The 443,524-nt window shown below is 34.7% G+C and carries 356 protein-coding genes, 6 tRNA genes, 1 other RNA gene and 1 pseudogene (1 of these 364 running past the window's edge); 196 read left to right on the top strand and 168 right to left on the bottom strand.

The genetic code is table 11. The annotated features are described in order from the left end of the window. From ACSVH5_RS04985 to ACSVH5_RS04965, 5 genes are all read left to right on the top strand, one after another. A partial coding sequence (locus ACSVH5_RS04985) for a DUF7507 domain-containing protein (protein WP_438060356.1) occupies positions 1 to 4,030 on the top strand: 4,030 nt, incomplete at its 5' end. Between the two features lie 79 nt (positions 4,031 to 4,109). Further along, positions 4,110 to 5,021, top strand: a complete 912-nt coding sequence (locus ACSVH5_RS04980) for a PorP/SprF family type IX secretion system membrane protein (RefSeq protein ID WP_438060355.1) — start codon at positions 4,110 to 4,112, stop codon at positions 5,019 to 5,021. Between the two features lie 2 nt (positions 5,022 to 5,023). After that, a complete protein-coding gene (locus tag ACSVH5_RS04975; protein ID WP_438060354.1) occupies positions 5,024 to 5,677 on the top strand; it encodes a tetratricopeptide repeat protein in 654 nt (217 codons plus the stop codon). Positions 5,678 to 5,699: 22 nt separating this feature from the next. After that, positions 5,700 to 6,065, top strand: a complete 366-nt coding sequence (locus ACSVH5_RS04970) for a tetratricopeptide repeat protein (protein ID WP_438060353.1) — start codon at positions 5,700 to 5,702, stop codon at positions 6,063 to 6,065. Between the two features lie 32 nt (positions 6,066 to 6,097). After that, a complete protein-coding gene (locus tag ACSVH5_RS04965; RefSeq protein WP_438060352.1) occupies positions 6,098 to 8,041 on the top strand; it encodes an OmpA family protein in 1,944 nt (647 codons plus the stop codon). Positions 8,042 to 8,639: 598 nt separating this feature from the next. Here ACSVH5_RS04965 and ACSVH5_RS04960 read toward each other — a convergent pair. The 12 genes from ACSVH5_RS04960 to ACSVH5_RS04905 all read right to left on the bottom strand — a co-directional run bounded on the left by ACSVH5_RS04960 (position 8,640) and on the right by ACSVH5_RS04905 (position 25,004). Beyond that, positions 8,640 to 9,149: a CAP domain-containing protein gene (locus tag ACSVH5_RS04960; protein ID WP_438060351.1), complete on the bottom strand. Its 510-nt coding sequence runs from the start codon at positions 9,147 to 9,149 to the stop codon at positions 8,640 to 8,642. A 165-nt stretch (positions 9,150 to 9,314) separates the two neighbouring features. Further along, positions 9,315 to 9,959: a pyridoxamine 5'-phosphate oxidase gene (pdxH, locus tag ACSVH5_RS04955; protein WP_438060350.1), complete on the bottom strand. Its 645-nt coding sequence runs from the start codon at positions 9,957 to 9,959 to the stop codon at positions 9,315 to 9,317. 72 nt (positions 9,960 to 10,031) lie between these two features. Further along, complete coding sequence (locus tag ACSVH5_RS04950; RefSeq protein WP_438060349.1) at positions 10,032 to 10,937, bottom strand: ribonuclease Z; 906 nt, start codon at positions 10,935 to 10,937, stop codon at positions 10,032 to 10,034. Positions 10,938 to 10,975: 38 nt separating this feature from the next. Beyond that, complete coding sequence (locus tag ACSVH5_RS04945; protein WP_438060348.1) at positions 10,976 to 11,305, bottom strand: ribonuclease Z; 330 nt, start codon at positions 11,303 to 11,305, stop codon at positions 10,976 to 10,978. Between the two features lies 1 nt (position 11,306). After that, a complete protein-coding gene (locus ACSVH5_RS04940; RefSeq protein ID WP_438060347.1) occupies positions 11,307 to 12,233 on the bottom strand; it encodes an aspartate carbamoyltransferase catalytic subunit in 927 nt (308 codons plus the stop codon). 8 nt (positions 12,234 to 12,241) lie between these two features. Further along, on the bottom strand, positions 12,242 to 12,787 hold the full coding sequence (gene pyrR / locus ACSVH5_RS04935; protein WP_438060346.1) for a bifunctional pyr operon transcriptional regulator/uracil phosphoribosyltransferase PyrR: 546 nt from the start codon (positions 12,785 to 12,787) through the stop codon (positions 12,242 to 12,244). A gap of 154 nt (positions 12,788 to 12,941) precedes the next feature. Further along, entirely contained in the window at positions 12,942 to 14,561 is a 1,620-nt protein-coding gene (locus tag ACSVH5_RS04930; RefSeq protein WP_438060345.1) for an ABC-F family ATP-binding cassette domain-containing protein, read from the bottom strand. 96 nt (positions 14,562 to 14,657) lie between these two features. Beyond that, positions 14,658 to 15,746 carry a glycoside hydrolase family 18 protein gene (locus tag ACSVH5_RS04925; protein ID WP_438060344.1) on the bottom strand — a complete coding sequence of 363 codons (1,089 nt, stop codon included), beginning with the start codon at positions 15,744 to 15,746 and terminating at the stop codon, positions 14,658 to 14,660. A gap of 193 nt (positions 15,747 to 15,939) precedes the next feature. After that, positions 15,940 to 18,012, bottom strand: coding sequence for a beta-N-acetylhexosaminidase (locus tag ACSVH5_RS04920; RefSeq protein ID WP_438060343.1), 2,073 nt, complete (start codon positions 18,010 to 18,012; stop codon positions 15,940 to 15,942). A gap of 97 nt (positions 18,013 to 18,109) precedes the next feature. Next, complete coding sequence (gene nagB, locus ACSVH5_RS04915; protein ID WP_438060342.1) at positions 18,110 to 20,047, bottom strand: glucosamine-6-phosphate deaminase; 1,938 nt, start codon at positions 20,045 to 20,047, stop codon at positions 18,110 to 18,112. Positions 20,048 to 20,386: 339 nt separating this feature from the next. Beyond that, a complete protein-coding gene (locus ACSVH5_RS04910; protein WP_438060341.1) occupies positions 20,387 to 21,967 on the bottom strand; it encodes a RagB/SusD family nutrient uptake outer membrane protein in 1,581 nt (526 codons plus the stop codon). Between the two features lie 10 nt (positions 21,968 to 21,977). Next, a complete protein-coding gene (locus ACSVH5_RS04905) occupies positions 21,978 to 25,004 on the bottom strand; it encodes a SusC/RagA family TonB-linked outer membrane protein (protein WP_438060340.1) in 3,027 nt (1,008 codons plus the stop codon). Positions 25,005 to 25,304: 300 nt separating this feature from the next. Between ACSVH5_RS04905 and ACSVH5_RS04900 the strand changes: the two genes are divergently transcribed. The 3 genes from ACSVH5_RS04900 to ACSVH5_RS04890 all read left to right on the top strand — a co-directional run bounded on the left by ACSVH5_RS04900 (position 25,305) and on the right by ACSVH5_RS04890 (position 28,637). Then, on the top strand, positions 25,305 to 26,339 hold the full coding sequence (locus ACSVH5_RS04900) for a sensor histidine kinase (RefSeq protein WP_438060339.1): 1,035 nt from the start codon (positions 25,305 to 25,307) through the stop codon (positions 26,337 to 26,339). Beyond that, the gene (locus ACSVH5_RS04895; protein ID WP_438060338.1) at positions 26,329 to 27,036 is read left to right on the top strand and encodes a LytR/AlgR family response regulator transcription factor; all 708 of its coding nucleotides are present in this window, start codon (positions 26,329 to 26,331) and stop codon (positions 27,034 to 27,036) included. The genes ACSVH5_RS04900 and ACSVH5_RS04895 overlap by 11 nt, the downstream gene beginning before the upstream one ends. A 161-nt stretch (positions 27,037 to 27,197) precedes the next feature. Continuing rightward, positions 27,198 to 28,637 (top strand): MFS transporter, encoded by a 1,440-nt coding sequence (locus tag ACSVH5_RS04890; RefSeq protein WP_438060337.1) that lies wholly within the window; start codon positions 27,198 to 27,200, stop codon positions 28,635 to 28,637. Positions 28,638 to 28,864: 227 nt separating this feature from the next. Here the strand turns inward: ACSVH5_RS04890 and fsa are convergent, their stop codons facing one another. The 3 genes from fsa to ffs all read right to left on the bottom strand — a co-directional run bounded on the left by fsa (position 28,865) and on the right by ffs (position 30,539). Beyond that, the gene (gene fsa / locus ACSVH5_RS04885) at positions 28,865 to 29,521 is read right to left on the bottom strand and encodes a fructose-6-phosphate aldolase (RefSeq protein WP_438060336.1); all 657 of its coding nucleotides are present in this window, start codon (positions 29,519 to 29,521) and stop codon (positions 28,865 to 28,867) included. A 42-nt stretch (positions 29,522 to 29,563) separates the two neighbouring features. Further along, complete coding sequence (locus ACSVH5_RS04880) at positions 29,564 to 30,367, bottom strand: SDR family oxidoreductase (protein ID WP_438060335.1); 804 nt, start codon at positions 30,365 to 30,367, stop codon at positions 29,564 to 29,566. A gap of 74 nt (positions 30,368 to 30,441) precedes the next feature. Continuing rightward, positions 30,442 to 30,539, bottom strand: an RNA gene (gene ffs / locus ACSVH5_RS04875) — signal recognition particle sRNA small type. 88 nt (positions 30,540 to 30,627) lie between these two features. Between ffs and ACSVH5_RS04870 the strand changes: the two genes are divergently transcribed. Together ACSVH5_RS04870 and hutI are read left to right on the top strand one after the other, a co-directional pair. Further along, positions 30,628 to 31,677 carry a glutaminyl-peptide cyclotransferase gene (locus ACSVH5_RS04870; protein WP_438060334.1) on the top strand — a complete coding sequence of 350 codons (1,050 nt, stop codon included), beginning with the start codon at positions 30,628 to 30,630 and terminating at the stop codon, positions 31,675 to 31,677. Positions 31,678 to 31,760: 83 nt separating this feature from the next. Beyond that, a complete protein-coding gene (gene hutI / locus ACSVH5_RS04865) occupies positions 31,761 to 32,999 on the top strand; it encodes an imidazolonepropionase (protein WP_438060333.1) in 1,239 nt (412 codons plus the stop codon). Between the two features lie 50 nt (positions 33,000 to 33,049). Here the strand turns inward: hutI and ACSVH5_RS04860 are convergent, their stop codons facing one another. After that, on the bottom strand, positions 33,050 to 33,925 hold the full coding sequence (locus tag ACSVH5_RS04860; protein WP_438060332.1) for a hypothetical protein: 876 nt from the start codon (positions 33,923 to 33,925) through the stop codon (positions 33,050 to 33,052). 87 nt (positions 33,926 to 34,012) lie between these two features. On the opposite strand from ACSVH5_RS04860, the gene ACSVH5_RS04855 reads away from it, so the two are divergent. Further along, the gene (locus tag ACSVH5_RS04855; protein WP_438060331.1) at positions 34,013 to 35,053 is read left to right on the top strand and encodes a formimidoylglutamase; all 1,041 of its coding nucleotides are present in this window, start codon (positions 34,013 to 34,015) and stop codon (positions 35,051 to 35,053) included. Between the two features lie 412 nt (positions 35,054 to 35,465). Beyond that, positions 35,466 to 36,716 (top strand): DEAD/DEAH box helicase, encoded by a 1,251-nt coding sequence (locus tag ACSVH5_RS04850; protein WP_438060330.1) that lies wholly within the window; start codon positions 35,466 to 35,468, stop codon positions 36,714 to 36,716. Here the strand turns inward: ACSVH5_RS04850 and ACSVH5_RS04845 are convergent. The 3 genes from ACSVH5_RS04845 to aroC all read right to left on the bottom strand — a co-directional run bounded on the left by ACSVH5_RS04845 (position 36,713) and on the right by aroC (position 41,465). After that, positions 36,713 to 38,917 (bottom strand): response regulator, encoded by a 2,205-nt coding sequence (locus ACSVH5_RS04845; protein ID WP_438060329.1) that lies wholly within the window; start codon positions 38,915 to 38,917, stop codon positions 36,713 to 36,715. The genes ACSVH5_RS04850 and ACSVH5_RS04845 overlap by 4 nt on opposite strands. A 193-nt stretch (positions 38,918 to 39,110) precedes the next feature. Continuing rightward, on the bottom strand, positions 39,111 to 40,367 hold the full coding sequence (locus ACSVH5_RS04840; protein ID WP_438060328.1) for a dicarboxylate/amino acid:cation symporter: 1,257 nt from the start codon (positions 40,365 to 40,367) through the stop codon (positions 39,111 to 39,113). A 36-nt stretch (positions 40,368 to 40,403) separates the two neighbouring features. Next, positions 40,404 to 41,465: a chorismate synthase gene (aroC, locus tag ACSVH5_RS04835; RefSeq protein WP_438060327.1), complete on the bottom strand. Its 1,062-nt coding sequence runs from the start codon at positions 41,463 to 41,465 to the stop codon at positions 40,404 to 40,406. Positions 41,466 to 41,825: 360 nt separating this feature from the next. On the opposite strand from aroC, the gene ACSVH5_RS04830 reads away from it, so the two are divergent. Further along, complete coding sequence (locus tag ACSVH5_RS04830; RefSeq protein WP_438060326.1) at positions 41,826 to 42,254, top strand: hypothetical protein; 429 nt, start codon at positions 41,826 to 41,828, stop codon at positions 42,252 to 42,254. Positions 42,255 to 42,305: 51 nt separating this feature from the next. Here ACSVH5_RS04830 and bshA read toward each other — a convergent pair whose 3' ends face one another. From bshA to ACSVH5_RS04795, 7 genes are all read right to left on the bottom strand, one after another. Further along, positions 42,306 to 43,439 carry an N-acetyl-alpha-D-glucosaminyl L-malate synthase BshA gene (gene bshA / locus ACSVH5_RS04825; RefSeq protein ID WP_438060325.1) on the bottom strand — a complete coding sequence of 378 codons (1,134 nt, stop codon included), beginning with the start codon at positions 43,437 to 43,439 and terminating at the stop codon, positions 42,306 to 42,308. 71 nt (positions 43,440 to 43,510) lie between these two features. Continuing rightward, a complete protein-coding gene (locus ACSVH5_RS04820) occupies positions 43,511 to 44,107 on the bottom strand; it encodes a phosphatase PAP2 family protein (RefSeq protein ID WP_438060324.1) in 597 nt (198 codons plus the stop codon). 82 nt (positions 44,108 to 44,189) lie between these two features. After that, positions 44,190 to 44,672, bottom strand: a complete 483-nt coding sequence (locus ACSVH5_RS04815; RefSeq protein ID WP_438060323.1) for an ABC transporter ATPase — start codon at positions 44,670 to 44,672, stop codon at positions 44,190 to 44,192. 19 nt (positions 44,673 to 44,691) lie between these two features. Continuing rightward, entirely contained in the window at positions 44,692 to 45,483 is a 792-nt protein-coding gene (locus ACSVH5_RS04810) for a (Fe-S)-binding protein (protein WP_438060322.1), read from the bottom strand. A gap of 60 nt (positions 45,484 to 45,543) precedes the next feature. Continuing rightward, positions 45,544 to 46,875: a 4Fe-4S dicluster domain-containing protein gene (locus tag ACSVH5_RS04805; protein ID WP_438060321.1), complete on the bottom strand. Its 1,332-nt coding sequence runs from the start codon at positions 46,873 to 46,875 to the stop codon at positions 45,544 to 45,546. 4 nt (positions 46,876 to 46,879) lie between these two features. Next, positions 46,880 to 47,845, bottom strand: coding sequence for an MlaD family protein (locus ACSVH5_RS04800; protein WP_438060320.1), 966 nt, complete (start codon positions 47,843 to 47,845; stop codon positions 46,880 to 46,882). 48 nt (positions 47,846 to 47,893) lie between these two features. Then, positions 47,894 to 49,039, bottom strand: a complete 1,146-nt coding sequence (locus tag ACSVH5_RS04795) for an N-acetylmuramoyl-L-alanine amidase family protein (protein WP_438060319.1) — start codon at positions 49,037 to 49,039, stop codon at positions 47,894 to 47,896. Positions 49,040 to 49,099: 60 nt separating this feature from the next. Here ACSVH5_RS04795 and ACSVH5_RS04790 point away from each other — a divergent pair, with 60 nt between their 5' ends. Further along, positions 49,100 to 51,862 carry a putative LPS assembly protein LptD gene (locus ACSVH5_RS04790; RefSeq protein WP_438060318.1) on the top strand — a complete coding sequence of 921 codons (2,763 nt, stop codon included), beginning with the start codon at positions 49,100 to 49,102 and terminating at the stop codon, positions 51,860 to 51,862. A gap of 10 nt (positions 51,863 to 51,872) precedes the next feature. Next, positions 51,873 to 52,253, top strand: coding sequence for a RidA family protein (locus ACSVH5_RS04785; protein WP_438060317.1), 381 nt, complete (start codon positions 51,873 to 51,875; stop codon positions 52,251 to 52,253). Here the strand turns inward: ACSVH5_RS04785 and ACSVH5_RS04780 are convergent. The 4 genes from ACSVH5_RS04780 to pfkA all read right to left on the bottom strand — a co-directional run bounded on the left by ACSVH5_RS04780 (position 52,234) and on the right by pfkA (position 55,632). Further along, positions 52,234 to 52,608, bottom strand: a complete 375-nt coding sequence (locus tag ACSVH5_RS04780; RefSeq protein ID WP_438060316.1) for a methylglyoxal synthase — start codon at positions 52,606 to 52,608, stop codon at positions 52,234 to 52,236. The two genes, ACSVH5_RS04785 and ACSVH5_RS04780, sit on opposite strands and share 20 nt — an antisense overlap. A 4-nt stretch (positions 52,609 to 52,612) precedes the next feature. Further along, positions 52,613 to 53,464: an N-acetylglucosamine kinase gene (locus ACSVH5_RS04775; RefSeq protein WP_438060315.1), complete on the bottom strand. Its 852-nt coding sequence runs from the start codon at positions 53,462 to 53,464 to the stop codon at positions 52,613 to 52,615. Positions 53,465 to 53,587: 123 nt separating this feature from the next. Further along, positions 53,588 to 54,592: a type I glyceraldehyde-3-phosphate dehydrogenase gene (gene gap / locus ACSVH5_RS04770; RefSeq protein ID WP_438060314.1), complete on the bottom strand. Its 1,005-nt coding sequence runs from the start codon at positions 54,590 to 54,592 to the stop codon at positions 53,588 to 53,590. Between the two features lie 53 nt (positions 54,593 to 54,645). Continuing rightward, positions 54,646 to 55,632 carry a 6-phosphofructokinase gene (gene pfkA, locus ACSVH5_RS04765; protein ID WP_438060313.1) on the bottom strand — a complete coding sequence of 329 codons (987 nt, stop codon included), beginning with the start codon at positions 55,630 to 55,632 and terminating at the stop codon, positions 54,646 to 54,648. Between the two features lie 683 nt (positions 55,633 to 56,315). On the opposite strand from pfkA, the gene ACSVH5_RS04760 reads away from it, so the two are divergent. Next, positions 56,316 to 56,456 (top strand): SsrA-binding protein, encoded by a 141-nt coding sequence (locus ACSVH5_RS04760; RefSeq protein WP_438060312.1) that lies wholly within the window; start codon positions 56,316 to 56,318, stop codon positions 56,454 to 56,456. A 67-nt stretch (positions 56,457 to 56,523) separates the two neighbouring features. On the opposite strand, the gene ACSVH5_RS04755 is transcribed toward ACSVH5_RS04760, so the two are convergent. Then, complete coding sequence (locus ACSVH5_RS04755; protein WP_438060311.1) at positions 56,524 to 57,036, bottom strand: adenine phosphoribosyltransferase; 513 nt, start codon at positions 57,034 to 57,036, stop codon at positions 56,524 to 56,526. A gap of 112 nt (positions 57,037 to 57,148) precedes the next feature. On the opposite strand from ACSVH5_RS04755, the gene ACSVH5_RS04750 reads away from it, so the two are divergent. Then, a tRNA-Arg gene (locus ACSVH5_RS04750) sits at positions 57,149 to 57,225 on the top strand. A gap of 33 nt (positions 57,226 to 57,258) precedes the next feature. Here the strand turns inward: ACSVH5_RS04750 and ACSVH5_RS04745 are convergent. Further along, entirely contained in the window at positions 57,259 to 58,305 is a 1,047-nt protein-coding gene (locus ACSVH5_RS04745) for an NAD(P)-dependent alcohol dehydrogenase (RefSeq protein ID WP_438060310.1), read from the bottom strand. A 210-nt stretch (positions 58,306 to 58,515) separates the two neighbouring features. Here ACSVH5_RS04745 and ACSVH5_RS04740 point away from each other — a divergent pair, with 210 nt between their 5' ends. Beyond that, a complete protein-coding gene (locus ACSVH5_RS04740) occupies positions 58,516 to 59,085 on the top strand; it encodes a pentapeptide repeat-containing protein (RefSeq protein ID WP_438060309.1) in 570 nt (189 codons plus the stop codon). Between the two features lie 4 nt (positions 59,086 to 59,089). On the opposite strand, the gene ACSVH5_RS04735 is transcribed toward ACSVH5_RS04740, so the two are convergent. The 6 genes from ACSVH5_RS04735 to glyA all read right to left on the bottom strand — a co-directional run bounded on the left by ACSVH5_RS04735 (position 59,090) and on the right by glyA (position 65,077). Continuing rightward, entirely contained in the window at positions 59,090 to 59,764 is a 675-nt protein-coding gene (locus tag ACSVH5_RS04735) for an ABC transporter ATP-binding protein (protein ID WP_438060308.1), read from the bottom strand. Between the two features lies 1 nt (position 59,765). After that, positions 59,766 to 61,022 (bottom strand): ABC transporter permease, encoded by a 1,257-nt coding sequence (locus tag ACSVH5_RS04730; protein WP_438060307.1) that lies wholly within the window; start codon positions 61,020 to 61,022, stop codon positions 59,766 to 59,768. Further along, positions 61,019 to 62,116 carry an efflux RND transporter periplasmic adaptor subunit gene (locus tag ACSVH5_RS04725; RefSeq protein WP_438060306.1) on the bottom strand — a complete coding sequence of 366 codons (1,098 nt, stop codon included), beginning with the start codon at positions 62,114 to 62,116 and terminating at the stop codon, positions 61,019 to 61,021. Before ACSVH5_RS04725 ends, ACSVH5_RS04730 begins: the two co-directional genes overlap by 4 nt. A 91-nt stretch (positions 62,117 to 62,207) precedes the next feature. Further along, positions 62,208 to 62,705 carry an N-acetyltransferase family protein gene (locus ACSVH5_RS04720; RefSeq protein WP_438060305.1) on the bottom strand — a complete coding sequence of 166 codons (498 nt, stop codon included), beginning with the start codon at positions 62,703 to 62,705 and terminating at the stop codon, positions 62,208 to 62,210. A 45-nt stretch (positions 62,706 to 62,750) separates the two neighbouring features. Next, on the bottom strand, positions 62,751 to 63,344 hold the full coding sequence (locus ACSVH5_RS04715) for a tRNA-(ms[2]io[6]A)-hydroxylase (protein WP_438060304.1): 594 nt from the start codon (positions 63,342 to 63,344) through the stop codon (positions 62,751 to 62,753). Between the two features lie 458 nt (positions 63,345 to 63,802). Beyond that, a complete protein-coding gene (gene glyA / locus ACSVH5_RS04710) occupies positions 63,803 to 65,077 on the bottom strand; it encodes a serine hydroxymethyltransferase (RefSeq protein WP_438060303.1) in 1,275 nt (424 codons plus the stop codon). A gap of 107 nt (positions 65,078 to 65,184) precedes the next feature. Between glyA and fahA the strand changes: the two genes are divergently transcribed. Beyond that, positions 65,185 to 66,468, top strand: coding sequence for a fumarylacetoacetase (fahA, locus tag ACSVH5_RS04705; RefSeq protein WP_438060302.1), 1,284 nt, complete (start codon positions 65,185 to 65,187; stop codon positions 66,466 to 66,468). A gap of 86 nt (positions 66,469 to 66,554) precedes the next feature. On the opposite strand, the gene ACSVH5_RS04700 is transcribed toward fahA, so the two are convergent. Both ACSVH5_RS04700 and gyrA read right to left on the bottom strand, forming a co-directional pair. Beyond that, positions 66,555 to 67,823 carry a tetratricopeptide repeat protein gene (locus ACSVH5_RS04700; protein WP_438060301.1) on the bottom strand — a complete coding sequence of 423 codons (1,269 nt, stop codon included), beginning with the start codon at positions 67,821 to 67,823 and terminating at the stop codon, positions 66,555 to 66,557. A gap of 31 nt (positions 67,824 to 67,854) precedes the next feature. Further along, the gene (gene gyrA / locus ACSVH5_RS04695) at positions 67,855 to 70,470 is read right to left on the bottom strand and encodes a DNA gyrase subunit A (protein WP_438060300.1); all 2,616 of its coding nucleotides are present in this window, start codon (positions 70,468 to 70,470) and stop codon (positions 67,855 to 67,857) included. A 263-nt stretch (positions 70,471 to 70,733) separates the two neighbouring features. Here gyrA and ACSVH5_RS04690 point away from each other — a divergent pair, with 263 nt between their 5' ends. The 5 genes from ACSVH5_RS04690 (at position 70,734) to ACSVH5_RS04670 (ending at position 79,428) form a co-directional block, all read left to right on the top strand. Next, positions 70,734 to 73,283, top strand: a complete 2,550-nt coding sequence (locus ACSVH5_RS04690; RefSeq protein ID WP_438060299.1) for an ATP-dependent Clp protease ATP-binding subunit — start codon at positions 70,734 to 70,736, stop codon at positions 73,281 to 73,283. Positions 73,284 to 73,410: 127 nt separating this feature from the next. After that, positions 73,411 to 74,790: a 30S ribosomal protein S6--L-glutamate ligase gene (gene rimK, locus ACSVH5_RS04685; protein WP_438060298.1), complete on the top strand. Its 1,380-nt coding sequence runs from the start codon at positions 73,411 to 73,413 to the stop codon at positions 74,788 to 74,790. A gap of 350 nt (positions 74,791 to 75,140) precedes the next feature. Continuing rightward, a complete protein-coding gene (gene pflB, locus ACSVH5_RS04680; RefSeq protein WP_438060297.1) occupies positions 75,141 to 77,375 on the top strand; it encodes a formate C-acetyltransferase in 2,235 nt (744 codons plus the stop codon). A 90-nt stretch (positions 77,376 to 77,465) separates the two neighbouring features. After that, entirely contained in the window at positions 77,466 to 78,248 is a 783-nt protein-coding gene (pflA, locus tag ACSVH5_RS04675) for a pyruvate formate-lyase-activating protein (RefSeq protein ID WP_438060296.1), read from the top strand. Between the two features lie 25 nt (positions 78,249 to 78,273). Beyond that, positions 78,274 to 79,428, top strand: coding sequence for an L-lactate MFS transporter (locus ACSVH5_RS04670; protein ID WP_438060295.1), 1,155 nt, complete (start codon positions 78,274 to 78,276; stop codon positions 79,426 to 79,428). Positions 79,429 to 79,520: 92 nt separating this feature from the next. On the opposite strand, the gene ACSVH5_RS04665 is transcribed toward ACSVH5_RS04670, so the two are convergent. The 9 genes from ACSVH5_RS04665 to ACSVH5_RS04625 form a co-directional block, all read right to left on the bottom strand. After that, entirely contained in the window at positions 79,521 to 79,997 is a 477-nt protein-coding gene (locus ACSVH5_RS04665; RefSeq protein WP_438060294.1) for a CYTH domain-containing protein, read from the bottom strand. 10 nt (positions 79,998 to 80,007) lie between these two features. Beyond that, positions 80,008 to 81,057, bottom strand: coding sequence for an o-succinylbenzoate synthase (locus tag ACSVH5_RS04660; RefSeq protein WP_438060293.1), 1,050 nt, complete (start codon positions 81,055 to 81,057; stop codon positions 80,008 to 80,010). Between the two features lie 187 nt (positions 81,058 to 81,244). Further along, complete coding sequence (locus ACSVH5_RS04655) at positions 81,245 to 81,658, bottom strand: type II toxin-antitoxin system VapC family toxin (RefSeq protein ID WP_024982675.1); 414 nt, start codon at positions 81,656 to 81,658, stop codon at positions 81,245 to 81,247. Further along, on the bottom strand, positions 81,655 to 81,903 hold the full coding sequence (locus ACSVH5_RS04650; protein WP_298300417.1) for a DUF6364 family protein: 249 nt from the start codon (positions 81,901 to 81,903) through the stop codon (positions 81,655 to 81,657). Before ACSVH5_RS04650 ends, ACSVH5_RS04655 begins: the two co-directional genes overlap by 4 nt. 166 nt (positions 81,904 to 82,069) lie before the next feature. Next, positions 82,070 to 83,269, bottom strand: a complete 1,200-nt coding sequence (locus ACSVH5_RS04645) for a tetratricopeptide repeat protein (protein ID WP_438060292.1) — start codon at positions 83,267 to 83,269, stop codon at positions 82,070 to 82,072. 540 nt (positions 83,270 to 83,809) lie between these two features. Then, a complete protein-coding gene (locus ACSVH5_RS04640; RefSeq protein WP_438060291.1) occupies positions 83,810 to 84,487 on the bottom strand; it encodes a metal-dependent hydrolase in 678 nt (225 codons plus the stop codon). A 39-nt stretch (positions 84,488 to 84,526) separates the two neighbouring features. Beyond that, positions 84,527 to 85,489: a 1,4-dihydroxy-2-naphthoate polyprenyltransferase gene (locus tag ACSVH5_RS04635; RefSeq protein ID WP_438060290.1), complete on the bottom strand. Its 963-nt coding sequence runs from the start codon at positions 85,487 to 85,489 to the stop codon at positions 84,527 to 84,529. A gap of 112 nt (positions 85,490 to 85,601) precedes the next feature. After that, entirely contained in the window at positions 85,602 to 86,432 is an 831-nt protein-coding gene (locus ACSVH5_RS04630) for a 1,4-dihydroxy-2-naphthoyl-CoA synthase (RefSeq protein ID WP_024982521.1), read from the bottom strand. Between the two features lie 728 nt (positions 86,433 to 87,160). Beyond that, a complete protein-coding gene (locus tag ACSVH5_RS04625; protein WP_438060289.1) occupies positions 87,161 to 88,015 on the bottom strand; it encodes a CvfB family protein in 855 nt (284 codons plus the stop codon). Between the two features lie 175 nt (positions 88,016 to 88,190). Between ACSVH5_RS04625 and ACSVH5_RS04620 the strand changes: the two genes are divergently transcribed. Then, a complete protein-coding gene (locus ACSVH5_RS04620; RefSeq protein WP_438060288.1) occupies positions 88,191 to 89,543 on the top strand; it encodes a M28 family metallopeptidase in 1,353 nt (450 codons plus the stop codon). A gap of 221 nt (positions 89,544 to 89,764) precedes the next feature. Here the strand turns inward: ACSVH5_RS04620 and ACSVH5_RS04615 are convergent, their stop codons facing one another. The 6 genes from ACSVH5_RS04615 to ACSVH5_RS04590 form a co-directional block, all read right to left on the bottom strand. After that, the gene (locus ACSVH5_RS04615; RefSeq protein WP_438060287.1) at positions 89,765 to 90,175 is read right to left on the bottom strand and encodes an ankyrin repeat domain-containing protein; all 411 of its coding nucleotides are present in this window, start codon (positions 90,173 to 90,175) and stop codon (positions 89,765 to 89,767) included. A gap of 270 nt (positions 90,176 to 90,445) precedes the next feature. Beyond that, positions 90,446 to 91,153, bottom strand: coding sequence for a hypothetical protein (locus ACSVH5_RS04610; protein ID WP_438060286.1), 708 nt, complete (start codon positions 91,151 to 91,153; stop codon positions 90,446 to 90,448). 228 nt (positions 91,154 to 91,381) lie between these two features. Then, the gene (locus ACSVH5_RS04605) at positions 91,382 to 92,332 is read right to left on the bottom strand and encodes a phosphoribosylaminoimidazolesuccinocarboxamide synthase (protein WP_438060285.1); all 951 of its coding nucleotides are present in this window, start codon (positions 92,330 to 92,332) and stop codon (positions 91,382 to 91,384) included. 82 nt (positions 92,333 to 92,414) lie between these two features. Beyond that, positions 92,415 to 94,772, bottom strand: coding sequence for a S9 family peptidase (locus ACSVH5_RS04600; RefSeq protein ID WP_438060284.1), 2,358 nt, complete (start codon positions 94,770 to 94,772; stop codon positions 92,415 to 92,417). Between the two features lie 67 nt (positions 94,773 to 94,839). Further along, positions 94,840 to 95,655 (bottom strand): Cof-type HAD-IIB family hydrolase, encoded by an 816-nt coding sequence (locus ACSVH5_RS04595; protein ID WP_438060283.1) that lies wholly within the window; start codon positions 95,653 to 95,655, stop codon positions 94,840 to 94,842. Positions 95,656 to 95,754: 99 nt separating this feature from the next. After that, entirely contained in the window at positions 95,755 to 96,708 is a 954-nt protein-coding gene (locus ACSVH5_RS04590; protein ID WP_438060282.1) for a PhoH family protein, read from the bottom strand. A gap of 108 nt (positions 96,709 to 96,816) precedes the next feature. Between ACSVH5_RS04590 and ACSVH5_RS04585 the strand changes: the two genes are divergently transcribed. From ACSVH5_RS04585 to dnaN, 5 genes are all read left to right on the top strand, one after another. Continuing rightward, positions 96,817 to 97,644 carry an SAM hydrolase/SAM-dependent halogenase family protein gene (locus ACSVH5_RS04585; RefSeq protein WP_438060281.1) on the top strand — a complete coding sequence of 276 codons (828 nt, stop codon included), beginning with the start codon at positions 96,817 to 96,819 and terminating at the stop codon, positions 97,642 to 97,644. Between the two features lie 47 nt (positions 97,645 to 97,691). Continuing rightward, positions 97,692 to 97,988, top strand: coding sequence for a putative quinol monooxygenase (locus ACSVH5_RS04580; protein ID WP_438060280.1), 297 nt, complete (start codon positions 97,692 to 97,694; stop codon positions 97,986 to 97,988). A gap of 67 nt (positions 97,989 to 98,055) precedes the next feature. Next, positions 98,056 to 98,781 carry a gliding motility-associated ABC transporter permease subunit GldF gene (gene gldF, locus ACSVH5_RS04575; RefSeq protein WP_438060279.1) on the top strand — a complete coding sequence of 242 codons (726 nt, stop codon included), beginning with the start codon at positions 98,056 to 98,058 and terminating at the stop codon, positions 98,779 to 98,781. Next, the gene (gene gldG, locus ACSVH5_RS04570) at positions 98,781 to 100,466 is read left to right on the top strand and encodes a gliding motility-associated ABC transporter substrate-binding protein GldG (protein ID WP_438060278.1); all 1,686 of its coding nucleotides are present in this window, start codon (positions 98,781 to 98,783) and stop codon (positions 100,464 to 100,466) included. Before gldF ends, gldG begins: the two co-directional genes overlap by 1 nt. A 102-nt stretch (positions 100,467 to 100,568) precedes the next feature. Continuing rightward, on the top strand, positions 100,569 to 101,687 hold the full coding sequence (gene dnaN, locus ACSVH5_RS04565) for a DNA polymerase III subunit beta (RefSeq protein ID WP_438060277.1): 1,119 nt from the start codon (positions 100,569 to 100,571) through the stop codon (positions 101,685 to 101,687). 176 nt (positions 101,688 to 101,863) lie between these two features. Here the strand turns inward: dnaN and ACSVH5_RS04560 are convergent, their stop codons facing one another. Continuing rightward, a complete protein-coding gene (locus ACSVH5_RS04560) occupies positions 101,864 to 103,636 on the bottom strand; it encodes a MutS-related protein (protein WP_438060276.1) in 1,773 nt (590 codons plus the stop codon). Positions 103,637 to 104,037: 401 nt separating this feature from the next. After that, positions 104,038 to 104,883 carry a universal stress protein gene (locus ACSVH5_RS04555; protein ID WP_438060275.1) on the bottom strand — a complete coding sequence of 282 codons (846 nt, stop codon included), beginning with the start codon at positions 104,881 to 104,883 and terminating at the stop codon, positions 104,038 to 104,040. Between the two features lie 276 nt (positions 104,884 to 105,159). On the opposite strand from ACSVH5_RS04555, the gene mnmE reads away from it, so the two are divergent. From mnmE to ACSVH5_RS04540, 3 genes are all read left to right on the top strand, one after another. Next, positions 105,160 to 106,548, top strand: coding sequence for a tRNA uridine-5-carboxymethylaminomethyl(34) synthesis GTPase MnmE (mnmE, locus tag ACSVH5_RS04550; protein ID WP_438060274.1), 1,389 nt, complete (start codon positions 105,160 to 105,162; stop codon positions 106,546 to 106,548). Then, entirely contained in the window at positions 106,549 to 106,908 is a 360-nt protein-coding gene (locus ACSVH5_RS04545; RefSeq protein ID WP_438060273.1) for a hypothetical protein, read from the top strand. Positions 106,909 to 106,988: 80 nt separating this feature from the next. Then, positions 106,989 to 107,747 carry a S1/P1 nuclease gene (locus ACSVH5_RS04540; protein ID WP_438060272.1) on the top strand — a complete coding sequence of 253 codons (759 nt, stop codon included), beginning with the start codon at positions 106,989 to 106,991 and terminating at the stop codon, positions 107,745 to 107,747. 463 nt (positions 107,748 to 108,210) lie between these two features. Here ACSVH5_RS04540 and ACSVH5_RS04535 read toward each other — a convergent pair whose 3' ends face one another. Then, a complete protein-coding gene (locus ACSVH5_RS04535; RefSeq protein ID WP_438060271.1) occupies positions 108,211 to 109,071 on the bottom strand; it encodes an EamA family transporter in 861 nt (286 codons plus the stop codon). 457 nt (positions 109,072 to 109,528) lie between these two features. Here ACSVH5_RS04535 and ACSVH5_RS04530 point away from each other — a divergent pair, with 457 nt between their 5' ends. Further along, positions 109,529 to 111,982 (top strand): hypothetical protein, encoded by a 2,454-nt coding sequence (locus ACSVH5_RS04530; protein ID WP_438060270.1) that lies wholly within the window; start codon positions 109,529 to 109,531, stop codon positions 111,980 to 111,982. A gap of 37 nt (positions 111,983 to 112,019) precedes the next feature. Here the strand turns inward: ACSVH5_RS04530 and ACSVH5_RS04525 are convergent, their stop codons facing one another. The 7 genes from ACSVH5_RS04525 to ACSVH5_RS04495 form a co-directional block, all read right to left on the bottom strand. Further along, entirely contained in the window at positions 112,020 to 113,483 is a 1,464-nt protein-coding gene (locus ACSVH5_RS04525; protein WP_438060269.1) for a magnesium chelatase, read from the bottom strand. A 314-nt stretch (positions 113,484 to 113,797) separates the two neighbouring features. Next, entirely contained in the window at positions 113,798 to 114,916 is a 1,119-nt protein-coding gene (locus ACSVH5_RS04520; RefSeq protein ID WP_438060268.1) for a vWA domain-containing protein, read from the bottom strand. A gap of 301 nt (positions 114,917 to 115,217) precedes the next feature. Further along, positions 115,218 to 116,012, bottom strand: a complete 795-nt coding sequence (locus tag ACSVH5_RS04515; RefSeq protein ID WP_438060267.1) for an META domain-containing protein — start codon at positions 116,010 to 116,012, stop codon at positions 115,218 to 115,220. Between the two features lie 47 nt (positions 116,013 to 116,059). After that, a complete protein-coding gene (locus tag ACSVH5_RS04510) occupies positions 116,060 to 116,446 on the bottom strand; it encodes a YchJ family protein (RefSeq protein ID WP_438060266.1) in 387 nt (128 codons plus the stop codon). Then, positions 116,436 to 116,663, bottom strand: a complete 228-nt coding sequence (locus ACSVH5_RS04505; RefSeq protein ID WP_438060265.1) for a hypothetical protein — start codon at positions 116,661 to 116,663, stop codon at positions 116,436 to 116,438. Before ACSVH5_RS04505 ends, ACSVH5_RS04510 begins: the two co-directional genes overlap by 11 nt. Before the next feature lies 1 nt (position 116,664). Continuing rightward, positions 116,665 to 116,817, bottom strand: coding sequence for a hypothetical protein (locus ACSVH5_RS04500; protein ID WP_342693289.1), 153 nt, complete (start codon positions 116,815 to 116,817; stop codon positions 116,665 to 116,667). Then, a complete protein-coding gene (locus ACSVH5_RS04495; RefSeq protein ID WP_438060264.1) occupies positions 116,790 to 117,359 on the bottom strand; it encodes a hypothetical protein in 570 nt (189 codons plus the stop codon). The genes ACSVH5_RS04500 and ACSVH5_RS04495 overlap by 28 nt, the downstream gene beginning before the upstream one ends. A 91-nt stretch (positions 117,360 to 117,450) precedes the next feature. On the opposite strand from ACSVH5_RS04495, the gene ACSVH5_RS04490 reads away from it, so the two are divergent. From ACSVH5_RS04490 to ACSVH5_RS04470, 5 genes and pseudogenes are all read left to right on the top strand, one after another. Then, positions 117,451 to 117,696 carry a hypothetical protein gene (locus ACSVH5_RS04490; protein ID WP_438060263.1) on the top strand — a complete coding sequence of 82 codons (246 nt, stop codon included), beginning with the start codon at positions 117,451 to 117,453 and terminating at the stop codon, positions 117,694 to 117,696. Between the two features lie 162 nt (positions 117,697 to 117,858). Beyond that, positions 117,859 to 118,299: a KTSC domain-containing protein gene (locus tag ACSVH5_RS04485; RefSeq protein ID WP_064714805.1), complete on the top strand. Its 441-nt coding sequence runs from the start codon at positions 117,859 to 117,861 to the stop codon at positions 118,297 to 118,299. 168 nt (positions 118,300 to 118,467) lie between these two features. Beyond that, on the top strand, positions 118,468 to 119,220 hold the full coding sequence (locus ACSVH5_RS04480; protein WP_438060262.1) for a DUF4369 domain-containing protein: 753 nt from the start codon (positions 118,468 to 118,470) through the stop codon (positions 119,218 to 119,220). An 18-nt stretch (positions 119,221 to 119,238) separates the two neighbouring features. Then, positions 119,239 to 119,628 (top strand): annotated as a pseudogene (locus ACSVH5_RS04475) (TlpA family protein disulfide reductase); the annotation flags it as partial. A 172-nt stretch (positions 119,629 to 119,800) separates the two neighbouring features. Then, positions 119,801 to 119,881, top strand: a tRNA-Tyr gene (locus ACSVH5_RS04470). 52 nt (positions 119,882 to 119,933) lie between these two features. On the opposite strand, the gene ACSVH5_RS04465 is transcribed toward ACSVH5_RS04470, so the two are convergent. The 3 genes from ACSVH5_RS04465 to ACSVH5_RS04455 all read right to left on the bottom strand — a co-directional run bounded on the left by ACSVH5_RS04465 (position 119,934) and on the right by ACSVH5_RS04455 (position 122,104). After that, a complete protein-coding gene (locus tag ACSVH5_RS04465) occupies positions 119,934 to 120,647 on the bottom strand; it encodes an SIMPL domain-containing protein (protein ID WP_438060261.1) in 714 nt (237 codons plus the stop codon). Positions 120,648 to 120,677: 30 nt separating this feature from the next. Further along, positions 120,678 to 121,388: a DUF5020 family protein gene (locus ACSVH5_RS04460; protein ID WP_438060260.1), complete on the bottom strand. Its 711-nt coding sequence runs from the start codon at positions 121,386 to 121,388 to the stop codon at positions 120,678 to 120,680. A gap of 80 nt (positions 121,389 to 121,468) precedes the next feature. Further along, positions 121,469 to 122,104: a rhomboid family intramembrane serine protease gene (locus tag ACSVH5_RS04455; protein WP_438060259.1), complete on the bottom strand. Its 636-nt coding sequence runs from the start codon at positions 122,102 to 122,104 to the stop codon at positions 121,469 to 121,471. Positions 122,105 to 122,218: 114 nt separating this feature from the next. On the opposite strand from ACSVH5_RS04455, the gene ACSVH5_RS04450 reads away from it, so the two are divergent. After that, a complete protein-coding gene (locus ACSVH5_RS04450; protein ID WP_438060258.1) occupies positions 122,219 to 123,088 on the top strand; it encodes a lysophospholipid acyltransferase family protein in 870 nt (289 codons plus the stop codon). A gap of 64 nt (positions 123,089 to 123,152) precedes the next feature. On the opposite strand, the gene ACSVH5_RS04445 is transcribed toward ACSVH5_RS04450, so the two are convergent. The 4 genes from ACSVH5_RS04445 to ACSVH5_RS04430 form a co-directional block, all read right to left on the bottom strand. Then, positions 123,153 to 124,640, bottom strand: coding sequence for an aminotransferase class V-fold PLP-dependent enzyme (locus ACSVH5_RS04445; RefSeq protein WP_438060257.1), 1,488 nt, complete (start codon positions 124,638 to 124,640; stop codon positions 123,153 to 123,155). 459 nt (positions 124,641 to 125,099) lie between these two features. Continuing rightward, positions 125,100 to 126,488, bottom strand: coding sequence for a phosphoglucosamine mutase (gene glmM / locus ACSVH5_RS04440; protein ID WP_438060256.1), 1,389 nt, complete (start codon positions 126,486 to 126,488; stop codon positions 125,100 to 125,102). A 313-nt stretch (positions 126,489 to 126,801) separates the two neighbouring features. Then, positions 126,802 to 127,710, bottom strand: coding sequence for an IS3 family transposase (locus ACSVH5_RS04435; RefSeq protein WP_438060255.1), 909 nt, complete (start codon positions 127,708 to 127,710; stop codon positions 126,802 to 126,804). A gap of 8 nt (positions 127,711 to 127,718) precedes the next feature. Beyond that, positions 127,719 to 128,084 carry a hypothetical protein gene (locus tag ACSVH5_RS04430; protein WP_438060254.1) on the bottom strand — a complete coding sequence of 122 codons (366 nt, stop codon included), beginning with the start codon at positions 128,082 to 128,084 and terminating at the stop codon, positions 127,719 to 127,721. A gap of 172 nt (positions 128,085 to 128,256) precedes the next feature. Here ACSVH5_RS04430 and ACSVH5_RS04425 point away from each other — a divergent pair, with 172 nt between their 5' ends. The 13 genes from ACSVH5_RS04425 (at position 128,257) to ACSVH5_RS04365 (ending at position 148,562) form a co-directional block, all read left to right on the top strand. Then, positions 128,257 to 128,841: an ACP phosphodiesterase gene (locus tag ACSVH5_RS04425; protein ID WP_438060253.1), complete on the top strand. Its 585-nt coding sequence runs from the start codon at positions 128,257 to 128,259 to the stop codon at positions 128,839 to 128,841. After that, positions 128,838 to 130,520: a gamma-glutamyltransferase gene (ggt, locus tag ACSVH5_RS04420; RefSeq protein WP_438060252.1), complete on the top strand. Its 1,683-nt coding sequence runs from the start codon at positions 128,838 to 128,840 to the stop codon at positions 130,518 to 130,520. Before ACSVH5_RS04425 ends, ggt begins: the two co-directional genes overlap by 4 nt. 2 nt (positions 130,521 to 130,522) lie before the next feature. After that, complete coding sequence (locus ACSVH5_RS04415) at positions 130,523 to 131,203, top strand: DNA alkylation repair protein (protein ID WP_438060251.1); 681 nt, start codon at positions 130,523 to 130,525, stop codon at positions 131,201 to 131,203. Beyond that, on the top strand, positions 131,200 to 132,999 hold the full coding sequence (locus tag ACSVH5_RS04410; protein ID WP_438060250.1) for a chloride channel protein: 1,800 nt from the start codon (positions 131,200 to 131,202) through the stop codon (positions 132,997 to 132,999). The genes ACSVH5_RS04415 and ACSVH5_RS04410 overlap by 4 nt, the downstream gene beginning before the upstream one ends. An 87-nt stretch (positions 133,000 to 133,086) precedes the next feature. Next, positions 133,087 to 133,824: an outer membrane lipoprotein-sorting protein gene (locus ACSVH5_RS04405; protein ID WP_438060249.1), complete on the top strand. Its 738-nt coding sequence runs from the start codon at positions 133,087 to 133,089 to the stop codon at positions 133,822 to 133,824. A 65-nt stretch (positions 133,825 to 133,889) separates the two neighbouring features. After that, positions 133,890 to 136,970 (top strand): WD40/YVTN/BNR-like repeat-containing protein, encoded by a 3,081-nt coding sequence (locus ACSVH5_RS04400; RefSeq protein WP_438060248.1) that lies wholly within the window; start codon positions 133,890 to 133,892, stop codon positions 136,968 to 136,970. A gap of 114 nt (positions 136,971 to 137,084) precedes the next feature. Further along, positions 137,085 to 138,038: a Fic family protein gene (locus tag ACSVH5_RS04395; protein WP_438060247.1), complete on the top strand. Its 954-nt coding sequence runs from the start codon at positions 137,085 to 137,087 to the stop codon at positions 138,036 to 138,038. Positions 138,039 to 138,157: 119 nt separating this feature from the next. Further along, positions 138,158 to 140,989: an excinuclease ABC subunit UvrA gene (uvrA, locus tag ACSVH5_RS04390; RefSeq protein ID WP_438060246.1), complete on the top strand. Its 2,832-nt coding sequence runs from the start codon at positions 138,158 to 138,160 to the stop codon at positions 140,987 to 140,989. A gap of 48 nt (positions 140,990 to 141,037) precedes the next feature. Further along, positions 141,038 to 141,766 (top strand): TIGR00730 family Rossman fold protein, encoded by a 729-nt coding sequence (locus tag ACSVH5_RS04385; RefSeq protein WP_438060245.1) that lies wholly within the window; start codon positions 141,038 to 141,040, stop codon positions 141,764 to 141,766. 108 nt (positions 141,767 to 141,874) lie between these two features. After that, positions 141,875 to 144,703 (top strand): aminopeptidase, encoded by a 2,829-nt coding sequence (locus ACSVH5_RS04380; protein ID WP_438060244.1) that lies wholly within the window; start codon positions 141,875 to 141,877, stop codon positions 144,701 to 144,703. Positions 144,704 to 144,890: 187 nt separating this feature from the next. After that, positions 144,891 to 147,299: an alpha-ketoacid dehydrogenase subunit alpha/beta gene (locus ACSVH5_RS04375; protein ID WP_438060243.1), complete on the top strand. Its 2,409-nt coding sequence runs from the start codon at positions 144,891 to 144,893 to the stop codon at positions 147,297 to 147,299. 112 nt (positions 147,300 to 147,411) lie between these two features. Beyond that, positions 147,412 to 148,092 carry a peptidoglycan DD-metalloendopeptidase family protein gene (locus tag ACSVH5_RS04370; protein WP_438060242.1) on the top strand — a complete coding sequence of 227 codons (681 nt, stop codon included), beginning with the start codon at positions 147,412 to 147,414 and terminating at the stop codon, positions 148,090 to 148,092. Positions 148,093 to 148,094: 2 nt separating this feature from the next. Continuing rightward, a complete protein-coding gene (locus tag ACSVH5_RS04365) occupies positions 148,095 to 148,562 on the top strand; it encodes a nuclear transport factor 2 family protein (protein WP_438060241.1) in 468 nt (155 codons plus the stop codon). A gap of 63 nt (positions 148,563 to 148,625) precedes the next feature. On the opposite strand, the gene ACSVH5_RS04360 is transcribed toward ACSVH5_RS04365, so the two are convergent. Genes ACSVH5_RS04360 through hutH form a run of 3 tightly spaced genes read right to left on the bottom strand, consistent with a single transcriptional unit; the run spans position 148,626 to position 152,157 of the window. After that, positions 148,626 to 149,918 (bottom strand): anion permease, encoded by a 1,293-nt coding sequence (locus ACSVH5_RS04360; RefSeq protein ID WP_438060240.1) that lies wholly within the window; start codon positions 149,916 to 149,918, stop codon positions 148,626 to 148,628. Positions 149,919 to 149,948: 30 nt separating this feature from the next. Then, on the bottom strand, positions 149,949 to 150,593 hold the full coding sequence (locus ACSVH5_RS04355) for a DUF47 domain-containing protein (protein ID WP_438060239.1): 645 nt from the start codon (positions 150,591 to 150,593) through the stop codon (positions 149,949 to 149,951). Between the two features lie 49 nt (positions 150,594 to 150,642). Continuing rightward, positions 150,643 to 152,157 (bottom strand): histidine ammonia-lyase, encoded by a 1,515-nt coding sequence (gene hutH / locus ACSVH5_RS04350; protein WP_438060238.1) that lies wholly within the window; start codon positions 152,155 to 152,157, stop codon positions 150,643 to 150,645. A gap of 614 nt (positions 152,158 to 152,771) precedes the next feature. Between hutH and thrA the strand changes: the two genes are divergently transcribed. The 8 genes from thrA (at position 152,772) to ACSVH5_RS04310 (ending at position 161,059) form a co-directional block, all read left to right on the top strand. After that, positions 152,772 to 155,219 (top strand): bifunctional aspartate kinase/homoserine dehydrogenase I, encoded by a 2,448-nt coding sequence (gene thrA, locus ACSVH5_RS04345; RefSeq protein ID WP_438060237.1) that lies wholly within the window; start codon positions 152,772 to 152,774, stop codon positions 155,217 to 155,219. 98 nt (positions 155,220 to 155,317) lie between these two features. After that, positions 155,318 to 156,244, top strand: coding sequence for a homoserine kinase (locus ACSVH5_RS04340; RefSeq protein ID WP_438060236.1), 927 nt, complete (start codon positions 155,318 to 155,320; stop codon positions 156,242 to 156,244). 139 nt (positions 156,245 to 156,383) lie between these two features. Then, complete coding sequence (gene thrC / locus ACSVH5_RS04335) at positions 156,384 to 157,679, top strand: threonine synthase (protein WP_438060235.1); 1,296 nt, start codon at positions 156,384 to 156,386, stop codon at positions 157,677 to 157,679. Positions 157,680 to 157,867: 188 nt separating this feature from the next. Then, complete coding sequence (locus ACSVH5_RS04330) at positions 157,868 to 158,152, top strand: hypothetical protein (protein WP_438060234.1); 285 nt, start codon at positions 157,868 to 157,870, stop codon at positions 158,150 to 158,152. Between the two features lie 585 nt (positions 158,153 to 158,737). After that, positions 158,738 to 159,526 (top strand): PhzF family phenazine biosynthesis protein, encoded by a 789-nt coding sequence (locus ACSVH5_RS04325; protein ID WP_438060233.1) that lies wholly within the window; start codon positions 158,738 to 158,740, stop codon positions 159,524 to 159,526. Positions 159,527 to 159,749: 223 nt separating this feature from the next. Next, complete coding sequence (locus ACSVH5_RS04320) at positions 159,750 to 160,013, top strand: hypothetical protein (RefSeq protein ID WP_438060232.1); 264 nt, start codon at positions 159,750 to 159,752, stop codon at positions 160,011 to 160,013. Positions 160,014 to 160,365: 352 nt separating this feature from the next. Beyond that, a complete protein-coding gene (locus tag ACSVH5_RS04315; RefSeq protein ID WP_438060231.1) occupies positions 160,366 to 160,893 on the top strand; it encodes a hypothetical protein in 528 nt (175 codons plus the stop codon). A 4-nt stretch (positions 160,894 to 160,897) separates the two neighbouring features. Further along, complete coding sequence (locus ACSVH5_RS04310; protein WP_438060230.1) at positions 160,898 to 161,059, top strand: hypothetical protein; 162 nt, start codon at positions 160,898 to 160,900, stop codon at positions 161,057 to 161,059. 117 nt (positions 161,060 to 161,176) lie between these two features. Here ACSVH5_RS04310 and ACSVH5_RS04305 read toward each other — a convergent pair whose 3' ends face one another. Genes ACSVH5_RS04305 through ACSVH5_RS04295 form a run of 3 tightly spaced genes read right to left on the bottom strand, consistent with a single transcriptional unit; the run spans position 161,177 to position 165,282 of the window. Beyond that, positions 161,177 to 161,416, bottom strand: coding sequence for a hypothetical protein (locus ACSVH5_RS04305; RefSeq protein WP_438060229.1), 240 nt, complete (start codon positions 161,414 to 161,416; stop codon positions 161,177 to 161,179). A 22-nt stretch (positions 161,417 to 161,438) separates the two neighbouring features. Then, a complete protein-coding gene (locus tag ACSVH5_RS04300) occupies positions 161,439 to 164,894 on the bottom strand; it encodes a DUF3427 domain-containing protein (RefSeq protein ID WP_438060228.1) in 3,456 nt (1,151 codons plus the stop codon). After that, positions 164,887 to 165,282 (bottom strand): (deoxy)nucleoside triphosphate pyrophosphohydrolase, encoded by a 396-nt coding sequence (locus ACSVH5_RS04295; RefSeq protein WP_438060227.1) that lies wholly within the window; start codon positions 165,280 to 165,282, stop codon positions 164,887 to 164,889. Before ACSVH5_RS04295 ends, ACSVH5_RS04300 begins: the two co-directional genes overlap by 8 nt. Before the next feature lie 247 nt (positions 165,283 to 165,529). On the opposite strand from ACSVH5_RS04295, the gene ACSVH5_RS04290 reads away from it, so the two are divergent. Together ACSVH5_RS04290 and ACSVH5_RS04285 are read left to right on the top strand one after the other, a co-directional pair. Beyond that, positions 165,530 to 170,476: a translocation/assembly module TamB domain-containing protein gene (locus ACSVH5_RS04290; RefSeq protein ID WP_438060226.1), complete on the top strand. Its 4,947-nt coding sequence runs from the start codon at positions 165,530 to 165,532 to the stop codon at positions 170,474 to 170,476. A gap of 362 nt (positions 170,477 to 170,838) precedes the next feature. After that, positions 170,839 to 173,127 (top strand): BamA/TamA family outer membrane protein, encoded by a 2,289-nt coding sequence (locus ACSVH5_RS04285; protein ID WP_438060225.1) that lies wholly within the window; start codon positions 170,839 to 170,841, stop codon positions 173,125 to 173,127. An 800-nt stretch (positions 173,128 to 173,927) separates the two neighbouring features. On the opposite strand, the gene ACSVH5_RS04280 is transcribed toward ACSVH5_RS04285, so the two are convergent. Continuing rightward, positions 173,928 to 176,429: a M14 family zinc carboxypeptidase gene (locus tag ACSVH5_RS04280; protein WP_438060224.1), complete on the bottom strand. Its 2,502-nt coding sequence runs from the start codon at positions 176,427 to 176,429 to the stop codon at positions 173,928 to 173,930. A 260-nt stretch (positions 176,430 to 176,689) separates the two neighbouring features. Here ACSVH5_RS04280 and ACSVH5_RS04275 point away from each other — a divergent pair, with 260 nt between their 5' ends. Continuing rightward, positions 176,690 to 177,634: a polyphosphate kinase 2 family protein gene (locus tag ACSVH5_RS04275; RefSeq protein ID WP_438060223.1), complete on the top strand. Its 945-nt coding sequence runs from the start codon at positions 176,690 to 176,692 to the stop codon at positions 177,632 to 177,634. A 60-nt stretch (positions 177,635 to 177,694) separates the two neighbouring features. Here the strand turns inward: ACSVH5_RS04275 and ACSVH5_RS04270 are convergent, their stop codons facing one another. Further along, positions 177,695 to 178,762 carry an AI-2E family transporter gene (locus ACSVH5_RS04270; protein WP_438060222.1) on the bottom strand — a complete coding sequence of 356 codons (1,068 nt, stop codon included), beginning with the start codon at positions 178,760 to 178,762 and terminating at the stop codon, positions 177,695 to 177,697. Between the two features lie 281 nt (positions 178,763 to 179,043). On the opposite strand from ACSVH5_RS04270, the gene ACSVH5_RS04265 reads away from it, so the two are divergent. Continuing rightward, a complete protein-coding gene (locus ACSVH5_RS04265; protein ID WP_438060221.1) occupies positions 179,044 to 180,471 on the top strand; it encodes an L-serine ammonia-lyase in 1,428 nt (475 codons plus the stop codon). 5 nt (positions 180,472 to 180,476) lie between these two features. Beyond that, entirely contained in the window at positions 180,477 to 180,848 is a 372-nt protein-coding gene (locus ACSVH5_RS04260) for a DUF2809 domain-containing protein (protein ID WP_438060220.1), read from the top strand. Positions 180,849 to 181,159: 311 nt separating this feature from the next. Here ACSVH5_RS04260 and ACSVH5_RS04255 read toward each other — a convergent pair whose 3' ends face one another. Next, a complete protein-coding gene (locus tag ACSVH5_RS04255; protein ID WP_438060219.1) occupies positions 181,160 to 182,236 on the bottom strand; it encodes a porin in 1,077 nt (358 codons plus the stop codon). A 146-nt stretch (positions 182,237 to 182,382) separates the two neighbouring features. Next, on the bottom strand, positions 182,383 to 182,814 hold the full coding sequence (locus ACSVH5_RS04250) for a nuclear transport factor 2 family protein (protein WP_438060218.1): 432 nt from the start codon (positions 182,812 to 182,814) through the stop codon (positions 182,383 to 182,385). 208 nt (positions 182,815 to 183,022) lie between these two features. Between ACSVH5_RS04250 and panB the strand changes: the two genes are divergently transcribed. From panB to ypfJ, 7 genes are all read left to right on the top strand, one after another. Further along, positions 183,023 to 183,841, top strand: a complete 819-nt coding sequence (gene panB, locus ACSVH5_RS04245; protein WP_438060217.1) for a 3-methyl-2-oxobutanoate hydroxymethyltransferase — start codon at positions 183,023 to 183,025, stop codon at positions 183,839 to 183,841. Positions 183,842 to 183,847: 6 nt separating this feature from the next. Beyond that, on the top strand, positions 183,848 to 184,537 hold the full coding sequence (locus ACSVH5_RS04240) for an RluA family pseudouridine synthase (protein ID WP_438060216.1): 690 nt from the start codon (positions 183,848 to 183,850) through the stop codon (positions 184,535 to 184,537). A 71-nt stretch (positions 184,538 to 184,608) separates the two neighbouring features. Continuing rightward, positions 184,609 to 185,937, top strand: a complete 1,329-nt coding sequence (locus ACSVH5_RS04235) for an aldehyde dehydrogenase (RefSeq protein ID WP_438060215.1) — start codon at positions 184,609 to 184,611, stop codon at positions 185,935 to 185,937. Next, complete coding sequence (locus ACSVH5_RS04230; protein ID WP_438060214.1) at positions 185,928 to 186,659, top strand: nitroreductase family protein; 732 nt, start codon at positions 185,928 to 185,930, stop codon at positions 186,657 to 186,659. Before ACSVH5_RS04235 ends, ACSVH5_RS04230 begins: the two co-directional genes overlap by 10 nt. Positions 186,660 to 186,681: 22 nt before the next feature. After that, the gene (locus tag ACSVH5_RS04225) at positions 186,682 to 187,434 is read left to right on the top strand and encodes a hypothetical protein (protein ID WP_438060213.1); all 753 of its coding nucleotides are present in this window, start codon (positions 186,682 to 186,684) and stop codon (positions 187,432 to 187,434) included. A gap of 120 nt (positions 187,435 to 187,554) precedes the next feature. After that, entirely contained in the window at positions 187,555 to 191,574 is a 4,020-nt protein-coding gene (locus ACSVH5_RS04220; protein WP_438060212.1) for a PAS domain S-box protein, read from the top strand. Positions 191,575 to 191,611: 37 nt separating this feature from the next. Next, complete coding sequence (gene ypfJ / locus ACSVH5_RS04215; RefSeq protein WP_438060211.1) at positions 191,612 to 192,475, top strand: KPN_02809 family neutral zinc metallopeptidase; 864 nt, start codon at positions 191,612 to 191,614, stop codon at positions 192,473 to 192,475. 186 nt (positions 192,476 to 192,661) lie between these two features. Here ypfJ and ACSVH5_RS04210 read toward each other — a convergent pair whose 3' ends face one another. Continuing rightward, positions 192,662 to 194,197, bottom strand: coding sequence for a YifB family Mg chelatase-like AAA ATPase (locus ACSVH5_RS04210; RefSeq protein ID WP_438060210.1), 1,536 nt, complete (start codon positions 194,195 to 194,197; stop codon positions 192,662 to 192,664). A gap of 218 nt (positions 194,198 to 194,415) precedes the next feature. On the opposite strand from ACSVH5_RS04210, the gene ACSVH5_RS04205 reads away from it, so the two are divergent. From ACSVH5_RS04205 to ACSVH5_RS04190, 4 genes are all read left to right on the top strand, one after another. Further along, on the top strand, positions 194,416 to 197,415 hold the full coding sequence (locus tag ACSVH5_RS04205) for an amidohydrolase family protein (protein WP_438060209.1): 3,000 nt from the start codon (positions 194,416 to 194,418) through the stop codon (positions 197,413 to 197,415). A 42-nt stretch (positions 197,416 to 197,457) separates the two neighbouring features. Further along, entirely contained in the window at positions 197,458 to 198,762 is a 1,305-nt protein-coding gene (locus ACSVH5_RS04200; RefSeq protein ID WP_438060208.1) for an amidohydrolase family protein, read from the top strand. A 5-nt stretch (positions 198,763 to 198,767) separates the two neighbouring features. After that, complete coding sequence (locus ACSVH5_RS04195) at positions 198,768 to 199,145, top strand: PH domain-containing protein (protein ID WP_438060207.1); 378 nt, start codon at positions 198,768 to 198,770, stop codon at positions 199,143 to 199,145. 291 nt (positions 199,146 to 199,436) lie between these two features. Continuing rightward, complete coding sequence (locus tag ACSVH5_RS04190) at positions 199,437 to 200,762, top strand: ammonium transporter (RefSeq protein WP_438060206.1); 1,326 nt, start codon at positions 199,437 to 199,439, stop codon at positions 200,760 to 200,762. A gap of 849 nt (positions 200,763 to 201,611) precedes the next feature. Here the strand turns inward: ACSVH5_RS04190 and ACSVH5_RS04185 are convergent. Further along, positions 201,612 to 202,310: a DUF1826 domain-containing protein gene (locus ACSVH5_RS04185; protein WP_438060205.1), complete on the bottom strand. Its 699-nt coding sequence runs from the start codon at positions 202,308 to 202,310 to the stop codon at positions 201,612 to 201,614. 163 nt (positions 202,311 to 202,473) lie between these two features. Then, on the bottom strand, positions 202,474 to 203,568 hold the full coding sequence (ychF, locus tag ACSVH5_RS04180; RefSeq protein ID WP_438060204.1) for a redox-regulated ATPase YchF: 1,095 nt from the start codon (positions 203,566 to 203,568) through the stop codon (positions 202,474 to 202,476). A 237-nt stretch (positions 203,569 to 203,805) separates the two neighbouring features. Between ychF and ACSVH5_RS04175 the strand changes: the two genes are divergently transcribed. Then, positions 203,806 to 206,457: a TonB-dependent receptor gene (locus ACSVH5_RS04175; protein WP_438060203.1), complete on the top strand. Its 2,652-nt coding sequence runs from the start codon at positions 203,806 to 203,808 to the stop codon at positions 206,455 to 206,457. Positions 206,458 to 206,546: 89 nt separating this feature from the next. After that, complete coding sequence (locus ACSVH5_RS04170) at positions 206,547 to 207,293, top strand: class I SAM-dependent DNA methyltransferase (RefSeq protein ID WP_438060202.1); 747 nt, start codon at positions 206,547 to 206,549, stop codon at positions 207,291 to 207,293. Between the two features lie 20 nt (positions 207,294 to 207,313). Here ACSVH5_RS04170 and ACSVH5_RS04165 read toward each other — a convergent pair whose 3' ends face one another. Together ACSVH5_RS04165 and ACSVH5_RS04160 are read right to left on the bottom strand one after the other, a co-directional pair. Continuing rightward, the gene (locus ACSVH5_RS04165; protein ID WP_438060201.1) at positions 207,314 to 208,477 is read right to left on the bottom strand and encodes a hypothetical protein; all 1,164 of its coding nucleotides are present in this window, start codon (positions 208,475 to 208,477) and stop codon (positions 207,314 to 207,316) included. Positions 208,478 to 208,692: 215 nt separating this feature from the next. Then, positions 208,693 to 209,043 carry a 4Fe-4S dicluster domain-containing protein gene (locus ACSVH5_RS04160; RefSeq protein ID WP_438060200.1) on the bottom strand — a complete coding sequence of 117 codons (351 nt, stop codon included), beginning with the start codon at positions 209,041 to 209,043 and terminating at the stop codon, positions 208,693 to 208,695. A 134-nt stretch (positions 209,044 to 209,177) separates the two neighbouring features. Here ACSVH5_RS04160 and ACSVH5_RS04155 point away from each other — a divergent pair, with 134 nt between their 5' ends. The 6 genes from ACSVH5_RS04155 to ACSVH5_RS04130 all read left to right on the top strand — a co-directional run bounded on the left by ACSVH5_RS04155 (position 209,178) and on the right by ACSVH5_RS04130 (position 214,080). Continuing rightward, positions 209,178 to 210,239, top strand: a complete 1,062-nt coding sequence (locus tag ACSVH5_RS04155; RefSeq protein WP_438060199.1) for an acyl-CoA reductase — start codon at positions 209,178 to 209,180, stop codon at positions 210,237 to 210,239. A gap of 88 nt (positions 210,240 to 210,327) precedes the next feature. Next, complete coding sequence (serC, locus tag ACSVH5_RS04150; RefSeq protein WP_438060198.1) at positions 210,328 to 211,398, top strand: 3-phosphoserine/phosphohydroxythreonine transaminase; 1,071 nt, start codon at positions 210,328 to 210,330, stop codon at positions 211,396 to 211,398. Between the two features lie 191 nt (positions 211,399 to 211,589). Then, positions 211,590 to 212,540, top strand: coding sequence for a D-2-hydroxyacid dehydrogenase (locus ACSVH5_RS04145; protein WP_438060197.1), 951 nt, complete (start codon positions 211,590 to 211,592; stop codon positions 212,538 to 212,540). A 99-nt stretch (positions 212,541 to 212,639) separates the two neighbouring features. Beyond that, positions 212,640 to 213,197, top strand: a complete 558-nt coding sequence (locus ACSVH5_RS04140) for a DUF937 domain-containing protein (RefSeq protein ID WP_438060196.1) — start codon at positions 212,640 to 212,642, stop codon at positions 213,195 to 213,197. Positions 213,198 to 213,313: 116 nt separating this feature from the next. Then, a complete protein-coding gene (locus tag ACSVH5_RS04135) occupies positions 213,314 to 213,745 on the top strand; it encodes a DUF6146 family protein (RefSeq protein ID WP_438060195.1) in 432 nt (143 codons plus the stop codon). 32 nt (positions 213,746 to 213,777) lie between these two features. Then, positions 213,778 to 214,080: a DUF6787 family protein gene (locus ACSVH5_RS04130; protein WP_438060194.1), complete on the top strand. Its 303-nt coding sequence runs from the start codon at positions 213,778 to 213,780 to the stop codon at positions 214,078 to 214,080. A 39-nt stretch (positions 214,081 to 214,119) separates the two neighbouring features. Here ACSVH5_RS04130 and ACSVH5_RS04125 read toward each other — a convergent pair whose 3' ends face one another. The 3 genes from ACSVH5_RS04125 to msrA are packed head-to-tail and all read right to left on the bottom strand — an operon-like array spanning position 214,120 to position 215,678. After that, the gene (locus ACSVH5_RS04125; RefSeq protein WP_438060193.1) at positions 214,120 to 214,422 is read right to left on the bottom strand and encodes a hypothetical protein; all 303 of its coding nucleotides are present in this window, start codon (positions 214,420 to 214,422) and stop codon (positions 214,120 to 214,122) included. A gap of 39 nt (positions 214,423 to 214,461) precedes the next feature. Continuing rightward, positions 214,462 to 215,130, bottom strand: a complete 669-nt coding sequence (gene folE / locus ACSVH5_RS04120) for a GTP cyclohydrolase I FolE (protein WP_438060192.1) — start codon at positions 215,128 to 215,130, stop codon at positions 214,462 to 214,464. Between the two features lie 14 nt (positions 215,131 to 215,144). Beyond that, complete coding sequence (msrA, locus tag ACSVH5_RS04115; protein ID WP_438060191.1) at positions 215,145 to 215,678, bottom strand: peptide-methionine (S)-S-oxide reductase MsrA; 534 nt, start codon at positions 215,676 to 215,678, stop codon at positions 215,145 to 215,147. Positions 215,679 to 215,831: 153 nt separating this feature from the next. Here msrA and ACSVH5_RS04110 point away from each other — a divergent pair, with 153 nt between their 5' ends. The 3 genes from ACSVH5_RS04110 to ACSVH5_RS04100 all read left to right on the top strand — a co-directional run bounded on the left by ACSVH5_RS04110 (position 215,832) and on the right by ACSVH5_RS04100 (position 219,023). Continuing rightward, complete coding sequence (locus tag ACSVH5_RS04110) at positions 215,832 to 216,497, top strand: ABC transporter ATP-binding protein (RefSeq protein ID WP_438060190.1); 666 nt, start codon at positions 215,832 to 215,834, stop codon at positions 216,495 to 216,497. Between the two features lie 30 nt (positions 216,498 to 216,527). Then, the gene (locus ACSVH5_RS04105) at positions 216,528 to 217,292 is read left to right on the top strand and encodes a TIGR02757 family protein (RefSeq protein WP_438060189.1); all 765 of its coding nucleotides are present in this window, start codon (positions 216,528 to 216,530) and stop codon (positions 217,290 to 217,292) included. 378 nt (positions 217,293 to 217,670) lie between these two features. After that, positions 217,671 to 219,023: a DEAD/DEAH box helicase gene (locus ACSVH5_RS04100; protein ID WP_438060188.1), complete on the top strand. Its 1,353-nt coding sequence runs from the start codon at positions 217,671 to 217,673 to the stop codon at positions 219,021 to 219,023. Positions 219,024 to 219,294: 271 nt separating this feature from the next. Here the strand turns inward: ACSVH5_RS04100 and ACSVH5_RS04095 are convergent, their stop codons facing one another. Continuing rightward, the gene (locus ACSVH5_RS04095) at positions 219,295 to 220,413 is read right to left on the bottom strand and encodes a lactonase family protein (protein WP_438060187.1); all 1,119 of its coding nucleotides are present in this window, start codon (positions 220,411 to 220,413) and stop codon (positions 219,295 to 219,297) included. A gap of 359 nt (positions 220,414 to 220,772) precedes the next feature. On the opposite strand from ACSVH5_RS04095, the gene ACSVH5_RS04090 reads away from it, so the two are divergent. From ACSVH5_RS04090 to ACSVH5_RS04075, 4 genes are read left to right on the top strand one after another with little or no spacing between them, the layout of a single operon-like run. Continuing rightward, entirely contained in the window at positions 220,773 to 222,698 is a 1,926-nt protein-coding gene (locus ACSVH5_RS04090; RefSeq protein ID WP_438060186.1) for a BatA domain-containing protein, read from the top strand. A gap of 34 nt (positions 222,699 to 222,732) precedes the next feature. Then, positions 222,733 to 223,986 carry a dihydroorotase gene (locus ACSVH5_RS04085; protein WP_438060185.1) on the top strand — a complete coding sequence of 418 codons (1,254 nt, stop codon included), beginning with the start codon at positions 222,733 to 222,735 and terminating at the stop codon, positions 223,984 to 223,986. Between the two features lie 21 nt (positions 223,987 to 224,007). Beyond that, the gene (locus ACSVH5_RS04080; RefSeq protein ID WP_438060184.1) at positions 224,008 to 224,331 is read left to right on the top strand and encodes a DUF4870 domain-containing protein; all 324 of its coding nucleotides are present in this window, start codon (positions 224,008 to 224,010) and stop codon (positions 224,329 to 224,331) included. A gap of 19 nt (positions 224,332 to 224,350) precedes the next feature. After that, positions 224,351 to 224,992 carry an alpha/beta hydrolase gene (locus ACSVH5_RS04075; protein WP_438060183.1) on the top strand — a complete coding sequence of 214 codons (642 nt, stop codon included), beginning with the start codon at positions 224,351 to 224,353 and terminating at the stop codon, positions 224,990 to 224,992. Positions 224,993 to 225,035: 43 nt separating this feature from the next. Here ACSVH5_RS04075 and ACSVH5_RS04070 read toward each other — a convergent pair whose 3' ends face one another. From ACSVH5_RS04070 to ACSVH5_RS04060, 3 genes are read right to left on the bottom strand one after another with little or no spacing between them, the layout of a single operon-like run. After that, positions 225,036 to 225,500: a GNAT family N-acetyltransferase gene (locus tag ACSVH5_RS04070; RefSeq protein WP_438060182.1), complete on the bottom strand. Its 465-nt coding sequence runs from the start codon at positions 225,498 to 225,500 to the stop codon at positions 225,036 to 225,038. A 5-nt stretch (positions 225,501 to 225,505) separates the two neighbouring features. Continuing rightward, on the bottom strand, positions 225,506 to 226,006 hold the full coding sequence (locus ACSVH5_RS04065) for a hypothetical protein (protein ID WP_438060181.1): 501 nt from the start codon (positions 226,004 to 226,006) through the stop codon (positions 225,506 to 225,508). A gap of 15 nt (positions 226,007 to 226,021) precedes the next feature. Beyond that, entirely contained in the window at positions 226,022 to 226,786 is a 765-nt protein-coding gene (locus ACSVH5_RS04060) for an MBL fold metallo-hydrolase (protein ID WP_438060180.1), read from the bottom strand. Positions 226,787 to 226,882: 96 nt separating this feature from the next. On the opposite strand from ACSVH5_RS04060, the gene ACSVH5_RS04055 reads away from it, so the two are divergent. After that, a complete protein-coding gene (locus tag ACSVH5_RS04055; protein WP_438060179.1) occupies positions 226,883 to 228,340 on the top strand; it encodes a TonB-dependent receptor in 1,458 nt (485 codons plus the stop codon). A gap of 61 nt (positions 228,341 to 228,401) precedes the next feature. Here ACSVH5_RS04055 and ACSVH5_RS04050 read toward each other — a convergent pair whose 3' ends face one another. The 3 genes from ACSVH5_RS04050 to ACSVH5_RS04040 all read right to left on the bottom strand — a co-directional run bounded on the left by ACSVH5_RS04050 (position 228,402) and on the right by ACSVH5_RS04040 (position 229,958). Beyond that, positions 228,402 to 228,875, bottom strand: a complete 474-nt coding sequence (locus ACSVH5_RS04050; RefSeq protein ID WP_438060178.1) for a copper resistance protein NlpE — start codon at positions 228,873 to 228,875, stop codon at positions 228,402 to 228,404. A gap of 94 nt (positions 228,876 to 228,969) precedes the next feature. Continuing rightward, positions 228,970 to 229,497, bottom strand: a complete 528-nt coding sequence (locus ACSVH5_RS04045) for a DUF4251 domain-containing protein (protein WP_438060177.1) — start codon at positions 229,495 to 229,497, stop codon at positions 228,970 to 228,972. A gap of 29 nt (positions 229,498 to 229,526) precedes the next feature. Further along, the gene (locus tag ACSVH5_RS04040) at positions 229,527 to 229,958 is read right to left on the bottom strand and encodes an META domain-containing protein (RefSeq protein WP_438060176.1); all 432 of its coding nucleotides are present in this window, start codon (positions 229,956 to 229,958) and stop codon (positions 229,527 to 229,529) included. Between the two features lie 211 nt (positions 229,959 to 230,169). Here ACSVH5_RS04040 and ACSVH5_RS04035 point away from each other — a divergent pair, with 211 nt between their 5' ends. The 5 genes from ACSVH5_RS04035 to ACSVH5_RS04015 all read left to right on the top strand — a co-directional run bounded on the left by ACSVH5_RS04035 (position 230,170) and on the right by ACSVH5_RS04015 (position 234,803). After that, the gene (locus tag ACSVH5_RS04035; protein ID WP_438060175.1) at positions 230,170 to 230,694 is read left to right on the top strand and encodes a hypothetical protein; all 525 of its coding nucleotides are present in this window, start codon (positions 230,170 to 230,172) and stop codon (positions 230,692 to 230,694) included. Between the two features lie 180 nt (positions 230,695 to 230,874). Continuing rightward, positions 230,875 to 231,507 carry a superoxide dismutase gene (locus ACSVH5_RS04030; protein ID WP_438060358.1) on the top strand — a complete coding sequence of 211 codons (633 nt, stop codon included), beginning with the start codon at positions 230,875 to 230,877 and terminating at the stop codon, positions 231,505 to 231,507. Positions 231,508 to 231,518: 11 nt separating this feature from the next. Beyond that, positions 231,519 to 232,094 carry a YdeI/OmpD-associated family protein gene (locus tag ACSVH5_RS04025; protein ID WP_438060174.1) on the top strand — a complete coding sequence of 192 codons (576 nt, stop codon included), beginning with the start codon at positions 231,519 to 231,521 and terminating at the stop codon, positions 232,092 to 232,094. A 77-nt stretch (positions 232,095 to 232,171) separates the two neighbouring features. Continuing rightward, the gene (locus ACSVH5_RS04020; RefSeq protein WP_438060173.1) at positions 232,172 to 233,371 is read left to right on the top strand and encodes an LETM1-related biofilm-associated protein; all 1,200 of its coding nucleotides are present in this window, start codon (positions 232,172 to 232,174) and stop codon (positions 233,369 to 233,371) included. 490 nt (positions 233,372 to 233,861) lie between these two features. Continuing rightward, positions 233,862 to 234,803: a LysR substrate-binding domain-containing protein gene (locus tag ACSVH5_RS04015; RefSeq protein ID WP_438060172.1), complete on the top strand. Its 942-nt coding sequence runs from the start codon at positions 233,862 to 233,864 to the stop codon at positions 234,801 to 234,803. 36 nt (positions 234,804 to 234,839) lie between these two features. Here ACSVH5_RS04015 and ACSVH5_RS04010 read toward each other — a convergent pair whose 3' ends face one another. Beyond that, positions 234,840 to 235,037 carry a hypothetical protein gene (locus tag ACSVH5_RS04010; protein WP_438060171.1) on the bottom strand — a complete coding sequence of 66 codons (198 nt, stop codon included), beginning with the start codon at positions 235,035 to 235,037 and terminating at the stop codon, positions 234,840 to 234,842. Between the two features lie 132 nt (positions 235,038 to 235,169). After that, positions 235,170 to 235,838 (bottom strand): tRNA (5-methylaminomethyl-2-thiouridine)(34)-methyltransferase MnmD, encoded by a 669-nt coding sequence (gene mnmD, locus ACSVH5_RS04005; RefSeq protein WP_438060170.1) that lies wholly within the window; start codon positions 235,836 to 235,838, stop codon positions 235,170 to 235,172. A gap of 464 nt (positions 235,839 to 236,302) precedes the next feature. Between mnmD and ACSVH5_RS04000 the strand changes: the two genes are divergently transcribed. Beyond that, entirely contained in the window at positions 236,303 to 237,370 is a 1,068-nt protein-coding gene (locus ACSVH5_RS04000) for a branched-chain amino acid aminotransferase (protein ID WP_438060169.1), read from the top strand. A 57-nt stretch (positions 237,371 to 237,427) separates the two neighbouring features. On the opposite strand, the gene ACSVH5_RS03995 is transcribed toward ACSVH5_RS04000, so the two are convergent. Beyond that, positions 237,428 to 237,829: a hypothetical protein gene (locus tag ACSVH5_RS03995; RefSeq protein WP_438060168.1), complete on the bottom strand. Its 402-nt coding sequence runs from the start codon at positions 237,827 to 237,829 to the stop codon at positions 237,428 to 237,430. Between the two features lie 388 nt (positions 237,830 to 238,217). Here ACSVH5_RS03995 and ACSVH5_RS03990 point away from each other — a divergent pair, with 388 nt between their 5' ends. From ACSVH5_RS03990 to ACSVH5_RS03975, 4 genes are all read left to right on the top strand, one after another. Next, entirely contained in the window at positions 238,218 to 239,321 is a 1,104-nt protein-coding gene (locus tag ACSVH5_RS03990; RefSeq protein ID WP_438060167.1) for an SRPBCC family protein, read from the top strand. Between the two features lie 64 nt (positions 239,322 to 239,385). Next, complete coding sequence (locus ACSVH5_RS03985) at positions 239,386 to 239,928, top strand: RNA polymerase sigma factor (protein WP_438060166.1); 543 nt, start codon at positions 239,386 to 239,388, stop codon at positions 239,926 to 239,928. A 32-nt stretch (positions 239,929 to 239,960) separates the two neighbouring features. Next, entirely contained in the window at positions 239,961 to 240,374 is a 414-nt protein-coding gene (locus ACSVH5_RS03980) for a hypothetical protein (RefSeq protein ID WP_438060165.1), read from the top strand. 29 nt (positions 240,375 to 240,403) lie between these two features. Further along, positions 240,404 to 240,856, top strand: a complete 453-nt coding sequence (locus ACSVH5_RS03975; RefSeq protein WP_438060164.1) for a sensor of ECF-type sigma factor — start codon at positions 240,404 to 240,406, stop codon at positions 240,854 to 240,856. A 50-nt stretch (positions 240,857 to 240,906) separates the two neighbouring features. Here ACSVH5_RS03975 and ACSVH5_RS03970 read toward each other — a convergent pair whose 3' ends face one another. After that, on the bottom strand, positions 240,907 to 241,968 hold the full coding sequence (locus ACSVH5_RS03970; RefSeq protein ID WP_438060163.1) for a WD40/YVTN/BNR-like repeat-containing protein: 1,062 nt from the start codon (positions 241,966 to 241,968) through the stop codon (positions 240,907 to 240,909). Positions 241,969 to 242,085: 117 nt separating this feature from the next. Between ACSVH5_RS03970 and ACSVH5_RS03965 the strand changes: the two genes are divergently transcribed. The 3 genes from ACSVH5_RS03965 (at position 242,086) to ACSVH5_RS03955 (ending at position 246,690) form a co-directional block, all read left to right on the top strand. Further along, positions 242,086 to 243,234: a hypothetical protein gene (locus tag ACSVH5_RS03965; RefSeq protein WP_438060162.1), complete on the top strand. Its 1,149-nt coding sequence runs from the start codon at positions 242,086 to 242,088 to the stop codon at positions 243,232 to 243,234. Positions 243,235 to 243,355: 121 nt separating this feature from the next. Next, the gene (locus ACSVH5_RS03960; RefSeq protein WP_438060161.1) at positions 243,356 to 245,317 is read left to right on the top strand and encodes a KUP/HAK/KT family potassium transporter; all 1,962 of its coding nucleotides are present in this window, start codon (positions 243,356 to 243,358) and stop codon (positions 245,315 to 245,317) included. A 137-nt stretch (positions 245,318 to 245,454) separates the two neighbouring features. Next, on the top strand, positions 245,455 to 246,690 hold the full coding sequence (locus tag ACSVH5_RS03955) for an RsmB/NOP family class I SAM-dependent RNA methyltransferase (RefSeq protein WP_438060160.1): 1,236 nt from the start codon (positions 245,455 to 245,457) through the stop codon (positions 246,688 to 246,690). A 68-nt stretch (positions 246,691 to 246,758) separates the two neighbouring features. On the opposite strand, the gene ACSVH5_RS03950 is transcribed toward ACSVH5_RS03955, so the two are convergent. The 8 genes from ACSVH5_RS03950 to ACSVH5_RS03915 all read right to left on the bottom strand — a co-directional run bounded on the left by ACSVH5_RS03950 (position 246,759) and on the right by ACSVH5_RS03915 (position 258,098). Further along, complete coding sequence (locus tag ACSVH5_RS03950; protein ID WP_438060159.1) at positions 246,759 to 247,103, bottom strand: DUF1801 domain-containing protein; 345 nt, start codon at positions 247,101 to 247,103, stop codon at positions 246,759 to 246,761. Between the two features lie 2 nt (positions 247,104 to 247,105). Further along, positions 247,106 to 248,476, bottom strand: a complete 1,371-nt coding sequence (locus ACSVH5_RS03945) for a M20/M25/M40 family metallo-hydrolase (protein ID WP_438060158.1) — start codon at positions 248,474 to 248,476, stop codon at positions 247,106 to 247,108. 633 nt (positions 248,477 to 249,109) lie between these two features. After that, positions 249,110 to 251,206 carry a glycoside hydrolase family 97 protein gene (locus ACSVH5_RS03940; RefSeq protein ID WP_438060157.1) on the bottom strand — a complete coding sequence of 699 codons (2,097 nt, stop codon included), beginning with the start codon at positions 251,204 to 251,206 and terminating at the stop codon, positions 249,110 to 249,112. 408 nt (positions 251,207 to 251,614) lie between these two features. Next, positions 251,615 to 253,210, bottom strand: a complete 1,596-nt coding sequence (locus ACSVH5_RS03935) for a glycoside hydrolase family 3 protein (RefSeq protein ID WP_438060156.1) — start codon at positions 253,208 to 253,210, stop codon at positions 251,615 to 251,617. A gap of 8 nt (positions 253,211 to 253,218) precedes the next feature. Beyond that, positions 253,219 to 254,496 carry an MFS transporter gene (locus ACSVH5_RS03930; protein ID WP_438060155.1) on the bottom strand — a complete coding sequence of 426 codons (1,278 nt, stop codon included), beginning with the start codon at positions 254,494 to 254,496 and terminating at the stop codon, positions 253,219 to 253,221. A 21-nt stretch (positions 254,497 to 254,517) separates the two neighbouring features. Further along, entirely contained in the window at positions 254,518 to 256,056 is a 1,539-nt protein-coding gene (locus ACSVH5_RS03925; protein WP_438060154.1) for a glycoside hydrolase family 10 protein, read from the bottom strand. A gap of 103 nt (positions 256,057 to 256,159) precedes the next feature. Then, entirely contained in the window at positions 256,160 to 256,741 is a 582-nt protein-coding gene (locus ACSVH5_RS03920) for a hypothetical protein (RefSeq protein ID WP_438060153.1), read from the bottom strand. Between the two features lie 148 nt (positions 256,742 to 256,889). After that, on the bottom strand, positions 256,890 to 258,098 hold the full coding sequence (locus ACSVH5_RS03915; protein ID WP_438060152.1) for an anhydro-N-acetylmuramic acid kinase: 1,209 nt from the start codon (positions 258,096 to 258,098) through the stop codon (positions 256,890 to 256,892). Between the two features lie 523 nt (positions 258,099 to 258,621). On the opposite strand from ACSVH5_RS03915, the gene ACSVH5_RS03910 reads away from it, so the two are divergent. The 5 genes from ACSVH5_RS03910 (at position 258,622) to ACSVH5_RS03890 (ending at position 264,976) form a co-directional block, all read left to right on the top strand. Next, positions 258,622 to 260,553: an amino acid permease gene (locus ACSVH5_RS03910; RefSeq protein ID WP_438060151.1), complete on the top strand. Its 1,932-nt coding sequence runs from the start codon at positions 258,622 to 258,624 to the stop codon at positions 260,551 to 260,553. 237 nt (positions 260,554 to 260,790) lie between these two features. Then, a complete protein-coding gene (katG, locus tag ACSVH5_RS03905; RefSeq protein WP_438060150.1) occupies positions 260,791 to 262,995 on the top strand; it encodes a catalase/peroxidase HPI in 2,205 nt (734 codons plus the stop codon). A gap of 639 nt (positions 262,996 to 263,634) precedes the next feature. After that, complete coding sequence (locus ACSVH5_RS03900; RefSeq protein ID WP_438060149.1) at positions 263,635 to 264,273, top strand: peroxiredoxin; 639 nt, start codon at positions 263,635 to 263,637, stop codon at positions 264,271 to 264,273. An 82-nt stretch (positions 264,274 to 264,355) separates the two neighbouring features. Next, positions 264,356 to 264,664 (top strand): thioredoxin family protein, encoded by a 309-nt coding sequence (locus tag ACSVH5_RS03895; RefSeq protein ID WP_438060148.1) that lies wholly within the window; start codon positions 264,356 to 264,358, stop codon positions 264,662 to 264,664. A 54-nt stretch (positions 264,665 to 264,718) separates the two neighbouring features. Continuing rightward, the gene (locus ACSVH5_RS03890) at positions 264,719 to 264,976 is read left to right on the top strand and encodes a DUF6952 family protein (RefSeq protein ID WP_159683555.1); all 258 of its coding nucleotides are present in this window, start codon (positions 264,719 to 264,721) and stop codon (positions 264,974 to 264,976) included. A gap of 80 nt (positions 264,977 to 265,056) precedes the next feature. Here the strand turns inward: ACSVH5_RS03890 and ACSVH5_RS03885 are convergent, their stop codons facing one another. Further along, positions 265,057 to 265,614: a DUF4494 domain-containing protein gene (locus tag ACSVH5_RS03885; protein WP_438060147.1), complete on the bottom strand. Its 558-nt coding sequence runs from the start codon at positions 265,612 to 265,614 to the stop codon at positions 265,057 to 265,059. A 247-nt stretch (positions 265,615 to 265,861) separates the two neighbouring features. On the opposite strand from ACSVH5_RS03885, the gene ACSVH5_RS03880 reads away from it, so the two are divergent. Both ACSVH5_RS03880 and ACSVH5_RS03875 read left to right on the top strand, forming a co-directional pair. Beyond that, positions 265,862 to 266,296 (top strand): acyl-CoA thioesterase, encoded by a 435-nt coding sequence (locus tag ACSVH5_RS03880; protein ID WP_438060146.1) that lies wholly within the window; start codon positions 265,862 to 265,864, stop codon positions 266,294 to 266,296. A 12-nt stretch (positions 266,297 to 266,308) separates the two neighbouring features. Next, a complete protein-coding gene (locus ACSVH5_RS03875) occupies positions 266,309 to 266,698 on the top strand; it encodes a DUF1398 domain-containing protein (protein ID WP_438060145.1) in 390 nt (129 codons plus the stop codon). Positions 266,699 to 266,916: 218 nt separating this feature from the next. Here the strand turns inward: ACSVH5_RS03875 and ACSVH5_RS03870 are convergent, their stop codons facing one another. Both ACSVH5_RS03870 and ACSVH5_RS03865 read right to left on the bottom strand, forming a co-directional pair. After that, positions 266,917 to 267,954 carry an RluA family pseudouridine synthase gene (locus ACSVH5_RS03870; RefSeq protein ID WP_438060144.1) on the bottom strand — a complete coding sequence of 346 codons (1,038 nt, stop codon included), beginning with the start codon at positions 267,952 to 267,954 and terminating at the stop codon, positions 266,917 to 266,919. After that, entirely contained in the window at positions 267,944 to 268,570 is a 627-nt protein-coding gene (locus ACSVH5_RS03865; RefSeq protein WP_438060143.1) for a PASTA domain-containing protein, read from the bottom strand. Before ACSVH5_RS03865 ends, ACSVH5_RS03870 begins: the two co-directional genes overlap by 11 nt. 120 nt (positions 268,571 to 268,690) lie before the next feature. Between ACSVH5_RS03865 and ACSVH5_RS03860 the strand changes: the two genes are divergently transcribed. The 3 genes from ACSVH5_RS03860 to ACSVH5_RS03850 all read left to right on the top strand — a co-directional run bounded on the left by ACSVH5_RS03860 (position 268,691) and on the right by ACSVH5_RS03850 (position 270,814). Next, positions 268,691 to 269,662: a D-alanine--D-alanine ligase gene (locus tag ACSVH5_RS03860; RefSeq protein WP_438060142.1), complete on the top strand. Its 972-nt coding sequence runs from the start codon at positions 268,691 to 268,693 to the stop codon at positions 269,660 to 269,662. A 52-nt stretch (positions 269,663 to 269,714) separates the two neighbouring features. Further along, positions 269,715 to 270,182, top strand: coding sequence for a pantetheine-phosphate adenylyltransferase (gene coaD, locus ACSVH5_RS03855; protein ID WP_438060141.1), 468 nt, complete (start codon positions 269,715 to 269,717; stop codon positions 270,180 to 270,182). A 65-nt stretch (positions 270,183 to 270,247) separates the two neighbouring features. After that, positions 270,248 to 270,814 (top strand): PhnA domain-containing protein, encoded by a 567-nt coding sequence (locus ACSVH5_RS03850; RefSeq protein WP_438060140.1) that lies wholly within the window; start codon positions 270,248 to 270,250, stop codon positions 270,812 to 270,814. Positions 270,815 to 270,933: 119 nt separating this feature from the next. On the opposite strand, the gene ACSVH5_RS03845 is transcribed toward ACSVH5_RS03850, so the two are convergent. Further along, on the bottom strand, positions 270,934 to 272,280 hold the full coding sequence (locus ACSVH5_RS03845; RefSeq protein WP_438060139.1) for a DEAD/DEAH box helicase: 1,347 nt from the start codon (positions 272,278 to 272,280) through the stop codon (positions 270,934 to 270,936). Positions 272,281 to 272,393: 113 nt separating this feature from the next. Here ACSVH5_RS03845 and ACSVH5_RS03840 point away from each other — a divergent pair, with 113 nt between their 5' ends. Next, positions 272,394 to 274,121, top strand: coding sequence for a M14 family metallopeptidase (locus ACSVH5_RS03840; protein WP_438060138.1), 1,728 nt, complete (start codon positions 272,394 to 272,396; stop codon positions 274,119 to 274,121). Positions 274,122 to 274,134: 13 nt separating this feature from the next. Here the strand turns inward: ACSVH5_RS03840 and ACSVH5_RS03835 are convergent, their stop codons facing one another. Beyond that, positions 274,135 to 274,737: an NUDIX hydrolase gene (locus tag ACSVH5_RS03835; protein WP_438060137.1), complete on the bottom strand. Its 603-nt coding sequence runs from the start codon at positions 274,735 to 274,737 to the stop codon at positions 274,135 to 274,137. 7 nt (positions 274,738 to 274,744) lie between these two features. On the opposite strand from ACSVH5_RS03835, the gene pyrE reads away from it, so the two are divergent. Both pyrE and ACSVH5_RS03825 read left to right on the top strand, forming a co-directional pair. Then, a complete protein-coding gene (gene pyrE / locus ACSVH5_RS03830) occupies positions 274,745 to 275,392 on the top strand; it encodes an orotate phosphoribosyltransferase (RefSeq protein ID WP_438060136.1) in 648 nt (215 codons plus the stop codon). A gap of 20 nt (positions 275,393 to 275,412) precedes the next feature. Further along, positions 275,413 to 275,805: an SRPBCC family protein gene (locus ACSVH5_RS03825; protein WP_438060135.1), complete on the top strand. Its 393-nt coding sequence runs from the start codon at positions 275,413 to 275,415 to the stop codon at positions 275,803 to 275,805. Between the two features lie 54 nt (positions 275,806 to 275,859). Here ACSVH5_RS03825 and ACSVH5_RS03820 read toward each other — a convergent pair whose 3' ends face one another. Beyond that, on the bottom strand, positions 275,860 to 276,588 hold the full coding sequence (locus ACSVH5_RS03820; RefSeq protein ID WP_438060134.1) for a biotin--[acetyl-CoA-carboxylase] ligase: 729 nt from the start codon (positions 276,586 to 276,588) through the stop codon (positions 275,860 to 275,862). A gap of 96 nt (positions 276,589 to 276,684) precedes the next feature. Here ACSVH5_RS03820 and rsfS point away from each other — a divergent pair, with 96 nt between their 5' ends. The 7 genes from rsfS to ACSVH5_RS03785 all read left to right on the top strand — a co-directional run bounded on the left by rsfS (position 276,685) and on the right by ACSVH5_RS03785 (position 282,297). Next, the gene (gene rsfS, locus ACSVH5_RS03815; RefSeq protein WP_438060133.1) at positions 276,685 to 277,056 is read left to right on the top strand and encodes a ribosome silencing factor; all 372 of its coding nucleotides are present in this window, start codon (positions 276,685 to 276,687) and stop codon (positions 277,054 to 277,056) included. 16 nt (positions 277,057 to 277,072) lie between these two features. Then, positions 277,073 to 278,998 carry an ATP-dependent zinc metalloprotease FtsH gene (ftsH, locus tag ACSVH5_RS03810; RefSeq protein WP_438060132.1) on the top strand — a complete coding sequence of 642 codons (1,926 nt, stop codon included), beginning with the start codon at positions 277,073 to 277,075 and terminating at the stop codon, positions 278,996 to 278,998. A gap of 115 nt (positions 278,999 to 279,113) precedes the next feature. After that, positions 279,114 to 279,710, top strand: coding sequence for a lactate utilization protein B/C (locus tag ACSVH5_RS03805; protein ID WP_438060131.1), 597 nt, complete (start codon positions 279,114 to 279,116; stop codon positions 279,708 to 279,710). A gap of 2 nt (positions 279,711 to 279,712) precedes the next feature. Then, a complete protein-coding gene (locus tag ACSVH5_RS03800; RefSeq protein ID WP_438060130.1) occupies positions 279,713 to 280,603 on the top strand; it encodes a phosphatidate cytidylyltransferase in 891 nt (296 codons plus the stop codon). Further along, the gene (locus tag ACSVH5_RS03795) at positions 280,593 to 281,243 is read left to right on the top strand and encodes a phosphatidylserine decarboxylase family protein (RefSeq protein WP_438060129.1); all 651 of its coding nucleotides are present in this window, start codon (positions 280,593 to 280,595) and stop codon (positions 281,241 to 281,243) included. The genes ACSVH5_RS03800 and ACSVH5_RS03795 overlap by 11 nt, the downstream gene beginning before the upstream one ends. After that, on the top strand, positions 281,243 to 281,518 hold the full coding sequence (locus tag ACSVH5_RS03790) for an acyl-CoA-binding protein (protein ID WP_438060128.1): 276 nt from the start codon (positions 281,243 to 281,245) through the stop codon (positions 281,516 to 281,518). The genes ACSVH5_RS03795 and ACSVH5_RS03790 overlap by 1 nt, the downstream gene beginning before the upstream one ends. Beyond that, the gene (locus tag ACSVH5_RS03785; protein WP_438060127.1) at positions 281,515 to 282,297 is read left to right on the top strand and encodes a superoxide dismutase; all 783 of its coding nucleotides are present in this window, start codon (positions 281,515 to 281,517) and stop codon (positions 282,295 to 282,297) included. The genes ACSVH5_RS03790 and ACSVH5_RS03785 overlap by 4 nt, the downstream gene beginning before the upstream one ends. A gap of 99 nt (positions 282,298 to 282,396) precedes the next feature. On the opposite strand, the gene ACSVH5_RS03780 is transcribed toward ACSVH5_RS03785, so the two are convergent. Continuing rightward, the gene (locus tag ACSVH5_RS03780) at positions 282,397 to 284,268 is read right to left on the bottom strand and encodes an alpha-amylase family glycosyl hydrolase (protein WP_438060126.1); all 1,872 of its coding nucleotides are present in this window, start codon (positions 284,266 to 284,268) and stop codon (positions 282,397 to 282,399) included. Between the two features lie 282 nt (positions 284,269 to 284,550). Between ACSVH5_RS03780 and ACSVH5_RS03775 the strand changes: the two genes are divergently transcribed. The 6 genes from ACSVH5_RS03775 to hemN all read left to right on the top strand — a co-directional run bounded on the left by ACSVH5_RS03775 (position 284,551) and on the right by hemN (position 294,260). Then, positions 284,551 to 286,194: an OstA-like protein gene (locus ACSVH5_RS03775; RefSeq protein ID WP_438060125.1), complete on the top strand. Its 1,644-nt coding sequence runs from the start codon at positions 284,551 to 284,553 to the stop codon at positions 286,192 to 286,194. Positions 286,195 to 286,273: 79 nt separating this feature from the next. Beyond that, complete coding sequence (locus ACSVH5_RS03770; RefSeq protein ID WP_438060124.1) at positions 286,274 to 287,473, top strand: aspartate aminotransferase family protein; 1,200 nt, start codon at positions 286,274 to 286,276, stop codon at positions 287,471 to 287,473. 148 nt (positions 287,474 to 287,621) lie between these two features. Beyond that, positions 287,622 to 289,022 carry a tetratricopeptide repeat protein gene (locus ACSVH5_RS03765; protein WP_438060123.1) on the top strand — a complete coding sequence of 467 codons (1,401 nt, stop codon included), beginning with the start codon at positions 287,622 to 287,624 and terminating at the stop codon, positions 289,020 to 289,022. Then, complete coding sequence (locus tag ACSVH5_RS03760) at positions 289,019 to 289,768, top strand: shikimate dehydrogenase family protein (protein WP_438060122.1); 750 nt, start codon at positions 289,019 to 289,021, stop codon at positions 289,766 to 289,768. Before ACSVH5_RS03765 ends, ACSVH5_RS03760 begins: the two co-directional genes overlap by 4 nt. A gap of 638 nt (positions 289,769 to 290,406) precedes the next feature. Next, entirely contained in the window at positions 290,407 to 292,362 is a 1,956-nt protein-coding gene (locus tag ACSVH5_RS03755; RefSeq protein WP_438060121.1) for a DUF349 domain-containing protein, read from the top strand. Between the two features lie 533 nt (positions 292,363 to 292,895). Then, positions 292,896 to 294,260, top strand: coding sequence for an oxygen-independent coproporphyrinogen III oxidase (gene hemN / locus ACSVH5_RS03750; protein ID WP_438060120.1), 1,365 nt, complete (start codon positions 292,896 to 292,898; stop codon positions 294,258 to 294,260). Positions 294,261 to 294,271: 11 nt separating this feature from the next. Here hemN and ACSVH5_RS03745 read toward each other — a convergent pair whose 3' ends face one another. From ACSVH5_RS03745 to ACSVH5_RS03710, 8 genes are all read right to left on the bottom strand, one after another. Next, on the bottom strand, positions 294,272 to 294,973 hold the full coding sequence (locus ACSVH5_RS03745; protein ID WP_438060119.1) for a sulfite exporter TauE/SafE family protein: 702 nt from the start codon (positions 294,971 to 294,973) through the stop codon (positions 294,272 to 294,274). A 27-nt stretch (positions 294,974 to 295,000) separates the two neighbouring features. Then, positions 295,001 to 295,456, bottom strand: a complete 456-nt coding sequence (locus ACSVH5_RS03740; RefSeq protein ID WP_438060118.1) for a FixH family protein — start codon at positions 295,454 to 295,456, stop codon at positions 295,001 to 295,003. Positions 295,457 to 295,485: 29 nt separating this feature from the next. Then, the gene (ccoG, locus tag ACSVH5_RS03735; protein ID WP_438060117.1) at positions 295,486 to 296,904 is read right to left on the bottom strand and encodes a cytochrome c oxidase accessory protein CcoG; all 1,419 of its coding nucleotides are present in this window, start codon (positions 296,902 to 296,904) and stop codon (positions 295,486 to 295,488) included. An 84-nt stretch (positions 296,905 to 296,988) separates the two neighbouring features. Then, on the bottom strand, positions 296,989 to 297,933 hold the full coding sequence (locus ACSVH5_RS03730; protein ID WP_438060116.1) for a cbb3-type cytochrome c oxidase N-terminal domain-containing protein: 945 nt from the start codon (positions 297,931 to 297,933) through the stop codon (positions 296,989 to 296,991). 16 nt (positions 297,934 to 297,949) lie between these two features. After that, complete coding sequence (locus ACSVH5_RS03725; protein WP_438060115.1) at positions 297,950 to 298,129, bottom strand: CcoQ/FixQ family Cbb3-type cytochrome c oxidase assembly chaperone; 180 nt, start codon at positions 298,127 to 298,129, stop codon at positions 297,950 to 297,952. Between the two features lie 8 nt (positions 298,130 to 298,137). Beyond that, complete coding sequence (ccoN, locus tag ACSVH5_RS03720) at positions 298,138 to 300,321, bottom strand: cytochrome-c oxidase, cbb3-type subunit I (protein WP_438060114.1); 2,184 nt, start codon at positions 300,319 to 300,321, stop codon at positions 298,138 to 298,140. Positions 300,322 to 300,328: 7 nt separating this feature from the next. Then, complete coding sequence (gene ccoS, locus ACSVH5_RS03715) at positions 300,329 to 300,511, bottom strand: cbb3-type cytochrome oxidase assembly protein CcoS (RefSeq protein ID WP_438060113.1); 183 nt, start codon at positions 300,509 to 300,511, stop codon at positions 300,329 to 300,331. A gap of 110 nt (positions 300,512 to 300,621) precedes the next feature. Next, positions 300,622 to 303,009, bottom strand: coding sequence for a heavy metal translocating P-type ATPase (locus ACSVH5_RS03710; RefSeq protein ID WP_438060112.1), 2,388 nt, complete (start codon positions 303,007 to 303,009; stop codon positions 300,622 to 300,624). Between the two features lie 109 nt (positions 303,010 to 303,118). Between ACSVH5_RS03710 and ACSVH5_RS03705 the strand changes: the two genes are divergently transcribed. Beyond that, entirely contained in the window at positions 303,119 to 303,799 is a 681-nt protein-coding gene (locus ACSVH5_RS03705) for a Crp/Fnr family transcriptional regulator (RefSeq protein ID WP_438060111.1), read from the top strand. 5 nt (positions 303,800 to 303,804) lie between these two features. On the opposite strand, the gene ACSVH5_RS03700 is transcribed toward ACSVH5_RS03705, so the two are convergent. The 4 genes from ACSVH5_RS03700 to def all read right to left on the bottom strand — a co-directional run bounded on the left by ACSVH5_RS03700 (position 303,805) and on the right by def (position 307,279). Then, the gene (locus ACSVH5_RS03700) at positions 303,805 to 305,247 is read right to left on the bottom strand and encodes an APC family permease (protein WP_438060110.1); all 1,443 of its coding nucleotides are present in this window, start codon (positions 305,245 to 305,247) and stop codon (positions 303,805 to 303,807) included. Between the two features lie 39 nt (positions 305,248 to 305,286). Then, positions 305,287 to 306,060: a nucleoside triphosphate pyrophosphohydrolase gene (mazG, locus tag ACSVH5_RS03695; protein WP_438060109.1), complete on the bottom strand. Its 774-nt coding sequence runs from the start codon at positions 306,058 to 306,060 to the stop codon at positions 305,287 to 305,289. Between the two features lie 79 nt (positions 306,061 to 306,139). Continuing rightward, positions 306,140 to 306,613: a DUF5606 family protein gene (locus tag ACSVH5_RS03690; RefSeq protein ID WP_159686289.1), complete on the bottom strand. Its 474-nt coding sequence runs from the start codon at positions 306,611 to 306,613 to the stop codon at positions 306,140 to 306,142. A 78-nt stretch (positions 306,614 to 306,691) separates the two neighbouring features. Continuing rightward, positions 306,692 to 307,279, bottom strand: coding sequence for a peptide deformylase (gene def / locus ACSVH5_RS03685; RefSeq protein ID WP_438060108.1), 588 nt, complete (start codon positions 307,277 to 307,279; stop codon positions 306,692 to 306,694). A gap of 193 nt (positions 307,280 to 307,472) precedes the next feature. Between def and ACSVH5_RS03680 the strand changes: the two genes are divergently transcribed. Next, positions 307,473 to 309,686, top strand: coding sequence for an FUSC family membrane protein (locus ACSVH5_RS03680; RefSeq protein WP_438060107.1), 2,214 nt, complete (start codon positions 307,473 to 307,475; stop codon positions 309,684 to 309,686). Between the two features lie 140 nt (positions 309,687 to 309,826). Here the strand turns inward: ACSVH5_RS03680 and ruvX are convergent, their stop codons facing one another. Both ruvX and ACSVH5_RS03670 read right to left on the bottom strand, forming a co-directional pair. Beyond that, positions 309,827 to 310,237 carry a Holliday junction resolvase RuvX gene (gene ruvX / locus ACSVH5_RS03675; RefSeq protein WP_438060106.1) on the bottom strand — a complete coding sequence of 137 codons (411 nt, stop codon included), beginning with the start codon at positions 310,235 to 310,237 and terminating at the stop codon, positions 309,827 to 309,829. Between the two features lie 106 nt (positions 310,238 to 310,343). Further along, positions 310,344 to 310,958, bottom strand: coding sequence for a PAS domain-containing protein (locus ACSVH5_RS03670; RefSeq protein WP_438060105.1), 615 nt, complete (start codon positions 310,956 to 310,958; stop codon positions 310,344 to 310,346). Positions 310,959 to 311,224: 266 nt separating this feature from the next. Here ACSVH5_RS03670 and ACSVH5_RS03665 point away from each other — a divergent pair, with 266 nt between their 5' ends. The 3 genes from ACSVH5_RS03665 (at position 311,225) to ACSVH5_RS03655 (ending at position 314,032) form a co-directional block, all read left to right on the top strand. Then, positions 311,225 to 312,040, top strand: coding sequence for a 2,3,4,5-tetrahydropyridine-2,6-dicarboxylate N-succinyltransferase (locus tag ACSVH5_RS03665; RefSeq protein ID WP_438060104.1), 816 nt, complete (start codon positions 311,225 to 311,227; stop codon positions 312,038 to 312,040). 137 nt (positions 312,041 to 312,177) lie between these two features. Continuing rightward, a complete protein-coding gene (locus ACSVH5_RS03660) occupies positions 312,178 to 313,254 on the top strand; it encodes a glycosyltransferase family 9 protein (RefSeq protein ID WP_438060103.1) in 1,077 nt (358 codons plus the stop codon). After that, positions 313,244 to 314,032: a glycosyltransferase family 2 protein gene (locus ACSVH5_RS03655; protein WP_438060102.1), complete on the top strand. Its 789-nt coding sequence runs from the start codon at positions 313,244 to 313,246 to the stop codon at positions 314,030 to 314,032. The genes ACSVH5_RS03660 and ACSVH5_RS03655 overlap by 11 nt, the downstream gene beginning before the upstream one ends. Here ACSVH5_RS03655 and ACSVH5_RS03650 read toward each other — a convergent pair. Beyond that, a complete protein-coding gene (locus tag ACSVH5_RS03650) occupies positions 314,029 to 314,793 on the bottom strand; it encodes a lipopolysaccharide kinase InaA family protein (protein ID WP_438060101.1) in 765 nt (254 codons plus the stop codon). The two genes, ACSVH5_RS03655 and ACSVH5_RS03650, sit on opposite strands and share 4 nt — an antisense overlap. 340 nt (positions 314,794 to 315,133) lie before the next feature. Between ACSVH5_RS03650 and ACSVH5_RS03645 the strand changes: the two genes are divergently transcribed. Next, entirely contained in the window at positions 315,134 to 316,240 is a 1,107-nt protein-coding gene (locus ACSVH5_RS03645; RefSeq protein WP_438060100.1) for a glycosyltransferase, read from the top strand. On the opposite strand, the gene ACSVH5_RS03640 is transcribed toward ACSVH5_RS03645, so the two are convergent. After that, positions 316,237 to 317,187 carry a hypothetical protein gene (locus ACSVH5_RS03640; RefSeq protein WP_438060099.1) on the bottom strand — a complete coding sequence of 317 codons (951 nt, stop codon included), beginning with the start codon at positions 317,185 to 317,187 and terminating at the stop codon, positions 316,237 to 316,239. The two genes, ACSVH5_RS03645 and ACSVH5_RS03640, sit on opposite strands and share 4 nt — an antisense overlap. 301 nt (positions 317,188 to 317,488) lie before the next feature. Between ACSVH5_RS03640 and ACSVH5_RS03635 the strand changes: the two genes are divergently transcribed. Beyond that, positions 317,489 to 318,382 carry a polysaccharide pyruvyl transferase family protein gene (locus ACSVH5_RS03635; RefSeq protein WP_438060098.1) on the top strand — a complete coding sequence of 298 codons (894 nt, stop codon included), beginning with the start codon at positions 317,489 to 317,491 and terminating at the stop codon, positions 318,380 to 318,382. 211 nt (positions 318,383 to 318,593) lie between these two features. Here the strand turns inward: ACSVH5_RS03635 and ACSVH5_RS03630 are convergent, their stop codons facing one another. Then, on the bottom strand, positions 318,594 to 319,550 hold the full coding sequence (locus ACSVH5_RS03630) for an arginase (RefSeq protein WP_438060097.1): 957 nt from the start codon (positions 319,548 to 319,550) through the stop codon (positions 318,594 to 318,596). Positions 319,551 to 319,558: 8 nt separating this feature from the next. Further along, complete coding sequence (gene rocD / locus ACSVH5_RS03625) at positions 319,559 to 320,842, bottom strand: ornithine--oxo-acid transaminase (RefSeq protein ID WP_438060096.1); 1,284 nt, start codon at positions 320,840 to 320,842, stop codon at positions 319,559 to 319,561. Positions 320,843 to 321,085: 243 nt separating this feature from the next. On the opposite strand from rocD, the gene ACSVH5_RS03620 reads away from it, so the two are divergent. The 6 genes from ACSVH5_RS03620 (at position 321,086) to ACSVH5_RS03595 (ending at position 328,299) form a co-directional block, all read left to right on the top strand. Continuing rightward, positions 321,086 to 321,538, top strand: a complete 453-nt coding sequence (locus ACSVH5_RS03620) for an Lrp/AsnC family transcriptional regulator (RefSeq protein ID WP_438060095.1) — start codon at positions 321,086 to 321,088, stop codon at positions 321,536 to 321,538. Positions 321,539 to 321,840: 302 nt separating this feature from the next. Beyond that, the gene (locus ACSVH5_RS03615; RefSeq protein WP_438060094.1) at positions 321,841 to 322,695 is read left to right on the top strand and encodes a cyanophycinase; all 855 of its coding nucleotides are present in this window, start codon (positions 321,841 to 321,843) and stop codon (positions 322,693 to 322,695) included. A gap of 1 nt (position 322,696) precedes the next feature. After that, the gene (locus tag ACSVH5_RS03610; protein ID WP_438060093.1) at positions 322,697 to 324,898 is read left to right on the top strand and encodes a penicillin acylase family protein; all 2,202 of its coding nucleotides are present in this window, start codon (positions 322,697 to 322,699) and stop codon (positions 324,896 to 324,898) included. Positions 324,899 to 324,988: 90 nt separating this feature from the next. Then, the gene (locus ACSVH5_RS03605; protein WP_438060092.1) at positions 324,989 to 325,762 is read left to right on the top strand and encodes a dienelactone hydrolase family protein; all 774 of its coding nucleotides are present in this window, start codon (positions 324,989 to 324,991) and stop codon (positions 325,760 to 325,762) included. A gap of 184 nt (positions 325,763 to 325,946) precedes the next feature. Then, the gene (locus tag ACSVH5_RS03600) at positions 325,947 to 326,960 is read left to right on the top strand and encodes a M28 family metallopeptidase (RefSeq protein WP_438060091.1); all 1,014 of its coding nucleotides are present in this window, start codon (positions 325,947 to 325,949) and stop codon (positions 326,958 to 326,960) included. Between the two features lie 259 nt (positions 326,961 to 327,219). Beyond that, complete coding sequence (locus tag ACSVH5_RS03595; RefSeq protein ID WP_438060090.1) at positions 327,220 to 328,299, top strand: hypothetical protein; 1,080 nt, start codon at positions 327,220 to 327,222, stop codon at positions 328,297 to 328,299. Between the two features lie 132 nt (positions 328,300 to 328,431). Here the strand turns inward: ACSVH5_RS03595 and ACSVH5_RS03590 are convergent. The 4 genes from ACSVH5_RS03590 to ACSVH5_RS03575 all read right to left on the bottom strand — a co-directional run bounded on the left by ACSVH5_RS03590 (position 328,432) and on the right by ACSVH5_RS03575 (position 330,895). Further along, positions 328,432 to 328,505, bottom strand: a tRNA-His gene (locus ACSVH5_RS03590). A 75-nt stretch (positions 328,506 to 328,580) separates the two neighbouring features. Further along, a complete protein-coding gene (bshB1, locus tag ACSVH5_RS03585) occupies positions 328,581 to 329,297 on the bottom strand; it encodes a bacillithiol biosynthesis deacetylase BshB1 (RefSeq protein WP_438060089.1) in 717 nt (238 codons plus the stop codon). 52 nt (positions 329,298 to 329,349) lie between these two features. Beyond that, entirely contained in the window at positions 329,350 to 330,438 is a 1,089-nt protein-coding gene (locus ACSVH5_RS03580) for an isochorismate synthase (RefSeq protein ID WP_438060088.1), read from the bottom strand. A 31-nt stretch (positions 330,439 to 330,469) separates the two neighbouring features. Continuing rightward, positions 330,470 to 330,895 (bottom strand): PaaI family thioesterase, encoded by a 426-nt coding sequence (locus ACSVH5_RS03575; protein WP_438060087.1) that lies wholly within the window; start codon positions 330,893 to 330,895, stop codon positions 330,470 to 330,472. A gap of 180 nt (positions 330,896 to 331,075) precedes the next feature. Here ACSVH5_RS03575 and ACSVH5_RS03570 point away from each other — a divergent pair, with 180 nt between their 5' ends. From ACSVH5_RS03570 to ACSVH5_RS03530, 9 genes are all read left to right on the top strand, one after another. After that, positions 331,076 to 332,602: a hypothetical protein gene (locus ACSVH5_RS03570; RefSeq protein ID WP_438060086.1), complete on the top strand. Its 1,527-nt coding sequence runs from the start codon at positions 331,076 to 331,078 to the stop codon at positions 332,600 to 332,602. 84 nt (positions 332,603 to 332,686) lie between these two features. Next, entirely contained in the window at positions 332,687 to 336,364 is a 3,678-nt protein-coding gene (gene purL, locus ACSVH5_RS03565; RefSeq protein ID WP_438060085.1) for a phosphoribosylformylglycinamidine synthase, read from the top strand. 337 nt (positions 336,365 to 336,701) lie between these two features. Continuing rightward, the gene (locus ACSVH5_RS03560) at positions 336,702 to 338,483 is read left to right on the top strand and encodes an AMP-dependent synthetase/ligase (protein ID WP_438060084.1); all 1,782 of its coding nucleotides are present in this window, start codon (positions 336,702 to 336,704) and stop codon (positions 338,481 to 338,483) included. Positions 338,484 to 338,777: 294 nt separating this feature from the next. Beyond that, positions 338,778 to 339,236, top strand: a complete 459-nt coding sequence (locus ACSVH5_RS03555; protein ID WP_438060083.1) for a MarR family winged helix-turn-helix transcriptional regulator — start codon at positions 338,778 to 338,780, stop codon at positions 339,234 to 339,236. 84 nt (positions 339,237 to 339,320) lie between these two features. Then, positions 339,321 to 341,711: a 3-hydroxyacyl-CoA dehydrogenase NAD-binding domain-containing protein gene (locus tag ACSVH5_RS03550; protein WP_438060082.1), complete on the top strand. Its 2,391-nt coding sequence runs from the start codon at positions 339,321 to 339,323 to the stop codon at positions 341,709 to 341,711. Between the two features lie 45 nt (positions 341,712 to 341,756). Further along, on the top strand, positions 341,757 to 342,119 hold the full coding sequence (locus ACSVH5_RS03545) for a four helix bundle protein (protein WP_342690838.1): 363 nt from the start codon (positions 341,757 to 341,759) through the stop codon (positions 342,117 to 342,119). A 50-nt stretch (positions 342,120 to 342,169) separates the two neighbouring features. Then, positions 342,170 to 343,351, top strand: coding sequence for a thiolase family protein (locus tag ACSVH5_RS03540; RefSeq protein ID WP_159686186.1), 1,182 nt, complete (start codon positions 342,170 to 342,172; stop codon positions 343,349 to 343,351). 66 nt (positions 343,352 to 343,417) lie between these two features. Then, positions 343,418 to 343,783: a four helix bundle protein gene (locus ACSVH5_RS03535; RefSeq protein WP_144254713.1), complete on the top strand. Its 366-nt coding sequence runs from the start codon at positions 343,418 to 343,420 to the stop codon at positions 343,781 to 343,783. A 30-nt stretch (positions 343,784 to 343,813) separates the two neighbouring features. Further along, on the top strand, positions 343,814 to 345,604 hold the full coding sequence (locus ACSVH5_RS03530) for an acyl-CoA dehydrogenase family protein (protein WP_438060081.1): 1,791 nt from the start codon (positions 343,814 to 343,816) through the stop codon (positions 345,602 to 345,604). Positions 345,605 to 345,665: 61 nt separating this feature from the next. Here the strand turns inward: ACSVH5_RS03530 and ACSVH5_RS03525 are convergent, their stop codons facing one another. The 3 genes from ACSVH5_RS03525 to ACSVH5_RS03515 all read right to left on the bottom strand — a co-directional run bounded on the left by ACSVH5_RS03525 (position 345,666) and on the right by ACSVH5_RS03515 (position 349,039). After that, on the bottom strand, positions 345,666 to 346,601 hold the full coding sequence (locus ACSVH5_RS03525; protein ID WP_438060080.1) for a hypothetical protein: 936 nt from the start codon (positions 346,599 to 346,601) through the stop codon (positions 345,666 to 345,668). Positions 346,602 to 346,733: 132 nt separating this feature from the next. Beyond that, positions 346,734 to 347,945, bottom strand: coding sequence for a TCR/Tet family MFS transporter (locus ACSVH5_RS03520; protein WP_438060079.1), 1,212 nt, complete (start codon positions 347,943 to 347,945; stop codon positions 346,734 to 346,736). A gap of 29 nt (positions 347,946 to 347,974) precedes the next feature. Next, entirely contained in the window at positions 347,975 to 349,039 is a 1,065-nt protein-coding gene (locus ACSVH5_RS03515) for a hypothetical protein (RefSeq protein ID WP_438060078.1), read from the bottom strand. Positions 349,040 to 349,134: 95 nt separating this feature from the next. On the opposite strand from ACSVH5_RS03515, the gene ACSVH5_RS03510 reads away from it, so the two are divergent. The 4 genes from ACSVH5_RS03510 to ACSVH5_RS03495 all read left to right on the top strand — a co-directional run bounded on the left by ACSVH5_RS03510 (position 349,135) and on the right by ACSVH5_RS03495 (position 358,650). After that, positions 349,135 to 350,028: an ABC transporter ATP-binding protein gene (locus tag ACSVH5_RS03510; protein ID WP_438060077.1), complete on the top strand. Its 894-nt coding sequence runs from the start codon at positions 349,135 to 349,137 to the stop codon at positions 350,026 to 350,028. A gap of 35 nt (positions 350,029 to 350,063) precedes the next feature. Next, positions 350,064 to 350,900 (top strand): ABC transporter permease, encoded by an 837-nt coding sequence (locus ACSVH5_RS03505; protein WP_438060076.1) that lies wholly within the window; start codon positions 350,064 to 350,066, stop codon positions 350,898 to 350,900. A gap of 15 nt (positions 350,901 to 350,915) precedes the next feature. Then, complete coding sequence (locus ACSVH5_RS03500; protein ID WP_438060075.1) at positions 350,916 to 353,252, top strand: choice-of-anchor L domain-containing protein; 2,337 nt, start codon at positions 350,916 to 350,918, stop codon at positions 353,250 to 353,252. A gap of 364 nt (positions 353,253 to 353,616) precedes the next feature. After that, positions 353,617 to 358,650, top strand: coding sequence for a T9SS type B sorting domain-containing protein (locus ACSVH5_RS03495; protein WP_438060074.1), 5,034 nt, complete (start codon positions 353,617 to 353,619; stop codon positions 358,648 to 358,650). Between the two features lies 1 nt (position 358,651). On the opposite strand, the gene ACSVH5_RS03490 is transcribed toward ACSVH5_RS03495, so the two are convergent. After that, positions 358,652 to 359,497, bottom strand: a complete 846-nt coding sequence (locus ACSVH5_RS03490) for an AraC family transcriptional regulator (RefSeq protein ID WP_438060073.1) — start codon at positions 359,495 to 359,497, stop codon at positions 358,652 to 358,654. A 173-nt stretch (positions 359,498 to 359,670) separates the two neighbouring features. Between ACSVH5_RS03490 and ACSVH5_RS03485 the strand changes: the two genes are divergently transcribed. From ACSVH5_RS03485 to ACSVH5_RS03470, 4 genes are read left to right on the top strand one after another with little or no spacing between them, the layout of a single operon-like run. Further along, positions 359,671 to 361,578 (top strand): beta-L-arabinofuranosidase domain-containing protein, encoded by a 1,908-nt coding sequence (locus ACSVH5_RS03485; protein ID WP_438060072.1) that lies wholly within the window; start codon positions 359,671 to 359,673, stop codon positions 361,576 to 361,578. A gap of 12 nt (positions 361,579 to 361,590) precedes the next feature. Continuing rightward, a complete protein-coding gene (locus ACSVH5_RS03480; RefSeq protein WP_438060071.1) occupies positions 361,591 to 363,426 on the top strand; it encodes a glycoside hydrolase family 13 protein in 1,836 nt (611 codons plus the stop codon). A gap of 7 nt (positions 363,427 to 363,433) precedes the next feature. Continuing rightward, positions 363,434 to 364,351, top strand: a complete 918-nt coding sequence (locus ACSVH5_RS03475; RefSeq protein ID WP_438060070.1) for an alpha/beta hydrolase — start codon at positions 363,434 to 363,436, stop codon at positions 364,349 to 364,351. Positions 364,352 to 364,358: 7 nt separating this feature from the next. Then, complete coding sequence (locus ACSVH5_RS03470; RefSeq protein WP_438060069.1) at positions 364,359 to 364,775, top strand: DUF2141 domain-containing protein; 417 nt, start codon at positions 364,359 to 364,361, stop codon at positions 364,773 to 364,775. 183 nt (positions 364,776 to 364,958) lie between these two features. On the opposite strand, the gene typA is transcribed toward ACSVH5_RS03470, so the two are convergent. After that, positions 364,959 to 366,755: a translational GTPase TypA gene (typA, locus tag ACSVH5_RS03465; protein ID WP_438060068.1), complete on the bottom strand. Its 1,797-nt coding sequence runs from the start codon at positions 366,753 to 366,755 to the stop codon at positions 364,959 to 364,961. A 171-nt stretch (positions 366,756 to 366,926) separates the two neighbouring features. Between typA and ACSVH5_RS03460 the strand changes: the two genes are divergently transcribed. Beyond that, positions 366,927 to 368,627, top strand: a complete 1,701-nt coding sequence (locus tag ACSVH5_RS03460) for a PAS domain-containing sensor histidine kinase (RefSeq protein ID WP_438060067.1) — start codon at positions 366,927 to 366,929, stop codon at positions 368,625 to 368,627. 9 nt (positions 368,628 to 368,636) lie between these two features. Then, the gene (locus ACSVH5_RS03455) at positions 368,637 to 369,041 is read left to right on the top strand and encodes a response regulator (RefSeq protein WP_438060066.1); all 405 of its coding nucleotides are present in this window, start codon (positions 368,637 to 368,639) and stop codon (positions 369,039 to 369,041) included. Between the two features lie 58 nt (positions 369,042 to 369,099). Here the strand turns inward: ACSVH5_RS03455 and rpsT are convergent, their stop codons facing one another. From rpsT to proS, 5 genes are all read right to left on the bottom strand, one after another. Continuing rightward, positions 369,100 to 369,351, bottom strand: a complete 252-nt coding sequence (gene rpsT / locus ACSVH5_RS03450; protein WP_438060065.1) for a 30S ribosomal protein S20 — start codon at positions 369,349 to 369,351, stop codon at positions 369,100 to 369,102. A gap of 32 nt (positions 369,352 to 369,383) precedes the next feature. After that, positions 369,384 to 369,455, bottom strand: a tRNA-Glu gene (locus ACSVH5_RS03445). Positions 369,456 to 369,496: 41 nt separating this feature from the next. After that, positions 369,497 to 369,568 (bottom strand) — tRNA-Glu (locus tag ACSVH5_RS03440). Positions 369,569 to 369,616: 48 nt separating this feature from the next. Then, positions 369,617 to 369,688, bottom strand: a tRNA-Glu gene (locus ACSVH5_RS03435). Between the two features lie 78 nt (positions 369,689 to 369,766). After that, positions 369,767 to 371,245, bottom strand: coding sequence for a proline--tRNA ligase (gene proS / locus ACSVH5_RS03430; RefSeq protein ID WP_438060064.1), 1,479 nt, complete (start codon positions 371,243 to 371,245; stop codon positions 369,767 to 369,769). 101 nt (positions 371,246 to 371,346) lie between these two features. Between proS and ACSVH5_RS03425 the strand changes: the two genes are divergently transcribed. The 5 genes from ACSVH5_RS03425 (at position 371,347) to ACSVH5_RS03405 (ending at position 377,138) form a co-directional block, all read left to right on the top strand. Beyond that, positions 371,347 to 372,381: a hypothetical protein gene (locus ACSVH5_RS03425; protein ID WP_438060063.1), complete on the top strand. Its 1,035-nt coding sequence runs from the start codon at positions 371,347 to 371,349 to the stop codon at positions 372,379 to 372,381. Positions 372,382 to 372,417: 36 nt separating this feature from the next. Then, on the top strand, positions 372,418 to 373,920 hold the full coding sequence (locus ACSVH5_RS03420) for an OmpP1/FadL family transporter (RefSeq protein WP_438060062.1): 1,503 nt from the start codon (positions 372,418 to 372,420) through the stop codon (positions 373,918 to 373,920). Positions 373,921 to 374,240: 320 nt separating this feature from the next. Then, entirely contained in the window at positions 374,241 to 375,554 is a 1,314-nt protein-coding gene (gene rimO / locus ACSVH5_RS03415; protein ID WP_438060061.1) for a 30S ribosomal protein S12 methylthiotransferase RimO, read from the top strand. 31 nt (positions 375,555 to 375,585) lie between these two features. After that, positions 375,586 to 376,023, top strand: coding sequence for a hypothetical protein (locus tag ACSVH5_RS03410; RefSeq protein ID WP_438060060.1), 438 nt, complete (start codon positions 375,586 to 375,588; stop codon positions 376,021 to 376,023). 215 nt (positions 376,024 to 376,238) lie between these two features. Beyond that, on the top strand, positions 376,239 to 377,138 hold the full coding sequence (locus tag ACSVH5_RS03405) for an N-acetylmuramoyl-L-alanine amidase (protein WP_438060059.1): 900 nt from the start codon (positions 376,239 to 376,241) through the stop codon (positions 377,136 to 377,138). Positions 377,139 to 377,168: 30 nt separating this feature from the next. On the opposite strand, the gene ACSVH5_RS03400 is transcribed toward ACSVH5_RS03405, so the two are convergent. Then, on the bottom strand, positions 377,169 to 378,308 hold the full coding sequence (locus ACSVH5_RS03400) for a formylglycine-generating enzyme family protein (RefSeq protein ID WP_438060058.1): 1,140 nt from the start codon (positions 378,306 to 378,308) through the stop codon (positions 377,169 to 377,171). 479 nt (positions 378,309 to 378,787) lie between these two features. Between ACSVH5_RS03400 and ACSVH5_RS03395 the strand changes: the two genes are divergently transcribed. From ACSVH5_RS03395 to ACSVH5_RS03370, 6 genes are all read left to right on the top strand, one after another. Beyond that, positions 378,788 to 379,600 carry a hypothetical protein gene (locus ACSVH5_RS03395; RefSeq protein ID WP_438060057.1) on the top strand — a complete coding sequence of 271 codons (813 nt, stop codon included), beginning with the start codon at positions 378,788 to 378,790 and terminating at the stop codon, positions 379,598 to 379,600. Between the two features lie 133 nt (positions 379,601 to 379,733). Beyond that, on the top strand, positions 379,734 to 381,218 hold the full coding sequence (locus ACSVH5_RS03390; protein ID WP_438060056.1) for a DUF1214 domain-containing protein: 1,485 nt from the start codon (positions 379,734 to 379,736) through the stop codon (positions 381,216 to 381,218). 29 nt (positions 381,219 to 381,247) lie between these two features. Then, positions 381,248 to 382,732, top strand: coding sequence for a DUF1214 domain-containing protein (locus ACSVH5_RS03385; protein ID WP_438060055.1), 1,485 nt, complete (start codon positions 381,248 to 381,250; stop codon positions 382,730 to 382,732). A 15-nt stretch (positions 382,733 to 382,747) separates the two neighbouring features. After that, positions 382,748 to 385,102 carry an arylsulfatase gene (locus ACSVH5_RS03380; RefSeq protein WP_438060054.1) on the top strand — a complete coding sequence of 785 codons (2,355 nt, stop codon included), beginning with the start codon at positions 382,748 to 382,750 and terminating at the stop codon, positions 385,100 to 385,102. 327 nt (positions 385,103 to 385,429) lie between these two features. Beyond that, positions 385,430 to 386,746 carry a DUF1254 domain-containing protein gene (locus ACSVH5_RS03375; RefSeq protein ID WP_438060053.1) on the top strand — a complete coding sequence of 439 codons (1,317 nt, stop codon included), beginning with the start codon at positions 385,430 to 385,432 and terminating at the stop codon, positions 386,744 to 386,746. 100 nt (positions 386,747 to 386,846) lie between these two features. Further along, on the top strand, positions 386,847 to 389,195 hold the full coding sequence (locus ACSVH5_RS03370; protein ID WP_438060052.1) for an arylsulfatase: 2,349 nt from the start codon (positions 386,847 to 386,849) through the stop codon (positions 389,193 to 389,195). A gap of 368 nt (positions 389,196 to 389,563) precedes the next feature. On the opposite strand, the gene ACSVH5_RS03365 is transcribed toward ACSVH5_RS03370, so the two are convergent. Further along, positions 389,564 to 392,056, bottom strand: a complete 2,493-nt coding sequence (locus tag ACSVH5_RS03365) for a mechanosensitive ion channel domain-containing protein (protein ID WP_438060051.1) — start codon at positions 392,054 to 392,056, stop codon at positions 389,564 to 389,566. Positions 392,057 to 392,205: 149 nt separating this feature from the next. Here ACSVH5_RS03365 and ACSVH5_RS03360 point away from each other — a divergent pair, with 149 nt between their 5' ends. The 5 genes from ACSVH5_RS03360 (at position 392,206) to ACSVH5_RS03340 (ending at position 397,496) form a co-directional block, all read left to right on the top strand. Further along, positions 392,206 to 393,771 carry a protein adenylyltransferase SelO gene (locus ACSVH5_RS03360; RefSeq protein ID WP_438060050.1) on the top strand — a complete coding sequence of 522 codons (1,566 nt, stop codon included), beginning with the start codon at positions 392,206 to 392,208 and terminating at the stop codon, positions 393,769 to 393,771. 154 nt (positions 393,772 to 393,925) lie between these two features. After that, positions 393,926 to 394,492, top strand: a complete 567-nt coding sequence (locus ACSVH5_RS03355) for an L-threonylcarbamoyladenylate synthase (protein ID WP_438060049.1) — start codon at positions 393,926 to 393,928, stop codon at positions 394,490 to 394,492. A 43-nt stretch (positions 394,493 to 394,535) separates the two neighbouring features. After that, positions 394,536 to 394,910: a GxxExxY protein gene (locus ACSVH5_RS03350; protein ID WP_438060048.1), complete on the top strand. Its 375-nt coding sequence runs from the start codon at positions 394,536 to 394,538 to the stop codon at positions 394,908 to 394,910. A gap of 77 nt (positions 394,911 to 394,987) precedes the next feature. After that, a complete protein-coding gene (locus ACSVH5_RS03345) occupies positions 394,988 to 396,409 on the top strand; it encodes a CCA tRNA nucleotidyltransferase (RefSeq protein ID WP_438060047.1) in 1,422 nt (473 codons plus the stop codon). Between the two features lie 64 nt (positions 396,410 to 396,473). Further along, positions 396,474 to 397,496, top strand: coding sequence for a COX15/CtaA family protein (locus ACSVH5_RS03340; RefSeq protein WP_438060046.1), 1,023 nt, complete (start codon positions 396,474 to 396,476; stop codon positions 397,494 to 397,496). A 14-nt stretch (positions 397,497 to 397,510) separates the two neighbouring features. On the opposite strand, the gene ACSVH5_RS03335 is transcribed toward ACSVH5_RS03340, so the two are convergent. Further along, positions 397,511 to 397,981, bottom strand: a complete 471-nt coding sequence (locus ACSVH5_RS03335) for a hypothetical protein (protein WP_438060045.1) — start codon at positions 397,979 to 397,981, stop codon at positions 397,511 to 397,513. A 162-nt stretch (positions 397,982 to 398,143) separates the two neighbouring features. Here ACSVH5_RS03335 and ACSVH5_RS03330 point away from each other — a divergent pair, with 162 nt between their 5' ends. After that, positions 398,144 to 398,917: a CDP-alcohol phosphatidyltransferase family protein gene (locus ACSVH5_RS03330; RefSeq protein WP_438060044.1), complete on the top strand. Its 774-nt coding sequence runs from the start codon at positions 398,144 to 398,146 to the stop codon at positions 398,915 to 398,917. 94 nt (positions 398,918 to 399,011) lie between these two features. Here ACSVH5_RS03330 and ACSVH5_RS03325 read toward each other — a convergent pair whose 3' ends face one another. The 7 genes from ACSVH5_RS03325 to ACSVH5_RS03295 all read right to left on the bottom strand — a co-directional run bounded on the left by ACSVH5_RS03325 (position 399,012) and on the right by ACSVH5_RS03295 (position 405,557). Next, positions 399,012 to 399,779 carry a LytR/AlgR family response regulator transcription factor gene (locus ACSVH5_RS03325; RefSeq protein WP_438060043.1) on the bottom strand — a complete coding sequence of 256 codons (768 nt, stop codon included), beginning with the start codon at positions 399,777 to 399,779 and terminating at the stop codon, positions 399,012 to 399,014. 162 nt (positions 399,780 to 399,941) lie between these two features. After that, a complete protein-coding gene (locus ACSVH5_RS03320; RefSeq protein WP_438060042.1) occupies positions 399,942 to 400,292 on the bottom strand; it encodes a 2TM domain-containing protein in 351 nt (116 codons plus the stop codon). Positions 400,293 to 400,318: 26 nt separating this feature from the next. Next, on the bottom strand, positions 400,319 to 400,624 hold the full coding sequence (locus ACSVH5_RS03315; RefSeq protein ID WP_438060041.1) for a 2TM domain-containing protein: 306 nt from the start codon (positions 400,622 to 400,624) through the stop codon (positions 400,319 to 400,321). Between the two features lie 2 nt (positions 400,625 to 400,626). Beyond that, entirely contained in the window at positions 400,627 to 400,965 is a 339-nt protein-coding gene (locus tag ACSVH5_RS03310) for a 2TM domain-containing protein (protein ID WP_438060040.1), read from the bottom strand. Then, the gene (locus tag ACSVH5_RS03305) at positions 400,956 to 402,296 is read right to left on the bottom strand and encodes a histidine kinase (RefSeq protein ID WP_438060039.1); all 1,341 of its coding nucleotides are present in this window, start codon (positions 402,294 to 402,296) and stop codon (positions 400,956 to 400,958) included. Before ACSVH5_RS03305 ends, ACSVH5_RS03310 begins: the two co-directional genes overlap by 10 nt. A 24-nt stretch (positions 402,297 to 402,320) precedes the next feature. After that, the gene (locus ACSVH5_RS03300) at positions 402,321 to 402,944 is read right to left on the bottom strand and encodes a hypothetical protein (RefSeq protein WP_438060038.1); all 624 of its coding nucleotides are present in this window, start codon (positions 402,942 to 402,944) and stop codon (positions 402,321 to 402,323) included. 486 nt (positions 402,945 to 403,430) lie between these two features. Then, on the bottom strand, positions 403,431 to 405,557 hold the full coding sequence (locus tag ACSVH5_RS03295) for a TonB-dependent receptor (RefSeq protein ID WP_438060357.1): 2,127 nt from the start codon (positions 405,555 to 405,557) through the stop codon (positions 403,431 to 403,433). A gap of 387 nt (positions 405,558 to 405,944) precedes the next feature. On the opposite strand from ACSVH5_RS03295, the gene ACSVH5_RS03290 reads away from it, so the two are divergent. From ACSVH5_RS03290 to ACSVH5_RS03245, 10 genes are all read left to right on the top strand, one after another. Beyond that, positions 405,945 to 406,334 carry a hypothetical protein gene (locus ACSVH5_RS03290; protein WP_438060037.1) on the top strand — a complete coding sequence of 130 codons (390 nt, stop codon included), beginning with the start codon at positions 405,945 to 405,947 and terminating at the stop codon, positions 406,332 to 406,334. Between the two features lie 152 nt (positions 406,335 to 406,486). Further along, positions 406,487 to 408,976, top strand: a complete 2,490-nt coding sequence (locus tag ACSVH5_RS03285) for a YbcC family protein (RefSeq protein WP_438060036.1) — start codon at positions 406,487 to 406,489, stop codon at positions 408,974 to 408,976. An 8-nt stretch (positions 408,977 to 408,984) separates the two neighbouring features. After that, positions 408,985 to 410,853: a proton-conducting transporter transmembrane domain-containing protein gene (locus ACSVH5_RS03280; protein WP_438060035.1), complete on the top strand. Its 1,869-nt coding sequence runs from the start codon at positions 408,985 to 408,987 to the stop codon at positions 410,851 to 410,853. 20 nt (positions 410,854 to 410,873) lie between these two features. Next, the gene (locus ACSVH5_RS03275; RefSeq protein WP_438060034.1) at positions 410,874 to 412,475 is read left to right on the top strand and encodes a SulP family inorganic anion transporter; all 1,602 of its coding nucleotides are present in this window, start codon (positions 410,874 to 410,876) and stop codon (positions 412,473 to 412,475) included. 112 nt (positions 412,476 to 412,587) lie between these two features. Beyond that, positions 412,588 to 413,352: a DUF2490 domain-containing protein gene (locus ACSVH5_RS03270; RefSeq protein ID WP_438060033.1), complete on the top strand. Its 765-nt coding sequence runs from the start codon at positions 412,588 to 412,590 to the stop codon at positions 413,350 to 413,352. A gap of 79 nt (positions 413,353 to 413,431) precedes the next feature. Next, the gene (locus tag ACSVH5_RS03265; protein ID WP_438060032.1) at positions 413,432 to 413,827 is read left to right on the top strand and encodes a hypothetical protein; all 396 of its coding nucleotides are present in this window, start codon (positions 413,432 to 413,434) and stop codon (positions 413,825 to 413,827) included. 154 nt (positions 413,828 to 413,981) lie between these two features. Next, positions 413,982 to 414,521 (top strand): IS1096 element passenger TnpR family protein, encoded by a 540-nt coding sequence (locus ACSVH5_RS03260; RefSeq protein ID WP_438060031.1) that lies wholly within the window; start codon positions 413,982 to 413,984, stop codon positions 414,519 to 414,521. 72 nt (positions 414,522 to 414,593) lie between these two features. Further along, complete coding sequence (locus ACSVH5_RS03255; protein WP_438060030.1) at positions 414,594 to 414,953, top strand: four helix bundle protein; 360 nt, start codon at positions 414,594 to 414,596, stop codon at positions 414,951 to 414,953. A 46-nt stretch (positions 414,954 to 414,999) separates the two neighbouring features. Further along, positions 415,000 to 416,058, top strand: coding sequence for a nucleoid-associated protein (locus tag ACSVH5_RS03250; protein WP_024981128.1), 1,059 nt, complete (start codon positions 415,000 to 415,002; stop codon positions 416,056 to 416,058). A gap of 590 nt (positions 416,059 to 416,648) precedes the next feature. Then, positions 416,649 to 417,128, top strand: coding sequence for a hypothetical protein (locus ACSVH5_RS03245; protein WP_438060029.1), 480 nt, complete (start codon positions 416,649 to 416,651; stop codon positions 417,126 to 417,128). Positions 417,129 to 417,203: 75 nt separating this feature from the next. On the opposite strand, the gene ACSVH5_RS03240 is transcribed toward ACSVH5_RS03245, so the two are convergent. After that, the gene (locus ACSVH5_RS03240; RefSeq protein ID WP_438060028.1) at positions 417,204 to 417,629 is read right to left on the bottom strand and encodes a DUF1573 domain-containing protein; all 426 of its coding nucleotides are present in this window, start codon (positions 417,627 to 417,629) and stop codon (positions 417,204 to 417,206) included. A gap of 162 nt (positions 417,630 to 417,791) precedes the next feature. Between ACSVH5_RS03240 and ACSVH5_RS03235 the strand changes: the two genes are divergently transcribed. From ACSVH5_RS03235 to ACSVH5_RS03225, 3 genes are all read left to right on the top strand, one after another. After that, on the top strand, positions 417,792 to 419,048 hold the full coding sequence (locus tag ACSVH5_RS03235) for a sensor histidine kinase (protein WP_438060027.1): 1,257 nt from the start codon (positions 417,792 to 417,794) through the stop codon (positions 419,046 to 419,048). Beyond that, on the top strand, positions 419,049 to 419,741 hold the full coding sequence (locus ACSVH5_RS03230; protein ID WP_438060026.1) for a response regulator transcription factor: 693 nt from the start codon (positions 419,049 to 419,051) through the stop codon (positions 419,739 to 419,741). A gap of 517 nt (positions 419,742 to 420,258) precedes the next feature. Continuing rightward, positions 420,259 to 420,792, top strand: coding sequence for a hypothetical protein (locus ACSVH5_RS03225; protein ID WP_438060025.1), 534 nt, complete (start codon positions 420,259 to 420,261; stop codon positions 420,790 to 420,792). A gap of 50 nt (positions 420,793 to 420,842) precedes the next feature. Here the strand turns inward: ACSVH5_RS03225 and ACSVH5_RS03220 are convergent, their stop codons facing one another. The 7 genes from ACSVH5_RS03220 to ACSVH5_RS03190 all read right to left on the bottom strand — a co-directional run bounded on the left by ACSVH5_RS03220 (position 420,843) and on the right by ACSVH5_RS03190 (position 433,335). Continuing rightward, positions 420,843 to 422,384: an acyl-CoA carboxylase subunit beta gene (locus ACSVH5_RS03220; protein ID WP_438060024.1), complete on the bottom strand. Its 1,542-nt coding sequence runs from the start codon at positions 422,382 to 422,384 to the stop codon at positions 420,843 to 420,845. A gap of 37 nt (positions 422,385 to 422,421) precedes the next feature. Next, a complete protein-coding gene (locus ACSVH5_RS03215; RefSeq protein WP_438060023.1) occupies positions 422,422 to 423,861 on the bottom strand; it encodes an acetyl-CoA carboxylase biotin carboxylase subunit in 1,440 nt (479 codons plus the stop codon). Positions 423,862 to 424,005: 144 nt separating this feature from the next. After that, the gene (locus tag ACSVH5_RS03210; RefSeq protein WP_159685894.1) at positions 424,006 to 424,491 is read right to left on the bottom strand and encodes an acetyl-CoA carboxylase biotin carboxyl carrier protein subunit; all 486 of its coding nucleotides are present in this window, start codon (positions 424,489 to 424,491) and stop codon (positions 424,006 to 424,008) included. Positions 424,492 to 424,675: 184 nt separating this feature from the next. After that, positions 424,676 to 426,844, bottom strand: a complete 2,169-nt coding sequence (locus ACSVH5_RS03205) for a beta-glucosidase (RefSeq protein ID WP_438060022.1) — start codon at positions 426,842 to 426,844, stop codon at positions 424,676 to 424,678. A 160-nt stretch (positions 426,845 to 427,004) separates the two neighbouring features. Next, positions 427,005 to 428,453 (bottom strand): glycoside hydrolase family 30 protein, encoded by a 1,449-nt coding sequence (locus ACSVH5_RS03200; protein WP_438060021.1) that lies wholly within the window; start codon positions 428,451 to 428,453, stop codon positions 427,005 to 427,007. A gap of 218 nt (positions 428,454 to 428,671) precedes the next feature. Then, entirely contained in the window at positions 428,672 to 430,219 is a 1,548-nt protein-coding gene (locus ACSVH5_RS03195) for a RagB/SusD family nutrient uptake outer membrane protein (RefSeq protein WP_438060020.1), read from the bottom strand. Positions 430,220 to 430,248: 29 nt separating this feature from the next. Continuing rightward, positions 430,249 to 433,335 (bottom strand): SusC/RagA family TonB-linked outer membrane protein, encoded by a 3,087-nt coding sequence (locus ACSVH5_RS03190; RefSeq protein WP_438060019.1) that lies wholly within the window; start codon positions 433,333 to 433,335, stop codon positions 430,249 to 430,251. A 310-nt stretch (positions 433,336 to 433,645) separates the two neighbouring features. Here ACSVH5_RS03190 and ACSVH5_RS03185 point away from each other — a divergent pair, with 310 nt between their 5' ends. After that, positions 433,646 to 436,516, top strand: a complete 2,871-nt coding sequence (locus ACSVH5_RS03185; RefSeq protein ID WP_438060018.1) for a triple tyrosine motif-containing protein — start codon at positions 433,646 to 433,648, stop codon at positions 436,514 to 436,516. Between the two features lie 34 nt (positions 436,517 to 436,550). On the opposite strand, the gene ACSVH5_RS03180 is transcribed toward ACSVH5_RS03185, so the two are convergent. Continuing rightward, positions 436,551 to 438,770 (bottom strand): B12-binding domain-containing radical SAM protein, encoded by a 2,220-nt coding sequence (locus ACSVH5_RS03180; protein WP_438060017.1) that lies wholly within the window; start codon positions 438,768 to 438,770, stop codon positions 436,551 to 436,553. Between the two features lie 157 nt (positions 438,771 to 438,927). On the opposite strand from ACSVH5_RS03180, the gene ACSVH5_RS03175 reads away from it, so the two are divergent. Then, positions 438,928 to 443,004, top strand: a complete 4,077-nt coding sequence (locus ACSVH5_RS03175; RefSeq protein WP_438060016.1) for a T9SS type B sorting domain-containing protein — start codon at positions 438,928 to 438,930, stop codon at positions 443,002 to 443,004. A gap of 42 nt (positions 443,005 to 443,046) precedes the next feature. Here the strand turns inward: ACSVH5_RS03175 and ACSVH5_RS03170 are convergent, their stop codons facing one another. Continuing rightward, positions 443,047 to 443,524, bottom strand: the end of a protein-coding gene (locus ACSVH5_RS03170; protein WP_438060015.1) for an MFS transporter. The gene runs 806 nt beyond the window's last position; the window shows 478 of its 1,284 coding nt (coding positions 807-1,284); the start codon falls outside the window, past its right edge; it ends in the stop codon at positions 443,047 to 443,049.

The following is a 443,524-nucleotide window of genomic DNA, read 5'->3' as shown; positions in this document are numbered from 1 at the left end:
TACAGGTAATGTAACCTTGACTAATGTAACGGTAACGGATAATAATGCGGTGGTAACTGGTGGTCCAATTGCAACATTGGCTGTGGGTGCAACTGATAGTACTACCTTCTCAGCTTCACATACCATTACCCAAGATGACATCAATAAAGGATTTGTTTACAACTTGGCTTTGGCTACCGCTAAAGATCCAAATGACAAACCCGTAACGGATACTTCTTCTGATCCTACGCCTTGTACTACTTGTCCAAAAGAACCTGAGTGCACTTATTGTACTATTACAGAATTGAATCAAAGTCCAGGATTAGTAGTGATTAAAACTTCAACCACTCCAAGTTTTAGTATTGTAGGTGATGTCATTAATTACACCATAATTGTAAAAAACACTGGAAATGTTACATTAAATACTATCACAGTAAAAGATCCATTAACTGGTTTAAATACATTAATAGAAATTTTACAACCGGGTCAAACAGCAGAGTATAATCAAAACTATACTGTAACTCAAGAAAATTTAAACACAGGTTTTGTTACAAATACAGCAATTGCTGATGGTTTTACACCAGATAACAAACCAATAAATGCAACTGATGAAGAAATTGTAAATGAGAAACCTTATGTAATTGATGCTGTTGATGATACTATAAATGCAGGTAATGGTGCAATTGGAAACAATAATGCTGGAAATGTATTAACAAGTAATCCAACAACTCCTGACACCTTAAATGGAGCACCTACTACTCCAGCAACTGTCATTATTTCAATAGTCACACCAGCAACACCATTAAATAGTAATTCTCCAGTTCCATCTTTAGATATTTCAACTGGAACTATTTCAGTACCAGAAAATACACCAGCGGGATCCTACACTATTGAATACACAATTTGTGACAAACAAAACATTACCAACTGTGATACCGCAATTGCAACTGTTATTGTATCTCCATCTGAAATTATCGCACAAAATGATGATTTTGTAGTAGACAACACTATTGAAAGAATTATTGCAGGTAGTATATCAAAGGATAATGGAAATGGTGAAGATACTTTAAATGGAGTTAAAATTGAATTTGACAAAGTTATTGTAACAGTAACTGAAATTATTTTACCATCAGGAGAAGATTATCCAGTACCTAATGTAGATATAAATTCAAAAGACATTATAATTCCTAAAGATGTTCCTGCAGGAGTGTATACAATTTTCTATACCATTTGCGAAAAATTGAATCCTTCAAATTGTGATTCCGCAATCATAACGATAACGGTGACTGCTCCAAAAGTAATAGCAGAAGATGATTACTTCGAAGTTGTTAATATTGAAGGAGGTAATCCAAATATTGGAAATGTTTTAAATGCAAATCCAAATACATTTGATAGTGTTAGAAGCAAACCGGCAGAAATTGACAGAGTTAACATAAAAGTAGTTACCCCAGCAACTCCAATTGAAACTGGAGCTCCTACACCAATTATTAATACAATAACAGGGATCGTTAGTGTACCTGATAATACCCCGGCTGGTACTTATACTATTGAATATTCACTTTGTGAAAAAATAAATCCTACAAATTGTGATTTAGCAATTGTAACTGTTGTAGTTATCAAACCTAGTATGACGGTTACTGGTGAAGCTGTTTGTATCAATGATGTTCCTTACTTTAAGTATACTACAACAGCTAATAATTTCACCCCTGTTAATGGTTTAACCATCACATGGAAAGACACCAATAACAATGTTGTTAGTACGATGAGTAATCTACCTTTAAATGGGCAAGTATTATGGCCAGGGGCTGTCGTAGATGCAAATGGTAATGGTACCGATTGGCCAGGTTGGTTACTAGTAAATGGAAAATGGATAGAAGGTGCTGATGGTTTTGAAAACCTTAGACCTACAGCAACTGTTTCTTTTACTTTAAATCCAACAGAAACCATAACGGTGAGTTATCCTCCATCCTCTCCATTTTGTACTTCAAGACCTGCATTTACAATCGATGCTGTTGATGATGTATCTAAAGCAGTAAACGGATTAAACAGCAACATAAATGTATTAAATGTATTTAATAACGATACTCTAAATACAGATCCTGTAAACCCGAAAGATGTAGATTTAACAATCATAACTCCAGATGCAACAGGCACTTTAACTCTAAATCCTGATGGAAGTATTGATGTAAAAGAAGGAACACCAGCAGGAACCTATACCTTAGTATATCAAATTTGTGAAAAAGCAGATTTCGGAAATTGTGATACAGCAACTGTCACTGTACCGGTAATTTGTGAGGATAATACAAAAGTTTTTGGTAAAATTACAAACGTAGATACTAATACACCTTTAGCAAACGTACCTGTTACTTTAAAACCATTAAACGGTACACCTGGGCCAATACTTTTTAGAGTTACTAAAGCTGACGGTTCATATTCCTTTGACAATATGGTACCCGGAGATTATGTTTTACAAGTTCAAGATGCCAACTTGAATAGTGCTTTTGGCTTATTCAATATCAATCCTAGTTTCTTAATTATTAAAGTTGAAAAATGTAACTACTTGAGAAGAGATTTTGATTATGGTAAAACAGATTTACCTGTACTTGGAGATTTTGTATGGTACGATTTGAATAACAATGGAAAACAAGACGAGTGGTACGATGCCAACAATGATGGTATAGTGACAAAAAATATCCCTGATAGTAATGGAGCTATAGATTTTAGCAAATGGGAATGGATTGACTTTAATGGTGATAACAGTTATGAAGGGGTACTAAATACAGGAGAACTCAATGCAGCAGGTTATGGTAATGGGTCTACAAATGTTCCAAACATATTCATAACAGGACCTAATAATTTTAACCGATCAGTTACTATGGGTATCTTAGGTTTTTGGAGATCTAGACCTCCATTGGGAGCCTACGGAGAATATCGAATTGAGTTCAAAAAAGACCCATTATTTGAAGCCGCTTCAGAAGCTATTGCAGCCACTGGTTTGGTTAAAGTATTGCCTTCTGCATCCAATAAAAACGGCACTTCAAAAACAAGTAAAACCAACAGTTATATTGACTGTGGAAGTACTACCAATAACATATTGTTTGCCACTCTTACTGAACAGGATAGAGTAAATCTAAATATTGATTTTGGTATAAGCTGCAAAACCTTTGCTGGATTGGACGCTGTTGATGACACTTATAGTTTTGTTCAATGCAGTCAAACAGGTGTTATTGGAAATGTAATTACAGCCAATGACTTATTAAACGGAACATTGACAACTACAAATGATGTTAATTTTAAAATAGTAACGGGTTCCAATCCATTCATAACATTTGACGCTATTGGAAATGTGACAATTTTGAGTGGTATTTCGGCAGGAAAATATGTATTTACTTATCAAATATGTAATAACTTATTCCCTACCGATTGTGATACAGCGACAATAACTATAGATGTAACGCCAATAGCTCCTATTGAAATCAATAGTGTGGCATGTAATGCAGATTCAACGCTCATTGACTTAAACACCTTGCTTCCTACAGATATCCCAACAGGAGGTAGATGGATTGATAGTAGTAGTACAAATAGACTCAATGGAAGTGAATTTAATCCATTTGAACTTTCTATTGGTGATTATCAATTTGAGTATAGAATTGAAACTGGAGATTGCCCTAGAAGTGTATTCGTAAATATGAATGTGAATTTTGACTGTAAAGTATTAGGTTGTGGTACCATATTAGTTCACAATGCATTTTCACCAAATGGAGATGGTCTTAATGATTTCTTCAAAATTGACAATATAGACGACACTATTTGTTATCCAGAAAACACTATAGAAATATATAATAGATGGGGAATTTTAGTTTTCGATACCAAAAACTACAATAATAGCGCAAACTATTTTGATGGAGTATCTAGAGGTAGAACCACTATTAGTCAATCATCTGGATTACCAACTGGAACCTATTTTTACATCTTGACTTACACTTCCTTTGACTTAAATGGAAATGAAGTTCATAATAAAAAAGATGGCTATTTATATATTTCAAGATAAATCTAAGTTTCATTTTAATAAGTACCAATTAACCTACTGAGTTCCTTAGGAATTCAAATGCTAATAAAAAAAAGCTATTATGAAAACAAAAGTAATCACTTTCATTACGATGTTACTGGCGATGGTGAGTTATAGTCAACAAGATGCTCAATTCACACAGTACATGTACAATACTATCAATATTAATCCTGCCTATGCAGGAAGTCGTGGTGCGATGAGTATTTTTGCTTTGCATCGCACACAATGGGTAGGACTAGATGGAGCGCCAACAACTAATACTGCATCGATTCATACTCCATTAAATAACAGCAGTATGGGTATTGGATTATCATTTGTTAATGATAGAATTGGACCAGTGGATGAAAACACAATTTCTGCTGATTTGTCCTATACACTTCAAGCTTCAGAAAATTTCAAGCTATCTTTTGGTATGAAAGCAACTGCTAATTTATTTAATCTGAATGTCAATAAACTCAATCCTGCTGATCAAGGTGATGCACAATTTCAAAATTTAAGAAATGTTTTTACTCCTAATATAGGTGCTGGAATTTATTTACATTCGGATAAAGCATATGTAGGGCTATCGGTTCCCAATTTTATTCAAACCAACAGATATGATGATAATGATGTAGCCATTTTCAAAGATAGAATAAACTACTATTTAATAGGTGGTTACGTTTTTGATTTATCCAATGACATCAAATTTAAACCTGCTTTTTTAACCAAATTAGTTGAAGGTTCCCCACTTCAAGTAGATGTTTCTGCCAACTTTATGTTTGTTGAAAAAGTAGTTCTAGGTGTGGCTTATCGTTGGAGTGCTGCAATGAGTGCAATGGTTGGATTTCAAGTTACAGATGGTATGTATATTGGTTATGGATACGATCTGGAAACAACCAACTTAGAAAACTACAATTCAGGATCACATGAAATTTTCCTGCGCTATGAACTATTCAAAAACAATGCAAAAATCAATACTCCAAGGTTTTTCTAAAAATGAAACTAATTACTATCATATTAGAGATACTTCTATTATTCAATTCTTTCATATTGAATAGTAGAGTGATTTTTCAAATTAATAAAGAAAAAAATGACTCTTTGATTAATGATGAAAATGAAAAAAGGTATTCCCATATATATGAAGTGACAGAAAAAATAAATATGAACTTTGGTGCATCAAAAATAACCTATACTGTTAGTAATAGTAATTTAATCAATAAATATGATTTGGGACCCAATAATAGTCGAACAATAAAAGTAAGAACATTAGTTTCTAAAATATCACAACTCAAAAAAATAGCGACTTTTTCATTTAATAACACCTCTTTTTTAAATACACAATCCTCAAATATTAAAACCTACCAACATGACGAATCAATTTACATTGATCCATTAGAAACATTTGAACGATTATCGAATAATGGTATTACATCAATTGAAATCTATAAAAAATTAGGTGATTCCTATTTCTATAAAAATGATTACGCAGAAGCGATCAAATACTATTCAGCATTGATTAAAGTTGCAACAAAACTAGAAGCAGAATATTATTTTAGGTACGGGCAATCATTGAAAAAAGTTGGACAATTGGAAAAATCCAATGAAATTCTTGAAAAATATAAAAAAATTATAGCTGGGCAAGAAAATTGACTATCAATAAAGCAAAGAAATCATGAAAAAAGCAGTATTTATTACCTTAGTTTCAATTGAATTTTTTTCATGGAATTCCTATGCTCAAAAAACTAAAAGAATTACTGAGGATAACAACAACAACCAAACTATTGATCCTTTAAAAACATATGAAAGACTTATAGATAATGGATTTACCTCAAAAGAAATGTGTAAAAAATTAGGAGACGCTTATTTTTTCAAAAATAATTTTGAAGAAGCAAGTAAGTATTATTCAGAACTATTTAAACTTTCGGATAAACAAGATGCTGAATACTATCTTAGATTTGGACAATCCTTAAAAAAAATTGGACAACTGGAAAAATCTAATGAAATGCTTTCAAAATATAAAATTCTAACAAACCAATAAAATAATAAGAGCACGTTTAAAAATAAATTATCATGAAAAAAAGAATTATAACAACAATAGTATTCATAGGTATTATTTCATGGAACTCTTATGCTCAAAAAGCTAAAATGGCTTCTGCGGATAAAAAATATGATAATTATGCCTATGTTGATGCCATAAAAACATACGAAAGACTTGCTTCAAGAGGGTATCAATCACCTGCTATGTTTCAAAAATTAGGCAACGCATATTATTTTAATTCTGATTTTGAGAAAGCAGCACAATGGTATGGTCAATTGTATCAACTTACTCCAGATCTAGAACCCGAGTACTATTATCGCTATGCGCAATCATTAAAAGCAATAGGAAATGAAAAAGAAGCCGATGCTTTATTGAGCAAATTCGAAGGAAAGTCAACACAAGATAGCCGAGGAAAACGTCTAAAAAACAAAAGAAATTATATCAATGATATCAAAGCAAATGTTGGGCGGTATACTTTAGAAAACATTGGAATAAATTCTAAATATTCTGACTATGGAAGTGCTATTGTAGATAATAAATTGGTATTTGCAAGTGCCAGAGATACCGGTGGTGTAACCCAACGCAAGCATACTTGGACAGGAGAGCATTTTACTAACTTATATGCTGCTACTATCAATAGCGAGCTTACTCCTGATAAACCAATATCTTATGACGCTACTATCAATTCAAAATTTCATGAATCAACTCCAGTTTTTAGTAAAGATGGAACCACAATGTACTTTACAAGAAATAATTATAAAGATGGAAAAAAAGGGGTGAATGCAAAAAAAGAAACTTTGTTGAAAATTTATAAAGCAACACTAGTTAAAGACAAATGGACTAATATCATCGAACTCCCTTTTAATAGTGACAATTTTAGTACGGCACACCCAGCTTTAAGTCCAGATGAACAAACATTATATTTTGCATCCGATAGACCTGGAACACTTGGTCAGTCTGATATCTATAAAGTTGCAATTCATTCAGATGGCAGTTATGGTACTCCAATAAATTTAGGAAATGAAATTAATACCGAAGGTAGAGAAAGCTTTCCTTTTGTATCCAAAGACAATCTTTTATATTTCTCCTCTGATGGTCATCCTGGACTTGGTGGTTTGGATGTTTTTGTAACCAAAATAAATGCAAACAACACTTTTGGACCCGTTGAAAATGATGGTGGTGAAATTAACTCTTCAAAGGATGATTTTGGCTATTTTCGCGATAGTGCCATCAACAAAGGGTTCATTACTTCTAATAAAGATGGCGGCATGGGTTCGGATGATATCTATAAATTCAATTTCAAACCTCGTTGTGTACAACTATTAAAAGGAACCATAAAAGACAGTATAACAAAAGCCGTTTTACCGGAAACAACTTTAACATTAATTGACAATAACTATACTACTTTGGATACCTTAGTGACAGATAATTCAGGTACCTATACCTTTAGTGTTGATTGTGGGAAAGATTATTTTGTACGTGCCATAAAAAAAGATTACACTTCAAAAGAAGTAAAAATTAAAATCCCGAATACCTCAGGAGAAACAAATCTTGATATCGAACTGAACTCAAGTCTTTGTAAAGTAACTGTTGGAGATAATTTGGGAGTTTGTTTCGGTATCAAGATGATCTATTTTGATTTGGATAAATCAACTATTAGAAAAGAAGCCGCAATTGATTTAGCAAAAATTCTAGATGTATTACAACAACATCCAACTATGAAATTGGACATTCGTTCTCATACCGATTGTCGAGCTACAGCAAAATACAATATGGCACTTTCTGAAAGAAGAGCTAAAGCTACCATTGATTGGTTAATTTCTAAAGGAGTAGACCAATCAAGACTTACCGGTAGAGGTTATGGCGAATCACAATTGGTTAACAATTGCGGTTGTGAACCTACCAATCAATCCGACTGTACCGAAGAGGAACATCAATTGAACCGTAGAAGCGAATTTATTATCACTGCTCTCTAATTATTGATTCAAAAAAAGGAAATTAGGCTACGTTTTGTAGCCTTTTTTTATGGTATATTAAATCCTGTTTCTGTTATATATAATCAGGGCAAACGCATTAGTTTAAAAAAATAAAAATTAGCCATAACCCTAGATAAAGCGTATAGGCGAAACAATTACACATACTAACACAAAATAGAATAGCATAAATAGCACAAATCTGCCAAAGAAAGACATGATTCGTGTCATTCAAATTTTAATACCACAAATAGTAGTGCAGTAGTATAATTCTATCTAACACTTATTTTATTCTTTGAAAATCAGCGAATCAGCGGTAAACAAAGTAAGCCAAGCTACAGTCAAAGTTTTTCCACTTTCTTTAAATTCGTGGCGAAAAAATAAATGATGTGTTTGCCCTTTTTATATATTCAAAAAAATAAAATTGTTTACAAAAAAAGTATATCCTACTCAATTGAAATCGATTAAAGAGTCAATAAGACACTTAAAAGGCGTATTCAATCTGCGCTTACTTTGTAGGCAAATTAATGAAGTAAAACAAGTGCTTGGTTTTGTAGGAGACTAGGGATGTTTAAAATTAAAAGACTAAAGGGTGTCTTTTTTAAATTTTAGCAAATATGTTAACATAATAATTTTTACCAGTCTTTGGATCTTGACGCACAGAAATTCCAAAATGTGTAAAATCACCTACAATATTCTCTTTATGTGTAGTGCTTTTCAACCATGCATCAAAAGCTCCAGCTGGGCTTATAAAATTATAGGCAATATTTTCTGAAACAGTCTTTGCTCTTAGTACTCTAATTATTTCATTGGAACGCGAAACAAAGTCATTGTGATTTACCACATTGTTTGCAATCATATAGTTAACATGTTCTTGAGATTTAACTGAAATAAAATTAATTCTCTCCAAAGTATTCAATCCAATTGATTTTCTGTAATTATTAATTAAGTCTAAGGTTTCCAACTCGATTGAATTGTAATTATAAACTACCGAGTTATATTCATAAGCTTTGGAGTCATCTGTAAGACTTTCTTCTGATTCCGTAGTACAAGCACTAAATACTATTGTTACAAAAAAAACAAAAGGGAGTAGTCGATAAATTGCTTTCATAACATCGGTAGTTTAAGTTTAAAGTAGATTTGGGGAAAACTTCTTTAAATATGTTTTACGTTTTTCTTACTTATTTGTATATAAATTAAATAAAAAAACCGATTAACTACCAAATTTTATCGATGAAATACATTAATTTTAACATTTAGATGCTTTTTTCTTACATTAAGGAGCTACTCTTTTTATTTCCCAAGAATAATCATCTTGTAATTTATACTGAATTCTATCATGTAAACGATTAGGTCTTCCTTGCCAAAATTCTACTTCAAAAGGAACCACCAAATAGCCTCCCCAAAAATCAGGTCTGGGAATTATCTTTCCTTGATATTTTTGTTCCAATTCTTTTAAACTATTTTCTAAAAAATCTCTTGAAGGAATTACTTGGCTTTGATTCGATACTAGTGCACCTAATTTACTTCCGTCAGGTCTTGAATCAAAATACCCATCCGATACGGAATCACTTGTTTTTTGTGCACGTCCTTTAATAATTACCTGACGTTCCATACTTGACCAAAAAAACGACAAGCAAATATTAGGGTTAGCTGCAATAGCTTTTCCTTTCTCTGAATTATAATTAGTAAAAAAAACAAAGCCTTCCTCATTGAATTTTTTCAATAAAACCACTCGTGATCTAGGAAAACCATCTAAACCAATCGTTGAAACGGTCATGGCATTAACTTCGTCTACACCGCCAAAATCTTCCACTTCATGAAACCAACGGTTGAATAAATTAATTGGATCTTCTGGAATAGTAGCTTCTAATAACTCACTTTTATCATAGGATTTTCTGTAATCACTTAAATCTTTCATAGTTTTAATTTTAAACAATAAGGTAAATTAAAAAACTTTCTAATGTAGCAATTTTTACAAAAAGTAATTCAATTAGATTTCGAAGGTTGTTCCATCATCTGCCAATTGCACATTTGAAAAAACAGTTAAGGCTTCCTCTTTAAACGAAGCAATACTTTCGTATCGTGTAGAATAATGACCTAAAAGTAACAATTTTACATTTGCTTTTGAAGCAATTGTAGCCGCTTGAATTGCAGTTGAATGCATCGTTTTTGTTGCTAACTGTGATTCACTTTCTAAAAAAGTAGTTTCATGATAAAGCAAATCGACTTCTTTAATGATTGGAATTATTGCTTCTGAATAAGCTGTATCTGAACAAAAAGCATAGGATTTTGTAGCTTCGCCAGGAAAAGTAAGCTGCTCATTATCTATAACTTGTCCGTTTTCTAGCGTAATATTTCCTCCCTTTTTAATCTTTTTATAGTAACAAACATCTATCTCCAATTCTTTAATAACATCGATGTTTAATTTTCTATCTCCTTCTTTCTCCTGAAACAAAAAGCCATTGGTATACACTCTATGTTTTAAAGGTATAGTAAACACACTAACCTTTTCATCTTCAAAAATCAATTCACTTTCTTTAGAATCTAATTCATGAAAATGAATTTCATAATTGGTCCAAGAATGTGAGAGCTTTAATTGTAGTTGAATGATTTCTTTCAGACCTTTTGGCCCATAAATATGTAAATCTGCTACTCTAGACAGTAGTGAAAAGGAAGAAATTAAACCAATAAGTCCATAGAAATGATCTCCATGTAAATGTGAAATAAAAATATGACTGATCTTGGTAAACTTGACTTTGTTTTTACGCAATTGCACTTGAGTTCCTTCGCCACAATCTATTAAAAAACACCTGTTTTTAATCTCCAACAATTGAGAGGTTGGATTAGTAAAAGTTCGAGGTGTCGCAGCATAGCAACCTAGTACGGTTAATTTCAAAGTAAAGTGTGTTGGTAGTAAATTATTTAGATACCTTATTAAAAACCTAAATCTCTTTCAATCTCTTCCATTTCAATAATGTCGTGAGCTTCTAATAATGAAGGAACAACTGTTATTGTGTTTGGTACAGCATTGAAATCAATTTCATTTGCTACAATAACAAAAGATTTTTTGTTTTTTTTATGGTGTTTTGATAAACTTAAAAAAAGTTTAATTGATTCTATATCGACAGTTGTATCGTGAGAGATATCCAAAATCAGATTAAAATCTTTAAAACTGGCATATTGGTTCGTTACTTTTTCAACAAAAGTAGTAACACCTTCTGTATCTTTAATTGTTATTGTATGTCCTTTGGTATCTACTTTCATCTTATTGAATTTTTGAAGCTAATAAATAAATTACAGCCATTCGAATTGCTACTCCATTTTCTACTTGATTCAAAATAACAGATTGTTGAGAATCTGCCACATCAGAAGTAATTTCTACCCCACGGTTTATAGGTCCTGGGTGCATTATTACAATCTCTTTACTCAACGAATCTAACAAATTTTTATCAACTCCGTATTGTTGCGCATATTCTCGCGTAGATGGAAAAAAATTAACATCCATACGTTCATTTTGCACTCTCAACATATTGGCTACATCACACCATTCCAACGCCTTACGTAAATCCGACTCAACCGTTACTCCAAGTGATTCGATATGTCTAGGAATCAATGTTTTTGGACCACAAACTTTAACTTCTGCTCCTTGCATTTGCAAAGCATATATATTAGATAAAGCTACGCGCGAGTGTAAAATATCTCCAACAATAACTACTTTTTTTCCTCCTACATCTCCCAATTTTTCTCTGATTGAATAACTATCTAACAGCGCTTGTGTAGGATGTTCATGAGCGCCATCTCCGGCATTTACGATACTTGCTTTTACGTTTTTTGACAAAAAATAAGCAGCTCCAGGATTTGCATGACGCATGACAACCATGTCCACCTTCATTGATAAAATGTTATTAACAGTATCAATTAACGTCTCCCCTTTTTTCACAGAAGATTGGGCTGCAGAAAAACTAATTACATCTGCTGATAAACGTTTTTGGGCCAGTTCAAACGAAAGTTTGGTTCTGGTACTGTTTTCAAAAAAAATATTGGCTATGGTAATGTCTCGTAAAGAAGGAACTTTTTTAATGGGTCTATTGATAACTTCTTTAAAATGATCAGCTGTTTCAAAAATAAGGTCAATATCGTTTTTGGTGATATATTTAATTCCTAATAAATGATTTACGCTTAACTCGCTCATTTTTATACTTATTGATTATTATTGATTAAAAAAACACCATCTTCTCCTCCTTGTTCTGCCCAAGTAACTTTTACTTTTTCGTCATTAATTGCATCGACTTGTCGTCCGCGATAATCTGGCTGAATGGGTAAATCACGACTGAATCTTCTATCGATTAAGGTCAAAAGTTCAATACCTGATGGTCTTCCAAAAGACTGAATTGCAGTTAAAGCAGCCCTAATACTTCTTCCTGTGTACAACACATCATCAACAAAAATTACTTTTTTATTTTCGACCAAAAAATCGATTTGTGTAATATTGGCTTCCAAGGGTTTATCGGTTCTTCTAAAATCATCTCTAAAAAAAGTGATGTCTAAAAACCCTATTTTTATGTTGGATACTTGGTAGTCGTTTTCTAAAATACTTTTTAAACGTTTGGCCAAAAAAGTACCTCTGGGTTGAATTCCAATTAAGATAGTATCAGAAAAATCAAGATGTTTTTCGATTAATTGACAAGCCAAACGATTTAGGATGATATTGACTTCTTTGGAAGTGAGCAATACTTTTTGATTCATGGTATAGTTTTGTTTGGTGTACAAATATACAAATTTCGATTTAGCAATAAACAGGGAATAGTTATAAAAGTAAATCTCCTATAAAAAAACCAAAGGCTATTTAGATTCAAATTAAAACAAAAAAAAACCTTTCTTTCGAAAGGTTTCAATTAAATTATCGTGTATACATTTTAACTCTCAATTCTTGTATTTTATCGTCATCTAAATATTCGTCAAATGTCATGTATCGGTCAATGGCTCCATTTGGTGTAAGCTCCACTACTCTATTACCAACAGTTTGTGCAAACTCGTGGTCATGAGTGGTAAAAATAACTGAACCTTTATAGTTTTTTAATGAATTATTAAAAGCTGTAATCGACTCCAAATCCAAGTGGTTTGTTGGTTCATCTAACATTAAGATATTAGCTCGTTCCATCATCATTCTAGACAACATACAACGTACTTTTTCTCCCCCTGATAAAACTCTACTCGTTTTCAAAGCTTCTTCTCCAGAAAAAATCATTTTACCGAGAAAACCTCTTATATATACTTCGTCTCTTTCTTCTTCAGTTTTTGCATATTGACGCAACCAATCTACTAAGGTTAAATCATTTTCAAAAAAAGCATGATTCTCACTAGGTAAATAGGCTTGATTAGTAGTTACTCCCCATTCAAATTTACCAGAATCTGCAACTTGATTGCCATTTAAAATTTCATAAAAAGCCGTTGTTGCACGAGAATCTTTTGAAAAAAGTACAATTTTATCTCCTTTGGCCATATTCAAATCTACGCCTTTGAACAAAAGTTCTCCATCTACAGAAGCACTCAAATCTTGTACATTCAAAATTTGATCGCCTGCTTCACGATCTTGATCAAAAATAATAGCAGGATAACGACGGCTAGAAGGTTTGATTTCTGCAATATTCAATTTCGAAATCATTTTTTTACGAGAAGTTGCTTGTTTCGATTTAGCCACGTTAGCACTAAAACGACGGATAAACTCCTCTAATTCTTGTTTCTTCTCCTCGGCTTTTTTGTTTTGTTGAGCACGTTGCTTGGCCGCTAATTGACTAGATTCGTACCAAAACGTATAGTTACCAGAATAGTGACTAATTTTATTAAAATCAATATCAGAAATATGCGTACAAACTGCATCTAAAAAGTGTCTGTCGTGAGAAACTACGATTACCGTATTTTCATAATTGGCTAAGAAATTTTCTAACCAAGCAATGGTTTCAAAATCCAAATCGTTGGTAGGCTCATCCATAATCAACAAGTCAGGATTTCCGAATAAAGCTTGCGCCAAAAGGACACGCACCTTCATTTTTCCTTCCAAATCGGCCATCAAAGTATAATGATTGTCTTCTGTAATACCAAGATTTGACAACATAGCTGCTGCATCAGAATCGGCATTCCATCCATTCATTTCCTCAAATTGCACTTGCAATTCTCCAATTCTGTCAGCGTTTTTGTCATTATAATCCAAATAAAGTTCGTCCATTTCTTTTTTGACAGCATACAAAACTTTATTACCCATCATCACCGTTTCCAATACCGTATGTTCATCAAACATGTTGTGATTTTGGTTCAACACTGACATTCTTTTCCCTGGTTCTAAATGGATATGTCCAGAAGTTGGTTCCATTTCGCCAGAAATTATTTTTAAAAAGGTTGATTTTCCAGCACCATTGGCTCCGATTACTCCGTAAACATTACCGTGAGTGAATGTAGTGTTTACTTCGTCGAATAAAATTCTTTTACCAAATTGAACTGATAAATTATTAACTGTTAACATGAATTGCTTTTTTAAAAATTTTTTGCAAAAATACAAAAAAATACTGATTTATCTTGGTTGCAATTCATCAGTATTTCAGAAACAAATTAAATACAATTAATTCTTTTTCAATACATTATCCATACTATCTAGCATTCCGTCTTGCTTTTTGTCCAAAAGCAATTCCCAAAACATGATGCCACCAAGCTTTTTCTTGATAGCATATCTTGTTTTAACTTCTACCGATTTAAGGTCATCGCCAGTTGCAAACAATTGCTCTTTTTCGTTGTACCAATAAGGAGCTTGTGCTTTCTCGTCCCAGAAATAATTCCAACCTTTATCCTTAGTTAATTTAGTTTCAAAATCTTTAAAATCAATTCCGTTGGTAGCTGCACCAGATTGATACAGACCGTTATTGATAGCAACAACATTTTTCCAAATACGAGTATAAAATGCCGCTCCAATGACAAGCTTTTTTGCAGGTACTCCCAATTTTAAAAGGTAGCCAACAGCTTTATCAGTGGATTCTTCCTCGTTTTTTGTACTAAACAATGGAGTATGATGACCAGTTACGGTAGCATAACCATTGACTAAGTCGTAACTCATAATATTTACTCGATCAACCAATGGCACAATCGCTTTCCAATCTACCGCTTCTTTCAAATATTTCATAAACCCTCCTGCGGCAAAACTCAGTTCATTTTTTGGTCCTAAAGCATTGCACAAAGCAACTAAAAGAGCTGTAAAATTAGATTTATCTTGAGGTCGAAACTTGTGTCCAGGAAAACCTTCAATTGTAGGATACTCCCAATCCAAATCCAGTCCATCACATTTAAAATAATCGTTAATTTCTTTTACTGATTTCGCAAAAACAGCAATTTTCTCAGCTGAATCAAAACCCTCTGAACAAGGTTCACAACCTCCCCAGCCTCCCAAAGAAAGCATCACTTTTAATTTAGGATTTATTGATTTTAGAGAAACCAAATGCTTAATTGCAGAGGAATCTTTAGCCGTATCTACATTTAATTTTCCCTCTTTTAAATGACAAAAGCTATAAATAATATGCGTCAATTTTTTAACATCATAAGTGTCGATTTGTTTATCGTCACCAGTATAGTAGGCAATCACAGATAAATCTTTATGCTTTTGTGCTTCAGCAAAAAGAGAAAACAAAAGGAAAACTATCAAAAATTTACAATCTTTCATCGATATACTTTTTTAGAGTAAAACTACTTATTATTTACAAAGAAACCTGGTAAAAATACCAGGTTTCTTTTACATTAATTTCTAAAAAAACAATAACCAAATTGAAAAGAAATTAACACCAATTCAAATAGTAATAAAAACTAAATAAACCAAACTTAATCAAACTAAACACTATTCATAATAGAACTAAAAATTATAATTCTACCATTTTTTTTAATCCTAAATAAACCGCCAATTCAACATCTGCGTGTGCTTTGGAGTTGCATTTTTCTAATAACTCTTTCGCTGTAACAGCGTTATAACTGGAATTCTTTTGGAACTTATAAAGCAATTGTTCTGACATATCTTGCAACGCTTTGGATAAAGGCAAAAGAGGTTGTACCAATGGCGCATTTTGACTTAACAACTCTAAATCCTTGTGATTTTGTATCCATTTATTCAAAAAGATAGTAATCTCTTTCTCAACTGAGACGTCTTTATTTTTTACGTATGCAACAACTAATTCATTAAAAACTAAAGCGTCTTCAGCATCAGGAGTACAAGCATCAGCAAACAAAGTAAACGGAGAATACATTTGATATTCTGTTCCTCCCGCATTACGAGAATAAATTTTCAAAGGTTCACAAACTGCTGAAAATGTTTGTAAAGCAGTTGTATTTTGATTGTTACTGATATTTCTCAACACCACTTCTTTATTGCGAATATGCGTAATTCCTAATTCTTCCAACCGAAATGAAATGGTTTTCAATCTTTTTCGCATACTTGCCAAATCAGTTACACTAGCATCAGACCAAAGCCTTTCAGCAATAGCTGCAGTTCTTGGCCAAAGTCTAGAATCAATTGTCTCGGGAGTAACCAATTCGCTCCACATTGTAGCTTCTCCCCCTAAAATTCTAGCTTTTTCTTCTGATGAAAGTGAGGCATTATTAGGCATTGGATCATTCAAATAATGACATTCAACTCCTTGAACCAAATCCACATAAAAACCATTGGACAAAACTGTTTTGTAGCCATTTTTAGCAGCTGCAATCAAAGAACTACCAGCAGCTACACCTTCGTTTGGTCCTTTCCAAGAATGAATTATGGCCTCTTTGGACATATTCTTAGTCATAATTTCTTCCCACCCCATCAATTCTTTTTGATGCTTTTTTAACATTGGAATTAATTGCATCGTAAAATAAGTCTGCAATTCATGATTGTTGGCCAACTTATGCTTCTTCATAAATTCCTGAATCTTAGGATTAGCATCCCAATCTTTACCTTCGTTTTCATCACCACCAATGTGGAAATATTTCCCAGGAAACAATGGGCAAACTTCATCAAAAATTTCACTTAACAATTGATACGTTCTTGGATTAGAAGGATCTAATGTTGGTGTAAAAATACCTGCATTTCTCTCTAACGAATACGTTACAAGACCTGATGCTTTCTGCGTAGTTTCAGAAGAGCCTTTATTTATCGTCACAACTTTACTTCCTATTTCTGGAAAAGCTGTTAAAATTGCTGAGGCATGACCAGGCACATCAATTTCAGGTACCACAAGAATACCTCTATCAGCAGCATATTTTACAATTCCTTTAATTTCTTCTCGACTGTAGAAAAGGCCATCAGAAGCTTTATCTGTAAGCACTTTATGCTTTTTCATTTCTATTCTCCAACCTTGATCATCTACCAAATGCCAATGAAAAACATTCATTTTCATAGCAGCCATAGCATCTAAGTTTCTTTTGATAACATCAACAGGTTGAAAATGTCTTGCAGCATCAATCATTAATCCACGCCAAGTAAAACGAGGCATATCTGTGATAGTTACGCTTGGAAAATAGAAAGAAGTAGCATTATTTTGAAGCAATTGCAAAAGCGTTTCCAATGCATGCATCGCGCCTAAATCTGAGGAAGCATTGATAGAAATTGTATTCGATTGTATCGTCAATTGATAACTTTCATCTTCGTACAAGCCAATTTTTCCAGCTTTTACACAATTGATTTGCAACTGTGCATCAGGAAATTCATTGGTTGCAGTCACAAAACCTTGCTTAAAAAACAACCCAGTTCTACCATCCAATCGTCTTAAAAAATTAGAAGTAGCTACAAAAATTCTCGAATTAGGTTGCCCAGTAACGTTTACTTTAAAAGATGAATTTAAAGCAAAATTTCCAGACTTTAGCTCCATTTTTTGTGGCCAAGGCATTACATTTAAAGACTCCTTGCTTACTTGAGCTGTCGTAGCTAATGTTACAAAAAACAGTATAAAAAGGTATTTCATAAGTGGTTTTGGTATATAAAATCTTCAATCAGGTGGTTACTCCTACTATTGAGAAGAACCATTCGGCTGAGTAAACAACCGAATGGATTTTTAAATTTTAATAGTCAAATCGTTTAAATGCCTCGATGGCTTCATATTCTGCTAAGCCTAAATCATCGTATAACTTGGCGGTATTTTTATTGCGATCTTCTGCACGCACCCAAAATTCTCTCGAATCATTCCCTTGAAACATCACGCGATCTTTTTGAGATTGGTGAAATAAAATCGCTTGTCGTTTCAACAATACTTCGTCTGGACTTAATGGAACAGCCATATCAATCTCGTGTAAATCCCATTCGTGCCAAGCTCCTCTGTACAACCACAACCAACACTCTTTCATGTAAGGTTTGCCTTTTAATTGTTTTAAAGCGGCAAAAATGGCATTCAAACATACTTCGTGAGTTCCGTGTGGATCGGCTAAATCCCCTGCTGCAAAAACTTGATGCGGTTTAATTTTAGCGATGATATCCGCTACAATTTCAATATCTTCTGTTCCTATTGGGTTTTTCTTTACCTGACCAGTTTCGTAAAAAGGCATGTCTAAGAAGTGAACATTTTCATCTTTGAGCCCTATGTAACGCACTGCAGCATACGATTCTCTTCTTCTAATTAGACCTTTTAATTTTCTAACTTCTAAAGAATCGATTTGATTGTCGTTCTTGTTTTTTAAGAAATCAATTACGGCTTGGAAGTTGATTTTACTATTATCTTCCCCAACAAAATCATTACATACTTCTGCAAATTTCAAAGCCTCATCATCGGTTACAGCAATATTTCCAGAAGTTTGATACACTACATGAACTTCATGTCCTTGCTTGATTAATTTAGCAAAAGTACCTCCCATCGAAATCACATCATCATCTGGGTGAGGGCTAAACAAAATCACTCTCTTTTTAGCCGGATTAGCTCTTTCAGGTCGGTGTGCATCATCCGCATTAGGTTTTCCTCCTGGCCAACCAGTAATGGTATGCTGCAACACATTGAACATGTTAATATTCAAATCATAAGCTGATCCTTCTTGCGCTAACAAGTCGGACATACCGTTGTTGTTGTAATCTCTATCCGTAAGTTTTAAAATAGACTGATTTGTTTTTTGGCACAACCAAACAATCGCTTTACTTTTTAGTTCTTGATTCCAAATACACTCCCCTACTAACCAAGGCGTTTCAAAACGAGTTAGTGCAGAAGCAGCCGATTGATCCAAAACAAAAGTTGCGTTAGGATGATTTTGTAAAAAGGTAGCAGGTACTTCTGAACTTATTTCACCCTGAATCGTTCTTTTAATCACATCCGCTTTATTTTGCCCCCAAGCCAATAAAACAATACGTTTAGAACGCATAATGGTTGAAACTCCCATAGTAATTGCACGTTTAGGAACGTTAGCAATTCCGTTAAAGTCAGAAGAAGCATCTACTCTAGTGATATGATCCAAAGTTATGATTCTTGTTCCTGAATTAATATGTGATCCAGGTTCATTGAAACCAACATGACCAGTACGACCAATTCCTAATAGCTGAAAATCAAGACCTCCTGCGTTTTTAATGTTCATTTCATAATCAATACAGTATTGATTCAATTCGTCAATAGCTATGGTTCCATCTGGAATATGAACATTATCTGGATGAATATCAATATGATTGAAAAGATGTTGATGCATAAAATAGTGATAGCTCTGCTTGCTTTCTTTGTTCATTGGATAATATTCATCCAAGTTAAAAGTGATCACATTTTTAAAGCTTAAGCCTTCTTCTTTATGCATACGAACCAACTCTTCGTATACTTTTATCGGTGAAGAACCTGTTGCAAGACCTAAAACACAGTTTTTGTTTTCTTCTTGTTTGGTTCTAATCAAAGTGGCAATTTCTTCGGCTACAATTTTTGAGGCTTCAACAGAATTTTTAAAAATTTCGTTATGAATTTTTTCAAATCTAGTTTCTTCAAATTTACCCGCACTTTTGTAACTAATATCCGGTTTTATCTCTAAAGCATTTTTCATTGTACTATTTTTAAATTCTAAAAGTTTTTTGGTTTTTTTCGCTAAATAATCAGTTGTATTTTAAAAATAAATTTGATGTTGGTTTTTAATTGTAAATTACTGATATGGTATATTTTACATTATAATAAATCAATCCAAATTTTTAATATACTTCAAATGTAGGCGTATTATTTATGGCAAAAAAATAAAAAAAACGAACGGTCAGAGTTTATATACCAACGACATTATTTAGTCAATAAAGCGTTATTTGGCCTATAATTTAGGTAGTAGTCCCTAGTCATTAGTTCGTAGCAAAAGGCCACGAACTAAGAACTAAGGACCCTAACTATAAACAAGAAATTAAAAATTAGGTCCAGTAGTATCCCACCACAATCTTGTTCCTCCAGTATCAGGCCCACCTAATTTAGCTAAACCTGTAGCAACACCACCAGCATTACCATCTTTTTCAGATTGAACGAAGTTTACTCTACGCACACCTAAAGCAGTAGAAATTTTCCCTCCACTAGTATTTTTAAGTACCGGTAACAATTTTGGATAACCCGTTCTTCTGTACTCAGACCAAGCTTCTTGTCCTTCTGGGAAACCAGCAATCCATTTTTGAGTGATGATTTTTTGCAATTTCACTTCATTAGATGCAGCTGCGTCCCAAGCAACTGTTACTTTATTTAATGCAGCCCCATTATTTACAGGGAAATTTGGATCTACATAATCTTTGGCTGTTTTAGTATTATCAGCAATGTAAGCAGCTACACCAGAAACTCCATGTTGTGCAAATGAGTTTGTTATTCCCAATTCGTATAAACTTTGAGCTGTTCCTCCCATGTTCCAACCTCTTAATGCACCTTCAGCTCTTAACAAATAAACTTCGGCAGTTGTCATTAGTACAATTTCTTTAGAATTAACAATAGGTCCAATTTCAGAAAAATCTACGTGATCTGCTTTTGCAGCAATTTCAATACCCGTTCTAACCCCTTTGAATTGTCCAGGGAACTGTGTAGATGTTTTGAAGTAAACTGAAAGTCTTGGGTCTTGATATCCTCCCATAATTGACTCCATATCAGCCGACATTCTAACGTCTCCCCAAGCACCACTGATAGTTGCTATTGGGTTGGTAAAGTTTGGTGAAACTACTTTGAAAATATCATCATTAGTTGTCATCACACCAAATTTATGTGCCAATGCTTTTTCAGCTTCAGCTTTTGCCAAAGTTGGATTTTTCTTCACAATTCGCATCGCTAAACGCAAACGCAAAGAGTTAGCAAATTTCACCCATTTTGTGTAATCCCCTTTGTAACCAGATAAATCAGTAGTTGCAAAGGTTGAAGCTTCTCCTGCGTCTACTCTTTTCGTCAAATCAGTCACAGCAAAATCCAATTCTTTGAACATCAAATTGTAAACTTCCTCTTGAGAATCGTACTCAATTGTTTTCTCAGTAGTACCAAATTTTGAATATACAATAGGACCATAAGTGTCCGTAACTCTGTGCATTCCCTCTACTTTCAAGATCAAAGCTAAAGCATAAAATTGATCGTATTTTCCTTTTGCTTTTTGCTCTACAGCATAAGCATTGTACATTACGTCACCGTAAGCAGCTCCCCAAGCAAAACCATTCCAACCATCTACCAAATCATAAGTAGTGTTGTTTGTTCCTCCTCTAAAAGCAGTTCCAGTTGCCATATACCCAGACCAAATATCACCTTGAAGCCCTTGTTGCACTTGGTATTTCCATTCTGGAGTCAAGACAATAATATTGTTAAACATTGGAGCAAAAGCACCTTTGATATTATTAAAATCTTGTTCGTATTGCGCTTCAGTAATACCCGTAGGATTGGTATTAATTTCCTCAAAATTGTTTGTACAACCTACTGCGGCGAGTAAGGAAATACAAATAGCTGTTTTTTTAATTGTATTTAGTTTCATGTTTTTTTAATTAGAAAGTTACGTTTAAGTTAAGACCTATACTTCTTGTAGATGGCATTCCATAAACATCTATCCCTTGTAAACCTTCGCCAGTACTTAATGAAATGTTTGGATCAAAAGGTGCGTCTTTGTAGATAAATCCTAAGTTTCTAGCAATTAAAGACAAGCTTGCTGATTGTAAAAATGGCAATTTCTTAGTATTGAAAGTATATCCAATAGAAACTTCTCTTAAACTTACATTTGTAGCATCATAAACATATTCTCCTGTTGCTCCAGCTCTACCACCAACTTGTTTGTAATATTTCTCAGCATCGTATTTCCCTGTAAAAGCTGTTCCATTTGGATACACTGCATTGATAGTTACACCACCTGCATTTCTAGCATCACCAGTTGCTTTTGAAACTCCAAACTCATCATTTGTTGCCTCTGTCAAGCTCATTACATCACCACCAAATCTAGCGTCAATCAATACATTAGCAAAGAAAGAACCGAATTTGAAAGCGTTTGAGAAGCCTAACATAAAATCAGGGTTAGCATTACCTACTTCTTCAAATTCTGTTTTTTGAATAGTTCCATCAGCGTTTAATAATATTCTACCTTGTTCGTCTCTTTTAATATTTACCCCTTCGATAACACCGAAAGGTCTTCCTTGTTGTAAAACATATCTGTAGTTATTTACTCCAGCTTCTGTCAAAATCACTTTTCCTCCTAATTCAGTTGGAATTTCTTCTACTTTATTTACGTTTTTAGAGTAGTTTACAGTTGCATCCCAAGAGAATTTTTCTCCATTAATAATTTTTCCAGTAACTACTGCTTCAAATCCTTGATTTGAGATACTTCCAGCATTAATTCCGTAATATTTAACTCCTAATGGATTGGTTGGTGGTGCTAAAACTTGTAAATATTGGTGCTTTGTATCTGAATTATAGTAAGACAATTCAAATCCTAAACGGCTGTCAAACATTCTCCACTCTGTACCGATCTCAATTTCTGATTTTAACTCAGGACGTAAAGAAGTACCTGGTTGAGGAGCAACTGTTGCTGGTTTGTTTCCCTCTGCTGTAAAACCGTAAGTGGGTGAAGTTACGAATGGGAAAATGTCATTTCCTACTTGAGCATAAGTAGCACGAACTTTACCATAGTTGATGAATTTTGGCATTGTTACCATTTCACTAAGAATAGCCGTTACCCCAACAGATGGATAGAAAAAGCCTGTATTATCAGTATTTGCCAAAGTTGATGACCAATCATTTCTTGCTGCAACGTCTAAAAATAACATGTCTTTATATCCAAAAGTTGTTGCTGCGAAAACAGATTGTACTTCTTTTCTTGAATCAACAGTTTGTAAGTTTAAGGCGTTATTTACAAAATTTCCTAGTGTAAACCAGTTCGCAATTTGTAAACCTCCACCGATTCCTGAATCTAATGTTGTTCTTTTATTTGCTAAAGTATTCGTGATACTTGTACCAACGTTTGCATTAAAAGTAAAATCCTCATTGAATTTGGTATTGATAGTTGCGATTAAATCACCATAACGTTGCGTACTTAAGTTGTTTATATCAATATATCTACCATTGATATGAGATAAGGTTCCTTGAGTTGTTGCGAAAATTTCTTTTGTAAATCCACTTTCAATTCTGTTATAACTATATCTAGCAGCAATAGACAACCAATCTGTAGCTTTATAATCTAAAGCTAAGTTACCGTTGAAGAAATTATTGGTGTCTTCTGATTGATTTCTGTTAATTCCCCAAAAAGGATTTTGCATGATATCTCTATCCGTCATCCAATTTTGAACGTACATGTTTCTAACGGGATCAAATACTTCAAAATTCTTTTGATAATCGTTAAAATCATTCCCTCTTGGCATTAAATAAACACCCGTAAGTGGGTTAAAGTACAAACCATTTACTGGTCTATTGTTTACTGTTCTTGTGGTATAGTTTGCATTGGCAGCAACAGTTAATTTGTCAAATAATTTACCCGACTGACGGAATCCAAAGTTGTTTTGTTTTAAACCATTTCCAGGAATAATGCCTGATGCGGTAGTATTAGAATATGACAATGAAGTAGAAGCAACATCAGAAGCCGTTGTAAAATTCAATGATGAAATTTGCGTACTACCTGTTTCAAAAAAGCCTTTTACATGGTTGCTTACTTTTTGTTTAGCCCCCCAAGTTTCTTCACCACCTGCAACAGCAACATAATCACTCTGAAATTTTGGTAAAAATGCTGCAGATTCAAAAGTCGTTACAGAAGAAGCTTTTAATTGAGATTTTCCTTGTTTTGCTTTTTTGGTTGACAATAACACAACACCTCTAGCTCCTTGAGAACCATACAATACAGAAGCTGCTGCTCCTTTCAATACTGTCATTCCTTCATAATCTTCAGGATTGATTAATGAAACAACATCTCCTCCATCACGGTTACCACCTGCTGTATCACCAAAAGCATTGTTTGGCTGTCCAGATGTACCGTTATACAATGGAATACCATCAATTACATACAAGGGTTGGTTGTTACTTACAGAAGAGTTACCACGAATTACTACTTTAGTTGATCCACCAGTACCTCCAGAGCTTCTTGTTACAGCAACACCCGCAATTTTACCTGCTACCGTATTAATAATATTAGCATCCTTTACTCTTGTAAACTCCTCACCTTTTAGTTCTTGAGCAGCATAAGTAATGGATTTTCTAGTTTTCTTAATACCTAATGATGTTACTACTACTTCAGTAAGTGCAGTAGTTGATTCACTTTTCAAAATCACTTTGATGGTATCCTCATCACCAACAACTTGTGATCTAGTTTCGTAACCCAAATAAGACACAATTAATGTTTTTCCTTTGTTCACTTTGATCGTAAATGTTCCATCAAAATCAGTTGATGTTCCATTTGACTCACCTTGTACTTGAACATTAGCAGCAGGTATGGGAGCACCGCTACCGTCAACTACCGTACCCTTGATTGTTTTTAGTTGCGCAAACGAGAGTTGCGTAGCAAAAACAAGCATAACGATTAATAAAATTTGTTTCATTTTTTAAATGTATTTGTTAGTTATGATGTAAACTTATTCTTAAGGCATTGTTAAAAAAAATAAATTATACCAACTGTATTATTTTTTAAACCAACGACATAATTTGTTCAATAATATGTTCTTCGAAAACGTTTTCTTATTTTCCTTTTTTCATCAATCGTAATTAAATTATACTTTTTATTTTGAAAAAGCTTGTTTTTATTAGCAAATTCATTATAGTTGCATAATCAAACTACAATGTTGATTGTATACAAAATTGTAATAAACTAGTGCACTATCCTAATGAATAAAATTAAAGACATGAAATTCGAGATCAAGATTCAAAATCATTTCTGGTTTTGGGGATTGTACTTTCTGTTGAATTTTCTGCGATGGGGAGCCTATTTTAATGATTACGAGTATTCCTTTAAATCCAACATCATTGAATTTGCATTACATATTCCATTAGTATATTTCAATCTTTTTGTATTAGTTCCAAGATTGGTTTTAAAATCAAAATACTTGCAATATACTCTTGCCTTATTAGCTACTTTAGCATGCATCTACATTTTAAAAACAGGTCTAACGTATTTTGTGATTTCAAAAGACATTTGGCCAGAAGCCAATCGAGATTATCAACCCTTTGAAATCAATCATATTCTTGCAGTATGTATTGGAGAATTATACGTTTTAGCTATGGCTTCTTCAATCTACTTGACTTTAACTTGGCTAAAAGAAAGGGAACGCAATAGAATTTTAACCGAGAATCAATACAAAATCAAACTTAAATATTTAAAAACTCAAATTCAACCCCATTTCTTTTTTAATACATTGAACAATCTTTATGCTTTATCACTAGAGCAATCCAACAAAGTTCCCGATGTAATTATAAAGCTATCAAAATTAATGGAATACGTACTTTATGATATTGAGGGAACTCAATTTGTACCATTGATAAAAGAATTAGACTACATTCAAAACTATATTGAAATTGAAAAATTGAGGTTCGAAAATGTATCAGTAGCGTTCAATCTTGAGTCTGATATCGATACTATTTGTGTTCCTCCTTTGTTACTTATCTCATTAATTGAAAACGCCTTCAAGCATGGTGGAATTAATAATGAGGCTCTAAAAATCAAAATAAATTGCAAAATCACTCCCGAAAACAAGCTCTTTTTTGAAATAATAAATAACTTTACGCCTTCTCAAAATGAAAATTCCAAAAATGGCATTGGACTAACTAATACAAAGAAAAGATTAAAATTAATATTTAAAAATGATTATCAATTAAGCCATAAAATCAAGTTTAATTTCTATATAATTCGATTGCAAATACCCGTAAAAAATGAAGATTAAGTGTGTATTAATTGATGATGAACCTTTAGGAATCAAAGTGCTCCAAAATTATTTTCAAAACTTTCCTGAATTTGAAATTATTGCCACATTTAATAATTCTATTGAAGCCTTAGATTTTTTAAATAACAATACAATTGACGCTTTATTTCTTGACATCAACATGCCTTTAATGTCAGGTTTTGAATTGATTCAATTGTACAATAACAAAGCCCATACAAAAATTATCATTACCACAGCGTTTCGGGAATTTGCTGCAGAAAGCTACGATTTAGATGTTTTAGACTATTTAGTAAAACCTATCCCTTTGCCTAGATTTATTAAATGTATTTCGAAAATAACAACTGAATTACAAAGTAAAATCGTTACTAAGAATGAAATTCATCGTGTTGATCCTCATATATTTATCAAAGTTGATAAGAAAATGGTAAAAATTAATATTGATGAAATCTTATTCATAGAAGGAATGAAAGAATATATCAAAGTAGTTACCCCTGAAAAAACATACATTACTCATAAATCCCTTTCTTCACTAACCGAAGAGCTTCCTGAAGAACGATTTATGCGCATTCATAAATCCTATACAATTGCACTAGATAAAGTAAAAACCATTGAGGGAAATAGAATTCAAATTACCTCATACACTATACCAATTGGAAGAAATTACAGCAAAGATGTAAAGAGCAAGATTTTAGATTAAATCCCAAAATCCTCGATTCATTCCAATGTCTTTTGTAGAAAAAAAAGAGTCGTTGGTTTAATACTAGCAGTATTTTATCGAAATAATTTTTTTATTAGTTGGTTAATAAATACATTTACAATTAGTCTTGAAATTTTAATTAATTAATCTCTATCTAAATTATGAATTCTGAAAATTTAAAAACCAATTGGGCTCAATTTATACCGCTAGTTATAGTCTTCTTTTTTTGGGGATTTGTTGCTGCAAGTAATGATATTTTAATCCCTGTTTTCAAAACTGCTTTTAATTTATCACAAGGGGAAAGCCAATTAGTTGCTTTTGCCTTTTATATTGCTTATACAGTTGGTTCATTAATCTATATGGGAGTTTCTGTAGCAATTCAAGAAGATTTAGTAAACAAAATTGGTTATAAAAATGGACTTTCATTAGGATTGCTTATTTCAGCTTTAGGAACCCTTTTATTTTATCCAGCAGCGAATACAGGTTCTTTTCCTTTAATGCTAGCTGGCCTTTTTATTGTTGGTTTAGGTTTTTCATTGCAACAAACAGTGGCCAATCCTCTTGCGATAGCTTTAGGCCCGATCAATACAGGCTCACAACGCCTTACATTGGCTGGAGGAATAAACAATCTAGGAACTACCATTGGACCACTTATTGTTAGTTTTGCCATTTTCGGTTCAAGTACAAATGCCAACACAAGTGCAAGTATCGAAAGTGTAAAAATTCCATATTTAGTATTAGGTGTAGCCTTCTTGTTAGTAGCAATACTTCTTAAATTTTCATCATTACCTGACAAACCAGCTTTGGTTGAAGAAACAGAAGCTCACGATGGCCTTCCTGCAAAAAAAACAGCTTTGCAATACCCTCAGTTAGTAATGGGTATGATTGCCATTTTCTTGTATGTAGGAGTTGAAGTTTCTACAGCAAGTAATTTACCAGCTTATATGGAAAGTAAATTAGGATTCTTAACTAAAGACGTTGCTCCATATATCTCTCTTTATTGGGCAAGTTTGATGATTGGGCGTTGGACAGGAGCTGTTGAAGCCTTTACTGATAATATGAGTTGGCAAAAAATATTGAGATTTATCGCTCCTTACCTAGCTTTTGGTGTATTTTTAGCTGTTAATGCCATTGCAAAACACGACCTAACTCCTTTCTACATTTACGGATTAGTAATTATTGTTCTAATTGCAGCTGATATAGCTAGTAAAGGAAATCCAGCCAGAATGTTATTAATTTTTTCTACGCTTGGAATCATTGCAACTGGAATAGGAATGACAACTAGTGGAATGGTAAGTGTTTATGCCTTAACAAGTGTTGGTTTGTTTTGTAGTACCTTATGGCCTTGTATCTTTACTTTAGCAGTAAGCGGACTTGGAAAAAACACTAGCCAAGGAAGTAGTTTCTTGATTATGATGATTATGGGCGGTGGATTTATCAGTGTATTACAGGGTAAAGTTGCTGAAGGAATCGGAATCCAAGAGAGTTACATTGTTGGAATTCTTTGTTTTGCTTACTTGGCTTTTTATGCATGGAGAGTAAGCGGAATCCTTAGAGCTCAAGGTATTGATTTTGACAAAAAAGTTTCTGGTGGACACTAAGAAGTGATTCAAATAATTTAAAAAACCCATTCTAATAAAATAGATTGGTTTTTTTTATTAAAACTCAAGTAACTTAAAATCGCTTATATGAAATTCATTTGAGCATAAAATATTGCATTTTCAGCCAGTTTAGATACTAACAAAAAAACTCCCATTTGCGAGGCATAATGGGAGTTTTCATTAGTATACAATCTAAAATGATAAATCGTTAGTCAACGATCTCAAATTTATTTGTTTCCTTTTTCAAAATCAGCTACAAATTGAGCCAATCCGATATCTGTTAAAGGGTGTTTCAATAAACCATAAATAGCTGAAAGTGGGCCAGTCATAACATCAGCACCAATTTTAGCACAATTTACAATATGCATTGTATGACGAACTGAAGCTGCCAAAATTTGAGTTTCGTAACCGTAGTTATCATATACCAATCTAATCTCTTCAATCAAATTCAATCCATCAGTTGAAACGTCATCCAAACGCCCTACAAATGGAGAAACATAAGTTGCTCCAGCTTTTGCTGCTAAAATAGCTTGGCCTACAGAAAAAACAAGGGTTACATTGGTTTTAATTCCTTTATCAGAAAAGTATTTGGCAGCCATTACCCCTTCTTTTGTCATTGGTAATTTCACCACGATTTGCTCGTGCAAATCGGCTAATTCTTCACCTTCTTTGATCATTCCATCATAATCCAAAGCATTTACCTCGGCACTAACATCACCTTCAACCAAATTACAGATATCCACATAATGTTTTAAAATATTATTTTTCCCAGTAATGCCCTCTTTAGCCATCAAAGAAGGATTTGTAGTAACTCCATCCAATACTCCTAATGCTTGAGCTTCTTTTATCTGAGCCAAATTAGCCGTGTCAATAAAAAATTTCATAATTGATTTATATTTAATTGTGTGTTTTAATTTGGTGCTAAATTACAATTTATAATGATTCATAAGCATTTTTTCATAGACTTTATCAGGAAGTATTCGCTTTAAAACTATGGAAAACTTCTGCATAAAAGCCCCCACTTTATAATGAATTTTTGGTGAAGGTGTCTGGATAATTTTGTAAACTGCTTCTGCCATTTCTAGAGGATTGTTTCCGCTATCCACATGTTCATTCATAGCTTGTAATGTTTTACCATAAACCCTCTCATAAGCAGAGCCTTCAATAACTGGGGCATGATATCTTCCTGAAGCAATATTAGTTGCAAAATCTCCTGGTGCCACATTAGTAATTGAAATCCCAAAATCTTTGACTTCCATACGCAAAGCTTCGGTTATAAGTTCTAAAGCACCCTTTGAAGCTGAATATACGCTTCTGTATGGCAAACCCATATAGCCCGCAATTGAAGTGATATTGATTATCAAACCTGATTTTTGTAGTCGCATTTGTGGCAAAACAGTTTTCATTACTTCAATCGGGCCAAAAAAATTAGTTTCGAAATTGTTTTTAATTTCCTCAATAGGAATCTCCTCTAAAGGACCTGTAATACCTACACCTGCATTGTTTATAACTACATCAATTTTTCCCGAAGAAGCAATAATGTAATTTACAGCCGCTTGAATTGAAGCACTGTTTCTAACATCTAAAGCAATTAATGGAAAAACAGAATCGCTATTTTTTTCTGGATGACGACTAGTTCCAAAAACAATGCATCCTTTTTGATGCAAAAACTCTCCAATAGATTTACCTATTCCGGATGATCCACCAGTAATTAAAACGACTTTATTCATTATTTTAAAATATGGATAAGGTAAAAATAAAAAAATCTTCCCTGAGGAAGACTACATTAATCAAAAGAAACAAAAAATGGCAAGCGACCTACATCGCACCGCTCAACCGCTTACCCTTGCTGCGTTCCCACCCTGGGGGAGTCTGCAGGAGCTGGTCGTGTAGGACTTGCCGGTGCAAATATACAATCTTTTTATATTTTTGCAAGAGCTTTGACTCTTAAAAATATCGTTGTATATTGGCTTATTCAAAAATTTTAGTCATGAAAAAACTCAACCTGCTTTATATCATTTTATTAGGAATCATTACCACCAACTGTGGCGATACAAAAAAAGGCGAAAATTCTATTTTTACGATCGATAATTCTGTTTTTAAACCTTTTTACACTTCAAATGATGTTTTAAAAGTTGGTGTTTTAAACCCAGCTTCAAAAACTATTGACAGTATAGTGTATTACATCAATGACAACAAAATTGCTACTAGTAAAGGAAATGCTACTCTTGATTTCCCTTTGAAGAATCAAAAATTAGGTTACCAAAACATTAAAGCATTGGTGTTTTTTGGAGGTGATAGTTCTGAAGCTACATCCAGAGTAGAATTAGTTTCAGATGTTGAACCAAAATTGCTAAAATATACAGTTATCAACACCTATCCACACGACATTAAGTCCTTTACAGAAGGATTAGAATTTTACAAAGACACCCTATATGAAAGTACGGGTCAAAAAGGTTCTTCCTATGTCAGAAAATACGACTATAAAACTGGAAAAATTTACAAACAAATCGATTTAGACCCAGCCTATTTTGGTGAAGGTATCACAATTTTGAATAATAAAATTTACCAACTAACTTGGCAAGAGAAAACAGGTTTTATTTATGATGTCAATACCTTCAAATTAGAAAAAAAATTCACCTACGACAAAGAAATTGAAGGATGGGGTATGACTAATGATGGAAAAAGTATATTCCACACAGATGGTACCGAAAAAATTTGGACACTCAACCCTTCGACTCAAAAATTAGAAAGTAACATTAATGTATATTCTGGTCAATCCAAAATAAAAAGTATTAATGAATTAGAATTTGTTGAAGGCAAAATTTACACCAACGTTTGGCTCAAAGACGCCATTGCAATTATCAATCCCACAAATGGTGGTGTTGAAGGGGTTTTGGATTTATCCAAATTAAGAAAAGAATTAAAAAGTCCTACAGCAGAAGCGTTAAATGGAATTGCATACAACCCAAAAACCAAAACCATCTTTGTTACAGGTAAAAATTGGGATAAAATGTTCGAAATAAAAGTATCCGAATAAAATTGTAAACAACACACAAGTTTCACAAATTTCATGAATCTATCATGATTATTTGTGAATTTTGTGTTTATAGACATCCTATCATGACTACATTAATTACTAACATCAAAGAGCTATTACAAGTTCGTGAAGAAAACATCACAAAGGTTTCTGGAGCAGAAATGGCTATTTTACCAACCATCAAAAATGCGTATTTAGTACTACATAATGATTTGATTGCTGATTTTGGTTCAATGGAAAACCTGCCTACTATAAAGGCCGACACAACAATTGATGCTAGTGGAAAAATAGTACTCCCTTCCTGGTGTGATAGTCATACTCATATTGTTTACGCTGGAAATCGCGAACAAGAATTTGTAGATAGAATCAACGGGTTGACTTACGAAGAAATTGCAAATCGTGGTGGTGGCATCTTAAATTCTGCTCAAAAACTAAACGAAACTACAGAAGATGAATTATATCGTCAATCAGAAGAAAGACTCAAAGAAGTTCTACAATTGGGAACTGGAGCTGTTGAAATAAAATCGGGATACGGTTTAACAGTCGAGGGTGAACTAAAAATGTTGCGTGTTATTAAAAAATTAGCCAGCAATTACCCTATTACAATTAAGGCTACTTTTTTAGGTGCACATGCCTTCCCTAGCCTATTCAAAGACAACAAAGAAGCCTATATTGATTTGCTTATTCATGAAATGCTTCCTAAAATTGCTGACGAAAATTTAGCTGATTTTATAGATGTTTTTTGTGAAAAGGGTTATTTTACAGTAGCACAAACCGAAAAAATTATAGCGGCTGGAATTCAATATGGATTACAACCTAAAATCCATGTCAACCAGTTCAATTCTATTGGTGGAATTCAAGTTGGAGTGCAACATAAAGCACTTTCGGTTGACCACCTCGAAGTAATGACACCAGAAGATATAGAAGTACTAAAAGGGACTTCAACAATGCCAGTTGCTTTACCATCTTGCTCCTATTTCTTGAGTATTCCTTACACACCTGCTCGTGAAATGATAAAAGCGGGACTGCCTTTAGCTTTAGCTACAGATTTCAATCCTGGATCGACACCATCAGGCAACATGAATTTTGTTGTAGCCACTGCTTGTATAAAAATGAAAATGACACCCGAAGAAGCCATAAACGCAGCAACCATTAATGGCGCTTTTGCTATGGGACTTTCACATTCTCATGGAAGCATAACCGTTGGAAAAAAAGCCAATCTCATAATTACAAAACCTCTTACTTCTTATTATCAAATGCCCTATGCTTTTGGAAGTAATCTAATAGAAAGTGTAGTTTTAGATGGCAAACTATATGTATAAAAAAAGGAGGATTTTACAATCCTCCTTTATCTATTATCTATATTCTTTTATTATCTCAAAGTAAAACTTGTTTTAGAAACCAATACATCTTTATCGAAAATATTGATAAAATAAGTTCCTTTTTCAAAATTATTACCTTTTAAATCCTCTGTAACATCAACAGTCTTATTTTGATAAGTCACGGTAGTTGCAAAACTATAGGTTAAAATATTATCTCCAAATGTCTCTGTTTGCTTATCACCTAAAACATTATTTTTGCTATCAATAACCTGTACATAATAGGTTTTGTCACCCGATTTTGCAATTTGATTTTCGGCAATAGTGAAACTAATTTTTAAAATATCAGCTCTACTTGCCTTGTCAGTTTCTATTTGTTTTCCTGAACTTCTTAATTTGTATGCGGCCGTTTTGGTATTCAAAATAGTTAATTTTGATCCTTTTTCAACTGTTTTAGAAAGTTCTTCATTTTGACCTACTAATACCTCGTTAAACTTTTTAGATTCACCTAAAACTACTACTGTACTGTCTCTTTGGGCAGTTACTTTTTCATTCGCTATTTTCAATCCTTCGTTCTCTTTCATCAAAGACTGCATTTTGTTTTGCAGCACAGACAATTGTTTTTTGAATTTTGAAACATCTCCTTTAGATTGGTTCAATTCATCCATTAAAGCTACAATTTTATCTCTTTCTTGGATTAATTCTTTTGACATCGTAGTGTTTTCGGCAATTGCGGCGTCATAAGTTGTTTTTAACGTTTGTAAATCCTTCATTACGGATTCTTTTTCGGTTAAGGTGTTAGTTAGTTCTGTCTTTACCACCTCGGCATCCGAAGACATTTTAAAAATATATACTAAACTAGCTACTAATAATACTGCTAAAACGGCAATAATAGCCTTTAGACTTGAATTGTTTTGTTGATTTTCCATGCTTTTTTAATTTTTGTTCAAATTTAGGGATATAATACAAAGTTATAACGTCTGTTAACATATTTATATTATTTTTGAAATAAAAAAATGGAAAAATTAATCCGATTCACCTCAAGTGACCTCGCTAAGATCACAAATCATAGAAGTGGTGAAATCAAGTTTGGTGAAAAAATGGTTACCATACCCACTGGTACAGATCTAGTTTCTTTCATCAAAGCTTCCGAAGCAAAATATATACTACTTGGAATCCCAGAAGACATTGGTATCCGTGCAAATTATGGCAGACCAGGAGCTGCTTCAGCATGGGAAAGTGCTATAAAAAGCATTGCTAATATTCAGCATAATAGATTTTGCAAAGGAAGCCAAATTTTGGTACTAGGCCAAATAGACGTAAGCTCCGAAATGAATGAAGTCCAAAATTTAGATTTCAACGATGTTGATGACCGATCCAAACTAAGTCAGTTAGTAAAAAAAATTGACAAAGAAGTATCCTATATAGTTTGCAAAATCATGCAAGCTGGTAAAATTCCTATCATAATTGGTGGTGGACACAACAATTCTTACGGAAATATCAAAGGAACTGCTTTGGCCAAAGGTAAAGCCATCAATGCAATCAACTTTGATGCCCATTCTGATTTTAGAATTTTGGAAGGAAGACATAGTGGCAACGGTTTTTCCTATGCCTTTGAAGAAGGTTTTCTAAAAAAATACTTCATATTTGGTTTGCATGAAAACTACACTTCCAAAAGTGTTTTGGATATTATTAAGAAACTTGAAGATCGTGTTCGCTATACTACGTATGACAGTATAAATATTAGGAAAGAAAAAGACTTTAAGCAAGAAATGGCAGTAGCTTTAGATTTTATTAAAAATGATCCTTTTGGAATCGAAATTGATCTAGATGCCATCCCAAATATTGCCAGTAGCGCCATGACTTTAAGTGGTTTTTCAATAGAAGAATTACGAACTTTCATTTCATTTTTTGCCAAACAAAAAAACGCCTCCTATATTCATATTTGTGAAGGAGCACCAGATTTAGATCAAGAAAAGAACAATCATTTAATTGGTAAATTAATTGGTTATTTGGTTACCGATTTTATAAAAGGATACAATCAAAACGTAATGTAGCACTACTTTTGGGTCAAACTAATTTAGGTTAATTCCAGGGCAAAAGCATGAGTTTGAAAAAATAAAAAATAGCCACAAATTTCAAGAAAGTGGAAAAACTTTGACCGCAGCTTGGCTAACTTTTTTTACCGCTGATTCGCTGATTTTCAAAAATTATAAAAAGTGTTAGATAGAATTACACAAACAAACACAAATTAGAATATCATAAGTAGCACAAACATGCTAAAGGAAGATAACATTCGTCTCATTCAAATTTTAGCACCACAAAAATTAGTGTGTATTAGTGGTATTAGTGGCGAAAATAAATAGTGTGTTTGCTGAGGTTAACCAAATAACTGAGTCATCAAAAATAATAACACTATCTTTGTCTACTAATTCTTTGTAATTTACAAAGTGTTCAAAATTCAAAAATATGTTATTCGAAGATTTATCCCTTTCAAAAAGTATACAAAAAGCAGTATTTGAAGAAGGTTATACAGAACCTACTCCAATACAAGAACAGGCTATTCCTCTAGTTTTATCAGGAAGAGACCTTGTAGGTTGCGCTCAAACAGGTACTGGAAAAACAGCTGCTTTTGCTATCCCAATCATTCATCAACTCCATCGAATTGTTGGGTCATCCAAAAAAGCGAAAATAACACGAGCACTTGTTGTTACCCCAACTAGAGAACTTGCCGTTCAAATTGGACAAAATTTTGACACCTATGCAAAATATACTAATTTGACACAATTAACGATTTTTGGAGGTGTTTCCCAAAACCCACAAGTAGATACTTTACGTCAAGGAGTAGATGTGTTAATTGCCACTCCAGGAAGATTATTAGACCTTCACAAACAAGGATTTATTACTCTAGATCATTTGCATACATTAGTTTTAGATGAAGCGGATCAAATGCTGGATATGGGATTTGTGAATGATGTCAAGAAGATTGTAAAGTTAACCCCAAAAAATAGACAAACGCTTCTTTTTTCAGCTACAATGCCAATGGCGATTCGAGAATTGGCTGAAATGTTTTTAAATGATCCAGCAACAGTTACGGTTTCTCCTGTTTCTTCTACGGCAGAAAAAGTAGAACAAAGATTGTATTTTGTTGAAAAATCTGAAAAAAGAAACTTGCTGTATCATTTGATAAAAAACGAAAATTTAAGCGATGTTTTAGTTTTTTCAAGAACAAAGCATGGTGCTGATAATGTTGTAAAAGCACTACGTAAAAAAGGAATTCCGGCTGAAGCAATTCATGGAGACAAATCTCAAAACGCTAGACAACGCGTTTTAGATGCTTTTAAAAATAAGGAAGTTGGAGTGCTAGTAGCTACAGATATTGCCGCCAGAGGTATAGATATTGATCAATTGCCATTTGTTATTAACTTTGATTTACCCAATATACCAGAAACCTATGTGCACCGAATTGGGAGAACAGGCCGTGCAGGAAATGGAGGTATTGCCATTTCGTTTTGTGGAAAAGACGAACATCCTTACTGGAAAGATATTCAAAAACTAATCAAAGTTGAGGTAAAAACGATTTCTGATCACCCCTACCCTTGGCAATCTGGAAATCCTGAATCAGCTACTGAAAAACCCAAAAATTCTAATCGAAGTGGTGGTGCACATAAATCAAGAAAATCAGCAAAAGCAAAACAAAACAAAAAGCGTTGGTACTAAACAACGCTTTTTACATTTTGTATCAAAGTTGTCATCACCTTGAATAATTTAGATTGATCAAACGGTTTAATAATTATATCGTTCATGCCTGATGAAAGTGCTTCTTCTGCAATTTCTTCCTTATCAAATGCTGTTAATGCAACAACGGGGGTATCTATATTTTTACTTCTAATTAGTCGAGTGGTTTCAAAACCATTAATTAATGGCATATTAATATCCATCAAAATAATATCGAAAGTTTCATTTTCAAGAATTTTTAATGCCTCAATACCATTATCCACTACTGTGCATTTGTAATTGTTTTTTTCCATTATTTTTTGGGTGACTAACTGATTGATTCGGTTATCTTCAACCACCAAAACCTTAAAAATCTCACTATTGGTCAAATCTACCCTAATACTGTTAATCAATTGTTTGGTTTTTTCCATATTACTTTCAAAAGGAATCGTAAAGCGGAAAGTCGTTCCTTTTCCTAGTTCGCTTTCTAATGAAATTTCACTTCCGAATAAATGCAATAATCTTTTTACAATAGACAACCCAAGACCAGTTCCTTGATAATCAGTGTCATTACGCCCCACTTGAACGAATTTATCAAATATTTTATCTTGGTCTACAGCTGCAATACCCACACCGGTATCAATAATTGCAAAACTAATATGATGTATCGCACCTTCATTTTTTTCCAAACTTACAGTAATGGTAATTCTGCCATTTTTAGTAAACTTCAAAGCATTACTTATTAAGTTCATAATGATTTGAGAGAAACGCAATTTGTCGCCAATTATATATTCAGGGATTTTGGAGTCAACTATCAACTCAACTTTATTATTATTGTTTTGAGATATAAAGGAAAGTGACTGAATGATCAATTCAATTTCATCAGCAATATTAAAAGTCATACTTTCTAAAATCACCCTATTTTCTTCGATCTTATTTATTTGAAGGATATCATTTACCAATGATAATAAATATCGGGCTGAAAACTTTAACGAACTTAAATGTTGACTTTGGGATAGATCTTTGTATTCATCAATTAACATATTGGTAATCCCGATGACACCATAGAGCGGTGTTCTTAATTCGTGACTTATTGTGGAAACGAATTGGGATTTCATCTGTGAAGCTTCCTCAGCTTTTTCTTTGGCTAATAACAAATCATTATTAGCAATAGTCAATTCTTTATTGACTTTTCTTTTAAATGCATTGTTTCGAATTAAAGTAAATATAAACATCAGCAATACAAAAAGTACGATGATAAACAAAACCACAATAATTTTTGACTTGTTAAGATTTTGTTTTTGTGCTTCTTTGATTAATTCTATTTTGGTTAATTCTCTTTTATATTCATCCAATTCAACATTTAATCCAGCAATTGAAGCTTTGAAAAGTTTATCTTCATTATAGATTTTTTCTTTGAGTGCATCAAACTTTCTTAAATGCAAATAAGCATCTTTATAATTTCCAGTTTTAAATAGCATCTTTGAGAATTCATTATGAGCATAGGAAACATCATTCAATTCATTGTACTCGTACCCCAATTCAATTGCCTTTTCATAGAATATTCTAGCTTTTTCATAATCGCCAATGTGATCACAATACATTCCATTAACCATTTGATGAACAACACTAAGCGTTTCATTTCCGTACTTTTCAAAATTAGCATTAGAATAAATTAAAAATTCCAAACCCTCATCATAATTGAAGTTATCAAAATAGGCCCATGCCAAATTTAAACTTGCCATTAATGCATAGGTAGTATTCGGAATTTTTTTACTGTGAAAAATAGCCTTTTTGTAGTACTCAGTCCCTCTTTTATATTGTCTTTTCTCAAAACAATATATATTCGCTAAATTATTATTCGCTTTAAATTTTAAAGAATCATTAAGCGTTTTATTAGCATAAAACAAGGCTTTTTTATAATACTCAATTGATTTATCAAATTCAGAAAACTCACTGTAATTTGACCCAATAATATTATACGAGGTTGAGATAAGAATACTGTCTTTGAGTAATAAAGCTTTTTTTAATACTTCTCTAGACAATAGTAAAGATTTTTCAAAATCTTGATTTCTATAAAAATTAGTAGCTTGTTCAGATTGCTTTACAAGTTCTTTTCTATCCAACTTAATGTTTTGAGCTGATAAAAAAGAAGTTTTAATTGACAATAAAACAAATACTAAAACAATTCGATTTGGGAGCATAATTGTTCAATATTTCTCCAAATATACAGTTATAAACTAATAAATCATTAAGAGAATTTGAAAAAACATACACATCGGATAAATAAATTTATTTTATAAACCTATTCCTAATAACATTAATAAGTAAGCCAGACATGGCAAAAAAAAACCTATTTAAATTAATAAATAGGCTTAGTATACTTGAGTTAGAAAACTAGCTCTCTTCCTCCCATTTTCCAACTACAGAAGTGGCCAATGCATTTCCTAAAACGTTGGTAGCACTTCTAAACATATCACAAAAATGATCTATGGGCAAAATCAATGCAATGCCCTCAATAGGTATATCAAACATCCCACAAGTAGCGGCCACCACAACCAAACTGGCTCTTGGAACCCCTGCAATACCTTTACTTGTTAGCATCAAAACAAATAACATAGTAAATTGAGTTGGAAGATCCAAATGAATACCATATGCTTGAGCAATAAATATACCTGCAAATGTCATGTACATCATACTACCATCAAGATTAAAAGAATAGCCCAAAGGAAGCATAAAAGAAACTATTTTATCTTTTACTCCGAAATTTTCTAATTCTTCGGTGAGCTTTGGAAAAACTGCCTCAGAACTAGTTGTTCCAAATGCAATAATTAAAGGGCTTACAATTCGATTTAGAAGTTCTTTCATTTGTTTGCCTAAGAAAAAGTATCCCACAACAATTAATATCACCCATAAAGAAGCGATTCCAATTAAAAAAGAACCAAAAAATTTAAAGTAAGTGATGGCTAATTCATTAAAATCTCTTACAGCAAAAACTCCAGCAATTGCGCCAAAAACACCAATAGGGGCAAAATTCATTACAAAATTTACCATTTTCAAAACGATGTGCGAAATCTTATCCATAGCATTGACTATGGGCTTTGCATTTTCTCCCATGGATGCAGCTGCTAAACCAAAGAAAATAGAAAACACTACAATTTGTAATATTTCATTAGTTGCCATCGCTTCAAAAATACTTTTAGGCACAATGTGTTCAATGAAATTATTAAACGATAAATTTTGTGTCTTGGCAGTAACATCAGAAGCCGAAGCTAAATCAACATTAGACAAATTAAGTCCAACTCCTGGTTCTAAAATGTTTACATAAAACATTCCAATCAAAAGAGAAATAAATGAAGCTGTAAAAAACCACCCCAATGCTTTCCCTCCTATTCTACCCACTGCTTTTATATCCCCTAATTTTGCGATACCTACAACCAAAGTTGTAAAAACTAAGGGCGAAATAATCATTTGAACTAAACGAATAAAAATAGTCGCTAAAATTTTTATTTTATTGCTAAACTCCTGTGCCGATTCAACAGCTATTGAATTATGAATGATAACTCCGAGAATAGCCCCCAGAATCATGGCAATTAATATTTGCCCAGTTAGGCTCTTAAAAAAAGGTTTCTTAGTCGTTTGAATTGTAGCCATTAGTTATTATAAAATTAGATTGTAATGATTGAGAATCTATTGATACATTTTATTAATTAAATAGAAATCTGCCAAGACAATAGCAGCCATTGCTTCAACAATAGGCACTGCCCTTGGTACCACACATGGATCATGTCTCCCCTTACCTGTCATATCAACAAAATTTCCATCTTTATCAATAGTCTCTTGTTTTTGCATTATGGTTGCTACTGGTTTGAATGCTACACGGAAGTAAATATCCATCCCATTACTTATTCCTCCTTGAATGCCTCCTGAAAGATTTGTTTTTGTGGTACCGTCAGCATTGTATAAATCATTATGCTCACTACCCTTCATTTTAGCACCACAAAAACCGCTTCCAAATTCAAATCCTTTTACAGCGTTAATCGAAAGCATTGCTTTACCTAACTCAGCGTGCAATTTATCAAAAACAGGTTCTCCTAAACCAACAGGAACATTTTGGATTACACATGTTATAGTACCGCCAACAGTATCTCCTTGCTTGCGAATATCTCTAATATACTCTTCCATTTTTGCTGCCATTTCTTCATCTGGACAACGAACAGGATTACTTTCAATTTTAGAAAAATCTAAATCCTGATAAGGTTTTTCTACAAAAAGAGGCCCAACAGAAGATACATAAGCATTAATTTTGATATTAGGTAAGAATTGCTTGGCAATAGCCCCTGCAACTACTCTACTTGCCGTTTCTCTAGCAGAACTTCTACCTCCTCCTCTATAATCACGCACACCATATTTCTGATCATAAACATAATCCGCATGACTTGGGCGATAATTATCTTTTATATGAGAATAATCATCTGATTTTTGATTGGTATTGGGAATAATAAATCCAATTGGAGTACCTGTAGTTTTACCTTCAAAAATACCGGATAAAAACTGTACCGCATCGGGCTCCTTTCTTTGGGTTACAATAGCAGATTGGCCGGGTTTTCTCCTTGACATTTCATGTTCTATAGCAAGTAAATCTATAGCTACTCCCGGAGGACAGCCATCAATTATACCCCCTAGCGCTGCACCATGTGATTCACCAAAAGTAGTTATTCTATATAGTGTTCCGTAACTGTTTCCTGCCATTGTTAAAAAATTTTAGCAAATGTAAGTTTTATGAGTTAAATTAAAAAATTTGGTCATGTTTATAATTTGAATTTTTAGTACAAAATCCACTTTTTTAGTTAAATTTTTCTTTTAGTAGTATTATTTAGTTAAAATTTATTAAATAAATTCAATAAAAAGTCATTATCAAACCAATATCTTATACTTTAAATGCGTTATTTGTAGTACATTACAATTATGAAAACAATTTACTGTACCCTATTTTAAAAAATAATATCTTTTTTTTTATTAAAATCATAAAAAAAAATTAACATATAATTTTATTTTTATTACTTTTAATGTTGTAAAACCATTTAATTACTAACTTATAAATTAAAAATTATGAAAAAATTACTATTAGGTTTATTATTTTTAGGTTCAACGAATTTAATTTCGGCTCAAGAAATTGGAGTTAGATGGGGTGATGTCACAGGAAATGACGTAGCTTTAGATGCCGTTTTCTCAGCTGGAAAATTTAGTCGTATTCACTCTAACGTTTCATTTGGTGATAATGTTGGAGCTGATGTATTGTTTGACTTTATATACAGACCTCTAGGAGGAGAATCTTTCAATTGGTATATGGGCGCAGGTCCTTCTGCTTATTTTGGAAATGATTTTTGGCTAGGAGTTTCTGGTGAGGTAGGTTTAGAATATAGATTTAAAGGCGTTCCATTAGCGGTAGGAGTTGATTACAGACCTACTTTATGGTTAATTGAAGATACTGATTTTCATTCAGGAGGTTTTGGTTTAAACGTACGATTTGTATTTTAACCTCAAAAAAAATAAATTAAAACGGGAAGTGATTAGCTTCCCGTTTTTTATTTATTGATACTTTTGAATCGCTTTTTGATACAATTCTTCATAAATAGGTAAAATATTTTTGATGTCAAATTTTTTTGCGATAGTCAAAGCATTTTGTTTAAAAGAGGCTAAAGTTTGGTCATCTTTTAAAATTTTAAGTGCATTTTGTGCCATTTCCTCTACATCACCAACATCACTCAAAAAGCCCGAAAAGCCATCAAAATTTACTTCAGGCAATCCACCTGAATTACTAGAAATCACAGGAACCGAACACGCCATAGCCTCAAGTGCAACTAATCCAAAACTTTCCGTTTGAGATGGCAATAAAAACAAATCGGTTAAACACAAAATCTTGTCAATCTCGTTACTGTTACCAAAAAAAATAACTTTATCTTGAATCCCCAATTCAAAACAGAGTTCTTCTGCCTTTTCTTTTTCGGGCCCATCTCCAACCATCATTAATTTAGCAGGTATTTCTTGTTGAATTTTATAGAAAATTTTTACAACATCTGGAATTCTTTTTACTGCTCTAAAATTACTAATATGAGTGATAATTCGTTCGTTCGGATTAGCCATAACCGATCGATGGCAAGGTGAATTGGGATCTTTTTGTTGTTTGTCCAATTCAATAAAATTTGGAATCACCTGAATATCGTTTTTTATAGCGAACAGTTTAAGTGTATCCGCTTTTAAACTTTCTGAAACTGAGGTTACAAAATCTGATTTATTAATACTAAAAGTAACTGCTGGTTTATAAAAAGGGTGATTTCCAACCAAAGTAATATCGGTACCATGAAGAGTAGTTACCATTGGAATATCAATTCCTTCATCTTTGAGCATTTGCTTCGCCATATAACCTGCATATGCATGCGGGATGGCGTAATGAACATGCAGCACTTCAATTTTATATAATTTAACCATATCCACCAATTTACTAGACAACGCTAACTCATAGGGTTGATAATGAAATAAAGGATATTCAGGAACATTAACTTGATGGTAATGCACATTTGGATTCAAAAGCGCTAATCGTACCGGCTGACTATAGGTTATGAAATGTATTTCATGTCCTCTACGAGCTAATTCAAGTCCGAGTTCTGTAGCTACAACACCACTTCCTCCAAATGTGGGATAACAAACAATGGCTATTTTCATGTATTTATTTTAGGATAACGAATTTACAGAAAAAGGAGCAGTGATTTAAAAAAAACAATGGAAATCTTCTGTTATTCTAGCTTCTTTTTCTTGTTTATCCATTTATTTATTTTATAAGTAAGATATGCGGAACCACTACCAATTAATGCGCCTGCAATAACATCGGATGGGTAATGTACTCCTAAATGCATTCTTGAATAACCAACCGCAATTGCCCAAGTAAAAGAGGGTGCAATAATATACCATTTGGGATAAGTCATACTCAAAGAAGTTGCAGTTGCAAACGCAATGGAAGTATGACCTGAAGGCATTGAATATCCACCAGCTGAAGTTAATTTTTCAATTTCTGGATAAGAAGTAAAGGGTCGATCTCTTTTAATTGATTCTTTTAAAGCAATAGTAATAAACAAGGAAACTGCTACAGATTCTCCAACAAATAAAGCTTTTTGTTTTATTTCTGTATCATTATTCACAAAACCAACGGTGTATAGCACCAGAGGAACTCCAACACTAACAACTGAATAACTATTGGTAACATGTTTAAAAGTGCCATCTAAATTTGTATTGCGATGTAAATTTATTGAACGCAAGGTATTGATATCAATGTTTTGCGAAAACAAACGTGACACGAATAGTACTAAAAAAAGAATGAAATATTTTTTTGTCATTTAGAAATGAGGAAAGATTACAAACAAAAAAACTAGATTACATTTAAAAATAACCTAGTTTATAATTTCTTTACTTTTTTTTTTAGAAGAATCTGCTATGCCAACTATCTGCAGCTGGAACCTCCCACGATTCATTAAACTCTTGAATATTGTTGACTAAATTATTAAAGACAATAGTGTTTTCGGTAACTGCTTTGTCTTTAACCATTTTTTTAAAATCAATTAAAGGTTTATGCGCAACGTGTTCACCTAATTTAAACGTAACATTCATCTTATCCAATAAATCAACGGCATATTTCTTTTCTAGACTTTGAATGAATTCAACTGAACTATCAATTGAACAACCTGTAGCAGCTTGCACTTCTTGATTAACAGCTATGATAATAAAGCGATTGTACTTCAAAAGATATGAAGATTCTAAACCTGTACCATGTGCAGCCCAATCTTTTAAAAAAGTTTGTATTGCTTCATCTATTTCGGTCATTTCAGCATCAGAAAACTTTCTATTAGATTGATAAATCCATATTCTAGATTCCTCAGGTAAACTTTCAAAGGGTACGTACATAGTTTTGAATTAAATTCTATTATAAATCTTGAGCATTAGCAATAAGTTCAGCTATGTCTAACACCTTTACATCAGCTTCTTTTTCTTTATTTTTTATACCATCAGTTAGCATGGTATTACAGAAAGGACAGCCAGCAGCAATAATATTTGGCTGTACTTGTAAAGCGTCCTCAGTTCTTTCGATGTTAACTTCTTTATTACCAGGTTCTGCATCTTTAAACATTTGAGCGCCACCAGCACCACAACATAATCCATTCGCTTTAGCACGCTTCATTTCTACTAATTCAGCGTCTAATTTTTGGATTAAATCTCTTGGCGCTTCATAAATTTGATTCGCTCTTCCTAAATAACAAGGATCATGGAAAGTGATTTTTTTACCTTTAAATTGCCCCCCTTCAATTGTCAAACGACCATCATCAAGTAACGATTTTAAAAATTCAGTATGATGTACAACTTCATAGTGACCACCCAATTCAGGATATTCATTTTTTAATGTATTAAAACAATGAGGACAAGCAGTTACGATTTTTTTAGCTTCGTATGCATTCAAAACCTCAATATTCATCATGGCTTGCATTTGAAACAAAAATTCGTTACCTGCTCTCTTAGCTGGGTCTCCTGTACAACTTTCCTCTGTTCCCAAAACTGCAAAAGAAACGTTAGATCGATTTAGAATTCTAACAAATGCTTTGGTGATTTTTTTGGCTCTGTCGTCAAAACTTCCAGCACAACCTACCCAAAACAATACTTCTGGTTGTTTGCCTTGAGCTAACATTTCGGCCATTGTAGGCACTACTAAATTTTCTGACATTGTATTTTGGTTATTAGTTAATTGGTTATGTACTTAACCAATTAAAAATTTAAACTTTTATTATATTTCGTTTTTCCAATTCAATCGGTCTTGTTGATTGTATTGCCAAGGAGCACCGTTATTTTCAATATTGGTCATCATTGCATTCAAAGGCATTGGTGCAGCACTTTGTTCCATTACCAAATAACGACGCATATCCAAAATGATTGATAATGGACTAATATTTACAGGGCATTCTTCAACACATGCATTACAAGAAGTACATGCCCAAAGTTCTTCAGCAGTAATGTAATTATTCAAAAGCGAAACTGAATCTGGTACAAAAACACCTTTGTTTTTGTCAATATTTCTTCCCACTTCTTCCAAACGGTCTCTTGTATCCATCATAATCTTACGTGGAGACAGCTTCTTACCTGTTTGATTTGCTGGACATGAAGAAGTACAACGTCCACATTCTGTACAAGTATATGCATTCATTAATTGCACCCAATTCAAATCCATTACATCGCTGGCGCCAAATTTACTTGGAGCTGCATTAGCATCAGTAGGAGCTGCAAAAGGATCTGCATTTGGATCCATCATTAACTTCACTTCATTTGTAACTGAAGCTAAATTATCAAATTGACCTTGAGGTTTTAAGTTGGCAAAATAAGTATTTGGGAAAGCCAAAAGAATATGCAAGTGTTTTGAAAAATACAAATAATTCATAAAAATCAAAATACCTACAATATGCAACCACCAAAAAGCTTCTGATAAAAGCATCACCAATTCGTTAGACATTCCATTGAAAATTGGCTCTATAAATTGACTAATTGGAAAGGAACCCGCTTTGATGAAATGAGAAAAGCCTCCCGGTACTTGTTGCAAATGCAAATCGGATGCATTCATTAACAAAAACAAAGACATCAAAACTACTTCAAAATATAAAATATAATTCGCGTCATTCTTAGGATATCCATTCAAGTCTGAACTTATAAAACGCTTTAAACGAATACTATTTCTTCTAATCCAAAAAGTAACAACAGCTAGTATCACTAAAACAGCTAAAATCTCAAAAGAACCAATTAGGAAATCATAAGTCGTTCCCAAAAAAGCAAAAACACGATGTGTGCCAAAAAGTCCATCAATAATGATTTCTAATAATTCAATATTAATGATTATGAATCCCAAATAAACAACAATATGTAAAATTCCAGCAACTGGTCTTTTGACCATTTTGGATTGACCTAAGGCAATCATTGCCATATTTTTCCATCGTTCTTTAGGATTATCACTTCGGTCAACTGCAGTACCTAACTTAATGTTTCGAATGATTTTCTTGACATTCCTAAAGAAATATCCAAAACCAATTGCCAAAACGATGGCGAACAATACATTGTCTAAAAAATTCATATAATTAGTTATTAGCTTTTACTATTGAATCAGTTGCAGGAGCTACATAAGGCTTATTTTTTTTACCAAAAACGGAAACATTAACATATCTCGTTGGATTTAAGCGAACATCTTGTAGTAACAATTCCAGCTCTTTTGATGTTTTAGATAAATTAGCATATAGCGCTTCATCATTAAGTAATTTCCCCATTGTTCCTTTTCCTGATTGAAGATTAGCCATGATTTTGTCTACTGTAGCTAGTGTTTTATTTAAATCTCTTACTGTTTTTCCTAAATCTGCCTTTTGTAAAGAATCTGAAATTTTAGAAAAATCACCTGAAATTTTATTAAAATTAGTTACCACCCCATTAATTTTAGCAGAATTATGGTCTAAAATACCATTAACGCTATTTGATGCTTTGTGAAACTGTTCCATTGTTTTACTCAACTCAGCCAAACTATGCTTTAAATCTGCTTGCCCTTTTTTATCCAATACCGAATTAATTCCAGTGATCAATTGATCTGCATTGGCTAATAGTTTTTCAATTTTTTGTTGAATAGGCACTAATTTGTTACCCATACTAGCTGCCAAACCTAATTCCACATTTCCTTTTAGTGAATCACCGTCTTCAATTAGAACTTTATCGTTAAGATTGGGGTGTATAGCAATTTGTTTTCCACCAATCAATCCGGGCTCATATATTACAGCCGTACTGGATTTTGAAATTGGAAAATCTGTTTTTAGTTGTAATTCTACTTGAAGTTTACCAGTAACATTATTAATGGTAATTGCGGTAACTTTACCAATAACCAAACCATTTAATGTAACATTAGAAGAGGGCGCAATCCCTTCTACATTATCATATTCTACATAGTAGGTTTTATAATTTGTAAAAAGTTCTCGCCCTTTTAAAAAACTATAACCCCAAATAAATAATAAAATAGCACTAATTACTATTATAGCTGCTTTAATTTCTCTTGTTAGTTTCAAAATATAAGATTTTGGGCAAAAATAATACAAAAATTTAACTTCATTGAATTATTTCAAAGCTTCTTGTATACTAATCTTTTTTCCATTTTTATAAGCAACTAAATAGGCCGTATCAAATCCTTTAGCCTTAGCTGTTTTTAAATTTTCTTTAGCGATATTATAATCAGAAGTTTCGCCATAAAAATACTTATACAAATTGGCTTCATGTTCCATTGAAATCAATTGTAACCCTTTAAAATTTTTAGGTTGCAATTCTAATTGAACATAACTTGCAGACAATTGCACTTTAAAAACAGTCCCTGTAGTTGGTAGTGTAGCAACCTTTGGGGTTTCATGCACTTCAGAAGATTCTTTAGGTTGTATCACTTCTTTTTTTTCAGTAGAATCCAATTTAGGCACTGGAAAGTTATCAAAACTTTCATTTTCAAAAAATTCGTTTTTGTATTTTAAGATCGCTTTTGCTATGGCTTGGGCTAAATCATTTTGACCTTCTTCTGATACCAAAATTGCTCCCTCGGCAGGATTAGATATAAACCCCATTTCAATTAAAACTCTTGGCATATATGCTTTGTGTAAAACCATATAGGGCGCTTGTTTAACTCCGCCTCCGCGAATTTTCTTGCCAAGGGTTTGAAACTCCTCCTCAATGTTAGATGCCAATGAAATACTATTATCTAGATATTCCTCTTGCATTAAGGTCATTCCAATCATTGTTTCTGGAGAATTGGGATCAAATCCTTCGTATTTCTGTTTATAGTCTTTTTCCAAAGTAATTACAGAGTTCTCTTTCTTAGCTGCTTCCAAATTCGAAGCAATTTTCGTCATCCCCATTACATAAGTCTCAGTACCATCTGCAGCAGTATTTTTATTGGCATTGCAATGTATCGAAACAAAAATAGAGGCCCTAGCTCTATTGGCAATATTAGCGCGTTCAATTAAATCAATAAACACATCCGTTTTACGGGTATAAACCACTTCTACCTTTTTGGAATCCTCAAGGATTTTACCCACTTTCAAAACTACAGCTAAAGCTACATCTTTTTCAACTCGACCACTATATTTCGCACCAGAATCATGGCCTCCATGTCCTGCATCTAAAGCCACACGGAAAATCTCGGTTTGACTATAGGCTAAAACAGAACAAAAAAGAAAGAAAAAAATAAACTTCAGTTTTAAACAAGTCGGAGTATTCATAAATTTAAAAAGTTAATTTTATTAGGTGACGTCAGCTATAATTTTGTTAATTGATTACTTTTGCAAAAAATATATGTAAGTTTGGTGTCTCAAAAACAATACATCATTTTTACAAAAATAGCATTAAAACCTTTGCATACAAACTTATTTAATATCGTTTTATTATCATTTTTTCTTACTTTAGGGAACACTTGTGTTTATTCACAAGATATTAAGAAAAAAACAACTGCAATTCCTCCAAAAAAAGAAAATAAAAAGGAAAATAAAAATCAAGACAATTCGAAAGTTACTGTTGAAACCAAAACAGATACCATTAAAAAAGACACTATAAAAGAAAAAAAAGCATTTCTTGAGGGCAAAGTAAAATATAAGTCAAGTGATTACGCTAAAATTGATCAAAAGAAAAAACTAATTACCCTTTATGATAATGCAGAATTATACTATAAAGACATTGAGTTAAAGTCAGGTATCATCGTTATGGATTATGAAAAAAACGAAGTATATGCTGGACGAATTAAAGACTCAACTGGTAAATTCACACAATTTCCAAATTTTAAACAAGGCACGAATATTGTTGAACCTGATTCGATTCGATTCAATTTTAAAACCAAAAAAGCACTGATTTGGAATTCAAGATCAGATCAAGGCGAATTTAAAATTAAAGCTGCCATAACCAAAAAAGAAAATGATTCAGTCTATTTCCTTAAAGGAGCACGATTTACCACTTCAAAAGATGTTGATAATCCTGAATATTATTTTCAAACCAATAAAGTGAAATTTATTCCTGGTAAAAAAGTCATTACTGGATTGACTAATATGGTTATTGCTGATGTTCCAACCCCAATTGCCCTACCCTTTGCCTATTTTCCAATGAGTAAAGAAACTAGTGTATCTGGAATTATTTTACCCAATTATAACGATTCTAACTCCCGTGGCTTTTCATTACAAAATTTTGGCTATTATTTCGCATTGAGCGACCATTACGACCTAACGGTGCTTGGAGATTACTACACTAACGGAAGTTATGGAATGAGAATTGAGTCGAGCTATGCCAAAAGATACAATTATAGAGGTAATGTAAATTTCAGATTCGAGAATTTAATCAATAGCGAAAGAGGGTATCCTGATTACTCAAAGCAAACAATTTACAACATTCAGTGGTCGCATTCTAAAGATTCAAAATCAAATCCTAATTCTAGCTTTTCAGCCTCTGTCAATCTAGGTAGTAGTAAATATTTTCAACAATCAATTAACATTGTCAATTTAGGATCCAATCTTAACAACACTTTAAGTTCATCGGTTTCATATGCCAAAACATTCAATTCAATTCCACAAGTTCGAATGTCTTTGTCTGCTACACATTCTCAAAATACTCAAACAAGTGAAATCAATATGACCCTTCCAACCCTTCAATTGAGTGTTGACAGGATTTTTCCATTTGCCAAAGGGGATGGTATAAAAAAAGGAATAATTAAAAATATCAATTTGCAGTATAATTTAAACGGACGAAATAGTTTTGTTACTACAGATTCTTTATTCTTCAAGCCTGAAATGTTTAGAAATGCCCAAGTTGGAATGCAACATAGTATCCCCATAAGCACCAATTTTAAATTATTTAAATATTTTAGCGCTTCTGCTTCTGCTAATTATAATGAAGTTTGGTATCTAAAAACCATACGGAAATTTTACGACTCCAATCAAAGCAAGGTCATTGACGAAACCATCAATGGGTTTGATGCATTTAGAACGTATTCCCTTTCTAGTAGCATTGGAACCACTGTATACGGAACTTTTAATTTTGGAAAAGATAAAAAAATTAAATCTATTAGACACGTCATGCGTCCTTCCATATCCTATGGTTACACTCCAAGTTTCGAAAAGTATTATGACACCTATGCCGCAGATGCAAGCGGGACAATGATAAAACCCTACACTCGATTTGAAGGAGGTATTTATGGTGTACCTGGCTTGTCGAACTCAAACAACATTGGTTTTGACTTAAGCAATACTTTTGAAGCCAAAGTAACCGATAGCGATACTACAAAAGTAGAACCGAAGAAAATAATGCTTTTGAACAATTTTAATCTATCAACAAATTATGATCTAAATGCTGATGGCAAAACCACTTTGGCTTGGGCACCGGTTCGTGTAAGTGGAGGAACTTTGCTATTTAAAGATAAAATGAATGTCAATTTTGGAGCTACACTTGACCCCTATGCAATTGACAATTCAGGTAACAGAATTAACATCTATAACATCAACAATGGCGGTAGTTTGTTTAGAATGACTAGTGCTAATTTTACTTTAAATTATGCTATATCTAGTAATGATTTTGACGGGACAAAAAAAGACGATCAAGTAACTCGAAATGGAGGGAGAGAAGATGATTTATTTGGAAAAAGTAGGGATATTTTAAATCAAAAAAGTCAATTTGATGAAAATGATACTTCCAAAGGAGAAGATGCAATTACGACTTTTTTCAAATCCAAGTTACCATGGAACATGACATTTGCCTATTCATTAACTTATGGAAATAATAATCGCGAAAAGAAAATAATCAATAATTCCATCATGATTTCTGCCAATGCTGATTTAACTCCGAAATGGAAAACAGGAATTTCAACCGGTTATGATTTTGTGCAAAAAGGCATCACATTTACACAAATACGTTTTGAAAGAGATTTGTTAAGCTGGAGAATGGATTTCAATTGGACTCCTTTTGGTGACTATGCGAATTGGAATTTCTTTATTGGAATCAAATCAGGTGTCTTAAGTGACATCAAATGGAACAAGCAACGCGTAAACGATAGAACCATACGATAACATTTATTTTATGAAACAAATTATTTTTACAGACAAAGCACCTTCACCTATTGGTCCTTATAATCAAGCAGTATTAAAAGGAGACACGCTATATACTTCAGGACAAATCGCCATTAATCCAGCGACTGGAGAACTAGTAACAAACTCTATTAAAGAAGAAACCGAGCAAGTCATGCAAAATATGAAAGCGGTTTTAGCAGCAGCAAATATGACCTTTGAGAATGTTGTTAAAACAAGTATTTTCATTATGGACATGAATGATTTTGGGGCAATTAATGAAGTTTATGGTTCGTATTTTAACGAAAAAACCGCTCCAGCTCGTGAAACGGTTCAAGTGGCTTGTTTGCCAAAAAATGTAAATGTAGAAATCTCTATGATTGCTGTGCTATAGCATTTAGTAGTAACTGAGCTGTGGCTAAATTTGTAGCCAATGGCACATTATGCACATCGCAAACTCTGATTAACATATTGATATCAGCTTCGTGTGGGTGACTGGATAACGGATCTTTAAAAAAAAGCACCATATTCGTTTTTCCTTCACCTACTCTACCTGCAATTTGAGCATCACCTCCAAGTGGTCCAGAAAGCATTTTTTTTACTTTAAAACCAGCTTCTTCCGCTTTCCCACCTGTAGTTCCGGTTGCAATTAGTTTGATGTTTGAAGAATTCAGAATTGATTTGTTTTTGATTAAAAACTGAACCAATTCTGATTTCTTCCCATCATGCGCGATAATAGCGATTTCCATTGTATTAACTGTTTGCTACGTGATACGCTATCAAACCATCAATAGGTCTACGCAAAACGTTGCCAAGTTTCATTTCGTATTTATCAAAAGTCACTTGTAATTCTTCTTTTAAATAAAAAGCTATAGAACCTACAAAATGAACGGGTACTTCTTGATAGTTATCGTATTGTTTGATGTAATTTTTCACAAAAGATTTCATCCCTTTATAAATGATTTTTTTACAGAATTCTTCTTCTTTGTGTTGGATTAAAAATTTTGCAAACGTTGCTAAATAGGCATTGGGATTGGGTTCTTTATACAATTTACTTTTGATAAAATCTGGATCAAGATCATAATCTTTTTCAAACTCCGATGCCAAGTGTTTAGGCATTTTATTGAAATAGTATTTTCTAATTAACTCTTTACCAAAAACATTTCCACTACAATCATCCATAACAATATATCCCAAAGATTGTACTTTTTGATGCAATGTTTTTCCATCAAAAAAACTGCAATTTGAACCAGTTCCTAAAATACTAACTATTGCAGATTCGCCTTTTGGAGTAGTGGCATAAACAGCTGCATAAGTATCTTCTTCAACCGAAACTATAGCATTTGGAAAATAGTCTTGAAAAATGTGCGTCAAAGACTCTTTCATTCTAATTGTTCCACAACCAGCCCCATAAAAAAATAAATGAGTAGCTGTTTTTTTATTTTGAGTAATATCAAAACGATCGTTTAATCGATCAATGATTTCATGTCCTTCAAGAATTTCAGGATTCAAACCAAGTGTTTGAGTGGTAAAAAGGACTTTTCCATTTTCATCAATGGCAATCCAATCCGCTTTTGTTGAACCACTGTCTACTATTAATTTCATATTCTTATATTTTGAAAATTGTTAGTATACAAAAACACACAAGAAATGGGTTAGATTTCTTGTGTTTTATTTTTGCAATACTTCAAGATTTATATAGCTAAAGCTATTGAAATCTATTTTTTTTTATTTTAAACCTGAAATATGAACAGACAAGTCGATCAATTTACTTGAGTAACCATATTCATTATCATACCAAGAGACTAATTTGAAAAAGGTTGAATTTAAACCAATTCCGGCTCCAGCATCGATAATAGAAGTTCTTTTATCTGAAATAAAATCTTGTGAAACCACAGCATCTTCAGTGAATCCCATTACACCTTTCATTGTTGTTTCTGAAGCTGTTTTCAAAGCTGCCATTATCTCTTCATATGAAGTTTCTTTAGCTACTTTTACAGTTAAATCTACTACCGATACGTCAGCAGTTGGTACGCGAAAAGCCATACCTGTTAATTTTCCGTTCAATGAAGGAATCACTTTTCCAACGGCTTTAGCCGCACCAGTTGAAGAAGGGATGATATTAATCGCAGCAGCACGTCCACCTCTCCAGTCTTTTCTTGAAGGACCATCAGCAGTCATTTGAGTTGATGTAGTTGCGTGAACAGTTGTCATTAATGCTTCTACAATTCCAAAATTATCATTAATTACTTTTGCTAATGGAGCTAGGCAGTTAGTAGTACATGAAGCATTAGAAACAATTAAATCTGTTGCTTTTGCTTCTTGATGATTCACTCCCATTACGAACATTGGTGCGTCAGCTGATGGTGCAGATATAATCACTTTTTTGGCTCCACCTTTAATATGTTCGTTTGCTGTTTCTAATGTGGTAAAAATACCGGTACATTCAGCAACTACATCTACATCTACTTCATTCCATTTCAAATCAGCAGGATTTCTTTCTGAAGTTATACGGATGTTTCTTCCGTTTACAAATAATTTTCCTTCTTTCACCTCAACCGTTCCATCAAAACGTCCGTGTACAGAATCATATTTCAATAAGTAAGCTAAATGATCTACATCTAATAAATCATTGATTGCAACTACTTCTACATTATCTCTATTGAAAGATTCTCTAAATACGATTCTTCCAATTCTACCAAAACCATTTATTCCTAATTTTACTTTTGACATTGTTTCTAAATTTAAATTATTTTCTTCTTTTTATTTGTTTGTTTTATTTTATACTAAATTGACATAATATCAGATACTCTTAGTAGTTCTCTGTCTATTTCTGTATGACCTTTGATTGCTTGTTCTAAGGGAGTTAATGAAATTTTATCATTCAATAAACCAACCATAAAATTCGATTTCCCTTCAAGTAATGATTCGACTGCTTTTACACCTAGTCTACTTGCTAAAACTCTATCAAAACATGAAGGAGCTCCACCTCTTTGCATGTGCCCTAACACTGAGACACGAACATCATATTCTGGAAAATTAGACTCAATGTAATCCTTTAATTCAAAGACGTTTTTACCAATCTTATCTCCTTCTGCAATCACTACTATACTCGAAGTTTTTCCTGTAGATTTACTTTTTTTGAGAGAATCTAACAATCTTTCTAATCCCAAATCTTCTTCAGGTATTAAAATTTCTTCGGCACCAGCTCCAATACCAGCGTTTAACGCGATATGTCCAGCATCCCTACCCATTACTTCAATTAAAAAGAGTCGATTATGAGAACTGGCTGTATCTCGTATTTTATCAATGACTTCCACAACAGTATTTAAAGCTGTATCATATCCTAAGGTATGACTAGTCCCGAAAATATCATTATCAATGGTTCCTGGAATTCCGATAACAGGAAAATTATATTCCGAATTAAACATCAATCCACCTGTAAACGAACCATCACCCCCGATAACAACTAATGCATCAACACCTTCTTTAACTAAATTATCATAGGCTTTTTTTCGTCCTTCAGGAGTTCTAAACTCCGCCGAACGCGCTGACTTCAAAAAAGTACCTCCTTTATTAATGATATTATTAACACTTCTTGGGCCTAATTCTTTGAAATCTCCTTCAATCATCCCTTGATAACCTCTATATATACCAACACATTCTATATTATGAAATGCACAGGTACGTACTACCGAACGAATAGCTGCATTCATACCTGGTGAGTCACCTCCTGAGGTAAGAACACCTATTTTTTTTATTGTTTTTGACATTTTTTTAGTATTAATATGTAAATTTAATAAACATCGATTACTTAATATAGTGATTTATTATATTTTTAATAAAATAGCTAAAATTCAAACGTTTTCGTTGATAAGTTTTCATTTTGGTAAAAAAAAATCAATATTTTTTAACAATAACCAAAATTGAGTTTGTATTTTGCAATATTCGCATTTTTTTAAACATTGTCTTCAAGTTATTCTTAAACAATAACTTACTTTAAATGTAAAAATAAAGAACAAAAATGTACTTTTACTTAATAAAAAATAAACAACAACTCAAACAACCTATTCGAAGTACTCACTTTAAAAATAAATTCAATATTATTAACTAAATTGACATTGTTACCTTGCAAACGTTCAAAGAACTACATTTGCTTTTCTATTATAATTTAATTGAGTGTTTGATTTACTCTTGTTTCGATAAATTTCTGCTAAGTATTCGGATCAAATAATATATTAGAACCCATCATTTATAAAAATTACTCAATTTTTTCATATATGTAAATTTTGCTTTTTATAGGTCATATATGATATGCTTCACCAATTCACTTCGCTCGGGTCGCCTTTTACTTATTGGTGTTTGTTTGCAACAAAGCTGTTACTAAAGGCGATTTCGTATATATATTGAAACTCAAATAAGACTTCTTTTTTATATCTTTGAAAAAAAAGATACTATGTTCAAATTTTTATCAAAAGTTAACAAGATGCTCCTACCCAGTTTTACCAAGCAAGGATTAGACATCTCAAAAGCCAAGAAATGGCAATTGGCAATTATTGGATATCGCTATGCTATTACCAAAAGAGCTTTAAAATAGAAACATCCAAGTTGAATTTATTAAAATCATGTATGGGCGAATTTCAGCAATATAGTACTGTTTTTTTTTAGTATGTTATTGCCGCAAAAATAGCATTTGTCCCTAATTTTTTTCTGCCATTTAAAAAAGTTAGTTCCATAATAAAGTTACATTGCACAATAGTTCCACCTAACTTTTCTACCAATTCACATACCGCCTTAGCCGTTCCTCCAGTTGCTAAAACATCGTCATGAATAAGCACTCGATCCCCTTTTTGAATGGCATCAGTATGAATCTCTAAGGTATCTTTACCATATTCTAAATCATAAGAAGCTGCAATGGTAGTAAAGGGCAATTTGTTAGGTTTTCGAACAGGTACAAAACCAACATTTAATTCTTGAGCAATTAAAGTTCCGAAAAAGAAACCTCTACTTTCTATCCCAATTACTTTGTCAATTCCTTTATCCCGAAGATTAGCTACCAAAATAGACAAGCATTCTTTTCTTGCAATAGGATTAATTAATAGTGGTGTGATATCTTTGAATACAACTCCATCGATAGGAAAGTCTTGAATATCACGAACATACTTATGAACTGTCATATTTTTTTATTTTTATACAAAATTACACTTGCAAATTACACATTTATTCCTATATTTGCACCCGCAAACAAGTTTACAATTAATCTCTATTAGTACACTATTTGTAACAAAAGGCCTCGTGGCGCAACTGAATAGCGCATCTGATTACGGCTCAGAAGGTTACTGGTTTGAATCCAGTCGAGGTCACCACAAAACCCTGAACATTCATTGTTTAGGGTTTTTTTATTTTAATGTTTTCATGTCAATTACAAAACGATATCGAACATCTCCTTTTACCATTCTATCATAAGCTTCATTGATATTTTTTATATCTATCAATTCAATATCAGAAGTGATATTGTTTACTGCACAAAAATCCAACATTTCTTGTGTTTCAGGTAATCCTCCAATTAAGGACCCTACGATACTTTTTCGACCAAAAATCAACCCGGCTGGATATAATTCATAGGCCGCTGGCGGAACTCCAATACATACATGGGTTCCCTTCACAGAAAGTAAATTAATATACTTATTAATATCGTGCTGTGCCGAAACAGTATCTACTATAAAATCAAAATATCCAGTAACACTTTGCAATTGTATTGGATCTGAAGTTACAACGAATTTATGTGCCCCCAGCTTCTTTGCGTCGGATTCTTTATTGGGCGATGTACTCAAAACAGTTACTTCGGCCCCAAAAGCAACTCCAAATTTAACTGCCATATGACCTAGTCCCCCAAGTCCTAAAACTGCTAATTTATGTCCCTTCCCAACTCCTAAAAATTTAAGAGGTGAGTAGGTTGTAATTCCGGCACAAAGCAAAGGTGCAGTTGCTGCCAAATCAAGTTTATCAGAGATATGTAAAACAAAATCTTCGTGCACCACAATGGTATTGGAGTACCCTCCATAAGTAGGGGTTTTATGATCTTGTTCCATTCCATTATAGGTTGCACTAAATCCATTGGAACAAAACTGTTCTAACCCTTCTTTGCAATTATCACATGTTCTGCAAGAATCAACTAAACAACCTGTACCTGCTAAGTCGCCAATTTTAAATTTTTTAACATGACTCCCCACAGCAACAACTCTACCTACAATTTCATGACCTGGAACCATTGGAAAAATGGCACCACCCCAATCATCCTTTATTTGATGTAAATCACTATGACACACTCCACAAAAAAGAATATCAAATTGTACATCATGTGGTCCAACGGCTCTTCTTTCAAAATTCCAAGGTGCCAAGTCTGATTGCGCATCTTGAACTGCATATCCTTTAGTAGCTATCATGATCTTACTTTTTTAAATTTCAATAAAATTAAACAATTCAACTGAATTACAGCAAGTTATATGTATTTTAAATTACACAATCGAACTTCAAAAAGATTACATGTCTATCGCTTTCCCTTACTGTTATAAAAGTTAATTCAAAAATAATTCTAAAGTAAAATCAAAATGTCTTTTCTTTGATAGTTTTCTTGAAATTAGCTTAACAAACAGATGCAACATTATAATTTTGATCAAAACTACCAGCTAATATCCTATAGTAGAGATGAACTAAATCATCAGGAATTTGAATGTTGTACTTTCAAAAGCTGTGATTTTAGGTCTTGCAATTTTATGGATGTAACATTTATTGATTGTACTTTTCTGGGGTGTAATTTTAATGGCGCCCATATCAATCATGTAGCCTTGAGAACTGTCACATTTAGAAATTGTCAAATTAAAGATGTTAATTTTGCCATGTGTGACAAATTACTATTTGATATAAATTTCTATAATTGCAAATTGGACTTTTCTAAATTTTACACCCAAAAAATAAAAGGAACCACCTTTGAAAACTGTAGTCTGATAGCAGTTGATTTTATGGCTTCCGATTTAACCGAGGTGCATTTTGATAACTGTAACTTATATCGTGCTGAATTTGACAAAGCAAATGCTAGTAAAGCAAATTTCAAAACCAGCTTTAATTACACCATAGACCCTACAAAAACCAAGATCAAAAAAGCAATTTTTGGTTTGAAGGAAGTAAATGGCTTACTCTTTAAACATGATTTACAAGTGTATTAATTATTTACACGATTTGACCGTCTAACATGGTTATCGTTCTATCTGAACGTTCTGAAAAATCATTGTCATGTGTTACAATTAGTAGTGTTTGTTTTTGTTCCTGAGTTAATTGTTTAAAAATATCAAAAACCATATCGCTATTTTTTTTGTCTAAATTTCCAGTAGGCTCATCTCCCATGATTATCAAAGGATCATTGATTAAAGCTCTAGCAATTGCTACCCGCTGTTTTTGCCCTCCACTTAATTGATTAGGCATCTTTAGAGCATGTTCGTGCATTTCTAATGTTTTTAAATGCTCCATAGCTTTAGACTCAATTTCCTCTTCGGATAACTTAGCTAGTTTCATTCCAGGTAACATAACATTCCTTAAAACATTATACTCGCTGAGTAAATAATGAAATTGAAATACAAAACCTATTTTCTCATTCCGAATTAATGCTAATTCTTTATCGGACTTTCCTGTTATGAGTTTACCATCTATAAACAATTGCCCTTCATAATCGGTATCCATAGTTGAAAGTAGATACAATAAAGTAGACTTTCCACAACCTGATTTTCCAACAATTGAAACAAATTCTCCTTTATTGACATTCATATCAATGTTTTTCAAAACTTGAAACTGAATAGGATCGTAAAAATATTTTGTCAATCCGATAGTTTGTAAAATATTTTTTTCCATCTTACTTTCCTCTAATAATTTCTACTGGATCAACTTTACTAGCTTTTAAGGCAGGAAACAAACCTGCAATTGTTGTTGTAAAAAGGGCAAAAACAATTCCGATACAATAATACACAATGGTAAATCGAATGGGATACGTCTTAATCGTAGGTAATGCTGGGGTTTCAAATGGAATTACATCAATTATTGAAGTAAATATAAATCCAAAAAGAAGTCCAAAAATTCCGCCAGCCAGGCCAATAATGAATGATAATGAAACGAAAATCCATTTTACATCGTTACCAGAAAAACCAGTTGCTTTTAAAATTGCAATACTGTCCATTTTTTCATAAATCATCATATTCAAGATATTGTAAATTCCAAAGCCAGCCACAATCAACAACACTATACCAACAGCATACGAAATAATGTTTCGAATTGCACTACCCGTTTCAAATTGTGAATTGGCTGTTTGATAATCAATAGCATCTAGCTGCAAGTTGTTTTGCAATTCTTTTGCCACCAATGGAGCCGAGGCCATATTATACAATTTAATTTGAATGTCTGTTATATAATTTTTAGGCTCTCCTAGCATTTTTTGAGCAGTATCTAATGAGGTATACGACATCGTATCATCAATTTCGGCAATTCCAATTTGGGAAATTCCAACAATTTTTAAAGTCGTCAAATTCCCTTTTGAAGTAGTCACTTTAATACGATCCCCAACTATCAAAAGCATTTTATCTGCCAATCCTTTCCCAATTATGATACTATTATTTTGTTCTAAATCTGCTATCTTACCTTCAATAATGTAATCGCTTGTTTGAAATAACTTTTCTTCAGCCAAAACCTCTATTCCATTAACAACTCCTGAAATTTCTATAGTTCCCGAATTAAAAAAAACAGGAGCTACCACTTTTGGAGCCACATCTATAATTCGTTTGTCTTCTTTTAAGGCTTTTATAATCGGAATACCATTATAAATGGATTTACCTCTATCTTTAGGTTTAACAGAATGAATAAAATTGGTGTTGTTTTTGAATTTTTCCGACAAATAGAGGGGCTGTTCCTTGGTAGGTTTTATTTCATTGTACAACCGAACATGAGGGGTTCTATTAAGCATTAAGCCATCTAATAAGTCATTTAAACCATTCATAAAACTTACCAATGAAATAAACATTGCAATACTAAATGTCAAACCAATCGCTGCCACAATGGTTTGTTTCAATCGGGCACGTAATAGGTGAAGTGCAATATTCAAAATGAGTTTATAATTCATTCTTTTGGTTTATATAGTGTTTCTGAAGCGTGTAAGCCTTCAAGAATTTCAACTTTTTTATAATCACTCAATCCTACCTTGACTTTCCTTTTTTCATCTTTATTTACTAGAACATAAGTACCTTCAATTAAATATTCTTTTGGAATTGTAATCGCATTTTTTTTGGTTTGAATAATAATATTTGCTTCAGCAGTAAGATTTGGGTATAATTTTGTTGGTGGTTTTACAAAACGAGCTTCAATCTTAAAAGTTCTAGATCGCTCATCCATAATTGGGAAAATTTTTGAAACGATTGCATCAAAAACAACACCTTTGTAGCTATCCATAGCAACGACGATATATTGCCCTAAACGAACACGTACCATATCGTTTTCGTCTACTTCTAGTTCTAATAAAAAATCATTGTTTTTACCAATAATGGCTATGGGTGTTTGAGTTGTAATAAAAGTTCCGTCTTTTACAGGAAGATCAAATAATTGCCCATCAAACTCGCTTTTTACTGTATAATCGCTCTGATTTTTTTGATTAATTTTTAAATTGACGGCATTTTTATTTTGCTCGTTTTGCAATTGGATTTTTAGTTGTTCCAATTGTTTCTTAGCAATTTCATAATTACTTTTAGAACTTTTATACGATTGTTCAATTCTATCATAATCAACTTGAGCAATTATTTGATAAGGCAAAACTCTTTGATTTCGTTGATAAACGGATTCATCTAAAAGCAACTTGTCTTTAGCCATTTGCACTTTGAGTTCAACTTCGGCTATTTTATCTTGTATATAAATATTTTCTTTGCTACTTAATTCATAGGCTAAAATAGCATTTTGGGTATTCAATTCAGCTTTTTCACTATCTAATTCGAACAACAATTGGCCTTTCACTATTTTTTGCCCCACAACCACCTTTGTTTTTTTCAAAATACCATTTACTGTTGCAAAAACAGTATACTGATCTTTTGCTTTTATAACACCTGAGGCATAAACACTTTCAGTTATTTCACTAACCGTTGGATGAATTTCTGAAGATTCTTTTTTGGAACAATTTATAAGAAGAATTGATAGAAAAGGCACTACTATTAAAAAACGTGTACGCATGGTATTTTGTTTATTACAAAGAAAATTACCTCATAAATATACACTTTTCTGATTAGTATTTGATTAAAAAATTGAACAAAATAGCCCTACACTATAGATGTAGCTCCATAATATAGTCTTCCATCAAATAGCCGTGTTCTAACTCAATGTTTACTTCGCTGCTGATCGAAAAACCCATTTTTTCATAAAAATTAATAGCTCTATTAAAACGATTAACATTCAAACAAATGCTTTGTGAACCTTGCTTTCTAGCTTTAGAGGCAATATAATCAATAAGTGCTTTACCTACTCCTTTGCCTTGAGCTGAGGGAAGTATATAAATTTTATGAATCTTGGTTTGTTTTTGATTATTGTAATTCGATTCAAATGAAGCAAAACCCAAGGTTTGATTCCCTTCAATGGCCAAAACAAATTGATGTCCTTTTTGCGTTACACATTTTTTTAATGCCGAGTCATTATAAAATTCCCCCAACATATACTCTAACTGAGCTTTTGAAAGAATTTCACCATATGCTACTGGCCATGTTTCGTGGGCAATGGCTCGAATTGTATCAAAATCCATACTTGTTGCAGGCAGAATTGTAATCATAGGAATTTAATTTAAACCAAGAATACTTTTTATTTTTATAAAAAACTAGCCATGAATGGTTTCATTTTTACCATAATTTGAGATGATAGATTCTTCAAAAGCTAGCCATTCTCTCCATCGTTTTTCTACATCAATGCCTACTCCGTATTTACGGGCATAGGTTATAAAAGTAGTATAATGTCCCGCCTCACTTTCCATCAAATCGCGGTAAAAAGAAGCTAATTCTTCGTCTTTAATATTTTCTGAAAGCACTTTAAAGCGCTCACAACTTCTTGCTTCAATCATGGCCGAAAACAATAAACGTTCTACCAAACCCGAAACACGGCTTCCATCACTACTTCTTTTCATATACAAATACAATTCATTTACGTAGTCGTCTTTTCGTTCTCTTCCTAACTTTAAACCTCTTTTAATGATAATGTTGTGAACTTGTTCAAAGTGATCCATTTCTTCTTTGGCTAAAGCTACTAAATCTTGCACCAAATCTTGATATTCTGAATTATTAGTAATGATAGTAATAGCATTTGTTGCTGCTTTTTGCTCACACCAAGCATGATCGGTTAAAATTTCTTCAATGTTTTTCTCTACAATATTCACCCATCTTGGATCTGTTGGTAATTGCAAACGTAATACGCCCATTTTTTTATTATTTAAAAGTTTGAAATTGTTTAAACCCAGATTCCACATTAGAAATCTACTACAACTAAATTACTTCACCATTTTTATATTTTTTAGCGGAGTTCAGTGAATGAATTTCTTCTTCAAAAACCAAGAACTTTTTTCACGAGTTTATATTTTTTGAGAGAAGTTCAAGATACGCTACGCTTGATTCTCCTATTTTTTAAATTCAAAATACAAAAGTAGTAGCTCATTGGTTTATATTTATATAGGTATTCGCTTAACGTTGTTTCTTTCTTCAAAAATAGTCCGTGAGCTCTTGCTTTTATTGAATAATTCAGTTTCGCTACGAAGTCTAATGCGGATTCTGGGTTAAAATTTAAAGATGTATTAAAAATGAAAAAAAGTTTAAAGTTTTGAAATGCATTTAAACATCAACAAAACCTTAAACCTTTAAACTTTATATTTCTAAACAAAAATTAGAAAACAAAGATAGCTCTTTCGCTCATCATTTCATTTACTTGAGCAGCAACTTCTTCAATAATATCTTCGTTTGTATGATTAGTTAACACTTTATCAATCATAGCAACAATAGTTTCCATATCTTCTTCAACCAAACCACGAGTGGTAATAGCCGCAGTACCTACACGAATACCTGAAGTTACAAATGGAGATTTGTCATCGAAAGGAACCATGTTTTTATTAACTGTAATTTCAGCTTTCACTAAAGCATTTTCAGCATCTTTACCAGAAATATTTTTATTTCTCAAGTCAATCAACATCATATGGTTATCTGTTCCACCAGAAATGATTTCGTATCCTCTTGCTACAAATGCTGCGGCCATAGCTTTTGCATTTTTTTGCAATTGCATCGCATATGTAAAGAATTCATCTTGCAAAGCCTCTCCAAAAGCAACTGCTTTGGCAGCAATAATGTGCATCAAAGGACCACCTTGATTTCCAGGAAAAACAGCTAAATCTAACAACGAAGACATCATACGAATTTCTCCTTTTGGTGTTTTGTGCCCCCAAGGGTTTTCAAAATCTTTACCCATCATGATTAATCCTCCACGTGGTCCACGTAAAGTCTTGTGAGTTGTAGTAGTTACAATATGACAATGAGGTATAGGATCATTCATTAATCCTTTAGCAATCAAGCCCGCTGGATGAGAAATATCAGCCATTAAAATAGCACCTACACTATCTGCTATTTGTCTGAAACGAGCAAAATCCATATCACGAGAATAAGCAGATGCTCCAGCAATGATCAATTTTGGTTGTTCTTTGGTTGCAATTTCTTGGATTTTATCATAATTCAAACGTCCTGTTTCTTTATCAACGCCATAAAAAACTGGATTATACAAACGTCCTGAAAAATTCACTGGAGAACCATGAGTCAAATGCCCCCCATGAGACAAATCAAACCCTAAAATAGTGTCGCCTGGTTTTAAACAAGCATGATAAACTGCTGTATTAGCCTGAGAACCGGAGTGTGGTTGAACATTTGCGTACTCAGCACCAAATAAAGCTTTGGCTCTATCGATAGCAATTTGCTCTACTACATCTACTACTTCACAACCTCCATAATATCTTTTTCCAGGATACCCTTCAGCATATTTATTAGTTAAAACAGAACCAGCGGCTTCTAATACTTCATCACTTACGAAGTTTTCGGAAGCAATTAGCTCTAATCCGTGTATTTGTCTGTCTTGTTCTTCAAGAATAAGGTCAAAAATTTGTTCGTCGCGTTGCATTTCTTTGTTTTTCGTTAATATGGTGCAAAAATACAAAAAAACGTTTGGTTACTACTTAGATTATAATATATTTGATGTGTAATTTTCAACAATATAATTAACACATTATGCCAATAACAGCAAATAATCCTAATATAAAATCATGGTTAGACGTACCAGCTGACAGTGATTTTCCAATTCAAAACATTCCATTTGGCGTTTTTTTAACCAAAGAAAATGTAGTAACTGTAGGAACTAGAATTGGTGATTACGCAATAGACCTAGGTGCATTACAACAACTTAATTATTTTGAAGGTATCGAATTAACAGACGACATGTTCATGCAAGATACTTTAAATGATTTCATCTCAGATGGTAAAAAAACTTGGCGCTTAGTTAGAAATAGAATTTCTGATATATTTAATCAAAACAACCCCGAGCTACGAGACAACACAGAACATAAAGAAATTGTGGTATTTAAAATCTCCGAGGTAGAAATGCAACTTCCAGTTTTGATTGGTGATTACACCGATTTTTATTCTAGCAAAGAGCATGCTACCAATGTAGGAAAAATGTTTCGTGATCCAGAAAATGCACTTTTACCTAACTGGCTTCATATTCCAGTAGGTTACCATGGAAGAAGTTCTTCCATTATTCCTTCAGGTATCCCTGTACACAGACCCATGGGACAAACATTGCCTAATGGAGAAACTACTCCTGTTTTTGGGCCTTCTAGATTAGTAGATTTTGAATTAGAAACTGCATTTATCACTACAGATGTGAATATTATGGGTGAAAACACTCCTGTATATGAGGCTGAAGATTACATATTCGGAATGGTTTTATTGAATGATTGGAGCGCTAGAGACATTCAAAAATGGGAATATGTTCCTCTAGGTCCATTTTTAGCAAAGAATTTTGCCTCCTCAATCTCCCCCTGGATTGTTACACTTGATGCTTTAGAGCCCTTTAGAACCAAAGGACCAAAACAAAGCCCTTCACCACTACCCTATCTACAACTAAAAGGTAAACATGCTTTTGACATCAATTTAGAAGTGGCAATTACACCCAAAAACGGTGTGCCAAATATAGTATCACGTTCTAATTTTAAATACATGTATTGGTCTATGAGTCAACAATTAGCACATCACACTTCTAATGGTTGTCGTGTTAATTCTGGAGATATGATGGGGTCAGGAACACTTTCAGGGCCTACTCCTGACAGCTATGGATCGATGTTAGAACTTACATGGGGTGGAAAAAACCCTATACAATTGAATGATGGTAGTGAACGAAAATTCATCAACGATTTTGACACTGTCACTATTAAAGGGTACAGCAAAAACAATGAAGTTCGCATTGGTTTTGGAGAAGTTTCAAGTCAATTATTACCTCCTTTCGTAAGGCAATAAACAAGAAAAAAAACAGGAATATTAAAAAAAAAACGCCATTTTCAAGTTAGAAAATGGCGTTTTTTTTAAACAATCGTGTATGGAAATTAAATTTTAGCTTTCAATTCTTTGTATTCGGCTGTCATTTCTAAGGCACTATATACATTTAAAAGGGTTTTAGCAACATCTGTATTTTTTGGATCTAGCTCTACTGCTTTCTTTAAATAAGGAATTGTACTTCTAAAGAGTTCTTCACGTTTCTTTTTCAAAACATCATAACGTTTCATATCATTAGCAGAAGTACCTAATTTATTCATCTCATCAATAATTGGTTTTTCATTTTCCAATTTTAATGCTGCAATATTAATATAAGCGTTAGTATAAGAAGGATTAATTTCAATTACTCTTGCATAATATTTTTCAGCATCAACAGTGTTTTTTGCATTTGCACTTAATACTCCTAAATTGAATACCAAGTCTGCATCATTTGGGTTTTTTACCAAAATCTCTGCTACTAATTTTTTATAAGTATCGAAATCTTTTGCCTCTAAATACAAATTAGCTTCTGTTAAAGCTAAAGAGGTATCATCAGGATTCGTTTTTCTAGCTTCTGCTACCGCTTGTTGTGCTTCTTTTGTTTTTCCTTGTTGCACAAGAATTAGGGCAACATTTTTGTAGATTTCACCTCTTTTGGACTGAATCACTTCTGTTCTTGGTTTTTCGTGCGTACCTAACTTTATCATACGATCTCTTTCTGCAGCAGTTGAGAACATATCCTCTTGTGAAGAAAGTTTGTTAACTGCAAAATAATTTGTACCCTTACCTGAATAATTCAATTTTTTTAATTCATCATAACCTTTAAGGGCTTCATCATAATTTTTTGCATTTACATAAGTAGAAGCTGCATAGTACAAATTAATGGTGTCTTTCTTGTCTAAAAGATAGGCGTCATACAATTTTTTGGCTGCAACCTCATATTTTTCTATTTTAGAATCAGAGATAGCTTCATTAATTAATTTGTATTTGATATCCATTACAGACTTTGTAGCTTGTGCAGTGTACTTAGATTTTCCAGATGTCTTCTCCACCGCAATCAACTCTTGGAATGCGCCTGCAGCTAATGATAAATTAGCATCTTTATCTACACTTTTGTTTGCTAAATCTAACATCACATTACCTTTTACAAAATAATATTGTGCTTTCTCAGCCTCTGGGGCATTAGTTACTAAAGATTCAGCCTCCAACAAAATAGTTTTTGCTTCATCTGATTTACCTGCTTTTAATGCTTTTTCAGCAGCTTTAATTTGATCTTTTTGTGCAAAAGTGGCTACTGAGATCAACATAGTTGATGCAAGTAATACATATTTACTTTTCATGGTATTCTATTTTTATTTATTTACTATTTATTTACTCTTCATCGTTAGAGTCATCATCTTCCTCTTCATCAATTACATCGTCTTCCTCTTCCTCGTCTTCCTCAACACCGTCGTCTTCAAGCACCTCTAAAACAGGTTTCACTCTTTCGACAGCAGACTCAGCATTATTTTCATCATCAGCATCGTCTTTCATGACTTTGGTAACAGCTGCTATTGAATCATTGCCTTTTAAGTTAATCAATTTTACTCCTTGAGTCGCTCGACCCATCACACGCAAATCCTCAATAGCCATTCTAATGGTTAAACCGGATTTATTGATAATCATCAAATCATCCGCATCAGTAACAGCATTAATCGAAATTAAGTTTCCTGTTTTTTCAGTGATGTTTAGTGTTTTCACTCCTTTACCACCACGATTTGTGATACGATACACATCTTCTCCGTCTTCATCAACAAGTTTGGTACGCTTTCCATATCCATTTTCGGTAACCACTAAAATCTGAGAATCGTTTATAGAATCTTTATCAATAGTAACCATTCCAATTACTTCGTCAGTTTCATCTTTTAAAGAAATCCCTCTAACTCCAGATGCGGTTCTCCCCATTGGACGTGTTTTAGTTTCTTCAAAACGAACTAATTTTCCTGATTTAACTGCCAAAATAATTTGACTTTCTCCGTTAGTTAATTGTGCCCCGAGTAATTCATCACCTTCTTTTATCGTAATAGCTGCTACACCATTCGCACGTGGTTTAGAATATTTCTCTAATGAAGTTTTCTTAACCTGACCTTGCTTGGTAACCATAATTAAATTATGACTGTTAATGTAGTCTTTATCCTTTAAATCTTGGGTGCAAATATACGCCTTTACTTTGTCATCACTTTCTATATTAACTAAATTTTGGATGGCTCTACCCTTGGCTGTCTTAGTTCCTTCAGGAATTTCATACACTCTCATCCAAAAACATTTTCCTTTTTGGGTAAAAAACATCATGTATTGGTGATTGGTAGCAACGAACATATGCTCTAAGAAATCTTGATCTCTTGTACCAGCACTTTTTTGTCCCACTCCTCCTCTATTTTGTGTTTTATACTCACTTAAATTAGTACGTTTAATATAGCCTGCATGAGAAATGGTAACAACAACACTTTCATCAGCAATTAAATCTTCGATACTTACATCTCCACCAGAATATTCAATTAAAGAACGACGTGCGTCTCCATATTTATCTCTAATCTCAATCAATTCTTCTTTTATCAAAGCAGTTCTTAAATTTATATCTGCTAACAAAGCGCGCAAATGATCAATCAATTTCATGATTTCTTCATACTCCGCTCTCAATTTATCTTGTTCTAGACCTGTTAATTGTCTTAAACGCATTTCAACGATGGCACGAGCTTGTATATCGGAAAGTTTAAATCTTTCGATCAATTTATCTCTGGCCTCTTCTGTGTTTTTAGATGCTTTAATTAGCGCAATAACTTCGTCTATATTATCAGAAGCAATAATTAGACCTTCTAAAATGTGTGCACGTTCTTCTGCTTTTCTTAATTCAAATTGTGTTCTTCGAATTACAACATCGTGACGATGTTCTACAAAATAATGAATCAAATCTTTAAGATTCAGCATTTGAGGGCGACCATTAACTAGTGCGATATTGTTTACGCTAAAAGAGGATTGCAGTTGTGTGTACTTATACAAAGTGTTTAAAACCACATTTGGAGTTGCATCGCGTTTTAATATATACACGATACGCATACCATTTCTGTCCGATTCGTCACGAATATTGGCAATACCATCAATTTTCTTTTCGTTAACTAAATCAGCAGTTCGCTTGATCATATCAGCTTTATTTACCTGATATGGGATTTCTGTAACGATAATAGATTCTCTTCCGTCAACTTCTTCAAACCCCACTTTGGCACGCATTACAATTCGGCCACGACCTGTTTTGAATGCTTCACGAACTCCTTCGTAACCATAGATTATACCACCTGTTGGAAAGTCGGGTGCTTTGATATGTGTGATTAGCTCATCAATTTCAATATCATTGTTATCAATATAAGCTAAGGTTCCGTTTATTACTTCAGTTAGATTATGAGGAGGCATATTAGTAGCCATACCTACTGCGATTCCTGTTGCTCCATTTATCAACAAGGTTGGAACTCTTGTTGGCATAACTTTTGGCTCGTATAAAGTATCGTCAAAATTCAATTGAAAATCAACGGTTTCTTTTTCGATATCAGCCATAATTTCTTCCGAAATTTTACGCATTCTTGCCTCTGTATAACGCATTGCTGCAGGGCTATCCCCATCTACAGACCCAAAATTACCTTGTCCATCTACTAATAAATAGCGCATACTCCATTCTTGAGCCATACGTACCATAGCATCATATACTGATGTATCTCCGTGGGGATGGTACTTTCCTAAAACTTCACCGACAATTCTTGCGGATTTTTTATGGGCTTTATTTGAAAAAACTCCTAAATCATACATTCCGTATAGCACTCTACGATGTACGGGTTTTAAACCATCTCTAACATCAGGAAGTGCTCTTGATACGATTACAGACATCGAATAATCGATGTAAGCTGATTTCATTTCATCTTCTATGTTAATAGGAATTAACTTTTCTCCTTCAGACATAAGTTGTTATATTAAATAATTATATTAATTTCAAAACGTGCCAATATACGGCTTTCTGAACTTTTTTTAACCATTTTAACCGCCTAATTTTTTTGATTTATTAACAATAAAATATCCTCTTTTAGTTAATAAATAACCTTAATTTTAACTTTGATTGTACTATTTTTTTTGTCAATTAGCTGACAGTTGCTATTACTAGGAATGATTTTTGTTTCTAAACTAGTAAATCAGTAAATTTACCTATAATATTAAAGTAATTATATATGGATGACAATTTTTCCCCTAGAGTAAAAGATGTTATTACGTACAGTAAAGAAGAAGCCTTACGATTGGGTCATGACTTTATTGGTACCGAACATTTAATGTTAGGCATTTTAAGGGATGGAAACGGAAAAGCTATCCATATCTTGAATAACCTAGATGTAGACTTAGACCATCTTCGAAGAAAAGTAGAAATACTTAGCCCTGCTAGCCCAATTAACTTAGAAGTAAATCTTGAAAAAAAGAATTTACACTTAACCCGTCAAGCTGAACGCGCTTTAAAAACAACCTTTCTTGAAGCAAAGGTGTTTCAAAGTACTTCAATTAGTACCGCACATTTACTATTGTGCATTTTGAGAAACGAAAACGATCCTACAACCAAGCTATTGAATAAACTAAAAATTGATTATGATTTAGCAAAAGAACAATATTTGAATATGACTCCAAATGATCAAGAATACATAGACAACTTGCCAAAAAACGAATCCTATAACGATGATTCAGGACAAGATGACAGTCTCAAAGAAGGAACTTTCAACAATCCTGTTAACAAATCCAACAAAAAATCTAAAACTCCTGTGTTGGATAATTTTGGTAGAGATTTAACTGAAATGGCCGAAGAAGGGAAACTAGACCCTGTAGTAGGTCGTGAAAAAGAAATTGAACGCGTTTCGCAAATTTTAAGCCGTCGCAAAAAAAACAATCCTCTTTTGATTGGTGAACCTGGAGTTGGAAAATCTGCCATTGCAGAAGGACTAGCTCTAAGAATCAATCAAAAAAAGGTATCGCGCATTTTATTCAATAAACGAGTAGTTACGCTTGATTTGGCCAGCCTGGTTGCAGGAACCAAATACAGAGGACAGTTTGAAGAACGAATGAAAGCCGTAATGAATGAGCTAGAAAAAAACGACGATATCATTTTATTTATAGATGAAATTCACACCATTGTTGGAGCTGGAGGAGCTACAGGTTCATTAGATGCTTCGAATATGTTTAAACCCGCTTTGGCAAGAGGTGAAATTCAATGTATAGGAGCCACTACATTAGATGAATACCGACAATACATAGAAAAAGACGGTGCTTTGGAAAGACGTTTTCAAAAAGTGATTGTTGAGCCCACTTCAGTTGAAGAAACCATTACTATTTTGAACAATATCAAAGACAAATACGAATCACATCATAATGTGACCTATTCTCCAGAAGCCATTGAAGCTTGCGTAAAATTAACAGATCGATACATGTCGGAACGTTTTTTACCAGACAAAGCAATAGACGCTTTAGACGAAGCTGGCTCAAGAGTTCATATTACCAATATTGATGTTCCAAAACAAATATTAGATTTAGAACGCCAGCTAGAAGAAGTTCGAGAATTAAAAAATTTAGTTGTTAAAAAACAAAAATATGAAGAGGCCGCTAAATTACGAGATGACGAAAAGAAAATAGAAAAAGATCTAGCCATTGCCCAAGAACAATGGGAAGAAGATTCTAAAAACAATAGAATTAATGTTACAGAGGATAATGTTGCTGATGTCGTTTCTATGATGACAGGTATTCCGGTTAATCGTATTGCTCAAACAGAAAGCAATAAGTTAGCTAAATTGCCTGAACTTATTCAAAATAAAGTAATTGGACAAAATGAAGCGGTTTTAAAAATAGCTCGCTCCATTCAAAGAAATAGAGCTGGTTTAAAAGATCCAAACAAACCCATTGGTTCCTTTATTTTCTTGGGTCAAACAGGAGTTGGGAAAACGCAATTAGCTAAAGTACTTGCCAAAGAATTGTTTGATTCAGAAGAAGCTTTGATTAGAATTGACATGAGTGAATACATGGAAAAATTCGCTATTTCAAGATTAGTAGGAGCACCTCCAGGATATGTAGGTTACGAAGAAGGTGGTCAATTGACCGAAAAAGTAAGAAGAAAACCCTATTGTGTGGTACTTCTTGACGAAATAGAGAAAGCACATCCAGATGTATTCAATATGATGCTTCAAGTGTTAGACGATGGATATTTAACTGATAGTTTAGGTCGTAAAATTGATTTTAAAAATACGATTATCATCATGACTTCCAATGTTGGCGCTAGACAATTAAAAGATTTTGGACAAGGAGTTGGTTTCGGAACTGCTGCCAAAGTTGCACAAGCAGAAGACAATTCAAAAAGTATCATTGAAAATGCTTTGAAAAAAACTTTTGCACCTGAATTCTTGAACAGAATTGACGATGTGATTGTTTTTAACTCTTTAGAGAAAGAAGACATCAATTTGATTATCGAAATTGAATTGAAAAAATTATATGCAAGAATAAAAGATTTAGGATATACCTTAAATCTTTCTGATAAAGCAAAAGCATTTATTGCTGACAAAGGTTTTGACAAACAATTTGGTGCCAGACCATTAAAAAGAGCCATTCAAAAATATGTAGAAGATGCTTTGGCCGAAGAGATTATCACTTCAAAAATAAATGTTGGTGACGAAATTTTCATGGACATCGAAGAGGGAGCTGCCGAACTAAAAGTAGACGTTCACAAAGCAGAAGAACCTACTAATCAATAGATTCAATCAAATTATTTATTTCAGCCCGTTATGTTTTTAACTACATAACGGGCTAATTCTTTATATTAATTTAACTTTTTTAAAAAACAAAAAGTTACTTTTGATCTATTATTAAACAAATTGCTGTATGCTACAAAACAAAGTCATCTTAGGAAGCGAAGAATGGTGTTCTTTCCCAGAGCTGAACATTCCTACTATCAAGGCTAGAGTAGATTCTGGAGCCAAAACTTCAGCTTTACACGCTATAAACATCGCTCCATTTATAAAAAACGAGAGTAATTGGGTAAAATTCGATATCAATCCTATTCAAAACAATAATAAAACAGTTATACATTGCGAAGCACCATTGGTAGACAAGCGAATCGTAAAAAGTTCAAGTGGCTATAGGGAGCAACGATATGTAATTCAAACCTTGTTGAAAATTGGTGAGGATACTTGGAATATTGAAATGACATTGACTAATAGAGATTCAATGGGGTTCCGTATGTTATTGGGTCGTGAAGCCATGAGTGGACGGGTATTGGTTGACCCAGAACAAAAGTACTTATTAGGTCAACCAACAGTAGAAAATCTAAAAGAATTGTATAAAAATGCTGAAAAAGCAAGATCAGGTTTGCGTATTGGCGTCTTAGCTAGTAATCCTGAATTGTACAGTAACAAACGCATTATGGAAGCTGGTGAAATGCGAGGTCATGAAATGCATTTTCTAAACATTAAGGAATGTTATATGAAATTGGATGCAAAAACACCTGAAATACATTATCGTGGGGGTATTATTTTAAACCAATTTGACGCAATAATTCCGCGAATCCGACCCAGTATAACTTTTTATGGTTGTGCCTTGACCCGACAATTTGAAGCTTTAAAAGTTTTTTGCTTAAACTCCTCTACTGCCATAACACAATCCCGTGACAAACTTTTTTCATTGCAATTATTACTCAATAATGGTGTCGATATCCCAACAACAGGATTTGCAAATTCTCCCTTAGACACCAATGATTTGATTAAAATGGTTGGAGGACCTCCTTTAATTGTAAAACTACTAGAAGGCACTCAAGGTAAAGGCGTAGTTTTAGCCGAAACCAAAAAAGCAGCTGAAAGCGTGATCAATGCATTCAAAAGTTTAAATGCTAATATATTAGTTCAAGAATTCATTAAAGAAGCAAATGGAAAAGATATTCGTTGTTTTGTAATTGATGGAAAAGTTGTAGCTGCCATTCAAAGAGAAGCGATGCCAGGGGAATTTAGAGCCAATATCCACCTTGGAGGGACAGCTTCAATTATTAAGGTAACTAGTGAAGAAAAAAAGATTGCTATCAAAGCAGCAAAAGCTATGGATTTAAAAGTTGCAGGGGTCGATATTATTCGTTCTGCCAAAGGACCATTGTTGTTAGAAGTAAACTCATCACCTGGACTTGAAGGAATAGAAGGCGCAACCAACAAAGATATTGCTGGTGAAATGATTAAAGCCATTGAAAAAAACTTTAGAGCTAAATCCATTTCTTAATATTACTTTAAAATTAAAACCCGCTAGTTCTTCTTATTAAAAGAAAATACTAGCGGGTTTTTTGTTTTTCCTCCACTGGCTACCGAAAAATGATTAAAAAGATACTCATTTTATTAAAATATTGAAAATAATGTATCGAAAAATCTGATGCATAAAGTTTGTATTTGTAAAATAAACAAAAAAAAGATTCCTTTTTTCTACTAATTCTGACGTGTTTTTATCGAAAATAAAAACATTTGACACTTTTTATTTGCCTTCATTTTTCAATGTAAATATTTCGTAAATTTGATTGTATTTTTTTATAAACACATGAATACTAATATATTATCAAAAATTTAACAATTAATAAAATGGAAATTTTAAAAGATTCAACAATGTTCAAAACAGGAAATTGGACTACAACGATTGATATTTATGATTTTGTAGTAAAAAACATAACTCCATATGAAGGAACAGCCGATTTTTTAGTTGGCCCTTCTGAAAAAACTACAAAATTATGGGAAGCATGTAAGCAACAATTATTAAAAGAACGACAAAATGGTGGTTGTTTGGCTATAGATACTGAAACAATTTCAAACATTACTGCATTTGGACCTGGTTATATCGATAAAGAAAACGAAGTTATAGTAGGTTTACAAACAGATGAATTGCTTAAAAGAGCAATGAAACCTTTTGGTGGTATAAAATTGGTTGAATCAGCAGTAGCAGAAAAAGGATTAAAAGTTTCAGAGCGTGTTTCGGATATTTTCAATTATGCTAAAGACCATAATCAAGCTGTATTTGACGCCTATGATGCCGAAATCAAAACCTTTCGTTCTAAACACGTATTAACAGGTTTGCCTGATAATTATGCTAGAGGAAGAATCATTGGTGACTTTAGACGTATGGCTTTATATGGTGCCGATTTTCTAATTGAAGCTAAAAAAGCAGATTTTAATGCGGTAACTGGAGAAATGACCGAACATAAAGTACGTTTGCGTGAGGAAATTACTAGTCAAATCAAAGCATTGCAAGACATGAAAATCATGGCACTATCCTATGGTGTTGATCTTTCTAAACCTGCAACAAACGCTTACGAGGCAGTACAATTTACTTACTTAGCTTACTTAAGTGCAGTTAAAGAACAAGATGGTGCCGCTATGTCTTTAGGAAATGTTTCGTCATTTCTTGATATTTATATTGAAAAAGACTTGCAAGATGGATTGATTACTGAAGAACAAGCACAAGAGTATATCGATCAATTTGTTATGAAATTGAGAATTGTTAGACACCTTCGTCCAGGTGCTTATGATGAAATTTTTGGTGGTGATCCAACATGGGTGACTGAAGCAATTGGTGGACAATTCCATGATGGTAGAACAAAAGTTACTAAAACTTCTTTCCGTTTCTTGCAAACCCTTTACAATTTAGGAGCTTCACCAGAACCTAATTTAACTATTCTTTGGTCAAAAAATCTTCCGAAAGGATTTAAAGATTTTTGTGCACAAGTTTCAATAGATACTTCATCATTACAATATGAAAATGATGACTTGATGAAAGCCAATAGAGGTTCTGATGATTATGGAATTGCTTGTTGTGTTTCTTATCAAAAAATTGGAAAAACGATACAACATTTTGGTGCTCGTGCCAATTTACCTAAAGCATTACTTTTGGCTTTAAACGGAGGTCGTGAAGAAGAAAAAGGAGCCTTAGTCATTAATAATATTCCTGAAATGAAGGATGAAGTGTTAGACTATGACAAAGTTCTAGCTGCTTTCAAAACTACTTTAGCTGAAGTAGCAAGAGTTTATGCAAAATCGATGTATATCATCCATTATATGCATGACAAATATTACTATGAAAGAGCTCAGATGTCATTAATTGATAGTGATCCAGAAATTGACATTGCCTATGGTGCAGCGGGTATTTCAATCATTGCCGATTCATTGTCAGCGATTAAATACGCTAAAGTAAAACCAATCCGAAATGAACAAGGTTTAACAGTTGATTTCAATATCGAAGGTGAATTTCCTCAATTTGGTAATGATGATAATCGTGTAGATGATATTGCCATTGAAATCACAAGTTTATTCATTGCTGAATTAAGAAAACACAAAACATACAAAAACGCAACTCCTACCCTTTCTTTACTTACAATTACTTCAAATGTAATGTATGGCAAAAATACTGGATCAACACCTGATGGACGAAAAGGCGGTGAATCATTTGCACCTGGAGCAAATCCAATGCATGGTAGAGATGTAAATGGCGCTATTGCTTCTTTAAACTCTGTCAGCAAATTGAATTATGAAGATGCTCAAGATGGAATATCGTATACTTTCTCTATGGTTCCAAAATCATTAGGAACATCTAAAGAAGACCAAATAAGTAACTTAACCACTACCCTAGATGCTTATTTTGGAAGAGATGCACATCATTTAAATGTAAACGTTTTAAATAGAGAAACGTTAATGGATGCTTATGAGCACCCAGAAAATTATCCACAATTAACTATTCGTGTTTCTGGATATGCTGTAAACTTTGTTCGTTTGTCAAAAGCACATCAGCTTGAAGTGATAAACAGAACTTTCCACGATAGAATGTAATTCTCAAATATTCATTTTGATTTACTAACTTTAAGCCTGTTTAGACAAATAAAATCTAGACAGGCTTTTTCAATTTTATATAGAATCATTATGTATTTTCCACAACAAACCAAAAAAAACGAGTTTCTAAATGAAAGTGAGGATCATTTACTTCGCATACATTCCTTAGAAACTTTTGGCACCCACGATGGACCAGGTATTAGAATGGTTGTTTTTACCCAAGGATGTCAATTCCGCTGTTTGTATTGTCAAAATCCTGACACACTCGATATCCATGGTGGTTCCTTAATTTCAATTGATGAGTTAGTAGAAAAAGCAATCAATCAGCAACCTTTTTTTTCAAAAAAGGGCGGTGTCACAGTTTCTGGAGGCGAACCTTTGCTTCATAGAAAACAATTAATTACTTTTTTTGAAAAACTGCATGAAAATGGTATTAACACTTGTTTGGACACTAATGGTCGCGTTTTAGACGATGCCACCAAGGAATTATTAGACAAAACAGACTTATTGCTTCTAGATGTTAAACATATTAATAATGATTGGCATAAAAAACTAACTAGTTTATCAAACAAAACCACCCTAAAAGTGGCAAATTATAGAGAAGAAACTGGAAAAAAAATGTGGTTAAGGTATGTATTAGTTCCTGGTTGGACCGATCAAGAAGAATACTTACATGAATGGGGGCGCTATTTTACCAATTATAAAACTATCGAAAAAGTAGAAATTATTCCGTTTCATCAAATGGGAAAACACAAATGGGATTTATTAAATTTTGAATACGCTTTTGCCGATGTAAAAGCCCCAACCCCCCAAGAAATAGAAAAAGCCACTTCTATTTTTAATCAATATTTTAAAAAAGTAGTTGTAAAATAAATTCACTATTAAAACTTTCAAAAAAATGGAAAGAAATAAATATATAATGGTCTTTGCTGGAATGATAATGCAATTATCCATAGGCTCTATCTATGCCTATAGCAAATGGATAGATCCTTTAAAAGAATTAAATTGGGAAGCACACGATACCAAAACAGCATTTAGCTTAGCGATTTGCTTTTTGGGATTAACAGCTGCTTTTATGGGTAAATTTGCTCAAAAGGTTGGACCAACTAAAGCGGGTAACATCGGTGCTTTTTTTCTCTGCATCGGACTTATAGGAAGTTCTTTGGCCGTTTCGCTTAAATCGATTGAACTATTTTATATGACTTTTGGAGTCCTACAAGGAATAGGTTTAGGCTTTGGTTATGTAGTACCCGTATATACCGTTGTAAAATGGTTTCCCGATAAACCAGGGTTAGCTTCAGGAATTATCATAATGTCGTTTGCATTAGGCTCTTTGTTGGCTTCTTTTATAATAAGTCCATTATATACTTCAGTAGGATTATCGAAAGCTTTTTTAATCTTAGGGATCGTTTATGGAATTTGTATGTTACTAAGTGCTTTATATTTAGCCAATCCGATGATACAAAACCCATCAAAAGAACAATCTTTAGCATTGACAGCCAAAGAAATTGTTTTTGATCCTCGATTTATTGCCTTATGGTTACTACTCTTTTTAAATGTTTGTGGTGGAATTGCGATTATATCAAAAGCAGCACTATTAGGAGAAGAAGTAGTAGGAATGAGTGCAAGTCAAGCTACTTTATTTGTAGCTATCATTGGTCTATTCAATGGTTTAGGTCGGTTATTTTGGTCCAGTATTTCAGATAAAATAGGTTGTTGGCTAACCTTCATGATCTTTTTGACAGTAAATATGATTTGTTTTGCAATCATACCTTTTGTTGCTTCAAATAGTACTTCTTTTCAAATAGTCACTTATATTATTATTGCAGGCTATGGAGCCGGTTTTTCAACCATGCCTTCTTTTGTAAAATCAATTTATGGTGCTGATAATTATGGACAAGTTTTGGGTTACATTTTAACTGCTTGGTCTGCTGCCGCTTTTGTTGGTCCGATACTTTTGGAATTGACTCATGAAATCACTATTTTCTACTTATTCTCCCTTCTAATCGGAATCGCTTTATTGGTTGGATTTTGGTTGAAAAAATTGATCTGATTTTAAGAAAATAATTATATCAAAAAGCGCTCAAAACACTATAATTTGAGCGCTTTTATTTTTTTTAGGTAGTCTATATCATCATTATTACCTTATTTAGTTGTCCAACTTGTAAACGGATGCTCACTCAAATAGCCGTTGTAATAGCGGTGATCATTGGTAACTTCTTCTCCTAGCCAATCAGGTTTTAGAAACGTTTCTGTTTCAGATGATAGTTCTATTTCGGCCATTACCAAGCCTTCATTTTCGCCATAAAAAACGTCCACTTCAATGACGTGATTTCCAGATTGTATTTCATAGCGCGTTTTATCAATTGTGCCTTTCTCACACAAATGCATCAATTGCTGCGCTTCTTCAACCGGAATTTCTTTCTCCCATTCAAAACGAGATAAACCACTTTCATTACCTTTTCCTTTGATGGTCAAAAAACCTTTACCTCCTTTAATTCTCACTCGAACTGTTCGTTCTGGGTTTTTACTAATATATCCCTGAGCTATTCGATTATGAGCAAAAGCTTGAGATATAAAATCAGTGGAGGTTACTAGAAATTTTCTTTCGATTTCTATCATTTTAAATATTTTATTTATGAAAAATAGCTTTATCAAAATGCCAATCTGCATTTTTTTTGTACCAAAGCTGCCCATTTTCGACTTCCAAAGGACAATCAAAATTATTGGTATACAAAGCTCCAGTTCCTAAACCCTGAGGCATTTTTGAATTTTGAAGGTAAGTCCATTGCGCAATCGCATTCAAACCAATATTGCTTTCTAAAGCTGAAGTAATCCACCAGCCAATTTTATATTTATCAGCTAGACTAATCCATTCTTGAGTTCCTCTAAAACCACCCACAAAACTAGGTTTCAAAATAATGTATTGCGGTTGAATTTTTTGTAACAATTGCTCCTTATCAGCAAGAGAAAACACACCGATTAGTTCTTCGTCTAAAGCAATAGGAAATGGAGTGGTTTTACATAGCTCTGCCATAGTGTCAGCGTTGTTTTTTGCAATCGGTTGCTCTATACTATGTAATTTAAAACCAGCTAGTTGTTCCAATTTATATAAAGCTTCATTTGAATCAAAAGCACCATTAGCATCTACCCTAATTTCTATTTGATCTTCGGAAAAATGAGTGCGGATATAGGCTAATAATTCCAACTCTTTTTCAAAATCAATGGCTCCGATTTTAAGTTTTATACAACTAAAACCTTGTGCAATTTTCTCTTCGATTTGGGCTTTCATAAACGAAGGTTCGCCCATCCAAACAAGTCCGTTTATCACAATAGATTGATATCCATTGGTAAAATCTGATGAAAAAAGTAAAAATGGATTTTCGCTTTTGAGCGACAAAAAAGCCATTTCGACCCCAAATTGAATCGAAGGAAATTCCATTAAAGCTTCCCACAAAGCGCGCTCTCCTAAATGAATATTTTCGCAAACCCACTGCAATTTGGTTTCATAATCCGGACGATCATCCGCACTTAAACCTCGAAGAATCCCGCACTCTCCTATTCCCCATTTTCCATCTTCTTCCAACAACAGAAACCACGTTTCCTTAGTGGTCATAACGCCGCGTGACGTTCCTGACGGACGTTTAAAATCAAGTAAGTATTTATGATAGGTTGCTTTCAAAATTGTGTCTTTCTAAACTGTTCTGTGTATTTTATTTATACTCTACTTTTTCTTGCTTCCCCTTTTGGTACTAACAAGACTGAATCATCCTTTGTATTTCAAATTATCACAATAAATCAAAGACTAAAAATCTTTCTAATAATGCTAATTCCGAACTATTGCTTACTAGCGGTTAGCAACAGTTGCATTATATAAGACTACTTAAATATTCTTCAGCTGTCATAATTGGAATTGTAGCATTCTTAAAATCTTTTCCGTTTCTAGTTATAATTATTGAGCAGTTAGATTGTAAAGCGGTAAAATATTGAACAGCATCCTCAAAATCTTTAAAATTCGAATTCAACGCTTTCTCAATTGTTTCTTCAGTAACTTCACAGACCTCACAGATTATTTTAAACTTTCGAAGTTTATTCAGAACAGATTCGGAACTTTCGTATTTATTCAAAACATAATCTATTGTCGTGAAAGAAAGAGGTGAGACAATTATAGCAAGTTTTTTTTGATCTGCCAAAGTAGCAACTTTAGCAATAGCATCAAAAAAAGGAACTCTTTCTCCCAACAAATCTAATATTACGTTAGTATCTAAAAAAATTCTGCTCATTTGTATTTTTGTTCTAAATAATCAGCACGATCTTTTTTATAATCATAATCAGCTGGAATTTCAATTCCCGAAGAAAGACTTTTTACAAAAGGTGAAATTTGTATGTCATTATTTTCTTTATCCGAAGTCAAAGAATTAAGGTAATTTTCAACAATTCGAGATAAGCTTATTTTTTTTTCAGAGGCATAATGTTTAGCTTTTTCAATTATTTCTTGGTCAAGCTTTAATGTGAGTTTAGTATCCATAGCAGAAAAAATTTATACGTACAAATATATAAATTTAAGACGGAAAAATAGGGGTTTCTATTTTTTTCGATTGCTGCTTAAATCTATAAATACGATATAGAATCGTCTAATTATTCTTTTATAATTTTATAAATTAAATTACAATTTTAACTCTGCTAAGTCTACTCTACTTAAAAAGACTTAAAACACGCTCAAAATCATCAGATTTAATTCCTAGTTTTTGAAAGGTTTCAAAATCCACTTTGGTTTTTTCTACCCAACTCAAACTCTCGGTGACATTTTGATTTTGGTATTTTTTGTAAATCGCTTTGGCAGACTTGTAGTTGTCATTTAATAAATACCCGTGGGCTAAATTCAATTTAATCAACAACTCAGTATCGTCTAAGCGCTCGCCGTCTTCCAAAAATTTAATGGCTTTGCCATATTGCTTGGTTAGCAAATAACTGGTACCAATGGCGTTATAATCTTGTACTTTGCCCTTGCCATCATTGATAATCATCATCAATTTGGCAATAGCTTCGCCGTGTTTCCCTTGTTTTGCTAATTGGCTTGCCTGCTTTCTTGCTTCTGCATAGGTAGTATTAGACACGCTAGATTCACCAAAACAACTGTTGCCAAAATCTTTAAAAGCTTTGTTTCGTTCTTCTTTTAATAGCTTTTGAAACTCGGTGTGGGTGTATTTGTTTTGGATTTTATCTAAAACACAAACACAAAAGTCATCTGAATTGGTCATTTTTTGAGCCATTGTAGAGGTTTTACATTGCTCAATAATGTCTTTTCGATTGCTAGCACTCCAGCCGCGACTCAATTTATAATCAACCCAAGGCACAACCTCTAACACTATTTTTTGCTTCATAATCCAATTCTTGCTTTCGAAGCCAAACCAAATAGCATTGGATTGCAAACAAGTGGATTTATCAGTCGATAAGCGTTTGGCATCTTTGCTCAATGGGGTTTCTTGTATGAAACAAGCCGCTGTGGTACTCCCCGTTTTTTGATAGGTTGTAGCAGCAGCATTTGAAGAAAAAATAGCGTATTGGCATTTATCATCACCAGAGATTTTGGACAAGATAAACACCGCACCCGCAGAACCTTGACTGATTCCTGTGGGATCTGGAAAGGATTTTAGTACTGAAACCAAACTTCCCGCCATTTGTTGGTTTTCGTCTAGTAACGTAATGCGATACACCACTTCGGTTGTTCCAGTAGGTAAGTCTTCTGTTTTGATGATAATTCGGTCTCTTGCCGAAACGATAATTTCTTTGGAAGTTGCTCTTTCTTTGTCCCAATAGCCCGTTTTTTGAGCTAGAAGTGATGGAGAATAACAAAGTACTGCAAAAAGTAAAAGGAATGTTTTTTTAATCATAATCCAATGGCATATTTTTTAACCACATAGAAACATAGAATTTATTATTCTTTTTAAAAGTAACCAATAGCCGTTTTACTCTTCACATAGCTATTCTATGCGAAAAATTATCCTATTTCTATTGATTCTATAGCTTATTAGCATTTTTCTATGATCCTATGTGGTTTATTTTTTATGACTATCCGTGACTAGTATCATTTCACAGAATAAATTAGTTGTTAACGTTTTTCACAAATATAATCCTTTCTGATCTTTGCGTCTTCGCGACTTTGCGAGCCCAATTTCACGCAAAGGCGCAGAGACGCAAAGTATATTGTCATTATTTAGACTGTTGGTTGGTATGAGTTACGGACAATCATATTATTTTTTTTTTTTAGAATTTCACTCAACGAGCAAATAGTATTAAAATATAAAAACAAAGCGTGATGAATGCACTAGACCCTAGCCCTGATGGGAACGGCATCCTTTACTGCCGGGGTTCGGCAGTAAAGATATAGTGGACAGCAGGAAATAGCTCCTAATTCTTACTATATCAAATGGCTATAATTCTATCGACTCGCCAATGGATAAAAGCATTAAATCTTTTCCTTTGTCGAAAAATTTCTTGATGGCTTGTTCGTGATTGATTTCGATGAAACCAAAAGTATCAAAATGACAGCCTAGCACTTTATCACATTCTACAAAATCCGAAGCAATAATGGCGTCATCTATGTCCATCGTGAAGCAATCTCCAATTGGAAAAATCGCCAAATCTAGTTTGGTGCGCATTGGGATTAATTTCATATCCATCGTAAGTGCTGTATCGCCTGAGATGTAGATGTTTTTGTGTTCGCCTTCGATTACAAATCCACCAGGATTGCCTCCATAAGTTCCGTCTGGAAAGGCGCTTGAGTGAACCGCTGCCACGTACTTTACTTTTCCGAAATCGAAAGTCCAGCTTCCGCCATGATTCATCGGGTGGAATTTTAGTTCTTTGGCACCATAATAATTGGCAATTTCCCAATTAGAAACAATCACAGCATCTGTGCGTTTAGCAATAGCCTCGACATCTTGTACATGATCAAAATGAGCGTGTGTAATCAAGATATAATCTGCTTTTAGTTCATTTATATTTATATGGCTTGCTTTGGGGTTTCCGGTAATAAAAGGATCGACCAAGATATGTTTACCTGCCACTTCAATTCCGATACAAGCGTGTCCGTAGAATGTAATTTTCATAATTTACTAATTAAAAATTGAAAGATTGAAAGAAGCCTTTTATCGGCCACCCATAAAAGTATTCACGATAACGTCAGAAAAGAAATAAATCATACACAATGAAAAAAGTACAGAAAGTAAAAACGTACTTAAGGCTACCTTTTTCAATTCAGGATCTAATTCTTTGGGGTTGGTATTTCTTTTCACTGTTTGAAGATGCTTTACTAAGGGTATATAAGCAAGTAAAAACAAAAATTGATCGAAAGTAAAATTGTTTAGTAAAGCAAAAATAAAAAAGACAACCATTGCCGTACTGATTAAGAAAAAATGATACTTTTTGGCTTTCTCGGTTCCCATTTTAACCACAAGTGTGTTTTTCCCAGCTTTTTTATCTGAGGCTTCATCTCTCATATTGTTTAAATTAAGGACTGCAACACTCAATAAACCAATACCAATGGCTGGCAAAAACAAATCGAAATCCAACTGCTTAGAATATAAAAAATTAACTCCAAGTGTACTGACCAAGCCAAAGAAAACAAATACGAAAATATCGCCATAACCACGGTATCCATAAGCAGATTTACCAACGGTATAACGAATCGCGGAAGCAATAGCCAAAACCCCAAGTACTAAATAGAACAAGGAATACATAAAATTGGTATCGCCAAAAGCAATGTAAATTAAGGTGATCGCTGATAAAAGCGTTAGTATTGAAGTGATGATTATAGCACGCTTCATCGCTGGGGCAGAAATCACTCCGCTTTGAATCGCGCGTTTGGGGCCAATTCTATCTTCGTTGTCGGTGCCTTTGACGCCATCTCCATAATCGTTAGCAAAATTAGACAACACTTGTAATCCCAAAGTGGTAAGTAAAGCAAAGCCTAAAATAGACCAATTGAACACTTCTGTAGGTGTTAAAACATAATCTGTTGGATGCGATAAAGCATACATGCTACCTACAATTATTCCCGAAACGGATAATGGCAAAGTTCTTAATCGTGCGGCTTGAATCCAGTGTTTCATTTTAAAGTTGGAAGTTAGAAATTAGAGATTTGAAGTTAGAAGTTAGAATTTAGAGGTTAGAAATAGTGTGAATTAATCTTCCGACTTCTACGTTCTAACCTCTACCTTTAAATTAAGGCAACCATTTCTTTTCGAAGTTAGGTTTGCGTTTTTCTAGGAATGCATTTCTACCTTCTTTAGCTTCTTCGGTCATATAGGCTAAACGAGTGGCTTCTCCCGCAAATACTTGTTGTCCCACCATACCATCATCGGTTAGATTCATAGCAAATTTTAGCATTTTGATTGCCATTGGTGATTTTGCCAATACCTCCTGTGCCCATTGATAAGCGGTTTCTTCTAATTCGTCGTGAGGAATTACAGCATTGACCATTCCCATTTCAAAAGCTTCTTGGGCAGAATAATTGCGTCCTAAAAAGAATATTTCACGGGCTTTTTTCTGTCCTACCATTTTGGCCAAGTACGCTGAACCATAACCACCATCAAAACTGGTTACATCGGCATCCGTTTGTTTAAAAATAGCATGCTCTTTACTAGCTAACGTCATATCGCAAACTACGTGCAAACTGTGTCCACCACCAACAGCCCATCCTGGTACTACCGCAATGACAACTTTTGGCATAAAACGAATTAGACGTTGCACTTCTAGAATGTTTAAACGATGTTGACCATCATCGCCCACATAGCCTTGATGGCCTCTTGCATTTTGGTCTCCTCCACTGCAAAACGAATACACTCCATCTTTGGTAGATGGCCCTTCGGCAGATAACAAAACTACTCCAATAGAAGTATCTTCTTGAGCATCATAAAAGGCTTGGTATAATTCGGAAGTTGTTTTGGGTCTGAAAGCGTTGCGAACATTGGGTCTGTTGAATGCTATTCTAGCCACACCATTGCATTTTTTATACGTGATATCTTCAAATTCTCTAGCGGTAATCCATTCCATTAGTTACAATTTTAAATTTTAGTGTAAAAATAAAGCATTTTTCTATTTTAAACTATTCTTATTGAATAAGCTTTGATAATCCTAATCTGACGAATCTTTTTGAAGTGTTAAAATTGGGCAGAAATTCAATTTTTTAACAAATAGGAACTAAAAAAATCAGTACTTTTAATCATTGCTAATCAGCGTTGTACTTCTTTTTTTGAGTTTAAGATTAGCATGGATTTTTTCACTGAATTATTAACCTTAAAAAATGAAAACTTTTGAAATTATTTAAAAAAAATGTCGCTCATTTTTTGATGGAAACGATAGTGAAATCTACTTCAAATAGAAATGAGCAAATGGATGTTCCTTTAGCTAAAAAAACAAGAATATAATAGTAGCACCTACGGTAAAAACGAGTCTTCTCAATGCAGTTCCTATAAGATGTAAGGAAATTAAAACTGAAATTGAAAACTTAAAATATATAAAAGCACCAATGGTTTTATTGCAAGGTTACTTCTGTTTTTGAATCAATCGAATATTCCATTTAAAGACAAAAACATTCAATAAAGGTATTTTACACTTAAGTTAATCTAATTTAGGCAGTTCAGTACAAATTACTCGACTGTTGTTTTGCAAGTGATACATACACCTTGAGAATGAAAAAGCTTTTGAAGGCTGTAAGTCATCAAAAGAGAAAAGGCTAACCGTATATCGATTAGCCTTTTTTTTATCTTTAGCTTTTTGGATTAGTCTTGCACTAAATATATTCCGTCTTCTTTGATTTCAATTACTTTATCTCTGTACAAAGCACCAATAGCTTTTTTGAATGTTTTTTTACTCATCTTCAAAACCGTTTTAATGTCTTCGGGATGTGAATTATCGTTCAATCGCAAAAAGCCGCGACTGGCTCTCAATTCATTTAAAATCTTTTCAGCATTAGGTTCAATGCTTTGATAGCCTTGAATTTGCAACGAAACATCAATCTTATGATCAGGACGAATATTTTTGATGTAGCCTCGCATTCTGTCCCCAGTTCGAATAGCGTCATCGTACACTTCATCTTTATAGAGTAATCCTTTATGCTTTTCGTTAATGATTACATTAATCCCAATTTCAGTAATATGCGAAACTATTAAATCTACTTCTTCTCCTTTTTCAACAGTAAGCACATCATTACTCAAAAACTGATTGGTTTTACTAGATGCAACCAAACGATTCGTTTTTTCATCCATGTATAAATACACCAAATAGCGTTTTCCTTTTTCCATAGGACGCGCTTGCTCTTTGAAAGGAACCAAAATATCTTTTTCCATTCCCCAATCCATAAAAGCCCCTACTTGATTGATGTAGTTGACTCTTAACAAAGCAAATTCATTCAATAAAATATAAGGTTCTAAAGTCGTAGCAACAGGTCTTTGTTCATGGTCTAAATACACAAAAACAATCAATTCCTCACCAATTTCAAATTCGTTTGGAACATATTTATTTGGTAAAAGAATATCGTGTATTCCTTCTGGATCTTGTTCTGGATTACCTAAAAACAAACCTACTTTGGTATCTCTTAAAATGGTTAGGGTATTGTATTTTCCTATTTGAATCATTTTCTTATAATTTCTGAAGCGCAAAGGTACGAAGACTTTACTTTATTCTAGAGCTAAGCGTTGAGTTTCTTCAATCTATAAGAAGAAGCTACTGTTTACACAAATGTTAATCTCAATTTCAAAAGAGCAAAAAAATTTTTATTTGTTTACATTTGAAGAAACCAAACACAACCATATGAAATCAACTACTTTATTTTACCTTATTTTTTTGCTAGTTCTAACTCCAAATTTACAGGCACAAAACACCACTTATGATCCAGAAATAACCAAAATGGTGACGGAGGTCAAAACAGAAAATCTTGAGGCCATTGTAAAAAAATTAGTTTCTTTTGGTACGCGTCATACTTTAAGCGATACTAAAAGTAATACCCGCGGAATAGGTGCTGCTCAACGTTGGGTAAAATCAGAATTTGACAAATATGCCTTGGCTTCCAATGGACGATTGACCTCCAAAATTGACTATTTCACCATCAAAGCCGATGGGAAACGAATCGCTGTGGATAGCGAACTAGGTAACGTTATGGCAACGTTAAAAGGAACTGATCCAACCGATGATCGTGTACTAATAATTAGTGGCCATTTGGATTCTCGTGCTTCTGACGTAATGGATGCCAAATCGGATGCGCCAGGTGCCAATGATGATGGTTCTGGAGTGGCTTGTGTGATGGAATTGGCCAGAATTATGAGTCAACGAGAATTTCCTTTTACCCTTATATTTGTTGCGGTAGTTGGAGAAGAACAAGGATTGTATGGAGCAAAACATTTGGCCGATATGGCCAAAGAGCAAAAATGGAACCTCATCGCAATGCTTAACAATGATATGATTGGCAATAGCTTATCAAGTGGCACCCAACTGCGCGACAACACCCAAGTGCGCGTATTTAGCGAAACGATTCCTTATACCGAAACTGAAGCTGAAGCCAAAATGAGAAAAGCTACCAACCGCGACAATGATAGTCCGTCCCGACAATTGGCTCGTTACATCAAAACGGTAACCAATCAATACGTACCCCAACTGGACATTCAATTGGTATATAGAAATGATCGCTTTTTAAGAGGTGGAGATCATACGCCCTTTAGCCAAAACGGCTTTACAGCGATTCGCTTTTGTGAAATGAATGAAAACTATGACCATCAGCATCAAAACGTTCGCAAAGAAAACAACATCCAATATGGTGATTTACCAGAGTTCATGGACTTTGAATACATGCGTAAAGTAACTTGCTCTAATTTGGCTACTTTCAGCAACTTAGCTTGGTCACCCAAAGCCCCAAAAAATGTTGGAATTGAAGTCAAAGAATTAACCAATTCCTCTGTATTAGTTTGGCAAGCCCCCCAAGAGAAACCTGTATATGGATATACTATACTGATTCGAGAAACAAGCGCTTCCCATTGGCAAAAAGCAATTTTTGTTAAAGATACCAAAGTCGAAATTCCGTATTCAAAAGATAATTACTTCTTCGCAGTACAAACTGTAGACGCTTTAGGGCATGCCAGTCTACCCGTTTTTCCAATTCCAATTCGTTAAAAATATAGTAGCATAGTTCAAAATCAAAAAGAATCTATATTTTTGGAATCTTAAAAAATACATCATGAGAAATTCAAAATACGTAAAAGTAGTAGCAATTGTTTTAATCGTACTTTTTCTGGTTGCAAGTGTCATCAGTTAAAATCATTGGTCGATTATAAGTAAAAGCAAAGAAGCGGCCTGTTTAGACCGCTTCTTTTTTTGATTGATGATTGATGCTATTAACGCTGAGCCAAAGCATTTTCTTTATTCAATTGAAGAAAAACATAAGCTTCTTTTGCATTCGATAAATGAGCATATTGTAATGCATCTGCACCAAAACTTGTTTTTTCTTCCACTTTTGCTCCTTTGGCAATTAGCAATTTCATGATTTCGACTTTATTGTAGCGCGCTGCAATCATTAATGGGGTTAAACCATATGATTTTTCATTAACATCAGCTCCAAAGGCGATTAATTTTTTGATAAATTCCAAATCTCCTTTATAGATAGCTACATGCAAAGGTGTTGCTTCTCCATAATCTGGAACTCTGTTTTCATGTGTTGTTACTGTTTTACTATTTGCCGCTTCTACAGTAGTAGCAAAACCTGATAAAACAACTACTAATCCTAAGTAAATGATTGATTTTTTCATGATGATTGTGTTTTTGATTATTGATTGATGATTAAAACTCTATTCAAAAGTAAGTGTTTTTTATATACTTGTATTACAAGGTACTATTTATTAACTATTAATTAACTTATGACTTAACTAACTGATTTTTAGTTACTCAAAATTAAACCAACTTACAAGTATAGACGTTATCCAATAGTTAATGTTACATCATTTTCATAAATTAACTTTTATTTTACTTTTACCTTATTGTTGCGATTACTACTTATAATTATTAAGTATAAGTTTAACTTATTTATTATCACTTAAAAAATGCTGTGGAATCATTATTGGTTCATCAAACATTTGTAAAGTTTCAATCCATTTAAAATCTAGGGGCTGTTCTTCCAAAGCACTATCCTCTCCAACTATACTAAAATTCAAGATACTGTCTGTAGTTGAGCGAGCAGGGACAGCGACAACTTCATCAAACATAGTCAAGGTATTGATCCAATTAAAATCTAATGCTTTTGTTTCATTCACATCGGCTTCTTCAATTATTGCGTTCTCTTGACGTGCAACAGCTTCAACAGAAACCTCTTTATTGGGAAAAACAGGTAGTTCAAATGCTTCTTCAGTGGCTAAAAAAGTATTGAATTCATTAGTATCCAAAGTTTGTGTTTCCTCATTTTCATTTTCTTCAATGATGGCACTATCAGAAGACCAACGTTTTTCATTGATTGTGGCCAAAGTATAAACAGCAGGTGTTTCTTCTAAAACAAGTACTGGTTTTGCTAGCGCTAAAGTCCCTTTGTTTTTGTCATCTGAATTGGTTTGTGCTAATTGAGCTTTTGAATACTCTATTGTTGCCTTTTGGTTTACATTGGTTTTGACAATTGAATTTTTTTTAAGGGCTTGTCCACTTCTAATTTTACCAAAATTATTGTTGTCCAAACGAATTTCTAAAGTTGAAATTACTACAACTGATACTGCTACTGTGTAAATGATTGATGCTTTCATGATTTTATTTTTTTTAGTTTTTGTGATTTGTTGTTTTAAATAATAATATCCTATGCAAATATATATCTTTTAAACAGTATCTTGTTTTACATAGTACTTATTTTTAACAAATAATTAACAAAATAAATTTATTAACCCTTTTAAAACCAACTTTTTACCCAACTCCAAAATAAAAAAAAGCCCCATACAACAAAGTAAGGGGCGTGATTTTTATAATTAAAACTGCAACTAGCGATTCAAATATCTCAAGACATTAGATTCAATACGCTCATTTATGTTACTGATATCCGCTTTAACAAACTTCTCACCAATGATATTTTCATACAATTCGATGTAGCGATCAGAAACTGATTCAATATATTCATCTGTCATTTCTGGAATTTGTTGTCCTTCTTTACCTTGGAATCCATTTTCAATCAACCATCGGCGTACAAACTCTTTTGACAACTGTTTTTGCTCTTCTCCTTTATCTTGACGCTCTTGATATCCTTCTGAATAAAAATAGCGAGACGAATCTGGGGTATGAATTTCATCGATTAAAACAATTTGTCCGTCTTTGGTTTTACCAAATTCATATTTAGTGTCTACTAAAATCAAACCACGGCTCGCAGCAATTTCAGTACCTCTTTGAAACAAAGCACGAGTATACTTTTCAAGTACTACATAATCTTCCTCAGTCACAATACCGTTCGACAAAATAGCTTCTCTAGAAATATCAGCATCATGTTCACCATTATCTGCTTTGGTGGTAGGAGTAATAATTGGCTCCGGAAATTTATCATTTTCTTTTAAGCCTTCAGGCATTGTAACTCCACAAAGCGTTCTTTTACCAGCTGCATATTCACGAGCTGCATGTCCTGAAAGGTACCCACGAATTACCATTTCTACTTTGAAAGGAGTACACAAATGCCCCACAGCCACACTTGGATCTGGTGTAGCCACTAACCAATTTGGAACAATATCCTTTGTCAATTCCATAAACTTGGTTGCAATTTGATTTAGAATTTGCCCTTTATAAGGAATTCCCTTTGGCAAAACTACATCAAAAGCGGATAGTCTATCAGTAGCCACCATCACCAAAAGTTCATCATTGATGTTGTAGACCTCACGAACTTTACCGCGATACACGGATTTTTGATTTGGAAAATTAAAATTGGTTGTAGTAATTGTTGTACTCATTGTATATGTTGTGTGTTTTTTTTTAAAGAACGCAAATTTAAAACTATTTCTAGGAGCAAGCAAAGAAAAGCGTTGGTATAATTTACTTACGCTCTTTTTTTCCGATAGTTGATTCGAACAATTGCAAAATTCTGCTGTATTCGTCTACCCATGAATAGGTTTCTCTAAAACCATGGGCTTCTACAGGGAACGAAGCCAAGCTCCAATTTTTCTTCCCTAGTTCGATAAATCGTTGCGAAATTCGAACAATATCTTTGTATTCAACATTATCATCTACCATTCCGTGTAGCATCAATAAATTACCTTCTAACTTATCTGCATAATAAATAGGGGAACTTTTTTGAAAAGCGACAGGATCCGTTTCAGGGAAATTTAAAATATTACCCGTATACCCATGATTGTAATGTGCCCAATCGGTTACCGAACGTAGGGCTGCTCCTGAAGCAAACTCTTTTGGAGTGGTTAGCATCGCCATCAAAGTAATAAATCCACCATAAGATCCGCCATAAATCCCTACTCTATTCGGATCAATACCGTATTTTTCTACCAATACTTTTTTTCCATCCACATGATCTGAAAGGTCTTTTCCTCCCATGAAACGATAAATGCCAGTTCTTACTTCTCTTCCATAGCCATCACTTCCTCTGTAATCAATATCCAAAACGGTATAGCCTAGATCGGTCAACAAATTATGGAACATGTATTCTCTATGATAATTACTCCAATAGTTGTGAGCGTTTTGTAAATAGCCCGCACCATGAACAAAAATTACCGCAGCCGTATTGGCTTTAGTGGCTTCAGGCTGGTACAATCTTGCATAAACAGTGGCGCCGTCTTGTGCTTTATAGGTAATCACTTCTGGTTTTCTCCATTTGTAGCTTTTGAAAGCTTCGGAGGTAGAACTTGTAATAGGACTAAGCTTTGCATTTTTTTCATTAGTAGCAACGTACAATTCCCATGGTTTGTCTTTATACGAATATCGAACTAATAGTGTTGTTTCATCTGGCGATATACTCACTTCATGTGCACCATCCGCAGTTAATATTGGCTGTAATACTCCACCACTAACATTCAACTTATAAAACTCACGATTGCCAGGGTGGGTAGTATTGGTTGACAAATAGAATGTTTTTTTATCTTTTGATAAAGTAACGTCACGAACTTCCCATTTCCCATTGGTTAACTGTGTTTTCTTTTTTGTTTTTAAATTATAGGTATATAAATGAGAAAAACCTGTAGCTTCTGATTGAAAATAAATAGTTTCATTATCATACAAGAAACCTAAATTACCGGAGCCAAAGGAATACGAGGGAATCCCTGGTCCACCAATCCAAGCCTCGTCGTGTTGATGTTCAATTTCTTCGAAAGTTCCTTTTTCTAAATTGAGATTCACCAACCAACGATCTTTATTATCTTGGCTTCTAATCTCTACCACTGCATAAGAACCTGTTTCATTATAGACGGGATCTTGAGCAACAATTAGTTTCTCTTCTTTCTCTTTCGATTTTAAATTATCATATAATGCATAATATTCTGGTTGTTCTTTAATGCTAGATAATTTAGAAAAATTAATCATGTAAACCGTGTCTTTGGCTACATTATAAATTCCCATTTTAGAATTTACTAAGTTTTTGACTGACACTTTCTCTTTGGTATCAGGCGATTGGTTGTATCCATCAGCAGTTATAAAAACTTCCATTTTTTCGCTTTTATTTTTTGCTTCTTGTGTGAGTCTAAACGTAGCAAACCTTCCATCAGGACTCATCTTGAAAGCTCCCAAATCATCTTCTCCGTATAAATATTCTTTAGGAAAATCTGACTTAATGGCTTTGGATCGATCTGCATTCCATTTCTTTTTGGCTTCTTGATCTCTAATGAATTGAAACAATTCTGTTTGTTGCGTTTTCAAAAATGATTTTTCATCCTCCTTTTTAGGTTTTGAAGTACCTTTTTTGAAATTAGTCACCTGAAGTAACGTTCCTGCTTTAGTATCGAACTGCATCAAATTATCATTTTGTTCAAAAAACAAAACACCATCCTTACTTCCTAATTCTAAATTAGCAATTGATGCATTACTAGCATATAGTTTTTTGATTACTTTGTCTTTTATAGTATAAGAAAAAATAGCCCCTTTATTACTATAATATCCTATAGTACCACTCTTGTTGATTTTGATAGTATATCTAGAGAAAGCGGCTTCTTCGGGTGTGGCTAATTTTGGTGATGTAGCGCCTTTTTGCCAGAAATACGTACTTGCTCCCCATTCTTTGTTGGGATTCCATTCAAAAAATACTTTTTGTCCGTCTGCAGACCAACGTGGATTTTCAGGTTGCCAACCTATGAAATCATTTCCTTTCATGATTTCTTCTAATTTAAGCTGTTGTGCTTGAACAAAAAAAGTGGCAAATAAACCAAAAGTGACTAGTGTTTTTTTTATCATTCTGAATTGTATTTAGCAAATTAATAGTATGAATTAAAATTTAGATAGTGAATTTATAATGATCAAATTATATTAAAATATGTTGTTTAATATAATTTGCAACCGCATTATCATTATTAGAAGCTATTACTTCCAGATGTTGTAGTTTGTTTTTTAATGCATCTGGAGCATTTTGCATAATCAAACCTTTAGCTACTGCATCTAACATTCTTTCATCATTAAATCCGTCTCCAAAGGCTATAGCGTTTTCAAAGGTAAAACCTTCTTTATTTAAGATGCTTTCAATGGCGATACTTTTATCAACTGACTTATCCATAAACTCCAAACAAAAAGGCAAACTAAAAGCATGACAAAGAAAATCAGAATGAGTTTCCAAAATTTGATCTTTCAAATCAAGTAACACTTGATGACTTTCATGCGTAAAAAAAAGCTTTATAGCACTATAATCGGAAAGCATACCAAAATCAACCACTTTTGGAGGATAGGACAAATCACGCTGAAAACTATTGATTGTAGTATTTGTTTTGGAGGTTAACCAGACATTTTCTTTGAAAAGAACAGCAGTAATGGAAGGATCAATATTTAATTGAAAAACTGAAGCTACAATTTCGTTTTTGATATCATAAGCAAATAAAAGTTCCTGATTTGGGGAATGAATTCTTGCCCCATTTGAAGTTACTAAATATAAAGGAATTTCAAATTCTTTGATAATAGCTTGAGCATCTATATGATGTCTGCCTGTTGCAATGATTATGATGTACCCCTTTTGATATAGCTGTTGGAAAATGGCTTTGGTTGCTGCAGTGATTTGGTGATTCGAATTGAGTAAGGTCCCATCTAAATCCGAAACAATTACTTTGATGTTTGAGTGTATATTCTTCATTATAAATCCCTCGACTTCCTTTCTTTGAATAAATAACAAAGCGAAAAGAAAAGCTTGAAACGGGCTAATTCTTTTCGCTTGCCTAACTAAATTTAAAAGTTAATAATCATTGTTTTCAATCTGTTTGTACGCATCGATTACTTTTTTAACCAAGCGATGACGCACAATATCTTTATCATCTAAATAAATAATTCCAATGCCTTCTATATCCTTGAGAACCAATAAAGCTTCTTTAAGTCCTGAGATGGTTCTTCTGGGTAAATCTACTTGTCCTGGATCGCCTGTAATCATGAATTTTGCACATTTTCCCATACGAGTCAGGAACATTTTCATTTGGGAGTGTGTGGTGTTTTGAGCTTCATCCAAAATAACAAAAGCGTGATCTAAGGTTCGTCCCCTCATGAATGCCAAAGGTGCAATCTGGATAATTCCTTTGGAAATATAGTCTTCTAATTTTTCATTGGGTAACATATCACGAAGCGCATCGTATAAAGGTTGCATGTATGGATCTAGCTTTTCTTTCATGTCACCAGGCAAAAAACCCAAATTTTCACCTGCTTCTACTGCTGGCCTTGTTAATATGATTTTTTTTACTTGTTTTTCTTTTAGCGCTTTTACAGCCATTGCCACTCCTGTATAGGTTTTTCCAGTTCCAGCAGGACCAACAGCAAAAACCATATCATTTTTGTTCAAGGTATCTACCAACAATTGCTGATTGGGCGTCATGGCTTTGATGATCTTACCTCCTACTCCGTGTACAAGAATTTTGTCGTAATCTAGTACTTTTCGATGGTCTTGAGCATCATTCATAATGACCCTTTCAATCACATTCAAATCGATATTGTTGTATCGGGTAAAATGTAACATCAGTCTTTGGAATTGTTTTTCAAATTCGTCTAAGACTTCTTTTTCTCCAAAAGCTTTTAAGGTAGACCCTCGAGCCACTATTTTTAGCTTGGGATAATATTTTTTAATCATTTCAAGATGAGTGTCTTGAGCACCCCAAAACTCTTTTGGAGCGATGTCGTTTAACTCAATGGTTCTTTCGTTCAAAATGGAGTAGTATTTAATTAAAAAATAATAGCTGAAATTAGTAGCTTTGCATATCTCAAATTTAATCAAAATAGGTTTGTATTGCCCTAAATAGTTATAAACAAAATTATGTCAATAATTACTCTTACTACCGATTACGGCTTAAAAGACTACTTTGTAGGCGCTCTTAAGGGTAAGATAGTATCGACAAATCCTGGTCTAACCATAGTTGATATCTCACATGATATTGACCCATTTAACATTGTTGAAGCCAGTTACATCCTAAGTGCTGCTTATGCTAATTTCCCAAAAGGAACCGTTCATTTGATTGGTGTAGATATCGAATTAAACAAAGAGAATCAACACATAGCTATTCAATGGAACGACCATTACTTTATTGCCGCCGATAATGGTATTTTGAGTATGTTATGTCAAAAAATGGTCCCACAAAAAATGGTCGCCATCAACATACATGACCGCTTGCATCATGGTGCTACCGATTTGGATGTTTTTGTTCAGGTGGCCTGTCATTTGGCTAACGGTGGACTTCTCAATGTAATTGGAAAAGAGATACCATCCATTAAAGAAGTAACTGAAATGCAAGTGTCCTTAAACGATCAAGGCACACAATTAACTGGTTCAGTAATTTACATCGATCATTTTGGTAATGTGGTGACCAATATTAGCAAAACTCAATTTATTGAGGCTGCAAAAGGACGTGCTTTTGAAATTGTTTTAAAAACCAAAAGCATCAAAACGATTGTCTCTAATTATTCCGCAATTGCTGTTTCAGACAAATACCCAATTAAATATTACGAAGGAGAAAAACTGGCACTCTTTAACGAAGCTGGGTATTTAGAAATTGCCATTTATCGCAGTAATCCCTCAAAAGTTGGATCAGCACATAGTTTATTGGGATTGAATTATAGAGACACCATAACGATCAAGTTTTCATAAAGCAAGTTCTATAAAGAAATCACTATACTTTAAAAATATAAAACTACATGTTTGTACGAATCGTAAAATTGAGTTTTCATCCAGAACATTGCGCTACCTTTTTGGCAAATTTCGAATTGATGAAACAACAAATCAGAAATGCTCCTGGTAACCGTTTATTAGAATTATATCAAGACAAAACCAATTCCAATGTCTTTTTTACCTATAGTTATTGGGAAACTGAGGACGATTTAGAAAACTATAGACAATCAGCATTATTTAATGAGGTTTGGACTTTTACCAAAAAATTATTCAACGCCAAACCCGAAGCTTGGAGTGTAGATAAAATAGTAAGTTTGGCTTAAATTTGCATGCTTGAAGCAACAGCAATACCTACTTACAATGTTAACCCTAGAAATAAAATTTTAAAAAATGAAATCAATCGTAATTAGAGAAATAAAATCCTTTTTTGGCTCCCCTGTGGGCTATTTAGTAATTGCCTTGTTTTTGCTCATCAATGGTTTATTCTTATGGGTATTTGAAGGCGATTATAACATTCTCAATTCCGGCTTTGCAGATATGACACCTTTTTTTACTGTATCTCCTTGGATTTTACTTTTCTTAATCCCAGCGGTAACCATGCGCAGTTTTTCTGACGAAAAAAAGCAAGGTACTTTAGAATTGTTAGTAACCAAGCCCTTGAGTATTTGGGAAATTGCAAGTGGTAAATTTTTTGGAGCGGTGTTTTTAATCGTTTTAGCAATTTTACCCACTTTTCTCTATGTTTATTTTATTTCGAGTTTGGGTTTTCCTGAAGGTAATATTGATATGGGAAGCACCATAGGCTCCTATTTTGGGCTTCTTTTCTTGATTGGCGGCTATACCTCCATTGGCATTTATACTTCTACGCTTTCTGAGAACCAAATTGTAGCATTTATAATAGCTGTATTTTTGTGTTTTGTGTTTTATTTTGGTTTTGATGGATTGGCCAATGTATTTCAAGGATGGAGTTCTTATATCACCATTTTTGGCATGCAAGATCACTTTAAAAGTATGAGTCGAGGCGTTTTGGATACTCGGGACATTCTTTATTTTATAAGTCTTACTATTTTATTTTTATCCTTTACTGTTTTTAACTTAAAATCTTTTAAAGCGTAATGAAGACCTCTAAAAAAAACAATCTTACCCAGCTACTATATATTTTTCTGGTACTAGTTGCATTACAAGTAATAGGCTCTTTTTTCTTTTATCGTTTTGATTTGACAAAAGACAAAAGATACACCCTTTCTGCTACTTCATTAAACATTCTGAAAGAAATTAAAAATCCTTTGGCAGTAAAAGTCTATATGCAAGGAGAGTTACCGGCAGAATTCAAGCGTTTACAACAAGAGACCAAACAAATTCTAGAAGAATTTCAAGCTTACAATAGCAATGTTGTTTTTGAATTTGTGGATCCCATGGAAAATCAAGAAGAAAGTATGGATTTGATTAAAGATTTGTACAAAAAAGGCTTAACTCCCATTAACATAACCGTTGACGACAAAGGAAAACAATCCCAAGCATTGGTTTTTCCATGGGCGATTGCCACTTATGACAACAAGGAAGTTTCGATTCCATTACTTAAAAACCAAATGGGAACCTCTACTACTCAAAAAGTGATTGGTTCGGTTCAGCATTTAGAATATTCCTTTTCTGACGCATTCAATAAAATCAGCAAAGCCAAACAGAAAAAAGTAGCCATTATTAAAGGAAACGGGGAATTAAAAGAAGCTTTTATTGCTAAATTTTTATTACAAGTTAGGGACAGTTATTTTATTGCTCCTTTTACCCTGGATTCAGTAGCAACGAATCCAAATGGAAGTTTGCAAGCCTTAAAAGAATATGATTTAGCCGTGATTGCAAAACCTACAGAAGCATTTAGCGAAAGCGAAAAACAAGTTTTAGATCAATATGTAATGCATGGTGGGAAAACCATTTGGTTAGTTGATCAAGTAGTGGCTGAGATGGATAGTTTGTACAATCCTTCAGGAGCTAATCTTGCTTATCCAAGAGATTTGAATGTGAATGATTTATTTTTTAAATATGGTATACGTATCAACCCTGACCTTATAAAAGACGAGCAAGGAAGTCCGATACAATTGGCTTCAGGAGAACCGGGAAGTGCCACTCGCTTTCAACAATTCAATTGGAAATATGCCCCTTTAGTGACCCCAACAAGCAAGCATCCTATTGTAAAAAACTTAGGCGGCATCAAATTTGATTTTGCCAACTCTATTGACACGCTCAAAAACAAAATCAAAAAAACGGTTTTATTGCAATCGTCTCCCTATTCTAAACGTATAGGAACCCCAACAGCCATTAACTTATCTATGGTCTCCGAAAGCACAAGCCCAGCAGACTATCCCAATACTGGAGCTATTCCGATGGGGGTTTTATTAGAAGGCTCCTTCCATTCTGTTTTCGAGAATCGAATAAAAGCTTTTGAACAAGCTAGTTTTCAATCCACTAGTAAGCCTACCAAAATGATTGTCATCTCTGATGGCGATATCCTTCGCAACCAACTGGATAAAAACCAACTACCTGTAGAGTTAGGTTACGATCAACGCTCAGGAAATCTCTACGATAATAAAGATTTTCTGATGAATAGTGTAAATTACTTATTAGACGATAGTGGACTTATTAACATTAGAAGTAAAGATTTAGACCTACCATTATTGGATAAAGAAAAAGTATATGCCAATTACAGCTTCATCCAAAGCCTAACTATCGGGCTTCCAATTCTAATTTTAGGAGTTTTTGGCCTCTTGTTTACTTATCTTCGTAAGCGCAAATATGCCCGCTAAGTGTTAATAAAAAAAATAAAAATGTAAACTAGTTTAAGATATATTTGTAATCAGGTATTCTAGCCTAGTTATTATAGAATCCAAAAAAATAAAACAATACAGATGAAATTTATAGTATCGAGTTCGTACTTATTAAAACAATTGCAAGTATTAGGTAGTGTGATTAACAGTAGCAATACTTTACCTATTTTAGACAACTTTCTATTTGAATTAGACCATAACCAATTGACGGTTTCGGCTTCTGATCTAGAAACTACCATGTCTGCTTCATTAGCAATTGATTCTACCAGCAAAGGAAGTGTTGCAGTACCAGCTAAATTACTTTTAGAAATATTAAAAACTTTCCCAGAACAACCTTTAACGTTTACTGTAGAAGAAAATAGCACTATTGAAATTAGTTCTAATTCTGGAAAATATGCCTTGGCTTATGCTCCTGGCGAAGAATTCCCAAAAGCAGTTAGTCTTGACGAACCTTCTGTAACCCTAGTTCCTGCAGATGTTCTAGCTACTGCCATCAGCAAAACAATTTTTGCTGCAGGAAATGATGACTTACGCCCTGTAATGTCGGGAGTATTTTTTCAGTTTTCACCACAAGGCTTAATTTTTGTAGCAACTGATGCTCATAAATTAGTAAAATATGCTCGTACAGACGTTACCGCTTCTGAAGTAGCAGACTTTATAATGCCCAAAAAACCATTAAATATCTTAAAAAGTATTCTTTCCACTTCAGATGCTGAAGTTAAAATTGAATACAATGATAGCAATGCCACTTTCTCTTTTGACAATTACATCTTAATGTGTCGTTTAATAGATGGAAAATACCCAAATTACGAAGCGGTTATTCCAAAAGAAAACCCGAACAAACTTATCATCGACCGTACCTTGTTCTTAAGTTCTGTTCGTCGTGTGGCTATTTTTTCTAACAAAACAACACATCAAATTCGTCTAAAAATAGCAGGTGCCGAATTGAACGTATCCGCAGAAGATATTGATTACTCCAATAAAGCCGAAGAGCGTTTGACTTGTGATTACCAAGGAGACGATATGCAAATTGGCTACAACTCCCGATTTTTAACCGAAATGTTGACCAATCTTCAATCGGATATGATTATGCTTGAAATGTCTTTACCTAACCGCGCTGGGATTTTAACACCTATAGACGGCTTAGAAGAAGGCGAATCTGTTACGATGTTAGTTATGCCAGTGATGCTAAACAACTAACAATTTCTTATTAAACTAACCAAAATCAATACTTTTTCTTGAATCCGTAATTCCTAACCAGTTTTACGGATTTTTTTTTGGAGCAGAAAAAATCGGGATTTTCTAGAAACATCATTCCTATGGCAACGGAATACAATCCGTTGCTACAATAGGAATCGTTCCTAGGGAACTAAAGACTAGATGATACCCATTTTTTTCATCAAGAAGGTTGCGCTTTTGTTTTGACAAATGCCTTCTCGCAATTGGTAATCAAAATGCAGTTCGTCATTTTTTATTTCGACTTCAAAACATTTATTGGTTAAAATATGAGGAAATTCATTGGTAGTCAAACACACTTCAATATCGTGGGTGGCAATGGCTCCAATTGCTTTTTGGGCAATCACTTTTTTGACCACCTCAATCGTTCCGCTGCGCTTGTCATCAGAATTGGTTCCGCGCAAAATTTCATCCAGTAAAACAAAGGCAGGACTTTCATTCAATCCATCCATAATTTGTTTGAGTCGTTTGATTTCTGCAAAAAAGTAGGATTCACTATCCGATAACGAATCCGATAATCGCATCGAAACTAGCACAGGCAAAGGATGTACATTCGCTTGAGTGGCACAAACAGGTGCTCCCAATCCAGACAAGACCATATTGACTCCCAAACTTCTCAAAAAAGTGCTTTTGCCCGACATGTTAGAGCCTGTCAAAATTATAAAAGATTGAGATTGAAAGTCAACGGTATTCCCTACTCTAGTTTTTGGATTCAGTAAGGGATGACTCAATTTTTCAAAAGTAATTTTATACTCGGTATTTATTTTTGGAAAAGCGAAATCAGGGTTATTGAAGGAAAAATTAGCCAAACTATTGAGCATTTCAAATTCACCAATTACGATTAAGCTTTGTTCCAAAAGGATTGCATGATTTTTTTTCCAACCCACAATGGCTTTCAAAAGGTGAAGGTTATAGAGAAAAAAACCGTTGAATAGTATAGAAACCAAAAAATTACTAGTAGTATCCATTTTTGAAAACAACTCAGATAATTGCTTCAATTGCGCACTTACAGGGTAATTGTCATCAAGCAGTTGTTGTTGCAAATCATTTGCTTTCTGACTACTGAATTTTTCATTTTCAATTTTTTCAATCAGTAAGCTGTAATTATAGACTATTGAATTGATTTCAGAGGAATGAGCTGTCTCAGACAAAATCCTTTTTAGAAAGAGACCTGCGACCCCTAAATTAACAATAAATAATAGTCCAAAAAACTTAGCTAAAACTAAATTGGAGGTCAGTCCATAACTACTACCTAAAATCATTAAAATTACTGGCGAAACATACGCAAAAATAATGGCTAATTTAGGCACTGATTCACTATTGAAAACACTCCATCGTAATAACTGTTGATACATAACTTCACTATCCTTACCCACTTTGGCTGTAGCCAAAAAATGTTGCCGCCAATCTAATTTTTCACGTAATTCTTGTGTCGCTTCTTGATTTTTTTCAATTGCGGTAGCTGAATTTGATTGTAACAAAGAGGAAGCTAGAATTTTTTTTCCCATGAAAGTTCCGGTGCGATTCAGACTTTGAAATAACGACTGTTGGCCGAAAATATCTAAATCATAGGCATACGGATGATGAAAATCATTGAACTCCATACCGTCGTCGAAAGGGATTCTTTTACGTTCTATAAAATCAATTTCATCAGTATTTATGGTGACTAATGCTTGAGCAATTTTCTTTTGATACGCCACTCGAGTATGCCAACGCATTAAAATAAAAAAAACAGCAGCAGCTAAAACACCTAAAATAACGAAACTACTACTATCGTTTTTTTGATACTCATAAATAGCAAAAATCAATAGCAAAACAGCCCCTAAGCGCCCAAGACTGATTCGATTGAACTTTTGTTGTAGTAGTTTTTCTTGAGCTTTGTAAATTGCTTTTTTTTGATTATAAATTTCCATTGGATGCTTTAGTAAGAAAAGCAAATATAAGTGTTTTCAAAACTTATGTAAGAAGAAAAAAAACAGACACAGATTACACAGATTTTCACAGATTACAACTAAGCGGTTTGGCCAGAAAAAAACACGAAGTACACGAAGGAACACGAATTAAATCTTCAAAAAAAATAGACACAGATTACACAGATTTTCACAGATTACGACTAAGCTGCTTGGCGAGAAAAAAAAACATTAATTACAAGAATCAAACGTGTAGTGTTTTGCGTGAGGGATTGAAGTGGAGCTCTCCCGATTTTTCATCGGGAAGCGGGAGCGTAATGCCCGACCCGACCAAATAAGCTTGTCGAAGTATCGGGAGGGGCACGCCCAAATTAAAATAATTGCACCTAACAATGCTTAGTTTTTTAGGCTAAAGTGGCGTCACTTTGAAGTGCCAAAATTGGAATCTCGGAATAATCTGAAAATTTTCGGGTAAGACTTGGATTAAATAATTCTACAAAAAAGTTGCGTTTGTAAGTCACCATGGCCAGCACATCTATGCTTTTTTGGGAAACAAAATCTAGAATGGTGCCTTGAACATCCTCTAGTGGAAGAATGGTAAATTGCACAGGTTCGTTAGCAAAATGAGCTTCCCATTCTTTGATGGTTTCTGGTTTTACATCGGTTTGATTGGCTTTTACATACAAACATTTTACTTGTGCATTTGTTTTTTTGGCAATGCTACAAACTAATTCCAAAGCTTTTTTATCTTTTTCTCTAAACTTGGTGGTGAAACCAATGTTTTTTATTTTATGATAGGCTGCCGAAATTGGCACACTTAACACGGGTACAGAAACAGCAGACAAAACAGAGCCAGTATTAGTGCCTACAAAGAAGGTTTCCCAACCTGTTGCCCCAGCGGTTCCCATGACCACAAAGTTGATGTTTTCTTCTTTAATTGCTTTTTGAATCGTAGTCACCAAATCTCCGTCCATCAAACGATGGGTGATCTTGACATTGGTCAGACCTTCTTTCTCGGCTATAGTTCTCAGTTTGGGAATTTCATCTTTAAAAGCATCAAATTCAGCCAATTGAAGTGATTCGTAAATGGTGTAATAGTTGTCAGGCGTAAACTGACTGTCTACTATTGGGAGCTGAAAAGTGTGCAACAACACCAATTCTCCTTCAACAACATCGGCCAAATGCAGCGCATGAATAAAAGCATTTGTAGCCACTTCTGAGAAATCTGTTGGGAATAATATCTTTTTCATAAATGTTAAATTTACTTGTTATTAGTCATTTATAGAATCGCCTTCATTTATTTGGTACTAAATTGAGAAAAGCGATTGTTTAGCGCTATAGTTTTAAAAATTACCTTTTTAATTGTTGCCTAAATTTAAGAAATGTTTAGTCGAAATAGACTGATATTTATCAGTTTACCATATTTTTAACTATAAGATATACTTATTAGTAACAAGCTTGCTGTCACGAAAATGAAATTGCAAAGCCAATACTTTTACTTACTTTTGCATACAAATAAACACTTCATGATTCCAAACGATTCAATTGTTGCATTAGCTACGCCTTCAGGTGCTGGAGCCATTGCCATCATTCGTATTTCTGGTCACGATGCCATTCAAATTGGCAATGCAGTTTTTCGTTCAATCAAGAACAAAGACTTGACTACCCAAAAAACACATACGTTGCATTTGGGACATATTGTAGATGGAGAGAAGACCTTGGACCAAGTATTGGTTTCGATTTTTAAAGGACCTAATTCTTATACGGGAGAAAATACGATTGAAATTTCGTGTCACGGTTCTACGTATATTCAGCAACAAATTATTCAACTGCTTTTGCGTAAAGGTTGCAGAATGGCTGATGCCGGTGAATTTACCCTTAGAGCCTTTTTGAATGGAAAATTGGATTTGTCACAAGCCGAAGCCGTTGCCGATTTGATTTCGTCAGACAATGAAGCGAGTCACCAAATTGCCATGCAGCAAATGCGTGGCGGTTTCTCTAACGAAATTGCCAAACTACGTGAAGAACTGTTGAATTTTGCTTCTCTAATCGAACTCGAATTGGATTTTGCAGAAGAAGATGTAGAATTTGCAGACAGAACTCAATTTCACGAATTGGTTAACCGAATCGAATTTGTTTTGAAACGTTTGATTGATTCTTTTGCAGTTGGAAATGTAATCAAAAACGGAATACCAGTAGCCATTGTAGGCGAACCGAATGTTGGAAAATCGACTTTATTGAATGCTTTACTCAACGAAGAACGTGCTATCGTTTCGGAGATTGCGGGTACCACTCGTGATACTATCGAAGACGAATTGGTTATTGGCGGCATTGGCTTCCGATTTATCGACACAGCTGGAATTCGCGAGACCAAAGATTATGTAGAAAGCATTGGTATCCAAAAGACTTTTGAAAAAATAGAACAAGCACAGGTTGTTATCTATATAAGCCCCCTAACCCCCAAAGGAGGAACTTTGGATAACGTAAAATTGGAACTTGAAAAAATAAAAAATCAGTATCCGTTAAAACCTTTGGTAGTAATCATGAATAAAAAGGATTTACTATCCGAAACTGAAATTCAAAACATTCAACATCAAATTCCAAATATCCTTTTACTATCCGCCAAAAACAAAGAAGGTATCGAAGAGTTGAAGAATCAATTGCTTTCGTTCGTTAATACCGGTGCGCTCCGTAACAACGAAACAATAGTCACCAATACAAGACATTACGACTCATTACTGAAAGCCTTAGAAGAAATTCAGAAAGTAAAATTCGGGCTAGAAACCAATCTGTCCAGTGACTTAATGGCCTTGGATATTCGGGAAGCTTTATACCAATTTGGACTCATCACAGGGCAAGTCACGAATGACGAATTGTTGGGGAATATCTTTGCTAATTTCTGTATCGGCAAATAAATGACCCCACAAGACTTAATCGGAACTTACTCCATTTCAGGAAGCAATCAGGAAGCGAACCATGCTATTACTTATCAAGGTGTTTTAACGCTAACACTTGACGAATATGACCGCGTAAAAGCCCATTGGTTAATTAACGATGAACAAGTGCAAACCGGTTCTGGATTTTTCAAAAACAATATTTTAGTCATCAATTTTAAGTACAAGGGAGCCGACAAAGTCACCTACAAAGGCGTTGCGGTCTATCAATGCATAACAAAAGATGTTTTGGACGGTTTTTGGTCTGAAAAACACGGTGACCCACGTTATTTGGGTACAGAATACGCTTTACGAATCAAAAGCTCCGAATTTCTTAACTAAATCTTAGCGTTTGTAATTATTGGAATCTTACCAAAACTAGCCTCAATTCCTTACTTTTGTCAATCCAATTATTGTATTCCATGAAAAAACAAATTACACTCCTAGTAGTAGCCTTTTTATTCATCACGCAATCGAGCTTTGCTTGGGGCAAAAAAGGGCACGCCTTGGTGGCCGAAATTGCCTTTACCTATTTAGACCCTTCCATACAAGCCATAGTGACAAAATACCTTAATGGACGCTCTATTCAGGATGCCGCCAATTGGATGGACGAACTTCGCGACGACCACTCCTACGACTATCTAAAACCGTATCATTATGTCAATTTTGACAAAGGTGTAAAAGTAGTCAATCACGAAGGAGACAATATCATTTTCCGATTGACCCAAACCATACAGGAATTAAAAAACTACAAAAACCTCTCCGACGAAGATGTAAAAATGAAAATCTGCATCATTTTTCACTTAGTGGGCGATTTGCACCAACCGCTGCATGTGGGTTTTGGTACTGACAAAGGCGGAAATACCCAACAAATAAACTACAACGGAAAAGGCACCAACCTGCATTCTTTTTTCGATAGCGGCATCATCAACGCCAGAAACATTTCGCTCAACGATTGTATGGCACTCAACACCTACTCTAAACACCAAATCAAACGCTTGGGCAAAATCAATACCGTAAAATGGGCCAAAGAATCTCGAAGCTACTTGCCTACCATTTACGATTACAAAAGCAACGTCATAAGTGAAACCTATGTAGACACCCAAGCTCCAATCATCAAAAAACAATTACTTAATGCAGGACTTAGACTAGCCGCAGTACTTACGGCTATTTTTGGTTAATTCACTTTCGTTTTCAAAAAGTAAGCTTACTTTTTTTTAGGAGCAGTTCGTTTTTTGCGCACCACACGAGTCATCCCGCTGTACGCTATATCTTGCTGTGCGAACCCCGCACAGCAAGGATGCCGCTCCCATCGGGGCTGGGCTAGAACGTTTGGTTTTCATATACCATCTTTTTCAACACAACTATTTAGTAAAAAACGATTAATATCCTATGATGAAGTTACCTCTGACAGATTTCTAAAACCGGTCAGATTTGAATCCGTAAAAATCTTGCTAAAAGGATACTTCTATTTTTTTTATGAAAACAAAACGTACTCGCTTAGCCTCTCCCGAAGCTTCGGGAGCAGTGAAAATCCTTTTTTAGACCTGACAGGTTTCTAAAACCTGTCAGGTCTAAAAAAAGATTGTAGCGGAAAGCGGGACGACTCGTGTGGTGCGCAAAGAAGTAGTGCTCCTAGAAATATTACGCATTTAATTGTGCATACGTGAGCAAGACAATGGCCAATAATGCCAAGATTATGCCCAAATAGTTCTTCTTGGAAAGTTTTTCCTTAAAAATCAATACGCCAATGAGGCTGCCCAATACGATTACGCCCATATTCATTCCTGCAAAAACAGTGGAAGGATTTTCGGAAAAAGCTTGGTGTGCCTTGAGGTAAAAATAGATGTTTCCAAAATTAAAAACGCCTACTGCAATTCCCCAAAGAGCATTGCTACCCATAATTTTTTGGCGTTGGATGAAAATTTCATAGCCCACTACCCCACTCATCATCACCAAAGCCAACGCAAAAATGACCAAAAGCGAGCTGGTAAATGGCAGTTGGGTTTGCAAGGCGATTTGTTTGAACAAAATATCGATGACTCCAAAACCCAGCAACACCATAGCTGGATAGCCCCAATTGGAATTGCTATTCGGGGTGGGTTTCGACAAAACAAGCAGCAAGGCAGGAAATCCAACCCCAAAAGCCAACACTTTGAGTGTGCTGAATTGCTCCCCAAAAAGCAACCAAGACGCTAGTAACGGAATAAACAACGACAAGCGCTGAGCCGCATCGGTTTTGACAATACCTATATGCTGAATGGATTTTGAAAGCAATAGAAAAACACTTGGCAACAAGAGTCCGAGAGCGAGATACAAAGGCCACGGCGCTTGCTCAACCAGTGTACTGAATTCAGGCGGAAAACAAAAATAACACAGCAACAAAGCAATGGCATAATTGGTTGCAATGATAGCCTTACTATTGAAGGCTTCATGATTTCTGAAACACTTGAAAAGTACGCCCACGGTAACACTACAAACGATACTTAAAATTAAAAAGAACATACGATTTGGTTTAAAACTCAAAAATACGAATTCTTGCATCGATTACAAGATACCGACCATGACTTTGCCAGGGCAAACGCATAAGTATAAAAAAATACAAATTAGCCACAACCCGAGCGAGCGAATAGGCGGAGCAATTATACAAACTAACACAAATCTGTCAAAGAAAAATAAGATTGGTGTCATTCAAATTTTAGCATCACAAATAGTAGTGACTAGTAGTGTCATTCTATCTAACACTTTTTTAATCTTTGAAAATCAGCGAATCAGCGGTAGCGGTAAACAAAGTTAGTCAAGCTTCCGTCAAAGTTTTTTTCACTTTCTTGAAATTCGTGACAAAAAAATAAAGGGTTCGTTTGCCCTGATGACTTTGCTTTAGGATTAGCTTTGAAAAACTACTTTAGTTGATTATATTTGATTCGCAATGAACCACTTCTAACTACTAAACCTCATATTTATGGCTAATAAATGGTTGTCCTTAGGAAAAAAAATAGGTAAAATTTTTCTTCTTATTGCAATACTATTACTGAGCATCTATGGCATAATAGGACTCTATGTAAACGCTCATCACGATGAACTACTAAAAGAAGTTAGAGAAATTGCTGATAAAAACTGCAATGGCGAAGTAAAAATTGGTGACCTTGAAGTGCTTTTTTTTCGTGGTTTTCCCAATGTTACCATTGCCATAAAAGATGTAAGTATCAAAGACAGTTTATGGGCACAACATAAAAAAACATTGCTAAAGGCACCTTCTATTTATGCCGAAATTCTACCCTGGGCCATTTTTGTAAAGAAAATAAAACTAGAAAACATTAGTATCAATGATGCAACAATTGATCTTTATGTTGGAAAGGATGGATATAGCAATAGCTCCGTTTTTTCAACCCCAAAAAAAAACAATAAAGAGAGCTCCTCTGGTATGTTAACTTTAGAATTGAATCATCTTTCTCTGAAAAATGTCCATTTTATCTCTGAAAATCAATCCAAATTCAAAAAATTTGACTTCAACATTTTCAGATTACAACTCGTTGGCGCTGCAACATTTTCAGGATGGGAAGGAAATGTACAATTAGAGACGCAAGTAAAAAGCATGGCATTTAATACCCGTTATGGAAGTTTTGCCAAAAACAAAATCATAAAAGGTAAACTAACAATACAACACCAAAAGAATGAGGATGTGTTATTGGTAGATTCTGAAGCATTGGCCATTGGTGAGGATGTCTTTCAAATTCATTCTAAATTTGGGCTTACGAAAACAAACACAAAATATTTAATTACCATAATCAATCCCGACATAGCTTGGGATTCAGCTTACAACTTACTTTCTAACAATATCAGTAGTAAACTCAAAACTTTTAAATTGTCTCCAAATTTTGATGTTCAATGCGATATTGATGGCGATTTTAATCTTGAAGGTGATCCATATATCCATGTGATTACACATATGAAAAACACAGCACTCTCTTATTTTAAACATAAAGTAACTGAAGCCTCATTTATGGGTGAATTTACCAATCGGTATAAAAAGAATATTGCTACCGGTGATCAAAATTCAGCAGTTATATTGCATGATTTTAGAGGTAAAACCAATGGAATACCCTTCAAAACCAAACAAATGATGATTTTGAATTTTGAAAAACCCATTGCTTCAGGATATTTGGAAACCCGTTTTGATATGGTACAATTGAATGCAACTCCATTGAAAGAATATTTTAAATTTAGCAAAGGAAAGGCCGCTATTCAAGTACTATTCAAAGCCGATGTGATTGATTTAGAGATGAAAAAACCTTATCTCATAGGAGTTGTCAATTTTGATCATGCTGATTATACTTACGTTCCAAGCAATACAAAATTTCATAATACTACTGTTGATTTGGAATTTACACCCAAACAATTAAAAGTAAATTCTATAATAATCAATACCAAAAACAGTGCTGTGACCATGAACGGTTATTCGGATAATTTCATGAATTTATATTATGATGATCCTCAAAAGATTTTTATTTATTGGAAAGCCAAAGCCAAAAAACTAACCGTAGATGATTTTTATTCAGGGGAAAGCCCTAATAAACCAACCAGTAACAACACCAATACTTCAAAAAAAAGTATGGCATCGACTCTAGATCAAGACTTTTTTAGCACCTTACATCAATCCAAAGGAAGTATTGATTTAATTGCTGAAGAGTTGATTTATAAAAAATTTAAAGCCAAAAATGCCATTACTAAAATCAGAGTAGCCAATGACAGTATTACTTTGCAACAAGCCTCCTTAGCATTTGGTCATGGCAAATTAAATCTCAATGGTAGTATTGTTCATGCAGCAAACCACAATTCTTTTTCGACTTCTATGCAACTGCAAAATGTTGACATTCAAGAAGTGCTCTATGCCTTTAATAATTTTGGTTCCAAAACCATAACCTATAAAAATATCGAAGGAAAGCTTACTATTACAAGTTCACTCACGGGAGCATTCACTCGAAAAGGTGATTTTATTTCACAAAAAGCTACTGGTAATTTACTATTACAACTGAATAATGGTGAATTAATTCAATTCGATCCCATTAAAAATGTAGGCAAATATGCGTTTCCATTTAGAGATTTTAATCGAGTTAAAATTGAGCCTTTACAATTGAATATCAAACTTAAAAATGGAATAGCCCAACTCCAACCTACTCCAATTAGCAGTTCGGTTTTAAATTTAGACATTGCTGGTTTGTATGGTTTCAATGGGCAAACCAATTTACAAGTCGATGTTCACTTGCGTGATCCTGAAAAAGACAAAGGCATCACCAATAAAAAAGTAATAAAAGAAAACCGAAAGAAAGGTATCACTCTTCATTTACAAGCTGTAGATGATGAAAAAGGAAACATCAAAATTAAACTGAGAGGAAAAAACGAAAAACTGCAATAAAAAAAAGGGTTTAGCATTGAACTAAACCCTTTTCAAATTATAATTTACTGATGTAACTCCCAAACGGATCCTTGAACTGATAGCCTTCGGAAAAACGATCTTTGCTCAACTTTTTATAGGAAGCCAAGCCCCACAACAAGAATTCTTTCATAAAATAATAATCCTCCTTGGGCAATTGCGGTTGGTATTTTTTGATAATGACTTCTAATGGTGTCACACTATCCAAAATAGTTTGATACTCTGAATTCGTGGCATCATCCAATAATTCGAAACCACTTTCGGCAAAAAACCATTCTAAAATATCGGTATAAGCTGTTTTTTCTCCTTGTTTTTCCAATTTTTCGATCTTAGGAAAATAGCCTGGAAAAAAGGTACGAATCGCATCATTGATCAAATGCTGGGCGACCACCGCAGCGCCTTCTTGTTCTCCCTCGTATACTAATTCTACTTTTCCGGTTATGGCAGGAATCACGCCCATAAAATCAGACAAACGCACTGCTGTAGTGCTCTCTCCTGCTTTTAAAGCACGTCGTTCAGCTGTACTAATCAAGTTTTCGTAGGCCGTGATGCTCATTCTAGCACTCACACCACTTTTTGGATCAATAAAATCGCTATCTCGCGCTTCAAAGCTAATTTGTTCCAACAAATCTTTGGCCAAAGCAGGTACATACACTACATCGGTCTGACTGCTTTCTAGTTTGGCTTCTTGCTGGGTGATGGTACGAGCAATGGCAATAGTTTCTGGGTAATGGGTTAAAATTTGAGAGCCAATACGGTCTTTCAAAGGCGTAACAATACTTCCACGATTGGTGTAATCTTCTGGATTGGCAGTAAAAACAAACTGCATATCCAAAGCCATTCGTAATTTATAGCCTCGAATTTGTATATCGCCTTCTTGCAAAATATTAAACAACGCTACCTGAATGCGAGCTTGTAAATCGGGCAACTCATTGATGACGAAAATACAGCGATTCGCTCTGGGAATCATACCAAAATGAATCACACGATCATCCGCATACGACAATTTTAGATTCGCTGCCTTAATAGGATCGACATCCCCAATCAAATCGGCTACTGTTACATCGGGCGTCGCTAATTTTTCATAAAAACGTTCGCTTCTTGGCAACCACTCTATGGGTGTAGCATCGCCTAACTCGGCAATCAAATCCTTAGCGTAACGAGAGATTGGGCGGAAAGGATCATCATTAATCTCAGAACCCGCCACAATTGGAATGTATTCGTCCAACAATTCGACCATTTTTCTAGCCAAACGCGTTTTTGCTTGCCCGCGAAGCCCTAGCAAATTGATATTGTGCTTCGACAAAATAGCGCGCTCCAACTCTGGAATCACCGAATGTTCAAATCCGTGTACCCCTTCAAAAGTCGGAATACCTGCTTGCAATTTCTTCCTCAAATTATCGCGCAATTCTTCTTTAATAGTTCTTGGCTGATAACCCGATTGTTTTAATGCGCCTAAAGTGGTACTATTTTCTATTTTCATATGTAGATAATTATTGCTTTTCTAAGTTCATTAAGAAAACTTCTCAATTAGTATTGAATGCCTTAAATTATATATTTTAACTTCTTTCTTAAAATTGCTTCCTAAAAAACACACCCCCAGCCCCTCTAACTCAAAGAGTATATTTTTTATGGTAGTCGTTGAATCTTCGATTTCAAGAGGGGAGTAGAAAAAACAATAAAATCGTTATGGTTTACTGTTTTGCTTCTCTTTTACTAATTTCTATTTTCTGACTTCTATTTTCTGACTTCTATTTTCTTCTTTCTGAACACTGCCTTCTGCCTTCTGAACACTCCCTACCTAATCCGCTTCTTTCGATTCGCTTCATAATCCTCAAAAATCATTTCACCGAGTCCTTTCAAACCCGTATAAAAGGCTTTTCCTTGATTGGCTTCGGTAAAATAAGTCACGAATTTTTGCAAATACGGATCATTCGCTATCATAAAAGTGGTGATAGGAATGTGTAATTTTCTGGCTTGTTGTGCCTGAGTGTAGCATTTGTCTACAATGTATTGGTCTAAGCCATTACTATTCATATAATACGAGCCATCTTTCTCCCGCACGCAACTTGGCTTCCCGTCGGTAATCATAAAAATTTGCTTGTTGGTGTTGCGTTTTCTTCGGAGTAAATCCATGGCCAATTGCAAACCAGCGACGGTATTAGTATGATAAGGACCCACTTTTAGATAAGGTAAATCCTTAATCGCAATCGTCCAAGCATCATTTCCAAAAACCAAAATATCCAAAGTATCTTTTGGGTATCTGGTTGTAATCAGTTCAGCCAAAGCCATCGCTACTTTTTTGGCAGGCGTGATACGGTCTTCGCCGTACAAAATCATACTATGGCTAATGTCAATCATCAAAACCGTACTCATTTGGGCTTTGTATTGGGTGTCCTCGACCACCAAATCGTTTTCTGTAAGTTTAAAATCGGCTACCCCATTATTGATTTGGGCATTGCGCAAACTTTCGGTCAGCGAAATACGTTCCAAACTGTCTCCAAAATGAAACTCACGAAACTCACCCGTATGTTCATCGCCATTTCCGCTATGTTTCGTTTTGTGATTGCCATTTCCCGAGCGTTTCATAGTACCAAAAATGGTATCCAACGCTTGCTGACGAATAGCGCGTTCGGTTTTGGCTGTAATGCCCGTTCCAGTGGTGCCGTCGTCTTTCAATTCCTCACGGATGTACCCTTTTTTCTTTAAATCTTCAATAAAATCATCGATAGTATAACTGGCATCGGTCAATTTATATTCCTTGTCCAATTCGCGCAACCAAGCAATCGCCTCGTCAAAATCGCCCGAAGTATGCGTAATTAATTCTTTAAAAATAGGAAACAAACGGTCAAACGGCGACTGAAATGGCGCTTCGTAGGTCTTAAAATAAAATCCAGCACGGTTTTGGTTTTTCATCGCAAACAACAAAATTGGATTATGAATTTATAGTTTTAACTAACACTACTTCCTAATTTAGGAGCAGGAAAAATAGGCTTTTTAGCCAGCAACGTCCCGTCATCCGCTATATCTTTTTCTTTTTAAAGAAAAAAGAAAAAGGATACCGCTACTGCCGGGGCTAAAGAGCAGCAAATCGCTTTCTGGTAAGCAATAAAGCCAATACCCTTTTAAAACGATGCTTTAGAATTTTAAAAGTACAGTATTTTGTTGCGGTGGCTGGTCTAACGTTTATTAATTTTTAGTTAAATGCAAAAAAAAATCAATCTACCTTTTTGAAAACCAATTCAATACCTGAAGAATTGCTGAGTATCAAATGCAAATTATCCATTTGATAAGCAGTACTACTTTCTAGCGAAGTCAACAGTTCGCTTTCTCTATTTTGAGGTTCACAAGCTATTCGAGTAGTGCTGATATTGGTGAAACGCAACAACCCTTTTTCAAAAAAGAGTTTCCCATTCATTCGATTACAACCCGCGTAGCCCATAAACGTTCCATTGGTACTATTAATTTCAATATAAGGTAATTGTTTGGCAAATTTATTTAATGACACATTTTCACCGTTCATTTTTTCCAACACCCAAATATCGTGCAATCTAGCATCAATCACATAATATCCACAACCCGAAAAAGTTTTGGAGGTATTAGAATTGTTCGTCATTTCAACCCGAACAGTATAAGGTAATTCTTGACCAGACATTGTATTGGCGCATTTTTGCTGCTCAATGGTGATGGCTGCCGTTCCAGCAGAAGTAGTCAATCGATAGGTTTTTACATTGGCATCCATGGCTCTTATTGGATCAATATGAGGCGCAGTAAATGACTTAAAATCGGGCAATAGAGAAGTAAACTCAATCTGTGTAGCACTAATTTTCAAACTCCACTCAGGTTCGTTCCCCATCGCTCGAAAATAAATTCCTTGCTCCATATTTTCTATTTGCTCCTGATAAGCCTTGGTTGGTTTCGTGTTCAAAGAACTATCGGCTGGAGCATTGATGGCAGTTTTACAACCCAAAAACAATACAATCACAAAAAGTAAACGGCTGTAATGTAACATAAGGCAATTGTTTTAGAAAGTAACCCCTAAATTTAGCGAAAAAACTACTATGTCTCAAAAAAAAGACCATCTATATAATACCAATGTCCTTCCACTTTTTTAAAAGTAGAGCGCTCATGATGAATGTAGGCTTTGGCATCTGGACCTCTAAAAAAAGCTTTAAATTCAACTATGGTTTCCTCATAAGAAACAATCTCTAATTTTTGCCATTGGTTTTCGCTAGCCCAACGTAAAATTTCATCTTTAGAAAAAAGACTTCTTGTACTTTCGTGTGTAGTCGCTACCAAATAGTCAGCATTTTTAACCACGTAAGCACTATATCTGGACCGCATCAAAGCCAAAGAGGTTGGTGCTGTTTCGTAGCCTAAAATGTATTTTTCACAACATTCTATAAAAGCCAGTCCGGAGCCGCAAGGACAAACATTATTGTTCATCTTCAGGATTTATTTTCTGAAACAACTGATTCAGCAACACTTGATATTTACTGATTTCGATTAAATCGGCATCATCTTCTGAATGGTCTAGAAGTTCGTCCAACGCCTCACTTACTTCGGTCAATTTATTATTGGCTTCACGGTTTTGCTTTTGTGCCATCAAATCGATGATTTCTTGCACTTGTATTTTCAATTGGTCAAAAGGATTCTGGCTCATCTTATTCATTTTTAGACGCTTGGTCTGCATTAAACTTTTTTACGATTTCTTTTAATTTCTCTTTGCGCTCCATAGCGGCTTTCTTGGCCTTATCTTGGGCTTTGTGCAACTTGTCGTTGTGTTTCTTTATGTTTCTTTCGTTGTTTCTTCCCATTGTATACTACGTTTTATTTCTTCAAGAGAGCGCTCGGTATATATAATTTGCTCGATTATTCTTTTCCTTAATTCATTTATATCTTCATAATCAAAATACTTCGCCCAATTGGTCAATTCGAATAAGTTCCGAATTTGCTTGATTTTTTTGGTAGTCTCAAAACTGGTACGAAGCACCGCCTTTTGATCGTAATTGGGATTTTGTTTGTGCTGATAATTTACGGTTCTTTTAATGTAATCTGCTGCGATGTAATACAACTTATCTTCAGCATTATCGGGATAAAAATCATCCCAACGCGCAAATCCTACTTTAAATTTAGAGCTTGTAGCAGGTTCCAATGGTTCCAAACGCCATTTACTATTGGCAAATCGTCCCCAATGATTGGATAAACGAAACATCCCTTCAGGAATGTAATAATACTTACTCCCCGAGGCACTGTGATATTGCAAAACCAATCCTTCAATTTGCTCCAAAGCGACTTCATAAAACACACAAAAAGTGTTTTTAAAAGATTGCGGTGCGGGTCGAAAAACGTTTTTCATAGCTGCAAAGGTAAGCAGAATAACCAAAACCAATATAATAGCCATAATTATTGTGTATCTTTGCCCTTTATAAATTTGAAGTTTCAGGATCATGGAAAAAGGAATACCAAGCAAAATGCTAAAAAAAGGAATACATACTGGAATAGTGGAACAAGATGAAGACAACAACTTTTTTTGTGGCCCATATTTGTTAGATTATAAAATGGCTTTGCAATATAAATTGGGTGATATTATCACGATCAAATCAGTAATCGAAAACCCAAGTGATAAAAGCTATGATAAATATCCTAAAAAATCAAGGAATTTTGATAAAGCTAATATGAAGTCCGAACAATAGACTATTTTTTAAAACACTGTAAATCAAAAACTTTAGCTAGTTTTTGATTTTTTTTTGGTCCGAAACTAAAAAGATAAAAAAAAGTGTACCTTTGCAAAAAATTTGTCAATTCTGAATTCTAATTCATTACTTCACATTAAAAGACAATAAGTTACCTTATTTATGAAAAAAATCGTTGAATACCGCAAGCTACTGAATGTAGACAAAAACGTAGACCTAAAAGAGTTAAAAACAATTTATCGCAATGCGATGAAAGACGCGCATCCTGATAAATTTCAAGGCGATGAAGAAGGATTAAAAGCTGCTGAGGAAAACAGTAAAAAAATCATTGAAGCTTACCATTTCCTAGTAAGTATCAACCCAGAGACAATTAAACAAAACTTACCTGAATATACAGAAACTATTGCAACATCAACCATTACTGACTACAAATTTGTAGAAGGACGTTTGATTATCAATTTTTCTAACGGAAGTGTTTACGAATATATTAGTGTACCAAAAGCAACCTATGTAAAAATGGTCAACGCAGATTCACCAGGGCGTTTTGCTAAAAGACATATTCTTAATGCTTTTACTTGGAGAAAAACTATCAATCAAGACTAATTACTCTTATAAATAGTATAAAAAAGCATTCATTTTGAGTGCTTTTTTATTTAGTTCTTAAATGTTACTTAAAAAACAAGACTATAACAAAAATTTAGGGTGCAATAGTATGCGTAATTTATAAATTTAAATACTTTTGCAAACAAAATCTAATAACATAACTCAAAAATGAAAAAAATCATTTTATTATTATCTGCTTCTGTTGTATTGTTTTCATGCAACAAAACTTCCTATACGATTTCTGGTACTGCTAAAGGAATTGAAAATGGAAAAACCATTATTTTAGAAAGTCAAGATGAAAGACTAGGCTTAATTGCAATTGATACTGTAAAAGTTGAGAATGGTAAATTTGAAATCGAAGGTAAAGCAACTGAACCAGCATTCCATTTAATTACTGTTGAGGGTATTCAAGGAAAATTACCATTCATCTTAGAAAACGGATCAATTGACATTGAAATCAACAAAGACTCACTTGATCAATCTAAAATTTCCGGAACGTACAACAACGACGAATACGCTGCATTCAACAAAGAAATCACAAAAGTTCAAAAGAAATTAATGGATTTCCAGAAAGCTAATATGCAAAAAATGAATGAGGCTCAAACTAAAAAAGATACTGCCGTTATTAACAGTTTGATGAAAGAATTCGTGACTATTCAAAAAGAAGTAAGTACTGCATCCAAAACAAAATATATTTCTTACGCTGAAACTCACCCAAAATCATTCATTACTGCATTGATCATTCAAGGAATGTTGAATGACCCATCTACTGATGTTAAAAAAGCGGAAAAATTATACGAAAGCTTAGAAGAATCTTTAAAAAATACTAAACCAGGAAAAGCGATCAAAGCACGATTTACAGAAATGAAAGCGCCTACAGTAGGAGCAACTGCACCTGCTGCACCAGGTTCAACAAAATGAAGAGCCGACTTTTCTGCGCCTAACCCTCAAGGAAAAGTAATCAGCTTAAAACAAAGTTTAGGTAAAGTTACCATAGTTGATTTTTGGGCCTCTTGGTGTGCCCCATGTCGTAAAGAAAACCCAAATATGGTTGCCCTTTACAAAGAATTTCACTCAAAAGGATTAAATATCATAGGTGTTTCTTTAGATAGATCCGCAAAAGCTTGGAAAGAAGCCATAGCAAAAGATGGACTAACCTGGACACAAGTTTCAAATTTGAAATTTTGGGATGAGCCAATTGCAAAACAATATAAAGTGGAAGCCATTCCAGCTACTTTTATACTAGATGCTTCAGGAAATGTAGTAGCACAAGGATTAAGCGGTGCTGCTTTAAAAGCCAAAGTTGAGGAACTTTTAAGCAAATACTAGTTGTAGTATTCAAACATAAAAAAAATCTCCCTAGTGGAGATTTTTTTTATTTAATTCATAGCCAATAGATTAAAAATTATTCGGAAATTAAGTGTATTTTTTATTTGGAGAACTCAAAAGTGTTCTTATATTTGCACCCGGTTAGCACAATAAGCAACAGCTTATGAGTCTTGGGGAGATACTCAAGCGGCCAACGAGGGCAGACTGTAAATCTGCTGTGAAAACTTCGCAGGTTCGAATCCTGCTCTCCCCACAAAAAAAGTCCCGATGCAAATCGGGACTTTTTTCTTTATACCTATTTCTCTCTATTCTAAAATAAAACTCACACTCACATTTACCACAATTGTAATTTCTCCAACAGCCAATGTTTCTCTTGGAGCAGCTTCAGTAGTATCATTCATAGCAGCCTTCATTGCATACACTGGAGCTGGTGATGGATAGTAATTTTGAGAATTATCTGAGATTAGTAACGCCTTACCTACTTTTTGTCCCAATACAGACACAAAATCATCTGCTTTAGCTTTGGCATCTTTCATGGCTAATTTTCGAGCCTCAGCTTGATATTGTGTTAATTTTGATGATTGAAACGTAACACCATCAATACGGTTAACTCCGGCATCAACCAAGCCTTCCATTAAACTATCATATTTGGTCAAATCTTTCAACAAAATCTCTATAGTTTGACTAGCATTATACGAACGCTTTTTAGATTCATATTCGTATTGTGGATTTAGGGCAACACGACGAGTTTTGAAATCATCTGCCGGAATATTCATTTTTTTAATACATTTTAAAACAGCTTCTGTTTTTATATCATTTTCTTTCTTTACCTCTTTGGCATTGGCTCCTTTGGTTTCAACAGTGATTACAATAGCTGCTTGATCTGGTGTAACTTTTACTCTTCCTTCTCCACTCACACTAATTTGAGGAATTGGCTTAGTATCTTGAGCATTTGAATGTCTTGCTGTTAAAATTAAAATAATAGCAATAACTACTTTCATTTTAGATAGTGTTTTCATACAATTACTTTTTTTTTAGTTTCATAGTAATTAAAAATTCCATTTAGCCGCAATAGTGGGTCTTGCAAAAAAACCAGCTCCTCCAGCAAAATCATTTGACAATTCTACTTCCCCTCCTAAAGATACGTTTTTATTTAAATTATACCACAACTGTGGTTCACATAAAAACACATAATCGGATGCTATGGGTGAACCATTTTTTGTAAAGACCAAATGATTCTCTTTCCAATAATCCAAAAAGCCATTAAAAGTGATTTTGTTTTTCATAAAATTTTTGGTCCAAACCATAGTAAATTGAAAATTATTAGGTTGATTATTTAAGGTGTTTCTTATGTTCTTATATAAAGCCATAATTGTGAGACTACTTGAAAAATCTTTAGACAAAAAGGTATAGGAAGGCCCAATTAAAATTGCTGTGCCAAATGTCCTTACATTTTTATTAGCACTTAAACCACCATTATACTCTAAATGTATTGCAATTGGAGCTTTCCACATTTTAATTTCTCGAGCAATTTCCAAATAAGCTAGCCCAATTCCTGTGGCGTTTTCACTATCCATTTTGGAGCCATTATAATCCATATCGATAAAGAAAAAAGTGTTGCCCCACTTATCTAATTTAAACATTTCAACTGTTGATGTAAGATACTGACGACCTTCCCCAAAATCATAATGTAATTGAATATTCTGAGCATTACTTCCAAAAATGTTAAAAAATAACAAAATAAAAATAGAATATTTCATAACAAACAATCATTTAAAAACAACAATAAAAAGGGCAATAAAATTCAAATCTTTAAGCAGATTATAGCGTTACCACTCAACTATTTATCTTTTTTTTCCAATATAAATAAAAAAACAATTGGAATTACCAATAGAATTACCATTAGCGTATGTTCAACCAATAATTGAGGTTCTTTAACTAAGGTAATTACAAAACCCCCTACAGCCCCTCCAAAATGAGCTGTATGACCAATATTGTCGTTTTGAGCCTTCATTCCATAAATAGAATACAACAAGTACAAAATCCCAAAAAGGTAGGCTGGAATCGGAATTACAAAAAACAAGCCCAACATCATATCAGGTTGTAATAAAATAGCAGAATATAAGACTCCAGTAACAGCACCTGAAGCACCAACGGCTCTATAACTATAGTCATTCTTGTGAAATGACATAGTTAGTAAACTACCAAAAACTAAACTACCAAAATACACCAAAACAAACGAAAAAGTACCTAAAAAGCCAATCACAACGGGGCCAAAAAAATAAAGCGTTAGCATGTTAAATAGTAAGTGTGGCATATCAACATGGAGAAAACCAGAAGTTAACATTCTAATTTGTTCCCCAGAACGAATACTTCCTACATGAAATTCATATTTTCTGAAGAAATAAAGGTCATTCCAACCTTTGTAACTCAACACAACATTAGCCAAAATAAGGGCTAGCAAAATCATATTCATATCCAACTATTTATAGTTATTGTGTAAAGATAGTAATCTTACATTTTTAAACCCTAGTTGCACTAACATTATATTGTTTGCATATTTGGGTTATATTTGCATAAAAAATCTAGCATGCAATTTCTAGTTTATATACTTGTTTTTCCTATACTTTGGATTATTTCTATCCTTCCTTTTCGCGTTTTTTATTGGTTCTCCGATCTTATTTACATCATTGTTTACCGAATTGTAGGCTACCGCAAAAAAACAGTACGTGCCAATATGGCCTTAGCCCTTCCGCATTTAAATTCACATGAACGACTTGTGGTGGAAAAGAAATTCTACCATCATTTATGCGACATGTTTTTAGAAATGGTAAAAACCTTAACCATTTCACACAAGGAAATGGACAAACGATTTAAAATTACTAATATCGAATTGGTAAAAGAATTTGAAAACAAAGGTAAAAGCGTGGTATTGCTTACCTCGCATTATGGTAGTTGGGAATGGTTAATGACCTTAAACAATCAAACGAAATTTCATGGTGTGGGAGTTTACAAAAAAATTGCTAATAAACACTTTGATCAATTAGTTAGAAACATCCGATCTAGATTTAATGCTGAATTGGTAGAAACTACTCAAACCATTCCATTAATGCGCGATAATGAAAAGTTAGATCAATTATTCATGTATGGTTTGGTTAGCGATCAATCCCCAAAACTCAACAGAGCTTTTCATTGGCATCCATTTATGGGGGTTGAAGTTCCTGTCCATACAGGAGCCGAAATGTTGGCCAAACGATATGATTTGAATGTGCTTTTTGTTGATGTTCAAAAAATTAAAAGAGGCTATTATGAAGCTACATTTGTGGCTATTACCGAAGATCCCAGAAGCATACCCGATTTTGAAATTACAGAACATTTTTTAAAATTAGTCGAAAAACAGATCCTTGATGCTCCAGAATATTATTTGTGGACACATAAAAGATGGAAACACAAACGTTAATCAAAAAAAAAAAAAAAACTCATCACGAACTGTAATGAGTTTTTTTTTATGGAAAATTTGATGTCTACTTTGTAAACCAGTCTTCCACTAATTTATTTTCGAATGAAGTTGCTTGCTGGTGAATGAATTCATTGGTTTCCGCATTATACTGATATTCCTTGGCCCATTCTTTATGATTCTCGGCTAAAGATCGAATAGCATTGCAAACATATTCTATTTCAGCTGAAGTTGTAGTGGGATGAATAGACATTCTAATCCACCCCGGTTTACGGATTAAATCGCCTAAGCTTATTTCGTTAACCAACTTGTGAGACGTTTCTTGATCTACGTGTAGTAAAAAATGCCCGTAAGTTCCAGCGCAACTACAGCCTCCTCTTGTTTGAATTCCGAAACGATCATTGAGCAGTTTTACGCCTAGGTTAAAATGCAAATCGTCTATAAAAAATGAAATTACTCCTAATCTTTCTTGATGTTGTCCAGCTAAGATTTTGATATTTGAAACATTCTGTAGTGAATCAAATACATACTCCACAATTTCGTGTTCGCGTTTCAAAATATTGTCAATTCCCATTTCGTCTTTCAACTGAATAGCCAAAGCGGTTTTAATCACTTGCAAGAAGCCAGGCGTTCCTCCATCTTCTCTATCTTCAATATTATCGATGTATTTGTGCTCCCCCCAAGGATTCGTCCAGGAAACGGTGCCTCCTCCTGGGCAATCCGGCACCATATTGTTGTACAATTTATTATTAAAAACCAATACTCCCGAAGTACCAGGCCCGCCTAAAAATTTATGCGGTGAAAAGAAAATAGCATCCAAATACGTCTCCTCATCCTCGGGATGCATATCAATGGATACGTAAGGTCCTGAACAAGCAAAATCCACAAAGCAAACGCCATTATGTTGATGCATTATTTTGGCCACTTCATGATAAGGCGTGCGAATACCTGTAACATTAGAACAAGAAGTAATGGAAGCAATCTTTAAAGTTCGCCCTTTGTATTTTTCAAGTAAAATTTTTAGATTTTCTAATGAAAAAAGACCTTCTTCGGTGGAAGGAATTACTTCAACATCGGCGATGGTTTCTAACCAAGAGGTTTGATTGGAATGGTGCTCCATATGAGAAATAAAAACTACTGGTTTTTTCTCGATTGGAATGGCAATAAAATCTTTTAAGTTTTCAGGAACTTTAATCCCTAAGATACGTTGAAACTTATTCACAACGCCTGTCATTCCTGTACCGTCTGTTATTAAAACATCATTATGATTGGCATTAACGTGTTGCTTAATGATATTTCTAGCGTGGTGATAGGCTTTGGTCATAGCCGTTCCAGAAACGGTAGTTTCCGTATGCGTATTAGCCACAAAAGGTCCGAAAGCATTCATCAATTTCTCTTCAATGGGGCGATACAATCTTCCGCTTGCGGTCCAATCGGTGTAGATGATTTTTTTTCGTCCAAATGGTGATTCAAATTCTTGATCAATCCCGATGATGTTTTTGCGGAATTGTTGAAAATACTGTTCTAAAGCCGTCTCTTTTGTGCTATTTGTCATTATATCTTTCATTTGATTGCAAATATATTGTATTTGATTGAAAACGTAAGATTGATTTTGGTTTTATTCAATGTAAACACTCTTAAATAATTAAAAAAAAAGTTAAACACGAATTACACAAATTTACACGAAATTTTGTTGCTTTATAAATTACACAAATCCAGAAGTAAATTAAGAAAATTTGCTGTTTTAAAAGACCTAGCAAATTTGTGCAAAGGGTTTTTAATGACGATTGTCTTATGGTTCTCATAAAAAAACCTTTCCAATGTACTGAAAAGGTTTTTTTTTGATTTATGAAGCTAAAAAATGAAACCAAAAAAGCCAGTTGTGACTCTTTTACCCCCGATAGGAGCGGCATCCTTTGTTTTTTATTTTCAAAAAACAAAGATATAGCGGATAGCGGGATTCCTGTTTCCTGATTAGCCTAATGTATTGGTCCTAAAAACTAAACTCTTGTTTTTAGATTCCAGCGACTGCTTTGATTTCTTCAATGATTCGCAACGCTAAATCGTCTGCCAATTGTTGTGTCGCGGCCTCGGTGTAAATACGGATAATCGGTTCTGTATTTGATTTTCTTAGGTGTACCCAATTCTCGGCAAAATCAATTTTCACTCCGTCAATGGTCGTGATGTTTTCTGATTGATACTTATCGGTCATTGCCACCAAAATCGCATCCACATCAATTTGAGGTGTCAATTCGATTTTGTTTTTACTCATATAATATTCAGGATACGAAGCACGCAAGGCAGATACTTTCATTTTTTTATTGGCCAAATGCGTCAAAAACAAAGCCACACCCACCAAGCTATCGCGCCCGTAATGCAATTCAGGATAGATGATTCCACCATTGCCCTCACCACCGATAATAGCGTTATTTTTTTTCATCAACTCCACTACATTCACCTCGCCTACTGCACTCGCTTCGTAGCTGCCCCCGTGCGCAACCGTTACATCGCGCAACGCTCTAGATGAAGACATATTCGAAACCGTATTACCCGGAGTTTTGCTCAAAACATAATCTGCACAAGCTACCAAAGTATACTCTTCGCCAAACATTTCGCCATCCTCAGAAATGAAAGCCAAACGATCAACATCTGGGTCTACGACGATTCCGAAATGCGCTTTTTCTTCGACTACTAAAGCTGAAATATCCGTTAGATGTTCTTTCAGAGGCTCAGGGTTGTGAGGAAAATGGCCATTGGGTTCGCAGTACAATTTTACTACTTCAACCCCCATTTGCTCTAACAATTTTGGGATGATGATTCCGCCAGATGAATTTACTCCATCAACCACCACTTTGAAGTTGGCTGCTTTTACTGCTTCAATATCGACTAATGGCAAATTCAATACTTCATCGATATGAATATCCATATAAGCGTCATTGATGGTAATTTCGCCCAAACTATCCACGTCTGAAAAATCAAAAGCTTCCGCTTCAGCAATGGCTAATATTTTCTCGCCATCGGCACCACTTAAAAACTCACCCTTTTCATTGAGAAGCTTCAAAGCATTCCATTGTTTTGGATTATGAGACGCGGTTAAAATGATTCCACCATCAGCTTTTTCCATTGGAACTGCGACTTCAACAGTAGGAGTTGTCGACAATCCTAAGTCGATTACATCAATACCTAAACCTAATAATGTATTCACCACTAAATTATGAATCATAGGTCCAGAAATACGAGCATCTCTACCAATTACAACGGTGTTTTTTTCTTTATTGCTATGTTTTTTTAACCAAGTTCCGTAGGCCGAAGCAAATTTTACTGCATCTACAGGAGTTAAATTGTCCCCAACTTTTCCTCCAATCGTTCCTCGAATACCTGATATTGATTTGATTAATGTCATTTTATTTCAATTTGGTTATAGCTACAAATATAAAAAAGTTGGATGGGCTAATAGTCTTTCCAACGAAAAGTTTTTAGTTAAGGAAAATGAGGCTTTTATTGTGAGGCTTTCGTATTTAAAAAAAGTTAGCCACGACCCGAGCGATAGCGAATAGGCGAAGCAATTACACCAATTGACACTAATTGTCATCGAAACTAAAATTGAATGTCACGAATTCTAGCAACATAAGTAATACGTGTGTATCGTCCTAAAAAAAGTTTACAGTTTTTAATTAATTCCTAGAATAGGTTTACTTTATTTTTTAATACTAGAATTAGTTTACAATGATAGTGTTTTTTTGATAATAGTTCTTCCATAGTTTTTCTGTTTTTATGTTGTTATAATGAACTTTTTCAGGCGTTAAATAACCTACACTTTGATGTGGCCGTTCCTGATTGTATAATCTTACTACAGTTTCCAATAATTCTTTAGCCTGTTTAATGCTATCAACCGAATAGTCATTTAGATATTCTTCCTTAATAATCCCATTTATTCGCTCTGCAATAGCATTTTCTAATGGATCACCATTTTCGGTCATGCTTATTTGTATGTCATTTCCTTTTAGAAGTTTAATATATAAATCGCTGCAATACTGCACTCCTCTATCTGAATGATGCGTGAGTTGAAAATGGCAATCTGGCCCCTTGTTCAGGCCAGAGATTGCCATTTTCAACGCTTCTATGGTTTCAACAGCTTCCATAGTCTGAGAGACATGATAACCAACAATCTTTCTTGAATAAGCATCGGTTATAAAGCTTATATAGAGGAATCCGTTTTCTGTTTTCCAATATGTTATGTCGCTAACCCATAATTGATTCGGTGAACTTGGAATAAAATTTCGGATCAAATTTGGATATTTTTTGAATCTGTGATAAGAATTTGTTGTTGAAATTTTTCTTTTTTTTCTTCTTACTAACAAAAAATTGGCGCTCAATAAATCAAATAAAGCATCCCTTCCCATTTTTATTTGATGTTCTATAAAAAAGGGCTGAAGTAACTCATAGAGTTTTCGTGTACCGATGTGACGATGGTTTTTTCTAATTTCCAAAACCCGTTGCACAACCAACTCTTCTTCAAAACAAACTAGCTCTTGTTGCCAAAAATGCTGATAATAAGATTGCCTAGTGACACCAAGTAATTGACAAAATTTCCCTAGGCTAACTCCGGAATTTCTGTCTTTCATTTCTTGAATTACTTGGAATCGGACTTTTTTATAATAGAAATTTTAAACTCTTTCTCAGCTATCTCAATCATACGCTTGTACATTTGAAGCTGGAGTTTTAAATCTTCATTCTCTTTTTCAACATCTTTTGAAGTCGATTGTTGTCGTTTTGCCATAAATTGAAATTCTGAAATCGAGGAAGTTTTGGATTCAATATACCCAAATTTACGAAGCCAATATAATATAATACTTGTACTTGATTTTATTCCAAATTGAGATTTTATCTCTTCCTTCGTTTTAGTTCCATTCATGTATTCTTCGCAAACCTTATGCTTGAATTCCTCTGAATAATTTGAATAGCGATTTGTAGTTTTTATTCTTGTACGATTGATCATAAATTTACATTTTTATGTAAACCTATTTCAGGACAAGACAGTGTCATTAAAACACATTTTAATTCGTGATTCATTAGTGAATTCGTGGTGGATATTTTTCCCTGAAGAAATGATTGCTTTTATTGTGAAGCTTTTTAAAGTTTGTATCTTTGAAAATAGTCAAAGCAAAACAATGAACTTTCTCGCGCACATTTTTCTATCGGGTGATGATGAATTACTCAAAATAGGCAATTTTATGGCCGATGGCATTCGTGGAAAACAGTACGAGCACTTCCCTTTGTCCATACAAAAAGGCATTCGTTTGCATCGCTTCATTGATACTTACACCGACGCACATCCTGTTTTTAGAAAAAGTACGCAAAGACTGCACACCCAATACCATCACTATGCTGGAGTCATTGTTGATTTGTTTTACGACCATTTTTTAGCTAAAAATTGGAGTACTTATTCTGATAAAAATCTAGAGGATTTTACCGAAACTTTTTATCAATCGTTAAGGGACAATTACGATATTTTATCCGAAAGAACTAAAGGAATAATGCCTTACTTGATCAAGCACAATTGGTTATTGAGTTATCAAACAGTAGAAGGGATTGGTCGGATTTTGACACAAATGGATAATAGAACCAAAAACGCATCCAAAATGAGGTTTTCCTCGAATGAATTGGTTGAATTTTATCCAGAATTTGAAGAAGAGTTTACTATCTTTTTCCAAGACATACAAGAACAAGTGATAATAAAAATGCAACAACTATGAAAATTTTCCAACTTCTATTTCTTTCTATTTTCTGTAGTTTTTTGAGTGAAAATGTACTGGCGCAAACCGGTCTAATCGCTAACAAAGCTATGGTGGTGTCTGCACGAGAAGAAGCTTCCAAGATAGGCGTCGAAATTATGCAAAAAGGAGGCAATGCTTTTGATGCTATGGTGGCTACCGAATTGGCTTTGGCAGTTGCTTATCCCTATGCGGGAAATTTAGGCGGCGGTGGATTTATGGTGTATCGCAAAGCGAATGGCGAAATTGGTTCTTTGGATTATAGAGAAAAAGCGCCATTGGCAGCTCATAAAACGATGTTTTTGGATAAAGAAGGTAACGTCATCAAAGGAAAAAGTACCGAATCACCTTTAGCCATTGGTGTACCCGGAACAATCGCTGGTGTTTTTGCCGTTCATAAAAAGCTAGGAAGTTTGCCTATGTCGGAAATACTAAAACCTGTAATTGCTTTGGCAGAAAAAGGCGTTATAGTTACGCGCAAGCAAGAACTCCGATTAAACGATTATCGTGAAGAAATTATAAAAGCAAATGGAAAAAACACCTTGTTTGCACAACCTTTTAAAGAAAAAGACACCATAAAATATCCCGCTCTAGCCGCAACACTAAAGCGAATCGCAAAAAATGGTCGCGATGAATTTTACAAAGGACAAACGGCAAAAACGTTAGTGCAGTATTTACAACAAAAAGGAGGCATCATCACGATGAAAGATTTACGTCAATACGAGGCCAAATGGCGTACTCCCCTATCGTTTCAATACAAGGATTTAAAAATCACCTCTATGCCTCCACCAAGTAGCGGTGGTATTTGTTTGGCTGAAATTTTTAAGATGATTGCTCCCTTTGATGTATCTAAAATGGGGCATAATTCAACAGAAGCTATACAAGTAATTGTAGAAGCGGAACGCAGGGCTTATGCCGACAGAAGTCATTATCTTGGCGACCCCGATTTTGTTAAAATTCCAATTAAAGCATTACTAGCTGATGACTATTTACAGCAACGTATGAGTACTTTTAGTTTCGAAAAAGCCACCTTGTCCTCTGAAATTAAAGAAGGAAAAGTGAACTATAACGAAAGTACAGAAACCACTCATTATTCTATAGTAGATGCCGCTGGAAATGCGGTGGCAGCTACTACAACCTTAAATGATGGGTATGGTTCCAAATACTATTGCGATGCTTTAGGTTTTTTTCTCAATAACGAAATGGATGATTTTAGCGCCAAGCCAGGAACACCAAATATGTTTGGTTTAATTGGAAACGAAGCCAACAGTATTGCTCCGGGAAAGCGAATGCTAAGTTCTATGACTCCAACTATCGTTGAAAAAAACGGTCAATTATTTATGGTAGTGGGTTCGCCGGGTGGGTCAACGATTATTACTTCGGTTTTACAAACGATTCTCAATGTTTACGAATACCAAATGAGTATGCAACAGGCTGTAAATGCGCCTCGTTTTCATCATCAGTGGTTACCAGATTTAATTACGTTTGAACCAAAAACATTCGACACTGCAACTTTTGAAAAACTAAAAACTAAAGGCTATATCATCAATGAAAAAACGACTCCTGTTATTGGCAAAGTCGATGCAATTTTGGTTTTACCAAATAAAAAACTAGAAGGAGGAGCTGATTTTAGAGGTGACGATACGGCGGTTGGCTTTTAATTATGGATTTCATTACAGCCTTAGAAAAAGAATTTATAGCGCAGGCCAATACAGCACAAAGTAGGGCTATGCAAGCGTATATGAAAAACAACTTTCCGTTTTTTGGTATTCCAATGCCACAACGAAGAGCAATTTTAAAATCGGTTAGCATAACTTATTCAGTTGAAATAAAAGCAAATGCTCGCACGCTTGCACTTCAGATTTATGAAAAACCACAAAGGGAATTTCATTATTGTGCAATAGAACTTTTAATTCAGAATTGCAGCAAAAAATTACAAAAAGATGACATTCATTGGATAGAACAACTACTACTCACCTACTCTTGGTGGGATACTGTCGATACGATTAGCAAATATTTATTGGGACGCTATTTGGTTCAATTCCCTGAACAAACGAATAAGGTGATTGAGAAATTTTCTAATGCTCCAAATATTTGGTTGAACAGAAGTACACTTTTATTTCAATTAGACTATAAAAAGAATACCAATTTTACTATCTTAGAAGCTGTTTGTGAACACTTTAAAGAAAGTAATGCGTTTTTTATCCAGAAAGCAATCGGTTGGGCATTAAGAGAATACAGTAAAATCAATCCGATAGCCGTTCAAAACTATGTTGTAAGTACCCATTTAAAACCCTTAAGTACAAAAGAAGCCTTACGTATTATTGAAAAACAACAACTATGAATTTCAGCACTATTATTACTAGCGTGGTCAATCGCTTCGAAGCACTAATTGTATGGAGTCAAAGTAAATTTACTAGTAAACAATTCATTTTTTTATCGAGTGTATTGGTAGGAATTTCAGTAGGTTTGGCAGTTATTGTCCTAAAATCGTTTGCGCATTCTGTTTTTACTTTTGCTACCTATGTCAATGATATACTAAAACTCAATTACATCAACAGTATTCTTCCAATCATAGGGATTTTACTTACGGTTTTTGTTGTAGATAAACTATTGGGTGGCTCAATTGAAAAAGGGACGTCTCAAATTTTGTTTGCAGTAGCTAAAAAAGCGGGGATTATTCCTAAAAAACAAATGTATGCTCAAATTGTGACTAGTTCCTTAACCGTTGGTTTGGGGGGGTCGGCTGGTTTGGAAAGTCCCATTGTAATTACCGGAGCAGCTTTTGGTTCCAATTACGCACAAAAATACAATTTAAGTTATAAAGACAGGACTTTGCTTATTGGCTGTGGCGTTGCAGCAGGAATTGCGGCAGCTTTTAATGCTCCTATAGCCGGTGTATTATTTGCGGTAGAAGTTTTGTTGGTTGATGTAAGTATTTCTGCATTTACACCTATTATGATTGCCGCTGCCACAGGTGCAATGGTATCTGTTGTTGCACTGGATGAAAGTATCTTACTGACCTTCAAGCAGCAAGAACATTTTCATCATTTCAATATTATCTACTATGTTTTTTTAGGAATTTTTACAGGATTTATTTCTGTGTATTATTCCAGATATTTTCAAAAAATAGAACGGTATTTTCATGTTTCAAAACTTTCTATTTATAAAAAGGCTTTATTGGGCTCAAGTATTTTGGCTTTGTTGATTTTTGTATTCCCTACACTTTTTGGAGAAGGGTATGAAAGCATTCGTATTTTGTCTCAAAATGACCCTGGACAATTACTTGAAAACACCCTTTTCAAAGGCTTTCGCAATAATAATTGGATGTTACTTTTATTCATTGGTGCCAGTATGATGCTCAAAGTTTTTGCTACAGGATTCACCTTAAGTTGCGGAGGAAATGGAGGTAATTTTGCTCCCTCTCTATTTTTAGGCTCCTATATTGGTTTTTTCTTTTCATCCTTACTCAACCTTATTGGTATTGCCAAATTACCCGTGAGTAATTTCACCATCGTTGGAATGGCAGGTATATTGAGTGGATTATTTCACGCTCCGCTTACAGCCATTTTCTTGATTGCTGAAATTACAGGAGGTTATGGACTGATGATACCGTTGATGATTGTTGCTTCTACTAGTTATGCCATTTCAAAACGCTTTGAAAAACATTCGATGGATGTGAAAAATTTGGCCAAAAAAGGACACGCTTTTACCGGTAATAAAGATGCTAATGTCTTATCAACTTTAGAAACTAGTACTATCATTGACACTAGTTATCTCACAATTTCTCCAAACGAAAACTTAGAACACTTAGTGGATTTAATTTCCCATTCGGATCAAGTTATTTTTCCCGTAGTAAATGAAGAAAAAGAATTATTAGGTGTGGTTCATTTTAATGACATTAGAGAAATCATATTCAATACCTATCGCGTAAAATATACTTTGGTCAAAGAAATTATGGTCGAACCAGCTGCCTTGGTGGCTCCAACAGATCGTATGGAAATCGTAATGAATAAATTTGAACAAACCAAAAAAGCTTTTCTTCCTGTTGTACAATTCGGAAAATATTATGGCTTTATCTCGAAATCAGTGGCTTTAGAAGCTTATCGCACCAAACTTAAAGCTATGACAATTGATTAATGTGTATTTTAAAAGTTTTTTTACTGTAACAAAAGAGGCAAAACGCCTACTAACCCGATTAAAATCAAATAACTAAATTCAAAAATTATGAAAACATTAAAATTGACAACTTTAGCATTGTTTCTTCTAGCAAGTAGTTCCTCGCTAATAGCACAAACTGCAGATGAAATTATTTCAAAATACATCACCACTATTGGTGGAGCAGAAAAACTAAATGCGCTGAAAAGTGTGAAGATGGAAATGGTAGCCAATGCACAAGGAATGGAAATTCCGGTTGAAATTTTCCAAGAAAAAGGAGGAAAAATGGCTGTAAAGCTTAACTTCCAAGGAAAAGAAATAACCCAAATGGCCTCAGATGGTGAAACAATGTGGAGCACCAACTTTATGACTATGAAAGCTGAAAAATTGGATGCAGAGTCTACTGCTAATGCTAAATTGAGTAATGCAGATTTTCCAGATCCATTTTTAGATTATAAATCCAAGGGATATAGTGCAGAATTTATGGGTAAAGAAACAAAAGAAGGTACAGAATGCTTCAAAATAAAATTTACCAAAAAACCAATCATGGTGGATGGTGTAAAATCGGATGATGTTACTTACTATTTTTTCGAAACTGAAAATAATTTACCCATCGCAGCAGAAACTGAAATTAAGCAAGGGCCTTCAAAAGGCCAAAAATCTACTTCAACCATGAGTGATTACCAAGAAGTGGATGGAATTTATTTTCCTTTTTCTATGAATCAAGGTGGCCAAGTGATGAAAGTTAAAAAAATCACTTTAAACCCAACTGTAGACCCAAAAGTTTACGTTTTCCCAGCGCAATAACATTAATATAATCAAACCAAAGTCCTTATTGAAAAATAAGGACTTTTTTTAACACACATTTTTATATGAAAAAAACAATTATAGGGGTTGCTTGTTTAGGGCTACTATCAGCAACTAATATGTTTGCACAAGAAAAAATTGTACTAAAAGGCAAAGAACTTTTTGGTGACATACAAGCCAGGCATATTGGACCTGCTTTAATGAGCGGTAGAATTACCGATCTCGAAGTGCATCCTACTAATAATAAAATCGTCTTTGCAGGAACCGCTGGAGGTGGAGTATGGAAAAGTAATAATGGTGGAGCCTCTTTTAATCCCATTTTTGATGAACATATTCAATCTATTGGCTGTGTAGCAATTGATCCTTCGAAACCAGACCAAAATATTTGGGTAGGTACAGGAGAAACTTGGACTAGAAATAGTGTTTCCATGGGAGATGGCATCTACAAATCGACAGATGGAGGTCAGAACTGGAAAAATATGGGGTTACCTAAATCTGACCGAATTAGTTCTATAATAGTTGATCCTAAAAATAGCGATATTGTTTGGGTTGGTGTTCTTGGAGCGTTGTGGGGTGATAGTGAAGAAAGAGGTATTTATAAAACAACAGATGGAGGAACTACTTGGAATAAAGTCCTTTTTGTAGATAACAAAACAGGCTGTTCTGATTTGATTATTGACCCAAATAATAGCGCCATAATGTATGCTTCTTTCTGGGAATTCAGAAGAACTGGCTGGTCGTTCAGCTCAGGTGGTACCAAATCAGCTTTGTATAAAACAACCGATGGAGGAAAAACTTGGAACAAAATCCACACTGGTTTTCCTGCTGGTCAATTGGGTAGAATAGCCATTGCTGTAGCACCTTCGAACTCAAACATTTTATATTCAGTGCTTGAAACAGAAAAAGCAGAATTGAATGGTTTGTATCGCTCTGATGATGCAGGTGCCAATTGGAAACACCTCAATAGTGATTTTGGTTTAGTGGTAAGACCTTTCTATTTTTCAAGAATTACTGTTGATCCAAAAAACCCTGAAATTGTAGTAAAAGGTGGTTTAAGTGGATCCATTAGTAGAGATGGCGGAAAAACCTTCAAAAACCTAGGAAACATGCATTCTGACATCCATGATATCGTTTTTGATATTAATGATAGCAATAGAATGTATTGTGGAACCGATGGTGGTGTTTATAGAAGTTGGGATGGTGCCAATACTATGGAAATGGTTAGCAACATGCCTGTTTCTCAGTTTTACCACGTAAGTATCGACGACAAAGAGCCATTTAATGTGTATGGAGGATTGCAAGATAATGGTTCTTGGTATGGCCCTTCTAAAAGTCCTGGTGGAATAGAATCTAGAGATTGGACAAGAATTGGTCAAGGGGATGGCTTTAGAGTAATTAAACATCCAACCAAAAATATTATTTATAGCGAAATGCAAGGTGCTGAAAACGTTTGGCGTTATAATACCGATACCCAAGAATTAATTACGATTCAGCCATTGGCGGTAAAAGGAGACCCAAAATTGCGTTTCAACTGGAATGCTCCTATGGAGATCAGTAAAAAACAACCTGATCGTTTCTATATGGGAAGTCAGTTCGTACATAAATCAGAAGATATGGGTCGTACATGGACCAAAATCTCACCAGATTTAACGACGAATGATGCATTAAAATACAACACCGAAAAATCAGGAGGATTGTCTGTGGACAATTCTGGTGCAGAGAAACACTGTACTATTTTTACAATTGCCGAGTCTCCATTAAATGAAAAAGTAATTTGGGCAGGTACTGACGACGGTAATGTACAAGTTACCAAAGATGGTGGTAAGACATGGACTAATGTGGTGGCCAATATTAGCGGTTTACCAAAAAACACTTGGTGTTATCACATTGAAGCGAGTACTTTTGGAGAAGGAACAGCCTATGCTGTTTTTGAAGGTCATGCCAAAAATGACTATACACCTTATGCCTACAAAACGACAGATTTTGGAAAAACATGGAAATCTATCATTACTCCTGATGTTGATGGTTTTGTTCGTAACATTCAAGAAGATTTCACCAATGAAAACTTATTGTTCTTAGGTACCGAAAAAGGTTTATACATTACTATAGATGGTGGCGCGAACTGGTCTCATTTCACTAATAAAATGCCTTCTGTTGCCGTACACTATATGGAATTAAGTACTAAAACCAATTCCTTGGTTATGGCAACCCATGGTCGTGGAATTATTATCTTAGATGATATTTCCCCTTTACGTCAAATCAATCAAGACGTTCTTTCTAAAGATGTTCATTTCTTTGATTTGAAACCAGCTGTTATCGAAGAGCAATCCAGTTTTGGAACTACAGCTACCGAATTGGAATTTGTAGGTAGTAATCCATCATCAAGTGCTCAAATCATCTATTACTTGAAAAAAAGACATACATTAGGTAAAATGGATCTTGAAATACAAGACGAACAAGGCAATAAAATTATATCGTTACCAGCAGGCAAACAAAAAGGGATCAATGTTGTAACTTGGGACTACAATATGAAAAACCCAAAAATTGCTGCTGGAAAAACAGTGTCATTTGCAGGATTCACTTCTCCTCGTGTACAAGAAGGTACTTACAAAGTAGTAATGACTAAAGGAAAAGATACTTATACTCATACCTTTAAAGTATTGAACGATCCAAAAAGTAGTATTTCAGCATCGGATAGAGCCAAACAAAAAGAGACTACACGAGAGTTGTTCAACAAAAATGAAGAACTAGCCTATGCAGTATATGAGATTGACGAAACGGTAAAATTATTAGATCAATTAATTGCAAAAAATAAAGGCTTTGCTAAAAATGGTAATAAAATCAAAACTGATTTTGAGAATGTAAAAGCAAAAATGGTAGTTACTACTGGTGATGGCTACGTAGCTTCGGCAGAACCTCAATTGAGAGAGAAACTTGGAGAATTATACGCGGCTGTTGCTGGAAACTTTACAGCACCGTCTCCATCACAATTAGAAAATAAGGAGGCCATTATGCAACGCTTTGATAGCGAAATGAAAGAATTCAAAACCGTTAAAGCTAAAAATGAAGCTACTTATTTAAAACAAGCAAAAGAACAAAACATACCGTTTGTTTTGAAAACCTATGCTGAGTTTGTATCAGAATAAGCCCATTTAAAAGACAATGAATCAAAAACACTAACTTCGGTTAGTGTTTTTTTTTTATTATCGGATAGTACTAATTTTTTTTATATCCGATATTAATTGTATTTTTGTGGGATTATGTGGGATATAAACTTAGGATATAGGGAAGAATTTCAATCAACTTTTGAACGATTGTACCAAAAAAAACAAGATTTGCAAAACAGCAGACCCTTGCCTACCATCGCTTTGAATAAAATCAAAGAAAGTCTATCAATAGAATGGACCTACAATTCCAATAGTATAGAAGGAAACACCTTAACATTAAGAGAAACCCAAATGGTTTTGCAAGAAGGCATCACTATAAAAGGGATTTCTTTAAGAGAACATTTCGAAGCACACAATCACTACAAAGCCATTGATTACCTTTTTTCGATAATCAATGATGATTATGTCTTACGAAGTATTGATATATTATCATTACACGGTCTTGTTTTACGATCTATAGAAGATGATTTCGCAGGCAGATTACGTAATGGAGGGGTTCGCATTTCTGGGGCTAATTTTGTTCCACCTAATGCAAACAAAGTTTCAGATTTACTGGATGAATTGATTGATTTTATTAACACCAACCCTTTACATCTCAACGATATTGAGTTGGCAACCATCTTTCATCACAAATTAGTTTGGATTCATCCTTTTTTTGATGGCAATGGAAGAACAGTTCGTTTGAGTATGAATTTGTTATTGATGCGATGTGGTTTTCCACCAGCAATTATTCTCAAGAACGATAGAAAAAAATACTATGAAGCTCTCAATCAGGCTAACAATGGCAACTATCAAAAACTTATACTCTTGATGAGTCAAGCATTGGAACGAAGTTTGAATATTTACCTTAATGCTATGCCTGATAGTAACAACGACTTTCAGACAATAGCTACTATTGTTAGTGAACCAAGTAGCCCTTACGGACAAGAATATGTTAGTTTATTAGCTCGAACGGGAAAAATAGACGCCTACAAAGAAGGGCGAAATTGGTATACCACCAAAGAAGCCATCGAAGCCTATATAAGCACCAGAAAAAGAAAGCGCTAACCCAAAAAGTTAGCGTTTTTTATGTATCCCTTTTTTAACACAATCTTCGATAGTGTTCTACTAAAAGAATAAATCAAAATAGTAACTTTGCTTCCGACCTATTCGGAATTTGCAAAATTATGCTAGATACAAATACTACCATTGAAGTTCAAGGAGCTCGTGTTCACAACCTAAAAAACATCGACATTGCTATTCCTAGAGAAAAACTCGTTGTCATAACAGGACTTTCGGGTTCAGGAAAATCATCCTTGGCCTTCGATACTATTTATGCCGAAGGACAACGCCGCTATGTAGAAACATTTTCAGCTTATGCCCGACAATTTTTGGGAGGATTAGAACGTCCTGATGTTGATAAAATCGATGGACTTTCTCCTGTAATTGCTATTGAACAAAAAACCACAAGCAAAAGTCCGCGTTCAACTGTTGGAACTATTACTGAAATATATGATTTCTTGCGTTTGTTATATGCTCGTGCCGCCGATGCTTACAGTTATAACACTGGAGAAAAAATGGTTTCCTACTCTGATGAGCAAATAAAAGAGTTGATTATTAAGGATTTTAATGGAAAAAGAATCAACATTTTAGCTCCAATTATTCGATCCAGAAAAGGGCATTATGCAGAACTTTTTCAACAAATCACCAAACAAGGTTTTCTAAAAGTAAGAGTAAATGGCGAAATAGTAGACATTACATCCGGAATGAAACTTGATCGCTACAAAACACACGATATTGAAATTGTAGTGGATAGAATTGCTGTAGACACTTCTGAGGAAACGCAAAAAAGATTATCCGAAAGTATCAATACCGCAATGCATCATGGCGAAAATGTGTTGATGATTTTGGATCAGGACACGAATGAGGTTCGCTTTTTTAGCCGCAATTTGATGTGTCCAACTACTGGAATATCCTATCAAAATCCTGAGCCTAATTTGTTTTCTTTCAACTCCCCAAAAGGAGCTTGCGAACACTGCAACGGGTTAGGAACCATCAATGAAATTAACACCAAAAAAATCATTCCCAATCCAAAGTTATCCATCAAAGCGGGTGGTTTTGCTCCGCTTGGAGAATACAAGTCGTCTTGGATTTTTAAGCAGCTTGAAACTATTGGAGAAAAATTTAATTTCAAAATCACGGACCCCATCGAAAAAATTCCAGCCGAAGCTATGGAAATGATTTTGAACGGTGGTAAAGAAAAATTTGCTGTTCAATCGAAAGATTTGGGTGTAACGAGAGAATATAAAATTGATTTTGAAGGGATTTCACATTTCATCAAAAACCAACACGACGAAAGTGGTTCTACAACTATTAAGCGTTGGGCTAAAGAATTTATGGATGAAATTCCTTGTCCTGTTTGCGAGGGCTCTCGACTTAAAAAAGAAGCCAATTATTTTAGAGTAAATGAAAAGAATATTTCTGAATTGTGTACTATGGACATTTCAGATTTGACCACTTGGTTTTTGGATCTTGAAAATCATTTGACAGACAAACAAAAACGAATTGCAACAGAAGTCATCAAGGAAATCAAAGACAGATTAGCGTTTTTGATGAATGTTGGTTTAAATTATTTGGCGTTGAGTCGAAGCTCAAAATCACTTTCGGGTGGTGAAGCACAGCGTATTCGTTTGGCTACCCAAATTGGCTCGCAATTGGTTGGTGTACTCTATATTTTAGACGAACCTAGTATTGGTTTACACCAAAGAGATAATGAAAAATTGATTCATTCGCTTGAACAATTGCGTGATATTGGCAATTCGGTTTTGGTCGTTGAGCACGACAAAGATATGATTGAACGTGCCGATTATGTAATTGATATTGGTCCAAAAGCAGGAAAATATGGAGGAGAAATCATCAGTATTGGAACACCACAAGAAACCTTAGCATCCAATACTATAACTGCTCAGTATTTGAATGGAACAATGAAATTTGATATTCCCAAAAAGCGCAGAACTGGCAATGGAAAATTTCTGAAATTAACTGGAGCGACTGGAAACAATCTAAAAAATGTTTCTATAGAAATTCCATTGGGACAAATGATTTGTGTAACAGGTGTTTCGGGGAGTGGAAAATCGACTTTAATCAACGAGACCCTCTACCCTATTCTGAATGCTTATTATTTTAACGGAGTCAAAAAACCACAACCTTATAAAAAGATTGAAGGTTTGGAACATATCGATAAAGTAATTGATATTGACCAAAGTCCAATTGGAAGAACACCTCGTTCCAATCCTGCAACTTATACCGAAGTTTTCACCGAAATTCGCAATTTGTTTACAATGACTTCTGAAAGTATGATTCGGGGATACAAAGCGGGACGTTTTAGTTTTAATGTAAAAGGAGGACGTTGCGAAACCTGCGAAGGCTCTGGTGTTCGAACCATCGAAATGAACTTTTTACCTGATGTGTATGTAGAATGCGAAAGCTGTCAAGGGAAGCGTTTTAATAGAGAAACCCTTGAAATTCGTTACAAGGGCAAGTCGATTTCGGATGTTTTGGATATGACAATTGATGAAGCAGTACCGTTTTTTGAAAACATCCCAAAAATATATAGAAAAGTCAAAACCTTACAAGATGTTGGTTTGGGTTATATCACTTTGGGACAACAAAGCACTACGCTTTCTGGTGGAGAGGCGCAACGTATTAAACTAGCGGGTGAATTGTCTAAAAAAGATACAGGAAATACTTTTTACATTTTAGATGAACCGACTACAGGTTTGCATTTTGAGGATATTCGGGTGTTGATGGATGTGATTAATCGATTGGTGGATAAAGGAAACACCGTTTTGATTATCGAGCACAATATGGACGTCATTAAACTCGCCGATTATATCATTGACATTGGTCCAGAAGGCGGAAAAAGTGGCGGACAGCTTGTAGCCAAAGGAACACCTGAGGAAATTAGTAATGTAAAAAAGAGTTATACAGGTCATTTTTTAAAGAAAGAATTGGTATAATTCCCCTTCTTTGGAGGGGAAATAAAAAAATAGCTAAAATTAAAAATTATGAAATTAGAAGATTTTGATAACGACGAGGACAAAGTGATTCAAGACAAATTGAAACGCAAAACGTGGAATGAAATTCGTACGAATGATAGCTGGGCGATTTTCAAAATTATGTCCGAATTCGTAAATGGATACGAAACGATGAGTCGAATTGGGCCTTGTGTTACAATTTTTGGTTCGGCACGTCTAAAACCTGACACTCCTTACTATTTATTGGCTGAGAAAATTGCTTATAAAATTAGCAAAGCAGGTTACGGCATCATCACGGGTGGCGGGCCTGGAATTATGGAGGCTGGAAATAAGGGCGCTCATTTAGGCGGCGGAACTTCGGTTGGTTTGAATATCGAATTGCCGTTTGAGCAACATTTCAATCCGTATATTGACCACGACAAGAACCTGAATTTTGACTATTTCTTCGTTCGCAAAGTAATGTTTGTAAAATACTCTCAAGGATTTGTAGTTATGCCAGGTGGTTTTGGTACTATGGATGAACTATTTGAAGCTATTACTTTGATTCAGACAAAAAAAATTGGGAAGTTCCCGATTATTTTGGTAGGAACTAGTTTCTGGTCGGGTTTGATTGATTGGATTAAAAGTGTATTGGTGGAAAGAGAACATACCATTAGCGAAGAAGATTTAGACTTATTCAAACTAGTGGATACCGAAGATGAAGTATTGGATGTACTCGATAAATTTTACAAGAAATATGATTTAAGTCCGAATTTTTAATAGAAAAGCTGTCTAAACGACAGTTTTTTTGTGTAAACCTATTTCGATTACTCTTAGAAATCGTATTTTTATAATCCTACAATCACTTTTTAAACGACACGTTTTTTGATGCGCCACTTCACTATTTTATTAACTTTGACACTCCTTTTTTTATCGCTTTCGATAAGAGGACAGCATCATTCAAAGCTTACTGCTGTGGTGAATTGGAATAAAAAAACACTCGATGTATCACAAGAAATTTTATATTTTAATGATAGCAATGACACCATAAAAAGTATTATTTTAAACGATTGGAATCATGCCTATTCAGATATTTCAACTCCTTTAGGCAAACGATTTTCAGATGAATTTTATAGGGGTTTTCATTTGTCAAAAAAAGAAGAGCGAGGAGGTACTTTTAACTTGGTTATAAAAGAAGCCAATCAAGAAGAAATGGCTTGGCATCGGCTGGATAATAAACCTGATCTTATCGAATTGAAGCTAAAAAAACCCTTATATCCTAAGCAAAGTATTGCTTTAGAACTTAACTATATTTCAAAGATTCCGAATGATCGATTTACAGGAATTGGATATTCTGCTCAAAAAATGAATTTGAAAGATTGGTTCCTTTCTCCTGCTAGATACAACAATCATCAATTCATTCAAAACAGCAATGTCAATTTAGAAGATATTGCAAATGCTAGTAGTTCCTATGAACTTACCTTAAAAGTACCTTTACATTACCCGGTGACTTCAGATTTAAAAATAGAGAAGGTAATCACTGAAGGTAACAGTACTACTTACTATTTGAATGATTTCAATAGAATAAGTTTTAGTCTATTCATTGAAGCAAAAAATAGCTTTTCTAATTACAAGAACGATTCACTAGACATTTATACTAATCTTACAGACAAAGGAATAGATCCTATTCAAAAAGCACTTATTATCGACCGAATTGCTCATTTTGCAAAAAACACCATTGGAACTTATGCTTTGGATAAAATTACTGTATCCCAATCAGACTATGAACATAACCCTTTTTATGGTTTGAATCAATTGCCTTCATTTTTGAGTCCTTTTAGTAATGAGTTCATTTTTGAATTGCAATTTTTAAAAACCTTCTTAAACAATTATTTAAAAAATAGTCTAAGGTTAGATCAAAGAAAGGATAATTGGATTTTTGATGGAATACAAGTTTATACTATGATGAATTACATCGATACTTTTCATCCAAAAAGTAAAATGTTAGGCAACATTGGTACTATAAAATTACTTAAAAACTACACCATCGCCAATCTTGATTTTAATGATCAATTTAGCTACTACTATATGCTTATCGCTAGAAAAAATTTGGATCAAGCCTTGAGTGATCCGAAAAATTCATTGATCAAATTCAATGAACAAATTGCAAGTAAATATAGAGCTGGATTGAGTTTTAGATATTTGAATGATTACTTAAAACAAGATGTGGTACCCTCAAGCATAACCACTTTTTTTGAATTATGCAAAACCAAACTCAGCAATGGTGATGATCTAAAAAACATACTTCAATCTAAAAGTTCCAAAAACATAGATTGGTTTTTTGAAACTATTGTGGGTTCTAGGAAATTGATAGATTACAAATTCAATACGGTAACGAAAACCAAAGACAGTATTCGGTTTTCCATCAAAAGCAAGACAGACGTTTATGTTCCTGTCCCAATTTATGGTACCAAAAAGGGCGAAATTGTTTTTAGTCAATGGCTTGACATCCCTCAAAATACTGACACCCTATACACAATTCCTAGAGCCAATATTGAAAAATTAATTTTAAATTTAAACAATGAAGTACCTGAATTTAATTTGAGAAATAATTGGAAAAAAATAGATGGTTTTTTTCCAAACAATCGCCCAATCAAGTTTGTTTTTTTAAAGGATTTAGAGGATCCTTATTATAATCAAGTACTTTATAGTCCTGTTCTTGGGTTTAATATATATGATGGTTTTTCTCCTGGTATTCGTTTTCACAATAAAACCATTCTTAACAAGCCATTTACTTTCGATTTAAGTCCGATGTACTCCATTAAAGCACAAACATTTTCGGGTTCAGGATTTTTTGTAGTCAATCAAAATAATCGTGATAGTAGGCTATACAATATACGTTACTCACTTGGGGCTTCTTACTTTCATTATGCTCCCGATGCCACGTATCTTCGGCTTAATCCTATGGTTCAAATGCAGATCAGAAGTCAGGATTTAAGAGACAATCGAAAACAACTTGTGGTAATTCGTCATGTTGTGGTTGATCGAGAAAAAAGTACTATAGTTTCGGATAATTCTCAACTCAATTATTCTGTTTTTAATGCAAAATATATCAATTCGAAAACAGAAATCACCAATCATCTAAGCTTTACATCCGATTTACAATTGGCCAAAGAATTTGGAAAAGCATCTGTTGAAGTAGATTATAGAAAATTATTTAGTGGTAATCGCCAACTAAACCTAAGGCTTTTTACTGGTCGATTTTTGTACAATACAGCTACGAGTACTGATTTTTTTAGTTTCGCATTAGACCGTCCTACTGATTATTTATTTGATTATAATTATTACGGTCGTTCTGAGAGTTCTGGATTTTTTAGCCGTCAATTTATTTTAGCCGAAGGTGGGTTTAAATCCAAACTCAATACACCTTATGCTAATCAATGGTTGACTAGTTGCAACGCTAGCTTCAATGTTTGGAATTGGATTGAGCTATATGGTGATGCAGGTTTAGTCAAAAATAGAGGTACACAGGCACAATTTGTTTACGACAGTGGCGTTCGATTAAATTTACTGACGGATTATTTTGAACTTTTTTTCCCGATACATTCCAGCAATGGTTGGGAAATAGGACAAGCCAATTATCATCAAAAAATTCGCTTTGTAATTACATTTGACCCAAGTAAACTAATCAATCTATTTACAAGAAAATGGTTTTAAAACCACTCAAATATCGACACAAAACTAACAATAAATCATTTTTTTAATAAATACATTCGATATATTGCAATAACAAGCCCTATATAAATGCTTTTGATTGAAAATAATTTAATTTTATTTTATGCAACGAATTATGAAAATCGCTTGTTTTTAAGTAAGTTTGCATAAATTTTCTATCCACATCATCATGGTAAAAGAACAACACAACACTACACTAACATTTGAAGATTTCAAAACCGAAGTCCTTAACGATTATAAAATCGCCATTACCAGTCGTGAATGTAGTCTTTTAGGACGCAAAGAAGTACTTACAGGGAAAGCCAAATTTGGCATCTTTGGTGATGGAAAAGAAGTCCCGCAATTGGCCATGGCCAAAGCCTTCCAAAATGGAGATTTTCGCTCTGGATATTACAGAGATCAAACCTTTATGATGGCAATTGGTGAATTAAATCCATTACAATTTTTTGCAGGCCTATACGGTCATACCGATATTACCCATGATCCAATGTCAGGAGGAAGACAAATGGGAGGACATTTTGCTACACATAGTTTGAATGAAGATGGTTCGTGGAAAAACTTAACCGTACAAAAAAATTCAAGCCCAGATATTTCTCCAACAGCTGGACAAATGCCAAGATTATTAGGATTAGCGCAAGCTTCTAAAATTTATAGAAATGTACCAGGCATAAAAAACAGTTCTAATTTCTCTAAAAACGGTAACGAAATCGCTTGGGGAACCATTGGAAATGCAAGTACATCCGAAGGTTTATTTTTTGAAACCATCAATGCCGCTGGAGTTTTACAAGTACCTATGGTCATGAATGTGTGGGATGATGAATACGGTATTTCGGTTCATGCCAAACACCAAACCACCAAAGAAAATATTTCTGAAATATTAAAAGGTTATCAAAGAGATGAACATGGAAACGGTTACGAAATTTTTAGAGTCAAAGGATGGGATTATGCAGAATTGATTACAACATATGAAAAAGCTGCAACCATTGCCCGAGAAGAACATGTACCCGTTTTAATTCATGTACAAGAATTGACACAACCTCAAGGCCACTCTACTTCGGGCTCTCACGAACGCTATAAAAACAGTGAGCGCTTGGCTTGGGAAAAAGAATTTGATTGTTTAAGACAAATGCGTTTGTGGATGATTGCAATCAATATCGCTTCCCCAGAAGAATTGGATACCATTGATGCAGAAGCCAAAAAAGAAGTTTTAGAAGCCAAAAAAGAAGCTTGGAATAACTTCATACAACCCATAATCAATGAACAAAAAGAGCTAATTAGCTTATTGGAACAATTAGCACCTTCAAGCATCAATAAAGATTTCATCTTAAAACATGTTACTGATTTAAAAGCCATTAAAAACCCATTAAAAAAGGAAATTTTAATTGCAGCTAGAAAATCATTGCGATTGCTAATCAATCAAAAAGGACATGCTGAATTAGCACAATGGATAGCAGCTTATATCAATACAACACAACCAAAATTCAGCAGTAATCTTCACTCTGAATCTAAATTCAATATCCAATCGGTACAAAAAGTAGCGCCAACGTATAACGAAAATGCGCCAGCTGATACCGACGGAAGAATGATTTTGCGTGATAACTTCGATGCTCTTTTTCACAAATATCCTGAGGTTTTAATATTTGGAGAAGATGCCGGTGCTATTGGTGACGTGAACCAAGGATTGGAAGGAATGCAAGAAAAATATGGAGAATTACGTGTTGCCGATACAGGTATTCGTGAAGCTACCATACTAGGTCAAGGGATTGGTATGGCATTAAGAGGATTACGTCCTATCGCAGAAATTCAATACTTAGATTACTTACTGTATGCTATTCAAATTATGAGTGATGACTTAGCTACATTGCAATACCGCACCGTTGGGAAACAAAAAGCGCCACTTATTGTGCGAACTCGTGGTCATCGTTTAGAAGGAATTTGGCATTCTGGATCTCCAATGGGAATGATTATCAATGCTGTAAGAGGAATGCATGTTTTGGTTCCAAGAAACATGACACAAGCTGCAGGATTTTACAATGCACTCTTAGAATGTGATGAACCAGCTTTAGTGATTGAATGTCTAAATGGTTACCGTTTGAAAGAAGTAGCCCCAAATAATTATGGTGAATTCAAAACACCAATTGGAGTAGTTGAAACACTGAAAGAAGGAACAGACATCACTTTGGTATCTTACGGTTCAACTTTGCGTTTGGTACAACAAGCCGCTAACGAACTTTTAGAAGTAGGTATCAATTGTGAAGTTATCGATGTGCAATCTTTACTTCCATTTGACTTGAATCATGATATTGTAAAAAGTTTAGCAAAAACCAATCGCCTTTTAATCATCGACGAAGATGTTCCAGGTGGTGCTTCGGCTTATCTTTTACAACAAATAACAGAAATACAAGATGGTTACAAATACTTAGACAGTAAGCCTGAAACACTTACCGCCAAAGCACATCGACCTGCCTATGGAACTGATGGTGATTATTTCTCAAAACCATCTGCAGAGGATATCTTCGAAAAAGTGTACAGTATGATGCACGAAAGTAATCCTATTAAATTTCCTAGTTTATACTAAAAAATAAACACTTATAAAAAAATGCCGTTTCGAAAAGGAACGGCATTATTATTTATAAAATAAACATTTTGTGCTAAACTTTTTATTATTTTTAAAGTTCAATACAAAAGAAATGACCTCACTTGAACAAGTACTTCAAAAAATCGAAGGCATAAAAGTAATTGCCCCCTCAATACCTTACTCTTCCTATGTTGCCTTAGATTTATCCATTTACAATCAAGAATTAATGAACCAAAATCTGTCCACTGCTACTGATTTTGAAAATTATATCGAAAACTATTTAAAGGAAAATCAAGCTATCATCGCTTATGGTGGTTATAATGAAACTAGAAACTTATACAAAAGAAGTCAAGTCTTCAATACTTCAGAGGAAGAAGAACGCAATATACACATTGGCTTAGATTTATGGACAACCGCAAACACTCCTATCCTAGCCGCTTTGGATGGAAAAATTCACAGCTTTCAATTCAATAATCAATTGGGAGATTATGGTCCAACTATTATTCTAGAACATAAAGTTGACAACCATCATTTCTACACTTTATACGGACACTTGTCCCTAGAGAGCATTCAAAAACTATCTAAAGGACAAATTGTAAAAAAAGGAGAACAGATAGCAATATTAGGAAAGTCTAGCGTAAATGGCGATTATGCACCTCATTTGCATTTTCAAATCATAAAAGACATCCAAAACAAAGAAGGAGATTACCCTGGAGTTTGTAGCTTAAGCACACAGGCGTTTTACTTATCCAATTGTCCAGATCCTAATTTATTATTAAAAATCAACACCTAATCATGCATACAAACGAACAACTCATCCATAAATTCTATACTGCATTTCAAAATAACGACCCTCTTACCATGAAACAATGTTATCATCCCGATATTCAATTTCGTGATCCCGCATTTGGACTTTTGAAAGGCGAACAAGCAAATATGATGTGGAAAATGCTTTTAGAGAGAGCCAAGGGAAACATCAAAATAGCGTATACTGATGTCAAAGCAGATGAAATCTATGGTATAGCAAAATGGGTTGCACAATATACCTTCTCTCAAACTAACAGAAAAGTGGTTAATTATATCGCTGCCGAATTCCAATTCAAAGACGGGCTTATTTACAAACATACCGACAATTTCAATGTTTGGAAATGGTCGCAACAAGCCTTGGGATGGAAAGGATTTTTATTAGGATGGACAGGATTTTTTCAGAAAAAAATTCAAGAGAAAGCACTGTATTCATTACAAAAATACAGTGAAAAGTAAACCCATAAAAAAAAGGTCTATTAAGAAAAACTTCTTCATAGACCTTTTTAATTTTATTTAATTCTACAAAAAGATACTCAGTATATAATACGTAATCGCTGCTAGTAAAGCCGAAATTGGAATGGTTAAAACCCAAGCCCACAACAAACTAACTGTTACTCCCCAACGAACTGCAGAAACTCTTTTGGTCAATCCCACACCAATAATAGAACCCGTAATGGTATGTGTGGTACTTACTGGAATTTTAAGATGCTCTGTAAAATATAAAGTCAATGCACCGGCGGTTTCAGCAGCAACTCCTTCGAATGAGGATACTTTAGTGATTTTAGACCCCATTGTTTTCACAATTTTCCAACCACCACTCAAGGTACCTGCAGCGATAGCAGAATAACACGCTAACGGAATCCAAGAAGGCATTGCGCCTTTTATGCCTTTATCATCATTTGGCAAAATTACATTCAACCAATCGGGTAAAGATTCTTGAGCGACACCACTGGTATGAATATACACTGCCACAGCTGCTGCAATAATTCCCATTACTTTTTGAGAATCATTCCCTCCATGTCCTAAACTAAAAGCTGCAGAAGACAACAATTGAAACTTTTTTAGCCATGAATTTGCTTGATGAATATTTAGGCTACTAAAAACCAAACAAAAGGTACTAATTGATAAAATTATAAAAGCAACTAACAACCATTTGATATTATGCGCTTCTAAAGCAACACTCCAAAATTCTGAAGAAGGGAATCTCGGTTTTTCAATATCAGCAAAATACTTCATTTGTTTTTCAACAAACCAAACAGTTACTGCCATTATTGACAAGGTAAAGATTTTTGGATAAATGCTTTTCTTGGAAGAATTTAACAACCAAATGGATATCAAATAGGAAATCAAAGCTCCCAACAAAGGCGCTAAAACGATAAATGCAATAACGATTAAAACCCCTGAAGGTAAGCCTCCATCTTTTCCTTCTTTGAACCAAGTCACCACGCCAAATCCAGCATGAGCTATGGCTGCACCCGCAAATCCTCCAATTAAAGTATGAGAGGAACTCGATGGAATCCCCAACCACCATGTTAGTAAATTCCAACAAATCGCCGCTATAACCCCAGCCAAAATCACTACAAGATTTATATCCATTGTGCTTGCAGTCTTTGCAACTGTGTCAGCTACTCCAAAACCAAATACCCAGTAAGCTAAAAAGTTAAAAAAAGCTGCCCACAATACCGCTTGAAATGGAGAAAGTACCTTTGTAGCGACTACGGTAGCAATTGCATTAGCAGCATCATGAAAACCATTGATGTAATCAAAGATTAAGGCTAAAACAATGATAATTATTAATAAAGTAAATTCCATAATTGTATTTTCTATAAGGAATAAATAAGTTTATGAGTGTTTTACTGTGATGGATTCCAAAACACTAGCTACACTCTTACATTTATCCGTAGCAGTTTCTAATACAGAAAGTACTTCTTTGTATTTAATAATATTTTTTACATCAGTTTCGTTTTCAAAAATTTCAAAAACAGCTTTATTGTAAACGTTATCCGACTTGTTTTCTAATTTATTGATTTTTGCACAAGCCGTAGTAATGGTTTTCATTCGTTCTAAATTTTTCAACTCTTTTACAGCAGTGTCGATGTGTTGACAAGCCTCAAGGTTGATTTCGGTCAATTTACGAATAGATTTTGTGATTTTATCTACTTGATACAAACGCATTCTACTAGCTGCGCCATGCAAATTATCCGCTACGTTATCAATTGAAGTAATTAAAGAGTGGATATCTTCTCTATCAAATGGAGTAATAAAGTTTCTACTTAATTCTAAGTTAGTTTGACGTGTTAAGTCTTCCCCACGTTGTTCTAATTCATCAATTTTTAAAAACAAAACTTCTCTTTCTTTTAGAGGTAAGTTCACCGCTTCGTGTAAGTTAGAAGCCAATTCAATTAAGTTGCTTGATGCCTCTTCAAATAAAGGAAAAAACTTTTTGTCCTTTGGTACTAAAAATTGGAAAACACTATTTAATGTCATTTTATAAGGATTTAGAATTGCAAAATTAGTTCATTATTTTAAGCGAATGTTAATTTAACGTTAACAAATCGTCTTCGACTTGAAAACTATTCAGAAACGAAATTGTTTTTTCAATATCGTAATGCAATATTCTATCTTCGCTTACAAAAGGAACTTCTTCACGGTAAGAAGCTAAAAACATTTCAATGAATTCACTTGACTGCAAAGGCCTTCTAAATTCAATAGCCTGAGAGGCATTCATTAATTCTATTGCCAAAATACGCTCAAGATTATCCATAATTCGCAAGCATTTTGTCGCTCCGTTCGCCCCCATACTCACATGATCTTCTTGTCCATTACTTGACACAATACTATCTATACTTGATGGAGTAGCCAATTGTTTGTTCTGGCTGGCAATACTAGCTGCAGTATACTGTGGAATCATAAAACCAGAATTCAACCCAGGATTGTCAACCAAAAAGGCTGGAAGATTGCGTAAGCCCGAAATCAACTGATAAGTTCTTCTTTCTGAAATACTTCCCAATTCAGCCAAAGCAATCGCCATAAAATCTAAAGCCAATGCTAATGGTTGTCCATGGAAATTTCCACCAGAAATGATCTGATCACTCTCGATAAAAATATTGGGATTATCAGTAACCGAATTGATTTCGGTTTTAAATACTTTTTTCACATACTCCATAGCGTCTTTTGAAGCGCCGTGCACTTGTGGAATACAGCGGAACGAATAAGGATCTTGCACATGCGTTTTTGTATGAGCAATAATTTGGCTTCCTTCTAAAAAATCTTGCATCCTTTGTGCGGTCACAATCTGACCTTTATGAGGACGAATAAAATGAATCAATTCATTAAAAGGTTCTATGCGTCCGTCAAAAGCTTCTAATGAAATCGCACTGATTAAATCGGCAAAATAGGAGAATTTATAAGCCTTAATTAAAATATGAGCACCATAAGCCGCCATAAATTGTGTACCGTTCAACAACGCCAAACCTTCTTTGGATTGTAAAACGATAGGCTCCCATTTAAAAGCAGCTAAGACCTCACTGGAGTGGACTTTTTTTCCGTCAAAATACACCTCTCCCTCTCCAAGTAACGGCAAAGACAAATGCGCTAAAGGAGCTAGATCTCCGGAAGCACCTAATGATCCCAAGGTATATACTACAGGGTAAATTCCGTTGTTATAAAAGTCAACCAAACGCTCTACGGTTTGCAATTGCACTCCTGAATGGCCATAACTCAAGGATTGAATTTTAAGCAACAGCATCAATTGAACGATTGCTGTAGGCACTTCGTCACCTGAACCACAAGCGTGCGATTTGACTAAATTCTCTTGAAGTTTAGATAAATTTTCATTGGAAATTTTGACATTGCACAAAGACCCAAAGCCCGTGTTAATCCCATAAATTGGAGCGGTATGTGTGGCCATTTTTTTATCCAAGAAATCCCTACATTTCTGAATGTTAACTTTGGCCTCTTCAGACAAAGCAATGGTTTTTTGAAAAGTTATAATCTCTTGAAGTACTTCAAAAGTAAGGAGTTCGGTAGAAATATAATGCGTATTATCCATTTTAAGAATCGTTTAAGCACCAAAATTGAATAAATTCACATTAAAAAGCAACTGAAAATAGAAATAATTAAAAAGACTAAAAGCATTTAACAGTTTTTAAAATTTCAAATTCAAATTCTTATCCAATCCCTTTCCATAGATGTCAATTGTTCCCAAAAACTTCAAAAAAAAGCCAACATCTTGTTTTACTTCCTATCTACTTGTCGGCTATTTTTCTTTTTTAACACCAAACATAACTAACTACCCTATAGAAATACTATGCTAAAAAAAACAAAAATCATATTTATTACCCACTAAAAATAAAAAAAGCGTGATTTTAAGATAATTAATGAAGTGTTTTTAAAAAATTCGTAAAAAGACTCCAGCATTCTCCATCTTTACAAAAAAAATGTACTTTTGAAAAATCAAAATGGAAAAAAATAACAGCACATACTCACCACAACTAACAACGCCAACCGGGGTTGCTTTTGCTGTTACCACTACTTCAACTACCACTACTACCCTTTAGGGGTATACTTTAGTACATATCATCCGATTTTTATCCCATCTATTGTATAGAAAATAGCGTTATGGGAGACAGCAAACTTTAGCATTCAATTAAACAAAAATATACCATGAGAGTATTAAAATTTGGCGGGACTTCAGTAGCCAATGCCGATAATATCAAATTAGTTTTAGCCATCATTTCGCAAAAAGCCGAAAAAGAACCTTTAGTAGTCGTCGTATCAGCTTTAAGCAAAGTAACCGATTTACTACAACTAGCCGCTTCAAAAGCGGCACAAAACGACGAAAGCTTTAGAGACATTGTTTTAGAAATAGAAAAAAAACACCTAGATACCTTAAAACAATTAATTCCTGTTAGCGAACAAAGTGCTTTATTAAGTCACGTCAAACGCATCATCAATCGCTTAGAAACCTTGTTGGATGGTTGTTTTTTGTTGGGTGAATTATCTCCTAGAACTTCGGACACCATATTGAGTTTTGGAGAAGTATTATCTTCATTTATCATAGCCGAGGCTTTGAAACAAAACCTAAAAAGCACCAATTATAAAGACAGTCGCGAACTCATTAAAACCAATGCTAGTTTTGGAAAAGCAAGTGTGAATTTTGAAGTAAGCAATCGTCTCATCCAAAATTACTTTGCAACAAATGATTCTAAAGTAGTGCTCCTTCCCGGATTTATTGCAGCTACTGAGGATGGCATCACTACTACTCTAGGACGTGGCGGCTCGGATTATTCGGCTGCAATTCTTGCAAGCGCATTAGCAGTTGATGAACTAGAAATTTGGACAGATGTAAACGGTATGTATACTGCAAATCCAAAACTCGTAAAACAAGCACAACCCATTGCCTCTATCTCATATCAAGAAGCTATGGAGTTGTCTCATTTTGGAGCTAAAGTTTTATATCCACCTACTATTCAGCCAGTATTACAGCAAAATATTCCTATATGGATCAAAAACACTTTTGAACCCCAAGCTGAAGGAACTTTAATTTCCAATTCGGTTACTACCAATGGATCTCCTGTAAAAGGTATCAGTCACATCGACAACATCACCTTGGTTACGCTTGAAGGCTCTGGAATGATTGGTGTAGCGGGTTCTTCCAAACGTCTTTTTGAAGTACTTTCGAATGAAAACATCAATGTTATCTTTATCACACAGGCTTCATCGGAGCATTCCATCTGTATTGGTATTCAAAATTCCGATGCAGAAATTGCCGAAACCGCCATCAACAAAGCCTTCGAAATAGAAATTGCTCAAAACAAAGTTGACCCTTGCATCGTTGAAAAAAACCTATGCATTATTGCTTTGGTTGGTGAAAACATGAAAAATCACCAAGGACTAAGCGGACGCATGTTTAGTACACTAGGAAAAAACAATGTCAATATTCGCGCCATCGCACAAGGCGCTTCTGAGAGAAACATTTCGGTAGTCATCAACGAAAGAGATGTCAAGAAAGCATTAAATACGTTGCACGAAAACTTCTTTGAAGAAAACACCAAACAACTCAACTTGTTCGTTATGGGTGTAGGGAACGTTGGAGGAAAATTTATGGAGCAAATGCACCAACAAAAGAAATTTTTAAAAGAAAATCTAAAAATCAATTTACGTGTCATTGCTGTTTCCAATTCTAGAAAAATGCATTTTGATGAAGAAGGCATGTCGCTCAAAGAGTGGTCGTCGCTTTTAGCAAATGGCGAACCTGCAAATGCCGAGACTTTTATTGCTAAAGTAAAAGAACTCAATTTGCGCAACAGTATATTTGTTGATAGCACAGCCAATGAAAATGTCTCTAAGCTGTATGAACAATTTTTGAGACAAAACGTAGCGGTAGTGACTTGCAACAAAATTGCTTGTTCATCGGCCTATGCCAAGTATCAAAACCTTAAAAATTTATCACGAAAATACAATGCTCCTTTCTTATTTGAAACCAATGTAGGTGCTGGATTACCAATTATTGACACAGTCAAAAACTTAGTTGCATCAGGCGACAAAGTGCACAAAATTCAAGCGGTTTTATCCGGAAGTTTGAATTTCATTTTTAATAATTTCGGTCCAAATTATTCTTTTCATGATGTAGTAAAAGAAGCAGGCGTTCAAGGATTCACAGAGCCCGATCCAAAAATCGATTTGAGCGGAGTTGATGTAGCGAGAAAAATTTTAATTCTTATACGAGAAAGCGGGTATCAAATGGAAATTGAAGACATTGAAAACGTTTCATTCTTACCAGAGGAATGCATGAAGACTACCAATAATGATGATTTTTTCAAATCACTTCTTACAAATGCCACCCATTTTGAGCAATTGTTAAAAGAAGCAAACGAAAAAGAATCCCGTCTCAAATTTGTTGCCCAATTCGAAAACGGCAAAGCCCATGTCGGATTGCAATGCATCGCCAAAGACCATCCTTTTTATAACTTAGAAGGAAAAGACAATATCGTGTTATTCTACACCGATCGCTATGTAGACCAACCTTTATTGATTAAAGGCGCTGGCGCAGGTGCCGCTGTTACTGCTTCAGGGATTTTTGCCGATGTCATTCGAATTGGAAATGTGTAAAAAGAGTTACTGAGACACTAAAGTTCCTTAGCCTCTAAGACAATTCAAACTTAGAACAATAAAAACTTAGCTTCTCAGAAACTAAGAAACTAAAAAAAATGAAAGAAATAAAACTATTTTGTCCAGCTACTATCGCTAATCTTTCTTGTGGATTTGATGTATTGGGCATGTGTTTGGCCACTGCAGGCGACGAAATGATTGTGCGGACTTCTTCCAAAAAAGGGGTTCGCATCACCAAAATCGTAGGTGCTGATTTGCCTTTAGAAACCGAGAAAAATGTAGCAGGAGTTGCTGCTTTGGCATTACTAGAAGCTTTTGAAACAGAAATGGGTTTTGAAATCGAAATCTATAAAAACATTAAAGCTGGAAGTGGCATTGGAAGCAGCGCTGCAAGTTCAGCCGGAGCCGTTTTTGGAATTAATGAATTGCTTGGCCGACCATTTTCGCGCAAAGAATTGGTGCAATTTGCCATGCAAGGCGAAAAATTAGCCAGTGGCAATGCCCATGCTGATAATGTAGCGCCTTGCCTTTTGGGTGGTTTCACTTTAGTGAGAAGTTCCAACCCTTTAGACATTATCAAAATCGACAGTCCGACAGAATTATACGCTACGGTAGTTCATCCACAAATTGAACTCAAAACATCGGATGCGCGTTCGGTGTTGAAGCAGACTGTTTCCCTTAAGAGTGCCATTACGCAATGGGGGAATGTGGGAGGTTTGGTCGCTGGCTTGTACACCCAAGATTATGATCTTATTGGGCGGTCCTTACATGACGAAATCATAGAACCCGTTCGCAGTATGCTGATTCCTGGTTTTGATGCCATCAAACAAACCGCTTACGAAAACGGCGCACTGGGCTCTGGAATTTCAGGTTCTGGTCCTTCAATTTTTGCCTTGAGCGAAGGAGAAAAAACAGCCAAAAAAATAGCCGATGCCATGAGCAAAGTGTATGAAGAAATGCATTTGCCCTACGAAATCCACGTGTCGAAAATTAATCCAGATGGAGTTAGTATAATAGCCCTCTAATTATAGAATATAGAATATAGAGTTTGAACTAAGGTCTAAGGACCAATCACTAATCACTAATCACTAATCACTAATCACTAATCACTAATCACTAATTACTGTCAGCTCGAGCGCAGTCGAGAGCGACTAATCACTAAAAATGAAATACTACAGTTTAAACCATAATGCACCCAACGTTTCTTTTGAGGAAGCGGTGGTACAAGGATTGGCCTCTGACAAAGGCTTATATTTTCCCGAAACAATTAGCCCGTTGGCGGCTGACTTTTTTGAAAACATCGAAAAGCTATCCCACGAGGAAATCGCTTTTCAAGCCATTCAGCAATTTGTGGGCGACGAAATTCCAGCCGACAAGCTACGCCAAATCATAGCCGAAACGCTTTGCTTTGATTTCCCCGTAGTCGAAGTAGAAAATGGGATTTATTCTTTAGAATTATTTCACGGCCCAACGATGGCGTTCAAAGATGTTGGAGCGCGTTTTATGTCGCGTTGCATCGCTTATTTCAACCGAAACGACCCTTCAAAAAAGAACACAGTATTGGTAGCCACTTCTGGTGATACAGGAGGCGCCGTAGCGAGTGGTTTTTTGGGCGTGACTGGCGTAGAAGTCGTAATTTTATATCCATCAGGAAAAGTGAGTGACATCCAAGAACGTCAATTGACGACTTTGGGACAGAACATCAAAGCACTCGAAGTTGACGGTGTTTTTGACGATTGTCAGGATATGGTTAAAAAAGCATTCTTGGATCCCGATTTGGCCGATGTGCATTTAACTTCTGCGAATTCCATCAATATTGCGCGTTGGTTACCCCAAATGTTCTACTTTTTCTTTGCTTACAAAGCCTTGAAACAACAGCAAAAACCCTTGATCTTCTCCTGTCCGAGCGGAAATTTCGGGAACATTTGCGCAGGCATCATTGCGAAGAAATTAGGGGTACCTATCGAACATTTTGTAGCTGCTACCAATGCCAACGATACCGTACCGCGTTTCCTAGAAAATGGCGTTTACGACCCAAAACCTTCCATCGCCACGATTTCGAATGCTATGGATGTGGGTAATCCTAGTAATTTTGTGCGCATACAAGAACTATATCAAAATGATTTGAAACAATTCGAAAAAGATTTTTCGTCCTATACCTTTAGCGATGCTGCTACACTTGAGGCTATGAAAACCATTCAACAACAAAAAGGCTACATCGCAGAACCACACGGAGCAGTAGGCTATTTAGGATTGAAAAAAGAACTGCAAAACCATCCCGAAGCCTTGGGGATTTTCCTTGAAACGGCTCACCCTATCAAGTTTTCAGACATCGTCGAACCCGCATTGGGAGTGACTTTACCCATTCCTTCTCAAATAAAAAGCGTCTTGAATAAAGAAAAAAGAAGCACCAAAATCAAAATATACGAGGAACTGAAAGCATTTTTACAAAATCAATAATTCCTCCTCACCTATCCCTAAGCGACTTCAACATTGGAGTCGCTTTTTTTTCCAACCCATATAGGAGACGTTAACCACTTAAGAAAAACAAGTAGTGGTGGAAAGTTCAAGTTGGGCGAACAATAATGTACTATTCAAATTAGACGTTAACAAATTATAAAAATGCATAACTTTATTCAAAAAAAGCCATGAGACACTATAACCTAATTAAAAAATACGATAAAGCCAAAAGGCATTATGATGCGGGAAACTACAGCAGAGCCAAATCACTTTTTGAAAGTATTGTTTTTGAAATTTCCAGTTCGGATACCGAATCTATGGCAGATTTAAATTTATGCAATTCCGCGGAAGAATATCTTTTTGAAATTGAAGAAAAAGCATTCAATGAAGAAAAGTCTCCCAAAAACAGAACCTTATTCTTCATTTTTAGCCTACTGATCCTTGCTATCGTTTTATATTTTATACTGAATTGATGAGATCCTTACCATTTTATTTCCAAAAATAAATCCTCAAAGGGATTCGTATCATTCAAATTTTAGTATCACAATTAGTAGTGCGTGTCTACAAGCTTAACCGCAAAGAGCGCAAAGGGTTACGCAAAGGGCGCAAAGTTTTGCTACTTTTCAATCTGTGAAAATCTGTGTAATCTGTGTCTACAAGCTTAACCGCAAAGCGCGCAAAGGGTTACGCAAAGGGCGCAAAGTTTTGCTACTTTACAATCTGTGAAAATCTGTGTAATCTGTGTCTACAAGCTTAACCGCAAAGCGGGCAAAGGGTTACGCAAAGGGCGCAAAGTTTTGCTACTTTTCAATCTGTGTCAATTTGTGCAATCTGTGTCTACAAGCTTAACCGCAAAGAACGCAAAGGGTTACGCAAAGGGCGCAAAGTTTTGCTACTTTTCAATCTGTGTAATCTGTGTCATTTTTCCACTTTCTTAAAATTCGTGGCGAAAAAAAATTGGTGTGTTTGCCGAGCTCTTTTTATACCAGAAACTACAGAATCCAACGATAAATCCTTATTTTTGGTGGATTTACAAACCTTTTTCCCGCTACTAAACCATGAAATTAGACTTTTATCAAATTGATGCTTTTACCGATACCTTATTTGGAGGAAATCCAGCTGTAGTTGTTCCTTTACAAGAGTGGTTGCCAGATGCCCTTTTATTGAAAATCACCCAAGAAAATGCCGTAGCAGAAACCGCTTTTTTTGTGGATAAAGGCGAAAAAATACACCTGCGTTGGTTTACTCCAGAAATTGAAATGGATTTGTGCGGTCATGCCACGTTGGCTACCGTTCATGCTTTAAAAACCATTTTGAACGATACCAGAACCACTTTTGTCTTCGAAACACTCAGTGGTGAGCTTACGGTTAAAGTAAAAGACGACTACTATTTTTTGGATTTTCCATCTAGAATGCCGCACCCCTGCCCGCTTCCTGACCACTTAAAAGCAGCCTTTAGTGTGGCTCCTAAAGAAGTCTTGAAAGCTAGAGACTATGTTTTGGTTTATGATGACGAAGAAACGGTAAGCAACATTCAAATAGATCGCAACCATTTTGACCAATTCAGTATGGCAACTGGGGGTGTAATTGTAACGGCTGCAGGAAAAAATAGCGATTTTGTCTCGCGCTTTTTCACACCCCAAGCTTCACTACTCGAAGATCCTGTAACGGGTTCAGCACATTGCTCTTTGATTCCGCTTTGGGCTGAACGATTGGGAAAAAATAAACTCTATGCGTTGCAAGTTTCAGAACGACTTGGAAAACTTAACTGTGAATTGCGTGACGACCGTGTTATCATTAGCGGCCAAGCCAAAACCTATGCCGTTGGATCTTTTTGGACAACATAAGAAATTCTAAAAAGCAAAAAACAAAAAACAAAAAACAAAAAGCAAAAAACAAAAAGCAAAAAACAAAAAGCAAAAAACAAAAAGCAAAAAACAAAAAGCAAATGACAAACCATAAACCACGAACAATAACCAATTAAACGATTAAACGATTAACCAATTAACCAATTAACCGATTAACCGATTAACCGATTAACCAATTAACCGATTAAACAACAAACCCATTATGACATTCAAAAAAATACTCCTAACCACTGTATTCACTATTTTACTAATTTACTTGGTATCCTTAGTGGTTTTACTGCTATCGAGTGGCGGTCCTACAAATCATTGGGAAGCATTTAATCCTTTGTACCAACACGAAACTTGGTTGTTTGTCTTTGGTTATTCGTTAGGCTATTGGGGTTATGCTTTGATGGCGGTTTTGTGGTTGCTACTGTTTAGTGTCGTGTACCAGTTTGTAAATAAAACCTTTTTTAACAACCACTAAACAAAAACAACTTCATAAAAAAGACACAACCACGCGCTAGCATTACATTGCAAGTGAATAAGTTGCATTGGGAGCAGCCCGCCTAAGGACCGCAAGTACGTCCCCTCCCGTGATACGTTCTATCTTTGTAGCCTCGTTCAAAAAAACGAGGCCACAAAGGATGCCACTACTCCCGGGGCTAGCCAGAACGAATAAGGTTTCGAACAACTTCAAATAAACAAAACTCTCTATTATACTTTGTGCGAAACGGAATTATACAATATAATTAGAAGCTCACTATATATTTTATTTCATAGTAGTTTCTAGCTAATTTACTATTCGTTTAACTCAAATTATTTCGTATTTTTGAGGTATGGGTAATAAAATTCAATTAGAGCAAGATTTCATAATTGACAAATTAACAGATTCAATTTTGAATACAATCTCTGGAGACAGTTTTCAAACTGAAGTTAGCAGATTGACCACAACTGATTTAAAAAATATAACCAAAAAAAATGGATGGAATTTTGATTGGAAATTAGAATTCAAAGATTTAAAAAAAGAAGTTTACAAACTAACTATTGTAAATAACGCATCAATTTTACAAGGTCTTCTAAGTATAACTATTGAAGAAGACCATATTTATATGAATTTACTTGAAAGTTCTCCTTTTAATATTGGTAAAGATAAACTGTACGAGGGTGTTGCAGGAAATCTAGTAGCTTATGCTTGTAAAGTTTCTTTCCAAAAAGGTTTTGATGGTTTTGTAGCATTTACCGCTAAAACAAACTTAATTAAGCATTACGAAGAAAATTTAGGTGCTTACCATTTTAAAAATCAAAGAATGATTATTGAAACCGAAGCAGCAAAAAAGTTAGTAAAAAAATATTTTAAATCGTAAAAATATGAACATCATAAAGGAACCCAAAGGTGTAGATTTTATCATTCAAAGTCCTCCTTTAACTGACCAAGAGAGAAAAGAAATTAGTGACTTTATTGCTAGTAGAAAAGCTAAAAAAGTAGTTACTAAAAAAATTGGAAAAGAAAAAACTACAGTTAAAAAATAGATACTGAGAACATCCGTTTTGACTATTTTCAAGGTATACTTGACAAAAAAAACATAAAACAAACAACGCTTCTCTGGGAAGGGAGAAGCGTTTTGTTTTTATTAATTATAACCTATTCTATTCTGGATAATGCATAGCAAAATAATTTTTCATCGCTTTTTCCATAATGATTGTATCCAATTCGAGTAACTTCTTTTTAATGTCCCAACCTTCAATCAAAACTTCATCGTTAGCATCAATTACTTCTCCCTCCAATTTTCTCAAAAGAATATCACTCAATAAAATCGAGTCACAGGAGTAATAATTTGGATAATAGGTTTCTATGAAAGACCAGTAGTATTGAAAATGACTTGTCATAAATGATTTAACTATTTAAAAATTAAGAAATAATAGAAATAAATTCACCAACAATCCTCATGTTTTTTCCATTTTCCTCATTTATTTTAATGTCTTTATAAGTGGAGTCAAAAGAATTTGGCTTCAAAATAATTGATTCATGAAACCAATTATCTTCATTCACAATCTTTTCACTTGCATAAGTTTTTATTGTAAAAGCTGAATTGAAATCATTGTCATAGACATCGTAATTCTCAACTAAAACAATTTTCCCATTTCTACTGCCACCAGTATAAGGTTTAAACAAACAAATAGAGCCATTAGGAATTACCCTATTCATTGATTCTCCAATAATTTTACATGCGAAATAATCATTATTCTTGTTTAAGCTTTCAGGCCCCTCAATTAAAGTAAATTCTTTAGCTTCTTGCATTTCACTAAAAGTTCCAGCAGCAGCATAAAAATTATAAAGTGGAATAGGATTTTTTAATATTGGCTCAATATCTTGAGAAATTTCTAATTTATTTATATCAATCTTGTTCTTAATAATGTTTTGTTGAGAAACTTTATTTTTAGATATTCTGTTTTCTTCTAAATAATTATACATAAAACTAGAAACAGGGCTTTTTAAATTGAAACCAATTTTTACAACTGAAATCTGTTTTCCATTATCATTACTCATAGTTGTTTGCTCAATCTTATTTAAATTAGGCTCTATTTCACCCATATAATAAAAGTCCATACCTTCATCATTGTTTTTTTTGATAAATAATGGAAGACGAATTGGACCTTTTTTACCTAAAATTGATTGAACATCATTACTACTAATAGTGCGATTAGATTTTGACATCCAATTAAATTCCTTATTATTTATAAATTCATCCTCATATTTTGTTGATTCAGAAATATGTTCTTCTTTATGATAGTTTACAAATATTGGACAATTTGAATTGTCTGGACTTACTAAATAACCACCAACATTTTGAGCAACAGGGTTTTCCGAAACATTCAATATTCTAAAAACATCTTTTCTAGAATACTTTCTGTATAAAATAAATCCATTTTGCCATTGGTCTCGTTCAAATAATTTATTGAACTCATAAATAGAATAATTTATTGAATCAACAAGATATCTCTTAAATGTATCATTATGCAAAAAAACAACAAAGTCGTCTGAAAATAAAAAGCTTTGATTTTCAATTTTTATAATATCCAAATCATAAATCTTCTTTGCGGAAATCAACTTTCCATCTTTTTTTTCTCTTATAAATTCAAAATTTAAGTTTGAAACACAAGAGTTTATTGTGTCATCGGAAATCAAGTATTGATATTTTTCATAAACAAAATCCTTTAATCCGCTAACAGACAGCACTTTGTTTTCAATTAATAATTTAATTATCAAAGATTCTTCTAACCTCTTAGAATTATTTATTTCTTTACTGAAAAGTTCTAAAACTTTAATCTGTTTATCGGATAATGTTACATTTTCATCCTTCACTACTCTAACAATGAAATTATAATAAGAATTGGAATAATCCACATATAAATATGGATCTCTTGATCCATGCTCTATAAAATCCATCATCATTGGTGTCCTACCAAGCTTGAACTTCAATAAATTATAATCTTTTCTCAAATCAGCCAACAATTGCATGTTTGCTGAATCTATAGATTGAAAAATTTTCTCTTTAGTAATTTCATCAAAGTTGATAGTTGATGCACCTGGAATCATTCTACTTCCTTCAGTAATTAATTTTCGTAAGGAATCTTTATTATAAGAAGTATCTCCATATAAAGCAATTGGAATTAAATAATTGTTACTATAATTCCCAATAAAATCAATAACAGTTACATAGCTTTTCCCTTCAACTTTCCTTAAACCACGACCTAATTGCTGTATAAAAATAATTGCTGATTCAGTTGGTCGAAGCATAATAATCTGATTTATTTTTGGGATATCGATACCTTCGTTGAAAATATCTACCGTAAAAATGTAATCAAGTTTTTCATGTAAATTATTTGACTCTAATTTTTCAATTGAATTTGCCCTCAATTCATCTGAACTATCTCCAGTTAAAGCAACTGTTTTAAAACCTTTTTCATTAAATAACTTAGAAAGTTCAATTGCCTCATTTTTCCTTGAGCAAAAAATCAGACCTCTGGTTATACCATTATCACTTCCATAGAAACTTGCTTTTTCAATTATTTGACTTACTCTTTCACTAGAAATTAATAAGTTAAAATCTGTCTTGTCATCAATTTCAGTATTTTCAACACATAAATCTGTTACACCATAATAATGAAATGTACTAAGCATTTCTTCTTCCATTGCCCTATTCAACCTAATTTCATAAGCGATATTGTGGTCAAATAATTTAAAAATATCATTCCCATCGGTTCTCTCCGGAGTAGCAGTCATTCCTAGAAGAAACTTTGGTTTAAAATAATTTATCAATCTTAAATACGATTCGGCACCAGAACGATGAGTTTCATCTATTATTATGTAATCAAAATGTTCTTTAGAAAAGTTTTCTAGATTTGTGCTTTTAGAAATTGTTTGTACTGTTGAAAATATGAAGTCACAATCTAACTCCCTCTTATCACCTGAATACAACCCCATAGATTTACCCTTTCCAAAAACTTTCTTAAATGTTCTTAGTGCATCTTTTGCTATAGTTAATCTATGAACTACAAATAACAATTTTCTAGGATTAAAATAATGAGCATCAAATGCTGATAGATAAGTTTTTCCAGTTCCAGTTGCAGAGATAATTAAAGCTTTGTTCATTTTATCTTCTCTTAACTGTTTTAAATTCTCTAATGCTTCTTTTTGCATTGAATTTGGAACTATAACAGTTTGTGATTCAGTTATATTCTCAAAAGATTTCTTTTTATTAAGTATGAATTGATTTTGATAAATTTCATCATAATTAGATATAAAATCAGGTGTTACTTTTGTTGCTTTCTCAAAATCTTTATTAAATTCATTAATTACTTTATCTACAATTCCACTTTCGTCTAAAGCCGAAATTTTTACATTCCATTCTTTATTTGTTGCAAGAGCCTGAGCAGTTAAATTACTACTACCTACAATTATATTATAATGTTCTTTGCTTTTAAATATATATCCCTTTACATGAGCATTTCCTGTAACAGCAATTCTTAAATCAATATTTTTAAACTGTAATAATCTACGTAATGCTTCAGGCTGAGTAAAGTTCAAATATTGGGATACTAAAATTCTGCCATGAATCTGACGATTTTCTAATTCTTTTAATTTGTTGATAATCGTTGCAACTCCACTTGTAGTAACAAATGCAACAGAAATATAAAATTGAATACAAGTATCGAGTTCGTGAAGTATTGTTGAAAGTACTTTCTTTGGAGGATTTTTTTGATTGACTAGTAGCTCAGGTTGATATGCTACATCAGATAAAATATTTTTATCAATATAACCTGTTTGCAAACTGGCATTGAATATTTCTATTTTTCTATCCATTATTCATTAATTTATTTACTATAGGTATATCTGCTTCTGCCCAATCTAATTTATTTAAATCTGTCTTTTTTAACCATTTAAAATCAACATGTTCAGTTAGTACTAATTCACTTGTGCTAACATTACATATAAAACTATGCATTTCAATAATAAAATCTGGATATTCATGCTTTACTGTCAAAAACTCATCTTTGACATCAATATCCATATTCAACTCTTCAAAAATTTCTCTTTTAATACAATCTACTCTAGTTTCACCTTTTTCTAGTTTACCACCAGGAAATTCATATTTCATTGAAATATAATCATATTTGTTAACTCCCCTTTGAACACAAAGAATTTTATCATCATGTATAATAACTGCCGCAACTACCTCAACGAATTTCATAAAATATTCATGTTAAAATTTAAAAAAACTATCAAAAAATTGAAACAAAAAAATAGTTTTAAAAGATAATAGCTTTTTTTATCAAAACTACAAAAATTTAAGTATTGTAATGATCAATTACTGCTTATTGAAAAAAACATTTTTTATTTTTTTAAAATAAGAATTTTTATACTTTTCTACTCCACCCCCAAACCCACCACTTGCTACTTTGTTTTAAAAAAGCTACTTTTATGCTAAAATCGCTCTTTTGAAACCTATAATCCAAAAAAGTATTTCGGTGGTACGCAAAATAGTCTTGGGGACTGTCCTCATGCTATTGGTTTTGGGTATAGCGCTGCATTTGCCTTTTGTACAAGGTTTCGCCAAAGACCAAGCGATCGATTACCTCCACCAAAAAATCAAAACCAAAGTACACATCGACTCGCTTTCGTTTGGGCTTTTTCAACCCCTACAACTGCACGGCTTGTATTTATCCGACCAAAAAAAAGACACTTTACTAGCAGGACAACACCTTGTAGTCGATTTTAGCCTAATCGATTTGATGGGCAACCAACTAACGTTAAACAGCATTACACTAGAGGGCATCACTGCCAAAATAGACCGTAACCGTCAAGGCACATTCAATTTTGATTACATCACCCAAGCGTTTGCTTCTCCAGAAAAACCAGAAGAAGAACCTTCAAAACCTATGGCTATGGTGCTGCGTAAAATCAATCTGAAGCAAATTCGTTTCGTTTACAATGATGCCAAAGAGCCCCTCAAGGCCACACTTCAACTCAAACATTTCGACACCGAATTCAAATCTTTTGATATAGCACAACAAGAAATCGACTTACCTAAAATCAAAGTCACTGGACTCACCGCAGCCGTAACCCAAGCCCTAAAAGCAACGCCTAAAACGGCAGTGGCCAACAAAATAGTTAGCGCCCCAACGCCTGATTGGAAAATCAAATTGGGTGAAATGGATTTTCGCAAAGTACAAGTCGATTACTTAGAATCGGTTCAAAAAACCAAAGCCCACGTTTCCTTCAAACGCTGGTACACCAAAATAGATTTGATTGATTTGGCCAATGAACTCGTGGTCATCAACACTCTGAATTTTGAAAACCTAAGAGGTGCCGTAGCTTTGGGTAGAGTGAATAAAATTGCAGCTCCCAAAGTCACCAACCCCGCCGAAAAACCCAACCAATGGGAAGTGAAAATCAATCAAACCGATGTTGCTCAACTGTTTTTTCAGTTTGACAACAACAACTTCAACCGTTTGTCAAAAGGATTGGATTACAACCATATCCAACTCCAAAAAGCCCATCTCAAAGCGACTAATTTTCATTACAAACCCGAATCGATTGCGGTCAACGTAGCCTCTTTTGCCGGAAAAGAACAAAGTGGTTTGGTCATAGATTCCCTGTCCACTGACTTTTTCTTTGGTCACAAAAACAGCTATTTGAAAAAGTTGTACCTCAAAACACCTCAAACCCTTTTGCGCAATCAAGTACTTTTGGGGTATCCATCCATTGCGACTCTGAGTAACAATCCGGGGGAACTATCCATAAAAGCGAATTTAAAAAAGAGTCAGTTGGGTTTCAAAGAAGTGCTTTTGTTGGCGCCGCAATTGGCCAATACTCCTCCATTTGCGAGTAATCCTAAAGGAATTTTACTCATTAACAGTACCGTTTCAGGCAAACTCAATCGCATCGAAATTCCCAACCTTGAAGTGAGCGGCATTGGCAAAACTAAATTACAAGCTAGCGGTTCAATCATAGGCTTACCCAATGTAGACCAAGCCCGATTTGACATCGCCATTCAAAATTTTGAGTCCACTGCCAAAGACTTACAACAATTCGCACCCAAAGGAAGTTGGCCTTCCAACCTTAGCTTACCCAATCAATTGAGCGGAAAAGGAAGTTTCAAAGGAACGATGCATTCCTTTTTTACCGATGTGGTGCTCAATAGTAGTTTTGGCAAAGCCAAAGTAAAAGCCACCTTTGACCAACGCCAAAAAAACAAAGAACGCTATGACGCCCAAGCCGAGTTGACGAATTTTGATATCGGTCGTTTGATTCAGAATAAAGATTTAGGAAAAATGAGTAGCCGCATCCGCGTAAAAGGAACAGGATTGGACCCCAAAACAGCTACCATTGTAAGTACAGGAACGGTTTCTAAAGTGGTGTACCACAACTATGCGTATCAAAATTTGAGTTGGAATGGCGCAATGAAACAAGGACTTTTTGAAGCCACGATGGATGCGAACGACCCCAATTTGACCTTTAATCTAACTGGAACTGGAGGTATGAACGGTAAATCGCCAAAAGGAAATGCAAAACTCCATTTAGACATAGCCGATTTAGAAAAACTAAACCTTCACGCGGGCCCTTTAAAACTGAAAGGCGAAGTGGATGCCAATATGCTTTCTGCCGATTTGGACAGACTTAACGGAACGATAGTCGCACACCAACTCGTAATCACCAATGAAAAAGGTGCGTTCCCAGTAGATTCTATTCAATTTAAAGCGGTTTCGAATAAAGAAAAAACCGAATTACTATTGAATTCTAGCCTTATGGATGCGACTTTGGAAGGACAATTCAACATTAGTCAATTGGCAACGGCTTTACAAAATTCGATAGCGCATTATTACAATACGACACCAAAAGCCAAAAGAAAAACAACGGCTCCACAACACTTCAGCTTTACGCTCCATACCAAAGAAAGTCCGTTGTTTGCACAGTTAGTACCCGATGTAAAGGAATTGGTTCCTCTTCAGTTTTCGGGTAGCTACAATTCGGTAAACGACTCGATTGCAGTCACAGGAAAGATACCAAAATTAGTCTACGGTAACCAAACCCTAACCGCTGCTAATTTGAATATTGCTACTAATGACAATGCGCTAAACTATAGCATTACCATTGACGACATACAAAATCCACAAATGCAATTGCCTTTTACTTTACTGTCTGGAAAAGTAGCCAACAATCAAATCGATTATGCCTTGCAACTTAAAGACAACAAAGACAAAGAGCGTTATTTTCTTGCAGGCAATGTAACAACCAGTCAAGGCAACACTTTATTGCATTTGGATAAAAATGCCTTGCTGAATTACGAAAATTGGCAACTACCAGAAAACAATCAAATCGTTTCGACACCCAAAGGATTGATCCTTTCGGATTTCAAATTAGAACACGAAGGGAGCAGTATCAGTGCGCAATCGCAAACGCCAATCGCCAATGCCCCCATAGCTTTGGCCTTTGAAAATTTCGACATCCAAACGCTAAGCAGTATGGTCGAAAAAGACGACTGGCAACTTAGCGGAAAAATCAACGGAACGGCTGTGGTCAAAAACATAGCAACACAACCGCTTTTCACCTCGGACATAAAAATCGACGCCTTTACTTTCAAAAAAGAAGCCGTAGGCGATTTTGTGATTCAAATTAAAAACGAAAAACAAAACCAATACGATACGCACGTAGCGCTTACCGGACAAGAAAATGATGTTCAATTAAACGGGAAATACAATAGCCAAAGCGATACTTTCGATATGAAATTGGCCATAGCAAAACTCAATATGCAAAGCATTCAAGGCTTTTCTTTGGGACAATTGATTAAAAGTAGTGGTTACTTATCTGGTAACTTCGACATCAAAGGAACAACTGCTGAACCAAATTTAAATGGACTCTTGCAATTTAACAATGTAGGCTTCAATGTAAAACAACTCAACGCTACTTTTAATTCCATAAATGATGCCATCACTTTTGAAGACCAAAAAATCATCTTTAAAAAGTTTACGATAAAAGATGAAAAGAATAATGACTTAACTATTGATGGTCTAATTAACACCGCTTCTTTGGACAATCTCGCTTTTGATTTAACCATTGATGCCGAAAATTTCAAAGCCATTAACTCTAAAGCCAAAGACAACGAATTGTTCTATGGCGAATTATTCCTAGACAACCACATCACTATTGCTGGAACGAGTAAAAATCCAATAATCAAGGGCGCAATTAAAGTAAATAAAGATACTCGCTTTACTATTGTTGTACCTCAATCCGACCCCTCAATAGCCGATAGAGAAGGCATTGTTGAGTTTATCGACCAAGACCATCCTGTTTTGGTGACCACTTTAAATGGAGATAAAAAAGCCAGTCAAAGCGACATTATGGGTATCAATGCATCAGTGGATATTACGGTAGACAAAGACGCTGAATTGACGATGATTATTGATAAAACCACAGGCGATTTTGTAAAAGTAAAGGGCACAGCGCACTTAAACGGTGGCATTGACGTCTCGGGAAAAACAAATTTGACCGGAAAATATGAGCTAGAAGAAGGCGTATATGAAATGACGTTCAGTTCCATCAAAAGAAAATTCGACATCAAAAAAGGAAGTTATATCATTTGGAAAGGCGAACCTATGGAAGCCGACATCAATATTACCGCGGTGTACAAAGTGACCACGGCGCCTATCGACTTGGTGTTAAACCAAATTGGTAGTGTTTCAGAGGCAGAAAAAAACACCTACAAGGAGAAAATTCCGTTTGAAACCGAGCTGAAAATGACAGGCGAAATTATGAAGCCGGAAATTGCATTTGATATCGTACTACCAGAGAACAATTCGGTTTCCTCAAAGGTGATGAGTACCACCAAAGCCAAACTCGACCAATTGCGTCAAGACCCGAACGAAATGAACAAACAGGTTTTTGCTTTATTGGTTTTGGGTAACTTTATGGGTGACAATCCATTGTCGAGCGAATCGGGATTCTCTGCCGAATCGATGGCGAGAGGAAGTGCAAGTAAAATTTTATCGAACCAATTGAACAATCTAGCCGGTGATTTAATTAAAGGCATCGATTTGAATTTTGATTTGCAATCTACCGAGGATTATTCTTCGGGTAAAAAAGAAGAAGCAACTGACTTGAACGTTGAAGTTTCCAAAAAACTATTCAATGATAGGGTAAAAGTGACGGTGGGCAGTAGTTTTGAATTGGAAGGCAGCCAACAAGCCAATGAAAAAGCTACCAACATTGCAGGCGATGTGTCTATCGATTACCAAATCACAAAAGACGGTCGCTATAAAGTGAGAGGCTATCGCATCAACAAATACCAAGTAGCGCTTCAAGGAGAAGTGGTCGAAACAGGCGTTTCTTTCATCATTACGATGGATTACAATAAATTTAAAGAATTGTTTCAGAGAAGTAAATAAACATTAGTTGAAATTGAAGAGTACTTAATAAATTAAACCATAGATAATAAGAGATCAAGCTTAAGTAAAAAAATCAATAGTAAATGGTAATTATTATTTTCAACATTGTCTGTAAAATTTTTCTCTGGTGATTTACTAAACAATAGTCTCGCAAAGACGCAAAGACGCAGTTTACACAAAGTTTTTTTGCGACTTTGCGACTTTGCGAGAAATCAATAAAATGATAGGAATAGTAAAACGTCTTTTTTTTCTTTTAAAACAAAAAAATCTATGCCTTTAGCCTAGACTCAGGCATCGAAGTGTGGTTAAAATTAATGGTAACCGTTAAGTAGATGAGTAATCAAAACCAAAGTACAGTGAAAATGTATCACAAAATAGTAGTCATTTTGCTTGTCGCCATCGGGCTTCAAAGCTGTTCTTCTACTAAAAATCTAGCAGAGGGCGAATTGCTGTATACGGGTGCCAAAGTAACGGTTGAAGGGCCAAGCAGCTCAAAAGAAAAAAAAGCTTTGGCTACAGAATTGAGTGCTTTAGTACGTCCTATTCCCAATCAATCTTTCTTAGGTATTTATCCCAAACTATCTCTTTACAATCTGGCAGGAACACCCAAAACCGAAAAAGGATGGCGGAATTGGTTGCGAACCAAAGTCGGAGAACCACCCGTTTTGAATACCAAACTAGATTCCGAATACAATCGGTTAGTGCTCCAAAACTATTTGGAAAACAAAGGTTTTTTCAATGCCAAAACCAAAGCGGACACAATAATAAAAGGCAAAACGATTCAGGCGATATACACCGTAACACCTTCCAAACAGTACCGTATCAAAAAAGTAGTTTTCCCGAAAGATTCTTCGGACTTGTCCAAAGCTATTAGCAGTACCGAAAGAAGAAGTTTGCTCAAAATTGGCAATACTTACAGCCTAGAAACCATAAAAGAAGAGCGCATCCGCATTGACGAACGCTTGAAAGAACAAGGCTTTTACTACTTTAGCCCCGACTATTTGAAAATTCAAGTGGACTCAACCGTAGCCCAACAAGAAGTCGATTTGATTGTAAAAGTAAAAGAGGAAACACCTGCTCGTGCCCGATTCATTTACAAAATCAATCAAATTGTAATTTATCCCAATTACACCTTGGGAGCCGATACCATCAGTGCCTCTAAAAAAGCGGTAACCCAATACAATGATTTTACAATCATAGACCGAGATTCCTTGTTCAAACCCAAAATTTTTGATCGTGCCTTGTACTTCAAAAAAGGAGACGTATACAACCGTACCAATCACAATTTATCCTTAAATCGTTTGATCAATTTGGGTACATTTAAATTGGTAAAAAATGAATTCCACCCTTCATCAATCGAAGGAAATTTTTTAGACGCCTTTTATTATTTATCCCCTTTAGAAAAAAAATCATTGCGTTTTGAAGTTTTGGCCAAAACCAATTCGGCCAATTATAATGGTACCGAATTGAATGCCAATTGGAGCCATCGCAATACGTTTAGAGGCGCCGAGTTGCTTTCGATTGCAGTTTTCGGAGGGTATGAAGTGCAAATCTCTGGACAAAACAATGGTTATAACGTTTACCGCATAGGAACCGAAGCCAATTTGATTTGGCCGCGAATGATTTCGCCCATCCGTTTCAAAATGAGCAATCGCTTTACTCCAAAAACTAAGGCAACTTTGGGTTATGAATTTCAAGACCGTCAGCAATTGTATACCTTGCAAACCTTTAAAGCCCTTTTTGGTTATAACTGGAAAGAAAACGCAAGAAGAGAACATAGCCTCAACCTAGGTGAAGTTGTTTTTGCCCGACCACAAAACGTAACCCAATTGTACCTTGATCAAATAACTATAAACCCTTCACTAGGCAAAGTGATTGAGCGTCAACTTATTTTTGGTCCCACCTACTCGTACACTTACTCCAACACCGAACAAAAAAGAAAGAAACACACCATATATTACAAAGGAGCGGTAGACTTATCCGCTGCGGTTACGGGCCTGATAACAGGGGCCAACATCGAAAAAAAAGATACGCTAAAAATCTTTGGAGTACCCTTCAGCCAATATGTGAAATTCGAAAATGAATTTCGCCATTTTGTGAAATTAGGAAAAGAAACGCAATTGGCGAGTCGAATTATTGTAGGAGCCGCTTTGCCTTTTGGGAATTCTAAAGAAATGCCTTTTATCAAACAGTTTTTTATTGGCGGAACCAACAGTATTCGTGCCTTTAGAGCGCGTTCTATTGGGCCTGGAAGTTTCTTAGATCCAGCTTTGAACACTAATGGCTTTTTGGCGGATCAATCAGGAGACATCAAAATCGAACTCAACACGGAATATCGAACTACCTTGTTTAGTTTTGTGAAAGGAGCCGCTTTTATTGATGCGGGAAATATTTGGTTACTCAATGAAAATAAAGACAAACCAGGAGCCCAATTTTCGAAAAACTTTATGAAAGAAATGGCGGTCGGCGCTGGACTTGGATTGCGTTTTGACTTTAATTTTTTGATACTTCGAACGGATTTTGCTTTCCCCCTTCGCAAACCTTACCTGCCTGAAGGCAATCGCTGGGTCATGGACCAAATCAATTTGGGAAGTGGCGCATGGAGAAAAGAAAACTTGATTTTTAATTTGGCGATTGGGTATCCGTTTTAGTATTTCTTAAACATATAAGACATATAAGGTCATATAAGTTGTGGTGTGTTGTTGTTAAGTAAAATAGAAGAACAAATAAGTTATTGGTGAATAAATCTGTTGAGAAAATTTAACCGCAAAGTTCGCAAAGCGTTACCCAAGGGTCGCAAAGTTTTCCAACTTTTAATCTGTGAAAATCTGTGTAATCTGTGTCTACAAGCTTAACCGCAAAGCACGCAAAGGATTACGCAAAGGGCGCATAGAATAAACAATTAAACAATTATCCACATATATTTAAACATATGGGTCATATAAGGTCTTTTAATTTGTAATGTGTTATAGCTTAGTAAAATAGAAGTACAAATAAGCATTCTTAAAATATTCGTGGTAAAAACTTAACCGCAAGGAACGCAAAGGGATACGCAATGAACACAAAGTTTTTTTTATCTTTCAATCTGTGTAAATCTGTGTAATCTGTGTCTACAAGCTTAACCGCAAGGAACGCAAAGGGATACGCAAGGAACACAAAGTTTTTTTTTCCTTTCAATCTGTGAAAATCTGTGTAATCTGTGTCTACAAGCTTAACCGCAAGGAACGCAAAGTACACTAATAATCTTTGTGTTGCTTAGTAACTTCTTCGTGTTTCTTTGTGAAAAAAAAAATTTTACCGCAAGGAACGCAAAGGGATACGCAAATGGCGCAAAGAATAAACAATTAAACAGTTAACCAATTAAACACTTATCCGATTAAACACTTAAACAATCAACAAAAAAAACGCGACCCCTAAGAATCGCGCTTTGTAGTTTTAAAACAAAAAATGGCTAGTTCACCAAGAACAAAGCATTGCTAAAGAGTACATTTCCGTTTTCCCAGAAGGCTCTAAACAATGGATTATCTACCATATAAATTACTTTTCCAGAACCTTTATAGTCTATAGCAAAATTTACCGTTTCGGGTAATTCTTTACCAATTTGGTGGCCTACAAAACCATAGCTTTTGTAACCTTTAGGAACATACGCAATATTGGAAGCGTTTTTCAATAAAGCATAATGACGGCTATCGGTTTTTAAACTGAAATATTTTTTACCTAAACCAAAGGCCATAGGATGAGTAACATCCAAAACATTTTCGATAATTGCGCCAGGAATAGCATCCGACATCGCACGTCGCTCTTCGTTGGCCGAATCTAAGAAACGTTTTTTCAACTCTTTTTCTTTGGCTGTTTTTTCTGCTTTTTGCTTGTCATCATCCGTCGCGTGCGCATTCAATGCGAAACCCTCTTTTCCATCAAAAAGATCCAAAGCTCCGTTCATCGCAATGATTTTTCCACCGCTACTCACCCATTCGTTGATGCGTTTTTGTTCGCTATCAGAGAAATCATAATTGCCATCTGCCAAAATCAAGGTGTTGAATTCGTGCAATTTTACTCTTCGGAAACGATCCACATCAACTATGCTTACAGGATATCCAACGGTTTCCTCTAAATAATACCAAACCGACCCAAAATCAGTTGAATTGACTCCTCTACCTGACAAAAACAAGATTTTCGGAGCCGTCAACAACGGGAAATTTTCCCCTCCTAAATCTCTGGCATTTTTCGAATATCCAGAAGATAGTACAGAGAAATCTGATTTCTTTTTCACGATTTCACCCACTACTTTTTCAAAATCAACCACTTTTGGATTATCGCTTTTGCTCACGATTAAACCACCAGGTTCTACAGTTGTGCTTCCAAAAACAGCTTGTTTCATTGCTGAACGTACTTTGATGCCTTTTTGGTGCAATAATGCTACCACTTGAGCCGAAGTACGATTGTTCCAAGGAATATGAAACGCATACACTGAACTCGGAATAGACGAAGAAGCTACTTCAATGGATGGTTTTGTTTTGATATTGATAGCATTTTTCAAAGCATAGCCTTCTACGCCATACGCTAATGGTAACGCCCAAGCCGTAATGTCATAGGACAAACTATCATTCAATTTATGATTAGGTTCAAACAAAATTTGAGCAAAAACGGCTTTTTGTTGGTCCACTTTTACAATCATATCATTCGGTTCAATGGAAAAGCTGTTCTCTTTTTTCGTTTGATAATTAAAACCACTTGCTGATTGTTTGGCATCGGCATACGAAAATTCGATTTTGTTTTTTTGCAGCAAATCGGCCAATTGCTCTAGTTTAGGATTGCTTTTCATCACATAGGTAGCATACTTCCCTTTCATGGTTTTTCTAGAAGTATTCATAAACCCTCTAAACCCTTTCAACAAAGGCTCCACTTGAGAAGCTGCCGATTCAACGATTGTCAAAACCGTTGTTGCATGATGCGTTAAACGATCTTTGATGGTCAAAACTTCTCCGTTTTCTAGCGTTACTGCTCTACCCCCACCTATACCACCTTGCTCAACTGTCATACCTACAGCTCCATGATAAGTAGGATACGTATCACCATAACTAGGGTAAAACAAATCAAAGCGCTCGCTAGTGTTGTACAACCAGTTTTGAGCATCGAATTTAGCCGATATGTTTTTTCCTAACAGCGCGTGAAAATCCCTTTGATAGGGTTCAATAAACTCATGCAACGGCTCGGCTGATGGTGGGAAAAAGTAAGGCGAATTATAACCTTGTTCGTGCACATCAGTATGCACTTGAGGCATCCATTGGTTGTACAAAGCAATACGTTGCTGGCTTTCTTTCTGGGTTTGCCAAGCCCAATCTCTATTCAAATCAAAAATATAGTGATTGTAACGACCGCCTGGCCATTCTTCCATATGCTCTCTATCGGTAAGTCCCGGATGTGTGTTTTTCCCAGCGATTTCATGCAACCAATTTCCGTATCTTGAATACCCATCAGGATTCACACAAGGGTCAAGAATAACCACGGTATTTTTCAACCATTCTTTGGTCGTTTTATTTTCTGGATTGGTCAATTCGTAAGCAACAGTCAAAGCACTTTCCGTTCCCGCCCATTCGTTTCCGTGAACGTTGAAACTCAACCAAACAATTAGTTTATCGTCTACCGTTTTGGATTGATTGGGTGCCATTCCAATGGCTGCTAAATTGTTCAAACGAATTTGCTCCAGATTGGCTAAATTCTCAGGAGTAGAAATATAATACACCTTCAAGTTGCGGTGCTCTGCCGTTTGTCCGTATTGATACGATTTTATAAATGGCGTTTGTGTTACCAAATGTTCAAAATAATCTTCAACTTGATGGTAAAAAGTAATGTGTTTGCCATAATCAGGAATGAACTGAGAAGGGCTTTTAACTTGGGCCGAAACCCAAGCAGTGGTGACTAAAAATAAAGATAGAATTAGTTGCTTCATACTGTTTTTGGTTTATTAGAATTCAAAAATAGGGAAAGCCAAGGGAATGACCTAAATAAATTACAAACTTACCCAGTCCTAAACTTGGTAGCTTTTTTATAGTAAAAACTCTCAAAAAAAAAACTGAGCTATAAACATTTAAATCCTTTCAATTACGAATATGCGCGAGGATTTTATTTTCACACCACAAATAAAAAAAGTAAATTTGAGTGAAACTCTTGAAAAACAATTACTTAAAAAACTTTCAAAATCAGACCTCCATGAGCAAAGAAGAAAAACCAAAGAAAAAAAAGCTCCTTTTTGAAAAATTAAATCCAAAAGAACGAATCGAAAGAGCCAAGCAATTTTCGGCTCAATTTAAAGTACCCGAAGAAGCTCCTTTTCAATTATCGGATTATAAAACCGATATGGAAGTTACAATTAGCAACAAAAAATTGGCTAAAATTTTGGCTTTAGGTGTCGACGCTTTGGCCGATATGCAAGAAATTCTATATGCTCAGGACAAATGGTCGTTGTTACTCATTTTTCAAGCGATGGATGCTGCTGGAAAAGATGGCGCCATCAAGCATGTACTTTCGGGTGTCAATCCACAAGGGTGTCAAGTCTCTTCTTTCAAAGCACCGAGTTCCGAAGAATTGGACCATGATTTTCTTTGGCGTTGCCAAAAACATTTACCCGAACGCGGTCGTATTGGGATATTTAATCGTTCCTATTATGAAGAAGTATTAGTCGTTCGGGTGCACGAACAAATTCTGAAAGCCCAAAAGCTTCCGCAAGAATTGGTTACAGAATCGATTTGGGAGGAACGATTTGAAGACATTCGCAATTTTGAAAAATACCTGAATCGCAATGGAACAATGGTGATTAAATTTTTCTTGAATGTATCCAAAGATGAACAAAAAAAACGTTTCATAGAGCGTATCGACGACCAAGATAAGAATTGGAAATTCAGCACTTCTGATGTCAAAGAAAGAGCCTTTTGGAACGAATACATGTTTGCTTACCAAGATTTGATTCAACAAACAACTACCCCACACTCCCCTTGGTATGTGGTGCCAGCAGATAATAAATCGTATGCACGTATTGTCATTGCTTCGGCCATTATCAATGCATTGGACGAAATGGGATTAGACTACCCAAAAGTAAGTCAAGAAAAAACTGCCGAATTACAAGAAATCAAAAAAGCATTGCTTGATGAAAACTAAAATCTCCTACTTTTTTTGATACTATCAATTAAAAAGCAGGAGATTACCTATGACTTTACTCTAATTTTCTGTTTCTATCCAGGTTAGAAATAATTTATATCCAATTGTTAAGACTACAGCTCCCAAAAACAAGCCCAAAAATCCGCTATATATAAATCCTCCAATAGATCCAACGAAAACAACGGGCATGGGTACGGGTGCATTTTTACCTAACAAAATAGGTTTCAATATATTATCAGAAATCATGATGATAACAAACCAAATCGATAGCAAAATTGCAGTGGTGGTATCGGAAACCGAAAACATATATATAGCGATTGGAATAACTATAGGCCCTACACCAATTTGTACAATTGCTAATATCAAACAAGCAACTGACCATAAACCTGCAAAAGGAACCCCAGCTATAAAAAAACCAAGTCCTGCCATAACGGCTTGTATTATGGCAACACCTAAGAACCCTTTTACTACATTTTGTATGGTTTGTACCGTAAGATTTGCAAAATGTGCTCCATGCGCTCCGGCCAATTTTTGAGAAATTTTCTTGAAAACAATTTTCAAATCTTCTGAATACGCCAAAATAAATCCTGCAATAATAATAGAGAGATTAAATTGCAAAATTCCTTTTCCAACACCGGCTAATGCAGCTACTAACCAAGACCCAACGGCAGTAACTTGATCCGAATATTGTAAAACAGTTTCTTGAAGATTTTCCGAAGCATGTTGCCAAATATCTATAACAGGTTTAGCAAAAGAAGGCCAATTGGCAGTAGTTTCACCGGGAGGTGGAATTAAGGGCTTCCCTTCTTGATAGGTTTGTGTCAAAAAAGAAACGCCTTCATATAAAGATTCCGTCACCAAAGTACTTGGAATAATTATTAAACTCAAAAGCACAAGGGTCAATAAAAAAACAGGAAGTTTTTTCTTGCCTTTCATTAGTTTTACAAACGATTTGTATACCGGATACATCGCAATAGCAATCACAATGGCCCAAATTAAAATTAATATAAAGGGTTGCAAAATAGCAAAACACCATAACAAAATAATAGCTAACGCACCTAATCGGATGATGATATCGGTGATTTTTTCGAATTGATTTTCTTTAGTATCTAAATGTTGCTTTTCCATAAGTTTTTGATTTATAAAAGTAAATATATCAATTAAAAACATTTTTTACTTCCATTTAGTAGTAAAAATATACATATGACACGCTTTACCATTCAATAAAACAGAAAACTTGGAGCAGACTCACAAATAACCGAGGCAATAATTCTTCAGAATATTAAAAATTAATTATTTTGTCTATCATTTAAAAAGAATTCAATAACAGAAAACTTATTTTGATAGATAATTATGCAGATTTAGCATTGATTCATTTATCTTTGTTTTACAAATTTCACTCAAGAATTATGGAAGAATGTATTTCTGTTTTCGATATGTTAAAGATTGGCGTAGGGCCATCCAGTTCTCATACCTTAGGTCCGTGGCGTGCTGCCGAACGATTCCTTGAAGAATTACGCCAAGATTTTGACTTGAATAGTATCACTAGAGTAAAAGTAGATTTGTACGGTTCTTTATCCTTAACAGGAAAAGGACATGCTACTGATTTGGCCGTGATGCTAGGTTTAAGTGGACAAGACCCAGAGTACATTCCGGTGCAAGAAATTGACGGAATCATCAAAGCCATTGCAAATAATCATGTGATTCAATTAGGTAATGAGAAAGCGCTTCCTTTTTATATTTTACAAGACATTGTTTTTCATAAAGAGTTCCTTCCTTTCCACGCCAATGGATTAACCTTTACTGCTTTTTTTGAAAATGAAACCGAATATGCTTCGACTTTTTATTCCATAGGAGGCGGATTTGTGGTAAAAGAAGAACGCAGCAATGCCAAAAAGAAAGTCGCTATAAAATGTGCTTTCCCCTTCCCTATCAACAATGCAGCAGAATTACTAGAGTATACCCAAAAAGAAAACAAAAGCATTTCTGAGATTGTGTATACCAATGAAATTTCTATGCGACCTGAAGCCGAAGTCCATAGTGAACTCTTGCGCATTTGGCGCACGATGTTAGAATGTATGTACATTGGCTGTCATTCTGAAGGTATATTGCCAGGTGGACTTAATGTTCGCCGAAGAGCCTTTGATTTGCATCAAAATTTGATTGGGTTATCCAATTATGATTCGCCACAATCTTGGCTAGAAGAAATTCGTAAAACCGAAGTGAAATTTCGTCAAATTCTAAAATGGGTAAGCTGTTTTGCACTGGCGGTAAATGAAGTAAATGCCGCTTTAGGACGCGTAGTAACAGCGCCAACCAACGGAAGTGCTGGAGTTATACCAGCCGTATTGATGTATTATATGGTGATTGAAAACCATCAAGCCGACGAAAAACAAATCAAACAATTCTTGATGGTAGCAGGTGAAATTGGAAGTATTTTCAAAAAAGGAGCTACTATCTCTGCCGCTATGGGTGGCTGTCAAGCCGAAATTGGGGTGTCATCAGCAATGGCTGCAGGCGCTTTATGCGAAGTGATGGGCGGAACTCCTGCTCAAGTATTAATGGCTGCCGAAATAGCCATGGAGCACCACTTGGGCTTAACTTGCGACCCAATTGGTGGTTTGGTTCAAATTCCGTGTATTGAGCGCAATACGATGGGCGCTATTAAAGCCATTAACGCAGCAGAATTGGCACTCGAAACCGATTCGAAAAACGCCAAAGTGCCCTTGGATAAAGTAATTGATACGATGTGGCAAACCGCCAAAGATATGAACTCCAAGTACAAAGAAACCTCAGAAGGCGGATTGGCCATCGCTGTAAATATGGCGGATTGTTAATACAAATGAAACCTCGTTTCATTTACTTTATTCTTGCCCTTCTTACGATTGTATTAGGAATTGCTTCCCGAAAAATAGTGGGTATTCCCTTGTTTGTGGGCGATATCTTGTATGCCCTATTGGTCTATTTTGGTTTTCGGTGGCTGTTGTTAAAAAGCAAAAGACCTTGGCAAATTGTTCTTCCTTTACTATTTTGCTTCGCTATAGAAATACAACAACTTAGTACAGCCGCAGCACTCGTGGCGATTAGAGAAACCACTTTAGGCCATTATGTTTTGGGACAAGGTTTTTTGTGGAGTGATTTGTTATGCTACACGATTGGTATTGGGTTAGCGTATGCTGTAGACCAATTTTATTTCCAACGAATTGTGTCTTAATTCTAAAATTTCTCGAAACATCGACTGCCCTAGCCCTGATGGGAACGGCATCCTTTTTTTAAACCTGTCAGGTTTTTAAAACCTGACAGGTTTAAAAAAAGATACAGTGGACAGCAGGATTAGCTCCTAAAACTTCAAATAGTATTCTTTACTATTTATTTGCGTTGTGTATCAATAATCGCTACAATTTTCCATTGTCCTTCTCTTTATATAAAGCAAAAACATTGACACCTGAGTGACTTTTCTTTCCATTAACATAAAATTCATTCCAGCATATTTCAAGTAGAACGAAGCTACTCTTTTAGACTAACTTAAAAAGATACGGCCAAAGAAGTCGTTAAAAAGGTATTGCTTTTGGAAGGGTTCCCATTATCTGAGAATACGGCATCTTTGCTCGAAAAATTTCTAGCTTCTACTCTAAATACAACATTTTCGGCTACAAAATAATCCACATTGGCAGAAAATCCATAAGTTGTAAAACCATTAGGGGTAGTAGAAGCAATAATAACACCATTAACATCCTGATAATATTCGGCTCTAGCTGCCATCTGGAGAGTTTGTATTGGTTTGTATTGCACAATCAACACTGGCGACAACCAACTATCATAGCGATCACTTTTGGGAGCTGATTGTTGGGTACCCAAATCAAATCCAGCCGTCACATTTAACTGATCCGAAATCATCAATTGACCATATAAATTACTAAAATAACGCCATTGCTTCAAACCATCGGGCTGTTCGTTACCTACATAAGTACTCCAATTGAATGTGATTTTACTTGTAGGTTTGTACAAAATCTGACTTCCAAATGCAGGCGTTTGATTGCCCTCGATTTTCTGAATGCGTTGCCAACCGTTTAGGTACATTCCTGCCCAATACCATTGCCCCGAAGGTGAAGTATAACTCAATTTTACCCCGGTTTCGAAATAAGGGGAATTATCGGCCAAAATGCTTCGCGTTAGGGTTTGACAATCTTTTCCAATTGCACTTTCAAAACCAATATGCGAGGGAATAATTCCTGCATCCAACCAAAGATGGTGTTTTTTAGAAAGTTTTACCCCCAGATTCGCCTCAAAAATCGGTTGTAAAACAGTAGGCTCGGCCGCCATATTGTATTGGGTGTAAGTACCCGTCATTAGTGCAAAATTGGCACGAATTGGCTCTTTGGCAAAATTTACTTTGGCTATTCCCAAATTCAAATTGACTTCATTGTGCTTGTTGTGACTGTACACAAAATCAGGTCGCAAATGATCGTCAGGTTGTCCAAAATCATAACTATAATACGCCTCAAGATAACCCGAAAAGGTAAACGGACTTTTTTCTTTCTCTTGAGCATTAGCCAAAACAAAACAATTACTTAGAAAAATTGCAACTATTATTTTTTTCATTGTATTTTTTAATTTCACTATCCTACTATTTTATTAACCACAATAACTTTGACCTATACTCATTTAAAAAAAATGTAGCGTCAGCACTTATTTGGCTACACTATCAGATCCAAAAAAGGGTATACAAACAGTTGAAAAAGAAAGTCTTACTTCCGTCTCGTATCAATAATCGCTACAATTCTCCATTGTCCATTCTCTTTATACAACGAAAAAACATTGACACCGGAATGGCTTTTTTTGCCATTGACATAAAATTCATAAGGCGTCCAATCGATAGCCATAGCGCCATCTATATGAATCGTGTGCTCTAATAATCGCTCTTCAAACTGCATAGTCGTAGGGATAGAAGCAATCGACTGATAGAATTTTGCAGCCGTTTGTGTTGAAAATTGACTGCCTTTCGCATTTTCTGCTATAGATTGCAAACCCATCTTATCGGAACACACTTTTTGAATGGCAAGTGAATCTCTAGAATGAAATCCTTTGAAAAAGGTTTCAATCGTTTGCTGTACTTCCTGATTTTGAGCTTGGGTAGTCATTCCGAACAACACCAACATTCCTACAATACATTTTCGCATAATTATTTATTTATAACGTTTTGAATCTCCTAATATTCATTTTAAGAGATGAAGATTAAAAAGTAGTAAAATAAGAAAATAAAAAAGGATTTAAGAAATCTACCTCCATTTAAATAAAGACAGCTTGCAAGAAAAAATATAAAAAGAATATCGTACTGTTAAAGCTATACATTTTTAGTACTTTTGCTTTTTTAAAAAACACAGAGGTATGTCAGTTGCCAAAAAAGATTACAAAAAGATTACCACAAAATCTCTAATTGAGATGAAAGCTAATGGAGAAAAAATCTCTATGCTTACGGCTTATGATTTTACCATGGCCAAAATAGTAGACACTGCAGGCATAGATGTCATTTTAGTAGGAGATTCAGCTTCCAACGTCATGGCGGGACACGAAACTACTTTGCCCATAACCTTAGACCAAATGATTTATCATGCTTCATCTGTAGTAAGAGCCGTAAATAGAGCCTTAGTGGTTGTCGATTTACCCTTCGGAAGCTATCAATCGGATCCTAAAGAAGCCTTGCGTTCCTCCATTCGAATAATGAAAGAAAGCGGCGGACATGCGGTAAAATTAGAAGGAGGAAAAGAAATAAAAGAATCGATTAAGAAAATATTAAATGCTGGAATTCCAGTTATGGGACATTTGGGTTTAACCCCACAATCCATCTATAAATTTGGGACCTATACCGTAAGAGCCAAAGAAGAAGCTGAAGCTGAGAAATTAATTGAAGACGCTCAAATGCTAGAAAAACTAGGCTGTTTTGCTTTGGTACTTGAAAAAATACCCGCACACCTTGCTGAAAAAGTAGCCAAAAGTATTGCTATTCCAGTTATTGGAATTGGTGCTGGTGGAGGCGTTGACGGACAAGTATTGGTCATTCACGATATGCTGGGAATGAACAACGAATTCAGTCCTCGATTCTTACGTCGTTATTTGAATTTGTATGAACAAATGACCACTGCCATTAGTAGCTATGTAAACGATGTTAAGTCGAAAGATTTTCCTAACGCCAACGAACAGTATTAAATCCTAATGAAAATTATCTCTTCCAAAAACAATCTTCAAGTCCTTCACGAAGACAATCATTTGATTATAGTAAACAAACGAGTGGGCGATTTGGTTCAAGGAGATAAAACAGGAGACAAACCGCTTTCGGAAGTAGTCAAAGAATACCTTAAAGAAAAATACAACAAACCTGGAGAAGTGTTTCTAGGCATAGTACATCGGTTAGACAGACCCACTACGGGAATTGTAGTGTTCGCTAGAACCAGCAAAGCGTTGACCCGAATGAATGAACTGTTTAGCAACCGAGAAACCCAAAAAACCTATTGGGCTGTGGTTAAAAACAAACCCGAAAAACCACAAGCCCAATTGGTTCATTACCTCAAAAGAAACGAAAAAAACAACACTTCAAAAGCACATAACAAAGAAGTTCCCGATAGCAAATTGGCCAGTTTGGACTATACCCTTTTCAAAGAACTCACTAATTATTTTGCTTTAGAAATCAATCTACACACTGGAAGACATCATCAAATTAGAGCGCAATTAGCCGCTATTGGCTGTCCTATCAAAGGCGATTTGAAATATGGTTTTGACCGAAGCAATCCCGATGGAGGCATTCATTTACACGCTCGAAAATTAGTTTTTGTACATCCTGTTTCAAAGGAACCGCTATCTATTATAGCGCCAGTTCCAGACGATGTTATTTGGAAAGCCCTTTGATTTTAATAAAAAAAATTCTTTTTTAAGTTTTTAAAAATTAACTTGCAGTACCTAATTTCATCGCAAAAGAAATGAATTACAAAACCAGTTTAGCTTTTAGAAAAGAAACCTTAGTAAAGCTGCTCAATGCCATTGTCTTACTAGAAGACGAAATCGTAGAAGCATTGTATAAAGATTTCAAAAAACCCGCTTTTGAAGCCGTATTAACCGAAACGAATTATGTCATTACTGAACTAAAAGACACCATAAAAAACCTCAATAAATGGGCTAAACCACAAAGGGTTTGGCCTTCTATTTTAAATTTTCCTTCTACTGATTATATCTTAAGAGAACCTTACGGAAAAGTTTTAATTATTGCTCCATGGAACTACCCTTTTCAATTGGCACTTTGCCCTTTAGTAGCGGCTGTAGCGGCAGGAAATCAAGTGGTACTAAAACCTTCAGAATTAACGCCAAATACGGCAGCCATTATCAGTACAATAATTGAAAAAGTTTTTCATGTAAGTCACGTAAAAGTGGAAAACGGAGGTGTGGAAGTTTCCCAAAAATTACTTTCGCAACGTTGGGATTATATCTTTTTTACCGGAAGTGTGCCTATTGGAAAAATTGTTGCCAAAGCGGCCGCTGAACATTTAACCCCAGTAACGCTAGAATTAGGCGGAAAAAATCCTTGCATCATTGACGAAACGGCTAATTTAAAGTTAGCCGCCAAACGAATTGTTTGGGGCAAATTCATCAATGCGGGACAAACTTGCATCGCTCCTGATTATATTTTGATACAAAAAGACATGAAAAGTCATTTTGTTGACTATATGAAAGTAGAATTGGAAAAAGCTTATGGAGAAGACCCCAAAAAATCCCCCGATTTGGCGCGTATCGTCAACGAGAAAAATTGGCTCCGATTGGTCAACATGATAGATGCTCAAAAAGTACTACTCGGTGGAGCATCAGATATTGAAGATTGTTATATAGCTCCTACTCTTATTGAAGAAAATTCATTAGAGAGTTTAGTTATGCAAGATGAAATCTTTGGCCCTTTACTTCCCTTATTAATCTATGACGATCCCAAAGAAATTGAAGCTATAATAGCGCGTTATGAAAAACCACTAGCGTTATATGTATTTACAGAAGATAGCGCTTTTGGAAAAGAAATTATGAAAAAATACTCTTTTGGTGGCGGATGTATCAATGATACTGTGGTGCATTTTTCTAACCAAAGATTACCCTTTGGTGGTGTTGGTCATAGTGGTATTGGAGCGTATCATGGCCGATTGAGTTTTGATATTTTTTCTCACAAAAAAGGAATCGTAAAAAAAGCAAATTGGCTGGATTTACCTATGCGATATGCTCCCTACAAAGACAAATTAAAATCCATTAAAAAATTGTTACAATGGCTATAGAAAAAACCGTAAGTGACGCAATACACTACCGAAGATCGGTTCGCGTTTTTAAAAAAGAAGCTATTGATGAAGAAAAAGTGAAACAATGTATTGCTCTAGCAACCTTAGCCCCCACAAGCAGTAATATGCAACTTTGGGAGTTTTATCATATTATAGATTCTGATACAATTCAACAAATAGCTAAAGCTTGTTTTGACCAAAATGCAGCAAAAACAGCCAACCAATTGGTGGTTGTTGTAGCAAGAAAAGATGTATGGCGCAAAAGAAAAGACGCCAATATTTCCTTTTTGAAAATGCAATTTGGAAACAAAAACGCATCCGAGTACTCCAAAAGAGAAAAATTTGCATTGAACTACTATCAAAAAATCATTCCAACCATTTACACCGATTTTTGTGGAATTCTTGGTCACATTAAATATTTTGCTTTTCAATGTATCGGTTTGTTCCGCCCCATTTACAGGCAAACAAGACAAAGCGATATGCGAATAGTTGCTCATAAAAGCGCAGCTCTAGCTGCTCAAAACTTTATGATTAGTATGGCTGCAATAAATTATGACACCTGTCCTATGGAAGGATTTGATTCATTGCGAGTAAAACAAAGTATTGGTTTGCCCAACAGCTCTGAAATCAATATGATAGTAGGCTGCGGAATTCGTGACGAAAACGGAATTTACGGCGAACGCTTTAGAGTGCCATTTGATCAAGTCTATTTTAAACTATAACTAAACTACAAAAACATAACCTATGCTTACCCAAAGACCTTCAGCAACCCATAAATACAATAACTCATTAGATTTCGAAACGGTAGTAAATCATTCATTTGCCAATTATAAAAAAATAGCGTTATATGCTGGATTGGTGCTTTTCGTATTCTTTTTTTTCTTTGTCATCTTTTTAAGTACAGCAGCTATAAGTATAATTGGTGAAGAAAACATCAATGAAAGAGCTATTAAAAACTTCGAAAAGCTACTAACTACCAAGCCTTATATTTGGTACTATACTGGATTTTCAATCCTTACATCCTGTTTATTGAGTCCTTTTATGGCTGGTTTTTATAAGATGGCCGATGCTGCAGAAAAAGACACTTCTTTTGGTGTATCTGCATTATTCTCAATGTACACTTCTCCCCTTATTGTACCTATAGTTGCTACTACCTTTCTTATTGAATTGACAACAAAAGGACTTAGTCTTGTTTTTGACGAAATGGGACTTTCATTTGTTGGACTCATTTTGACTATAATCATCAGTTTCTTTACCCTTTTGACTACTCCCTTAATTGTTTTAGGCAATTGTTCTACTCTTGAATCGATAAGAATTAGTACCGCAATTGTGGCCAAACAACCCATCGTAATTTTAATGCTTATCATTATTGGAATTCTTGGTGCTTGCTTAGGCTTATTTGCTTTTTGCATTGGAGCGTTTTTTACTTATCCATTTGTACTATCTGTGATTTACACTATCTATAGTCAACTTATTGATTCTGAAAAAACTATGTAATCCTTAAAAAAATAATTTTTTATATTTTTTTAACTATTTTAGTAAATCTATATGGCATAATATCCTATTTTTAGGATCTCTTTTTTGGTATAAATTAAATACTATAACTTCAAAAATAGCATGATAGCATTGTATACCAGTACTTTATATATTGCCATTCAAAAGCTAACCTTTAAGTGTTTGGCTTTGTTGCTATGGGATATCGATTTTAAATCTGAATGGAATGGCATTAGTCATGAAAAAATTCAGTTTTTAGTATTTACTTTGTTTCTTGTTTTACAATTATGTATCTATCCTTCTTATAAAAAAATTAGAAAAAATAGTGCTTTAAGTGGTAAAGTTTTTGTAAAAATTGAATACCATTTCTATCTACTTCTTTTTGGCACTTTTGTACTTGCCTTAGAATTATTTTTCGACTTTTTTCAAATACGTCCTAAGAGCTTACTTTATCAAAATACTGTAGTTGCATTAATTATACTTTCTTTTTACTTTTTATCCAAAAAAATTACCTATCTCTACAACAATAGCAAAGCTGTATTTGTTGGATTTTTTATTGCTTATTTCATTTATGTCAGCATAAATGTGATCGCTCTTGAAAACGACTATGTTCCTAAAGTTGCCTTTGCTGTACTACTTTTTTTATCATATGACATTTTAAAGAACTCAAAATTCTATGGCTATTTTATTAGTGTATTACTAGTTACCCTAAGTCTTTTTACTTTTTTGGAAGTAATCACTAAAATCATAGGATTAAATCTATTAAGTATTACAATTGTTGTACTAAGTGTCAACTTTATTCGCAAAACAATTAGCGAATTGGAAGACAAGGAAAATAAGTTTATCAAAGAAATAATTGATAGAGGAAATTCTCTTACTGTGGCCTGTAATTATAATGGAGATGTTGTTTACTGTGGAGAAACCATAAAAAACATACTTGGCTATACTCCCGAAGAAGTAATGGGAGCTAATTTTTGGAAACTTACCGAAGACCCTGATTTTGTTGGCTTATCGTACCATGACACCTTTGTAGATGGTCAAATTTATACCCGAAAACTAAAATGTAAAGACGGCTCCTATAAATTCATACAGTGGACGGATAAAAAATTTTCCGATAAAATAATTGTAGGCATAGGACAAGATGTTACAGAACAAAATAGTCTAAACAACAAATACAAAGACATCATACAAAATGCTAATGATTTAATTTTTGAAACAAATACCAAAGGTACTTTTACTTTTATCAATGATTTTTGTGTCAAAATACTTCAATATAGCTCCCATGAACTATTAGGAAAAAATTTCATTTCAATAATTGGAAAAGAGTATCACCAAGAAATAAGATCCTTATTTTCTAAAAACGATTTCTATCCTGTTTTAGAATTTCCTATCATCACAAAAAATGGTGACAGTGTGTGGATTTCTTTAAAAGTAATTGTAAGAAAAGATGAAAATGGAAAAATTATTAGTTATTCTGGTATAGGCCGTGATATTAGCAAAATCAAATCCAATGAATTAATAAACACACAAAGGCAACAAAAAATAGAAAGATACAACGCTACTATTAAAAATTTATTTACCATTAATTTTAGAGACTTTGAACATAGCGATAGTATCATAAAACTAATCATAGAAAATGCAGCTATCATATCGAACTGTGATCGTGTAAGCTATTGGAAATACCGAGAAAAAACCATCATTTGTGAATGCATTTACTATTTAAATACTAGTTCATTTGGAAAAAAAATCATACTAAAAAAAGAAAACTACCCTGTTCACACCCAAAAAATACAACAAGGTATTCAATTGTATAAAAATGATATTCATCAAGATTTTGAACAGAACGAATTTTATGAATCGTATTATAGTGTTTTTAACATCCAATCAGCCATTGACACTCCCATTTTACTCAATGGTGAATTACTGGGAGTACTCTCTTTTGAAACCACCACTTTACAACGAAATTGGGACCAAGAAGACCTCACTTTTGCGAGAACAATAGCAGATATCTTATCCCTTGCCATAGCTACCCAAAAACAATTTGAAGCCGAAAAAAAATTACAAAAGAAAAGTGATTTATTAGCCGAAATGTCTCTGTGTACTGAAAAATTTTTATTGAGCAAAAGCCTGCACGAAATGTTTACGGATACTTTTGAAATCATGGGTAATGCTACCCAAGTAGATCATTTATTCTATTACGAAAAAGACCCCAAAACCCAATTAATCAGTCAAAAATTCAAATGGGCCAAAAAAGGTATCCCACTACAAATTACTAAATTACAAGAATTCTCAGAAGAACATCTATATAAAATTGTTACTAAAATCCACAAGAAAAAACTTTTCAAAGGCAAAACAAGTAAACTAAAAAACAGCTTTATTAAGCGTATACTTATAGCCAACGACATCAAGTCTATTTTAATCGTTCCAATCTATTACAATGATGAATTTAGCGGTTTCATCGGAATGGATGACTGCACATTTGAAAGAAACTGGTCCAAAGAAGAGAGCTTTATCCTAAAAACATTAGCCAGTAATATTTCTTACGCTTTGGAACGAGATAAAAATGAAAAACTTATTCAAAAAAGCGAAGAACGATTCCAACTTATTGCTAATAATATTCCAGGAACCGTTTATTTATCAAAATATGATGAATTTGCCTCTAAAGTGTATTTAAACGACACTATCGAAAAACTAACGGGTTACCCAAAAACCGACTTCTTAGAACAAAAAATATCCTTGCTTTCCTTGATTCATCCCGATGACATTGATGTAGTGTTAAAACAACAAAATGACAATTTTAACCATGGAAAACCCTATCACGATCGGTTTAGAATTAAAAGAAAAACCGGAGACTACATCTGGATTGAAGAGTTTAGTGATGCGATTCGTCAAAACAACCAAATAGAATATATCGGAGGTGTATTATTTGACATCACCAATCAAATAGAAACCGAAGCCATTCTTAAGGAGAAAGAATTGGCCGAAGCTGCTAACAAAGCAAAATCTGATTTCCTAGCCAATATGAGCCATGAAATCAGAACCCCATTGAATGGTATTATTGGATTTACAGATCTGTTAATGAAAACCCATCTCAACCGCACACAAGAAAAATACATGACCACGATTAATCAATCTGCACTTTCGCTCTTAGATATCATCAACGACATTTTGGATTTCTCTAAAATTGAAGCCGGAAAACTAGACCTTTTCATCGAAAAACAAGAGTTAACGGAAATTTTAAATCAAACCATCGATCTTATTTCTTACGAATCCAATCAAAAAAAATTGGATTTATTCTTAAAAATAGCCCCAGAAGTTCCCAAATTTGTTTGGGTAGATTCGGTTCGACTAAAACAAATCTTGATCAATCTATTAGCCAATGCCGTAAAATTTACAGAACAAGGAAGTATTACTTTAGAAGTGTTGGTAATCGCAAAAAAAGCAGAAAATAAACATACCCTTCGTTTTGCAATTATTGATACCGGAATTGGAATTTTAGAAAAAAACAAAAAAAAGATATTCAATGCCTTCTCTCAGGAAGATAGTTCTACTTCTAAAAAGTTTGGAGGTACAGGACTTGGACTCACCATTTCGAATCAGTTATTGAGTTTAATGGATAGTAAAATTCAATTAGAAAGTCAAATTAACAAAGGAAGCACCTTTTATTTTGATTTAGATGTAGCAACTTCAAATCAAAGTAGCACTCAAGAAATTGATGCCAATTTAAAACAAATTCCTACCTCTATTCCTGTAAAACATGTCTTTCCAAATCTTAAAATAATGATTGTAGAAGACAACAAAATAAATATGTTGCTGATAAAAACAATCATTAAAAATCTTTTTGAAGCGGTAGAAATCGTTGAGTTTCTTCACGGAAAAGAAGCAGTTGAGCAATTTGAAAACCTTAGACCCAACCTCATTTTTATGGATATCCAAATGCCAATTATGAATGGTTACGAAACCACCAAAGCAATACGAATGCTCCCACACGGTAAAGAAATTCCAATCATTGCAATTACTGCAGGGACCGAGAAAGAAGACAAAAAAAAATGTTTCAAAGCAGGTATGAATGATTATATCCCAAAACCAATAATTAAAGGTGTAATTGAAGAAGTCATTTTAAAATGGCTACCTAAAAATTAAGTAACTTTATTTTCAATAACCTTATATACACTAAATTATGAAATGGCAAGGTAGAAGACAAAGTGATAACGTAGAGGATCGCCGTGGCATGTCTACTGGTGGAAAATCAATCTTAGGAGGTGGAATTATCGGTATAATCATTTTACTAGTCAATATTTTTGGTGGCGAGAATGCTCAGATGATAACTCCTGTTTTAGAGCAATTCAATAACCAATCACAAAGTGCTCCCACAGAGCAAAGAGCATTAACGCCAAGTGAACTAGAAGAAGGAAAATTTGTAAAAACTATTGTAGCTGATAATGAAGAAGTTTGGAACAAAATTTTTCAAGAAAACAACCTAAGGTTCGAACCTGCACGATTAGTACTCTTTAGTGGGCAAGTTAATACCGCTTGTGGTGGAGCCAGCTCAGCCTCAGGACCTTTTTATTGCCCCGGCGACAAAAAAATCTATATGGATATGTCGTTTTTCGAAGAATTAAGAACCAAATTTGGTGCACAAGGTGGCGACTTTGCTGTGGCTTATGTTATAGGCCATGAATACGGGCACCACATTCAGAATCTTTTAGGGACTTCAACTAAAATGCGGCAACTCCAACAAGGAAAAAGCGAAGCCGAAGCCAACAAACTCTCTGTCGCTCTAGAACTTCAAGCCGATTTCTATGCTGGTCTTTGGACACATTATAACGAAAAACAAAACGCAGTGCTAGAACCCGGGGATATAGAAGAAGCACTAAGTGCCGCAAATGCTGTTGGTGACGATGCCATCCAAAAGAAAATGCAAGGGCAAGTCATACCCGATTCCTTTACTCACGGCACCTCTGAGCAACGCATGTACTGGTTTCAAAAAGGATTGCAATCCGGAGACATCAAGCAAGGCAATACCTTCAATTACATTCAGTAACACATAAAAAATCAAAAAGAGCTATTTATTCAATAAGTAGCTCTTTTTTTTAAGCGGCATCAATAGGCATTCTTGTAAAGAGGGTACCCGCTCTCCGCTGCAATCTTTGCTGCCGAACCCCGGCAACAAAGGATTTCCACTACGATCGTGGCTAAAAAGATACAATTTGACTTATCAGTGATTATTTTAACCCAGCCATCCATCTCTATCCAAACTACGGTATTGTATCGCTTCGGCTATGTGCGAAGACATTACGTTAGGAGACGCTTCAAGGTCAGCAATAGTTCTAGAAACTTTCAAAATACGATCATAAGCTCTAGCCGAGAGATTTAAGCGCTCCATAGCTGTTTTCAACAACTCTTTTGAAGTAGCATCCAAAGCACAAAACTCCCGAATATGCTTCGTGTTCATTTGAGCATTGTAATGAATATTTTCTAACGATGCAAAACGTTGACTTTGCAATTCTCTAGCAGCTGTCACACGTTTTCGTATATCCACACTACTTTCTGCTTTTCGATCATCCGATAATTTCTCAAAAGGCACTGGAGTTACTTCTATATGAATATCAATTCTATCTAAAAGCGGTCCCGAAATCTTACTCAAATAGCGTTGCATTTCGTGTGGAGAAGACGTTTGTGGCGCACTAGGGTCATTAAAAAAACCACTCGGACTCGGATTCATACTTGCCACCAACATAAAAGAAGAAGGATAAGTTACCGTAAACTTCGCTCTAGAAATGGTTACTTCTCTATCTTCCAAAGGTTGTCGCATCACTTCTAAAACATCTCGCTTAAACTCTGGTAATTCATCCAAAAACAACACCCCATTATGCGCCATCGAAATCTCTCCTGGCTGAGGGTAACTGCCCCCACCTACCAAAGCCACATTCGAAATAGTATGATGCGGACTCCTAAAAGGCCTTTGATTCATCAATCCTACTTCTTTCAATTTCCCTGCAACACTATGAATTTTGGTAGTTTCAAGGGCTTCCCGTAAAGTCATTGGAGGCAAAATACTAGGTAAGCGTTTCGCTAGCATTGTTTTTCCCGCACCCGGAGGTCCAATCAAAATAATATTATGTCCACCCGCAGCAGCGATTTCCATACAACGCTTAATACTCTCTTGTCCCTTCACATCCGAAAAATCAAATTCTGGAAAATCTAAGGTTTTGTAAAATTCAGTTCGGGTATCAATTTTTGTAGGCTCAAGAGTTCCTTTCCCTTCTAAAAAATCAATTACTTCTTGCACATTTTCAACACCATACACGTCCAAATCGGCGACTATGGCGGCTTCTTTTACATTTTGCTTCGGCAGAAAAAAACCTTTAAAACCTTCTTCTTTGGCTTTTATGGCAATGGGTAAGGCACCTTTTATGGGCTGTAAACTTCCATCCAATGACAATTCACCCATAATAATGTAATCATCCAAATTTTTAGCACGAATCTGTGAAGAAGCCACTAAAATTCCAACCGCCAAAGTCAAGTCATAAGCAGAACCTTCTTTTCGTAAATCGGCAGGAGCCATATTGATAGTAATTTTTTTTCCGGGCAAGGCATACCCATTATTTTTGAGCGCTGCCGCAATGCGATAACTACTTTCTTTGATAGCATTATCTGGCAAACCTACCAAATGATACCCAACACCATTATCAATATTAACTTCTACAGTGATAGTTGTAGCTTCAACCCCAAAAACGGCACTTCCAAAAACTTTAACGAGCATATAAAAAAAAATTTGAATAAAATAATACATCAGAAAACTATAACAGTAATCAACTTGTTAAATTTAAAAAGTATTCTTAAATATTCCCCACTTTAACCCCAAAAAAAAAATAAAATAGCCGAAAAAAAAAGTTCTCCCAGAAAAATGAAAGTTAAAATTTAAAATTCAACACGAACTGTATTTAATTTTCTTATTTTTAAAAAAATTAACCAACCATTATGAAAAAACTTTTATTCCTACTCTTTTTCGGTATTTTTATAGCGAAAACACAAGCACAAGAATACTTTCCGAATAACGAAAGTATTCCAAACAAAAACAACTACTACACTGCGTTTACCAACGTAAAAATCTATGTTACCCCCACTCAAATCATTGAAAAAGGGACTTTACTCATTCAAAACGGAAAAGTAGTTGCTTCAGGCGCTACAGTTGCAATTCCCAAAAATGCCATGGTCATTGATGCTGAAGGGAAATCAATTTACCCTTCCTTCATCGACATGTATACTAGCTTTGGTGCCGAAAAACCCAAAAGAGCGGCATCGGCAGAAAGAGGTTCTTCTTATGACACCAAACGAACTGGTTATTATTGGAACGAAAATATTCGCTCTGAAATCAATGCTTACGAAACTTTCTCTTATGACGAAGCCAAAGCCGAGGAATTACTAAAAGCTGGATTTGGTGTAGTAGGCACTCACATTCAAGATGGAATTGCCCGAGGAACTGGAGCTATTGTCGCATTGAACAACAGCGATAAAACCAATCGCATCTTAAGTAACAAAGCTACTCAACATTTTGGCTTTACTCGTAGTGTAACCACCAATCAGTCCTACCCTTCGTCATTGATGGGCATGATGGCTTTACTACGTCAAATGTATCACGATAAAGAATGGTATAAAAACGGTAACGCCTCTAACAAAGACTTATCCTTAGAAGCTTTGATTGCTAACGAAAAACTAATTCAAATATTTACTGCAGAAGACAAATTGAATAGTTTAAGAGCCTCCAAAATTGCAAAAGAATTTGGATTGAATTATATTCTAAAAGGAGCTGGCAATGAATTTGAACGCATTCAAGAAATCAAAAAAACAAAGGCTAGTTTCATCATTCCAATTAACTTCCCAGAGGCTTACGATGTTTCAAATCCGTTCAATGCTAACCAAATGGAGTTGGCCGATTTGCGTTTTTGGAATCAAGCCCCTAGCAACTTAAAAGTCCTAGCTGAAAATGGCATTACTTTCGCTTTAACAACAGACAAACTAAAAAAGACAGAAGACTTTAGAGGAAATCTACTAAAAGCCATTCAGTTTGGTTTCGACAAAACTAAAGCATTAGAGGCATTAACCACTGTACCTGCAGCTTTGCTAGGAAAAAGCAATGAAATAGGAAATCTAAAAAACGGCAGTTATGCCAACTTTATCATCACTTCGGGAGAAGTGTTTGATGAAAAAACCGTACTATTCGAAAATTGGGTTCAGGGCAGTAAATACGTCATCAATGATTGGACCATCAAAGACATTCGTGGAGAATATGATTTATCCATAAGCAATGAAACCTATAAATTAAAAATTGAAGGTGAAGTAGCGAAACCAAAATCTGATATTTCCACCACTGATAAAAAGAAAATAAAATCAAATTTAACCTTTGCCAACCAATGGTTGACTTTATTAATCAAACCTAATGATGAAGTAAAAACAAGTTTTACAAGATTGAATGGTTTGGTAGACACTACCGATAACTTATCAGGAAAAGCTATTTTAAATGATGGATCTGAAGTAACTTGGTATGCTAAAAAGACAGCACCATTTAAAATCATAAAAGACTCAAGCGCCGTTGAAAAACCATTCACTGTGCAACCTGTAACTTTTCCGAACATTGCCTACGGAAATACCGAAATGCCAAAAGCTCAAACCCTTCTATTCAAAAATGCAACGGTTTGGACCAACGAAAAAGAAGGGATCGTAGCACAAACCGATGTTTTGGTTAAAAATGGAAAAATTGCGGCAATTGGCAAAAATCTTTCTGATGGAGGAGCTACTATCATTGATGCCAAAGGGAAACATTTAACTAGCGGCATCATTGACGAACACTCTCATATCGCTATATCGAATGGAGTAAATGAAGGAGGACACAATTCCAGTGCCGAAGTAACCATTGAAGATGTGGTTAACTCAGAAGATATCAATATCTACAGAGAATTAGCTGGAGGAGTCACCACTTCACAATTATTACACGGTTCCGCCAACCCAATTGGTGGTCGCTCGGCTATTGTAAAATGGAAATGGGGAATGGAACCCGAAGAATTATTATACAAAAACCAACCTAAATTCATCAAATTTGCTTTAGGTGAAAATGTTAAACAATCCAATTGGGGTAATGTAAATCCAACGCGTTTTCCACAAACTCGTATGGGAGTAGAACAAGTGTTTACCGATTATTTTCAAAGAGCTAAAGAATATGACCTAGCTTGGAAAAAATTTAATTCTGGAAACAAAAAAGACAAAACGAAATCACCAAGGGTAGATTTAGAAATGGAAACCTTACTCGAAATCTTAAACAACAAGCGATTCATTTCATGTCACTCCTATGTGCAATCCGAAATATTGATGTTACTAAATGTTGCTGATAAAATGGGATTTAAAGTAAACACCTATACCCATATTCTTGAAGGCTATAAAGTAGCGGACAAAATGAAAGAACATGGTGTTGGCGCCTCCACATTCTCAGATTGGTGGGCCTACAAATTTGAAGTTAACGATGCCATTCCTCAAAATGGAGCAATAATGCATAATGCAGGTTTAGTAGTCGCTTACAACTCAGACGATGCCGAAATGTCTAGAAGATTGAATCAAGAAGCAGCAAAAGCAGTAAAATACGGCAATATCTCCGAAGAAGAAGCATGGAAATTTGTGACTTTAAACCCTGCAAAGTTATTACATCTAGATGATAAAGTAGGTAGTATTAAAGTAGGAAAAGACGCCGATGTTGTATTATGGAGCGACAATCCATTGTCTATTTATGCTAAAGTAGAAAAAACAGTAATCGAAGGTGTGGTATATTTTGATAGCCAAATAGATGAAGCCAAAAGAGCAGCAAATGCAAAAGAAAGAGCGCAATTGATTGGTCAATTATTGCTAGAAAAAAATAAAGGAATGACTACTCAAGAACCCAAAAAACCAGTGAAAAAAGAATATGAATGCGATACAATGGAAGAGCTTTAGTGTCTTTTTGTACTGTATTTTAATCAACAAATTGTAAACAAGATGAATAAAAAAATAGCACTTTTATGGGTTGCACTAAGTTGTTCTACCCTTAGCCAAGCCCAACAAATACCTGCACCACCACAATCTCAATCAGTACTCATTCTCAATGCAACAGCACATTTGGGAACAGGTGAAGTGATAGAAAACGCAGCCATAGGATTTAAAGATGGAAAAATTAGTTTAGTGGCCAATGCGCAACAAATTAAAATAGCCCAAGGAGCCTATGACACCACCATAGACGGAACTGGTAAACACGTGTATCCTGGTTTTATCGTACCCAATTCAACACTAGGATTAGTTGAAATTGATGCCGTTAAATCTTCGGATGATGAAGAAGAAATTGGAAATTTCAATCCAAATGTTAGAAGTATTATTGCTTATACGGCTGATTCAAAAGTAATTGAAACCGTTCGCCCCAACGGAATTTTGATGGCTCAAATCACCCCAAGAGGAGGAAGAGTTTCTGGTACTTCTTCTATAGTCCAATTGGATGCATGGCATTGGAAAGATGCTCTAATAAAAGAAAGTGATGGTATTCATATCAATCTCCCTGCTACCTTCAGAAGAGGGGGTTGGTGGGCTGAACCAGGATCGATAGAACCTAATAAAGATTACTCAAAACAAGTAGGGGAATTGAATGCCTTTTTCAAAAGTGCCAAGGCGTATTTAGCTGGATCATCTGATAGTCGAAATCTTGTGACCGAAGCTACCAAAGGGTTATTTGATGGAACTCAAACCTTATTCATTCATGCTGATGAAGAAAAACAAATTGTAGATGGTATTCAGTTAGCTTTAGAAAACGGCATTAAAAAAATAGTAATTGTTGGAGGTTTTGAAGCCTATAAAGTAGCTCCACTATTACAAAAAAACAATATTGGAGTCTTCCTTAGAAGAGTGCATGACATGCCTACCAATGAAGATCAAGATGTGAATTTACCTTATAAAATGGCAAAAATACTAACCGACAAAGGAATCATAGTTGGCTTAGAAAATAGTGGAAGTAAAGAACGAATGAGTTCAAGAAACTTACCTTTTCTGGCGGGGACATGTGCAGCCTATGGTTTAGATAAAGAAAAAGCGTTGCAATTAATCACACTAAACACAGCTAAATTACTGGGTATTGACCAACAATGTGGCTCCTTGGAAGAAGGCAAAGATGCCACTCTTTTCATCTCAGAAGGTGATGCTCTTGACATGAGAACCAATAAATTAACCCATGCCTTTATTCAAGGGAGAATGATTAGTTTAGCCACACATCAAACGAAACTTAGTGATAAATACAAAGCAAAATACAATCAAAAATAAAAATCATGGGACTATTTAATGCCATACTAGGAAATGCCGCGGAAGTCACTATTGAAAGTGCTTCAAAAGAATTCGAACCTCTATTAATTGAAGGTGAAGTCATTGAAAAAGCCTTTCGATTACTAAAAGACATGTTTGTTTTTACGAACAAAAGACTCATTTTAGTTGAAAAACAATTAGTAGGTTCCAAAGTGGACTACTTGTCTATCCCTTACAAGAATATCAAAAAATTCTCTAAAGAAAGTGCTGGTTTATTGGACATGGATGCCGATTTAAAAATTTGGTTAAATAATGAACCCCATCCCATTACGAAACAATTTGGTAAAGGGAGCAATAATATCAACGAAGTCTATCGTATTTTAAGCGAACATACTTTAAAATAGATTCCCTTTTTTCTTGTAATAAAATGAGGTGCCTTATTCAATAAGATACCTCATTTTTTTTTTATTCAATTCTAGTATGCCATTTACACTTTGCATCAATCACAACAACATAATACACAATTATATTTTTAATAAAAAACAAAAAATGCGCAATTATTAAACACATACCCATAATTTAAATAGGGGTAAAATAGTAATTTGATAAAAATTTAATTTAATAATATTATTTTTAAGGGGGTATAGATTCATTTTTTTATTTTTACCCCATAATTAACCAAAAAACCAAAAACTATGCGTAAAATTATTTTGAGTGTGATTCTGATCACAATTTTAGTAGTATCCATTTTTTCCATTTACTTTCAAACCGAATCCACCACTTTAGGAGCCCATATAGTGGCCCTGAAATTAGATACAGGCGATACCGCTTGGATGATTGTTGCTTCAGCATTAGTATTACTCATGACTCCTGGCTTGGGCTTTTTTTATGGTGGTATGGTTGGCAAAAAAAATGTTATTAGTACCATGTTACAAAGTTTTATGGCAATGGTTATTGTAACTGTATTATGGGTTTTGGTTGGATTCGGATTATGTTTTGGACCTACAATAGGAGGAATCATTGGAGATCCATCAAGCAACTTCATGTTTCAAGGAGTAAATGCATCTACAGCCTGGGAATTAGCACCAACCATTCCATTTATATTGTTTGCCTTCTTTCAAGCAAAGTTTGCGATTATCACACCCGCATTAATTACTGGTGCTTTTGCTGAACGTGTTCGTTTTTGGGCTTACTTGTTATTTATGGTATTGTTCATATTATTCATTTATACCCCTTTATGTCATATGACTTGGCATCCTGACGGGTTATTCTTCGGATGGGGAGTATTAGACTTTGCTGGAGGAACTGTAGTTCACATGAGTGCAGGTTGGGCTGCTTTGGCTGGAGCGATGTTCTTAGGTAAAAGAAAAGTTCAAAAAGTTAACCCAGCTCGTATTACCTATGTATTATTAGGAACTGGTTTATTATGGTTCGGATGGTTTGGATTCAATGCAGGTTCTGCTGTTGGAGCTAGTGGTTTAGCCGCTCAAGCCCTAGGAACAACTACTGTTGCTGCCGCTGCCGCTGCCATGGCTTGGGTTTTCTTAGACAAAATATTAGGACACAAATTATCCGCAATGGGTGCTTGTATTGGCGCAGTTGTCGGATTGGTTGCCATAACACCAGCGGCTGGATTTGTTACTATCCCACACGCTATTGCTATTGGTATTATTGCTAGTATTATTAGTAATTTTGTTTGTAGCAAATTCCCTAAAGGTAAAATTGACGATGCCTTAGATGTATTTGCATGTCATGGTGTAGGTGGAATGGTAGGAATGCTTTTAACGGGTGTTTTTGCTTCAAAATCAGTCAACTCAATTGTTGGCGACAACCAAGGATTAATCTTTGGTGATGCTACCCTATTCTTAATCCAATTGAAAGCCTTAGTATTAGTATCTCTCTTTGCTTTTGCTGCTTCGTATGCTTTATTCTTTATCGTTAACAAAATCACTCCTTTACGTGTAAGTGAAGATAAAGAAGAATTAGGTTTAGACATTACGCAACACGGAGAATACCTATAAAAAATACCCGTCCCAAATTAAAAAATGGCTGTTTCTTTTGAGACAGCCATTTTTTTTCATTGATCCTCACTTTAAGTTGCAACCAAAATATAAAGTTCAAATAAGCTATTACTGTTTTATTAGTTTTACTGTTTTCTGGTTAGTACCTTGGTAAATGATTGCAATATTACTATTATGAATACAAAATTTACAAAAGTTGAATCATGTATCCCAATTGTATCCAACTTTTCGATGAAGAGAACATTTAATCCTTTGAACGGCATGTTCAATGTTTAAAAATCAACTTTACCGACTTATGATAGGTTGAAACCCATAAAAACTTTAATCCCAGAATCCGCATTAGATTTCGTAGCGAAACTGAATTACCCAATAAAAGCAAGAGTTTACGGACTGTTTTTTAAGAAAAAAAACAACGTTCAGCAAATACCTATGTACAATAAATACCAATGAGCTACTACTTTTGTATTTTGAACCCAGAATCCGCATTAGACTTCATAGCGAAACTGAATTACCCAATAAAAGCAAGAGTTTACGGACTGTTTTTAAGAAGAAAACAACGTTCAGAGAATACCTATGTTAGATATATACCAATGAGCTACTACTTTTGTATTTTGAATTTAAAAATAGGAGAATCAAGCGTAGCGTATCTTGAACTCCTCTCAAAAAATATAAACTCGTGAAAAAAGTTCTTGGTTTTGAAGAAGAAATTCAGATAATAAACCACTATTGTTCCTTTGCTACAAATAGGGTATTTGTAAAGGATAAAATTTGGATATCCAAAAGAGTCAGCACTTATCTCAAGAACCAGAGGATAGAATTAAAAAATGACGTTGTCTTAACAGTTTGTCACTAACAAATCAACAACAAACGATATTCTCCTTCATTTTCTTTAGGTGCTCTGTGAATACAAGGTAGCACTTGTTGTTTAGGATGATCTACTGCTAGGCGCCAAAGATGTCCAATTCCTAAATTGATCGGTTGAGCATTGGGTTTGGCTTGATAATGCAGATCAAAATAGTTTTCCTTTAAAAAATCTTCAAATTCCTCAGGTGGACCTTGATGTAAAGTTTTAAGTTTTTTTCTAATTTCTGGAATTAGAGTTTTCTGCTCTGCTTCATGATTTGGAATAATATCACTGGCCGCTCCGTAATAAGTACATAAAAATGTATCTGTAGCAATGGGAGAACGATCTACATGATAGGAATACACATCTGTTGAGATGAAATCCAATTCATCGTCTCGCTCATAGCATTTCAATAAATTAAGCGAGGGAGAAGCTCCAAAATTGGCTAATAGCTGTAAATCATTCAAAATAATTTCTCTTGCCCTATTCCCTCTTTCTGATAGTTGCAATGCCAATAGATCTTCAGGAAGAATTTCAGTTATATTGTCTTTGAGTTGCAGTTGACTTACAATTGCTGCAAAATCACCTTCCAAATTTCTGTGCCAACACAAGGCATTCATTACCCCTTTAAAATCTGTTGTTACTAGATCCTTAAATGAAGAAACCCTACCAATTTGTTTATTTCCAGATAATGCATTGCTCATAAAACTAAATTAAAATGTAAATGAATTTTGACTACAAAAATAGGAAATTCATGGATTAGCCTTGGTATTAACTTTTTACAACAAGCAATGCATTGCTAATCAAAAAAAAAAAAAAAACCGAGCAAATTGCTCGGTCTATAGTGTATGTACTACCCAATCAGGATTATACATTAAATCTAAAATGCATGACATCACCATCTTTCACTACATATTCTTTTCCTTCTACTCTGAACTTACCGGCTTCTTTACATTTAGCCTCAGAACCGTAGTGTACAAAATCCTCATAAGAAATTACTTCGGCACGAATAAAACCTTTTTCAAAATCGGTATGAATAACCCCCGCCGCTTGTGGAGCGGTTGCACCAATAGTAATTGTCCAAGCACGTACTTCTTTTACACCGGCTGTAAAATACGTTTGTTGTTTCAATAATTTATAAGCTGCACGAATTAACACCGAAGCACCTGGCTCTGTTAAACCCAAATCTTCCAAAAAAACCTGGCGTTCTTCATAGCTTTCCAATTCGGTGATATCAGCCTCGGCTCCTACAGAAAGAACAATTACTTCAGCTTCTTCATCTTTAACCAATTCTCGAACTTGATCTACGTATTGGTTTCCATTCACAGCCGAACTTTCATCAACATTACACACATACAAAACTGGTTTTGCCGTAATCAATTGAAAACTTTCCATCAAAACTTCTTCATCGTGATTTTGAGGCGTAACGGTTCTAGCAGACTTAGCTTGTAAAAGTGCTTCGCGGATTCTATTCAATAATGCTTCTTCAGCTTGAGCTTCTTTATTTCCAGTTTTTGCAGCTCTTTTAACTTTCTCCAATCGTTTTTCGATGGTTTCTAAGTCTTTTAACTGCAATTCGATATCAATAGTTTCTTTATCACGAATTGGGTTCACATTTCCGTCAACATGCACAATATTGTCATTGTCAAAACAACGCAAAACATGAATAATGGCATTACATTCTCTAATATTTCCTAAGAATTGATTTCCCAAACCTTCTCCTTTACTAGCGCCTTTTACCAATCCGGCAATATCTACAATATCCACAGTAGCCATTTGCACGCGTTCTGGTTTCACCAATTGTTCTAGTCTTTCAATTCTTGGATCTGGCACATTCACCACACCAATATTGGGTTCGATGGTACAAAAAGGGAAGTTTGCACTCTGCGCTTTGGCATTTGACAAACAATTGAATAAAGTTGATTTTCCAACATTAGGCAAGCCTACAATTCCTGCTTTCATTTATAAAAATAAATTTTAATTAATAGAATAAAAAATGCCTAAAAAAAATAATAAGCAATTTCTAACATTTTGATAGTAAATAAAATGCAAATATAAGTTTAATAAAATGGATTTAAAGTCAAAAAAAAACAATTAACAATTATCACATTTTTTTTAAAAAAACCATTAAATATCACAGTAGTATTAAGAAATAATTATATATTGCAAGCAAATATTAACCAAAAAACCAAATTATTTATGAAAAAATTAAGTTTAATATTATTCTTGTTATGCTCTTTTGTAATGCTAGCACAAAAAGAAGTAACTGGAGTAGTAAAAGATTCTGGAGGCAATCCACTTCCAGGAGTGAATGTAACTGAAAAGGGAACAAAAAATGGTGTTTCCACAGACATGGACGGAAAATATAAAATTAGAATCAATGAAGATTCGGCTTTAATTTTTAGTTATGTAGGCTATACTACAGTAACTAAAACTACTTTAGGAACCGTTCTTAATGTTACACTATCCGAAGAAGGAGGTCAAAACCTTCAAGAAGTTGTAGTGACAGGAACTAGAACTGCACCAAGAAGTAACACTACTTCAGCGCTTCCTATTGATGTTTTGTCTTCTAAAGATTTGGTATCCACAGGACAGGCTACCTTCGACAAGGCGTTACAATACAAAATACCGTCATTCAACACTGTACAAACTCCTGTTAATGATGCAACCTCTTTACTAGATCCCTACGAAATCAGAAACATGGGACCAAGTAGAACTTTAATCTTAATCAATGGAAAACGTAAAAATTTAAGTTCTTTAGTATATGTACAAACCTCTCCAGGACGTGGAGAAACTGGAGCCGATATTTCTGCTATCCCAACAGATGCTATCGAAAGAGTAGAGATTTTACGCGATGGTGCTTCTGCTCAATATGGATCGGACGCTATTGCTGGGGTAATGAACATTATTTTAAAGAAAAACAACAATTCTGGAGCTGTAACTTTAAGAAGTGGAATTACTTCTGAAGGGGATGGAGAAATGTTAGGCGTAAGCATTAATAGTGGAACAACAGTAGGTGAAAAAGGATTTTTAAACTATACCTTAGATTTTTCTAAAGTAAATTTAGCCAACCGTCCAGGAAAAGTTGATGCTGCTGGTGAGGCTGGAGATTTTGGCGCAAACCTTTCTGATGTGCAAGCTTTTTTAGCTAAACATCCAGATGCAGGAAACATTAATGGATCTCCTGAAACTACTGCTGCTAAATTTTTAGTAAATGGAGGAAAAGATTTGAGTGACAATACGCAATTGTATTACAATGCTGCCTATGTTTACAAAAAAGTAAATTCTTTTGCTAACTACAGAACACCTTATTGGAGAACTTTAGATCCTTCAAATCCTTATTTAGCTGATTTCTTTGGAGACGGAACAGCTGCTTCTTACCAAGGATATGTACCCACTTTTATTGGTGATTTGAACGATTATAACGGAACTTTAGGTTTTAAAAATCAAACCAACGGATGGAATACTGACGGAAGTATTACTGTAGGTGGCAACAGCCAAGTGTATACAGTAACCAACTCTCAAAACAGATCTGATTTGAAAGATGCTGCTGGCAACAATATATATAAAGAAAACTCTCCAATTACCTTTAAACCTGGAGGGACTAAATTCAATCACATCGTTGGAAATATTGATGTTTCAAAAAATTTATCCGACAAAGTGAGTATTGGTTTTGGATCTGAATTCAGAACAGAATCTTTTGAGGTTATAGAAGGAGATAGAGCTTCTTGGGAAGGTTTAGGAGCAGACTCTTTTGCGGGCAACAGACCTGAAAATTCAGGAAAATGGAATCGTTATAACTTAGGTTTCTATGGTGATATTGCTTTTGATATCACAGAAGACTTTTTAGTAAACGGAACTTTACGTCACGAAGAATATAGTGATTTTGGAGGAGCGACAGTTTGGAAATTAAGCACTCGTTATAAATTTTTAGATGATAAAATCACCTTAAGAGGATCTGTATCTACTGGTTTTAGAGCACCTACTTTACACCAAATTTACACTCAAAAAGCACAGTATTCTTTCGTGGCTGGACAAGGTATACAATTGAGCGGAATCATCAACAACGTTTCGCCACAAGCACGTATTTTAGGAGTTCCTAGTTTAAAAGCAGAAAACTCTACCAACATTACAATTGGTTTAGGTGCTAAACCTTCTAAAAATTTCAACTTTACAGTTGATTATTACAACATCAAAGTTGAAGACAGAATTGTTTTAGGAGACCGTCAGGATACACAATTTGGAAATGTAGCTTGGTTCTCCAATTCATTCGATTCAAGAACCTCTGGATTGGATGTAGTAGCCAATTACAACAATTTAGAAATAGGCTCAGGAAAATTAGGTTTCAACTTATCGGGTAACATTACTTTCCAAAATGAAAGAATATCAGATGTTAGAAATAACTCTTTTGGACCAATTTTAGACGCCTTGACTTTTACCTCAAGACCTGATACAAAATGGATCCTTGGTGCAAACTATGAAATTGGAAAATTCGGTTTCTCTCTTAACAATACTTATTTTGGAAAAACCACATTTAAACAAGACGGTATGAGTAATGATTTAAGAACTGAATTCATTCCTAAAATTGTAACAGATTTGGGTATTAATTTTAATGCTACAGAGAAACTTACTTTAGCTTTAAACGTAAATAACTTATTAAATGTATTGCCAGAATGGGAATTCAAGGCAGAAAATGCTGCAGGTCAAGCGATCTTAAACGATCCTGCACAAAGAAAAACACAATTCAATTTGATTACATTCAACGGTCGTTATTCTCAAATGACTTATGATGGGTATCATTTTAGCCAATTAGGCACAATGCTTAATTTATCATTAAATTATAAATTCTAATAAATTGAAAATTAGATTAAAAAAGGGTTGTCATTTGGCAACCCTTTTCTTTTAAAATTCATTAAATTTAATCCTCAAAACAAATAGTTATGGCTGAGCTATATAATGATAAAATGGCTGGTATTTACGACGCCATGTACCAAACCTTTATTGATTACAATGAAGAGTATAAATTGTATAACAATATACTACAAAAACATCATTGTAATTCTGTTCTAGAGCTAGGTAGCGGAACTGGCAATCTTGCTCTTCGATTTTTTGAAAACAATCAAAACTATTTGGGATTAGATGCTAGCGAAGACATGATAGCGATAGCCCAAAAAAGAACTTCGAATAGCACCTTCATTCATGGTGATATGAGAGAATTTGTACTAGAAAACCCAGTGGATGCCATTCTAATCACAGGACGATCAACAAGTTATTTAATTTCAAACGAAGATGTATATTATTGCTTTGATTCCGTTCATCAAAACCTAAACAACGAAGGTATATTTGTGTTCGATTTTATCGATGCTAACCGCTACATTCCTTATACCGAAGACAACCAAAGCATCCTTCATGAAGCTATTTGCGATGGCATTACACATTACCGAGAAAGCAATTGGAAACTTACCTCAGCAGATAATTTTTTAATGGAATGGACCGCAACTTATTACACGATTCACAATAATGAAAAAGAAATTATTGCAGAAGATTTTTCAACCGTTAGGGTATTTACTTTAAACGAAATACAGCTGTTTCTTTATAAAAAAGGTTTTGAAATCCTTGAAATTATGGATAGAAAAACCTATGCCTATGATACGTATGTAATTGTAGCCAAAAAGAAAAAAAACTAAAAAGTAAGACATTAGGGAAACTACATTTTTTTCTCAATAAGTGCAATGATTCGTTGCTCTTCCTCTGTTGTTGCTAAACCTGAAAAATCCCAATAATTTGATAGAATACTATTCCCCTTGTTCATTAAAGCCTTATTTTTGAAAACTTGAGGCTCTCTATAGGTGTAATTTTGATTGCTAAAATTGGTCGTTACTAAATAGTTTCTGACTTCTATGTTTTTTGTCTCTTTCTTATACACTTTCTCGAATCCGATTTCTTCTTTGGAACTTACTAAAAAATAATTAGTATCCTCAACACGGTAGGTAGTTTTGAAATTAGATTTATAAATGTTTTTTGCTCCTATCTTATTGTTCGCTATATTTCTTGACAAACTTACATCAGAAATTTTAGAGCTCACTTCGATAATCAATTTTTTATCATTATCATAGATAATTTTAAATTCATCTAGCAAACCTTTGGAGTTATCTAAAGGAGTGGCTGTAAGCACATAATAGGCATTATTTTCAGAATAGGATCGCACTAAGAAATAGTAATTATCCTTAGCTTTTGGATCTAAAATTGGTGCTAAATACTTAAAGGTATAATAATTTTCCATGATATTATTCAAGTTATACCCTAATAAATCAGCACTTACATCGTCCTCTAACACCCCAAAAGAACGATTTTGCTCCACTAAAATAGTTGAATTAATTTTTTTTTGATCACCTACAATTTGAAAATTAAGCAAGCCATCAGTATAATACGAGTAAACATCATTTAACTTAAAAAATTCTCTACAATATACTTTTAAACGAGCAGGAACATTAAATTTTTTGATAGAATTTGCGACAAGCGATTTTAAAAGTTTTTGAGGATGCTGGCGAGTTACAACTAATTCATCAAGATTATTCAGACTACTTTTTAAATAAATCACATTGCCATTTTGTTTAAGAGTGGCCGGTCGAACAGTCATTTCAACATAGGAAGGATGAGAAAACTGAATATTTGAATTTCCGTTAATCATAAAACTAACTTCCCCTTCCTTATTGCTAAGGAGAATTTGTTTGGTTCGAGCTACCAAAACAGTAACATCTTCGATTGGAAGTTGGGTATCGATATCTTTAATCACCAAAGTTCTTTCTGTTTTCTGAGCTACCATCGGAATGCTAGAAACTAATAAAAGAACAAAAAGAATATTCTTCATCAAAAGGAATTTATATCTGATAACTAATTAAAAAAAATAGTTCTATAAAAATAGAAAAATAGTTAATATAAACACTATTTACAATTAAATAAGTTAAAAAACGCCGATTTATTTCGTTTTTTTTACCAATAAACAAAGCATTGTAAAACTTGATAGATACAAAAAAAGATCTGAGAAACACCCAAATCTTTTTAAACTTATTCCAACGGTTTTGCTTATTCGTTATGCAAAAACGATTGTCTATTCAACAAGGTTTCTTCATCCTCTACGTGATTATCATCAGGTATACAACAATCTACTGGACAAACAGCAGCACATTGTGGTTCGTCATGAAACCCTTTACATTCGGTACATTTTCCTGGTACGATATAGTAAACTTCGTCAGAAATTGGCGTTTGTGGTGCATCAGCATCAATTTCTGTACCGTCTGGTAAAATTACTTTTCCTTTCAACTTGGTCCCATCTTTATAACGCCAATCGTCAGCGCCTTCATAAATTGCTGTATTTGGACATTCTGGTTCGCAAGCGCCACAGTTAATGCATTCGTCTGTAATAATGATTGCCATCTTTAACTAAATTTTTTAATTAAAATTTAAATAATTGTTTTACTATTTTTAAAAAAAAACAACTTTTGTCTTTAGCTTCTAAAAAGCTTATTTTTGTGCAAAATTACAATCAAAAGATTTCATACACAAGCAATATGACATTAGAAACAAAAAAAAGTAAATTTGTTGAATTAGGAAAATTCTTAGGACAATTTCGATCATTCGAGCATCCTATTAAAGATACTGTAGAGGGTAATGCGCTTTTTTTCGACGAATGTCTTAGCCTGATTGCGCTTTCACAATCACATAATGGTTGGTACACACCAGAGCAAGTTTGTTTCGCTTTTCAATCTTGGTCTAAAGCATTGACCAAAAAAAACTTAGATCAATGGCTTTCAAAATATGAGTTTACAGAAAAACATCCCAAAACCATTGCTTTAATTCTAGCAGGAAATATTCCTTTGGTTGGTTTTCATGATTTTTTATCAGTATTGATTTCTGGGCATAGAGTAATGGTAAAAACTTCTTCTAGTGATCAATATTTACTACCATTTCTTGCTAAATATTTACTTCACATTGCTCCTGAATTCAATGACAAAATTACTTTTGTTGAAGGGAAATTAGAGAATTTTGATGCTGTTATTGCTACTGGCAGCAACAACACGGCTCGTTATTTTGACTATTACTTTAAAGACAAACCTTCCATAATAAGGAAAAATAGAAATTCTGTAGCCATTTTAACCGGACAAGAAACCCGAGAACAACTCGAAGCTTTGGGTGAAGACATATTTCGCTATTTTGGTTTAGGTTGTCGAAACGTTTCAAAACTTTTTGTTCCAAAAAACTATGTTTTTGACGCTTTTTTTGAGGCTATATTTAAATACAAAGATGTAATTGAATACGAAAAATACGCCAATAACTACGATTATAATAAAGCCGTATTTTTAATGAGTAATTTCAAACTATTAGATAACGGATTCTTAACTATTAAAGAAGATTTTGGATATAGCTCCCCTATTTCGAGTACCTTTTATGAATATTATGATGATTTAAACGAAGTAACCCGTCGATTAGAAGAGGATAATGAAAAAATACAATGCATTGTATCCAACAATTTGACTCCAAATAGTATTCTATTTGGAATGACTCAAACACCTGAATTATGGGATTACGCAGATAACATAGATACAATTTCATTTTTATTAACAATAAAGTAAAAATTTGTCTTATTATTTCGAATAATTCAGCTTGTTTTCTGTTATGATTGCCGAAATTTGCATTTTAAATTTCGGACACTAACTAACCATGAAGAAACACAATTACAGCGCAGGACCAAGTATTTTACCACAAGAAGTTTTTGAAAAATCAGCACAAGCCATTTTAGATTTCAACAACTCAGGATTATCAATTTTAGAAATTTCGCATCGCAGTAAAGATTTTGTTGCGGTCATGGAAGAAGCAAGAGCACTTGCTTTAGAACTTTTAGATTTAACCGACAAAGGATATCATGCTTTGTTTTTGCCAGGAGGCGCCAGTTTAGAATTTATAATGGCACCTTACAACCTAATGAAAGAAGGAGGTAAAGCAGCCTACTTAGACTCAGGCACCTGGGCCAGTGCTGCCATTAAAGAAGCCAAAGTTTTTGGAGAAACCGTTATTGTAGCTTCCTCTAAAGAACAAAATTACAATCATATTCCAAAAGTATATGCCGTGCCAGAAGATGCCGATTATTTTCACTGTACGAGTAACAATACCATTTTTGGAACACAAATGAAAGAATTCCCAAAATTGAATATTCCAGTTGTTTGTGATATGAGTTCGGATATTTTTTCACGTGTTTTGGATTTTACCCAATTTGATATTATTTATGCAGGCGCTCAAAAAAATATGGGGCCAGCAGGAACGACTTTGGTGGTGGTAAAAGAAGCAATTTTAGGCAAAAACGGTCGCGTGATTCCAAGTATGTTGGATTATGCCAAACATATAAAAGCAGAGAGTATGTACAATACTCCACCAGTTTTCCCAGTATATACTTCGCTATTGACTTTGCAATGGCTGAAAAACTTGGGAGGTGTAGCTGCCATTGAAAAAATCAATAATGAAAAAGCGGCCTTATTGTACAATGAAATCGACAGAAATCCATTGTTTAGAGGAACTGCTGCTGTAGAAGACCGTTCGAATATGAACGTAACTTTCTTATTGAACGACGAAGCTCATAAAGATACTTTTGACGCGTTGTGGAAAGCCGCTAACATTTCAGGACTTCCAGGACACCGTTCTGTAGGAGGTTATAGAGCGTCTATCTATAATGCTATGCCAATAGAAAGTGTTCAAGTTTTGGTTGATGTTATGAAAGCTTTGGAAGCAGCGGTTTAATCGCTTGCACCAAACTTTCTTGAAAGCACAACTCCCCTAGCCCCGATAGTAGTGGATATCCTTTTCTATTTTTCCTTTAAAAATAGAAAAGATAAGAACGGATAGCGGGATTAGCTCCTAAAAAAATAAAATTATAGTACAGTTGATTCTTTGGGAAAAACAAGGAATTAGAGAAACAAAAGAAATAAAAAATGAAAGTATTAGCCAATGACGGAATTTCGAAAAGTGGAATTCTAGCTTTAGAAAAAGGTGGTTTTGAAGTAATCACTACAAAAGTGGCGCAAGAACAAGTGGCCAATTTTATTAATGAAAACAACGTGAGCGTTATCTTGGTAAGAAGTGCTACCAAAGTGCGCAAAGACATTATCGATGCTTGTCCGGGTATCAAAATTATTGGTCGTGGCGGTGTTGGTATGGATAATATTGATGTGGATTATGCAAAAAGCAAAGGGATTCACGTAATCAATACGCCTGCTTCTTCATCAGAATCAGTGGCGGAATTGGTTTTTGGACATTTGTTTACTGGGGTTCGTTTTTTACACTACTCTAACAGAAATATGCCTCTTGAAGGTGATACTAATTTTGAAGGTTTGAAAAAAGCGTATGCTAACGGTACGGAACTTAGAGGAAAAACTTTAGGAATTGTAGGTATTGGACGTATTGGTCAAGCTACCGCAAAAATGGCTTTGGGATTAGGCATGAAAGTCATTGCTGCCGATAGCTTTATCCCTCAAGTGGATGTTAAAGTCGATTTTTTTGACGGACAATCGATAACTACTACTATTGTTTCGCAATCTTTAGAATCGTTGTTTCAAGAAGCTGACTTCATTACTTTGCATGTACCAGCACAAGACGGGTATATTATTGGTGAGGAGCAATTGGCTACCATGAAAGATGGCGTAGGAATTGTAAACTGTGCGCGTGGTGGTGTAATTGACGAAGTAGCCTTAGTGAAAGCTTTAGACAGCGGAAAAGTAGCTTTTGCAGGTTTAGATGTTTTTGAAAGTGAGCCAAAACCAGAATTGGCGATTTTGATGCATTCTAAAATCTCGTTGACACCACATATAGGAGCGGCAACCAACGAAGCTCAAGACAGAATTGGAACAGAATTAGCCTCACAAATTATTGACTTGCTAGGGTAATTTTTTTCGACTTCACTATACCAAAAGGGTAATTTATAATGAATGTTATAAATTATCCTTTTTTGCTTAAATTTGAGAATACTTTAAATCTAAAACCCTATGTTTGAACAACTAACACAATTAGTAGAACAATTTGGAGGTGATGCTGTTGTCAAAAACAGCGCTATTCCAAATGAGCAAAACGAAGCCGTTATGCAGGAAACGAGCAGCTCCATTTTCGCAAGTTTACAAAAAATGGTTGCTGATGGAGGAGTTGAACAATTGGCAGGTTTACTTCAAGGCAATTCAGCTCAGGATAGTTCAAATCCCGCAGTACAACAAATTACAGAACAAGTGACGGGTAATTTGAGTGAGAAATTTGGTTTAAGTAGCGAAACAGCGTCTAGTGTTGCTGGTGGTATGATTCCGCAAATTCTTGGTGGATTGATGAGCAAAGCCAATGACCCCAACGATAGTTTTCAAATTTCGGATATTATTGGAGCTATTGCAGGAAATAGTGAACAAGTAAACGGGATCATGGAAACCATTTCTAAGTACGGAACACAATTTGGTCTAGATCAAAATGCAGATGGCAAAGTTGACTTGAGCGACGCTATGAAACTAACAAAAGACAGTGGAGGAATTGGAAGTTTTATAAGTAAACTATTCGGAAAATAATAGCCAAAAACATATAGAAAAACATCATTTCCCTATCGGAGATGACGTTTTTTTTATGATAGAATTTAGAAATTTCAACAGCAAAAGTTGTAAATTTCGATTTCAATAGTTAAGCCATGAAAAAGATAGCTTTTATAATCGTGCTTATTGCAATACTTGGCGCTTGTTCTACTTCGAAAAACAATTTTGCATCGGTTCCTGCCACAAATTCGGTGAAAGGAGACACCATAAGAATTGCCAATGATTCGCTAGAATATGAAGTTATTATTATTGATCCTGGATTTAGCGCTTGGTTGAATTCTATTGCACTTCCAAGAGGTTATTATTCGCAATTTTATTTAGAAAATAAAATTCGATTTTATATTACTGAGTGGAACAATAGAGTACAACAACCGTTTCGATTTGACCCAAATTTATATGAAATGACAATAAACTATGACCCACAAATAAATTATGGATACGAGGTCAATTATCTTATTTATAATTACATGATTTATTTCCAAAATCGATACCAGCAAAAGTTATGGGGCAATGTCCCGATACGATAATCTTAGTATATTTGTACCATTGACACTTTAGAATGAGAAAATTAAAAGAACGTTGGGGAATAGAAAGTAACTTTCAATTAACACTGATTTTTATTGTTTTTGCCATTACCGGTTCAGCTTCTGCTTGGCTATCGAAACCTTTTTGTTATTGGCTGGGCATTACCAAAGACGATTTAGGATTTTGGTTCACTCCACTCCGACTCCTACTTATTTTTCCAATTTATCAAGTACTATTGGTTTTCATAGGATTTTTATTTGGTCAATTTCAATTTTTTTGGGCATTCGAAAAAAAAATGCTTCGAAGTATGGGACTCGGTTTTCTTTTCAAAACATAAAAAAAGCTTCATTTCTGAAGCTTTTTTTATTGGTATTAATTAAGAATTTTTCTGTTTCTTGATCAGATAAGTGTATATCCAAGTCAAAGTAAACGTAGGAATGACATCCGAGAAAGGAAAAGCTTCTTCTATAAATGTAATCGCTCCCGCTACTTTCCCAACACTTCCTTTGTACATCCAGGTCATCAGAAAACCCGCTAAAGGTGCCCAAACGACATCTGAGAATTCACCAATCATTGGTATGGAAAAAGAGAGCATTCCGATAGCATCAAACAAGATACTCAAGAATAAATGGCTTCTTTTTTGAGAAACTTCGGTGCTAATTTCTGCATGGTTTGTCATTTTTAAATTTTTGAAAAGTCCAAACAAAAATAGTGCCTTTTATTCTTGTTTGATCATATTGAAGAAATCATTTCTATTTTCTTTTTCATTAAAAATCCCTCCATATTGAATCGTAGAGGTAAAACTAGTTTCATCTTTGATACCACGACTAGAAACGCACAAATGTTTGGCTTCCATCACTACAATCACATTGTCTGTTTCCAAAACAGTTTTCAATTCATTAAAAATCTGCATAATTAAACGCTCTTGAACTTGGGGACGACGAGAATAATAATCGACGATTCGGTTCAATTTGGACAATCCAATCACTTTGCCACTGGAAACATACCCTATGTGCGCTTTACCAACAATTGGTAAAAAATGATGCTCACAGGTAGAATTAAAATTAATATTGGCTTCAACCAGCATTTTGTCATAATGGTAGCTATTTTCGAAAACGGAAATCTTGGGTTTGTTTTTAGGATCTAAACCACTAAAAATTTCTTGAATATACATCTTTGCCACACGAAACGGAGTGCCGCTCAAGCTATCATCTGTCATGTCCAATCCCATTTCTTCCATAATGGCATGAAAATGATGCTCAATTCGTTGCATTTTCTCGGCATCCGATTTTACAAATGCGTCAACTCTAAGCGGAGTATCTGCGCTGGTGGCTTGGTGATTATCACCTAAAATTTCAATTAATTCTCTGTCTAATACTGTGTTCATCTTTTAGGTGCTATTTATTTTAATAATGTAGTAAACGATTCAGATAGCTTGTTCATTTTGGGAGTAATAACGTAATGACAATACGATTGTTCCTTATTTTGTTGATAATAGTTTTGATGGTACGATTCGGCTGGATAAAAGGCAGTAACAGGTGATAGCTGAGTAACGATCGGTGAATCGAAAACTTTAGCTTCTACTAATTGCAGGATATAAGCTTCAGCTAATAGCTTTTGACTGTCAGAATGATAAAAAATTTCACTACGGTATTGCGTTCCTACATCGGCGCCTTGTCGATTCAATGTAGTAGGATTGTGCGTTGCAAAAAAAACTTCTAAAAGAGTTCCAAAAGCAATTAAGTCCTCATCGAATATAATTTGAATAGCTTCTGCGTGTCCTGTTGTACCTGTGCATATTTGTTGATACGTTGGATTTTCAACTCTACCTCCAATATAACCCGATACTACAGACTCTACTCCTTTTAGCTGTAAAAAAACAGCTTCGGTACACCAAAAACAGCCTCCAGCAAATGTTGCAATCGATTGATTCATTAAAATAGAATTATAATTTTGTTTAACAAAAATACATTTTAATTAAACAAAAAAATCATTTTAACGAAACATTAATACTTGTTTTTTACAAATAACCTTCGAATGGGTTCTAGAAAAATTAAAATCTTTGTTTCTTTGTAAAAACACTTTGGGATGATACAAGCAAAAAACATACATAAATTCTACGACCAACTTGAAGTTTTAAAAGGAGTAGATTTACATATCTCTAAAGGAGAAATAGTATCTATTGTAGGAGCTTCTGGTGCAGGAAAAACCACTTTGCTTCAAATTTTGGGTACGCTAGACAGGCCCAGTAAATCGGATCATTCAAGTTTGTTAATTAATGGTGAAGATGTTTTAAGCATGAATGACAAAGCCTTGTCACGCTTTCGTAATTTAAATTTAGGATTCATCTTTCAATTCCATCAATTATTACCCGAGTTTACTGCTCTTGAAAATGTTTGTATTCCAGCTTACATTGCGGGTAAAAACAAATCCGAAACAGAGCTAGAAGCCAAAAAAATATTAGATTTTTTGGGATTATCTCATCGTTTACATCACAAACCCAACGAACTTTCGGGTGGTGAACAACAAAGAGTAGCTGTAGCTAGAGCACTAATAAATAAACCCGATATTATCTTTGCAGACGAACCGTCTGGGAATTTGGATACGGTTTCTGCCGAAAATTTACATCAGTTATTTTTTAAACTTAGAGACGAGTTGGGACAAACCTTTGTAATTGTAACGCACAACGAAGAGTTAGCAAATATGGCTGACAGAAAATTGGTAATGGTAGATGGTCAAATTAGCAGTAAATAATACAAATTAATTCAAGTAAAACTTCTAAACATGACTGAGGCTGAACTCAAAGATTTTCTAGACCAAAAAGTAGTGCAATACAACACCCTAGATTTTATAGAAAGTGATCCAGTTCAAATTCCGCATTTATTTACTCAAAAAGAAGATATTGAAATTGCTGGTTTCCTGAGCGCAACTATCGCTTGGGGCAACCGCAAAATGATCATCAAAAACAGTCATAAAATGATGGACTTGATGGGAAATTCACCTTATGACTTTGTTTTATCTCATTCAGATAGCCATTTGGAGCCTCTTGATTCATTTGTTCATAGAACTTTTAACGGACAGGACTTTAAGGCTTTTATAAAAGGATTACAGCATGTATACAAGCATCATGGTGGATTAGAAAATGTTTTTGCCAAACATCAAGAAACCACGAGTGTCCAAAAAAGCATTCATGAGTTTAAAAAAATATTTTTTGAAGTAAATCAACCGCAAAGAAGTCAAAAACACATTTCAGATCCATTCAATAATTCGGCAGCCAAAAGAATCAACATGTACCTAAGATGGATGTGTCGTCAAGACAATAAAGGAGTAGATTTGGGCATTTGGAAAAGCATTTCTCCTTCAAAATTATCTTGTCCTCTGGATGTACATTCAGGCAATGTCGCTCGCAAATTAGGTCTTTTGAATAGGAAACAAAATGACGGAAAAGCCTTAAACGAATTAGATACCCAACTCCGACTTTTAGATCCAAAAGATCCAGTTAAGTATGATTTTGCCTTATTTGGCCTAGGAGTTTTTGAAGCGTTTTGAAAACAAAGCACCACTAACTAACTGATCAGGGCAAACGCACCATTTATTGTTTCGCCACGAATGACACTACTACGCACTACTATTTGTGATAGTAAAATTTGAATAACACGAATCTTATCTTTCTTTGGCAGATTGGTGCTATTTATGATATTCTAATTTGAATTAGTATGTGTAATTCTATCTAACACTTTTATTAATCTTTGAAAATCAGCGCATCAGCGGTAAACAAAGTTAGCCAAGCTGCCGTCAAAGTTTTCCACTTTCTTGAAATTTGTGGCTAATTTTATTTTTTTAAATTCACTCTATTACCTTAACTAACTGATATACAACACCTAAATAAGAACAAAAAAAGTGTACCTTTGCACAAAATTTAAGCCAATGAGCACTTTCGAGCAATTCAACCTCCCAAAATCGTTACAAAAAGCAATTGATGAAATAGGATTTACCTCTCCCACTCCCATTCAGGAAAAAACTTTTTCTGTAATTATGTCTGGAAGAGACATGATGGGAATTGCACAAACAGGAACCGGTAAAACCTTTGCTTACCTAATTCCTCTATTGAAACTTTATAAATTTACACACACCAATACACCAAAAATCGTAATTCTTGTACCGACCAGAGAATTAGTTGTACAAGTTGTAGAAGAAGTAGAAAAATTGACAAAATACATGTCGGTGAAAACGCTTGGTATTTATGGAGGTGTCAACATCAATACCCAAAAAAAAGCAGTTTATGAAGGTGTTGATATTTTAGTAGGAACTCCGGGTAGAACTATGGATTTGGCTTTGGATGCTGTTGTTCGCTTTGATGAAACCCAAAAGTTAGTTATCGACGAATTCGACGAAATGCTCAATTTAGGTTTTCGAACACAATTAACCGCTTTGCTGGCTATGATGAAAACCAAGCGTCAGAACATTTTATTTTCGGCTACCATGACTGATGAAGTAGATGAAGTACTGAATGATTATTTCGATTTTCCAGAAGAAGTAACCCTTGCTGCCTCAGGAACACCTTTGGAAAATATTGAACAAATCACCTACAACGTTCCAAATTTCAATACCAAAATCAATCTTTTGCAGCATTTATTGGAAAACAATGAAGACATGAGCAGAGTTTTGGTTTTTGTAAATAACAAAAAAATATCCGACATGCTTTTCAATCGAATAGAGGAAGTATTTGAAGGACAATTTGGAATTATTCATTCTAATAAATCGCAAAACTATCGTTTAAGTACCATGGCAGCATTTCAAGAAGGAAACTTGAGAGGCTTAATCACTACCGACATTATGGCGAGAGGTTTAGATATTTCGAACATCACGCATGTCATCAACTTTGAAATGCCTGAATTACCAGAACTTTATATGCACCGTATTGGAAGAACCGGTAGAGCCGATGCCACTGGAACTGCAATTAGTTTCGTAACACCTCGGGAAGAAGAAGCAAAAATTGAAGTTGAAGTTTTGATGAACATGGAATTGCCTATCGCTGATTTTCCAGAAGAAGTTGAGGTTTCAACTAAGTTAATCGAGCCTGAAAAAGACCGCCAGCCTGTAAAATTTTTAATGAAAAAAGTGAAACTTGAGGGAGAAGGTGCTTTTCATGAAAAAAGTAAAAAGAACAAAAAAATCAATCTTGGTGGTCCTTCCAAAACTAAGAAAAAAACACATGGTTCTGTAAATAGAAACATGCTTAAAACAAGAGCCAAAAAACGAAAAGACTCCAACAAATAAGCCATAAATAGTAAGCCACAAATTCACGTATTAAAAAAAATTGCTTACTTAAAAATCGTAGTTTTTGTTGCCTAAATTAAGTCTTCTTAATTGAAAACAAAAAAACCGCAAATTCGCAAATTAAAAGCTTAAAAGCATCAAAGAATTTGCGGATTAGCGGTTAACTTTTTTTAAACCTGAAAAAAAATATAGCAATCTAAATAGTTATAACTAGAATCTGAAACCAAAAAAATTGGTGAATTCGTGGCTTAAACTTATTGATTTGAATAGCTTATAATCGCTTTTCAAAAAGCAAATCTACTGGTTGGCAAACCGAAATTCTCTTCTCAGTATCTGTTAAACCACCAGTGCTTTTATCTCTTCTAAAAACCACTACTTCATTACTGAATTGATTGGCAATCAAAAGCAAATTACCTGTTGGATCAATCACAAAACTTCTAGGTCCTTTACCCAAAGTACTTACAGCTTCTTTGAATTCTAATTTTCCATTCTTCAACACTTTAAAAATTGAAATGGTGTTCGCCTCTCCTCTATTGGTAGCATACAAAAACTTTCCATCTGGAGATAATGCAATGGCTGCCGCACGAAAATCGCCTTTATATTCTCTGGCCATTACAGAAGTATCTTCTACTAAAGTCAATTCTCCTTTAACAAAACTATACGTCAACAATCCTCCATCCAATTCATTCAAAACATAAACATATTTTCCATCTTTGTCAAATGTCAAATGTCGTGGACCAGCTCCTGGCTTAACACTCACACTGCCTTTAAAAGTCAAAATATCTTTGCTAGCATCAGCATTATAATCATATACATAAATTTTATCAGTACCCAAATCGACAGCTAAAACATGTTTATAATCTGGCGAAAAAGCTACCATATGAAGGTGTGAAGCTTCTTGACGCTCCTTATTTGGACCACTTCCAGAAAGTTGTACGACTTGTTTAGCATCCGTCAAACTTCCATCTGCATTTTTAAAGAAAACAGTTATACTTCCACCAGAATAATTGGCAGTAATCACATTTTTATCATCTGTAATTACATAGCAAGGATCGGCGCCTTTTGTTGCTTGTTTATTCAATACAATAAACTTACCAGCATTTCCATCATAGCTAAATGACGTTGTAGCACTAGTCGCTCCAGACTCATTAACCGCATATAAATATTTGTTATCAGATGAAAGTGCCAAAAAACTCGGATTCTGAATGTTTACTGTCGATCCATTCAATTTTGAATTCCCCGAAATAACATCAAACTTATAAGTATAAATTCCTTTATTTTCGCATGTATTAGTATAGGTTCCCACCAGTAAATTATAGAGATCTTGTTGTGCTTGGGTGGTGGTAAATACAGCAAGAAATAAGAATAGTAAAATCTTGTTTTTCATCATTAGGTAAAATTATTTTAAGCGGCGAAATTACTCAATATTTTGAAACCTAAAAATAAATAATTCGTTTTTGAAAAAACCCAACTTCATCGCCCTTGTATTGGTTCAAATTCGTATTTTTGAGCGTTCCATCTGAATTCTTTTAAATTACATTAGGAGCAGCATCAAAGGTTTTTTTTGCCAGCATCGTCCCGCTCTCCGTTATATCTTTTTTTATTTTACCCTGTCAGGGTTTTAAACCCTGACAGGGTAAAATAAAAAAAGGATGCCACTGCGATCGGGGCTAGAGAGTAACAAAAAGCATTTTCAGGAAACAGCCAAAAAAAAACAACAATCCAAATTATAAAGTAAACCACCATAGAATGCAATTCATACATCCCGAAATTCTATACTTTTTATTTCTTTTACTGCTCCCAATTTTGGTGCATCTGTTCCAACTTAGAAAATTCAAAACAGAATACTTTACCAACGTCCGTTTCTTAAAAAAACTGACCATAGAATCCCGAAAAAGTTCCAAACTCAAAAAAAGACTTTTGCTAGCCACACGTTTGTTACTACTTACAGGTTTAATCATCGCTTTTGCGCAACCATTCATCGAAGCCAAAGACCATAAAAATGCTACCAATGAATTGTACATCGTTTTAGACAATTCCTTCAGTATGCAAGCCAAAGGAAATCGTGGCGAATTGCTCAAAAGAGCCGTTCAAGAATTATTAGAAGAAACCCCCGAAAGCAGCACTTTTTCATTACTAACCAACGATCAAGCTTTTTGGAATACCGATATTAAATCCATTCAAAGTGAACTTCAAAATATAAAGTATTCTGCCATTCCATTTGAAATCAACACGCAACTAGCTAAAATAAAAGCAAGAAAATCAGCCTTCAAAAAAGACATCATCATCTTATCCGATGGCATTGGCACCTCTCAAAAACCAGTACAAAAAAATGACGAAGAAATAATTTATTTCATACAATCTGAAGCCGAACAAACAAACAATGTAGCAATCGATAGTGTATATATCAATCAAACCCTTGATAATTTTTACGAAATATCGGTGGCTATCCAAGGTTTTGGAGATGATTTTAATCCACTTCCTGTCGCTCTTTACCATCAAAACAAATTGATTGCCAAAACAATGATTACACCAGATTCCAAAAAGAAAACGGTCAATTTTACCATTCCAAAACAAGAATTTCAGGGCTATGCTACTATCAACGACAAGGCATTGACCTACGACAACGATTATTTCTTTAGCATCAGTAAAAACAAAAAAAATAGTGTTTTAAGTATCGGTGAATCTACAAAAAGTGACTTTCTATCCCGAATTTTCACCGCAACAGAATTCAATTATAGCAATTCACAATTACGCAATCTGGATTACAACACTATCGAAAAACAATCGACTATAGTACTCAATGAAATTCCTGAAATCCCACAAGCCTTGCAAAATACCTTACAAAGTTTTGTCAACAAAGGGGGAAATTTGGTCCTTATACCTTCTGAAACTTCCACTACAACAACGACCAATACTTTTCTGAAAAATCTCGGAAATGTGCAATTTATTGCTCCTGAAAACAACTCCAAACAAATTACAAAAATCAATTTTGATCATCCCCTTTTTAATGGCGTATTCGAAAGTAAAATCACTAACTTTCAATATCCAAAAGCCGAAAAATCATTTGTAATCAAAAGTGCGTATCCAAATATTCTTTCGTACGAAGATCAAAATGCATTTCTGTCAGCCATACCAAAATCTGTTGGAGCGATTTTTATTTTTTCGGCACCCCTAAACACAAAAAATAGCAACTTTCAACAATCACCCTTGATTGTTCCAGTGTTTTATAAAATGGGAATCTACAATAAAAATGCTTTACTCTATGCCGCAACCATTGGCAATACTACTCCTTTCTGGATCAATACTACATTAACTAAAGAAGCGGTGCTAACTGTAAAAGGAAAAGAAGAACAATTCATCCCCATACAACAAATGCTGGACAATAAAGTAAAATTAACCTTTGCAGACCTACCCAAAAAATCAGGAAATTATACCATTTTCAATAAAGAAATAAGCCTAGAAAACCTCTCATTCAATTATGCCCGAACAGAAAGCGATTTGAATCAAGTGAATACCAATTGGGTAACTTCTTTTGATACCATGGACAGTATCAAAAACGTTTTCAATACATTACAAACCAATAGAACAGACCATCAACTTTGGAAATGGTTTCTTATCTTTGCCCTAACATTTTTACTAGCAGAAATGGCCATCATCCGATTTGTAAAATAATTAAAGTTTAAAAAAAAACTTATCTTTTATACCCATGAAAATTCTCCTTAGAGCAGCTACAATTATCGATTCTAAAAGTCCTTTTCACAACCAAACTATGGATATTTTAATCCATGATGGATACATCAAAAAAATAGGAGTTGGACTCTCAACAGATGAAGCCCAAGAAATCCAATTACCACACTTACAGGTTTCTTCAGGTTGGTTTGACAGCAGTGTGTCCCTAGGAGAACCCGGTTTTGAAGACAGAGAAACCATCAGTAATGGTCTTATGGTAGCTGCAAAAAGTGGATTTACAGCCATTGCGCTTCAACCCAACTCATATCCAATTATTGACAATCAAGGGCAGATTAACTTTGTTTTAAACAAAGCTAAGGATGCCTTAACGCAACTCTATCCAATTGGCGCACTCACAGTAAACAGTGAAGGCAAAGATATGGCGGAGCTTTTTGACATGAAAAAAGCTGGAGCTATTGCATTTGGTGATTATACTAAAAGTTTGGACAATGCGAATTTGTTGAAAATCGCTCTGCAATATGTGCAAGATTTTGATGGACTAGTTATTGCTTTTGCACAAGACGAAAAAATAAAAGGTAATGGGGTAGCAAACGAAGGGGTAGCATCAACAAGATTAGGATTAAAAGGTATTCCTGCCTTAGCAGAAGAATTACACATTGCCAGAAATTTATTTTTATTAGAATATACAGGTGGTAAATTGCACATTCCAACGATTTCAACACAAAAATCAGTTGCGTTACTAAAAGAGGCAAAAGCCAAAGGTTTACAAGTAAGTTGTAGTGTTAGCGTACATCATTTAGTAGTAAACGAAGATCAATTGGATGGTTTTGATACTCGATACAAAGTAACACCACCGCTCAGAAGCGAATTGGATAGAAAAGCGTTACTAGAAGGAATTCTAGACGGAACAATTGATATGATTACAACTGATCACAATCCTATTGATATTGAACATAAAAAAATGGAATTTGACGGCGCTAAAAACGGCACGATTGGACTTGAAAGTGCCTTTGGAGCATTAGCTACTGTTTTACCAACAGCCGTAATCATCGAAAAATTAACCGCAGGAAAAACAACTTTTGGAATTCCGACTCACGCTATCAACGAAGGAGAACCAGCCAATTTGACCCTTTTTACTACCGAAGGAGAAAGTATTTTTACCAAAGAAAATATCCTTTCAAAATCTAAAAACTCCGCTTTTCTTGGCCAAAAATTACAAGGAAAAGTATATGGTAGTATCAATCAGGATCAAATGATTTTGAACCAATAATTACCCTAAATCGCAACAAAAATGAGCACATCAGACAACGGAAAAAATATAGCCATTGTAAGTTATCTTACTATTATTGGCGCCATTATCGCAATTTTTATGAACTCAGAAAAGAAAGATTCATTTGCCGCTTTTCACATTCGTCAAGCCTTAGGCATTTTCCTTTCTTTCTTTTTAATTGGCTATTTCATTGGCTATTTTGATAGCTGGATGATTTCGTCTGCCTTTTATGTATTCTATTTTATCCTTTGGATTTACGGTTTTGTAGCAGCATTACAAGGAGAAGCCAAACTCATTCCGCTTTTGGGAGAACAGTTTCAGAAGCTTTTTAAAAACATAGAATAACATACATCAAATACATTTCATGAATTTATCCTTAGCATTCAAAATAAGAGAACCTAAAGTCGTTTTAGCAGAAAATCCAGTATTGATTTTACTACACGGTTACGGCAGCAATGAAGCAGATTTATTCTCTTTTGCACCAGAATTACCTGATCACTACTATATCATTTCGGTTAGAGCACCTTATGACTTACAATACCGAAGTTATGCGTGGTATGCCATCAATTTTGATGCTGATCAAAACAAATTTTCAGATAACGATCAAGCACGGGAATCTCGTGATTTGATTGCCAATTTTATTGACGAGTTAGTACAAAATTATCCCATCAACAAAGAAGAAGTAACGCTTATCGGCTTTAGCCAAGGCGCTATTTTGAGTTATGCTGTTGCCCTCTCGTATCCCGAAAAAGTAAAACAGATTGTTGCGATGAGCGGTTATTTGAATCCAGATATCTTAGCCGAAGATTACTTAAAAAACAATCTGAATTCCTTACGAATTTTTGCCTCTCACGGCACAGTAGATCAAGTGATTCCTGTAGAATGGGCCAGAAAAACAGCTCCTTTTATTGAAAAATTAGGCATTGACATTACTTTCAAAGAATATCCAATTGGGCATGGAGTTTCGCCACAAAATTTTTATGACTTCAAAAATTGGTTGCAATAAATACAACTTTTAGCAAATAAAAAAAGCAGCTTTAAATTATATCTTAAAGCTGCTTTTTCATTTTGGTTTCAATAAAAGGAACTCCTAAATAATCAATGGCAAGTTCTTCTACGATTTGCCATCCATACTTTAGATAAAAAGCAACTCCAACGGGTGATGATGCCAAATAAATTTCAAAATGTCCGATGGCTTGTGCTTCCTTTTCAATATAATGAAGTAAGTTTGACCCAATTCCTTTCTTTGCATAATCAACATGGGTGTAGAAACCTACAATATAATTGCCATCTAAAGCAATTGTTCCAACAATACTTCCATTTTGCTTAGCACAAAACACTTTTTGTTTCAATATTTTTTGTTGTACCGCTTCAGTTGAATAATAACTTTTAAAAATGGCCCACTGCTGTTCAGAATAGAAGGGTTTTAAATAAAAATTTGCATTGTTTAGTATTAACACACTCAACGCTTCGGCATCAATTACCTTTGCTTTTGCAATTGTAAAGGGTTGCATCCTCTTTATTTTTGGTACAACAAAGACTGATTCACTTCAAAAGATATACTTTCGTCGGAATTGACAAAATATTTAATAAGTACTTCTCCCCAATAGTCACCATCGCTAAAATCAGCAATAATCCATCGGTGATTTAAAATTCTAACTTTATTGATTACAAATTTATTAGGTCCAATAGGATCTTGTCCTGTATAGGGATTTCCTTTAGGATTATTATTTAAATCCAGTAATTTCTCGGTTACAACAGGAATTAATTTTTCAACCAAAATGGTTTTGTCAGGATTGGTTGCATCAAAATAATTTTGTGCATTTTCATTTTTAGCTAAAGAAAAATAATTGGCATCATCCAATTTAAGTGTTACTTTTTTGATACTATCTCTAAGTTTCGCAGTGACTTTTGCGAATTTTTCTTGCTCAAATTTTACTTCTTTATTTAAAAACATATAAGTATAAATATTGAATAAAACAGCCAATATAAAACCATAAAGTAGGAGTGATTTTTTCATTTTTTAAATTATAAATTAAATGGTAATAACTAAATTATCGTAGGCCAAAAATACATTTTCTGGCAATTCTTTTTGAACATCTTCGTGAAAGCCTAACAAATGACTGATATGTGTCAGATATGTTTTTTTTGGTTGTACTAAAGCAATAAAATCAAGCGCTTCTTGAAGATTAAAATGGGTATTATGTGGGGTGATACGCAATGCATTCAAGACCAAAACATCTAGATTTTTCAATTTTTCAACCTCTTCCGGGGCAACCGTTTTTACATCCGTCAAATACGCAAAATCATCCACTCGGTATCCAAAAACTTGTAAATCGCCGTGCATAGCATTAATCGGAATTACCGTTTTTCCACCCAAAACAAAGGGTTGATTATTGATTACCTCAATGGTTTTTACCGATGGCGCTCCAGGGTACCTATTTTCAGTTTCAAACACATAATCAAAACGTTTTATTAAATTTTCGATTACACGTTGATGGGCATAAATCGGCATTTCTCCTTGTCTAAAATTGAATGGACGAATATCGTCTAAACCTGCAGTATGATCTGAATGTTCATGAGTGAATAAAATCCCGTCTACTTTTTGACAATTGGATACCAACATTTGCTGTCTAAAGTCGGGACCGCAATCGATAACATAAGAATGGTCTCCCCAGGACATCCAAAGCGATACACGAAGTCTTTTGTCCTTATAATCAGTGCTTTTACAAACTGGATGTGTACTCCCAATAATTGGAATTCCTTGTGAAGTACCAGTCCCTAAAAAATAGATAGTCAATGGAGTGTTATTTTTTTACAAAAATAGAATTATTTATGATTCATTTAGATATCGAATTAATTAACTTTGTCACAAAACACGACTATTTGCATTAAAATGGATACAAAAAAATTTAAACTTAAAGGTGATAAGGTCATTGAACAAATTCCTTCTATGAAGGACAAAGCGCTTCGAATAAATCTTAATGAAAATATATACGGAACATTTGCTGAAATAGGTGCCGGTCAAGAAACCGTAAGGCATTTTTTTAGAGCTGGAGGATCCTCTGGAACTATTGCAAAAGCTATGTCTGCTTATGATAAAGACTTTAGTGATGCGGTATACGGCATTGAAGAAGATGGGAGATACGTAACCGAAAGTCGTCTTAAAAAAATGCTAACCTTTGAAGGTCAATTAATCGAAGAACGATTAAGTCGTGCCAAACACCCTAATAAATTATTCTTTAGCTATGCTAATACCGTAGCTACAATTGATTTTGCCAAACAATTCAAAGGTCATGGATGGGTGGGTATTCGGTACCAATTAGACCCAGCCGAAGCTTATAACGAAATCATACTACACATTCGTTTTAAAGAAACAGATTCTCGCTTACAACAAGAAACCTTAGGAATTCTAGGTGTCAATTTAATCTATGGAGCATTTTATAAATACCAAGATCCAAAAAAATTACTACGATATTTATACGACCACTTAGATAAAGATCAATTAGAAATTGACACCATCAACTTTTCAGGCCCACGTTTTGCTGAAGTAGACAATCGATTGATGAGTTTGCAATTGGTAAAAAACGGAATGACAGATGCGGTGATGTTTAATCCAGAAGGAAAAAACATCTTACCCGCTGCTATTTTATACAAAAAAAACATTTTAGCTTTTAGAGGTAGTTTTCGTCCAGTTACCAAAGTAAATATGGACATGTATGAAAATTCTATAAAAATGTTTTTAGAAGAAAACAAAGTTGAGAAAGAAAACACCCAAGTTATCTTTGAAATTACTTTATCTAATTTGCGTTCAGATGGAGAAATAGACGAACGTGATTTTATGGACAGAGCCGAATTGTTATGCTCCTTAGGTCAAACCGTTATGATTTCTAATTTCCAAGAATATTATAAAGTGGTAGAATATTTTGCCAACTATACCAAAGCTCGAATGGGATTGGCTATGGGGGTAAACAATTTAGTCGATATTTTTGACGAAAAATACTATCGCCATTTAAGTGGTGGAATTTTGGAAGCTTTTGGTAAATTGTTTTATCGTGACATGAAAGTGTTCTTGTATCCGATGCTGGGTGAAGATGGAGAAATTATTACCTCTGAAAATTTGAAAGTACATCCAAGGATGAAAGAATTATACAAATTCTTCAAATTTAATGGTAAAGTAGTTGATATAACCGATTATGACCCTACTATTCTTGAAGTATTCTCTAGAGAAGTTCTTAAAATGATTAGTCAAGGAAAACCCGGTTGGGAATCTATGTTGCCATCAGGTGTAGCAGAAATCATTAAAAAACAACGCCTTTTTAGTTATGATCCTGAAAAGGTATTGCAGTCTTAATTAAAACTTTTAAAAGCTCAACATCTACTGTTATGTTGAGCTTTATTTTTAAAATCAAAAGTTATTTTTTTTGGAGAATGTATTTAGAAGCTAAATCGCCTTCCACTATGTTTCCAGACATATCCATTTGCACTAAATGATTTTCGCCAACTTTATATTGATTAGGTTTGTGTTCTAAACCGTTAAGAGTTATCACAGACCCCGATTTATCCCAAGAAAAATTTCCTTGTTCTATAGTAGTTTTTTCATCTCCTTTTCCCATATTGTTTGTTTTCAACACAAATGTATTGTCTTTTCCTAAAGTTAATTCTACAGCTATTCCTTCACAATTTGCACAAGGAGTAACCCCTTTATACACGCCTTCCCAATCCAATGAAACTTGTGAATTGTCGCCTACATGATTTGTATCTATAGGCATTCCAGCTACTGAATCCGCTTTAATTTCAATTAAATTAGTATTTTCCTTTGGAGGTTCTTGCTTACAAGATATAGCCATCAAAACAATAATAACAAACAGAAAGGAGATCTTTTTCATTACAAAATGGTGTTGATTATAAAATATGGAAGCATGAATTTAGTAATTAAAATTCACATAATATGTTAAGACACACAATTATTACTTACTAATTTCAGTTTTCATACTTTAAATCCAGCTCAGTAATAGACCCACTATAAGAAACACTAGATCTATTATTGCTATTAATAATCAGAGAAGCACCTCCTTCAAAGAAAACCGTTAATTGAATGTTGTACTGATCATTCTTGTCTTTAATTTTAGCTTTTAGCAAATAACTTTTTTTACCTTTTTTAATAGAAAATTCTTCTGGAATACCTTCAAATTTGTAACCTCCTTCCCCTCCACCATAAGGAATACTTCCAGTAACTCTTCCAAAAAAAGGCATATCACTCTTAATTAAAGCTGGTTTAAAAATCATTGCATTAGGATTGGTAGTCAAATCAATACTCCTAAATCCCGTAGGAAAAGCTCTATTGGCTTTAAAAACAAATGTTTTGGAAGCCAATAGCGCCTCAATCTGCTTTTGCTGCGCAATTTTATTGGCCTCTTTTACTTCCTTCTTTGTTTCTTTTTGAGCAAAAGTAGGTCCTGACACTATCAATAACACCAGTACTATGTTTTGTTTACTAATTAACCTCATCCTCTTTATTTTAAATTATCAATAAAAACTTATTTTTTATCAAAGCGCATTAGTAGCACTTTGTTCCCAAACATTTGTAATTGTTTCCCATCAGTACTGATAGCATAACTATCGACTTTTTCAAGCATACTCATATAAACACTATCGCCATTTCCGGGACAGGCCATCATAGTGGCAATCATTTTACTTTTCTTGAAATCAATACTATTCCCATCTAAAATTAGTGTTCCAGAATAATTATTACAGCTGTTTTGTCCAAAGACTTTTTTTGAAGACAAATCAAAATTGATCGTTGGTTTTTGATCGGGATAAAGTCCTTCAAAAGCAATCCTTGGTCCACTTATGTACGTTAAGACCCATTCTCCATGTAGCGAATTTGGGGATTTTGTTGTATTTTTGGTTGCCTGGCAAGCGGTCAAAGTCAAAACAAGGAATGTGACTATCAAATTCATTTTTTTCATATATGTAAATTTTGTTTTTTTTTAGGTCATTTATGGAATTGCCTTTTACTTATTGGTGTTTGTTTGCAACAAACCTGTTGTTAATAGCGATTCCATATCGTATTTTTTTCGCATGAACTTAAATTTACGAAAACCATACCAAAAAAACGGATTTATACTATTTTTTAGCATAATTTAATACTATTTTAAGAAAATAAATATCAAAAAAACCATGAAAATACTAGGCATTGGATCACGAATACATCACGAAAAGTTAGGCAAAGGTGTCATAACCAACGTAACATCAACAGATTATTGGGTTACATTTATCGACTCTGGTTTAGAAACCCTTGCTTTAGATAGTACTTTTGAAATCATTGAAGCAGCAGAAAACGAAGTCGATACCATCAGTTTTTATGAAGTTGAAACGTCTCTGAAGAAATTACTACAAAAATGGTCCGATGTTTCTGAAATTGTTCCGATTGCCGATAAATGGAAAGGAGGCAAAATTATCCTTGAGCCCGGACAAGCAGGATTAGCTTCTAAAGAAATTCCAATTGACACATTTTTTCACAAAATTATTATGGTTAGAGACCGGTTGAGGGTTATGGAGCAAAAAATCAATTCAAGTAAAATTGAAGAACTCGAGAAAATTGAATTACAACAATACCTTACCCGAATTTATGGCACATTAACAACATTCAATGTACTTTTTAAATCTCCTAATAATCATTTTGTTGGAGAAAAGTCAAAATAATTTCAAGAACCTAGTAAACAACTAATTCAAAAAAAAATGGAAAACAACAACAGCAGAAGAGATTTTATCAAAAAATCAGCTCTTCTATCAACAGGAATTTTCATGGGAACTTCGATTCTTAATACAAGCTCTGCAGCCAACGCAATTTTTTTGAATCCACTACATTTCAATGATAATGTATTGAATACTCAAGAAACAAGCTTTAGCTTACCAAAGTTACCCTATTCCTATGATGCACTAGAACCACATATAGATAAGCTTACTATGGAAATTCATTATTCTAAACACCATCAAGCTTATGTAACGAATTTGAATAAAGCAATTGAGACTTTAGACAAAAGATTAATGGAAAAAACCAAAAGTCTAGCTACTATTTTCGAAAACATGACTCTATTTCCTGAAGCTATTCGCAATAATGCTGGCGGACATTACAACCATAGTTTGTTTTGGAACTTAATGCAATCTAACGGTGGAGGTGCTCCAAAAGGAAAACTAGCTGAAGCTATAAATGGCACATTTGGCTCATTTGAAGCTTTCAAAAAACAATTTGCTGACGCTGCCACAAAACGGTTCGGTTCCGGATGGGCTTGGCTAGTGGTAAGCAATGGAAAACTAACCATAACCTCGACTCCTAACCAAGACAATCCATTAATGAACTTGCCTACGATTGTTGCCAAAGGAAAACCAGTTTTGGCGCTAGATGTATGGGAACATGCCTACTATCTAAAAAATCAAAACAGAAGAGCAGATTATATTGCCTCTTTTTGGAATGTTGTCAATTGGGAGGCAGCTGAAGCACTTTATATCGCTTAATTGCAATAGCCTTGGAAGAAAGAGAACTTTTATATTTTAAAAATGCTAAGGAATGGAGAACTTGGCTTCATGACAATCACAATTCATCGAAAGGAGTTTATCTCATATTCTATAAAGTGAGTAGTGATTTTGAAAGCATGCGTTGGGAAGAAGCCGTTCAAGTTGCCATTTGTTATGGATGGATCGATTCGACTGTAAAGAAAATTGACGAACACCAACGCAAACAGCTCTTTTCTCCTAGAAAAAATAAAAGTGTTTGGAGCAAGCTCAATAAAACCTACATCGAAAAACTGATTCAAGAAAATGCCATGCATGAAAGTGGATTAAAAAAAATAGAAATTGCTAAACAAAATGGCTCCTGGAATTCGTTGGACGATGTTGAAAATCATACTATCCCGGAAGATTTACAACTTGCCTTTGATGAAAATCCAAAAGCTTGGAACCATTATCAAGCATTTAGCCCTTCCTATCGAAAAAGCTATTTATACTGGCTTAACCAAGCCAAAAGAATCGAAACCAGACACCATCGAATTCGAGAAATTATTCGACTTTGCGAACAAAATTGCAAATCAAGAGACGCCTATTAATTTTTAAACTAAAGATTAACTTTTACCAACCATTGTCGTTGTAAAAAAACATAGCTTTGTAGTTTCAAAACATAACAATGATTAACCCATCTGCACCCGGCTGGATAGACAAATTTTTTATAGAACAACCTTTTTCTAAAGAACTTTCATTAGAAAACAGCACTTCTTTTTATCTCAAAACAAGAGAAACTGGTTTTATTTATGGTCATATTATTTCGTTCAACACCATAAACCCGATTGATTCCAAAAGATGGTTTAAAGAAGAAATATCAAAAGTTGCTTTACTAAACACCCTTTATGGTGCATTCTGCTTATCAGAACCCGAAATTACGCCCGAATTGTTTGTAACCAAAGTATTGGATTTTTATAACCAAATGAATCCACAAAGCTTCAGCCTATTCAAAAAAATACTGCCTAAAAACAGTAGGACTTTAACTTTGGAAAAATATATTGATGAAAGAGTACAAACCAACGATGGTATCATCAATAAAAATTTTTCACATTTAGTTACTAATGCACTATTGTTTATTGATGTTTTGGCTTTTTGTCAATACTTGAAACACGGAGAAATCCCTGAAAAATACTTGAAACGTATTGAAGAAACCGTTGTAAATATTGTGGCTCTGGCACTAAAGATTAAAAGCAACAAAACGCAGTATGACGATTTACTAATCAAACTTTTTGAAGCTTCTATTCGGTATACCAAATTTTCAAAAAAAGCGTCCTTGTCTCTTGAATCCTTAGAACTCGATTATTTCACTCTTGATTTAGAAAAAAAATACCTAATCGATATTACCGGAATGGCACTTTGGAGCGATGGTGTGATAGAAAAAGAAGAAGCTTATTTTTTACATACTTTAGGCAGTATTCTCAACGAATCCGATGAATTTGTGGTTGCCTCAATTCATCACACCAATGATTTCATTACAAAATACAAAAGTGAGATTCCTTATTTTAATTATTCTAATCCTGTTAAGCACTTTTACGACCAAACTACCGAAAGTGTGGTAACTTTGGTCACCCGAAATAAAAACAGATTGATCAAAGAAATCATGGAAAGCAAAGAGTTAATGGTTCTCTTGGCACATTCTACACGTCGTGATTTGAATGAAAAAGAGAAAAAGAAAATCAGAAAGCAACTATTAGACATTTGCAAAACCATACCCTCACTTACAATTTTTTTATTACCTGGGGGTAGTTTGCTTCTCCCAATGCTGATAAAATTTATCCCAACCCTCTTACCTTCATCCTTCAATGAAAATTTAGAGGAAGATTAAACCCAGATTCTGCATTAGAAATCTACTACAACTAAATTACTTCACCATTTTTATATTTTTTAGCGGAGTTCAGTGAATGAATTTCTTCTTCAAAACCAAGAGCTTTTTTCACGAGTTTATATTTTTTGAGAGGAGTTCAAGATACGCTACGCTTGATTCTCCTATTTTTAAATTCAAAACACAAAAGTAGTAGCTCATTGGTTTATATTAATATAGGTATTCGCTGAACGTTGTTTCCTTCTTCAAAAATAGTCCGTGAGCTCTTGCTTTTATTGAATAATTCAGTTTCGCTACGAAGTCTAATGCGGAATCTGGGTTAAACAAAAATCCATAACTCAAGCTTATTTAAGCAGATTCTAAATCCTAGTTCGAACCGTTTTAACCTACATTTGTATCTCTATAATTGGGTGCAGAAATATCGTAAATTTACCTTAAATGTAACCATCAATTAATTTGATTGTTTTTATATTTACATCAAATTTTACGATCCATGACAATTACTCAACTCAAATATGTATTAGCAGTTGCTGAGCATAAAAACTTCACCTTAGCGGCTGAAAAATGCTTTGTAACTCAGCCAACATTAAGCATGCAAATTCAAAAAATAGAAGAAGAATTAAACATTCAAATATTTGATCGAACCAAAAAACCCATTCAACTTACAGATATTGGTCAAAAAATAGTTACTCAAGCCAAAAACATAGTAAATGAAGCCGATCGTATTCAAGATATTGTAGAACAACAAAAAGGATTCATTGGTGGCGAATTTCGCTTAGGAATAATTCCAACAATAATGCCTACTTTGTTACCCATGTTTTTGAAAAATTTCATCAAAAAATATCCAAAAATACGCCTGATAATTGAAGAACTTACCACATCAGATATCATAACCAAACTTAACAATGGTCATCTTGACGCTGCCATTGCGGCTACACCACTATTAGAAGAAAAAATAAAAGAAATCCCTTTATATTACGAACCTTTTGTAGCCTACATTCCTGAAGGACATCAACATTTTTCGAAAAAGGAAATTGAAGTAAGCGATCTAAATTTAGAAGAAATACTATTACTGCAAGATGGGCACTGTTTTAGAGAGGGCATACTGAATTTGTGTAAAAACAATAACGCCAAAGAAAACAATCCTTTCACCATAGAAAGTGGAAGTTTCGAAACCTTAATCAAATTAGCAGATGAAGGCTTAGGAACAACATTATTGCCTTACCTACACACTTTGAACCTAAATGAAAAAGACGTACTAAAATTAAAACATTTTAAAGAACCTAAACCAGCAAGAGAAATCAGCTTAATCTATCCAAAAAACGAACTAAAAATTCAGATAATAGATGCTTTACGAAACACAATTGCAGGAGTTATAAAAGGAGCAATTGTCTTTCAAAATGTAGAAATAATTAGTCCAATTCAGAAAAAATAAGCCTAAAAAGAAAGGAACCAATTGGTTCCTTTCTTTTTATCTATTTACTATAACTAGACATTGTTTCAATTCTGGTTTTCCATAAGTAAAATCAAATAACCATTCTTTTAATTGCTCCAATTCATATGGTAATAAAGTTCGTATAGCTTTTTCTAATTCTTTACAAAAAAGGATGGGATCAAAACTTACTCTTTCTAACACAGATTTAGTGTAATCAAACATTATTTTCGACATAATTCAATAAGATTTATGGGGTTTCATAGGGGTAAAAATAGTTTATTTATTGGAAGCATTTACAAAATTAACTAAGATTTAATCTTTTTTTATATTGATTTTAAATGCCAAAAAATCGTTTTCGTACTGTTTTCAAGGGATAAGCTTAGTTGCACGCAACATTTCTCTCTTTCCTGGTGGTCCTGCTAATTTTTCAACCGTAAAACCTACTTCGATCATGCTTCTTTTGACTACTCCTCTTGCAGCATAGGTTACTAGAACGCCATTGTTTTTGAGTGCTGTAAACATTTTTTGAAAAATTGCAGTACTCCACAACTCAGGCTGAACTCTATATCCAAAAGCATCAAAATATATCAAATCATACTTTGCAACATCGTCAATAGCTTCAAAAAATTGTTGTCTTTTGGTGAAGCAAAAATCATTATCCATCAAATGAGACTGTTCCCATTTCACTTGATGCATTTTCTCAAAGACAGGTGTATATTCTAAGGCTTCAAGTTCTTGTACATAATTCATTTCTTTTAATTCCTCAACCGATACTGGATAAGCTTCAACTCCAACATAAGTAATCGTTTGATTTCGTTTTTTAGCTTCCAAAAAAGTAATAAAAGCATTAAGCCCTGTACCAAAACCAATTTCTAAAATCGAAACCTTTTGAGCTGTAAACAATGCTAATCCATTTTTAATAAAAACATGTTTGGCTTCTTGTATTGCTCCGTGTTTCGAATGATAACATTCGTCCCAATCTTCAATTTGAATAGTCGTTGAGCCATCTGAAGTTTGAATAATTTTTCTTTTCATTTGTTGCTAATTATTGTTTTTATCGGTCATAACTAATTCACATAGCATCATTGGTTTTTGCGACCAATTTTCGATCATGCTCATTTCATACTTACACCATTTGTTTTTGGAATTGATTTTTGTTAGCTTTTTAAGGCATTGATTGTTGTAAAGATAGCACCATTAACAATTTCTAAACAAATTGACATTTATTTGTGATTTTAAAATTTCATTTTAAATACATTATTTATCAATAGTTATGTTCTTTAACAATCAAAAACGCAAGTATTTATTATATATTTCTTATAAAATCACAGTAAACAATTCTGATTTTTATAAAATACACAAATCTCAATTAAACGAAATATCTCTTACAATTTTCGCATCGTTTTTAGGCTTTTTTATTTAATTTTGTAAAAAATAAAATCAAATGAAGAAATATTTTTTTTTATTTGATTATTGATTCTAACTATTAATAAACAATCATGAGTACTTCTCAAACAACAACAATTTCAATCACTAAATCCGCTACTTCTAAAATAAACGATGTAGATTTTGATAATTTAAGTTTTGGAACCGTTTTTACAGATCATTTATTTGAATGCGATTTTAAAAATGGAGCTTGGCAACAACCAGTCATTAAACCTTACCAACCTTTTTTATTAGATCCTTCTGCAAAAGTTTTTCATTATGGACAAGCTATTTTTGAAGGAATGAAAGCATACAAAGACGAGAACAATGAGTTATGGCTTTTTAGACCTAATGAAAACTATAAAAGATTTAATGCATCTGCGGTTAGAATGGCAATGCCAGAAGTACCCGAAGAAATTTTTATAAATGGACTTAAAGAGTTATTGAAAATAGACGAAGCATGGGTTAAAAAAGGATTAGGAAATACCATGTACATCCGTCCTTTTATGATTGCAACTGGTGAAGGTGTAGTAGCGAACCCATCAAGTGACTATAAATTCATGATTATTCTTTCTCCAGCAAAAGCGTACTATTCTGGAGAAGTAAAAGTATTAATTGCAGAGCATTACAGTAGGGCTGCAAATGGTGGCATTGGAGCTGCTAAAGCTGCAGGAAACTATGCTGCCCAATTTTATCCAACAACTTTAGCAAACAAAGAAGGTTTCCAACAAGTAATTTGGACAGACGACGCTACTCATACCAAATTAGAAGAAGCAGGTACCATGAATGTTTTCTTCAGAATAAATGACACTTTAGTAACAGCTCCTGTTAGTGAAAGAATTTTAGATGGGATTACTAGAAAAAGTTTGATCGAATTAGCCCAGAAAGAAGGTATCAATGTAGAAGTTCGACCTGTTTTAGTGAGCGAGTTAGTAGAAGCTTCAAAAAACGGGACCTTAAAAGAAATATTTGGTGCTGGTACTGCCGCTGTTGTAAATCCAATTGTAGGGTATTCATATAAAGAAACGTATTATGAATTACCTAAAATCGAAAACTCTTATGCTGCGCAATTAAAAAGTAAATTAACAAATATGCAACACAAATTAGAAGCAGATCCGTTTGGATGGACTGTAAAAATCTAATTTATAGTTTATTCCAATTACAAAAGGCGATTTTCATTGTGAAAATCGCCTTTTATGTTATTTAGAATCTGCTACAATCTTTAGAATTTTAGAAAAATCTGGTTTGAAATAATTGGGACCTTTCATGACTTTTCCATCTTCCCTATAAATTGGTTTACCATCTTCCCCCAACTTACTCATATTGCTTTTTTGAATTTCATCAAAAACAGCTTCGATATGATCTTGAAGACCATGTTCGATAATTGTACCACATAAAATGTACATCATATCACCCAAAGCATCAGCGATTTCAACTATATCATTATTATTGGCCGCTTCCAAATATTCTTCATTTTCTTCTTTCATTAAATTAAAACGAAGTAAATTTTTTGCTTCACCCAAATTGGCATGAGGTTTTACTTGATGTCCGATGGCAAAAGCAGTATGAAATTCCTTTACTGCCTCTAGTTGTTTTTGCATAATTTTGAGTATTAAATGAATGAGCAAATTAGCAATAATTCTTAATCAATTGCTTAAATTTGCGAAAAAAAATACCATTATGTTTAGTCAAGGACAATTACTATTTGGAGTTTGTTTCGCTATAACTTTTATAATTGCGATGATTATTGCTTACCGAAAAGATGCCAATTTACACCGAATATTTTATAAAGGAAACTATAAAATTTTATTAGGTTTTCTTCTTTTTATTGGACTACTGTTCATTATTAAAATCTATCTTAAACATTAAAAACTTAGTTTTTTTTCCTCACTTTACCACTTTGCCAATAAAGTAAGTCTGAATTCTAAAAAGGAATCCTACTTTTTGAATAATATTTCTAACTTTACGAAAGTTTATACTCAAATTCTCATGCAAATCGTAAAATATCTTTTTCTCTTATTCCTTCTAAGTATCGTGGCAACTACTATTTTTGTGGCGACACAAAAAGGTGAATTTCAATTAGAACGCAGTAAAGTCATTAATTCTCCAAAAGCAGCCGTTTTCAATTACATAAACGACTTTCAAAATTGGCCTGATTTTAATACTTGGATGCTCGAAGATGAAAATTTAAAAATGAGCTATACTTCAATTACTTCAGGAAACGGGGCTTCATGTTCTTGGACAGGGGCTGATGGCACAGGAGACATTACAACTTTGAGTACAAAATTTAATGAAAGTATTACTCAAAAATTGAATAATAACGGCACAGAATCTGAAGTATTTTGGCACTTCAAAGACACAGTTGGCGGAACTAAAGTTACATGGAAAACCAAGGGTTACTTGAGCTTTGAACTTAAAATGTTGGCCGCTTTAAAAGGAGGTGTAGAGCGAAATCTTGGGTCTGTTTATGAAAAAAGTCTAAAAAATCTCGACAAGATTTTAGATTACGAAATGAATACTTACTCGGTTAAAGTTGTTGGAGAAGTTCGAAAAACGTCAACTTATTACATCAGTCAATCCTTTAGCAGTAAAGTAATCAACATCAATAAAAACAGTAGAATTGTTTTCTCCAAAATCATAGAATATTGTACTAAAAATGGTATTGAAATCTATGGCAAACCTTTCATTATTTATCATTTTTATGATGCAAAAAAAGAAACAGCCAAACTTTCTTTCTGTATTCCTATAAAAAATGAAATTGTTACTATTACTGAAAGTGGGTTTGTTGCAGGCAAACTAACTTCTTTTCCAGCTATTAAAACTGTGTCCAAAGGAGATTATTCACACTTACAAAAAGCATTAGATCAAACCAAAACCTATTTTAATACTAAAGTTATTGCTAGAGATTCTAAATTTTCCCACATTGAAGTGTATGCAATTGGAAGAAATGATCTGAGACAACCTTCAAAATGGGTTACTTATATTTATACACCGATACAACCAAAAATGGTTCCAACTCCTATTGTTCGTTCTTTGACTCCAAAAAAAGAACCTACTACTACAATTGAGGAGGAAATGCCATCAGAATTCTAAAAGAAATAAAAGTTGGATTAAACCTTTTAATAAAATGCTATTCTAACCCTAAAAAAGTGAAAACTTGCAAGAAGAACAAGCATTTATCCAGCAATTATTAGATCCGAAAACGCAAAATAAAGCGTTCGAACAATTATTGAAGGACTATCAAAAACCTTTATATCATCACATTCGAAACATAGTTTTGAATCATGATGATGCGGACGATGTTTTGCAAAACACCTTTATTAAAGTTTTTCGTTATTTAAAAGATTTCAAAGGAGAAAGTAAACTTTTTTCATGGATGTACCGTATAGCAACCAATGAGGCCTTAACTTTTTTGAACCAAAAGGCAAAAAAAAACAACTTAACTTCTCAAGAATTACAGGAAAAAACAATCGAAAATTTGCATGCAGACACTTATTTTGAAGGCGATGAAATTCAATTGAAATTACAAAAAGCTATCGCACTTTTACCAGAAAAACAACAATTAATATTCAAAATGAAATATTTTGAAGATCTAAAATACGATGAGATTTCAGATATTTTAGGAACTTCAGTAGGAGGTTTAAAGGCTTCGTATCATCATGCTACCAAAAAAATTGAAGCCTATATAACCGAAAATTAAACCTTCTAACACAACTATAGTCTAAACCCATTATGAAAGAATTTAAAGTAGATAACGAACCGAAAATAAGCTCTGGATTTAGTATCCCTGAAAATTATTTTGAAAATTTTTCAGCCAAGATCCTTCAAGAACTTCCTAAAGAAGAGCCCAAAGTGATTTCTTTATATCAAAAGAGAAAGAGATTACTTTTTGCGGCTGCAGCTATTTTGATACTGGCGCTGAGTTTGCCAATTTATAATAGTTTCTTCAAAACAGCAGAGGAAATAGATAATACAAGCATTGAAAACTACTTAGCCTTTCAACCTAATATAACACAGTATGAATTGATAAGTGAACTCGAAGCCGAGGATTTGGCAACTCTCCACGAAACTCCATCAGCAGATAAAGAAATTATCGAAGAACATTTACTCAAAGAAGATAATTTAGAACAACTCCTACTAGAATAACAGTATCGTCACAACAAAACCTAACACTCATGACAATTAAAAAACTTTTTCCGTATTTATTTTTACTACTTTCAGTAACAATCTATGGTCAAAATGAAAAATTAAAAGAAAAAAAAGACCAAATTAAAGCTATGAAAGTAGCCTTTTTAACTAACGAACTCAATCTAACAAAAGACGAAGCTGAAAAATTTTGGCCCGTTTACAATAGTTATGATGATAAACAATTTGAATTGAGACATCAAAAAATGAAAACCTATGCCAAAAAACTCAATGATGGATCTTTAGACACTATGAGTGACAAAGAAGCTTCTATCTTTTTAAATCAAATTGAAAGTACCGATGAAGAATTATATCTAATTAGAAAAAAATTCAATGCGGCATTACGGAACATCTTACCTCCAGCAAAAATCCTAAAACTAAGAAAATCAGAAGTTGAATTCGATAGAAAACTATTGCACCAATATCGCAATAGAACCAAATAAATAGCATCTAATTGATTTTGCCTCATAAGTTCACTTTGAATTTATGAGGTTTATTTTTTAAAAGAGAGACGAATCATTTTGTTTTTTCCTGCTGCAATAGCAGTGGAAGCATCAATAAATCGTAAGGTATACAATGATGCATCCGTACTCATTTGCTTCCAAGTATTCCCCCCATCCCATGAATAATGGATACCAGTGGCTCCAACCGTTACAAGTCCATTTCCGTTGCTATTAGGAACAAATTGCACGCATGAAATATAACCTGGACCACTATTATCGGCTATTAATTGCCATGTTTTACCGCCATCTTTAGTGATTGCTTTATTGCCAAAATTTTGATTAGGCAATTCATAATTTCCTCCTGCAATACAACCAATCAAATTATCATAAAAAGCGGCACTAAAAATCCCTGTCATTTGTTGCCCTTGTATGATAGGAGTTTCGCTAACTCTCCAAGATTTCCCTTTGTCCGATGAATAAAAAATTCTAGCTTTTTTCCCTCCAGAAACAATCCATGTATGATTCCCATGAACCACAATATTGGTATTACTTGCTGCAAAAGCCCCTTCATCATCATAATTCTTATAATAAACACTATGAGGTAAGGATTGCCAAGTTGTTCCGCCATCTCTAGTAACAATAATTGAAAAATAGTTATCGATGGGATCACCTAGAGCTATTCCTTCTTTTGCATTCCAAAACTGCATACTGTCAAAAAATATTTTTTCATTAGAATTTTGGTATACCAACTCTGAACTCCAATTTTTTTTATCAATTTTAAACAATAAAGCCGGACTTGCTATGGTGAGGGCAAATAAATGTTGTGGTGTAATAGCACTGCTTCTACATTCAAATATCAAATGATCCTTTTCCAGTTTTTGTACAACCTTTTTTCTTTTTTTTAAATCATAAAATCCATACCTATTTTGGTCAGCAACAAACCAAATTGTACCATCATCCACATTTAAAGAACGAATACTTACTTTATCCTCAAACAACGTATCTATTTCAATTTTTTGAAAAAAAGAATCTTTTATTTTACTTTTTTGAGCAGTGCAATTATTGAAACATAACACACTATAAAACAACAAAATCAAACTATTTCGGATCATTTTTAATTCATTTTATACAAGCTAAAATACAATAATAATTAAATAGGCTAAGATTTTAAAAACAATTCTTGGCATAGTAATTGGATAATCCGTTTCATAACTTTAAAACTAACCGCTATGAAAACTAAATTACTTTTATTTGCTCTAATTACCTTGCTTGTGACAGCATATTCAACTGCTCAAGATCGAACAACAATTTATGCCAAAGATGGAGAAATTAGTGATAATTTAGATTTAAAAGCAGTAGCTTCTGTTTTTGGAGAGTCTTCGAATTTGCAAGATTTTGAAAGAAGGTTAAATGATCCGAGACTTCAACTCTCAAACTTAGACTTGAATTATGATAACCAAGTCGATTATTTACGAGTAATTGAATCGGTTGAAAATAGAACGCACGTTATTATTATTCAAGCAGTATTAGGAAGGGATATGTTCCAAGATGTTGCCACTATTGATGTAGAAAAAGATCGTTATAATACTATAAGCATTCAAGTAGTAGGTGATGTTTTCATGTATGGCCCCAATTATATTTATGAACCTGTTTATTACAGAACTCCTGCGATTTATGCCTCTTTCTGGATAGGTAATTATCGTCCTTACTATTCGCGATGGAATTGGAATTATTATCCTACTTATTATTATACTTGGAATCCGTTTCCTGTGTATCGATACAGAAGAAACATCAACCACTGCATCAATGCTCACAATTCGTATCGATATGTTTCATACAGAAGTAGCTATAGGGCACCACAAATCTATGCTTCCAAACGCAATAATGCTTTTGAAAGAAGATATCCAGACTATTCCTTTTCGAGAAGAAACAATGATGTAGTTAACCATTATGAGCTAGAACGCAGCAGGGATAATAGAGATGTTTATAGTGACAATAAAAATGGTACACGCAACCAAGCAAATACAGACAGAAACTATTCGGCTTCTAGAAGATATGCAGACAATAACAATTATTCAATAGACAACACCATTCAACATAGAAATGAAAATATCGCTAGAACAGAGACAGCGGTTAGAAAGGAGACAAAAAGAAACTATATTGAAAATTCTGAATACAATAGAAGAGCATCCACCAAAAGAAATGAGGTTGAAAATAATTTTGAAAACAGAAGAAGCCAAAGTTCTAGAGAATATTCAGCACAAAAAACCACAGCTCCCTCTGAAAATAGGAATTCAGAAACTTACAAAGATGTATCTAGAAATGAAAAAAAATCTTATGGCAAACGAGAATACAAAGGTGAAAACCGAAGAATTTAAATACAGCTTCAAAAAACAAAACACGACTAAAGGGTCGTGTTTTTTTATTTAATTTTTAATAATTAAAACCTTTGTTTTATTTAAAAACAGTAAATTTGAGGCAGTTTTTTAAAAAATACCCATGAGCGCATCGCACAAAGACCTTCACAGCAAATTTACGCTTGGAGGTTTATTAATTTCTTTAGGAATTATTTATGGTGATATAGGGACATCACCATTGTATGTAATGAAAGCCATTCTTGGCGAACACATCATCGACCCAGATGTTGTTTTAGGAGGAGTTTCTTGTGTTTTTTGGACACTTACCCTTCAAACCACCCTTAAATATGTAATACTCACTTTGAGTGCTGATAATCATGGAGAAGGTGGAATTTTTGCCCTATATGCTTTAGTTAAAAAAACTAAAATTTCTTGGCTAATTGTACCAGCTATTATTGGAGGAAGTGCTCTTTTGGCTGATGGTATTATTACCCCTCCTATCTCAGTATCTTCGGCTGTAGAGGGAATAAGAACCTTTAATCCTGAAATCAATACCGTTCCCATTGTCATTGCTATTTTGGTTATTTTATTTACCATCCAACAGTTTGGCACTAAACTAGTAGGGAAATTTTTTGCTCCTACTATGACCCTTTGGTTCAGTATGCTTGCAATTTTAGGGGGCTTACAAATCATCAACCATCTAGACGTATTCAAAGCCATCAATCCTTATTACGCCTATCATTTGTTATCTATACATCCTGATGGATTTTTTGTATTAGGTTTTGTCTTCTTATGTACCACCGGAGCTGAAGCTTTGTATTCAGACATGGGGCATTGTGGGAGAAAAAACATTAGAATTAGTTGGACATTTGTCAAAACAGCCTTGGTATTAAATTACTTCGGCCAAGCTGCTTATTTAATTCAACACGGAGGTGAAACCTTACAGTCATTGGGTGGTAAAAATGGGAATCCATTTTATCTAATAATGCCAAGTTGGTTTCAACCAATAGGCATCGTCATTGCTACACTTGCTGCCGTAATTGCTTCACAGGCTTTAATAAGTGGTTCTTTTACCCTTATCAATGAAGCTATGCGTTTGAATTTCTGGCCAAAAGTTAGAATTAAGTACCCCACCGAGTTAAAAGGCCAACTATACATTCCGTCTATTAACTGGCTTTTGTTAGCAGGATGTATAGGTATTGTATTGCATTTTAAAGAATCGAGCAATATGGAACATGCCTATGGACTAGCCATAATCCTTTGCATGATTATGACCACCATTTTACTGAACTATTATTTAATCATGAAGCGTGTAAAATGGTATTTTTTCATGCCCTTGATTACAATATATTTGTTGATTGAATTCAGTTTCTTAGCAGCCAATATCACCAAATTTGCAGAAGGAGGTTATGTTACTTTGTTCATTGCGATCTTATTAATTTCAGTTATGACCATTTGGTATTTAGCAAAGAAAATCAACAAGAATTATACTAAAATAGTCAAAATTGAAGACTTCAAAAAAGTTTTGGTTGAATTGAGTAATGATTTAACAATCCCAAAATATGCAACACATTTAGTTTATATGACTAATGCAGGTCGAGTTGATGAAATTGAAGAAAAAGTCACTTATTCAATTCTACAAAAAAGACCTAAAAGAGCTGATATTTATTGGTTTGTGCATGTAAATGTACTCAATGAGCCTTATAAAAAAGAATACAAAGTAACCGAAATTGTGAAAGACGATTTGTACCGAGTAGATTTCAATCTTGGTTTTAGAGAACCTACCAAAATAAACCTCATGTTCCGTGAAGTAATCATTGATATGGTTAAAAAAGGAGAAGTAGATGTTACTAGTAGATATGAATCCTTACACAAAAACAATATTGTAGGTGATTTCAAGTTTGTCTTGTCAGAAAAATTCTTATCCAATGATTCCGATTTATTATGGCATGAAAAAATCATCATGAACTCTTATTTCTTAATCAAGAAATTGAGTTTATCCGAAGAGAGTGCCTTTGGCTTAGACAGTAGCTCTGTAAAAATTGAAAAATTCCCTATGGTGCTTCATGCTCCCGAAAGTTTAGGACTCAAAAGGATCAAATAAAATTCTTATGCAAATCACCAAAAAGCACTGTACAATCAGTGCTTTTTTTATGCTCAAGAAATAGTAAAACAAACAATACTAACTAAAAATTTAACTTTCAATCAATAAATAGTACCTTTGCAGTTCAATAATTCAAAATGAGATTACACAGAAATTTAGTTTATACTACTATTGATGCTTTAAATGCCATATTCAATGAAGGCGAATATGCTGACAAAGTAGTAGCGCGTTCTTTAAAAAAAGACAAACGTTGGGGAAGTGCCGACCGTAAATTTGTTGCCGAAACCATCTATGAAATTGTTCGTTGGAAACGACTATATGCTGAAATTGCCGAAGTAAAAGAACCATTCGACAGAGATAATCTTTGGAGAATGTTTGCTGTTTGGGCCGTATTAAGAGGGTATCCCATTCCAGATTGGAGACAATTAGAAGGTACTCCAGAGCGCAAAATAAAAGGACGTTTTGATGAACTTTCCAAAATTAGAACCTTCAAAGAATCAATTCCAGATTGGATGGATGAACTTGGAGTCAAAGAACTAGGAGAAAAAGTTTGGGCAAAAGAAATTGCAGCACAAAACCAACCTGCAAAAGTAGTACTAAGAGTGAATACATTAAAAACAACTCGAGAGAAATTAAGAGCCATTTTGATGGATTTGAACATTGATACTGAGATACTTAAAGACCAACCAGAAGCGTTAGTGTTAAAAGAAAGAGCCAATGTGTTTTTGACGGAAGCTTTCAAAGAAGGTTTGTTTGAAGTTCAAGATGCTAATTCACAACTTGTAGCTGCTTTTCTAGATGTGAAACCCGGAATGAGAGTGGTAGATACTTGCGCTGGTGCTGGTGGAAAAACTTTGCATATAGCTGCTTTAATGGAAAACAAAGGACAATTAATTGCCATGGATTTGTATGAAAGCAAACTCAAACAATTAAAGCTAAGAGCCAAAAGAGACGGAGCTTTCAATATTGAATACCGTATTATTGATTCGACCAAAGTCATCAAAAAACTACATCAAAGAGCCGATAGAGTTTTAATCGATGCTCCATGTAGCGGACTTGGTGTTTTAAAAAGAAATCCAGACTCAAAATGGAAATTACAACCTGAGTTTATCGATAATATCCGAAAAGTTCAGTCGGAAGTTTTAGAAAGTTATTCTAAAATTGTAAAACCAGGTGGAAAACTTGTATACGCTACTTGTTCCATTCTTCCTTCTGAAAATCAAGAACAAGTGAAACGTTTCTTAACCACAGACATCGGAAAAGAATTCACTTTTATCAAAGACCATAAAATATTGGCTTCTGAATCTGGATTTGACGGATTTTATATGGCTTTATTGGAGCGTAAGGAAAGCCAAGAGAAAGAAATTCAATAATATCAAAAAGTCCTTTAGCGACCTTGAAACAAAAAAGTCCTCGAGCATTCCGAGGACTTTTTTCGTTACTATAAATCGACGGCTTCAGCGAGTACATCGAGTAAAACTTCGTGATCAATAGTTTCTAAACTAGTATAACGTAGCGATTTTACAGTATTTCGCTTTTCATCCACTAGATTTGATTGGTTACGTTGCAATTGAAATCCTTTGGCAAAACCCAAATCCACATATCCTTTCATATGATTGGGCGCCAAATAGCAAAAAGGTTTCTTCTTATAGTACACATATGGAATGCCCCATTTGAACAACAACTCAGTATCGGATACATTTTGCTGAATCACCTGAAGTAAATGCAACATAATACTCTGGTACAAGTGCGGCTGATTGAAAATATAGGCTTCAGCGGGTTTCATAGTTACAAGCCTTTTTGATCCATCAAATACAACAAAGAAGCCATAGTAGCTGCTCCCAATTCCAATTCTCTTTTGTTGATGGCATCAAAGGTATCGTTGGCCGCGTGATGGTAATCAAAATAGCGTTGAGAATCGGGTTTTAGCCCAGCTTTGACGATATGTTTGGACGACAATGGCCCAATATCAGTTCCGCCATGTCCTTTTACAAAACTATGAATCAAATAAGGTTCAAATAACTCCTTCCAACTGTTAAATTTAGCAAACTCCTCGTCATTGCATTCGAATGAGAAACCTCTAGGAGAAAAGCCTCCCGAATCACTTTCTAAAGCAAAAACATGATTTTCTTTGTTGGTTTGTGCCAATTCCGCATATTTTTTTCCGCCACGGTTCCCATTTTCTTCGTTCATGAACAACACAACACGAATAGTATTTTTGGGTTTAAAATTCAGCTGTTTCAAAATGCGTAAGGCTTCCATACTTTGCACCACTCCTGCCCCATCATCGTGAGAACCATCGGCTAAATCCCAAGAATCCAAATGACCACCTACAACCATAATATTTTCGGGGGTTTCGCTTCCTTTTAGTTCGCCCACTACATTATAAGACAACACATCGGCCATTTGTTCACAGGATTGCTTAAAATAAAATTGCACTTGTGGGTTTTCTTTCAACTTCTTGCTTAACAACTCGGCTCCATTGGTACTGATAGCTGCTGTAGGAATCCATTGTGCTTGCGGTAAGTCGCCATAACTTTGGTTACCTGTATGCGGAAAATCATCCAAACGCAAATTCATAGAACGCACAATCGTTCCCACTGCACCATACTTTGCTGCCTCTCTAGCACCAGAAGAACGCTGATCTACACAATGCCCGTAAGCTTTAAAAGTTTCGATTTGTTCTGCGTCCATTGGGCGGTTATAAAAGACAATTTTTCCTTTCAAAGCCGTTCCTAAGATTTCTAATTCTTTGATACTATGCACTTCGATTACGGGTGCCAGCAAACCCTTTTTCGGTGTAGCAATTGAACCTCCCAAAGCGCAAATTGGCACTTCAATTTTGTTTTTTCCATCTTTGATATAAGCGGTTTCTTTAGCACCACGCACCCATTTTGGCACCATCACTTCTTGCAAAAATACCTTATCTAATCCTAAGCTTTCTAGCTGTGTTTTGGTGTATTGTACTGCTTTTTCGGCATTATCAGAGCCTGATAAGCGGTGTCCGATTTGGTTAGAAAGATAGTCCAGCCATTGGTAGGCTTGCCCTTTGGTCAATGCCGATTGGTAAATGGCTTTGAGTTGCAACTCATCTGATGTTTGAGAAAAAACGACTCCGCCAAAGCTTAGCAATAGGGCTGTAAAAAAAGTTTTCTTCATAGTTTTAGGTTGTTTTTGGAACATTATAGTTGGTGGCAATTTCGGGAAAGTTTATGAATTATGAGGTAGTTTGTTTAAAAAATGGTTTGGGGTTGTTTAAGGTTTAAGATTGTTTAAAGTTTAAGGTTGTTGTGTTTGGGATACATCGAGCCTTCGGCTCTTTTTCGATTTACTTTGTTTGGACTGGACTGAAGTCCAGTCTTACAAAATGTACCGAGTCTACAACTCTCAATATAATGTAGAAGTTCCGAAGGAAAGGAACATTTTGTAGCAGCTGAAACTGGACTGAAGTCCAGCCTTACAAAATGTATCGAGTCTACAACTCTCAATATAATGTAGAAGTTCCGGAGGAAAGGAACATTTTGTAGCAACGGATTTTAATCCGTTGTGTTTTTATACATTTTATTTAATCCGTTGTGTTTTTGATCTGTTATGTATTAATGCATCGAATTTCAATTATAAAATTACACAAACCCCTTAAAAAATGAGACGTCTCCCCAAGCCCAGATCGCAGCGGCATCCTTTTTTACAAAAAAACCTAGTAGTGGGTTACTACTAGGTACTTTTGTGAAAAAGATATAGCGGAGAGCGGGACGAAGCGTGAGGTGCTCCGCCTACGTCTGCTCTTAAAAGTTAAGGCAGTGGTTCGAAACTAATGGCGGTTCCTCCCCCAGCGGCCAATTGCAGTTTGAGTTTGGTAGCCGATGTTACTACTTGTGTTTTGATGGTGTAAGCAATTGGGTTATTCTCCCAATGTGCATTTTTGGCGTCTTGGTAGATGATGGCTTTGTATTTTTTACCTTTAGTTAGGAAGTCCAATTTGATTTCGGTAGTTCGGGCATTTTCATCGGTGATGGCACCTAAGAACCAAGTGTCTTTGCCTTTAGTTTTTCTGGCCACGGTAAGATAATCGCCGGGTTCTGCTTCTAGATACAAGCTTTCGTCCCAATCCAACGCCACGTCTTTGATGAACTGAAAAGCATCGGGATATTTCTCGTAGTTTTCAATCAAGTCGGCCGCCATTTGCAAGGGAGAATACATCGTCACATACAAGGCCAATTGTTTCGCCAAAGTGGTGTGGACTTGCTCGGATTTGTTTTTATCGTAGTAGCTCATTTTGATTTCAAAAATCCCTGGAGTGTAATCCATAGGGCCGCCCAACTGACGCGTGAAAGGCAAAATAGTTTCGTGTGCTGGTGGATTTCCGTTGCTCCAAGCGTTGAATTCGTTCCCACGAGCTGATTCGGCCGCGATGTAGTTAGGATAAGTTCGGCTGTAACCTGTTGGGTGCGAACATTCGTGTGAGTTGACCATCAATTTGTTATCGGCAAAGCGACGCGCTACAAAATTAAAATGATTCACCATCGCTTGCCCGTCGTGGAATTCGCCACGCGGAATAATTTTGCCCACATAGCCTGTTTTGGCCGCAGGATAGTCGAATTTCTTCATCAAATCTAAAGCGCGGTCCAAGTGGCGTTCGTAGTTGCCCACAGAACCCGAAGTCTCGTGGTGCATGATCATTTTTACGTTTTTTGCTTTGGCGTAGGCCGAAACTTCTGCCAAATTAAAGTCAGGGTAAGGTGTCGTAAAATCAAAAACATCCTCTTTCCAGTTGCCTACCCAGTCTTCCCAACCTACGTTCCAACCTTCAACCAACACGCCGTCAAAACCGTGTTTGGCGGCAAAATCAATATAACGTTTGGTGTTTTCGGTAGTTGCGCCGTGTTTGCCTGTTGGAATTGGATTGCCCGCAGCGTTTTGTGCATTTTGAGAACCCGCATAATCCCAAGTCGATTTACCCACGTGCATTTCCCACCAAATCCCCACATATTTCATCGGTTTTATCCAAGAAGTATCTTCTATTTTAGAGGGTTCGTTTAGGTTCAAAATCATTTTGGAACTCACAATTTTTCGGGCATCATCGCTGACCATAATCGTACGCCAAGGCGAAACACAAGGTGCTTGCAAATAGGCTCTGTCTCCAATAGCGTTGGGCACCAAATTGGCTTTTAGCGTGTACTTTTGCACGTTGGCATCCAAATGCATTACGGGATAATTCACCACCGCCGCCTCAAAAATATTGAGGTACAGCCCTGAAGGCGATTTCATTTGCAAAGGCGTTTGCACTGTGTATTTTCCTGGAATGGATTTTACGCCGATTCCGTTGTTAAGGTTCAGTTTTTCGTTGTCAATTTCGGAGAATTTGGTTTCGTTGTACACGTATTCATTGCTATCAAAATCACCCGGAATCCAGAACACTTTATTGTTTTCGGTCAAATTGAATTCGGTTTTTTCGTCCGAAATGATAAAATAGTTCAGGTTTTCTTGTTTAGGAAAATCATAGCGAAACGCCACTCCTTCGTCAAAGGCTCTAAAGACCAAATTGAGTTTCACTTTTGCATCTTTCTGTACCAAAGTTACAATCAATTCGTTGTAATGGTTCACGATTTGTGCTTGTTCACCTAGTACCGGCTCCCAAGTTTCTTTGACCGCGTGAGTCGTTGTACCTGTCACTTCAAAATGATTTACCAAAGCCGTTTTATCTTTTAGACTCACCCCCAAAGCGCTAGACAGCACCACAGGTTTATTTTTGTAGCTCACCGCATAAGTCGGTTGACCATCGGGCGTAAGCTGAAACGTAAGCGCCAAAGTTCCAGTTGGCGATTCCACCCTTTGTGCGGACACCAAGTTCATGCAACATAAGAGCAGTAAGGAAAATAATTGTTTCATTTGGATACTATTTTTTTTTGTAACTATAAAAATAAGCAAAAAGTCCCGAACCCAGCCACAATAAGGAACGCCTTATGCTTTTTGAAAGAAAAAAATTCTACTCCAACGTTTGCGGACTCATAAGTTTTCAGAACACTTACTCCCATTCGATACCCTTTATTTTTTTAGAAACTTCATCTCTCAATATACTAGAACCGAGATATAGAATAGAGGAAGTAATCTGCGTCTTGTGTGCTTTTTTTGACTGAGCTGTAAAAGAGTCCCGAAGTGTCGGGATAGGCACTCTTACACACCCACAAAAAACCATTCAAGCCAAAGGATTTCTACTCCCATAATAAGTCAAAAAAAAAAAAAAAAAAAAAAGACAACTCTATTTTGTTATCCTTTAAAAGTATTTTTAAAATTTTGTTATTTCAAAAGCAAAGTGACAGGCAAAGTTCCTTCGTACGTTTGGTTCAATGCAATTTTTTGTGCTGCTACTTCTTGAAATTCAATAAGGTCTTGATACGCAACAACAACAATTTTGGAAGACAAAATATTCGGAAGCACTTGCAGCGCATACGGATTTCCAAACAAATGAAACACTACTTTCTTAGTCAATACCACTTCGCTTATCCAAGTAATGATTGTATCTTCAATTTCAAAATTAGCCAATGGTTTGGCTTTCGGTACAAATAATGCAATGAACAAAGTATCATATTTGTCTATCGCCTTTAGTTTTTCCTCCAGATTATCGGCTCCTAACGCTATCGAAAAGGAATCGCCCTTAATTTTGTTTTCTAATCCTTTAAAGAATGGATTGTCACTTTCTCTATACACACTCACTTTTGCTACGCTTCCACCATTGCTAATGAAGTCAGTTATGGTTGAGGTGCTATCATTTTTGACCAAAGTAATCGCTTTTTCTGCACATTTCTGGTTGATTATAGCTGTAGCTTTCCAGTCTAAATCAGTGGTTTCAATTTTGTTTTCGGCAATCAATCCAGCTTGTATTTTGCATTTCCAAATACGTTCAAAACTGGCTTCAATCCTTGTGATGTCAGCTCTTTTTAAAATTTCCTGAATCCCTTCGGGGACATTTTCTGCAAAGCACAACACATCGTTTCCAGCATTAAAGGCTTCCCATTCCAATATACCTTTAGTTGGGTACAGTTTAGAAACACTATGCATATTCAACGCATCCGAAATAACTAAGCCATCATATCCTAATTGTTCTCTAAGCAATCCTTCAATCACTGCTTTTGAAAGTGTAGCCGATGTATTTGCTCCATTATTCAGAGCAGGAACCGCCAAATGCCCAATCATTATGGAGTCGACTTTGTTATCAATTCCTTTAACGAAAGGAACTAATTCATTCGATAGTAATTCATCTAAGTTTTCATTCAGAATAGGTAGTCCCAAATGCGAATCGACATTGGTATTACCGTGACCTGGAAAGTGTTTTAAACATCCTAAAATTCCACTAGCTTTCATTCCTTTTAAGTACTCCAAAGCAAAGGAGGCGACTTTGTATTTGTCTTCTCCAAAAGAGCGATACCCAATTACAGGATTGTTTGGATCGGTGTTTATGTCCGCTAAAGGAGCCAAATTATAATGAATACCAGCCGATTGTAAGTCCTTTCCAATTTGTTTTCCAATTTCATAGACTAATTCTTTCTCTTCAACAGGAATAGCTCCAAGTGTAATGGCATAAGGATATTGAGGTGTTTTTTCAACGCGCATTGCCAAACCCCATTCGGCATCTATACTCATCAATAGCGGAGTTTTAGCTGCTTTTTGGTAACGAACAATTAAGGCTTTTAATCGCTCGTAACTCTCATCATTGAATTCAATTTTTTTGTTGCCTTCATAGTTGGTAGCTGCACTAGCTCGACTATGAAAAAAGGTCAAGCCGCCAATATTGTATTCACGAATCAAGTGTTCTGTTGCCTGAATATTTTCTTCGCTGTCGTTAATGAATACGGCAGGAAAAAAGAATTGTCCTATTTTTTGTTCGGTTGTCATGCGATACATTAGTGTTTTTCTGTTTCTTTTTTTCCAAAATCATAAGGAAAAATCAAAAAGCGAGATAAAATAATTCCAGGAATTGTTGCTAAAAATACCCAAATGAAGAAGTTACCATAGCCCAAATACTCTTGAATATATCCACTTGCCATTCCAGGAAGCATCATTCCTAAAGCCATAAATCCAGTGGCAATAGAATAGTGAGAGGTTTTAGATTCTCCTTCGGCGACATAAATTAAATACATCATAAAAGCAGCAAAACCAAAACCATAGCCGAATTGTTCTAAAACAACTGTGATGTATATATAAAGGACAGAGCTTGGATGAAAATGGGATAAAAGAACAAACCCAATAATAGGCAAATGCATCGTTAAAATCATTGGGAGCATCCATTTACCTAGACCGTCTCTCGAGATGACGATTCCACCAATGATTCCGCCAATAACTAGAGCGGCTACTCCAAAGGTTCCGTAAATAATCCCAACATCTTCGGTACTTAATCCCATTCCGCCTTTGGCAACCTCATCCACCAAAAAAGGAGAAAGCATCTTCATCAATTGAGATTCACCTAAGCGATAAACCAAAATGAAAGTAAGTATCAATCCTATTTGTTTCTTTTGGAAAAAAGTAGCGAATACTTCAGTAAAACTTCCTTTATGATTGGCATTGCTTTTTATGTATTCCTGTTCAATTTCTGGGTTGGGAGTCATAAAAAAGTTGTAGACTGTGATGAAAATCATAATCAAAGCCACCACGAGCATAGTATACGACCAAGCTTTGCTTTTGTCACCGTATTTTTGTTCTAAAAATCCAGCCAAAAGTACCATCACACCATTGGCAGTAAGCATCGATAAACGGTAAAAAGTACTGCGAATACCCAGAAAAAAGGATTGTTTGTCTTTGGTTAAAGCTAACAAATAAAACCCATCAATAGCTACATCATTTGAGGCAGAAGCAAAAGCACCCACCCAAAATAGCGCCAAACTTACCATAAAAAAATGTTGCATGGGTATGGTTAATCCAACGATTAAAAAAGCAATCGAAATGACCAATTGCATCGCCAAAAACCATTTTCTTTTGGTAGCGTGCAAATCAATAAAAGGGCTCCAAAGTGGTTTGATAACCCATGGCAAGTAAAGCAAACTAGTGTACATACCAATATCTTCATTGCTGATGCCTAAATTTTTGTACATCAAAACAGATACAGATATGATTATGGCATACGGAAAACCTGATGCAAAATTTAATAGTGGTATCCAATACCAAGGATTTTTTTCTGATTTCATAGAATGGTAAAAAAGGTAAGGTTAGTCTTCTTTGGGTAAATCAATGATGGTTTCTTTGCTTTCATTGCCATAAAAGTCAATAAAAGTTAGTGCGAAAGCTTTGTATTTATCTAAGTCATTTAATGGTATACGAATAGTAATAATTGTAGACTTTGGGTTGATAAAATATTTTTTTAGGATATGTTCTGATTCGTTAATGTTTAACTTGTACTCTCTTTTAGCACCATACAAGAGTACATAACGTACTTTAGTATTTAGTGGCATGGGTAAAGTAAAAGTACAATGGACCGAATCCATTTCTATTTTATTTACTACTGGGATATCAATGACAATGTGTTTTGAACTAGGTACCGGAAAGGGTACTGCGGGATATTTATATTGATGATTTTGTATCAATTGTTTCACATCTTGATGAGTATTGACAAACCATTTGGCGCTATAAAAAGCATTTCCTTGTACATTAGCATAGCTTCGGGTTAAGTCAATTTGGTTGGGGATTTCGTGAATGTTGTTCCACTTTTTATCCGAATCGCCTTTGATTTTATAGGTACTATTTCCCATATAGAGATTAACACCATTAGTGTTTTCGGACCACCATTTTAGTAGTTTGGCATAAGAAGCGGTTTTATGGTCAATGCTCCAATACAATTGAGGTAATAGATAATCTATCCATTTGTTTTGCATCCAAAGAATGGGATCGGCATACAAATCATCATAATTGGTTTGTCCTGATTGGGTATCAGAACCTTTAGGATCCATCGATTTATTTCTCCAAACACCAAAAGGGCTGATACCAAATTGCACCCAAGGTTTATGATTTTTGATGACTGAATGAATGGTTTTGACAAATGTAGTTACATTGTTTCTACGCCAATCTGCGAGATTCATTCCATTACCATATTTTTTGAAAGATGCGGTGTCGTTAAATTCTTCACCTTTAATTTTATAAGGATAAAAATAATCATCAAAGTGAATAGCATCTATATCATATTTTACCACCACTTCTTCAACAACTTTTGCTAAATGATTTTGGACTTCGGGAAGTGCAGGATTGTAATATATTTTACCCCCATAAGTAATCATCCATTCAGGATACTTGAAAATATCATGATTTGGGCTTAGTTGTGCTTTATTCAAGTCGAAAGTGGCACGATAGGGATTCAGCCAAGCGTGGAATTCGAATCCTCTTTGATGTGCTTCTTCAATCATCCATTCCAAAACATCGTAATAAGGATCTGGTGCTACTCCTTCTTTTCCTGTCAAAAATCGAGACCAAGGAGCTAATTCACTAGGATAAAAAGCATCTCCTACACTTCTAATTTGAACAATAACTGCGTTATAGTTAAGTTTTTGATAAGTGTCAAGAATTTGTATATAATCCGCTTTCTGTTTGGCAACTTCATCACTACTTTTATTTGGCCAATCTATATTTACAACAGTAGCAATCCAAATACCTCTAAATTCATTTTTTGGAAAATGGTCTTTTTTTTGGGAAAAACTATAGTTTATACTTAAAAGGTTAATAATGTAAAGTAACCGTAGGAAGTTTTTTGGAATCATTTTCAGTAGAATTTAATGCTCCCAAAAATAGTGGGTTTACTTCAGAAAAACGAATTTATTTGTGACTTAAATAGGCAGGACTATTAAGGGATAGTACAGTATTTTAATAATGCAATTTATACACCATTTTAAAGAAATTACTCCCTACAACTGGAATACCGTTAATACTAGCTCTTCCTTTCCAACCTGAATTTCCATAAACATGATAAATATCTTCTCTCGGCAAGGCATTAAACATGTATTCTAAAGCAAATGACTTTGAAATGTCTAAACGATAAGCAAAACTTACTCCCACAGAAAAATACGATTTTCTATAATTTTCAGAAAGTCCACCGCCCCATGTACTCCATCTATTGATTAGAGTAGGTTGTGTAGATAGAATAATGCGCGAATTAATTTCTTTATTGCCTATATCAAATGAAAACGGAATATGATATCCAAATCCAATAGTGTTTTTACTAAAATTAATTCTATTGAATCTTTCATAGCCTAAATTGATTTCAAAATTTCGAGAAACTCTAGAGGCTTGAATAAAATAATTGAAGGCACTTTCAAAATTGGTTGGCTTACTTCCTACGATCAAATTTTCTACATCAAATGCGAGTGAAAAAGAAAAAAACCTCTCATTTGTTCTTTGAGCATAGGAAATACTTGTAATAAGTAATATAAAAAGGAATTTTTTCATAATCTGGTTGAGTTAAAAAAGTTGAAGAAAAAAGTTCAAAATGATTTAGTAATAGTTTATTTAATTTAAAAGCAAGCTACTATATTAGCAATCTAAGGTATTAAATTATTTTTTTTTATCCGTTTTTTTTTGATAAATGTATAAAAGTTTAGTTTGGAAAAGATATTTTTCCCATACTAATCCATGGCGTAGTGCTATTAGAATTTGAAAAAGTATTTTGTCCTACAATTGTTTCATTGGCTAATATTGCAAACAAGATCGCCTCTTTCGCATCACTATTGATATTTAATTTTTCCGAAGAATGGATTGAAAAAGGAAGTAATTCTTTTAAAAACATCATTAATAAAGGATTGTGTATTCCTCCTCCTGACACATAAATTGTAGTAGGTTCATTGGATTTTTTGCAAGTAGTAGTTACTTCAATTATTGCTTCAGCTATGGTTTCAGCGGTAAAACGCGTTAAAGTCGCTAAAAGATCTGCAACGGAAAGGTTTTGTGTGTTAGAATGTAGTTGAGCCGTTTCTACATATTTCAGATTAAATAATTCTGGTCCTGTACTTTTTGGAAAAGGGGCTAAAAAAAAGGGAGCTTCTTTTAATTCACTAAGCAAACTCATGTTAATTGTGCCTTTAGAGGCAATCGCAGCATCAATATCGAAAGTCAATTCTGGAAAGTGCAAGCGCGTTACAGCATCTATTAAAGTGTTGCCAGTTCCTGTATCGGTTACAAAAACGGACTCAAAGTCACTCGATTTTGGAATATAAGTAAAGTTTGAGATTCCTCCAATATTCAATAAAATACGATTTTCAATTGCACTATGACATAAAAAGTAATCACCATATACCGCTAATGGTGCACCTTCTCCTCCTGCTGCCAAATGTTTTTGTCGAAAATCAGAAATAGTGATACATTGTGTAGTTACAGCCAAATGATCTCCATCGCCAATCTGAAGCGTGGCATTAGGAAAATTGTCCAGTTGGTGTAAACTTTTAGGTGCATGCATAACCGTTTGACCATGCGAAGCAATCAAATCTACATCGGCTGGACTGCATTGCCATTGGTGTAAACAATCCAAAACAATTTTTCCGTGTAATAGTCCAATCCATTCATGTAGCAAAGCTAAATGTTGAAAATCGATATTCTGCTGAGCAAATACTTTTCGTATCGCTCTTTTTGTTTCATCATCATAGGGTATAGTTACAAAGTGTACTAAAGTCACTTTTGTGTTTGTTCCAGAACCCGAAATTTTGCAATAGGCAACATCCAATCCGTCGAGCGAGGTTCCAGACATCAATCCAATAATATTTCTTTCCGTTTTTTGTGCAATAGTAAAGAGTGATTGAAGATTTGGATTCATGGTACAATGGTAACGAATTGATATTTTTCAAAAGTACTATAAAATTGATTCTTGCAAAAGAAGTAGTCCCTATCAATTTGGCATTTACTTTTTTTAAGGTTAACCGCCCTTACTACTGCACTATTTTGAATGATTTTAACACCTTTTATTTAAAAAAATAAAGGTTGATACTTCGATAGTTACTAAAAATTTCTTGATCGTTTTGATTTTCTCAAAAAAATAGACAATTGTAAGCTTGATACTAAGGATATTACTAATTTTATGCCCTATGCGGATTATAATGTTAGTAAATTATAGTCATAAAATTATTAATTTTTACTTGCATATCTATTTTATGTATATATTTGACTTTTTTAACTTAATAAAAAAGAATTATTTATTTTAATAGGGATTTTTAAAGATAAAACTGGTTTACAGAAGAGTAGTTTTTAATTTTTATGATACAATAATTTAATTTTTAGTTTTAAAAGCATTTATTTGCAAAGCATACAATAACTAACCCATTATCGATAAAATTTATAAGATGGCATTAAAAGGTTTATTTAGGAAAAAGACTGTTCAAGATATTTTAAAACAAGTTGAGAAAAATAATTTAGATGGACATGAAGCACTAGGAAAGCATTTAACTGCTCGCGATTTAACCGCTTTTGGGATTGCTGCTATTGTAGGAGCAGGAATTTTTAGTACCATTGGAAAAGCCAGTGCGGATGGAGGTCCAGCAGTTATTTTCTTGTTTTTGTTTACAGCTGTAGCTTGTAGTTTTGCTGCTTTCGCCTATGCGGAATTCGCTTCAATGGTTCCCGTTTCAGGAAGTGCTTATACGTATTCCTATGTGGCTTTTGGTGAGATTATCGCTTGGGTTATCGGTTGGGCTTTAATCATGGAATATGCCGTTGGTAACATTACTGTCGCCATATCATGGAGTGATTATTTTACAGGTTTACTAGAGAGTGGCGGGATTACTTTACCGCAGTGGGTTCAAATGGATTATTTATCGGCTGCTAATGGATTCAAAGATGCAACAGCCTTAATGCAAGGAGGGAAATCTTTCGAGAATTTATCGGTAGCTACCCAAGCTGCATACACCGCATGGACAACTTCTCCCACTATTGGTTCTTTTCATTTGGTTGCTGATTTACCAGCTTTATTGATTATTGTATTGATTACTGCTTTGGTCTATCGCGGGATGAAAGAGTCGAGAAATGCTAGTAATTTAATGGTAGCTATTAAAGTTTGTATTGTATTATTAGTGATAGCTGTTGGAATCTTTTATGTGGATACAGAAAATTGGTCTCCATTTGCTCCCAATGGAATTACAGGAGTTCTAAAAGGTGTGTCAGCTGTATTTTTTGCCTATATTGGTTTTGATGCGATCTCAACAACTGCCGAAGAATGTAAGGATCCTCAACGCGATTTACCAAAAGGAATGATGTGGGCAATTATCCTATGTACTCTTTTATATATAGCTATTGCCTTGGTATTAACCGGTATGGTGAGTTACAACGAACTGAATGTTGGTGATCCATTGGCTTTTGTTTTTGATAAATTAGATTTGAAATGGATGTCTGGCATTATTGCAGTTTCTGCTGTAATTGCTATGGCTAGTGTATTATTAGTTTTCCAAATGGGACAACCTCGTATTTGGATGAGCATGAGTCGTGATGGCTTATTGCCAAAGAAATTTTCAAGAGTGCACCCTAAATTCAAAACGCCTTCCTTCGCAACGATCGTTACTGGTTTTGTAGTCGCTGTACCCGCTTTGTTCTTAAACCTAACAATGGTAACAGATTTATGTAGTATTGGGACATTATTTGCTTTTGTATTGGTATGTGCAGGAGTTTTATCCTTGCAAAACAAAACTGATATTCCACGAGGTAAATTCAAAACACCCTATGTGAATTCAAAATATATCATGCCACTTCTATTGATTGCAGGATTAGTTTTTGCTTTTGGATTGAATGAAAAAGCAACTATGGATTTCATCACCAATAAAACTCAAGTAAATGGACCTTCCTCTATTGTGACTTCATTAAACAAAGAAGAAACTCAAAAGGTTTCAGAATATTTAGTAGCCCTAGAAGGAGTAGCTGCTTCAGCAACTTCTTCAGATCTAGAAAGTTTGTTGAGTAAACATGCAGAAGATGAGGAAAAATATGCAGAAGTTGTAGCCGGATTACCAGTTTCAGATGCGATTAAATATGAAAGTGGTTTTACCTTGTTCAAGCATAAAATTCCAATGTGGATTTTCTTACTTTCTTTAATTGGATTGTCTGTATGGGCTTACAAACAAAATTTATCTTTAATTCCATTACTAGGCCTAATTTGTTGTTTGTATATGATGGCTGAATTAAGTGTCTGGAATTGGATTTATTTTGGCGTATGGCTGTTAATCGGTTTAGTAATTTATTTTAGCTTTAGCCGAAAAAATAGTAAACTAAACTCAGAAATTGTATAAAACATACATCAACAAAGAACCTCTTAGCGCAAACTAAGAGGTTTTTTTTATGCCTTTTTTTTCTTTTCAAAGTAAGAATTAATTTGATCGTATTATTTTGTTTAAGTTTTATTTAATATCTTTATACATAATGTTTTACATTTTTAAAATAGTTTTTATCTATTGAAAATAAAAATTCAACATAAAAAACTATGGTAAATTAGCAATCATTAAGATATCAATTTAAATAATCATACTATGGAAAGTAACAGTAATTCTTCTAGTGGAAGTGGCAAATGTCCGTTTTCTAGCGGTGCGCTAACCCTAAGCGCAAACACTGGCGCAAGCAATCAAGATTGGTGGCCTAAATCCCTTAATTTGGACATTCTTCATCAGCATGATAGCAAAACCAACCCTTTAGGAGCATCTTTTAATTATGCCAAAGAATTTAAAAAATTAGATTTAGAAGCATTAAAAAATGATTTAAAAACTTTCATGACCGAAAGCCAAGAGTGGTGGCCTGCTGATTGGGGACATTATGGTGGATTGATGATTAGAATGGCGTGGCATTCTGCGGGTACGTACAGAATTGCTGATGGACGTGGAGGTGCAGGAACAGGAAATATACGCTTTGCTCCCTTAAACAGTTGGCCTGATAATGGGAATTTAGATAAAGCCAGAAGATTATTATGGCCAATTAAAAAGAAATATGGTAATAAAATTTCATGGGCCGATTTGATGATTTTAGCCGGTAATATGGCCTATGAATCAATGGGGCTCAAAACATTCGGTTTTTCTGGAGGTCGTGAAGATATTTGGCATCCTGAGAAAGATGTCTATTGGGGAGCAGAAAAAGAATGGTTAGCCAAAAGTGGTAGTGAAGGTAGTAGATACTCTGGTGAAAGAGATTTAGAAAATCCTCTAGCTGCTGTTATGATGGGGTTGATTTATGTAAACCCAGAGGGTGTAGATGGACAACCTGATCCCTTAAAAACAGCACATGATGTTCGTGTTACTTTCCAACGAATGGCAATGAATGATGAAGAAACGGTAGCATTAACTGCTGGTGGACACACAGTAGGAAAAGCTCACGGGAATGGTGATGCTTCAAAATTAGGTCCAGAACCAGAAGGAGGCTCAATTGAAAACCAAGGTTTAGGATGGTTGAACCCTAAAGGAAATGGAAATGCCGGAGATACCGTAACCAGCGGTTTGGAAGGGTCTTGGACCACTCACCCTACTCGTTGGGATAACGAATATTTTGATTTATTATTGAATCATGATTGGGCGTTAACCAAAAGTCCAGCGGGAGCTTGGCAATGGGAACCGACGAACATCAAAGAAGAAGACAAACCTATAGACGCACACAATCCATCAATTCGAAGAAATCCAATCATGACAGATGCCGATATGGCCATGAAGATGGATCCTGCTTACCGAGCGATTTCTGAGCGTTTTTATAAAGATCCAGCGTATTTTTCGGAAGTATTTGCTAGAGCTTGGTTCAAGTTAACACATCGTGATTTGGGTCCTAAGTCACGCTATTTGGGTGCCGATGTACCACAAGAAGATTTGATTTGGCAAGATCCTATTCCAAAAGTAGACTACACTTTATCGGATGCAGAAATCGAAGAAATAAAAGTTAAGTTATTAAACAGCGGTTTGACTAGAGCAGAATTAATAAATACGGCTTGGGATAGTGCAAGAACATATAGAGGTTCTGATTTTAGAGGCGGGGCCAATGGAGCACGAATCCGATTAGCACCACAAAAAAATTGGCAAGCCAATGAACCAGAACGATTACAAAAAGTAATCGCTAAACTTACCGAGATCCAAGCTAGTTTGCCTAAAAAAGTGAGTATTGCCGACTTGATTGTTTTGGGTGGAAGTGCAGCTGTAGAAAAAGCAGCGCAAGAAGGTGGTTTCAATATAAAAGTTCCTTTCCATGCTGGTAGAGGAGATGCTACACAAGAAATGACAGATATAGAATCGTTTGAAGTTCTAGAACCTACAAACGATGCTTTTAGAAATTTCATGAAGGCAAAATACGTAGTACAACCTGAAGAACTCATGCTGGACAAAGCCCAACTTTTGGGATTAACAGCGTCAGAAATGACAGTTTTATTGGGTGGTATGCGTGTTTTGGGCACAAATTATGGCGGAACCAAACATGGTGTATTTACGCATAATGAAGGAGCGCTAACTAATGATTTCTTTGTTAACCTAACCGATATGAATTACAGTTGGAAACCCGAAGGTGATAATTTGTATCACATTGTGGATAAAAAGTCTGGGGCAACCAAATGGACAGCTACTAGAGTAGATTTGGTATTTGGTTCTAATTCGGTTTTAAGAGCTTATGCTGAGGTATACGCACAAGACGACAACAAAGAAAAATTTGTTACAGACTTTATTAACGTTTGGACCAAAGTGATGAACGCCGACCGTTTTGACTTAGCGTAAATTCATCTTGTTCTATAAAGATAAGTGGGCTTTGTGCCCACTTTTTTTGTTTTATAAGTTCAATTAAATATGTTTTTTTTTAAAAGATGTAATTTTTTTGTTTTGTTGCTAATGCGGTGCATTGATACTTTGACTATGAACCTAATCAAATTTTCGGAATTGCCCCCTGCCCTCTCAGGCAATGAAATTAGTTAAGGAAAAATCAATCATTTGCATGTTGATTTTAGAGTAACGATTTTATTTCATTCAGATAGGTAAGTCGCTCAAAAACAAGTGGTTTTTAATTTACTAGCACAAAATCTAAAATCAAGAATCGTTACTCTTAATCTAAAATCTCTTAACTTAATGACATTGCCCTTTCGGGGTTAGCCTAGCAAGACTTAGCATAAAGCGGGACTTTGTTTCTATAAAAGACTATAGTATCCTACTCCTAAAAAAATAGCCAAAATAGACTCACAAACTACTAGTTATCAATATTTTAAATTATCTACAACGTTTTCGTTAAAAACTGTTATTTTTTTACAAAATAAGCAACTACTATCCGATTATAGTTAATTATAATTAAAACTTTTAGCATCTCGAATACTTACTCATTACATTTGCCAAACAGAAATAAACAAAATTTAAATCATAATCATTATGTCATTAGTAGGTAAAAAATTTCCAAGTATTGCGGTTGATGCTATCTCTGAAATGGGAGATAATTTGAAAATCAACATTTTTGAAGAAGCAGTAAACAATAACAAAAAAGTATTGTTGTTCTGGTACCCAAAAGATTTCACTTTTGTATGTCCAACAGAATTACACGCTTTTCAAGCCGCTTTACCAGAATTTAACAAAAGAAACACTATAGTTATTGGTGCTTCTTGCGATACTAACGAAGTACACTTTGCTTGGTTGAACACACCAAAAAACAATGGTGGTATCGAGGGAGTAACGTATCCAATCTTGGCTGATACTAACAGAAACTTGGCTAATATTCTTGGCATTTTGGATATCGAATCTACTAGCTACAGCGAAGAAACTGATTCAGTAATCATCGAAGGATCCAATGTACCTTACAGAGCTACTTATTTGATTGACGAAACAGGTAAAATTTTCCACGAAAGTGTAAACGATATGCCATTAGGTCGTAATGTAAACGAATATTTACGTTTGGTAGATGCTTACACTCACATTCAAGTAAAAGGTGAAGTTTGCCCTGCTAACTGGGAAGCTGGTAAAGAAGCAATGACTGCTGACAGAAAAAGTACTGCTGAATACTTAAGCTTAAACTAATTTTAGAAAGACTCTAAGTTACTAAGTTGCTAAGATTAAAAACTTAGAAACTTAGAGTCTTATCAACTTTAAACAAAAAATTATGTTAATCGAATTAAACGAAGATACGTTAGGGACTTTGGTAGCACAAAACGAAAAAGTAGTGGTTCAATTCTCGGCTTCTTGGTGTGGTAATTGCAGAATTATGAAGCCAAAGTTCAAAAAAATGGCCACCGAAAACGAAAACATTACGTTTGTTTTGGTAGATGCAGAAAACTCACCTGAGTCTAGAAAGTTAGCCAATGTGAGTAACCTACCCACTTTTGCAACGTTTGTTGGAGGAAAATTAGTTAACGAAACACAGACTAACAAAGCAGAAGTTTTAGCCGATTTGGTAAAAGAAATCGCTTAATAAAACGAGTAATTACCACTTACAATTATTTCCAATCTATATACATTTATTCCGATGAAATTACCTGTTATCAAACACCTTACTCAATTTATAGAAGAAAACGATCAAGATTACATCATTGAAACAATAGAAGTTTTAGAAGCACTTACAGAAGTTCCTTCTTTGAAAGACGAAGAGTTGGATGTTATTGGCGAATTGATTTCGAATATGTATGGCGCTTTGGAAGTACATAAAATGGTGAAAACGGGCACTGATAAGAAAGAAGCATTGAACACCTTTATGAAGCGTGTTTTGGGATCAATCGACAAATAAGTTCTGTTTTGTAATTTATCAAAAAGCCTGCAAAGACAATGTTTTTGAAGGCTTTTTGATTATATAAAATTAGGAAAAAATTATTCCATTTCTTCAAGTAGTTCTGCTTTTAGCGCTTCGGTTTCGAAGGTGTCCGTATCGAATTTGGGCGCTGTTGATGCTTTTAAGGCATTGAAATGTTCTAGTGCTTCCGTTTCATCTTCTTCTCCACTAAAATAAGGAAAAACATCCACAATAGGAGATTCAGAAATAGCTGGAATAGTGTACTCGCCCATGGTGTTTTTCATCGCGATTGTAGTATTATCATACGCCTCTTTTACATCATTTGCTTGAACTAAAAGATACATATTGGTTTTGCGCTCTTTGCCACTTTCTTCATCAAAAGCCAACAAAGACACTTTACTTTTGAACCAACGATCCGCATTTTCAAAAGGATGAATTTCGGCATAGTTCCCCACTTTTATATTGGTAATCTTGAACTCTTCACTGATATACGTTGCCATTTCTTCGTTTATTCTTTTTTCAGCCTCGGTGTAGGATAAGGCGTCTACCAAATAAGGTTCCGTAGTAATCTTTTGTCCGCCAGTTTCATCTGTTTTTCTGTACTTTACTTTACATTCGTACCAAATTGTGCTCATCTTTATTTATTTTTAGGGTGCCAAAGATAGATTTTAACACAAACAAAAGAGCGAATTATTCAAATAGATATTCACAATTTTAGAGTAAAACAATCAATATCCCTATTCCCAACAAATTAAAAAAATACCGCTAAAACAGATTGAAGTAAAAAACACAACTTTCTGTTAATCCAAATTCTTTCTCCCCAAAAAACCACATATATTCGTAATTTTGCCCCTCATTACAAAAAAAAAAAAAAACATATTTATGGCTACATTTAGCAAACAACTCTCTTTTCGTTGGTCCGATTTAGATCCCAATTTTCATATGCGACACAGTGCTTATTATGATTTTGGCGCGCAACATCGTATTGAAATTTTAGAAGAATTAGGGCTAACGTTACACGTGATGAAAACCCAACATTTTGGCCCTGTTTTGTTTAGAGAAGAATGTGTTTTTAGAAAAGAGATTAACCTTTCGGATACCATTGTTATGCAAACGAAAATTGCAAAAATGAAACCTGATGCTTCACGCTGGTCTATCGTACATGAATTTTACAGAGAGGATGTTTTGTGTGCAACGATAACTGTAGATGGTGCTTGGATGGATACCAAATTAAGAAAATTAGCCCAACCGACTCCACAAATTGTAGTCGATGCATTGAATTCATTTCCCAAAACAGCCGATTTTATTTCACTTTAAATACCAAGGTCTATGTTTACAATCGCTCAGATTAAAGAAGCACATAATAAAGTAAAATCAGGTGCTGATTTTCCAAAATACATTCAAGATTTAATCAACTTGGGGGTCATTGGTTACGATACTTTTGTTACCGATGGTCACGTAGAATATTTTGGTAGTAACAATTACAGAACAACTGCAACAGAAACTTATGATACTCTGGCAATAGCTAGTTCAACAAATAAAGAAAGATTTATAGAGTTTTTAGTAATGCATCAAGAAGGTCAAACCGATTATATAACCTTTTGTAACCATGCTGCACAATGCGGAATTGCGCAATGGACCGTAAACATCATCGAAAAAACGTGTACCTATTTTGATGATAGCCAAAATAGCATTCTAATTGAGAAGATTCCGATTTAATCAAGAAAAACACTATAAACTGAAAATCAGCAAGGTAGGATCCCAATTTTTACCGCAAATTCGTAAATTATTTCAATTCTGAATATTTTAAAATTTGCGAATTTGCGGTGATAATTTTTTTAGAACCTAAGGTGAAATGCACTGAAAGCACACAATTATAAACTCTATTTGTGACCAATAAAAAAGGACTTGTCATTGTGTTGTCAAGTCCTTTTATTTTATTCTTCATTGGTTTCGTGTGTCTTGCAGTAATTGCGCCATCTATCGATACAATCCTGAAAATCTGCTGGTATTTCTGTATCAAAACGCATCATTTCGCCTGTTGTAGGATGGACAAAACCTAATGTTTTAGCATGCAAAGCTTGTCTCGGCAAGGCTTTAAAGCAATTTTCTATAAACTGCTTGTATTTTGTAAACGTTGTCCCTTTTAGAATCAAATGCCCTCCATAACGTTCATCATTAAACAACGGATGACCAATATGCTTCATGTGCGCTCTAATTTGGTGAGTTCTTCCTGTTTCTAACTGACAAGAAATCAAAGTAACATAACCAAAACGTTCCAACACTTTATAATGAGTAATAGCTGGTTTCCCAATTTCTGGATCATCAAAAACAGCCATTTGCATTCTATCTTTCAAGTGTCGCGCAAGGTTTCCTTCAATAGTTCCATTATCAGCTACAACATTGCCCCATACCAAAGCAATATATTCACGCTCTGTAGTTTTGGCCTCAAATTGTTTGGCCAAATGCGTCATTGCTGCTTCCGTTTTTGCAACTACTAACAATCCTGAAGTATCTTTATCAATGCGATGTACCAATCCAGGGCGCTCGCTACTATTCATCGGCAAATTATCAAAATGATGTGCTAATGCATTCACTAAAGTACCAGTGTAATTTCCGTGACCAGGATGCACAACCATCCCTGGATCTTTATTCACCAACAATAAAGCCGCATCTTCATACACAATATTTAGTGGTAGATCTTCTGGAAGAATATGATTTTCAAAGGGTGGATGCGATAACATCACCGTTATTACATCAAAAGGCTTGACTTTGTAATTGGATTTTACTGGAATATCATTTACAAAGATATTCCCATCCGTAGCGGCATTCTGAATTTTATTTCGGGTAGCATTCTGAATCAAATTCATCAAATACTTATCGATTCTCAAAATGGCTTGCCCTTTGGGAACCTCAAAACGATAATGCTCAAATAACTCGTCTTCTAAATCTAAGGTTTCTATATTATTGTTCATTCATTGGAGTTTCTGATTCTACAGCAGGAGTTAATAAACTATCTTTGGCTGCTTCATCTTCATAAGTGGCTTTACCATCTCCTAATACCAAATCAATTTTAGAAGCTTTTAAAACACGGTCTCCGGCTTTTAAATTTCTACCTTTAAAGCGCATTTCCAATACCATGTCTTTCGCTAAATTTGGAATGTAAGTGACTGTTCCTGCTTCTAGTCCTAATGCTTTAAGCGTAGGTACAGCCTCGCGATAGGTCTTCTCTATCAAATTTGGGATCTGAACGGAAGAAAAACCTGAAGAATTAATTTTAATATATACTTTTCGACCTACTTTTACTTTTGTTCCTGGTAAAGGATCTTGCTCAACAACGCTAAATTTTGGATAATCACCTCTGTAATCTACACTATCCAAAAGCTCATAATCCAAGTCTAAATCGTCTAATTTCTCCTCTACTTGTTCCTCTGTAAGTTTAGCCAAATTTGGAACAGAAATCTCATGTCCATGATCTGTTGTAAATGTCAACCAATGCATAAATAAATAGCCCAAAACAGCAATAATAGCAAAGGCTAGAAACAATTGCCCAAAAAAAACGCGACTAGTCAAATACTTACGTAAACTCATAAATTTATTTTTAAGAAGCAACAAAGATAAAGGTATTTCGTTTCAAAAAAAATGATAATTTTGTTTTGTATACGTTTAATCTTTTGATCGATTAAACGGTTAACCGATTAAACATTTAAAATGAAAAATATTGGCATCATCATGGGAGGCTATTCTAGCGAATATAAAATCTCTCTTATCAGCGGAAATGTAGTTTACCAAACTTTAGACAAAACCAAATATAACGGATATAGAATACACATTTTTAAAGAAAAATGGGTGTATGTTGATGCAAATGATGCCGAATTCCCAATCGATCGCAATGATTTTTCGGTAACTGTAAATGGAACTAAAATCACCTTCGACTGTGTATTTAATGCCATTCACGGTACGCCAGGTGAAGACGGTTTACTCCAAGCTTATTTTGAACTTTTAGGTATCCCACAAACCGCTTGTGATTATTATCAAGCAGCACTAACATTCAACAAAAGAGATTTATTATCAGTTTTAAAACCCTATGGCATCAAAACCGCGACTTCATATTACTTAAACAAAGGCGACCTTATCAACACAGCCGAAATCGTAAAAAAAGTAGGACTGCCTTGCTTCGTAAAACCAAATAAAGCGGGCTCTAGTTTTGGAATTTCTAAAGTAAAAACAGAAGCTGAACTCCCTATCGCTATCGAAGTTGCTTATAAAGAAGATAACGAAATCATTATTGAAAGTTTCTTAGATGGCACCGAAGTTTCCGTTGGAGTAATCAATTACCAAGGAAAAATCACAGTCTTACCTATCACCGAAATTGTTTCTGAAAATGATTTCTTTGATTACGAAGCTAAATACGAAGGAAAATCACAAGAAATTACTCCAGCTCGTATTTCTGATGAAATGACTCAAAAAGTAGGCGACATTGCAAAACGTGCCTATGAAGTTTTGAAAATGAAAGGCTTTTCACGAAGCGAATTCATAATTGTAGATGGCGAACCGCACATGCTAGAAATGAATACTATTCCTGGTCTAACCACCGAAAGTTTGATTCCGCAACAAGCCAGAGCAGCAGGAATCTCGCTCGAAGATTTATTTACTAATGCAATTGAGTTGGCACTTAAGTAAGTTTCTTAGTAGCTAAGCTACTAAGTCCTTAGCAACTCACAACTTTAAAAAAATGAAAAAAGCCATATTCCCAGGATCATTTGACCCAATAACCTTAGGTCACGAAGACATTATCAAAAGAGGCATCTCTCTTTTTGATGAAATCGTTATTGCAATTGGTGTCAATGCCGAAAAAAAATACATGTTTTCATTAGATGAAAGAAAACGCTTTATTGAAGAAACTTTCAAAAATGAACCTAAAGTAACGGTGATTACTTATGAAGGATTGACCATCGATTTGTGTCACAAGCTTAAAGCAAATTTTATCTTGAGAGGACTTCGCAATCCAGCCGACTTTGAATTTGAAAAAGCCATCGCTCACACCAATCGCCGTCTGTCTAAAATCGAAACCGTCTTTTTATTAACAGCAGCTCGAACCTCATATATCAGTTCGAGTATTGTGCGTGATGTCATTCGAAACCACGGAGCTTATGAAATGCTTGTTCCTGACGCGGTAAGAGTAAAATTACATAAATTATAACTTTAAAAACAAATAGCAGCAGTAACAAGATTAGCCCTGCTTTTACACCTAAACAAAAAAATAAAATGAGTATAGAAAGAGAATTAAATAAACGAAGTGGAGGAAAATGTGAACTTTCAGGTGTTACCGAAGATTTGAAAGTATATCAGATTCTTCCCACTCGAAAAGGTGGATTAGATGAAAGTGTTTTGATCAGTGCTACGCTTATTGAACAAATAGAAAATCCTGAAAAAATGGATAGTAACCTTTGGCGATGTCTAAATGAAAGTATGTGGAGCGAACACCTTCCGGTACAAGTACTTTCTTGGCGAATGTTGAGCAGATTGCGCAATCAAGAATTACTTGACCAAATGTACCTAGACGAAGATGATTTGGCATGGGCTCAAGCAACTGGCGAAGGTGAAGAAGATGAAAATAAAATCATCCACAGAGATAGTAATGGCGTCATTCTAGAACACGGAGATTCTGTAGTCTTGATTAAAGATTTGAAAGTAAAAGGCTCAAGTATGGTAGCCAAACAAGGCACCGCCGTTAGAAATATTCGCTTAGATCATGAAAATGCAGAGTACATCGAAGGAAAAGTAGATGGTCAACAAATCGTTATTATTACACAATATGTAAAGAAAATTTAATGATCAGTGGTCACAAAAAGAGTAATCAGCTATTGTTGTAAATAAAAAAATCGTTAACCTGAATGTGTTAACGATTTTTTTATACATTTAATTGATCTCCAAAATATGGATACAGTGCACTACTCCTCCTCTTTTTTGATCACTTTTCTGGCGACTTCAATTTTGAATTTTTTTCCTTTCATTTTTTCCTCTTTCACTAAGTGAAGTAAATCTTTGACTTTATTGTATTTCACAGCAGCAAAGGATATAAAATCTTTGACTTCAATTAAGCCTAAATCACCTTTTTCTAGCTTCCCCTTTTGAGAAAAGAAACCAACAATATCAATCTTATTGAGTTTATTTTTTTTACCTCCGCTAATGTAAATTGTTTGAAACTGTGGTGGTTTTGGCAATATTGTAGTTGAACTTAACTCCAAGACCGGCATAGAATAATCAATGTAATCCAGTTTTTTTTCACTTTCGTTTACAATTAAATAAGCCGTACCAGAGGCCAACATACGCGCAGTTCTACCATTTCTGTGTGTAAACTCCTCTTCTTTTAATGGCAAATGATAATGAATAACGTGTTTCATTTCTGGGATATCCAATCCACGAGCAGCTAAATCGGTAGTAATTAAATAGCTCATACTCCCATTTCTAAACTGAATCAAAGCACGTTCTCGTTCTTCTTGATCCATACCACCATGATAGTAAGTAGCATAAATCCCTTTTTCATTCAGGGTATCGCTAATACGTTCTGCAGCATCTCGATGGTTGCAAAAAACAATCGCGGCTTCAGATTTCAAAGAGCATATCAACTGAAATAAGGTCATCAATTTATCCTTCTCTTTAGAAATAACCATTTGTAAGGAAAGATTATTTTCTTCTTTGGACTCAGGAATAAAATCTAAAACCAAAGGATTGACCACTCGTGTATATTTAGGAATCTCAATGCCAGAAGTAGCCGAAACCAAAACTCGTTTGTTAAGTTTTGACAATTTTCCAATTACAAAAGACATTTGTTCATGAAACCCGAGTTGCAAGGACTTATCAAATTCATCCAAAACGAGTGTCTGAATTTTGTCCAAACGAAAAGTTCCTCTATCAATATGATCAGCAATTCTTCCTGGCGTTCCAATCAAAACAGCCGGTGGATTACTTAAATTTTTAATCTCGGTATCAATAGAATGCCCTCCATAACACACATTTACTTTGTAACCTGTGCTCATTTTTTTCCAAACTTGTTCAATTTGCAAACCCAATTCACGTGAGGGAACTAAGATTAAACATTGTACCGAAAGAATTTCAGGTTGTAACAGCTCGAAAATAGGCAATAAAAAAGCCAATGTTTTTCCTGATCCGGTGGGAGAAAGCAATAAAACATTGTTTGCATTGATAATCGCTTCATGCGAGACTTCTTGCATCTCATTTAGACTTGAAATCCCTAAACTATCAAGAATCGGTTTAAAATTATGTGGTATATTCATGGTGCAAAAGTAATTAAAATAGTTGGCTGTGCCTATTTTCAGCAGTTGGCAAAGCAATGATCGAAATAAAATAGAAATAAGTATATTTGATTTTTTCTCATAAACACAAAACCATGAAGTTTATTACCAACCTACTTTTACTGTTTTCATTATCTATTTTGGCACAAAAGAATAGTAAATACGATACCTTTTTCGAAAAAGGAAATGGAAACCAATCGGCTACTTACGAAGAAACAATTCAATATTACCAACTTTTAGCCAAAAATTTCGCTACTATCAAAATCATAGAAATGGGTTTAACCGATAGCGGCAAACCATTACACATTGTTATTTTCAATCCTGAAAAAGAGTTTGATTTTAAAAAAATACATACCAATAAAGCGGTAGTTTTACTCAATAATGGTATTCACGCAGGAGAACCCGACGGTATTGATGCCAGCATGCAATTGTATCGTGACTTGGCTTTAGGTAAAATAAAAGCACCCAAAAATACCGTTTTGGTATGCATACCTGTTTACAACATTGGAGGAGCCTTAAACCGAAATTCAACTTCGCGTGCCAATCAAAACGGTCCAGAAGAATATGGGTTTAGAGGCAATGCCAGAAACTATGATTTGAATCGCGATTTCATAAAATCAGACACCAAAAACACTAAAAGTTTTGTTGCAATTTTCCGTTTGACAAATCCTGATGTTTTTATTGACAATCACGTGAGCAATGGCGCCGATTATCAGTATAAATTGACCTACATCATGACCCAACACAACAAATTAGGAACTGTCTTGGGAAATTTTCTAAACGAAGAAATGATGCCTAACATCGTGAATGATTTACTAAAAAAGAAAATTGAAAGCACTCCTTATGTCAATACTTTCTCAGATACTCCTGATAAAGGCTTTGGGCAGTTTTTTGAAAGTCCACGTTTTGCAACAGGTTATACTTCCTTATTCAATACTATCGGATTTGTTGTTGAAACACATATGCTAAAAAATTATGCTGATAGAGTAAAAGTAACTTATGAATACATGCGATCTGCTATCGATTTTACAGATGCAAATTATCAAAAAATCAAAAGGCTTCGCGTTGAGAATGAAGCGCAATACGCACCCAACAAAAAATATGCTATCAAATGGGAATTGGATACCACAAAAAAAACAAATCTCCCGTTTTTAGGCTTTGAAGCAAGTTACAAAAAAAGCGATGCAACCACCGGCAATCGTTTATTTTATGATCGAACAAAACCATACAAAAAAGACGTTCCTTTCATCAAAGAATTCAAAGCCGTCAGAGAAATTGAAATTCCTAAGTATTATGTTATTCCACAAGGCTTCTGGCCAATTATTGATGTATTACAACACAACGGAATCAACATGAAAGCTATAGCAAACGATACTCTAATAACTGTAGAACGCTATCGCATTGCGGATTTTAAAACCACAGCTAATGCTTACGAAGGTCATTATTTACACAGAAATACCACAGTAAAAGCTACGACTGAAAAAGTTGCCTTTAGAAAAGGTGATTTTTTAATTCCTACGCAACAAAAAGGGGTAAAATATCTATTAGAAACATTGGAACCTGAAGGTGTCGATTCCTTTTTTAATTGGAATTTCTTTGACACACTATTACAACAAAAAGAAGGCTATTCCGATTATGTTTTCGAAGATACAGCCGCACAATTACTAAAAGATAATCCCAATTTAAAATCAGAGTTTGAAGCTTTGAAAGCAAAAGACGGTGCTTTCAACAAAAATCCAGAGGCACAACTGGATTGGATTTATAAACACTCTATATATTACGAAAAAGCACATCTTAATTACCCAGTATATCGCATTTTATAAAAGAGAAAAGCTCCTATTTTAGGAGCTTTTCTTCTTCAAATAACAATTTTATATTCTCATACGAGTTTTGTAAGGCCTCTTTAATTTGTTCAGGATTTAGCCAAGCTACTTTTTCAATACCTTCTTCCAACTGACCTTCGGGTTGTCCTTCAAATTTGGATTGCATTTCAAACCAATGCGTGACTTTAAGTTTGTATTTTCCATTGCGTTTAAAAACATGATAGGTTTTTTGTAATTTTCTAGTAATCGAAAGTTTAGTAACTCCGGTTTCTTCCTCAACCTCTCTCATGGCTGTAACCTCTATTGCTTCTCCTTTCTCAATTCCTCCTTTAGGCAAATCCCATTTTCCGTTTCTAAAAATAAATAAAACCTCCCCTTTTTTATTGTAGACAAGTCCGCCTCCAGCTTTACAAACCGGAATTTTGGCCTTCAAAGTCTTCATTATTTCTTTCTCGTCAGGATGATACAAATAAGCTTTTTGTATTTTATTCTGAAATATTTTCACTATAATTCGCTCTACATCAATGCTTTCCAAAAGAAACAATTCAAAATCAGTTTCTTTAGAAATTTGATTTGTCAAAAAAAGTGGTTTGTCGTTCACAAAAACTTTATACATTTGCACTATGATTTTTAATAAAACTACAGCCGAAAAAACAGCCGAATTGCTTTTGCAAATAAATGCAATTAAATTGAATCCCGGAAATCCTTTTACTTGGGCATCTGGCTGGAAATCCCCTATTTATTGTGATAATCGTCTAATTCTTTCATTTCCAGCAATACGAAATTATGTTAGAGACGAGTTTTCTAAACACATAGAAAAACAATTTGGCAAACCTGATGTAATTGCTGGTGTTGCAACTGGCGCTATAGGTATTGGGATGCTAGTAGCAGAAAGCATGGGACTTCCATTTGTTTATGTTCGACCAGAACCTAAAAAACATGGAAGACAAAATCAAATAGAAGGTTTTCTACAAAAAGGTCAGAGTGTAGTCATTGTCGAAGACTTAATTAGTACAGGCGGAAGTAGCTTACAAGCTTTTGAAGCTTTGAAAGAAGCTGGTGCAAATGTCAAAGGTATGGCAGCAATTTTTACTTATGGTTTTGATGTTTCTGAAGAAAACTTCAAAAAAGCAAATTTAGATTTGTTCACCTTGAGTAATTATCAAAATTTACTCAATTTGGCTGTTGCTAAACAATATATTACAGAAAAAGAAGAAAGCACCTTAAGAGAATGGAATGCCTCTCCTTCTACATGGGGAGTTTCAAAATAATACAATTTAACAGATAAAAAATGAATTTAGAAAGCCCTAAAGTTGCTGTATCAAAGTCTGCTCAAGAATTATTTGATTTATTGACAGATGTCAGAAACTTTGAAAAATTAATGCCTGACAACATCGCAAAATTTGAAGTGATTGGGGACGATGCTTTTATTTTTGGATTAAAAGGAATGCCTGAAATCAAACTAAAAATGAAAGAAAAAGTTGCTCCTAACAAAGTAGTTCTTGGCGCAGCTAGTGATAAATTACCATTTACACTTACCGCTTCGATTGATTCAATTTCTGATGCATCGAGCGAAGTAAAATTGGATTTTGAAGGTGAATTCAACCCAATGATGTCCATGATGATCAAAGGACCTATTGGTAAATTCATCGAAACCTTAGCAGCTAACATGACCAAATTATAAGCATAGTTTGAAATAATTCACAAAAAAGGGTAATGATTATTGCCCTTTTCTTGTTTAATAGAGTAATTGAATCTCTTTTATATCAAAATCTTCTACACTATCATCTTCCAAAAGCACCTGAAGTTTTCCAACAGAAGACACCCCCTGAATAATCCCCATAAAATGGATTCCTTTTTCATCAGCGAAAGGCATGGGAACCCCTTTCTTAAATAACAATTGAGAATAATAATTCCAGAAAAAAAGTTCATTTTCCTGCCACAGATTGATTTTTTGTTTGAATTTTTTAACGATCAATTCTAAAATTAATTCACGATCAAACTCCACTTCACAAAGCACAGCCAAAGAAGAAGCTTTGGGTAAATCCGAAAAATCAGTTTGATTGACATTCAATCCCAAACCTATTATGGATTCAATGGCTCCATCACTTTTAATGCTATTTTCAATCAAAATGCCACCAATTTTTTTGGAATATGACATTATGTCGTTTGGCCATTTTATACTTAATTCTGGTACTTTGTAATTTTCTAAAACCTCAATAACCGCTAATGCAAAAGCTATATTCAAGTGAAATAACAAATTAATATCTTGAAAAAAATCTCTTACCAAGATACTCATAATCAAATTTTTACCTTTTTCAGATTCCCATTTCTGCCCCATTTGTCCCCTCCCTTTTGTTTGAACTTCGGCTGTAACCACTGTAAAATTAACAGTTTCAGGAAGTGACGAAATTCCTTTAAGGAAATCATTTGTAGAATCTATGGCATCGAGTTTGATTAACTTCATGTATTATTTTTTTAATAAACATAATTAAATATTATGTTAAGGTTCAAAAATAATCACAAAAAATGGTAACTTTACAAACTTATATAAAAATAATTCATGGCGAAAAAGACTATTAATAATGACGTTTTATTAGCAAACATCATCAAAGGAATCGAAGAGGTAAAAGGAAATGATATTGATATTCTTGATTTAAGAGACATTGACACAGCAGTATGTGATTATTTCATAATTTGCAATGGTACATCCAACACTCAAGTAAACGCAATTGTGAACTCTATTCAAAAAACAGTTTCCAAAGAACTTAAAGATAAACCTTGGCATGTTGAAGGTACTGATAATGCAGAATGGGTATTGATGGATTATGTGAATATTGTAGTTCACGTTTTTCAAAAACACATCCGTGAATATTACAATATTGAAAGTCTATGGGGAGATGCCAAAATAACAACTATTGAAAACAAATACTAAAGAAACTTAACTTCTAATGGCGAAAGAGAATAATCCAAATTCCAATAAATTTAAAATAAGTCCTTGGTTAATTTACGCGGCGATACTAATCATATTTGTATTAATAAACTTTGCAACAGGTGGTTCAAGTTTAGAAGAGGCTTCTCAGTTAACTTCTTCTAAATTTAATGACTATTTAGAAAAAGGGCAAATAGAAAAAGTTATCGTTTATAACAAATCAGAAGCAGAAGTTTTCTTGAATGCTGCTGCATTGAAAGAGGCAACTCATCAAAAAGTAGCCAAAGATGTTTTTGATAGACCTAATAAAGGTCCGCATTACACCTTAGAAATTGGTAATGACCAAATTTTTCAAACTAAGTTAGAAAAAGCGGTTAAGGAAGGGAAATTAAAAGATTTCAACTTTTTACAAAAAAACAATTGGTCTGATATTTTAATTAGCCTACTCCCAATCATCATCATTATTGGTGTATGGATTTTCATCATGAGAAAAATGTCTGGTGGCGGAGCTGGAGGTGGTGGACAGATTTTCAATATTGGAAAATCTAAAGCCAAATTATTCGATGAAAAAACAGACATTAAAACTACTTTTAAAGATGTTGCTGGATTAGAAGGAGCCAAAGAAGAAATTCAAGAAATTGTAGAATTCTTAAAAAATCCAGAAAAATACACCAATTTAGGAGGTAAAATTCCAAAAGGAGCATTATTAGTTGGTCCTCCGGGAACAGGTAAAACTCTTTTAGCTAAAGCTGTTGCAGGCGAAGCTCAAGTACCTTTCTTCTCCTTATCAGGTTCTGATTTTGTGGAAATGTTTGTAGGTGTAGGTGCTTCACGTGTACGTGATTTATTCAAACAAGCCAAAGAAAAATCGCCAGCCATTATCTTTATTGATGAAATTGATGCTGTAGGTAGAGCTAGAGGAAAAAACAATATGTCCGGCGGAAACGACGAGCGTGAAAATACCTTGAACCAGCTTTTGACAGAAATGGATGGTTTTGGCACCAACTCCAATGTAATTGTATTAGCAGCTACTAACAGAGCAGATGTGTTAGACAAAGCGTTAATGCGAGCAGGACGTTTTGACAGACAAATCTTTGTTGACCTCCCAGATATTCGCGAAAGAGCAGAGATTTTTGCCGTTCACTTAGCACCAATTAAAAAAGTAGAAGGATTAGATTTAGACTTCTTAGCTAAACAAACCCCTGGTTTCTCTGGTGCTGATATCGCAAATGTTTGTAACGAAGCTGCACTTATTGCAGCTAGAAACAACAAAACCGCAGTTGATAGACAAGATTTCTTAGATGCAGTAGATAGAATCATTGGTGGATTAGAAAAGAAAAATAAAATCATTACCCCAGAAGAAAAACGTGCCATAGCGATACACGAAGCGGGACACGCTACTGTGAGTTGGATGTTAGAACATGCTGCACCACTTATAAAAGTAACTATTGTCCCACGTGGACAAAGCTTAGGAGCAGCATGGTATTTACCAGAAGAAAGACAAATCGTTAGAACAGACCAAATGTTAGACGAAATGTGTGCAACTATGGGCGGGAGAGCTGCTGAAAAAGTAACCTTTGATAGAATTTCTACTGGTGCCTTGAGTGATTTAGAAAAAGTAACTCGCCAAGCTAGAGCAATGGTAACTATTTACGGATTAAACGATAAAATAGGGAATGTAACGTATTATGATTCTACAGGTCAAAATGAGTATGGCTTTTCAAAACCATATTCAGATGATACTGCTAAAATTATTGATGCTGAAATTTCAGAATTAATAGAAGGTCAATATCAAAGAGCAATCAAAATATTAAAAGAAAATAAAGATAAACTGAACCAATTGGCTGATATTTTAATTGAAAAAGAAGTAATTTTTAAAGATGATTTAGAAGCCATTTTTGGAAAGAGAACCTTCGATAAAAATCTAGAAGAAAAAGTTTCTTAGAAATTAATTATATAGCATATTTTTTTAAAATCTTAATTCAAAATCAACTTTTGAATTAAGATTTTTTTATCTTTGACCAGTTTCCAATTCATTATTAAGAATACTAAATCCAAATATGAGTATTTTCAGAAAATTATTTAGTTCTGGTCCAACAAACTCCAATGAAGAAAAAGAAATTAATAAAATTTCTTATGAACAAAACGTCCCTTTTGATGAAAAATTTATTTTTAATTTCAAAAGAAATGGCGGAAAGTTTTTGTATTGTGAATCCATGGAGGAAGTAAAAGAACAATTTGAAAACATACTGGAAGAAAATGACTGGTTTGAAAGTGAAGCAATTTGCTTTGAGCCCACACTTTTTCCACTTCTTCAAGAAAACAATATTATTTTTGAAAAACCTCAAAATCCGAAATTTTTATTAGCTAGATGTGAAAATTTGGTTTCAGATGAAGGATCTATTTCCTTTTCATCGAATCAGATTAAGCAAAAAAAACCAAATGAATTACCAGTAAATATGGTAATTATTGCCAATACTAGTCAAATCATTCCAGGAAAAAGCGACATACTAAGTGCTATCAAAAACAAGTACCAAAGAGAATATCCTAGCAATATTACAACGCTAAAATATTTCGAAAAAGCACAAGAAGAAGATTTTACTCAATATGGTAGTGCTGCTAAAAACTTATACCTTATACTACTAGAGGATCTATAATAATGAATGAAACACTGAAACGATCCTTATCAGGGGCTGTATATATAACATTATTACTCGCTTCAATACTTTATTCAACTGAAAGTTTTTTTATACTATTTGGTGTTTTTTTGATCATAACCTTATATGAATTTTGCAATTTGGTTCAAATGAAACCTGCATTGCCTATTATACTAGGAACACTACTCTATGCATCTGTTATCTTGCTAAGTCATTATGCAACTGAAACCACAACTTTCATAAATAGAGCCTTTCAAACTCAAATTAATCTTGTAATAAATATTCAGAAATTAGATTTAGCATTATTAGCCATAACAATAGTTGTATCCATCAAATGCATATTGTTTTTATTTTATGATTCCGTTCAAAAAGTAAGCACTTCGTCTAAATACTTATACCTACTTGGCTATATTACCTTACCTTTTATATTTATAACTAAAATTTCGTTTGGTATCAATGATTATAATCCAAAAATCATTATCGGTTTGTTTATATTGATTTGGACCAACGATACTTTTGCATACGTCGTAGGAAAGTCGATGGGAAAACACAAATTATTTGAAAGAATTTCACCCAAAAAAACTATAGAAGGATTTATTGGTGGAATTGTTTTTGCAATTTTTGCAGGATATTTAATTTCTAAATTATACATAGAACCCAAACCTGAATTTAGCCAAAAATCGATACTAATCTGGACATTTATTGCGTTAATTGTGGGTGTTATGGGTACGATTGGAGATTTAATTGAATCTAAATTTAAACGAATTGCCGAAGTAAAAGACAGCGGTAATATCATGCCGGGTCATGGAGGTATACTAGATCGACTAGATAGTGTTATATTTGTAGCGCCAATTATATTTTTATTTTACCAAATTTTAAATTATGTTTCATAAAGAAGGAACCCCAAGTATTTTATTAGGAACTACTTTTACAGCAGTAGTTTTATTATTGACTGATTATATTGAAACAAATTGGGTCAAAATGGCGATACAAATTGCTACTTTGGTATTTTTGATTATCATTTTGCAGTTTTTCAGAAATCCAAAACGTGCTGTAATTTTGAATGACAATCATATCTTAGCCCCTGTTGATGGCAAAGTAGTAGTAATTGAAGAGGTTTATGAAGGTGAATATTTTAAAGACAAACGCTTACAGGTTTCCATTTTCATGTCGCCTATCAATGTGCATGTAACAAGATATGCCATTAGTGGTGTCGTAAAATTCAGCAAATACCATCCAGGAAAATTCCTTGTAGCTTGGCATCCTAAAGCAAGTGAAGAAAACGAAAGAACAACTGTAGTAGTTGAAAATACAACTTTTGGAGCTATTTTATACCGCCAAATTGCAGGAGCATTAGCAAGAAGAATTGTCAATTACGCAGAAGAAGGCATGCAAGTTATACAAGGAACAGATGCTGGTTTTATAAAATTTGGTTCAAGAGTAGATTTATTTTTACCTTTGGGAACACCTATTAATGTTGAATTAAATCAAAAAGCAGTAGGTGGAAAAACAATTATCGCAACAAAAGCATAATGTCCAACGAGGAATTAGATATACAATTTCAGGAAGCTTTTGAAAAAGCTTCTAAGATGACACAACCATTACCACCAGACGTAATGCTGCGGTTGTATGCCTATTACAAACAAGCTACTTTCGGCACTACTAATTATAACAGAAGTGACAATTTTGACTTAAGAAACGCATTTAAAAGCAATGCTTGGATTCAAATTAGTCATTTATCCCAAGAAGAAGCTAAACTTTTATATGTTGAAACGGTAAACGAATTATTAAAAAATAGTGAATCATGAGAAATTCTTTTTTTTTAACAACTTCTTTTTTATTCGTTTTTTTGTTGACAAGCTGTAATAAAAAAGAATTAATTGAAGTAGTGGAAGTCCCTCTTCCTGCTGCAGAACAAAAAATCACCATAGGTAACCCAGAAGATGTAAAAGCAGATGATGGTTCTTTTCAAGTAGAAGCCTTACCTTATAAATATGATGCCTTATCACCATCTATTTCAGCTTTAGCATTAGAACTACATTTTTCAAAGCATTACTTAACTTACACTAATAATTTAAATAAAGCAATCAAAGGAACTCCTTTAGAAAATTTATCAATAGAAGAGGTTCTTACCCAATTAGATATCAATAATGCGGATATTCGAAATAATGCTGGCGGATACTATAACCACAGTCTTTTTTGGAAAATAATGGGCCCAAAAGGTGGCGGTGTGCCAAAGGATACTTTAGCAGGAGCAATAATTAAAGACTTTGGGTCTTTTGAAAATTTCACTACTCAATTTAAAAATACCGCTTCAAAGCATTTTGGTTCAGGTTGGGTTTGGTTGGTGGTCGATCGTGAAGGAAAACTACAAATTACTAGCACCCAAAATCAAGACAATCCATTGATGCCTTTAGTTCCTGTAGTCGGTTATCACGGAAAACCAATTTTAGCTCTAGATATCTGGGAACATTCGTATTATATTGATTATCAATACAAACGAAAAAACTATATAGACGCCTTTTTTAATGTGATTAATTGGAATAAAGTCAACGAAAATTATCAGGCAACCTTTTTAAAAAAATAAATTAGTTCCTTAGTTAGCGAAACTATTCGAGTTTACAAATTACAATTCATAAAAAATGCTCCCATTGTGGAGCATTTTTTTATGAAACAGAACTAACTTTTATTGCAATTTTAATATAAAAGATTCTGACGGAGCGATGGCTATTGAAGCCCTACCTTCTCCATTGGTCACTTTCAACTCTGTTTTGTATTTACCATACAATTGGTCCACAAGAGTATACGTGCCGTCTTTTACATTCCATTTTGCAAGTAAATCAGCCGGAACTCTCATCTCATAACTACTAGCTGTAGTCGAAGAAAAGTTAGCAACTACAATCAATTGCTCCTCTTTTGACCAACGTGCAAAAGTGTACAAATCTTTATCATATCCTTGAACTATATTTCTATTAGCGCCTTGAATTTCTTGATACCCTCCCATCAAAGCGGAACTTTTTAATGAAAAATTCAAAAGACGTTTATAAAAATCACGCAATTCTTTTTCACTTGAAGACAATTGACCTCCATCAAATTTACCATTATTCATCCAACGCTGATGATGGGGCACTCCTATATAATCAAAAATAGATGTTCTAGAATGCGTTCCAAAACCAGCGTCTTCTTTACCTGGCTCGCCTACTTCTTGACCAAAATAAATCATAGTAGGTGAAGAACTCAAAGTAGTAGAAACCACCATTAAAGGTTTTCCTCTTTCGCCACTACCCGCAAATTCAGGACTAGCAAGACGTTGTTCATCATGATTATCCAAGAAATGCAACATATGGTGTTCGATATCCATCATGTTATATTGAATTCCTGAAATTTCATCAGGCCATGATCTACCTTGAATTACGTCTTTTAATTTGTCATAGGTTTCAACTTTGTCATACAAATAGTCCATTTTACCCAAATGAATATAATTTCTGTATTCTCTTGGATTGTATACTTCTGCCATTAAAAAAGAATCGGGATTAGCCATCTTAATAGCTGAGTTCATATAGCTCCAAAATTCGTAAGGCACCATCTCGGCCATATCATAACGAAATCCATCAACACCTTTTGCAATCCAATATAAAGCAATATCTTTGAATTTTACCCATGAATTTGGCACATTTTTATCTGACCAAAAAGCAAAATGCTCTTTATAATCTTTCTTATCAAATCCAGCTGGAAGTTCAGGAAAATCTTTTCCTCCATCAGGACGAATACCGTAATTTACTTTTACCGTTTCGTACCAATCATTCTTATCGGGTTTTGCCATTCTTGAGCCGTTTCCTGTCCATTTTGCTGGAAATTCATCAAATTTTCCATCTGCCAATGGATGATTTTCTCCATTGAGTGGTTTCGGAGCATCTGGAACTTCAAAACGTGTATTAGGAATGTAATAAAAATTATTATCTCTTTTGTATTCAACGCTAACATCATCATCGGCACCAAAATCTTTTACTCCTTTTGGATTGCTTTTCCCTTCATATTTACGCGCAATATGATTAGGAACAATATCAATAATTACCTTCATTCCTGCCTTGTGCGTTCTTGCAATCAATGCTTCAAACTCGGCCAATCTATTGGCAGGATTGACTGCCAAATCTGGGTTTACATTATAATAATCCTTCACTGCATATGGTGAACCTGCTCTACCTTTTACTACATCTGGATCGTCATTTGAAATTCCGTAAGAAGTATAATCTCGAACCAAAGCGTGATGCGGCACCCCTGTGTACCAAATATGAGTTACTCCTAAATCTTTAATTTCATGTAAGGCTTTATCCGTAAAATCATTGAATTTACCTACTCCATTTTCTTCAATTGTACCCCAAGGTTTATTGGTTGTATTGGTATTCCCAAACAAACGAGTAAATACCTGATAGACCACTTTTTTGTGTTCAGTAGTAGTTGTTTTATTTTCTGAGTTCATTTTTACATCTTTTGTTTTGCATCCCGTAGCTAGCACTAGAGCGCCTGCAAAGAAAATTAAGGCTATTTTTTTAATCATGATAGATAAATTTTACTATTTCTTCATAATTATGAAAAATGAAGAAATAACTATTCGAATTTTTAAATTTACAAAAAAAGACCTAAAAAAAGACTCCTTTAATACAACCTTAGCAATTTACCCCTTCAATTTCACACTACTACAACGTGAGAGTGAACAAAAATGTTAGTAATTTATAGAACAATAAAAAAGTCTTTTTAACACTAATTTTAACAGACACAAAAAAAATTAATAAACCTATTCTCCATTGGTTTTTTATAAATTTGACAAAAAAATTTCACATTGAAGAAACTAGTATTTATTATCCGTATTTGTTTGATAATTAGCATTACTCCTCATCTCCTGGCTCAGGCTCCAAAAAAAATAGTAATTGAAAATTCCGATTTTTTTGCAGTTGATCAAGTAGCTGCACCCGATGCTACCTTACTTACAGGTAACGTTCGAATGAATCATGATGGCATAGTAATGACTTGTAATAAAGCCTATTATTTTCAAAAAGAAAACTATATCAAAGCCTTTGGAAATGTACAATTGGTTCAGGGAGATACTTTATTTTTAAATAGTAAATATGCGGAATACAACGGAAATGTAAAAAAAGCGTTTGCTACGGGAAATGCAGTGATGAGTTCACCAGATGCGACTTTGGCTACCGACACCATTAATTTTGATCGCAATACTCAAGAAGTATTTTATAATACTAACGGAACCATTGTAAACAAAGAAAATACACTTAAAAGTAAATCGGGAAGGTATTATGTTTCACAAAAGAAATTTCAATTCTTAACGGCAGTAACGATTACCAATCCCACTTACACCATTAAATCGAATCATCTCGACTATTATAGTAACTCAGGACATTCTTATTTACTAGGACCCTCCACTATTACAAGTAAAGCAAACTATATTTATACAGAGAAAGGATTTTATGACACCAAGAAAAATTTAGCTCATTTTTTGAATAAATCCTATATCAAATACGATGATCGACTAATCAAAGGAGATAGTTTATATTATGATCGCAATCGAGAATTTGCTTCCGCAACGCGAAATGTAAAAATTACAGACTCTATCAACCGAGGTATTGTAAAAGGCCATTATGCCGAAGTGTACAAAAAACAAGATTCTATGTTTGTAACCAAACGTGCCGTAGCCGTTAACTTTGTAGAAAACGATTCTGTCTATATTCATGGCAAAAAATTAATGGTTACAGGTAAAGAAGGCAACCGAATCATAAGAGCTTTCAATAATGTTCGTTTTTACAAAACGGATATGAGTGGTAAATGCGATTCTATACATTCGAGCACAAAAACAGCCTTGACAAAGCTTATTGGTAATCCGATTTTATGGAATGCTGAAAATCAAATTACTGGCGACATCATGCACCTAATTGGAGATTCAAAAACGGAAAAATTAGACTCTTTAAAAGTACTCAATAACACGTTTATCGTCTCCAAAGACACCTTAGGAACAGGATTTAATCAAGTAAAGGGCCAAAATTTATTTGGTAAATTCAAAGACGGAAAACTCCATGATGTTGATATCATTAAAAACACCGAAGTCATTTATTACATGCGAAATGACGATAAAGAACTTATAGGGATCAACAAAAATAAGAGTAGTAAAATCAATATAGTTTTTGACAAAAATGCCATAGAAACCATTACTTTTTTCAAAGAAGTTGATGGAGATATTTATCCAGAGAAAGATCTTCCAGAAAATGCCCGAAAACTGAAAGGACTCATTTGGAGAGGAGACGAAAGAATAAAATCCAAGGAAGACATTTTCCCCTCAGAGGAAAATAAAGACAACGAAAAAATTGCCAAACAGACCAAGTTAGCCAATGATCGAGCGGGTGTACCAATAAAACCTCGGAAAGAAACCTTGAATTACGACAAAAAGAAACCTACAGCAAAAACAAATAAATAGCTGAAGTCGATTTAAGTATTCAAAAAACATCCATAATTAAGAGAATTTACGCTCTTTTTTCTAATAACTTAGAATTAAAATGAATACAGATTTTATCAAATACCAAGCGCAAACATCGCCTTATCCGTTAGGTATGGAAGTTTCGCACGCCATTGGTTCCTATATTTACGACACAAATAATAAGAAATATTTAGATTTTGTAGCCGGCGTATCTGCTTGTACATTGGGCCATCAAAATAAACGTGTAAACGACGCCATCAAAAATCAATTGGATAAATATTCGCATGTTATGGTTTATGGCGAGTATTCTCAAAGCCCTTCTGTTGCTTTTTGTAAATTATTGGCGGAACAATTACCTGAACCCTTAAAGAAAACCTATTTAGTCAATTCTGGTACAGAAGCCATTGAAGGTGCATTAAAATTAGCAAGAAGAACCACAGGCAGAAGCCAATTAATCTCATGTCACAATGCCTATCACGGGAACACTATGGGCTCTATGAGTGTGATGGGATTTGAAGAACGAAAGCAAATTTTTCGTCCTTTAATTCCAGATGTAGATTTTATTACCTTCAACAACGAAGCCGATTTAGAAAAAATAACCACTAAAACTGCAGGAATCATCCTTGAAACCATTCAAGGTGGCGCGGGTTTCATTCAGCCAGAAAATGATTTTCTAAAAAAAGTAAGACAACGTTGCACTGAAGTTGGTGCTATGATGATTGTTGATGAAATTCAACCTGGATTTGGAAGAACAGGTAAATTATTTGGTTTTCAAAACTACGATGTAGTTCCTGATATAGTCGTTATGGGAAAAGGTATGGGCGGAGGTATGCCAGTTGGCGCTTTTACAGCAGCACCAGAAATGATGGATTTATTGAGTCATAACCCAAAATTGGGACACATTACCACCTTTGGAGGTCACCCTGTCATTGCGGCAGCTAGTTTGGCCACTTTGCAAGAAATTACCGAAACAAATCTTATGACAGAAGCTTTAGAAAAAGAAAAACTGTTTAGAAGTCTTTTGGTACATCCTTTGATAAAAGAAATCAGAGGAAAAGGATTGATGCTTGCGGCAATGACGGAACACGCCGAAATCACCAACGAAGTAATCTTAAAATGTCAAGACAGAGGATTAATTCTATTTTGGTTACTTTTTGAAGGCTGTGCTATACGAATTACACCTCCTTTAACTGTTTCAGAAGAAGAAATTAGAGAAGGTTGCGCTATCATCTTAGAGGTAATGAATGAAGTTATGGCTAAGCAAATAACACTTGTTTAGGATTTGTATTTAAAACAATACAATTCATAAAAACAACTAATACCAAAAGAGTTTGTTAATTAAATTGTTCACAACAATTCCAAAAAAACCTCGCAATAACAGTAAGGTTGTCTAATTTTAATTAGGCAAACTCAAAAACAATTTAAGTATGCAATTAAGCAACGAAGAAGAAGACTATAGCTTATCCCTATCCAAATTTGAGTCGATGTTGAAAACCAACAAAGTGTTCTTCTTCGACTCCGAGGAATTTGAAGAAATCATTCTTCACTACCTTGATATGGGAAAAGCCAACTTGGCAAAAAAAGCCTTAAAACTAGCATTAGATCAGCATCCAAAATCTACAGGACTTAAACTTGTTCAGGTTGAAATGTTAGTGTATGATGACAAACTAGACTTGGCCGAAAAAATGCTCAATGAATTGTATGCTATTGAGCCAACAAACGAAGAAATATTTATTCAAAAAGCAAATATTTGGTCCAAACGTGACCAACACGAAAAAGCTGTTGAACAACTTAAAATCGCCTTAAAATATACTGATGATTATGCAGATGTTTACAACTTGATTGGCATGGAGTATTTGTTTATGGACAATTTAGAATTAGCCAAACAAAGTTTTATACAATGTTTAGAAGAAGACATCGAAGATCAATCTGCTTTATATAACGTAGTGTATTGTTTTGAATTTTTGGATCAAAACCAAGAGGCTATAGCCTACCTTAACAAGTACATCGACAGAAATCCCTACAGTGAAATTGCTTGGCACCAATTGGGTCGTTTGCATTATAGCGTCAAAGAATACGAAGATGCCATTCGAGCTTTTGATTATGCCACGCTTATTGACGATGAATTCATGGGAGCTTTTATGGAAAAAGCTAAAGCTTTAGAACGCCTAAAAAAATATGAAGAAGCCATAGCAAGCTACACTCGAACTATAGAACTTGACGACGCTACCTCTTATGCTTTACTTCGAATTGGGAAATGTTATGAAAAATTGGGTAATAAAGCATTAGCTATAAAATTCTTTAATCAAACGGTGCATGAAGATCCCTTATTAGACAAAGGATGGATTGCGATAACCGATTTTTATGTGCGTCAAAAAAACTTTCAAAAAGCGTTATTTTTTGTCAACAAAGCTTTAGCGATTGACAATCAAAATCGTTCGTATTGGAAACGCTATGCTACCATCAACAAACAAATGAATTTCTTTGAAGAAGCTGAATTTGGCTATCGAAAAGCTGTTGAATATGGAGATTATCAATTAGATACTTGGTTGTTTTGGGTAGATATCCTACAGTATTTGGGTGAATTTGAATCGGCTATTCAAACATTATTGCAAGCAGCCGAATTTTTCCCTGAAGAAAATGAAATTGAATACCGCTTGGCTGGACTAAATTTAATGTTGTTAAACGATACTAAAGGAAAATTCCACTTAAGCAATGCTTTGCGTCTTAATTTTGAAAATTATATTGTATTAGAAGATTTATTTCCAGTAGTTTGGAATCGTAAAATGGTTCAAAACTATATCGCAAAACACAAAAAACAACAATGATTGATTCTTTAAAGATGCGTTATGGATTACTCGGGCGCAATATTAGTTATTCCTTTTCAAAAAGTTATTTTACAGAAAAATTTAAAACCTCTGTTTTCAAAGGATGTTCTTATGAAAATTTTGACATCCAAGACATCAATTATTTTACTGAATTAATCAAAAACAATCCCGATTTAAGAGGATTAAATGTAACTATTCCTTACAAAGAAGCCATACTCCCATTTTTGGATAAACTTTCTAAAAAAGCTTCAGTAATAGGAGCTGTAAACACTATTAAATTTACCAAAAAAGGAAAATTAAAAGGATACAATACCGACTATTACGGATTTAAAAAATCACTAGAACCCCATTTACAACCTCATCATACCAAGGCTTTGATTCTGGGTACTGGAGGCGCAGCAAAAGGTGTCGCTTTCGCTCTTGATGAATTAGGTATTTTCTACACTTTTGTATCAAGAGAAAACAGAGAAAAAACAATTCGTTATGATTTATTGAATGCTACAATTTTTGAAAATCATAGCATTATCATCAACACAACACCATTAGGAACAAGTCCAAATACCAATCAATATCCAGCAATTCCTTATGAGTTTTTTACTCCAAAACACATTGCTTTTGATTTAATTTACAATCCCGCAGAAACTGTTTTTCTAAAAAAAGCAAAAAAACATGGAGCACTAACCATAAATGGATTAGAAATGCTGATTCAACAAGCCGAAAAAGCATGGCGAATTTGGAATAAATAACACTTTTGATTCCTCTTAAAAATCAAATACATACTCTTGTTTATTTCTTTATATTTCAGAAATAAAATATCCCTTTTCTTCTATATCAAAACAAACAAGTTCTGCAATCAACTGACGTTATTGCTATTACTAAAATTAGCTTTTATAGCCGTTGTTTCATCAAAGTCACCTGATGTATTTTTCATGAAACTTACTGAACAAAACTGCTTTTGAATTTAGAATTTGACCTCTAATTTAGTACCGTAAAGTCATAAAAAAGAAGGTATTCGAATTTCAATCATAGCATTCAAGTTACATTATATTTTTACCAAAAACTCGTTTATTTAAAAATGTAAATTCGTATTTATAAACCTCTATAAAGGTTCCAAATTAGAACATTCATTGAAATTGGATTAAAGTTAACACCTGATTCACTTGTATATATTCATCCAAACTTAGCCTTTGGAGGGCAAAAATCTTACAATTACGGAATTGAACTTGGAGTAATAATTTTATACTAAAAGATAGTGAATGAATTTTTAAAAAAAACTAGTAAAAAATATAATAGATAATCACTATAAACAAAGGAAAAATTTTGCAATTAGCCAATCCTTTAGTACCTTTCGCATTCCTAAAAATTAACCTTAAACATTTTGAAAATGTTAGAAGAAAAGTACGACAACCTGCCCCAAGCAGATGGAAGCCAACTATCAGAAACTACTGATATAAAAAAAACTACTGACACTGTTTTTAACAGTGAAGCGATTCCTGCCTTACAAAATGATGCATTAGTAGACAATCAAGCAATACTTGATGCAATTGCAAGTTCAAACGCTGAGGAAAGTGAAGATGAAACGCTAAAAGAGCGTCATGCTATTCCATTATTGGATTATGAAGCCTTGGACATGGACACTCTTGTTCATGAACTTCAAAAATTAGTTACCAACGAGAAAGTCATGTCTATTAAAGAACATGTAGAGGAGATAAAAAAAGCTTTCTTGGCAAAATACCACCATCTTTTAGAAGAGAAAAAAGAAGAATTTAGGGTTGAAAATACTGATCCTAACGAAACTTTTGAATATCATTTTCCCTTAAAAAGCAAGTTTGATCACTATTATACGCTATATAAAGAAAATAAAAACACCCATTTTAAGAGTCTTCAAAGCAGTCTAAAAAGTAATCTTGAAACCAGATTAGCGATAGTTGAAGAATTGAGAAATTTGATTGACCCACAAGCCAATATAAAGGATACGTTGAAACATTTTAACGACCTGAGAGAGCGTTGGAAAAATGCTGGACCAATTCCTAAAGACAAATACAATCATGTTTGGAACAATTATCATTTTCATGTAGAGAATTTTTATGATTATTTGCATTTAGACCGTGAAGCAAGAGACATCGATTTTAAACATAATCTGGAATTAAAACTAAAAATAATCGCTCGTGTAGAAGAATTAGTTTTAGAAGAAGATACCAACAAAGCTTTCCGAGAATTACAAGACTTACATAAAATCTGGAAAGAAGATATTGGGCCTGTTTCCAAAGAACATCGTGATGAAATCTGGAATAAGTTTAGTGAATTGACTAAACAAATGCATGATAAACGCGAAAAATTGTTCGAAAAACAAAGAGGAACAGAGCTTGAAAACCTAGCCGCTAAAAAGGAAATCATAGCAAAAATTGAACAATTAGCTACAGAAAAAGTTAGTGCTCATGCTCAATGGCTGCAACAAATAGAAAAAGTAGAAGCGCTTAGAAATGCTTTTTTTGCAGCTGGAAAAGTACCTTCTGATGTTAATGAAGCCACATGGGCTGCCTTTAAGACAGCTGTGAGGAATTTCAATAGTTTCAAAAATTCCTTTTATAAAGACATCAAAAAAGATCAAACTGAAAATTTAAATAAAAAAATAGCTTTGGTAGCTAAGGCCAAAGAATTACAAGAGAGTGAAGACTTTGCAACCACTACTCCAATCATGAAGCAAATTCAAGAAGAGTGGAAACAAATTGGTCATGTACCAAGAAAATACTCCGATAAAATTTGGAATGAATTCAAAGAAGCCTGTAACCATTACTTTGCAAAAGTAAAAGAGCAACGCAACGAGGAAAACAGTGAAGAAATTACTGCTTTCGAAAACAAAAAAGCGTATTTAGAAACCATCAAAGAGTTTCAACTCACTGGTGATCATAAAACCGATTTAGAAGCAATAAAAAAACACATCGAAACCTGGAAAAATTTTGGCAAGGTACCTTTCCCAAGAAGACATATCGAAGGAAAGTTTAATAAAATTTTAGATGCTTTGTTCGAGAAATTGAGTCTTAGCAAAAAAGAAACGGATATGATGCGTTTTTCTAACCGTATGGAAAACTTATCAGAAAATAATGATGTACGTAAGTTAGATAATGAAAAAATATTCTTAATGCGTAAAATTGAAGAAGTTCAAAATGAAATCTTTCAATTAGAAAACAACATTCAGTTTTTTACAAATACCAAAAACGCGAAGAAAGAAAATTCAATTGTACTTGAGGTTAGAAAAAACATTGCCATTCACAAAGAAAGTTTAGAGGTTTGGAGAGAAAAACTAAAACAACTTCGAAATTTAAACTCAGAACAATAACTCCAAAAGCCTCCATCCCTTCGATGGAGGTTTTTTTATCCACCCATTTTTTAAGAAAAAACTTGAATTTAAAACAACTTTAGATATTTCTTTTCTAAACTAATAAGGTTAAATCTGAGACAATTAATAAATTCATATTAAAGTTGATTTTATAGTTATTCTACGACCACAGTTTCGTACTTCAGAATAGTCTGTAAGCAATTGCTAGTATTGAATAATTCCGTTCGCTTGGAATTCCAAAGTGTGATTCTGGGTTTAATCCATTAGTTCTATTGAGGGAAGCATTGAACTCAAGCACTATAGACTTGAATGGAAAAAAACCATTTAATTTTGAAAAAGTCAATTGATAAAATCCTGTAATAAACTAAAAGAAAAATTCAAAAAATGTCCTAACCATAAAAAAAAGAGTGTTGTTTTTTTACGAAAAAGCTAGGATTTAAGTATTTAATATTTCATTATTTTAAGGTTTATGATAAATATCATTTCAATAAAAAACTATTACATATATTTTTGTAATCTAAATTAAGTTACTTATGAAAAAAAATCTAATTCAAAAATACAATGTACCTGGGCCTAGATATACTAGTTATCCAACAGTACCGTATTGGAATGGATTACTTTTTTCTAAAGACTTATGGTTGAAAACACTTAAAAAATCATTTAAGGAAAGCAATGCAACGGAAGGCATAAGTTTATACATACATTTACCCTTTTGTGAAAGCCTTTGCACTTTTTGTGGGTGCAATAAAAGAATTACCAAAAATCACTTGGTAGAGCAACCCTATATTGAAGCTGTTTTAAAAGAGTGGGAATTATATTGTGCTATTTTAGATCAAAAACCAATTATCAAAGAAATACATTTAGGAGGTGGAACCCCTACTTTCTTTTCTTCGGAACATTTAGAGAAATTACTACTGGGAATTTTGAGTAGAGCCAAAAAAGCTCCTAACTATGAATTTAGCTTTGAAGGACATCCAAACAATACATCTAAAGCACAACTTCAATCGCTGTATGATATAGGTTTTCGTCGAGTAAGTTTTGGTGTTCAAGATTATTCAGAAAAAGTACAAACGGCTATTCATAGAGTACAATCATTTCATAATGTAGCCAAAGTTACTTTTTGGGCCAAAGAAATTGGGTACACCTCAATCGGTCACGATATTATTTTTGGCCTTCCATTTCAACAACTTGAAGATGTAGTTGACACCATAGAGAAGACCAAATCTTTACATCCTGATCGTTTGGCTTTTTACAGCTATGCTCATGTGCCATGGATCAAAGGAAATGGACAAAGAGGATTCAAAGATTCTGACATCCCAAAAGATGAAGTAAAACGTCAATTGTATGAAGTTGGTAAAAAATTATTGAGTAAAAACGGCTACCATGAGATAGGAATGGATCATTTTGCCTTAGAAGAAGACAGTCTTTTTGAATCCTTCAAAAACAAGAAATTGCATCGTAATTTTATGGGGTACAGCTCTTCTAAAACCCAACTAATGATTGGTTTAGGGGTATCTTCAATTAGTGATAGTTGGTATAGTTTTGCTCAAAATGTAAAAACCTTAGAAGAGTACTATGATTGCCTACAAAAAGGAGAATTACCAGTATATCGTGGCCATATTTTAACTTCCGAAGATCTAATCATCAGACAGCATATCCTCAACTTAATGTGTCAATTTCAAACTTCTTGGAAAAATGAAGACACGTATTTTGAAGAACTCCCTGAGGTTCTCACACAATTAGAAGAAATGCAAAAAGACGGTCTAATCTCCATCAAGAATCAAAAAATTACAGTCTTAGAAGCTGGAAAACCTTTTGTTCGTAATATCTGTATGGCTTTTGACTTACTACTAAAAAGAAAAGCACCTGAAACGGCACTTTTTTCTATGACTGTATAAGAGTTTTTTTTTTAATGGCAATTTGGATTTTGTTGCACAAATAAACTTGTTGTATTGGGCGAAATATATGGAATCCCTAAGCCTAATCCTCTTAGAATAAACAATACACCAATAAACACGGCAACATAAGGTATTATTTTTTGAATTTTATTTCGAACCTTCAGCGTCAAGAAAGCGTTGATATATACTACTGTGCTCATCAAAGGAATCGTTCCTAATCCAAACAAAATCATATAAAGAACTCCCATTTCAGCACTTTGCATAGCAATAGCTCCAAACAAAGCTACATACACCATTCCGCAGGGTAGAAAACCATTAAACAAACCAATTGTAAATAATGATTTATACGTTTTTTGCTTGAATTGACTTCCTAGTTTTTGCTTCAAACTAGAAATTAATCGATAAATGGGTTTCGAAAAATTGTACTTTGCAAAAATGTTTTCTGGGATTAAAACCACCACAATCATTACGATACCAATAACAATAGAAAGTTTTTGCTGAATTCCAGCCATAAAAAAACCTTTGCCTAATAGTCCAAAAAGCAATCCCATACTTCCGTAAGCCGTGAGCCTTCCAAAATGATAGGTTAAAATTTGAGTTACCTTCTTAGCCTGATTCGTATGATCTACAGGCAAAAGCATTGCTATAGGCCCACACATTCCAACGCAGTGAAAGCTACTTATTAATCCGAATAAAAAAGCGGTATATAACATTTGGAGATAACTTTAAATGCTTATTATTTACTTGATGTAAATCGTTTCTTTGGTCAAATACGCTTTGCCTTCATACTGCCATTCCATATTGATATCCCAACTTCCTCCAACAAGATTTGTTTTGGGAATGTGCAAAACAGGTTCTGTCAAGGCTAATTTCACTTGAAAATCCAATTTCTTATTGGAAGGACGGTACAAAGCTACATTACCAGTGATTTTTTTTGGATCAAAGTTAGCTGGAAAAGTAATCGTAACTTCATTTTCCAATTGTGATACTAGAGGCTTATTAGGTAAATCTTGCGCATTTTGAACTCTTTGCATTTCTTCTTGATAATGAATATCGTGTTTATAATATTCCTCAACCACTAAGTCATTATCGTATTTCGAATCGGATTGTACTTTTACAACAAAGTAGAGGATAAACGTAATAAACAAAGCAAAAGCTATTACAATATATGTTCCCCAATTTAACTTTAATTTCATCTTTTATAATTTAATTATTAAAAACAGTATTAATCAAAACTACGAGGTCCTAAAAAATTGGTCGCTGTAGTTTGTATTAATTCATCTCCTTCGTACACTTCTATCTCTACTTTGGTCCTATCACTTTCCAGTAAATATTTATTGATTTCGATAAAAAGAGTTCCGCTACTCATACCTTGCCTTGGCACCACAAAATTTTGTTTTCCTACCACATTCAATGTCCCTTTTATGTCTTTTAATTTAAAGTGGACATCTTTAATTTCATTGTTGGACTTATTGATGATTTTAAAGGTATACACATTGCTGATGTTATTCCCTTTGTGTTGAAACAATTGTCCAGGCAAGCGTAAAATAGACGTTTCAATTTCTGCACGCAAAAACAACAATCCAGAGAGAATTCCAATTAAAATAAAAAGCACAGCACTATAACCTTTCATTCTAGTAGTGAACTTGAATTTCTCGTTTTTCTCAATTTCATCTTCTGAAGCGTAACGAATTAATCCTTTGGGTAAGCCAACACTTTCCATAATCGTATCACACTCGTCGATGCAGGCTGTACAATTGATACACTCTAATTGAGTTCCATTTCTAATATCAATTCCTGTTGGGCAAACGTGTATACATTGTTTACAATCAATGCAGTCTCCTTTTCCCGTTGTCGCTCTGTCTTCTTGCTTATTAAATTTTGAACGCCCTTTTTCTTTTTCTCCACGAACAAAATCATAAGCAACATTGATAGATTTATTATCAAGCAAAACACCTTGTAAACGACCATATGGACAAGCAATTATACAAACTTGTTCTCTAAACCAAGCGAAGACAAAATAAAATACTCCCGTAAAAATCAATAGTGAAATTAAAGTACTCAAATGTCCTTTATGCCCATCTTTAATCATGTGAAGCAACACATCACTGCCTATCAAATAAGCCAAAAACACGTTGGCAATAAAGAAAGAAATCAAAAGAAAGATAAACCATTTTGTGGCTTTCTTTCTTATTTTATCGGTATTCCATTCTTGCTTATCCAATCGGATTTGAGCTCCGCGGTCACCTTCAATCCAATATTCTATTCTTCTAAAAACCATTTCTAAGAAGATGGTTTGAGGACAAATCCATCCACAAAAAATACGTCCGAAAATGACAGTAAACAGTATCACAAATACTACTCCTACAACCATAAACAACACAAAAAGATAGAAATCTTGTGGCCAAAAAGGAAAGCTAAAAATATTAAAACGACGTTCTAAAACATTGAACATCATGAACTGATTGCCATTAATTTTAATAAATGGATTGGCAACAAGTATGATCAACAAAAAATAACTTAACCATTTGCGATAGTCGTAAAATTTCCCTGAAGGTTTTTTGGGATAAATGTACTTTCTATTGCCTTCTTTATCGATAGTTGCAATACTATCACGAAAAGATTCATCAGGTAGAACTGCCATGGCTTTTGTTTTTATAAGACATTTTAAAACAACTGTGTCAAAGCAAAACACTTTGACACAGGCTATATAATTATTTGAATTATACTATTTAACTTGAGTACTATCTTTCGCAACAGCAACTGGAGCAGCAGTACCATCTGCTTTTGGAGCAGCATCATCTACCCATATTTCTCCTTCGGGAGCTTTAGCATCTTTAGGATTGCTTCCTTGTAACGATAAAATATAGCTCGCAACTTTTTGCATTTCTTTTGGTTTTAATGTCCCTTTCCAAGAAATCATTCCTTTTCCGTCACGACCTCCATTCATGATCGTATGGAAAACGTTTTTGATTCCTCCACCTAAAATCCAATGATCATCGGTTAAGTTTGGACCAATTTGTCCTCCTGCATCTGCACGGTGACAAGCCACACAATTCGTCGTGAATATTTCTTTTCCAATAGCTAATTCAGCTGGATCCGTCAACAAAGTAACCGTTTTCTCATCCATCAAATCAGGAGCTGTTTTCATATATTCCGCCACTTCAATTTTGGCTTGAGCGATTTCATTTTTCAATTCTGTTTCTTGGTCAGGAGCACCTAATATTTCATAACGAATTAAATATACAGCAGCAAAAGCAATACAAGCATAGAATAAATACACCCACCAAGGTGGTAAACTATTATCTAACTCACGAATACCATCATAATCGTGATCCAAAAGTAACTCCCCTTCTTTTTCAATTGGAGCCGATTTGGTTAATTTTTTCATTAGATTTTTATACCATTCACTTTCTCCTAAACTTACAGAAGAAGCTTCTTCTAATTTAGCCTTTTGCTCGTCTGTCAATAAACTATAAGTAATGGCATCAATAGCGCTTACAGTTATCTCGATTGCAATCAATAAGAACAGAAAGACAAACAAGAACACCGAAACCATTGGAAATTTAATAAAAGCTGGACGATCCCCTGAGTCGATAAAATACTCCATCGCACCAAAAACGGCGAAGAAAATAAGAGGAACCCTTACGTATGCTGGAATTAATTTTTTCATTTTTTTATGCTTTAAATTATACAGAAGGATTGTCTTCAAGTGGAATATTGCTCATTTCTTGAATGGTTTCTTTTTTATATGAAAACACCCAAAAAGCTAATCCTACAAAGAAGAAAAAGAAAATCAACAATGAAAGTACTGGATAAATTGCAATCCCTGCAATTGTCTCCATATTGTGTTTAATTTGTTCAAACATCGTCTTTCTTATTTATTGTCCTTTACTTTGATATCAGTACCTAAACGTTGCATGTAAGCAATCAAAGCTACAATCTCTCTTTCGTTCATAGGAACAAATTTCTCCCCTCTTGCCTCTGCTTTCTTTTTACTTTCCTCGTAACTTTTTACAAAGTCGGGATCATTTTTCAAGCTCTCTTCAATTTTGATAGCTTGTGCTCTCAAATCTTTTTGTCCGTTTGCAATTTGTTCCTCAGTATATGGAACTCCTAAGGTAGCCATGGCTTTCATTTTCTTTTCAGTCATAGAAACGTCCATAGGTTTGTTATCAAACAACCATTTATAACCAGGCATGATAGAACCAGCTGAAATACTTTGTGGGCTCCAAAAATGGTTAAAGTGCCAGTTGTCATTGTATTTTTGACCAACACGTTGCAAATCTGGACCAGTACGTTTTGATCCCCAAAGAAATGGATGATCGTATACAAATTCTCCTGCTTTAGCTTGAGGACCGTAACGCTCTACCTCACTCCTGAATGGACGAACAGATTGAGAGTGGCAACTAACACAACCTTCACGGATGTACAAATCACGTCCTTCTAATTCTAGAGGAGTATAAGGTTTCACACTAGCAATTGTTGGAATATTCGATTTGACCATAATAGTTGGAACAATTTGAATGATACCTCCAATTAAAATAGCTACAGTCGCTAAAATTGCCATTTGTATTGGTCTTCTTTCTAACCAAGTATGGTATTTTTCACCTCTTTTACGTTTAGTACTGATTTCTTCAAGAGCAGGAGCTTCTGCCAATTCATCTTCAATTGCATCGCTGTTGCGCACTGTTTGTACAATGTTATACACTAACACCAACATTCCTGCTAAATATAAAGTACCACCAACAGCTCTCATCCAATACATTGGTATAATTTGAGTTACTGTTTCTAAGAAGTTTCCATAAGTTAATGTTCCATCAGGATTGAACTGTTTCCACATTGAAGCTTGTAAGAAACCAGCAACATACATTGGCAAAGCATAAAGTATAATCCCTAAAGTACCAATCCAGAAGTGGAAATTTGCCAATTTAGTAGAGTATAAAGTTCCTTTTGACATTCTTGGGATCAACCAATAAATAATACCAAAAGCCATAAATCCGTTCCAAGCTAAGGCTCCTACATGTACGTGTGCAATAATCCAATCCGTATAGTGTGCAATAGCGTTAACATTTTTCAGAGACAACATTGGTCCTTCAAAAGTTGCCATACCATAACCCGTCATTGCCACTACGAAGAATTTCAAAACAGGCTCAACTCTAACTTTGTCCCAAACTCCTCTCAAAGTCAACAATCCATTAATCATACCTCCCCAAGATGGAGCAATCAACATTACTGAGAAAACTACTCCTAAATTTTGTGCCCAAGTTGGCAATGCAGAATACAATAAGTGGTGTGGTCCAGCCCAAATGTATAAGAAAATCAGAGACCAAAAGTGAATGATTGATAAACGATAAGAATAAACAGGACGATTGGCTACTTTAGGTACAAAATAATACATTAATCCTAAGAACGGTGTTGTCAAGAAAAATGCTACTGCGTTGTGACCATACCACCATTGTACTAAAGCATCTTGAACTCCAGCATACACTGAGTAACTTTTCATTGCCGAAATAGGCAATTCTAAACTATTGAAAATATGTAAAACAGCTACAGTAATAAAAGTAGCTATGTAAAACCAAATCGCTACATACAAGTGACGCTCTCTTCTTTTGAGCATTGTTCCAATCATATTGATACCAAAAACAACCCAAATCAACGCAATAGCAATATCAATTGGCCATTCTAGCTCAGCATATTCTTTGGATGAAGTATATCCTAATGGCAATGAAACAGCTGCGGCAACGATAATTAACTGCCAACCCCAAAAATTAAGATTACTCAAAAAATCGCTAAACATTCTTGCTTTAAGTAATCGCTGTAAAGAATAATAAACCCCGGCAAACATTGCGTTTCCTACAAAGGCAAAAATAACAGCATTAGTATGTAAAGGTCTCAATCTACCAAAACTTAACCAAGAAATGCCCTCGGTTACGTTGGGAAACAGAAACATAAAAGCCAAAATAAGGCCCACAAGCATTCCCACAACTCCAAAAACGATGGTTGCGTAAATGAACTTCTTTACAATTTTGTTGTCGTAATAAAATTGTTGCATTTCCATAATTAAATTAGTTTTCTTTTGTTATTGTTGATTTATGATTTTTTTTGGCTAACTCATCATCAAAGAGCATTCGCACCGATGGAGTATAATCATCATCGTACTGTCCGGTTCTTACGGCAATCACAAAAGCGACAAAAAAACCAATAGCGACAAAAATACTGATGGAGATTAAAAGATAAATGACACTCATAGTATAAGAATTATATAGACAAAAATAGTTTTAAGAAAAATTTCAAAATATGACTTTTATCATATTTTATCTTATTTTGTTAAAATTATGTAAAAAAAAGAAGAAGTACACTATAATGCGGTCGTTATTTTTCTCGCATAATAGTTACTCATTATCGTTACAAAACTCACTATCGTAATGGTACTCAGAGGCATAATGATGGCCGCAACCAACGGCAAGAGGTTTCCAGTGATGGCAAAGGAGAGTCCTACTACGTTATACAATAAGGATAATCCAAAGCTCATTTTTATGGTTTTTATAGCGTCTTTGGATAGGTTTAAAAAGTAGTTTAACTTAAAAAATTCTGATGCATCGAGAATCGCATCACACGCTGGTGAAAATACATTGACGTTCTCAGAAATTGAAATTCCTACATTACTTTGTGCTAAGGCTCCAGCATCATTTAGGCCATCGCCCACCATCATCACGTTTTTGCCTTGCTCTTGCAAATGTTTGATAAATGCCAATTTTTCTTCGGGTTTTTGATTAAAAATCAATTCAATCCCATTGGGAAGTAAGGTTTCCAAAGTGAGCCTTTCGCCTTCATTATCACCCGATAAAATTTTTATTTCATACTTTTTATTCAATACTTGAAACAAATCCTCTAATCCTGCTCTATATTCATTATTAAAGATATACTGACCGTAATACACCTCATCAATTTTGATATGAACCGCGGTTTGCTGCAATCCTTCCTCTTGTACTTTGCACACAAAAGAAGCGGAACCAATTTGAATTTGCCTGTCAAAAATCTTGGCTTGAATTCCTTTTCCCGGAATTTCATCAAAAAGAATGACTTTTTCTCTTTTGGTTTCTGGTAAAAAGTCATAAAGCATTCTACTCAAAGGATGGTTAGAAGCTCTTAAAACACTCTTAATCAAAGCTTGTTCTTCAACGCTAAACGCGATACCCTGATAGCTAATATTTGATTTTTTATTGGTCGTTATAGTTCCTGTTTTATCAAAAACTAGAGTATCGACTTTAGCCAATTGTTCGATTACCAAAGCATTTTTGAGATAGAACTTTTGTTTTCCATTAATGCGCAACACATTGCCCATAGTGAATGGCGCGGTCAAAGCCAAAGCACAAGGACAAGCTACAATCAAAACTGCGGTGAAAACATTGAAAGCAGTATTGGCATCAAAAAATATCCAATACCCAAAACCGGCAAATGCAATCAATAACAAAATAGGGGTAAAATAACGCGAAATCGCATCGGTAATGGTTTTGTGTTTTTGCTCGACTTTCTTCTGAAAAACATCATTACTCCATAACTGCGTCAAATAACTTTGAGAAACAGAATGCAATACTTCCATTTCGATTACTTTCCCAATTTGTTTTCCTCCAGCAAAAACCTTATCTCCTGAACTTTTTACAATTGGGATTGCTTCTCCAGTAACAAAACTATAATCAATCTCTGCTTTTTCACTAATTAAAATGCCGTCAACAGGTATCAACTCTTGATTTCGAATCAATAAACGATCTCCTTTTTGGATATCAAAAACAGGTATACTTTCTTCGGAAGTATCAGGATTAATTCTAGTTATCGCGATGGGAAAATAGGATTTAAAATCTCTTTCAAAACTCAAAAAACTATAGGTTTTTATCTGAAACATTTTTCCCAAGAGCATGAAAAAAATCAGCCCACATAAACTATCAAAAAATCCAGAGCCGTAATCCATGATAATATCAAAGGTACTTCTGACAAACATTACCACTATTCCAAGCGCAATTGGAATATCAATGTTCAGCATTTTGGAACGAATACTTTTATAAGCCGAGACATAATATCCACTTGCCGAATAAAAGAAACTGGGTAAAGAAAGGGCAAAAATCAACCAACGAAAAAAACCGCGATATTGATCCAACCAATATTCTTCAACCTCAAAATACTCAGGAAAAGAAAGCAACATGATGTTTCCAAAACTAAAAAAAGCTACTCCTAACTTGTACGTCAAACTTCTATCAATCTTTTCTTTTCCAGTCTCGTAATTCTCAAGACTTATGTAGGGTTCATACCCAATAGAACTCAAAAGATAAACGATATCTTTTACCGTTACCAAGCTTGGATTGTAATTGATTCTAACTTTTTTCTCTGGAAAATTAACCTGCGAAGTATTGATTCCAGGTTGTAATCGTTGTAGATTTTCTAAAATCCAAATACAAGAACTGCAATGAATATGTGGAATATTTAAGGTAATGATTTCTGTGTTCTCTTCTTGGAAATCAAGAAGCTTGGCAACAATAGCTGAATTATCTAAAAAGTCGTATTTTCCTGCAATATCGAGAGGTGTTGCACCTGGCGATTTTTCAAAATCATAATAGCAAGAAAGGTCATTCGCACTAAATATTTCATAAACTGTAATACAACCGTTACAGCAAAAAATTTTAGTATCAAAATGGATTTCTTCGGCCTTCTCAATTTCTAAGCCACAGTGAAAACAATTCTCTTTTTTCATGTTAAATTTTTCCTATTAAAGTACCGCAAAGATTACAAATTGATTAACCTAAAAATATGATTTTTATCATAATTTTGTTTATTTTTGCACAAAATTATTCCAGACATTGATGAGTAAATGTGAGCAATGTATAGTACGTCAATTTAGCTCTTTAAAAGCTCTAACCAAAGAAGAACTCTTAAAAATTGCTAATTGTAAAACATCCTATACTATAAAAAAAGGTGACCCTATTTTTCAAGAAGGAGAAACTTTAAACGGTGTATATTGTATAAAAGAAGGTTTTTGCAAACTCTCTAAGCTAAGTACCAACGGAAAAGATCAAATTGTAAAACTCGTAAAAGCTGGCGAACTTCTTGGTCAGCGTTCCATGGTGAGTGATGAACCCGCAAATCTTACAGCGGTAGCACTAGAAGATATGGAAGTCTGTTTTATTCCAAAAACTGAGATTTTGAATTTCTTTACTAATAACAACCAATTTTCATTAAGTTTGATGAAAAGTATATGTGGAGACTTGAAAGAATCGGATTTGCATGTAGTCTCAATGGCTCAAAAAACAGTAAAAAACAGACTAGCTGAAACTTTAATCAATCTACAAGAGACTTTTGGAAAAAATGAAGATAGTACATTAAAAATCCAACTTTCGAGAGAAGAATTAGCCGGAATGACTGGCACAGCAACCGAAAGTTGTATCCGAATTTTATCTGAATTTAATAAAAAAGGGCTCATTGAATTGACTGGAAAAAAAATCGCCATCAAAGACTTAAACAAATTAAAAAAAGTAGCCGAATAAGCGCGTTACTCTTTCTTAAAAACGGTAAAATAAATAGGAACTCCCAAAGCAACAATAGCTAGTCCGATTCCAGTATTCACTGAATCATAGACCAACAGTGTCAAACATATTCCTGTAGCAACAAGAATGTAAAGTGCAGGAACAATAGGATAACCCAATGCTTTGTAGGGTCGCAACGCATTGGGTTCTTTTTTTCTTAAAACAAAAACACCCAATATCGTTAAAATATAAAACAATAGGGAAGCGAAAGTGGCATAGGTCAATAAATCACCAAACTTTCCAGATACACATAGCACAGATGCCCAAATACATTGTACCCAAAGTGCCTTCGCTGGTACTTGATGTTTGTTAAGTTCTGTAGCTTTTCTAAAAAACAATCCTTGATTAGCCATCGCATAAAATAAACGACCACCAGATAGAATTAATCCACTATTACAACCAAAGGTGGAAATCATTATTAATGCAGTCATCACGAAAACTCCCGTATTTCCCATAATCATGCTCGCAGCCGCAGCACCTACTCTATCATTGGAGGCGAACATAATTCCATTTGCAACTACTTCATTACTATTAGGAGTTCCGTGCAATGGCAATATTGACAAATAAGCTAAATTGGCCAAAACATAAATCACAGTAACAATCAATGTTCCCAAAAACAAACTTCTTGGAATATTTTTCTTGGGGTCTTTTATTTCACCTGCGATAAACGTGACATTATTCCATGCATCGCTAGAAAACAATGAATTTATCATCGTAGCAGTAGCTGCTCCTAAAATTGCTGTACCAACTAATTTTGTCACTGTAACAGAGCCATCAGGATGTACAACTGTCTTACTCGCTTCCCACATATTGCTAAAATTGGCCGACAAAATATCTTTTTGTAACCCAACATAGATTCCTAAAATTATAAGCGCAAAAAGCGCCAATAATTTAGTAGCCGTTAATATCAATTGAATCCATTTTCCGTTCTCGATTCCTTTGGTATTACTATAGGTCAAAATAAAAATACTAAAAACGGCAAGTACCTGTTTATTAGAAAAAACAAAACTCCCAGATTGGAATAAAACGGTATCCAAAACAGGAAAAAATACAGCACTGTAATTCGCGAATGTAACAGCAATAGCAGCAATTACACCCGTTTGTATAACCGAAAAAACAGTCCAACCATAGAGAAAAGAAACCAAGCGACCATAAGCCCTTTGAATGTAAACAAACTGACCTCCGGCATTAGGCATCATTCCTGCCAACTCTCCGTAACTCAAAGCAGCAGCTACAGTAATTAAACCAGTAACAACCCAAATCAATAGCAACCATGCGGCAGAACCAATATCTCTGGCCATCGCTGATGTAACAATAAATATCCCTGAACCAATCATAGAACCTGCTACTAAACTTGTTGCATCGAGTAAGCCTAATGATCGTTTTAATTCGGTTTTGTTTTCTGACATGTAAAAGTAGAATTTTATATAATGAGTGGTTGTTATTCTTTAAAGCTTCTTGGCTTCATTCCAAAAAACATCCATTTCAGCCAAAGTCATATCCATTAGTGGTTTCCCTAGTTCTTCAGCTTTGCTTTCTAGATATTGAAATCGCTTGATAAACTTTTTGTTGGTTCGTTCCAAAGCGTCTTCTGGATTGATGTTTAAAAAACGGGCATAATTAATCATCGAAAATAAAACATCTCCAAACTCTGATTCCATTTTGTCTTGATTTTCCGACGCCACTTCTTCTTGAAGTTCTTGCAATTCCTCTTGCACTTTGTCCCAAACTTGATGCGGTTCTTCCCAATCAAATCCAACTCCTTTTACTTTATCTTGAATTCGGCTAGCTTTAACCAAAGCGGGTAAACTTCTAGGAACACCTTCTAAAACAGATTTTTTCCCTTCTTTCAATTTGAGTTTTTCCCAGTTTTGCTTTACCTCTTCTTCATTTTCCACAACCGTATCTCCATAAATATGAGGATGACGATGAATGAGTTTTTCGCAAATTTCATTACATACATCGGCAATATCAAAATCTTGTGTTTCGCTTCCGATTTTGGCATAAAAAACCAAATGCAACAGCAAATCGCCAAGCTCTTTTTTGACTTCATTCAAATCATTGTCCAAAATAGCATCCCCTAACTCATAGGTTTCTTCAATGGTTAAGTGACGTAAGGATTGCAAGGTTTGTTTCTTGTCCCAAGGGCATTTTTCTCGCAATTCGTCCATTATGGTTAACAATCGATCGAAGGCTTCTAATTGCTTGGCTCTATTATTCATGGTCATTGGTTTTTGGTAAAAATAAAAAAATCCTGTCAAGAAAACGACTCAACAGGATTTTATATTGGTATAAGTACTACTACTCTTTTTTAGCTTTCGCTTTTTTGGGCTTTGCTTCAGCAGCCACTTCTTCAGTAACTGATTCTTCTTTCCCAACGGCTGGTGGAGCATCGTCAGTAACCAATCCTCTTTCTTGCAACATATTGTACCAGTTCAAGATTTTTTTGATATCTGATGCGTATACTCTTTCTTCATCATATTCAGGAAGCACTTCTCTAAAATAAGCATTCAAAGTAGCGTTGTCTTCTTTATGAGAAATAGCTTTTCCGTTGTTCTCTTTTTTAGCAATATTCGACATTACTTCGGCCAATGGCTTCTCAGCATCATAGGTATAAACAGAAATTTCAGTCAACAAACTCACGTTGCTTTTTAAACTTACTGTTACTTTTTTTCCATCTAATAAAGATTCTGCAACAAAACCTGTTCTTGTTTGTACTTTCAATGCAAATAAACCTGGTTTACCTGAAATCGCTAAAATTTTTTCTAAATTCATTGTGTCTATTTTTAATGTTGGTTGTTAATAGTTTGGCTTGCAATATTTTGAAAACAAGCCGAAAAACTACACCCTAATTTATCTTCCTTTTTTGGCAAAAAATTTCATTCTGTAGTCCTGAAATGTTTTTCCTTCCATGATATTTTTCAACTTCTTTTGGATCAATCTTTTTTTCAAAGTTGAAATTTTATCCGTGAACAAAATTCCTTCTATATGATCGTATTCATGTTGAATAACTCTAGCAATTAATCCATCAAAAACTTCGGTTTTCATCACAAAATCCTCTTCACAGTATTGAATCGTTACAATCGGTTTTCTGTAAACGTCCTCGCGAACATCTGGAATACTCAAACAACCTTCATTAAAAGCCCATTCTTCACCTTCTTCTTTGATGATTTTGGCATTAATAAATGTTTTTTTGAAACCTTTTAACTGTTTTTGAGCCGCTGTTTCTAAATCGTCATCATCACTAAACGGAGTGGTGTCTACAACAAACAATCGTAAAGGTAAACCTACTTGCTCTGCAGCCAAACCAACTCCAGAAGCATTATACATGGTTTCGTACATGTTTGCAATTACTTCTTTTAAGTTAGGATAATCAGGAGTTACTTCTTCTCCAACTTTTCGTAAAACTGGATCACCGTACCCTATAATTGGTAAAATCATTGTTATCGTAATTAAGTTTATGCCACAAAAGGGTTCTTTCCTTTTTTATTGGTTGGCAAAAATAGTAAAATTTCAACAATGCCGAATTCCTAATGAAGAATAAGTTTCGTTTTTCCTGATTTAACCAAATTCGAAGTACAATTGTATACCTTAAGAAGCCTACAATTCTTACCTTTGAAATGAAATTACTACCATGATTGAAGAAATAAGAAAATTTGCCGATAGTACGCATTTTACCAATGCTCTGAAAGTTACCACAGCTACAGTAACTCCTGTGTTGTTTTTTGCATACTTGGGACATTTTGCAGAGGGTTTTGCCATAGCACTTGGTGCTTTTTTTACTTACCCTAGCGATATACCTAGTAGTTTAAAACATAAGATTAACGGGCTCATCGTTACTGCATTCATGGTAGCTTTTGCGAATTTATTGGTCAATCTTGCCTATCCCTATGGCATTATTTTTTACCCACTTTTTGGTTTGCTCATTTTTCTATTCTCGATGATTTCCGTATATGGACAAAGAGCTACAGCGGTTTCTTTCTCGTGTTTATTGTCTATTTGTTTGGCTTTTGCACATTTGCATTCTGGTTGGGAAATGCTACAATATAGTGCATTAATGTTGGCTGGAGGCTTATTTTATCTTTTGATTTCGTTGCTCTTTTATTATCTAAATCCCTATCGTTTTATTGAATTACAACTGGCTTCGTGCATCAATTTGACAGCCAAGTATCTAAAACTAAGAGCTGATTTATGGAAAATTGACGCCGACAAAAAAACGATAACCGAAAAACAACTGGCCTTACAAGTCGAAATCAACACCAATCACGAAAACATTCGAAAAGTGCTGATAGGCAACCAATCGCTTTCTTCGGATTCGGCTCAAAACCGAAAACTCTTGATTGTATTTGTCAATCTAGTCGAAATATTAGAGTTGGCCTTGGCTACCGTTTTTGATCACAAAACGCTACACGAAAAATTTGATGCGCATCCCCAAGTTATCAAAAGCTACTCGACAATTGCTACCAATTTGAAAAAAACCTTGAAGCAATTGAGCAAAAATATTGAAAGTAGAACCACCTATCGTTCCAAGCATTCTTTGGTTGAGGATTTGAAAAAATTTGAAGCTACCATTTTAGCATATGAAAAAACATTAGGTAGTGAGGATGCAAAAGAGGGCGTGATTATGTTGACCACAATGTTACAATATGCCGAAAGTCAGGTCGAAAAAATAAAGATTATTGAGCGTGCATTTAATCTAAAAATAAAAGAAGAAGATGTGAAAGTAAATCGAAAAGAGTTAGAAAAATTCCTAACTCCTCAATACTATCCTTTGTCTACCTTTATCAATAACTTGAGTTTTTCCTCTACCCTTTTTAGACATTCGCTGCGACTTTCCATTACCTTACTTTTTGGCTTTTTGATTGGCACAATTTTGCCTTTTCAAAATGTGTTTTGGATATTACTCACCATCATCGTAATCATGCGCCCTGGATACGGATTGACCAAAGAACGTTCGTTTCAGCGAACTTTTGGAACTTTCCTTGGGGGCTTCATTGCTTTTGGCTGTATTTATTTCATTGACAATAATGTAGTCTTGAGTTTGATGGCTATTTTATGCGTGCTTTTAGGAATGTCTTTTACTAATATTAGCTATAAAACGAGTGCTACTTTTGTGACAATGTATGTGGTTTTCCTATACAGTATACTTACGCCCAATAGTGCTAGTGTGATTGAATTTAGAATTATAGACACCATAGTTGGAGCTGTTTTGGCTTATACTTTCAATCATTTTGTTTGGCCTTCATGGGAATTTATAAATACGCCCAAACATATAGAAAAAGTAATTCTTGCCAATAGAAAATACTTGAATGAAATTGCACTTTTCTACAACAAAAAAGGAAGTGTTACAACGGTTTATAAGGTCGCTAGAAAAAATGCCTTTATTGAGATTGGGAATCTTATGGCGTCGTTCCAACGGATGAGCCAAGAACCCAAATCACAACAAAAAAAGATTGCTCAAGTATACAAATTGACTGTTTTGAATCACACCTTACTTTCTTCCATTGCATCAATGGGAACCTACATTCAATCACACCAAACAACGGCTGCTTCAGATGCCTTCAATCGTGTAATGGCAACTGTCTTACAAAACTTAGACGAAGCATTATCGGTATTAAACCCTTCTTATTCCTCTTCAATCCTTCCTATTTCAAACTCTGAAAAAGCGAAAGGATTTACAGAACTTTTGGCCATTCGATTAAAAGAAATCACTGAAAAGGACACTTCTGATGCCGCCAATAAAGTTTTGATGCAAGAAGCTCAACTCATTATCGAACAATTGATTTGGTTGATTAACCTTTCTGAGAATATTCTAAAAAACACCAAATTATTAGTAGCAAAAGAATAAAAAAGCCTCAATTTCTGATTGAAAAAGAGGCTTTCTATAAACTATTGTTGTTTTATATTTTTTTACACTTTGGAAACATTCACTAACTTCTACCAACAACGTTGGGTCTTCATTCAAAACCTAACAATAAAAAACAAAAACTACTTTCGGTTCAGATAATCTTGTAGCATTATTGTAGCCGATATTTCATCGATAAGCGCTTTGTTTTGGCGTTGTTTCTTGTTTAATCCGCTATCAATCATGGTCTGAAAAGCCATTTTAGAAGTAAATCTTTCATCGACACGAATAACTTTCATCTCGGGAAAATGATTGGTAAAATGCGTCACAAATCCTTTGATGATGGAAGCGCTTTGAGAAGGCTCTCCGTTCATTTGTTTGGGTTCTCCAATCAATACCGCTTCTACTTTTTCTTTGGCAAAATACTCCTTCAAGAAATCAATTGTAGTAGCCGATGCGATAGTTGTTAAACCCGAAGCAATAATTTGCAACTCATCAGTAACTGCAATTCCAGTGCGTTTTTGTCCGTAATCTATGGCGAGAATTCTTGGCATTTGTAACTTTTTTATTGAAGCAAAGATACACAAAGAAATCTATTGAGTAAAAAACACAAACCGCTCCCATACAGTAAAGCGGTTTGGATATTGTAATGCAAAAAAACTAAAGAATACCGAAAAAACGTTTAAAGAAACCTCTTTCCTCTTCAACCGCGATTGGAGTATCTGGTTTTTGAGAACGTTCGTATTCCGTAAACAAATCATTAATGTATTCAACGTATGAACGATTTTTTTCTTCTAAAAATCCTATCAAATATTTTTCGCTGTATTCAACCCCGCTTGCCTTCTCAATTTGTAACAACTTTCTATATAATGGTTCAATATGATTAGTGATTATTTCTTGAGGAACTGCTCTTCTTCTTCCAAAATAATGGGTAATTTCTCCATCTTCATTTTTGGTTGATTCAAAATCAGTAACCACCCAATAGTATCTTCCTGATTTTGCTAGATTTTTAACCACTGCGTGAAAATTACCTCCTAGTTTTAGATTTTCCCACAATACTTTAAAAAGTACTTTTGGCATATCTGGATGTCTAATTATACTATGAGGTTGCCCCATAAGTTCGTAATCTTCGTATCCGCAAACATCTACAAAAACCTCATTAGCATATTCGATGATTCCACGATGGTCGGTTTTACTCATAATGATTCTCGACTTGTCCCAAACTACCTCTTTATCAATGATAGTTGGCTGTTTAAATAACTGATTTGATTCCATTTTTCTGGTTTAAGGTTGGTTTTATTTTTGTATTGCTTATCGTACAATAAGATAATGGGCAAAAATATATAGTACACATTTTTTAAAATATGATTTTTATCATTTGCCTTTCGATATCGATATCGAAAATGGAATTTTCTTTTGTTTTACGCTTATAGATTCGTTTTACTAATTATTTTTCACAAAAAGATTAAAAATGTTACTATTAATTGAACAAAGTTAGATTTACAAAAAATCGAATTATCTTTGTAAAAAATATTTTTAACATGAACAAATTACAAACTATTATAGAACAAGCTTGGGAAAACAGAGCTTTATTACAAGAAACCACTACAACTGATGCAATTAGAGAAGTAATCGAATTACTTGATTCGGGTAAACTTCGTGTTGCAGAACCTGTTGGAGATGGATGGCAAGTAAATGAATGGGTAAAAAAAGCAGTGGTAATGTATTTCCCTATTCAAAAAATGGAAACTTGGGAATCTGGAATTTTTGAGTATCATGACAAAATGCTATTAAAAAGAGGATATGCTGAAAAAGGAATTCGTGTAGTTCCTAATGCTGTAGCTCGTTATGGAGCCTATATCTCTAGTGGTGTGATTTTAATGCCTAGTTATGTGAACATTGGAGCTTATGTAGACGAAGGAACTATGGTAGATACCTGGGCTACAGTTGGAAGTTGTGCACAGATTGGTAAAAACGTACACTTAAGTGGTGGTGTTGGAATTGGTGGTGTGCTAGAACCATTACAAGCAGCTCCAGTAATTATTGAAGATGGTGCTTTCATTGGCTCACGTTGTATTGTTGTAGAAGGTGTTCACGTAGGAAAAGAAGCGGTTCTTGGAGCTAACGTTTGTCTAACTGCCTCTACAAAAATTATTGACGTTACTGGTGATGAACCTGTTGAAATGAAAGGCTTTGTTCCTGCACGTTCAGTGGTAATTCCTGGAAGTTATACTAAAAAATTCGCTGCTGGTGAATTCCAAGTTCCTTGCGCTTTAATTATTGGAACTCGTAAACCTTCAACTGATTTAAAAACCTCACTAAACAATGCACTTCGCGAATATGATGTAGCGGTTTAATCTCAAAAAGATACTACTGAAATTCCAAATTCCAATTGACTTCAAGAGGAATTTGGAATTTTTTATTTCTAGAACAAATTAGCAATAGTTGTTTTTTTTCCTTCAATTTGTAACTATAAAAAAGATGCCGAAATAAAATGAAAATATTAGTCATACAACAAAAGATGATTGGTGATGTTCTTATCAGTTCTATCATATGTAATAATCTAAGAAAAGCCTATCCCAATGCTCAAATTGATTATTTGGTTTATGAAGCTACAACTCCAGTTTTGGAAGGGAATTCAAGTATTGACAACATCATTTTATTTCAAGAAAAACATCGTAAAAGCAAGCGTGCTTTGTTACAATTAGGACTTTCCATACGAGCTACAAAATACGATTTATTGATTGATGCGTACTCAAAACTAGAAAGCTGGTTGATTGTAGCCTTAAGTGGTGCCAAAAGAAAAATATCCTATAAAAAACCAGGACGTACTTTTTTATACACTGATAATGTTCCGTTTGAAGCTTATCCAGAAACCAATCTTGGTTTAGCTATCGAAAGACGCCTTTCGTTACTCAAACCGTTAGGATTATCAATATCCATCGATCCTTTACCTAAATTATTCGTTACAGAGGAAGAAACCAGTAAAGCGAAGATACTTTTAGAACAGCATCTTGTAAAAAGCGATAAAAAGAAAATAATGATTAGCCTTTTGGGCAGTGAGAACTTAAAAACCTATCCACTGCACTATATGGCTACCGTAGTAGATACCATTGCTTGCAATAGAGATGTTGCCATACTTTTCAATTATTTTCCAAAACAGTTAGAAGCTGCCAAAGCCGTTTATAATGCTTGCCAAAAAGAAACCCAACAAAAGATTTATTTTGAGGTATTAGGAGGAGATTTGCGCTCTTATATAGCCCTTATGAACGAATGTGACGTGATTATAGGCAATGACGGAGGGGCGATCAATATGGCAAAAGCGTTAAACAAACCTTCTTTTATACTCTTTTCGCCTTGGATAGAAAAGAAAATTTGGGCCACTTTTGAAGATGGCATTCGACACTGTTCCGTTCATCTTCAAGATTTTAAACCTGAATTATTTGCTTCAAAATCAGAAAAAGAGCTTAAAAAAGAGGCGCTTGAATTGTATCAAGAATTCAAACCTGAATTTTTCACAGCGAAGTTAAATCAATTTCTAGATCAAAACATAACTGATTTTGAAAAGTAGTGGTCGCATTTCTGCAAAATTAAGTAAGGGTTTAAGTGCTTTAATAATCACTTTCAATGAAGAAAGCAATATAAATAGTGCCATCGAAAACTTGGCTTTTGCTGATGAAATCATTATTGTAGATTCTTACAGTACAGATGCTACGGTGAGCATTGCGTCTAGTTTTGAACATGTAAAAATCATTCAAAACAAGTTTATCAACTACGCCGACCAACGTAATTTTGCGATTAATTTGGCTTCCTATCCGTGGATTCTTTTTATTGATGCCGACGAAAGAATCAACCCAGCTCTCGAAGAAGAAATAAAAACCATCATTCAAAAAGAAAACGCTATTGTAGCCTACGAATTCAGCCGAACTTTCTTGTTCAATAAGAAACCCTTACGTTTTAGTGGCTGGCAAACCGATAAAATTTATCGCCTTTTCCGAAAAGAAAACTGCTATTACGACATTAATAAAATAGTTCACGAAAAACTGATTGTAAATGGAAAATCAGGCATAGTTAAGAATAAACTCCTGCACTATTCTTATACTGATTATTCTAGTTACAAATACAAAATGATACACTATGGAAAAATGAAAGCCATAGAGGAATTGAACAAAGGTACGGTTCCAAATATTTTTCATTTTTATATTCGACCCGTATATCAATTCCTATATCAATACATTATTCGATTAGGAATATTAGATGGAAAGAAAGGAATGATTATATGCTATTTGAATGCCTACAGCGTTTATGAACGCTTTAAAGAATTAAAAAAATTGCGTTCGAACAACTAAGCCTTCCAAAATTTTAGTTGCTTTTTCAATCGTTGCTTTTTGGCGAATTTTTGTTGAAATTCTTGAGTAAAAAACCACATTTTTTTAAAAACAACTTCTTTGGGTTGAGCGTAAAACTTTGCATATTCCTCACTCATTACAGCAATCATTTCCTCCTTTGGTGTCAATCGACTTAGGTTTTTCATTCTCATATCAAAATCCATAGTGGAATGAAAATTCATTCTATTCAAGTCTACCAAATAGAAAGCATAGTGCTCCTCTCCTACTTTTTTGATTAAAGTATTCCCAGGCGAATGGTCTAAGAACTCAACTCCTTTCTCGTGCAAGTCGAAACAGAATTTAGTAAACTGTCTTAAAATAATTTCATGTTCGGGATAATTAGGAACTTCAACCAATTCACGAAAGGTTAATTCGGTTTCCAAATGTTCACTAACATAAAAACTACTCGTTAAACCAAGCCAATTATAATTCTCTAAATAAGCGATGGGCTGAGGAGTACCAATTCCTTTTTCTAGCAAAGTCGTTGCGTATTCAAAAGATCTTCTCGCTTTTGACTTTCTGAAGTAACGATAGGCGATTTTATTGATTAGATTCGGAATTTTAAATGATTTTATATTGATAGTGCAATCATCCCATTCAAACAACTTTATCGTATTACGTTGACCGTCTCCAAAAAGAATTCCTGATGATTGAAAAGTAGAGATACACTCTTGAATTTTTGTATCAAAAGCAGCAAATAAAGGACTTACAACATATTTCATATACTAAAATGAATTAAAAATGAGGAATAAAATGAAGCTACTACTAATACTTTGGCTTCTCTCAAATAAAATCGTAACGGCAAAGGTAAGTTTTGCTAAGCGTTTTACAAACTGTTTGGATTTTGAAAGTAAATTTTAACCTATTCAAAATTAAAAAGGAATTGTATTTCCAAAAAAATATGTTTATAAAATATTTTTTTCTATAATTAAAACTTTCCTACAAAATTCAAAAAAGGAACTATGTTATAAATTATTTTAAAAACACTAAGAAATGTTTATAATTTTATTACAATTAAATGAGAAAAAAAATAGATAATTTTGCAATAAATTTCTATATAAAATGAAAATTTTAAATGTAACTTCAATTACTGAACTTAGAGGAGGTGATGCTCAAATGTACACGGTTTATAATCTTTTGAAAGAAAAAAATGACATAACCCAATACATTCTATGTCCATCAAACTCTGTATTAGCAGGAATTTGTAAAAAAGACAAGGCTAATTATTTTACCTATGAGAAAAACAAACTCAAATTAATTAACCTGGTACTTGCAATTATTAAAATTTGTAGAAAAAAATCAATCTCAATACTACATATTCATGATTCTTCAGCCTTAAATGCAGGTTTAATAGCCATGAAATATGTTAATAATTCAACATCATTAATTCTAAGCCGAAAAAGAAATAATCGAATAAAAGATAAAATTGCAAATAGGTATAAATATTCACATCCTAGTATTAAGAAAATTGTTTGTGTCTCTAAAGCAGTAGAAGCAATCTTTGAAAACATAATTACTGACAATAATCGTCTATTGACCATTTATGATGCTATTGATGTTGAAAAATTTGCCTCACATACTAACAAAAATCTATTACACAAAGAATTCAATCTTTCGCCTGAAACAAAAATAATTGGAAATATTGCAGGATTAACCAAACAAAAAGACCTCTTTACTTTTATAGATACTGCCAAGAAAGTAAAAGAAAAAAACGATAAAAAAATTCCTTTAAAGTTTTTTATAATTGGAGATGGACCTCTAAAAATGAGCTTAATTGATTATATCAAAACCAATGATTTACAAGATGATGTCTTTTTGACTGGTTTTAGAAACAATGTTACTGACTTACTTCCAGAATTTAACATTTTCCTTAATACCTCAATTACAGAAGGGCTCCCACTAACCATTTATGAAGCCTTTGCTTGTAAAATACCTGTAGTCGCAACAATGGCAGGAGGAATTCCAGAGGTAATCAAAAATGGTGAGACTGGATTTTTAGCAAACCTAAAAGATTCAGATGCATTGTCGGATGCAATTTTAACTGTTTTAAATGAACCTGAATTGGAATCAAAAATAAAAACAAACGCTTTTAGATTAGTAAAACAAAATCATGATTTGAATACTATGCAAAAAAAATACTATGAGTTTTACCAATCATTGAATGACTAAACATTAAATACTTTTTTAATCCAACAATCCAATTTATAATTTTCCAAAATTTCAGGACTTACCTTTATATATTCAGACTCAAAAAATTCTTTTGGTATAGAAAAGTCATCACCTTCTAAAACATAAATGTTTCTTTCGTCATAAAAATCATAATTTTTAATATCTGGGTTATTAGTTATTAATTTTTTATTGTACCCCAGAGATTCAAAAACTCTAAAACTTAATCCAGTTTGTTTTTCTTTTTGAATATCTACCAAAATATCACTAGCTGCGATTATTTTTTTCACTTCATTCAAAGGCAAATACTTATCAATTATTTCAACATTAGAATGTGTTTCATGTTTCTTCTTTTTCACAATAAACCTATAAGAAATATTGTTTTTTTTCAATTCCAAAGCTAATTTCTCCAATAACACAAATCTATTATCAAACGAAGATATATTAAATACTTTTTGTGAATTTATTGTTGTTTCAATACTGTCGTCAAAAATAAAGTTTGTCAAAAACTTTAAATTGTATTTTGTAACATCATTTCTATCGTAACTATAAACTGAATCGAAATAACTAAGGAGCTTTTTTTGTTCTTTAAAATTTTCTATCCCATCAAATAAAAAAGTATTCATTTCTGTACAATTTTCTCTGACAAACACTAAAGCTTTTTTTTGGAGCTTATCAGGCCTAATGATAAGAACTTGATCTAATTTTCCTCTTTTCTTAATGGCATTTATAATAAAATCAGTTCTATTGATTTCTTTTAATCCAAAACCAAGAATTAGTTTTAAAAACAAATTAAAAAACCTTACTAATTTGTTACTATAAGAAAAAGGGATTGCGTCAATATTAATAAAAAGTAAATCTATATTTTTATCACGCAATTTCTCAGCAACAAAATCTATGTAACCAAATGAATTTGTAGTAATAATTGCAATTTTTTTGTTTCGGATCATTTATTATTCGATTATAAGTTTGCAAAAATAAAGAAGTAATAATAAAAAAAGTCATTCCTATTTCATTTAATACTAAAGTAATTTGGTCGATTTTTTTTATTCCTTATTTGTAGTAATGAATTATGCATTATAGGAAGAAAGCAGCTCAAAATTTATAGATTTAAAGAATATTAGTATTAAAAATATTATTTTATTATTTTAAAAACACTTTATAAACAATCCTTTCATAATTTATTAAATATAATCTAAATCATGTATTTATATTTTATAGATTTATCACCTTAACCTATCAATTTAAAATATGCTTCACTTACTGAATTCTATTCAAAAAGCTATTTCATCGGAAAAAACATTAAACACAATAACCCGTAATCTACAAGAGAATCATGGTATCGTAAACATCCACAGGATTGATGAAAAAAACATAGGAGATTATTACTGTGCTCCACACCATTACTTTGATCAACTACAGCAATCTTTGGACATTTTTGATTATAAAAGTTTAGTTCCAACAGTCAAACAAAATTTTATTGATACCATTTCTCAGAATTCTTTGATTATAGGCGGAGGTGGGTTGCTTAATCGAGGAAGCTTTGATAAACAAATTCATGCTTTTGAAAAATTAAGCCAAAAAAATAAAAAAATGGTTTTGTGGGGATTGGGGCATAATGAAAAAAATCCAAAAGCTTATGGTAAAATAACATCATACAATATTGACACCAAAAAATTTGGTTTAGTCGGTGTGAGAGATTATGACATGAAAGAAGAATGGGTGCCTTGTGCGAGTTGTCTACATCCTATCCTAGATACAAAATCAGAGGTAAGTAACGAAATTGGATTAATCTTTCATAAAAAAACGCTCAACAATCGCAAAGTTTTAGACAAGTTCAAGGATTATCCTTCAACTTCAAATACTACAAGTTTAGAAGATATTGTATCATTTATTGCCAAAACAGACACCATCATAACCGATAGTTATCATGCTATGTACTGGAGTTTATTGATGAATAAAAAAGTGGTGGTTTTCCCTAACTCCTCGAAATTTTATACTTTTAAATACCAACCCGTTTTTTCCACAATTGATACCTTTAAATCTGATTGTAAAAAAGCACAAAATTATTCAGGCATATTGGAAGAGTGTCGAGAAATCAATCTAAAATTCTCTGAAAAGGTTTTTGATTATCTGGGATACTAATCTTTTTGCCGATTAAAATCAACTTTTTAATTGCATTGAATTTTAAAGTTTTAAAATATGGAATGAATACAAGCAATGATGACTTTTATTTACCATTACTCTTTCAAAAGTGATTCACTCTCTTTTACTAAATTAGCTTACCCGAAAAAAAAGGCTTACAATCCAAACGATTGTAAGCCTTTTCAACTAAAATTAACATATAAAAAACTTCTTACTCAATAGGTAATACTAGAGTTGACGTAACCGCCTCCAGTACTTGAAAAGCCGTTTCTGCCATCTTGTTTCCTTTCGTATCTAATAAGGGATTAACTTCTACTATTTCAATACAAACTACTTTTTTGGTTTTTATTATCTGTTCAATGATAGCAATGATTTCATATTGATCAAATCCTTTGGCTACAGGTGTTCCTGTTCCGTAGGAAATTAAATCGCAATCCATGGAATCCACATCAAAGGATATATACAAAACTTCGCAATGAGACAGCTTTACCAAAGCTTCTGCCACACAAGTCTCTAAACCTCTATAACGCACTTCGTCTACTTTATAATTGCGAATAGACAATCGTTCCATTTGTTGATCTTCTGCTTCTTCGGTATCGCGAACACCAAAATACACCAAATTCTCTGGTTGAATTTTTGGGCCTTTGTAGCCTATCTGTTTCATTTCTTCCCAATACTTTTGGGTATCTTGATCTACAGCATTGGTTTTAGCATCCAAATTATCATTGGCCAATGCTGCCGCTAAAGGCATTCCGTGTATATTTCCAGAAGGTGAAGTGTAGGGCGAATGCAAATCGGCGTGTGCATCAATCCAAATTACACCAACGTTTTGCTCAGGAAATGTTGATTTAATCCCACTTATGGTTCCTAATGCTGAGGAATGATCTCCGGATAACACAATTGGAAAATAGTCTTTCAAATTTTTTTGAACAGCATTCGAAACACGAACACATTGTTCTACCACATGTTCTATCCTTTTGGCCACTGTACTTCGATCTTTATCGTAAATCGATTCGTTATGAGTCTTAATATCTTCAAATGGAAACTGATTAAAGTAATCACTTCCTTGATTGATCGCTGCAATTTCAATAGCATCTACCCCTAAATCAGAGCCTCGAGTTCCTGCTCCAATATCGGATCTATTTTTAATTAACTTAATTGGTTTCATACAAATTTCTAGATGAAGTCATTTAACGCCTTTTCAATAATCGCCAAACATTCTTGAATTTGCTCCTCGGTAATCACCAAGGGTGGCGCAAAACGAATTTTGTTCCCATGTGTAGGTTTAGCCAACAAACCATAATCTCTAAATCGCAAACAAATATCCCAAGCCAAATCAGAATCTTCATCGCTATTGATCACAATAGCATTCAGCAAACCTTTTCCTCTAACCAAAGTAATCAATGGGTTTTTGGCTGCTATATCATTTAAACCTAGTCTTAGAATATTTCCTAAACGATCTGCGTTAGCAGCTAAATTTTCCTCTTTTATCACCTCCAAAGCTGCTATAGCCACAGCTGCTGCCACTGGATTCCCTCCAAAAGTAGAACCGTGTTGCCCTGGTTTTATTACATTCATAATCTCATTATTGGCCAAAACAGCCGACACTGGATACACTCCGCCAGAAATGGCTTTTCCGAGAATAAGAATATCTGGTTTTACTTCAGGCGTTTTAGTACAACCTTTTTCACAAGAACAATTGCCGCAAGTAGCCAATAAACGACCAGTACGAGCGATTCCCGTTTGCACTTCATCTGCAATAAAAAGAGCATTATTTGCTTCACAAAGTGCTTTAGCTTTTGCTAAATACCCTTCGGAAGGCACATAAACCCCTGCTTCACCTTGAATAGGCTCCACTAAAAAACCTGCAATGTTAGGTGAAGATTGCAATGCTTTTTCTAAAGCATCGATATCGTCATAAGGAATTCTGATAAAACCTTCGGTGAATGGACCAAAACTTTTACGCGCTCCTTCATCATTAGAAAAAGAGATAATTGTAGTAGTTCTTCCGTGAAAATTATTTTCGCAAACAATCACTTGCGCTTGATTTTCTGGAATGCCTTTCACTTCATACGCCCATTTACGGCATAATTTTAAAGCAGTTTCTACCGCTTCAGCTCCGGTATTCATTGGTAATACTTTATCGAAGCCGAAATAATCTGTAACGTATTCTTCGAAAACACCTAATTTGTCATTGTGAAAAGCACGAGATGTTAAGGTCAACTTTTGTGCTTGTTCTACCATTGCTCCAACAATTTTTGGATGACAATGTCCTTGATTTACGGCTGAATAAGCAGACAAAAAATCAAAGTATTTTTTACCATCAACATCCCAAACATAAACCCCTTCCCCTCGCTCTAAAACTACTGGTAACGGATGATAATTATGTGCGCCGTATTGGTCTTCTTTTGCAATCAACACTTCAGATTTTGAAGAAAGAATTTGTGCTGTATGTTTCATATTAATGGTCTTAAATTAATTTATAAGTGCCAAAAGTAATTCAATTAATTTAATTATTCTAAAAAAAAGTGTTTTTTGACTTAAATATTCTTTAAATAAATATTTTTTTATTTTTTTTGATTAAAATTAAAGTCATTTTGGTATTTTTGAAATCGAAATTCCACTTTCATTTTGAAATGAATTAAAAATAATTACTTTTATGAATAAAAAAAAAGTGATTTTAACTTATAAATAGATAAAAAAATGGAAGTATTAGATGAATTTGATATCAATATCATTAAAGAATTGGAAAAAGATGGTAGAATGGCTTTTTCTGCTATTGCCACAAGTCTCAAAATTTCCAATACCATGGTGCATCAACGAATCAACCGATTAATTGAGCAAGGTGTACTCGCTGGGATCAAACCTGTAATCAATGAAAAAAAGATTGGTTATGATTGGGGAGCATTTACAGGCATTACTTTGAACAAAGATGCCGACTCCAAAAGAGTGATTGAGGAATTAAAACAAATACCTGAGATAACCGAATGCTATTTTATTACCGGTTCTTTTACGCTGTATGTAAAGTTGATCGCAAAAGATCACGAACATATGAGAAAAGTTTTGTACGAAAAAATCGATAATATTCCAGGCATCGCCAAAACCGATTCTATAATTGAGTTAGGTTGTGCGTTTAAGCGCAATGTAACTTTGTAATCCTAATTAGGTTATTCAAAAATTTTGAATTAAAATTTAAGTGAATCGAAAAGAGTAAAGGTAATTTTTATTACAAAAAAAATGATCTAGAAAAATATTCTAAAAAGATACTTTTTAAACAAAAAAAAATGTTCACTGTAACTAAACATACTCTTTTTTTTCCTTTAATACCAATACTTTACAGAAAATTGATGCGGTTATTTTTTTCAAATAAATAAGAAAAAAAAATAGAAAATTTAGAATCATTTGAGAATAACAAATCAATAGAAACCTAGCATTTTTATTTAATACTACTTAACAATATGTCTCAATCCAAATTTAAATTTATTTCTCATTTTCTATCCTTATTTTTACTGTTCAATCTAACGGCATTCGCTCAAAAAAACAAAGGAAAATTATTCATCATTGGTGGCGGAAAACGCTCTGATGTATTGATGAATCAGATGCTTAAAGTAGCTGACTTAAAAACCAAAGATTTTATTGTGGTGCTTCCTATGTCAAGTGAAGAACCTGATAGTGCTTATATTTATTTCAAAAAACAGTTAAGCAAATTAACTCCTCATCCTATCGTAATGCTCAATTTTGACAAAACTACGAGTCAAAATAAAGTCCTTACGGATTCGTTGCAAAAAGCCAAACTCATCTTCATCAGCGGTGGAGACCAAACCCGATTTATGGGAGTCGTTCGTGGCACTCCGATTTATGATGCCATTCACAAAGCCCATCAAAACGGGAGCACTATTGCAGGAACTAGCGCAGGTGCAGCGGTTATGTGTGAAAATATGATTACGGGGAACCAAAAATTAGAAACCAAATACACTGAAACTTTTGATAATATCCGTTATGACAACCTTGAAATCAACTCAGGTTTGGGCTTAGTAAAAAACGTTATTATTGACCAGCATTTTCTAAAAAGAAGTCGTTACAATCGCTTACTGACAGGCCTAGTCGATTTCCCGAATCACGTTGGAATTGGCATTGACGAAAGTACCGCCATTGTTGTGAGAGACAAAACTGTTGAAGTCGTAGGCGAAAGCGAAGTCATCGTGGTCAAAAATCCTAAAGAAATCAAGAAAGCACCCAAAAATCATCTTGTGAGTATCAAATCTTTAGAAATGAGCGTTTTGATTGAAGGTCAAAAATTTAATATCCAATAAAATGAAAACACAACACTATTGGGCGATTGTTTGGATGCTACTATTGAGTCCACTGACATCAATTTGGGCACAACAATTAACTGCTGCCGAGGTAAAACGAATGGAGCAACAAGCCAAACAAGTTACTATCATCAGAGACAATTGGGGCATTGCTCACGTATACGGAAAGACTGATGCTGATGCGGTTTTTGGTATGTTGTATGCGCAATGCGAAGACGACTTTAAGCGTGTCGAAATGAACTATATCGAAAAATTAGGTCGCTTGGCTGAAATAAAAGGCGCTAGTGTTTTGTACAACGATCTAGAAACCCGTTTGCTCATAGACGCCGAAGAAGCCAAAGCCGATTACAAAAAAGCAGCACCTTGGCTCAAAAAATTAATGAACAGTTATGCTGATGCCATCAACTATTACTTGTATAAACATCCTGAAGTAAAACCATTATTGCTGACTCGTTTTGAACCTTGGTTTCCTTTGCTTTGGACCGACGGCAGTATTGGCGCGATTAGCACCGCCGATTTAACCACTGGTGAATTGAAAGCTTTTTACTCTGGCAACAACGACAAAGTTGCTTACGTTGAAAGAGACGTGAATGTGCAAACGGGGTCGAATGGATTTGCCATTGCGCCTTCAAAATCAATTTCGGGAAATGCACTTTTGTACATCAATCCACATACTACTTTTTATTTCAGACCCGAAATCCAAATCAGTAGTCAAGAAGGATTAAATGCCTACGGAGCCGTGACTTGGGGACAATTTTTTATTTACCAAGGTTTTAATGAAAACTGTGGCTGGATGCATACGTCTTCGAATGTAGATGTAGCCGATATGTATGCAGAAAAAATAGTCGACCAAAAGGGGAAACTTTTTTATGAATACGATGGAAAATTATTACCAGTAAAAGAAAAAAACATCGTCATTAAGTATTTGGACAAAGGACAAATGGCCTCCAAAACCATCAAGACCTATTTTACAATTCACGGTCCGATTATGGCTAAACGAGACGGAAAATGGATTAGTTTGAAATCCAAAAACCGCAATATGGAAAGTTTGGTACAAAGTTGGGTGAGAACCAAATCAAAGGATTTCAAGGACTACCAAAAAGCAATGGATTTAAAAGCCAACACCTCCAACAATACTGTGTATGCCGACAACAAAGGCAACATAGCCTATTGGCACGGGAACTATATTCCAATGCGCGACAAAAGTCTCAATTGGGCCAAAGTAGTCGATGGAAGCACCTCCAAAACCCAATGGAAAGGTTTACATCCAATATCCGAAACCGTGCATTTGTACAATCCAACTAACGGCTGGTTACAAAATTGCAACTCCACTCCCTATTCTGTAGCAGGCAACAATAGCCCAAAAGAATCCAACTATTTACCATATATGGCGCCTGACGGAGAAAACTTCAGAGGAGTTAATGCCGTTCGTATTTTCAGTCAAGACAAAAAATACACGCTAGACGATTTAATTAAGGATGGTTACGACACCAAACTTTCGGCTTTTGAAGTGTTACTTCCTGCTTTGATTGCTAATTTTCAAAAAGACGCACAAACTCAAGAACCCAAATTCAAAGATTTGGCAGCTCCAATCCAAGTGTTGAAAAATTGGAATTATTATTCGAATGTAAATTCTGTGGCTACCACTTTGGCTAATGAATGGGCGTTCAAATTGAATCCAATTTTACAAAAAGTCTACATTGACGAAGGTGAAAAAGACCAAGTAGAAAACATGACCGAGTTTGCCAAAACAGCTGGCATTGATGACATGTTACCACAATTAAGAGAAGTTATACAAGAACTGCAAGCCAAATTTGGAAAATGGGAAGTTCCGTGGGGTGACATCAACCGTTTTCAACGTCCTTCGGGAGATATTGACTTAACATATGACGACAATAAAGAAAGTTTAGCAATGGGTACCGCTTCTGTATTGTGGGGAAGTTTGCCTGCTTTCAAAAGTTCGTACCAAAACAACAGCAAAAAACGATACGGTTACAACGGCAACAGCTTTATTTGTGCGGTTGAATTTGGTCCAAAGATAAAAGCCAAATCTTTATTGGCAGGAGGAAATTCGGGAGACCCCAACTCGAAACACTTTTTTGACCAAGCCAAAATGTATCAAAACGCCCAATTCAAAGACGTTTTATTTTACAAAGAAGACGTCCAAAAAAATGCTGAGAAAACCTATCATCCCGGTGAGTAATCGCAATCGATACTTCAAATGCCCTCGTAAATTTTTCACGAGGGTATTTTTTTTGAGTAATATTACTGATATTTGTTAAAAACTAACCCTATGAGAAATATAACTGTCCTATTCTTGACGCTACTATTGTGTAGTCTATCAAGTAATGCCCAATTAAAAGCCGTTTCCTATCAAGATGGCAATCAAAAACTTAACGGCTTTGCTATCCAACCTAAGAAAAAAAGCAGCCAAAAACCAGGAATTCTGATTCTTCCCGCGTGGAAAGGTATTGATGACCATTCCAAACAAACCGCAATCAAATTGTCAAATCTAGGGTATCACGCCTTTATTGCGGATATTTATGGCGAAGGAAATTATCCAAAAGACAATGCCGAAGCTGGGAAAAATGCAGGTTATTACAAAAAGAACACCGATTTGTATCAAAAAAGAATTAGCCTAGCCTTGGCACAACTCATTCAATCAGGCGCTAATGCTGATAATATTGCCGTGATTGGTTTTTGCTTCGGAGGAACAGGTGCTTTAGAAGCCGCACGAGGCAATATGAACATCAAAGGAGTGGTATCCTTTCACGGTGGTTTAGGTAAAGATGCCGCTCGTACCACTACTCCAATCCAAGCTAAAGTTTTAGCTTGTCACGGTGCCGATGACCCCTTTGTACCCAAAGAAGAAATTGCGGCCTTTCAACAAGAAATGCGTGACGCCAAAGCCGATTGGGAAATGATTTATTATGCCAATGCCGTGCACTCCTTTACCGATCCAAACGCAGGAAACGACAACTCCAAAGGAGCCGCTTACAATGAAAAAGCTGCAAAACGTTCCTTTGAACACATGCAACTTTTCTTAAACGAAATTTTAAAAAAATAAAAAAGTTAACCGCAAATTACTTCGTCTATTCGCTTTTGCTCGAGTCGCAAATTAAACTATGCCGATGTAAACATATTTTTTGAATTTGCTATAAAAAACACAAAACTTGAAAAAAGTCAGCGAATCTGCGGTAATCAAACAACACAAATAAAAATATAATCTTCGGTAAATAAAATCCTTAAAAATGATACAAAAAGCATTAGTATGTGCTGTATTTGTTAGCCTTTCCTGTACGGCACAAAACAAACCCAAAGCAGCACCCGTAGAAAAGTACCTGGCTACGATTACCCAAGCCGACCTAAAAAAACACCTGACTATCGTAGCTTCCGACAAAATGGAAGGACGCGACACAGGAACCGAAGGTCAAAAAAAAGCCGGTCGCTATCTCATCGAACAATACAAAAAAAACGGCATTTCATTTCCAGACGGCGCCTCCGACTATTATCAAAAAGTACCCGCTGAGTTCATGAACACCCGTTACGGATCAAAACTCAATGACTCCGAGAACATTTGGGCTTTCATCAAAGGAACTGAAAAACCAGACGAAATCTTGGTTATTTCAGCCCATTACGACCATGTAGGTGTTAAAAATGGTGACGTTTACAACGGCGCCGACGACGATGGCTCAGGAACCGTGGCGCTTTTAGAAATCGCACAAGCCTTTCAACTGGCAAAAAAACAAGGTCACGGTCCAAAACGTTCCATTTTAATTTTGCATGTAACAGGCGAAGAACACGGCTTGCACGGCTCTCGTTTTTATGCCCAAAACCCATTGTTTCCCTTAAAAAACACCATCGCCGACATCAATATTGACATGATTGGACGTCGCGATTTTGACCATCCCAAAACCAATAATTACGTTTATGTCATTGGTGCCGATAGATTGTCGAGTCAGCTACACGAAATCACTGTGGCAGCCAACGAAAAATACACCAAATTGGATTTGGATTTCAAATACAACGACAAGAAGGATCCCAATCATTTTTATGAGCGTTCCGACCATTACAACTTTGCCAAAAATGGCATCCCGTCGGTATTTTTGTTCAATGGTGTGCACGAGGACTACCATAAAAAAACCGATGAAGTCAGCAAAATCGAGTTTGATGCCCTAGCCAAAAGAGCCCAATTGGCCTTTGCTATGGCTTGGGAATTGGCCAACAGACCCGAACGTCCTGCAGTAGACAAACCTTTACATTAGTTGCCTTCTAAGGTGCAGGGGAAGTAGTTTTTTTTGCCAGCATAGGTCCCGCTATCTGGTGTATCTTTGCTTTTCAAGCAGCAAAAAAAGCAGAGGAAGCCGCTGCTGTCGGGGCTATAATAAAGAATCATATTATTTGAAATTAATTAACCTATTTAAACATTATTTTATAATTAATAAATAAAAGACTATACTTAAAATCAATATAAAATATTGAATTTATAATTGAAAAAAATTAAGGAATCAATTAATATAAGCAATGATTAAATTCAAATATGCAAAAGATGAAAATGAGAAGCTGATTAATATTGACAGCTTAAATGAAGAAAACAGATTTAGATCTAAGTTCTTTTGTATAAGTTGTGGAAAAGAGCTAATTGCTAAACTTGGAAAGATTAAGATACATCATTTTGCCCATAAAAAAGTTGTGACGTGTTCGGGAGAGACATATTTACATTTACTTGGAAAAAAATTGTTTTATGAAAATTATACCGAATGTTTAAATACACAAAAACCATTTATAATTGAGTTATATAAAAAAAGAACCTGTAATCACTTTGAAAAAGAACTTAATTTTAAATGCAAACTTCAAAAGACCTTAAACAAGTTTAATCTTATTGAGTTCTTTGATAAAATATCTATTGAAAAAAGAGAAGGTTCTTTTATCCCGGATTTAATGCTAACAGGAAAAAACAATAAGGACAAAATATTCATTGAAATTGCGGTTACTCATTTTTCAACTGAAAAAAAACTAAATTCAAATTATAGGATTATTGAATTTGAAATTAAAAATGATGAAGACTTTGAGCCAATAAATAAAAAATATTTAAGAGTAGAGGATTCAAGAATAAAATTCAAAAATTTCAAATCAGAGATAAATACTTCAATTTGCAATGGTGAATGCCAAAAAGACTTCAATTTATTTACTCTTGATAAGGATGGTAGATGTCTCTTGAAACAAAAAAATTTAAAACAAATAAAAAAACTACTAGAAACAGAATATAAAAAAATTGTCAATCATGTAATCTCAAATGATTATGGGCACGATTATCCTGAAATTTTTAAAAAAGGAGTAGCTGATTTTTCTAATCAAAATTTTAAAGTTAAAAATTGTTTTGTTTGTCGCTATCACGCAGAGAATCATTCTTGGTATGATTTTGAAGATATTAAAGGTGTACCAATTTATTGTAAATTTCTCAAAATAAAATGCAATTCTAATCAGGCTGTTAATTGTCAATATTTTAAATTGGAAAAAAATTATGTACAAGAAATCTTAACCGTACTAACTGAATATATCTCAAAAAACGAGCGGTATTTTAATAAAATTAATGATACATAAATCTAAATTGAATCAGACAGCTCGGATTTGTATTCAGAGTTTTTTTTAATATGTTCTAATCAATTTTTTTTTCAAATCCTTCACCAAACCCCACAAAAAAAGCCTTGAATTTCTTCAAGGCTTTTTATTTTGGGTGGCTGACCGGGTTCGAACCGGCGACCCGCGGCACCACAAACCGCTACTCTAACCAGCTGAGCTACAACCACCATTTTGCTTAGCGGTTGCAAATATAGCACAATTGTTTGCTTCTGCAAAGATTTTTTTAAAAAAATACTAGAATTTTACTTCAAATCGCTTAAGCTATTGACAGCCAAATACCTTTCGACAGTAAAACCTTCGGCGTGTTCGAGTCCTGTTAAACGTCCTAAATCTCGGGAACGATAATTCAAGCTTTCCAAGAAGTTTTTGCTCGAAATCGGCGACTCAGGTTCTTTGGAATTGGGATCATAAAACTGAGAACTATAGGCCAAAATAGCCGCTGTTTTTTGCTCTACATAACCTGTAATATCTACCACAAAATCGGGCACAATATTTTTCCATTGAATGTAATGATACACTACATTAGGACGCCATGCTTTTTGTTCTTCGCCATCTAAACTTGTAAAAATTCGCATCAAACCCGACAAAAAACAAGCATCCGAAACCAGTTGGCTTCCCTTGGGATGGTCTATATGGCGGTCATCAACGGCATTGCACAACACGATATCGGGTTGGTATTTACGTATCATTTTTATGATTTCGAGTTGGTGTGCTTCATCATTTACAAAAAAGCCATCTCGAAACGCTAGATTCTCGCGCACCGAAACGCCTAAAATAGCAGCAGCAGCGGCAGCTTCTTTGTCTCTAATTTCGGCCGAACCACGCGTGCCCAACTCCCCTCTTGTCAAATCTACGATGCCTACTTTTTTCCCTAAAGCGACTTCTTTTAAAATGGTTCCGGCACAGCCTAATTCTACGTCGTCTGGATGGGCACCAAAGGCCAATATATCTAATTTCATTTTTACAAATTTTTTTATTGTATGCTAAGTACTTTTTCCTTTCTTATTTTCATTATCCCAACAAAACACGTTTCATAGTCAGCGATTTGTTTACGCTTTCCTCCCATTCTTTTTCAGGTTGACTTTCTGCGGTAATTCCGCAACCCATATACAAATAAGCATGAGAAATTTCATGAGAGGCATCTATTTGCAATTGCATGCACCTCAAATTAACGAAAAGATGTGATTTGGGTTTATTGACATAATCACCTTTACAATTTAATTCCCCTAAATATCCGGTATAATAAGTGCGTTCATAATTTTCATTCGCTAAGATAAACGACTTAGCAGCTTCTTTGGGCAAACCACAAATTGCAGGGGTTGGATGCAATACACTTACCAATTCTTTAAGATTAAATTTTCGTTTCAACACTCCTTCGATATCTGTTTTTATATGAACTAAATTACCTGCTCTATAGGTATAAGGGCTAGACACATTAAATTCAGAAGTGTACGCTTTAAGATTATCTAAAATCGAATCCGTTACAAATTGTTGTTCTTTTTTTTCTTTATCACCCCAAATTACTTGATGCAAATTATGTTTAAACGGCTGAGTTCCAGCTAAGGCTGTAGTGTAATAATGGGACTGCTTGGCTTTAATTAAGCGTTCAGGAGAAGCTCCCATCCATAAACCAATTTTGGGATGAAACCAACAATAAGTAAACGCATCAGGATATAAAGCGAGTAATTTTTCAAAGGTCTTGACAATATCAAAATCAGTCACTTTTACTTTTTCTTGCCTAGAAAGCACTACTTTATCAAAATTTCCTTGATGAATGGCTTCAATTCCTTTTTGTACCATTGCTACAAAAGCCGCTTTACCCTCCAAATGCGGTTCAAAGTCGCTATTTTTGACTTCATCCAGTTCAATAGTAGGTATTATAGCTTCCCATTTCACAGATTCTTTCAAGGGAATAATTAATTGCTGTTCATCATTAAATGGAGCAAACACAAAACCACTTTCTTTAAAATCATTGACAAAAAACAGATGGTCGTTTTTTTGAAAAAAACCAACTATTTTACTTTTTTGAGGTTTGTGATACAGAACAAAAGGCAAGTTTAAAGCAATTTGCTGTTGTACTTTTATAAAAAAATCAATCATAACTTGCTGTTTTTGAATAGTAATAAAACAATTAAACTTTTTTTGGCAAAACCATATTGGTCAATTTACATAAGGAAATCAAATTTCCGACTTCGTCGGTGATTTTTATTTCCCATAAATGTACGGTTTTACCTTTATGAATTATTTTGGCGGTGCCGAAAACAAATCCTTCTCGTATGCTCTTTAGATGATTGGCCGAGATTTCAATCCCGCGAACTTCTTGTGCTTCCGGATTGATAAAAAAGTGGGAAGCCGCACTCCCAACACTCTCTGCCAAAGCCACAGAAGCACCGCCGTGCAACAATCCCATTGGCTGATGTACTGCTGAATTGACCGGCATTTTGGCCACCAAAAAACCTTCGCCAGCATCAATATATTCAATATTTAAGGTCTCCATCAACGTATTTTTCGAAAAGTCATTGCAAAATTGGAGCATTTTTTCTTTATTTATTTTCATAGCACTTCCTATTTTACTGTAAAAATAAGCTAAGTATTTTGTCTCTCAAAAATGTCAGCCCTTTTTTACTAACATTTTAAATATCCTTTCGCGCCAAGTAAGACAATCCAATCAAAATAGTGTTCGCTAAACATAATATTCTAATTAATCGCTATTTTTACCAAAATAAAAAACAAAAAAATGCGCTCGATTGCTACCGTTTTTATTCTTGGAATGATACTGCTCCTGGGTTCTTGCCGAGCTGATTTTGAAACTGTGGCTAGCACGGGCGATTTGAAATTTTCTAAGGATACGGTGTATTTAGACACGGTTTTTACCAACATTGGTTCGAGTACGTACCAACTAAAAGTCTATAATAAAAGTAAAAACGACATCACTATTCCGATTATTCAATTCGAAAAAGGACTCAATTCGAAATACAGAATGACCGTAGACGGACAGCAAGGAACAGCAGGTAAAATCTTCAAAGACATTACGTTGTTGGCCAAAGACAGCTTGTATATTTTCATCGAAACCACAGCAAGTATCGCTGATGCCAACCCTACTGATTTTTTGTATACGGATAAAATTCAATTTGATAGTGGCGCCAATTTGCAAACGGTTGCATTGGTTACTTTAATACAAGATGCTATTTTTCTTTATCCACAACGATTCGCAGATGGCACGACCGAAACCCTCCCGATTGGAAGCGAAAAAATAGAAGGTTTTTATTTGGACGAAAACGACCCAATCAATGGCAATGAGTTGCATTTTACCAATACAAAACCCTATGTGATTTATGGTTATGCCGCAGTTCCTTCTGGAAAAACAGCTGTTTTTGATGCGGGGACTCGGGTGCATTTTCACGCCAATTCTGGATTAATCGTAGCCAATCAAGGAAGTATTCAAATCAACGGAACCACCTCGACCACAAAAGCTTTAGAAAATGAAGTCGTTTTTGAAGGCGATCGTTTAGAGCCCGGATTTTCTGATGTTGCAGGACAATGGGGAGCGTTATGGCTAACCAACGGAAGCACCAATAACCGCATCAACCATTTGACTGTAAAAAATGCAACCATCGGACTTTTGATTCAAAATAACGATGGCACAACTGTACAACTAAAAAATACTCAAATCTATAATTCTAGCAACTACGGCATTCTGGCTCAAACGGGCAAAATCGTAGGCGAAAATGTAGTAATAAACAATGCAGGTGTAGCGAGTTTGGCTTGTTTGTATGGTGGCGATTACCGTTTTACCCATTCAACTTTCAATAACAATTGGAACAGTTCTTCACAAGTCGCGGTTTTGGTCAGCAACTTTATCTCAGGCGCCGTTCCTGAGTCTAAAGATTTGACGCAAGCTACTTTTAACAACTGCATCATTTATGGTTCTTATGCTAATGAAATGTTGTTGAATAAAAAAGCTACTTCGGTTTTCAATTATCAATTCAATCATTGTTTGCTCAAATTCAACAATAGCAGTAATTCATTTACTAATGACCCTTTGTATCAGTTTGAAACGGATGCTACACACTACAGTGGGATAATATTAAACAAAGACCCAAAATTTTTCAAAGTCAATCAAAACCAACTCAACATTGACAACACTTCGGCGGCTTTTGCCAAAGGGAATTCTAGTTATTTAATTCCATTAGATATTTTAGGAACAAGCAGAACCTTACCTCCTGATTTGGGGGCTTATCAAAATAAAGCGTTTCCGAAATAATAATAAAAAAGACTTGCTTTCGGCATTTGTACTTACTATTTATTTAAACTAAATTTGCACCGCAATACAACAAACACTACAACAATGATTCATTTCTTTGAAAACCAAAGTAACACTGTTTTTGCCGTACAAACGCAGAACGCATTGAGCGAAGACGAAATGTCGGCTCAAGACATCTCAAAACTCAACTGGCTATTTGCTGATGCCACTAAAATAGAAAAATCCGTCTTGTCGGATTTTTTTGTTGGTCCTCGCGCCACTATGATTACGCCTTGGAGTACCAATGCAGTTGAAATCACTCAAAATATGGGGATTTCTGGCATCATCAGAATCGAGGAATTTCAACGTGTTACCGAAGATTTTTCGGATTTTGACCCTATGCTTTCGCAAAAATTCAGCGAGCTCAACCAAGATATTTTTACTATCAATATCCAACCAGAACCTATTTTGGAAATCGATGATATTGAAGCCTATAACCAATCCGAAGGGTTAGCCTTAAGTCCAGAAGAAGTGGAGTATCTTTCTAATTTAGCCACTAAATTAGGTAGAAAATTAACCGACTCCGAGATTTTTGCGTTCTCGCAAGCGAATTCAGAGCATTGTCGTCACAAAATTTTCAACGGAACTTTTGTAATTGATGGTGAAGAAAAACCGACTTCTCTTTTCAAATTAATTAAAAAAACGTCAGAAACGAATCCAAACGATATTGTTTCTGCCTATAAAGATAATGTGGCTTTTGTAAAAGGACCAAAAGTGACCCAATTTGCACCAAAAAGTGCTGATAAACCTGATTTCTACGAAGAAAAAGAATTTGACTCAGTACTTTCCTTAAAAGCCGAAACCCACAACTTCCCAACTACTGTAGAGCCTTTCAACGGAGCTGCAACAGGTTCTGGAGGAGAAATTCGTGACCGTTTAGCTGGTGGACAAGGTTCGTTGCCTCTAGCTGGTACAGCGGTTTATATGACTGCCTATTCTCGATTGACTAATGAACATTCTTGGGAAAATGGAATGGCCGAAAGACCTTGGTTGTACCAAACGCCTATGGATATTTTAATCAAAGCTTCGAATGGAGCGTCTGATTTTGGAAACAAATTTGGACAACCATTGATTACTGGTTCTGTTTTGACTTTCGAACACGAAGAAAACAACCGTAAAATTGGTTATGACAAAGTTATCATGCAAGCGGGTGGAATTGGTTACGGAAAATTAGATCAAGCGATAAAAAAGAAACCTACCGCTGGCGATAAAATCGTTATTTTAGGTGGAGAAAACTATAGAATTGGAATGGGTGGTGCTGCGGTTTCTTCAGCCGATACAGGTGCTTTTGGCTCTGGGATTGAATTAAACGCTATCCAACGTTCTAATCCTGAAATGCAAAAACGTGCCGCAAATGCCATTCGTGGACTAGTAGAAAGTGACCACAATCCTATCGTATCTATTCACGATCACGGTGCAGGTGGACACCTAAACTGTCTTTCGGAATTGGTAGAAGAAACTGGTGGATTGATTGATTTGGATAAATTACCAGTAGGTGACCCAACGCTTTCTGCTAAAGAAATCATTGGTAACGAATCGCAAGAGCGTATGGGATTGGTGATTGGTGAAAAAGATATCGACACCTTACAGCGTATTGCCGATAGAGAACGCTCTCCAATGTACCAAGTTGGTGACGTTACGAACGACCATCGTTTCACCTTCGAATCCAAATCAACTGGTGTAAAACCTATGGATTATGCTTTGGAAGATTTCTTTGGAAGTTCTCCAAAAACGATAATGACTGACAAAAAAGTAGCCGTAAATTATACTGAACTAAATTATACTACTGAAAATATCCCGAACTATCTTAATCAAGTATTGCAATTAGAGGCTGTCGCTTGTAAAGACTGGTTAACCAATAAAGTAGACCGTTGTGTGGGAGGTCGCGTGGCCAAACAACAATGTGCTGGTCCATTGCAATTACCACTGAACAATGTGGGAGTAATGGCTCTAGATTTTAAAGGAAAAGAAGGAATTGCGACCACTGTAGGTCACTCGCCAGTAGCTTCGCTGGTTGATCCTGTAGCGGGAACAAGAACAGCGATTGCAGAAGCACTTTCAAATATTGTTTGGGCTCCTTTAAAAGACGGTTTACAATCGGTTTCTTTATCGGCGAACTGGATGTGGGCTTGTAAAAACGAAGGCGAAGATGCTCGTTTGTACGAAGCAGTGCAAGCGTGTTCTGATTTTGCTATCGAATTAGGAATCAATATCCCAACGGGTAAAGATTCACTTTCAATGAAACAAAAATATCCTAACGACGAGGTTATTGCTCCAGGAACAGTGATTATTTCGGCGGCAGGAAATTGTACCAATATTACCAAAGTTGTTGAACCTGTTTTACAACGCAATGGTGGCAACATTTACTATTTAAACTTATCTCAAGATAGCTTCAAATTGGGAGGTTCATCTTTTGCTCAAATTTTGAACAAAGTAGGAACTGATGTGCCAAGCATTACCAATGCAGCTTATTTTAAAACCGCTTTCAATACCCTACAAGACGCTATCAAAAACCGCCAAATTAAAGCGGGTCACGACGTAGGCAGTGGTGGTTTGATTACTACTTTATTAGAACTTTCGTTTGCCGAAGTAGACTTAGGTGCTACGTATGACTTGAGCGTTCTTGGTGAAGCGGATACAGTAAAAACATTATTTAATGAAAATATTGCTGTGGTTTTCCAAGCCGATGCAGCCATTGAAGCCCTTTTTGCCGCTCAAAATATAGAAATTTTCAAAATTGGAACCGTTACCGAAGGAGATTTGGTAACCATCCAAAACAATGCAGATACGTTTACTTTTAATGTAAATGAAACAAGAGATACTTGGTTTAAAACGTCTTATTTATTAGACGCTAAGCAATCTCGTAACGGCATGGCTGAAGCGCGTTATGCGAACTACAAAAACCAACCATTAGACTATCAATTCCCAGCGCATTTTGACGGAAAGAAAGCTATCATTGACGCTAGTAAACCTAGGCCAAAAGCAGCTATTATTCGTGAAAAAGGAAGTAATTCCGAGCGTGAAATGGCCAACGCAATGTACTTGGCTGGTTTTGATGTGAAAGATGTACATATGACCGATTTGATTTCAGGTCGTGAGACACTGGAAGACATTCAGTTTATCGGTGCTGTGGGTGGTTTCTCTAACTCGGATGTTTTGGGCTCTGCCAAAGGTTGGGCGGGTGCTTTCTTGTACAACGAAAAAGCCAATACCGCTTTGAAAAACTTCTTCAAACGCGAAGACACTTTATCTGTGGGGATTTGCAACGGTTGTCAGTTATGGATGGAATTAGAATTAATCAATCCTGAACACAAAGTACACGGAAAAATGCACCACAATACTTCGAACAAACACGAGAGTATCTTTACCTCGGTAAAAGTGCAAAAAAACAACTCGGTAATGCTTTCTAGCTTAGAAGGTGCTACATTGGGAGTTTGGGTGTCGCACGGCGAAGGAAAATTCCATCTACCAGAACAAGAAGCGAATTATAATATCGTTGCAAAATACGGTTACGAAGGCTATCCTTCTAACCCTAATGGTTCCGATTACAACACGGCTATGCTATGTGATACAACTGGTCGTCACTTGGTGATGATGCCACATATTGAGCGTTCTATTTTCCCTTGGAACTGGGCATATTACCCAGACAACGGACAAAAAGATGAAGTTTCGCCTTGGTTAGAAGCTTTTGTAAACGCTAGAAAATGGATTGAAAAACGATAATTTTTTTATTCTCAACAAAAAGCTCATTCCTAACAGAATGAGCTTTTTTTATACAATACCATTTACACGAAAATAAATAAATCATTTAAAATAAATACAATCACTACCTAGAATACAAAGTATTATTGCTCTCCAAACGCATAAAACACAACTATTTAATTTTCCCATTTTTTAAAAAATTATTTGGTTCCTACTTAAAAAAACTAAAATTTCCCAAATTATGAAATCGATTTCGTTGAATACCAAATAATTAGTATTCAGCATAATAATTAGTTTTTAAAAACTTACTATTGTTTGCATTTTTTAATTAATTTGCGAAAAATTCAATTCAATTATAATGGTAACTATCACACGCCTATTTGATTTCCCTTATTACCAATTAGAGAAATTCAACTCAATTCCCGATGCTTTGGTCACCAAGCAAAATGGAGTTTGGATCAAAACTTCTACTGAAGATTATATTTCAAAAGCAAATACCATTTCTAGGGCCTTAATTAGAATGGGGATTCAAAAAAATGATAAAATTGCCATTATATCCTCCAATAACAGAACCGAATGGCATATTATGGATATTGGTGTACTCCAAACCGGAGCTCAAACCGTGCCTATTTATCCAACTATTGGCGAGGAAGACTACGAATACATTTTGAACCACTCTGGTTCTTTATATTGCTTTGTTTCGGATGTAGATGTTTACAATAAAGTTAAAAATATAAAAGCCAACGTTCCGGCTTTGAAAGGAATCTATTCTTTTAATGAAATTGAAGGTTGCGAAAACTGGTCTTCACTATTGACTCTTGGGGCAGACACCAGCAATCAAGATGTGGTGGAAGACCGCAAAAATAATGTGACGACTCAAGAGTTGGCTACCATTATTTATACCTCTGGAACTACTGGAAAACCAAAAGGAGTTATGCTTTCGCATCAGAATATTGTTTCAAATGTATTGAATAGTGCACCTAGAATTCCGTTTGAACCCGGAAAAAATACGGCATTAAGCTTCTTGCCTATTTGCCATATTTTTGAACGAATGATTTTGTATTTGTACCAATATTATGGTGTTTCGGTATACTTTGGAGAATCTATAGAAAAAATTAGCGATAACATCAAAGAAGTTCGTCCAAATGTAATTACTGCGGTTCCACGTTTACTAGAAAAAGTATACGATAAAATTTATGCCAAAGGAGCCGAGTTGAGCGGTATCAAAAAAGCCTTGTTCTTTTGGGCTATCAATTTAGGATTGCGTTACGAACCCTATGGAGCGAACGGATTTTGGTACGAATTCCAATTAAAAATTGCTCGAAAACTCATTTTCAGTAAATGGAAAGAAGGTTTGGGTGGCAACCTGGATTTGATGGTTTCTGGTAGTGCTGCGCTACAAACCCGCTTGTGTAGAGTGTTTGCGGCAGCTGAAATTCCAGTGATGGAAGGTTATGGTTTAACAGAAACTTCACCTGTAATCTCGGTAAACGACATGAGAAATAAAGGCTTCAAAGTGGGAACTGTAGGCAAACTAATTGATGGTGTAACCGTAAAGATTGCTGAAGATGGCGAAATTCTTTGCCAAGGACCTAATGTTATGATGGGGTATTACAAAGATCAAGAAAAGACTGCCGAGGTAATTGTTGATGGATTTTTTCATACAGGAGACATCGGTAACATTGATGCTGAAGGTTTCTTAAAAATTACGGATCGCAAAAAAGAAATGTTTAAAACCTCAGGAGGAAAATACATTGCCCCACAATTGATTGAAAACACCATGAAACAATCCCGTTTTATTGAACAAATCATGGTCATTGGAGATGGCGAAAAAATGCCGGCTGCTTTTATTCAACCAAGTTTTGAATTCATCAAAGAATGGGAAAAACTACACGGAATTGAAGTAGGTAAAACCAATCAAGAAATCATTTCTAATCCAAAAGTAGTTGCTCGTATACAAGAAGAAGTAGATCACTTGAATGCTAAATTTGGAAATTGGGAAAAAATAAAACGCTTTGAATTAACACCAGACGTTTGGTCAATTGATGGCGGTCAACTTACCCCAACCCTGAAACTAAAACGTAAAATTGTATTAGAAATGTACCGAGATTTATACAATAAAATCTACGGTCAATCTTAAAAACAATTTGAAACGAACCTAAAAGTCCTGAATTTGTAGTTCAGGACTTTTTTTTGGGGGTGTTATAGGTAGTTAATGCATAAACTGAGAGTTAAAATTCTCTCTCTTTTTTTTACTAATTTAAACATCTCTACTTTTTGTTAGCAAAATCTTAAGGTATTAGCAAAAAAAATAGTTTAACAGCACCATAAACTCTTGAAATAGAAAGGAGTTTATTTATTTTTATAAAAAAATTAAAAAAATAATATGCATGCATAGTATTTTTGTATATATTTGAAATCGATATAGTAAACTATGAAAGACAAAACAATTGATTATGTTTTAAGAGCAACTTGGCAAGCCGTTTCTAGAATGTATAACGAAGAAGCCGCCAAATATGATGCTACAATGGCAACTGGATTTGCCTTATTGAGTATAGACAAAGAAGACGGAACACCTTCGACTGCTTTAGGACCAAGAATGGGAATGGAAGCTACGAGTTTGACACGAACTTTGAAAACTATGGAAGAAAAAGGATTGATCTACAGAAAGAAAAATCCAGATGACGGTAGAGGAGTTTTACTATATCTAACTCCTTTTGGAAAGGAAAAAAGAGAACTTTCAAAAAACACGGTACTAAAATTTAATGAAACAGTAAAGCAACATGTTTCGGAAGAAAAATTACTCCATTTTTTGGAGGTCGCAGAAATTATCAACGAATTGATTCATGAAAAAAATATTTTCAATAGTTCAGAAACAGATGAATTGCTGTAAGTTAAACCAATTCAAAATACTCTGAATCCATTCTAAATGAATTGCACCATTTTAAAAAAAATAGAAAAAAAATAGTAACTAAGTATGAAACGCACAATTAAAAAAGTCGCAGTAATCGGGTCTGGAATTATGGGTTCTGGAATTGCTTGCCATTTTGCCAACATTGGTGTTGAAGTCTTGCTTTTGGACATTGTTCCAAGAGAGTTGACAGATGCAGAAGCCAAAAAAGGATTAACTATCGAGAGTAAAATCGTTAGAAACCGATTGGTAAATGATAGTCTAGCTACCGCTTTAAAGTCAAAACCTTCTCCTATTTACAATCAAAAATTTGCTAACCGTATTACTACAGGTAACACTACCGATGATATGGCGAAAATTGCTGGTGTTGATTGGATTATCGAGGTGGTTGTTGAGCGTTTAGACATCAAAAAAATGGTTTTTGAACAAATTGAAAAATTCAGGAAACCAGGTACTTTGGTAACCTCAAACACTTCTGGTATTCCGATTCACTTCATGAGTGAAGGTCGCAGCGAAGATTTCCAAAAACATTTCTGTGGTACGCACTTTTTTAACCCAGCGCGTTACTTAAAATTATTCGAAATCATTCCAGGTCCACAAACTTCAACAGAAGTTCTGGATTTCTTAACTGGATACGGTGAGAAATTCTTAGGAAAAACATCGGTTGTAGCCAAGGATACTCCAGCTTTTATCGGAAACAGAATCGGAATCTACGGAATACAAAGTTTGTTTCACTTGGTAAAAGAATTGGGATTAACTATTGAAGAAGTTGATAAATTGACGGGACCAGTTATTGGTCGTCCAAAATCGGCTACCTTCAGAACGGTTGACGTTGTAGGACTAGATACTTTGGTGCATGTGGCCAACGGAATCTACGAAAACTGTCCAACTGATGAGCAACACGAGTTATTCCAACTACCCGATTTCGTCAACAAAATGATGGAAAACAAATGGTTGGGAAGTAAAACAGGACAAGGTTTTTACAAAAAAGAAGGTAAAGAAATTTTATCTTTAGACTTAGACACTTTAGAATATCGTGCTTCGAAAAGAGCTTCTTTTGCCACTTTGGAATTGACTAAAACAATTGACAAACCAATCAATAGATTTAAAGTTTTAGTAAAAGGAAAAGACAAAGCGGGTGAATTCTATAGAAAAAGTTTCGCTGGAATGTTTGCTTATGTTTCGAATAGAATTCCTGAAATATCAGATGAATTATACAAAATTGACGACGCTATGAAAGCTGGTTTTGGATGGGAAAATGGACCATTCGAAATTTGGGATGCAATAGGTGTTGAAAAAGGAATTGAAATTATGCAAGCTGAAGGTCTAGCACCTGCTGCATGGGTTACCGAAATGATTGCTGCTGGAAATACTAGTTTTTATACTGTGAAAGAAGGGGCTACTTATTTCTACAATGTTCCAACAAAATCACAAACAAAAGTTCCTGGTCAGGATGCATTCATCATCTTGAACAACATACGCGAAACCAAAAAAGTATGGAGCAACAGTGGCGCCATTATTCAAGATTTGGGAGATGGTATCTTAAACCTAGAATTCCAATCTAAAATGAATACTATTGGTGGCGATGTATTGCAAGGCATTAACAAAGCCATCGATCTAGCCGAGAAAGAATACCAAGGTTTAGTAATTGGAAATCAAGCAGCAAACTTTTCTGTTGGAGCCAATATTGGAATGATCTTCATGATGGCTGTTGAACAAGAATACGACGAATTGAACATGGCTATCAAAATGTTCCAAGATACTATGATGCGTGTACGTTACTCTGGAATTCCAGTAGTAGTGGCTCCACACGGTATGACATTAGGCGGTGGTTGCGAAATGACACTTCATGCTGATAAAGTAGTGGCTGCAGCTGAATCGTACATTGGATTAGTAGAATTTGGTGTAGGTGTAATTCCTGGTGGTGGTGGTTCAAAAGAAATGGCGTTGAGAGCGTCTGATTTGTTCCGTAAAAACGACGTAGAATTGAATGTTCTTCAAGAGTATTTCTTAACAGTGGCTATGGCCAAAGTATCTACATCTGCTTATGAAGCTTTTGACTTAGGTATTTTACAACATGGTAAAGATATAGTGGTAGTCAACAAAGATCGTCAGATTGCTGAGGCTAAAAAACATGCTTTATTGATGGCCGAAGCTGGTTACACACAACCTATCCGCAGAAAAGATGTAAAAGTATTAGGAAAACAAGCCTTGGGAATGTTCTTAGTAGGAACTGACCAAATGCAAGCTGGTAAATACATCTCTGAACACGATAAGAAAATCGCCAATAAATTGGCCTATGTAATGGCTGGTGGTGACTTATCTGAAGCGACCTTAGTATCTGAACAATACTTATTGGATATCGAAAGAGAAGCTTTCTTATCGCTTTGTACAGAAAGAAAGACATTGGAGAGAATTCAATTTATGTTAACTAAAGGGAAACCGTTGAGAAACTAGATTGAAGTACAAAGAATTAAGTATTAAGTATCAAGACCTAGAAATATGCATCAATTTGAGAAATTAAAGATTTGGCAAAAAGCAATGGATATTGCTGTGGATGTTTACAAAGTTACTTCAGAATTACCTTCTGATGAGAAATTTAACTTAACACATCAAATTAAAAAATGTGCCGTTTCTATTCCATCAAATATTGCTGAGGGCTCAGGAAGAAACTCAAATAATGAGTTTGTGCATTTTCTTGGTATTGCAAATGGTTCTACTTATGAATTAATCACTCAATTAATGATTTCAAAACGCTTAGAATTAGTTGAAGAAGTAAAAATTACTCCAATCATCCATAATTTAGTTGAAGTGAGTAATATGAATTTTGCCCTTCAAAAATCTCTAAAAACTAATAACAAATAACGATTGGAAAATCTTAATACTTAATTCTCCAATCTTAATACTTTATAACAATGAAAACAGCATATATAGTAAAAGCTTATCGTACTGCCGTAGGAAAAGCACCAAAGGGAGTTTTTAGATTCAAACGCCCAGATGAATTAGCAGCAGAGACTATTCAATACATGATGAATGAGTTGCCTGATTTTGACAAAACCCGTATTGACGACGTTATGGTAGGCAATGCCATGCCAGAAGCTGAGCAAGGTCTAAATGTCGGACGTTTGATTTCTTTAATGGGATTAAAAGTGAATGATGTACCAGGTGTAACCGTAAACAGATACTGTGCCTCTGGATTAGAAACTATCGGAATGGCAACAGCCAAAATTCAATCTGGAATGGCACATTGCATCATTGCCGGTGGAGCAGAAAGTATGAGTTATATTCCAATGGGAGGTTACAAACCAACACCAGATTACAAAGTGGCTGCAGCTGGTCACGAAGATTACTACTGGGGAATGGGATTAACATCAGAAGCGGTGGCGAAACAATTCAATATTTCTCGTGCTGACCAAGATGAGTTTGCTTTTCAATCGCACAATAAAGCCTTAAAAGCCCAAGCAGAAGGAAAATTTGACAACCAAATTGTACCTATTACAGTTGAGCAAACTTTTATCAATGAAAATGGTAAAAAAGAAACCAAATCGTATGTAGTAACTAAAGATGAAGGACCTAGAGCTGGTACTTCATTGGAAGCTTTGGCAGGTTTGCGTCCTGTTTTTGCTGCCGATGGAAGTGTAACTGCTGGTAACTCTTCTCAAATGAGTGATGGTGCTGCTTTCGTTTTGGTGATGAGCGAAGAAATGGTAAAAGAATTAAACATTCAGCCGATTGCTCGTTTGGTAAACTTTGCTTCTGCAGGTGTAGAACCAAGAATTATGGGAATTGGCCCAGTAAAAGCCATTCCAAAAGCCTTAAAACAAGCCGGATTGACACTAAATGACATCGATTTGATTGAGTTGAATGAGGCTTTTGCTTCTCAAGCTTTAGCAGTAACTAGAGAATTGAACTTAAATCCTGAAATCATCAACGTAAACGGTGGAGCTATTGCTTTAGGTCACCCTCTAGGTTGTACAGGTGCTAAACTTTCGGTTCAATTATTCGACGAAATGAAACGCAGAGGCAACAAATACGGAATTGTTTCTATGTGCGTAGGTACAGGACAAGGAAGTGCGGGGATTTTCGAGTTGGTGTAAAAGAGAAAAAAGAGCAAAGAGGCAAGACACAAGAGGCAAGACACAAGAGCAAAGAAACAAAAACTTATGAGGCATAACTTTAAGAATTTGAAAATTTGGATTTTAGCAATGGAAATTACAAATGACATTTACAAGCTGACTTTTACTTTTCCAAAATCAGAAACTTATAGTTTATCTAGTCAAATGAATCGATGTTCAGTCTCAATGCCTTCAAATATTGCAGAAGGTTCAAATAGAGGAAATAAACATTTTCAACATTATTTGAATATTAGTTTAGGTTCATCATTTGAATTACAGACACAGTTATTGATAGCTTGTCAAAATGACTATTTATCAAAAGAAAAAACAGAAGAAATAGAAAATAAAATAATTGAATTTCAAAAGATGACAACAGGTTTCATAAGTAAGTTAGACAACAATCTTTCTTCTTGATTCTTTCATCTTTCATCTAAAAAAAAAATCATGAGCAATAAAACAAGAGGTGGTCAATTCATCGTAAAAGAAACAAAATGTGAAGATATTTTCACCCCAGAAGATTTTAATGAAGAGCAGTTAATGATGCGTGACTCTGTAAAAGAGTTCGTAGACAAAGAATTATGGGCACACAAAGATCGCTTTGAGAAAAAAGATTATGCTTACACCGAAGAAACCATGCGTAAAGCGGGTGAATTAGGTTTATTAGGTGTTGCTGTTCCAGAAGCTTACGGTGGTTTAGGAATGGGATTCGTATCGACTATGTTGGTTTGTGACTATATCTCTGGAGCTACTGGTTCATTTTCAACTGCATTTGGAGCACACACAGGTATTGGAACTATGCCAATTACATTGTACGGAACAGAAGAACAAAAATTAAAGTATGTTCCAAAATTGGCTTCAGGCGAATGGTTTGGTGCGTATTGTTTGACTGAGCCAGGAGCTGGATCAGATGCGAATTCAGGAAAAACAAAAGCAGTTTTATCTGAAGATGGAAAATATTACACCATCACAGGACAAAAAATGTGGATTTCAAACGCAGGATTTTGTTCGCTTTTCATTGTTTTCGCTAGAATTGGTGATGACAAAAACATTACAGGTTTCATCGTAGAAAACGATCCAGCTAACGGAATTTCTATGAATGAAGAAGAGCATAAATTAGGAATTCGTGCTTCTTCTACTCGTCAGGTGTTCTTTAACGAAACCAAAGTTCCTGTAGAAAACATGTTGTCTGAGAGAGGAAACGGATTCAAAATTGCAATGAACGCCTTGAACGTAGGACGTATCAAATTAGCAGCGGCTTGTTTGGATGCACAAAGAAGAGTTATCTCTGGAGCAGTTAACTATGCCAATGAAAGAATTCAATTCAACACTCCTATTTCTCAATTTGGAGCTATCCGTTCTAAATTAGCTGAAATGGCTACTTCATGCTACGCAGGTGAAAGTGCCTCTTACCGTGCAGCAAAAGATATCGAAGACAGAATCGCAGAACGCGAAGCTGCCGGTTCTTCACATCAAGAAGCAGAATTAAAAGGGGTTGAAGAATATGCTATCGAGTGTTCTATATTGAAAGTAGCGGTTTCTGAAGACGTTCAAAACTGTTCTGATGAAGGAATTCAAATTTTTGGTGGAATGGGATTCTCTGAAGATACTCCTATGGAAAGTGCTTGGAGAGATGCTCGTATCGCACGTATTTACGAAGGTACAAACGAAATCAACCGTATGTTATCAGTAGGTATGTTGATTAAAAAAGCCATGAAAGGACACGTAGATTTGTTGGGTCCAGCTTCTGAAGTGCAAGCAGAATTAATGGGAATTCCTTCTTTCGAAACTCCTGATTATTCAGAATTATTTGCTGAGGAGAAAGAAATGATTGGCAAATTGAAAAAAGCTTTCTTGATGGTTGCTGGTGGAGCGGTTCAAAAATACGGTCCAGAATTAGATGGTCACCAACAATTGCTTATGGCTGCTGCGGATATCCTTATCGAAATCTACATGGCTGAAAGTACTATATTGAGAACAGAAAAATTAGCTAAGACAAAAGGTGAAGCTGCCGTAAAAGAACAAATTGCTATGGCACAGTTGTACTTATACAAAGCAGTAGATATCATTACTCAAAGAGGAAAAGAAGGTATCGCATCGTTTGCTGAAGGTGATGAACAACGTATGATGTTAATGGGACTTCGTCGTTATACTAAATATACAAACATGCCAAATGTGGTAGGTTTAAGAGAAATCATTACATCAAAACTAGTAGCTGAAAACGCTTACTGTTTCTAAGATTTTTTTTTAGTTTTTATTTGTTTAAGAAAGTCGGCTTGTGTGGTACAAGTCGGCTTTTTTATTGCCATTTTTTATGCCCAAAAGAATAAGCTGCTTTAATAAAAACCCCTTCATTTCCCCATTCTAAATGGCCTACAATAAATTTTCTTTCCATTTTCAAATTAAAAGCATAACTTGTAATACCTGCACTTATATCTAGTTTCGGTACTACTCTATAGGTTAAGCAAGTATCAAACCCCTTAATTGATCCCTGATATTCATTTATTTGCAACAAAAAATAAATATATTCAGCCGTCAAAGCCCAACGATCAGTAATGGCCCATCCACCCCAAATTCCAATGTCAGGTAATGGAGCCGTAAAACCAAACCTTTCCGAAACATTAATAGTACCATTTTTATTATTTAAGGAAATTCCTGTTGAAGCCCCTACGATATGACTTCCTAAATTCAGCCCCACTTCATATTTTGGCCTGCTTAAAAATGCATATCCATAGGACAATCTGTAAATTGTAGTGTTAAAATAAGCGTTGATATCCGCATTGATTTGAAAGGTTTGGTCTCCGAAATTGATTTCTTTTTTCAATTTATAATCAGCACTTCTATTGAGATTATAATAATTAATAACAAATTTGGATCGTTTTGAAATATGCCAATCAAAGCCCAATAAATAAGTAGGGGATTGTTTTGAAAAACCTAAATCTCTTTCAAAATCGATAGCAGTCCCAACTTCGCCATTAGTTCCATCCAAACTCACCGTAGTATTATTTAAAGCTCCATAAAATCCAGCTGTTACTTTAAATCGCTCAACAAACCAAGGAGCCGCTTGCTCTGATTTGTTTTTAATAAAATTATTTTTCATCGAAAAATCCTCATTTATAGCGACATCATTTTGGCCAACCAAAGGTAAAAAATGAGGTATAGACGAAGCAATATCTTGCGCATTAGCAATATAACTAAGACTAAAAACAAACACAATTATCCATTTACTTTTCATTGATCTTACCTGAAGATTTAAATTATATTTTAAAAAAATTGAATAAAGAAACCATCATAAATTTACAAAAACAAACCCAATAATTTGTATCCAAAACACTATCCTTTAACTACTTAAAAAAAGATTTTAGCTTTAAAACTTTTTAGACAATACTTTATAAGAAAGAAAAAAACTAACTAAAGTAAAAAAAGTGGCAAGAAAAAATGGAGCGCCAGGCACATGAAATACACTATTTTTGGCTGTAGCAAAAGCAAACAAATTGGTCATTAATAAAGGCCCAAACACTCCACACAAACTCATCAAGCTAGTTAACGCCCCTTGCAATTCACCTTGTTCATTGGCGGGTACTTGACTAGAAATCACCCCTTGAATACTAGGTCCAGCAATTCCTCCCAAACAATATGGGATTAAAAAAAGAAACATCATCCAACTTTCTGAAGCCAATCCGAAAAGCAATAAGCCCAAAGCTGAAAAAGACATGCCTAAATAAATGGATTTGACTTGTCCCAAACGAGGAATAATTTTTCGAATCAAAAATCCTTGAACAAAAGCAATTAAAGCTCCAACTACAGCTAACGAATAGCCTACGGTTTCGCTAGTCCAGTTGAATTTATACATGGTATAAAACGACCAATTGGATTGTACGGCATGTGAAGCAATAAAAGTAAGGACTAAAGAAATTACTAAACCTGAAACCACCGGATACTTTCTTAAATTTTTCAACGAACTAATTGGATTAGCTCGTTTCCAATTAAATGCCCTTCGATTATCTTTGGACAAGGATTCTGGTAAAACAAAATAGCCATAGGTTACATTAATTAACGTAAGTCCAGCAGCAATTAAAAAAGGAACATTGGTCCCCCATTTGCTACTGATTCCACCAATTACGGGACCTATAATAAACCCCAAGCCAAAAGCCGCACCAATTAATCCAAAATTTTGTGCTCTTTTTTCGGGTGTACTAATATCCGCAATGTAAGCCGTAGCTGTGCTAAAACTCGCTCCCATGATTCCGGCAATAATTCTACCTACAAAAAGCCAAGTAATTGATGGCGCGAAGGCATGAAAGATATAATCTAAACCCAACCCAAAAAGCGATAATAACAAAATAGGACGTCTACCAAAACGATCACTAAGTCCTCCTAAAATTGGAGAAAAAACAAACTGCATCATTGCAAATGAAAAAATCAGCCATCCTCCATATTTAGAAGCCTCGTTGATGCCTAGACCCGTAAGATTTTCAATTAATTTGGGAACAATCGGAATGATAATACCTAAACCAATTACGTCAACTAGAACAGTAATGAAAATAAACAATAAGGGTTTATTGGTGTTTTTTGTCATAATAAAGAAATACAAACGATTAAAAAATACTAAAATCCAGGTCGAATAGTATTGGTGTTTTTAAAATTACGGGTAATAAAATCAAATGCTGCATTCATAATTCCCCCCATGGATTTCGCATTTTTAAAATTGATATCATGTGTATAATTGTACAATTCAAGTTTTAATTGATTCACATGTTCAATTGGAGCAACGGGATCATTTGTCATGATTTGAACCAATCGCTTTATTCTATTTTCATAGGATTTTATACGTTTGGCCATAGCTGAACGCTCTTCGTATTTATATTGTTCGATAGAACTTTCTTGGAGTTTATCCTTAACTAAAAGAATCATGGGATAGTTCTCTTTAAAAAACTGAGGGCGGTACACTTTAAAATTGCCTTCATAAGTCTGTTGATCAAAATCAATAGCGCGAATTCGATACACTACTTGATCAAAATCGTGTGTGGGAACAATCACATAATTATAAGAACGCATATCCCCTAAAAGCCGAATCATGCAACGTTCATTGAATTTGACAAACTCTTTCGCAATTTGTGCTTTTGCTGTTTCGGAACAATCCTTCAACAAGTTTTTCATAAAAACATCTCCTGGAATTCCCATAATATGCTCCTCAATCAAAGTGTCATTATACACCAAAAAGTTTATTTTGTCTGGAGAAAGAATATGTTCAAATTCTAAACCATACACTCTTGAAGCATCGGCTTTTTTGATATAAAAATGGGTATAATTATCGTTGAGTATATTTCGCACTTTCACACGGAAAGGTTTTGAATTTCCAAAAGTGCAATAATCAATTGAATCGATATTTAGAAATTTGATGATGTTCAAATTTCCGTCTGAATGCAATAACGAATAGATTTTCATCAAGGTCAAATCAATTTCATTACGCTCAAATTCATTATAATACACACGAATCCATAGGGTATCGTTATTATTCTTATCGTATACATTTATAGCTCCTGAAAAACGCAATAAATCGTCATAAAAAATAGGCACTTTAGAAATACGTTCAAAACGTTCTAAATATTCCATCAATGGCTTGTTGATTGGATAGGTTGGCTTTTTAAAAACCATTAATGGCTCACTCATAAAATCTGACTTTTCTACAAATTTACAGTATTTTCTATTTTAAAAGTAACAAAATACCATTTGACTCGTCCTACAAGAAACAAAATCAAGAACCTTTGGAAACGATACTCACCATCAAAAACCTCAACAAACGCTACGGAAAAATCCAAGCGTTAAAAAACGTTTCGTTTGAAATAAAAAAAGGGAATGTTTACGGCATTTTAGGACCTAATGGAAGCGGAAAATCAACAACTTTGGGAATTACACTAAATGTTGTAAACGCTACTTCAGGAGAATACCAATGGTTTGATGGAGCGCTGCCAACACATGAAGCCTTAAAAAAAGTGGGAGCCATTATCGAGCGCCCTAATTTCTATCCCTACATGTCTGCCTATGAAAACCTCAAACTGGTTTGCAAAATTAAAAACATCAATTATTCTAAAATAGAAGAAAAATTAGAACTGGTAGGACTTATCGAGAGAAAAGACAGTAAATTCAGTACGTTTTCTTTGGGGATGAAACAGCGCTTGGCCATTGCCTCCGCTTTGCTCAACGATCCCGAAATCTTAATTCTAGACGAACCCACTAATGGTTTAGATCCACAAGGCATTCACCAAATTCGAGACATCATAAAAAAAGTAGCCAGTTTAGGCACAACAATACTGTTAGCTTCGCATCTTTTGGATGAAGTAGAAAAAGTATGTTCGCATGTAGTGGTTTTGAGAAAAGGAGAAATTTTATATGCGGGTTTAGTAGACGGAATGGCAGCAAATGAAGGCTTTTTTGAACTTGAAGCAGATGACAATGCCAAACTTAAAATAGTGCTTGCTACACATTCAGCTGTGGATAAAATTGCAGCAGAAGAAAGCAAAGTATTAGTCTATCTAAAAACGGACTTGAAAGCTTCGGACTTGAATCAGTTTTTGTTTGAAAATGGTATTGCGCTCAATCATTTAGTCAAAAGAAAAAACAGTTTGGAAGAGCAATTTTTAGCCTTGACCAAAAAATAGTTTTTTTATCTCTTAACCTTTCCAATAAATAACTCATGAAACGATTACTCGCTATAGAATTACAAAAAATCTGGCTCAACAAAGCCAGTAGAATACTAACATTAACGTATTTCATATTACTTTCTTTCATCGCCTTAATAGCATCCATCAAATTTGATTTGGGTGTATTCAAATTTCATTTGGCCGAAATGGGGATTTTCAACTTTCCTTTTATTTGGCATTTTAATACCTATATCGCGGCTATCTTAAAATTCTTTTTGGCTATTGTCATTGTATCAATGATGGCCAATGAGTACAGTTATGGAACGCTGAAACAAAACCTCATCGACGGCATGAGCAAAAAAGAACTGGTACTTTCTAAATTTTTAACTGTTGTTGCTTTTGCCTTAGCTTCGACTGTATTTGTTTTTGTAATGAGTTTACTTCTGGGATTGTGTTTCTCTTCCTATACTGAAGTGAGCATCATTTTCTCTGATTTAGAATACATTCTTGCTTTTTTTATAAAATTGGTCGGATTCTTTTCTTTGTGTTTGTTCTTGGGAATTTTAGTCAAACGTTCGGCTTTTGCACTAGGTTTCTTATTGGTTTTATCCTTCGCTGAAGGAATCGCAAAGGGTATTTTAACTTTTAAAATCTTTCCAGATAGTCCAATTGCGGGATATATTACCCAATTTTTCCCATTGGAAGCGATGTCGAATTTGATAGTAGAACCTTTTTCTAGATTATCATTGGTCAAAACCATTGGCACTCAAATTGGCGTTGAGAATACTAAGGACTATGGCGTAGCTATTACCACCATTCTTATCGTGTTGGGATGGATTGTTGCTCTTAACTTATTGTCTTACAAAATCTTAAAAAAGCGCGATTTATAGTATATTTGCTGTACTATGAAAATCAAATCCTTTCTTTTTATACTTGCTTTTTTTAGTTTTTTTCAAAAAGCAAAAGCGCAATATATCAAAGTAGACGATACGTTTAACACTCAGCATTTAGTTGAAAAAGTATTGGTCAATAGTTCCTGCGCACAAGTTGCTAATTTTAGTGAATCGGGAGACACCTTTACTACTGGTAGCAAAAGTTTAGGCTTTTTTGATGCTAACGGTACTTCGTTCCCTTTCAAACAAGGGCTGTTTTTAAGTACGTGGAGCAGTAACAACACTCCCGGCCCATACTTGATTGATCAAGACGATAGTGGAATTAATAATGGAGTTTCTAATTGGAAAGGCGATGCTGATTTGAATGCTATTTTGGGGATTTCAAGTATTAATGCCTCAGTGATCGGGTTTGATTTTGTGCCTTTGACTGATTTTATAAGTTTTAATTACTTGTTTGCTTCTAATGAATACTACTCGTATTATCCTTGCGAATTTTCAGATGGATTTGCTTTTTTGATTAAAGAAAAAGGAAGCACCGCTCCGTATCAAAATTTAGCTGTTCTTCCAGAATCTACAACTCCTGTGGCCTCAACTAGCGTGCATCCGTTTATCAGTCCAACTAACACTAACAATAGTATCAATCCCGGATGTCCTGCCAAAAACGAGGTATATTTTGGAGGATATAATTCTTTTACAAGTCCCATAAATTATGCTGGACAAACTAAAGTTTTAACCGCAAGCTCCAAAGTTACCGCTGGTAAAACCTATGAAATAAAACTAGTGATTGCCGATGATAGATTAGTAAATTATAACTCGGCGGTTTTTATTGAAGCTGGTAGCTTTAGCTCTAAAATCGATTTGGGACCTGATCGTTTGTTGGCCACCAATAACCCGATTTGTTTTGGAGAATCTTTCCTTTTAAACACGAATTTACCGGCAACACATACTTTTGAATGGTTTAGAAATGGAGTAAAAATTAATGGCGCAAATCAACCTACCTATCAAGTTACCTCAGCTGGAACCTATAGAGTTGACGTGGCATTTTCGTCAACTTGTATCATCTCAGAAGAAATCAAAATAGAATACACACCTGACTTGCTATTGAATAACAGCACTGTAGTGCAATGCGATATTGACGCAGATGGCTTGACCACTTATGATTTAAGTACTTCTGATGCCAATCTAAAAAATAATGATGTAAACATTACAAAAACTACTTGGCACAGCAACTTGACTGATGCACAGAACGCGACCAACGCAATAACCAATTTAACGAGCTTTAGTAATTCGAGTCCAAATCAAGTGCTTTATGTGAAAGCTAGCTCCAATTATGGCTGTTCTAAAATTGCAACAGTTACGTTGAGTACGGCTGCAACAGTTGTTCCGAGTCCGAATCCTATTGCTGTTTGTGACGAAGATGGTACGCTAGATGGATTGCATCGATTTGATTTAGCTACATTGGTAACGCCTCAATTGTTGAATGGTTTGCCTACGGGTTTGGCGGCTGAATACTATCTTTCGTTTGCCGATGCTTTGGCAGAAAAGAACAAAATAGGTCCTGTTTTTACGACCACTCAAGCTTTGCAACAAACGATTTATGCTCGAATTAAAAATGGTCAGGATTGCTATGGAATAACACCAATTACCTTGATAGTCAACACTTTTGATCCAATTAATTTTAAAGAAGAAACTACTTTTTTATGTGCTGGAAGCAACTTACTTCTGAGTGTAGATTCGGGTTTTTCAAGTTATTTATGGAATACTGGCGCTACTACTGCTGCCATTACGGTACAACAAGTGGGGACTTACACTGTAACCGTGACTAACGATAAAGGGTGTAAAAAAACAAAAACATTTATCGTCAAAGCTTCTGAAAAAGCAATCTATGAGAGTGCCGTGGTCAAAGATTTTGCGGGGAATAAAAACACCATCACAGTAAATTACAAGGGAACTGGAAACTATGAATTTTCATTAGATGGCTCTAGCTACCAAGACGATGCTCTTTTTACGAATGTGCCTCCGGGAATCTACACCATTACGATCCGAGATAAAAATGGATGTGGGATTACTACTAGTGAATTAATTTATGTTTTGGATTACCCTCGCTTTTTTACCCCAAATGGAGATGGATTTAATGATGTTTGGAAAATCAATAATTTAAACACTTTGCCACAATCCAGAATCGTGATTTTTGACCGATACGGAAAACTACTTAAGGAATTAACAACTTCAGGCGATTTTTGGAATGGAACTTTAAATGCTGCTCCTTTGCCATCGGATGATTACTGGTTTCAACTTATTTTTGCTGATGGTAGAAGCATCAAAGGACATTTTAGTTTAAAACGATAATTGCTACGCTCTTTTATAAAAAAATTGCTTTTCATTCAAAAAACATTAAAAAAGACGCCTTGAGTTTGCATAAAAGCTTATAAATAATTCTTTTTTAGTACTCTTTTTTAATCCACTTATTAAACCTATTTTTGACTTTACAATCTAAAATTCGATAGAATTAGTGTTGGCTAGTACTCTTTATCTTAGCTTTTAGCCCTCCAGAAAGTATTCAGGACTAGCGGCATGCTTTTCCTTTTTCCTTTAAAAAAGAAAAGATACAGCGGATAACAGGACGATGTTGCCTAATAAAGTCTATTGTTGCTGCTCTTAAAAATAAAAATAACCATTTGGTAAAACCATAAATCGCACTTTTAACCAAACTATGAAGAACCTTTTTTACTTTATTTCACTATTTTTTGTTTTGACTTTGCAAGCTCAGTTTAGTAAAACCCATTACTTACCTCCTATTGCAGCTCAATCGAATGTAGTGGAAGATCATTACATTTATATTTCTACTCCAAACACTAAAGATGTACCGTTTAAAATCATTGAGAATGGCGGCAATGTAATTTCGGGTGTGGTGAATAACGTAACCCCTTTTCGCTATTTTATAGGAACGGGAGATTTTACGCAATTGTTTACTCCAAAAAACACCATTGGAATTGTAAAAAACAAAGGATATGTAATTGAGGCCGAAGATTTGGTGTATGCTAATATTCGTGTGAATGCTGCAAGAAATGGCTTTAATGGTTATAACCATGCTGGTGGATTGGTCTCCAAAGGAAATAGTGCTTTGGGAAAAACATTCCGTTTGGGAGCAATGTTGAATCCTTTATTTGACCCTACACTACTGAATTTCGCCTCTATTTTGGCGACAGAAAACGGAACGAAAGTCACGATTTCGAATATACCGATCGGGACTATTTTGACCGATGGAACTGTGATCAATGGTCCAATAACAGTGACACTTAACAAAAATGAAAGTTATGTTTTGGCATTAGAAAACAATAGTTCAGCGAGTATTCCTTCGAATAGTGCGAAAATGATTGGCGCCTTGGTCGAATCGGATAAAGCGGTAGTAGTCAATGCAGGTTCATTTTGTGGTAGTAATAGTACTGTTCTTGGAACAAATAATAATGGCCAACAGGCCCCAGTAGGAAGAGATGTAGGGTTTGATCAAATTGTTCCTATTGAACGCACAGGAACCGAGTATATTTTTGCCAAAGGATTAGGAACAGATGAATTGGAACGAGTTTTATTGGTAGCCCATACAGACCAAACCAAAATATTTCTTAACGGTGCCACAGCTCCTTTTGCTACCTTGAACAAAGGAGAATATGTGGCGATAGATGGAACTAATTTTATCAATGGTAGTCTGTATGTAACCTCTTCTGAAAAAGTTTTTGCCTACCAAAGTATCGGAGGAACTGCTTCGCCAGCCAATCAAAACATGTTTTTTGTGCCACCTTTGAACTGTTCAACACCAAACGTGGTAGATAACATTCCAAATATTCAGGAAATTGGTAGTGTCATTTATGATGGTGGATTGAATATCATTACAGAAACTGGAGCAACGGTTTTAATAAATAATATACCCATTGCTGCTAGCCCCCAATCCATTACTGGTAATCCTGATTTTGTTAAATATACTATTTCTAATTTAACAGGTAACATTGCAGTAAAATCGACCAAACAAGTATATGTTTCCTATTTTGCAACAAATGGAGCGGCTACTTATGGTGGCTACTATTCTGGTTTTGATTTGAAACCAGAAATCGTATCCGATAAAATAGCCATTGGTACCTCATCTTGTATCCCAAATGTGGTTTTAAAGATTAGCACCTTGTCTGCCTATGACACCTTTCAATGGTACAAAGATGATACAGAGATAGCCGGAGCAATTACCAATACCTATACACCTACTACACCGGGTTATTATCAAGTTAGAGGAAGTATTTCGGGCTGTTTGAGTGATGTTTTTTCAGATAAAATACCCGTTAGTGATTGCGCCAAAGACGATGACAATGATGGTACAAACAACAACATTGATATTGATTGGGACAATGATGGCCTAGTAAACAGTACCGAAAGCAGTACTATGTTACTCAACCAAAATAACACCTTAGCATCAAGTGATTATGACGGAACTATAACAGGCACAGGAACGATTTCGGGTTATCCTTTTTATGGATTTGTTTCCGAAGTACCTCCTGTTAAAAATACTCCAAATAACTATACTTTGACCTTTAAAAAACCTGAAATTATTACTTTTCAATACATAATAGATGGGACTTCCCAAACTACGCCTGTTGCAGATTTAGCCAATGGTGAGGGTGATTTCATAGTTAGTGCTCCCACAAATCAGACGTTGACTATTACCAATCCGTTTGATGATGTCATAATTGACACTAATTTTGATGGTATTTATGAAAGTGGCGTCAAAGAATTTACCTCTTTCGAAATTCGTTTTAGATTTAAAAGCACCACACCTATTCCCCAAGGTGGCGCACGCTTCAAAATTCAAGGATACAAAATTACAGCCTTAACTTTTAAGCATTATAATCTTTCAGAAACGACAAGCAATCGTGCGGCATTTATGCTAAGTCAAAACATAGGAACGGACTCTGATGCTGATGGCATTCCAAATGCCTTAGATTTAGATAGTGATAATGACGGAATTCCTGACAGTATTGAAGCTCAAGGAAAAGGGTTTAGATCTTTTTCAAGTGTAGATACAAACAAAGACGGTTTGGATGACGCCTTTGAACCTGGATTACAACCCATTAACTCTGATACTGATGCAACCATCAATTTTACGGGCTATGACAACCTAGACCTTGATAGCGACAATGATGGTATCTATGACCTAGTTGAAGCAGGACACATTGCCGTCGATGCGAACAAAGACGGCAAAGTAGACGGTAATGTAGGGTTGAATGGTTTATTAGATAGCTTAGAAACTGCTCCTGATAGCGGAAAATTAATGTATACCATAGCGGATTCTGATGCGGATGGTAACTTCAACTATTTTGAATTAGATAGTGATGATGATGGTTGCAAAGACGTCATCGAAGCTGGATTCCAAGATGCTGAAGCAGATGGATTATTAGGAAATAGTCCAGTGACCGTAAACGACAAAGGAATTGTTACATCCGGTACTGGATATACTACTCCCAGTGCAAATTACATACTAGCTGCTCCAATAATAATTACCACACAACCGGTGAGTCAATCACAATGTCTACTGCAAAGTACTACTTTTGAAGTGGTCTCTAATGCAGAAAGTTTTCAATGGGAATTGAGTACTGATGGTACAACTTGGACGTCACTAACCAATAACGCAAACTATGCTGGTGTTACAACCAAAACACTACAAGTCAATGGCATTGCCGCCAATATGAATGGCTACAGCTATCGTGTGCAATTGAACAGAGTAGGAAACTCTTGTGGTTTAACTTCTACAGTGGCAACATTAACCACATTAGCACTTCCAACTGTCGCCTCAAGTATCACGTTGAAACAATGTGATGATAACATTGATGGTATCTCTGATTTTAATCTCACCGAAAAAAATAGTTTCATTAGTACAAATTATCTAAACGAATCGTTTACTTATTTTAAAACTGCTGCTGGAGCTACAAACAATGATGCAGCAACAAAAATTGCTGACCCAACCAAATATACCAGTGGTATAGGAAGCGTTTGGGCAAGAGTAGAAAACGCCAATGGATGCTTTAGAACCAGTGAGATCAAATTAATCGTTTCGGCTACACAAATTCCAGCCTCTTTTCAGCGCAATTTTACGGTTTGCGATGATTATGTAGATACGGCAAACGACGACAGAGATGGAATCGCCACCTTTAATTTTAGTAGTGTAACAAGTGATATCCAAGCAATACTTCCTTCACCAGCTACAGCCTACACTATAAAATATTTCCCTACACAAGCTGATGCTTTGGCTGAAACTAACGAAATCACGAATACTACATCTTACAGAAATACCATAGCAAATCAACACTCTATTTATGTAAGAGTGGATTCTACTCTTGACAACGCTTGTTTTGGCTTAGGAAATTATGTGACACTAACCGTTGAAAAATTACCTGTTGCCAATCCAATTACAGACTACAAAGAGTGTGATGAAATTAGCAATGATGGCATTTTTACATTCAATACCGCAACTTTACAAGCCGATTTACTAAAAGGACAAACCAATGTGGCGGTTACCTATTTTGACGAAAATAACAATCCGTTGCCCAGTCCGTTTCCATCTAATTTTTCGACTAGATCACAAACCATAAAAGCTCGAGTAACGAACACCATTACCAACACAAACAACAGCATTCCTTGTTATGACGAAACAACCATCAAATTTATAGTAGACGTTCATCCGGTTGCTAATGCAGTAACTATTCCTGCTGCTTGTGATGATGCCAACCCTAGCGATACCGATGGGCAAAATGCTTTTGATACCAGCACTATAGAAAGCCAATTATTAAATGGTCAAACTGGAATGGTAGTTCGTTATTTTGATGCTAACAATACTCCATTACCAAGTCCTTTACCTAATCCTTTTATCACCGCTACGCAAAATGTTAGAGCAACAGTTGAAAACCCAAAAAACACAACCTGCATTGAAGAAACCTTACTCTCATTTGTGGTAAATCCATTGCCGAATATTAATTTAAATACAGATGGATCTGAGGATGCCTTAGTATGTACCAATTTACCAACCTTCTCTGTACAACTCAACGCTGGAATTAATGATGGAAGTCCAATATCCAATTACACCTATATTTGGAAAAAAGACGGAGCTGTTTTATCTGGACAAATAAATTATACCATAAATGTTAATAGCGAAGGACTCTATACCGTTGACGTTGTTACTCCACAAGGATGTAGTAGAACGAGAACAATAAAAGTAACCGCCTCCGACATTGCCAAAATCGAATCTGTTGAAATTGTTGATTTGACCGATGTAAACAAAGTAACCATCAATGTATCAGGTAGTGGCGACTATGAATACAGTTTAAATGACATAACAGGTCCTTTTTCTTACTCGAATGTATTTGAAAACATTCCTTCTGGCATTCACACAATTTATATCAATGATAAAAATGGATGTGGCATTGTGAGCAAAGAAATCGCTGTTGTTGGTGCGCCCAAATACTTCACCCCAAACGGAGATGGATACAACGATTATTGGAATGTAAAAGGGACCAATACTGCCGCCAACTCAAAATCTGTGATTCGTATTTTTGATCGATACGGTAAATTGCTCACACAAATTTTCCCGAACAGTAATGGTTGGGACGGAACTTTTAATGGCCAACCACTACCTTCAGATGACTATTGGTACACTGTCGTACTCGAAGATGGTCGAGAAATCAAAGGCCATTTTGCTCTAAAACGATAATTTATAAAAGGTTTGACTGCCGGAATTGTCTCGGCGTCAAACCTTTTTTCTTCAAAAATATTCGGTTAAAATAACTCAAAGACTCATAACCGCATTGCATAGCAATCTGATTGATATCCAAATCTGTTTTTAATAAAATTTGGCAGCTTTCTTGTATCCGAATATCATTCAAATAATCTGAGAAAGTTTTACCTGTTGCTTTTTTAAAAAATTTGCAGAAATTACTTTCCGAAAGCGAAATCAAATTCGCTACCTCAGCCAAAGTAATTGTTTTAGTGAAGTTTTGCTCCAAATAACCACAAACTTTATTAATTCGTTTTTCTGTTTCTAAAGAATATAATGGCACAAATTTTTCTGTGGTCAATGGAACAGATTCCGCAGCACTCAATTGATTCAAAACTGACAAAAAAGAAAGAATACGTTCAAAACCCGAAGTCTCCGTAAGTTGAATCATCTCGTTTTTAATTCCCTCGTTCGAAGCAGTAAAAAAAAGTCCTTTTTGGGCATTGACTACCATTTTTTGCAAAGCATCACTTTCCTCAAAACCTAAAAAAGACGCTATAAATGAGGAAGAAAACTGTAACACAACTGCTTCAAACAACGAATCATCTTTAGATTTCCCTACCCAAGTATGTGGCAAATTTGGACCTATCAAAACCAAATCCCCATCCCCAAAAGACGCATAGCTATTTCCTACTAACCGAAAACCATTGCCTTTGACAATATAAGTCAATTCATATTCGGGATGATAATGCCATTTGAATTCAAAAAAAGGAATTTCAAATCGATAGCTATAAAAAGTAGCATTGGGTTGCTGCAATCTAATTTGTTCTAAAATCGGCTTCATAATACAATACTATTCATGTATTCATCAAATATAATTACATATATTCAATATAGTATCATAATTGAATAAAATAGGATTAATTCTGCACCGTTTATTCCACTAATTTTGGTACATTGAGTTTTTTTATTTGAAAAAGTAAAAGATACGACTTCAGAAACGTCAATTTCAATACTATGAAAGACTATTATATTCTTTTTGCTTTATTTTTTTTTAGCACTATGAATGCACAACAAAAAAAACAGGAACAGTACACGGCACTTCCTTTTGGAAGCATTACGCCTTCGGGCTGGATAAAAAATCAAATGGAAAATGACATGAAGGGTTTTGTTGGTCATCTTGACGAATTAGTTCCCGATTTGATTAATGATCCCATATATGGAAAAGGGAGACTGCAAAAACACAGTAAAGCAAAAGATTTGGGCAACCAAAAAGAAGGAGATGCCGAAGGAGATGAACAATACAAATGGTGGAATAGCGAAACACAATCCAATTGGTGGGATGGATATATTAGAAATGCCATTTTGCTGAATGATACCAAGGCTTTACAAAAAGTAAAAAAACATATCAACGAAATCTTAGCCACACAAGATGCTGACGGCTATCTTGGAATCTACGACCCTGAACTACGTTACAAGTTTAATTCAGAAAACGGAGAATTATGGGCAAAAGCCACTTTGTACCGTGGTTTATTAGCTTATTATGACTTCTCAAAAGATCCTAAAGTTTGGAATTCATTAGTAAAAGCCGTCAATAATGTCATGCAAAATTATCCTATAAACGCGTCAAGTCCGTTCAGTTCAGGGGAAAAATTCAATGGTGGAGTTTCTCACGGCTTAACGTTTACAGATGTTTTAGACAAGATGTACCAAATCACCAAAGAACAAAAATACCTAGACTATGCCCTATTCTTGTACTTAGATTACTCAAAAACGTATCAATCTGAAAAAGATGCGCAGTTACAAAACCTTTTAAATCCAAATTACAAACTGCAGTCGCACGGCGTTCATACATTTGAACATTTACGACCTTTAATTGTGGCTACTTATGCCAAAAGAAATCCTGAGATGGAACAAGCCCTTGTTACTTTTATACAACGCATCAGAGAAGTTACCACCACTACAGGAGGACCAATAGGAGATGAATGGATAGCTGAAAGAAAAGCCAATGCAGCACATACAGGTTATGAATATTGCTCTATACACGAACTTTTGGACAGCTACAGTGTATTGCTACAAAAAAATGGAGAAGCACATCTCGGAGATGACATCGAAACTATATTTTATAATGCTGCACAAGGGAGCCGAAATCCTAATCATTCGTGCATAGCCTATCTAAAAACAGACAACTCTTTTGAAATGATGGGAACCAAAAATGGTGAAATAGAACCCGATAGAAAACAAACCCGATACAAATACTCACCAGCGCATCAAGATGTAGCCGTTTGTTGCAATCCAAATGCCGGTAGGATTACATCTTATTTCCTAGAAAAATCTTGGTTGCTAGAAGATAACACTACACTTGTCGCAAGTTTGCTTGGTCCTTCAACTGTAAAAACAACCATAGAAAACAAACCCGTTCAAATTGAAGAGATTACTCAATATCCCTTTGAAAACCAGTTTACATTTAGAATACATAATCCTTTAAAGGTAAAACTTAATCTAAAAATCAGAAAACCGAATTGGGCGACTAAAATAATTGCATCAAAACCATACAAAGAGGTCAACGGATTTTTACTTTTTGAAGAAAATTGTCAAGAAAAAGAGGAGCTTACACTAAAATTTGAAGCGGAAATCATTGTCAAAAAGGACAATAACAACGAAAAATACTTCACTTATGGAGCTCAAGTTTTTGCGCTACCCATTCAAGCCGAAGAAATAAAAGGGAGACAGTACAAAATTGGTTTTTACGATGTAGAATATGCTCCTAAAGAAAAGTTAAGTTACTCCTTTATTGAGAAAAATAATGCTAAATTTAAAGATGGTAAAATAGAGGTAACTTTAAAAAAAAACAGTACCCAAACCACTGAAAAAGTGACTCTTATTCCTTTTGGAAAAACCATTTTAAGACAAGTTTCCTTTTAAAATATTGTATTTATGAAAAAAATCACCATTCTATTTCTAGTAATTACCACTTCAATTCAAGCACAAATCCAACGCATTGAACCAGCCAATTGGTGGGTGGGAATGAAACTCAATCAAATCACTTTATTGGTTTACGGAAACCATATTCAAGATTTAGAACCTACAACAAAATACGAAGGAGTAAGTATTGTAAAAACAGAGAAAGTTGAAAATCCAAACTATCTTTTTGTGACAATCAACATCGCTCCCGATACCAAAGTTGGAAAAGCTAAGATTGAATTCAAGAAAAAGGGAAAAACCATCATTACAAAAGATTTTCCTTTATTGGCAAGAGAAAACAACAGCGCGAACAGAGAAAGCTTCACTAACAAAGATGCTATACTCTTAATAATGCCTGATCGTTTTGCAAATGGTAATCCCAAAAATGATAACCTGCCAGGAAGTCTAGAAAAAGCCAATCGCGCTGACGAAAGCGGAAGACACGGTGGAGACATTCAAGGAATTATTAACAATCTAGATTACATTCAATCGCTTGGGTATACTCAAATTTGGAATACGCCATTGGTTGAAAACAATATGCCTAAATATTCTTACCATGGTTATGCAGCAACTGATTTTTATAAAATTGATTCCCGCTACGGTACCAATGAAGATTTTAAAAGACTAGTGCAAGAAGCCAAAAAAAGAAACATAGGTTTGATTTGGGATGTAGTTTTAAATCATTGTGGTTCTGAATATTACTTCATCAAAGACATGCCGATGAAGAATTGGGTTAATTTTCCGGATACCAAAGCAAGAACCAATCACTTGAAATCGACACTTTTGGATCCTTATGCCACCGAACAAGATAAAAAAGGCTATACTGATGGTTGGTTTGACGGACATATGCCCGATTTAAATCAACGAAATCCATTAATGGCGAGTTTCTTGATTCAAAACACCATTTGGTGGGTAGAATATGCTGGGCTTTCTGGTTTTAGAGAAGACACCTTTTCGTATGCAGACAAAGATTTCTTGGCCAAATGGACCAAAACCATTCTAGAAGAATATCCCAACTTTAATATCGTGGGTGAAGAAATGACCCATGTCACAGAAATCGCCGCCTATTGGCAAAAAGACAAAAAAAATAGAGACGGATACCAGTGCTACTTACCATCCTTAATGGATTTTGCTTTAACCGACAATTTGGTAAAAGCCTTGAATACTAAAAACGATTGGGAATCAACTTGGAAAGAAGTGTACAAAAGTATGGGGCAAGATTTCCAATTTCCGAACCCCAATAATTTGCTCATTTTCCCAGATAATCACGATATGGATCGCATTTATACTAGATTACAACACAATCTGGACCATTGGAAATTAGCGATGACGCTATATGCTACTATGCGAGGAATTCCGCAAATGTATTATGGTACTGAATTATTGTACAGACAAGAAAAACCTGGCAATGATGGTTTCAGAAGGGTCGATTTTTATGGCGGTTGGGAAGGAGACTCCAAAAATGCAGTTACTGGAAAAGGATTAACTAATGAAGAAGTAGAGGCACAAAAATTCTTTACCCATCTTTTCAATTGGAGAAAAACAGCCACCACTATCCACAATGGAAAATTCAAACATTATGTTCCAGAAAAAAATGAAGCTTACGTTTATTTTCGATACACCGATACTCAAAAAATAATGGTGATTTTGAATAAAAACGATAAAAAAATCACCTTGGACATGAAAACCTATCAAGACATGATTCCGTCTACTTTCAATGCAAAAGAAGCACTAAGTGGCAAGGAAATAAATGTGAATGGAACGCTAGAAGTAGCCCCAAAATCGGCCTTGATTCTAGAAATTAAATAGCTTTACAATGAAAAAACAGCTCACCACCTTCTTGGTTCTCTTTTTAATGTTTGCCGCAACAGCACAAGTACAAGTCACTTCAGGCAAGCTACAGCGTTTTGAAAATTTCAAATCAAAACTTATTGATGCCCGAAACATTGATGTTTGGTTGCCCGATGGCTATACTGAGAAAGAAAAATATGCCGTTTTGTATATGCATGACGGCCAAGCGTTATACGATGCACAAAGCACTTGGAACAAACAAGCTTGGGAAATAGATGAAGTGGCAGGAAAATTAATTGCCGAAGGAAAAACTCAAAAATTTATTGTGGTAGGTATTTGGAACAACGGCGCAAAACGCCACCCTGAATATTTCCCTCAAAAACCATTTGAAAGTTTGACTCCAATTCAAAGAGACACCATCACCGCACAATTACAAAAAGCAGGTAGAACCAAGGACATCTTCAAACCGTATTCTGATTTGTACCTTCAATTTTTGGTTACTGAGCTCAAACCCTTTATCGACAAGACATTCTCTACAAAAAAAGACCAAAAAAACACTTTCGTTGCTGGCTCAAGTATGGGAGGACTCATTTCGATGTATGCAATTTGCGAGTATCCTAAAGTTTTTGGAGGAGCGGCTTGTTTATCTACACATTGGCCAGGCACTTTTTCTTCAGAAAATAATCCCATTCCAAATGCCTTTGTAGATTACCTCAAAAAGAAGCTTCCCAATCCCAAAAATCATAGAATCTACTTTGATTATGGCGACCAAACTTTGGACGCATTGTACCCACCACTACAACAAAAAGTTGATGTTGTGATGAAAGAAAAAGGGTATTCTTCAATCAATTGGATGTCAAAATTCTTCCCCGGTGAAAACCATTCGGAGGTAGCTTGGGCCAAGCGATTGGATATCCCTCTCTTGTTTCTCTTAAAAAAATAAATCAAAAATGGTAAAACTCCTATTGCTCTTCTTTGGAATAAGTAGCCTCGCTTTTTCTCAAAATACAAGCCTTACTATAACTATTACTGGAATAAAAAACAACACTGGAAAGCTTACTGCAGAAGTCTATAACTCGAAAGGAAAGTTTTTAAAAAGTGCTTTTAAAACCGCTTCTTCAACTATAAAATCCAATTCGGCTACTGTTGTTTTTAATGATTTACCCAAATCCGAGTACACGATTATGGTATACCACGACGAAAACAACAATGGAAAATTGGATAAAAACTTTATCGGAATGCCAAAAGAAGCGGTAGCTTGTTCCAATAATGCGAAAGGTTTTATGGGACCACCAAAATATGAAGAGGCAAAATTTTCTCTTGTAGCTGACTCAAAAATTACAATAAAAATGAATGATAAACTATAATTTCAAATGGTATATATATTGTGTTAGGGATAGCAGCGGCATCCTTTTTGGGGCTTTTTTCTAGCCCCAAAAAGATATAGCGGATAGCCCGGTCCGCCTTTTTCTGGCGGGAAACACCATAAAAAAATCCCAAACTCCATTGACTCTGGAATTTGGGATTTTAAGTAGTGTATTTGAAAAGAATTAGATTTTATATCTTTTTCTATCGGTTTCAGACAAGTAAATCTTACGTAAACGTAATGATTTTGGAGTTACCTCAACATACTCATCTTTTTGGATGTACTCTAAAGCTTCTTCTAAAGAGAATTTAATCGCTGGGATAATTCTTGCTTTATCATCGGCTCCTGAAGAACGTACGTTGGATAACTTTTTAGTTTTAGTAACGTTAACCGTCATATCATCACTACGGGTGTTTTCGCCAATTACCTGACCTTCGTAGATATCCTCGTTAGGATCCACAAAGAATTTACCTCTGTCTTGTAATTTGTCGATAGAGTAAGGAATCGCTTTTCCGTTTTCCATAGAAATCAATGAACCATTGTTACGTCCTGGAATTTCACCTTTGTAAGGTTCGTAACCAATAAAACGATGTGACATAATGGCTTCACCAGCTGTTGCAGTCAACAATTGGTTACGTAAACCGATGATACCACGAGAAGGAATGTTGAATTTTACAATCATACGTTCTCCTTTTCCTTCCATAGATAACATTTCACCTTTACGGATAGAAACAAACTCTACAGCTCTACCTGAAAGGTTTTCTGGTAAATCGATAGTTAATTCTTCAACTGGTTCACATTTTACACCATCAATTTCTTTAATGATAACTTGTGGTTGACCAATTTGTAATTCGTATCCTTCTCTTCTCATCGTTTCGATTAACACTGACAAGTGCAATACACCACGACCAAAAACCATAAATTTATCAGCAGAATCAGTCTCGCCCACTTTCATGGCCAAGTTTTTCTCTAATTCTTTTGTCAAACGTTCTCTAATATGTCTAGAAGTAACAAATTTTCCTTCTTTACCAAAGAAAGGAGAATCGTTAATCGTAAACAACATACTCATTGTTGGCTCATCAATTGCGATGGTTTGTAACGCTTCTGGATTTTCAAAATCAGCGATAGTATCTCCAATTTCAAATCCTTCTACACCAACAATTGCACAAATATCTCCGGCTACAACTTGAGCTACTTTTTTACGGCCAAGACCTTCAAAAGTATGTAATTCTTTAATTCTTGATTTGATGATTTTACCATCTCTTTTTACCAAAGAAATTGGCATACCTTCATTCATAACACCTCTTTCCAAACGACCAATCGCAATACGACCAGTAAATGAAGAGAAATCTAAAGAAGTAATCAACATTTGTGGCGTACCTTCAGATACTTTTGGAGCAGGAACATTTTCAATTACCATATCCAACAAAGGTTCGATATTTTGAGTTTGAACTTTCCAATCATCAGACATCCAGTTGTTCTTAGCAGAACCGTATACTGTTGGGAAGTCTAATTGCCATTCTTGTGCACCCAATTCAAACATCAAGTCAAAAACTTTTTCGTGAACTTCTTCTGGAGTACAGTTTTCTTTGTCAACTTTATTGATAACCACACATGGTTTTAATCCCAAATCGATTGCTTTTTGTAAAACGAAACGCGTTTGAGGCATTGGTCCCTCAAAAGCATCTACAAGCAAACAAACACCATCAGCCATATTCAATACACGTTCTACTTCACCACCAAAATCCGCGTGACCAGGAGTATCAATGATATTGATTTTAGTTCCTTTATATTCAACGGATACGTTTTTGGATGTAATAGTAATCCCTCTTTCACGCTCTAAGTCGTTGTTATCAAGAATTAAATCACCTGTATTTTCGTTGTCACGAAATAATTGACAGTGATACATAATTTTATCAACCAAAGTGGTTTTACCGTGATCGACGTGGGCAATAATTGCAATGTTTCTAATAGATTCCATCTGTGATTTTTTGTGGGTGCAAATGTACACTTTATTTTCATATAAAAAACTTTCCGATAGGGATTACCAAAACAATGAATAACAAGAAGTTCAAGAACTATTCTTTCTAAAATACTAAGTATAGTAACAGAAATTTATAATTCTAACAAATAATTTATATATATTTGAGTAATGAAAAGTAAAACCAACCAAATAATTAGCATTTTCATTCTTTTCTCCATATTTATGGCCATTCTTTGGCATAAATTTTCAAATAAACTTCAGCTTGACAACCCCAACTACTACAACTTAGTAAAAGACATCATTTTTATCTTATTTGTAAGTTTATTATTTCGATACATTTTATCAAAAAACGACAAACGAAACCATCGGATTTTAGAAAAAATAAAATCCAATACCAATGAAATAAAAGAATCCAACGAAAAATATGACATTGTTTCCAAAGCAACTAGCGATACTATTTGGGATTGGAAAATACAAGAAGATGCCATAACTTGGAATAAAGGCATTGAAACCATTTTTGGTTACACCGAGGATCAAGTAGGCAATAATTCGGCATGGTGGTTTGATAAAATCCATCCTGAAGACAGCATCAAAATGTCAGTTAAATTATATTCATTTATTGAACAGAAATCCGAAAAATGGCAAGATCAATACCGTTTTAGATGTGCCGACAACACTTATAAATATGTTCTTGACAGAGGCTTTCTTTTAAAAGACAAAGAAGGTAGAGCCTATAGAATGATTGGAGCCATTCAAGATATTACAAAACAAAAGGAAGAAGAACAAAATCTAAAATTATTAGAAACAGTAGTTACTCAAACAAAAGATGCTGTAGTCATTACAAAATCGGATTCTGAGAACGCAACCATACCAAATATTATTTATGTAAATGATGCCTTTTGTACTATGACAGGTTACAAATCCAAAAAAGTAGTAACAAAACCATTCAACCCATTCAATACCGAACACCCAGATTTAGACGAATACGAAAAATTCAGTAAAGCGATTGCGGAAAAAAGAGAATGTCAAATTGAAACATTAACTAGGAAAAAAAACAAAGAAGAATATTGGGTACGTTTTTCAATGATTCCAATTTACAATGCAGATAATCAGCTTTCGCACTGGATTTCGATTCAAAAAGATGTTACTGAAGAAAGAAAACAAGAAAAAGAAAAAGAACAACTCATTCGAGAATTAACACAAAACAACAAAGATTTAAAGCAGTTTTCCTATATCACTTCACATAATTTAAGAGCACCATTATCAAATTTAATTGGTCTCTTAAACCTAATAGAAGATATTACCATTACGGATCCTGAATTACTAGAAATTGTAAATGGCTTCAAAAAATCAACCCATCTTCTAAACGAAACTATCAATGATTTAGTAAAAATTATTGTAATCAAAGATCAAATTTCAATACAAAAAGAAAATGTATCCATCAACGAAGTATTAGAACATGTTTTTAACCAACTGCATTTTCAAATTGAACAAGCTAAACCAAAACTTAAACTTAATTTTGAAGCTACAGATACGATTTATACCAACAAGGCATACCTTGAGAGCATATTAATGAACTTATTAACCAATTCTATTAAATATAAATCAGAAAGTAAACAATTAAAAATTTCGATAGCAACAAAAAAAGTAAACAACAAAACCATTGTCAAATTCAAAGACAATGGTATTGGAATAGATTTAAAAAGAAATTCCGAACATATTTTCGGCCTCTACCAACGATTTCACGATTATCCTGACAGCAAAGGCTTAGGGCTTTATTTAGTAAAATCACAAATTGAATCATTGGGTGGCAGCATCACGGTAGAAAGCGAAGTAAATAAAGGCACACAATTCATACTAACCTTTTAAACAAAAAAAATGTATAACACCATTTTTTGTATTGATGACGACCCAATTTCATTGATGATTTGCAAAAAAATTATCTCTAAAACTGAATTTGCTAAAGAGGTCATTACGGCTTTAAATGGCGAAGAAGCCATTAGAATGTATGATAATTTTAAAAAACACCCCACAGAATTCCTATCGAAACCAGCATTGATATTTCTTGATTTAAACATGCCTGTAATGGGAGGTTGGAAATTCTTGGAAATCTTTACCAGTGAAGAATATCACGAATTCAACACTGTAAAAGTGATTATACTTTCTTCAACAATAGACCCACAAGATTTAGCACAAGCAAAGACCTTCAGTGTTGTTGCTGATTTTCTTCCAAAACCCATTACTGTAGGAATGCTAGACTATTTAAAAGAAAAATTCAGCTAAAAATGGGCATAAAAAAAACTCCTATCAAAGGAGTTTTTATTTTTATGCTTTATTTATATTACAATTTAGCAACATGTTTAGTTAACTTAGATTTTAAATTAGAAGCTTTATTATCGTGGATAATATTTTTCTTAGCTAACTTATCAATCATAGAAATAACAGTAGACAATTTAGCTGTAGCATCAGCCTTATCCGTAGCAATTCTTAACGCTTTGATAGCATTACGAGTAGTTTTGTGTTGGTATCTGTTTAACACTCTTTTCTTTTCGTTACTTCTAATTCTCTTTAGAGCTGACTTATGATTTGCCATTGTATTTTTTTTTTATCTTTATTATTTTTCTGTAGTCCGTAAGGGAATCGAACCCCTGTTACCAAGACGAAATCTTGGAGTCCTAACCCCTAGACGAACGGACCAATATTCTTCTAAGTTCGGGAATCAATTCAATAAAAATTCGTAGTCCGTGGGGGAATCGAACCCCCCTTACCAGGATGAAAACCTGGCGTCCTAACCGATAGACGAACGGACCATTATCCTGATAAGTCCAGGAAAAACTTTATACTTCAAAACAAATTTGTAGTCCGTGGGGGAATCGAACCCCCCTTACCAGGATGAAAACCTGGCGTCCTAACCGATAGACGAACGGACCGTGCTTCTGTAATGCGGATGCAAAAATACAACTATTTTTGAGAAGCGCAATAGTTGATGTAAAAAAAATTATTTTTTTTTAATATGCCTTAGCAAAAAGCACTCTTCCAGCAGAGGGAGCCCCAGTAAACATGCAGCTTCCAACCTCCTCCACTCTTTCTAAAGGAATACAACGAATAGTAGCTTTTGTCAATTCTTTTATCTTCTCTTCCGTTGCTGCTGTACCATCCCAATGTGCCGAAATAAAGCCTCCTTTTTCTTCTAATACCGACTTAAATTCCTCAAAACTATTTACTTCGGTTATATGGTTTTCTCTAAACTCTAAGGCATTATCAAATAAATCTTTTTGAATCTGAGATAATAAATTTGAAATGTAATTTTCGATTCCTTCTGCTGCCACAACCTCTTTGGATAAATTATCACGTCTTGCTACTTCAAAAGTACCATTCTCTAAATCTTTTGGACCAACAGCAATTCGAACAGGAACACCTTTTAATTCCCACTCTGCAAATTTAAATCCTGGTTTCTGTGTGGTTCTATCATCATACTTTACACTAATATTTAGTTTGCGTAGCGCAGCTGAAACAGTAGCAACAGCAATAGAAATAGCTTGCAATTGTTCTTCTGACTTATATATTGGCACAATTACCACTTGTATGGGTGCTAAATTTGGAGGCAAAACCAATCCTTTGTCATCAGAATGCGTCATTACTAATGCTCCCATCAATCGAGTCGAAACTCCCCAAGAAGTTCCCCAAACATAGTCTTGTTTTCCTTCAGCGTTAGCAAACTTAACATCAAAGGCTTTCGCGAAATTTTGTCCCAAAAAGTGAGACGTACCCGCTTGCAAGGCTTTCCCATCTTGCATTAAGGCTTCGATACAATATGTTTCTTCGGCGCCAGCAAAACGTTCTGTTTCTGTTTTTAAGCCTTTTATTACTGGAATTGCCATGAAATTCTGAACAAAATCAGCGTAAACATTCATCATTTTTTCAGACTCTTCAATAGCTTCTTTCTTTGTTGCATGAGCGGTATGCCCTTCTTGCCACAAAAACTCAGCAGTTCTCAAAAACAATCGTGTCCTCATCTCCCATCTAACTACATTAGCCCACTGATTAATTAATAATGGTAAATCCCTATAAGACTGCACCCAACCTCTATAGGTAGACCAAATAATTGCCTCACTTGTTGGACGAACAATTAATTCCTCTTCTAGTTTAGCATTAGGATCCACCATCAACTTTCCAGGTTTATCTGGATCGTTTTTTAATCTATAATGGGTTACAATTGCACACTCTTTTGCAAAACCTTCCGCATTTTTTTCCTCGGCTTCAAACATACTTTTGGGTACAAATAAAGGAAAATAAGCATTTTGATGCCCTGTTTCTTTAAACATACGATCTAACTCTGCTTGCATTTTTTCCCAAATTGCATACCCGTATGGTTTAATCACCATACAGCCTCTAACACCTGAATTTTCGGCTAAATCAGCTTTAACCACTAACTCATTATACCATTTTGAATAATCTTCTTCTCTTGTTGTAAGGTTTTTGCTCATATATAATAATTTGGCACAAAATTTGTTTTATTTCTTTTAACTAAAAGTTAGGCAAAACTAACTATTTTTGTATTGTGCAACAATAAAAAACCTCATAGAAAATGAAAACTACACTTTTTCCCTTAAATACTACCACTCAAATTGGTTTAGTCACAATAATGAGTTTGCTTTTCCATTCTTGCGGATCCTATCAAAACAGTTCATATTACGATACTGATGGGGTTTATGGAGGAGCTGTTGCACAAAATAATCAAAGACAAAATCAAAACGATAGCGGAGACGAGTACAAGTTGTATTTTCAATCCTTACAAAACAACGCTACTTCTGAAGAAATATTCACTGATGTAGAAAGTTATTCCAATTTTGACCCAAACGATAGTATTCAGGCACCTATTTCAGGTAATGCTGCTTGGGGAAGCAATCCACAAACTACCTCTATATATATAAACAACAACGGCTGGGACAATGGTTTTTGGCCAGGTTGGGGCTTTGGATTGAACAACTGGTATGGTGGATGGGGATGGAATGCAGGTTGGGGATGGAATGCAGGTTGGGGCCTTGGATGGGGATGGGGCTTAGGATGGGGTTACCCTGGTTTTGGTTGGGGATATCCAGGCTTTGGTTGGGGATATCCAGGTTATGGTTGGGGATACCCAATCTATGGCAATGGAAATTACGTCTATAACCACTACCGTAGAGGGTCACGCACCGATAATGGCGTATATTCAACCGGAAGATATAGTAGAGAAAACGCTATAACTAATTCAAATTATAACCGAAGAGGTGTCAACTCTAGTAGTAGAGCTGTTAGTAACAATTTCAACAGAAGAGGCAACGCTACTTATAATAGAAACAGCGATAATGCTGGTTATCAAACCAGTGCTAATTTCACCAGACGAAACAATAGCAATGCTGCTTACACAACCAATTCTACCGATCGAAATAGCAGACAAAGTACAAACAGCACGTATTATCCGGATCGTTCCTCTCGAGCTACACAAAGTTCAAGTTCGAGAAGCAGAAGTAATTATACTCCTTCTCGTTCTTATAGCCCAAGTTCAAGCGGTGGGAGATCTTCTGGAGGAGGTGGAGGCAGCCGATCCTCTGGTGGAGGCGGAAGAGGTGGTCGAGGCTAATCTTTTAATTACTGCAAAATAGAAACACAATTTTATATGAAGAAGACATTATTATTGCTATCCATTTCCCTTTTTAGTATTTCAATAAACGCTCAGGAAATTATTGATGCCATGCGCTATTCTGTCGACAATTTAAATGGTACTGCACGTTTTCGAGCCATGGGAGGAGCTTTTGGAGCTCTAGGTGGCGATTTATCCTCTATAAATGTAAATCCTGCAGGGTCTGCAATTTTTAACAACAATCAATTAGGAATCACTTTAAGCAATTATTATGTAAAAAATAATGCGGAATATTTTGGCTCTAAGAGTAGTGAAAGTGAAAACAATTTTGACCTGAATCAAGCTGGTGGCGTATTTGTTTTTAAAAACAATCACAGCAACTCGAACTGGACCAAGATTGCCGTTAGCATTAACTACGAAAACAGCAATAATTTTGACAATTCCCAATTTATCTCCGGAGTCAACCCAAACAACTCGGTTGCAAACTATTTTTTGAGCTATGCCAATGGTGTTCCGTTAGATGTACTTGAAAATGTGAATTACTCCCAAATGAGCTACCAAGAACAACAAGCTTATTTTGGATATCAGGGATATATAATAAATCCTGTTTCAATTGGACCCAATAACACCAACTATACTTCAAATGTAAGAAGTGGCGGGAATTATTTACAGGAAAACGAAATTTATGCTAGTGGTTATAATGGGAAATTGTCTTTCAATGTTGCCACCTCATACAAAGATCGATTGTTTATTGGGCTGAATTTGAATTCACACTTTTCTAATTTTGGACAATCTACACGCTTTTACGAAGCTAATTCGAATGTTCTTACCAATAATTATGAAGTAAATCGACTGCGTTTTAGTAATGATTTGTACACGAATGGCACTGGATTTTCTTTTCAATTAGGTACGATTCTCAAAATTAAAAACAATTTCAGAGTAGGTTTAGCTTATGAATCGCCAACATGGATGAATTTGAGTGACGAATTATCACAACGATTAAGTTCTGTTAGAAGCAATATCTCTGGGGAATTACCAGCTGATGTAATCGACCCTCGTATTACAAATTATTATGCTCCTTATCGTTTGCAAACTCCAAGCCGATATACTGGAAGTTTGGCTTATGTGTTTGGCAAAAGAGGTTTACTAAGCATGGATTACTCAATTAGAGATTATAACAATGTCAAATTTAGACCCTCAAATGACGATTATTATAGAGAATTAAATTCCGAAATGAGTGCTATTCTAGGTTATTCAGGTGAATTAAGAATTGGAGCTGAATACAAAATAAAAGCCTTGAGTTTGAGAGGTGGGTACCGATTCGAACAAAGCCCTTACAAAAACAAAACCACTATAGGAGATTTGAATGGCTTTTCTGGAGGTTTGGGGTATAACTTTGGAGCTACAAAAGTTGACCTCGCCTATTCTTATACGAAACGAAATAATCAACAGGGATTTTTCACCACCGGACTTACTGATGCCTCAAGCATTGATGTTATCCAAAAAAATATTTCGCTGACGGTATTGTTTGAATTATAGAAAGAAAGGAAGCCTCAAGTTTGGCTTCTTTTTTTTGGGGTTAACTTTCAGATTTTGCTATTAAATATTGGCAAAAAAGCCCCATTTTACTTCTAGCCCCGGCAGGAGCAGCATCCTTTGCCTTTTTTCTTTCAAAAGACAAAGATATAGCGGATGACGGGGCTTTGACAACAAAGAAGCCGCTTTCATTCTGCTCCTAATTCAGGTAAAAACATCAGGCAAAATCGAATATTTATTGAGATGTCATGCGTAATAAATCCTTTTTCTGAAGAAAAAAAAGCGTAATTTTGCCAATTCCTAAAAGAAGGGGAAATTATACTATGAGAACAAAGTCATCAAAAAAAAATAAAATAAATGTGATCACTTTAGGGTGTTCAAAAAATGTATATGATAGTGAAGTATTGATGGGACAACTTCGTGCCAGCGGAAAAGATGTGACACACGAAGCCAAAACAGAAGACGAAGGAAATATCATTGTAATTAATACGTGTGGTTTTATTGATAACGCAAAAGCCGAATCGGTAAACATGATTTTGGAATATGCGGATAAGAAAGAAAGAGGATTGGTTGATAAAGTTTTTGTAACAGGTTGCCTTTCTGAAAGATACCGTCCTGATTTAGAAAAAGAAATTCCAAATATTGATCAATACTTTGGTACCACTGAATTACCGGGTTTATTGAAGGCTTTGGGAGCGGATTACAAACATGAATTATTGGGCGAGCGCTTGACTACCACCCCTAAAAATTATGCTTATTTGAAAATTTCAGAAGGTTGTGATAGACCTTGTAGTTTTTGTGCAATTCCGTTAATGAGAGGAAAAAATGTTTCTCAAACTATTGAAAAATTAGTAAAAGAAGCTGAAGGATTGGCAAAAGATGGGGTAAAAGAATTGATTTTGATTGCTCAAGATTTAACCTATTATGGCCTAGATTTGTATAAAAAACGCGCCCTTGGAGATTTACTTGAAGCCCTAGTAAAAGTAGAAGGTATCGAATGGATTCGCTTGCATTATGCGTTCCCTACAGGATTCCCGATGGATGTATTAGAAATCATGAAGCGTGAGCCAAAAATCTGTAACTATATCGACATTCCGTTGCAGCACATTTCGGATAGCATCTTGAAATCTATGCGTCGTGGAACCACTCAAGCAAAAACCACACAACTGTTGAACGATTTTAGAGCGACCGTTCCAGGTATAGCCATTCGAACTACCTTAATAGTAGGATATCCCGGAGAAACTCAAGAGGATTTTGAGAAGTTGAAAGATTTTGTTCAAGAAATGAAATTTGACCGTATGGGTTGTTTTGCTTATTCACACGAAGAAAACACACATGCCTATTTACTTGAAGACGATGTTCCTGACGACATTAAGCAAGACCGTGTAAACGAAATCATGGAATTACAATCGCAAATTTCATGGGATTTGAATCAAGAAAAAATTGGAAAAACCTACAAATGCATTATTGATCGTAAAGAAGGCGGTCATTTCATTGGACGAACAGAATTTGACAGCCCTGATGTAGACAATGAAGTATTGATTGATGCCTCACAACATTATGTAAAAACAGGAGATTTTGTAATGGTAAAAATTACAGATGCCACAGAATTTGATTTATACGGAGAACCCGTTTAATTAGTATATTTGATTTTATAAATACGATACAATGCAAAAAATTCAATTTTTATTTTTCCTTGGATGCACCTTTTTTTTCACTCAAACCACTTGGGCACAATTTAATAATGGTTTTGGAAATAATGGAAGAATGAGCCAAATGAACCAAATGAATGCTGGACCAAGTCAACAAAGCGCACCAAAACCCCCTTCAAATGAAGAAACCGCTAGCAGAGTTATGGAAAGTCTTAAAGAAGAAATGAATTTGGATGCATTGCAAGAAATTGCCATTAAAAATATTTTAGTCCAAAGCCTCAATGCACAAGGGGTAATTCTAAAAAAAGAAAGCTCGAACGAAAGTAAAAGCGAAGATATTAAAGTAATCTCTGAAAATACAGACCGTAAAATACTCGAGTTATTGAATCCCGACCAACAAGAACTTTACAAAAAAATCATTGCGGGAGGATTCAAAAAGAAGAAAAAGAAATAAACCATTTCGGACTTACTTTTCGTAGTTTTGGCAGTCAGTTTTATGTCTGCACGTTTGAAAACATAAAAAAACCGCAAATTCGCAAATTACAAACTATAAATTATGCTTTAATTTGCGAATTTGGGTTAGCATTTTATAAATTGAAAGAAAAACTCACAATAATAAAGCGTTTTTACTGAAATTTGAGTCCAATAAACCACCTATTAACTAAACCGATGTTAAAAAAAATCATTTTTGGAGCCATTACAGCGATTATAATAAGCTCTTGTGGAAGTAATCCATATAAGGAGACCAATAAGATTTATGAAAAACAATTGGCTGAACTACAAAAAAAACTAGCCGAAAAAGAAGCTATTGCTTTAAAAAAAGTAGAAGCAAATAGTTCATTGGACACTCTTTATACGAAGCAAATCAATACTCTTAAAGATTCCATTTCAAAATTTAATCCCACCGCTCTTGAAAATATTACCACTGAATTTGTAGGGACTGTAAACTTTAATTTAAGAAAACCCAATTTTGTAATTATTCATCATACTGCTCAGGATTCCTTAAAGCAAACTTTAAAAACGTTTACGTTAGCCAGCACCAAAGTGAGTGCTCATTATGTCATTGCAGAAGATGGAAAAGTGGTACAAATGCTGAATGACTATTTGAGAGGTTGGCATGCAGGTAATGGAATTTGGGGAAAAACCAGCGACATCAATTCTGCCTCAATCGGTATTGAACTTGACAATAATGGTTCTGAGCCTTTTTCAGAAGCACAAATAAATAGTTTGTTGGCTCTTTTAACTAAACTAAAAAAAGACTACAACATTCCTGCTCAAAATTTCATTGGTCACTCTGATATAGCGCCAACTAGAAAAATAGATCCTAGCGCCTTATTTCCTTGGCAATTGTTAGCTGAGAAAGGGTTTGGAGTATGGCCAGACGCACTTTTAGAAACAGCTCCAACTGATTTTAATGTTGAAATGGCTTTGAGGATAATAGGATATGATACAAAAAATTTAAATGCTGCTATAAAAGCTTTTAAATTACATTATATCAAGACCGAAATTGATAGCATTCTAGATCAAAAGACCGTGAATGTCATCTATTCTATTTACAAAAAACAATAAGTAGTTGTAATCCAAAAAAGTTATAACACCTTACTGATTAGAACTTTTTTTGATTCTTTTTACGCACCTAAAACCTAAATGATTGGTACCTGTTCTCCAATCTCCTTTACCCCTAGTACCCATAACATAACGGGAACAATATTGATCACTACACAAGAAAGAGCCTCCCCTATGTACTTTTTTGAGAACCCCAGGCTCCTGCGGATCATAACTCTTAGCTGATCCTTTTGGATTTCTTTGAATCGCACCCTCTGGAATTGTATCAAAATAGGAAGCGTCGTACCAATCCGAACACCATTCCCATACATTGCCTGACATATCATACAAGCCATACCCGTTTTTGGGGTACTGTTTTACAGGAGCAATTCCTTTAAAACCATCACTCCCCGTATCATTTGAAGGAAAAACGCCTTGAAAAGTATTGGCCATCGATTTTCCATTGACAACAAAACTATTTCCCCATGCAAATTTCTTGTTGATTAAACCACCTCTAGCGGCAAATTCCCACTCTGCTTCTGTAGGTAAATCTTTCCCAGCCCATTTAGCATAAGCCATTGCATCTTCCCATGCAACATGTACTACAGGGTAGTTTTCTTTTCCTTTTATAGAGCTATTAGAACCAAAAGGATGCTTCCAATTGGCTCCTTTTTCATACGACCACCAATTCAAATAGTTCTCTAGAGAGGCAACAGTTGCAGGCGGAGAGAATACCACAGATCCAGCTACCAACATTTCTGGATTCGCACCGGGAAATTCGTCTAAAGTTGGAGTGATTTCAGCAATTGTTTTGTACCCAGTGGCTTTAACAAACGCTTCAAATTCAGCATTAGTAACCTCATGTTCATCCATCCAAAAACCATCCACAGTCACCTTATGTGGTTTACAATCCGAAGTTAAACCTCCTATTTGGCATAAAGTTTCTAGTTTTGAGTCGGTCCCCATAGAAAATGTACCCCCTGGAATCCACTGCATTTGCTTAGGATTTTTTGCAAAAGACGCTACTTTTGATGTAGCAGTGCTACAAGCATATTTACTATTTGCAATGTTCTTAGTAGCGAATGAAACCATAGTAATTTCTTCTTTTTTATTTACAACTCGAAAAGAAACTAGCAATTGTGCAAAAACTACAGGCAACAAGACCAAAATAAGTAGCAAAAATTTATTTTTCATTTAATAAAATTAAGATGGGACAATACTTTAGACTTTATTTTTAAAATAAAACAAACACGATTCTAATAAATTGAAGTTACTACTAAACCTTGAAGTTTCAATCTTGTGAACCAGATAAAATTCCCCCTCATACAACCATAGCATTCTAGCACTACTAAACCGTATTATACTTTCAAAACAGCCATACTTTCCCAAATTTATTTGGCTTTACCTAATATATTTAGTAATCTTTATCTTTACTTCTAAACTTCCTTTGATGAGTACAAACCAAAATAACTGCCTTCAAAATTAACGAAGATTTACAGTATAAAAAACATTAAACGTAAGAAAAAAAAATATTGTTCAATATTTAATTATAATATAACAAAATCAATAAAATATATTGCGGTTTTTTAGTTAAAAAAATAATATATCCTTATCTGCTTAAAAATCAAATATTTCGTTAAATTTGAGATACTTAATTCAAAACAGATAAAAAGATGAAAAAACTATTATTTTGTATTGCGACAATTAGTATTGTTTTTTGCCAGTCAACGTTTGCTCAAGAAACCGAAACACCAAAGCCACCTGCCTCACAAGAACTGGCATTAAAATTAGCCAATCCGGTGGCGGCCATGATTAGTGTCCCTTTTCAATTCAATACCATGTTAGGAGTTGGTCCTTACAATGGCTCGCAATTGGTAACCAATTTTCAACCCGTAATTCCTTTTACTTTAGGAAAAATAACCATGGTTACTCGAACCATAGTACCCTTTATTGAAAATAGAAATGTGTTGAGCCCAGGTTCTACGCAGTTTGGTATTAGTGATGTTAATTTCACAGCTTTTTTTACTCCAACTAAAGCCGGTAAATTTATATGGGGTGTGGGTCCAGCTTTATCGATACCTACAGCTTCTGAACCTTATTTTGGCGCTGAAAAATGGGAAATAGGTCCTTCAGCGGTATTTATAAAACAAACCAAGTCTGGCTGGTCGTATATTTTATTAGTACGACAAGTTTGGTCCTTTGCAGGTGATAAAGACAGAGCCGATGTAAGTCCTTTTTTCATCAATCCTGGAATCGGACATTCGTTTAAATCGGGTGCAGGCCTCGGGGCCAACGTTGAAATAGCAGGAGATTGGAAAAATTCTGGGAACACTCAGTCCTATTTAAATCTATCTGCATCTATGGTTTCTAAATTCGGAAAACAACCGGTATCCTTTTCCTTAGGCCCACGAATTCCTCTTTCTTCAGAAACCTTAGGCGAATGGGGCATTAGAGCGGGATTTGTCTTGATTTTTTCAAAAGTATAATTTCAAATATATACTGAAGCTTATGATTTTTTATTGATGACTTTTAAATCAGGTTATTAAAATAAAAAGAATATTCACAATGCCAATAATAGCGTCAATTAAGAGGAATTACTCATTAAAAAATACAATAATCATGATAAAAAACATTCTTACAGCCTTGGCAATAGTAGCTATGGTCGGTTGTAAACAAAAAGAAAATACCAGTGCTGAAAATGGTACTGCAAGTGATAGTTTAACTCTAGCTCAGCAAAGTAGCGACCCAAACGGTAGTGATATCAATAGTTTGAAAGCGCAAGAAGTTGAAAAACTGGCGCTTGAAATTCTGAAAAATCCGATTCTCCTTAAAGAAATTGAAAAAGGAGTTAACAGTTATACAAAAAGTGAAATAGCTGCCAAGCCTGAGGGTATAAAATATGTAAAATCTGCAGTAAATGATGCCGCTACACTTGCTGCTCTTTATACAGCTATGGGGAATGTTCCTGATCCAGTTTTTGTATGGGTTTATGCAGCTCCCCGCAAATGGAATGGATATACAGTACCCGGATCAAGATGGTATGCAGACAATGTGGATACACATTATAGAGCGATCCGAGTTAATGAAAATTCCACCTATGAAATTAAGCTAAAACTTGATAAGTTGCCTTCTCAAGTTTCATTTATGATGTACGATTGGTTAATGTATGAAACAGGAACCAAAGAAAGATCTGATGTACCTCTTGGAACTTTTGTCGTGAACGAAAAAACTGTTCGAAATGCTGATGGAACCATCACTTTAACACTTGGCCCAGAACCTTCTAATGGAAGATCAAATTACATGCAATTAAAACCTGGGGTAAAACAAGTGTTCTATAGAGAAATCAGAGGAGACCAATCTATTCCTGTAGGAAACCTATCTGTAAAAAGAACATCAGGTGAACCACAAAAATACAAATCAATAAATGAACTTGCAAAGGAAGCAGCTGTTTATTTATCTGCTGGTATCGTTGGTACACTTAAAATTACAACAGTTTTCGGACATCTTGCCGAAAATGTTATATCTCCATTACATGTAAGATATGTTGAAGAAACAGGTTCTGCAAATCAAAAACTTGTAACGGATGAATTACTAGGTCCCGATAAAGCATTAGGATTTGTATCCAATGGCTTATTCAATTTAAAAGAAGATGAAGTATTTATTATGACTTTAAATATGATGGGAGCAAAATATTTAAGTGTAAACTCTTACAGACCATTTTTGGTTTCACCTGAACACGTTTATAGCTCAAGCAGTTTGAATAATTATCAGGCAAAAGCCAATGCTGACGGTACAATTACTTTTGTTTTGTCAAGAAAGGATCCCGGTGTTTATAATTGGATTGATGTACAAGGCATCCCTTATGGAGAGTTTTCAATTCGCTGGCAATCACTCTCCCATCCTGTTTCAGGTACAATAGCCAATGCGGCCAAAGATGTAAAAGTTGTAAAACTCTCAGATTTACGCAAAGTATTGCCTAGTTCCACAAAATGGGTAACCCCTGAAGAAAGAAAACAACAAAGAGAATTACGTGCAAAACTATTTCAAACGAGATGCCTAGGCACGCCTTGCGAGGTAGGTGGTGAATTAGATACAATGTATTAATCAATAAGTGTACGAACAAATCCATCGAAATGAAAAAAATAACTCTCACAGCCTTGGCAATAGTAGCTATGGTCGGCTGTAAACAAAAAGAAAGTACCGGTGTCGAAAATGGTACTGCAAAAGACAGTTTAACTTTAGCTCAGCAAAGTAGCGACCCAAACGCTAGCGATATCAATAGTTTAAGGGCTCAAAACATTGAAAAAGCAGCCATAGAGTTGATGAAACATCCCATTGTTTTAGAAGCTAAAGCAAAAGGATTAAAAAGCTATCAAGAGGGAGAAATGTCTAAAAAACCGGAAGGTATACGTTTTGCACAATCAGCTATAGATGAGGAAGTGGCTCTAGCTTGTACTTATGTCGCCATGGGTGTTGCCCCTGACCCAGCTTTTGTATGGTTATATGCCGCACCACGTACTTGGAATGGGTATACTTTTCCGGGTACTAGATGGTATGCCGACAATGTAGATACCCGATATATTACACTGCGCGTGGATGATAAATCAACGTATGAAATCACTATAAAACACGGAGATAAAAAAGCTTCTCAAATCACATTTATGTTATGGGATTGGTTGATGTATGAAAGAGGTATTGGAGGTGACACAGACGTTCCAATGGCAACTTTTGTTGTAGATAAAAACACCAAATACAATGCAGATGGTAGCATCACCTTAACTCTAGGCCCGGAACCAGCAAATGGTCGTAGCAATTATATACAATCGAAACCGGGTGCCACTCAAATATATATGAGGGAAATCAGAGGGGATGGTTCGGTGCCTCCGGTTCATTTATCAGTGAAACGTATTAAAGGAGAAGCCCCAGCTAAAAAATCTATGGAAGAACTTGCAAAAGAAGCAGCCGTATTAATTGAATCTGGCGTAAAAGCAACCCATATGATTACAACCACATTTGGTCAATTAGCTGAAAATAAAATTTCTCCTATTCGTATTCGATGGAAAGAGAGTGTAGGCGCCAAACCGAAAATGTCGACAGATGAGTTAGTAGGACCTGATAAAGCAGTTGGTTTCATTGGTTCGGGTTTGTTTAATTTAAAAGAAGATGAAGCTTTGGTGATGACATTGAATATGCTTGGAACGGAATATTTAAGTTTAAATACCTATCGTCCTTTTTTGGTGTCTCCAGAACATGTTTATAGCTCTAGTAGTCTAAATAATTTCCAAGCGAAACCCAATTCAGACGGCTCCTACACTTTTGTGCTTGCAAGAAAAGACCCTGGATTGTACAATTGGGTAGATGTACAAGGAATTCCGTATGGCTATTTTACTTTTCGTTGGCAATCATTAACAAAACCAGTTTCTGCCACTTTAAAAACTACAGTACAAATGGTAAAAGTGGTGAAGTTTAGCGACCTTAAAAAAGAATTACCGGCTTCTACTAAATGGGTAACCCCTGAAGAAAGAAAAGCACAACGTGAGCAAAGAGCCAAGCTATATAAATTAAGAGCTTTGGGAACTCCAATTGAGGTAGGTGGTGAATTAGATAAAATGTATTAAAACAAAACAACAATTATGAAGACAAGACAAGTAGTTAAGGGTTTCTGTTTTGCGTTCTTAATGGCTTTAAGCTTTGGAGCTCAAGCTCAAACCAAAGACATAGACAGAACTGTTTTGCCAATCAAGCAAACCGTCCCTCCAATAGTAACGGAGCCGGATATTCAAAAAGCTAAATTACCTGAAAGGCAGAGATTAACAGCTCCCAAAGGCGCACCTAATGTTTTATTAGTTTTAATAGACGACATGGGATTTGGTCAACCCGCTGCTTTCGGAGGACCTGTAAACATGCCCACTCTCGACCGTATTGCCAACCAAGGATTACGATACAATCGATTTCACACCGCAGCCATTTGCAGTGCATCACGAGCCGCTTTATTAACTGGAAATAATACGCATACAGCAAACAGTGGTGAAATAGCTGATATTTCAACCGGTTTTGAAGGGAACACTTTTGTAAAGCCTGATAACATTACCCCTTTGGCTCAAATTCTGCGAATGAACGGATACAGTACTGCACAATATGGAAAATGCCACGAAGTACCCAATTGGGAAACCACTCCACTAGGCCCTTTTGATCGTTGGCCTACCGGGCAAGGTTTTGAAAAATTTTATGGTTTTGTGGGAGGAGAATCTAACAACTGGTCTCCTGCTTTGTATGATGGCACCACAAGAGTAGAGTTAAACAAAGACGCTAATTATCACCTTACTACTGATTTAGCTGATAAGGCTATTGAATGGGTAAGCGCCCAAAAAACCTTAATGCCCGAAAAACCTTTTTTTATCTATTTTGCTCCTGGCGCTACACACGCACCTCATCATGCACCAAAAGAATGGGCAGACAAATATAAAGGCCAATTTGATAAAGGTTGGGATGTATTACGTGAGGAAACATTCGCGCGTCAAAAAAAATTAGGTATCATACCTTCAAATGCTACAATAAGTCCACGTCCAAAAGAAATTCCGTCATGGGATAGTTTTAGTGCAGAAGAACATAAATTATTTTCGCGTCAAATGGAAGTATTCGCTGGATTTGCCGAACATACCGATTACGAAATCGGGAGAATTGTTGATTATCTAGAATCCATTGGACAATTAGACAATACCATTATTGTGTATATAGCTGGAGATAATGGGGCAAGCTCTGAAGGTGGCACTACAGGAACTTATAATGAAACCGCCATGCTGAACGGTGTTCCGGGCGATATAAAACAAATGATGTCACTCTATGATGAATGGGGAGGTCCTTTAACCAATAATCACTATGCTATGGGTTGGGCTTGGGCTGGAAATACGCCTTATCCTTGGGTAAAACAAGTAGCTGGACATTTGGGAGGCACTCGTGTAGGGATGGCTATCCGATATCCAAAGGCAATTGCTTCTAAAGGAGAGATACGCAATCAATTTTATCATGTGATTGATGTGGCACCTACCATTTTAGATCTTGTAAATATACCCCAACCTAAAATGGTTAATGGCTTTCAACAAAAAGCTATGGACGGAGTTTCAATGAAACCTACATTTACAAGCCCGAAGGCTCAGGACAACAGAACCACTCAGTATTTTAATATTTTTGGGAATAGAGGAATCTATCACAAAGGCTGGATGGCCAGTACAGTTCATAATGTACCTTGGATATTTGATGCCAAGTACAAACCATTAACCGAAGACAAATGGGAGTTGTATAATTTAAATGAAGATTTTGCTCAGTCCGAGGATCTAGCAGCTTCAAACCCACAAAAATTAGCCGAGATGAAAGCTGTTTTCAACACAGAAGCCATTAAATATAAGGTTTACCCTATCGATGATAGAAAAGCACCCCGAACGGTACCATCGGTTGCTGGAAGACCAGATATTTTAAATGGAAGAAAAGAAATGACCTTTTTTCCTGGCATGAAAGGCTTGCCAGAACAAGGGATTATCAGTGTGAAAAATGTAGAATTTACCGTTACAGCCGATGTAGAACTAAAAAGCGACAATGAAAATGGCGTCATAGTAGCACAAGGTGGTAGATTTGCAGGATGGGCTGTTTTTATGAAAGATGGAAAACCAGTATATGAACATAATTTCTTTGGTTTAGACAGATATCAAACTGCTGCAACTGAAAAAATTAATGCAGGCAAACATCAAATTGTACTTCACTTTACCCCCGATGAACCACAAAAACCAGGAAGCCCGGGTAAAGCAATAATTACTGTTGACGGGAAACAAGTTGCAGAAGGCCGCACCAAAAAAATGGTGTATGGAATGTTTTCATCAGATGAAGGTTTGGATATCGGTTTGGATGAAGCCACACCCGTTTCTTTAGATTACAAAGAAAATGATAATAAATTCAGTGGTAAGATTACAAAAGTAACTATTGGTGTTAAGTAACACCAATAGTTTTTTATAAAAAGAATGGATGCTAATTGCCGTTTGATACAACTAAAAATTATTGCTTTTAAATTTTAATATACTCGATATATCGATTTTTTCTTTTTTAGTAGGAGGTGTATTAGAAACCATGAAAGAAATTGTACTACATTAAAAATAATAACAAACAATATGAACATCAAAATTCAAACTTTCAAGTGTAGCAAACTGGTTGTTATCACTCTTATTACTCTACTGTCTTTTCAGTGGGGTAATGCACAAACAGCACCGAAAGCTGGCCAACCTGCTGAAGGTTCTAAGCCTTCGGTACCTAGTTTAGAAGAACAAGTGATCTATCAGCGGGCCTTTGAAGCTGTGATTTGGTCTATTCCTGCTACAGCCATTAATGGCGTTCGAAGAGCATTAATGAAAGACGTTGGCATTTCTAGTAATGAATTTGTAGCCATGTCTGTTAAGTTGGATGCCAAAAAGGAATTCCTAACGCCCAATAATAGCACGCTCTATTTTGCCGGAGTCCTTGACTTACAAAATGGACCTATGGTGCTTAAAGTGCCTGCGTCATCCAACAAAGGGTTACTCTTTGGGCAAATCATTGATGCTTGGCACGAAACCATTACTGATATTGGCCCTGCCGGACTCGATGCTGGTAAGGGGGGTGCTTATTTATTTCTTCCGCCCAATTACACAGGGCAAATTCCTTCAGGTTACTTTGTAGTTAAATCTAGTAGTTACCGCTTGGTTCCGGCCTTCAGATCCATTCAACTTCCGGGAATGACCGAAACGGATGCGTTCAATTACTCTAAAACGATTCAACTTTACCCGCTATCAGAAGCTGCAAATCCAAAACCGAACAAATTTTACGATGCTGTAGATACAAAAGTATCCTCCTTACCCTATTATGACTTCCGCTATTTCGGGGAACTACATGATATCATCACTGTAGAACCGGTAAGAGAACGTGATAAAGTTATGATGGGAATGCTGGCGACTATTGGCATTGAAAAAGGTAAGCCTTTCAACCCTTCAGATAACGTTAAGGCTATTATGACAAGAGCGGTTACGGATGCCTATTTTTATATGCAACAATTAGTGCAAAAAACACATATAGAAAACCCTTATTGGCCAGACAGACATTGGAGTGATTATTTTGCCATGAAAGACGAAAAAGGCACGTTTAGATTTGAATTGGATAACATGCTGGAAATCGATAAGAGAGCTATTATGTATCACCAAGGTATTATTTATCCTTCACCAAAGAAGAAACCGGCGGTGTTGTATTTACTGGGTGCAATAGATTCAAAAGGAGCACCACTTGAGGCTGGTAAAACGTATCGTTTACATGTTCCTAAGGATATGCCAGCAAAACAGTTTTGGGCCATTAATGTGTATGATGGTGCTAATTGGGCTTTTATAAATAATAAACTAAATCGTCCAGGATTAAGTAGTTATGATAAAAAAAGCATGAAAATGAACAAAGATGGAAGTGTTGATATCTTTATTGGACCAAATGCACCGGCTCGTCTAGAATCCAACTGGATTCCAACAGAAGGTAAAAGACCTTTTATTATCGTACGATTTTATGGCGCAGATGAACCGTTATACGACAACACTTTCAGAATGCCCGACTTGGAATTAGTGGAGTAATTAAACACTTACAAAAATTTTGTTTAAAAAATAAGACAACAAATTTTAACCAACCTACAATCTTTTCAAACAATTCAAGTACTAGTAAAAATTATCAATTATGAAAAAAACAATGCAAACCTTTGCCATGTTAACGCTCTGTTTAGGGAGCATGGTCGCACAGGCTCAAACCAAGGAGCTGGATCGCAGTATTTTACCTATTCCGCATCAGGAACATCCCGCGATTACAGAACCAGAAGTAAAAAAAGCAAAAATGCCGGAGCGTGTAGATTTAACAGCTCCAAAAGGAGCACCCAATGTCGTGGTAATCATGATTGACGACATGGGTTTTGGGGTCTCCGAAACTTTTGGGGGCTTTGCTAAAATGCCAACTTTAGATCGGGTAGCAAAAAATGGATTAAAATACAATCGATTTCATACTACTGCTGTTTGCAGTGCCTCACGTGCTGCCTTATTAACCGGTAATAATGCGCATACCGTGAATAGTGGCGAAATAGCCGATAATGCTACTGGATTTCCAGGAAATACGTTTGTTCGCCCTGATAATGTGACTTCTTTGGCACAAATTCTTCGCATGAACGGATACAATACTTCCATGTACGGTAAGAGTCATGAAACACCCGGTTGGGAAATCACCCCTTCTGGCCCTTTTGATCGTTGGCCAACTGGGCAAGGATTCGAAAAATTTTATGGATTTGTGGGTGGTGATATGAACCAATACTCTCCAATGCTTTATGATGGCACTACACTAGTAGAGGTAAAAAAAGATGAAAAGTATCATTTAACAACAGATTTGGCCAATCATGCCATTTCATGGATTGGATCTCAGCAATCTTTAACCCCAGACCGTCCTTTCTTTGTCTATTTTGCTCCGGGTGCTACGCATGCTCCACATCATGCCCCAAAAGAATGGGTAGATCAGTACAAAGGACAATTCAATATGGGTTGGGATAAATTGCGCCAACAAACCTTTGAGCGTCAAAAAAAGTTAGGCATTATTCCTTCCAATTCCAAATTAAGCCCTCGTCCTAAAGAAATTCCGGCTTGGGATAGTTTCTCTGCCGAAGAGCAAAAACTTTTTATTCGACAAATGGAAACTTTTGCAGGTTTTGCTTCCCATACCGATCATGAAATTGGGCGAATTATAGATTATATAGAATCAATAGGGCAGCTAGACAATACTGTTATAGTATACATTGCGGGTGATAATGGCTGTAGTTCTGAAGGTGGGGCAAAAGGTACTTTTAATGAAACTGCGGCATTAAACAGTTCCCCAGGGACTTTGCAAGACATGATGAAGTTATATGATGAATGGGGTGGCCCAAATACCTTTCCTCATTTTGCAATGGGTTGGGCGCTTGCAGGCAATGCACCTTATCCTTGGGTGAAACAAATTGCAGGTCACCTAGGCGGTTCACGTGTAGGAATGGCGATAAGTTACCCTAAAGGAATCCAAAGTAAAGGCGAAATTCGTTCCCAATTTTATCACTTAATTGATGTAGCTCCAACCGTTTTGGATTTAGCGGGCATTCCGCAACCCAAACAAGTGAATGGTTTTGCTCAAAAACCAATGGATGGCGTTTCTATGGTTGCTTCTTTCAACAACGCCAAAGCACCTGAGAATCACTTAACACAATATTTTGATGTTTTTGGAAACAGAGGAATATATGATAATGGTTGGCTCGCTTGTACAGCACGAAATGTACCTTGGTTAATGAATCAGAAATTCCCGCCCTTAGATCAAGATGTTTGGGAATTATATGACTTGAGAACCGACTTTACACAGGCCGTTAATTTAGCTGCTTCTAACCCCACAAAATTGGCTGAAATGAAGAAAATCTTTGATCGTGAAGCCATAAAACATAAAGTATTTCCAATTGATGATCGTAAAGCGGAACGCATTTTCCCAGCTATTGCTGGACGACCTGATATTTTAAAAGGCCGTAAAGAGATGAATTTTTACGAAGGCATGGAAGGCATATTCGAACTAGCCATCATCAGTGTTAAAAACTGTGAGTTTACGGTTACTAGCGATGTTGAGTTAAAAGATACTACTACCAACGGGGTAATTATCGCTCAAGGTGGAAGATTTGGTGGCTGGTCTATTTTCATGAAAGATGGTAAACCGGCTTACGAACACAACTTTTTTGGCTTAGAACGTTTTAAAGCAACATCCAATGAAAAAATAGCTGCTGGTAAACACACCATTGTATTTCATTTTGTACCCGACGACCCTACAAAATATGGTTCAGGTGGAAAAGGGACACTCTCTGTTGACGGAAAACAAGTCGCTGAAGTAACAACTACAAAAATGGTATATGGTGTTTTCTCATTTGACGATGGATTAAGCGTTGGTAAGGATAGAGACACTAATGTATCTCTTGATTATACAGAAGAAAATAATGCCTTTACGGGTAAAATTAATCGTGTAAACATTAAAGTAAAATAAGCAACGTTTACTTATAAACTAAAAAATGAGGATTTTAGAGATCCTCATTTTTTTTATGAAAAATTGTCACGCATTGGTGGTAATCGAACCATCAGCATTGGATTAAACCCAGATTCCGCATTAGAAATCTACTACAACTAAATTTTTCTTCAAAACCAAGAACTTACTCCTATTTTTAAATTCAAAATACAAAAGTATTCTTTCTTCAAAAATAGTCCGTGAGCTCTTGCTTTTATTGAATAATTCAGTTTCGCTACGAAGTCTAATGCGGATTCTGGGTTAAAAGCAACAAGAAATTGTTTAGATGCTCTTATTGAAGAGCAAGAAATCCTACTTAAAAAAAAGAATTTCCCTTGAAACTACCCCTATCATTCTTGGTCTTCTTTCTCTTCATTTTTCTCAGATTCCTTACTTATAATATGCAAATCTCGTTGCGGAAAAGGAATTTCAATTCCATTGGTTTTAAATGCATTATCAATTGCAATTATAATATCATTTTTCACATCATTCCCAAAATTAAAATGAGGCACCCAATATTTTATAGCAAAATCAACGGAACTTTCTCCAAATTTGGTTACCCAAACCATTGGTGTAGGATTTTTTAGCACTAGATGATGCTCTTGCAACACTTCTGTTAAAATGGATTTTACAAGGTTCAAATCGGTTCCATAAGCAACACCTAGGTCGATTTCGTAGCGTCGACGGTTATTTCCCATCGTCCAATTTACAAGATGTTGGTTTAGCAAATCTCCATTGGGGATGATTACATCTGCTCCATCCCAAGTGGTAATAACACTACTTCGAATACCAATAGATTTCATTGTACCCATCTTATTTCCTACTTCGATAATATCATTCAGATTAACTGGTTTTTCGAAAGCAATGATCAATCCACTCACTAAGTTATTGATCAAACTTTGCAAACCAAATCCAATACCCACACTCAAAGCACTGATCATCAAGGTTATTTTATCCATTGGAATACCTATTGAAACAAAGGCAATTAAGGTTCCAATAGTTAATATTGCAATACGTATTAATAACAAATAGCTTCCTAGCCCTGTTTTTCTTTCATTATCGTCACTGCTTTTGGTATCATTTGCTAAAAAAGAAATGATTCTAGCAGCCATACCAGATAAATACAGAATAAAAATAAACATGGCAATTCCATCAAAGGAGTAGTTAAAATCAGATATTGTTCTCTTTTTATAAAAAATTTCGGCAAAGGGTTCGATAAAATTTTGGAACGCAAAAGTATTCCTACTTATTAAATAATACCAGCCAACAAATAACAAAAGATACATCATTGGAGTCAATCGTGTGGTTTCCTCTACTGTCTTCAATTGCTCATCGTGATCTTCTTTTAAATATTTGGAAAAGTTGAAAATATCTTTTGATAGACTGAAAGAAATATAAAGAAAGAAAAAAATGAACAAGGTAAAATAGCCATTGATCATTAATAATTTACTAAAATTATAAGCACCTTGAATATTAAAATAAAACGAAAGGGCTTCTAATAGAATGAACACAATAAAAGCGGGGTAAATGGAGGGCTCGATTTTTTCATCTTTTGCTTTATACTTATTGTAGATTAAAAACGAACCATACACTATTCCTAAACAACTCATAATCAAATTTGTAGTCATTTCATTTTTACTAAACAATAAGGTCAAATTGTTTTGAAAGGCTATGATATTCATTATAAATATAAACATCCAATTGTAGAAAGACCTTCTTGGCAAGGATTTATAGATGATATAACTTAATGCCAACCCAATAATTAACCACAATATTGCCGTAAAAACAAAAGGGGGAAGAGGTAGAAAAAATTGAAAAATTGAAGTTAATATTAAAACTGAAGAGGCAAAAGGATAATTGAGTACATGCCCAGGATACTGTATGTTTTCAAATAAATTGGCTTTTTTATATTTACTGCGTATGATTCTCAAGTACATCGTCATAATTACGATAAAAAATAGTAGCGCATAAATATTTTCTTTTTCATTAAACACATAAAAAAACAGCAACAAAAACCCTTTTTTAGTAGAATAAGAAAAATTACTTTCTACAGAAACTTTTTCATTGGCTAAATAAGCTAGCACATCCGATTTGCCAGATACTAATTGTTCGTTAAGAATATTCCTTTTATTTTCTATATCAGCAATATCCAATTGCAAATTATGCTTGAAAAGATTTCCTTTTATTTGTAAGGTTTGTATACTATCTATGGCATTTTTTATGTTCAAGTTACATGCATTTAAGTCCTTTGTCAAGAACTTCATACGCTCAAAATAATTCCTTTTGGCATTGTCATCATTTGGTAATTCATACAAAATCTTTTGTGAGGCTAGCGAATCTATTTTTCGTTGTAAGTTACTTAATGATTCGTGTTTTTTTGCAATCTTATCAAGCTGAAGGTTGGTTCTTTTTAATAACTCATTGAATAACAAACTGGTACTTGTTAGATCCCTACTGGTTTGCATTTGATTACTATTTTTAGTAACCCCTTTTATGGTGTTTTCTTTCCAATTGACAATTAACTCTAGCTCTTTAGAATACCCTTTATAATTGATCCCTTCTTTTAGAATATAATTGGTGTTATTGATCTCATTGTCTATAGCGTTCAAAAGCACGCTTTGTTTGTTAAAAAGAACATTCGCTTTAAAATTGGCCTCATTTTCTTTTAAATTTTCAATACTTAATTTTTGAATATCTGCGTCAATCTTTTGCTTTTGATTGAGCAATGAATCTTGTATTTTGTTTTTTTGAGCGGTACTAGAGATAGTGACAATCAAAAAGAAAAAAAGAAACAGCAAGCGCAAAGGCTTTTGATCTAAAGAAAAACGAACTAATTTCATCATTATTGGTATACTTTAAATAGTTTTGCTACTAGAAATTTTTGAATTATTCATGAAGTAACTCCATAAATGGGGTAATTGATGTTAAATTTACTTATTTTATTGTAACAACTATTATTTTTTTTCATTTCCAAAATCAAAACTTTAAAAAAATGCAGGTACAATTAGCTTCAAAATTTGTAAATGAACTTCCAGCAGATCCTGAAAAAGAAAACGGGATAAGACAAGTGTACCACTCCTGTTATAGCATTGTTTTTCCTAAAAAACCTTCCAATCCAAAATTGATTCATGCCAATACTATTGTAGCGAATCTACTAGGAATTGCTACTTCAAATCTTGATACGGAAGAATTTGTGAGCCTATTTTCAGGCGAAAAAACATATCCTAACGCCCAACCTTTTGCCATGTGTTATGCTGGGCATCAATTTGGGAATTGGGCAGGACAATTGGGAGATGGAAGAGCCATTAATTTAATGGAGGTTACTCATGACGGAAAAGATTTCACCTTACAGTTAAAAGGCGCTGGGCCTACCCCCTATTCTAGAAACGCGGATGGTCTTGCCGTTTTACGTTCTTCTATTAGGGAATACTTATGTGCAGAGGCGATGCATCATTTAGGAATACCTACTACCCGATCCCTCTCGTTACTATTAACTGGAGATGAAGTCCTTAGAGATGTTATGTATGATGGAAATCCAGCCTACGAGAAAGGGGCAATCGTTTGTAGAGTGGCCCCAAGTTTTATTCGTTTTGGAAATTTTGAACTATTTGCAGCCAGACAAGATCATGAAAATTTAAAACGTCTCGCTGATTTTACTATTCGACATTATTTTCAATCCATAAAAAAGACTGGTAAAGAAAAATACATTCAATTTTTTGAAGCCGTTTCCAAAAGCACCCTCGAAATGATACTTCACTGGCAAAGAGTAGGTTTTGTACATGGCGTGATGAATACAGACAATATGTCCATCCATGGACTAACCATAGATTATGGTCCTTACGGTTGGATGGACGATTATAATCCTGCTTGGACACCCAATACTACCGACAAGCAACACAGAAGATATCGATTTGAAAATCAACCTCAGATTGGCTTATGGAATTTGTACCAACTCGCCAATGCCTTGTATCCATTAATCGAAGAAACGCAACCGCTGGAAGCAATTTTGGACACTTACACCAAAGCGTATGACTCCAACTATCTTCAAATGATGCAATCAAAATTGGGATTTCAAACAAATAATGAAGATGACCGAAACATTATTCAAGAACTAATTGTTTTGCTACAAGAAATAGCAACGGATATGACTATTTTCTTTAGAAACTTGAGTGTAGTGCTTAAAAATGATACGCCAGAAACTGCGTTCAAAAAAATTGAATTTGCCTTTTATAATGCTAATGATTGTAATGAAAATATTGCTTTAAAATGGCACAATTGGTTCACTAAATATAGTGATCGCCTTCAATTAGAAAACGTATCTGATGCGGAAAGAAGTAACGCGATGAATCAAGTGAATCCAAAATATGTGCTTCGCAACTATATGGCACAATTGTGTATTGATGCCGCAGAAAAAGGAGACTATACCCTACTAAACGAATTATACGAACTTTTACAAAACCCTTATCAAGAACAGCCAGAATATGAAAAATGGTACGCCAAACGCCCCGATTGGGCAAAAGACAAAATTGGTTGTTCGATGTTAAGTTGTAGTTCTTAAAAACTTTTAGAACTAGCACACTTTTTAGAACAAAAGATACAATTCATTTCGAGTCCATTGTTGAACAGAGAAAAAAAACGCTTTTTTATACGCTATCAAAAATCAAATGGATAGTTTTGCACTTTATGGAACAAAGTCAAAATCATTAAAATAAATGCAGATGAATCAAGAGATTATCAATGCTTTTGAAGTAATAAAAAACGGCGGTATTATTCTTTACCCAACAGATACCGTTTGGGGTATAGGCTGTGATGCCACTAATCCTGATGCAGTTGCCAAAATATATCAGCTAAAACAAAGAACCGAAAGCAAAAGTATGATTTGCTTGATGAACGGAGAAAAAATGCTGTACAACGTATTCAAAGAAATTCCCGAAGTAGCTTGGCAAATTCTAGATTTATCCGAAAAGCCCACTACTTTAATACTAGATAATCCAAGAAATGTAGCACCTAATTTAATTGCCGAAGATAAATCATTAGGCATTCGACTGATAAAAGAGCCTTTTTGCTTTAAATTACTAGAACGTATGAAAAAACCATTAGTGTCTACTTCTGCTAATATTTCTGGGCAACCTACACCATTATCTTTCAAAGAAATTAGTCCAGAAATTATAAAAGGAGTGGACTATGTTGTAAATTTGCAGCACGAAAAAATTGCAGGAAAACCTTCTACGATTATTAAATTGACGAATGATTCTCAGGTTAAAATCATTAGAAAGTAGGCTTAACAAGCCACGAATTCACTAATTCTACTTAAAAAAATTGATGACACAAATTATTCATAAAGAAGAAAGTTTTCAAATAATGGGAATTTTATTTGATGTCCATAATAATCTTGGTGGTGGTTTTTCTGAAATCGTGTATAAAGATGCAGTAGAATATGAATTTAAGAAACATAATATTCCGTTTGAAAGAGAAAAAGAATATAGTGTTCACTACAAAGACATCATTTTAAAACATAAATTTTATGCTGATTTTGTGGTTTTTGATACAATTATAATAGAATTAAAGTCCTGTGAAAAAATAGATACTAAACACGTTGCACAATGTATTAACTACTTAAAAGTTTCATCAAACAAACTAGCAATCTTAGTAAATTTTAACAATAAATCACTTGAATACAAAAGAATAGTTTTGTAAACCAAGAATAAATTTGTGCCATCATTCAAGAATAAAATAATCAATAGTAATTCGTGAATTCGTGGCAAATGCAATATATGAATTATAAATCAGCACTTAATAACACAATATTCGAAGTAATATCGAGAGCTTCCCAAGAACTAAACATAGAAAGCTATGTAATTGGCGGATTTGTTAGGGATTTACTTTTACAAAAAGGCTCCAAAAAAGATATCGATGTGGTGGCCGTGGGCAGTGGTATCGAATTGGCACTCAAAGTTTCAGAACTTTTACCTAAAAAACCAAAGGTGCAAGTATTCAAGACGTACGGCACCGCTATGCTTCGTTTTGAAGATACCGATATTGAATTTGTAGGTGCCAGAAAAGAATCCTACACCCACGATAGCCGAAATCCTATCGTAGAAAATGGAAGCTTACAAGATGATCAAAACCGCCGTGACTTCACCATAAACGCCTTGGCTTTGTCTTTGAATCCATCTAACTTCGGAGAACTCTTAGATCCCTTCGGTGGAATTTCGGATTTAGAATCTAAAACGATAAAAACTCCGCTTGACCCAGATATTACCTTCTCGGATGACCCCTTAAGAATGTTGAGAGGCATTCGTTTTGCTACGCAATTAGGTTTTGATATTCATCCAGAATCTTTGGCTTCAATTACCAAAAATGCAGAACGAATAAAAATCATTTCGGGAGAACGTATTGTTGAAGAGTTAAACAAAATTCTCTTGACCGAAAAACCTTCTTTGGGCTTTTTATTACTTTACAAAACGGGATTATTAGAACTGATTCTACCTGAATTAACAGCCTTGAATCAAGTAGAAGAAATAGAAGGACATACCCATAAAAACAACTTTTACCATACCCTTGAAGTAGTCGATAACATCTGTCCAAATACCGAAGATGTTTGGTTGCGATGGGCCGCTTTATTGCACGATATTGGAAAAGCTCCAACGAAACGCTTCAACAAAAAACAAGGATGGACGTTTCACGGTCACGAGTTTTTGGGCGGTAAAATGGTTAAAAAAATCTTCGAAAGATTGCATATGCCCTTGAATCACAAAATGAAATTTGTACAAAAAATGGTAGTGATGAGTTCTAGACCAATTGTCTTAGCGCAGGACACAGTTACCGATTCAGCAGTACGTCGTTTGGTTTTTGATGCAGGAGAAGATGTAGAAAACTTAATGACGCTTTGTGAGGCCGATATCACCACTAAAAACCCAAACAAGTTCAAAAAATACCACAGTAATTTTGAAATTGTACGCAAAAAAATTGTTGAAGTTGAAGCGCGCGACCACGTTCGCAATTTTCAACCTCCAATCAGTGGCGAGGAAATAATGGCGCTCTTCAATTTACAACCATCCAGAGAAATTGGCATCCTAAAAGAAGCCGTTAAGGAAGCTATTCTAGAAGGAGAAATACAAAATGAGTACCAAGCTGCTTATGAATTTATCTTAAAAAAAGGCGCCAAATTAGGTCTAAAGATTAACGATTGTTAGTTCCTTTTTCGTTGTCAAACCCATAAATTTGCAATTAAATAATTGATTTTTTATCACAAAAAAAATGACTAAATCTAATAAACCTGTTATCATTTGGCTGCTTTCTGGTTGCCTGCTTTTATTTTTAATGGTTGTGGTTGGCGGAATTACCCGATTGACTAATTCTGGACTCTCAATGACCGATTGGCATTTGATTACCGACACCTTCCCTCCTATGACTGAGGCGAAATGGAATCAAGCTTTTGAAGAATACAAAAAGTTTCCTGAGTATCAAAAAATCAACATACATAACGATTTTACCTTATCCGATTATAAATTCATTTACTTCTGGGAGTGGTTTCACCGTTTTATTGGTCGCATTATCGGTATGGTATTTTTAATCCCTTTCTTTTATTTTTTAGCCAAAAAAAGAGTAGACAAATCGACCATCAAGAAATGTATTGTTCTTTTGTGTATGGGAGGATTCCAAGGCTTTTTGGGTTGGTTTATGGTAAAAAGCGGATTAATCGACAATCCGGATGTGAGTCATTTTAGACTGGCGTTGCACCTTACTTTTGCCTTCATCACCTTTGCCTATACCCTTTGGGTGGCTTTGGATTTGATTTATCCTAACAAAGACAACTTTTATCCTCAGTTGAGAACTATAGCTCGATTTGCCTTTGTATTTTTGATAATTCAAATCATCTACGGAGGTTTTGTTGCAGGACTCAACGCTGGATTAATTCATAATCATTGGCCACTAATGAGCGATGGGCAATTCATTCACGATAGTGTATTTATCGAAAGAAACAGTTTTATTCTCAATTTAATTGAAGGAAAAAGTGGGGTTCAATTTGTACATCGAACTATTGCTTATGTTGTAGTGGCTTTAATGGTTTTGTTGTATTTCAAAAGCAAAAAATACACTTTATCAATTGCGCAACAAAACGGACTCAATGCTCTAGTAGTACTTGTGTTTGTACAATTTGCACTAGGCGTTTTGACTTTGCTGTACAGCGTTCCTCTTTGGTTAGGATTGGCTCACCAAATCACAGCTTTCTTTTTATTGACCGCTATGACTTACACGCTACACCGTTTCACTAAATAAGAAAAAGAGATGGCTTAATACACCATCTCTTCTCTTTCAAACGTTGGCAAAACGATGTGATTGATGTTTTGCTCCATCCATTGGTTCTCTAACAAATCTGCCCACGCATTCATATATTTTACCGTATCTGACATCACATTTCTATTGAAAGAAGTCACACCAGCTTGAGCTAAAATCTCGGGATTGGACAAGTTTTCGAGTTGCCTCAAATCGGATTGGTTAAAACCAAATGCAATCATTCTACCGATAATTAAATCCATAGGATAACCACTCGTTGAACAGTAATCTATAACTTGTTCCGACCAATCGCCTCGCTTTTGTAGGGCAAACTGCTGAATTTCTGCTCTGGTAAACGAAGTTATATTTTGTGCCAAATGACCACAATTACAACTTCCCATATGCCCCCATTCATAACGACCGCTAGTTGCTATTTGTGTCGCCGTTTCTCTTAGGGCTTGAATTACTTTTAAATTTGGTACCGCCATACTACACTAAATTTGGTTTTTTGATACCATAAAAGTACTAAAACTCGAAACGCGCTTTTTTTACTTTAACACAAAGTAAACTATTGTTTAGGCATCTATTCCGCTTAAATAGAGCTACTTTTGGCCCTCGACTATAGTGTCATTCTACTTTTACAGCTTATAATGTCAAAACTTGCAATACAAGATAAGTTCTTAGACCTCTCCGATTATGGTCGCCCATTTGGTAAATTTTTGGCTCAACAATTAAAAGAAACTCGGTTTACCCCAATTCACGTAACGCTACTTTTTGGCCTTTCTGGCTTAATTGCTATTTTATGCATACTCACCAATCATTACTTTTTGGGCGCCTTTTTCATTGTATTAAAATCTGGAATTGATGCTGCAGATGGTGAATTAGCAAGACTAAAAAACAAACCATCCTACGTTGGTAGATACCTCGATAGTGTCTTTGATATCGTCTTAAATTTTATGATAATTATGGCCATTTGTTGGGTTTCAAAAACGACATTTTGGTATGCGTTTGCCGCTTTTTTTGGCATCCAATTACAAGGAACTTTGTACAATTATTACTACGTCATTTTGAGACATAAATCGGTTGGAGGAGACAGTACTAGTAAAATATTTGAATACAAAACCCCCAAAGCTTTGCCTGGAGAAACACAAAAATCGGTGACTCTTTTGTTCCGAATTTATACAATTGTTTATGGGCTTTTTGACAAAATAATTCACGCGCTAGACCAAGAGGCATACAAAGTAAAAACGTTTCCGAATTGGTTTATGAGCTTGTTATCCATTTATGGTTTAGGCTTTCAACTCTTAGTTATTGCAGTAATGTTGCCGCTTCAATTGATTGAATACATAGCACCATTTTTTATTGCCTACACACTGATGATTTTTGTGCTTATCGCTATCAGAAAACGGTTTATTAGTGAATAAAAGCCTCATAGACAAATCCTATACTAAACTCGTAAACAGCTAATAACCAGTATTTTTAATGATTATTATCTAAACTAAAAAATGAAGTTATTTTTTAACCAATCCAGTTTTTGAAATCGGCTACTTTTTCTCTACTTACTATCACTTCTTCGGCTTTGTAAGTAGGCAAAATAATTTTTAAACGGGAGTTACTGTACACCACTATCTCCTTTATGGCCTTTAATGGAATGATAAATTTTCGGCTGATTCTGTAAAAAGCAGTAGGGTCTACTTCTTGTTCCAAAACCTCTAAAGTGGTTTCCAGAAGATAATCTCTGTTGTCGAAAGTATGCAAATAGGTTCCTTTATTTTCGCTGTAAAAACATTCAATTTCATCAACCGAAATCACCTTCAAATGTTGCCCAATTTTTAGCGTAAATCGCTTTTTGTAATTTTTCTCAAATGGATTGGTCAACATCTTTTTGATGACTTCAAAATCTAACGCTAGCGAAGGATTTTCAGGTGCCTTTTCTGGGACTCTTGATTTGTATTTATTCACTGCAATTTCCAAGTCATCTTCATCGATGGGTTTGAGTAAATAATCAATACTGTTGAGTTTAAAAGCACGCAAAGCATATTCGTCATAAGCGGTGGTAAAAATGATAGCACTCTTAATTTCGACTGCTTCAAAAATGGCAAAAGACAAGCCGTCGGATAATTGAATATCCAAAAAAATTAGGTCAGGATGTGGATGGTTCGAAAACCATTCGATAGCCTCTTCTACCGAATGCAACAGCACGGTTACATTGATTTGTAGTTTTTCGAGTTTACGTTGCAACAAACGCGCTGCTGGTTTTTCGTCTTCGATGATTATAGTTGTCATTATTTGAAGTTAGAGGTTAGAGGTTAGAGGTTAGAGGTTAGAGGTTAGAAGTTAGAAGGCAAAAACTGAAAACTGAAAACAGATAACCGAGAACTGAGAACCAAGAACCAAGTGTTGAAAACTCAGAACTCAGAACTCAGAACTGAAAACAGAGAACCGACATTACTTCCACTGTTGTTGTTGTTTATCTTCTTCCTTTAAAAATTCCTCCATTTTTCTTTTTTCCCAATCTTTTCCAAAAAATAAATCTTTCCCAAAAACAGCTGCTCCGTGTGCGACCAATCCAATGCCCCAAAAGAAAGCGGTATTGAGTGTTTGCCAACTCCAAAAATTGGTATCTAATGCATCCAAATGCCTTGCTCTCATAGCGATTAATCCGATGTTGACTAAAACATAGACTATTAGATGCACATAAAATCCTTTTATTTTTTGCACTCTTTTAAATGCGATATCGTAACGCTCTTCTTGAGTGCTGTCTAAAAATGAACCGTATTGGTTTTGCTTATTTTCCATCTTATTTGCTATTTAATCTTACTTCTTTATTTCCAATCGTTTCTGGATTGTTTTTCTTTTTCCATAAACTCTTTAATTTTTTGCTCTTCCCATTCTTTACCAAAAAAGGGCATCCAGTTAAAGACTTTCATTGCGTGAAAGAACACACCTATTCCCCAACCCAGTAATGGCCAAAAGAACCATAAATATCCTGGAGAGGTAATTAAATTGATCACTGCTAAAAATATATTCACCACAATATAAGAGGTCAGATTTCCGTAAAATCCTTTTAAATCCTCTACTCTTTTTTTGGCTTGATAATATCTATCTTCTTCTTGAAAATTCGTTTCCATAATTATTTCCAAATTTGTTTTTCGTTGTTCTTTCCGATTATTCTTTTAATTTGTTTTTCTTCCCAAGATTTACCCAAAATTACTTGGGTAAAAAACAATTGAACCGCTTGAATAGCAAAAAAGGTAGTCCAAATCGCCATTACAAAACCGTTGATATACCGAATGGGAAAAAAGTTCAAAGGGGCACCATAATACGTTTTCAAAACATAGATTACTACGCCTAGCATAAAAAATACCATATGAAAATAAAAATCTTTCAGCTTTTTTACTCTCTCTTTGGCCATTTGAACCAAAGTTTCTTGTTCTTGATTCGTATCTATTCGTTCCATCGTTATTTCCATTTTTGTTGTTCGTCTTCTTTTCTTAAAATCTCTTGAATTTTTCGTTCTTCCCAGCTAGAGCTGTAACCAAAAACTTTGAAACCGTGCATAATCAAACCAAATCCCCAGCCTCCTGCGGAGAACCAAAACCAATGAAATTGTGGGACAAAAGTAAGATTCACATAAATTAAAATGGGGATGACTACACAATACGAAATCAGATTCCCATAAAATCCTTTTAATTCCTCTACTCTCTTTTTTGCGCGGTAGTACGCATTGTTTTCTCTGTAATTTAAGGTCGTTTCCATAACAGTTATTTGTTGGGTTAAAATGGGTATTTTAACGGTAAAAGTTTGTTCGTTTTGTTCAATCAGTACTTTTCGTTTGGTAATGATTGCGTAGCGATTGATGATGTTTTGTAATCCAACGCCTTGGCGGTCTTGCAATACTTCTTTCTTTTGAAAATCATTCTGAATTACTAAATAATCATTTTCGATATAAATGCGGATATGCAAAGGTCTTTGCTCGCTTACCACATTGTGCTTTACGGTGTTTTCTAATAACAATTGCAGCGAAAGCGGGACTACTTTGGCATCTGGATTTTGAACTTCGGCAGTCACTTCATAAAACAAGCTGTTCTCAAAGCGCATCTTCAGCAATTTCATATAGGTAGTTGCAAAATTCAATTCCTCTGCTACCGAAACCAATTCTTTATCTTTTTGTTCCAAAACATAGCGGTAAATTTTAGACAAAGAAGTAGTGAAACGTTGGGCATTCTCTGGATTCTCCTCGATAAGTGAACTCAACACATTCAAACTATTGAAAAGAAAATGTGGATCGATTTGATTTTTTAAGGTTTCGAATTTAGCCGAAGCCGTTCCTGCAATAATCTTTTGTTGCTTTACTTTGTTTTCCTGATAAGATTTGTAAAAAAAGAAGACATGAAAGGCAAGTGTCACAAAAAAAGTAACAATCACAGAAACAATATAATTCTCTAAAGCTTCCGTTTTAAAAAAAGTAACACTATTCTCTCCTTTTATAACAACATCTTCAACTATTCGGAGCAAAAAGATTACAATAATAGAAACTACAAAAGAACCTAAAAAACCTACAAACAATCTCTTTTTTGTAAATCTCTCTTTACCAAATAGTGCATCTAGGTAAATAAATAAAATAGCATTGGCAAAATAAAGTGTAAAACCATACAACATAGTATATCCAAAATTGATTAATAAACTAAAATCAAATTGAAAGGAAACACCAGTCATCATTTTTACCAAAAGCAAGACTACAAATACAGATACAGAAACAAATAATGCTCTAGGTATTTCATTTATTAATTTTACAACCATTGGATGCTATTTTAAAGTTTTCTTTTACTTATTACAATTCTTTTGAGCTTCTTGAGCGCGATCTAACCCCCATTTTGGTGAGAAAGCGGTTTCTGGTTTAAAAGTAGCAAAAAGTCCGATAGCTTTATCAATTTGTGCACACATAGGTGTTGTATCTGTTCCCCAGAACTTGGCTCCACCAATTTCAAACTCGGCTTTACAAAATACTACTCTTGGATTTTCGGGTGCAATTGCCTGTGCTTTACCATAGAGTTCCATTACTTTTCCAGATAACTTTTGTCCGTTGGTCATTGGGTCATAAGCAATCCAAGCGGTGTGAATCATAGCTTGTAGTACTAATAATTCGGGATTATTTTCGTTTTTGATTAGTTCTACATCCAAAGCGTTTTGTGCTTTGGTTAGCAAAGCTGTTACTTCGTCTTTGCCTTTGGTTCTAAAAGCGGTGGTAGTGTTTACTAAAGCCACATAATAGTTAGGCAACCAGTTGTTTTTTTCGACTGCTGCAATTCTTTCGAATAAAGCGGCAGCTTCTGTGTTTTTGCCTTCTCCCCACAACTGGAACGCTTTTCCCATTCCTTGTTCGTATTGTCCTTGGGCAGCTAATAAACTGCAAATAAATAAAGCGGTGGCGGTTACAACTTTGATCATAATTTCTATTTTTTAAGGGTTAATTTCTTTTAAATGGTTGTTGTTATTTTGATGATGTAAAAGTACTACTGATGTAACTGCTGTAAAATTGATTGTGACTGAACTGTAGTTTTTTGAGGATGAATTGTAGAGCATCCGCTTTTAAAAAAAGTTAGCCACGAATTCACTAACTATCAACGAAGCTTAAAATAGATTTTACGAATTCCATCAACATTTATAATTCGTGTCATTAAAACACATTTTTATTCGTGATTCATTAGTGAATTGCTTCGCCTATTCGCTATCGCTCGGGTCGTGGTGGATATTTTTAAAAGCAAATACCTTGGATGAATTGTAAAAACACTTTTCTTTCCAAAAACACCTTATCTTGCCTCTTAGCCCCGGGAGGAGCGGCATCCTTTGCTGACGGGGTTCGGCAGCAAAGATATAGCGGATCACGGGACGATGCCTGCTGGAAAAGCCTTATGCTTACTGCTCATAATTAGTCTATAAATTCTTTAACTGGTTGTCGTTTTTGTTGTCGCTGATGGTCCAAAAGAAACCTACGAAAAAGAAACTATCGGCTGTTGGTATAATGGCTCTGCGGTTGTATACGCCCGCTGCATCTGGCTTATTGGCGTACTCGTAACCAAAGACATTTTGAGTTTGCAAAATATTGGATACAGAGAAATACAGGATTTTTTGTTGTGACACCAAGTACGCCCAATTGAAACTCAAATTATTGAAAGCTTTGGTTTTTCCGTTCATAAATTGGGTCTCGTTCGGATTGTTGTATGGACGACCTGTGGCAAACGAATGGGTGAACCCGATTTGTGATTTCCAGTCGGTGATGAAATATTTTGTCACCAAAGACGCTGTATGGTCCGCCACGAAACTTGGCGTAACTTGTTTAGGGAAGTTGCGATAATCGCGCTCCGTATCGATGTAAGAATAGGAAATCCAATATTCTAAATTCTTAATCGAGCTGCCGTCTCTCCAGAACAAATCAAGTCCTTTGGCGTAGCCAGAACCATTGTTATTGTACACCGAATTGTACATTGGCGTTATTGTATTGAATTTTACCAAATTGCTGTAGTCTTTGTAATAGGCCTCGGCTCTAAAGGTTTGACGGTCGTTGTTGTATTGAAAGTTTATGATGTAATGTGAGGCTTTTTCGCTTTCGAATTGGTGCATTTTGGAATACTTGATAAAATCGACACTTGGCGCCTGAGTGAAATCGCCATAAGCGAAAGAAAACTGACTGGTTTTGTTCAGTTTGTAAGCCAAGGAAACACGAGGAGCAACGGCGGTTTCGTCCAACAAATCGTTGTATGAAGCACGAACCCCGACTTTGGCAGCAAAGTTTTTGGTGAATAAAATATCGCCCTCGGCAAAAGCTGCTGCAATTGAAGAGTTATATCCGCTAGTCCCTCCTATGCCTGAATTTGGCGTAAAATCTTCGTTGAAACGAGTACTAAAATAATCCGTTCCGAAAGCTAATTTAACGTGTTGCGAAATGCTTTTACGGAGTTTTAATTTTAGATGTGAGGCGTTTTCGTCATTGTTTAGCTTGTCCAAATCCAAACCTAATTTGTTTTTTGAATAGCCATAACTCAATCCCGTTGTTACTTGCCAATTGTTGCCAAAACCACCTTTGTAGGAAGTATTTAAGTAAAAGTTGTTATTGTTCAAATCGACTCTGACTTTGTTGGGCGAATTGACGCTTTCTTGATTCAAATCGAATTTGGAAGAATCGAAAGCTGCATAGAATTTTAGGATTCCGTTATTGAAGTTGTAGCGATAAACCGTTTCTCCAGAAAGGGATTGAAAAGGATTGTTCCATTCGATATTTTGAGGTACTACTTTTTGATACGGCGCCAAGTTGATGTAAGCGGCATTGACACTTAACGAGCTTTTTTTCCATTTTTGTGTATTTCCAACCCCTAAACCAACGGTCATTAAGGCAATTTCGGTTTTGTTTTGGTCGGGTTCGTCTTGGGTATTCAATAATAACACACTCGATAAAGCCTCGCCATACTCGGCAGAATAACCTCCTGTAGAAAAAGAAATCCCGCTAAACAAAAACGGAGAAAAGCGTCCGCGAGTAGGCAAATTATTCGTGCTAGCGCCATAAGGCTGCGCCACTCGGATACCATCGACAAAAGTTTGAGTTTCATTGGCTTCGCCCCCACGAACGAACAAACGACCGTCTTCGCCCACGTTTTGTGTCCCCGGTAAAGTTTGTAGCGCAGCAATAATATTTCCAGCAGAACCCGCTGTGGTGACAATATCTAAAGGTTTCAATACCGAAACACGAGCTTTGTCTCCCGACTCTAAAGTTCCAGCCGTAATCACCACCGCGTCTAAGGTGTTGACATTCTCTTTGAGGGTTATCGTTTTGTTTTTGTAATTGGCCACATCTATTGAAATGGTAGCTGTTTCGTGTATCAAAGAGCTTATGATAAGGGTCACATTTCCTTTGGCTGTGGTTTCGAATGAGAACAATCCTTTCTCGTCGCTTGTCGCACCATCATAAGTGCCTTCGATATAAATATTGGCGCTAACTACGGGCTTACCTTTTGGGTCGATAACTTTTCCTGAAATGGTGTTTTGAGCAAAAGTAGCACTACTCATCAAAATCAATAGGGTTGCTAAAAAGAATTTGTGTGCTATTTTTTTGATACTTGTTTTCATTATCCGGTTTGTTTTTTAATCAAACAAATATCTATCGGGATTATGGATTCTCTAAAAAGTTATGACCGAATTGTAGAAAAACGAGGCTGAATTGTAAAATATAAAATTCTCAATAAAAAAACTGAAAGCATAAAAAATAATGATTTAAAAGCCTATATCCAACAGAACAACACTAAAAATTCAACAAGAAAAAGTTAATTAAAATAATTTTCTATAATTAAATAACGTAATTTTTAAAGAACTAATAATAATACCTAAAAGTAAAAAAGCGCTTTGGAAAATTTGTTTTAATTTATTTATGTTTGTGCCAAAATTGAATTTATGCAGATGAATAAAAAAAAATACACCCATGCAAATAGTAGCATTGCTCTACTATTTCTATTTGTATTTTTTCATTTCTTACTGTATTCCGCTTTTAGTAGCCTTCCAGTTTTTTCTTCTTCAAAATTTGAAAAAGATTTTTTTGCTCATGAAACTGCTAAAAAAGATCATTCAAAATATTCAAAAATTCACATTCCTACCAGCGATATGGAGGAAGAATTTGAATATAGCGAAGTAGAGATTGATCCTTTTTTACACGCTCCTATCCAATTATTTGATTTTATACCTTCGAACGGGACATTCGTCACTGTTCAATCTAAATACCACAAAAGCTATTTCTATAAGAAAAGTGGTTTGTTTCTGCTGTTTTGTAATTTAAAATATCATTTGAGTTAATAAACCTATTGAAAAACATTTTCGATTATTAGTTTATTAACCCACTAAAGTAACCCAAAAGTTAGTGAATATTGCGTTAGTCCAAGAAAAAAGGACAACTGTACAATTTTTGCAATCAATACTATTGGGCTGTTTTAGCAATATATTTTAAAATGAAATCAACTTCTATAGTTTTTGATGAACATGAAGTACTTCATAGTCTAAAGCATTATTTGCCAGCGCAAAACCCCCTAAAGGATTTTGTACATCACAATACATTGCATGCGTTTCAAGGAAAGACTTTTTTTGAAGCACTAGAGGAATCCTCTAAAATCTTTGGCTACAAAACCTATTTGCCACTAGCAAGTTTTAGAGAACGATTTGATAAAAAAGAGATCAACAATGAAGTTCTTGAACAGGTTATACGTTCAAAAAAAGGAGAAGATCAGCTCTCTACTTGGAAGCACAATCTTCTTCACAAAAGCTATGACGAGTCAATATATCCTAGAATTGGAAGCCTACGTTCTACATGGAAGAAAGAATACGCCATCAATCTAGAAAAATCAACTTATAGCATTTTATTCAAGGTTCTTTGTGGCTACTTAGACCAAGGGATTGCAATTACTACGTTTCCTGTTCTAGGAACTAGCTTTTTAGAATCTATCAAAGAACTTGATAAAAATAGTTCGATTGGCATTCTTAGAACCAAACGCGCCAAAAGCATGCTTCAAAGAGGCGCTTCTATCGAGGAGTTGCTGCATATCATTGTTGGAGATCCAAAATATTACGAACATTATTTGTTTGACCAACAATTTGGCCATCCGGGTTGGAGCGGAATAGTTGCAACGATTGAAAATAATCCTGCTTCATTATTAGACAAACGTTCTATTTCTTTAAAAGAGTTAATTCAGTTTGAATTACTACTTGAATTGGATAGTTTGGATCAAAAATTCAATTCTATTTGGGCACCTTTGAGTTTCAAAATCAATCAGGAACCAGCTCCTATTTTTGATACCATAAAAAAGACAGAACTTTTCGAAACCTTATCGCTTTGGCAAGAGGCATTCGAATGGACGTTTTACGATCAAGTTTTATCAGGAATCAAAACAGTTGAACCAGAAATTGCTCCTCAACAAGCTTCATTTCAGGGCTTATTTTGTATGGATGACCGTGAATGTTCCTTCAGAAGACATATCGAACATTTAGACAATTCAGCAATAACCTTTGGAACTCCTGCATTTTTTAATTTTGAGTTCTTTTATCAGCCTGTAAATGGGCAGTTTTTTACCAAGCTTTGTCCTGCGCCAATGCAGCCAAAATACTTGATAAAAGAGGAAAAAAGAAAGAAAAAACAAGCTAGAGATTTACACTATCATAAACATTCACATTCCTTAGTTTTTGGCTGGATTATCAGTCAAACTCTTGGGTTTTCGGCTGCTTTAAAATTGTTTTTAAATATTTGGAAACCAACTCTAACTCCAGCAACTAGTGCTTCTTTCAAACACTTGAATAAAAAATCAAAATTAATCATAGCTCATGAAAATAATTTTGAAAATGTAGACGGACTTCAAGTAGGTTTTACAGTTGAAGAGATGGCCAACCGTGTAGAAGGCTTATTAAAAAGCATTGGATTGGTGTCCAATTTTGCACCAATAGTTTATATCGTGGGCCATGGAGCCACTAGTGTAAACAATACACACTATGCCGGTTATGATTGTGGAGCTTGTTGCGGAAGACCTAGTTCTGTCAACGCAAAAGTGGCTTCTTTTGCCGCTAATCACCCTGAAGTTCGTGAAATCCTGAAAAAACGTGGTATCCTTATTCCTGATACAACACAATTTTTACCTGCGTTGCACGACACCACAAGAGATGAGATTGCTTTTTATGATGAAGAAACGCTAACCGCTAGCAATAAAGAATTACATCAACAAAACGAAATTACTTTTGCAAAAGCCTTATCTAGAAATGCAAAAGAACGTTCTCGCCGATTTGACACTATAGATTCTACACAAAGCCTTGAAAAAGTGCATGAAAAAATCAAAAGACGTTCCGTTTCTCTTTTCGAACCTAGACCTGAATTAAATCATGCTACCAATGCTATGTGTATTGTAGGTCGCAGAAGTTTGTCTAAGCACTTGTTTCTAGACAGACGTTCGTTTATGAATTCTTATGACTATCAAGTGGATCCTACGGGGGATTATCTTGCTGGAATTCTTGGAGCTGTTGCCCCAGTTGGTGGAGGAATAAATCTAGAATATTACTTTTCAAAAGTAGACAACCAAAAGCTAGGTGCTGGTAGTAAACTTCCTCATAATGTTATGGGACTAATTGGCGTTGCCAATGGTATTGATGGAGATTTACGTTCGGGTTTACCAAGTCAAATGATTGAGGTACACGATCCTATTCGTTTATTAATCATTGTGGAGCATTTTCCAGAAATAGCCAAATACGCTATTACTAAAAATCCTGCAACTTATGAATGGTTCAAAAACCAATGGGTAAAATTGATTGTGGTACATCCAGAAAATCAGGAACTATTTCACTTCACCAACGAGTCATTTGAGTTGTATTCACCTTTACAAAAAGAGAACCTTAGTATTCATGACGAGTTAGAATTGGCAGAAGTTTCACAAGAAAACCTACCGATTTATATTCTAAAATAACACTATCTATGAACGAGATACTCCAATATTTTATATTACTTCCATTTTTTGGATTTGTTATTAGCTTGTTGATTCCAGAAAAAAAAGAATCCACTATTTCGTGGTTGTCTTTTGGAATTGTTTTTACACAATTAGCAGGTATTACAATTTTTACTATCGTATGGCTTTTAAATGGAAGCCAAACTTTAAATTTAGATGAGTTAACCATTGTAAAAACGGACAATTATACCTTTTTTATTGATTTTTACTTTGATAAAATTTCGGCTGTTTATTTGCTAATTGGCGCTTTATTAACGGCTATGATTTCTACTTACAGCAGGTATTATTTGCATAGAGAAAAAGGATATAAGCGTTTCTTTAATACCGTGCTTTTTTTCTTTTTTGGTTACAATTTAGCCATTCTATCAGGTAATTTTGAAACGCTATTCATTGGTTGGGAAATCATTGGAATTTCTTCTTTTTTACTTATTGCTTTTTATAGAGAGCGTTATTTACCCGTAAAAAATGCTTTCAAAGTGTATTCGCTTTATCGCATTGGGGATGTTGGATTGATTTTAGCCATGTGGGCCAGTCATCATTTATTTCATGAAAACATAACGTTTGTTGAGCTAAACAATTATGCATTAGTCAACCATCATTTAGAGAGTCATACTTTTATTGGTTTCTTTATCGCATTCTGTTTGGCCTGTGCTGCAGCGGTAAAATCGGCTCAAATCCCATTCTCAAGTTGGTTACCAAGAGCAATGGAAGGCCCAACACCATCTAGTGCTATTTTTTATGGTTCGCTATCTGTGCATTTAGGTATTTTTTTAATGCTGAGAACGTACCCCTTCTGGGAACACCAATTCATTGTAAGAGTTGCAATCGGAATTATGGGTTTGACCACTAGTGTAATTGCATCCATGATAGGAAAAGTACAATCGAATGTAAAAAGTCAAATCGCTTACAGCTCTATTTCTCAAATTGGATTGATTTTCATCGAAATTGCTTTAGGATTAGACAATCTAGCCTTACTTCATTTTACTGGAAATGCCTTATTGCGCACTTATCAATTACTAGTGTCACCATCAGTAGTAAGTTACTTAATTCGCGACCAATTTTACAATTTTATTCCATTAGAAGAAAAGAAAAACCATTGGCTTTCTAAACGTTTTCGCAATTCATTGTATGTCTTAAGTTTAAAAGAATTCAATGTAGAGAACATTCAAAGTGCCTTTTTATGGAGACCACTTAGAGCCTTGGGTAAATCGTTGGATTTTCTGAATTTAAAAAGAGTATATCTTATCTTCTTACCGCTATACTCAATAGGGACTTTAATTTATGTTTTTAAGGAGAGTGTACCAACTGAAATCATTGATAGCATCCCTAATTTATTTGCGTTTTTTGGTTTTGTCTTTGTATTAAAATCATTTTCTGAGCGTAAAACACCTTTCTTGGCTTGGACTTTAATTGTTTTGAGTCATTTTTGGATAGCAATGGCTATACTTTTCAACGAAAAAATAACGACAAATGAACTGATTATGTACCTATCAGGGATAACTATTTCAGGAATCATAGGGTATATTTCGTTATTACAACTCAAGAAACTAGAAAAACGCATTTTGATTAATCAATATTTGGGTCATGTTTATGATCACCCATTATTTGCGCTATTCTTTTTGATTGCAGCACTAGGTGTTACTGGATTTCCAATCACTACAACTTTTATAGGTGAGGATCTTTTATTTAGTCATATTGAAAGCAATCAATACCTATTAGCATTTCTTATTTCTTCTTGCTTTGTAGTTTCTGGAATTGCTGGAATACGCATTTATGCTAGATTATTCTTAGGACCTCACGTAAAAACCAATCACGAATTACCATACAAATCATCTTAACCAACTTAATTATCAAAAAAATGTCAATAAAAAACAAACTAAATATACCTGCAGATGGAATTGCAGGATTAAAAGAGAATTTTAAAACAGATGCAATTTCTGGTTTCATTGTATTTTTATTAGCGCTACCACTAAGTTTAGGTATTGCCAAAGCGTCTGAATTCCCTCCTATCATGGGACTTTTAACTGCCATAATTGGAGGGTTAGTAGTAAGTTTGATGATGGGTTCAAAATTGACCATCAAAGGACCAGCCGCTGGACTAATTGTAATTGTTGCTGGTGCTGTGGCTGAATTTGGTCAAGGAGACCCAGTATTAGGCTGGAAACTTGCCTTGGGCGCTATGGCAGTTGCTGGAGTAATTCAAATCCTTTTTGGAGTTTTGAAATTGGGTAAACTAGCCGATTTCTTCCCTCTTTCCGCTATCCACGGAATGCTTGCCGCCATTGGTATCATCATTATAGCCAAACAATTCCCAGTCTTACTTAATGACGACCCAAGTTTAGCCAAAGGAAAAGGACCTTTAGAACTGATTGCTAACATTCCAAATTTCATCATGAATCTAGATCCAAAAGCTACATTCATAGGTGTTGTTAGTTTAGCCATAATGTTAGGATGGCCTTACATCAAAAACAAAACAATCAAAATGATTCCGGCTCCATTGGTAGTCTTGCTTTTCGCAATTCCGTGTGAGTTGTTCATGCATTTCAAAGAAACAGAACCAGCATATTCTTTAGTAAAAATTGGTAATTTCGTTGATAACATCAATATTAACATCAGTTTTGATGGTATTTCTCAAACAGGTTTATTCATAAAATATGTAATCATGTTTGCATTAGTTGGCACTATTGAATCTTTACTTACTGTAAAAGCTATCGATTTAATGGACCCTTACAAAAGAAAATCAAACATGAATCAAGATTTGATTGCTGTAGGTATAGGGAATACAATTGCTGCAGTTTTTGGCGGTTTACCAATGATTTCTGAAGTAGCTCGTTCTTCTTCAAATGTAAATAATGGAGCTAAAACTCGTTGGGCTAACTTTTTTCATGGTTTCTTTATCTTATTATTTGTGCTTTTGGCAGCTCCAATTCTAGAAATGATTCCAAATGCAGCTTTGGCAGCCATGCTAATTACAGTAGGAATTAAATTAACTCACCCAAGAGAATTTATCCATACTTTAAACATTGGTAAAGAACAATTGGCCATTTTCTTAATTACTATTTTCTTTACTCTTCATGAAGATTTATTGGTAGGAATTGCAGCAGGGATTTTATTAAAAATCTTCTTCCACTTAATTCATGGTGCTCCAATTAGCTCTTTATTCAAAGCCACTGCTTCGGTTTCCTCAAACGGTGATGATTATTTAGTCGAGGTAGAAAAGTCGGCAATTTTTAGTAACTTTTTGGGAATCAAAAGCAGATTAGAAGCCCTACCATCTGCTATGAATGTGACCATCGATTTTACAAAAACAAAACTAGTAGATCACTCGGTTATGGAAAACCTTCATCATTTTGAAAATGAATATGTAGCAAAAGGCGGAAAAGTAACCATAATTGGTTTAGATGATCACATCACTTTCTCCGATCACAAATTGTCTTCTAGAATAAAAGGACAAAAATAATTTCACCCAATCGTTTGATTTAGTTAGGGTTGCAATTGTACTTCCCGCAAGAAAACACTTGTGGGAGTACTATTCGCATTCCTATATTCAAAAATATCTTCACTTTATAAAAATGAAAAATAAAATAATATTCCCAATACTATTACTATTCCTTTTTCTGAATTTTTCCGGAGCTTTCGCTCAAGTAAAATCCCAAAACAACAATATTTGGTTTAGTTATTTTGGAAAAAATATGATCAACAAAAAGACATCTATTTCTCTTGAAACTGCTATGCGCTATGCGAATGGCTTTAGCGAAAAACAGCACTGGCTTATTCGCCCATCTATAGATTATCAATTTACCAAAAGATTTTTAGGAAGTATTGGCTATACTCACAATAACACCTATTCTTATGGTAGCCCAGCAATGAATAAAACAAACATTCCCGAAAATCATTTTTGGATACAAGGCACTTACACCATTGTTTCTGGAGATTTTAAATTTGTCAATCGTTTAAGAGATGAATTTAGATATGTTGGCGTTGCCGTTGGACAAAAAGATCCCGTATCTGGTCAAACAGAATATTCTATAGACCATTATGATTACAGAAACCGCCTTCGTTATCTTTTCTTAGCCAACTATAATTTGACCAAAAAAGACGACAAGGTAAAACTCTTTACTTTTGTTGGTGATGAAGTTTTTATGAATATTGGTAGTAAAGCTGGAGCTACCTTTTTAAATCAAAATAGAATTATTGGTGGTTTTGGATACAATATCAATACGCATCATCAAATTCAGCTCTCTTATATTCATCAACATATTTGGAATTTTAAGAATACGATTCAAGAAGATAATCCGACCTTGAGAGTATCTTACATTACCAATTTTAACTTATAATGGTTGTTATTTAAATTCGTTCTTTTTTTCGTCAACTAAAAAGTTGATACCTTTGAACCAATAACTTTAAACAATAACCATGAAAACTTTAAAATTCTTAGCTGTTTTGTGCTTCTTTTTGGTGGTTTCCAATTTGTCTGCACAAACTACTTTTGAAAAATGGCCTGCTATCAAAACCTTTCACGGGGTAATGTCACAAACTTTTCATCCAGCAGAAGAAGGTGATTTGAATCCAATTAAAACGCGTTCTGCAGAAATGGTTCAAAAAGCAGAGGCGTTGTCAAAAGAAGCTATCCCAGCCGAATTCAAAACACCAGCAATCTTGGCTTCTATCAAAAAATTGCAAGAAGGTGCTAAAGGCTTGGACAAACTGGTAAAAGCAAAAGGTTCAGACGAAGCTACCCTAAAATCATTGACTGCATTACATGATGTATTCCATGAAATCGTAGGTTTGTGTTCTGAAGAGAAGCATTAATCACTCAAAATCTTACTTTTAAAAGCTGTCTGTTATGGACAGCTTTTTTTGTTAATACAGCTTTTGAAAATAAAATCTTTTCAACAAAATAAGATTGCAAAAGTGTTTTCTAAAATTAAATTTTACCTTTGACGTTTCAACAAAAACAAAAATTATGGTTTATAAATTTAGAGTTATTCTAGATGCCGAAGAAGACATTTTTAGAGACATAGCAATACTTTCTGACGATACTTTAGAAGATTTACACAACGCTATTTTTAATGCATTTGGCTTTGATGGTATGGAGGTAGCTTCCTTTTATACCTGTGACGAAACTTGGAATCAAGAAGACGAAATTCCATTGTTTGACACCGGAGATGTTCCTGGCGAACAACGTACCATGAGCGATTACGCTTTATCGGATATCCTTGATGAAGCCAATACCAAAATCATCTATGTGTACGATTTCATCAACATGTGGACGTTCTTGGTTGAATTAGCCGCTATAGAAGAACCAGTTGCAGGTGGTACCTATCCAGAAACCTTATTCTCTCACGGTAGTATGCCAGCAGAAGCCGGTGAAAAAAACTTTGAAGCCGATATGCATGACGACATCTACGGCGAATTCGAAGACGATCTTGACGAAGACGACCTAGACATGTTTAGTGGTGACGATAGCTTCGAAGACTACGGGTTTGAGGAGAATTGGAATTAATTATTTTTTAGAAACTAAGTTTCTAAGTCACTAAGAATCTTAGAATCCCAGCAACTTAGAAACTTTAAAAAAATGAGTGATTTTAGAAAAATTTTAGTGTGGCAAAAAGCCATGGCATTAACTACAAAAATTTATAACAACTCTCAAAAATTTCCAAAAGAAGAAATTTTCGGTTTAACTTCTCAATTAAGACGATCTGCCATTTCAATTCCAAGTAATATTGCAGTAGGAATTGGTAGAGATAGTAAAAACGAACTCTTGAGGTTTCTTACTATTGCTATGGGATCTTTATTTGAATTGCAAACTCAACTGGAAATTGCAAAAAATATAAACTTTTTAAAAGAGGAAGAATTTAATAATATGTATGAGGATAGTAGAGAGATTGAAAGAATGTTGGTTGCATTCATAAAAAAAATAAAAGAAAGCAACTAAAATCTTAGCATCTTAGAAACTTAGTACCTCATCAACTCCAAAAAAAATGATCAACTTATTCAACACCCACATCGAAACGCTTTCCATACATCGTGTTGGAAACAAGAGTCGTAATGAAGCGATTTTCTTATCAGAACAACCTTTTAACCTCAACGATGAAATTGTTCCGTTGATTAAAGAATTCTTCTTAAAACCTTTCAGAGAAAAAGAAGAAAATTACTTTCAATTTGCGCACGAAGTAGATTTGGATTACAACGATATGTTCAAATTTGCCACTCAAATTTTTGATAATCCTGGCAGTTTACACGAAGTTTCTAAACAAATCACACAGCACTTGTTCGAGCAATCCAATCATCCTCATATCAAGAATGGCGAGGTCTATGTGGCTCACTTGACCAACGTGTCGATAGACAATAACATAGTAGACGCTATTGGTGTTTTTAAAAGCGAAATACAATCCGACTTTTTACAATTTGAGGAAAAAGAAACGCACTTGGAGATGATTCTGCAACATGGCGTGAGCTTGAACAAACTCGACAAAGGTTGTTTGATTTTCAACCACAAAAAAGAAGAAGGTTACAAAATATTGACTGTTGATAGCAATCGTTATGATGCGCGCTACTGGTTGGAGCATTTCTTATCTGTAGATGCTTTTGAGGACGAAAACTTCATCACCAAAAAGTATTTGAAATTTTGTCAAAACTTTGCCAAAGACGTTGTTTTTCCTGCCGAAGACAAAAAAGAAGAAGTGATGTTCATGAACCGCTCAGTGAATTATTTTGCTAAAAATGACCAATTTGAAGAATCGAATTTCTTGAACGAGGTTATTGATAATCCCGATTTAATTCCTGAATTCAAAAACTATAAAGTTGACAAAGGAGAGAAATACAGCATCGAAGATGTGACCTCCTTCCCTATTGCCAATGCTGCCGTTTCGGATGCTAGAAAATCCATCAAAAACGTGATTAATCTGGATACGCATATCCAAATCAAAATGGATTTTATCAATCCAGAAAGTGCCGAAAAATTTGTAGAAAAAGGCTGGGACGAAGAAAAACAAATGTATTACTACCTAGTATATTTCAACAAAGAAGAGAAAAACTAATTTTTTTTCAGCCTTCAAAAATACGATCCTCAATTGCCCAGAGCAGTTGAGGATTTTTTTTATAATTCTAAAAAGAAACTTACAAGTGCACCCAAAAAAACTCCCTAAGCTATTTGTTTGGCTCTCAAAACTGTTCAGAAACACTCTTAAACTTTGAAACATTTCTCAAAGTACATTATAAGTCTAAAATAAATTCCTGTTAAAATAATGGTAATTTTTATAATAAGTTAAAAATAATAGAGAACGTAAAAAAAAAGGAAGATTATGTTTACTCGAACACCCCTATTAAAGTTGACTTGAAGTACCAATTTTTATAACTCCTTGGTCACTGCCCCTTTAATAAAAATCATCGGTTACACAATTTGTTAAAACAGTACAAAAAAAAGCTCTAAACTGCAGATTAACTGTTTTTTAACCAATTACAAATTGTGACTATTTCTGAATTATCATACCTTTACAATGTGAAAATCACAAAATACTACATCAATTTTAACAGTGTTTTTGTCATTTGATAATTTAGTGCAATTTATGAATGCTGTACTTTTGCCTATTGTAGTATTGAATAATTATTATTTTTTAAACATTATATTATGAAAACCCTTTTAACATTTTTTTGCTTTAGCTTGTCTATGGCTTTTTTTGCTCAATCGCACGTTTTAGTAAAACATAACGGTGAAAAATTGAATGTAAATTACATCAAAACTGACAACAATTTGATGTATTTCAACACTGGAAAAGATCAAGTTGAGCAAACGATAAGCACTTTTGCAGTAGCAGAATTAATTAACACTGCAACCAATGCGACAACCAAAGTTTCAGATAAAATTACAGTAAACGGCGAACAAGACTATCACAAAGTAATTGTTATTGCTCCTAATGCAACTACTGGTTTGACTTCAACTGCGAATGACTCTAAATTCGTTAACCGAGTAAAAGGACAGACTCCATTGGCTGTTCAACAACAAAATATCACTGCTTTGAAAAGAAAAGCTGCCAAAGAAGGCATTCCTTTTGTTTCATTAGCACAAAACAACAGAACAGAATCAAGTGCTACGATGTACACTTACTAAATACCACACTATTTTTAAACAAAGAAGCCGTTTCATGATTATGAAACGGCTTCTTCTTTTTTTGAAGATTTTGAATTAGCTTTTAGCAGTAGCTGCAACTACAGTTCCTTTGATAGTTAAAACTTTAGGAGTAGCTTCAGCGTTAGAAGTTACTGTAACAGTTTTAGTAAAAGCTCCCATTGCTGCTGCATTATAAGTAGCAGTAACTGTTCCTGATTTTCCTGGAGCGATTGGCTCTTTGGTATAATTAGTAGCTGTACATCCACAAGAGCCTTGAACATTAGTCAAAATTACAGGAGTTTTCCCAGTGTTTTTAAATTCAAAAACAATTGGTTTTGGAGTACCTTGAGGAATTGAACCTACATCTATAGTTTCTGCTTTCCAAACCAAAGCACTTGCATAAGTAGCCGCTTTAGTGACCATAGTTTTTACAACAGTACTACCTGAGAAAGACATCAATCCAAAAGCCACTGCCAACAAAGAAATTTTTAACATTTTCATAATTTATATATTTAAAAGTTAGTGTTCTTTTTTTTAACAAATCAAATATAGTTACTTTATTCTTCTTGGCTGTTAAACATTTTCAAATGATTGTTAACGACTTGTTAATGCAGAAAAATGAACTTATTTTTACTTAATATTACATTCCTAAAGCAATTATTCTTGAAAATCAACCGGCTTAATAGTATTATTATCATTGGACTTATAGCCATTATTGGCATCCTAGTCGCACAACTCTTGTGGACCAAAGAGGCGTTTCGAATTGAGGAAAAAAAATTCAGTCAAAAAGCACATATTGCACTCTATGAAGTGGCTAAAAACTTATACAATGGCAATAATCAAGAAATTCCTGTGCAGAATCCAGTGCAAAAAATCTCAAATGATTATTACATCGTTAATGTTGAGAATGATTTTGATGCCTCTATATTGGAGTTTTATCTCAAATCCGCATTCAAAAAATTGGGGGTTACCACAGATTTTGAATACGCTATTTACAATTGTCAGAGCGACGAGATGGTTTATGGCAATTATGTTTCCCTTGATGAAAAACAGGGCACAAAACATTCCATACAATTCCCAAAACACAAAAACTTGGTCTACTATTTTGCCATTCGTTTTCCCAACGAAACGAGCTTTTTATTCAGTTCTCTTAAGTTTTGGTTCGTGCTTTCATTAGTTTTGGTACTAATTCTTTTGATTTATGTGTATTCGATTTATACGCTTTTGCAACAAAAAAAATATTCCGATTTGCAACGTGATTTCATCAACAATATGACTCACGAATTCAAAACACCATTGTCGTCGATACTAATTGCTTCAAATTATTTGAGCAAACAAAAACCAATTACTGATGATGGAAAGTTGGAAAAATATACTCAAATCATTGTAGAGCAAGGCAATAAACTGAACCAACAGGTAGAGAAAATTTTAACGGTGGCCAAATCGGATGCTACGCCATTACAACTCCAAAAAACTACATTTGAGTTCCTTCCAATTATCAAAGAAATAATAGAAAACTGTCAACTCAAACATCCAAAGGTAGTGTTTCATTTAGACAATCAAAGTAGCAAAACGCAGCTATATGGTGATGTTTTTCATTTTTCAAACATCATCTATAACTTAGTAGACAATGCGATAAAATATTGTGAAAAAACACCCGAAATCATCCTTCGTTTTACCAATACCAAGCAGCATTTACAAATCGACTGCATCGATAACGGAATTGGGATTGAGACTAAAAAAATACCTTTTATTTTTGATAAATTTTACCGAATCCCATCCAAAAAAAGCAATGAAATCAATGGGTTTGGTTTAGGTTTATATTATGTAAAAAAGATTTGTGACTTGCATCATTGGAAAATAGTTGTCACCAACAATACTAGCAAAGGGATCAATGTAACCTTACTATTACCGATTTAAATGAGTAATTATAAAATTTTATATGTCGAAGACGATGCAACCTTGGCCTTTTTGACTAAAGACAATTTAGAACAAAATCAATATGAGGTACATCATTGCGAGGATGGTGTTTCAGCATTAGCATGTTTTCAGCAAATGCCTTTTGATATTTGTATTTTAGACATCATGGTACCTAAAAAAGATGGTTTTGAATTGGCCGAGGCAATTCGAAAACTAAACCTTGATATTCCCATCATTTTTCTCTCTGCCAAAACACTCAAAGAAGACCGTATCAAAGGATTACGTTTAGGTGCCGATGATTATTTAGTAAAACCATTTAGTATAGAAGAATTACTACTCAAAATTGAAATTTTCTTAAAGCGATCCCATAAAAAAGAAATGAGGGAAAATAGCCATTACCAAATTGGAAAATATACTTTTGACACTAAAAATTATTTACTTTGGAATAACCATGAAAAAATAAAATTAACCCAAAGAGAATCCGACCTTTTGAAGCTTTTTATGGATAACAAAAATATAGTTTTAAAAAGAGAAGAGATTCTAAAGGCTCTTTGGGGTACCGATGACTATTTCATGGGCCGAAGTTTAGATGTCTTCATCTCTAGACTACGAAAGATTTTTACGCACGAACCCGGAATTACAATTGAAAACCTTCACGGAATTGGTTTTCGTTTTTCTATACAAAACCAGTAGTTATTTTTTTACAACTATTTGATTGTATTTATTTTATACAAAAAACAAGTAAAAATACCTGTTCTAAAATCAAAAAAAGGACTTATCTTTGACCTCTAAATTAGATTGATTTAAGTTTGAAGTTCACTACCTTTCATTAATTCAAATTGAATTTGAAAGTCGTATTTTTTCTACATCTTTTCATTAAAATTAAATTTAAACTACTATTACTTCATTTAATAGAACAGTAATTGCAACCGACTTTACACCTTCATAAAGGTGAATATCCCAAAATTAAGTAGGTTATTAAAATTTCTCATTTACTATATACTGAGAATTGTTTCATTCATTTTTGTTCCAAAATCCAATTGCATATAAATATGCAGTTTAATTGTTCTGTTTATCATCACAAAAGTGAGAAATAAACTTACTTTCTAGATCTGTTTCCAATCATTACTCTTAAAAAAAACAGTAATGACGATCTACAAAGTAGTTTTGGAAACCAAGTTACCAGTACTATCAATTAAAATTAAACAAAATGAAAACAATATTTTTGGCACTATTTATCACAGCAATGCTACACCCATGCTATAGCCAACAAACAAACGATGGGGAAACAAAAACTAAAGGTCCAACACCTTCTGAGCTACCAGCAGTAGTTATCAAAAATGCGGGCAAAGATTTTTCTATTTATCTGCCTGATAAAAATGCAGATCAAAGAATAGTCGCAATGGAAAATAAATTCATTGGATACAATTTGGGCAAGGATTATGAGGGATATGATACGTATCTAGTGATGCTCGAATCAGAAGCAGGGACCTTAACAGCTACTTATAATAAAAACGGAAAATTAATACATGTGGTAGAAAAGTATTCCGATGTGCGGCTACCCAACGAGGTTATTTATTCCGTTTACAAATCTTTCCCAGGTTGGTCAATTGAAAAAGATAAATTTTCTTATCATCAATCAGACGGAGCGGTTCTGAAAAAAGAATATGCTCTTAAAATAAAAAAAGATAAAGAAACTAAAAATATAGTAGTTAGCCCAAGTGGTGAAATGCTCAAATTTTAAATAGCATACAAACAAAATCGGCAACTTTAAGGGTTGCCGATTTTTTTTTCTTACAACGGAATATTGCCGTGTTTTCTCTCTGGTCTATGTACAGTTTTTCCTTCGAGCATACTGAAGGCTTTCAACAACTTTCGACGGGTATCTTCTGGAAGAATAACCTCATCTATAAATCCGCGTTGTGCTGCGGTGTACGGATTGGCAAATAACTCAGCATATTCAGCTTCTTTTTCTAAAAGTTTAGCTTCGTGGTCTTCGGCTTCGCTAATTTCTTTTTTGAAGATAATTTCAGAAGCACCTTTGGCACCCATTACTGCAATTTCTGCCGTAGGCCAAGCAAAATTCATATCGGCACCAATGTGTTTGGAATTCATTACATCATAAGCTCCTCCATAGGCTTTTCGAGTAATCACTGTAACTCTTGGCACGGTCGCCTCGCTAAAAGCATATAATAATTTGGCACCGTGCACAATGATTCCGTTCCATTCTTGGTCGGTTCCTGGCAAGAAACCAGGAACATCTTCCAACACCAACAACGGAATATTGAAACTGTCGCAAAAACGAACAAATCTCGCAGCCTTGATAGAACTCTTCACATCCAAACACCCTGCTAAAAACATTGGATTGTTGGCAACAATTCCGATACTTCTTCCTCCCAAACGGGCAAAACCTACAATAATATTTTCGGCATACTCTTTATGAATTTCATAAAAAGAATCGGCATCAATAATCCCTCGAATCACTTCGTGCATATCATACGGTTTGTTGGCACTGTCTGGAATAATTGTAGCCAATTCCATTCGCACTTCATCGCCCAAAACATAAGGTACTTTTGGAGTTGTTTCTTTATTATTTTGTGGCAAATAGCTCAAAAGATTTTTGATGCTGTTCAACAAAGCCACTCCGTTGGGAGCAGTTAAATGCGCCACTCCCGATTTGGAAGCGTGTGTTACGGCACCACCTAAAGCTTCTGAAGTTACTTCCTCGTTGGTTACCGTTTTAACGACATTGGGTCCTGTAACAAACATATAACTATTGTTTTCTACCATCATAGTAAAATCGGTCATCGCAGGGGAATACACCGCACCACCCGCGCAAGGTCCCATAATTGCCGAAATCTGAGGTATCACCCCAGAAGATTGTACATTGCGATAAAAAATATCTGCGTAACCTCCCAAAGAACGAACGCCTTCTTGAATTCGAGCACCTCCTGAGTCGTTTAATCCAATCATAGGCGCCCCCACTTTGAGCGCCATATCCATTACTTTACAAATTTTCTCGGCGTGTGTTTCGGACAAAGAACCACCAAAAACGGTGAAATCTTGTGCAAAAACATAGACCAATCTTCCATTAATGGTTCCGTAACCCGTAACTACACCATCTCCGTAAATCAGGTCCTTCTCCATCCCGAAATCGGTAGTTCTGTGAGTAACCAACATCCCAATTTCTTCAAAAGAACCTTCGTCCAACAAATACATTACACGCTCTCCTGCGGTTAGCTTCTTACTGGCGTGATGTTTATCAATTCGGGCTTGACCACCGCCCAATTGGGCTAGTGCTATTTTTTCGTTTAATACTTTTATTTTAGATTCCATACTTTTCTGTTGTTATTAAAATGTACCAAGCACCTATTTAATTAGGCAATCGAAGCACTTTTTGGTCCTGTAAATACTGTTGCAACGCCAATTTTGCTGCAATCAATGCTTCCTTCTGGGTTTGTTCTTTTAAAATCTCAGGATTGTAATACTTCTTTACAAAATTGGTATCAAAATCTCCCGAACGAAACGCCTCGTGTTGCATTACAAAAGCACCAAAAGGTAATGTGGTTTGCACACCTTCCACTTTATAATCAGCAATAGCTTGTTCCATACGCTGAATAGCTTCTTCACGAGTGGCTCCGTAAGTGATTAATTTGGCCAACATCGGGTCATAATAAATAGGCACATCCATTCCTTGAGCATATCCATTATCTACTCGAACACCTTCTCCTACGGGCAATTGGTAAACTTCTAAATTACCTACACTTGGTAAAAAGCCATTCAAAGTATCTTCGGCATACACACGTAATTCTACAGCGTGACCGTGAATTTTCAAATCCTCTTGTTGAATGGTAAGCGCTTCTCCACTAGCCACACGAATTTGCATTTCGACCAAATCAACCCCAGCAATAATTTCGGTAACTGGATGTTCTACTTGCAAACGCGTATTCATTTCTAAGAAATAAAAATTCAATTGTTCATCCACCAAAAACTCCACGGTTCCTGCACCTAAATAATCACAAGATTTGGCTACCAATACGGCAGCTTCTCCCATTTTTTTTCGAATTTCAGGTGTGATAACCGCTGAGGGTGCTTCCTCCACTACTTTTTGATGACGACGCTGAATACTACATTCTCTTTCAAACAAGTACAATACATTGCCGTGACTATCCGCCATCACTTGAATTTCGATATGTCTTGATGACGCCACATATTTTTCAATAAAAACTGCTCCATCTCCAAAAGCAGCCACAGCCTCGCTAATAGCTCGGTTCATTTGCGCTTCAAAATCGGCTTCATTATCCACCACACGCATTCCTTTACCTCCACCTCCTGCAGAAGCTTTGATTAAAATAGGGAAACCAATTGCTTTTGCAGTACGCTTAGCCTCTTCTATATCCGTAATCGCGTGGTCCACTCCAGGGACCATTGGAATGTCGTATTTTAAAACGGCTTCTTTGGCTGCCAATTTACTACCCATTATATGAATGGCTTTGGATTTTGGACCAATGAATATGATGTTGTTTTTTTCAGCTTCTTCGGCAAACTCAGCATTTTCACTCAAGAAACCATAGCCTGGATGAATCGCATCTGCTTGAACCGCTTTGGCCACTTCTATAATTTTATTTCCTAACAAATAGGATTGATTGGATGGTGCTTCACCTATACAAACCGCTTCGTCTGCAAAGGCTACGTGAGGTGCATTTCGGTCTACAGTAGAATACACCGCCACTGTTTTGATTCCCATTTTTCGAGCAGTTTTCATCACTCGAATGGCGATTTCTCCTCTATTGGCAACTAATATTTTTTTCATATGATTTTTTTTTTTAAGTGGAAAGAACAAAGAGCAAAGAGGAAAGAGGAAAGAAAACATCAAATTGAAAAAACACATTTTTTAAGGCCTATATTCTATTCTCTTTGCTCTTTGCTCTTTCCTCTTTATTCTATTATCTATTCTCTATTCAAATTCTACCAACAATTGTCCTTTATCTACGGCATCACCAACAGCAACTGCAATCGATTTGATTACTCCATTTCGTGGCGATTGAAAACTGTTCTCCATTTTCATCGCTCCCAAAATAAGTAAATTATCGTTTTCTTGAACGGTTTGTCCCACACTAACATTGATTTCTAAAATTAAACCTGGCATAGGTGCTTTGATGGCATTAACTTTTTGTACCGTGCTGGTATCAAATCCCATTTCTTTAATTAAAAGATCCAAAGCGTCAGCAATGGCGACAGTATACACTGAATTGTTCACTTCAATAGTGTATTCCTTCTTATGAAAATCAGCAGCTATAATCTGAGCTTGATACCGCTTGTTTTCACTTAAAATATGAAATTGATTGTCAGTTGTCGCAACCGCATCCAGCGCATTGGCTGAGACTGCATCGCATTCGAAATGAAAAGTATCATTTACTTTAAGTTGATAACTACTACTCATGTTTACGTTTTTTTTGGTTGTAAATGTAACTAAAGAAAACGTTTTCGTAATAGGATACAAATTAGTTTTATTAAAAAAAATGTAACTATTTGTCTATAAATAAAAAAGCCAACTTCAAAAGTTGGCTTAACTATGATTCGCTAAATTTCTAACCATAAATTTTAAAAGTAACAGATATTTAGCCTTATTTCTCCAATTGAATTTTTATCTTTTGAGGGACATTATCACTAGAATTTCCAACATGGAGCATAAACTCTCCTTCCTCAACTTTCCAAGAAGCCGATTTTTCATCGTAAAAAGCCAAATCACTACACTTTACATTCAATTCTATTATTTTAGATTCACCAGCTTTTAAAAAGACTTTTTGAAATGCTTTTAATTCTTTGGAGGGGCGTAGTACAGAGCAGTGGGTTTGACTCGAATACAATTGAATTACTTCAGCACCATCGTAAGAACCAGTGTTTTTAAGAGTACATTTAATTTTTATTGTTTCATTATTTTTGTAAGTTTCCTTATCTGAAATCGTTTTTTGTATTTCGAATGACGAGTATGATAACCCAAATCCAAAAGGGTATAACGGTTTGATATTTTTAGTATCATACCAACGGTATCCAACTAATATATCCTCTTCGTAGTTTACTTTAAGATTTCTGCCTGGGTAGTTGCCTAAGGCTACATCGGGAGACTGACTTAGCGATACTGGCAAAGTAAACGGCATTTTACCAGACGGATTTTCTTTCCCACTCAACACGTCTATTACAGCATTCCCTGCTTCCATGCCTCCATACCAAGCCCATACAATTGATGAAACACGATTTTGAAGCGTTGATAATTCAAGTGGAGAACCCGCAATAATGACAACAATGGTTTTAGGATTTACTTTGGCCACTTCCTGAATAAGGGTTTCTTGACCGTAAGGTAACCGCATGTGAGTTCTATCGAAAGATTCCGAATCAAAATCGTGATTTAATCCTGCAAACACTATCGCAACTTCCGATTTTTTAGCTTGTGCTACAGCTTCATCAATTAAATTCCAGTCCACAAAATCAGTATTCAACTGTCCTTTGTTACTTCCTTCTCCTTGTGAAGATTGTTTGTTATATCCTTGAGCAAAATTAATTTGCACTTGCTTACCATATTTGTTAGTGATTGCTTCTAAAGGTGTTATTTCGTACAGCGGTTTAATTTCTGAACTCAATCCTCCGCTACAATGTTTTCTAGTGGCATTATCACCAATGATTGCTAATGATTTCAAAGTATTCATTTGAAGCGGCAAGGTTTGTTTCTCATTTTTTAGTAAAACCATTGATTCAACTGCCGATTGATAGGCAACTTGTTGATGTTCTTTGGTATTGGCAGTTCCTTTATTTCTTGTTTTAGGATCGAGAACTTTGGTTTGAATCATTACTCTAAGAATGTTAGCCACTTTTTCATTGATAACACTTTCTTGAATTTTCCCTTCTTGAACCGCTTTTACCAATGGATTAGCAAAATACCAATCCGAATAGTTCTCTTTTTCTGTTCCCATTTCCAAATCTAGACCTGCCAAAGCTGCTTTTTCAGTGCTATGTACGGCATTCCAATCCGACATATATACGCCTTTAAATTGATACAAATCGCGCAAAATAGTGCGACCTAAAAGCATGTTTTCAGTACAATAATCGCCTCTGAATTTATTATAGGCTCCCATTACAGTAAGCACTCCAGCATCCATAACTGCTGCTTTAAAACCAGGCAAGTAAATTTCATGTAGGGCTCGATCACTCATGGTAACATCAATTGCAAATCGGTTATCCTCTTGATTGTTAGCTGCATAATGTTTGACGCTAGCCGCTACATCCTTGGTTTGCAAGGCCTTAATATAACTTACCGCTAGCTGAGACACCAAAAAAGGGTCTTCGCTTAAATACTCAAAATTTCTTCCACATAAAGGACTTCGAATGATATTTATTCCAGGTCCCAAAAGCACATCTTTTTTTCTAAAACGAGCTTCTTCCCCAAGGACATATCCTCTTTCTGCAGTTAAATCTAAATTCCAAGTGGCTGCCATAGCTGTTCCCGGTGGAAAACAGGTAACGGCATCATCTGTTCTACCAGCATACTGCCAATTGTGACGGTTCATTTCGGCTCGAACTCCGTGGGGGCCATCTGATAATGCCCATTCTGGAATTCCTAATCGTTGTATTGCAGACACATAAAATTTTGAATTGCCGTGAAGCAAACTCACTTTTTCTTGAAGCGTCATTTTTTTAATCATACCCTGAATTCTTTTCTCCCTTGCGCCATCAGTCAAATTTTGTGCATACGACCAATGAAATGCAAGAAAAAAGAATAGTAAACTCATTTTTTTCATCGCTTTTTATTTTATTATTTCTAAAACTCTTACAACTTAAGGACTTCATTTTAAAGGAAGTGCATATATATAAACTAGGTGCTTTTGTATTAAATACTCATAATGAGTCAAATCTTACTTTAACTTTTGTTTACATCAAACTGTTTCCTATTCCTTTTTTTTAATACAGTAATGTTTGTATGGCATTAGCAGGTATTGACAAACTTGCTGCTTTTTGATCGATAATTAGTTGATAATCTATTTTTTGGTTAGTTGCATTCATTACTATGGTAACCATCTCCCCATTGGAATTGATAAAGGAAGTACTCAACAAACTACTTCTGCTTGTTGCCGTACTAACTCTTTGTGCCTCTGGTCTAACAAACTTTGAAAAATGGCCAATATAATAATAAGATGGCGTATAAATTAGTTGTTCCTTATGAATATCATAATGTACTGGAGCAAAGCAAAAGTTACCTACATGATTGGGACCTCCCTTTTCGTCCAATAATATATTCCAATCTGTCCATGCTACAGTGCCGTTGTTAAAATCATTAATCATAGCTGTTCCATATCGTTCGGCATTTGGCCAGTATTCGTATTTGGTATTATCGAATTTTTCATTACACCCTTCGGTAAAAATCAAGTTTTTATCCGGAAAGGCTTCATGAACTTTTCGAATATTGTCGAACATAGGGGCACCCCCTGACCAGTTTTCATACCAATGAAATCCAATTCCCCAAGCATATTGTGCTGCTTTTGGGTCATTAAAAATTACGGCCGCTCTATGATTAATCAAATCTCGGTTATGATCCCAAACGATAACTTTTTTTTCTTTTAATCCATTTTTATGCAAGGTTGGCCCTAGATAATTTTTCAAAAAATCGCGTTCTTCTTCTGCAGTATAAATACAAGATTCCCATGTTTGTGTAGCCATTGGCTCATTTTGAATGGTTAACCCCCAAATTGGGATGCCTTCTTTTTCGTAAGCTTTAATAAATTTCACATAATAATTGGCCCAACTTTGGCAGAATTCAGGTAAGAGTTTTCCACCTTTCAGCATGTTTTTGGTGCTTTTCATGAAGGAAGGAGGGCTCCAAGGCGAAGCGTAAGTGAGTAGTTTCCCTTTGGCAGTTATGATGGCTTGTTGAAGTAGTGGTATTCGAAATTTTTTATCGTGGGCAATGTCAAACGATTGCAAATCCGCATCATTTTCCCTGACATAGGTATAACTTTCACTACTAAAATCAGAACTATGTATGGTTGTTCTTAGAAGTGAATAGCCAATGCCATAGGTCTCATCGTAATAAGACTTTAAAAATTCTTTTTGTTTTTCATTAGGAATTTTAGCAAAGACCTCAGCACTAGCATCGGTAATAGCTCCACCAATTCCTAAAATCTTTTGAAAAGTTTTATGGGGTTGGACAAAGATGGCAATTTGAGTTTCCAATGTTTGACTCGCCTTGATAAAGGCTACCGAATCTGTTAAAGTTAGTTTCAGTTTTGTATCCTTTGCAGTGGTATAAACAGTAATCTTTTTATTCGCCATAACCTTATTTTTTGTTATTATGGACGTTTGAGCAAAGCTATAGTTAAAAACCAATACGAGTAATATAAAGTAGCGTTTCATACAATTTAGGTGTAAATTATTTTTAACATTATTAATGTTTGAAAGAATTCTTTTTTCTATTTATACTCATTTGTTATTAGTTTTTGGTTAGAAATTATATCAATAAAAACATAAAAAACAAACATTAAAATAAGTATAGCTCCTGAAAGAACAACAGGAGCTATACCCGGCTTAATTAAAAAAAACAATTTATGAAAACTAAAACATTCTTTTATGTCTTACCATCCCGGGTTTTGAATAATCTTATCGTTGTTATTCACTTCGGCTGCAGGTATTGGATATAATTTGTGTTTTTCTGCAAAATTTCCATTTTTCTTAAATCCTTGACCTTTTAATTCCGTTGCAGCATCACCCCAACGAATCAAATCTAAGAAACGGAAACCTTCAAAAGCCAACTCTAATCTTCTCTCGGTTTTGATGGCTGTTAATGAAATTGTTTTAACTGGCAAACTCACACGATTACGAACTTGATTCAAATACGTTTGAGCTTGAGCAATATTACCCGCTAAGAATTTAGCCTCTGCTGCCATAAGTAAGACATCTGCATAACGTATCAATCGGATGTTGGTTCCATAATTCAATTCAGGTACAGCACCTGGTTTGGTATTGGTTTCGGCAGTAAGCGTTCCATATTTTAAACGGAAAAAGCCTTCCATTCCCCAAACTGGATTGGGTTTTGTCCAATCTTCTGTCCAATCTCCTCCAAATTTAGTTCTTAAATCTGCTACTGATAAAATAGAAGCATTTTTACGTACCATATCGCCTTCATCATCATAAGCTTTGGCCATTTTAGCTGTAGGATAATTGAAGCCCCAACCGCCTTGTAAGCCTGAGGTACCACTTTTGAAGTAATCGCCTCTTGGCCCCATTAACTGCCAGTTGATGTTATTCTCCATGGCGCGGTTACCTCCCCATTGGAAAGAGCCCCAATCATATCCTTCAGTAGTCACATACCCAATTTCGAATAATGATTCCACACCATATTCAGATTCTTTCAAAAATAATTTGCTGTAATCTGTTGCTAATGAGTACTCATTTGAGGCAATCACTTTGTCGAAAGCATCGGCAGATTCTGTATATTTTTTTTGATACAAATAGGCTTTTCCTTTCAAAGCTAGCGCAGTACCTTGAGACATTCTAAATTTCATGGCAGCAGAGTATTGGCTTTTTTTAGGAAGATTTGGAATGGCTTCGTCCAAGTCTTTGTGAATTTGTGCATAAATTTCTTCGGGAGTAGCTTTTGCAATTGCATACTCTGCTGGGGAAGGCAATTTTAATCGCAAAGGGACCCCACCCCACATGGAAACCAATTCAAAATAAAAATAGGCACGTAAAGCTTTGGCTTCGGCGATCATTTGTTTTTTATATTCGGTATCACCAACCGCAATATTAATAATCGAATTAGCTCTCATTATCCCAAAATACATCGCTCTAAAGGAATGTTCGATAGGTTTATTTTCGGCAGTGAAAGACAAATCGTCTAATTGTTGATATGGAGGCTGATCCGAATCAGATCCACCACCTGCATGCGATTCGTCTGAAGGGAAAGATTTCACCACATACATCGAATTCCAATCGGGTGCCATTGCCCATTGAAGAATATCATAACAAGAGAACACCCCTTCTTGTAATTCTTTTTCAGTTTTAAAGTAGTCATCAGCGGCTAGTACCCCATATACGGGTTTGTCTAGGAAATCCTGACTACAAGAGGGCACTAAAAGTAGCATCCCTGTTATTGCTGTTATCTTATAAAGTATTTTTTTCATGGTAAAAAACATTTTGATTTGTTAAAAAATTAGAAGGTAACAGATAATCCTGTCATAATTCGGCTAGCTGTTGGGTAAAGCCCTCTATCAATACCTTGAGAATTATTAGAAAAACTACCTACTTCAGGGTTGATTCCTTTGTACTTTGTAAATGTGAAGAAATCATCCAATGATAAATACACTCTCAAGTTGGACATCCCAAATTGTTTGGTAATTTCAGGTTTCAAATTGTACCCCAATTGAATTTGTCTGATTTTTAAATAAGAAGCATCTTGTACCATTAAATCACTTGAATATACAATTGGGTCACTATAAGTGGCTTTAGGGAAACTGTTTGTGCTACCTTCTCCTGTCCATCGATCAGTAAAGAAAAAAGAAGGACGGTTGGTTTGTGGGTTGTCTACTCTGGCAAGAGCCATAAAGTTTTCGCCACCAAAAGCGCCTTGTAAAAACAATTTCAAATCAAATCCTTTATATTCAAAGTCAAGAGTAGTGGCGATTAATACATTTGCATGAGGATCTCCAATGTAGGTTTTATCTTGATCATTGATATCACCATCGCCATTTACGTCTACCACGATTGGATCACCAGGTGTTGGTGACCAAGTAGAAACGTTTCCTAATTGTGTTTTATAATCGTTAATAGCGTTTTGATTTTGGAAAATTCCATTGGTTTTATACCCTCTGAAGAACCATACTGGTTTTCCTAACTCAAAAGAAGTAATGGTTCCTAACACTGGCAATGTAGCCCCATCCACTCGGTCCAATAATGGGTTCAAATACGTTACTTCGTTTTTGATTGTGGTAAAGTTGAAGTTTACTCCATATTTAAACTCTTTGCTTGATTCTCTCCAGCCCATTTCTATTTCAATACCTTTGTTGGTTACATCACCAGCATTAGCATAAGGAGCCGGATAACCTGTAGATAATGGTGGCGAAGAAGGAGTTAACAAATCTTTGGTAACTTTATTATAATAATCAAAACCAAGATTAAAACGGTTATCCCAAGCTCTTAAGTCAAAACCTATGTTGGTTTGCACGGTTGTCTCCCAAGTAATATCAAGATTAGGTAAAGCTTTAAGCTCACCTACAGGATGAAAGTTTCCTAAAGCATCAGGATATTTTAGTCCGTCTTTAGTAATAAAGGCTTGCCATTGACCTGCAGCAATATTAGCTGTAGATCCGTTCTCTCCCCAAGATCCTCTCAATTTAAAGAAATTTACTGCTGGAACTTTCCAGAAAGTTTCATTTGATAGCACCCAACCAGCAGATAATGCTGGAAAATACCCCTTTCTTTTATCAGGTGCAAATAAAGAAGAATTGTCATTTCTTAGTGAAGCTTGGAATAAATATTTATTATCATAAGCATAAGTAATACGACCAAAATAAGAATCCATTGCCGTTGGGTATTTATTTCCGGCTAATGAACCATCAACAAATGCTTCACCAATAGGAGCCCATTGATTTCCTTCTTTAATAATACCATTGGCACGAGTATTTAAATATCTGTATTCACTGTCTTGAGCTGACATACCTAACATGATAGAGAAATCGTGTTTCTCTATACTCTTAGTATAAGTTGCGAAATTTTCCCAAAGCCAAGTTTTAAATATACCTTGGTTGTAGGTTTTGGTATTGGTTGTATTTTCTTTACGAGCATTCCACCAATAAATTCTGCTCCAATCATCATAATTATTAAAATTATGTTCAATTCCATAACGTGTAGTAAAGACTAATCCTTCAAAAGGTCTGATATTAGCATACACATTTCCAATAATTCTAGATTCTTGAAAGAGACCATTATCCAATGCAATTTGTCCAATAGGGTTAGCGATTTCACCTTCCACATAATTTGAAATCCCGTAGTATTCTCCTCTACTGTTCATCGGAATGGGTTTACCAGCTGCCAATGCATCTTGAACGTGTTGAGGTAAAACACTTCCACTAGGATAAAAAACCGGAGTCAAAGGGTCCATTAACATGGCGTGATTCATTATACCATTAAAGCTATCGTCTTCAGTAAATGCCTTACGTTTGTTTACTGTATACGACATATTTTCACCCACTTCAACGTATTTATTTACCTTATGATTGGAATTGATTCTGAAAGAGGTTCGGTTAAAGTTTGTTTTATCACCACCAAACAAACCATCTTGACTAAAGAAATTACCAGACAACAAGAAAGTAGACACTTCATTTCCTCCCGCAACTTGAAGGGTATGATGTTGAATAGGTGCACCTGATTCAGCAGTTTCGTCTACCCAATTGGTTCCTTTTTTCCCTTTCCAATCGGCCACAACTGGCTTATTTCCTGGAGGCTTGGTCTCATCAATCCATTGCACATATTGGTCGGCATTCATCATTTCTAAGTTAGTACGCAACGATTGAAAACCGTACTGTGTACTGTAAGAGATGTTCATTGCGCCTTTTTTCCCTTTTTTGGTTGCAATAATTACCACCCCGTTACCAGCTTCAGCACCATAAATAGCAGCAGAAGCGGCATCTTTAAGCACTTCCATTTTTTCGATATCGCTAGGATCTAGATAATCGATATTCCCTGTACGCATACCGTCAACGATATAAATAGGATCTGAATTACCATTGGAACCCGCCCCACGAATTCTGATTTTCACACCAGCTCCAGGTGCACCCGATTGGGGCAATACTGTAACACCAGCGGTTTGCCCTTGCAAAGCTTGTCCCGTTAAACCAACCGAAAGATTTTTAATTTGATCGGCTTTGATAGAAGAAATAGCTCCTGTTACGACGCTCTTTTTTTGCGAACCATACCCTACAACCACAACTTCATTTAAACTTTGTGAATCCAAGGCCATTGTAACAGTAACAACTTCAAGTCCATCAATTGGTTTTTCGACTGTTTTGTAGCCTAAAAAACTAACAATTAATATTCCATCAGTTGGCGCTTTTATGGTAAAGCTACCATCAAAATCCGAGATTGTCGAAATTGATTGTGATTTAACCTTAATAGTAGCTCCTGGAATTCCGATTCCACTTTGATCTGTTACTTTTCCTTTTATAGCCGCATTTTGAGCCCAAACGACAACTGACAAGAAAAACGCACAGCAACAAAAAAACAATGATTTTGTAATTTTCATTTTTAACATTTTTTTGGTTAGTTAATTATTATTAATGCAACAATATTAGCATAAAATTTAACATATCAAAAAAAAACAAATGCTACAAAAACCCATCAAACCCACTAATCAAACCCTACAAAACCTTATCAAAAATAATTTTATAAAGCTGACATTCAGTTATTTACAATTTATTTATTTATAAAAATTTTGTGTATTTAAAAAATTATAACTTTACAAAAGATAAAAAACCTACAAAAGGGTTTTTAGCATCATTTTAACATATCATGTCCAGCTTATGATCAGGATTTAATTATATTATTATTCGCAAATGACTTCAAAAATTATCAAATTATTAATATTAACCTGCGTCTATCCCGTGGGCATAATCCGCTCTCAAACACTCCCCATTGGACTACCTGAAATAAAAAATTACAATCGTTTTGAGTACAAAGGAGGTACTCAGAATTGGGAAATCGATCAAGATCATAATGGCAACCTTTACTTTGCTAATAACGCGGGGCTTTTGCAATTTGATGGAACAACTTGGCGATTATATCAAACCCCAAATAAATCAATTATTCGATCAGTAAAAATAGACAGCAGAGGCCGTATTCATGTAGCAGGCTATCAAGAATTTGGGTATTTTGAACCAACCTTAAAAGGAAAATTAGCTTATCATTCGCTATATCAACCCTTGAAAAAGAAAGGAATTTTTGAAAAAGATATCGTTTGGAAAGTCCATGTTTTAAAGGAAGAAATTATATATCAAAGTTTTAGCCAGTTATATATTTTCAAAAATAATCATGTCCGAACACTTGCCCCAAAAAATCGTTTTCAATTTTCATATAAAGTTAATGGGCATTTGTATGTGCAGGACATCAAGCAAGGGCTATTGGAATACAAAAATGGCCGACTGTATTTATTGCCTGATACTGAAAACTTGATCAATAAAGAAATTTGGGGTGTTTTTTCTTTTCCCAAAAACAATTTGTTAATCACCACTATGAATGATGGTCTGTATCAATATCACAGACAACAACTCAAACAATGGAAGAATGAGGCAAACACTTATACTTTGAACAACAACTGCTTGGGAGGAGTTTTACTAAATCAAAACCAATTGGTCCTAAATACAATTTTGAATGGATGTATTGCGATAGACACCACCGGCAATATCATACAAAAAATCAATCAAAATAAAGAATTACAAAATAATACCGTTTTGTCTTCGTTCAGGGACCGTAATAACAATTTATGGTTAGGCCTTGACAACGGAATCACTTTTGTCAACGAAAACTCCCCTTTTACTTACTTTAAATCAAGTTATGATTTAAGTACGGTATATGCATCAGTACTGTATCGCAACAACATCTATGTAGCCACAAGTAAAGGAGTGTATTACCATCCTTTCAAAGCCCAAAGCAATATAACCCCTTTTAAGCTTATCCCAAATACTATTGGACAGACTTGGAATTTACAAGTGATCGACAATCAACTTTTTTGCGCAAGTAATATTGGAGCTTTATTAATCAATAGCAAACATGAGGTAAGAAACCTAAAGCAATTTGGTTTTTTTGGGTTCAAAGCGGTGCCGCAACAACCAAATATTATCATAGGTAATGCCTATAATTCGTATTCAGTCTTTGAGAAAATCAACCAACAATGGCAATTTAAAAACAACATTCAAGGCCTAGATCTTAATTCAGATCATTTTGAATTGGATCACAACATTTTATGGTTTGTAAAAGACAAAGTACTATACCAATGCACTTTAGCATCTGATTTTTCTCGATGTACTTCAATAAAATCCTATAAAAAATTGCCCCAAATGCCAATTGGAGTTGGTTCAGTACAAAAAATAAAAAATAAAATTTGCTTTCAAGTTCAAAATGTTTTTTTTACCTATAATTACAGAAAACAACAATTTGAAAAAGAACCCAATCTTTCTCAATTGTTTCATAAAATTCCGAAAGTATCAGTTATGAAAGAAGATGCTTTTGGTAATTTATGGTACCGCTACAACGAATCGTTAGGAGTAATGTTTTTTAAAAATAGCCAATATAAAAACGAGGTGGCTTCTTTTGCTAATATCACTAAAGAGCTGTCTTTTAACCACATCCCCATCAACGCGATTAGTCCCAACCAATTTTTCATTGGGCTTTCAGAGGGACTCGCCTATTTTAACCATACCACACAGCAAAAGTATGTTACTTCCCCAAAGGCCTTTATTCGCAATTTTATATCGAATAGTGATACCTTAGTCTTACACAATGGTCAAAAAAGCCGCGATCGCTTCCAACTCCCCTATAGTTCTAATCATGTACAATTTTCCTTTTCTTCACCTACTTATGAAAACTTAGACAATGTAGAATATTCATACAAATTAGAAGGATTTGACAAAAAGTGGAGTACTTGGTCAAGAAATTATTCGAAAGAATACACCAATTTGCACGAAGGCAATTACTCAATGAATGTCAAAGTTCGCAATAGTTACGGTATTGTATCGGAGTCATCACAACTAGAATTTACAATACGTCCTCCTTGGTTTCGCCATTATTTAGCATACTTGATTTATTTGGGGTTAATATGCTGTATCGTATATTATATTCATAGATCTGTTAAGTTAAAAATCAGAAAAAACAAGTACTATGAAACTATAGAACAAAGAAGATTGTATCTAGAGAAAGAAGCAAAAATAAAACATGAACAATTTTTATTGGAAAAAGAAATTGTCAAACTTAAAAATGATAAATTAAAAATTAAAATCCTAGCCAAAGACAAAGAACTAGTTAGTAATTCCTTACAAGTAGTGAAAAAAAACAAAATATTGAATGGTATCTTAGTAAAACTAAAAGAAATCAATACAAGTAATGGAGAAGAAACATTAAAATTGCAACTCCATAAGTTACAGAAACTTATTATGAAGGAAGTAAATTCCGATAAAAGTAATAGTGAATTAGAAAAACATATTCAAAATGTGCATTTTGATTTTCTCAAAAGATTGAAAGAACAATTTCCTTATATCACCCCAAGGGAGTCCGATTTAGCAACCTATTTATTAATGAATTTGTCTACCAAAGAAATTGCAGAGATTATGAATATAACGATTGGCGGCGTTGAATTGGCCCGATATCGCCTCCGCAAAAAATTAAACTTAGACAAGAAACAAAGTTTAACTAGTTTTTTAATGAAAATCTAAAACCTTATTCAATATTTTTAGGTAAAAAAACACTTTACAAAATTAATAATCCAAAAGAGCGTAATGTTTGCATCGGTTTTGAATACCAAAATAACTCAAAATCGAACAACTTTTGTTCAAAATCAGTTTTAAGTTCCTGAAAAGAATATACTTTGGATTGAGAAACCGCAATTTTATCTAAAATAGCAACCAGCCATTCGCCTTCAGCTTTATTGGTTTGAATAGTAAAACTTTCTTTTTTATCGTGAAAGGTCAATTTAGCGAGTTCCCAAGAATTACCTTTTTTGGATTTAGTAAAATATTCAACCGAAGGTTTTCCTCCCAACCAAACTACTTTGGCTGTAGGTTTTGTGGTGAAATTTTCTTCTTCTTGAAGCGCATTAAAAATAAAATCAGGATGAATTTTGGTTTTTGGAATCTTAAAGTCAAACCATTCTTGCAGCTCAAAGTCGAAACAAATACCGTGCATAAAATTGAACAAGGATTTCTTCAATCCGAAACTAAATTTTTCGTGGTCAATACCTGTTTTGTCCGTATAATTAATGTCATTGATTGCAAAAATTCCCTTCTCAGAACCTTGTAAGGGAAGTAGTTCTGGCGTAACACCAAATTGCTCTGGATACAATCCCACTGGACTATGGGCGGTCATGGCAAACTGGTGCCAAAAACCAGATTGCAACACTCCTGCTTCAAACAATTGACGCACCATTTCGAGACTGTCTATAGTTTCTTGAACCGTTTGGGTTGGGTAACCGTACATCAAATACGCATGTACCATAATTCCAGACTCGGTAAAATTGCGAGTCACTTTGGCCACTTGCTCAACGGTTACTCCTTTATCAATTAATTGTAACAATCGGTCAGAAGCCACTTCCAAACCACCTGAAACTGCTATACAACCCGAAGCTTTGAGCAATCGACATAAATCAGCCGAAAAACTTTTCTCAAAACGTATGTTGGTCCACCAAGTAACCGATAATTTTCGGCGTAAAATTTCTAGCGCTAAAGCTCGCATTAAAGCGGGCGGTGCTGCTTCGTCAACAAAATGAAAGCCATTCTGACCTGTTTTTGTCATCATTTCTTCCATTCGGTCGCACAACAAATTGGCAGCTATAGGTTCGTAGATTTTGATGTAATCTAAAGAAATGTCACAAAAAGTACATTTGCCCCAATAACAGCCATGCGCCATCGTCAACTTGTTCCAACGACCATCGCTCCACATGCGATGCATCGGATTCACCACTTCAATGACCGAAATGTATTGATCCAACAACAAATCGGTATAATCTGGCGTACCTACTTGCGATTGTTTATAATCAGGTCTAGAGGAATTGTTTTTATAAACGACTTTTCCATCTTCCAAAATAAAAGTTCTTTTGAACGCATTGGAATTTGGATTTTGAATATTGGCAATTAGTAATTCAACAGGAAGTTCCCCGTCATCTAAAGTAATGAAATCGAAAAACTCAAACACTCGAGCATCCGAAAGCGAACGCAATTCTGTATTGGGAAAGCCACCTCCCATTGCAATTTTAATATTCGGATAATGCTTTTTCACCCACTGTGCCGAACGAAAAGCGCTGTACAAATTCCCAGGAAAAGGCACAGAAATCAGCAATAATTCTGGTTGGATTCTGGCTATTTTTTCTTCCAAAATAGACAATAAAATTCCATCGATATAAGTAGGTTCTTTTTGCAAAGCTTCGTACAACTCGTCGAATGAATTGGCGCTTCGACCCAGACGCTCGGCATAGCGACTAAACCCAAAATTTTCATCGACACATTCGACTATAAAATCCGAAAGGTCTTCAAGGTACAAAGTTGCCAAATGTTTGGCTTTATCTTGTGTTCCCATCGTACCAAAAGCCCAATCCAATTCCTCCAATTGCGCAAAGCGAGACGCTTCCGGCAAATAATCTTCTTGACAAATTGGCAAAGCCAAGGTCGGATTTTTGCCTTGTAAAAAAGCAATCACTGGATCTATGGATTTGATATATTCGTCTTGTAGGGCAATAATACGTTTCGAATTATCCGAAATAATTTGCTCAGAAACTTTAAACTTTAAACCTTGAACTTTAAACAAATTTTCAAGTCCTTCTTTCGAAAACAATTTCAAAATCACCTCAATACCCAAATCCGCTTGCTCCGAGGGTACTTCAAGGGTATTCAAAAAACCTTTGATATACGCCGTCGCTGGATACGGGGTATTCAGTTGCGTAAACGGTGGCGTGATGAGGAAAAGTTTTGGTTTCAAGAGTGAGATTGTTTTGATGCAAAAATAAGGGATAAAAATTGTTTTTTTTGAAAAAGATTGGTTGCCAAAATTTTGATTAAAAAATACACATAATCTCGAAGATTGATTGCTATTTTTATATATAATTAGCTACATTTATGCCTGTTAAATTTGAAAAATGAAATACAAAATATTCCTACTTATTTTTTTAATAATCACTTCTTCTTATGCTCAAAATAAAAACAAAACAATTGGTTTTAAAGAGAATAAAGGCCAAATTATAGACCAAAACGGCAAACCTAATGATGCAGTAAAATATCTTCTAAACTCAGCTGGATTGAATGTTCAAATTAAAACTAATGGCTTTTCATATGATATTTATGAAACCAAAAAACATCCATTAACTGAAAAGCAAAAAGCAAAAATTCATCCATCATTACAACCCGAAAAAAATAAAGAAGTAATTCCTGATTATTCTTTAGAACACATTTACCATAGGATAGACATTGACTTTATGAATTCAAATCCTAATGTAGAACTCATAAAAGAAGAAAAATCGAAAGATTACGATAATTATTATAACGTTCCCAATAAGCCCAATGGTGTTTTGAAAGTGTATAGATACCAACAAATCACCTATAAAAACATTTACCCTAACATTGATGTGGTTTTCACGGTTCCAAAAGACACATTAAAAACCGTAGAGTACAATTTTGTAATCCACCCAAAAGGAAAAATATCAGATATACAATTAAAGTTTAGAGGAGCAGCAACAGCATTAGTTGACAATAAAATCCGAATGAGTGTTCGTTTTGGCGAAATGGAGGAAACCTTACCTGCCAGTTGGACTGAAGATGGAGAAGTAAAAAAAGTCATTGCAGTTGGATATAAAAAAATTAAGAAAAATGTGTATGGCTTTGAAAGTGCTGAAAATGTATCTGGCAAAACTGTGGTAATTGATCCTGTGCCCATTAGGCTATGGGGGACATATTATGGTGGAAATAGCGGGTCTTTTTTAGCAAGGAAAATAAAAGTAGATAAAAACAATCAATTAATTATAGCCGGAGAAACTTCAAGTGCTTACAACATAGCAACTTCAGGTGCATTTCAATCCACTAAAATTTCAATTGGAGACGCCTCGTTCTTTGCTAAATTTGACAATAATGGAATGAGAATTTGGGGTAGTTATATTAACTCCACTTACATTTCTGACCTTGCTTTAAATTCAAATAGTGAAATCTATCTTGCAGGCTCTGATTACCTCGATGGCTCCGGAAATTACCTTACTACTACTGGAGCTCATAAAACTAAAAATTCCGATTTTGCTAAAGATGGAATACTTCTAAAATTTGACGCCAATGGTAATCAAATTTGGGGAACATTGTATGGAGGTACTAGCCATGATTGGATCAACACCATTAGTCTAGATAATCAAGAAAATATAATCTTAGGAGGAGAAACCCACAGTAGGGATGGAATAATTACTACTGATGCATATCAAAATACCAATAATGACACTTTTGGAGGTTGTGGATTTATTGCTAAATTCTCACCAACTGGCAATAGAATCTATGGAAGCTATTTTCCAGGAAAAATAAACTTGTCTACAATAGACAATGACAATAATTTAATCTTTGCAGGTCAATATTTGATTTTGAATGCTAACCAACCCGATATTTCAACTGTTGGAGCACATCAAACTCAAATGCATCATATGGATGGTTTTGTAGTTAAGTTTAATCCAATAGGACAACGAATATGGTGTACTTATTACGGAGGGGATGCTTCTTTTTTTATATCAGTGAATGATTATTTCGATCGTATCACAGGAATTGGTTCTGATAAATTCAACAACATCTATATCTCAGGAACAACAAACAGCATCAATAATATAGCTACAGTTGGTGCCTATAAAGAAAACCTAATTCAGGATGGAGTCAATGCATTTATAGCAAAATTTAATCCTAACGGCGTTAGGCAATGGGGAACATATTACGGTTCAAACTCTTCATCACCATCTAGTCGCGACAAAAGTGAAAGTAGCTGTACATCTGAAGATGGAAATATATACATTACTGGAAATACAAGAAGTACAACAGATATAGCTACACCTGATAGTTACCAAGTAACAACAAATGGTTCTGACGAAGGCTTCATAGCAAAATTTGATACAGATGGAAATCTCAGTTGGGGTACCTACTATGGAGGTGATGGCCAAGACTATATTGAAAGTATTTCTTATAGTCAAGGTAACATTTACACAATTGGTAATACTTTTGGAAGTACAAATTTGGGAACAACAGGCACTGTATTTCCTTCATTATCTGGTGGTAATTTATTTCTTGCTAAATTCCAAGATTGCCTTTCAAACCCCTCAATAACAAGCAACTATCCTATTTGCGTGGGCTCTACTCTAGAACTTAAGGCCTCAGGTGGAACCAATTATTCCTGGACTGGTCCCAATGGGTTTACTTCATCACTACAAAACCCTACAATTACTAATGCTACTGCCATAAATAGTGGCAAGTATTATTGTACCATTACTGGAACAGGAGGTTGTGATGACACAAAAAGCATAGAGGTTTTTGTTGGAGATGTAGGAGCACCTATACCAGATTTAACAACATTGCCTACTATTTCAGGAGACTGTCACACCTCAATTACAACAACCCCAACTGCTACAGATGCTTGTGCAGGAACAATTACAGCTACTTCTGCAAGTCCGCTATCTTATAATTTACCCGGAACTTACACGATTGTTTGGCTCTATCAAGATGGAAATGGAAATTCGGTTACTCAAGAGCAAAAAGTAATTATTAGTGCTCAACCTTTGCCTGTTTCATCCTCTCCCCAAACTTTTTGCATCCAACAAAATGCAACTTTAAATTCTATTGCTATCACTGGGCAAAATGTAAAATGGTATGATGCTTTAACCAATGGAAATGTACTCGATAGTAGTACTCCTTTGCAAAACAGGGTTACTTACTATGCATCACAAACTATAAACGGGTGCGAAAGCGAGAGAATTGCTGTTTTAATCAATATTCAAAATACAACTACACCAATTGCAAATACAAGTCAAACCTTTTGTAGTAATCAAAATCCAACGATTGCAGCTATTCAAGTAACTGGAACCGACATAAAATGGTACGATGCATCTAGTAATGGTTCTTCCATAGCAACAACTACAAATCTTATTGATGGCACAACTTATTTCGCTACTCAAACTATTAATAATTGCGAAAGCCCGCGATTAGGAATTACCGTTTCTATTATAAATACTCCGCCTAACCCAACTGCAAACGCATTTCAATCCTTCTGTAAAAATGAAAACGCATCACTTAATTCCATACAGATATCAGGACAAAATATAAAATGGTATGATAATGCTATTTCGACAGTTACGCTCCCTATTGACAAATTGTTAGTAAACAATACTTCCTATTATGCTTCTCAAACCATAGGTTGTGAAAGTAGTAGAATTCCAATTCTGATTAGAATTCAGGATACACCATTACCATTAGCGAAAAGTATTCAACAATTTTGTATCGATGAAAATCCACTGCTTTCTAACTTAACTATTTCTGGAACTACCATCAAGTGGTATGATGCTCAAGTAGGTGGCAACCTTTTATCAAACACCACTACTCTTCAAAACGGAAAGACCTACTTTGCAACACAGACAATTAATGATTGTGAAAGTGAACGACTAGCAATTACTTCAATTATTCAAGATACTACTCCACCAACAGCAGAAGCAATACAATCCTTTTGTGTCCAAAAAAATGCAAAAATTAGTGATGTATCGATTTTAGGACAAAATATAAATTGGTTCGATAGTCTCACGTCTTCGATAAGTTTACCTGAATCCACTTTACTAACGAATGGAATAACCTACTACGCTTCTCAAACTGTAAACAATTGCGAAAGTAGCAGAATCCCAATTTTAATTACTATTCTTGATGCGACAAATGATGAATGTATTAATTTGGTAGATGAACTTCCATATCCAAAATTCTTTACACCAAACAATGATGGCTTCAATGATACTTGGACAATTGATTTTAACTATTTAGAACCCAACTCTTCCATTAGAATATTTGATCGCTATGGTAAACTGGTCAAAGAATTAAGAAATAATGATTATTGGGATGGAACATATCTTGGTCATATACTCCCATCTACTGACTATTGGTTCGCGGTTACTCGAAAAAACGGTTCTGAATTTAAAAGTCACTTTAGCTTAAAACGATAAAAAAAGAGGCTGTCCGAAGAGTGTGGACAGCCTTTTTTAAATTTAAAATTTATGTTCAACTTTACTGATTACTAATAAAGAAAGTAAAGAAAAACAAGCAGCCCCCGTCAAATAAAACCCCACATACGAAATGTCATAATCCGTAGCCAACCAAATGGCAATCATAGGAGCAAAAGCAGCACCAAATATTCCGGCTAAATTAAAAGTTAAGGAAGCTCCAGAATAGCGGACTTGTGTAGGAAACAACTCAGACAAAAAGGTTCCTAATGGCCCATAAGTAAATCCCATCAACGCCATTCCAATGCAAACAAAAACAGTGACTAGTACAGCACTTCCCGAACTAAGAAAAAATGGAAAGAAAAAACCAAAAACAGCTATGGCAATAGTAGCCCAAACCAGCATTTTTCTGCGCCCAATGGCATCGGCAACCACTGCCGAAACAGGAATAAACAGTGCAAAAAAGAGCACAGAGAACAACTGAATCAACAAAGCATCTCTTTTGGTAAAACCTAAATCAGAG

This window comes from Flavobacterium sp. RSSA_27, from assembly GCF_051547125.1.
Lineage (GTDB): Bacteria > Bacteroidota > Bacteroidia > Flavobacteriales > Flavobacteriaceae > Flavobacterium.
The sequence above is the reverse complement of the archived record's forward strand: the minus strand, read 5'-3'. Positions and strand labels throughout refer to the sequence as shown.

What these genes read in the sequence shown, in the direction of transcription:
- ACSVH5_RS04980 (WP_438060355.1), top strand. Translation starts at nt 4,110, where the DNA reads ATGAAAACAAAAGTAATCACTTTCATTACGATGTTACTGGCGATGGTG.
- ACSVH5_RS04975 (WP_438060354.1), top strand. Translation starts at nt 5,024, where the DNA reads ATGAAACTAATTACTATCATATTAGAGATACTTCTATTATTCAATTCT.
- ACSVH5_RS04970 (WP_438060353.1), top strand. Translation starts at nt 5,700, where the DNA reads ATGAAAAAAGCAGTATTTATTACCTTAGTTTCAATTGAATTTTTTTCA.
- ACSVH5_RS04965 (WP_438060352.1), top strand. Translation starts at nt 6,098, where the DNA reads ATGAAAAAAAGAATTATAACAACAATAGTATTCATAGGTATTATTTCA.
- ACSVH5_RS04960 (WP_438060351.1), bottom strand. Translation starts at nt 9,149, where the DNA reads ATGAAAGCAATTTATCGACTACTCCCTTTTGTTTTTTTTGTAACAATA.
- pdxH (WP_438060350.1), bottom strand. Translation starts at nt 9,959, where the DNA reads ATGAAAGATTTAAGTGATTACAGAAAATCCTATGATAAAAGTGAGTTA.
- ACSVH5_RS04945 (WP_438060348.1), bottom strand. Translation starts at nt 11,305, where the DNA reads ATGAAAGTAGATACCAAAGGACATACAATAACAATTAAAGATACAGAA.
- ACSVH5_RS04940 (WP_438060347.1), bottom strand. Translation starts at nt 12,233, where the DNA reads ATGAGCGAGTTAAGCGTAAATCATTTATTAGGAATTAAATATATCACC.
- pyrR (WP_438060346.1), bottom strand. Translation starts at nt 12,787, where the DNA reads ATGAATCAAAAAGTATTGCTCACTTCCAAAGAAGTCAATATCATCCTA.
- ACSVH5_RS04930 (WP_438060345.1), bottom strand. Translation starts at nt 14,561, where the DNA reads ATGTTAACAGTTAATAATTTATCAGTTCAATTTGGTAAAAGAATTTTA.
- ACSVH5_RS04925 (WP_438060344.1), bottom strand. Translation starts at nt 15,746, where the DNA reads ATGAAAGATTGTAAATTTTTGATAGTTTTCCTTTTGTTTTCTCTTTTT.
- ACSVH5_RS04920 (WP_438060343.1), bottom strand. Translation starts at nt 18,012, where the DNA reads ATGAAATACCTTTTTATACTGTTTTTTGTAACATTAGCTACGACAGCT.
- nagB (WP_438060342.1), bottom strand. Translation starts at nt 20,047, where the DNA reads ATGAAAAATGCTTTAGAGATAAAACCGGATATTAGTTACAAAAGTGCG.
- ACSVH5_RS04910 (WP_438060341.1), bottom strand. Translation starts at nt 21,967, where the DNA reads ATGAAACTAAATACAATTAAAAAAACAGCTATTTGTATTTCCTTACTC.
- ACSVH5_RS04905 (WP_438060340.1), bottom strand. Translation starts at nt 25,004, where the DNA reads ATGAAACAAATTTTATTAATCGTTATGCTTGTTTTTGCTACGCAACTC.
- ACSVH5_RS04900 (WP_438060339.1), top strand. Translation starts at nt 25,305, where the DNA reads ATGAAATTCGAGATCAAGATTCAAAATCATTTCTGGTTTTGGGGATTG.
- ACSVH5_RS04895 (WP_438060338.1), top strand. Translation starts at nt 26,329, where the DNA reads ATGAAGATTAAGTGTGTATTAATTGATGATGAACCTTTAGGAATCAAA.
- ACSVH5_RS04890 (WP_438060337.1), top strand. Translation starts at nt 27,198, where the DNA reads ATGAATTCTGAAAATTTAAAAACCAATTGGGCTCAATTTATACCGCTA.
- fsa (WP_438060336.1), bottom strand. Translation starts at nt 29,521, where the DNA reads ATGAAATTTTTTATTGACACGGCTAATTTGGCTCAGATAAAAGAAGCT.
- ACSVH5_RS04880 (WP_438060335.1), bottom strand. Translation starts at nt 30,367, where the DNA reads ATGAATAAAGTCGTTTTAATTACTGGTGGATCATCCGGAATAGGTAAA.
- ACSVH5_RS04870 (WP_438060334.1), top strand. Translation starts at nt 30,628, where the DNA reads ATGAAAAAACTCAACCTGCTTTATATCATTTTATTAGGAATCATTACC.
- hutI (WP_438060333.1), top strand. Translation starts at nt 31,761, where the DNA reads ATGACTACATTAATTACTAACATCAAAGAGCTATTACAAGTTCGTGAA.
- ACSVH5_RS04860 (WP_438060332.1), bottom strand. Translation starts at nt 33,925, where the DNA reads ATGGAAAATCAACAAAACAATTCAAGTCTAAAGGCTATTATTGCCGTT.
- ACSVH5_RS04855 (WP_438060331.1), top strand. Translation starts at nt 34,013, where the DNA reads ATGGAAAAATTAATCCGATTCACCTCAAGTGACCTCGCTAAGATCACA.
- ACSVH5_RS04850 (WP_438060330.1), top strand. Translation starts at nt 35,466, where the DNA reads ATGTTATTCGAAGATTTATCCCTTTCAAAAAGTATACAAAAAGCAGTA.
- ACSVH5_RS04845 (WP_438060329.1), bottom strand. Translation starts at nt 38,917, where the DNA reads ATGCTCCCAAATCGAATTGTTTTAGTATTTGTTTTATTGTCAATTAAA.
- ACSVH5_RS04840 (WP_438060328.1), bottom strand. Translation starts at nt 40,367, where the DNA reads ATGGCTACAATTCAAACGACTAAGAAACCTTTTTTTAAGAGCCTAACT.
- aroC (WP_438060327.1), bottom strand. Translation starts at nt 41,465, where the DNA reads ATGGCAGGAAACAGTTACGGAACACTATATAGAATAACTACTTTTGGT.
- ACSVH5_RS04830 (WP_438060326.1), top strand. Translation starts at nt 41,826, where the DNA reads ATGAAAAAATTACTATTAGGTTTATTATTTTTAGGTTCAACGAATTTA.
- bshA (WP_438060325.1), bottom strand. Translation starts at nt 43,439, where the DNA reads ATGAAAATAGCCATTGTTTGTTATCCCACATTTGGAGGAAGTGGTGTT.
- ACSVH5_RS04820 (WP_438060324.1), bottom strand. Translation starts at nt 44,107, where the DNA reads ATGACAAAAAAATATTTCATTCTTTTTTTAGTACTATTCGTGTCACGT.
- ACSVH5_RS04815 (WP_438060323.1), bottom strand. Translation starts at nt 44,672, where the DNA reads ATGTACGTACCCTTTGAAAGTTTACCTGAGGAATCTAGAATATGGATT.
- ACSVH5_RS04810 (WP_438060322.1), bottom strand. Translation starts at nt 45,483, where the DNA reads ATGTCAGAAAATTTAGTAGTGCCTACAATGGCCGAAATGTTAGCTCAA.
- ACSVH5_RS04805 (WP_438060321.1), bottom strand. Translation starts at nt 46,875, where the DNA reads ATGAATTTTTTAGACAATGTATTGTTCGCCATCGTTTTGGCAATTGGT.
- ACSVH5_RS04795 (WP_438060319.1), bottom strand. Translation starts at nt 49,039, where the DNA reads ATGAATACTCCGACTTGTTTAAAACTGAAGTTTATTTTTTTCTTTCTT.
- ACSVH5_RS04785 (WP_438060317.1), top strand. Translation starts at nt 51,873, where the DNA reads ATGAAACAAATTATTTTTACAGACAAAGCACCTTCACCTATTGGTCCT.
- ACSVH5_RS04780 (WP_438060316.1), bottom strand. Translation starts at nt 52,608, where the DNA reads ATGGAAATCGCTATTATCGCGCATGATGGGAAGAAATCAGAATTGGTT.
- ACSVH5_RS04775 (WP_438060315.1), bottom strand. Translation starts at nt 53,464, where the DNA reads ATGAAATTAATAGTAGACAGTGGTTCAACAAAAGCGGATTGGATTGCC.
- gap (WP_438060314.1), bottom strand. Translation starts at nt 54,592, where the DNA reads ATGTCAAAAGTAAAATTAGGAATAAATGGTTTTGGTAGAATTGGAAGA.
- pfkA (WP_438060313.1), bottom strand. Translation starts at nt 55,632, where the DNA reads ATGTCAAAAACAATAAAAAAAATAGGTGTTCTTACCTCAGGAGGTGAC.
- ACSVH5_RS04760 (WP_438060312.1), top strand. Translation starts at nt 56,316, where the DNA reads ATGTTCAAATTTTTATCAAAAGTTAACAAGATGCTCCTACCCAGTTTT.
- ACSVH5_RS04755 (WP_438060311.1), bottom strand. Translation starts at nt 57,036, where the DNA reads ATGACAGTTCATAAGTATGTTCGTGATATTCAAGACTTTCCTATCGAT.
- ACSVH5_RS04745 (WP_438060310.1), bottom strand. Translation starts at nt 58,305, where the DNA reads ATGATAGCTACTAAAGGATATGCAGTTCAAGATGCGCAATCAGACTTG.
- ACSVH5_RS04740 (WP_438060309.1), top strand. Translation starts at nt 58,516, where the DNA reads ATGCAACATTATAATTTTGATCAAAACTACCAGCTAATATCCTATAGT.
- ACSVH5_RS04735 (WP_438060308.1), bottom strand. Translation starts at nt 59,764, where the DNA reads ATGGAAAAAAATATTTTACAAACTATCGGATTGACAAAATATTTTTAC.
- ACSVH5_RS04730 (WP_438060307.1), bottom strand. Translation starts at nt 61,022, where the DNA reads ATGAATTATAAACTCATTTTGAATATTGCACTTCACCTATTACGTGCC.
- ACSVH5_RS04725 (WP_438060306.1), bottom strand. Translation starts at nt 62,116, where the DNA reads ATGCGTACACGTTTTTTAATAGTAGTGCCTTTTCTATCAATTCTTCTT.
- ACSVH5_RS04720 (WP_438060305.1), bottom strand. Translation starts at nt 62,705, where the DNA reads ATGATTACAATTCTGCCTGCAACAAGTATGGATTTTGATACAATTCGA.
- ACSVH5_RS04715 (WP_438060304.1), bottom strand. Translation starts at nt 63,344, where the DNA reads ATGGGCGTATTACGTTTGCAATTACCAACAGATCCAAGATGGGTGAAT.
- glyA (WP_438060303.1), bottom strand. Translation starts at nt 65,077, where the DNA reads ATGCAACGCGACGAACAAATTTTTGACCTTATTCTTGAAGAACAAGAC.
- fahA (WP_438060302.1), top strand. Translation starts at nt 65,185, where the DNA reads ATGCCAATAACAGCAAATAATCCTAATATAAAATCATGGTTAGACGTA.
- ACSVH5_RS04700 (WP_438060301.1), bottom strand. Translation starts at nt 67,823, where the DNA reads ATGAAAAGTAAATATGTATTACTTGCATCAACTATGTTGATCTCAGTA.
- gyrA (WP_438060300.1), bottom strand. Translation starts at nt 70,470, where the DNA reads ATGTCTGAAGGAGAAAAGTTAATTCCTATTAACATAGAAGATGAAATG.
- ACSVH5_RS04690 (WP_438060299.1), top strand. Translation starts at nt 70,734, where the DNA reads ATGGATGACAATTTTTCCCCTAGAGTAAAAGATGTTATTACGTACAGT.
- rimK (WP_438060298.1), top strand. Translation starts at nt 73,411, where the DNA reads ATGCTACAAAACAAAGTCATCTTAGGAAGCGAAGAATGGTGTTCTTTC.
- pflB (WP_438060297.1), top strand. Translation starts at nt 75,141, where the DNA reads ATGGAAATTTTAAAAGATTCAACAATGTTCAAAACAGGAAATTGGACT.
- pflA (WP_438060296.1), top strand. Translation starts at nt 77,466, where the DNA reads ATGTATTTTCCACAACAAACCAAAAAAAACGAGTTTCTAAATGAAAGT.
- ACSVH5_RS04670 (WP_438060295.1), top strand. Translation starts at nt 78,274, where the DNA reads ATGGAAAGAAATAAATATATAATGGTCTTTGCTGGAATGATAATGCAA.
- ACSVH5_RS04665 (WP_438060294.1), bottom strand. Translation starts at nt 79,997, where the DNA reads ATGATAGAAATCGAAAGAAAATTTCTAGTAACCTCCACTGATTTTATA.
- ACSVH5_RS04655 (WP_024982675.1), bottom strand. Translation starts at nt 81,658, where the DNA reads ATGAGCAGAATTTTTTTAGATACTAACGTAATATTAGATTTGTTGGGA.
- ACSVH5_RS04650 (WP_298300417.1), bottom strand. Translation starts at nt 81,903, where the DNA reads ATGGATACTAAACTCACATTAAAGCTTGACCAAGAAATAATTGAAAAA.
- ACSVH5_RS04645 (WP_438060292.1), bottom strand. Translation starts at nt 83,269, where the DNA reads ATGATTAAAAAAACATTCCTTTTACTTTTTGCAGTACTTTGTTATTCT.
- ACSVH5_RS04640 (WP_438060291.1), bottom strand. Translation starts at nt 84,487, where the DNA reads ATGAAAATTACATTCTACGGACACGCTTGTATCGGAATTGAAGTGGCA.
- ACSVH5_RS04635 (WP_438060290.1), bottom strand. Translation starts at nt 85,489, where the DNA reads ATGAAACACTGGATTCAAGCCGCACGATTAAGAACTTTGCCATTATCC.
- ACSVH5_RS04630 (WP_024982521.1), bottom strand. Translation starts at nt 86,432, where the DNA reads ATGGAATGGATTACCGCTAGAGAATTTGAAGATATCACGTATAAAAAA.
- ACSVH5_RS04625 (WP_438060289.1), bottom strand. Translation starts at nt 88,015, where the DNA reads ATGATTCAAATAGGAAAATACAATACCCTAACCATTTTAAGAGATACC.
- ACSVH5_RS04620 (WP_438060288.1), top strand. Translation starts at nt 88,191, where the DNA reads ATGAAATCAACTACTTTATTTTACCTTATTTTTTTGCTAGTTCTAACT.
- ACSVH5_RS04615 (WP_438060287.1), bottom strand. Translation starts at nt 90,175, where the DNA reads ATGAAAAAATCAATCATTTACTTAGGATTAGTAGTTGTTTTATCAGGT.
- ACSVH5_RS04610 (WP_438060286.1), bottom strand. Translation starts at nt 91,153, where the DNA reads ATGAAAGCATCAATCATTTACACAGTAGCAGTATCAGTTGTAGTAATT.
- ACSVH5_RS04605 (WP_438060285.1), bottom strand. Translation starts at nt 92,332, where the DNA reads ATGAGTACAACAATTACTACAACCAATTTTAATTTTCCAAATCAAAAA.
- ACSVH5_RS04600 (WP_438060284.1), bottom strand. Translation starts at nt 94,772, where the DNA reads ATGATAAAAAAAACACTAGTCACTTTTGGTTTATTTGCCACTTTTTTT.
- ACSVH5_RS04595 (WP_438060283.1), bottom strand. Translation starts at nt 95,655, where the DNA reads ATGAAGAATATACACTCAAACATCAAAGTAATTGTTTCGGATTTAGAT.
- ACSVH5_RS04585 (WP_438060281.1), top strand. Translation starts at nt 96,817, where the DNA reads ATGTCAATAATTACTCTTACTACCGATTACGGCTTAAAAGACTACTTT.
- ACSVH5_RS04580 (WP_438060280.1), top strand. Translation starts at nt 97,692, where the DNA reads ATGTTTGTACGAATCGTAAAATTGAGTTTTCATCCAGAACATTGCGCT.
- gldF (WP_438060279.1), top strand. Translation starts at nt 98,056, where the DNA reads ATGAAATCAATCGTAATTAGAGAAATAAAATCCTTTTTTGGCTCCCCT.
- gldG (WP_438060278.1), top strand. Translation starts at nt 98,781, where the DNA reads ATGAAGACCTCTAAAAAAAACAATCTTACCCAGCTACTATATATTTTT.
- dnaN (WP_438060277.1), top strand. Translation starts at nt 100,569, where the DNA reads ATGAAATTTATAGTATCGAGTTCGTACTTATTAAAACAATTGCAAGTA.
- ACSVH5_RS04560 (WP_438060276.1), bottom strand. Translation starts at nt 103,636, where the DNA reads ATGGAAATTTATAATCAAAAAAAAGCAATTTACAAAGCTCAAGAAAAA.
- ACSVH5_RS04555 (WP_438060275.1), bottom strand. Translation starts at nt 104,883, where the DNA reads ATGAAAAAGATATTATTCCCAACAGATTTCTCAGAAGTGGCTACAAAT.
- mnmE (WP_438060274.1), top strand. Translation starts at nt 105,160, where the DNA reads ATGATTCCAAACGATTCAATTGTTGCATTAGCTACGCCTTCAGGTGCT.
- ACSVH5_RS04545 (WP_438060273.1), top strand. Translation starts at nt 106,549, where the DNA reads ATGACCCCACAAGACTTAATCGGAACTTACTCCATTTCAGGAAGCAAT.
- ACSVH5_RS04540 (WP_438060272.1), top strand. Translation starts at nt 106,989, where the DNA reads ATGAAAAAACAAATTACACTCCTAGTAGTAGCCTTTTTATTCATCACG.
- ACSVH5_RS04535 (WP_438060271.1), bottom strand. Translation starts at nt 109,071, where the DNA reads ATGTTCTTTTTAATTTTAAGTATCGTTTGTAGTGTTACCGTGGGCGTA.
- ACSVH5_RS04530 (WP_438060270.1), top strand. Translation starts at nt 109,529, where the DNA reads ATGGCTAATAAATGGTTGTCCTTAGGAAAAAAAATAGGTAAAATTTTT.
- ACSVH5_RS04525 (WP_438060269.1), bottom strand. Translation starts at nt 113,483, where the DNA reads ATGAAAATAGAAAATAGTACCACTTTAGGCGCATTAAAACAATCGGGT.
- ACSVH5_RS04520 (WP_438060268.1), bottom strand. Translation starts at nt 114,916, where the DNA reads ATGAAAAACCAAAACCGTGCTGGATTTTATTTTAAGACCTACGAAGCG.
- ACSVH5_RS04515 (WP_438060267.1), bottom strand. Translation starts at nt 116,012, where the DNA reads ATGTTACATTACAGCCGTTTACTTTTTGTGATTGTATTGTTTTTGGGT.
- ACSVH5_RS04510 (WP_438060266.1), bottom strand. Translation starts at nt 116,446, where the DNA reads ATGAACAATAATGTTTGTCCTTGCGGCTCCGGACTGGCTTTTATAGAA.
- ACSVH5_RS04505 (WP_438060265.1), bottom strand. Translation starts at nt 116,663, where the DNA reads ATGAGCCAGAATCCTTTTGACCAATTGAAAATACAAGTGCAAGAAATC.
- ACSVH5_RS04500 (WP_342693289.1), bottom strand. Translation starts at nt 116,817, where the DNA reads ATGGGAAGAAACAACGAAAGAAACATAAAGAAACACAACGACAAGTTG.
- ACSVH5_RS04495 (WP_438060264.1), bottom strand. Translation starts at nt 117,359, where the DNA reads ATGAAAAACGTTTTTCGACCCGCACCGCAATCTTTTAAAAACACTTTT.
- ACSVH5_RS04490 (WP_438060263.1), top strand. Translation starts at nt 117,451, where the DNA reads ATGGAAAAAGGAATACCAAGCAAAATGCTAAAAAAAGGAATACATACT.
- ACSVH5_RS04485 (WP_064714805.1), top strand. Translation starts at nt 117,859, where the DNA reads ATGAAAAAAATCGTTGAATACCGCAAGCTACTGAATGTAGACAAAAAC.
- ACSVH5_RS04480 (WP_438060262.1), top strand. Translation starts at nt 118,468, where the DNA reads ATGAAAAAAATCATTTTATTATTATCTGCTTCTGTTGTATTGTTTTCA.
- ACSVH5_RS04465 (WP_438060261.1), bottom strand. Translation starts at nt 120,647, where the DNA reads ATGAAAACACTATCTAAAATGAAAGTAGTTATTGCTATTATTTTAATT.
- ACSVH5_RS04460 (WP_438060260.1), bottom strand. Translation starts at nt 121,388, where the DNA reads ATGAAATATTCTATTTTTATTTTGTTATTTTTTAACATTTTTGGAAGT.
- ACSVH5_RS04455 (WP_438060259.1), bottom strand. Translation starts at nt 122,104, where the DNA reads ATGAATATGATTTTGCTAGCCCTTATTTTGGCTAATGTTGTGTTGAGT.
- ACSVH5_RS04450 (WP_438060258.1), top strand. Translation starts at nt 122,219, where the DNA reads ATGCAATTTCTAGTTTATATACTTGTTTTTCCTATACTTTGGATTATT.
- ACSVH5_RS04445 (WP_438060257.1), bottom strand. Translation starts at nt 124,640, where the DNA reads ATGACAAATAGCACAAAAGAGACGGCTTTAGAACAGTATTTTCAACAA.
- glmM (WP_438060256.1), bottom strand. Translation starts at nt 126,488, where the DNA reads ATGACATTAATCAAATCAATATCAGGTATTCGAGGAACGATTGGAGGA.
- ACSVH5_RS04435 (WP_438060255.1), bottom strand. Translation starts at nt 127,710, where the DNA reads ATGAAAGACAGAAATTCCGGAGTTAGCCTAGGGAAATTTTGTCAATTA.
- ACSVH5_RS04430 (WP_438060254.1), bottom strand. Translation starts at nt 128,084, where the DNA reads ATGATCAATCGTACAAGAATAAAAACTACAAATCGCTATTCAAATTAT.
- ACSVH5_RS04425 (WP_438060253.1), top strand. Translation starts at nt 128,257, where the DNA reads ATGAACTTTCTCGCGCACATTTTTCTATCGGGTGATGATGAATTACTC.
- ggt (WP_438060252.1), top strand. Translation starts at nt 128,838, where the DNA reads ATGAAAATTTTCCAACTTCTATTTCTTTCTATTTTCTGTAGTTTTTTG.
- ACSVH5_RS04415 (WP_438060251.1), top strand. Translation starts at nt 130,523, where the DNA reads ATGGATTTCATTACAGCCTTAGAAAAAGAATTTATAGCGCAGGCCAAT.
- ACSVH5_RS04410 (WP_438060250.1), top strand. Translation starts at nt 131,200, where the DNA reads ATGAATTTCAGCACTATTATTACTAGCGTGGTCAATCGCTTCGAAGCA.
- ACSVH5_RS04405 (WP_438060249.1), top strand. Translation starts at nt 133,087, where the DNA reads ATGAAAACATTAAAATTGACAACTTTAGCATTGTTTCTTCTAGCAAGT.
- ACSVH5_RS04400 (WP_438060248.1), top strand. Translation starts at nt 133,890, where the DNA reads ATGAAAAAAACAATTATAGGGGTTGCTTGTTTAGGGCTACTATCAGCA.
- ACSVH5_RS04395 (WP_438060247.1), top strand. Translation starts at nt 137,085, where the DNA reads ATGTGGGATATAAACTTAGGATATAGGGAAGAATTTCAATCAACTTTT.
- uvrA (WP_438060246.1), top strand. Translation starts at nt 138,158, where the DNA reads ATGCTAGATACAAATACTACCATTGAAGTTCAAGGAGCTCGTGTTCAC.
- ACSVH5_RS04385 (WP_438060245.1), top strand. Translation starts at nt 141,038, where the DNA reads ATGAAATTAGAAGATTTTGATAACGACGAGGACAAAGTGATTCAAGAC.
- ACSVH5_RS04380 (WP_438060244.1), top strand. Translation starts at nt 141,875, where the DNA reads ATGCGCCACTTCACTATTTTATTAACTTTGACACTCCTTTTTTTATCG.
- ACSVH5_RS04375 (WP_438060243.1), top strand. Translation starts at nt 144,891, where the DNA reads ATGGTAAAAGAACAACACAACACTACACTAACATTTGAAGATTTCAAA.
- ACSVH5_RS04370 (WP_438060242.1), top strand. Translation starts at nt 147,412, where the DNA reads ATGACCTCACTTGAACAAGTACTTCAAAAAATCGAAGGCATAAAAGTA.
- ACSVH5_RS04365 (WP_438060241.1), top strand. Translation starts at nt 148,095, where the DNA reads ATGCATACAAACGAACAACTCATCCATAAATTCTATACTGCATTTCAA.
- ACSVH5_RS04360 (WP_438060240.1), bottom strand. Translation starts at nt 149,918, where the DNA reads ATGGAATTTACTTTATTAATAATTATCATTGTTTTAGCCTTAATCTTT.
- ACSVH5_RS04355 (WP_438060239.1), bottom strand. Translation starts at nt 150,593, where the DNA reads ATGACATTAAATAGTGTTTTCCAATTTTTAGTACCAAAGGACAAAAAG.
- hutH (WP_438060238.1), bottom strand. Translation starts at nt 152,157, where the DNA reads ATGGATAATACGCATTATATTTCTACCGAACTCCTTACTTTTGAAGTA.
- thrA (WP_438060237.1), top strand. Translation starts at nt 152,772, where the DNA reads ATGAGAGTATTAAAATTTGGCGGGACTTCAGTAGCCAATGCCGATAAT.
- ACSVH5_RS04340 (WP_438060236.1), top strand. Translation starts at nt 155,318, where the DNA reads ATGAAAGAAATAAAACTATTTTGTCCAGCTACTATCGCTAATCTTTCT.
- thrC (WP_438060235.1), top strand. Translation starts at nt 156,384, where the DNA reads ATGAAATACTACAGTTTAAACCATAATGCACCCAACGTTTCTTTTGAG.
- ACSVH5_RS04330 (WP_438060234.1), top strand. Translation starts at nt 157,868, where the DNA reads ATGAGACACTATAACCTAATTAAAAAATACGATAAAGCCAAAAGGCAT.
- ACSVH5_RS04325 (WP_438060233.1), top strand. Translation starts at nt 158,738, where the DNA reads ATGAAATTAGACTTTTATCAAATTGATGCTTTTACCGATACCTTATTT.
- ACSVH5_RS04320 (WP_438060232.1), top strand. Translation starts at nt 159,750, where the DNA reads ATGACATTCAAAAAAATACTCCTAACCACTGTATTCACTATTTTACTA.
- ACSVH5_RS04315 (WP_438060231.1), top strand. Translation starts at nt 160,366, where the DNA reads ATGGGTAATAAAATTCAATTAGAGCAAGATTTCATAATTGACAAATTA.
- ACSVH5_RS04310 (WP_438060230.1), top strand. Translation starts at nt 160,898, where the DNA reads ATGAACATCATAAAGGAACCCAAAGGTGTAGATTTTATCATTCAAAGT.
- ACSVH5_RS04305 (WP_438060229.1), bottom strand. Translation starts at nt 161,416, where the DNA reads ATGACAAGTCATTTTCAATACTACTGGTCTTTCATAGAAACCTATTAT.
- ACSVH5_RS04300 (WP_438060228.1), bottom strand. Translation starts at nt 164,894, where the DNA reads ATGGATAGAAAAATAGAAATATTCAATGCCAGTTTGCAAACAGGTTAT.
- ACSVH5_RS04295 (WP_438060227.1), bottom strand. Translation starts at nt 165,282, where the DNA reads ATGAAATTCGTTGAGGTAGTTGCGGCAGTTATTATACATGATGATAAA.
- ACSVH5_RS04285 (WP_438060225.1), top strand. Translation starts at nt 170,839, where the DNA reads ATGTATCACAAAATAGTAGTCATTTTGCTTGTCGCCATCGGGCTTCAA.
- ACSVH5_RS04280 (WP_438060224.1), bottom strand. Translation starts at nt 176,429, where the DNA reads ATGAAGCAACTAATTCTATCTTTATTTTTAGTCACCACTGCTTGGGTT.
- ACSVH5_RS04275 (WP_438060223.1), top strand. Translation starts at nt 176,690, where the DNA reads ATGAGCAAAGAAGAAAAACCAAAGAAAAAAAAGCTCCTTTTTGAAAAA.
- ACSVH5_RS04270 (WP_438060222.1), bottom strand. Translation starts at nt 178,762, where the DNA reads ATGGAAAAGCAACATTTAGATACTAAAGAAAATCAATTCGAAAAAATC.
- ACSVH5_RS04265 (WP_438060221.1), top strand. Translation starts at nt 179,044, where the DNA reads ATGGAAGAATGTATTTCTGTTTTCGATATGTTAAAGATTGGCGTAGGG.
- ACSVH5_RS04260 (WP_438060220.1), top strand. Translation starts at nt 180,477, where the DNA reads ATGAAACCTCGTTTCATTTACTTTATTCTTGCCCTTCTTACGATTGTA.
- ACSVH5_RS04255 (WP_438060219.1), bottom strand. Translation starts at nt 182,236, where the DNA reads ATGAAAAAAATAATAGTTGCAATTTTTCTAAGTAATTGTTTTGTTTTG.
- ACSVH5_RS04250 (WP_438060218.1), bottom strand. Translation starts at nt 182,814, where the DNA reads ATGCGAAAATGTATTGTAGGAATGTTGGTGTTGTTCGGAATGACTACC.
- panB (WP_438060217.1), top strand. Translation starts at nt 183,023, where the DNA reads ATGTCAGTTGCCAAAAAAGATTACAAAAAGATTACCACAAAATCTCTA.
- ACSVH5_RS04240 (WP_438060216.1), top strand. Translation starts at nt 183,848, where the DNA reads ATGAAAATTATCTCTTCCAAAAACAATCTTCAAGTCCTTCACGAAGAC.
- ACSVH5_RS04235 (WP_438060215.1), top strand. Translation starts at nt 184,609, where the DNA reads ATGAATTACAAAACCAGTTTAGCTTTTAGAAAAGAAACCTTAGTAAAG.
- ACSVH5_RS04230 (WP_438060214.1), top strand. Translation starts at nt 185,928, where the DNA reads ATGGCTATAGAAAAAACCGTAAGTGACGCAATACACTACCGAAGATCG.
- ACSVH5_RS04225 (WP_438060213.1), top strand. Translation starts at nt 186,682, where the DNA reads ATGCTTACCCAAAGACCTTCAGCAACCCATAAATACAATAACTCATTA.
- ACSVH5_RS04220 (WP_438060212.1), top strand. Translation starts at nt 187,555, where the DNA reads ATGATAGCATTGTATACCAGTACTTTATATATTGCCATTCAAAAGCTA.
- ypfJ (WP_438060211.1), top strand. Translation starts at nt 191,612, where the DNA reads ATGAAATGGCAAGGTAGAAGACAAAGTGATAACGTAGAGGATCGCCGT.
- ACSVH5_RS04210 (WP_438060210.1), bottom strand. Translation starts at nt 194,197, where the DNA reads ATGCTCGTTAAAGTTTTTGGAAGTGCCGTTTTTGGGGTTGAAGCTACA.
- ACSVH5_RS04205 (WP_438060209.1), top strand. Translation starts at nt 194,416, where the DNA reads ATGAAAAAACTTTTATTCCTACTCTTTTTCGGTATTTTTATAGCGAAA.
- ACSVH5_RS04200 (WP_438060208.1), top strand. Translation starts at nt 197,458, where the DNA reads ATGAATAAAAAAATAGCACTTTTATGGGTTGCACTAAGTTGTTCTACC.
- ACSVH5_RS04195 (WP_438060207.1), top strand. Translation starts at nt 198,768, where the DNA reads ATGGGACTATTTAATGCCATACTAGGAAATGCCGCGGAAGTCACTATT.
- ACSVH5_RS04190 (WP_438060206.1), top strand. Translation starts at nt 199,437, where the DNA reads ATGCGTAAAATTATTTTGAGTGTGATTCTGATCACAATTTTAGTAGTA.
- ACSVH5_RS04185 (WP_438060205.1), bottom strand. Translation starts at nt 202,310, where the DNA reads ATGAGCAATGCATTATCTGGAAATAAACAAATTGGTAGGGTTTCTTCA.
- ychF (WP_438060204.1), bottom strand. Translation starts at nt 203,568, where the DNA reads ATGAAAGCAGGAATTGTAGGCTTGCCTAATGTTGGAAAATCAACTTTA.
- ACSVH5_RS04175 (WP_438060203.1), top strand. Translation starts at nt 203,806, where the DNA reads ATGAAAAAATTAAGTTTAATATTATTCTTGTTATGCTCTTTTGTAATG.
- ACSVH5_RS04170 (WP_438060202.1), top strand. Translation starts at nt 206,547, where the DNA reads ATGGCTGAGCTATATAATGATAAAATGGCTGGTATTTACGACGCCATG.
- ACSVH5_RS04165 (WP_438060201.1), bottom strand. Translation starts at nt 208,477, where the DNA reads ATGAAGAATATTCTTTTTGTTCTTTTATTAGTTTCTAGCATTCCGATG.
- ACSVH5_RS04160 (WP_438060200.1), bottom strand. Translation starts at nt 209,043, where the DNA reads ATGGCAATCATTATTACAGACGAATGCATTAACTGTGGCGCTTGCGAA.
- ACSVH5_RS04155 (WP_438060199.1), top strand. Translation starts at nt 209,178, where the DNA reads ATGACATTAGAAACAAAAAAAAGTAAATTTGTTGAATTAGGAAAATTC.
- serC (WP_438060198.1), top strand. Translation starts at nt 210,328, where the DNA reads ATGAAGAAACACAATTACAGCGCAGGACCAAGTATTTTACCACAAGAA.
- ACSVH5_RS04145 (WP_438060197.1), top strand. Translation starts at nt 211,590, where the DNA reads ATGAAAGTATTAGCCAATGACGGAATTTCGAAAAGTGGAATTCTAGCT.
- ACSVH5_RS04140 (WP_438060196.1), top strand. Translation starts at nt 212,640, where the DNA reads ATGTTTGAACAACTAACACAATTAGTAGAACAATTTGGAGGTGATGCT.
- ACSVH5_RS04135 (WP_438060195.1), top strand. Translation starts at nt 213,314, where the DNA reads ATGAAAAAGATAGCTTTTATAATCGTGCTTATTGCAATACTTGGCGCT.
- ACSVH5_RS04130 (WP_438060194.1), top strand. Translation starts at nt 213,778, where the DNA reads ATGAGAAAATTAAAAGAACGTTGGGGAATAGAAAGTAACTTTCAATTA.
- ACSVH5_RS04125 (WP_438060193.1), bottom strand. Translation starts at nt 214,422, where the DNA reads ATGACAAACCATGCAGAAATTAGCACCGAAGTTTCTCAAAAAAGAAGC.
- folE (WP_438060192.1), bottom strand. Translation starts at nt 215,130, where the DNA reads ATGAACACAGTATTAGACAGAGAATTAATTGAAATTTTAGGTGATAAT.
- msrA (WP_438060191.1), bottom strand. Translation starts at nt 215,678, where the DNA reads ATGAATCAATCGATTGCAACATTTGCTGGAGGCTGTTTTTGGTGTACC.
- ACSVH5_RS04110 (WP_438060190.1), top strand. Translation starts at nt 215,832, where the DNA reads ATGATACAAGCAAAAAACATACATAAATTCTACGACCAACTTGAAGTT.
- ACSVH5_RS04105 (WP_438060189.1), top strand. Translation starts at nt 216,528, where the DNA reads ATGACTGAGGCTGAACTCAAAGATTTTCTAGACCAAAAAGTAGTGCAA.
- ACSVH5_RS04100 (WP_438060188.1), top strand. Translation starts at nt 217,671, where the DNA reads ATGAGCACTTTCGAGCAATTCAACCTCCCAAAATCGTTACAAAAAGCA.
- ACSVH5_RS04095 (WP_438060187.1), bottom strand. Translation starts at nt 220,413, where the DNA reads ATGATGAAAAACAAGATTTTACTATTCTTATTTCTTGCTGTATTTACC.
- ACSVH5_RS04090 (WP_438060186.1), top strand. Translation starts at nt 220,773, where the DNA reads ATGCAATTCATACATCCCGAAATTCTATACTTTTTATTTCTTTTACTG.
- ACSVH5_RS04085 (WP_438060185.1), top strand. Translation starts at nt 222,733, where the DNA reads ATGAAAATTCTCCTTAGAGCAGCTACAATTATCGATTCTAAAAGTCCT.
- ACSVH5_RS04080 (WP_438060184.1), top strand. Translation starts at nt 224,008, where the DNA reads ATGAGCACATCAGACAACGGAAAAAATATAGCCATTGTAAGTTATCTT.
- ACSVH5_RS04075 (WP_438060183.1), top strand. Translation starts at nt 224,351, where the DNA reads ATGAATTTATCCTTAGCATTCAAAATAAGAGAACCTAAAGTCGTTTTA.
- ACSVH5_RS04070 (WP_438060182.1), bottom strand. Translation starts at nt 225,500, where the DNA reads ATGCAACCCTTTACAATTGCAAAAGCAAAGGTAATTGATGCCGAAGCG.
- ACSVH5_RS04065 (WP_438060181.1), bottom strand. Translation starts at nt 226,006, where the DNA reads ATGAAAAAATCACTCCTACTTTATGGTTTTATATTGGCTGTTTTATTC.
- ACSVH5_RS04055 (WP_438060179.1), top strand. Translation starts at nt 226,883, where the DNA reads ATGGATACAAAAAAATTTAAACTTAAAGGTGATAAGGTCATTGAACAA.
- ACSVH5_RS04050 (WP_438060178.1), bottom strand. Translation starts at nt 228,875, where the DNA reads ATGAAAAAGATCTCCTTTCTGTTTGTTATTATTGTTTTGATGGCTATA.
- ACSVH5_RS04045 (WP_438060177.1), bottom strand. Translation starts at nt 229,497, where the DNA reads ATGAGGTTAATTAGTAAACAAAACATAGTACTGGTGTTATTGATAGTG.
- ACSVH5_RS04040 (WP_438060176.1), bottom strand. Translation starts at nt 229,958, where the DNA reads ATGAAAAAAATGAATTTGATAGTCACATTCCTTGTTTTGACTTTGACC.
- ACSVH5_RS04035 (WP_438060175.1), top strand. Translation starts at nt 230,170, where the DNA reads ATGAAAATACTAGGCATTGGATCACGAATACATCACGAAAAGTTAGGC.
- ACSVH5_RS04020 (WP_438060173.1), top strand. Translation starts at nt 232,172, where the DNA reads ATGATTAACCCATCTGCACCCGGCTGGATAGACAAATTTTTTATAGAA.
- ACSVH5_RS04015 (WP_438060172.1), top strand. Translation starts at nt 233,862, where the DNA reads ATGACAATTACTCAACTCAAATATGTATTAGCAGTTGCTGAGCATAAA.
- ACSVH5_RS04010 (WP_438060171.1), bottom strand. Translation starts at nt 235,037, where the DNA reads ATGTCGAAAATAATGTTTGATTACACTAAATCTGTGTTAGAAAGAGTA.
- mnmD (WP_438060170.1), bottom strand. Translation starts at nt 235,838, where the DNA reads ATGAAAAGAAAAATTATTCAAACTTCAGATGGCTCAACGACTATTCAA.
- ACSVH5_RS04000 (WP_438060169.1), top strand. Translation starts at nt 236,303, where the DNA reads ATGAGTACTTCTCAAACAACAACAATTTCAATCACTAAATCCGCTACT.
- ACSVH5_RS03995 (WP_438060168.1), bottom strand. Translation starts at nt 237,829, where the DNA reads ATGCAAAAACAACTAGAGGCAGTAAAGGAATTTCATACTGCTTTTGCC.
- ACSVH5_RS03990 (WP_438060167.1), top strand. Translation starts at nt 238,218, where the DNA reads ATGCAAATCGTAAAATATCTTTTTCTCTTATTCCTTCTAAGTATCGTG.
- ACSVH5_RS03980 (WP_438060165.1), top strand. Translation starts at nt 239,961, where the DNA reads ATGAAAGAATTTAAAGTAGATAACGAACCGAAAATAAGCTCTGGATTT.
- ACSVH5_RS03975 (WP_438060164.1), top strand. Translation starts at nt 240,404, where the DNA reads ATGACAATTAAAAAACTTTTTCCGTATTTATTTTTACTACTTTCAGTA.
- ACSVH5_RS03970 (WP_438060163.1), bottom strand. Translation starts at nt 241,968, where the DNA reads ATGATCCGAAATAGTTTGATTTTGTTGTTTTATAGTGTGTTATGTTTC.
- ACSVH5_RS03965 (WP_438060162.1), top strand. Translation starts at nt 242,086, where the DNA reads ATGAAAACTAAATTACTTTTATTTGCTCTAATTACCTTGCTTGTGACA.
- ACSVH5_RS03960 (WP_438060161.1), top strand. Translation starts at nt 243,356, where the DNA reads ATGAGCGCATCGCACAAAGACCTTCACAGCAAATTTACGCTTGGAGGT.
- ACSVH5_RS03955 (WP_438060160.1), top strand. Translation starts at nt 245,455, where the DNA reads ATGAGATTACACAGAAATTTAGTTTATACTACTATTGATGCTTTAAAT.
- ACSVH5_RS03950 (WP_438060159.1), bottom strand. Translation starts at nt 247,103, where the DNA reads ATGAAACCCGCTGAAGCCTATATTTTCAATCAGCCGCACTTGTACCAG.
- ACSVH5_RS03945 (WP_438060158.1), bottom strand. Translation starts at nt 248,476, where the DNA reads ATGAAGAAAACTTTTTTTACAGCCCTATTGCTAAGCTTTGGCGGAGTC.
- ACSVH5_RS03940 (WP_438060157.1), bottom strand. Translation starts at nt 251,206, where the DNA reads ATGAAACAATTATTTTCCTTACTGCTCTTATGTTGCATGAACTTGGTG.
- ACSVH5_RS03935 (WP_438060156.1), bottom strand. Translation starts at nt 253,210, where the DNA reads ATGACAACCGAACAAAAAATAGGACAATTCTTTTTTCCTGCCGTATTC.
- ACSVH5_RS03930 (WP_438060155.1), bottom strand. Translation starts at nt 254,496, where the DNA reads ATGAAATCAGAAAAAAATCCTTGGTATTGGATACCACTATTAAATTTT.
- ACSVH5_RS03925 (WP_438060154.1), bottom strand. Translation starts at nt 256,056, where the DNA reads ATGATTCCAAAAAACTTCCTACGGTTACTTTACATTATTAACCTTTTA.
- ACSVH5_RS03920 (WP_438060153.1), bottom strand. Translation starts at nt 256,741, where the DNA reads ATGAAAAAATTCCTTTTTATATTACTTATTACAAGTATTTCCTATGCT.
- ACSVH5_RS03915 (WP_438060152.1), bottom strand. Translation starts at nt 258,098, where the DNA reads ATGAATCCAAATCTTCAATCACTCTTTACTATTGCACAAAAAACGGAA.
- ACSVH5_RS03910 (WP_438060151.1), top strand. Translation starts at nt 258,622, where the DNA reads ATGGCATTAAAAGGTTTATTTAGGAAAAAGACTGTTCAAGATATTTTA.
- katG (WP_438060150.1), top strand. Translation starts at nt 260,791, where the DNA reads ATGGAAAGTAACAGTAATTCTTCTAGTGGAAGTGGCAAATGTCCGTTT.
- ACSVH5_RS03900 (WP_438060149.1), top strand. Translation starts at nt 263,635, where the DNA reads ATGTCATTAGTAGGTAAAAAATTTCCAAGTATTGCGGTTGATGCTATC.
- ACSVH5_RS03895 (WP_438060148.1), top strand. Translation starts at nt 264,356, where the DNA reads ATGTTAATCGAATTAAACGAAGATACGTTAGGGACTTTGGTAGCACAA.
- ACSVH5_RS03890 (WP_159683555.1), top strand. Translation starts at nt 264,719, where the DNA reads ATGAAATTACCTGTTATCAAACACCTTACTCAATTTATAGAAGAAAAC.
- ACSVH5_RS03885 (WP_438060147.1), bottom strand. Translation starts at nt 265,614, where the DNA reads ATGAGCACAATTTGGTACGAATGTAAAGTAAAGTACAGAAAAACAGAT.
- ACSVH5_RS03880 (WP_438060146.1), top strand. Translation starts at nt 265,862, where the DNA reads ATGGCTACATTTAGCAAACAACTCTCTTTTCGTTGGTCCGATTTAGAT.
- ACSVH5_RS03875 (WP_438060145.1), top strand. Translation starts at nt 266,309, where the DNA reads ATGTTTACAATCGCTCAGATTAAAGAAGCACATAATAAAGTAAAATCA.
- ACSVH5_RS03870 (WP_438060144.1), bottom strand. Translation starts at nt 267,954, where the DNA reads ATGAACAATAATATAGAAACCTTAGATTTAGAAGACGAGTTATTTGAG.
- ACSVH5_RS03865 (WP_438060143.1), bottom strand. Translation starts at nt 268,570, where the DNA reads ATGAGTTTACGTAAGTATTTGACTAGTCGCGTTTTTTTTGGGCAATTG.
- ACSVH5_RS03860 (WP_438060142.1), top strand. Translation starts at nt 268,691, where the DNA reads ATGAAAAATATTGGCATCATCATGGGAGGCTATTCTAGCGAATATAAA.
- coaD (WP_438060141.1), top strand. Translation starts at nt 269,715, where the DNA reads ATGAAAAAAGCCATATTCCCAGGATCATTTGACCCAATAACCTTAGGT.
- ACSVH5_RS03850 (WP_438060140.1), top strand. Translation starts at nt 270,248, where the DNA reads ATGAGTATAGAAAGAGAATTAAATAAACGAAGTGGAGGAAAATGTGAA.
- ACSVH5_RS03845 (WP_438060139.1), bottom strand. Translation starts at nt 272,280, where the DNA reads ATGAATATACCACATAATTTTAAACCGATTCTTGATAGTTTAGGGATT.
- ACSVH5_RS03840 (WP_438060138.1), top strand. Translation starts at nt 272,394, where the DNA reads ATGAAGTTTATTACCAACCTACTTTTACTGTTTTCATTATCTATTTTG.
- ACSVH5_RS03835 (WP_438060137.1), bottom strand. Translation starts at nt 274,737, where the DNA reads ATGTATAAAGTTTTTGTGAACGACAAACCACTTTTTTTGACAAATCAA.
- pyrE (WP_438060136.1), top strand. Translation starts at nt 274,745, where the DNA reads ATGATTTTTAATAAAACTACAGCCGAAAAAACAGCCGAATTGCTTTTG.
- ACSVH5_RS03825 (WP_438060135.1), top strand. Translation starts at nt 275,413, where the DNA reads ATGAATTTAGAAAGCCCTAAAGTTGCTGTATCAAAGTCTGCTCAAGAA.
- ACSVH5_RS03820 (WP_438060134.1), bottom strand. Translation starts at nt 276,588, where the DNA reads ATGAAGTTAATCAAACTCGATGCCATAGATTCTACAAATGATTTCCTT.
- rsfS (WP_438060133.1), top strand. Translation starts at nt 276,685, where the DNA reads ATGGCGAAAAAGACTATTAATAATGACGTTTTATTAGCAAACATCATC.
- ftsH (WP_438060132.1), top strand. Translation starts at nt 277,073, where the DNA reads ATGGCGAAAGAGAATAATCCAAATTCCAATAAATTTAAAATAAGTCCT.
- ACSVH5_RS03805 (WP_438060131.1), top strand. Translation starts at nt 279,114, where the DNA reads ATGAGTATTTTCAGAAAATTATTTAGTTCTGGTCCAACAAACTCCAAT.
- ACSVH5_RS03800 (WP_438060130.1), top strand. Translation starts at nt 279,713, where the DNA reads ATGAATGAAACACTGAAACGATCCTTATCAGGGGCTGTATATATAACA.
- ACSVH5_RS03795 (WP_438060129.1), top strand. Translation starts at nt 280,593, where the DNA reads ATGTTTCATAAAGAAGGAACCCCAAGTATTTTATTAGGAACTACTTTT.
- ACSVH5_RS03790 (WP_438060128.1), top strand. Translation starts at nt 281,243, where the DNA reads ATGTCCAACGAGGAATTAGATATACAATTTCAGGAAGCTTTTGAAAAA.
- ACSVH5_RS03785 (WP_438060127.1), top strand. Translation starts at nt 281,515, where the DNA reads ATGAGAAATTCTTTTTTTTTAACAACTTCTTTTTTATTCGTTTTTTTG.
- ACSVH5_RS03780 (WP_438060126.1), bottom strand. Translation starts at nt 284,268, where the DNA reads ATGATTAAAAAAATAGCCTTAATTTTCTTTGCAGGCGCTCTAGTGCTA.
- ACSVH5_RS03770 (WP_438060124.1), top strand. Translation starts at nt 286,274, where the DNA reads ATGAATACAGATTTTATCAAATACCAAGCGCAAACATCGCCTTATCCG.
- ACSVH5_RS03765 (WP_438060123.1), top strand. Translation starts at nt 287,622, where the DNA reads ATGCAATTAAGCAACGAAGAAGAAGACTATAGCTTATCCCTATCCAAA.
- ACSVH5_RS03760 (WP_438060122.1), top strand. Translation starts at nt 289,019, where the DNA reads ATGATTGATTCTTTAAAGATGCGTTATGGATTACTCGGGCGCAATATT.
- ACSVH5_RS03755 (WP_438060121.1), top strand. Translation starts at nt 290,407, where the DNA reads ATGTTAGAAGAAAAGTACGACAACCTGCCCCAAGCAGATGGAAGCCAA.
- hemN (WP_438060120.1), top strand. Translation starts at nt 292,896, where the DNA reads ATGAAAAAAAATCTAATTCAAAAATACAATGTACCTGGGCCTAGATAT.
- ACSVH5_RS03745 (WP_438060119.1), bottom strand. Translation starts at nt 294,973, where the DNA reads ATGTTATATACCGCTTTTTTATTCGGATTAATAAGTAGCTTTCACTGC.
- ACSVH5_RS03740 (WP_438060118.1), bottom strand. Translation starts at nt 295,456, where the DNA reads ATGAAATTAAAGTTAAATTGGGGAACATATATTGTAATAGCTTTTGCT.
- ccoG (WP_438060117.1), bottom strand. Translation starts at nt 296,904, where the DNA reads ATGGCAGTTCTACCTGATGAATCTTTTCGTGATAGTATTGCAACTATC.
- ACSVH5_RS03730 (WP_438060116.1), bottom strand. Translation starts at nt 297,933, where the DNA reads ATGAAAAAATTAATTCCAGCATACGTAAGGGTTCCTCTTATTTTCTTC.
- ACSVH5_RS03725 (WP_438060115.1), bottom strand. Translation starts at nt 298,129, where the DNA reads ATGTTTGAACAAATTAAACACAATATGGAGACAATTGCAGGGATTGCA.
- ccoN (WP_438060114.1), bottom strand. Translation starts at nt 300,321, where the DNA reads ATGGAAATGCAACAATTTTATTACGACAACAAAATTGTAAAGAAGTTC.
- ccoS (WP_438060113.1), bottom strand. Translation starts at nt 300,511, where the DNA reads ATGAGTGTCATTTATCTTTTAATCTCCATCAGTATTTTTGTCGCTATT.
- ACSVH5_RS03710 (WP_438060112.1), bottom strand. Translation starts at nt 303,009, where the DNA reads ATGAAAAAAGAGAATTGTTTTCACTGTGGCTTAGAAATTGAGAAGGCC.
- ACSVH5_RS03705 (WP_438060111.1), top strand. Translation starts at nt 303,119, where the DNA reads ATGAGTAAATGTGAGCAATGTATAGTACGTCAATTTAGCTCTTTAAAA.
- ACSVH5_RS03700 (WP_438060110.1), bottom strand. Translation starts at nt 305,247, where the DNA reads ATGTCAGAAAACAAAACCGAATTAAAACGATCATTAGGCTTACTCGAT.
- mazG (WP_438060109.1), bottom strand. Translation starts at nt 306,060, where the DNA reads ATGAATAATAGAGCCAAGCAATTAGAAGCCTTCGATCGATTGTTAACC.
- ACSVH5_RS03690 (WP_159686289.1), bottom strand. Translation starts at nt 306,613, where the DNA reads ATGAATTTAGAAAAAATTTTAGCGATTTCAGGTAAACCAGGTTTATTT.
- def (WP_438060108.1), bottom strand. Translation starts at nt 307,279, where the DNA reads ATGATTTTACCAATTATAGGGTACGGTGATCCAGTTTTACGAAAAGTT.
- ACSVH5_RS03680 (WP_438060107.1), top strand. Translation starts at nt 307,473, where the DNA reads ATGATTGAAGAAATAAGAAAATTTGCCGATAGTACGCATTTTACCAAT.
- ruvX (WP_438060106.1), bottom strand. Translation starts at nt 310,237, where the DNA reads ATGCCAAGAATTCTCGCCATAGATTACGGACAAAAACGCACTGGAATT.
- ACSVH5_RS03670 (WP_438060105.1), bottom strand. Translation starts at nt 310,958, where the DNA reads ATGGAATCAAATCAGTTATTTAAACAGCCAACTATCATTGATAAAGAG.
- ACSVH5_RS03665 (WP_438060104.1), top strand. Translation starts at nt 311,225, where the DNA reads ATGAACAAATTACAAACTATTATAGAACAAGCTTGGGAAAACAGAGCT.
- ACSVH5_RS03660 (WP_438060103.1), top strand. Translation starts at nt 312,178, where the DNA reads ATGAAAATATTAGTCATACAACAAAAGATGATTGGTGATGTTCTTATC.
- ACSVH5_RS03650 (WP_438060101.1), bottom strand. Translation starts at nt 314,793, where the DNA reads ATGAAATATGTTGTAAGTCCTTTATTTGCTGCTTTTGATACAAAAATT.
- ACSVH5_RS03645 (WP_438060100.1), top strand. Translation starts at nt 315,134, where the DNA reads ATGAAAATTTTAAATGTAACTTCAATTACTGAACTTAGAGGAGGTGAT.
- ACSVH5_RS03640 (WP_438060099.1), bottom strand. Translation starts at nt 317,187, where the DNA reads ATGATCCGAAACAAAAAAATTGCAATTATTACTACAAATTCATTTGGT.
- ACSVH5_RS03635 (WP_438060098.1), top strand. Translation starts at nt 317,489, where the DNA reads ATGCTTCACTTACTGAATTCTATTCAAAAAGCTATTTCATCGGAAAAA.
- ACSVH5_RS03630 (WP_438060097.1), bottom strand. Translation starts at nt 319,550, where the DNA reads ATGAAACCAATTAAGTTAATTAAAAATAGATCCGATATTGGAGCAGGA.
- rocD (WP_438060096.1), bottom strand. Translation starts at nt 320,842, where the DNA reads ATGAAACATACAGCACAAATTCTTTCTTCAAAATCTGAAGTGTTGATT.
- ACSVH5_RS03620 (WP_438060095.1), top strand. Translation starts at nt 321,086, where the DNA reads ATGGAAGTATTAGATGAATTTGATATCAATATCATTAAAGAATTGGAA.
- ACSVH5_RS03615 (WP_438060094.1), top strand. Translation starts at nt 321,841, where the DNA reads ATGTCTCAATCCAAATTTAAATTTATTTCTCATTTTCTATCCTTATTT.
- ACSVH5_RS03610 (WP_438060093.1), top strand. Translation starts at nt 322,697, where the DNA reads ATGAAAACACAACACTATTGGGCGATTGTTTGGATGCTACTATTGAGT.
- ACSVH5_RS03605 (WP_438060092.1), top strand. Translation starts at nt 324,989, where the DNA reads ATGAGAAATATAACTGTCCTATTCTTGACGCTACTATTGTGTAGTCTA.
- ACSVH5_RS03600 (WP_438060091.1), top strand. Translation starts at nt 325,947, where the DNA reads ATGATACAAAAAGCATTAGTATGTGCTGTATTTGTTAGCCTTTCCTGT.
- ACSVH5_RS03595 (WP_438060090.1), top strand. Translation starts at nt 327,220, where the DNA reads ATGATTAAATTCAAATATGCAAAAGATGAAAATGAGAAGCTGATTAAT.
- bshB1 (WP_438060089.1), bottom strand. Translation starts at nt 329,297, where the DNA reads ATGAAATTAGATATATTGGCCTTTGGTGCCCATCCAGACGACGTAGAA.
- ACSVH5_RS03580 (WP_438060088.1), bottom strand. Translation starts at nt 330,438, where the DNA reads ATGATTGATTTTTTTATAAAAGTACAACAGCAAATTGCTTTAAACTTG.
- ACSVH5_RS03575 (WP_438060087.1), bottom strand. Translation starts at nt 330,895, where the DNA reads ATGAAAATAAATAAAGAAAAAATGCTCCAATTTTGCAATGACTTTTCG.
- ACSVH5_RS03570 (WP_438060086.1), top strand. Translation starts at nt 331,076, where the DNA reads ATGCGCTCGATTGCTACCGTTTTTATTCTTGGAATGATACTGCTCCTG.
- purL (WP_438060085.1), top strand. Translation starts at nt 332,687, where the DNA reads ATGATTCATTTCTTTGAAAACCAAAGTAACACTGTTTTTGCCGTACAA.
- ACSVH5_RS03560 (WP_438060084.1), top strand. Translation starts at nt 336,702, where the DNA reads ATGGTAACTATCACACGCCTATTTGATTTCCCTTATTACCAATTAGAG.
- ACSVH5_RS03555 (WP_438060083.1), top strand. Translation starts at nt 338,778, where the DNA reads ATGAAAGACAAAACAATTGATTATGTTTTAAGAGCAACTTGGCAAGCC.
- ACSVH5_RS03550 (WP_438060082.1), top strand. Translation starts at nt 339,321, where the DNA reads ATGAAACGCACAATTAAAAAAGTCGCAGTAATCGGGTCTGGAATTATG.
- ACSVH5_RS03545 (WP_342690838.1), top strand. Translation starts at nt 341,757, where the DNA reads ATGCATCAATTTGAGAAATTAAAGATTTGGCAAAAAGCAATGGATATT.
- ACSVH5_RS03540 (WP_159686186.1), top strand. Translation starts at nt 342,170, where the DNA reads ATGAAAACAGCATATATAGTAAAAGCTTATCGTACTGCCGTAGGAAAA.
- ACSVH5_RS03535 (WP_144254713.1), top strand. Translation starts at nt 343,418, where the DNA reads ATGAGGCATAACTTTAAGAATTTGAAAATTTGGATTTTAGCAATGGAA.
- ACSVH5_RS03530 (WP_438060081.1), top strand. Translation starts at nt 343,814, where the DNA reads ATGAGCAATAAAACAAGAGGTGGTCAATTCATCGTAAAAGAAACAAAA.
- ACSVH5_RS03525 (WP_438060080.1), bottom strand. Translation starts at nt 346,601, where the DNA reads ATGAAAAGTAAATGGATAATTGTGTTTGTTTTTAGTCTTAGTTATATT.
- ACSVH5_RS03520 (WP_438060079.1), bottom strand. Translation starts at nt 347,945, where the DNA reads ATGACAAAAAACACCAATAAACCCTTATTGTTTATTTTCATTACTGTT.
- ACSVH5_RS03515 (WP_438060078.1), bottom strand. Translation starts at nt 349,039, where the DNA reads ATGAGTGAGCCATTAATGGTTTTTAAAAAGCCAACCTATCCAATCAAC.
- ACSVH5_RS03505 (WP_438060076.1), top strand. Translation starts at nt 350,064, where the DNA reads ATGAAACGATTACTCGCTATAGAATTACAAAAAATCTGGCTCAACAAA.
- ACSVH5_RS03500 (WP_438060075.1), top strand. Translation starts at nt 350,916, where the DNA reads ATGAAAATCAAATCCTTTCTTTTTATACTTGCTTTTTTTAGTTTTTTT.
- ACSVH5_RS03495 (WP_438060074.1), top strand. Translation starts at nt 353,617, where the DNA reads ATGAAGAACCTTTTTTACTTTATTTCACTATTTTTTGTTTTGACTTTG.
- ACSVH5_RS03490 (WP_438060073.1), bottom strand. Translation starts at nt 359,497, where the DNA reads ATGAAGCCGATTTTAGAACAAATTAGATTGCAGCAACCCAATGCTACT.
- ACSVH5_RS03485 (WP_438060072.1), top strand. Translation starts at nt 359,671, where the DNA reads ATGAAAGACTATTATATTCTTTTTGCTTTATTTTTTTTTAGCACTATG.
- ACSVH5_RS03480 (WP_438060071.1), top strand. Translation starts at nt 361,591, where the DNA reads ATGAAAAAAATCACCATTCTATTTCTAGTAATTACCACTTCAATTCAA.
- ACSVH5_RS03475 (WP_438060070.1), top strand. Translation starts at nt 363,434, where the DNA reads ATGAAAAAACAGCTCACCACCTTCTTGGTTCTCTTTTTAATGTTTGCC.
- ACSVH5_RS03470 (WP_438060069.1), top strand. Translation starts at nt 364,359, where the DNA reads ATGGTAAAACTCCTATTGCTCTTCTTTGGAATAAGTAGCCTCGCTTTT.
- typA (WP_438060068.1), bottom strand. Translation starts at nt 366,755, where the DNA reads ATGGAATCTATTAGAAACATTGCAATTATTGCCCACGTCGATCACGGT.
- ACSVH5_RS03460 (WP_438060067.1), top strand. Translation starts at nt 366,927, where the DNA reads ATGAAAAGTAAAACCAACCAAATAATTAGCATTTTCATTCTTTTCTCC.
- ACSVH5_RS03455 (WP_438060066.1), top strand. Translation starts at nt 368,637, where the DNA reads ATGTATAACACCATTTTTTGTATTGATGACGACCCAATTTCATTGATG.
- rpsT (WP_438060065.1), bottom strand. Translation starts at nt 369,351, where the DNA reads ATGGCAAATCATAAGTCAGCTCTAAAGAGAATTAGAAGTAACGAAAAG.
- proS (WP_438060064.1), bottom strand. Translation starts at nt 371,245, where the DNA reads ATGAGCAAAAACCTTACAACAAGAGAAGAAGATTATTCAAAATGGTAT.
- ACSVH5_RS03425 (WP_438060063.1), top strand. Translation starts at nt 371,347, where the DNA reads ATGAAAACTACACTTTTTCCCTTAAATACTACCACTCAAATTGGTTTA.
- ACSVH5_RS03420 (WP_438060062.1), top strand. Translation starts at nt 372,418, where the DNA reads ATGAAGAAGACATTATTATTGCTATCCATTTCCCTTTTTAGTATTTCA.
- rimO (WP_438060061.1), top strand. Translation starts at nt 374,241, where the DNA reads ATGAGAACAAAGTCATCAAAAAAAAATAAAATAAATGTGATCACTTTA.
- ACSVH5_RS03410 (WP_438060060.1), top strand. Translation starts at nt 375,586, where the DNA reads ATGCAAAAAATTCAATTTTTATTTTTCCTTGGATGCACCTTTTTTTTC.
- ACSVH5_RS03405 (WP_438060059.1), top strand. Translation starts at nt 376,239, where the DNA reads ATGTTAAAAAAAATCATTTTTGGAGCCATTACAGCGATTATAATAAGC.
- ACSVH5_RS03400 (WP_438060058.1), bottom strand. Translation starts at nt 378,308, where the DNA reads ATGAAAAATAAATTTTTGCTACTTATTTTGGTCTTGTTGCCTGTAGTT.
- ACSVH5_RS03395 (WP_438060057.1), top strand. Translation starts at nt 378,788, where the DNA reads ATGAAAAAACTATTATTTTGTATTGCGACAATTAGTATTGTTTTTTGC.
- ACSVH5_RS03390 (WP_438060056.1), top strand. Translation starts at nt 379,734, where the DNA reads ATGATAAAAAACATTCTTACAGCCTTGGCAATAGTAGCTATGGTCGGT.
- ACSVH5_RS03385 (WP_438060055.1), top strand. Translation starts at nt 381,248, where the DNA reads ATGAAAAAAATAACTCTCACAGCCTTGGCAATAGTAGCTATGGTCGGC.
- ACSVH5_RS03380 (WP_438060054.1), top strand. Translation starts at nt 382,748, where the DNA reads ATGAAGACAAGACAAGTAGTTAAGGGTTTCTGTTTTGCGTTCTTAATG.
- ACSVH5_RS03370 (WP_438060052.1), top strand. Translation starts at nt 386,847, where the DNA reads ATGAAAAAAACAATGCAAACCTTTGCCATGTTAACGCTCTGTTTAGGG.
- ACSVH5_RS03365 (WP_438060051.1), bottom strand. Translation starts at nt 392,056, where the DNA reads ATGATGAAATTAGTTCGTTTTTCTTTAGATCAAAAGCCTTTGCGCTTG.
- ACSVH5_RS03360 (WP_438060050.1), top strand. Translation starts at nt 392,206, where the DNA reads ATGCAGGTACAATTAGCTTCAAAATTTGTAAATGAACTTCCAGCAGAT.
- ACSVH5_RS03355 (WP_438060049.1), top strand. Translation starts at nt 393,926, where the DNA reads ATGCAGATGAATCAAGAGATTATCAATGCTTTTGAAGTAATAAAAAAC.
- ACSVH5_RS03350 (WP_438060048.1), top strand. Translation starts at nt 394,536, where the DNA reads ATGACACAAATTATTCATAAAGAAGAAAGTTTTCAAATAATGGGAATT.
- ACSVH5_RS03345 (WP_438060047.1), top strand. Translation starts at nt 394,988, where the DNA reads ATGAATTATAAATCAGCACTTAATAACACAATATTCGAAGTAATATCG.
- ACSVH5_RS03340 (WP_438060046.1), top strand. Translation starts at nt 396,474, where the DNA reads ATGACTAAATCTAATAAACCTGTTATCATTTGGCTGCTTTCTGGTTGC.
- ACSVH5_RS03335 (WP_438060045.1), bottom strand. Translation starts at nt 397,981, where the DNA reads ATGGCGGTACCAAATTTAAAAGTAATTCAAGCCCTAAGAGAAACGGCG.
- ACSVH5_RS03330 (WP_438060044.1), top strand. Translation starts at nt 398,144, where the DNA reads ATGTCAAAACTTGCAATACAAGATAAGTTCTTAGACCTCTCCGATTAT.
- ACSVH5_RS03325 (WP_438060043.1), bottom strand. Translation starts at nt 399,779, where the DNA reads ATGACAACTATAATCATCGAAGACGAAAAACCAGCAGCGCGTTTGTTG.
- ACSVH5_RS03320 (WP_438060042.1), bottom strand. Translation starts at nt 400,292, where the DNA reads ATGGAAAATAAGCAAAACCAATACGGTTCATTTTTAGACAGCACTCAA.
- ACSVH5_RS03315 (WP_438060041.1), bottom strand. Translation starts at nt 400,624, where the DNA reads ATGGAAACGAATTTTCAAGAAGAAGATAGATATTATCAAGCCAAAAAA.
- ACSVH5_RS03310 (WP_438060040.1), bottom strand. Translation starts at nt 400,965, where the DNA reads ATGGAAATAACGATGGAACGAATAGATACGAATCAAGAACAAGAAACT.
- ACSVH5_RS03305 (WP_438060039.1), bottom strand. Translation starts at nt 402,296, where the DNA reads ATGGTTGTAAAATTAATAAATGAAATACCTAGAGCATTATTTGTTTCT.
- ACSVH5_RS03300 (WP_438060038.1), bottom strand. Translation starts at nt 402,944, where the DNA reads ATGATCAAAGTTGTAACCGCCACCGCTTTATTTATTTGCAGTTTATTA.
- ACSVH5_RS03295 (WP_438060357.1), bottom strand. Translation starts at nt 405,557, where the DNA reads ATGAGTAGTGCTACTTTTGCTCAAAACACCATTTCAGGAAAAGTTATC.
- ACSVH5_RS03290 (WP_438060037.1), top strand. Translation starts at nt 405,945, where the DNA reads ATGAATAAAAAAAAATACACCCATGCAAATAGTAGCATTGCTCTACTA.
- ACSVH5_RS03285 (WP_438060036.1), top strand. Translation starts at nt 406,487, where the DNA reads ATGAAATCAACTTCTATAGTTTTTGATGAACATGAAGTACTTCATAGT.
- ACSVH5_RS03280 (WP_438060035.1), top strand. Translation starts at nt 408,985, where the DNA reads ATGAACGAGATACTCCAATATTTTATATTACTTCCATTTTTTGGATTT.
- ACSVH5_RS03275 (WP_438060034.1), top strand. Translation starts at nt 410,874, where the DNA reads ATGTCAATAAAAAACAAACTAAATATACCTGCAGATGGAATTGCAGGA.
- ACSVH5_RS03270 (WP_438060033.1), top strand. Translation starts at nt 412,588, where the DNA reads ATGAAAAATAAAATAATATTCCCAATACTATTACTATTCCTTTTTCTG.
- ACSVH5_RS03265 (WP_438060032.1), top strand. Translation starts at nt 413,432, where the DNA reads ATGAAAACTTTAAAATTCTTAGCTGTTTTGTGCTTCTTTTTGGTGGTT.
- ACSVH5_RS03260 (WP_438060031.1), top strand. Translation starts at nt 413,982, where the DNA reads ATGGTTTATAAATTTAGAGTTATTCTAGATGCCGAAGAAGACATTTTT.
- ACSVH5_RS03255 (WP_438060030.1), top strand. Translation starts at nt 414,594, where the DNA reads ATGAGTGATTTTAGAAAAATTTTAGTGTGGCAAAAAGCCATGGCATTA.
- ACSVH5_RS03250 (WP_024981128.1), top strand. Translation starts at nt 415,000, where the DNA reads ATGATCAACTTATTCAACACCCACATCGAAACGCTTTCCATACATCGT.
- ACSVH5_RS03245 (WP_438060029.1), top strand. Translation starts at nt 416,649, where the DNA reads ATGAAAACCCTTTTAACATTTTTTTGCTTTAGCTTGTCTATGGCTTTT.
- ACSVH5_RS03240 (WP_438060028.1), bottom strand. Translation starts at nt 417,629, where the DNA reads ATGAAAATGTTAAAAATTTCTTTGTTGGCAGTGGCTTTTGGATTGATG.
- ACSVH5_RS03230 (WP_438060026.1), top strand. Translation starts at nt 419,049, where the DNA reads ATGAGTAATTATAAAATTTTATATGTCGAAGACGATGCAACCTTGGCC.
- ACSVH5_RS03225 (WP_438060025.1), top strand. Translation starts at nt 420,259, where the DNA reads ATGAAAACAATATTTTTGGCACTATTTATCACAGCAATGCTACACCCA.
- ACSVH5_RS03220 (WP_438060024.1), bottom strand. Translation starts at nt 422,384, where the DNA reads ATGGAATCTAAAATAAAAGTATTAAACGAAAAAATAGCACTAGCCCAA.
- ACSVH5_RS03215 (WP_438060023.1), bottom strand. Translation starts at nt 423,861, where the DNA reads ATGAAAAAAATATTAGTTGCCAATAGAGGAGAAATCGCCATTCGAGTG.
- ACSVH5_RS03210 (WP_159685894.1), bottom strand. Translation starts at nt 424,491, where the DNA reads ATGAGTAGTAGTTATCAACTTAAAGTAAATGATACTTTTCATTTCGAA.
- ACSVH5_RS03205 (WP_438060022.1), bottom strand. Translation starts at nt 426,844, where the DNA reads ATGAAAAAAATGAGTTTACTATTCTTTTTTCTTGCATTTCATTGGTCG.
- ACSVH5_RS03200 (WP_438060021.1), bottom strand. Translation starts at nt 428,453, where the DNA reads ATGAAACGCTACTTTATATTACTCGTATTGGTTTTTAACTATAGCTTT.
- ACSVH5_RS03195 (WP_438060020.1), bottom strand. Translation starts at nt 430,219, where the DNA reads ATGAAAAAAATACTTTATAAGATAACAGCAATAACAGGGATGCTACTT.
- ACSVH5_RS03190 (WP_438060019.1), bottom strand. Translation starts at nt 433,335, where the DNA reads ATGAAAATTACAAAATCATTGTTTTTTTGTTGCTGTGCGTTTTTCTTG.
- ACSVH5_RS03185 (WP_438060018.1), top strand. Translation starts at nt 433,646, where the DNA reads ATGACTTCAAAAATTATCAAATTATTAATATTAACCTGCGTCTATCCC.
- ACSVH5_RS03175 (WP_438060016.1), top strand. Translation starts at nt 438,928, where the DNA reads ATGAAATACAAAATATTCCTACTTATTTTTTTAATAATCACTTCTTCT.